General features: G+C 63.9%; 460 protein-coding genes, 1 tRNA gene and 11 pseudogenes (1 of these 472 running past the window's edge). 272 read left to right on the top strand and 200 right to left on the bottom strand.

Annotated features, from left to right (window positions below; translation table 11 throughout):
- The first annotated feature begins 65 nt into the window (after positions 1–65).
- A complete protein-coding gene (locus tag EJ072_RS35075; protein ID WP_126083329.1) occupies positions 66–695 on the top strand; it encodes a glutathione S-transferase family protein in 630 nt (209 codons plus the stop codon).
- Positions 696–765: 70 nt separating this feature from the next.
- On the opposite strand, the gene EJ072_RS35070 is transcribed toward EJ072_RS35075, so the two are convergent.
- From EJ072_RS35070 to EJ072_RS37215, 3 genes and pseudogenes are all read right to left on the bottom strand, one after another.
- Positions 766–1,767 carry an aldo/keto reductase gene (locus tag EJ072_RS35070; RefSeq protein ID WP_126083328.1) on the bottom strand — a complete coding sequence of 334 codons (1,002 nt, stop codon included), beginning with the start codon at positions 1,765–1,767 and terminating at the stop codon, positions 766–768.
- Positions 1,768–2,084: 317 nt separating this feature from the next.
- Positions 2,085–2,506 (bottom strand): annotated as a pseudogene (locus EJ072_RS35065) (BA14K family protein).
- A gap of 42 nt (positions 2,507–2,548) precedes the next feature.
- Positions 2,549–2,818: an EF-hand domain-containing protein gene (locus EJ072_RS37215; protein WP_245467114.1), complete on the bottom strand. Its 270-nt coding sequence runs from the start codon at positions 2,816–2,818 to the stop codon at positions 2,549–2,551.
- A gap of 354 nt (positions 2,819–3,172) precedes the next feature.
- On the opposite strand from EJ072_RS37215, the gene EJ072_RS35055 reads away from it, so the two are divergent.
- From EJ072_RS35055 to EJ072_RS35025, 7 genes are all read left to right on the top strand, one after another.
- Positions 3,173–3,607, top strand: coding sequence for an EF-hand domain-containing protein (locus tag EJ072_RS35055; RefSeq protein WP_126083326.1), 435 nt, complete (start codon positions 3,173–3,175; stop codon positions 3,605–3,607).
- 28 nt (positions 3,608–3,635) lie between these two features.
- Positions 3,636–4,019, top strand: a complete 384-nt coding sequence (locus EJ072_RS35050; protein ID WP_126083325.1) for a hypothetical protein — start codon at positions 3,636–3,638, stop codon at positions 4,017–4,019.
- Between the two features lie 91 nt (positions 4,020–4,110).
- Positions 4,111–4,707 carry a sigma-70 family RNA polymerase sigma factor gene (locus tag EJ072_RS35045; RefSeq protein WP_126083324.1) on the top strand — a complete coding sequence of 199 codons (597 nt, stop codon included), beginning with the start codon at positions 4,111–4,113 and terminating at the stop codon, positions 4,705–4,707.
- On the top strand, positions 4,704–5,144 hold the full coding sequence (locus tag EJ072_RS35040) for a hypothetical protein (protein WP_126083323.1): 441 nt from the start codon (positions 4,704–4,706) through the stop codon (positions 5,142–5,144). The genes EJ072_RS35045 and EJ072_RS35040 overlap by 4 nt, the downstream gene beginning before the upstream one ends.
- The gene (locus tag EJ072_RS35035; RefSeq protein WP_126083322.1) at positions 5,141–5,539 is read left to right on the top strand and encodes a periplasmic heavy metal sensor; all 399 of its coding nucleotides are present in this window, start codon (positions 5,141–5,143) and stop codon (positions 5,537–5,539) included. The genes EJ072_RS35040 and EJ072_RS35035 overlap by 4 nt, the downstream gene beginning before the upstream one ends.
- Positions 5,540–5,606: 67 nt before the next feature.
- Positions 5,607–6,758 (top strand): hypothetical protein, encoded by a 1,152-nt coding sequence (locus EJ072_RS35030; RefSeq protein WP_126083321.1) that lies wholly within the window; start codon positions 5,607–5,609, stop codon positions 6,756–6,758.
- The gene (locus EJ072_RS35025) at positions 6,751–7,503 is read left to right on the top strand and encodes an ABC transporter ATP-binding protein (RefSeq protein WP_126083320.1); all 753 of its coding nucleotides are present in this window, start codon (positions 6,751–6,753) and stop codon (positions 7,501–7,503) included. Before EJ072_RS35030 ends, EJ072_RS35025 begins: the two co-directional genes overlap by 8 nt.
- Positions 7,504–7,562: 59 nt before the next feature.
- Here EJ072_RS35025 and EJ072_RS35020 read toward each other — a convergent pair whose 3' ends face one another.
- From EJ072_RS35020 to EJ072_RS35005, 4 genes are all read right to left on the bottom strand, one after another.
- Entirely contained in the window at positions 7,563–7,925 is a 363-nt protein-coding gene (locus EJ072_RS35020; RefSeq protein ID WP_126083319.1) for an Imm8 family immunity protein, read from the bottom strand.
- A gap of 130 nt (positions 7,926–8,055) precedes the next feature.
- Complete coding sequence (locus EJ072_RS35015; protein WP_126083318.1) at positions 8,056–8,553, bottom strand: N-acetyltransferase; 498 nt, start codon at positions 8,551–8,553, stop codon at positions 8,056–8,058.
- A gap of 324 nt (positions 8,554–8,877) precedes the next feature.
- Positions 8,878–10,086 carry an NAD(P)/FAD-dependent oxidoreductase gene (locus EJ072_RS35010; RefSeq protein ID WP_126083317.1) on the bottom strand — a complete coding sequence of 403 codons (1,209 nt, stop codon included), beginning with the start codon at positions 10,084–10,086 and terminating at the stop codon, positions 8,878–8,880.
- Positions 10,083–11,609, bottom strand: a complete 1,527-nt coding sequence (locus EJ072_RS35005) for a formyl transferase (protein WP_126083316.1) — start codon at positions 11,607–11,609, stop codon at positions 10,083–10,085. The genes EJ072_RS35010 and EJ072_RS35005 overlap by 4 nt, the downstream gene beginning before the upstream one ends.
- Before the next feature lie 246 nt (positions 11,610–11,855).
- On the opposite strand from EJ072_RS35005, the gene EJ072_RS35000 reads away from it, so the two are divergent.
- Entirely contained in the window at positions 11,856–13,955 is a 2,100-nt protein-coding gene (locus tag EJ072_RS35000) for a Wzz/FepE/Etk N-terminal domain-containing protein (protein ID WP_126083315.1), read from the top strand.
- Position 13,956: 1 nt separating this feature from the next.
- Entirely contained in the window at positions 13,957–15,294 is a 1,338-nt protein-coding gene (locus EJ072_RS34995; RefSeq protein ID WP_126083314.1) for a VpsF family polysaccharide biosynthesis protein, read from the top strand.
- On the opposite strand, the gene EJ072_RS34990 is transcribed toward EJ072_RS34995, so the two are convergent.
- From EJ072_RS34990 to EJ072_RS34975, 4 genes are all read right to left on the bottom strand, one after another.
- Positions 15,253–15,663: a type II toxin-antitoxin system HicB family antitoxin gene (locus EJ072_RS34990; RefSeq protein ID WP_126083313.1), complete on the bottom strand. Its 411-nt coding sequence runs from the start codon at positions 15,661–15,663 to the stop codon at positions 15,253–15,255. The two genes, EJ072_RS34995 and EJ072_RS34990, sit on opposite strands and share 42 nt — an antisense overlap.
- 106 nt (positions 15,664–15,769) lie before the next feature.
- A complete protein-coding gene (locus EJ072_RS37440; RefSeq protein ID WP_281059513.1) occupies positions 15,770–15,904 on the bottom strand; it encodes a hypothetical protein in 135 nt (44 codons plus the stop codon).
- A 346-nt stretch (positions 15,905–16,250) separates the two neighbouring features.
- Positions 16,251–17,516: a cellulase family glycosylhydrolase gene (locus EJ072_RS34980; RefSeq protein ID WP_126083312.1), complete on the bottom strand. Its 1,266-nt coding sequence runs from the start codon at positions 17,514–17,516 to the stop codon at positions 16,251–16,253.
- 39 nt (positions 17,517–17,555) lie between these two features.
- Positions 17,556–18,743, bottom strand: a complete 1,188-nt coding sequence (locus EJ072_RS34975) for a DUF1972 domain-containing protein (protein ID WP_245467113.1) — start codon at positions 18,741–18,743, stop codon at positions 17,556–17,558.
- A gap of 356 nt (positions 18,744–19,099) precedes the next feature.
- Between EJ072_RS34975 and EJ072_RS34970 the strand changes: the two genes are divergently transcribed.
- The 12 genes from EJ072_RS34970 (at position 19,100) to EJ072_RS34910 (ending at position 32,588) form a co-directional block, all read left to right on the top strand.
- Positions 19,100–20,278, top strand: coding sequence for a glycosyltransferase family 4 protein (locus tag EJ072_RS34970; RefSeq protein ID WP_126083310.1), 1,179 nt, complete (start codon positions 19,100–19,102; stop codon positions 20,276–20,278).
- A complete protein-coding gene (locus EJ072_RS34965; RefSeq protein ID WP_126083309.1) occupies positions 20,275–21,582 on the top strand; it encodes a hypothetical protein in 1,308 nt (435 codons plus the stop codon). Before EJ072_RS34970 ends, EJ072_RS34965 begins: the two co-directional genes overlap by 4 nt.
- Before the next feature lie 9 nt (positions 21,583–21,591).
- On the top strand, positions 21,592–22,818 hold the full coding sequence (locus EJ072_RS34960; RefSeq protein ID WP_126083308.1) for a GNAT family N-acetyltransferase: 1,227 nt from the start codon (positions 21,592–21,594) through the stop codon (positions 22,816–22,818).
- Positions 22,819–22,914: 96 nt separating this feature from the next.
- On the top strand, positions 22,915–23,139 hold the full coding sequence (locus EJ072_RS34955) for a hypothetical protein (protein ID WP_126083307.1): 225 nt from the start codon (positions 22,915–22,917) through the stop codon (positions 23,137–23,139).
- Positions 23,140–23,404: 265 nt separating this feature from the next.
- The gene (ligD, locus tag EJ072_RS34950; RefSeq protein ID WP_126083306.1) at positions 23,405–25,897 is read left to right on the top strand and encodes a DNA ligase D; all 2,493 of its coding nucleotides are present in this window, start codon (positions 23,405–23,407) and stop codon (positions 25,895–25,897) included.
- Between the two features lie 219 nt (positions 25,898–26,116).
- Complete coding sequence (locus EJ072_RS34945; RefSeq protein ID WP_126083305.1) at positions 26,117–26,404, top strand: GIY-YIG nuclease family protein; 288 nt, start codon at positions 26,117–26,119, stop codon at positions 26,402–26,404.
- Between the two features lie 339 nt (positions 26,405–26,743).
- Entirely contained in the window at positions 26,744–27,652 is a 909-nt protein-coding gene (locus EJ072_RS34940; protein WP_126083304.1) for a Ku protein, read from the top strand.
- Positions 27,653–27,663: 11 nt separating this feature from the next.
- Positions 27,664–28,758, top strand: coding sequence for a tetratricopeptide repeat protein (locus EJ072_RS34935; protein ID WP_126083303.1), 1,095 nt, complete (start codon positions 27,664–27,666; stop codon positions 28,756–28,758).
- Positions 28,759–29,003: 245 nt separating this feature from the next.
- Positions 29,004–29,657: an alpha/beta fold hydrolase gene (locus tag EJ072_RS34930; RefSeq protein WP_126083302.1), complete on the top strand. Its 654-nt coding sequence runs from the start codon at positions 29,004–29,006 to the stop codon at positions 29,655–29,657.
- Between the two features lie 170 nt (positions 29,658–29,827).
- Positions 29,828–30,601 carry an exodeoxyribonuclease III gene (xth, locus tag EJ072_RS34925; RefSeq protein WP_126083301.1) on the top strand — a complete coding sequence of 258 codons (774 nt, stop codon included), beginning with the start codon at positions 29,828–29,830 and terminating at the stop codon, positions 30,599–30,601.
- A gap of 679 nt (positions 30,602–31,280) precedes the next feature.
- Positions 31,281–31,412, top strand: coding sequence for a hypothetical protein (locus tag EJ072_RS37435; RefSeq protein ID WP_281059930.1), 132 nt, complete (start codon positions 31,281–31,283; stop codon positions 31,410–31,412).
- A 27-nt stretch (positions 31,413–31,439) separates the two neighbouring features.
- Positions 31,440–32,588 carry a hypothetical protein gene (locus EJ072_RS34910; protein WP_126083300.1) on the top strand — a complete coding sequence of 383 codons (1,149 nt, stop codon included), beginning with the start codon at positions 31,440–31,442 and terminating at the stop codon, positions 32,586–32,588.
- A 140-nt stretch (positions 32,589–32,728) separates the two neighbouring features.
- On the opposite strand, the gene EJ072_RS34905 is transcribed toward EJ072_RS34910, so the two are convergent.
- A complete protein-coding gene (locus EJ072_RS34905; RefSeq protein WP_112130457.1) occupies positions 32,729–32,830 on the bottom strand; it encodes a putative RiPP precursor in 102 nt (33 codons plus the stop codon).
- Between the two features lie 381 nt (positions 32,831–33,211).
- On the opposite strand from EJ072_RS34905, the gene EJ072_RS34900 reads away from it, so the two are divergent.
- Positions 33,212–35,227, top strand: a complete 2,016-nt coding sequence (locus EJ072_RS34900) for an amidase (protein ID WP_126083299.1) — start codon at positions 33,212–33,214, stop codon at positions 35,225–35,227.
- A gap of 86 nt (positions 35,228–35,313) precedes the next feature.
- Positions 35,314–36,294 carry an IS5 family transposase gene (locus EJ072_RS34895; RefSeq protein ID WP_189343170.1) on the top strand — a complete coding sequence of 327 codons (981 nt, stop codon included), beginning with the start codon at positions 35,314–35,316 and terminating at the stop codon, positions 36,292–36,294.
- A gap of 290 nt (positions 36,295–36,584) precedes the next feature.
- Here the strand turns inward: EJ072_RS34895 and EJ072_RS34890 are convergent, their stop codons facing one another.
- Positions 36,585–37,823 carry an MFS transporter gene (locus tag EJ072_RS34890; protein ID WP_126083297.1) on the bottom strand — a complete coding sequence of 413 codons (1,239 nt, stop codon included), beginning with the start codon at positions 37,821–37,823 and terminating at the stop codon, positions 36,585–36,587.
- Between the two features lie 89 nt (positions 37,824–37,912).
- Between EJ072_RS34890 and EJ072_RS34885 the strand changes: the two genes are divergently transcribed.
- Positions 37,913–38,821: a LysR family transcriptional regulator gene (locus EJ072_RS34885; RefSeq protein WP_126083296.1), complete on the top strand. Its 909-nt coding sequence runs from the start codon at positions 37,913–37,915 to the stop codon at positions 38,819–38,821.
- A gap of 12 nt (positions 38,822–38,833) precedes the next feature.
- Here the strand turns inward: EJ072_RS34885 and EJ072_RS34880 are convergent, their stop codons facing one another.
- Positions 38,834–39,361 (bottom strand): hypothetical protein, encoded by a 528-nt coding sequence (locus EJ072_RS34880; protein WP_245467112.1) that lies wholly within the window; start codon positions 39,359–39,361, stop codon positions 38,834–38,836.
- 142 nt (positions 39,362–39,503) lie between these two features.
- Here EJ072_RS34880 and EJ072_RS34875 point away from each other — a divergent pair, with 142 nt between their 5' ends.
- The 6 genes from EJ072_RS34875 (at position 39,504) to EJ072_RS34850 (ending at position 43,732) form a co-directional block, all read left to right on the top strand.
- A complete protein-coding gene (locus EJ072_RS34875; RefSeq protein WP_126083295.1) occupies positions 39,504–40,055 on the top strand; it encodes an isochorismatase family protein in 552 nt (183 codons plus the stop codon).
- A 150-nt stretch (positions 40,056–40,205) separates the two neighbouring features.
- Positions 40,206–40,847 carry a transposase gene (locus tag EJ072_RS34870; RefSeq protein WP_126083294.1) on the top strand — a complete coding sequence of 214 codons (642 nt, stop codon included), beginning with the start codon at positions 40,206–40,208 and terminating at the stop codon, positions 40,845–40,847.
- Positions 40,799–41,242, top strand: a complete 444-nt coding sequence (locus tag EJ072_RS34865; protein WP_126083293.1) for a transposase — start codon at positions 40,799–40,801, stop codon at positions 41,240–41,242. Before EJ072_RS34870 ends, EJ072_RS34865 begins: the two co-directional genes overlap by 49 nt.
- Positions 41,243–41,425: 183 nt before the next feature.
- A complete protein-coding gene (locus EJ072_RS34860) occupies positions 41,426–41,881 on the top strand; it encodes a GFA family protein (RefSeq protein ID WP_126083292.1) in 456 nt (151 codons plus the stop codon).
- A gap of 291 nt (positions 41,882–42,172) precedes the next feature.
- Positions 42,173–43,381, top strand: coding sequence for an amidohydrolase family protein (locus EJ072_RS34855; protein ID WP_126083850.1), 1,209 nt, complete (start codon positions 42,173–42,175; stop codon positions 43,379–43,381).
- A 195-nt stretch (positions 43,382–43,576) separates the two neighbouring features.
- Complete coding sequence (locus EJ072_RS34850) at positions 43,577–43,732, top strand: DUF1127 domain-containing protein (RefSeq protein WP_126083291.1); 156 nt, start codon at positions 43,577–43,579, stop codon at positions 43,730–43,732.
- A 113-nt stretch (positions 43,733–43,845) separates the two neighbouring features.
- Here the strand turns inward: EJ072_RS34850 and EJ072_RS34845 are convergent, their stop codons facing one another.
- Both EJ072_RS34845 and EJ072_RS34840 read right to left on the bottom strand, forming a co-directional pair.
- Positions 43,846–44,139, bottom strand: coding sequence for an antibiotic biosynthesis monooxygenase (locus EJ072_RS34845; protein WP_126083290.1), 294 nt, complete (start codon positions 44,137–44,139; stop codon positions 43,846–43,848).
- Positions 44,140–44,162: 23 nt separating this feature from the next.
- Complete coding sequence (locus EJ072_RS34840) at positions 44,163–44,477, bottom strand: GYD domain-containing protein (protein ID WP_126083289.1); 315 nt, start codon at positions 44,475–44,477, stop codon at positions 44,163–44,165.
- A 370-nt stretch (positions 44,478–44,847) separates the two neighbouring features.
- Here EJ072_RS34840 and EJ072_RS34835 point away from each other — a divergent pair, with 370 nt between their 5' ends.
- Together EJ072_RS34835 and EJ072_RS34830 are read left to right on the top strand one after the other, a co-directional pair.
- On the top strand, positions 44,848–46,047 hold the full coding sequence (locus EJ072_RS34835; RefSeq protein ID WP_189343385.1) for a PLP-dependent aminotransferase family protein: 1,200 nt from the start codon (positions 44,848–44,850) through the stop codon (positions 46,045–46,047).
- 367 nt (positions 46,048–46,414) lie between these two features.
- Positions 46,415–46,960 (top strand): YbhB/YbcL family Raf kinase inhibitor-like protein, encoded by a 546-nt coding sequence (locus EJ072_RS34830; RefSeq protein WP_126083287.1) that lies wholly within the window; start codon positions 46,415–46,417, stop codon positions 46,958–46,960.
- A 200-nt stretch (positions 46,961–47,160) separates the two neighbouring features.
- On the opposite strand, the gene yghU is transcribed toward EJ072_RS34830, so the two are convergent.
- Positions 47,161–48,030: a glutathione-dependent disulfide-bond oxidoreductase gene (gene yghU, locus EJ072_RS34825; protein WP_126083286.1), complete on the bottom strand. Its 870-nt coding sequence runs from the start codon at positions 48,028–48,030 to the stop codon at positions 47,161–47,163.
- A gap of 222 nt (positions 48,031–48,252) precedes the next feature.
- On the opposite strand from yghU, the gene EJ072_RS34820 reads away from it, so the two are divergent.
- Together EJ072_RS34820 and EJ072_RS34815 are read left to right on the top strand one after the other, a co-directional pair.
- Positions 48,253–49,155, top strand: a complete 903-nt coding sequence (locus tag EJ072_RS34820) for a S1C family serine protease (RefSeq protein WP_126083285.1) — start codon at positions 48,253–48,255, stop codon at positions 49,153–49,155.
- A 6-nt stretch (positions 49,156–49,161) separates the two neighbouring features.
- A complete protein-coding gene (locus EJ072_RS34815; RefSeq protein ID WP_126083284.1) occupies positions 49,162–50,094 on the top strand; it encodes a LysR family transcriptional regulator in 933 nt (310 codons plus the stop codon).
- Positions 50,095–50,121: 27 nt separating this feature from the next.
- On the opposite strand, the gene EJ072_RS34810 is transcribed toward EJ072_RS34815, so the two are convergent.
- Complete coding sequence (locus EJ072_RS34810; protein WP_126083283.1) at positions 50,122–50,859, bottom strand: SDR family oxidoreductase; 738 nt, start codon at positions 50,857–50,859, stop codon at positions 50,122–50,124.
- Between the two features lie 104 nt (positions 50,860–50,963).
- Positions 50,964–51,398: a type II toxin-antitoxin system HicB family antitoxin gene (locus tag EJ072_RS34805; RefSeq protein WP_126083282.1), complete on the bottom strand. Its 435-nt coding sequence runs from the start codon at positions 51,396–51,398 to the stop codon at positions 50,964–50,966.
- A 420-nt stretch (positions 51,399–51,818) separates the two neighbouring features.
- Here EJ072_RS34805 and EJ072_RS34795 point away from each other — a divergent pair, with 420 nt between their 5' ends.
- A complete protein-coding gene (locus tag EJ072_RS34795; protein ID WP_126083281.1) occupies positions 51,819–52,400 on the top strand; it encodes a YdeI/OmpD-associated family protein in 582 nt (193 codons plus the stop codon).
- Between the two features lie 170 nt (positions 52,401–52,570).
- Here the strand turns inward: EJ072_RS34795 and EJ072_RS34790 are convergent, their stop codons facing one another.
- Positions 52,571–52,903, bottom strand: coding sequence for a hypothetical protein (locus tag EJ072_RS34790; RefSeq protein WP_126083280.1), 333 nt, complete (start codon positions 52,901–52,903; stop codon positions 52,571–52,573).
- Between the two features lie 352 nt (positions 52,904–53,255).
- Here EJ072_RS34790 and EJ072_RS34785 point away from each other — a divergent pair, with 352 nt between their 5' ends.
- The 6 genes from EJ072_RS34785 to EJ072_RS34755 all read left to right on the top strand — a co-directional run bounded on the left by EJ072_RS34785 (position 53,256) and on the right by EJ072_RS34755 (position 60,403).
- The gene (locus EJ072_RS34785; RefSeq protein WP_126083279.1) at positions 53,256–54,629 is read left to right on the top strand and encodes an adenylate/guanylate cyclase domain-containing protein; all 1,374 of its coding nucleotides are present in this window, start codon (positions 53,256–53,258) and stop codon (positions 54,627–54,629) included.
- Between the two features lie 264 nt (positions 54,630–54,893).
- Positions 54,894–55,598, top strand: coding sequence for an SDR family NAD(P)-dependent oxidoreductase (locus EJ072_RS34780; RefSeq protein ID WP_126083278.1), 705 nt, complete (start codon positions 54,894–54,896; stop codon positions 55,596–55,598).
- Positions 55,599–55,821: 223 nt separating this feature from the next.
- Positions 55,822–57,018: a diaminopropionate ammonia-lyase gene (locus EJ072_RS34775; RefSeq protein WP_126083277.1), complete on the top strand. Its 1,197-nt coding sequence runs from the start codon at positions 55,822–55,824 to the stop codon at positions 57,016–57,018.
- Between the two features lie 157 nt (positions 57,019–57,175).
- A complete protein-coding gene (locus EJ072_RS34770) occupies positions 57,176–59,287 on the top strand; it encodes an EAL domain-containing protein (protein WP_126083276.1) in 2,112 nt (703 codons plus the stop codon).
- A 93-nt stretch (positions 59,288–59,380) separates the two neighbouring features.
- Positions 59,381–59,740, top strand: coding sequence for a hypothetical protein (locus EJ072_RS36295; protein WP_189343169.1), 360 nt, complete (start codon positions 59,381–59,383; stop codon positions 59,738–59,740).
- Between the two features lie 183 nt (positions 59,741–59,923).
- Positions 59,924–60,403, top strand: a complete 480-nt coding sequence (locus EJ072_RS34755; RefSeq protein WP_126083274.1) for a hypothetical protein — start codon at positions 59,924–59,926, stop codon at positions 60,401–60,403.
- Positions 60,404–60,409: 6 nt separating this feature from the next.
- On the opposite strand, the gene EJ072_RS34750 is transcribed toward EJ072_RS34755, so the two are convergent.
- A complete protein-coding gene (locus EJ072_RS34750; RefSeq protein WP_126083273.1) occupies positions 60,410–60,709 on the bottom strand; it encodes an AzlD family protein in 300 nt (99 codons plus the stop codon).
- Positions 60,706–61,449, bottom strand: a complete 744-nt coding sequence (locus EJ072_RS34745) for an AzlC family ABC transporter permease (RefSeq protein ID WP_126083272.1) — start codon at positions 61,447–61,449, stop codon at positions 60,706–60,708. The genes EJ072_RS34750 and EJ072_RS34745 overlap by 4 nt, the downstream gene beginning before the upstream one ends.
- A gap of 173 nt (positions 61,450–61,622) precedes the next feature.
- Between EJ072_RS34745 and EJ072_RS34740 the strand changes: the two genes are divergently transcribed.
- Positions 61,623–62,081: an Lrp/AsnC family transcriptional regulator gene (locus EJ072_RS34740; protein ID WP_126083271.1), complete on the top strand. Its 459-nt coding sequence runs from the start codon at positions 61,623–61,625 to the stop codon at positions 62,079–62,081.
- A 164-nt stretch (positions 62,082–62,245) separates the two neighbouring features.
- On the opposite strand, the pseudogene EJ072_RS34735 reads toward EJ072_RS34740, so the two are convergent.
- The 6 genes and pseudogenes from EJ072_RS34735 to EJ072_RS36290 all read right to left on the bottom strand — a co-directional run.
- Positions 62,246–63,408 (bottom strand): annotated as a pseudogene (locus tag EJ072_RS34735) (IS4 family transposase).
- Between the two features lie 141 nt (positions 63,409–63,549).
- Positions 63,550–63,870, bottom strand: coding sequence for a plasmid stabilization protein (locus tag EJ072_RS34730; protein WP_126083270.1), 321 nt, complete (start codon positions 63,868–63,870; stop codon positions 63,550–63,552).
- Positions 63,871–63,927: 57 nt separating this feature from the next.
- Positions 63,928–64,125, bottom strand: a complete 198-nt coding sequence (locus EJ072_RS34725; protein ID WP_126083269.1) for a hypothetical protein — start codon at positions 64,123–64,125, stop codon at positions 63,928–63,930.
- A 25-nt stretch (positions 64,126–64,150) separates the two neighbouring features.
- The gene (locus tag EJ072_RS34720) at positions 64,151–64,369 is read right to left on the bottom strand and encodes a hypothetical protein (protein ID WP_126083268.1); all 219 of its coding nucleotides are present in this window, start codon (positions 64,367–64,369) and stop codon (positions 64,151–64,153) included.
- 28 nt (positions 64,370–64,397) lie between these two features.
- A complete protein-coding gene (locus EJ072_RS34715; protein WP_126083267.1) occupies positions 64,398–64,892 on the bottom strand; it encodes a hypothetical protein in 495 nt (164 codons plus the stop codon).
- Positions 64,893–65,048: 156 nt separating this feature from the next.
- Positions 65,049–65,144, bottom strand: a pseudogene (locus EJ072_RS36290) (KGG domain-containing protein); the annotation flags it as partial.
- Between the two features lie 439 nt (positions 65,145–65,583).
- On the opposite strand from EJ072_RS36290, the gene EJ072_RS34705 reads away from it, so the two are divergent.
- Complete coding sequence (locus tag EJ072_RS34705) at positions 65,584–65,808, top strand: hypothetical protein (protein ID WP_126083266.1); 225 nt, start codon at positions 65,584–65,586, stop codon at positions 65,806–65,808.
- A 45-nt stretch (positions 65,809–65,853) separates the two neighbouring features.
- On the opposite strand, the gene EJ072_RS34700 is transcribed toward EJ072_RS34705, so the two are convergent.
- Together EJ072_RS34700 and EJ072_RS34695 are read right to left on the bottom strand one after the other, a co-directional pair.
- Positions 65,854–66,747 carry an alpha/beta hydrolase gene (locus tag EJ072_RS34700; protein WP_126083265.1) on the bottom strand — a complete coding sequence of 298 codons (894 nt, stop codon included), beginning with the start codon at positions 66,745–66,747 and terminating at the stop codon, positions 65,854–65,856.
- A gap of 30 nt (positions 66,748–66,777) precedes the next feature.
- Positions 66,778–67,011, bottom strand: a complete 234-nt coding sequence (locus EJ072_RS34695) for a hypothetical protein (protein WP_126083264.1) — start codon at positions 67,009–67,011, stop codon at positions 66,778–66,780.
- Between the two features lie 160 nt (positions 67,012–67,171).
- Here EJ072_RS34695 and EJ072_RS34690 point away from each other — a divergent pair, with 160 nt between their 5' ends.
- Positions 67,172–67,891, top strand: coding sequence for a Crp/Fnr family transcriptional regulator (locus EJ072_RS34690; protein WP_126083263.1), 720 nt, complete (start codon positions 67,172–67,174; stop codon positions 67,889–67,891).
- Positions 67,892–68,019: 128 nt separating this feature from the next.
- Here the strand turns inward: EJ072_RS34690 and EJ072_RS34685 are convergent, their stop codons facing one another.
- Together EJ072_RS34685 and EJ072_RS36285 are read right to left on the bottom strand one after the other, a co-directional pair.
- The gene (locus EJ072_RS34685) at positions 68,020–68,319 is read right to left on the bottom strand and encodes a DUF982 domain-containing protein (RefSeq protein WP_042642795.1); all 300 of its coding nucleotides are present in this window, start codon (positions 68,317–68,319) and stop codon (positions 68,020–68,022) included.
- Between the two features lie 206 nt (positions 68,320–68,525).
- A complete protein-coding gene (locus tag EJ072_RS36285; protein WP_189343168.1) occupies positions 68,526–68,702 on the bottom strand; it encodes a hypothetical protein in 177 nt (58 codons plus the stop codon).
- A gap of 158 nt (positions 68,703–68,860) precedes the next feature.
- On the opposite strand from EJ072_RS36285, the gene EJ072_RS34680 reads away from it, so the two are divergent.
- Positions 68,861–69,916, top strand: a complete 1,056-nt coding sequence (locus EJ072_RS34680; protein WP_126083262.1) for an SDR family oxidoreductase — start codon at positions 68,861–68,863, stop codon at positions 69,914–69,916.
- 16 nt (positions 69,917–69,932) lie between these two features.
- On the top strand, positions 69,933–70,238 hold the full coding sequence (locus EJ072_RS34675) for a hypothetical protein (protein WP_126083261.1): 306 nt from the start codon (positions 69,933–69,935) through the stop codon (positions 70,236–70,238).
- Between the two features lie 27 nt (positions 70,239–70,265).
- Here EJ072_RS34675 and EJ072_RS34670 read toward each other — a convergent pair whose 3' ends face one another.
- Positions 70,266–70,451, bottom strand: a complete 186-nt coding sequence (locus EJ072_RS34670; RefSeq protein WP_042640038.1) for a hypothetical protein — start codon at positions 70,449–70,451, stop codon at positions 70,266–70,268.
- A 571-nt stretch (positions 70,452–71,022) separates the two neighbouring features.
- Between EJ072_RS34670 and EJ072_RS34665 the strand changes: the two genes are divergently transcribed.
- Entirely contained in the window at positions 71,023–71,271 is a 249-nt protein-coding gene (locus EJ072_RS34665; protein ID WP_126083260.1) for a hypothetical protein, read from the top strand.
- Positions 71,272–71,286: 15 nt separating this feature from the next.
- Here EJ072_RS34665 and EJ072_RS36280 read toward each other — a convergent pair whose 3' ends face one another.
- From EJ072_RS36280 to EJ072_RS34650, 4 genes are all read right to left on the bottom strand, one after another.
- Positions 71,287–71,454 carry a hypothetical protein gene (locus EJ072_RS36280; protein WP_189342077.1) on the bottom strand — a complete coding sequence of 56 codons (168 nt, stop codon included), beginning with the start codon at positions 71,452–71,454 and terminating at the stop codon, positions 71,287–71,289.
- Positions 71,455–71,839: 385 nt separating this feature from the next.
- On the bottom strand, positions 71,840–72,430 hold the full coding sequence (locus EJ072_RS34660) for an NAD(P)H-dependent oxidoreductase (protein WP_126083259.1): 591 nt from the start codon (positions 72,428–72,430) through the stop codon (positions 71,840–71,842).
- A 93-nt stretch (positions 72,431–72,523) separates the two neighbouring features.
- Positions 72,524–72,835 (bottom strand): response regulator, encoded by a 312-nt coding sequence (locus EJ072_RS34655; protein WP_189343167.1) that lies wholly within the window; start codon positions 72,833–72,835, stop codon positions 72,524–72,526.
- A gap of 11 nt (positions 72,836–72,846) precedes the next feature.
- Positions 72,847–73,890, bottom strand: coding sequence for an HWE histidine kinase domain-containing protein (locus tag EJ072_RS34650; RefSeq protein ID WP_348526170.1), 1,044 nt, complete (start codon positions 73,888–73,890; stop codon positions 72,847–72,849).
- Positions 73,891–74,273: 383 nt separating this feature from the next.
- Here EJ072_RS34650 and EJ072_RS34645 point away from each other — a divergent pair, with 383 nt between their 5' ends.
- A complete protein-coding gene (locus EJ072_RS34645; RefSeq protein WP_126083258.1) occupies positions 74,274–75,284 on the top strand; it encodes a YihY/virulence factor BrkB family protein in 1,011 nt (336 codons plus the stop codon).
- A 49-nt stretch (positions 75,285–75,333) separates the two neighbouring features.
- Here EJ072_RS34645 and EJ072_RS34640 read toward each other — a convergent pair whose 3' ends face one another.
- Positions 75,334–75,543, bottom strand: coding sequence for a hypothetical protein (locus EJ072_RS34640; RefSeq protein WP_126083257.1), 210 nt, complete (start codon positions 75,541–75,543; stop codon positions 75,334–75,336).
- A gap of 114 nt (positions 75,544–75,657) precedes the next feature.
- Positions 75,658–76,170: a ferritin-like domain-containing protein gene (locus EJ072_RS34635; protein ID WP_126083256.1), complete on the bottom strand. Its 513-nt coding sequence runs from the start codon at positions 76,168–76,170 to the stop codon at positions 75,658–75,660.
- Positions 76,171–76,416: 246 nt separating this feature from the next.
- Between EJ072_RS34635 and EJ072_RS34630 the strand changes: the two genes are divergently transcribed.
- On the top strand, positions 76,417–76,731 hold the full coding sequence (locus EJ072_RS34630) for a hypothetical protein (RefSeq protein ID WP_245467396.1): 315 nt from the start codon (positions 76,417–76,419) through the stop codon (positions 76,729–76,731).
- 88 nt (positions 76,732–76,819) lie between these two features.
- On the opposite strand, the gene EJ072_RS34625 is transcribed toward EJ072_RS34630, so the two are convergent.
- The gene (locus tag EJ072_RS34625) at positions 76,820–77,029 is read right to left on the bottom strand and encodes a hypothetical protein (RefSeq protein WP_126083255.1); all 210 of its coding nucleotides are present in this window, start codon (positions 77,027–77,029) and stop codon (positions 76,820–76,822) included.
- Positions 77,030–77,117: 88 nt separating this feature from the next.
- Between EJ072_RS34625 and EJ072_RS34620 the strand changes: the two genes are divergently transcribed.
- Positions 77,118–77,519, top strand: a complete 402-nt coding sequence (locus EJ072_RS34620) for a hypothetical protein (RefSeq protein WP_126083254.1) — start codon at positions 77,118–77,120, stop codon at positions 77,517–77,519.
- A gap of 745 nt (positions 77,520–78,264) precedes the next feature.
- Positions 78,265–78,507, top strand: a complete 243-nt coding sequence (locus tag EJ072_RS34615; protein ID WP_126083253.1) for a hypothetical protein — start codon at positions 78,265–78,267, stop codon at positions 78,505–78,507.
- 59 nt (positions 78,508–78,566) lie between these two features.
- Here EJ072_RS34615 and EJ072_RS34610 read toward each other — a convergent pair whose 3' ends face one another.
- Together EJ072_RS34610 and EJ072_RS34605 are read right to left on the bottom strand one after the other, a co-directional pair.
- A complete protein-coding gene (locus tag EJ072_RS34610) occupies positions 78,567–78,746 on the bottom strand; it encodes a hypothetical protein (RefSeq protein WP_126083252.1) in 180 nt (59 codons plus the stop codon).
- 540 nt (positions 78,747–79,286) lie between these two features.
- Entirely contained in the window at positions 79,287–79,490 is a 204-nt protein-coding gene (locus EJ072_RS34605; protein WP_042640013.1) for a CsbD family protein, read from the bottom strand.
- Positions 79,491–79,729: 239 nt separating this feature from the next.
- Here EJ072_RS34605 and EJ072_RS34600 point away from each other — a divergent pair, with 239 nt between their 5' ends.
- The 3 genes from EJ072_RS34600 (at position 79,730) to EJ072_RS34590 (ending at position 81,146) form a co-directional block, all read left to right on the top strand.
- The gene (locus tag EJ072_RS34600) at positions 79,730–80,143 is read left to right on the top strand and encodes an HD domain-containing protein (protein WP_126083251.1); all 414 of its coding nucleotides are present in this window, start codon (positions 79,730–79,732) and stop codon (positions 80,141–80,143) included.
- A 465-nt stretch (positions 80,144–80,608) separates the two neighbouring features.
- Positions 80,609–80,818, top strand: coding sequence for a cold-shock protein (locus EJ072_RS34595; RefSeq protein ID WP_126083849.1), 210 nt, complete (start codon positions 80,609–80,611; stop codon positions 80,816–80,818).
- A gap of 106 nt (positions 80,819–80,924) precedes the next feature.
- Positions 80,925–81,146: a hypothetical protein gene (locus tag EJ072_RS34590; protein ID WP_245463268.1), complete on the top strand. Its 222-nt coding sequence runs from the start codon at positions 80,925–80,927 to the stop codon at positions 81,144–81,146.
- Positions 81,147–81,524: 378 nt separating this feature from the next.
- On the opposite strand, the gene EJ072_RS34585 is transcribed toward EJ072_RS34590, so the two are convergent.
- Entirely contained in the window at positions 81,525–81,863 is a 339-nt protein-coding gene (locus EJ072_RS34585) for a hypothetical protein (RefSeq protein WP_126083249.1), read from the bottom strand.
- A gap of 268 nt (positions 81,864–82,131) precedes the next feature.
- Between EJ072_RS34585 and EJ072_RS34580 the strand changes: the two genes are divergently transcribed.
- The 10 genes from EJ072_RS34580 to EJ072_RS36275 all read left to right on the top strand — a co-directional run bounded on the left by EJ072_RS34580 (position 82,132) and on the right by EJ072_RS36275 (position 88,524).
- Positions 82,132–82,377 carry a hypothetical protein gene (locus EJ072_RS34580; protein WP_126083248.1) on the top strand — a complete coding sequence of 82 codons (246 nt, stop codon included), beginning with the start codon at positions 82,132–82,134 and terminating at the stop codon, positions 82,375–82,377.
- Between the two features lie 51 nt (positions 82,378–82,428).
- Positions 82,429–83,508, top strand: a complete 1,080-nt coding sequence (locus EJ072_RS34575) for a PAS domain S-box protein (protein ID WP_245467110.1) — start codon at positions 82,429–82,431, stop codon at positions 83,506–83,508.
- A gap of 191 nt (positions 83,509–83,699) precedes the next feature.
- On the top strand, positions 83,700–84,053 hold the full coding sequence (locus EJ072_RS34570; protein ID WP_126083247.1) for an SPW repeat protein: 354 nt from the start codon (positions 83,700–83,702) through the stop codon (positions 84,051–84,053).
- A gap of 145 nt (positions 84,054–84,198) precedes the next feature.
- Positions 84,199–84,378 carry a hypothetical protein gene (locus EJ072_RS34565; RefSeq protein ID WP_126083246.1) on the top strand — a complete coding sequence of 60 codons (180 nt, stop codon included), beginning with the start codon at positions 84,199–84,201 and terminating at the stop codon, positions 84,376–84,378.
- Between the two features lie 295 nt (positions 84,379–84,673).
- The gene (locus tag EJ072_RS34560) at positions 84,674–84,928 is read left to right on the top strand and encodes a hypothetical protein (RefSeq protein WP_126083245.1); all 255 of its coding nucleotides are present in this window, start codon (positions 84,674–84,676) and stop codon (positions 84,926–84,928) included.
- Between the two features lie 320 nt (positions 84,929–85,248).
- The gene (locus tag EJ072_RS34555; protein ID WP_126083244.1) at positions 85,249–85,533 is read left to right on the top strand and encodes a hypothetical protein; all 285 of its coding nucleotides are present in this window, start codon (positions 85,249–85,251) and stop codon (positions 85,531–85,533) included.
- On the top strand, positions 85,503–85,688 hold the full coding sequence (locus tag EJ072_RS34550; RefSeq protein WP_126083243.1) for a hypothetical protein: 186 nt from the start codon (positions 85,503–85,505) through the stop codon (positions 85,686–85,688). Before EJ072_RS34555 ends, EJ072_RS34550 begins: the two co-directional genes overlap by 31 nt.
- A complete protein-coding gene (locus EJ072_RS34545) occupies positions 85,672–86,568 on the top strand; it encodes an HTTM domain-containing protein (protein WP_189343166.1) in 897 nt (298 codons plus the stop codon). Before EJ072_RS34550 ends, EJ072_RS34545 begins: the two co-directional genes overlap by 17 nt.
- Positions 86,565–87,731, top strand: a complete 1,167-nt coding sequence (locus EJ072_RS34540) for a hypothetical protein (protein ID WP_126083241.1) — start codon at positions 86,565–86,567, stop codon at positions 87,729–87,731. The genes EJ072_RS34545 and EJ072_RS34540 overlap by 4 nt, the downstream gene beginning before the upstream one ends.
- Positions 87,732–87,906: 175 nt before the next feature.
- On the top strand, positions 87,907–88,524 hold the full coding sequence (locus EJ072_RS36275) for a hypothetical protein (protein ID WP_189343165.1): 618 nt from the start codon (positions 87,907–87,909) through the stop codon (positions 88,522–88,524).
- A gap of 181 nt (positions 88,525–88,705) precedes the next feature.
- Here the strand turns inward: EJ072_RS36275 and EJ072_RS34530 are convergent, their stop codons facing one another.
- Positions 88,706–89,176 (bottom strand): Lrp/AsnC family transcriptional regulator, encoded by a 471-nt coding sequence (locus EJ072_RS34530; RefSeq protein ID WP_126083240.1) that lies wholly within the window; start codon positions 89,174–89,176, stop codon positions 88,706–88,708.
- A 133-nt stretch (positions 89,177–89,309) separates the two neighbouring features.
- Here EJ072_RS34530 and EJ072_RS34525 point away from each other — a divergent pair, with 133 nt between their 5' ends.
- Positions 89,310–90,065: a tryptophan 2,3-dioxygenase family protein gene (locus EJ072_RS34525; RefSeq protein ID WP_126083239.1), complete on the top strand. Its 756-nt coding sequence runs from the start codon at positions 89,310–89,312 to the stop codon at positions 90,063–90,065.
- Between the two features lie 328 nt (positions 90,066–90,393).
- Complete coding sequence (locus EJ072_RS34520; protein WP_126083238.1) at positions 90,394–90,813, top strand: DoxX family protein; 420 nt, start codon at positions 90,394–90,396, stop codon at positions 90,811–90,813.
- A gap of 9 nt (positions 90,814–90,822) precedes the next feature.
- Here the strand turns inward: EJ072_RS34520 and EJ072_RS34515 are convergent, their stop codons facing one another.
- The 4 genes from EJ072_RS34515 to EJ072_RS34500 form a co-directional block, all read right to left on the bottom strand.
- Positions 90,823–91,128, bottom strand: coding sequence for a hypothetical protein (locus tag EJ072_RS34515; protein WP_041001284.1), 306 nt, complete (start codon positions 91,126–91,128; stop codon positions 90,823–90,825).
- 75 nt (positions 91,129–91,203) lie between these two features.
- Positions 91,204–91,473: a hypothetical protein gene (locus tag EJ072_RS34510; RefSeq protein WP_126083237.1), complete on the bottom strand. Its 270-nt coding sequence runs from the start codon at positions 91,471–91,473 to the stop codon at positions 91,204–91,206.
- Between the two features lie 235 nt (positions 91,474–91,708).
- Positions 91,709–92,242, bottom strand: coding sequence for a hypothetical protein (locus EJ072_RS34505; protein ID WP_245463270.1), 534 nt, complete (start codon positions 92,240–92,242; stop codon positions 91,709–91,711).
- 135 nt (positions 92,243–92,377) lie between these two features.
- Complete coding sequence (locus tag EJ072_RS34500; RefSeq protein ID WP_126083236.1) at positions 92,378–92,695, bottom strand: hypothetical protein; 318 nt, start codon at positions 92,693–92,695, stop codon at positions 92,378–92,380.
- Positions 92,696–93,063: 368 nt separating this feature from the next.
- Between EJ072_RS34500 and EJ072_RS34495 the strand changes: the two genes are divergently transcribed.
- The 5 genes from EJ072_RS34495 (at position 93,064) to msrA (ending at position 94,633) form a co-directional block, all read left to right on the top strand.
- Positions 93,064–93,276 carry a hypothetical protein gene (locus EJ072_RS34495; protein ID WP_126083235.1) on the top strand — a complete coding sequence of 71 codons (213 nt, stop codon included), beginning with the start codon at positions 93,064–93,066 and terminating at the stop codon, positions 93,274–93,276.
- Positions 93,273–93,512 (top strand): ABC transporter permease, encoded by a 240-nt coding sequence (locus EJ072_RS34490; protein WP_126083234.1) that lies wholly within the window; start codon positions 93,273–93,275, stop codon positions 93,510–93,512. Before EJ072_RS34495 ends, EJ072_RS34490 begins: the two co-directional genes overlap by 4 nt.
- On the top strand, positions 93,497–93,691 hold the full coding sequence (locus tag EJ072_RS34485; RefSeq protein WP_126061380.1) for a hypothetical protein: 195 nt from the start codon (positions 93,497–93,499) through the stop codon (positions 93,689–93,691). Before EJ072_RS34490 ends, EJ072_RS34485 begins: the two co-directional genes overlap by 16 nt.
- Positions 93,691–94,014, top strand: coding sequence for a hypothetical protein (locus EJ072_RS34480; RefSeq protein ID WP_126083233.1), 324 nt, complete (start codon positions 93,691–93,693; stop codon positions 94,012–94,014). Before EJ072_RS34485 ends, EJ072_RS34480 begins: the two co-directional genes overlap by 1 nt.
- A gap of 97 nt (positions 94,015–94,111) precedes the next feature.
- Positions 94,112–94,633: a peptide-methionine (S)-S-oxide reductase MsrA gene (gene msrA, locus EJ072_RS34475; protein ID WP_126083232.1), complete on the top strand. Its 522-nt coding sequence runs from the start codon at positions 94,112–94,114 to the stop codon at positions 94,631–94,633.
- A gap of 207 nt (positions 94,634–94,840) precedes the next feature.
- On the opposite strand, the gene EJ072_RS34470 is transcribed toward msrA, so the two are convergent.
- Positions 94,841–95,035, bottom strand: a complete 195-nt coding sequence (locus tag EJ072_RS34470; protein WP_126083231.1) for a hypothetical protein — start codon at positions 95,033–95,035, stop codon at positions 94,841–94,843.
- A gap of 169 nt (positions 95,036–95,204) precedes the next feature.
- Between EJ072_RS34470 and EJ072_RS34465 the strand changes: the two genes are divergently transcribed.
- Entirely contained in the window at positions 95,205–95,465 is a 261-nt protein-coding gene (locus EJ072_RS34465) for a hypothetical protein (protein WP_126083230.1), read from the top strand.
- A 26-nt stretch (positions 95,466–95,491) separates the two neighbouring features.
- On the opposite strand, the gene EJ072_RS34460 is transcribed toward EJ072_RS34465, so the two are convergent.
- The 4 genes from EJ072_RS34460 to EJ072_RS34445 all read right to left on the bottom strand — a co-directional run bounded on the left by EJ072_RS34460 (position 95,492) and on the right by EJ072_RS34445 (position 97,648).
- Positions 95,492–96,007 (bottom strand): PAS domain-containing protein, encoded by a 516-nt coding sequence (locus EJ072_RS34460; RefSeq protein ID WP_126083229.1) that lies wholly within the window; start codon positions 96,005–96,007, stop codon positions 95,492–95,494.
- 564 nt (positions 96,008–96,571) lie between these two features.
- Positions 96,572–97,012: a GFA family protein gene (locus EJ072_RS34455; protein WP_126083228.1), complete on the bottom strand. Its 441-nt coding sequence runs from the start codon at positions 97,010–97,012 to the stop codon at positions 96,572–96,574.
- A 115-nt stretch (positions 97,013–97,127) separates the two neighbouring features.
- Positions 97,128–97,436 (bottom strand): hypothetical protein, encoded by a 309-nt coding sequence (locus EJ072_RS34450; RefSeq protein WP_245467108.1) that lies wholly within the window; start codon positions 97,434–97,436, stop codon positions 97,128–97,130.
- 44 nt (positions 97,437–97,480) lie between these two features.
- A complete protein-coding gene (locus EJ072_RS34445; protein WP_126083227.1) occupies positions 97,481–97,648 on the bottom strand; it encodes a Thivi_2564 family membrane protein in 168 nt (55 codons plus the stop codon).
- Positions 97,649–97,792: 144 nt separating this feature from the next.
- Here EJ072_RS34445 and EJ072_RS36270 point away from each other — a divergent pair, with 144 nt between their 5' ends.
- The gene (locus tag EJ072_RS36270; protein WP_189342065.1) at positions 97,793–97,930 is read left to right on the top strand and encodes a hypothetical protein; all 138 of its coding nucleotides are present in this window, start codon (positions 97,793–97,795) and stop codon (positions 97,928–97,930) included.
- 92 nt (positions 97,931–98,022) lie between these two features.
- Complete coding sequence (locus EJ072_RS34440) at positions 98,023–98,187, top strand: DUF3309 family protein (protein ID WP_082048942.1); 165 nt, start codon at positions 98,023–98,025, stop codon at positions 98,185–98,187.
- Positions 98,188–98,202: 15 nt separating this feature from the next.
- On the opposite strand, the gene EJ072_RS34435 is transcribed toward EJ072_RS34440, so the two are convergent.
- Positions 98,203–100,062, bottom strand: coding sequence for a CHASE3 domain-containing protein (locus EJ072_RS34435; protein ID WP_245463272.1), 1,860 nt, complete (start codon positions 100,060–100,062; stop codon positions 98,203–98,205).
- A gap of 737 nt (positions 100,063–100,799) precedes the next feature.
- Between EJ072_RS34435 and EJ072_RS34430 the strand changes: the two are divergent.
- Positions 100,800–102,022: pseudogene (locus EJ072_RS34430) on the top strand (anion transporter).
- A 50-nt stretch (positions 102,023–102,072) separates the two neighbouring features.
- Here EJ072_RS34430 and EJ072_RS34425 read toward each other — a convergent pair.
- Complete coding sequence (locus EJ072_RS34425) at positions 102,073–102,663, bottom strand: TetR/AcrR family transcriptional regulator (protein WP_126083226.1); 591 nt, start codon at positions 102,661–102,663, stop codon at positions 102,073–102,075.
- An 84-nt stretch (positions 102,664–102,747) separates the two neighbouring features.
- Between EJ072_RS34425 and EJ072_RS34420 the strand changes: the two genes are divergently transcribed.
- Entirely contained in the window at positions 102,748–103,614 is an 867-nt protein-coding gene (locus EJ072_RS34420) for a crotonase/enoyl-CoA hydratase family protein (protein ID WP_126083225.1), read from the top strand.
- Between the two features lie 102 nt (positions 103,615–103,716).
- Here the strand turns inward: EJ072_RS34420 and EJ072_RS34415 are convergent, their stop codons facing one another.
- From EJ072_RS34415 to EJ072_RS34395, 5 genes are all read right to left on the bottom strand, one after another.
- Complete coding sequence (locus EJ072_RS34415; protein WP_126083224.1) at positions 103,717–104,802, bottom strand: HPP family protein; 1,086 nt, start codon at positions 104,800–104,802, stop codon at positions 103,717–103,719.
- Between the two features lie 364 nt (positions 104,803–105,166).
- Positions 105,167–105,475, bottom strand: a complete 309-nt coding sequence (locus tag EJ072_RS34410) for a cupredoxin family copper-binding protein (protein WP_126083223.1) — start codon at positions 105,473–105,475, stop codon at positions 105,167–105,169.
- Entirely contained in the window at positions 105,472–105,996 is a 525-nt protein-coding gene (locus tag EJ072_RS34405) for a DUF4142 domain-containing protein (protein ID WP_126083222.1), read from the bottom strand. Before EJ072_RS34405 ends, EJ072_RS34410 begins: the two co-directional genes overlap by 4 nt.
- Before the next feature lie 93 nt (positions 105,997–106,089).
- The gene (locus EJ072_RS34400) at positions 106,090–106,773 is read right to left on the bottom strand and encodes an RNA polymerase sigma factor (RefSeq protein ID WP_126083221.1); all 684 of its coding nucleotides are present in this window, start codon (positions 106,771–106,773) and stop codon (positions 106,090–106,092) included.
- Positions 106,774–106,923: 150 nt separating this feature from the next.
- Positions 106,924–108,102, bottom strand: a complete 1,179-nt coding sequence (locus EJ072_RS34395; RefSeq protein WP_126083220.1) for a cystathionine beta-lyase — start codon at positions 108,100–108,102, stop codon at positions 106,924–106,926.
- Between the two features lie 481 nt (positions 108,103–108,583).
- Between EJ072_RS34395 and EJ072_RS34390 the strand changes: the two genes are divergently transcribed.
- The 5 genes from EJ072_RS34390 (at position 108,584) to EJ072_RS34370 (ending at position 113,847) form a co-directional block, all read left to right on the top strand.
- The gene (locus EJ072_RS34390; protein WP_095820064.1) at positions 108,584–109,612 is read left to right on the top strand and encodes an amino acid ABC transporter substrate-binding protein; all 1,029 of its coding nucleotides are present in this window, start codon (positions 108,584–108,586) and stop codon (positions 109,610–109,612) included.
- A gap of 62 nt (positions 109,613–109,674) precedes the next feature.
- Positions 109,675–110,862 carry an amino acid ABC transporter permease gene (locus EJ072_RS34385; RefSeq protein WP_126083219.1) on the top strand — a complete coding sequence of 396 codons (1,188 nt, stop codon included), beginning with the start codon at positions 109,675–109,677 and terminating at the stop codon, positions 110,860–110,862.
- Between the two features lie 4 nt (positions 110,863–110,866).
- A complete protein-coding gene (locus EJ072_RS34380; RefSeq protein WP_126083218.1) occupies positions 110,867–112,024 on the top strand; it encodes an amino acid ABC transporter permease in 1,158 nt (385 codons plus the stop codon).
- Between the two features lie 67 nt (positions 112,025–112,091).
- Positions 112,092–112,895: an amino acid ABC transporter ATP-binding protein gene (locus EJ072_RS34375; protein ID WP_126083217.1), complete on the top strand. Its 804-nt coding sequence runs from the start codon at positions 112,092–112,094 to the stop codon at positions 112,893–112,895.
- 283 nt (positions 112,896–113,178) lie between these two features.
- Positions 113,179–113,847: a TIGR02117 family protein gene (locus EJ072_RS34370; RefSeq protein ID WP_126083216.1), complete on the top strand. Its 669-nt coding sequence runs from the start codon at positions 113,179–113,181 to the stop codon at positions 113,845–113,847.
- A gap of 13 nt (positions 113,848–113,860) precedes the next feature.
- Here the strand turns inward: EJ072_RS34370 and EJ072_RS34365 are convergent, their stop codons facing one another.
- From EJ072_RS34365 to EJ072_RS34355, 3 genes are read right to left on the bottom strand one after another with little or no spacing between them, the layout of a single operon-like run.
- The gene (locus EJ072_RS34365; RefSeq protein WP_126083215.1) at positions 113,861–114,184 is read right to left on the bottom strand and encodes a BrnA antitoxin family protein; all 324 of its coding nucleotides are present in this window, start codon (positions 114,182–114,184) and stop codon (positions 113,861–113,863) included.
- 15 nt (positions 114,185–114,199) lie between these two features.
- Positions 114,200–115,435 carry an FAD-dependent monooxygenase gene (locus EJ072_RS34360; RefSeq protein WP_126083214.1) on the bottom strand — a complete coding sequence of 412 codons (1,236 nt, stop codon included), beginning with the start codon at positions 115,433–115,435 and terminating at the stop codon, positions 114,200–114,202.
- Positions 115,436–115,442: 7 nt separating this feature from the next.
- Positions 115,443–115,688 (bottom strand): zinc-finger domain-containing protein, encoded by a 246-nt coding sequence (locus EJ072_RS34355; RefSeq protein WP_027169907.1) that lies wholly within the window; start codon positions 115,686–115,688, stop codon positions 115,443–115,445.
- Between the two features lie 249 nt (positions 115,689–115,937).
- Here EJ072_RS34355 and EJ072_RS34350 point away from each other — a divergent pair, with 249 nt between their 5' ends.
- A complete protein-coding gene (locus tag EJ072_RS34350) occupies positions 115,938–118,133 on the top strand; it encodes an RNA degradosome polyphosphate kinase (RefSeq protein ID WP_126083213.1) in 2,196 nt (731 codons plus the stop codon).
- Positions 118,130–119,664, top strand: a pseudogene (gene ppx / locus EJ072_RS34345) (exopolyphosphatase). The gene EJ072_RS34350 and the pseudogene ppx overlap by 4 nt, the downstream one beginning before the upstream one ends.
- A 30-nt stretch (positions 119,665–119,694) precedes the next feature.
- Here ppx and EJ072_RS34340 read toward each other — a convergent pair.
- The 4 genes from EJ072_RS34340 to EJ072_RS34325 all read right to left on the bottom strand — a co-directional run bounded on the left by EJ072_RS34340 (position 119,695) and on the right by EJ072_RS34325 (position 123,034).
- Complete coding sequence (locus EJ072_RS34340; protein ID WP_126083212.1) at positions 119,695–120,111, bottom strand: DoxX family protein; 417 nt, start codon at positions 120,109–120,111, stop codon at positions 119,695–119,697.
- Positions 120,112–120,228: 117 nt separating this feature from the next.
- Positions 120,229–120,651: a DoxX family protein gene (locus EJ072_RS34335; RefSeq protein ID WP_126083211.1), complete on the bottom strand. Its 423-nt coding sequence runs from the start codon at positions 120,649–120,651 to the stop codon at positions 120,229–120,231.
- Positions 120,652–121,050: 399 nt separating this feature from the next.
- Positions 121,051–122,448 (bottom strand): class II fumarate hydratase, encoded by a 1,398-nt coding sequence (fumC, locus tag EJ072_RS34330; RefSeq protein ID WP_126083210.1) that lies wholly within the window; start codon positions 122,446–122,448, stop codon positions 121,051–121,053.
- Between the two features lie 106 nt (positions 122,449–122,554).
- Positions 122,555–123,034 carry a cupin domain-containing protein gene (locus EJ072_RS34325; protein ID WP_126083209.1) on the bottom strand — a complete coding sequence of 160 codons (480 nt, stop codon included), beginning with the start codon at positions 123,032–123,034 and terminating at the stop codon, positions 122,555–122,557.
- A gap of 106 nt (positions 123,035–123,140) precedes the next feature.
- Here EJ072_RS34325 and EJ072_RS34320 point away from each other — a divergent pair, with 106 nt between their 5' ends.
- Entirely contained in the window at positions 123,141–124,118 is a 978-nt protein-coding gene (locus EJ072_RS34320; protein WP_126083208.1) for a LysR family transcriptional regulator, read from the top strand.
- A gap of 38 nt (positions 124,119–124,156) precedes the next feature.
- Here the strand turns inward: EJ072_RS34320 and betI are convergent.
- Positions 124,157–124,726: pseudogene (gene betI / locus EJ072_RS34315) on the bottom strand (transcriptional regulator BetI); the annotation flags it as partial.
- Between the two features lie 38 nt (positions 124,727–124,764).
- Here betI and EJ072_RS34310 point away from each other — a divergent pair.
- The gene (locus EJ072_RS34310) at positions 124,765–125,220 is read left to right on the top strand and encodes an alpha/beta hydrolase (protein ID WP_245467106.1); all 456 of its coding nucleotides are present in this window, start codon (positions 124,765–124,767) and stop codon (positions 125,218–125,220) included.
- Positions 125,202–125,390: an alpha/beta fold hydrolase gene (locus EJ072_RS37205; protein WP_245467105.1), complete on the top strand. Its 189-nt coding sequence runs from the start codon at positions 125,202–125,204 to the stop codon at positions 125,388–125,390. Before EJ072_RS34310 ends, EJ072_RS37205 begins: the two co-directional genes overlap by 19 nt.
- Positions 125,391–125,473: 83 nt before the next feature.
- Here EJ072_RS37205 and EJ072_RS34305 read toward each other — a convergent pair whose 3' ends face one another.
- Positions 125,474–126,067: a hypothetical protein gene (locus EJ072_RS34305; protein WP_126083206.1), complete on the bottom strand. Its 594-nt coding sequence runs from the start codon at positions 126,065–126,067 to the stop codon at positions 125,474–125,476.
- A gap of 130 nt (positions 126,068–126,197) precedes the next feature.
- Between EJ072_RS34305 and EJ072_RS34300 the strand changes: the two genes are divergently transcribed.
- The 6 genes from EJ072_RS34300 (at position 126,198) to EJ072_RS34275 (ending at position 131,243) form a co-directional block, all read left to right on the top strand.
- Entirely contained in the window at positions 126,198–127,346 is a 1,149-nt protein-coding gene (locus EJ072_RS34300) for a metallophosphoesterase (RefSeq protein WP_126083205.1), read from the top strand.
- 163 nt (positions 127,347–127,509) lie between these two features.
- Positions 127,510–128,913, top strand: a complete 1,404-nt coding sequence (locus tag EJ072_RS34295; protein WP_126083843.1) for a patatin-like phospholipase family protein — start codon at positions 127,510–127,512, stop codon at positions 128,911–128,913.
- A 19-nt stretch (positions 128,914–128,932) separates the two neighbouring features.
- Positions 128,933–129,586 carry a glutathione S-transferase family protein gene (locus EJ072_RS34290; RefSeq protein WP_126083204.1) on the top strand — a complete coding sequence of 218 codons (654 nt, stop codon included), beginning with the start codon at positions 128,933–128,935 and terminating at the stop codon, positions 129,584–129,586.
- A 94-nt stretch (positions 129,587–129,680) separates the two neighbouring features.
- On the top strand, positions 129,681–130,010 hold the full coding sequence (locus EJ072_RS34285; protein ID WP_126083203.1) for a YciI family protein: 330 nt from the start codon (positions 129,681–129,683) through the stop codon (positions 130,008–130,010).
- A gap of 207 nt (positions 130,011–130,217) precedes the next feature.
- Positions 130,218–130,562, top strand: coding sequence for a YkgJ family cysteine cluster protein (locus tag EJ072_RS34280; protein WP_126083842.1), 345 nt, complete (start codon positions 130,218–130,220; stop codon positions 130,560–130,562).
- Between the two features lie 69 nt (positions 130,563–130,631).
- A complete protein-coding gene (locus EJ072_RS34275; RefSeq protein ID WP_126083202.1) occupies positions 130,632–131,243 on the top strand; it encodes a LysE family translocator in 612 nt (203 codons plus the stop codon).
- Here EJ072_RS34275 and EJ072_RS34270 read toward each other — a convergent pair.
- On the bottom strand, positions 131,240–132,265 hold the full coding sequence (locus EJ072_RS34270; protein ID WP_189343164.1) for an AraC family transcriptional regulator: 1,026 nt from the start codon (positions 132,263–132,265) through the stop codon (positions 131,240–131,242). The two genes, EJ072_RS34275 and EJ072_RS34270, sit on opposite strands and share 4 nt — an antisense overlap.
- Positions 132,266–132,450: 185 nt before the next feature.
- On the opposite strand from EJ072_RS34270, the gene EJ072_RS34265 reads away from it, so the two are divergent.
- The 3 genes from EJ072_RS34265 to EJ072_RS34255 all read left to right on the top strand — a co-directional run bounded on the left by EJ072_RS34265 (position 132,451) and on the right by EJ072_RS34255 (position 133,742).
- Positions 132,451–132,888, top strand: coding sequence for a GFA family protein (locus EJ072_RS34265; RefSeq protein WP_126083200.1), 438 nt, complete (start codon positions 132,451–132,453; stop codon positions 132,886–132,888).
- 56 nt (positions 132,889–132,944) lie between these two features.
- Entirely contained in the window at positions 132,945–133,460 is a 516-nt protein-coding gene (locus EJ072_RS34260) for an OsmC family protein (protein WP_126083199.1), read from the top strand.
- A gap of 84 nt (positions 133,461–133,544) precedes the next feature.
- On the top strand, positions 133,545–133,742 hold the full coding sequence (locus tag EJ072_RS34255; RefSeq protein WP_245467104.1) for a hypothetical protein: 198 nt from the start codon (positions 133,545–133,547) through the stop codon (positions 133,740–133,742).
- A gap of 86 nt (positions 133,743–133,828) precedes the next feature.
- Here the strand turns inward: EJ072_RS34255 and EJ072_RS34250 are convergent, their stop codons facing one another.
- Positions 133,829–134,284: an Lrp/AsnC family transcriptional regulator gene (locus EJ072_RS34250; protein ID WP_126083198.1), complete on the bottom strand. Its 456-nt coding sequence runs from the start codon at positions 134,282–134,284 to the stop codon at positions 133,829–133,831.
- A 133-nt stretch (positions 134,285–134,417) separates the two neighbouring features.
- On the opposite strand from EJ072_RS34250, the gene EJ072_RS34245 reads away from it, so the two are divergent.
- A complete protein-coding gene (locus EJ072_RS34245) occupies positions 134,418–134,954 on the top strand; it encodes an alpha/beta hydrolase (protein WP_126083197.1) in 537 nt (178 codons plus the stop codon).
- A 312-nt stretch (positions 134,955–135,266) separates the two neighbouring features.
- Here the strand turns inward: EJ072_RS34245 and groL are convergent, their stop codons facing one another.
- The 3 genes from groL to EJ072_RS34230 form a co-directional block, all read right to left on the bottom strand.
- Positions 135,267–136,919, bottom strand: a complete 1,653-nt coding sequence (groL, locus tag EJ072_RS34240; protein WP_126061351.1) for a chaperonin GroEL — start codon at positions 136,917–136,919, stop codon at positions 135,267–135,269.
- 62 nt (positions 136,920–136,981) lie between these two features.
- Positions 136,982–137,278, bottom strand: a complete 297-nt coding sequence (gene groES / locus EJ072_RS34235) for a co-chaperone GroES (protein ID WP_010915433.1) — start codon at positions 137,276–137,278, stop codon at positions 136,982–136,984.
- 229 nt (positions 137,279–137,507) lie between these two features.
- Positions 137,508–138,308, bottom strand: coding sequence for a class I SAM-dependent methyltransferase (locus EJ072_RS34230; RefSeq protein ID WP_126083196.1), 801 nt, complete (start codon positions 138,306–138,308; stop codon positions 137,508–137,510).
- 107 nt (positions 138,309–138,415) lie between these two features.
- Here EJ072_RS34230 and EJ072_RS34225 point away from each other — a divergent pair, with 107 nt between their 5' ends.
- Complete coding sequence (locus tag EJ072_RS34225) at positions 138,416–139,231, top strand: hypothetical protein (RefSeq protein WP_245467102.1); 816 nt, start codon at positions 138,416–138,418, stop codon at positions 139,229–139,231.
- A 7-nt stretch (positions 139,232–139,238) separates the two neighbouring features.
- On the opposite strand, the gene EJ072_RS34220 is transcribed toward EJ072_RS34225, so the two are convergent.
- Complete coding sequence (locus tag EJ072_RS34220; RefSeq protein ID WP_126083194.1) at positions 139,239–140,000, bottom strand: SDR family oxidoreductase; 762 nt, start codon at positions 139,998–140,000, stop codon at positions 139,239–139,241.
- Positions 140,001–140,106: 106 nt separating this feature from the next.
- Between EJ072_RS34220 and EJ072_RS34215 the strand changes: the two genes are divergently transcribed.
- Entirely contained in the window at positions 140,107–141,006 is a 900-nt protein-coding gene (locus EJ072_RS34215) for a LysR family transcriptional regulator (RefSeq protein ID WP_126083193.1), read from the top strand.
- A 47-nt stretch (positions 141,007–141,053) separates the two neighbouring features.
- Here the strand turns inward: EJ072_RS34215 and EJ072_RS34210 are convergent, their stop codons facing one another.
- The gene (locus EJ072_RS34210) at positions 141,054–141,680 is read right to left on the bottom strand and encodes a TetR/AcrR family transcriptional regulator (protein ID WP_126083192.1); all 627 of its coding nucleotides are present in this window, start codon (positions 141,678–141,680) and stop codon (positions 141,054–141,056) included.
- Between the two features lie 121 nt (positions 141,681–141,801).
- Here EJ072_RS34210 and EJ072_RS34205 point away from each other — a divergent pair, with 121 nt between their 5' ends.
- The 5 genes from EJ072_RS34205 (at position 141,802) to EJ072_RS34185 (ending at position 148,341) form a co-directional block, all read left to right on the top strand.
- Positions 141,802–142,986, top strand: a complete 1,185-nt coding sequence (locus EJ072_RS34205; RefSeq protein ID WP_126083191.1) for an MFS transporter — start codon at positions 141,802–141,804, stop codon at positions 142,984–142,986.
- Between the two features lie 16 nt (positions 142,987–143,002).
- Positions 143,003–144,280 (top strand): D-arabinono-1,4-lactone oxidase, encoded by a 1,278-nt coding sequence (locus EJ072_RS34200; protein ID WP_126083190.1) that lies wholly within the window; start codon positions 143,003–143,005, stop codon positions 144,278–144,280.
- On the top strand, positions 144,280–145,416 hold the full coding sequence (locus EJ072_RS34195) for an alanine racemase (RefSeq protein WP_189343163.1): 1,137 nt from the start codon (positions 144,280–144,282) through the stop codon (positions 145,414–145,416). Before EJ072_RS34200 ends, EJ072_RS34195 begins: the two co-directional genes overlap by 1 nt.
- A gap of 179 nt (positions 145,417–145,595) precedes the next feature.
- Positions 145,596–146,531 (top strand): bifunctional helix-turn-helix transcriptional regulator/GNAT family N-acetyltransferase, encoded by a 936-nt coding sequence (locus EJ072_RS34190; RefSeq protein ID WP_126083188.1) that lies wholly within the window; start codon positions 145,596–145,598, stop codon positions 146,529–146,531.
- 274 nt (positions 146,532–146,805) lie between these two features.
- A complete protein-coding gene (locus EJ072_RS34185) occupies positions 146,806–148,341 on the top strand; it encodes a winged helix-turn-helix domain-containing protein (RefSeq protein WP_126083187.1) in 1,536 nt (511 codons plus the stop codon).
- On the opposite strand, the gene EJ072_RS34180 is transcribed toward EJ072_RS34185, so the two are convergent.
- The 11 genes from EJ072_RS34180 to EJ072_RS34130 all read right to left on the bottom strand — a co-directional run bounded on the left by EJ072_RS34180 (position 148,317) and on the right by EJ072_RS34130 (position 161,114).
- The gene (locus EJ072_RS34180; RefSeq protein ID WP_245467101.1) at positions 148,317–148,649 is read right to left on the bottom strand and encodes a hypothetical protein; all 333 of its coding nucleotides are present in this window, start codon (positions 148,647–148,649) and stop codon (positions 148,317–148,319) included. The genes EJ072_RS34185 and EJ072_RS34180 overlap by 25 nt on opposite strands.
- Positions 148,650–148,678: 29 nt before the next feature.
- Entirely contained in the window at positions 148,679–149,092 is a 414-nt protein-coding gene (locus tag EJ072_RS34175) for a hypothetical protein (protein WP_189342029.1), read from the bottom strand.
- 70 nt (positions 149,093–149,162) lie between these two features.
- Positions 149,163–152,258, bottom strand: a complete 3,096-nt coding sequence (locus EJ072_RS34170) for an efflux RND transporter permease subunit (RefSeq protein WP_126083186.1) — start codon at positions 152,256–152,258, stop codon at positions 149,163–149,165.
- 113 nt (positions 152,259–152,371) lie between these two features.
- Positions 152,372–153,940, bottom strand: coding sequence for an FAD-dependent monooxygenase (locus EJ072_RS34165; RefSeq protein ID WP_189343162.1), 1,569 nt, complete (start codon positions 153,938–153,940; stop codon positions 152,372–152,374).
- 2 nt (positions 153,941–153,942) lie between these two features.
- Entirely contained in the window at positions 153,943–155,082 is a 1,140-nt protein-coding gene (locus EJ072_RS34160) for an efflux RND transporter periplasmic adaptor subunit (RefSeq protein WP_126083184.1), read from the bottom strand.
- Positions 155,083–155,300: 218 nt separating this feature from the next.
- A complete protein-coding gene (locus tag EJ072_RS34155) occupies positions 155,301–156,236 on the bottom strand; it encodes a phosphatidate cytidylyltransferase (protein ID WP_126083183.1) in 936 nt (311 codons plus the stop codon).
- Positions 156,236–156,895, bottom strand: coding sequence for a lysophospholipid acyltransferase family protein (locus tag EJ072_RS34150; RefSeq protein WP_126083182.1), 660 nt, complete (start codon positions 156,893–156,895; stop codon positions 156,236–156,238). The genes EJ072_RS34155 and EJ072_RS34150 overlap by 1 nt, the downstream gene beginning before the upstream one ends.
- Positions 156,892–157,335: a hypothetical protein gene (locus EJ072_RS34145; RefSeq protein WP_126083181.1), complete on the bottom strand. Its 444-nt coding sequence runs from the start codon at positions 157,333–157,335 to the stop codon at positions 156,892–156,894. Before EJ072_RS34145 ends, EJ072_RS34150 begins: the two co-directional genes overlap by 4 nt.
- Positions 157,332–158,669 (bottom strand): phosphatase PAP2/dual specificity phosphatase family protein, encoded by a 1,338-nt coding sequence (locus tag EJ072_RS34140; RefSeq protein WP_126083180.1) that lies wholly within the window; start codon positions 158,667–158,669, stop codon positions 157,332–157,334. The genes EJ072_RS34145 and EJ072_RS34140 overlap by 4 nt, the downstream gene beginning before the upstream one ends.
- Positions 158,670–158,681: 12 nt before the next feature.
- Positions 158,682–160,469, bottom strand: coding sequence for a bifunctional alpha/beta hydrolase/class I SAM-dependent methyltransferase (locus tag EJ072_RS34135; RefSeq protein WP_189343161.1), 1,788 nt, complete (start codon positions 160,467–160,469; stop codon positions 158,682–158,684).
- Positions 160,470–160,505: 36 nt separating this feature from the next.
- A complete protein-coding gene (locus EJ072_RS34130) occupies positions 160,506–161,114 on the bottom strand; it encodes a CDP-alcohol phosphatidyltransferase family protein (protein WP_126083178.1) in 609 nt (202 codons plus the stop codon).
- A 275-nt stretch (positions 161,115–161,389) separates the two neighbouring features.
- Between EJ072_RS34130 and EJ072_RS34125 the strand changes: the two genes are divergently transcribed.
- From EJ072_RS34125 to EJ072_RS34110, 4 genes are all read left to right on the top strand, one after another.
- Positions 161,390–161,869: a MarR family transcriptional regulator gene (locus EJ072_RS34125; protein ID WP_112130300.1), complete on the top strand. Its 480-nt coding sequence runs from the start codon at positions 161,390–161,392 to the stop codon at positions 161,867–161,869.
- A complete protein-coding gene (locus EJ072_RS34120) occupies positions 161,866–163,056 on the top strand; it encodes an HlyD family secretion protein (protein ID WP_126083177.1) in 1,191 nt (396 codons plus the stop codon). The genes EJ072_RS34125 and EJ072_RS34120 overlap by 4 nt, the downstream gene beginning before the upstream one ends.
- Positions 163,057–163,352: 296 nt before the next feature.
- Positions 163,353–164,885, top strand: a complete 1,533-nt coding sequence (locus EJ072_RS34115) for a DHA2 family efflux MFS transporter permease subunit (RefSeq protein WP_126083176.1) — start codon at positions 163,353–163,355, stop codon at positions 164,883–164,885.
- A 76-nt stretch (positions 164,886–164,961) separates the two neighbouring features.
- Complete coding sequence (locus EJ072_RS34110; protein ID WP_126083175.1) at positions 164,962–165,939, top strand: 2OG-Fe(II) oxygenase family protein; 978 nt, start codon at positions 164,962–164,964, stop codon at positions 165,937–165,939.
- A gap of 15 nt (positions 165,940–165,954) precedes the next feature.
- Here EJ072_RS34110 and EJ072_RS34105 read toward each other — a convergent pair whose 3' ends face one another.
- The gene (locus EJ072_RS34105; protein ID WP_126083174.1) at positions 165,955–166,461 is read right to left on the bottom strand and encodes a CAP domain-containing protein; all 507 of its coding nucleotides are present in this window, start codon (positions 166,459–166,461) and stop codon (positions 165,955–165,957) included.
- A gap of 167 nt (positions 166,462–166,628) precedes the next feature.
- Between EJ072_RS34105 and EJ072_RS34100 the strand changes: the two genes are divergently transcribed.
- Positions 166,629–167,453 (top strand): DUF2189 domain-containing protein, encoded by an 825-nt coding sequence (locus EJ072_RS34100; protein ID WP_126083173.1) that lies wholly within the window; start codon positions 166,629–166,631, stop codon positions 167,451–167,453.
- A gap of 77 nt (positions 167,454–167,530) precedes the next feature.
- Here the strand turns inward: EJ072_RS34100 and EJ072_RS34095 are convergent, their stop codons facing one another.
- On the bottom strand, positions 167,531–168,163 hold the full coding sequence (locus EJ072_RS34095; RefSeq protein WP_126083172.1) for a LysE family translocator: 633 nt from the start codon (positions 168,161–168,163) through the stop codon (positions 167,531–167,533).
- A gap of 87 nt (positions 168,164–168,250) precedes the next feature.
- The gene (locus tag EJ072_RS34090; protein WP_126083171.1) at positions 168,251–170,224 is read right to left on the bottom strand and encodes a pilus assembly protein; all 1,974 of its coding nucleotides are present in this window, start codon (positions 170,222–170,224) and stop codon (positions 168,251–168,253) included.
- 2,209 nt (positions 170,225–172,433) lie between these two features.
- Here EJ072_RS34090 and EJ072_RS34080 point away from each other — a divergent pair.
- The gene (locus tag EJ072_RS34080) at positions 172,434–173,282 is read left to right on the top strand and encodes a TIGR01459 family HAD-type hydrolase (RefSeq protein WP_126083170.1); all 849 of its coding nucleotides are present in this window, start codon (positions 172,434–172,436) and stop codon (positions 173,280–173,282) included.
- A gap of 32 nt (positions 173,283–173,314) precedes the next feature.
- Positions 173,315–174,298 (top strand): bifunctional riboflavin kinase/FAD synthetase, encoded by a 984-nt coding sequence (locus tag EJ072_RS34075; protein ID WP_126083169.1) that lies wholly within the window; start codon positions 173,315–173,317, stop codon positions 174,296–174,298.
- 11 nt (positions 174,299–174,309) lie between these two features.
- Here EJ072_RS34075 and EJ072_RS34070 read toward each other — a convergent pair whose 3' ends face one another.
- The 4 genes from EJ072_RS34070 to EJ072_RS34055 all read right to left on the bottom strand — a co-directional run bounded on the left by EJ072_RS34070 (position 174,310) and on the right by EJ072_RS34055 (position 178,363).
- Entirely contained in the window at positions 174,310–174,864 is a 555-nt protein-coding gene (locus EJ072_RS34070; protein WP_126083168.1) for an HdeD family acid-resistance protein, read from the bottom strand.
- Positions 174,865–174,977: 113 nt separating this feature from the next.
- The gene (locus EJ072_RS34065) at positions 174,978–176,414 is read right to left on the bottom strand and encodes a glycosyltransferase family 1 protein (protein ID WP_126083167.1); all 1,437 of its coding nucleotides are present in this window, start codon (positions 176,412–176,414) and stop codon (positions 174,978–174,980) included.
- A gap of 13 nt (positions 176,415–176,427) precedes the next feature.
- The gene (locus tag EJ072_RS34060) at positions 176,428–177,393 is read right to left on the bottom strand and encodes a glycosyltransferase (protein ID WP_189343160.1); all 966 of its coding nucleotides are present in this window, start codon (positions 177,391–177,393) and stop codon (positions 176,428–176,430) included.
- Between the two features lie 127 nt (positions 177,394–177,520).
- Positions 177,521–178,363, bottom strand: a complete 843-nt coding sequence (locus EJ072_RS34055) for a hypothetical protein (RefSeq protein WP_126083165.1) — start codon at positions 178,361–178,363, stop codon at positions 177,521–177,523.
- A gap of 314 nt (positions 178,364–178,677) precedes the next feature.
- Between EJ072_RS34055 and EJ072_RS34050 the strand changes: the two genes are divergently transcribed.
- From EJ072_RS34050 to EJ072_RS34035, 4 genes are all read left to right on the top strand, one after another.
- Entirely contained in the window at positions 178,678–179,793 is a 1,116-nt protein-coding gene (locus EJ072_RS34050; protein WP_126083164.1) for a glycosyltransferase family 4 protein, read from the top strand.
- A 110-nt stretch (positions 179,794–179,903) separates the two neighbouring features.
- The gene (locus tag EJ072_RS34045) at positions 179,904–180,701 is read left to right on the top strand and encodes a MipA/OmpV family protein (RefSeq protein WP_126083163.1); all 798 of its coding nucleotides are present in this window, start codon (positions 179,904–179,906) and stop codon (positions 180,699–180,701) included.
- Between the two features lie 321 nt (positions 180,702–181,022).
- Entirely contained in the window at positions 181,023–183,986 is a 2,964-nt protein-coding gene (ileS, locus tag EJ072_RS34040; protein WP_126083162.1) for an isoleucine--tRNA ligase, read from the top strand.
- A 307-nt stretch (positions 183,987–184,293) separates the two neighbouring features.
- Entirely contained in the window at positions 184,294–184,968 is a 675-nt protein-coding gene (locus EJ072_RS34035) for a hypothetical protein (protein ID WP_126083161.1), read from the top strand.
- A gap of 58 nt (positions 184,969–185,026) precedes the next feature.
- On the opposite strand, the gene EJ072_RS34030 is transcribed toward EJ072_RS34035, so the two are convergent.
- Positions 185,027–185,488, bottom strand: a complete 462-nt coding sequence (locus EJ072_RS34030; protein ID WP_126083160.1) for a nucleoside deaminase — start codon at positions 185,486–185,488, stop codon at positions 185,027–185,029.
- Positions 185,489–185,668: 180 nt separating this feature from the next.
- Between EJ072_RS34030 and EJ072_RS34025 the strand changes: the two genes are divergently transcribed.
- The 5 genes from EJ072_RS34025 to EJ072_RS34005 all read left to right on the top strand — a co-directional run bounded on the left by EJ072_RS34025 (position 185,669) and on the right by EJ072_RS34005 (position 192,022).
- Positions 185,669–187,624 carry a pseudouridine synthase gene (locus EJ072_RS34025; protein WP_126083159.1) on the top strand — a complete coding sequence of 652 codons (1,956 nt, stop codon included), beginning with the start codon at positions 185,669–185,671 and terminating at the stop codon, positions 187,622–187,624.
- Positions 187,605–188,159, top strand: coding sequence for a 16S rRNA (guanine(966)-N(2))-methyltransferase RsmD (gene rsmD / locus EJ072_RS34020; RefSeq protein ID WP_126083158.1), 555 nt, complete (start codon positions 187,605–187,607; stop codon positions 188,157–188,159). Before EJ072_RS34025 ends, rsmD begins: the two co-directional genes overlap by 20 nt.
- A gap of 94 nt (positions 188,160–188,253) precedes the next feature.
- Positions 188,254–189,615, top strand: coding sequence for a pitrilysin family protein (locus EJ072_RS34015; RefSeq protein WP_126083157.1), 1,362 nt, complete (start codon positions 188,254–188,256; stop codon positions 189,613–189,615).
- A 221-nt stretch (positions 189,616–189,836) separates the two neighbouring features.
- Positions 189,837–191,171, top strand: coding sequence for a pitrilysin family protein (locus EJ072_RS34010; protein ID WP_245467099.1), 1,335 nt, complete (start codon positions 189,837–189,839; stop codon positions 191,169–191,171).
- A complete protein-coding gene (locus EJ072_RS34005; protein WP_126083155.1) occupies positions 191,168–192,022 on the top strand; it encodes a patatin-like phospholipase family protein in 855 nt (284 codons plus the stop codon). The genes EJ072_RS34010 and EJ072_RS34005 overlap by 4 nt, the downstream gene beginning before the upstream one ends.
- A 185-nt stretch (positions 192,023–192,207) precedes the next feature.
- On the opposite strand, the gene EJ072_RS34000 is transcribed toward EJ072_RS34005, so the two are convergent.
- A complete protein-coding gene (locus EJ072_RS34000; protein WP_126083154.1) occupies positions 192,208–192,861 on the bottom strand; it encodes an outer membrane protein in 654 nt (217 codons plus the stop codon).
- Between the two features lie 663 nt (positions 192,862–193,524).
- Between EJ072_RS34000 and EJ072_RS37200 the strand changes: the two are divergent.
- The 6 genes and pseudogenes from EJ072_RS37200 to EJ072_RS33960 all read left to right on the top strand — a co-directional run.
- Positions 193,525–193,902: pseudogene (locus EJ072_RS37200) on the top strand (restriction endonuclease); the annotation flags it as partial.
- Positions 193,903–194,209: 307 nt separating this feature from the next.
- Positions 194,210–195,253 (top strand): LacI family DNA-binding transcriptional regulator, encoded by a 1,044-nt coding sequence (locus EJ072_RS33985; protein ID WP_126083153.1) that lies wholly within the window; start codon positions 194,210–194,212, stop codon positions 195,251–195,253.
- Between the two features lie 75 nt (positions 195,254–195,328).
- A complete protein-coding gene (locus EJ072_RS33980; RefSeq protein ID WP_126083152.1) occupies positions 195,329–196,576 on the top strand; it encodes a sugar ABC transporter substrate-binding protein in 1,248 nt (415 codons plus the stop codon).
- A 342-nt stretch (positions 196,577–196,918) separates the two neighbouring features.
- A complete protein-coding gene (locus EJ072_RS33970; RefSeq protein ID WP_126083151.1) occupies positions 196,919–197,839 on the top strand; it encodes a sugar ABC transporter permease in 921 nt (306 codons plus the stop codon).
- Complete coding sequence (locus EJ072_RS33965; RefSeq protein ID WP_126083150.1) at positions 197,839–198,696, top strand: carbohydrate ABC transporter permease; 858 nt, start codon at positions 197,839–197,841, stop codon at positions 198,694–198,696. Before EJ072_RS33970 ends, EJ072_RS33965 begins: the two co-directional genes overlap by 1 nt.
- A gap of 18 nt (positions 198,697–198,714) precedes the next feature.
- A complete protein-coding gene (locus EJ072_RS33960) occupies positions 198,715–200,703 on the top strand; it encodes a glycoside hydrolase family 127 protein (protein WP_126083149.1) in 1,989 nt (662 codons plus the stop codon).
- Positions 200,704–200,761: 58 nt separating this feature from the next.
- Here EJ072_RS33960 and EJ072_RS33955 read toward each other — a convergent pair whose 3' ends face one another.
- Both EJ072_RS33955 and EJ072_RS33950 read right to left on the bottom strand, forming a co-directional pair.
- Entirely contained in the window at positions 200,762–201,598 is an 837-nt protein-coding gene (locus EJ072_RS33955; protein WP_189343158.1) for a DUF1194 domain-containing protein, read from the bottom strand.
- Between the two features lies 1 nt (position 201,599).
- A complete protein-coding gene (locus EJ072_RS33950; protein ID WP_281061011.1) occupies positions 201,600–202,652 on the bottom strand; it encodes a DMT family transporter in 1,053 nt (350 codons plus the stop codon).
- A gap of 163 nt (positions 202,653–202,815) precedes the next feature.
- Here EJ072_RS33950 and EJ072_RS33945 point away from each other — a divergent pair, with 163 nt between their 5' ends.
- The gene (locus EJ072_RS33945) at positions 202,816–204,786 is read left to right on the top strand and encodes a BTAD domain-containing putative transcriptional regulator (protein WP_126083147.1); all 1,971 of its coding nucleotides are present in this window, start codon (positions 202,816–202,818) and stop codon (positions 204,784–204,786) included.
- Between the two features lie 147 nt (positions 204,787–204,933).
- Here the strand turns inward: EJ072_RS33945 and EJ072_RS33940 are convergent, their stop codons facing one another.
- From EJ072_RS33940 to EJ072_RS33925, 4 genes are all read right to left on the bottom strand, one after another.
- Positions 204,934–205,959 carry a DMT family transporter gene (locus EJ072_RS33940; RefSeq protein WP_126083146.1) on the bottom strand — a complete coding sequence of 342 codons (1,026 nt, stop codon included), beginning with the start codon at positions 205,957–205,959 and terminating at the stop codon, positions 204,934–204,936.
- Between the two features lie 631 nt (positions 205,960–206,590).
- The gene (locus EJ072_RS33935) at positions 206,591–207,400 is read right to left on the bottom strand and encodes an endonuclease/exonuclease/phosphatase family protein (protein ID WP_189342586.1); all 810 of its coding nucleotides are present in this window, start codon (positions 207,398–207,400) and stop codon (positions 206,591–206,593) included.
- A 24-nt stretch (positions 207,401–207,424) separates the two neighbouring features.
- Positions 207,425–208,885, bottom strand: coding sequence for a phospholipase D-like domain-containing protein (locus EJ072_RS33930; protein ID WP_126083145.1), 1,461 nt, complete (start codon positions 208,883–208,885; stop codon positions 207,425–207,427).
- Between the two features lie 62 nt (positions 208,886–208,947).
- Positions 208,948–209,775 (bottom strand): oxidoreductase, encoded by an 828-nt coding sequence (locus EJ072_RS33925; RefSeq protein ID WP_126083144.1) that lies wholly within the window; start codon positions 209,773–209,775, stop codon positions 208,948–208,950.
- 74 nt (positions 209,776–209,849) lie between these two features.
- Here EJ072_RS33925 and EJ072_RS33920 point away from each other — a divergent pair, with 74 nt between their 5' ends.
- A complete protein-coding gene (locus EJ072_RS33920) occupies positions 209,850–210,782 on the top strand; it encodes an AraC family transcriptional regulator (protein ID WP_126083143.1) in 933 nt (310 codons plus the stop codon).
- A gap of 31 nt (positions 210,783–210,813) precedes the next feature.
- On the opposite strand, the gene EJ072_RS33915 is transcribed toward EJ072_RS33920, so the two are convergent.
- The 3 genes from EJ072_RS33915 to EJ072_RS33905 all read right to left on the bottom strand — a co-directional run bounded on the left by EJ072_RS33915 (position 210,814) and on the right by EJ072_RS33905 (position 212,634).
- On the bottom strand, positions 210,814–211,461 hold the full coding sequence (locus tag EJ072_RS33915) for a class I SAM-dependent methyltransferase (RefSeq protein WP_126083142.1): 648 nt from the start codon (positions 211,459–211,461) through the stop codon (positions 210,814–210,816).
- 77 nt (positions 211,462–211,538) lie between these two features.
- On the bottom strand, positions 211,539–211,781 hold the full coding sequence (locus EJ072_RS33910; protein ID WP_126083141.1) for a hypothetical protein: 243 nt from the start codon (positions 211,779–211,781) through the stop codon (positions 211,539–211,541).
- Positions 211,782–211,884: 103 nt separating this feature from the next.
- Entirely contained in the window at positions 211,885–212,634 is a 750-nt protein-coding gene (locus tag EJ072_RS33905) for a DUF899 family protein (protein ID WP_126083140.1), read from the bottom strand.
- Between the two features lie 120 nt (positions 212,635–212,754).
- Between EJ072_RS33905 and EJ072_RS33900 the strand changes: the two genes are divergently transcribed.
- Positions 212,755–213,975, top strand: coding sequence for a helix-turn-helix domain-containing protein (locus EJ072_RS33900; RefSeq protein ID WP_126083139.1), 1,221 nt, complete (start codon positions 212,755–212,757; stop codon positions 213,973–213,975).
- Between the two features lie 31 nt (positions 213,976–214,006).
- Complete coding sequence (locus tag EJ072_RS33895) at positions 214,007–214,645, top strand: DUF5074 domain-containing protein (protein WP_126083138.1); 639 nt, start codon at positions 214,007–214,009, stop codon at positions 214,643–214,645.
- Between the two features lie 24 nt (positions 214,646–214,669).
- On the opposite strand, the gene EJ072_RS33890 is transcribed toward EJ072_RS33895, so the two are convergent.
- The 3 genes from EJ072_RS33890 to EJ072_RS33880 form a co-directional block, all read right to left on the bottom strand.
- Complete coding sequence (locus EJ072_RS33890; RefSeq protein ID WP_126083137.1) at positions 214,670–215,758, bottom strand: acyltransferase family protein; 1,089 nt, start codon at positions 215,756–215,758, stop codon at positions 214,670–214,672.
- A gap of 119 nt (positions 215,759–215,877) precedes the next feature.
- Positions 215,878–217,119: an MFS transporter gene (locus EJ072_RS33885; protein ID WP_126083136.1), complete on the bottom strand. Its 1,242-nt coding sequence runs from the start codon at positions 217,117–217,119 to the stop codon at positions 215,878–215,880.
- Entirely contained in the window at positions 217,116–218,852 is a 1,737-nt protein-coding gene (locus tag EJ072_RS33880; RefSeq protein WP_245467095.1) for a winged helix-turn-helix domain-containing protein, read from the bottom strand. The genes EJ072_RS33885 and EJ072_RS33880 overlap by 4 nt, the downstream gene beginning before the upstream one ends.
- Between EJ072_RS33880 and EJ072_RS33875 the strand changes: the two genes are divergently transcribed.
- The gene (locus EJ072_RS33875; protein WP_348639272.1) at positions 218,840–219,592 is read left to right on the top strand and encodes a phytochelatin synthase family protein; all 753 of its coding nucleotides are present in this window, start codon (positions 218,840–218,842) and stop codon (positions 219,590–219,592) included. The two genes, EJ072_RS33880 and EJ072_RS33875, sit on opposite strands and share 13 nt — an antisense overlap.
- A 132-nt stretch (positions 219,593–219,724) precedes the next feature.
- Here the strand turns inward: EJ072_RS33875 and efp are convergent, their stop codons facing one another.
- Positions 219,725–220,294 (bottom strand): elongation factor P, encoded by a 570-nt coding sequence (efp, locus tag EJ072_RS33870; protein ID WP_042646394.1) that lies wholly within the window; start codon positions 220,292–220,294, stop codon positions 219,725–219,727.
- A gap of 129 nt (positions 220,295–220,423) precedes the next feature.
- On the opposite strand from efp, the gene epmA reads away from it, so the two are divergent.
- From epmA to lpxK, 7 genes are all read left to right on the top strand, one after another.
- On the top strand, positions 220,424–221,467 hold the full coding sequence (gene epmA / locus EJ072_RS33865; RefSeq protein ID WP_126083134.1) for an EF-P lysine aminoacylase EpmA: 1,044 nt from the start codon (positions 220,424–220,426) through the stop codon (positions 221,465–221,467).
- Between the two features lie 205 nt (positions 221,468–221,672).
- Positions 221,673–223,016 carry a TldD/PmbA family protein gene (locus tag EJ072_RS33860; protein ID WP_126083133.1) on the top strand — a complete coding sequence of 448 codons (1,344 nt, stop codon included), beginning with the start codon at positions 221,673–221,675 and terminating at the stop codon, positions 223,014–223,016.
- Positions 223,003–223,812 (top strand): 3'(2'),5'-bisphosphate nucleotidase CysQ, encoded by an 810-nt coding sequence (locus tag EJ072_RS33855; protein ID WP_126083132.1) that lies wholly within the window; start codon positions 223,003–223,005, stop codon positions 223,810–223,812. The genes EJ072_RS33860 and EJ072_RS33855 overlap by 14 nt, the downstream gene beginning before the upstream one ends.
- Positions 223,813–223,887: 75 nt before the next feature.
- Positions 223,888–224,133, top strand: a complete 246-nt coding sequence (locus tag EJ072_RS33850; protein WP_126083131.1) for a DUF4170 domain-containing protein — start codon at positions 223,888–223,890, stop codon at positions 224,131–224,133.
- 5 nt (positions 224,134–224,138) lie between these two features.
- On the top strand, positions 224,139–224,918 hold the full coding sequence (locus tag EJ072_RS33845) for a lysophospholipid acyltransferase family protein (protein WP_126083130.1): 780 nt from the start codon (positions 224,139–224,141) through the stop codon (positions 224,916–224,918).
- A complete protein-coding gene (gene waaA / locus EJ072_RS33840; protein ID WP_126083129.1) occupies positions 224,915–226,231 on the top strand; it encodes a lipid IV(A) 3-deoxy-D-manno-octulosonic acid transferase in 1,317 nt (438 codons plus the stop codon). The genes EJ072_RS33845 and waaA overlap by 4 nt, the downstream gene beginning before the upstream one ends.
- 1 nt (position 226,232) lies before the next feature.
- Complete coding sequence (gene lpxK / locus EJ072_RS33835; RefSeq protein ID WP_126083128.1) at positions 226,233–227,261, top strand: tetraacyldisaccharide 4'-kinase; 1,029 nt, start codon at positions 226,233–226,235, stop codon at positions 227,259–227,261.
- Between the two features lie 37 nt (positions 227,262–227,298).
- On the opposite strand, the gene EJ072_RS33830 is transcribed toward lpxK, so the two are convergent.
- The 3 genes from EJ072_RS33830 to EJ072_RS33820 all read right to left on the bottom strand — a co-directional run bounded on the left by EJ072_RS33830 (position 227,299) and on the right by EJ072_RS33820 (position 229,550).
- Positions 227,299–228,231, bottom strand: coding sequence for a UDP-glucuronic acid decarboxylase family protein (locus EJ072_RS33830; protein ID WP_126083127.1), 933 nt, complete (start codon positions 228,229–228,231; stop codon positions 227,299–227,301).
- 186 nt (positions 228,232–228,417) lie between these two features.
- The gene (locus EJ072_RS33825) at positions 228,418–229,197 is read right to left on the bottom strand and encodes a glycosyltransferase family 92 protein (RefSeq protein ID WP_245467094.1); all 780 of its coding nucleotides are present in this window, start codon (positions 229,195–229,197) and stop codon (positions 228,418–228,420) included.
- Positions 229,198–229,319: 122 nt separating this feature from the next.
- Positions 229,320–229,550 (bottom strand): DUF2093 domain-containing protein, encoded by a 231-nt coding sequence (locus tag EJ072_RS33820; protein ID WP_126061281.1) that lies wholly within the window; start codon positions 229,548–229,550, stop codon positions 229,320–229,322.
- Positions 229,551–229,665: 115 nt separating this feature from the next.
- Between EJ072_RS33820 and EJ072_RS33815 the strand changes: the two genes are divergently transcribed.
- Positions 229,666–230,268 (top strand): hypothetical protein, encoded by a 603-nt coding sequence (locus EJ072_RS33815; protein ID WP_126083125.1) that lies wholly within the window; start codon positions 229,666–229,668, stop codon positions 230,266–230,268.
- 80 nt (positions 230,269–230,348) lie between these two features.
- Here EJ072_RS33815 and EJ072_RS33810 read toward each other — a convergent pair whose 3' ends face one another.
- A complete protein-coding gene (locus EJ072_RS33810; protein WP_126083124.1) occupies positions 230,349–231,275 on the bottom strand; it encodes a LysR substrate-binding domain-containing protein in 927 nt (308 codons plus the stop codon).
- A gap of 90 nt (positions 231,276–231,365) precedes the next feature.
- Between EJ072_RS33810 and EJ072_RS33805 the strand changes: the two genes are divergently transcribed.
- Positions 231,366–232,259 carry a DMT family transporter gene (locus EJ072_RS33805; RefSeq protein WP_126083123.1) on the top strand — a complete coding sequence of 298 codons (894 nt, stop codon included), beginning with the start codon at positions 231,366–231,368 and terminating at the stop codon, positions 232,257–232,259.
- Between the two features lie 199 nt (positions 232,260–232,458).
- Here the strand turns inward: EJ072_RS33805 and mutL are convergent, their stop codons facing one another.
- The 3 genes from mutL to EJ072_RS33790 all read right to left on the bottom strand — a co-directional run bounded on the left by mutL (position 232,459) and on the right by EJ072_RS33790 (position 236,243).
- Positions 232,459–234,333 carry a DNA mismatch repair endonuclease MutL gene (gene mutL / locus EJ072_RS33800; RefSeq protein WP_126083122.1) on the bottom strand — a complete coding sequence of 625 codons (1,875 nt, stop codon included), beginning with the start codon at positions 234,331–234,333 and terminating at the stop codon, positions 232,459–232,461.
- A 130-nt stretch (positions 234,334–234,463) separates the two neighbouring features.
- Positions 234,464–235,258 carry a hypothetical protein gene (locus tag EJ072_RS33795; RefSeq protein WP_245467092.1) on the bottom strand — a complete coding sequence of 265 codons (795 nt, stop codon included), beginning with the start codon at positions 235,256–235,258 and terminating at the stop codon, positions 234,464–234,466.
- Between the two features lie 82 nt (positions 235,259–235,340).
- Positions 235,341–236,243 carry a LysR substrate-binding domain-containing protein gene (locus EJ072_RS33790; protein ID WP_126083121.1) on the bottom strand — a complete coding sequence of 301 codons (903 nt, stop codon included), beginning with the start codon at positions 236,241–236,243 and terminating at the stop codon, positions 235,341–235,343.
- A gap of 90 nt (positions 236,244–236,333) precedes the next feature.
- Between EJ072_RS33790 and EJ072_RS33785 the strand changes: the two genes are divergently transcribed.
- From EJ072_RS33785 to EJ072_RS33770, 4 genes are all read left to right on the top strand, one after another.
- A complete protein-coding gene (locus EJ072_RS33785) occupies positions 236,334–237,884 on the top strand; it encodes a trimethylamine methyltransferase family protein (protein ID WP_126083120.1) in 1,551 nt (516 codons plus the stop codon).
- Positions 237,885–237,948: 64 nt separating this feature from the next.
- Complete coding sequence (locus EJ072_RS33780) at positions 237,949–239,598, top strand: ABC transporter substrate-binding protein (RefSeq protein ID WP_126083119.1); 1,650 nt, start codon at positions 237,949–237,951, stop codon at positions 239,596–239,598.
- 111 nt (positions 239,599–239,709) lie between these two features.
- A complete protein-coding gene (locus EJ072_RS33775; RefSeq protein WP_126083118.1) occupies positions 239,710–240,183 on the top strand; it encodes a DUF3828 domain-containing protein in 474 nt (157 codons plus the stop codon).
- A 4-nt stretch (positions 240,184–240,187) separates the two neighbouring features.
- The gene (locus tag EJ072_RS33770) at positions 240,188–240,784 is read left to right on the top strand and encodes a hypothetical protein (RefSeq protein ID WP_126083117.1); all 597 of its coding nucleotides are present in this window, start codon (positions 240,188–240,190) and stop codon (positions 240,782–240,784) included.
- Between the two features lie 217 nt (positions 240,785–241,001).
- On the opposite strand, the gene queF is transcribed toward EJ072_RS33770, so the two are convergent.
- Positions 241,002–241,463 (bottom strand): preQ(1) synthase, encoded by a 462-nt coding sequence (gene queF / locus EJ072_RS33760; protein WP_126083116.1) that lies wholly within the window; start codon positions 241,461–241,463, stop codon positions 241,002–241,004.
- A 204-nt stretch (positions 241,464–241,667) separates the two neighbouring features.
- Here queF and EJ072_RS33755 point away from each other — a divergent pair, with 204 nt between their 5' ends.
- From EJ072_RS33755 to EJ072_RS33720, 8 genes are all read left to right on the top strand, one after another.
- Positions 241,668–243,713, top strand: a complete 2,046-nt coding sequence (locus EJ072_RS33755; protein WP_126083115.1) for an NADH:flavin oxidoreductase — start codon at positions 241,668–241,670, stop codon at positions 243,711–243,713.
- A 195-nt stretch (positions 243,714–243,908) separates the two neighbouring features.
- Positions 243,909–244,682, top strand: coding sequence for a glucose 1-dehydrogenase (locus tag EJ072_RS33750; RefSeq protein ID WP_126083114.1), 774 nt, complete (start codon positions 243,909–243,911; stop codon positions 244,680–244,682).
- Between the two features lie 100 nt (positions 244,683–244,782).
- Entirely contained in the window at positions 244,783–246,105 is a 1,323-nt protein-coding gene (gene hisD, locus EJ072_RS33745; protein WP_126083113.1) for a histidinol dehydrogenase, read from the top strand.
- A 12-nt stretch (positions 246,106–246,117) separates the two neighbouring features.
- On the top strand, positions 246,118–247,140 hold the full coding sequence (locus EJ072_RS33740) for an alcohol dehydrogenase catalytic domain-containing protein (protein ID WP_126083112.1): 1,023 nt from the start codon (positions 246,118–246,120) through the stop codon (positions 247,138–247,140).
- 30 nt (positions 247,141–247,170) lie between these two features.
- Positions 247,171–247,902, top strand: a complete 732-nt coding sequence (hutC, locus tag EJ072_RS33735) for a histidine utilization repressor (RefSeq protein WP_126083111.1) — start codon at positions 247,171–247,173, stop codon at positions 247,900–247,902.
- Positions 247,903–248,187: 285 nt separating this feature from the next.
- Positions 248,188–249,189, top strand: a complete 1,002-nt coding sequence (locus EJ072_RS33730; RefSeq protein ID WP_126083836.1) for an ABC transporter substrate-binding protein — start codon at positions 248,188–248,190, stop codon at positions 249,187–249,189.
- Between the two features lie 88 nt (positions 249,190–249,277).
- A complete protein-coding gene (locus EJ072_RS33725) occupies positions 249,278–250,072 on the top strand; it encodes an ABC transporter permease (RefSeq protein ID WP_189341540.1) in 795 nt (264 codons plus the stop codon).
- A gap of 13 nt (positions 250,073–250,085) precedes the next feature.
- Positions 250,086–250,868 carry an ABC transporter ATP-binding protein gene (locus EJ072_RS33720; RefSeq protein WP_126083109.1) on the top strand — a complete coding sequence of 261 codons (783 nt, stop codon included), beginning with the start codon at positions 250,086–250,088 and terminating at the stop codon, positions 250,866–250,868.
- 122 nt (positions 250,869–250,990) lie between these two features.
- On the opposite strand, the gene EJ072_RS33715 is transcribed toward EJ072_RS33720, so the two are convergent.
- A complete protein-coding gene (locus EJ072_RS33715; protein WP_126083108.1) occupies positions 250,991–251,398 on the bottom strand; it encodes a hypothetical protein in 408 nt (135 codons plus the stop codon).
- 142 nt (positions 251,399–251,540) lie between these two features.
- Between EJ072_RS33715 and EJ072_RS33710 the strand changes: the two genes are divergently transcribed.
- Positions 251,541–251,978 carry a MarR family winged helix-turn-helix transcriptional regulator gene (locus tag EJ072_RS33710; RefSeq protein WP_126083107.1) on the top strand — a complete coding sequence of 146 codons (438 nt, stop codon included), beginning with the start codon at positions 251,541–251,543 and terminating at the stop codon, positions 251,976–251,978.
- Here EJ072_RS33710 and EJ072_RS37190 read toward each other — a convergent pair.
- The 3 genes from EJ072_RS37190 to EJ072_RS33700 all read right to left on the bottom strand — a co-directional run bounded on the left by EJ072_RS37190 (position 251,969) and on the right by EJ072_RS33700 (position 254,843).
- On the bottom strand, positions 251,969–252,388 hold the full coding sequence (locus EJ072_RS37190; RefSeq protein WP_245467091.1) for a hypothetical protein: 420 nt from the start codon (positions 252,386–252,388) through the stop codon (positions 251,969–251,971). The two genes, EJ072_RS33710 and EJ072_RS37190, sit on opposite strands and share 10 nt — an antisense overlap.
- Positions 252,358–252,702 carry a polysaccharide deacetylase family protein gene (locus tag EJ072_RS37185; protein ID WP_245467090.1) on the bottom strand — a complete coding sequence of 115 codons (345 nt, stop codon included), beginning with the start codon at positions 252,700–252,702 and terminating at the stop codon, positions 252,358–252,360. Before EJ072_RS37185 ends, EJ072_RS37190 begins: the two co-directional genes overlap by 31 nt.
- A 71-nt stretch (positions 252,703–252,773) precedes the next feature.
- The gene (locus EJ072_RS33700; protein WP_126083106.1) at positions 252,774–254,843 is read right to left on the bottom strand and encodes an EAL domain-containing protein; all 2,070 of its coding nucleotides are present in this window, start codon (positions 254,841–254,843) and stop codon (positions 252,774–252,776) included.
- Between the two features lie 139 nt (positions 254,844–254,982).
- Here EJ072_RS33700 and EJ072_RS36265 point away from each other — a divergent pair, with 139 nt between their 5' ends.
- Genes EJ072_RS36265 through tdh form a run of 3 tightly spaced genes read left to right on the top strand, consistent with a single transcriptional unit; the run spans position 254,983 to position 257,418 of the window.
- Positions 254,983–255,147, top strand: a complete 165-nt coding sequence (locus tag EJ072_RS36265; protein ID WP_189343157.1) for a hypothetical protein — start codon at positions 254,983–254,985, stop codon at positions 255,145–255,147.
- Positions 255,144–256,331: a glycine C-acetyltransferase gene (locus EJ072_RS33695; RefSeq protein ID WP_126083105.1), complete on the top strand. Its 1,188-nt coding sequence runs from the start codon at positions 255,144–255,146 to the stop codon at positions 256,329–256,331. The genes EJ072_RS36265 and EJ072_RS33695 overlap by 4 nt, the downstream gene beginning before the upstream one ends.
- Before the next feature lie 52 nt (positions 256,332–256,383).
- A complete protein-coding gene (tdh, locus tag EJ072_RS33690) occupies positions 256,384–257,418 on the top strand; it encodes an L-threonine 3-dehydrogenase (protein ID WP_126083104.1) in 1,035 nt (344 codons plus the stop codon).
- A 203-nt stretch (positions 257,419–257,621) separates the two neighbouring features.
- Here tdh and EJ072_RS33685 read toward each other — a convergent pair whose 3' ends face one another.
- The gene (locus EJ072_RS33685; RefSeq protein WP_126083103.1) at positions 257,622–258,068 is read right to left on the bottom strand and encodes a MarR family transcriptional regulator; all 447 of its coding nucleotides are present in this window, start codon (positions 258,066–258,068) and stop codon (positions 257,622–257,624) included.
- Between the two features lie 130 nt (positions 258,069–258,198).
- Here EJ072_RS33685 and hmgA point away from each other — a divergent pair, with 130 nt between their 5' ends.
- The 4 genes from hmgA to EJ072_RS33665 are packed head-to-tail and all read left to right on the top strand — an operon-like array spanning position 258,199 to position 261,965.
- Positions 258,199–259,512 carry a homogentisate 1,2-dioxygenase gene (gene hmgA, locus EJ072_RS33680; protein ID WP_126083102.1) on the top strand — a complete coding sequence of 438 codons (1,314 nt, stop codon included), beginning with the start codon at positions 258,199–258,201 and terminating at the stop codon, positions 259,510–259,512.
- Positions 259,513–259,522: 10 nt separating this feature from the next.
- Positions 259,523–260,410: an MBL fold metallo-hydrolase gene (locus tag EJ072_RS33675; RefSeq protein ID WP_126083101.1), complete on the top strand. Its 888-nt coding sequence runs from the start codon at positions 259,523–259,525 to the stop codon at positions 260,408–260,410.
- Entirely contained in the window at positions 260,407–261,420 is a 1,014-nt protein-coding gene (locus EJ072_RS33670) for a fumarylacetoacetate hydrolase family protein (protein WP_126083100.1), read from the top strand. Before EJ072_RS33675 ends, EJ072_RS33670 begins: the two co-directional genes overlap by 4 nt.
- A gap of 2 nt (positions 261,421–261,422) precedes the next feature.
- Complete coding sequence (locus EJ072_RS33665) at positions 261,423–261,965, top strand: DinB family protein (RefSeq protein ID WP_126083099.1); 543 nt, start codon at positions 261,423–261,425, stop codon at positions 261,963–261,965.
- On the opposite strand, the gene EJ072_RS33660 is transcribed toward EJ072_RS33665, so the two are convergent.
- The 3 genes from EJ072_RS33660 to hppD form a co-directional block, all read right to left on the bottom strand.
- Positions 261,962–262,339 carry a type II toxin-antitoxin system VapC family toxin gene (locus EJ072_RS33660; RefSeq protein WP_126083098.1) on the bottom strand — a complete coding sequence of 126 codons (378 nt, stop codon included), beginning with the start codon at positions 262,337–262,339 and terminating at the stop codon, positions 261,962–261,964. The two genes, EJ072_RS33665 and EJ072_RS33660, sit on opposite strands and share 4 nt — an antisense overlap.
- Positions 262,336–262,560 carry a type II toxin-antitoxin system prevent-host-death family antitoxin gene (locus tag EJ072_RS33655; protein WP_126061250.1) on the bottom strand — a complete coding sequence of 75 codons (225 nt, stop codon included), beginning with the start codon at positions 262,558–262,560 and terminating at the stop codon, positions 262,336–262,338. The genes EJ072_RS33660 and EJ072_RS33655 overlap by 4 nt, the downstream gene beginning before the upstream one ends.
- 70 nt (positions 262,561–262,630) lie before the next feature.
- On the bottom strand, positions 262,631–263,746 hold the full coding sequence (gene hppD / locus EJ072_RS33650; protein WP_126083097.1) for a 4-hydroxyphenylpyruvate dioxygenase: 1,116 nt from the start codon (positions 263,744–263,746) through the stop codon (positions 262,631–262,633).
- Between the two features lie 138 nt (positions 263,747–263,884).
- On the opposite strand from hppD, the gene EJ072_RS33645 reads away from it, so the two are divergent.
- Positions 263,885–264,352: an Lrp/AsnC family transcriptional regulator gene (locus tag EJ072_RS33645; RefSeq protein ID WP_126083096.1), complete on the top strand. Its 468-nt coding sequence runs from the start codon at positions 263,885–263,887 to the stop codon at positions 264,350–264,352.
- Here EJ072_RS33645 and EJ072_RS33640 read toward each other — a convergent pair.
- The 6 genes from EJ072_RS33640 to aztA all read right to left on the bottom strand — a co-directional run bounded on the left by EJ072_RS33640 (position 264,349) and on the right by aztA (position 268,451).
- Positions 264,349–264,687, bottom strand: coding sequence for a TIGR01244 family sulfur transferase (locus EJ072_RS33640; RefSeq protein WP_126083095.1), 339 nt, complete (start codon positions 264,685–264,687; stop codon positions 264,349–264,351). The genes EJ072_RS33645 and EJ072_RS33640 overlap by 4 nt on opposite strands.
- A 91-nt stretch (positions 264,688–264,778) precedes the next feature.
- Entirely contained in the window at positions 264,779–265,216 is a 438-nt protein-coding gene (locus EJ072_RS33635; RefSeq protein WP_126083094.1) for a DUF6691 family protein, read from the bottom strand.
- 3 nt (positions 265,217–265,219) lie between these two features.
- Positions 265,220–265,642, bottom strand: a complete 423-nt coding sequence (locus EJ072_RS33630; protein ID WP_126083093.1) for a YeeE/YedE thiosulfate transporter family protein — start codon at positions 265,640–265,642, stop codon at positions 265,220–265,222.
- A gap of 123 nt (positions 265,643–265,765) precedes the next feature.
- Positions 265,766–266,707, bottom strand: coding sequence for a zinc ABC transporter substrate-binding protein AztC (aztC, locus tag EJ072_RS33625; protein ID WP_126083092.1), 942 nt, complete (start codon positions 266,705–266,707; stop codon positions 265,766–265,768).
- A 29-nt stretch (positions 266,708–266,736) separates the two neighbouring features.
- Entirely contained in the window at positions 266,737–267,612 is an 876-nt protein-coding gene (aztB, locus tag EJ072_RS33620; RefSeq protein ID WP_126083091.1) for a zinc ABC transporter permease AztB, read from the bottom strand.
- On the bottom strand, positions 267,612–268,451 hold the full coding sequence (gene aztA, locus EJ072_RS33615) for a zinc ABC transporter ATP-binding protein AztA (RefSeq protein WP_126083090.1): 840 nt from the start codon (positions 268,449–268,451) through the stop codon (positions 267,612–267,614). The genes aztB and aztA overlap by 1 nt, the downstream gene beginning before the upstream one ends.
- 221 nt (positions 268,452–268,672) lie before the next feature.
- Here aztA and EJ072_RS33610 point away from each other — a divergent pair, with 221 nt between their 5' ends.
- Entirely contained in the window at positions 268,673–269,017 is a 345-nt protein-coding gene (locus EJ072_RS33610) for a RidA family protein (RefSeq protein ID WP_126061243.1), read from the top strand.
- Between the two features lie 166 nt (positions 269,018–269,183).
- Here the strand turns inward: EJ072_RS33610 and hutC (EJ072_RS33605) are convergent, their stop codons facing one another.
- Complete coding sequence (hutC, locus tag EJ072_RS33605) at positions 269,184–269,930, bottom strand: histidine utilization repressor (protein WP_126083089.1); 747 nt, start codon at positions 269,928–269,930, stop codon at positions 269,184–269,186.
- A 13-nt stretch (positions 269,931–269,943) separates the two neighbouring features.
- Entirely contained in the window at positions 269,944–271,299 is a 1,356-nt protein-coding gene (locus EJ072_RS33600) for a formimidoylglutamate deiminase (RefSeq protein WP_126083088.1), read from the bottom strand.
- A 96-nt stretch (positions 271,300–271,395) separates the two neighbouring features.
- On the opposite strand from EJ072_RS33600, the gene hutI reads away from it, so the two are divergent.
- From hutI to EJ072_RS33560, 8 genes are all read left to right on the top strand, one after another.
- A complete protein-coding gene (hutI, locus tag EJ072_RS33595; RefSeq protein WP_189343156.1) occupies positions 271,396–272,625 on the top strand; it encodes an imidazolonepropionase in 1,230 nt (409 codons plus the stop codon).
- Positions 272,622–274,157, top strand: coding sequence for a histidine ammonia-lyase (gene hutH, locus EJ072_RS33590; RefSeq protein WP_126083086.1), 1,536 nt, complete (start codon positions 272,622–272,624; stop codon positions 274,155–274,157). Before hutI ends, hutH begins: the two co-directional genes overlap by 4 nt.
- Before the next feature lie 52 nt (positions 274,158–274,209).
- A complete protein-coding gene (gene hutG / locus EJ072_RS33585) occupies positions 274,210–275,025 on the top strand; it encodes an N-formylglutamate deformylase (protein WP_126083085.1) in 816 nt (271 codons plus the stop codon).
- 28 nt (positions 275,026–275,053) lie between these two features.
- Entirely contained in the window at positions 275,054–276,724 is a 1,671-nt protein-coding gene (gene hutU / locus EJ072_RS33580) for a urocanate hydratase (RefSeq protein WP_126083835.1), read from the top strand.
- Between the two features lie 4 nt (positions 276,725–276,728).
- Positions 276,729–277,316, top strand: a complete 588-nt coding sequence (locus EJ072_RS33575) for a HutD family protein (RefSeq protein ID WP_126083084.1) — start codon at positions 276,729–276,731, stop codon at positions 277,314–277,316.
- Positions 277,317–277,586: 270 nt separating this feature from the next.
- Complete coding sequence (locus EJ072_RS33570; RefSeq protein WP_126083083.1) at positions 277,587–286,166, top strand: glucoamylase family protein; 8,580 nt, start codon at positions 277,587–277,589, stop codon at positions 286,164–286,166.
- A 374-nt stretch (positions 286,167–286,540) separates the two neighbouring features.
- Positions 286,541–288,310 (top strand): glucan ABC transporter ATP-binding protein/ permease, encoded by a 1,770-nt coding sequence (locus tag EJ072_RS33565; RefSeq protein ID WP_126083082.1) that lies wholly within the window; start codon positions 286,541–286,543, stop codon positions 288,308–288,310.
- 214 nt (positions 288,311–288,524) lie between these two features.
- Complete coding sequence (locus EJ072_RS33560) at positions 288,525–289,283, top strand: heme ABC transporter permease (protein ID WP_126083081.1); 759 nt, start codon at positions 288,525–288,527, stop codon at positions 289,281–289,283.
- A 3-nt stretch (positions 289,284–289,286) separates the two neighbouring features.
- On the opposite strand, the gene EJ072_RS33555 is transcribed toward EJ072_RS33560, so the two are convergent.
- Positions 289,287–290,345: a D-TA family PLP-dependent enzyme gene (locus EJ072_RS33555; protein ID WP_126083080.1), complete on the bottom strand. Its 1,059-nt coding sequence runs from the start codon at positions 290,343–290,345 to the stop codon at positions 289,287–289,289.
- 210 nt (positions 290,346–290,555) lie between these two features.
- Between EJ072_RS33555 and EJ072_RS33550 the strand changes: the two genes are divergently transcribed.
- Positions 290,556–291,254 carry a D-lyxose/D-mannose family sugar isomerase gene (locus tag EJ072_RS33550; RefSeq protein ID WP_126083079.1) on the top strand — a complete coding sequence of 233 codons (699 nt, stop codon included), beginning with the start codon at positions 290,556–290,558 and terminating at the stop codon, positions 291,252–291,254.
- On the opposite strand, the gene EJ072_RS33545 is transcribed toward EJ072_RS33550, so the two are convergent.
- The 8 genes from EJ072_RS33545 to EJ072_RS33510 are packed head-to-tail and all read right to left on the bottom strand — an operon-like array spanning position 291,251 to position 298,053.
- Positions 291,251–291,622 carry a hypothetical protein gene (locus EJ072_RS33545; protein ID WP_126083078.1) on the bottom strand — a complete coding sequence of 124 codons (372 nt, stop codon included), beginning with the start codon at positions 291,620–291,622 and terminating at the stop codon, positions 291,251–291,253. The two genes, EJ072_RS33550 and EJ072_RS33545, sit on opposite strands and share 4 nt — an antisense overlap.
- A 16-nt stretch (positions 291,623–291,638) precedes the next feature.
- A complete protein-coding gene (locus EJ072_RS33540) occupies positions 291,639–292,073 on the bottom strand; it encodes a hypothetical protein (protein ID WP_126083077.1) in 435 nt (144 codons plus the stop codon).
- Between the two features lie 26 nt (positions 292,074–292,099).
- Positions 292,100–292,978, bottom strand: a complete 879-nt coding sequence (locus EJ072_RS33535; protein ID WP_126083076.1) for an RDD family protein — start codon at positions 292,976–292,978, stop codon at positions 292,100–292,102.
- Positions 292,965–293,981: a stage II sporulation protein M gene (locus tag EJ072_RS33530; protein WP_126083075.1), complete on the bottom strand. Its 1,017-nt coding sequence runs from the start codon at positions 293,979–293,981 to the stop codon at positions 292,965–292,967. The genes EJ072_RS33535 and EJ072_RS33530 overlap by 14 nt, the downstream gene beginning before the upstream one ends.
- Positions 293,978–295,282 carry a DUF58 domain-containing protein gene (locus EJ072_RS33525; protein WP_126083074.1) on the bottom strand — a complete coding sequence of 435 codons (1,305 nt, stop codon included), beginning with the start codon at positions 295,280–295,282 and terminating at the stop codon, positions 293,978–293,980. Before EJ072_RS33525 ends, EJ072_RS33530 begins: the two co-directional genes overlap by 4 nt.
- Positions 295,279–296,235 (bottom strand): MoxR family ATPase, encoded by a 957-nt coding sequence (locus tag EJ072_RS33520; RefSeq protein ID WP_126083073.1) that lies wholly within the window; start codon positions 296,233–296,235, stop codon positions 295,279–295,281. The genes EJ072_RS33525 and EJ072_RS33520 overlap by 4 nt, the downstream gene beginning before the upstream one ends.
- Complete coding sequence (locus EJ072_RS33515) at positions 296,222–297,430, bottom strand: DUF4350 domain-containing protein (RefSeq protein ID WP_126083072.1); 1,209 nt, start codon at positions 297,428–297,430, stop codon at positions 296,222–296,224. The genes EJ072_RS33520 and EJ072_RS33515 overlap by 14 nt, the downstream gene beginning before the upstream one ends.
- Complete coding sequence (locus tag EJ072_RS33510) at positions 297,427–298,053, bottom strand: DUF4129 domain-containing protein (RefSeq protein WP_126083071.1); 627 nt, start codon at positions 298,051–298,053, stop codon at positions 297,427–297,429. The genes EJ072_RS33515 and EJ072_RS33510 overlap by 4 nt, the downstream gene beginning before the upstream one ends.
- Before the next feature lie 149 nt (positions 298,054–298,202).
- Between EJ072_RS33510 and EJ072_RS33505 the strand changes: the two genes are divergently transcribed.
- Complete coding sequence (locus tag EJ072_RS33505) at positions 298,203–298,985, top strand: hypothetical protein (RefSeq protein ID WP_126083070.1); 783 nt, start codon at positions 298,203–298,205, stop codon at positions 298,983–298,985.
- A gap of 70 nt (positions 298,986–299,055) precedes the next feature.
- On the opposite strand, the pseudogene EJ072_RS37180 reads toward EJ072_RS33505, so the two are convergent.
- The 7 genes and pseudogenes from EJ072_RS37180 to EJ072_RS33470 form a co-directional block, all read right to left on the bottom strand.
- Positions 299,056–299,277: pseudogene (locus EJ072_RS37180) on the bottom strand (hypothetical protein); the annotation flags it as partial.
- A 137-nt stretch (positions 299,278–299,414) separates the two neighbouring features.
- Positions 299,415–301,055, bottom strand: coding sequence for an ABC transporter substrate-binding protein (locus EJ072_RS33495; RefSeq protein ID WP_126083069.1), 1,641 nt, complete (start codon positions 301,053–301,055; stop codon positions 299,415–299,417).
- Positions 301,056–301,417: 362 nt separating this feature from the next.
- Entirely contained in the window at positions 301,418–302,389 is a 972-nt protein-coding gene (locus tag EJ072_RS33490; RefSeq protein WP_126083068.1) for an alpha/beta hydrolase, read from the bottom strand.
- Positions 302,390–302,394: 5 nt separating this feature from the next.
- Positions 302,395–303,072: an isochorismatase family protein gene (locus EJ072_RS33485; RefSeq protein WP_126083067.1), complete on the bottom strand. Its 678-nt coding sequence runs from the start codon at positions 303,070–303,072 to the stop codon at positions 302,395–302,397.
- A gap of 25 nt (positions 303,073–303,097) precedes the next feature.
- Positions 303,098–304,396, bottom strand: a complete 1,299-nt coding sequence (locus EJ072_RS33480) for a Xaa-Pro peptidase family protein (RefSeq protein WP_126083066.1) — start codon at positions 304,394–304,396, stop codon at positions 303,098–303,100.
- A gap of 309 nt (positions 304,397–304,705) precedes the next feature.
- Entirely contained in the window at positions 304,706–305,683 is a 978-nt protein-coding gene (locus tag EJ072_RS33475) for a GlxA family transcriptional regulator (protein ID WP_126083065.1), read from the bottom strand.
- A complete protein-coding gene (locus EJ072_RS33470) occupies positions 305,680–306,084 on the bottom strand; it encodes an NUDIX domain-containing protein (RefSeq protein WP_210211618.1) in 405 nt (134 codons plus the stop codon). Before EJ072_RS33470 ends, EJ072_RS33475 begins: the two co-directional genes overlap by 4 nt.
- A 203-nt stretch (positions 306,085–306,287) precedes the next feature.
- Here EJ072_RS33470 and EJ072_RS33465 point away from each other — a divergent pair, with 203 nt between their 5' ends.
- Genes EJ072_RS33465 through EJ072_RS33455 form a run of 3 tightly spaced genes read left to right on the top strand, consistent with a single transcriptional unit; the run spans position 306,288 to position 307,681 of the window.
- The gene (locus EJ072_RS33465; protein ID WP_126083063.1) at positions 306,288–306,596 is read left to right on the top strand and encodes a DUF1778 domain-containing protein; all 309 of its coding nucleotides are present in this window, start codon (positions 306,288–306,290) and stop codon (positions 306,594–306,596) included.
- Positions 306,593–307,132 carry a GNAT family N-acetyltransferase gene (locus EJ072_RS33460; protein WP_126083062.1) on the top strand — a complete coding sequence of 180 codons (540 nt, stop codon included), beginning with the start codon at positions 306,593–306,595 and terminating at the stop codon, positions 307,130–307,132. The genes EJ072_RS33465 and EJ072_RS33460 overlap by 4 nt, the downstream gene beginning before the upstream one ends.
- Positions 307,133–307,183: 51 nt before the next feature.
- Entirely contained in the window at positions 307,184–307,681 is a 498-nt protein-coding gene (locus EJ072_RS33455) for a GAF domain-containing protein (protein WP_126083061.1), read from the top strand.
- A gap of 45 nt (positions 307,682–307,726) precedes the next feature.
- Here EJ072_RS33455 and EJ072_RS33450 read toward each other — a convergent pair whose 3' ends face one another.
- Positions 307,727–308,857, bottom strand: coding sequence for an NAD(P)/FAD-dependent oxidoreductase (locus tag EJ072_RS33450; RefSeq protein WP_126083060.1), 1,131 nt, complete (start codon positions 308,855–308,857; stop codon positions 307,727–307,729).
- Between EJ072_RS33450 and EJ072_RS33445 the strand changes: the two genes are divergently transcribed.
- Positions 308,795–309,631 carry a TetR family transcriptional regulator gene (locus EJ072_RS33445; protein WP_348633075.1) on the top strand — a complete coding sequence of 279 codons (837 nt, stop codon included), beginning with the start codon at positions 308,795–308,797 and terminating at the stop codon, positions 309,629–309,631. The two genes, EJ072_RS33450 and EJ072_RS33445, sit on opposite strands and share 63 nt — an antisense overlap.
- A gap of 1 nt (position 309,632) precedes the next feature.
- Here the strand turns inward: EJ072_RS33445 and EJ072_RS33440 are convergent, their stop codons facing one another.
- Positions 309,633–310,646, bottom strand: coding sequence for a YeiH family protein (locus EJ072_RS33440; RefSeq protein ID WP_245467394.1), 1,014 nt, complete (start codon positions 310,644–310,646; stop codon positions 309,633–309,635).
- A 112-nt stretch (positions 310,647–310,758) separates the two neighbouring features.
- Positions 310,759–311,253 (bottom strand): hypothetical protein, encoded by a 495-nt coding sequence (locus EJ072_RS37175; protein WP_245467399.1) that lies wholly within the window; start codon positions 311,251–311,253, stop codon positions 310,759–310,761.
- Here EJ072_RS37175 and EJ072_RS33435 point away from each other — a divergent pair.
- From EJ072_RS33435 to EJ072_RS33425, 3 genes and pseudogenes are all read left to right on the top strand, one after another.
- On the top strand, positions 311,149–311,640 hold the full coding sequence (locus tag EJ072_RS33435; RefSeq protein WP_348525986.1) for a GNAT family N-acetyltransferase: 492 nt from the start codon (positions 311,149–311,151) through the stop codon (positions 311,638–311,640). The two genes, EJ072_RS37175 and EJ072_RS33435, sit on opposite strands and share 105 nt — an antisense overlap.
- Positions 311,525–311,896 carry an ACT domain-containing protein gene (locus EJ072_RS33430; RefSeq protein WP_245467392.1) on the top strand — a complete coding sequence of 124 codons (372 nt, stop codon included), beginning with the start codon at positions 311,525–311,527 and terminating at the stop codon, positions 311,894–311,896. The genes EJ072_RS33435 and EJ072_RS33430 overlap by 116 nt, the downstream gene beginning before the upstream one ends.
- 158 nt (positions 311,897–312,054) lie before the next feature.
- Positions 312,055–313,487, top strand: a pseudogene (locus EJ072_RS33425) (aldehyde dehydrogenase family protein).
- 121 nt (positions 313,488–313,608) lie between these two features.
- Here EJ072_RS33425 and EJ072_RS33420 read toward each other — a convergent pair.
- From EJ072_RS33420 to EJ072_RS33410, 3 genes are all read right to left on the bottom strand, one after another.
- Positions 313,609–313,788 (bottom strand): hypothetical protein, encoded by a 180-nt coding sequence (locus EJ072_RS33420; protein ID WP_126083057.1) that lies wholly within the window; start codon positions 313,786–313,788, stop codon positions 313,609–313,611.
- A 181-nt stretch (positions 313,789–313,969) separates the two neighbouring features.
- Positions 313,970–314,365, bottom strand: a complete 396-nt coding sequence (locus EJ072_RS33415) for a hypothetical protein (protein WP_126083056.1) — start codon at positions 314,363–314,365, stop codon at positions 313,970–313,972.
- Positions 314,366–314,395: 30 nt separating this feature from the next.
- Entirely contained in the window at positions 314,396–314,629 is a 234-nt protein-coding gene (locus EJ072_RS33410; protein ID WP_126061207.1) for a hypothetical protein, read from the bottom strand.
- Between the two features lie 342 nt (positions 314,630–314,971).
- Here EJ072_RS33410 and EJ072_RS33405 point away from each other — a divergent pair, with 342 nt between their 5' ends.
- The 17 genes from EJ072_RS33405 to EJ072_RS33320 all read left to right on the top strand — a co-directional run bounded on the left by EJ072_RS33405 (position 314,972) and on the right by EJ072_RS33320 (position 329,771).
- Positions 314,972–316,687, top strand: a complete 1,716-nt coding sequence (locus EJ072_RS33405) for a site-specific integrase (RefSeq protein WP_126083055.1) — start codon at positions 314,972–314,974, stop codon at positions 316,685–316,687.
- Positions 316,688–316,715: 28 nt separating this feature from the next.
- Positions 316,716–317,339, top strand: coding sequence for a hypothetical protein (locus EJ072_RS33400; RefSeq protein ID WP_126083054.1), 624 nt, complete (start codon positions 316,716–316,718; stop codon positions 317,337–317,339).
- A gap of 105 nt (positions 317,340–317,444) precedes the next feature.
- A complete protein-coding gene (locus EJ072_RS33395; protein WP_245467089.1) occupies positions 317,445–318,686 on the top strand; it encodes a phage portal protein in 1,242 nt (413 codons plus the stop codon).
- Entirely contained in the window at positions 318,683–319,024 is a 342-nt protein-coding gene (locus tag EJ072_RS33390) for a gene transfer agent family protein (protein ID WP_126083053.1), read from the top strand. The genes EJ072_RS33395 and EJ072_RS33390 overlap by 4 nt, the downstream gene beginning before the upstream one ends.
- Entirely contained in the window at positions 319,017–319,523 is a 507-nt protein-coding gene (locus tag EJ072_RS33385; protein WP_126083052.1) for an HK97 family phage prohead protease, read from the top strand. Before EJ072_RS33390 ends, EJ072_RS33385 begins: the two co-directional genes overlap by 8 nt.
- Positions 319,523–320,710, top strand: coding sequence for a phage major capsid protein (locus EJ072_RS33380; RefSeq protein ID WP_126083051.1), 1,188 nt, complete (start codon positions 319,523–319,525; stop codon positions 320,708–320,710). Before EJ072_RS33385 ends, EJ072_RS33380 begins: the two co-directional genes overlap by 1 nt.
- A 5-nt stretch (positions 320,711–320,715) precedes the next feature.
- The gene (locus EJ072_RS33375; RefSeq protein WP_126083050.1) at positions 320,716–321,297 is read left to right on the top strand and encodes a hypothetical protein; all 582 of its coding nucleotides are present in this window, start codon (positions 320,716–320,718) and stop codon (positions 321,295–321,297) included.
- A 352-nt stretch (positions 321,298–321,649) separates the two neighbouring features.
- Complete coding sequence (locus tag EJ072_RS33365) at positions 321,650–322,510, top strand: hypothetical protein (RefSeq protein WP_126083048.1); 861 nt, start codon at positions 321,650–321,652, stop codon at positions 322,508–322,510.
- Positions 322,507–322,827 carry a head-tail connector protein gene (locus EJ072_RS33360; RefSeq protein ID WP_126083047.1) on the top strand — a complete coding sequence of 107 codons (321 nt, stop codon included), beginning with the start codon at positions 322,507–322,509 and terminating at the stop codon, positions 322,825–322,827. Before EJ072_RS33365 ends, EJ072_RS33360 begins: the two co-directional genes overlap by 4 nt.
- On the top strand, positions 322,817–323,233 hold the full coding sequence (locus tag EJ072_RS33355) for an HK97-gp10 family putative phage morphogenesis protein (protein WP_126083046.1): 417 nt from the start codon (positions 322,817–322,819) through the stop codon (positions 323,231–323,233). The genes EJ072_RS33360 and EJ072_RS33355 overlap by 11 nt, the downstream gene beginning before the upstream one ends.
- Complete coding sequence (locus EJ072_RS33350) at positions 323,230–323,649, top strand: DUF3168 domain-containing protein (RefSeq protein ID WP_126083045.1); 420 nt, start codon at positions 323,230–323,232, stop codon at positions 323,647–323,649. The genes EJ072_RS33355 and EJ072_RS33350 overlap by 4 nt, the downstream gene beginning before the upstream one ends.
- Positions 323,649–323,963 (top strand): phage head closure protein, encoded by a 315-nt coding sequence (locus EJ072_RS33345; protein WP_126083044.1) that lies wholly within the window; start codon positions 323,649–323,651, stop codon positions 323,961–323,963. The genes EJ072_RS33350 and EJ072_RS33345 overlap by 1 nt, the downstream gene beginning before the upstream one ends.
- A complete protein-coding gene (locus tag EJ072_RS33340) occupies positions 323,960–324,346 on the top strand; it encodes a phage terminase small subunit P27 family (RefSeq protein WP_126083043.1) in 387 nt (128 codons plus the stop codon). Before EJ072_RS33345 ends, EJ072_RS33340 begins: the two co-directional genes overlap by 4 nt.
- Positions 324,346–325,968, top strand: coding sequence for a terminase TerL endonuclease subunit (locus EJ072_RS33335; protein WP_189343153.1), 1,623 nt, complete (start codon positions 324,346–324,348; stop codon positions 325,966–325,968). Before EJ072_RS33340 ends, EJ072_RS33335 begins: the two co-directional genes overlap by 1 nt.
- Before the next feature lie 10 nt (positions 325,969–325,978).
- Entirely contained in the window at positions 325,979–328,273 is a 2,295-nt protein-coding gene (locus EJ072_RS33330; RefSeq protein WP_126083041.1) for a tape measure protein, read from the top strand.
- A gap of 96 nt (positions 328,274–328,369) precedes the next feature.
- Positions 328,370–329,320: a hypothetical protein gene (locus EJ072_RS33325; protein WP_126083040.1), complete on the top strand. Its 951-nt coding sequence runs from the start codon at positions 328,370–328,372 to the stop codon at positions 329,318–329,320.
- Between the two features lie 103 nt (positions 329,321–329,423).
- A complete protein-coding gene (locus tag EJ072_RS33320; protein ID WP_126083039.1) occupies positions 329,424–329,771 on the top strand; it encodes a hypothetical protein in 348 nt (115 codons plus the stop codon).
- Between the two features lie 71 nt (positions 329,772–329,842).
- On the opposite strand, the gene EJ072_RS33315 is transcribed toward EJ072_RS33320, so the two are convergent.
- The 9 genes from EJ072_RS33315 to EJ072_RS33280 all read right to left on the bottom strand — a co-directional run bounded on the left by EJ072_RS33315 (position 329,843) and on the right by EJ072_RS33280 (position 335,407).
- On the bottom strand, positions 329,843–330,169 hold the full coding sequence (locus tag EJ072_RS33315) for a hypothetical protein (RefSeq protein ID WP_126083038.1): 327 nt from the start codon (positions 330,167–330,169) through the stop codon (positions 329,843–329,845).
- A 50-nt stretch (positions 330,170–330,219) separates the two neighbouring features.
- Positions 330,220–330,666 (bottom strand): DpnI domain-containing protein, encoded by a 447-nt coding sequence (locus EJ072_RS33310; RefSeq protein ID WP_245467087.1) that lies wholly within the window; start codon positions 330,664–330,666, stop codon positions 330,220–330,222.
- A 121-nt stretch (positions 330,667–330,787) separates the two neighbouring features.
- Complete coding sequence (locus tag EJ072_RS33305; RefSeq protein WP_126083037.1) at positions 330,788–331,516, bottom strand: HNH endonuclease; 729 nt, start codon at positions 331,514–331,516, stop codon at positions 330,788–330,790.
- 293 nt (positions 331,517–331,809) lie between these two features.
- Complete coding sequence (locus tag EJ072_RS33300; protein ID WP_126083036.1) at positions 331,810–332,613, bottom strand: hypothetical protein; 804 nt, start codon at positions 332,611–332,613, stop codon at positions 331,810–331,812.
- Positions 332,614–332,776: 163 nt separating this feature from the next.
- Positions 332,777–332,850: transfer RNA gene (locus tag EJ072_RS33295), tRNA-Gln, on the bottom strand.
- Positions 332,851–332,895: 45 nt separating this feature from the next.
- Complete coding sequence (locus EJ072_RS33290) at positions 332,896–333,978, bottom strand: tyrosine-type recombinase/integrase (protein ID WP_189343152.1); 1,083 nt, start codon at positions 333,976–333,978, stop codon at positions 332,896–332,898.
- Positions 333,968–334,168, bottom strand: coding sequence for a hypothetical protein (locus EJ072_RS36255; RefSeq protein ID WP_127257236.1), 201 nt, complete (start codon positions 334,166–334,168; stop codon positions 333,968–333,970). The genes EJ072_RS33290 and EJ072_RS36255 overlap by 11 nt, the downstream gene beginning before the upstream one ends.
- A gap of 37 nt (positions 334,169–334,205) precedes the next feature.
- Complete coding sequence (locus tag EJ072_RS33285) at positions 334,206–334,895, bottom strand: hypothetical protein (protein WP_126083034.1); 690 nt, start codon at positions 334,893–334,895, stop codon at positions 334,206–334,208.
- Entirely contained in the window at positions 334,892–335,407 is a 516-nt protein-coding gene (locus EJ072_RS33280; RefSeq protein ID WP_126083033.1) for a hypothetical protein, read from the bottom strand. Before EJ072_RS33280 ends, EJ072_RS33285 begins: the two co-directional genes overlap by 4 nt.
- A gap of 153 nt (positions 335,408–335,560) precedes the next feature.
- Here EJ072_RS33280 and EJ072_RS33275 point away from each other — a divergent pair, with 153 nt between their 5' ends.
- The 4 genes from EJ072_RS33275 to EJ072_RS33260 all read left to right on the top strand — a co-directional run bounded on the left by EJ072_RS33275 (position 335,561) and on the right by EJ072_RS33260 (position 339,655).
- Positions 335,561–335,908, top strand: coding sequence for a hypothetical protein (locus EJ072_RS33275; protein ID WP_126083032.1), 348 nt, complete (start codon positions 335,561–335,563; stop codon positions 335,906–335,908).
- 172 nt (positions 335,909–336,080) lie between these two features.
- On the top strand, positions 336,081–336,332 hold the full coding sequence (locus EJ072_RS33270; RefSeq protein ID WP_245467086.1) for a hypothetical protein: 252 nt from the start codon (positions 336,081–336,083) through the stop codon (positions 336,330–336,332).
- A gap of 164 nt (positions 336,333–336,496) precedes the next feature.
- Complete coding sequence (locus EJ072_RS33265; protein ID WP_126083030.1) at positions 336,497–338,263, top strand: adenylate/guanylate cyclase domain-containing protein; 1,767 nt, start codon at positions 336,497–336,499, stop codon at positions 338,261–338,263.
- Positions 338,264–338,482: 219 nt separating this feature from the next.
- Positions 338,483–339,655: an acyltransferase gene (locus EJ072_RS33260; RefSeq protein WP_126083029.1), complete on the top strand. Its 1,173-nt coding sequence runs from the start codon at positions 338,483–338,485 to the stop codon at positions 339,653–339,655.
- Between the two features lie 75 nt (positions 339,656–339,730).
- On the opposite strand, the gene EJ072_RS33255 is transcribed toward EJ072_RS33260, so the two are convergent.
- From EJ072_RS33255 to EJ072_RS33245, 3 genes and pseudogenes are all read right to left on the bottom strand, one after another.
- Positions 339,731–340,828: an acyltransferase gene (locus EJ072_RS33255; RefSeq protein ID WP_126083028.1), complete on the bottom strand. Its 1,098-nt coding sequence runs from the start codon at positions 340,826–340,828 to the stop codon at positions 339,731–339,733.
- Between the two features lie 194 nt (positions 340,829–341,022).
- Positions 341,023–341,340: a YMGG-like glycine zipper-containing protein gene (locus EJ072_RS33250; RefSeq protein WP_126083027.1), complete on the bottom strand. Its 318-nt coding sequence runs from the start codon at positions 341,338–341,340 to the stop codon at positions 341,023–341,025.
- 177 nt (positions 341,341–341,517) lie between these two features.
- A pseudogene (locus EJ072_RS33245) lies at positions 341,518–341,772 on the bottom strand (type II toxin-antitoxin system HicB family antitoxin); the annotation flags it as partial.
- A 64-nt stretch (positions 341,773–341,836) separates the two neighbouring features.
- On the opposite strand from EJ072_RS33245, the gene EJ072_RS33240 reads away from it, so the two are divergent.
- Positions 341,837–344,185 (top strand): plasmid partitioning protein RepB C-terminal domain-containing protein, encoded by a 2,349-nt coding sequence (locus EJ072_RS33240; RefSeq protein ID WP_126083025.1) that lies wholly within the window; start codon positions 341,837–341,839, stop codon positions 344,183–344,185.
- Between the two features lie 135 nt (positions 344,186–344,320).
- On the opposite strand, the gene EJ072_RS33235 is transcribed toward EJ072_RS33240, so the two are convergent.
- Both EJ072_RS33235 and EJ072_RS33230 read right to left on the bottom strand, forming a co-directional pair.
- The gene (locus tag EJ072_RS33235) at positions 344,321–345,838 is read right to left on the bottom strand and encodes a PAS domain S-box protein (protein WP_126083024.1); all 1,518 of its coding nucleotides are present in this window, start codon (positions 345,836–345,838) and stop codon (positions 344,321–344,323) included.
- Positions 345,839–346,045: 207 nt separating this feature from the next.
- The gene (locus tag EJ072_RS33230) at positions 346,046–346,318 is read right to left on the bottom strand and encodes a hypothetical protein (protein WP_126083023.1); all 273 of its coding nucleotides are present in this window, start codon (positions 346,316–346,318) and stop codon (positions 346,046–346,048) included.
- Between the two features lie 161 nt (positions 346,319–346,479).
- Between EJ072_RS33230 and EJ072_RS37170 the strand changes: the two genes are divergently transcribed.
- From EJ072_RS37170 to EJ072_RS33215, 3 genes are read left to right on the top strand one after another with little or no spacing between them, the layout of a single operon-like run.
- Complete coding sequence (locus tag EJ072_RS37170) at positions 346,480–346,785, top strand: hypothetical protein (protein WP_245467084.1); 306 nt, start codon at positions 346,480–346,482, stop codon at positions 346,783–346,785.
- Positions 346,782–347,639, top strand: coding sequence for a thermonuclease family protein (locus tag EJ072_RS33220; RefSeq protein WP_245467083.1), 858 nt, complete (start codon positions 346,782–346,784; stop codon positions 347,637–347,639). Before EJ072_RS37170 ends, EJ072_RS33220 begins: the two co-directional genes overlap by 4 nt.
- A gap of 35 nt (positions 347,640–347,674) precedes the next feature.
- Positions 347,675–350,620, top strand: a complete 2,946-nt coding sequence (locus tag EJ072_RS33215; RefSeq protein ID WP_126083022.1) for a TrlF family AAA-like ATPase — start codon at positions 347,675–347,677, stop codon at positions 350,618–350,620.
- Between the two features lie 100 nt (positions 350,621–350,720).
- Here the strand turns inward: EJ072_RS33215 and EJ072_RS33210 are convergent, their stop codons facing one another.
- On the bottom strand, positions 350,721–351,425 hold the full coding sequence (locus EJ072_RS33210; RefSeq protein WP_126083021.1) for a helix-turn-helix domain-containing protein: 705 nt from the start codon (positions 351,423–351,425) through the stop codon (positions 350,721–350,723).
- An 83-nt stretch (positions 351,426–351,508) separates the two neighbouring features.
- Between EJ072_RS33210 and EJ072_RS33205 the strand changes: the two genes are divergently transcribed.
- From EJ072_RS33205 to EJ072_RS33190, 4 genes are read left to right on the top strand one after another with little or no spacing between them, the layout of a single operon-like run.
- On the top strand, positions 351,509–351,757 hold the full coding sequence (locus EJ072_RS33205) for a Cro/CI family transcriptional regulator (protein WP_126083020.1): 249 nt from the start codon (positions 351,509–351,511) through the stop codon (positions 351,755–351,757).
- Positions 351,754–352,044 (top strand): hypothetical protein, encoded by a 291-nt coding sequence (locus EJ072_RS33200; RefSeq protein WP_041005524.1) that lies wholly within the window; start codon positions 351,754–351,756, stop codon positions 352,042–352,044. Before EJ072_RS33205 ends, EJ072_RS33200 begins: the two co-directional genes overlap by 4 nt.
- Positions 352,022–352,318: a hypothetical protein gene (locus EJ072_RS33195; protein ID WP_126083019.1), complete on the top strand. Its 297-nt coding sequence runs from the start codon at positions 352,022–352,024 to the stop codon at positions 352,316–352,318. Before EJ072_RS33200 ends, EJ072_RS33195 begins: the two co-directional genes overlap by 23 nt.
- Positions 352,311–352,544, top strand: a complete 234-nt coding sequence (locus EJ072_RS33190) for a hypothetical protein (protein WP_126083018.1) — start codon at positions 352,311–352,313, stop codon at positions 352,542–352,544. The genes EJ072_RS33195 and EJ072_RS33190 overlap by 8 nt, the downstream gene beginning before the upstream one ends.
- Positions 352,545–352,569: 25 nt before the next feature.
- Here EJ072_RS33190 and EJ072_RS33185 read toward each other — a convergent pair whose 3' ends face one another.
- A complete protein-coding gene (locus EJ072_RS33185; protein ID WP_126083017.1) occupies positions 352,570–352,851 on the bottom strand; it encodes a DUF982 domain-containing protein in 282 nt (93 codons plus the stop codon).
- Between the two features lie 137 nt (positions 352,852–352,988).
- Here EJ072_RS33185 and EJ072_RS33180 point away from each other — a divergent pair, with 137 nt between their 5' ends.
- The 23 genes from EJ072_RS33180 to EJ072_RS33075 all read left to right on the top strand — a co-directional run bounded on the left by EJ072_RS33180 (position 352,989) and on the right by EJ072_RS33075 (position 376,381).
- Positions 352,989–354,323 carry a P4 alpha zinc-binding domain-containing protein gene (locus EJ072_RS33180; RefSeq protein ID WP_126083016.1) on the top strand — a complete coding sequence of 445 codons (1,335 nt, stop codon included), beginning with the start codon at positions 352,989–352,991 and terminating at the stop codon, positions 354,321–354,323.
- Positions 354,324–354,347: 24 nt separating this feature from the next.
- Positions 354,348–356,111: a phage/plasmid primase, P4 family gene (locus EJ072_RS33175; RefSeq protein WP_126083015.1), complete on the top strand. Its 1,764-nt coding sequence runs from the start codon at positions 354,348–354,350 to the stop codon at positions 356,109–356,111.
- Positions 356,112–356,425: 314 nt separating this feature from the next.
- The gene (locus EJ072_RS33170; protein WP_126083014.1) at positions 356,426–357,262 is read left to right on the top strand and encodes a hypothetical protein; all 837 of its coding nucleotides are present in this window, start codon (positions 356,426–356,428) and stop codon (positions 357,260–357,262) included.
- Between the two features lie 93 nt (positions 357,263–357,355).
- Positions 357,356–357,952 carry a phage tail protein gene (locus EJ072_RS33165; RefSeq protein ID WP_210211616.1) on the top strand — a complete coding sequence of 199 codons (597 nt, stop codon included), beginning with the start codon at positions 357,356–357,358 and terminating at the stop codon, positions 357,950–357,952.
- 154 nt (positions 357,953–358,106) lie between these two features.
- On the top strand, positions 358,107–358,694 hold the full coding sequence (locus tag EJ072_RS33160; RefSeq protein ID WP_126083013.1) for a hypothetical protein: 588 nt from the start codon (positions 358,107–358,109) through the stop codon (positions 358,692–358,694).
- Complete coding sequence (locus EJ072_RS33155) at positions 358,691–360,688, top strand: terminase gpA endonuclease subunit (RefSeq protein WP_245467081.1); 1,998 nt, start codon at positions 358,691–358,693, stop codon at positions 360,686–360,688. Before EJ072_RS33160 ends, EJ072_RS33155 begins: the two co-directional genes overlap by 4 nt.
- Positions 360,685–361,710 (top strand): phage portal protein, encoded by a 1,026-nt coding sequence (locus EJ072_RS37430; protein WP_189343151.1) that lies wholly within the window; start codon positions 360,685–360,687, stop codon positions 361,708–361,710. Before EJ072_RS33155 ends, EJ072_RS37430 begins: the two co-directional genes overlap by 4 nt.
- Positions 361,710–362,279, top strand: coding sequence for a phage portal protein (locus EJ072_RS37425; RefSeq protein ID WP_126083011.1), 570 nt, complete (start codon positions 361,710–361,712; stop codon positions 362,277–362,279). Before EJ072_RS37430 ends, EJ072_RS37425 begins: the two co-directional genes overlap by 1 nt.
- On the top strand, positions 362,279–362,551 hold the full coding sequence (locus tag EJ072_RS33140; protein ID WP_126083010.1) for a hypothetical protein: 273 nt from the start codon (positions 362,279–362,281) through the stop codon (positions 362,549–362,551). Before EJ072_RS37425 ends, EJ072_RS33140 begins: the two co-directional genes overlap by 1 nt.
- 7 nt (positions 362,552–362,558) lie before the next feature.
- A complete protein-coding gene (locus tag EJ072_RS33135; RefSeq protein ID WP_126083009.1) occupies positions 362,559–363,893 on the top strand; it encodes a S49 family peptidase in 1,335 nt (444 codons plus the stop codon).
- A gap of 42 nt (positions 363,894–363,935) precedes the next feature.
- On the top strand, positions 363,936–364,715 hold the full coding sequence (locus tag EJ072_RS33130) for a hypothetical protein (protein WP_126083008.1): 780 nt from the start codon (positions 363,936–363,938) through the stop codon (positions 364,713–364,715).
- A 63-nt stretch (positions 364,716–364,778) separates the two neighbouring features.
- Positions 364,779–365,834, top strand: a complete 1,056-nt coding sequence (locus EJ072_RS33125) for a major capsid protein (protein ID WP_126083007.1) — start codon at positions 364,779–364,781, stop codon at positions 365,832–365,834.
- 51 nt (positions 365,835–365,885) lie between these two features.
- Entirely contained in the window at positions 365,886–366,116 is a 231-nt protein-coding gene (locus tag EJ072_RS33120; RefSeq protein ID WP_126083006.1) for a hypothetical protein, read from the top strand.
- A gap of 680 nt (positions 366,117–366,796) precedes the next feature.
- The gene (locus EJ072_RS33110) at positions 366,797–367,189 is read left to right on the top strand and encodes a hypothetical protein (RefSeq protein ID WP_126083004.1); all 393 of its coding nucleotides are present in this window, start codon (positions 366,797–366,799) and stop codon (positions 367,187–367,189) included.
- Positions 367,190–367,286: 97 nt separating this feature from the next.
- A complete protein-coding gene (locus tag EJ072_RS35750) occupies positions 367,287–368,108 on the top strand; it encodes a hypothetical protein (protein WP_149998629.1) in 822 nt (273 codons plus the stop codon).
- Complete coding sequence (locus EJ072_RS36250; protein WP_189343149.1) at positions 368,108–368,653, top strand: phage baseplate assembly protein V; 546 nt, start codon at positions 368,108–368,110, stop codon at positions 368,651–368,653. Before EJ072_RS35750 ends, EJ072_RS36250 begins: the two co-directional genes overlap by 1 nt.
- 162 nt (positions 368,654–368,815) lie before the next feature.
- Positions 368,816–368,965, top strand: coding sequence for a hypothetical protein (locus tag EJ072_RS36245; protein WP_189343148.1), 150 nt, complete (start codon positions 368,816–368,818; stop codon positions 368,963–368,965).
- 120 nt (positions 368,966–369,085) lie between these two features.
- Entirely contained in the window at positions 369,086–369,304 is a 219-nt protein-coding gene (locus EJ072_RS33100; RefSeq protein ID WP_126083003.1) for a hypothetical protein, read from the top strand.
- On the top strand, positions 369,301–369,696 hold the full coding sequence (locus EJ072_RS33095; RefSeq protein ID WP_126083002.1) for a GPW/gp25 family protein: 396 nt from the start codon (positions 369,301–369,303) through the stop codon (positions 369,694–369,696). Before EJ072_RS33100 ends, EJ072_RS33095 begins: the two co-directional genes overlap by 4 nt.
- A 124-nt stretch (positions 369,697–369,820) precedes the next feature.
- Positions 369,821–370,684 carry a baseplate J/gp47 family protein gene (locus EJ072_RS33090; RefSeq protein WP_126083001.1) on the top strand — a complete coding sequence of 288 codons (864 nt, stop codon included), beginning with the start codon at positions 369,821–369,823 and terminating at the stop codon, positions 370,682–370,684.
- Positions 370,681–371,808 (top strand): phage tail protein, encoded by a 1,128-nt coding sequence (locus EJ072_RS33085; protein ID WP_126083000.1) that lies wholly within the window; start codon positions 370,681–370,683, stop codon positions 371,806–371,808. Before EJ072_RS33090 ends, EJ072_RS33085 begins: the two co-directional genes overlap by 4 nt.
- A gap of 42 nt (positions 371,809–371,850) precedes the next feature.
- Entirely contained in the window at positions 371,851–375,096 is a 3,246-nt protein-coding gene (locus EJ072_RS33080) for a DUF4815 domain-containing protein (protein WP_126082999.1), read from the top strand.
- Positions 375,097–375,112: 16 nt separating this feature from the next.
- Positions 375,113–376,381 carry a hypothetical protein gene (locus EJ072_RS33075; RefSeq protein WP_126082998.1) on the top strand — a complete coding sequence of 423 codons (1,269 nt, stop codon included), beginning with the start codon at positions 375,113–375,115 and terminating at the stop codon, positions 376,379–376,381.
- A 28-nt stretch (positions 376,382–376,409) separates the two neighbouring features.
- On the opposite strand, the gene EJ072_RS33070 is transcribed toward EJ072_RS33075, so the two are convergent.
- Together EJ072_RS33070 and EJ072_RS37420 are read right to left on the bottom strand one after the other, a co-directional pair.
- The gene (locus EJ072_RS33070; protein ID WP_126082997.1) at positions 376,410–377,303 is read right to left on the bottom strand and encodes a hypothetical protein; all 894 of its coding nucleotides are present in this window, start codon (positions 377,301–377,303) and stop codon (positions 376,410–376,412) included.
- Between the two features lie 9 nt (positions 377,304–377,312).
- On the bottom strand, positions 377,313–377,813 hold the full coding sequence (locus EJ072_RS37420; protein WP_281059482.1) for a CatB-related O-acetyltransferase: 501 nt from the start codon (positions 377,811–377,813) through the stop codon (positions 377,313–377,315).
- 260 nt (positions 377,814–378,073) lie between these two features.
- On the opposite strand from EJ072_RS37420, the gene EJ072_RS33060 reads away from it, so the two are divergent.
- From EJ072_RS33060 to EJ072_RS33025, 8 genes are all read left to right on the top strand, one after another.
- Positions 378,074–379,606: a phage tail protein gene (locus EJ072_RS33060; RefSeq protein WP_126082995.1), complete on the top strand. Its 1,533-nt coding sequence runs from the start codon at positions 378,074–378,076 to the stop codon at positions 379,604–379,606.
- 129 nt (positions 379,607–379,735) lie between these two features.
- Positions 379,736–380,269, top strand: coding sequence for a phage major tail tube protein (locus tag EJ072_RS33055; RefSeq protein WP_126082994.1), 534 nt, complete (start codon positions 379,736–379,738; stop codon positions 380,267–380,269).
- A 17-nt stretch (positions 380,270–380,286) separates the two neighbouring features.
- Complete coding sequence (locus EJ072_RS33050; RefSeq protein ID WP_126082993.1) at positions 380,287–380,673, top strand: hypothetical protein; 387 nt, start codon at positions 380,287–380,289, stop codon at positions 380,671–380,673.
- Positions 380,673–382,625 (top strand): phage tail tape measure protein, encoded by a 1,953-nt coding sequence (locus EJ072_RS33045; RefSeq protein ID WP_126082992.1) that lies wholly within the window; start codon positions 380,673–380,675, stop codon positions 382,623–382,625. The genes EJ072_RS33050 and EJ072_RS33045 overlap by 1 nt, the downstream gene beginning before the upstream one ends.
- Positions 382,625–383,044 (top strand): phage tail protein, encoded by a 420-nt coding sequence (locus EJ072_RS33040; RefSeq protein ID WP_126082991.1) that lies wholly within the window; start codon positions 382,625–382,627, stop codon positions 383,042–383,044. Before EJ072_RS33045 ends, EJ072_RS33040 begins: the two co-directional genes overlap by 1 nt.
- Positions 383,045–383,154: 110 nt before the next feature.
- Positions 383,155–384,321, top strand: coding sequence for a RelA/SpoT domain-containing protein (locus tag EJ072_RS33035; RefSeq protein ID WP_126082990.1), 1,167 nt, complete (start codon positions 383,155–383,157; stop codon positions 384,319–384,321).
- 86 nt (positions 384,322–384,407) lie between these two features.
- Positions 384,408–384,638 (top strand): tail protein X, encoded by a 231-nt coding sequence (locus EJ072_RS33030; protein WP_126082989.1) that lies wholly within the window; start codon positions 384,408–384,410, stop codon positions 384,636–384,638.
- Positions 384,635–385,651, top strand: a complete 1,017-nt coding sequence (locus EJ072_RS33025; RefSeq protein ID WP_126082988.1) for a contractile injection system protein, VgrG/Pvc8 family — start codon at positions 384,635–384,637, stop codon at positions 385,649–385,651. The genes EJ072_RS33030 and EJ072_RS33025 overlap by 4 nt, the downstream gene beginning before the upstream one ends.
- On the opposite strand, the gene EJ072_RS33020 is transcribed toward EJ072_RS33025, so the two are convergent.
- The gene (locus EJ072_RS33020) at positions 385,648–385,869 is read right to left on the bottom strand and encodes a hypothetical protein (protein WP_245467079.1); all 222 of its coding nucleotides are present in this window, start codon (positions 385,867–385,869) and stop codon (positions 385,648–385,650) included. The genes EJ072_RS33025 and EJ072_RS33020 overlap by 4 nt on opposite strands.
- Positions 385,870–385,963: 94 nt before the next feature.
- Between EJ072_RS33020 and EJ072_RS33015 the strand changes: the two genes are divergently transcribed.
- The 3 genes from EJ072_RS33015 to EJ072_RS33000 all read left to right on the top strand — a co-directional run bounded on the left by EJ072_RS33015 (position 385,964) and on the right by EJ072_RS33000 (position 387,751).
- On the top strand, positions 385,964–386,812 hold the full coding sequence (locus EJ072_RS33015; RefSeq protein WP_126082986.1) for a glycoside hydrolase family 108 protein: 849 nt from the start codon (positions 385,964–385,966) through the stop codon (positions 386,810–386,812).
- Positions 386,813–386,928: 116 nt separating this feature from the next.
- Positions 386,929–387,222 carry a hypothetical protein gene (locus tag EJ072_RS33010; protein ID WP_126082985.1) on the top strand — a complete coding sequence of 98 codons (294 nt, stop codon included), beginning with the start codon at positions 386,929–386,931 and terminating at the stop codon, positions 387,220–387,222.
- Between the two features lie 175 nt (positions 387,223–387,397).
- Positions 387,398–387,751 (top strand): hypothetical protein, encoded by a 354-nt coding sequence (locus EJ072_RS33000; RefSeq protein ID WP_126082983.1) that lies wholly within the window; start codon positions 387,398–387,400, stop codon positions 387,749–387,751.
- 469 nt (positions 387,752–388,220) lie between these two features.
- Here EJ072_RS33000 and EJ072_RS32995 read toward each other — a convergent pair whose 3' ends face one another.
- The 5 genes and pseudogenes from EJ072_RS32995 to EJ072_RS32975 form a co-directional block, all read right to left on the bottom strand.
- Complete coding sequence (locus EJ072_RS32995) at positions 388,221–388,511, bottom strand: hypothetical protein (protein WP_126082982.1); 291 nt, start codon at positions 388,509–388,511, stop codon at positions 388,221–388,223.
- Positions 388,512–389,241: 730 nt separating this feature from the next.
- The gene (locus EJ072_RS37155; protein ID WP_245467077.1) at positions 389,242–389,382 is read right to left on the bottom strand and encodes a hypothetical protein; all 141 of its coding nucleotides are present in this window, start codon (positions 389,380–389,382) and stop codon (positions 389,242–389,244) included.
- Between the two features lie 312 nt (positions 389,383–389,694).
- Complete coding sequence (locus EJ072_RS32985) at positions 389,695–389,883, bottom strand: DUF3606 domain-containing protein (protein ID WP_126082980.1); 189 nt, start codon at positions 389,881–389,883, stop codon at positions 389,695–389,697.
- 435 nt (positions 389,884–390,318) lie between these two features.
- Positions 390,319–390,681 carry a response regulator gene (locus tag EJ072_RS32980; RefSeq protein ID WP_126082979.1) on the bottom strand — a complete coding sequence of 121 codons (363 nt, stop codon included), beginning with the start codon at positions 390,679–390,681 and terminating at the stop codon, positions 390,319–390,321.
- Positions 390,674–392,862, bottom strand: a pseudogene (locus EJ072_RS32975) (PAS domain S-box protein). The gene EJ072_RS32980 and the pseudogene EJ072_RS32975 overlap by 8 nt, the downstream one beginning before the upstream one ends.
- Positions 392,863–393,641: 779 nt before the next feature.
- Between EJ072_RS32975 and EJ072_RS32965 the strand changes: the two are divergent.
- Positions 393,642–393,935 (top strand): hypothetical protein, encoded by a 294-nt coding sequence (locus tag EJ072_RS32965; protein WP_126082978.1) that lies wholly within the window; start codon positions 393,642–393,644, stop codon positions 393,933–393,935.
- Positions 393,932–394,348 carry a hypothetical protein gene (locus tag EJ072_RS32960; protein ID WP_126082977.1) on the top strand — a complete coding sequence of 139 codons (417 nt, stop codon included), beginning with the start codon at positions 393,932–393,934 and terminating at the stop codon, positions 394,346–394,348. The genes EJ072_RS32965 and EJ072_RS32960 overlap by 4 nt, the downstream gene beginning before the upstream one ends.
- 514 nt (positions 394,349–394,862) lie before the next feature.
- Here EJ072_RS32960 and EJ072_RS32955 read toward each other — a convergent pair.
- On the bottom strand, positions 394,863–395,795 hold the full coding sequence (locus EJ072_RS32955) for a YbhN family protein (protein ID WP_126082976.1): 933 nt from the start codon (positions 395,793–395,795) through the stop codon (positions 394,863–394,865).
- Positions 395,796–396,045: 250 nt separating this feature from the next.
- Between EJ072_RS32955 and EJ072_RS32950 the strand changes: the two genes are divergently transcribed.
- Together EJ072_RS32950 and EJ072_RS32945 are read left to right on the top strand one after the other, a co-directional pair.
- Complete coding sequence (locus EJ072_RS32950; RefSeq protein WP_126082975.1) at positions 396,046–397,428, top strand: Ppx/GppA phosphatase family protein; 1,383 nt, start codon at positions 396,046–396,048, stop codon at positions 397,426–397,428.
- On the top strand, positions 397,425–398,138 hold the full coding sequence (locus tag EJ072_RS32945; protein ID WP_126082974.1) for an RlmE family RNA methyltransferase: 714 nt from the start codon (positions 397,425–397,427) through the stop codon (positions 398,136–398,138). The genes EJ072_RS32950 and EJ072_RS32945 overlap by 4 nt, the downstream gene beginning before the upstream one ends.
- A gap of 218 nt (positions 398,139–398,356) precedes the next feature.
- On the opposite strand, the gene EJ072_RS32940 is transcribed toward EJ072_RS32945, so the two are convergent.
- On the bottom strand, positions 398,357–399,778 hold the full coding sequence (locus tag EJ072_RS32940; RefSeq protein WP_126082973.1) for an MFS transporter: 1,422 nt from the start codon (positions 399,776–399,778) through the stop codon (positions 398,357–398,359).
- Between the two features lie 280 nt (positions 399,779–400,058).
- Between EJ072_RS32940 and EJ072_RS32935 the strand changes: the two genes are divergently transcribed.
- The 4 genes from EJ072_RS32935 (at position 400,059) to EJ072_RS32915 (ending at position 403,355) form a co-directional block, all read left to right on the top strand.
- Positions 400,059–400,331 carry a hypothetical protein gene (locus EJ072_RS32935; RefSeq protein ID WP_126082972.1) on the top strand — a complete coding sequence of 91 codons (273 nt, stop codon included), beginning with the start codon at positions 400,059–400,061 and terminating at the stop codon, positions 400,329–400,331.
- 440 nt (positions 400,332–400,771) lie between these two features.
- Positions 400,772–402,274 carry an IMP dehydrogenase gene (gene guaB / locus EJ072_RS32925; protein ID WP_126082971.1) on the top strand — a complete coding sequence of 501 codons (1,503 nt, stop codon included), beginning with the start codon at positions 400,772–400,774 and terminating at the stop codon, positions 402,272–402,274.
- 46 nt (positions 402,275–402,320) lie between these two features.
- Positions 402,321–402,869, top strand: a complete 549-nt coding sequence (locus EJ072_RS32920; protein ID WP_245467075.1) for a hypothetical protein — start codon at positions 402,321–402,323, stop codon at positions 402,867–402,869.
- 66 nt (positions 402,870–402,935) lie between these two features.
- Positions 402,936–403,355 (top strand): MAPEG family protein, encoded by a 420-nt coding sequence (locus EJ072_RS32915; protein ID WP_126082970.1) that lies wholly within the window; start codon positions 402,936–402,938, stop codon positions 403,353–403,355.
- Between the two features lies 1 nt (position 403,356).
- Here the strand turns inward: EJ072_RS32915 and rnd are convergent, their stop codons facing one another.
- Together rnd and EJ072_RS32905 are read right to left on the bottom strand one after the other, a co-directional pair.
- Complete coding sequence (gene rnd / locus EJ072_RS32910) at positions 403,357–404,508, bottom strand: ribonuclease D (RefSeq protein WP_126082969.1); 1,152 nt, start codon at positions 404,506–404,508, stop codon at positions 403,357–403,359.
- Between the two features lie 181 nt (positions 404,509–404,689).
- Positions 404,690–405,916, bottom strand: coding sequence for an MFS transporter (locus EJ072_RS32905; RefSeq protein WP_126082968.1), 1,227 nt, complete (start codon positions 405,914–405,916; stop codon positions 404,690–404,692).
- Between the two features lie 118 nt (positions 405,917–406,034).
- Between EJ072_RS32905 and EJ072_RS32900 the strand changes: the two genes are divergently transcribed.
- The gene (locus tag EJ072_RS32900; protein ID WP_126061166.1) at positions 406,035–406,793 is read left to right on the top strand and encodes a DeoR/GlpR family DNA-binding transcription regulator; all 759 of its coding nucleotides are present in this window, start codon (positions 406,035–406,037) and stop codon (positions 406,791–406,793) included.
- A gap of 108 nt (positions 406,794–406,901) precedes the next feature.
- The gene (gene aspS, locus EJ072_RS32895) at positions 406,902–408,698 is read left to right on the top strand and encodes an aspartate--tRNA ligase (protein ID WP_126082967.1); all 1,797 of its coding nucleotides are present in this window, start codon (positions 406,902–406,904) and stop codon (positions 408,696–408,698) included.
- A gap of 95 nt (positions 408,699–408,793) precedes the next feature.
- Here the strand turns inward: aspS and EJ072_RS32890 are convergent, their stop codons facing one another.
- Positions 408,794–409,984, bottom strand: coding sequence for a hypothetical protein (locus EJ072_RS32890; protein ID WP_126082966.1), 1,191 nt, complete (start codon positions 409,982–409,984; stop codon positions 408,794–408,796).
- A 417-nt stretch (positions 409,985–410,401) separates the two neighbouring features.
- On the opposite strand from EJ072_RS32890, the gene parC reads away from it, so the two are divergent.
- Positions 410,402–412,657, top strand: coding sequence for a DNA topoisomerase IV subunit A (parC, locus tag EJ072_RS32885; RefSeq protein ID WP_126082965.1), 2,256 nt, complete (start codon positions 410,402–410,404; stop codon positions 412,655–412,657).
- A gap of 250 nt (positions 412,658–412,907) precedes the next feature.
- Entirely contained in the window at positions 412,908–414,107 is a 1,200-nt protein-coding gene (locus EJ072_RS32880) for an AI-2E family transporter (protein WP_126082964.1), read from the top strand.
- Here EJ072_RS32880 and EJ072_RS32875 read toward each other — a convergent pair.
- The 4 genes from EJ072_RS32875 to EJ072_RS32860 all read right to left on the bottom strand — a co-directional run bounded on the left by EJ072_RS32875 (position 414,095) and on the right by EJ072_RS32860 (position 417,164).
- Positions 414,095–414,991, bottom strand: a complete 897-nt coding sequence (locus EJ072_RS32875; protein ID WP_126082963.1) for a DMT family transporter — start codon at positions 414,989–414,991, stop codon at positions 414,095–414,097. The two genes, EJ072_RS32880 and EJ072_RS32875, sit on opposite strands and share 13 nt — an antisense overlap.
- Positions 414,992–415,115: 124 nt before the next feature.
- Entirely contained in the window at positions 415,116–415,880 is a 765-nt protein-coding gene (locus tag EJ072_RS32870) for an arginyltransferase (RefSeq protein WP_042640082.1), read from the bottom strand.
- A 148-nt stretch (positions 415,881–416,028) separates the two neighbouring features.
- The gene (locus tag EJ072_RS32865) at positions 416,029–416,499 is read right to left on the bottom strand and encodes an RDD family protein (protein WP_126082962.1); all 471 of its coding nucleotides are present in this window, start codon (positions 416,497–416,499) and stop codon (positions 416,029–416,031) included.
- Positions 416,500–416,546: 47 nt separating this feature from the next.
- Positions 416,547–417,164 carry a hypothetical protein gene (locus tag EJ072_RS32860; RefSeq protein ID WP_245467073.1) on the bottom strand — a complete coding sequence of 206 codons (618 nt, stop codon included), beginning with the start codon at positions 417,162–417,164 and terminating at the stop codon, positions 416,547–416,549.
- A gap of 170 nt (positions 417,165–417,334) precedes the next feature.
- Between EJ072_RS32860 and sthA the strand changes: the two genes are divergently transcribed.
- The gene (gene sthA, locus EJ072_RS32855) at positions 417,335–418,723 is read left to right on the top strand and encodes a Si-specific NAD(P)(+) transhydrogenase (protein WP_126082961.1); all 1,389 of its coding nucleotides are present in this window, start codon (positions 417,335–417,337) and stop codon (positions 418,721–418,723) included.
- 66 nt (positions 418,724–418,789) lie between these two features.
- Here sthA and EJ072_RS32850 read toward each other — a convergent pair whose 3' ends face one another.
- Entirely contained in the window at positions 418,790–419,449 is a 660-nt protein-coding gene (locus tag EJ072_RS32850) for an alpha/beta hydrolase (RefSeq protein ID WP_245467072.1), read from the bottom strand.
- Positions 419,450–419,653: 204 nt separating this feature from the next.
- Between EJ072_RS32850 and opgC the strand changes: the two genes are divergently transcribed.
- Positions 419,654–420,850: an OpgC domain-containing protein gene (gene opgC, locus EJ072_RS32845; RefSeq protein WP_126082959.1), complete on the top strand. Its 1,197-nt coding sequence runs from the start codon at positions 419,654–419,656 to the stop codon at positions 420,848–420,850.
- Positions 420,851–420,913: 63 nt separating this feature from the next.
- Here the strand turns inward: opgC and EJ072_RS32840 are convergent, their stop codons facing one another.
- On the bottom strand, positions 420,914–421,993 hold the full coding sequence (locus EJ072_RS32840; RefSeq protein WP_126082958.1) for a LacI family DNA-binding transcriptional regulator: 1,080 nt from the start codon (positions 421,991–421,993) through the stop codon (positions 420,914–420,916).
- Positions 421,994–422,168: 175 nt separating this feature from the next.
- On the opposite strand from EJ072_RS32840, the gene EJ072_RS36240 reads away from it, so the two are divergent.
- Both EJ072_RS36240 and EJ072_RS36235 read left to right on the top strand, forming a co-directional pair.
- Positions 422,169–422,312, top strand: coding sequence for a hypothetical protein (locus tag EJ072_RS36240; RefSeq protein WP_189342147.1), 144 nt, complete (start codon positions 422,169–422,171; stop codon positions 422,310–422,312).
- Between the two features lie 58 nt (positions 422,313–422,370).
- A complete protein-coding gene (locus tag EJ072_RS36235; protein WP_189342146.1) occupies positions 422,371–422,508 on the top strand; it encodes a hypothetical protein in 138 nt (45 codons plus the stop codon).
- A gap of 15 nt (positions 422,509–422,523) precedes the next feature.
- Here the strand turns inward: EJ072_RS36235 and EJ072_RS32835 are convergent, their stop codons facing one another.
- Positions 422,524–422,898, bottom strand: a complete 375-nt coding sequence (locus EJ072_RS32835) for a DUF423 domain-containing protein (RefSeq protein ID WP_126082957.1) — start codon at positions 422,896–422,898, stop codon at positions 422,524–422,526.
- Positions 422,899–422,933: 35 nt separating this feature from the next.
- Positions 422,934–424,181, bottom strand: a complete 1,248-nt coding sequence (locus EJ072_RS32830) for an MFS transporter (protein WP_126082956.1) — start codon at positions 424,179–424,181, stop codon at positions 422,934–422,936.
- A 115-nt stretch (positions 424,182–424,296) separates the two neighbouring features.
- Here EJ072_RS32830 and EJ072_RS32825 point away from each other — a divergent pair, with 115 nt between their 5' ends.
- On the top strand, positions 424,297–424,962 hold the full coding sequence (locus EJ072_RS32825; RefSeq protein ID WP_126083826.1) for a GntR family transcriptional regulator: 666 nt from the start codon (positions 424,297–424,299) through the stop codon (positions 424,960–424,962).
- A 115-nt stretch (positions 424,963–425,077) separates the two neighbouring features.
- Positions 425,078–426,049, top strand: a complete 972-nt coding sequence (locus tag EJ072_RS32820) for a glycosyl transferase family 90 (protein ID WP_126082955.1) — start codon at positions 425,078–425,080, stop codon at positions 426,047–426,049.
- 5 nt (positions 426,050–426,054) lie between these two features.
- On the opposite strand, the gene EJ072_RS32815 is transcribed toward EJ072_RS32820, so the two are convergent.
- Entirely contained in the window at positions 426,055–427,098 is a 1,044-nt protein-coding gene (locus EJ072_RS32815) for an aldo/keto reductase (RefSeq protein ID WP_126082954.1), read from the bottom strand.
- A gap of 267 nt (positions 427,099–427,365) precedes the next feature.
- On the opposite strand from EJ072_RS32815, the gene ppk2 reads away from it, so the two are divergent.
- Complete coding sequence (gene ppk2 / locus EJ072_RS32810; RefSeq protein ID WP_126082953.1) at positions 427,366–428,286, top strand: polyphosphate kinase 2; 921 nt, start codon at positions 427,366–427,368, stop codon at positions 428,284–428,286.
- A gap of 231 nt (positions 428,287–428,517) precedes the next feature.
- Here the strand turns inward: ppk2 and EJ072_RS32805 are convergent, their stop codons facing one another.
- From EJ072_RS32805 to phaZ, 3 genes are all read right to left on the bottom strand, one after another.
- The gene (locus EJ072_RS32805) at positions 428,518–429,708 is read right to left on the bottom strand and encodes an integrase core domain-containing protein (RefSeq protein WP_126078595.1); all 1,191 of its coding nucleotides are present in this window, start codon (positions 429,706–429,708) and stop codon (positions 428,518–428,520) included.
- 123 nt (positions 429,709–429,831) lie between these two features.
- Positions 429,832–430,476, bottom strand: a complete 645-nt coding sequence (locus EJ072_RS32800) for a dihydrofolate reductase family protein (protein WP_126083825.1) — start codon at positions 430,474–430,476, stop codon at positions 429,832–429,834.
- Between the two features lie 167 nt (positions 430,477–430,643).
- On the bottom strand, positions 430,644–431,852 hold the full coding sequence (gene phaZ / locus EJ072_RS32795) for a polyhydroxyalkanoate depolymerase (protein WP_126082952.1): 1,209 nt from the start codon (positions 431,850–431,852) through the stop codon (positions 430,644–430,646).
- Positions 431,853–431,960: 108 nt separating this feature from the next.
- On the opposite strand from phaZ, the gene EJ072_RS32790 reads away from it, so the two are divergent.
- Entirely contained in the window at positions 431,961–432,659 is a 699-nt protein-coding gene (locus EJ072_RS32790) for a glutathione S-transferase (RefSeq protein ID WP_126082951.1), read from the top strand.
- Positions 432,660–432,698: 39 nt separating this feature from the next.
- On the opposite strand, the gene hemB is transcribed toward EJ072_RS32790, so the two are convergent.
- Together hemB and EJ072_RS32780 are read right to left on the bottom strand one after the other, a co-directional pair.
- Positions 432,699–433,730 carry a porphobilinogen synthase gene (hemB, locus tag EJ072_RS32785; protein ID WP_126082950.1) on the bottom strand — a complete coding sequence of 344 codons (1,032 nt, stop codon included), beginning with the start codon at positions 433,728–433,730 and terminating at the stop codon, positions 432,699–432,701.
- 219 nt (positions 433,731–433,949) lie between these two features.
- Positions 433,950–434,771, bottom strand: a complete 822-nt coding sequence (locus EJ072_RS32780; protein ID WP_126082949.1) for a DUF2066 domain-containing protein — start codon at positions 434,769–434,771, stop codon at positions 433,950–433,952.
- 90 nt (positions 434,772–434,861) lie between these two features.
- Here EJ072_RS32780 and EJ072_RS32775 point away from each other — a divergent pair, with 90 nt between their 5' ends.
- From EJ072_RS32775 to EJ072_RS32750, 6 genes are all read left to right on the top strand, one after another.
- Positions 434,862–435,410, top strand: coding sequence for an isoprenylcysteine carboxylmethyltransferase family protein (locus tag EJ072_RS32775; protein WP_126082948.1), 549 nt, complete (start codon positions 434,862–434,864; stop codon positions 435,408–435,410).
- A gap of 110 nt (positions 435,411–435,520) precedes the next feature.
- A complete protein-coding gene (locus EJ072_RS32770) occupies positions 435,521–436,564 on the top strand; it encodes an enoyl-CoA hydratase/isomerase family protein (RefSeq protein ID WP_126082947.1) in 1,044 nt (347 codons plus the stop codon).
- Complete coding sequence (locus EJ072_RS32765) at positions 436,561–436,983, top strand: DUF6163 family protein (RefSeq protein WP_126082946.1); 423 nt, start codon at positions 436,561–436,563, stop codon at positions 436,981–436,983. Before EJ072_RS32770 ends, EJ072_RS32765 begins: the two co-directional genes overlap by 4 nt.
- Before the next feature lie 239 nt (positions 436,984–437,222).
- Positions 437,223–437,738 (top strand): MarR family winged helix-turn-helix transcriptional regulator, encoded by a 516-nt coding sequence (locus EJ072_RS32760; RefSeq protein ID WP_040983294.1) that lies wholly within the window; start codon positions 437,223–437,225, stop codon positions 437,736–437,738.
- 475 nt (positions 437,739–438,213) lie between these two features.
- On the top strand, positions 438,214–439,467 hold the full coding sequence (locus EJ072_RS32755; RefSeq protein ID WP_126082945.1) for a L,D-transpeptidase family protein: 1,254 nt from the start codon (positions 438,214–438,216) through the stop codon (positions 439,465–439,467).
- A gap of 138 nt (positions 439,468–439,605) precedes the next feature.
- On the top strand, positions 439,606–439,902 hold the full coding sequence (locus EJ072_RS32750; RefSeq protein ID WP_126082944.1) for a hypothetical protein: 297 nt from the start codon (positions 439,606–439,608) through the stop codon (positions 439,900–439,902).
- Between the two features lie 36 nt (positions 439,903–439,938).
- On the opposite strand, the gene EJ072_RS37150 is transcribed toward EJ072_RS32750, so the two are convergent.
- Positions 439,939–440,163 (bottom strand): helix-turn-helix transcriptional regulator, encoded by a 225-nt coding sequence (locus EJ072_RS37150; protein ID WP_281059503.1) that lies wholly within the window; start codon positions 440,161–440,163, stop codon positions 439,939–439,941.
- An 11-nt stretch (positions 440,164–440,174) separates the two neighbouring features.
- The gene (locus tag EJ072_RS37145) at positions 440,175–440,663 is read right to left on the bottom strand and encodes a hypothetical protein (protein ID WP_245467070.1); all 489 of its coding nucleotides are present in this window, start codon (positions 440,661–440,663) and stop codon (positions 440,175–440,177) included.
- 755 nt (positions 440,664–441,418) lie between these two features.
- On the opposite strand from EJ072_RS37145, the gene glyA reads away from it, so the two are divergent.
- From glyA to ribD, 4 genes are all read left to right on the top strand, one after another.
- Positions 441,419–442,732: a serine hydroxymethyltransferase gene (glyA, locus tag EJ072_RS32740; protein ID WP_126082942.1), complete on the top strand. Its 1,314-nt coding sequence runs from the start codon at positions 441,419–441,421 to the stop codon at positions 442,730–442,732.
- Positions 442,733–442,839: 107 nt separating this feature from the next.
- A complete protein-coding gene (locus EJ072_RS32735) occupies positions 442,840–443,433 on the top strand; it encodes a hypothetical protein (protein WP_245463292.1) in 594 nt (197 codons plus the stop codon).
- Positions 443,434–443,545: 112 nt separating this feature from the next.
- Complete coding sequence (gene nrdR, locus EJ072_RS32730; protein WP_126082941.1) at positions 443,546–444,025, top strand: transcriptional regulator NrdR; 480 nt, start codon at positions 443,546–443,548, stop codon at positions 444,023–444,025.
- Between the two features lie 2 nt (positions 444,026–444,027).
- Positions 444,028–444,194: the start of a bifunctional diaminohydroxyphosphoribosylaminopyrimidine deaminase/5-amino-6-(5-phosphoribosylamino)uracil reductase RibD gene (ribD, locus tag EJ072_RS32725; protein WP_189343147.1), read on the top strand. It continues 961 nt past the right edge of the window; 167 of the gene's 1,128 nt are visible here — the first part of the coding sequence; the start codon lies at positions 444,028–444,030; its stop codon lies beyond the right edge, outside the window.

The raw sequence follows: 444,194 nt of genomic DNA, 5'->3' as shown, positions 1-444,194 counted from the left end.
ACCTGAATCGGGTGGCGCATCGGACCACCTCATGCGAAGCCATTGCTGCCAATGAGGGATCGGCCATGCTCATGCTCTACGATTATCTCCCGTCGCAAAACGCCTGGAAGATCCGCGTCCTGCTCGGCCTGCTCGGCATCGCTTACGAAACCCGCATGGTCTCGATCTTCGAGGGCGAGAGCCGCACGGAGGCTTTCCTGAAGCTCAACCCGGCCGGCGCCGTTCCGGTGCTCGCCGTGGACAATGGCCAGGCGATCGCCGAGTCCAACGCAATCCTCACCCTCGTCGCCGAGGGCACGCCCTATCTGCCGACGGACCGGCTTGCCCGCGCCAAGGTCATGCAGTGGCTGTTCTTCGAGCAGTATTATGTCGAGCCGGTCATCGGCTCGCTGCGCTTCTGGAGCCTGACCGGCCGGCTGGAGCGCAACCAGGCGCTGGTTGCCGGCAAGCGCGAGGCGGGTGTGCGAGCGCTTGGCGCGCTGGAGCGCAGCCTGGCCGACACGCCTTTCCTGGTCGGCGATACGCTCACCATCGCCGACATCGCCGTCTATGCCTACAGCCACCGCGCTGAGGATTGCGGTTTCTCCCTCGCCGATTATCCGGCGGTAGAAGGCTGGGTGGAAAGAGTGGGCGAGGCGATCGGCCCTGGCTATCCGGTGCATCCCTACAGCATCGATCCGCATTCGGGCGGGTGAGGGCTGATTGCCAGCTGTCGGCGCCGAGTTCCTTCGCGCCGACGTTCAATAGTCCTCAGGACTTCGAGCCCTACCGGTCCACCAGCGACATCGTGCGCTCGTTATACCTTGGCCCGGATACCTTGTCGGGCGTCAGCGCCATGTCGAGCCCCAGTATCTCGGTCGCGTCGAGCGTGATGTCCGCCGCCGCGACATTTTCCTCCAGATAGGTCCGCCGCTTGGTGCCAGGGATCGGCACGATGTCGATGCCGAAGTCCGGCCCCTTGGCGAGCAGCCAGGCGATCGCGATCTGGCCGGGCTTCACGCTTTTTGCCGCTGCAATGTCGCGCACCGCGGCGGCGGCCGCGACATTCAAGTCGAAATTCTCGCCCTGGTAGCGCGGGTCGCCGCGGCGGAAATCGCCCTGCGGATAGTCCTCCGCGCGCTTGACGTCGCCGGCCAGGAAGCCGCGGCCGAGCGGCGCGAAGGGCACCAGGCCGATGCCCAGCTCCTTCAGCGCCGGGATGATCTCGGGCTCGAGGTTGCGCTCCCACAGCGAGTATTCGCTCTGCAGCGCCGAGACCGGATGCACGGCATGCGCGCGGCGGATGTTGGCAATGCCCGCTTCCGACAGGCCGAAGAAGCGCACCTTGCCCTCGGCCACCAACTCGCCGACCGCGCCCGCGACATCCTCCATCGGCACCGCGGGGTCGACGCGGTGCTGGTAAAGCAGATCGATGCGATCGGTGGCGAGCCGCTTGAGCGAAGCCTCCACTACCTCCCGTATATGGTCGGGCCGGCTGTCGGTGCCGGCCTGCTTGCCATCGACGATGCGGAAGCCGAACTTGGTCGCGATCGTCACCTGGTCGCGCCGGCCTTGCAGCGCGCGCCCAAGCAGTTCCTCGTTGAGGAACGGCCCGTAGACCTCGGCCGTGTCGAGAAAGGTGCAGCCGAGCTCGATCGCCCGGTGGATCGTCGCGATCGACTCCGCTTCGTCGGCCGGCCCGTAGGACTGGCTCATGCCCATGCAGCCGAGGCCGATGGCCGAGACTTCGAGCCCCTGGCTTCCGAGTTTGTGTTTGCCGAGGCTCATATGTTCTTGTCTCCCGCGAAAAATCGCCGCTCGCGAAAGTATAGGGCGGGGACAGAACACGTCCAGCGGCGAGCCGGCAGCGCTTGATCCAGGTCAAGGAAACCGCAGGACGGCGCCGTATAGTCGGTCCGTCTTGGGAAGGACACAAGGCGGGCGGGTGGTTCCAGCCGACTCCACTCCCTCGGGGACCCGACGGAACCACCCACACCGACGTTTGGTAATATCGGACAAAGGCTGTAGCGCGTCGCCCGAACTCGTTTTCGGCGCGACGCGCTTTTTTATGCACCCAGAGTCCACGCCGCGCCGGTACGCCCGGCTCAACTATAAGGCGACAGGCACTGCTGGCGAGGGCCGCCATAGGGCTGGTAGCTGTTGTCCCAGGCGCGGTAGGAGCGGTAGCGGTCATAGCACCAGCGCACATGGGCGGCCGCCAGGCGCGCCGCTGGGGGCGGGGGTGGCGCGACCGTGGCGGCCGCCACGCCGGCCGCGAAGGCGGCGGCCGGGAACCAGTAGCCATTGTAGTAGCGGTAGCCGGGGCGCACGCGCCAATAGCCACGGTAGCCGTTGTAGTAATAGACGCCGCCAACGACGTAGAAGCCGCGCCGGTACCAGACCGGCGTCGCCTGGCTGGTCACGGATGCCTGGCCGGGGCGGGCACGATTGGAACGGCCTCGGCCGGCGAGGCCAGCATCGATGCGCCGAGCACCAGGCCGCAAAAGGCCGTCGCTATCCATTTCATCGTCTCTCTCCTTTGTTGTGTGTCACTGGGGATCACGGGGGATCACGGGCGCTTCAGCGCCCGCAGTTCGGAAATCGAAAGCGCGCCGTCGCCATCGGTGTCCGCCTGCAGCAGCCGGTCGGGAATGGCGGCCGTGAATTCGTCGCGCGAGATCTTGCCGTCGCCGTTGCGGTCCATGCGGCTCGCCTCGGCCTGCAGCCCCGCGAAACGCGCGGCCTGGATGTCGCGCTTCGCCTTGACCTGCGCTACGGCCGCGCGCACCTCGTCGGGGTCGAGCACGCCATTGTGGTTGGCGTCCAGCCGGTCGAACATCCGCGCCCGCGCTGCCTGGATCTCGCTGAATTCGAGCTTTCTGTCGCCATTGGTGTCGATGCGCCGGAACGCTTCCCGGGCCCCTGGAGCAGCCCGGCGAGGGCTGTCACAATCTTGGTCATCTGGGTCTCCGCTGTAATCGACGGCCCGCCGCGGACCGTCCTTGCAGCGCCTCCTACGCGCGAGTTCGAAGGCTCCTACGCGCTGCCCGCGAATTTTTCGGAAGGTTCGATGCACGGGGCGCCGCGCCATGGCGGCCGGCGAAAAAATCCGCCTGCCGAGCGTAGGAGCACGAACCGGGCTGCGTATTGGCCGACAGTCGCCCCCGCGACGTGACAGTCGAAAGGACCAACCATGAAACACTCAGCAATCCTTGCGGGTCTGCTTCTCGGGCTCGCTCCGGTCTGCGCCACCGCGGCGCAGGACATGCCCGGCCAGCGCATCCTGCAGCGCCTCGACACCAATAGCGACGGCGCGATCTCGAAGGACGAGATGCTCGCCGCCCGCGAACGCCTCTTCAAAAGGCTCGACCGCAATGGCGACGGCGTCATCGACGGGAACGAGATCGAGACCGCCCGCCAGGCCATCGATGACCGCGCCCTGGCAGCCGAGGCCCGCCTCGGCAATCGCTGGCGGCGCATGGACAGGAATGGCGACGGCAAGGTCACCGAGGACGAGTTCCAGGCCAGCACGCCGCTCTTCGATCTCGCCGACCGCAATGGCGACGGCAGGCTCTCCGCCGACGAGATCGCGGCGATCCGCAAGATCGTGGCTGCTCATGCCAATTGACCAACCTGCCTTCCAGAAAGGAAATGACATGCTTTCAAGACTCAAACTTCCGCTGCTTTGCCTTGGCGCGATGGTCGTCTGGTCGGCCGCTTACCCGGCCTCGGCCGAGGAATGGACGCGCAAGACCGCGCATGGCGGCGAACTGAGCCGCAGCGTCGACCGGGACGGCAATATCTACACCGGCTCGACCACGCGCACCGGACCGAATGGCGGCACCTACACGTCGAACTCGACCTGCAAGGCCGGCGTTGTTGACCGCTGCTCCAGGAGCTATTCTGCCACCGGGCCGAACGGCAAGACCGTTTCAGGTCAGCGCTACAGCGCGGCCGGACCGTTTCGCGGCCGTTCTGTCGGCAGCTTCACGGGCCCGAACGGCAACACGGTTCACGGCTTCCGCCGTTGGCGCCGCTGACATCTGGTGGTGGACTTGACGTCGGAATTCGTTTTTCTCCCGAGCCGGATCGTCGCGGATTTCTGCCTCGCCCCCGGAGGCTCCTCGACCGGTGCCCGCCGCCGTGCGGGATGAAGCTGCCGGTGGCGACGAGGAGCTTCTGGCCCGCATCGCCGCGGGCAGCCAGGCGGCTTTGTCCGCGCTCATGGCCCGTCACGGCCGTGGGCTGCGGACATTCGCCACGCGCTATCTCGGTCATGCGGCCGATGCCGAGGACGTGGTGCAGGAGGTGTTCGTGACCGTCTGGAAACAGGCCGCACGCTTCGATCCCGGCAGGGCGCGCGCCTCGACATGGCTCTACCGGATCACGGCCAACCGCTGCATCGACCAGCGCCGGCGCCGAGCGCTGCGCAACTTCTTCGGCCTGGACGACATCGCAGAGGAGCCGGCCGCGCCTGAAGCGAATGCCGAGACCGCGACGGCGGCAAGGCAGGAGCTGGCGATCGTGCGCGATGGCCTGTCGCGCCTGCCGGAGCGCCAGCGCATGGCGCTGCTTCTTAGGGCGGTGGGCGAGCTTGACATCGGTGCGATCGCCGAGGTGATGGGCGCCAGCGCCGGCTCGGTCGAACAGTTGCTCGTGCGCGGGCGCCGCGCGCTTAGGGATCATTTGGCAGATGCGGCCGCGGGCCGCGAAAGGAAGTCCTCATGACACGCGAGGAATTCGAGAACAACCGTCGCCGCTTCGGCGACGACGTCAATGCCTGGCCGGCGGCCTTGAGAGGGCCGGCCCTGGCGTTCCTGGCGCTTGACGGCGATGCCGGCGCCGACGCGGCGCTCGACAGCCTCGTGCGGCAGGCCGCGCTGGTCGAGGGCGATGACCGCGCCTTGGCGCGCAAGGTGCTGGCGCGCATCGATCGCGGCGCGGCACGTCCTTCGCTGCTGCCGCGCTTCCTCGTCGCGCCGGCCGGCATCGCCGCTTGCGCCGCGGCCTTGCTTGTCACCGCGACAATCGCCGGTTACCAGGTGGCGCGTCTTCAGGACCAGTCGCAGGATTCCGAGCTCTTGGCGCTCGCCGCGGGCGCAAGACTGCCCGACGACGGTGGACCGCCTATCGCCGGCGATGCGGGCGAGGGAGACGCGCTATGACCGGTCGTTCATGGATCTGGGCGGTGGTACTGGTTGTGCTTGCCCTTTCGCTCGCGCTCAACTTCTTCTTCATCGGCTATGCCGCGCATGGCCTGCGCCAGGCGGCCGTCGCGCGCGGGCTGCTGGCGGAGGTCGCGGGCGCCTACTCGCCGGAGGTGCGCAAGGAGTTCCGCGCGGTCATGCGCGACAACCGCGGCCGCACGTTCGAGGCGCTGCGGCAGCTGCGCGCTGCGCGGGCCGACCTTGCGGCGGCCGAGCAGGCCCGACCCTTCGACGAAGCGGCGGTCAGGCAGGCGATGGCGGCGGTGCGCGCCGCTACTACAAACCTTCAGGCAACGGTGCAGGACTACCTGCTCGCCGCCATGAAGAACGTCAACGCCAAGCCGGCCGGGTGAGCCATCGCCCCACTCGCGGCACAATTGCCGTGACCTATTTCCGTGTCGGAACCATGATGGCGAACCAATGCGGCACGACCGGCTTGTCCTGATATTGCTCTGGCGCGAGCTGGTCCTCGGCCTGCGGGCGATGCGGTGCCGCGATCTCGCCTGGATCGGGCTCGGCGGCGGCGCGCTGCTGGCCTATGCGATCGCCGATATCGTGCTTGCCCTGCATGCCGCGGCGCCGAAATTGCGGGACGACCAGCTCCTGTGGACTCTTAGCCTGCCGCTCACCCTGGCCGTGCTCGGGGCGCTCACAGGCAACGCGGTCGCCAGGCTCTGCCTTGAACGCGCTTTCGCGCCCTTCCTCAAGGCGCTGCCGCTTGGCTCCAGACAGCGCCGCCACATGGCCGGCAGGGCGACGCTGGCGATCTTCGCGCCGCTGGGCGTCCTGGTTGCCGTTTTGGTCGGCTTCGCCTGCGCCGTCATCGGAAAGCCGTTGCCGGCGGCCTGGGGCCTGGGCGCGGCGGTCCTGTTTGCGCTGGGCTTCGGCACGGCCGCCCTTTGGCGTCTGCGGCGGCCACGTCTTCTCCTCGATGAGGCGGCGAGCGAGACGGCGCCGGTTGGAAGGCAGTGGCTGCGCCGCCTCGACCGAGCGCGCCCGCGCTGGCTTTCCAGCTGGGCCTGGAAACTGCCGGGCGGCCATTTGCGGCCGTCATGGAAGCTGGCCGCGGCCGGTCTGCCGCTCGCGGCCGCGGCCATCCTTGGCGCATGGGCAAGCCTTGCCGGCCGCACGGCCGGGCCGGCGGCGGTTGCGGGCCTGGCGGGCGGCATTCTCGTCTTCATGCTCAGCCTGCGCTGCCAGCCGCTCGGCTCGCCGGTCCTGCGCACGGCGCCCATCGGCTTCACGCGCGTGTGGCTGCGGCTGGTGCAGCTGCCGCTGCAATTGTCGCTCGCCTTCTTCCTGCTGCCGGCCGGCGCGGCGCTCGCCGCCGAGCCGTCGGCATGGGCCGTGCCGGTAGCGGGCGGGCTCTGGCTGCTGGTGCTGAACGGCGCCTATGCGGTGTTCGGCGCCTATTTCCTCAACGCGCCATTCGTTGCCATGTTGAGCTTCGCCAGCGCGCTCGCCTATGCCAGCTATGAAACGCTCGAATACGGACGCACCGTGCTGATCGGCCTGGCGGCGCTGGTGGTTTTCCTGTGGCACCGAACCCGACAGAGGTATCGCAATGGATGAAGTCGTCGCCGTCAGCGGCCTCAGCGCCGGCTATCGCGGGCGCGCCGTGGTGCGTGGCATCGATCTTTCGCTCCGCCGGGGCGATATAGTCGGCCTGCTCGGCGCCAATGGTTCGGGCAAGTCGACGCTCATCAGGGCGATCACCGGCCAGATCCCGTTGCTCGGCGGCAGCGTGACGATCGACGGCATCGCGCTTGCCACCGCGCCGGAGCGCGCCAAGGCCGGCTTCGGCCTCGCCATCGAGCCGCATGAATTGCCGGCGCCGCTGTCGGGACGCCAATATATCGAGCTCGTCGCCTCGATCCGCGGCTCCGCGCCCGGCGATCTGCCGAGTGCCGATCTGCCGGGCGCCGACCTTCTGGAGCGGCTCGAACTCGGCCGCTGGATGGATCGCCCGATCGCCGAATATTCGCTTGGCACGCGAGCCAAGGTCGCGATCCTCGCAGCGCTTCTCGGCCGGCCGCCGCTGCTGATTTTCGACGAGACGCTGAACGGCCTCGATCCGGTCGCCGCTTGGGAGGTGAAACGCGTGATCACCGCGCTTTGCGCGAGCGGCCGCCACGCCGTGATCGTGTCGACCCATGTGGTGGAAGCCGTGCCGGCGCTTTGTAATCGCGCGGTGCTGATGGCCGATGGCAGCCTGAACCGAAGCTGGGATGCAGCGCAACTGGCCGAAGCGGGCAGAGCGCCAGGCGCGTTCGAGGACAGCGTCATGCAGGCGCTGCGCATGCGAGCTGCTGCTTGATGTCGATCTAATTGATTGGTTCGAAATTCGCGCTAGCGTGTAGTTTCCCAGTTTGAAATTCAGAGCTTGTATTCGAATTCCCATAGCCCGACCCGCGAAAGCTCACAGGCTATCTCCTTCCAGCTATTGCCTTTGGCCGAAGCGCATCGAGCGATGAGAAATTCTTCCAGTTGAGTGTGATCGAAGGTCCGCATGAAGATCACGCTTTCACCTGAAAAGACTGCTTCTGTGTGGGACCGAAGAAACCATGTCGGCGAACACACCGTGGCCGTGAAGGCATCTGAGCCCTCTTTGCCCTCTTCTCCCGCATAAAAATCGATGGTGAGCGAAAAATCAGTTGGATCAGACGGGCGCCATGTGGAGAGATCGAACGCGAGCTTATCGGCGTCCACAATCCTATGACCCTTATACTCCGCTTTCATGAAACTCGCTTTTCCTGCTTCCTATGGGGACCGCGCTTTCCCGGCTTCGGCGCAACGGCGTCCATCTTCTCGCAAAGGTCGTCGATAGACCAGAGCGTTTGCGTCAACGCAGCGGCCATTGCCGCCGTCTCTAAGCCCTCGGCAGCATGCGGCGCATGATCAGCGAGGCGTGCCCGCGGACGCCGTGGGCGGCTTCCCGGCGCTCGACCACTTCGAAGCCGTGCTTGCGGTAGAAGGCGATCGCGCGGTCGTTGCCTTCGATCACCTCCAGCGCGATCGAGGGGATGCCGGCATGGGCGGCAAGCACGGCATGCAGAAGGTCGACCGCAAGCCCGCTGCCGAATGCCTGCGGCTCGATATGCAGCCGCTCCAGCGTGACGTCGCCTTTGGCGTCCATCGCCGCCATCGCATAGCCGGCGATCGAGCCGTCGGCGCGTTCGGCGACGAAAGACATCTTGTCCTCGTCTTCCAGTTCTTGCGCAAGCTGGTCCGGCGCGTGCCTTTCGTCGGAGAGCCGGGCCACGGTCTCGTCGCCCATGATCGGCGCGTAGGTCCGCCGCCAGGATTGGCCGAGCAGCCGCGACACATCGGCAAGATCGTTCCTCGTCATCGCCCGGATGCGGGTCATGGTCTTGGTCCTCGTTTCCATCCGAAGATAGGGCGAAGCGCGGTGCGCGGCCAACCCCCGGGCGCGCCGAAAGCGCGGATCCGGGCGGCGCCTTTCGGGCGTTCAAGCGGCTATCACGGGCGGCGCAAACGATCCTGCTGCTCGATAGCCCGCTGCCGGACCGATAGAGGCGGCAGCGGGCCATTGATGAGACGCTGTCCCGCCGAGCACGAGACACTGCTCACCTTTGGTTTAAGCGGGCATCGCCAGGGATGCGACTTACGGATTCGTAAGCTCAGTCACGATGACGTGCCCAAGGCCCGCCCGGCGGCGCAGCGCCCCCTCTCACGCCGCGCGCGGCTCGGCCGGTTTTCCCGCTTCGCGGATCCGTCGGCTAAAGACCATCAACTGCCGCGCGGTGTTGTTGCGCAGGCGGCGCAGGCGCCATTCCAGCCCTGTCTCGGTGGTGATGCGCTTGGCATAGATGCTGGCGCGCAGGGCCCTGGTGTCGGCCGCGACCTTGATCGGATCGTCATAGAAGGCGCAGATCTTGTCGGCCGCCATGCCGGGCGTCTCGAGCCAGGCGGGGATATGCGTGGAGCTGAGGCAATCGACATCGGTTAGCACGCGGTTTATCCCGTCGCCTTGCGCCGGGCAGGTCGTGGCGAACGCATCGCCGATGAAGACCACGCCGTCGCGGCGATGGCCCCGTGTCGTCGTCAGGCTGACCTGTCGCACCTCGACCTCGCTGGCGACGGCGAAGTTGCCGCATCGCTGGGCGATCTCCGGCATCAGGTCCAGCAGCATCTTTTGCGGGTTCTCGCGGAACGCCCGCACCCATGGATCGGCGACGGTCCGATAGACGAACATATTCGCCCGCAGCCGCTCGCCGATCCGGAAGATGGTAAGAAAGGCAATGCGATCGGCGACCCGCCTTGCGTAGAAGGTGAGGGACTGGAGGCCGAATTCCTGCGGCGTGATCGCCAGGTCGAACCCCATCGACAGCGAATGCGCCTTCGATTCCTCGATGCGCTCGACGCCGATGGCGCGCCGCACCGCCTCGCTGTAGCCGGTGGCCACCACCAGAAGCCGCGCATCGATGACCGAGCCGTCGGTGAGCACCAGGCGCTGCCGGTCCGGTCCGGTCGACACCTCGGCGACCTTGCCCACCGTCAGCGGCACTTCCGGAGGCAGCGCCGCGCGCATGCCGTTGACCAGCGGCGCGTAGGAGAAGGCGTATTCGAAGGTCTGCTTGCGCTCGAACAACTGGCCGAAGCGGAAGACATGGAGATCGGTCATCGGCGTGGAGAGCGACCTGAAGACCGAGCCGAGGCCAAGCTTCTCGAACAGCCCCATCTGTTCGTCGCGGGTTTTCTCGGCCCTGAATTCGTCATGGTGGACACGGTGCGGATCGATCAGCGCCACCTTGCGGCCAGCTTTGGCGAGCGTTATCGCCAGAACGGTTCCGGCCAGCCCGGCGCCGACGATCGCCACTTCCGCCTCGGTCCTGCCGGGCGGGGCTGCGGGCGTTTCGCGGTTCTCGGTGGTGCTCATTGCTTGTCTCCAAGGCCCGAGGGCATGCTCTCCCGCCGCTGCTTCCAGCGCGGCGCCATTGCCGAACCATCTATGAATTCCAGCCCGCCCGCTTCGTTGAGTGTGTGTAGCTTGCGGCCGGCCCAGCCGGCGCCGGGATTGAGGATCGTCTCGACGACCTGTTCGAAGCCGGTGTCGTCGAGGCGCGTGACCCGCGCGATGCCGAGCGCGGCGCCATAGCTCCTGCGGCAATCCTGCACCGGACGCAGCAGCTGCCCGCCGCGGCTCACCATGCGGCCCGCGGGGCGCGCGGAGGCGATGTCGATCAGCAGCGGGTTCTTCGGATGCGGCGTCCACGGCCCGCGGAAAACCGGCGCCGACCACAGATGCAGCTGGTCCGAGAAAGCGCCGCCGCCGTCGCGCACGGTGGCGAACATCCACCAGCGCCCGCCATGCTCGGTGAGCGTGGCGTCGCTGGCGACGATGTCCGACAACAGCGTCGCTTCCTTGACCCAGCCGCCCGGGAAGGCGCTGGCGCGGTAGAGATCGACGCTGCGGTTGGCGCCGCTTTCAGGCACCATCCACATCTCGCCGTCGCGCTCGAACACGAAGGGGTAGGAGAGGTGGTAGGGCAGTTCCAGCACCGGCTTCGGGGTGCCTGCCGGTCCGTTCGGCCCGAAAGCCACCGCCGACAGGATCGCCTTGCCGGTGCGGTGGATGTAGTCCTCGACGAACAGCGTCACCTGGCCGCGGTAAAGCACCGGGAACGGGTCGGCGTAGAAGCGGCTGCCGTCGTCAGCCAGGTCGCGCCAGCCCGATTGCGGATGGGCGCGCAGTTCGTAGAGGTCGCTGCCTCCGGTCTGGCGCCAGCCGACCCGCCAGTGCGGGGCGTTGTAGCACAGATGATAGATCTGCTGGACGATGCGCCGCGCCATGGCCTTGGCGGCCCGCACGCCGAGCTTCGTGGCCGGTGGCATGGGCGGGGACGACGCCCCGGATGGCGGTTCGGGCAGCACAGGCAGGTGCGAGCGCGCGGCGCCATTGACCGCCGCCACGATCAGGCTGGCCGAGCGCGCCAGCATGTCCTGGAAGGATGCCAGCGCGATGCCGTGATATTCGGTACCGAGCCGCCCTTCGGCGACGACAGCGCCGTCCTGCTCCAGCCGGGCGAGGGGCGTGCGGCCGGCAAGGATGAGCGCCAGCAGGGCTTCCTCGCCACAGACGCCGTCATAGGCGAGCTGCCAGACCTGTCCGCCTTGCGGCTCGACATCGCCGACGAGGTCGATGGTGAGCTCGGTTGGCTGGGACGCTCTCGCATGGCCGGCCAGCATCGAAATTGGCACACGCCTAGCCGTCCCATCGGCGGGCAGGCGGTGGATAAGCGTCTCAAGCTGGAACAGCGCCTCGGCCGCCTGCGGCACACCGCCCGCCGCCGGACGCGCGTCGACGCAAAGCTCGATCCCGGGCAGCTGCGACAGCCTTTCGGCCAGCGCGACATGGAAAGCGCGCACGCGGTCGCCGTCGAGGCGCAGGCTCAGGCGCATGGCCGGTCCCCGGGCGACTCGCCTCCGGAGCCGGCAGGCAGGCCCGCCGGTTCTAGTTCCCGCCGCATGCGCACGATGTCTCCAATTTCAGCTGCACCTAATTTCCACCGTGTCGGTGCAAACTTCGTGCCAGGGCAGCCCCAATTTATGAACATAATTAACAGTGTTTTAATCGTTGCCGGGAATAGCTAGGCCAACGCCGCATTTCTCGTCTTGCCGGCCGATGGAGCGTTGTCGGAGCGACCTTTGCAACCACCCCTGCTCATGGTGCCCCAGCAGAACGCTCCGGAGGCGGTCGCGCCGGCGCCAGCCTATTACGCGCCCGCACCGGCGCCAGCGGCTGCCACGGTCGAGCTTGGCGATCTCGGCCGCATCCTGCTGCGGCGCCGCTTCCTGATCCTCGCCGTCACCGCGCTGCTCACCGGATTGACGCTTGTCTACACCATGCTGACGCCGGCGCTCTACTCCTCGACGGCGCAGATCATCGTCGATCCCGAGGACCTCCAGGTCGTCACCAACGACGTAAATCCGAGCCGCATCTCGCCCGACGGCGGCATCACCCAGGTCGAGAGCCAGGTCAGCGTCGCGCAGTCGAACGGCGTGCTGCTGCGCGCGATCAAGGCGGAGAATCTCACCGAGGATCCGGAGTTCAACGGGCAGGGCGGTCTCGGGCGCTGGATGGGCATGCTCTTCGGCGACAGCGACACCGACAGGACGGCGACCACGCTGGATTCGCTGCGCCGTGTCCTCGCTGTGAAGCGCGACGACAAGGTTCTGGTGCTCAACATCATCATCACCGCCAAGAGCCCGCAGAAGGCGTCGGACATCGCCAACGCCATCGCCACCGCCTACCTTGCCGACCAGGCCGACGCGCGCAAGGAAAAGGCCGCCAAGGCCTCCGAGGCGATCACCGCGCGGCTCGACGAACAGCGCAAGCGCGTCGAGCAGGCCGAGAACGCGGTCGAGGCCTATCGCTCGCAGCACAACATGGTGATGGCGCAGGGCAATCTGGTGAGCGACCAGGAACTGACCGGGCTCAATGCCGAGCTGACCGCCGCGCAGGCGCGCACCCAGCAGCTCAAGGCGCAGGTCGATCAGCTGCGCAGGCAGGGCGGCGCGCCGGACGCGACCTCGGAAGCCACACGCTCGTCGACGATTTCAAGCCTCAGGGCGCAGGAAGCGGCGCTGGTCGACCAGATCGCGCAGCTCGGCACCGGGCTCGGGCCGCGCCACCCCTCGATGATCGCCGCCCAGCAGCAGCTGCGCGACCTGCGCGTGCTGATCCAGCGCGAGCTCGGCCGCATCGTCACCGCCGCGGAGACCGATTATGAACGATCCCTGGCCAACCAGCAGGCGCTGCAGGCCAAGGTGGCGGCGCTCAAGTCGAAATCGCTCGATACCGACCAGGCATCGGTGCGTCTGCGCGAATTGCAGCGCGACCTCGACGCCGTGCGCACCGTCTATGCCAACTACCTGCAACGCGCCCAGGAAACACGCGAGCAGACCAATGTCGACAGCACCAATGCCCGCATCATCTCCAATGCCATGCCGGCGCTGAAGAAGAGCTGGCCGCCGAAGGGGCTGCTTGTGTTCGGCGCCGTGTTCGGCGGGCTGGCGCTGGGCATCGGCATGGCGCTGATCGCCGAATATCTTTCGCCGACCGTGCTTTCCGCCAACCAGATGCAGTCAGCCATCGAGGCGCCGGTGCTGGGCGTGCTGCCGGGCAGGGGACGCCGCCGCTCCGGCGCTGCCGCCCAGAAGACCGATGCCGTGGCGGGGCTCGCGCTGCAGCGTATCGCCGCCGCCACCAGGCGTCCGTCGGACTGGCCGCTGGTGCCCTCCATCCTGGTGGCGTCGTCGCCCGAGGACAAGGCGCAGCGCTCGAGGGTGGCATGGCAGCTCGCCAACGCGGCCGCCGCCAGGGGCCGCCGCGTGCTGTTCATCGACATCAATGCCGGCAAGGGCCAGAAGGACCCGCAGCCCGGCGTGCTCGACGTGCTGCGCGGCGAATATCCGCTCGACGCGGTCAGCCGCTATGCGCCCGGCAGTTCGGTGGCGCTCATCGGCCGGGGCCGGCCGGCAGCGGTGTTCCAGGAAGCGCAGGCGCTCTATTTCGCCCACCGCATGCTGGCCGAGGCCAATCGCAGTTTCGAGCTCGTCGTCATCGACGGCGGCGCGCTGGCCGACGACCTCAACGTCCTGCCGCTGGTCGCCATGGCCGACGAGATCCTGCTCGTCGCCAGGCTGAACGCGACCCCGATGCGCGACGTCGCCTCGACCTCCGAAGCGGTCTCCGTCATGGGACGGTTGCCGACCGGCGCCATGCTGGTCGACGAGGCGGCCTGACATGGCCTCGATCCTGGCTGGTCCCGCCCGGCCTGTCCCGGCCCCGGGCTACGGCATGGCGGGCCAGCGCACTGTTCCGGTTGACACGCTGACCCGTCTTGGCATCACCGTTGCGGTGCTGCTTCTGTTTTCCATCTCGGGCGGCATGCTGTGGCTGGCAGGCTACAATTACGACGGTCTGCAGGGCAGCCCGCTGAGCAAGATCCACCCGTCCACCTATCTCTTCGTGCTCGTCTTCGTCTGGCGCGCCTGCACCTTCGGCAATCCGGTCGGCTATGTGGTCCATGTCACCAACAAGCGGCCGGCAACGATGCTGATGGCGGTGATCTCGACGGTGCTTCTGTTCGTCGTCATCCTCAGGCAGCGCCCCGGCATGGCCGGCATGATCGACACGTTCGTCGCCCCGGCGCTGGTCGTGCTGCTGCTTAGCGAGGACGATGAGAAGACCTTTGCCCAGCTGCGGATCGTCATCCATGCCGTCATGACGGTGAACGCGCTGATGGCGCTGTTCGAGTTCGGCACCAAGCATCTGGTGTTCCCCTACAGGTTCGACGGCGCCGTGTTCGTCAATGATCTGCGCTCCACCGCGCTGCAGGGGCATCCGCTCTCCAATGCCACGGTCACCTCGATCTATGTGCTGTCGCTGCTGTCGGGTTCGCGCTCGCTGTCGACGCCGCTCAGGCTGGCGCTTGTCGGCTTGCAGTTCTGCGCGCTGGTCGCCTTCGGCGGCCGCTCGGGCATGGTGCTGACGATCCTGCTCGGCGGCGTCTATCTACTGATACAGGGCCTGGCACAGCTCAGGACCGGGCGAGTCAACCTCTTGGGCGCCGCGCTGGTGATCATGCTCGCCGCTCTGCTGCCGCTGGCGATCGCGCTCGCCGGCTATTACGGCTTCTTCGACGCTCTGCTCCAACGTTTCGTCTCCGACAGCGGCAGCGCCAATGCCCGCGTCGAGATGTTCGACCTCTTCCGGCATCTGGAGCTGCGCGATCTGATCGTCGGGCCCGATGTCGACCTGCTCGACAGCATGCGCCGCATCAGCGGCCTGGAGCAGGGCATCGAGAACCCGATCCTGCGCCTGACGCTCTACCAGGGCGCCTTCTTCACGCTTCTGATCTTCTTCGGCTTCGCGCTGTTCATGCACGAGGTTGCGCGCCGTTGCCACCCGGGCATCTGGCTGCCGATGCTGGGCTGGCTCATCCTGCTCAACACCTCCGAAAGCATCGCCTCCAAGACGACGCTGATGACCAAATTCGTGGTGATCGCGCTGGCGCTGTACAGGCCGGCGAAGGAACGATCAGACAGTTTCCTTAAGCCTCTCCCTGGCCGCCGCAGCTAGAAACGCAGACCTGGTGACACCCAGTCGATGAGCTGCTTCGTCGATGTCGGCCAGCAGGCCTGCATCCAATGAGATATTGGCCCGGGCCGGCCGGCCATAGTCGCGTATGAGGGGGACCGAGATCAAAACGGCGCCATCGGTCAAGGCCGATCGTACCGCCTCATCGGCCATAAGCTCGTCCATGCTGCGAGGGCGGGGAGCGTCATGACCCTCCGCCAGTTCTTCAGCCACCCATTCAGCCAGAGCCGCGGTTGCGTCCTTGAATGCCTCATCCCGGTTTTCCGATTGGGCCACGCAGCCTGGTGCATCGGGGAACGACACACCGACGATGCCGTCCGCGGCATCCACGAGTGCGATATAGCGAGACATGTCCTGGTCCTATGTTCTTCGTTGCCTTGCTCTTGATGGAGCGTGGTGAGGAGTCGGTATTATTCCCAGCCCGCCGCTTTTGCGATTGACCGGGCTACCAAGGGCGTCACCGCCTTGTGCCGGGGACCATGATCGTCGGCATCCCGGCCTTCTTGTATTTGTCGTGTTTCGAGCCGCCGACAAGCTGCCAGCCCTCCCGTTCCAGCCGAGCCTTGATCTTGGTGGTGTTGGTCTCCGGCACAAGGATTCCTTGGGAAGCTAACGTGCAATTATTTGCACAATTTGCACGACCTATCAACGAAAATGCGCAAATAGATGTACATTCTTGCTGCCCGGCGGCGAGCGATTGGCGGCGGGCGCCGTTCATCACCCGGAGCAGAACAGGGCGACCGAGCACAGCCTTTACGCATTGGCCGCCACCCCGCTCGCCTCATGCCTCCGCGTCCCAAGCAACACCAGCGGCACCGCGACCAGGTTGATCGCTATCACCGACAGCCAGATGGTGATCTCGCAAGAATGCACCGGTCTCCCACCCACCGGCTCCCGCATCAAACCAAACGCTTGGAACGGTTTGGTGATTCAAAAAATCAAGTTGGCGGCATCGTCAAGCCCAGCGCCTCGACCATGGCGGGATCGAGCGCGCGGGTTATGTCGTCCATCATGCCCATGCCGTCGAACAGGTCCCAGAACGCCCAGGGAAAGCCGGCGGCTTCTGCGCTCTGCCGGACGTCGGCGATGTAGCGGGCGCGGTCGGGATTGGGCGCGGCGGTAAAGCGGGCGTCGGTGCGCAGCGCGCCGAACTCGCCCATGATGATGCGCCCGGGCGCGATGCCATGGCCGTCCGCCCAGCCGCTCACCTGCGCGAGGTAGCCGTCGATGAAACGACGGTCGGGCTGGGCGTCGAAATAGACTTTCAGCACCTTCTCGGTCTCTTCATAGGCGGCCTTCTTGGCTTCGTCGGACCTCTCCGTATCCTCAGCCATCCTGGCCCGGACCGAGGCCAGCGTCTGTTCCAATGTGCCGGCCGAGGCTGGCCACGGCACGTTGTTCAGCGCGCGGTAGACCGGCTCGCGCATCCATGGCGCGCCCTGATGGCTGAACAGGTAGGGTTCGTAGAAGTGGAAGGTGAACAGGATCGGCTCGAATTCCGCCAGCGGCGCCGGATCGAGCGCGGTGAGGCCCCGCACCATCGAGCCGCAGCCGCCGGTGACGACGATCGGTAGGTCTTTCGCCGCGCCACGCGCGGCGGTCAGCAGCGCTGCCTGCACCTTGGGCCACACCTCGGAGGAACAGTCCTGCGGCGGCTCGTTGACCGGCTCCAGCGCGACCCTGCCGGGCGCTATGTCCTTGAGCATGCCCGCCACGTCGGCGACGAAGGCCCGGTAGCGGGCGAATTCCGGCGCGCCGGTGCTGGAAATCATGCGCTCGGGGTTCCAGTAATGGGTGGCGCCATTGGCCTGCACGTTGACGATGACGCCGAGATCGGCGGCCAAAGCCGCTTCGACCGCCGCACTGAGCATCGCCATGAGGTCGGCGCGTCGGTCCGCATCGGCGACCAGAAACGGGCCCGGATCGACAGGCAGGCGGATGAAGTCAAGCCCGCTGGCGCGCAGCCGGGCAAGGTCAGCCGGCGTCGGCACCGGCCGCTGCGACTGGAAAGGCGGCCAGTCATAGTCGGTGCGTGGCGCCGGGTATTCGCGCGTCAGCGCGAACCACGGCCAGGCGTTGACGCCGCGCCTGAAAGGCCATTCGCCGGCGGCGCGCGCTCTAGATACGAGCGGCGGGACCGCCAGCGGCGCCGTCGCCACGGCCAGCGCCGCGCCGAGCAGACGGCGGCGAGACCAGCCGGTCATGCGTGCCCAGTCATGCGTGCCCCAGTCATGCGTGCCCAGTCATGCGTGCTTGGCCCGGTCGGCTTGCGCCGGCGCGGCGGTGGCGCCGCCGAGCTGCCGCAGCGCTTCCTTCTCATAGGCGGTGAGCACGTCTTCCCAGCGGAAGGCCTCGCGGGCGCGTGCCCGCGCCGCCTTGCTGCAACGCGCCACCAGCGCGTCGTCGGCCAGCGCCGTGTCGATCCGTGCGCTCAGGCTGTCGGTGTCGTTGAAATAGATCGCCGCCTCGCCGGCGACCCAGCGGTTGTAGCGGTTGTCATGGGCGATCACCATGTTGCCGGCAGCCAGCGCCTCAACCAGCGAGGGGTTGGTGCCGCCCACAGTGTGGCCGTGCATATAGGCGCGCGCATGGTAGCGCAGCGCCTTCACGCTCGCCTGGTCGTAGATCGCGCCTGGCATGATCACCGTGGTGCCTGCCGCCTCGCGCACGGCGCGATGGTAGGGGATCTCGTCGTTGAGCGTGCCCAGCACCACCAGCTTCATGTCGCCGCGATCGCGGCGGCGGAAAGCTTCGATGATCGGCAGGATGTTGTTGTCGGGTTCGATGCGCGCGATCGAGACCAGGTATTTGCCGGGCTCGAGCCCGAGCGCGCGAACGGGTTCCTCCGGCGCCGAGGTCACCGGGTCGGCCCCATAGGCGATGGTGGTGATGGCGCTGCGCGGCCGCCGCGTCGCCAGATGGTCGGCGATCGCCGGGTGGTCTGCGATAAGCCGTTGCGACAGCCAGGCGCCGATCCATTCGTTGAGCCAGAACCAGGCGCGCGCCGCCGGCCCCCATTTCGGCCGCCGCCACTCGATGCCGTCCATATTGGTGATGATCCTGCGCCGCATGAGCCTGAGCCAGGTCAGGAACACCGCGCCGTTATAGCCGAGCACCAGGCACACGCCGGGGCGCCTGGCGGCATCGAGCACGCATTGCCAGTCGAACTCCAGCGTCGCGCGCGGCCCGCTGGAGGCGACCTCGATGGTGATGAGCTCGATGCCGCGCCAGGTGTCGCTCGTCACCCTTTGGCCGACGCGCTCGACTTCCTTCTGGCAATAGACGCCGACCTTCCAGCCGCGTCCGGCCAGGAAAAGCGCCAGCCGCTCGGCGAAAGTCTCGAAGCCGCCGTGGGAAGCCGGAATGCCGCGTGTCCCCAGGATCAGGATCGAAGGCTTTTCGATCGGGTTGGAAGATAGTTCCGGTTTCAAAATAAAAGGATTCCCCCGGGGTCCGGTCATGGTTGTCGCTATGTCAATGACCGCCCAGCAACTTCCGTGCCAGGGGTACCCCCAGGGTGGATACTCGCATGAAGGTGTAAAATTTCTCTTCAGAGCGCGGGGCTTGCTTCATTATCGGTCAACCTTCGCGACGTATCTGTGTCGATACGGGGCACGGTCGGGTACCAGGGCCGCAGCAGGGCAATCAGGAAGCCGGCACGATCCTTGCTCCCGGGCCTGCAGTGGCCACCGCTGGGTGGAGCGGCGTGCGGATTTGGCATGAAGTTTCTTCCGCGCTTGAAGGGCCCGGTGCCGAGCGGACTCGAGGTGCAGGTGGAAAGAAAGTGATGCGCATTGCCTGCGTTCATCAGGGCTACGAGCTCTATGGTTCGGACCGCAGCTTCGCCGAGAGCGTGGCTGCGCTGCGCGCCGCGTTTCCGGCCGCCGAGATCGAGGTCGTGCTGCCGCGCCAGGGGCCGATCGTCGAGATCCTCAAGCCGCATGCCAGCCGCATCGTGTTCGAGCCGCTCTGGGTGCTCAGGCGCCAGGCGATGCTCAGGCTCGCCACCGTCGAGATGGCGCGACTGCCCGCGGCGCTCTGGCGCGCCTGGCGCCGCATGCGGGGCAGCGACCTGACCTATATCAACACCTCGATCATCGCCGACTATGCGCTGGCCGCGCGGCTTTTGCCGCGCAAGGCGCTGCTGCACATCCACGAAATCCCCGAGCGCATATTGCGCAAGGTGCTTGTCGCCCTGATGCGCTGGAGCCGTGCGGACCTGATCTTCAACTCGCGCGCCACGCGCGCAACGTTCGGCGATCCGCCGGCCATCGATGCCAGGGGGCGGCGCACGCATGTCGTCTATAACGGCGTCGCCGGGCCGCTGGCCCTGCCGGTGACCTATGACGGCAGCCGCCCGCTCAGGGTCCTGCTGCTTGGCCGCGTCAACCGCATCAAGGGGCAGGAGGTGCTGCTCGAAGCAGTCGCCTCGCTTCCCGCTGGGTTGCGCAATCGCGTCGAGGTCCGTCTCGTCGGCGGCGCCTTCGAAAGCGTCGAGCGCGAGCAGGCGCTCGCCGAGCTGGTCGGGCGCATGGGGCTTACAGGGCATGTCGAGGTGCTGCCCTTCGTCTCCGACCCGACCGACCACTATCGCTGGGCGGATATCGTGGCGGTGCCGTCGCGCCGCCCGGAATCGCTCGGTCGCGTCGCCATCGAGGCGATGGGCTGGGGCAGGCCGCCGCTGGTGTCGGCGATCGGCGGACTGGTGGAAGTGGTGGCCGACGGCGAGACCGGCTGGCATGTGCCGCCGGGGGATGCCAAGGCCCTTGCCGGCAAGCTCAGCGAGATCATCCAGCGGCCGGAGCTCTGGCGCGGCTTCGCCGCCGCCGGCCGCACGCGCTACGAGACGCTCTTCAGCGAGCATATCGCCGCCGCCGCGATCGTGGCGATCGTGGCCGACAAGCTGAAGGCCACGCCGCGGCGGGGACGGGCGGGCGTCGCCCGCGAGGCGGAGACGAGCCCGTGAAGTTCACCTTCCCGGCCCATCTGGTGCGGCGCCTCATGCTGATGATCGGCGGCGAGGCGATGCAGAGCGGCTTCCATTTCGCCCTCAACATCGCGTTGCTGCATCTTCTGTCGGCCGAAGGTTACGGCCTCTTCGCGCTGGCCATGGTGATGGGCGGCGTCGGCCTGTCCTATATCCGCTCGCTCACCGCCGTTCCGGCCGCAATATGGATGGGCAAGAGCACCAACAGCGCCGGCGTCGACGCGTATGACATGACCTTCGGATCGGCGGCGCTGGTGGTGGCGCTGCTGATGGGGCTGGGCACGGGGCTGCTGATGCGCCTCTTGGGCGACCCGAGCGGCATCGGCGCCGCCTGCTTCGTCTGCGCCTGGTCGCTGCGCAGCCATATGCGTACGGCATTCTTCGCGCGCCGCATGCAACTCGTCGTCTCCATCAGCGACGCCGCATTCACGATCGCGGGCATAGTGCTGGCGGCAGCGGCGATCTGGTTCTTCGCCAACGCGCTTCAGACCACTTTCTACGCACTTGCCGCGGCCAATATCGTCGGCATCGCGGTGCTGGTGAAACTGGCGCGCCGCAGGCTGCGCGTCTCGTTTCGCGCGCCGACCTGGCGGCGCTATGCAAAGCTCTGGCCGCAGCTCTGCTGGTCGGGCTTCAGCGCCACCACCACCAACATCCAGGGGCAATCCCTGGCGCTGCTGGTCGCGGGCATCGCCGGGCCTGCCGCCTACGCCCCGCTGGCGGCGGTGCTGGTGCTGTTCGCGCCGCTGCGCATCTCCAGTCTAGCCTTCTCGAACATGCTGCAGCCGGAACTTGCAAAGCTGGTGCGCAACAAGGAGTTCGACCGCGTCTGGACGCAGGCCAAGATCTGGGCGCTTGTCATGGGTTGCGGCAGCCTGGCCTATGGCTGCGGCGTCCTGTTCATCCTGCCGATGATCAAATCGCAGGCTCTGCAGCATGCCTCGGTCGGCCTGATCGGGCTCTTCGCCATCGCCAACTTCGTGCCGATCATGGCCTATGTGATGCCGCGCGTGGTCCTCGAGATTCTGGGCGATTTCCGCATCGTCGCCTTCATCACCATGGCCGGCGCGATCGTCGGGCTGGCGACGATCGGCATCCTGCTGGCCGTCGCGCCGTCGACATGGGCGCTGGCCGGCGCCGCGGTGTCGGAGACCTTCGTGCTGGTGGCCTCATGGTATTTCACGGCCAACCGCATGTGGAACCTCAAGCACCCCAACGAGCAGCGCCCCACGATGGTCGGCGCCTGGCGCCGCGCGGCGACGCTCGCCGTGCAGAGACGATAGGAGAATGATGTGGCAAGCCAGGCAATGCCGATGGCCGCGATGACGACCGGCCTGGCCGAGGGCGAGGCCGCGCCGCACGCCGGCGCCGCTGGCATCGCTTACGTGGCGCAGTTGCACACCAGCCTCGAAACGGCCAAGCCGCTCTGGCTGCGTCTCGAGACGACCGGCGTGTGCACCGGCCACCAGCATTTCGCCTGGGCCGAGGGGATCGTCGAGCGGCTCATGCCCCCGAAAGCCGAACTGGCCATCGTCGAATTGCGGGACGCCGCGACGGCCGAACCGGTCATGCTCGTGCCGCTAATGCGGCGCCGCGCGTTCGGCCATTGGGTGGTCGAGTGGTTGAGCTGCGGGGTCTGCGACTACGCGGCACCCTTGCTCGCCGACGCCACGCCCTGGACAAGGCAGTCCGCCGAGGCCGCCTGGGCGGCGGTGCTTTCCGTGCTGCCGCCGGCGGACCGCATCCACATCACCGGTATCCCGAAGGAGATCGGCGGCGTCGCCAATCCCCTGGCGCTGCTTTCGCCGGCGCGCGATTCCATCCATTCCCGTTACGGCATCGCCATGGATGGCGACGCCGACACCGTCGTCAAGCGCATCTGCCGTCCGTCCTTCGTCAAGGCCCTCAACAAGGACCTGCGCCGTCTGGACCGCAATGGTGGCCTGGCGTTGGTGGAAGCCGACACGCCGGCGTTGGTGGACTCGATTTTCGGCAAGCTGGTCGAAATGCGGCTCAGCCGTTTTCGCGAGCTCGGCCGGTTCGATCTCCTGGCGCGGCCGCCGGTCGCCGAGTTCTACCGAAGCGCGGCGCAGCGCGGTCTGAAGGACGGTTCGGTACGCGTCTTCGGCCTGCGCGCCGGCGACGTCATGGTCGCGGTCCAGTACCTTGCGGTCCATCTCGGCACACTGCATGCGCTGCTGGTCGCGATCGACCAGGCCGCGGTGCCCAACGTTTCGCCCGGGCTGTGCATCATGGGCGAGCTGATCCGCTGGGGCCGCGGGCAGGGCTTCGACTATTTCGACCTGTCGGTCGGCAACCAGAGCTACAAGGAGCATATGGGCGCGGTGAAGTCGGTTCTGTCCGAGCTTTGCTACGGCATCACGCTGAAGGGCCTGGCCGCGAGCGGCGCCATCAAGTATCGCGGTCGGGGCGTCGCCTTCGTGCGCGACAACCCGCGCCTCTTCAAGCTCGCGCAGGACTTCATGCAGCGCTGGCGGCGGCTGCGGGCGGGGCGGTGAGCGGGCGGCCTGCGCTGGCCAAATTGACTCACATTCCGCTCTCCGCCATGCTTGTGACAGCCGCATCCTTCGGCGGCAGCGTGTTCGAGTGAGGCCATGGCCAGTCCCGTCTCCAGAGAAAAGTCCCGCCGCGCCGCGGTGAAGTCCGCGCTCGAGCGCCACAAGGTCTATGTCACCGCGCAGCGCTTTTCCGGCGGCACTTACAGCGCTCGCGTGCTGGTCGACGGCGAAGCCTATTGGGTCGACGAGTTCCGGCTGAGCCAGCTGAGGCAGGGGCTGACCCCGGCCGAGCTGGAACTGACGCCGGCGATCGACGATTGATCTCTTTCCTTTGCTCCGCCGCGCTATAGGAAAATCTCAGATGCTGGCGGGACAGCCCCCCTCTCTGTCCTGCCGGACATCTCCCCCTCAAGGGGGGAGATCAGATGTCGCCGCCGGTTTCGCCAATCGCCACCGTTGCAAGAGAGGTGCCGGCGCTCAAACTGCCAATCTCCCCCCTAGAGGGGGAGATGTCCGGCAGGACAGAGAGGGGGGCGAAGGAACTCGGCGTTCGTCGTATTCCATTGCGTTCTTCGGCGCCTGATCCATGCCCGCCAACCTCAAACCCTACCGCGCCAAGCGCGAATTCTCCCGCACCCCCGAGCCCGCGGGCGGCCTCGCCTCTGAGGGCTCCAACCGCTTCGTCGTCCACAAGCACCACGCCACCGCCGATCACTACGACATGCGCCTCGAAATCGGCGGCGTGTTGAAGAGCTGGGCTGTCCCGCGCGGCCCCTCGCTCAACCCGGCCGACAAGCGGCTTGCCGTCGAGACCGAGGACCACCCGATCGAATATATCGACTTCGAGGGCGTCATCCCCGAAGGCGGATATGGCGGCGGGCCGATGATCGTCTGGGACACCGGCACCTGGGCGCCGATGGAGGATGTCGACAAAAGCCTGCGCAGCGGCGCCTTCAAGTTCCGGCTGGCCGGCCAGAAGCTCAATGGCGGCTGGATGCTGACGCGCCTGAAGCCCAAGCCCGGCGAGGACGAGAGCAAGAAGAACTGGCTGCTGTTCAAGGAGCGCGACCTCGCTGCCGATGCGAAACGCGACATCCTGAGCGAGCGGCCCGAAAGCGTGAAGTCCGGCCGCCGGATCGAGGAACTGGGGGCGCCGCCGAGGAAGCGGGAACGTCTGCCCCCGAAGCCGGGTTCGCTGAAACCAGGCTCGCTGCCCGGCGCGGTCAAGGCCGCGCCGCCGAGCCGCATCGAGCCGCAGCTTGCCACCCAGGTGCCGAATCCGCCGGGCGGCGAGGGGCCGGCGGAGAACACGGGCGAGCTCTGGCTGCACGAGATCAAATTCGACGGTTACCGCACCATGGCGCATGTGACGGATGGCGAGGTGCGGCTGATCACCCGTGGCGGCATCGACTGGACGAAGCGCTATGGCGATCTCCCGCAGGCCTTTTCGCGCCTGCCGGTCGCCCAGGCGATCATCGACGGCGAGATCATGGTGCTCGACGACAGGGGAATCTCGCGCTTCGCGCTGCTGCAGGACGCGCTGGCCGAAGGCGCAGGTTCAAAGCTGCATTTCTACGCCTTCGATCTTTTGCATCTCGACGGCTGGGACCTGCGCAAGGCGCCGCTCATAAAGCGTAAGGCGCTGCTTGCCGAGCTCCTCGCCGGCCAAGCCGCCAATGCCGCCATCCAGTACAGCGACCATGTCGAGGGCGACGGGCAGGGTCTCTACGATCAAGCCTCGGAGCTGGGGCTCGAAGGCGTCGTCTCCAAGCGCGCCGACGCCATCTACATGAGCGGCCGCGCCAAGAGCTGGACCAAGGTGAAGGCGCAAAAGACGGATGATTTCGTCATCGCCGGTTACACCGTCTCCGACCGTGCCGAAGGGTTGGCCGCGCTCGGCATGGCCGAGTTCGAGAACGGTGAGCTGCACTATCGCGGCAAGGTCGGCACCGGCTTCGACCGCGACATGGCGACCGAGCTGCTTGCCAGGCTGGAGCGGCTGACGGCCGGCGCCAGCCCGCCGGAAGGCGTGCCGCGCGAGATCATGCGCGAGATGCACTGGGTGAAGCCGCTGCTGTCGGCGCGCGTGCGCTATTCGAACCGCACCGCCGACAATGCGATCCGCCACGGCGTCTTTCGCGGCCTGCGCGACGTCGGCGGGCTGACCACGCCGGCGCCGGTGAAACGCAAGCGGCTGATCGCCGAATCCGACCTCGCCACCATCTGGGTGACCAATCCGGAGCGCCGGCTGTTCGGCAAGACCGGGCCGACAAAACTCGACATCGCCGTCTATTACGCATTGGTCGGCGATTTCATGCTGCCGCATATCATCGGCCGGCCGGTGTCGCTGGTGCGGTGCCCGACCGGCAAGCCGCAGGACTGCTTCTTCCAGCGCCACGCCTTCACCGGCATGCCGCCTTCGGTGGCGGTGTTCGAGAGCGTCAATTCGGAAGGCGAGACGAAAACCTATCTTTCGGTCGAGGACGCCAAGGGCTATCTGGCGCTGGCGCAATTCGGCGTCGTCGAGTTCCATACCTGGGGCACGCACCGCACAAAACTCGACAGGCCGGACCAGATCGTCTTCGACCTCGACCCGGGCGAGGGGATTTCGTGGCGCGAGGTGGTCGAGGCGGCGGTCCACATCAAGGGCGGGCTGGAAAGCCTCGGCCTGGTGCCCTTCGTGAAGACCTCCGGCGGCAAGGGCATCCACATCACCGTGCCGGTGACCCGAAAGCAGAACTGGAAGAAACTGCACCAGGCGAGCAGCGCCATTTCCACCTTGCTCGCGGCAAGCGCGCCCGACACCTTCACCACCACCATGGGCAAGGAGAACCGCAAGAAGCGCATCTTCATCGACTTCCACCGCAACGCCCGCGGCCACACCTCCGCCGCTCCCTATTCGCTGCGCGCCCGCACCAACCTGCCGGCCTCGACGCCGGTGAGCTGGACAGACCTCGAGACCATCGACGCGCCGGAGGACCTGAACTACGCCTCGCTGCCGGGCCTGCTGGAGACCTCGGGCGATCCCTGGGCTGAGATCGATGAGGCGGCGCGGGATTTGCCGGTGGTGGAACGCTAGTTCCTCGCCCCCACGGAGTGGGGGAGAGGTGGCCGCGTAGCGGCCGGAGAGGGGGCCGCGCCGGCTTGAGAGGGCAGCGCAAGCGCTAGGATTTCGTCATCCTAGGGCGGAGCAAGGAGCGAAGCGACGCGCGCAGACCCTAGGATCCATGCCGTGACATTGGCCTTAGGCGCGTCCAGAAGAATAGCCACCAGAACCAGCGGCAATTAGAATCGCTCGATGACAGGTTACGTGTATATGACCGCGAGCCAGAAAGGCGGCACGATCTACATCGGTGTCACCAACGACCTCGCGCGTCGGATGCCCGAGCACAAGAACGGCCAAGGCTCGCGTTTCACCAGCCGCTACGGCGTGCAACGTCTAGTCTGGTACGAGGAATACTTCAATATCGCCGATGCCATACAGCGCGAGAAATCGCTCAAGCGCTGGCCACGAAAATGGAAGATCGAACTGATCGAGAAGACCAATCCAGAATGGTCCGAGCTCTTTCGCGGGGCGGGCTGGTAAGCGATCTGCACCGTCGCGGCGCTCGCATGTCACGGCATGGATCCTAGGGTCTGCGCGCGTCGCTTCGCTCCTTGCTTCGCCCTAGGATGACGAAGCTTCGGGGCTTCGGCTAATCTCCAGCGTCTCAATCCACTCCATCGACGCTTCCTACAATTTGAACTATCCTCCGCGCCAACCGGCCTCAGAAAACACTTCGCTAGGAATTCGGCAGTACCATCACGGGTCGGTGTAGGATTTCCGCAGCCTCAATCGTCCTACGGACGAAGCGCTGCAAGAGCATGATCGCGACAGGACCATGCTCCAACATAGTGTCAGTGCATGGCCGCGTAGGAGTTCATCATGGCGCCCAGGGCAAGTTGGAAAGGTTACCTCAAGCTCAGCCTCGTCAGCTGTCCGGTCCGGCTTTACCCGGCCACCAGCGCGAGCGAGCGCATCTCGTTCAATCAGCTGCATAAGAAGACGCACAACCGCATCAACATGAAGCCGGTAGATCCCGAGCTTGGCCTGGTCGAGCGGTCGGATCTGGTGCGGGGCTACGAATATGAGGACAAGCAGTACATCATCATCGACGACGCCGATCTCGACGCGGTCCGGATCGAATCCAATCACACGATGAACATCGAGGCCTTCGTCGATGAGGGCGAGGTCGATGTCATTTACCAGGACTCGCCCTATTATCTCGCGCCCGACGGCGCCATGGCGGAAGAAACCTTCGCGGTGCTGCGCGAAGCCATGCGCAAATCCGGCAAGCTGGCGATTGCGCGGCTGGTCCTCTCCAGCCGCGAGCGCGTGGTGACCATCGGCGCGCGCAAGAACGGCATGTTCGTCTGTACCTTGAGGAACCCCAACGAAGTGCGCGGCACGGCTGAATATTTCGGCAACATCCCGGCCGGCAAGCCGGATCCGGAAATGCTGGAGCTTGCCATGGCGCTGATCAAGCAGAAGCAAACCCACTTCGATCCGAAGAACTATGAGGATCGCTACGAGGTGGCGCTGATGGCGATGATCCGCGAGAAGCTGAAGGGCCACAAGCCGATCATTGCGGCGGCGCCCGAGCGCGGCAATGTCATCAACCTCATGGATGCGCTGAAGGCCAGCCTGTCGCAGCAGGCCAAGCCCCCGGCCAAGTCGAAGAGCAAGGCCGAGGAAGCGCCCGCAAAGCCCGCCAGTAAGACGGCTGCCGGCGGTGCACCTGAGAACCCGCTGAAGGCGAACCTGTTGAAGGCCGTCGGCAAGAGCAAGAAGTGACGGGAGGGCCGGTGATCGTTCCAGGCGCCGTCTTCGGCGTCGTCGGCGCGCTGGCCGCCTTTCCGCTGCGGCTCGCCGCGCGCGAGGTCGAGCGCCGCCATGCGGAGCTGAGGCGCGGCGTCACCCGCCGCACCACTCATGTCGTGTTCGGTCGCGCGCTTCTGGCCAAGGCGAAATCCGGCGACGCCGAGATCGAGCGCCGCGCCAAGGCCGAACGCGAAGCTGGCCGGCAACTCATCAGCGAGAACGGTTTCCTGCGCCTGCTCGGCCTGATGAAGGCGCCCGACGCCTCGTCGCTGTCCCGGCAATCGCTGATCGACCAGTCGCGGCTTGCGGGCGGCGATCTCGACATGCTCTCGCTGTTCGACGCTTTCGAGCATGACGGCGAGCCTTATTCCTTCCGCGACCTGATCCTGGCTCGCAAATATGCCGGGCTGATCGCCAGCGGCGCCACCTGGGGCGCGATCGCGCGATCGGTGCACCGTTCCGGCCCGGTCGCATCGCTCACGGCAAAATCGCTCAATCTCGGCTCGCAGCACGGCCGACGGGACGCGATTTATCTCGAGGATGGGACGAGCGAGCTCGACGGCCAGTTGCTGTTCGACCTCGGCTCGCCGGAAGACGACACGCTGGAAGAGCTCTTCACCGAGGCCGAGATGGCGGAAGAAGAAGAGCGCCATGACGATGCGGCCGCGCTCTACCAGCGCTGCCTGGCGATCGACCCGAAGGACGCCATCGCCGCCTTCAACCGCGCCAACTGCCTGCGCGGCGCCGGCCGGATCGCCGAAGCGGCGCATGACTATGCCCGGGCGATCAAGCTCGACCCCGGTTTCGTCGAAGCCTGGTTCAACCTCGCCGGGCTGATGAGCGACGGGGGCAAGGTGGCGTCGGCAAGGCGGCACCTGCAGAAGGCGATCGCCCTCGACAAGACCTATGCCGACCCGGTGTTCAACCTGGCGCGGCTGGAGTTCGACGCGGGCGATCTGACGGAGGCGCGGCGGCTGTGGGTGCGCTATCTGGAGCTGGACTCGGAGTCCGAATGGGCGCGGACTGCGCAGAAGGGAATCCAGTTCGTGGATTTGCACATGGCGCGCACGGCGGGGTAGCGCTTCTTCCTTCTCCCCCTGTGGGGTCCGAAGGACGGGGCGAGACCCGTGGCTCGCCCCCGGGCGGTGGATCGGCGCGCAGCGCCGAGACGGATGAGGGGTGTTGGAAGGAATGAGGCGCTGGTGACCTTGTCGCAAGTAAGGATATTGGCGGACGTATCCGCCAAGCTGGAGCACCCCTCATCCGTCCGAGCTTCGCTCGGCCACCTTCTCCCACAAGGGGAGAAGGCGAGGTTGGCGCATCCATGACCCACTTCCTCTTCGACGGCTTCGACACTGCTCCCGTCACCATCCTGCTCGCCCATGGCGCCGGCGCGTCGATGGACTCGCCTTCGATGACCGCCACCGCCAAGGCGCTCGCGGCGGCCGGCTTCCAGGTCGCGCGCTTCGAGTTCCACTATATGGCCGCGCGCCGCTATGGCCACCGCAAGCCGCCGCCGCGCGCCGAGACGGTCAACCCGGAATATGTGAAGGCGATCGCCGATCTGCGCGCCAAAGGCGTGACCGGCAAGCTGATCATCGGCGGCAAGTCGATGGGCGGCCGCGTCGCCTCGATGGTCGCCGACGAGATGTTTGAAAAAGGCGAAATCGTTGGTCTCGCCTGCCTCGGCTACCCGTTCCATCCGCCAGGCAAGCCGGAGCAGTTGCGGACAAAGCATCTCCTTGACCTGAAGACGCCGGCACTGATCTTCCAAGGCACGCGCGATGAGTTCGGCGCCAAGGAGGAGGTCGCGACCTACGGCCTTTCCTCGGCGATAGAGATGATTTGGCTGGAGGACGGCGACCACGATCTGAAGCCGCGCAAGGCGATCTCGGGTTTTTCGACTGCGGATCATTTGAAGACGGTGGCGGAGACAATGGTGGCTAAGTTCGCGCAGCCCTCGGCTTCGTCATCCTAGGGCGAAGCAAGGAGCGAAGCGACGCGCGCAGACCCTAGGATCCATGCCGTTACATACGAGCGCTGCGACGGGGCAAAATTCTTCTCCGCCGCGTTCCACGGCGAAGGTCACGGCATGGATCCTCGGGTCAAGCCCGAGGATGACGAGGCGCGAAGCGGCGGCATCCAAACATGAAACTCGCCACCTTCAACATCAACAACATCAACAGCCGGTTGGAAAACCTGCTCGCCTGGCTCGCGCGGGCAAAACCCGATGTCGTCTGCCTGCAGGAGCTGAAATCCCGCGACACGCAGTTCCCGCTGACCCGGCTTGCCAATGCCGGCTATGGCGCGGTGTGGAAGGGCGAGCCGACCTGGAACGGCGTCGCTATCCTAGCGCGCGGCGCCGAGCCCGTGCTGACGCGCGACGCGCTGCCCGGCGACGATGCCGACCGCCAGGCCCGCTACATCGAGGCCGCGGTCGACGGCGTCGTCATCGCCTGCCTCTACGCGCCGAACGGCAACCCGCGGCCGGGCCCGAAATTCGACTACAAGCTCGCCTGGCACCAGCGCTTCGCCGCGCATGCGACCGATCTCCTCGATACCGGCCTGCCGGTGGCGCTTGCCGGCGATTTCAACATCGTGCCCGAACCGCGCGACATCTATGAGACACGCTCTTATGACGACAACGCGCTGGTGCAGCCTGAAAGCCGCGCCGCCTTCGCGGCACTGATCGAGCAGGGCTGGACGGACGCGCTGCGCAAGGTTTTTCCCAGGGAAGAAAAACTCTACACCTTCTGGGATTACCGCCGGAACCGCTGGCCGCGCGATGCCGGATTACGGCTCGACCACATCCTGCTGTCGAAGAAGCTGGCGCGGAAACTGAAAGCGGCCGGTATCGATCGCGAGCAGCGGGGAAGGGAAAACCCCAGCGACCATGCGCCGGTCTGGGTGGAGTTGGGCTGAGAAACAGAAATCCCCGCCGTGGCGGGGATTCTTGAAAGATCAGGCTTTGGGGCTCTCGATCACTGTGGAGCCGGCGAACCGGCCACAATCGCCGAAAGCTTGCCCCTGCGGACGAACTCAGGCTTCACATATGTCTTCTTCATATCAGGATGTCCCCTATCGATAGATGCTCAAAATGGCGGTGATTTCAGCGTCAACCCGGCGTGGGCAAAGAACCCGCCACAATCGCCGAAAGCTTGCCCTTGCGGACGAAAACAGGCTTCTCGTAAGTCTTCTTCATGCGATTGCTCTCCTCGAAAATCACAGCGGATAATCTCATACGACGAGTTCCTGTCAAGTAAGCGGCCAGGACGGGCCGTTCTGTTTCTGGGGACAGCGTTCTACTGAAGCAACCGCCGCCCAATAGTGTGATGGTCGCGGCGGCTGGAGCCGGGTTCGGAATATATCGCCGGGAGGATCTATCGAGGCACATTTATCGCCTCTCTGTGATGTCCGGCACTTAAAGCGCGTCGCGATCTTTCAGATTCGCTCCATGCGCTTTAGGTTTTTGATTTTACGCATGTCTTTATCCCGAAACCGGTTCCCACTTTCGAGAGACATGCTTTAGCCACGGCGGAAGGCTCGGCTAGGATGTTGGCCGCCTGCCGCCATCGGACGGCGAGAGGCGCGGGGGAGACCGATGAAGAGACCGACTGACAGGCTGCCGGCGCTGGCGATACTGATCGGCGGCGTTACCTGTTTCGCCAAGTTCCGGGACAGCGGCGCCGGCAATCGGTTGCGCGGCCAGGAGCGCGGCGCCTGTGGCTGCTAACGCTCTTGTCCTTTCGTCTCGGCTCTCGTGGTTGCGGGGGCCATCGCGCTCATTGCGCTCGCCCTACGCCGGCGCCGCAAGCGGCGCAAGCTGCGCCGCAGCGCCGATCCCGCGCACGATTATCAGGCCCGCGCCAATTGGTCGGCAAGCGACCACGCCTTGAATTACTCGTCCTTCGTCTTCATGGACGTCGACGGCGACGGCAGGTTCGGCGAGGCCGACCGGCCGATGGGCGGCATTGTCGTACGGGTGTTCGACGACAAGGGCGCGTTTATTACCTCGGCCACCAGCAACAGCTCCGGCTTCGCCAACTTCCTCATGTCGACCGGAAAGCGGTGGGCAAGCCTCCGCGCGCCTGGACTCTACCGGTTTTCGGTGTCCGTCCCCAAGGGATGGCGCGTCAGCACGGGCAATGAGAGCCAGATGTTGCGGCTGGTCGAACTGCCGGGGTCGCCCGCCGGCCTGGTGGGAGAGGATCTGCCTGGACTTGTCGGGCTGGTCCCGGGGCGCAGCCTGCGCGGCAAGACCCCGGCATCGGCGCAGGTGACATTGAAGGTGATGGGCAAGGGCGAACTGCTGCAGACCATGCCGCTTGCGGCAGGCAGCTTCCACTTCGACCTCCCGGACGTGGCCGACACACTGGAGATTTCGGGCCCGGATATCGGGCGGCGTCTGGCGCTTTGTCCCTATCCGACCGACCTCGGCGAACTGAGGCCGGACGCAATCGCCGACGAGGCCGTGCTGTCGCGGATCGGGTTTGACGACGTCACATCACTCGACTTCAAGAAAGTGCCTTCCGGCCATGCCGGCCTGGAGTGGCGCAACATCAACGCCATCGCTAGAAACTACGTCAAGGAGAGCGAAGGCTATCTCAACGGCAGCATCCGGGGCAACCACGCAGCCTATACCAGCAGCGGCCACCCAGCCGAGTTCGGCGGCAGCACACCCTTCGGCTTTCATTCGGTCATGTTGACCGCCGCCTGGCTGAGATCGGAAGGGGAGGTGGCGCTGATTGAAAGCTGGCTGGGCGACGAACTCGTCGCCAGCGATGAGGTGGTGCTATCGGCATTGGCGCCGGTTCACTACGCGCCCATGCTGAAGGCTGTGACGCGTGTGCGCGTTTCCACCAGGCACCACTGGCAGCTCGTGCTGGACGATCTAGTGCTGGCGCGCTGAGCGGCGTAGACACCCTTTGGCATTTCGGCGGACTGCCATCGGCATCTTGTCCCGGCAATGGGGCCGGAAGAGGCCGCACGCCGTTCTGGAATTCCATCACGCCAAGGAATGTTTGCTCCTTCTTCGGCGGATGCCTTGCATTATTGCGGCGGGTTGGACAACACCACAGGCGCATTCGCGGCGGTGATCGCCCCAAGCCTGCCTCTAAGAACCAAAGTGGGCTTCTCGTAGACTTTCTTCATGCCAAGCTCTCCTGCAAAATCCCTGCCGGATGATCCCATAACATCGTGTGCTGTCAACCAATGCGCCTTCCATTCAGTCCAGCTATTCCTGGGCAATGTGGCTTTCCGCGCACAGTCGTGGGCCGGCAGGGTCCGTAAGGTTCTCTATCGAGCCACATTCTTCGCCTCGATGATGTCCCGCACTTAGTCTTGGCAAAGCTCGGCCGTCTCCCCCGCAGGGGGTCAGCAGCATGCGCCGGCTTACACTTCAGCCCGGAAATTGGCGAAAGCGATCGTGACATCAATCTCCCCCCTTGCGGCGGAGATGCCCGGCAGGGCAGAGGGGGTGTGACGGAACGCGGCCCTCGATCGGTTCCGGCCGCCAAGTCCAAGGTACGTGCCATGCCCACCCTCCACCTCGTCGAAGCCTCGATCGCCGACCTGCGCCGCGCGCTGGAGGACGGCACCGTCACCAATGTCGAGCTGGTCGCGGCCTATCTCAGGCGTATCGCCCATTACGACCGTCACGGCATCGCGCTGAACGCCGTGCCTGTCCTCAACCCGGACATGTTCGCGGAGGCGGAAGCATCCGATCGGCGCCGCCGCGCGGGCGAGGCGCTCGGACCGCTCGACGGCATCCCCTACACCGCCAAGGACAGTTACAAGGCGAAGGGCCTGACGGTGGCCGCCGGCTCGCCGGCCTTCGAGCATCTCGTCGCCACGGAGGACGCCTTCACCATCGCCCAACTGCGCGCCGCGGGCGCGGTGCTGATCGGCCTCACCAACATGCCGCCGATGGCCAATGGCGGCATGCAGCGCGGCGTCTATGGCCGCGCCGAGAGCCCGTATAACAAGGATTTCCTCACCGCCGCCTTCGCCTCCGGCTCGTCCAACGGCTCGGGCACCGCGACCGCCGCCAGCCTCGCCGCTTTCGGGCTCGGCGAGGAAACCTGGTCGTCCGGCCGCGCGCCCGCCTCCAACAATGCGCTCACCGCCTACACGCCCTCGCGCGGCGTGATCTCGGTGCGCGGCAACTGGCCCCTGGTGCCGACCATGGATGTGGTGGTGCCGCATACGCGCAGCATCGCCGACATGCTGGTGCTGCTCGACGTGATCGTCGCCGACGATGCCGAGGCGCGCGGCGATTTCTGGCGCGTCCAGCCCTGGGTGGATATCCCGAAAGTCTCGACGCTGCGGCCGGCGAGCTACACCGCCCTTCCGTTGCAAGGCGCGCTAAAGGGCAAGCGGCTGGGCGTGCCCAAAATGTATATCGGCAAGGATGACGGCGCCGACAGGCCGATCGAGACGCGCGCCTCGGTGCTGGAGCTTTGGCGGCAGGCGGCGCGCGACCTGGAAGCGCTCGGCGCCGAAGTGGTCGAGGTCGATTTCCCCGTCGTCTCCAACTACGAGCGCGATCGTCCCGGCGCCCGCTCCATGGTCGACCGTGGGCTGGTGCCGCCGGAATTCGCCGAGCGCGAGATCTGGGACCTGTCGATCTGGTCGTGGGACGATTTCCTGCGCGCCAATGCCGACCCGGCCATCCCCGATCTTGCTTCGGTCGACGGCGCAAAGATCTTCCCGCAGCCGCCGGGCGCGTTGCGCGACCGTTACGGCGAGGCCGATTTCGATCTGGCGCAGTATGTCGAGCGGGCGAAGCGGGGCGTGGCGCGACTGGAAGATATCCCAGCCATCGGGGAAGGCCTGAAAGGCCTCGAGGCAACGCGCCGCGTCGACTTCGAGGAGTGGCTCGATGCCAACCGCCTCGATGCCGTGGTGCTGCCGGCGGTGGCCGATGTCGGGCCGGCCGATGCCGACGTGAACGAGGCCTCCGCCCGGCTCGCCTGGCGCAACGGCACCTGGGTCGCCAATGGCAATCTTGTCTGGCGGCATCTGGGCATCCCAACGGTGACGGTGCCGATGGGCGCCATGGCCGATATCGGCATGCCGGTGGGCCTGACCTTCGCCGGCAAGGCCTATGACGACACGGCGCTGCTGATGATTGCCGGCGACTATGAGCGCGCCACCAAGCGCCGCACCGCCCCGCCGCGCACGCCCGCGCTTGCCGATGATGTGTTTGCGGCGGGCAGCGGTGTGAGGAGGGGCGCTAGCGACGCGCCGTTTGCCCTGAAGCTGACTGCCGAAACGGTCCCCGCCGGTGACACCGACGAGATCACGATCGCGCTGGAGATCGAGCGGGCGGAGCCGGAAACGGTCGTGAAAGTCTACGTCAACGGCGAGCCGGTGATCATGCGGGCCGGCGGGAACCGCTACACCGGCCGGATCGTGGTGCCCGCCGCGACGCATCAAGGTTTCCACAGCGTCTGGCGGGGTTCATATGGCTCGATCGTCACGGCCATTGCGAAGTCGCCGGATGGCCGCGCTGCCGGCGCGTATGTTGTGACGGGCGGGATTGGGTAGCACCTCTCCCTTCTCCCTCAGGGAGGGCTTTGCACGGAACTGAGTTGGTGATTCCGTATGTCCGGCATGAAGGGGAGATGATTCGGATGGTCGATCGCGTGCTTGGACAACTGAGCCTTGCGGATGGGCTGGTGTGGTCGGATGTGACGGAGCTTGACCAGATCTCGCGAGTGATCGACTGGGTGCCGATCAAGGCGCTTCTTGGTCAGCGCAGCGGACCAGGACGGGGCAATATTAGCTATCCGGCCGAGGCCTTGCTGCGCTGTCTGCTGCTTGGCGTGTGGAACAATCTCAGCGATCCTTCGCTGGAGGCACAACTGCGCGACCGGCTGTCGTTCCGCCGCTTTGCCGGTTTCAGCCTGTCGGACCCCACGCCGGACCATTCGACGTTGTGGCGTTTCCGCGAGGAGCTGAAGTGCGATGGGCTGATCGACCGGGTGTTTTATGAGATCACGCGGCAGCTTGAGCAGAAGGGGCTGATCGTCAAGCGCGGCACGTTGATTGATGCCTCCTTCATGCAGGCCGCCGCGCGCCCGCCGGCGAAGCCGAAGAAGGGTGAGGAGGCGACGGCGCGGCCATCGGCTGATGGCGAGGCACGTTGGGGACGCAAGGGCAACAAGACCGTGTTCGGCTATAAGGTGCACAACGGCGTCGACGATGCTCATACGCTGATCCGGCGCATGGACTTCACGGATGCATCGGTCACCGATACCGAGCCGGCCGACGGCCTGATCATCGGGGACGAGAAGGCGGCCTATGGCGACCAAGCCTACTACACCCATGCCCGCCATGCCCGGCTGAAGCAGGCCAGCATCAAGGACCGGCTGATGCACAGAGCCAACAAGCACCATCCGCTGACGCCGCGTCAGAAGCAGCGCAACCGGCTGATCTCGAAGGTGCGGGCGGCAGTGGAGCGGCCGTTTGCAGTGTTCAAGCAGCGCTACGGCATGCGGCGACTGCGCTTCTTCAACCTTGCGACCAACCGGACGCAGTGCATGCTTGCCGGCTGCGGCTACAATCTGCAAAGAGCGGCCGCAGTCCTCTTCCCAAAGAGGAAGCCGGCATGAGGCGCAGTCCGCCCAAAATCCACTGCCAAGGCGGCCTGAGGCCCCAAGAGCGAGGCAAAATAACCCGCCAAAGCGGCCAGAGCGCCTTTCAAAAAACGCCCATCCGCCTCGTGCGCTAAATATCGACTCCCATGCAAAACCCTCTCAGGGGGAGAAGGTGTCGCCGAAGGCGACGGATGAGGGGTGCTCCAGGGAATGCCGCCGTCCCACTCCGCTGGAACACCCCTCATCCGTCTCGGCGCTACGCGCCGATCCACCTTCTCCCACAAGGGGAGAAGGGAAAGATTGCGCTACTCCACCCAATCCACCACCAGCGCCACCACCCCGAATACCGCGCCTGTCGCGCACACCGCGGTCCAGCCGCCCCAGGCCCAGGCGAGGCCGGCCAGCAGCGAGCCGATCGCGCCACCGATGAAGAAGATGCCGACGAACAGCCCGTTGATGCGGCCGCGCGCCTTGGGCTGCAGGAGATTCACCGCGCGGCGGCCCAGCGTCTGGTCGCCGGTGACGCCGATATCGAGCAGCACGGCGCTGACGCCCATGAGGATGAGCGGCAGCCACGCCCCGCCGGCCTTGGCCGCGCCCGCCCATGCGGCAAGGCAGAGCGCCGCGATCAGCACGAGATGGCAGAGGACCGTTGCGGAGCGCGTGAAGCCGCGGTCGCCGGCGCGGCCGAAGACAGGCGTCACCGCCGCACCCCCGGCGCCGACCAGCGCGAAAAGCGCAATGCCTTTCTGGCCTAGGTCGAAGGGCGGAGCGGCGAGGCGCAGCGCCACCGCCGTCCAGAACACGCTGAAGGCGGCCATCACCAGGCTCGCCGTGAAGGCGCGGCGGCGCAGCACCGGTTCCTGGCGCAGAAGCAGAACCAACGAGGCGATGAGCCCCGCATAGCGCGCCTGCGCCAGCGGCCGCCGTCTCGGCAAGGTGAGGCCGAGCAGGATGGCAAGCAGCGCCAGCGCCGCGGCGCTGATGCCGTAGAAGGCACGCCAGCCGAAAGCGTCGGCGACGAGGCTGGCGATCGGACGCGACAGCAGGATGCCGATCATCAGCCCGCTCATCACGTCGCCGATGACGCGACCTTCCTGGCCCGGCGGCGCCATCGAGGCCGCCACCGGCACCAGCACCTGGATGCAGGAACAGGCGGCGCCGAGGATGAACAGCACAACCAGCAGCGAGGTGGCGGACGGCGCGAACGAAGCGACCGCTGCCGCGAGCACGGCCGCGCACAGCATGCGCAGCACCAGCACGCGGTTCTCGACCAGATCCGACAGCGGCACCAGGAAGAACAGCCCGGCCGCATAGCCGAGCAGGGTGGCCATCGAGACCAAGCCGCTCTCCGATGCCGCGGCGCCGAGCGACGGCCCGATCAGCCCGACCAGTGTCTGCGGCGCGAACAGATTGGTGACGATGATGCCGACCGAAGCGGCAAACAGCAGGGTCTGGGACGGGGTGATGGTGCTGCCGCAGGCATGTCGCGGCCGTTCGACGAGCTCGGCCGTGGCGATCCGCGCATTGTCTGTTCCGTTCATGGTGGCCTCGCATCTTTCGCGAGGACTTTATGGGCAACGATCATAATGCTACAATTGAAATGACCTGATAATGTTTATGCGAGTTGCGCATGAACATCCATGATCTCGAAGCCTTCGTCGCCGTCGTCGAAACCGGCTCGATCGTCGGTGCTTCGGCGAGGCTCAACCTCACCCAGCCCGGCGTGACGCGTCGGGTGCAGAATCTCGAGGAGCGGCTGGCGACGCCCTTGCTCGACCGCCAGTCGAAGCCGCTCAAACCCACCGCATCCGGCCGCGAGGCCTATGAGCATGGCCGCCGCGTGCTGCGCTCGCTGGAGGACCTGAAGGCGGGCGTCTCGCCGGCGGGCGAGGTGCGTGGTGAGTTCCGCCTCGGCGTCATGCCCTATCTCTCGACCAGCGCGCTGTCCGAGCCGCTCGACAGTCTTCGCGCGGCATTCCCGCAGCTGACGCTGAAGATCACCTCGAGCCTCTCGCCGCGCCTTGTGGAGCAGGTGCTGCACAGCGAGATCGACGCGGTGGCCGTCTGCCTCGCCGAGGGCGTCGCGCCGCCGCCCGAACTCGTCGGCGACGATCTCGGCGTGCAGGCGGTGCTGCTGGTGGCCTCGCCAAGCCTCGGCGTGCCGAAGCCCGCCGAGCTCGACGATCTTGCGCGCTACCCTTGGGTGCTCAACGAAACCGGCTGCGGCTTCCGCGCCTTCATCCGCCACCGTTTCGAGGCGGCGCGGCTGCCTTTCCATGTCGGCGTCGAGGCGCAGGTCGCGGACCTGAGAATGTCGCTGGTCGCGCGTGGCCACGGCATCGGCGTCGTCACGCCCGGCGCGCTGTCGGGCAGCCAATGGCGCGACGCGGTCGAGGTGGTCGACTGCCCCGGCTTCAAGCCGCAGGTGCGCTGCTGGCTGCTCCACCGCCCCCCGGCCGGCAGGCTGGCACGCCCGATCGCGGTCTTCCGCGAGGCGCTGGCCGAGGCGCTGAAGGGCCCGATGCCGCTGATATCGTAAAAGCCAGGCGCCTTATCTCCCCCCTGACCGTGGAAAAAGCGATTTCAGTACTTTGGCAAACCCAAGCGTTAGAGACTGCCAGAGGGAGCGGGCCGCAACGTCCGTCGAGTTCGCTATTTCCGGGTCTTGCGATCGGGGCAGGGAGGCGAGCCACGAATCCCAAAACTGCTGCTGCATGGAGACGAACACGGGCATCACATCGTAACCTTCGTCAAATATATTGACTAAGTCGCTCTCCTTGGGACGCTCCCCCGTTTTCACTTTGCAGACCACCAATCCACGACTCATCCCTGTCACGGTGCCTTCAGGGAAAACATTCGCGCTCGCGCCATAACAAAAGGGCAGTATTCCATCCACTTCGAGCTGCTTGCGGATTTGGCATAGGGCTTCGAAATAATCGTCTTCCTCGGCAACGATGACTTTGTCGCGATAGCTGCAGGTGAGCCTGCACCGAGTCCCCACATTCCGCGGCGTGAACACCGCCTGCTCGTCACCTGCCGTGCCCCCTCCGATCAGGAACACGGTGTATTGTTCATCCATTGTCATCCCCCAATCCTTTGGTCACATTAGTTGCAATGATTTATCAATGCAACTGAAAATTGCGTATGTGTTGACTAGAGTTGCTGCTTGCTGGCTCCTGCCTCGGCCTTGACCTAGCCCACACCCACGTTATCTTCGCGCAATGCCGAACGCCGCTCCCTCCGCCGCCGCGCCGCTCATCGTCATCGACCTGCAGACCGGCATGTTCGACGGTCGTTTCGACCCGCCGATCCATGACGCCGACTCCATCGCCGAGCGCTCGCGCACGCTGATCGACTGGGCGCGGCGCTCCGGCCGCAAGGTGGCGTTCATCCGCCATGACGGGCCGGAGGGCGATCCGCTCGCGCCGGGCGCCTCCGGCTGGCCGGTCTGGCCGCTGCTCGGCCAGGCGGCCGACGAGCCGACCTTCGGCAAGAAAATCGGCAACGCCTTCTCCAACCCCGAACTCGCCGAATGGGTGGCGGGGCAGGGCGCGAAGGACGTCTTGCTCATCGGCGCACAGACCGATTTCTGCGTCGCCGCAACCGTCAAGGGCGCCTTGGCCGAGGGCTTGGGCGTCACGGTGGTCTCCGACGCGCATTCGACTCTGGATTCGCTCGAGGAGAAAGCGCCCGACATCATCGCCCGCCACAATGAGGCCTTTGCCGGCCAGGGCGCGCGCTTGACGACGACGGCGGAGTTGACGGAAGGCTGAGCGCATTCTTCCTTCCCCCTTGTGGGAGAAGGTGTCGCCGAAGGCGACGGATGAGGGGTGCTCCAGGGAAAGCCAGCGTCTCACTCCGCTGGAACACCCCTCATCCGTCTCGGCGCTACGCGCCGATCCACCTTCTCCCCTCGGAGGGCTTTGCACGGAACTGAGTTGGTGATTCCGTATGTCCGGCATGAAGGGGAGATGATTCGGATGGTCGATCGCGTGCTTGGACAACTGAGCCTTGCGGATGGGCTGGTGTGGTCGGATGTGACGGAGCTTGACCAGATCTCGCGAGTGATCGACTGGGTGCCGATCAAGGCGCTTCTTGGTCAGCGCAGCGGACCAGGACGGGGCAATATTAGCTATCCGGCCGAGGCCTTGCTGCGCTGTCTGCTGCTTGGCGTGTGGAACAATCTCAGCGATCCTTCGCTGGAGGCACAACTGCGCGACCGGCTGTCGTTCCGCCGCTTTGCCGGTTTCAGCCTGTCGGACCCCACGCCGGACCATTCGACGTTGTGGCGTTTCCGCGAGGAGCTGAAGTGCGATGGGCTGATCGACCGGGTGTTTTATGAGATCACGCGGCAGCTTGAGCAGAAGGGGCTGATCGTCAAGCGCGGCACGTTGATTGATGCCTCCTTCATGCAGGCCGCCGCGCGCCCGCCGGCGAAGCCGAAGAAGGGTGAGGAGGCGACGGCGCGGCCATCGGCTGATGGCGAGCACGTTGGGGACGCAAGGGCAACAAGACCGTGTTCGGCTATAAGGTGCACAACGGCGTCGACGATGCTCATACGCTGATCCGGCGCATGGACTTCACGGATGCATCGGTCACCGATACCGAGCCGGCCGACGGCCTGATCATCGGGGACGAGAAGGCGGCCTATGGCGACCAAGCCTACTACACCCATGCCCGCCATGCCCGGCTGAAGCAGGCCAGCATCAAGGACCGGCTGATGCACAGAGCCAACAAGCACCATCCGCTGACGCCGCGTCAGAAGCAGCGCAACCGGCTGATCTCGAAGGTGCGGGCGGCAGTGGAGCGGCCGTTTGCAGTGTTCAAGCAGCGCTACGGCATGCGGCGACTGCGCTTCTTCAACCTTGCGACCAACCGGACGCAGTGCATGCTTGCCGGCTGCGGCTACAATCTGCAAAGAGCGGCCGCAGTCCTCTTCCCAAAGAGGAAGCCGGCATGAGGCGCAGTCCGCCCAAAATCCACTGCCATGGCGGCCTGAGGCCCCAAGAGCGAGGCAAAATAACCCGCCAAAGCGGCCAGAGCGCCTTTCAAAAAACGCCCATCCGCCTCGTGCGCTAAATATCGACTCCCATGCAAAACCCTCTCAGGGGGAGAACGGGAAACCCCAACCAAGGAGCCCATCTTGCCCACCCTCGCTCTGCCCGCCGAAGGAGGCTGCCGCTGCGGCCGCGTGCGCCTGAAAATCTCGGCAAAACCGCTGCTCACCATGGCCTGCCACTGCACCGGCTGCCAGCGCATGTCGTCCAGCGCCTATTCCCTGAGCGCGGCGATCCCCTCGGATGGTTTCGAGGTGACGAAGGGCGAGCCGGTGATCGGCGGCCTGCACGGCGCCTCGAAACACTATTTCTGCGGCTACTGCATGACCTGGATGTTCACGCGACCGGAAGGGATCGACTGGTTCGTCAATCTGCGCCCGACCATGCTCGACGACCATGCCTGGTTCGCGCCCTTCATCGAGACCTGGACGGCCGAGAAACTGCCCTGGGCGGCGACACCGGCCGTGCACAGCTACGAAGCGCTGCCTGCCTTCGAGGAATATGAGCGGCTGGTCACCGAATACGCCGGAGCGCAGAAGTAAAACGGCGACCCAGGGCAAGGTCGCCGTCGCATTCTGTTCATGGTCGACGCGTCCGTTGGGGGCGCATTGTTGGGGATGTGCTTGGGCGTCCGCGTCGACCACGGCGGCCTCATACCGCAGACTTCACCATGGCACATTTGCCGCTCGCTGAAACTTACGCGAAAGCGGTATATAACAGGCGTTGTACTTGGCTTCTTCCACAACGGGAGAAGGCAAGGGCGAAACACTTTCTATCCAATCCCGCATTGACCTTGGCCAGCCAAGCGACGACCACTGATGCGTTCACTTTCAATGGGATGCATCTTGAACCAGACTCATTTCCTCAACGCCAGGCTCGCCGACGGCACGGTCGTTGATCTCACTGTCGAGGGCGGCCGCTTCAGCGCTGTGGCGCCTGCGGCGAACACGACGCCGCCGACGGACGGCGCCGTCGACCTCGCCGGACAGCTCGTGCTGCCAGCCTTCGTCGATGGCCACATCCATCTCGACACCTCCTTCTACGGCGACGCCTGGCGCCCGCACATTCCCTGCACCAACGGCTTCGACGTGCGCGAGCGCGTCGCTTTCCAGATGCGCAACCTCGAGCAGGCAACACCCATGGCGGAGCGCGCGAAGAACCAGCTCGAGCTTTGCGTCGGCCATGGCAGCCTCGCCATGCGCAGCCATGTCATGGTCGATGCCGCGGTCGGGCTGAAGCATGTCGAGACGATCCTCGCCGTGCGGGAGAAATATCGCGACCTGATCGACATCCAGCTTGTCGCCTTCCCGCAGAGCGGCATCCTGTCCTCGCCTGGCACGGCGGAACTGCTCGACGAGGCGCTCAAGCTCGGCTGCGACCTGATCGGCGGGCTTGATCCGGCGAGCTTCGACCGCGACGTGAAAGGGCACCTCGATGTGATGTTCGGCCTTGCCGAAAAACGCGGCGCCGGCATCGACATCCACCTGCATGACCGCGGCACGCTCGGCCTCTTCGAGATCGAGGAGATCGTCGCCCGTGCCACGGCGTCGGGCATGCAAGGCAAAGTCGCCGTCAGCCACGCCTATGCGCTGGGCGACATCTCCGCCGATGCGTTGGCCAGGGCTGGCGAGAGGATCGCCGCCGCCGGCGTCTCCATCATGACCAACGCGCCCGGCGACCATGCCTTTCCGCCGGTGGCCGCGCTTCGCAAGGCCGGCGTCACCGTGTTCGCCGGTTCCGACAACATCCGCGATTCCTGGTGGCCCTATGGTGATGGCGACATGCTGAACCGCGCCAATATGATCGGCTATCGCTCCGGCTTCTACGAGGATCGGGAGTTGGAAACAGCTTACGACGTTGTGAGCCATGCCGGCGCCAAGGCGCTGGGGCTGGAGGGCTACGGCATCGCCGTCGTCGCCAAAGCCGATTTTGTCGCGCTGAGGGCCGAGCATGTCCCGGAAGCGGTGGTGGCGGTGCCGAAGGATCGCACCGTCTATCGCGCGGGCAAGGAAGTGGCGCGGAATGGCAAGGTGACCGCGTAGCACAACCGGGCGTGCGCCCTGGGGCCGCATGCTCGATCCCCCGAATTAATTTGCACACATATGTTTCAGGCTGCTCCGGCTTCGTGAGGCATTTCACCGTTCGCGCGCAATCCACCGGTTACAGACGCATTGCAAAAGCGGCGCCGGGTGAAGAGGAGGCGCCGGTTTTGCGCCGCCTATTTATGGGAGCTTTCCATGTTCAAAAGTCTCAACCGGATTCGCGCCGCCTTCGCGCAGGCCAGCAAGCGCCGCCGCACGACGCGCGAGCTGAACGAGCTGCCGCCCGAGATCCGCAAGGACATCGGCTGGCCGCAGGCCGCGCAGGACGACGAGATTCGGTTGCCGTTCTGAGACGAGCGCCAAGGCGCCACGCAGCGCGCCGGCTTCTTGCGGCGCTTGTTGTCGACGGCGCCGGCTGGCCGCGCAAGGCGGTCCCTCCGGCGCCAGACGGGGGCGCCTTCAGCCTATATCTCCGCAACGACCGAGCCGGACACCGGATCCGTCACGCCGAGATCGCCGCCCAGGTCTTCGAGCATATCGCGGAACGTGTCGAGAATGCCGATCATCATCGGGCGCGCCGCGGCGAGGCTGTCCATGTCGTTCCATTCGCCGACCATGCAGAAGGTGCGCTCGCCGGTCTTGATCAGGGCGCCCTTGCGAAAGCCCTTGGCGTTCAGCGAGACCTTTTCGTGTGCTTCGACGAAGGCCTTCTCCTTGCCCGGCTTGGTGCGAAAACGGACTACGTTATAGGCGGTCATGGCGTCCTCCCTTCGATGCGACATCAGCCCGCCGGCTTGTAGGCGCCGGCGGCCTTGTTGGCTGCCGCAATCACCGCCTTCATGTCGAGCTCTTCCAGAACGACGAGATCGCTCACCGAGCCGCTCGCGCGCACGGCAAGCGTCATCCCCATCCCGGCAATCTGGTCCGGCACCTCGCCATTGACGATGACGTCGTAAAGGCCGCGCGTGAACATCAGGCTGTTCATCTTCCCGCCCACGCTTTCAAACAGCGCCGCGATTGCAACTTCCCGGTTCGATCCTTGCATGAGCCCCTTGGCGGCATGGGGTTCGTAACTCGCCAGTATGGTAACCTTCATGGGATCCTCCTCCAAATATCACTGCCTCGGCCACCCAATGATGAGGGCAGCACGGACGTGCCTGTTTCTCCTTACATTTGACTGGTCTGTGGACCGCCTGGGCAACACGGCCGACGGCGGCTCAACCGCAGCGAGGCTCCGGCTTGGAGTAATATGCGCCTTTTCTAATATAACGGCAATCTGCCATCCGCCATCTGCCGGGAGCCGATGACCGAATTTTCCATTAGCATTTGCGGAAATCCGTGGGCCAAATGTCGCCTCGCCTATGCGCCATGACCGTTTTGTGTATTCACGCGGGCGATATGGCCTGATAATAGGTCAACCAAGCTGACCTAAATAGAAGCACTTCGGGAGGTGCGCCTTGACCCTGATGAACCTTCTGGCCTCGCGCTCGTCGCGCATGAAAGCCTCGGAAATCCGCGAGCTGCTGAAGCTGCTCGACCAGCCCGACATAATCTCCTTCGCCGGCGGCATTCCGGACCCGTCGCTGTTTCCCGCGCAGGCCATCGGCGACGCCTATCAGGCGGTGCTGGGCGGCAGGGAGGCGGGGACCGCGCTGCAATACCAGGTCAGCGAGGGCTATCTGCCGCTGCGCAAATGGCTGGCCGCCTATATGGGCAAGCTCGGCGTTCAATGCGACGAGGGCAACATCTTCATCACCTCCGGCTCGCAGCAGGCGCTCGACTATCTCGGCAAGCTGTTCCTGTCGCCGGGCGACACAGCCCTGGTCACCTGGCCGACCTATCTCGGCGCGCTGCAGGCCTTCAACGCCTACGAGCCGCGCTATGACCGGCTGAACACCGCCGGCGGCAACATGACGCCCGAGGCCTATCGGGCCGCCGCGGCGGCAAATGGCGGTAAGGTGAAGTTCGCCTATCTGGTACCGGATTTCGCCAACCCGACCGGCAACACGCTGGACGTCAAGCAGCGCGAGGCGGTGCTCGACCTCGCGGGCGAGCTCGACATCGCCGTCATCGAGGACGCCGCCTATCGCGCGCTGCGCTATGACGGGGAGGGCGTGCCGCCGATCCTGGCGCTCGACTGCGCCCGCTCCGGCGGCATCGATCATGCCCGCACGCTTTATTGCGGGTCCTTCTCGAAGATCCTGTCGCCCGGCATGCGCGTCGGCTGGGTCTGCGCGCCGCGCCATGTCGTGGAGAAGCTGGTGCTGATGAAGCAGGCGTCCGACCTGCACAGCCCCTCGATCAACCAGATGGTCATGCACCGCGTCGCCGACACCATCTTCGACACCCAGGTGGAAAAGCTGATCGGCGCCTACCGCAAGCGGCGCGACGCGCTGCTCGGCGCGCTCCAGGCCAACATGCCCGACGGCATTTCCTGGAGCCGCCCGGAAGGCGGGATGTTCGTCTGGCTGACCCTGCCGGAAGGCGTCGACGCCACCGAGCTTCTGGCGCGTTCGGTCAAGGAGGCGCGCGTCGCCTTCGTGCCCGGCAACGCCTTCTATGCCGACGGCACCGGCCGCAACACGCTGCGCATGTCATTCACCCTTGCCGACGACCGCGCGGTGAACGAAGGCGTGCCGCGGCTGGCGAAGCTGCTGCGCGGTTAGGCCTTCAATCACCGCCGCCTCGCGCAGGCGTGATTGGTAGTGCGCAGGCGTGATTGTCCGCGCGGCCCATTCCTCGGCTAGGGTCGCGGCCGATCCAACACCCCCTGGATCGACCCGACCGTGGGGTCCCACCTCCATGGTCCGTACGAAAGAGCCCCGACGGCCTCCACCGGCGGGGCTTTTTTCGCTGTCCCGGCGGTCAGCGCGCCGCCTTGCCCTTTTTCGGGCCGCTTTTCCGCTACGCTAGAGCAATTCCAGGAAAAGTGTGAGCGGTTTTCCGTCCGGAATTGCGTCAAAACAAAGGGATAGAGCGGTTCGCCGTTTCCGTGAAACGGTGAAACGCTCTATAGTATTCAGGGAGGATCACATGACCTTGCGTTTCGGCTTGACCACGCTTGCCCTTGTCGCCTTAGCCGGCCATGCGGCGGCCTTCGAGATCTCCAGCCCGTCAGTCTCCGACGGCAAATGGAATGCGAAATATCTCGGCGACAAGGCTGGCTGTGGCGGCAAGAGCGTCTCGATCGCGCTCGCCTGGAAGGACCCGCCGGCCGGCACCAAAAGCTATGCGCTGACCATGTTCGACACCGACGCCAATGGCGGCAAGGGTTTCTGGCACTGGCTGGCCTGGAACATCCCGGCCAGCGCCAAGGGCCTGGGCGAGGGCGCCGGCGCCGAGGGCGGCAAGAGCATGCCCAAGGGCTCGGTGCTGGGCAAGGGTGGCGTCGGCCGCGCCGGCTATTTCGGCCCATGCCCGCCGCCCGGCAGCGGCCAGCATCACTATGTCTTCACGCTGTATGCGTTGGGCGAGAAGACGCTGCGCATACCGGAGAACCCATTGCCGGATATGGTCTCCGTCGCCGCCAAGAGTTCGGCGCTGGGCGAGGCGACGGTGACGTATACGTATGGGAGGTAGCTACAGTTGATCTCCCGGCGACCTTCGCCTTCGTCATCCTAGGGCGAAGCAAGGAGCGAAGCGACGCGCGCAGACCCTAGGATCCATGCCGTTACGCTAAGGCATTGAAACGGTTAAGAATTCTGCTCCGTTGCGCCCTTCGGCGCGCGTCACGGCATGGATCCTCGGGTCTAGCCCGAGGATGACGAATGTCGGCGGGGTTACTCCGCCGCTTCCAACTTGTCCTGCGTCTTCGTCTCGAAGTCGCTGGCGTCGTGGCGCTCGCGCAGCTGGAAGGCCGGATCGCCGGACATGCGGTTGACCATGCGGCCGCGTGTCACGGCCGGCCGCGCGTCGATCGCGTCGGCCCAGCGCTGCACGTTCTTGTATTCATGCACCGACAGGAACTGCGCGGCGTCATTGTAGCTGCGGCCCTTGGCGAGCCCGCCATACCATGGCCACACCGCCATGTCGGCGATCGTGTAGTCCGGGCCTGCGAGATATTCGCTCTCCGCCAGCCGGCGGTCGAGCACGTCCATCTGCCGCTTGGTCTCCATGGCGAAGCGGTCGATGGCGTATTCGATCTTTTGCGGCGCATAGGCGTAGAAATGGCCGAAGCCGCCGCCGAGATAGGGCGCCGAACCCATCTGCCAGAACAGCCAGGAGAAGGTTTCCGCGCGCGCCGCGCGCTCGGTGGGCAGGAATTCGCCGAATTTTTCCGCGAGATAGGTGAGGATCGAGCCGGACTCGAACACACGCACCGGCTTCGGCTCGCTGTGGTCCATGAGCGCCGGGATCTTCGAGTTTGGATTGACATGGACGAAGCCGCTGCCGAACTGGTCGCCGTCGCCGATCTTGATCAGCCAGGCATCGTATTCCGCGCCGGTGTGGCCAAGCGCCAGAAGCTCCTCGAGCATGATCGTCACCTTCTGGCCGTTGGGCGTGGCCAGCGAGTAGAGCTGCAACGGGTGCTTGCCGACCGGCAGTTCCTTCTCATGCGTGGGGCCGGCGATCGGCCGGTTGATCGAAGCGAACTGGCCGCCATTGGGCTTGTTCCAGGTCCAGACTTTCGGCGGGATATATTGGTCCATGTCGGAGGCCTTGTGTTTCGCGCAGGGCGGAGCGTTTCGTGAAGGGCGGGAAATCTGCCACGATGCCGATAGACTTAGGTGCGGTTGCGCGCGCGTCAAAGAAAAAAGTTCAACCTTCGTTGAACTACCGCTTGTGCCAGCCCCGCAACGGGAAAATCCACCCTTGCGCCGCGCTCCTTCGGCCATACTTATAGAACAAAACCCGCAACGCAGGATGGATCGATGACCGTCGAGAAAATTTCGCGCTCCGTCGTTGCCGTGCGCGCCACGGTTCCGGACGATGCTTTCACCGCCAATGCGCTGGGCACGCGCCGCGAGGGCAGCGGCGTGGTGATCCGCGACAATGGCCTTGTGCTCACGATAGGCTACCTCATCACCGAGGCCGAGGAAGTGTGGCTGACCGATCAGGATGGCCGCGTGGTCGCCGCGCATGCGCTGGCCTACGACCAGGAGACCGGCTTTGGCCTCGTGCAGGCGCTGTCGCCGCTCAACCTTCCGGCTGTCCAGTTAGGCGATGCCAGGAAGGCCAACGTCGGTGACGCGGTGACGCTTGCCGACGGCATCGGCCAGCAGGTCGACGCCCACATCGTCACCAAGCAGGAATTCGCCGGCTATTGGGAATATCTGATCGACGAGGCGATCTTCATCGCGCCCGCGCATCCGTCCTGGGGCGGGGCGGCGCTGTTCGACCGCGACGGCAAGCTGCTCGGCATCGGCTCGCTGCGGCTGCAGATGAGCCGCGCCGGCGAGGTGGCCGACATCAACATGGTGGTGCCCATCGATCTTCTGACGCCGATCCTCGATGATCTCATCAAGCGCGGCCAGGCGGCGAAAGCGCCGCGTCCGTGGCTCGGCGCCTTCTCGGCAGAGTCGAACGGCATGGTGGTGGTGATGAGCGTCGCCGAAGGCGGCCCGGCAGCCAAGGCGGGCCTGCGCCAGGGCGACATCATCTCCGACGTGCGCGACGGTGAGGTGGACGGCCTGGCCGATTTCTACAGGAAACTCTGGCAGAATCCGGCCGGCTCGGAAATCCCGCTGCGCGTCGTGCGCGACGGCCGCGAGACCTGGCTGCGCGTCAAATCCGCCGACCGCAATTCCTTCCTTAAGAAGCCGCAACTGCAGTAGCGCCGGATGCATCCAAGGCTGCTGAAAACCTTTCTGGCGGTCGCGCGGACGGGCAACGTCACGCGCGCCGCGCAGGAGGTCAATCTCGCCCAGTCGAGCGTCAGCGATCAGATCCAGGCGCTGGAAACCGAGCTTGGAGCCGGCCTGTTCACCCGCTCGCGGCAGGGGCTCACCCTGACGCCGGCGGGCGAGGCCCTGAAACCCTATGCCGAGGACCTGCTGGCGCTTGCCGACGCCGCCCGCGCCGCCGTCGATGCCACCAAAGCCGACATGGCAGGCAGCCTGTCGATCGGCGCGCTGGAGACGATCGCCTCGGCAAGGCTGGCTCCATGGCTCGCCCGTTTCCGTGCCGCCCATGCCGGCATCGACATCAAGCTCCGGATCGCCGGCAGCGGCGACTTGCTGCGCAGGCTCAGCGATGGCGAGATCGATGTCGCCTTCTGCTTCGAGCGGCCGCCTGAGCTCGATACCAGCGCATCCGACCAGCGCCTTGCCAGGCGCGTGGTGGCGGTCGAGCCGCTGGCGCTGATCGCGCCGCCTGGCGACAACCATGTGGATGTCGACCTGGCGACGCTGGCCGAGAAGCATTTCGTTGCCACCGAGACCGGCTGCGTCTACCGCGCCATGGTCGACAAGGCGTTCGGCGAAGCGGGGCTTGGCAAGCCAAGGCTGGCCGCCGAAGCCGGCAGCATCGACGCCATCGCCGGACTGGTGGCGGCCGGCGCCGGCTTTGGCCTCGTGCCGCGGCTGGCGGTCGCCGCCGCGATCGATCGCGGCGAGGTGGCCGAGCTTGCCTGGCCCGGCCCGGTCCGTTCCGCCGACATCGTGATGGTCTGGCGTCGCCGCCGCGTCCTGCCGCCGTCGCTGAAGGCGCTGTTCGAGCAATTCCAGGAAAAGTGTGCAACGGTTTTCCGTCCGGAATTGCGCAAAAACAAATAGCCGCTGCAGGAGAGGGCTTCGCGCCGGTCACACCAGCCGGTGGCCGCCCTCGACATGCAGCGTCTCTCCCGTCGTGAAGCCGTTGCCGATCAGGAAGCGGATTGCATCGGCGATGTCTTCCGGCTTTCCGACGCGTCCGGCGGGTAACCGCTCAGCCATCGCGGCCAGAGTCTCGCCCTTCCGGTCGCCGGCGACGAACTCCCAAATCGGCGTGTCGACCCAGCCCGGCGAGACGGCGTTGACGCGGATCGGCGCCAGCTCGACCGCCAAGGCTCGCACCAGCCCCTCCAGCGCCGCATTGACGGCGGCGACCACCGAGCCGCGCGCTGCCGGCCGGTAGGCCGCGATACCGGTGACGAAGGTGAGCGAGCCTGTCGGCGGCAGCTTCGGCGCCCCACGCTTTGCGAGCAGCAGCGGCCCGTAAAACTTGCTCTCCACCACTCGCTGCGCGGCCGAAAGCTCGATGTCGGGCAACAGCCGGTAGGCGCCTTCGATCGCGGCCGCGGTGCTGACGATATGATCGAGCCGGCCGATGCGCTCGAACAGCGCCGCGACCTCATCCTCGCGGCTGACGTCGACCACCGCCGTTTCGAGCGCTCCCGGCCGGCCGAGCCCATCCCGCGCAGCATCCAGCTTCGCTTCGCCACGCCCGGCGATGATGACGTGCGCGCCTTCCTGGAGGCAGCGCCTGGCGAGCGCCAGCCCCATGCCCGAACTGCCGCCGACGATCAGGATCTTTTCCATGTCCATGCCTTTCCTTTGCATGGACGGTCATGTGGCAGGCCAACCCGCGAAGCGGAAACGGAAGAAGCCGATAGTGGTATCGGAAGGCCCGATGATGGATCGGCCGCCCAGGCTCGCCGGCAAAGTCAGGCGGCCTTGTGGAACTCCATGTCAAAGCGCAGCGGATGGCCGAGCGCCTTGAACGCCTCCTCGAGCGAGTCGAGCCGTGAATTGTGGTCGAGCCGGAACAGCCGATCGACATGCTCCCGTTGGCATTTCAGCTCGCGCATCAGATCGGCCCGACTCCAGCCCTTTTCCCTCAAGGCCATGTAGAGAGCCGATTTCAGGAAGACGAGCGCCGGGACTTCCACAAACCATCCCTTGCCCTTGGTTTCCTTGAGCGGGAAGGGGATATCATCCCCATGCGCAATTCGGGCGGCGATGGCTTCCTCGATGGCATTGCGTCCATTGCGGCAGGCTTCCTCTTTTGTGCCGCCATACGAGACCACCTCGTCGAATTGAGGCGCCGTAACCAGCCAGGTATCGTTGTCGTCGGGCGTGAGAGCGACTTCATACCACATACACGGTCTCCTCTATTTCAGGCCCAGATCCTTCTTGATCTTCTCGACCAGACGCGTTCCAAGCTCCTTGCCGCCGCCATGCATCGGCAGCTGCGAGACCTTGTCTTTAAAACGAACAGTCAGGTGACCGCTCCCACCGCGGTGGGTTTCAAAAGGTGCATCCCTGCTTGGCGAGCCAGCGCCGGAATTCGCTTGCGTTCATAAAAGATAGCGTATTCCACACATCTGTGGAAGTCAACAGAAGTGTGGGGTTGTTCAAGTCGTTGGAGAATTAGGAGAAATTGTCTTGGGTTAGCGCATCAATTCGAAAAGAGGAATCCGCCAGACCAGCCTAACGCCTGTTGACGGAAACTGGCACCAGCTCTCGCTACAATCGCCGAGGAATCGTCGACACTGCTGGCGGCGAAAAACGAGGTGACAATGGCCCCGATCAAGGTCGATCCGGACAAGGTCCGGGAATTCCCCGATGCGCAAAGCTTCCATGCCTGGCTGGCCGACAACCACGCCTCTGAAAGCGAGGTCTGGATCAAGATCCACAAGGTCGGCTCGGGCCTCGCCTCGATCACGCCGAAGGAGGCGGTCGACGTCGTGCTCTGCTTCGGCTGGATCGACGCGGTGCGCAAGTCGCTCGACGACAAGAGCTTCCTGCAGCGCTACACGCCGCGCGGTAAAAAGAGCATCTGGAGCAAGATCAACATCGACAATGTCGCGCGCCTGGTCGAGGCGGGCCGCATGACCGAGCACGGCCTGCGCGAGGTCGAGGCTGCCAAGGCCGACGGCCGCTGGGACCGTGCCTATGCCGGCTCGAAGGAGATGATGCAGGCCGCGATCGATGCCGAGCCGAAGGCGAAAGCGATGCTGGAAAAGCTCTCGGCGCAAAACCGCTTCGCGCTCGCCTTCCGCACCAACAACATGAAGACCGAGGCGGGGCGCAAGAAGAAGATCGCCGATCTGGTGGCCATGCTGAAGCGCGGCGACACCATCCATCCGCAGAAGAAGTAAGGCATGATCCCGAAAAGTGGTTGCCGGTTTTCGGAGAAGATCATGCCTCACTAAGGCAACCAAAAAACGCCGCCCGGAAGGGAGGGCGGCGTTTTCGGGAAGCGACGATCCTGAACCCTTTGGAAGCGGTCCGGGATCATCCGGTCATGAAGTTCGAAACGCCTCTGGCCTTACGCGGCCTTCTTCGCAGCATGCTTCTTCGCATGGTGCTTGCGCACATGGTGCTTCTTCACGGGATGCTTCTTGGCATGATGCTTCGCGTGCTTCTTCACGTGATGATGCTTACGGGCGTGGTGACGGTGATGCTTGCGGTGATGCTTCTTGTGCGGGCCATTGCTGGCCGGCTTGGCGGCGGTCGCTGCCGGCTTCGCAGCTTCGGTGGTCGCGGCCGGAGCAGTGGTCGTGGTCGTCGCGGCGGCGTTGGCTTCGGTGGTGCCCAGCGATGGCACCGCGAAAGCGAGCGCGACGGCAAGGCCGAGTGCGGAAAGAAGGGTCTTTTTCATAATCGGCAATCCTTGGTTAAGATCGATGTCTGTTGTCGCGCGCCGCAATCGCTCGGCTGCTCCGGTGCCGTTTATGACAGCGGGTTTTTTCGCTAGTTTTTCCGGATTGTTGAATCTTGTTTCCGGATTGTGTCCGGCATTTCCCCGCCCGTGGAACGGGGGCTGCCTGCTGGTGAAAACCCGACGCGAAACGCGCCTTCCGACCGACCCAGGCGGACTATCGGACTCGACGATGGCGTCCGAGCCGCTGCTGGGCTAATGTCGCCGGAACGAGGCCAAAACGGTGTCCGGCTGACAGACCTGTTATTAACACCAGCGTCTGGCGCCACTTAGTACTGGAAGATCAGTTCCGATGCCTACGTTGCTGTCACTGCCCGACGACATATCGATCAAATCGGCGCTCGGGGAATCTGTCCTTGAAGCCGCTCGCCGGGCAGATGTCCCGATCGCCTGCGCTTGCGGCGGCAAGGCCAAGTGCTCGACCTGCCGGATTTGGATCCTCGACGGCGCGGACCGCTGCCCGGAGCGCACCGCGCCGGAGCGCGCCCTCGTGGAGCGGTTGGGGCTTGGCAACAACGTACGCCTGGCATGCCAGCTCAGACCTGACTCCGACATCACCTTCCGCAGGCTCGTACTCGACGAGACCGACCTGCGAATGACCAGTCAGTTGCTCCCGCACAGGTCCACCAGTGCGGGCGAGCTGAAGTCGGTCGTCATTTTCTTCAGCGACGTCGCCGGGTTCACCCATTTCTCCGAAACTTTGACGCCCTACGACGTCATGTACCTGCTCAATCGGTATTTCACTCAGGTCGCTGAAGTCATCGAGCTCAACGACGGCTACATCGACAAGTTCGTCGGCGACGGGCTTATGGCGATATTCGGCGTGCAGGGCCAGGACGATGCACCGGTGCGCGCCGTCAATGCGGCCCTGCAGACCCTTGCCACGGTCGATCGGCTGAAGCCCTTTTTTGCCTCGATGTATGGCATCGAGTTCGATATTCGCGTGGGCTTGCATCTGGGCGAAGCGGTGATTGGCTCGGTCGGATCGCCCGGCAACGAGCGCCTGACGGCTATCGGCGATGCGGTCAATGTGGCGAGCCGGGTGGAAGCGGCCAACAAGGAGGCCGGAACCCGCCTCCTGATTACCGAGACGCTCTATGAACAGGTCAAGGGTGAGGTTGAAATATCCGATTTCATTCGAGTGCGTTTGCGCGGTACCTCCGACCGAATTACGCTGTACGAGATAAAGAAGCTGAAGGTTGAAGCCGAGCGCCGGCTGAACGAAAAAGGCGCGCGGGAGACTATGCAGCTGGGCGGCAAGACCTGGCATCGGACGGTTGCCACGAGCGAACTGAAGGATGGCGACCACAAAGTCATCGAGTTCCAGGCGCTCTATGCCGTGATTTTGCGCAGGGGCGGGCGCGTCTATGCCTTTAACAATGCCTGCCCGCATTTGAAGTTGCCATTCTTCGAGACTGGCTTGCGGGCCAACGGCCACGCAGGACGGGCGAGCATTTTCGGCGAGGACGGCACTCTGGTGTGTCGCTGGCATCACAGCGGATTCGATCTGGATACAGGCGAAATCGTAAGGTGGTGCGAGGCGCTCAATGAGGACGGAACTTCGGCCGGCATGGAGATTCTCGGCGATATTTCAAAGAACCGGGCTCCGCTGCACCTCTTTCCGTGCCGCGAGGAGGATGGCTACATCTGGATCGGTTTCGATTGAGCGTACCGCCAGGTCATCCCAAACGCCCGCCAATCTGCTGTCGGTCCGGCCAGTAAAGTCCTCCAGCCGAGTTGGGACCATTCGGCCCTAGAGCAATTCCAGGAAAAGTCCGTAGCGGTTTTCCGTCCGGAATTGCGCAGAAACAAAGACCGCGCCCGTTCATGAACTGCATTGCGCAATGAGCGCCAATTCGGCGCTTTAATCGGTCGGCGTGATCGATGCCATCTTGGCTGTCGGTAAGAGGAAATTGAAGGAACAGCAGCAATGACCAACACCAAGAATTCCGGCAAGGTGGCCCTGGTCACCGGCGGCAACCGTGGCATCGGCCTGGAAACGGCCCGCCAGCTCGCGGAACTCGGCTTCACAGTGCTCATCGGCGTGCGTGATCTCGCCAAGGGCGAGGCGGCGGCCAGGAAGCTCGGCGGCAAGGTCGAGGCCATCGAGTTGGATGTCGCCGCGCCTGAAGCGGCCGTGAGCGCCGCGGCAGAGGTCGAGCGCCGCTTCGGCCAGCTCGACGTTTTGGTGAACAACGCCGCGATCCATTACGACCCGTCGGCGCAGGCGCTCCAGCCCGACTGGACAGTGATCCGCGAGGCTTTCGAGACCAATGTCTTCGGCGCCTGGCGTGTCGCAGCCGCCTTTGCGCCGCTGCTCAGCGCCTCCGGCCATGGCCGGCTGGTCAATGTTTCGTCGGAAGGAGGCTCGCTTGCTTCGATGGGCGCCGGCGCGCCGGCCTATTCTACCAGCAAGGCGACGCTCAACGCGCTGACCCGCATCGTGGCGGCCGAATTGCGCGGCTCGGGCGTGCTCGTCAATGCGATCTGTCCAGGCTGGGTCGCGACCGACATGGGCGGACCGGGCGGACGCCCGGTGGCGCAAGGCGCTGCCGGCATCGTCTGGGCCGCGACCTTGCCCGACGACGGCCCGACCGGCGGCTTCTTTCGCGATGGCAAGCGCTTGCCGTGGTGAATTGTCGGCTTTCGGCTCCACACCGGCACCTCCACGCCCGCACCCTGCAACCGAAGCGAAATACCCCCAAAAATAGTCAAGTTGGCGGTGTCGAGCCCTCCGAAACGAACATCCGGCGACATCCAATCGAAACAAACTTCAATCACTTAGCCAATGAAAGCGTCCAGAATCGCGCCCGAATCAGGCCCGCGGACAGAGTTCAGTGCCTCGCAGGAAGACTAGCATGCTGCTTCTCAACCAACGCCCAGAACACAACCAGCCGTTGGTTGCCGCCGATGCCGAGTCGCTCGGCAGGGCGGGAGGAGAGCGGGCCGAGCGTTACCTCAAGGCGCGCCAAAGCGATGCCGAAACACCGCTGCATGCCTTGCCGGCATTGGCCGGCGAGCTCGGCATCGCCGCGCTTCATGTCAAGGATGAGGGCCAGCGTCTTGGCCTTGGCTCCTTCAAGGCGCTGGGCGGGGCCTATGCCGTCATGCGGCTGGTGCTGGAGGAGGCCGGCAAGTGGCTCGGGCGAGACGTCGACATCGGCGAGATAAACGACGCCCGGGTGCGCCAGATCGCCTCCGGCATGATCTTCGTCTGCGCCACCGACGGCAACCATGGCCGCTCGGTCGCGCAGGGCGCCAGCCTCGTCGGCGCGCGGTCGGTGATCTTCGTCCATGCCGGCGTAAGCCGCGAGCGGGTCGCGGCCATCGCCCGCTTCGGCGCCGAGATCGTTGAGGTCGAGGGCGGCTATGACCATGCGGTGCGCGAGGTCGCGCGCGTCGGCGCCGAGCGCGGCTGGAAGATCGTCTCCAACACTTCCTGGCTCGGCTATGAGCGCGTCCCCGGCCTGGTCATGCAGGGCTATACGGTGATCGTGCGCGAGACGCTGCGGCGTCTGCCCGAGCCGCCAACGCATGTCTTCCTGCAGGCCGGCGTCGGCGGCTTCGCGGCCGCGATCGCCGGCCATATGGCGGTCCTGCTCGGCTCCAGGCGGCCGAAGGCCGTGGTGGTGGAGCCGGAGCGCTCGGCTTGCGTCTACGCTTCGGCTGAGGCCGGACGTCCGGCAACGATCGCAAATCAGGAGCCGACCGTGATGACGATGCTCGAATGCGCCGAGCCGTCCCTGGTCGCCTGGCGCGTGCTGGCGCGCGTCGGCGATGCCTTCATGACGGTGGACGAAGACGATGCGGTCGCGGTGATGAAGCGGCTGGCGCGGCCGCTCGGCAACGACCCGGCCATTATCTCCGGCGAGAGCGGCGGGGCAGGCCTCGCCGGGCTGGTCCGCGCCGCGGGCGACAGGCGCATGCGCGCCGCGCTTGGCCTCGACAGGCGTTCGCGCGTGCTCGTCATCAACTCGGAGGGCGCGACCGACCATGGCCGCTTTGCCGAGCTGGTCGGGATGGCGCCCGAAGAGGTGTTCCTGCAGACTGCCTGAGAGCAGTCTGCCGGCTTTCGTGGCTCGGAAAGCCAATACGCTGCGCGGACCGCTCCTCAACCCCTACAAGGGGGAGATCAAGCAGTTCCACCCCCGGTAACTCTTTCTTCTCTGCTTTCATGCAAGACTGCAGAGACCGGGTGGCACGAACCAAAGTATGGCGGACGACAATAAACGCAACGGCAAGTTCTGGGCGCAGGCGCTTGACCGCGCTCATCTGGGCCTTTGGGACTGGAATCTGTCGGCCGGCGATTGCTACTATTCACCGACTTGGTCGAAGATGCTGGGCTATGAGCCGGGCGAGCTCGCCAACACGCCCGATCTCTGGCTGAAGCTTACCCATCCCGACGACCGCCAGCGCGCGCAGGAAAGCGGCGACCGGCACATTGCGGGTCTCGTCGATTCCATTGAGACCGAGCTGCGCCTGCGCCACAAGAACGGCCACTGGGTCTGGGTTCTCGACCGTGGCGGCATTGTCGAGCGCGACGCCGACGGCAAGCCGCTTCGGCTGATGGGCGTGCAGACCGACATCACCCGCCAGAAGGAAGCCGAGGCGGCGCTCGAGCAGGTCAACGTCCGCTTCCGCCTCGCGCTTGCAGCCAGCGGTACCGGCATCTGGCATCACGATATCGGCACAAGGAAAACCTTCTGGGACGCGCGCACCCGTGAGATATTCGGCCTCGCTGCCGACAAGGACGAGGTGTCGGCCGAGCTCTGGCACACCTATCTTCATCCGGACGATAAGGAAGCCACCGAGCGCGCCCGTCAGATCGTGCCGGGCTCCAACGATGTCGTGGCCTCGCAATACCGCATCATCCGGCGTGACGGCGAGGTCCGTCATCTCGAAACGCTGGTGCGCTTCGTCGCCGATGTCGGCTCGGCCGGGCAGATCTTGGGCACCGTGCGCGACATCACCGAGGAGAAGATGCGCGCCGAGGGACTTGCCTTCGCCGCGCGCCACGACGCCCTGACCGGTCTGCTCAACCGTTCCGCCTTCGACCGGCTGCTCGCCGAGAACATCGCCATGGTCGAGCGCCTGCCGCTGGCGGTGTTTTACGTCGACCTCGACTACTTCAAGGCGCTCAACGACTATGCCGGTCATGCCGCCGGCGACCTGGCGCTGAAGAGCGTCGCGGCGGGCATCCTCGCCAGCCTGCCCGCGTCGGCGCGTGCGGCGCGCCTCGGCGGCGATGAATTCGCGCTGATGGTGCCGAACTGCAATGACGCTTGCGCCGAGCGCATCGCCCGCGGCGTGCTCGCCGCGGTGCGCGATGCCGATCTCGGCTCGGCGGTCACCTCGCGCAGGCTTGCCGCCAGCATCGGCATCGCCTTCGTGCGCGACCGCAACATGAGCGTGGCCGATGCACTCGCCTGCGCCGACGATGCCTGCTACGCCGCCAAGGCCGGTGGCCGCGACCGTTTCGCCGTGTTCTCGCCCGACACGACGTCCGGCGCCGGCGGGCTCAACGCCGCGCGGCTGGCGGCCGACCTTGTCGACGCGATGGAGGATGGCCGGTTGAAGCTGTTCGGCCAGGAGATCCATCGGCTCGGCCTGCCGTGGGAGGACAGCCGCCATGTCGAGGTCCTGGCCAGGCTCGAGGCCCGCACCGGCACGATGATCCCGCCCGGCGATTTCATGCCGGTCGCCGAACGTTTCGGCCTTGCCGCGCGGCTCGACCGCTGGATCATCCGCACCGCGCTGACGCGCCACGGCGAGGCGATGCGCGCGGGCGCCATCGCGCTCGACTTCAACCTGTCGGCGCAGACGCTTTCCGATCCGCATCTATGGGATTTCGTCGACGAGGCCATCGCCGAGAGCGGCGCGCCGCCGTCGGCCATTGGCTTCGAGATCACGGAGACCGCTGCCGTCACCAATTTCGACGCGGCGGCCGAGTTCGTGCGCAAGGCGAGGCTCCGCCATTGTCGCGTCAGCCTTGACGATTTCGGCGCCGGCATGAGCTCGTTCGAATATCTCAGGCGCTTCCCCATCGACGCCATCAAGATCGATGGTTCCTTCGTCGAGCACATCGCCGACAGCCGTTTCGATCGCGAGATCGTCTCGGCGATCACCGGCATCGCGCGCTCGATGGGCGCCGCCGTGGTGGCCGAAAAGGTCGAGGAGAAAAACGCGCTGGAGATCCTCATGGGCATGGGCGTCGCCTATGGCCAGGGCTATTTCCTGCACCGGCCCGAACCGCTGGCGGCGATCGTGGCAAGAGCCGCCGGCGGCTCGATGTCACCGGAACGGCCGCATGCCAGGTTGGGCTGAAAATAAGCAGTTGCTAAAATTACAATTACTCACTTAAGGGCGCTGTAATCCGGCGCGGCAAAGATGCTCCGATAACCGGATCGGAGCGCCTGCATGAAAACCCTTCCCTTGCTTGCGGCAACCGCAATCGGCCTGCTCGGCATCTTCGCCGCCCAGTCATCCCATGCTGGCTCGGATAATGGCGGCGGGTTGACGGCGGCGTCGACAGCCGACGATGACGAGGTCAACACATCCAGCGTTGGCGACGACCACGAGGCCGCAGAGAATGACGACGCCGGGCATGGCGGCGACAGGGCCGCCTCCGGCTCGCATGAAGGCGACCAGGACGGCGATCACCAGGGCGAGGATCACGATGGCGACAACGAAGGCGGCGACGGTGGCAGCCATGACGGGGGCGGCGACACCGGCGGCGGCGGTGGCGGCGGCGATGGTGGTGGTGGCGGCGACGACTGAGCTTCGGCATTGAGCCAAACCAAGGCGATAGCGCGGCTCATCGTTAAAAGGTGAACCATCGTTCTATCGAACTCTTAGGACAACCGGGTTATTCCCTGTGAAACGCTTCGCTCGGGACATGAGGTCTTGGCTTGACTGTCCGGCGTCCGGTCCATGACGGACGGGCGCGTGCGAGACCCGGCAATGTCTTCGACGCTCAGCACCGCGCTTGTGATCCTGCAGCCGCAGCGCCTGCCGCCACCAGCGAGACCCGCCGCGAGCATCGACAGCGTCGCCGGCCCGGCGGCTTCGCCGGTCATGCAGCCCGCGGTCTCGGCATCCAAGTTCAGCCTCGACGGCCTCAACATCACGGCAACCAAGGTCCGGCTGATGCAGCAGGCGGGCAAGGAGTTCGGCGTCGACCAGACCGACTACGAGTCCGTGTCTTCCTACGGTTCGGCGATCAAGAGCGCCGTCGAGGCGTTGAAACGGCAATCTCCGTCGGCGGTTGCCAAGATCGAAAGGCAGCTTGGCCTGGACCAGCTTGGCGTTTCGCTGGATGCGCTGGTCAACGCGATCGTCCGCCCGCAAGGCGGCGACAACGACAGGCTGGATGCCGCGTTGAAGCGGCACGCAAGCGGGGAGGGCGACCAGCCGGACGAGCTCGGGCTCTACAGCCTCTGAGGCCGGTTATCCGATCAGCCACCGCAACACGCCCGCCGAAGCCACCCCGATCACAACTGTCGGCAGCATCGACAGCCTCGTCGCGGCAAGCAAGGTGATGGCTAAAGCCGCGAGGTCGGCCGGATTCCTCGAGACGAAATCCGGCGCGATCACCGAGATCAGCACGCAGCCGGGCGCGGCTTCCATCACCGCCGTGGCGCGCGGGCTGAGCGCGCGGTTCTTGAGCACAACATAGCCGCCGACACGGGTGAGATACGTCACGCCGGCCATCGCCAGGATGGCAAGCACGGTCATCGGGTCGATCATGTCTCACCTGCCAGGAACCACGCGGCCACCAGGCCGGACAGCGCGCCGGCCGCCACATACCAGGCGCCGGGCACAACGAGATAGGTGAGCGCCGCCACCACGAGGCTGACCAGCCAGGGCCGCGCCGCGGCAAAGCCTTTCCACATGCCCCGCAGCAGCACCAGGAAGACGGCCGGGAAGGCCATCGCAAAACCATATGTCTCGACGTCGCCAAGCACAGGCCCGAGCGCCGCGCCGCAAGTCGTGAACGCCACCCAGGCGAGGTAGACGGACAAGCCGGCGCCGAGATAGAAAGGCAGGCTGAAGGCCGGCCGCGTGCCGGCCGTGGCACGGCGCTGCGCATCTGCAAGGCCCACCGCCCAGCTCTCGTCGCACATCAGGAACAGCGCCGGAAAAACCTGGCGCTTCGGCAGGTGCCTGATGAAAGGCGCAAGCGCTGCACCCATCAGGAAATGCCGGCTGTTGACCAAAAGCGTGATGGCGGCGATCAGCAGGACATGCGGTGGCGAGGTCCAGAGCTGGATCGCGGCGAATTCGGAGCCGCCGGCGAAGTTGAGCCCGGTCATCAGCGGCACCTCGAGCACGCTGAGGCCCCTCTGCGCGGCCTGCGCGCCGAGCACCAGCGCATAGGGAACGACGCCGAGCAGCACCGGCGTCGCGGCAGCGAGCCCGCGCCGGAACTCGGCGCCGCGCCTGTTGGCGGCCTTGCCCTCGGCGAGGGCGATCTCGGAAACGCTCATGGCTTTGCTTTCGGCTGGCCTTGCGGCCACCCGTTCTCCCGTTCGGTTGTGGGGTTGTTGTAGGTCCCGGACCATAGCCGAAACGCGCGGCAATCGGGTTGCGAAAATGCGCCATTTCTGCCAAAATTCGGCATTGGATAGCGCATTCACCTATAGAATTGGAATCTAGAACCATGAAGCTCGATGAGATCGACAGGCGCATCCTGCGCGCCCTGCAGCGCGACGGGCGCATGGCAAACAACGACCTTGCCAGGCAAGTCGGTCTCTCGCCGTCGCCCTGCCTGCGGCGCGTGAAACTGCTCGAGGAGGCGGGCGTCATCGACCGCTATGTCGCGGTGCTCAACCCGGCCAAGATCGGCCGCGGCCAGACCTTCTTCACCCGCATCTGGCTGAAGCAGCAGGACGAGGACACGATCGAGCATTTCGCCGCCGAGGTGGCGAAATTCCCCGAAGTGATGGAGTGCTATCTGATGATGGGCGACTGCGACGCCCTGGTGCGCATCGTGGCGGCCGGCATCGACGACTACCGCCGCTTCCAGTCGGAGCATCTGAGCCGCATCAAGGGCGTCCAGAACGTCAAGACGGACGTGCCCAGCCAGATCATCAAGCAGACCTCGGAGATGCCGCTGTAGCGCCTCTTCCTTCTCCCCTTGTGGGAGAAGGTGGATCGGCGCGCAGCGCCGAGACGGATGAGGGGTGTTCCAGCGGAGTGAGACGTTGGTTTTCCCTGGAGCACCCCTCATCCGTCGCCTTCGGCGACACCTTCTCCCACATGGGCAGGGCTGTCCGGAGAAAGTTAGACAGAGTCGAGGCTCATCTGATCGGGAGAGCAACGGGGGTACCTTCGACTTGGATTGACGGGCGGCGGTTTGTCGATGGCGGCGATGTGGCGCCGCTCGAACAGGCATCGTGTCACCAGGTCGGTGAAGCGCAGGATCGGCAGTGCAACGCGATATGCGCGCGCTGCAATGCGCAACAGCGCATAGGCGATCATGGCGGCGAAGAGCTGCAGGCGGATGGCGTTGTCATTGTTGCCGAGGAACTTACGGATCTTGAGGTGCTGCTTGATCCAGCGGAACAGGAGCTCAATCTGCCAGCGCCCCTTGTAGAGGCTGCTATGTCGGCGGCCGAGCGCTCGAGATCGTTGGTCAGCAGCGTGATGGTGTCGCCTTCGTCTCGCTTCACGATGATGCGACGCAAGCGGATCGGTAGTTTGGAATCGCCCTTGCTGGCAAAGCTCACCTCGGCATCCTCAAGCACGGTGAAGCCATCGCCGTGCATGGCTGCGAGGGGACGATCGCACACCAGCTTGAGCCCCATGTTGGTTTTGGGCCGGGTGACGAAGAAGGCTTGCGCCGCCGCGATCGCCGTCCACCAGCCGTAGTGGCAGTAACCCTTGTCGAACACGTAGGTCGCACCGTCTTCGATAGAGATGGTGCGGCCGATCTGGGCGTCGTTGACGTTGGCATCGGTGATGTCGAGGACGCGCGGACAGTCGCTGTCTGGATCATAGACGATATGCAGCTTCATGCCGCGGATGCGGCCGTTCGACTTGGCCCAGTCGCAAAGCTTGCCGAGCGGGATGGGCGTGGAATCGATCAGCCGCAGCATGGCACTGCCTTCGCGACGCATCTGCCGGTCGAGTTGGCCTGCAAGCAGGGCGAACGTCTCGGCGAAGACGGCTACAGGGCGGCGCCGGTTGGCGTCCGACAAGGTCGAGCGCCGCAACAGGTCGCTGCCGAGGTGGTAATGGTGCTGGCAGTTGGCGTTCCAGCCGGCTTGCAGGCTGCGAAGGCTCGTCGCGCCGCTGAGCTGAGCATAGATCAACACCACGAGATGGTCCCAGCTCTTGAACGACTTGTCATACGCATCCCCGTCATGGCTATCCACAATCGTCTGGAAGCGGCGACGATTGATCGGTTCAACCAGCTTGCCAAGAATGCTAGGCGTAAAGCGCATGCCCCGTTCCCTTTCTGAGTCTCGACAACCAGAAGGTAGACGGAAAATCCCCGTCTTACGGGGCATGCACATGCGGCATTTCGATTCACCCGAACCTTTCCCCGGACAGCCCTGCCCACAAGGGGAGAAGGAGGAGGCCGCTCAATGATGCGCGTGGTGCTCCGCAGTGCGCTTGCGCGTCGCGGCAGCCTTCTTCGCCGAAGCCGATCTGTCCGCCGCGGAACGCTCGCCAGAGGCCTTGCCGCCCATCTTGCCGCCCTTATGCGCGGCCGGATGGCCGGTGTGCTTGCCGCGTCCCGATCCGCCTTCCTTCTTGCCGCCGCCATCGTCCTTGTTGACGGTCGCCCAGGCGCGCCGCTCCGCTTCCTTCTCCGAGACGCCGCGCTTCTCGTAGCCTTCGGCGATATGGTCGGCCTTGCGTTCCTGCTTGTCGGTGTATTTCGATTTGTCGCCACGTGGCATTTTTCTTCTCCTTGTTGCGCTGAGTGAAAGCGTTGCGCTGAGTGAAAGCCAGGCCCTTCAATCGCCCTTCTTCTTGGCGACGTCGCCAAGGTCGGAGCGTTCCGGGTCCTTGTTGTTCTCGCCGGCGGCGTCGCGGTTCTCGTCGGGATCGTCCTTCGGCGGCAGGTAGCCGCGCGGCCTGTTGGCCTTCGGGCCTTCCCAGCGCGGCCATTGATCGGTCGTGCCGGCTGGTCCCTTCTTCGGTGAATTGCTCATCCTTGCCTCGCTTTCCGGAGGGCGTTCAGCCTTCCGCCTTCATGGTTCGTGCGATCTCCAGCAGTTTGGCGCGGTCGTGTCCGTGCTCGCGGATCAACTCGCGCGCCTGCTTCGGCGAAAGGTCGGTGTTCTCGGCCAGGAACCGCACGTCGGGATCGTCGCCGCCCTTGGTCGGCAGCGTGCCGCCGCGTGGCGCGTTCGCGCCGCCCGGCCGGTGCGGCATGTTGTCGTTTGCCTGCGTCATTGCGCGTCTCCTTCGCTTCGGCGCCGTGTCAGTCCGCCGCCTCCGACTGCTTGCGGCGTGCTTCCTTCTTGCGGCGCAGCACTTCGTCGGTCCCGACGATGTCCTTGGAGCCGCCGGTGATCGCGGTGGAAACCACGGCCGGCGGATCGCTGGCCGGAAAGCTGTCCTCGAGGCCAGACTGCAACTGCTCTTCCAGTGTGTCCGGATCCTCCGAGCGGCCTTCCGTGCGGCGCTCGTCGATTGGTTCCAGTTCCTGCTTGGCGTCGGGATGCTCACGCGCGTTGCGCAGCGTCGACACGACGAGCTCGACCGCGAACTCCTTCATGGCCTCGGCATCCGGAGCGGCGACGTCTGTCTCCTCGACCAGGCGCACCAGCGACTGTTCGATCTTGTCCAATTCACGCACGCCCTGGCAGCGCGCAAGTTTTTGCGCCAAGGCATGGATCAGCAGGGGACCGAAGGTCGAATAGGCCTGCATGCGGGTCTCATCGACGCGTTCGGGGTGAAGGGAATGCAAGGACATTGGTGCCTCCGTTGAACATCCTGCGGCGACGGCAGCCTGCTACGGCGGCCGCTCCTAAGGTCAACTGGAGGACGGGGAAGATGTTCCATCCCGGGTCGATCGCGCCGGGCAAATGAGATGGCGCCCGCGTCCGCGGACGCCATCTTGAATTCAGCGCTGGCCGCCCTTGCGGCCTGCTTCCGAGGCGCGCTGACGGTCTTCAGCGAAGTTGCCGCTGCCGCCCCTGTGCTGGCCCGCGCTCCGCTGACCCATATTGCGGTCCTCGGCCTGCTGCTGTCCGCCGCCGCGACGCTGATCGTCGCGGTTCTTGTGGCTCTGCTGGCCGGCCTTGACGTGCTGTTCGTGGGTTCCGCCTTGATTGGGCATATCCAATTCTCCGTTGGTTCGGATTGTTCTTCAGGGTTGAATCAAGGACGCGTTCGACATCCTTGAGTAGGGGGAACAAGCGCGGGCAACCGATGTTCCGCCCGAAATATTTCGTGACTCCGCCCGACTGAAGTCCGACCCGGCAAGCGCATTGGACTGGCTTGTGCAACCAATGGGCTTTCTGCGAATTGGTGAGCGGCCGACGAGAAAACCCCTTCATCGCCGGCCGTACTGGTTCCCGCCGATCGCCCCCCGCGCAAGTCGGCGGGCACCAATATCCACGAACAAGAAGGCCGCGTAGCCGGGCCCGGAGCGAGACGCCGTTTTGACCTATATCTCTACAAAGCCCGCCCGGCAGGATGCCGAAACCCTGCCTGCCAACGACAATCAACCTGCCGCGCCTTTCGATCTTTCATTCCTCGACGACATCAATGATGAGGCTGAGATAGCCGACATCGCCAGGCGCGCGGAGCGTCTGGGCCATGCCGCGCTTATCGCAATGGCGATCGGCCTTGCGGCGGCGCCGTTGCTTTACCTGATGCTTGCGTGAACCGTCCCGTCGGGCGCCTGGCGGGCCCGCGCAACGCCCGCAGGGCTATCTTCCGGAGAAGAATGCGTCGAGCGTGGCTGCCGTTTCGATCGGCGACTCCTCCGGAAAGAAATGACCGCCGGGCAAGGCGCCGCCGCTGACGTCGTCGGCCCAGTTTCGCCACAGCGCTTCAGGGCCGCCTTGCTCGACGTACCATTCGGCCAGCGCGCCATGCTCGCTCCATAGGGCCATCAGCGGGCAGGCGATCCGCCGGCCGGTCTTCCGGTCGGCATGGTCGTGCTCGCGGTCGAGGGATGCCGCCGCGCGATATTCTTCGCAAATGGCATGGATGTGCGCCGGGTCGCGCAGCGCGTCGACATAGAGTTGCCGCACCCCGGGCGGGAACGCGTCGGACGACGATCCCCAGCCGGAAAGCGCATTGTCGACGATGGCATCGGCGGCGGCCGCGAGCATCGTCTCCGGCAGCGGCTCGGGTTGCGCCAGCAACGACCACGGCCAGTAGCCGAGGGCCAGTCTTGCGTCGGCGCGGTCCCAGGCATCGGCGGTGGGAATGATGTCGAGCACAGCGAGCTTTTCGACGCGATCCGGATGATCGAGCGCCAGCCGGTAGGCGACACGCCCGCCGCGATCGTGACCGGCAACCATGAAGCGCCGGAAACCCAATTTCTCCATCAGCGCGACCATGTCGGCGGCCATGGCGCGCTTGGCATAGGGCGCATGATCGGCGGCCGATGGCGGGCAGGAGCTTTGCCCATAGCCGCGCAAATCGGCGCAGACGACCGTGAAATCCCGCGCCAGGATTGGGGCGACCTCGCGCCACATCGCATGCGTCTGCGGAAAGCCGTGCAGCAGAAGCAGGCCGGGGCCGGTGCCGGCGCGGCGAGCGAAGATCCTGGCTTCACCCGTGTCGATCTCACGGCTGTCGAAATCGTCGAACATGCTTGCCTCCGGTATCTGGACCGGCCGATCTCACGTCCAGGCCGAATCCAGCGTCAGCGACGCTTCGAAGATCTGGTCACGCTTTTCGTCGAGCACCTTAACCGTGATGGTCAAATGCCTGCCGCCCGGCATCTCGTCGCGGGCGACGTCATGCAGGATGCGCAGCGCCTCCATGCCGGCGCGCTCGCGGCTGGCGAAGAGCTGTCCCTCCGTATCTTCCTGGCTGTGCTCGGTGTTGTAAAGGTCGAAATAGAAGCGTTGCATCGGTACGTCGGTCCCAATCCGACGGTCAATTCGCGGGCGCGATCATGGTTCCAAACGTCTGATCCAGAGGGAGAATTGGCTATGCGCCGGCTTTCGGCGCGGCACCGCTCGCAACCAGCGTCGGCCTGCGGCGTTAGGGGTGGCGAACGGAGGCAGCCGGATGCTGGAATCACTCTATCTCAATCTCGGCCAGCATGACGCTCTCTCGGACGAAGAGAAAGCGTTGCTCACATCGACCTTGTCGATCGAGAAATATTTCGGCGCGGGAGAGGATATCGTTGTCGAAGGAAGCAGGCCGACCTACAGCACCCTGATCATCGACGGGCTGGCTGCCCGCTACAAGGTTCTGGAGGACGGCGGCCGCCAGTTCACCTCGCTGCAGGTCGCGGGCGATTTCGTCGACCTGCATGCCTTCCTGCTCAAGACGATGGATCACGGCATCGTCGCGCTGTCGCCCTGTCATGTGGCGGCGGCCGAGCACAGCAAGCTCAAGACGATCACCGAGCAGGCGCCGCATCTCACCCGATTGCTCTGGCTGGACACGCTTGTCGATGGCGCCATCCATCGCGAATGGATCGTGGCCATGGGGCGCCGCTCCAAGCTGTCCCATCTCGCGCATCTCATATGCGAGCTGTTCGTCAGGCTGCAGGTGGTGAAGAAGACGCGTGACATGAGCTTCCACCTGCCGCTGTCGCAGGCCCAGCTCGCCGACGTGCTGGGCTTGTCCGTCGTCCATATGAACAGGGTGATCGGAACCCTGCGACGCATGAACGTCATCAGCTGGACCAACCATATGATCACGATCCTCGACTGGGAGCGGCTGGTCACGATCGCCGAATTCGATCCGACCTATCTCAGCATGTCGCGCGAGCCGAGATAGGGGCGGCCGGGATGGAGCGGCCTTCTAAAGCGCGTCGCGATCTTTCAGATTCGCTCCATGCGCTTTAGGTTTTTGATTTTACGCATGTCTTTATCCCGAAACCGGTTCCCACTTTCGAGAGACATGCTTTAGCTTGGCGGGACCTTGGAGCGCGACCACAACTCGTCCAGCATGGTGAGCGCGGCGCTCGGCGCGGCCTCCTTCAGCAGCCCCTGCTGCGCGGCGGCCTTCTTGAAGGCGGCAAAGGCGACGGCCGGCCGGCAGGTGCCCGCGATCGCATCGTCCACCAGCCGCGCCGCCTTGAGATAGTCCGGCGCTTCCTTGTTCTTCCAGGTCCCGGCGAGCGCCTTCTTGGCCTCGGCCACCGTGGTGACCACCATCGTGCCGCCGCTGACGAAGCGGATGGTGAGGGGGAGGAAACGGCTCATCGGGTCCTCACCATCCGAGCCATTCGCGCGTGCGCAAGGCAAGGCCGGCAATGGGCGCCAGAGCGACCACTGCGGCAGCGAGGATGAGAAGAGGGCTGTTTATAGGCAAGGATTTCATGGTGCACCACAAGATTGGGGATGGGCCTAAACGAGGATGTCGCCGGTCGGTTGCATCCGGCCGGCAAGTCGGCGCGACAAGCTCGAGGTTACATGTTGCTGGCGGGCCGGATCGGCGGCGCCGGCCGGTGCGGCGGCCGCGGGCGCGGCCTCAGCGGCACATCGGCGAGCGAAGCGCGGATCACCCTCGCGGGTGGTAGCGGCATGGCGCCGCGCCGGCGCCGCAAAGCGGCCGACAGGCTGCCGATGAAGGTTCGAACGTCCATGGGACTCCTCCTCGAGAGTCCCCCCATTGACGAAGGGTTATCACCCCGGACCGGCCAGCCGCATTTAACTTTGATGTATCCGCGGCATCCCGGCGGGGGAGACGAACCGCGGCCAACCTTTTGCGACGACATGCGTTGTCCCCTGAAAGGAGACCATCATGCCGACCAGCAGCCGAACGAAATCAGACGCAGCCCAAAAACCAATCACCGGGGAGAAATCAGTCGCCAGGGAGAAATCAGTCACCGGGGAGAAACCTGACACCGCCAAGGCCGCGCGCAGGCAGCGCAGCATCCAGCGTCAGGTCGATGCCACCGATCGCAGCAAGCCGAAGCCGAAAGCCTCGGGCGCCATGCAGGCCGGCGCGCGCCGCTACCCCGTGCCGCCTTTCCCGAAGCAGCATCATCCCAAGCCCGGCGAGGAATGGGCGATCGAGCCGGCGCCGCTCTATGAGGCGCCGTTCTGGCAAGGATCCGGCAAGCTCAAGGACAAGGTCGCGCTCATCACTGGCGGCGACTCCGGCATCGGCCGCGCGGTGGCCGTGCTGTTCGCGCGCGAAGGCGCCGATGTCGCCATCGTCTATCTCAGCGAGGACCGCGATGCCAAGGCGACGAAGCAGGCGGTCGAGGCCGAGGGCAGGCGTTGCATCACCCTGCGCGGCGACGTCGCCAAACGCGCCTTCTGCCGCAAGGCGGTGGCCGAGACGGTCAAGGCCTTCGGCAAGCTCGACGTGCTCGTCAACAACGCGGCCTTCCAGGTTCATTCGGCCGACTTCGCCGATCTCACCGAAAAGCATTTCGACACCACGCTGAAGACCAATCTCTACGGTTATTTCCACATGGCGCAGGAGGCCGTGCCGCAGATGAAACCGGGCTCGGCGATCATCAACACCGGTTCCGTCACCGGTATCGAAGGCTCGAAGGAATTGGTCGATTACTCGATGACCAAGGGCGGTATCCACGCCTTCACGCGCGCGCTCTCCGGCAACCTGATCGCCAAGGGCATACGGGTCAACGCGGTCGCGCCCGGTCCGGTCTGGACGCCGCTCAACCCGTCGGAAAAGCAGGCGGAGGATGTTTCGCAGTTCGGCGCCAAGACGCCGATGAAGCGGCCCGCTCAGCCGGAGGAGATCGCGCCGGCCTATGTGTTCCTGGCCTCGCCGCAATGCTCCAGCTACATCACCGGCGAGATCCTGCCGATCATCGGGGGCTACTGACCACCAGGAGGATCCCATGAAGAAAGCGCTTCTCATCGCGGCCTTCGCGCTGATGCCGGCGCTGCCGGCGGCGGCCCAGACCGCCGCTCAACCGAAGGATCAGCAGACGCAGAACTGCCAGGCCAAGCCGGACGCCAACGGCCAGCAGCAGAAACAGACGCAAGAGGCCGATACGGATGAGCTGTCGAAACAGCTCGGCAATTGCGGCGGCGTGCTGAAGCCGCCGCCGACCGGCGACAAGAACGCGACGACCCCGCCGCCGACCGGCAGCGAAATGCCGGTGATCAAGCCGGGCGAGGTGCCGCCGCAGACGGGGCAGTGACGAGGCGCGCGCCTCCTTCGATAGGGATCAGTGCTTGCGCTTCTCGCTTTCGGCCGGCTTGAGGACCGGCGATGCGTGCGCCTCGCGGATCATCTGCAGGGCCTCGTCGCGGGTGAGGCCGCATTTGCGGGCAAAATAGGTGGCTTCGTGTATCTCGGCGCGCGAGGCCTCCGCAACGCCGGAAGAGGTCGGTCTGTTTTTCTTCTTGGCCATCGGCTCACCGCGCCATGAATCACTTAGTCAGCTAAATATAGATGCAATGCCTGCTGTTGCAAATCGCCGATTGCGCCCGACCGGCGGGCGGTGAGGGGTGCATTGGTTTCTGCTGAAAAAGCCCCTTGGAATATTCCGGCTATGTCGCTGTTCACTCTGACCAGGAGGAACGGCCATGACGGACGACAGGACCAAACGCGACTTTCGATACCGCGACCGCGTGTCGGCGGGCGAGGAGCATGAGGTACGCTACTGCGCGAAGCAGCATCGGATCCACTCCTGAGCAGGTTCACAGAGCTGATCAGCGAGCACGGGCAACGACCGCAAGACGCTCGGGCGTCAGCGAGGAAGCTGCGGGATTGACAGACATTCCCGGTCGGAACCGGCCTGGGCAGGACAGGTCCGGCAAACATTGCCGGCGACCAACCGTGATCGCTCGGCCAATCATATGTTAGGGCGTCACCCCGCCGAAGGTTTAAGTTCGAGCAGTCGCCGCACAGAGCAAAGGCAAGCGCGCGCCGGAAGAGCCCATCACGCTTTCGCCCAACCTATCAAGGGAAGTGGAGCTTCGATGAGCGACGGAGGAGGCGGCCATTATGCCGCGAAGGGTGAGTATCTCGATCACCGTCTGGAATGCCCGCACTGCGGAACGATCCGGTTGAACATCCCCAGGAACGCCCAATCCTCAACGCCGATCCATTGCGCCGAGTGCGGGGCCTATCTTGGCACGTGGGACGAAATCCAGACCGACTTCGAGCGGCAGGGAGGCACCGACGGAGTGTTTCGCCTGGCAAGCGGCCGCATCAGGCGGCTCGCATAAGCGGTCGGCTCCCGGTCAATGCCTGTCTTTCAAAAAGCGGGCTTCGCGAACGAGGGACGTCCAGTCAAAGCCGATCATATGGATTAGCTCCCTCGCTTGCGCCTCGGTTATACCCACTTCCTTGGCCAGCTTCCCGGCCAGCAGTCGGCTATCGACCTTTTCGTCGTGCCCGTCCTTCTGCATGCGCACTCTCCATCGCTCTACAAGTAAAGCGCAAAGCCAGGAGAGGTTTCGTTAGGCCGAGCTCGAAACGGTTTGGTATGGGCAAAAAGCCCGGAGAAGCGCGACGCAAAAAAGCCCGCTGGCATGAGCCAGCGGGAGAAGGTGGCTTGAGCTCGGCCCCGCCAGGGGCGAACGCCGACATGGTGCTCATGTGGCACCGGCCGCGCATCCACTTTTGTTAACCGTCGAGATCGTTTTCGCGCAATGGACCGCAACATGGCCGATCCCATCGGTTGCCTCGAAGACACGGCCGCAATGATCGACGCGCACCATCCATAGTTCGCCAACAAAGCAGCGGAGTGTTCACAGACTCAGAACGAAGGTGGTCCGCAGTCTGCGGGGCCGATCAAAAACGCTCGAAGCGCTGCTCCACCTTGCGGGCGAACTTTTCCCGTTCCTCGTTGGAGATGCTTTCCACCGAGTATTTCGCCAGATAGAGGTGCTTCTCCGTGCGTCCGCACATGGATTTCAAGCCGCGCAAAAGCACCTTCCTGCCCGGGTCCTGCATGTAGAGCCTGGTGTACCACCAGGGCGAGCCGAAGGTGGTGACGACGCCCATACGGCGAATATTCAAAAGCGCCGGCTTGATCGTGCCGCCATCCGTCGGCAGGTCGAACGCGACCCCCGGCCGCCACACGCGGTCGAAATATCCCTTGAGCACAGCAGGCATGCCCGACCACCAGGTCGGGAAGCAGAACACGCACGCCTCGGCCCACTGCAACGTGTCGATATAGACCCGCAGCTCCGCAGGTGCTGGCGATGGACCGGCGTGCCCCTTCAATTCCTCGACCTGCATCACGGGATCGAATTTCATGGCATAAAGATCGAAGTCGACGACCTCGTCGCCCCTGGCCTTGAGGACCCCCAAGACACGCCTGTGAAGCGAGGCCACGTAGCTGTCCTGCGCCGGATGCGCGTAGACGACATTGACCTTCATCGCATGCCCCACGCGGCTCTGATCCCGCTTCGAGGCTAGTCGAACGCCGTTGCTTTGCCTAGGCTTCGACGCGAGAAGTAGAGGGGCGCGGGATCAGGGCGGCGAGAGCTTCGGCAGAACCTCCAGGAGGCTCCACTCCGATGTCGGTTTGCCTACATTGGGTACCCCCACCAGGACGGCCCCGCCGAAGAGTTCCGGCTTGTCATAAGCGCTCGCCACCGCGAATGGCACACCGCGGCCGCGCAAGGCCTCGGCTACCGGCGTGACGAGATGGTCGCCTAAATTCACGTCGAGCAAGGCCACCGTCGGCAGTTCGTCTTCCAGCAGGCGGAGCGCGTGCGCGACTCTGGCGACCGGTCCCAGGACCCGCCATCCCAGGCGCTCGAGCATGACTTTAAGATCCATCGCGAATGAATTCATCTTCGACGATCAGGATGGTCTTTTGCACCGGCCATCAATCTGGGCGAGCGGCCCTTTCGAGTGGGACGACTATCTCTGCTTCGAAACCTTCGGTTCGATAATTCTGTTCCACCTTGCCACCGAGATTGTAGGCGATTGCGAATTGAATGAGCTGGGTTCCGTACCCTGTCGAGGTGGGCTTGCGTACAGGCGGGCCCCCGCTCTCGCGCCAGGACAGGCGCAGCAATGGATGATCGCCCTGCTCGACCTCCCATCGAATTCGAACCGTCCCAGCCCGAGCTGACAACGCCGTACTTGACGGCGTTGGTTGCCAGTTCGTGCAGCAGAAGGCTTAGCGACGTTATCTCCTTCGAAGCCAACGTCACTGACGGGCCGGGCTCGATGATGATCGTCTCCGGAGCGGTCTTGAAGGGTTTCGTCGCGCGCGCCACCAAGGCTTCGAGACCATCTTCACCATGATCGCTGAATGCCAGGTCATTTGCATCCACAACGGCCTGCAGCCGGCCGAGGAACGCGCTACGATATTCCTCTGCCGAAACGCCTTCCGTCTTCGTTTGGTTGGCCAGCGCCCGCACGAGCCCGAGCAGGTTCTTGAGCCGGTGGCGCAATTCTCCAAAGACCGCTTCGAACTCCGCTTCTTTCCGGCTTCTGTCCGTAATGTCGACGATCGACAGCAACATGAGGTGGCTGACATTGTCCGGATTGAACACGGTGCGCGCTGTAAGAAGCATGACTTTTCTCCCGATATGCGGGAACTCATGCGTCACCTTGTAATCGATCACCGCCGAGCTTTTCGGGATCACCTCTGCAAGGAGATGACGCAGCTCGGGGATATCCCATTGACCGTTGCCGAGGTCGTACAGGTGCTGTCCGATCGTGTCGTAACGCTCGACCCCGAATGTTCTGAAGAAGGCGCGGTTGGCGCTCTGGACTGTCAGGGCGGAGTCCAGCACCAGCATGGGATCGGGAACAGTGTCGACAATGCCTTGGGCCTGCACGTGACCTGTCCGCAGAATCCGGTAGAGGTCTTCCAAATCCATTGCCGAAATACCCGTTAACCCGACAGCCTATAAGCCTGCCGCAGATCATACAACCGCGCTTCTCCAAAGCGAAGATCGCGCGAAGCGGCTTTATGGCATCGGCGCCGGGGTCCGTACTCCTCGGCCTCCGGCCTTCGGGTGTTCCCGGAACCATCACGCCGGCGCCGGGTTGTGATTGGCGGGCCGCGTCAGCCGGACCTGGTGGCAAAGAGAACAGGGCTGGTTTCTCCGGCTTCTCGCTCTGGCCAACGAAAAGGCAGTCGAGCTCTTGTCCCACCCGGCCCGCTCAAGGGAGGTCTTGTCAGCAATGGCAGGAAATATGCAGTCCGACAAAGCCGGCACCGAACCGCGCCCGGTCCGTGTCCGAGACAGGTGAGGGGGCGATGCCGCGCTGGGTCGACGAAGGCTGGATCATACTGAAGGAAAGCGTCAGCGGCTACATTAATGACAATGCGCTGAGCCATGGCGCGGCGATGGCTTTCTACGCCACCACGTCGCTAGCGCCGATCCTGTTGATCGTCGTCGCGATCGCCGGTTTCGTCATCGGCAACGATGCCGCCCAGCTGGCGCTGACGGCCGAGATATCGGGCGTGATGGGGCCACAGAGCGCCGACCTCCTGAAGGCCACGCTGGAGACCGCTTCGCATGGCTGGTCGAGCGCGCTTGCCACGCTGATCGGAGTGGTGACGCTTTTGGTCACGGCGTCGGGCGTCTTCGGCGAGATGCAGCAGTCGCTCAACGAAATCTGGAAGGTGAGGCCCAACGGGGCGTCGCTGTCGCGCCTTGTAAGGGCCAGGGCGGCGAGCCTCGGCCTCGTGGCTGCGCTCGGCTTCCTGCTCCTGGTCTCGCTCGCGGCCAGCACGGCGATCGCGGCGCTGGGCGAGATCATCAACCGGAGCCTGCCTTTCGGAGAACTGATCGTCAGCGCCATCAACACGATCGTTTCCTTCGCGCTGATCGCGTTCCTCTTCGCCGCGATCTACAAGGTCCTGCCCGACAGGGAGCTCACCTGGCGCGATGTCGGCGTCGGCGCGCTGGTCACTGCGCTGCTCTTCACCATCGGCAAGTCGCTCATCGGCTGGTACATCGGCACCAGCGCCATCGCCACCTCCTATGGCGCGGCCGGAGCCCTGATGGTGGTGCTGGTCTGGGTCTACTATTCGGCGCAGATCTTCCTCTTCGGCGCCGAAATCACCCGCGCCTATTCGCTGCGCCGCGGCAGCCGGCCGGACCTCGCGCCAGCGGTGGCCGCCGATCCGCCGGCAGCCGCCACCGCCCCGCCGCCGGCGCGCGGCGCCTCGGGCATCGAAGTCGCCGTATGGATTGTCATCGCCTGCCTGATCACCGCGCTGATGTCGCAAACCGGCGCCAACAGGCCGAACCGCCCGCGATAAAACCGAGTGTCCAGCAAATGCGGCCCCGCCCTGGAAAAAGGCGTATCCCTTACCGGTCGTTCAAGCGCTTCTCGATCTGGTAGGACAGCCAGCGGCAGCACATGCCGGCGATCGATGTCGCGGCGCCGCCGAGCAGGCAGGCAACCAGCAGCGGGCTTTGCGATGCGCTCGACCAGCTCACGATGGCGAGCAATATCACGCTGACCGTCGAGATCAGATAACCTATGCCCTTCAGCAGGTGGAGCGACGCTTTTGTCATCGCCAGAGTTTCCGCCTATGGCAACTCCCGGCCGGCGCTGAAGTTCCATGGTGAGTTCGGGAAGGCAGGCCTGCACGCTTGCCTTCCCGTAGGGCTGCGCAGCTTGCTCTAAACTCAGGCTGCCTCTGCCGCGACGTTGACCGCGGACTCGGCGAGCTTGGTGAGCGCGACGTCCGTTTCCTTCTCTTCGTTCAGCGTCTGGTCGAGCAAGGTGACGGCCTCGGTTAGGCCGAGTTCCTGCGCCCAGGTCCTGAGCGTGCCGTAGCGCGAAATCTCATAATGCTCGACGGCCTGGGCCGCGGCCAGCAGGCCTGCGTCGAGCGAGGGCGAGCCCTTGTACTCTTCCATGATCTCGGCGCCTTCCTCGGTGATGCCCATGATCGCCTGGCAGGTCTTGCCCACCGGCTTCTTGTCGATCACCTCGAACACTTCCTCAAGACGCGCGACATGTTCTTGGGTCTGGTCGCGGTGCTTTTCGAAAGCGGCCTTTAGCGCCTCGTCCTGCGCTGCCTTGGCCATCTTGGGCAGCGTTGCCAGGATCTTCTTCTCGGCGAAATAGATGTCCTTCAGCGTATCGTGGAAAAGTTCGTTGAGGCCCTTGTTCGAGGCCGCTTTCGTTGTCGGCATGTCTGCATCTCCTGAGTGGGTGGATAACCAACCCCAACACAGTTTTTTCGAACTTGTTCCCAACAGAATTTTCCAGTGAAAGCGCCCGGGAAACTCTCATTTGTTGTTGACCGCCGCCCGAACAAACGAGCCGACCGAAGCGGGCAGGCCGACCGTCCTCGGGGCGGCAATTCGCGCGGCTGCATTCTTTGATTCCGCCTGGAACTTTTTGCCAGCACAAGCGCTGTTGAAAAGCAGTTGTTTCCAATGAACGCAGGGAGAAGAAAAATGAATACCAAGATTCTTTGCATGAGCGCACTCGCGCTTTCGCTCGCAACCAGCGCGGCGATGGCCAGCAGCGCCAAAGGCACATCGGCCTTGGATGACCCGCAAAAGATGGCGCCTTTCTTCACCGATGCGGGGATGAAGACGATGAGATCCGGCGATGAGTTCAAGAAGGCATGGCTGGCCATGACCGAGGAAGACCGCACCTCGATCAAGAAAGATTGCGGCGACGAAACCATCGCCAAGCAGCATGACAATTTCTGCAAGATGACCAAGGAACTCGGCGGCGCAAACTGAGGCCTGTCGACAGACAAGGAACGGCGGCTCTTTCGGCCGCCGTTTTTGTTGTTCGTGGCGCCGGCCAACACGGCTCACCGGCTGCCGACTACAGGCTGGACCTTTCCATCATGGTAACCACGAGCTGCCGGCTCTCGACAAAGAGCTCGTATAATTGCTCGAGGTTTTCGAGGTGTCGGTGAGCCAATGCCGCGCCGTCGCCATCAGGGCGCATGTCGTTGACCTTTGCGCGCTGCAGCGTTGCAAGATCGGCGATCCTGAGGATGTTCTGGTCCACCATATCCAGCCGTTCGGACACTCGCGAATTTGTCATCTTCAGCAATCAGCAGCCTTTGGACCGTCGCTCTGGTGCCGTCGTCCGTCTCCGTTTGAAGGCGGTCCACGAAGTGCTTGATGTTCTCCCTGGCGATAAAGCGGTCCATCAGGCTCGCCCTCCGAGCTTTGAAATCATATCCCCGTGGCAGATAGGAGTCGAGGCGCGCCATGACGACCAGGCCCCTCCGGAAATTGATGAAGATCAAAGCCGGCGCACGATCGCGGGCGCACAATACTGTGTTGCGATACGATCCTCACCCTCGCGTTGGGACCAGATGGTTAGCCCCGAAACCGAGCTTCAGATGCTCAATCGTCATATCCGCACGGGAGCGCGTCATATCTCCCGCCAGCGAGAGATTATCGATCGCCTCATCGAGCTGGGCGCGCCAGCCGAGCAGGCATTGGAACTGCTCGATTTATTCCGAGTCACGCAGGCGCTGCACATTGCCCACCGGGAGCGGCTTCTCGATTAAGTGACGCCCGCCAGCGTCACCGGATGCCGAGGAATCCAAGGATGGCAAGGACGATGACGATTGCTCCTACGAGCCAGATGATGTTGTTCATGTCTTCTCTCTCAATCCTTGATGAGGCGCTGCCTGTGCAGCTTTCGCCTTCGACCAACGGGAGCAAGTGGCTTCCGTTCCCGGTGTGGGCCCACGGTCCCGCGCGGTCCGGACCGAAGTCTTAACGGCGTCTCTCCTGGTTGCCCGAACTTGGCCTCTCAGCGGTTGTCATCTCCTTTGTGATTTCGACCGTTCCTTCGCCCGAGCCTTTCAAGCAGGGCTCGAAGGCGCTCGGGAAGCTGACGGTCACCCGAAAAAGTGGCCACGCGCGCAGGTGCCGTCGCAAAACCTCGCTGGAAAACTGCCGTCTCAGCAACCTGGCGAGAGCTTCGTTGTGACGTCGATCCTGGGCCATTTCACGCAGTCCTGATCACTGCGAAACCGGAAGCGACTGGACTTGTTCCGCTGCGCAATCGTGATTTGTCATCGCAGCGGCGGTCGCCCGTGAGCGGGTTGTGGCGCGATGAGCTCAATTGAACTCAGAGAGCATCGCTTCCTGAAGGAACATAAGCGCCGCTCGCCGGTTTGGTCCGCGGCGGCATCCCCCCAGCCCGCCGCCATCGGGGTTCCAATCCTCCCGATAGAAGCCCGCCCGCTCCCCTCCGGGCGGGCTTCTCCATTTTGAGAGATTGGCTTCAGCACAGGAGAGACAGTCATGGCAGGCAAGACAACGCACGACCAGCAGCAACGCATCATCGAGGAGCGCGTCAACACCAAGAACGCCGGAAAGGATTTCAACGCCAGGGAAGAGCTGAAGCGGCCGAGCCAGGAGCGGGCCACCCGCGAGAAAGGAAGCGGGTTGAAAGCTGGCGAGCGCGATCTGATCGATCCTGACGACAGGCAGATGCTGCGCGGCGAGAATCAGGAGTCTCCGCACCGGAAACGACGCGGCGATTGATGGGCGTCGGCCGGAAAAGCGCGGCGGGTAAAAACCGCCCACATTTTCCTGGAATTGCCCTAAAGATTAGGGGGTTCGTCGGAAGGCGGTTCCGAGACAATCGGCAGTTTCGAGCGCACCAGACGCTCGGTGCGGCGCAGCAATTCCCGGGAGCGCTTGATCGCGTCTTTGCTGCCCTGGACGAGTTGATCCTGGAAGGGTTCGCGTGCCCGGGGCAACGCAGTTCTGGCTTGGCGCATAGCGCTCTCCCGTTTTCAGACGGGAGCGCGTTCGTCGTCTCTCAGCCGCTAATGGTGTCCATTGGGGGTTACCAGCGATCTGGACAATCTAGGGCTCGTTCGATCTCAGTCAAGTTGCCCGTCATCGGCAATGCCCGGTTTGATTGGTTCCGAATCGCTGCCAACTGCTGGGCGAGGGCCCTGGATTGCTCCACATGCGCCCAAGCCAGTTCCCGCATGCGGCTGTTTTCGGAGCGCAGGGCCTTTGCCCGTGCGATGACCAGAGAATTTGCGTCGAAAATATCCATGGCGACAACAAATGCGGATCGCGAATGAAGGTTCCAGCCCGGACAACGGCAAAGTCGAATTTCAGCCCCGGCCGCCGCATGGCGGGATGCGCCTGGCGCCTCGGCCAAGGTGGACAACGCAATCGGCGCCCAAGTGGGCAGGGCGGTTTCAGCGGCGCCGGCGAGATAGAGCGGCCGCCTCGCCCAATCCTGAACGGCTCAGCAAAAAGGGCGCTGCCGCGCGGCAGCGCCCTTTGCTTCGGGCAGTCGGCTGTCACCAGCCTTGGCGGCCGTACCAGTCATCGATGTCGCGGCGCACGCGATCCTTCTCGATGCCGTAGCGTTCCTGGATCTTGCCTTCGAGCTGGTCGCGCTTTCCGGCGATGCGATCGAGATCGTCGTCGGTGAGCTTGCCCCACTGTTCCTTGACCTTGCCCTTCACCTGCTTCCAATTGCCTTCGACGCGGTTCCAATCCATTTGCCGTACCTCCTGTTGGACATGCAGGGCTAACGGCAGCGCGGTCGCGAAGTTCCTGCATACCAGTCTTTTTCTCCGGGCGGGAACATTCGCCAGGCGCCGCTGTTCTGGAAGGCAGGATGGCGCGCAGCCCCGCTCCCCCCGCGAGAGGCGCGCCACCGACCGGGTTCAGCCCGAGCAAGCCCGCCTCGGCCGTCCCTCGCCGGGGCGGGCTCTGTTGTGACGAGATTGGAAGGATCATGCTTCACGAGGCAGCAAAGATCGCCGAGCAGGCTCATCGAGGCCAGAAGGACAAGACCGGTCGGCCCTATATCGAACATCTGAGGCGCGTTGCCGATGCCGTCGAGACGTTGGACGAAAAGACCGTCGCCTACCTGCACGACATTGTCGAGAAAGGCGACGGCTGGACCTTTGAGAGGCTGCAGGGCGCTGGTTTCGGCCTGCCGGTGGTGGCCGCGGTCGATGCGCTGACGCGGCGCATGGACGAGAGCGAGGAAGGTTTTCTCTACCGCGCCGCCTCGAACGGGCTGGCATTGCCGGTGAAGATAGCCGATCTGCGCGACAATCTCTGGCAGGCCCACCAGGCGGGCGTCGCGCCCGAGAAGTACGAAACCGGCCTTGCCATCCTCGACCATCTGGATTCCAGGGGCTGAACCCGGCTTAATCCCGGGGTGAGGAAGCGATCAGCTTGGCCTCGCGGACAAGAGAACTCCAGTGCAGGCCGATAAGGCGGACGAGATCGCGTGCCTATGCCTCGCTGATGCCCGTCTCCCGCACCAGTCGCTTCACCACGTCGCGAGAGGGTGGATTGTTGTCCCTTTTGGCCATTGCTGCCCCATTCAGGAACCGCGCTCGTCGAATCAGGACCAACGCTCTGTCGGATCGACCGCTCCGGCGGGAACTGCTTTGGTTTGGACGGACCGCGGCTTGAAGTATTATGCCCGGGGCCCTTGCCGCTGAGGAAATTAATAGCTATATAGGATAAATCGATCTTGCTGAAAGAACGTTGTTTTCGCGCAAAATGCGCCCCTGCGATCTTCCCTCTCAATTTCGAAGAATTCGTCGCTTGGCGGTTGCCGGGCGGGTACAATTTTGCGTCGATTTGTAAGGAGATCGCAATGACTACTGGAACGGTGAAGTTTTTCAATTCTACCAAGGGTTTCGGCTTTATCGAGCAGGGCGGCGGTCAGCCGGACGTGTTCGTTCACATCTCGGCCGTCGAGCGCGCAGGGCTGCGTTCCCTCGTCGAAGGCCAGAAGGTCAGCTTCGACGTCGTGAAGGATGCCCGCAGCGGCAAAAGCGCGGCCGAGAATCTGCAAGCCTCCTGATCACAGCGCCTCGCGGTCGTTGACCACGGATGTACTGGCATAGGCCGCGGAGGCGCGTTGGAGAAGGTCGGGCTTTGCCCGGCCTTTTTTGATTAAGGAGATGACAATGAAGTCGCTACCGGATACCGGCCTGTTCAAGCCGGTCCCATCCCGCACGGAAGCCAAGACCGACACGACCTCTCGTGTCGCTCGGCAGATTCAGGACCTGGAAGCCAAGGAAAGGGCGGCCAAGACCGAGCGCTTGCGCGCGGCCAGGCTGGCGCAGGAAGCCGAAGCGCCAGTGGCGCTGCCAAGGAAAGCCGCTCCGAAGCGCCCGAAGAAGGGCTAGTTCCTCAACACAGTGATGTTGAACATTGCAGGCTTCGAGGGCAAGGCTATCAAGGTCCGCTGGGTAGTCAGCGCAAACGCTGGCGATGAGCTGGACGCTTCTGAACCTCGTCATTCTATGGCGGAGCAAGGAGCGAAGCGACGCGCGCAGACCCTGGAATCCATTCCGTTACCTGGACCGAAGTGTGCAACGGTGCAGAATTTGTGGACCGCCGCGGCGCTTCCAAGTCACGGCATGGATCCTCGGGTCTGCGCGCGTCGCTTCGCTCCTTGCTCCGCCCGTGGATGACGATCGCGACAGGCGTCTCGGCCAATCGCCAAGGCGGTGGCATCCGTTCCGAGGGGCGCGGTCGATTGGGGTCGTCCAGACGCGACGCGCCTAGCACCGTTTCATATGCAGCACGTCGATGCTGATCTCACCGCCGGACATGCGCCCATCCAGCACCTTTTCGAGGTCGTTGCGATTGTCGGGCTTAAGGACCTCCGGCAGGTCGAGCGCCGTCAGGGCCTCGTCGTCGAACTCGATCGGCGCCCCGTAGAGCTGTGATACCTCCATCACCAGGCTTTCGATGTCCTCGCGGGCGATGTTCTCGGCCAGATGATCCAGCCTGATTTCTTCGGAAATTCGGATGATGTTGACGATACCCTTGGTCCACAAGGCCTGTTGCACCTTGTGGTGGGCGTCGTCGCGCAAGCGGATTGAAAATCGTCGGAACATGGACTGCCTCCTTCCCTGGAGGTTATCCCTCGATTTCCACCATGCGCCAGACGGTCACGGAATGCAAGCAAAAAATTCAAAAAGCTATAAGAAAATCAATAAGTTAGCATAGAACAACAAATGTGGTTTCGGCCCATCGTTGGTATCGTTAGCCTGTGCCGTCTTTCACAGCTTGGTCATTCTTGACGTCCTATGCCACAAACCCTACTTCTACTCACAATGAGGCATTTACTCATTCGCAGCGTTTTTGTCTGTGATGGAGGCAGGCATGGCTGAGCTGGAACGGCCGCAAAGGTTGCAGATCATGCTGACCGAAGAGGAACTGGCGGCGCTGGAGAACTGGCGTTTCGAAAAGCGCATGCCGAGCCGTTCGGCCGCGGTCCGCGAACTTTTGCGTCGAGGGCTGGCGTCGGATGGGTTCCTCACGGCGAATGCGGGCGTGAAATCGCAGGATTTCGGCGTGATATCTGCGGACAGGCCGGCCGGCGATAGCCCCGGCGACAGCAAGCCGTAAGCGGATGCGATCCAGCGGATATGTTGCCTTGATTGCGGGCGGCCCTATTTGATGCGCATGACCGGTACAGGGGGGATCTTTCGTCCGAACGCCAATGCCGATGCTCGCCTCGCGGCGATCGTCGACTCTTCCTATGACGCCATCATCGGCAAGGACCTCAACAGCGTCATCACCGATTGGAACTACGCGGCCGAGCGCATGTTCGGCTACAGCGCGGAGGAGGTGATCGGCAAGTCGATTCTGATCTTGATCCCCGATCACATGCACAGCGAGGAAACCGAGATCATCGGCCGTATCCGCCGGGGCGAGGGCGTAGGCAGCCTTGAGACGACGCGCAAGCGCAAGGACGGCTCGTTGATCGCCGTGTCGATCACCGTCTCTCCCATCAGGAACAACGCAGGCGAGATCGTCGGCGCCTCGCAGATCGCCCGCGACATCACGTCCGCCAAGGAAAGCGAGCGCCGCATCCGGCTGCTGATGCGCGAGGTCAATCACCGCGTGAAGAACCAGTTCGCGGTGATCCTGTCGATGGTCAGGGAAACCAGCAAGCGCTCGACCGATCCGGCTGAGTTCGAGCAGATGATCCGCGCGCGCATCATGGCGCTGTCGCGCTCGCACGACCTTCTGGTGACCTCGGAATGGGCCGGCGCCAGCCTGTTCGACCTAGTTCAGGAGCATCTGAAGCCCTTCGGCCATGAGGAACGCATCTCGCTGTCCGGGCCGCTGCTGACGCTGCAGTCGAATGCGGTGCAGAATCTCGGCATGGCCTTCCATGAGCTCGGCACCAACTCCTCCAAATATGGCGCCCTTGCCGTCGACGGGGGCCATGTGGAAATCACCTGGAAGGTCGAGATGGGTCCGGACGCGCGGCGGCGGTTTCATCTTCTGTGGCAGGAGACGTCCGGCGCGGCAGGAATTGGGGTCGCTGAGAGGAATGGCAAGGAGAAGGGGGTCGCCGAACGAAAAGGGTTCGGCACGGTGGTGCTGCAGCGGGTGGCTCCGCAGTCGCTGAGCGGTTCTTCCAGCCTCGAACGCTCGGACGGCAGTTTGAAATGGGCGCTCGACGCGCCGCTCGAGGCAATCATCGTTCCGCAGCTCGGCGCCGATACCGACGGCGACATCGCCGTTTGAGCGTCGGATCGATCGCGGCGGCCGGCGCCAGCGTGATTTGCACCTTGCCGTCTGGCGGATGAGATCGGTCTGGGCGGGCCGCGGCCGCTCAGGCCCTCCTTGCAGCGCTGCAAAAGCGTAATTATATCAATCGTGAGCGTGCAATGTCCACGCGGATACAGTTGCTTTGGTCAAGCTCCATGGAGGTTGTCATGGCAATGATGGAAACAAGAAAGAGCCTGGACTGGATTACTCTGGTCCTCGCGATCTGCCTCTTCATCTCACCCTGGGTTATCGGATTCACCGCGGCGATGGTGCCCGCGTGGAACGCCTGGATCGTCGGCGTTCTGCTCGGCGCGCTGGCGCTGGCGTCGCTTTCGGTGTTCGCCGAGTGGGAAGAATGGGTCAGCGCGGTCCTCGGGCTCTGGCTGATCGTGTCGCCCTGGCTCCTGGGCTTTGCGGCTGACACGAATGTCATGACCACGCATGTCGTCCTCGGCGTGCTGGTGGTCGTGGCATCGGCCTGGGCCGTCTGGGACTTCCGTCATCCTCACGCGCATGCGTGAGCGGTGATCGGTCGGGAGCCCGCCGCGCGAGCGGCGAGCTCCTCGAATTTTGATCTTCTCGGGCATGGGGTAAGGCGGCGGTGTTGCGGCTTCACGCAATTGCTGCAACCGGAAACCTTTTCGTGCATTCTTGGGAATGGTCTCGATGCTCCACCCCGATATCCCCGCCAAATGCTGCTCCTATTGCGGCGGCCGCGACCATGATTTCGAAGAATGCCCGAAGCGCAAGGCCGACGCCGAGAAGGAAGAGGCGGCGCGGGTGGCCAGCTCCAAGCCTCCGCTCGCCAGCGGGCGCTATGGCAGCCCCCCGCCCCAACGTAAGTGACCGGCGCCCGTTGCCTGTTGGGGTGGATTTCCCGGCGCCGGCCCGGCGAATCGAAGTTCGCCGCACCATCAAAGTGAGCTGTCTGGGCGGGCTCCGCGACCGCAAATTCTGCCAGTGCACAGGCTTATTTTAGCGTTGCTGCATCTTTTTTAAGTGACGTTCAGGGCCGCTGGCCAGATCGGCGGGCGGTCTTTAGTGAAGGGTTATCGGTCGCCATCGACGATCGCCGAACCTTGTTAGCAAGCCGGCTCTCAAATTTTAATGCGGCTGCTATCCCTTCGTCTCACAATGGCACATGTCGAATTACAGGTTCGAGGTCATCCGAAACGGGCAGTGCCTGGGTGATGCCTGGGTCGATCTCGGCAGTTTGAGCGAGATGCGACGAGAAGCGCTCAAGGCTCTGCACGACATCGCCGTCGACGAAATGGCTTCAAGCGACTTGGATGAAACGGTGACCGTGGCCGTCCATGATGAAGTCGGCAGGCCTGTCTATTCTGCTACGCTTAGCGTCTCCCAGACGCTGCCAGCGATCCACCACGTCGGTCGCTAGCCAGCGCCGGGTTGCTTATTTTAGTTGGGACTAACAAAAGTTATCGCCAAGCCTCGCACAGCCCGGTCATTGTTCGAGCTCTCCGCTGCCCTGAAGCGGAGGATGGGAGGAGCCAGCCTTTAGCTGGCGGGCAAAAGGCAGGCCACTTGGCCCGTTGCGCGGACCGCAGGCTGCTGCGACGGGCCAAGGTGGTCTGACCCAAAAGGCGGCCCATGTCGCCTGCTTGTTGGCCTTTCCGACCTACGCATAGCCCTGACTTTTTCTGGGACGATCGAGGACCGGGCGTTGAACCGGTCTATGATCGCGACGGAGGTGCGCGGGTGGCGGATATCATCTCAATCAGGATAGGTGCGCGGCCTGCCGGTCGGCTTTCGGCGGCACGCTTGCGGCTTTGCGCTTTCATGGCGATCGCGGGCTTCATGATCGCCGGCCCGGCCGCGGAGCAGGTCTTCGGGGTACAATCGCCGTGGCTGCGTTCCTGGACCATGTTCAGCGCGATCGGGCTGGACGTCATCGACGCTTCCTTCGAAATCCGCGGCCCGACGGCGCGCTTGTCCCGCTCGACCGTTTCGGGATGCTCGGCGCGCCCCGCAACGGCGGGCTGAAGTGGATCCAGAACCGAGAGGACCTGGCTTCCGTCATCAAGCGGCTCTGCACGGTCGCAGGGCAGGGCGCCGACATCCGTGTCCGCGCCCGGCTGGGCACGCGCGGCGGCTGGCAGACGATCCATACCGATGCCGAAAATGCCTGCGCCGACTGACGCCATCGCCGACTGGCGTCCGACGCCGGCCATGGCGGCGCGCTTCGCCGCCTGGGCGGCCGGCACGAAAGGCTCGTCGCGTTCGTCCGCGCTGATCCGCATCGGCCTGGCGATGCTGTTCTGGTCGCGCTGGGCGGGCGAGCTGCTGCTCTATAGGGACCAGTCGCCGGCCGGCCTGTTTCTCGCCGCCAACTTCTTCCTCGCCACGATCCTGCTCTTCGTCGGCTATCACAGCCGTCTCGCCGCCGTCTGGACCGGCTCGGTCGGGCTGGCGATGTATTACTACTTCGGCTTTGATCTCGGCCGCGAGCCCTGGACCCACCACCATGCCTATCTGCTTGCCGTCGCGGCGCTCCTGATCGCGCTCACCCCTTGCGACCGCTCCTATTCGCTGGACCGCTATTTGGCGGTGACGCGGGCCGAGCGCTTGGGCGTTCCGCCGCCGGCGGAGCGCGGCAATCTGTGGGGGCTGCGGCTGATCGTGGTGCAGCTCTCGGTGCTCTATTTCTTCGCCGCCTTCGACAAGTCGAACCACGCTTTTCTGAGCGGCGCGCGGCTCGAGCAGATATTCCTCTGGTTTTACGCCGGTTCGGACTATCCGTCCGGCCTTGCCTGGCTTGCCACCATCGTGTCCGTCGCCGTGGTCGTGCTCGAATATGGCCTTGCCTTCGGCCTGCCGTTTCGCGCCACGAGGCGCTATCTGGTCCTGCCGGGCCTGGCCTTCCACGCCATCATCTATGTGACGCTGCCGGTCTACACGTTCAGCGCCACCATGGCGTTGCTCTATCTCGCTTATTTCGATGCCGATGCCGTGGACAGGGTGATCGCGCGTCTCCAGGGGATCGGATCGGCGGCGACCGCCGGAGGGGAAATTTCGTGAAGCGTGGTTCGTTGTTCCCGGGCGCGGTCGTCGCCGCCGCCGGCTTGGCCATGGTCTGCGGCGTGGCCCGTGCCGGCGATGCGAATGACTATTATCCCAGGCGGACATGGGATTCCTTCGCAGGCGGCCAGATGAACACATCGCTGCTGGTGTTCCGCGACCTCAACAGGAACGGCGTCTACGATCTGGGCGACCGGCCGATGTCGCGCGTGGCTGTCGAGCTCGACAGGCCGAACGCCGGCACCATCATGCGACTGACCAATGCCGGCGGCTTCGCCAACTTCCGCATGTCGGCCATGCACCGCGATTTCGAAGTCGTCGATCCCGGGCACTATGCGTTCCGCGTGGTGCCGCCGCCAGTCTATTCGGTCACCACCGGCAACGCCTCGCAGGAAAGCGACTATGTCGTTTCGCCCGGATCGCCGGGCGACTTGATTGCAAAGACCACGACCCACCCCGTCGGGCTTGCGGCGGATCTGACGATCAGCGGCGCGGTCGCCGCCGGGGCGCGCGTTTCGCTGACAGGGCCGGATGGCGTCGGCATCGCCGCCAAGGTCGGTCCGGACGGGCGCTTCAGCGCAGCCGTGGCGCCCGGCGAATGGCTGGTCGATTTCTCGGCCGCCGGGGCGACCGAGCGGCGGCATGTCGTGGTCGGCGCGGCGCCGGTGGTGCTCTCGACGTTCTCCGGCAAGGGCGGACCGGCCGAGGCGCCGCTGCCCCAGGAGCATGTCGTCGGCTTCGACGACCTGATGACGTCGCCCGGCGTGTTCGAGGTCCCGTCAGGCTATGGCGGGCTCAACTGGTACAATCTCGTTGCCATGCACCAGCGCTTCACCGACGGCCCGGGCTACGTCAACACCACCATGTCGGGCGAATTCATCGCCTACAACAGCTCAGGCCATCCCGCGCAGGTGTTCAGCGACAAACCGTTCGATTTCACCGGCGCCTATTTCGGCGCCGGCTGGGACGACGCTGAGGGCGAGACGCTCATCCTCAAGGCCTGGCGGGGCGATGAGCCAGCCTATGAGGATCGACTGACGCTGTCCGCCAACGGTCTGGTCTATTTCGCGGCCGACTACAGGCGCATCACGCGGCTCGAGATCCGCACGCAGCACTACTGGCAGGCCGCTATCGACGATTTCGCCTACCGCACCGGCCCATAGGGCGGTTCATCGCGCCGCCGGAGCGGCGAGCCGGAACAGGAAACTGGAAGGACGTTGCTTTCTGCCGCTCCGGCGCGCGGCGCTTCGAGGTCAAGCGGCGGCGTCAGCAAGACACTCGCGGGGATGATCCGCAGGAGCGGGGCCCGCCATCCGAATGGCCGACATTGGAGTCGTGATGGCCGCCGCCATGGCCGCCATTGCTGCCGCCGTTTCCAGCGTTACCACCATTGCCGCCACTGTTTCCGGTGCCGCCGCCATTGCTCCCGCCGTTTCCGGCGCTACCGCCGTTGCCGCCACCGTTTCCGGCGCCCCCGCCATTGCCGCCGCCGTTTCCGGTGCCGCCGCCATTGCCGCCACCGTTTCCGCCGCCATTCCCTCCGTTGCCGCCATTCCCTCCGTTGCCGCCATTCCCTCCGTTGCCGCCGTTCCCTCCATTGCCACCGTTTCCGCCGTTGCCACCGTTACCGCCATTCCCTCCATTGCCGCCGTTCCCTCCGTTCCCTCCGTTGCCGCCGTTCCCGCCATTGCCGCCGTTCCCGCCACCGTTGCCACCGCCATTTCCGCCACCGTTGCCGCCATTGGCCGCCAGAAGCGCGCGCTTGGCGTCCTGCAGCATGGCTTTCGCATCCGGCTGGTGGAGCTCGTCTCGCGGCTCTGGGAGGACCGACGCGGCATGGCTCGAAGTGGCCGCCGGCAGCAGCATGGCCGATGCCAGAAGCGCCGTGGCCAGCGTATTTCTCGGAAGGGAAAGGCGCGCGAAATCGGCCGTCGAGGCGAATTCGAGAATCCGTAAGCCTCGCGCCGGCCATCGCCGGGCAGCCTGCGCCCTGATCTTCATTGAGATGAACCCGCCACCGCCGTACCCCCGTCGCGACTATAGACAGGTTCGATGCCCGTTCTCGATCATCCCAGAAAAAGTCAGGGCTTCGCGCGCCTCCACGGCCGGCGCGCTCAGGCCATTCGGTGTGCTCGCCTTATCCCCTCAGCGCACGCGCCGCCGCCTCGGCAAAGGAGATGTCGCCCTTGATCTCGCGCATCGCCATCGAGGTCACCGTGCGGCGCACGCCGGGCAGGCGGCTGAGCTCCTCGCGCAGCATGCGGTCGAGCGCCATCATATCGACGGTAACGATCTGCAGGAGATAGTCGGCTTCGCCCGTGGTGGCGTAGCAGCGGCGGATCAGCGGGTGCGTCTTCACCGCCGCCTCGAAGGCGTCGGACACCTCGAAGTCGATCGACACCTGGATGAAGGCCTCGATGCCGAAGCCGATCCTGGCCGGGTCGATGCGGGTCGAATATCCACGGATGACGCCTGCCTCTTCCAGCGCCTTCACGCGCTTCCAGCACGGCGTCTTGCTCAAGCCGACCTCCTCTGCCAGCTCGCCGAAGGAGATCCGCGCATCGCGCTCGAGCGCGGCGACTATTTTGCGGTCCAGGGCATCCAGCACAGTTCGTTCTCCATTGATGCGGGAAGGAGCGATAATCGTCCTTCATTTCATGCCATTTGGATAACAGAAAGGAACAATGTTCAAGCCGGAAGCGCTATCCTTGTGGCGCGGTCATGCCCGAGGAGGATGAGCCATGGACAAGACGGACTATCACGCCCGGATCGAGGCGCCCGAGATGCGCGACTACGGCGTATATCTGAAATGCGACCAGCTGCTCGCCTGCCAGAAGCCGCTGGCCGAGATGGTCAACGCCGACGAATTGCAGTTCCAGATCGTGCACCAGGTCGAGGAGCTGTGGATGAAGCTCATCGCCTACACGCTGGTCGATGTGCTCGACTACCTGGAGAAACAGGACACCCATCGCATCGTCACGCTGATGGGCCGCGTGCACCGGCTGATGCGTATGATGACGGCGCAGCTCGATCTGCTGGAGACCATGTCGCCCAAGGAGTATCAGCAGATCCGCCTGCAGCTCGGCAATGGCAGCGGCCAGGAATCGCCCGGCTTCAAGTTCCTGCTGCGCCTGCCGCCGGACCTTTGGCGGGCCTTCAGGCATGCCTATCTCGATGGCCGCGGGCTGACCGTGGCGGATATCTATGACGAGCATTACGACCACGGCGACGCCTATGTCGTGGCCGAGGCGCTGATCGAGTTCGACGAGCTGTTCCAGAAATTTCGCGCCAACCACCTCTATCTGATCCACCGCTCGATCGGGCTGGGCTCGAAGTCGCTGAAGGGCCGCCCGGTGGAGATGCTGGAAGGCGGCGCCCGCCACCGCTTCTTCCCCGAGCTGTGGGATATCCGTTGCGACATGACCGACCGCTGGGGCGCCGAATACGGCACCGTGCGGGACTCGATCAGCCATCCGGCGCAGGTGAAGGCCGGCTGAGCCTTCTTCCTCGCCCCGCGCGAAGCGGGGGGAGAGGTGGCGCGGCGAAGCCGCGACGGAGAGGGGCCTTCGTAGAGCTAAAGCATGTCTCGCTAAAGCGCATGGAGCGAACCCGAGAGATCGTGTCGCGATTTAGAACCTCGGGCGCGCCACACCGTGCTTCTTCCTCTGTCGCCGGCGCTGCCCCCTCTCCGACCGCTTCGCGGCCACCTCTCCCCCGCGTTGCGGGGGCGAGGAAGAGGGCGCTCCAACAATTTTCCTACCCCCTGTCGGAACCAGCGCCCTTCGTCCGTCCTTGGGGCATCAACAGACAACCCGGAGGACACTCGTGGAAACCCAATCGACCTGGCAGACCGCCGCCATTCTCATCGCTCGCCTGATCTTCGCTGCTATGTTCGCGATGGGCGTCGCCTTCAAGCTGATGGATATGGGCGCCACCGCCGGCTACATCGCCGCCGCCGGCTTCCCGTTCCCGCTGTTCCTGGCCTGGTGCGCGGCGATCCTCGAGACGCTGCTGGTGATCGCTTTCCTTACCGGCGCTTATCTGTCGCCGTTGGCGCTGATCGGCGCGGTCTATGTCGTCTTCCTCGGCTTTGCCTTCCACGGCCCGTCGCACTGGCCCGGAAACCAGGCCGAGTTCGGCGCCTTCATGTCGCACTTCCCCTTCGCCGCCGGCCTGCTCTACGCCGCGGCGCACGGCCCGGGCACTGTGCTGGCCCTGCGCCACGGCTGGCCGGGGAGGGCATGACCTTTCCCCTCACATCTGGTCGTTATATGGCTCCTTCATCTGGCCGACCATGCGGGCCAGCTTCGAGAAGGACGGCATGTCCGCCTCGGGCTGGCACTGGTTGGCGAGCTCGAGCAGGCGGATCGGGAAATTGATGGCGTCGCGGTTCGAGGCCGAGATCGCCTCCGAGCGCTCCTCGCCGGTCTCACCGGCCTCGGCCTTGCGCAGCGCGATGTCGATTTCCTCGACGGTGAGCACACCTTTCTTGACCAGCACGTGGTTGATCGCTGCGACGGCCATCAGCAGGCCCTCGAGTTGGAGATTGGCGACGTTCATGGCGTTCCTCCCATTGACCTCGCCACAAGAACGCATGAGCGGCGTTTCCGATCCGGCGGGAAGGCTTGCGCGGCTCTACGCCTCCATCAGCCGCTCGCCATACTCGCTCCAGAGCTGCCTGATCTCGCGGTTGCCGAGCGGCGGCGTCTGGCGGTCGCCGTAGAAGATGGCGACGGCGCTGAGGTCGTACTGGCCGTCGGCCTGGGCGATGAAGCGGATCGCCTCGCCGAGTGGTCTCGAATGAAAGAACGGATCGGCCTGGCCTCTGCCAAGGCTGCGAACGCCCGAAATGCTTGCAGGCACATGCCGCATCCGAAAGACGGATGCCATGGCAGGTCTGTCCATGCCGCTCTCCGCGATTCCCCGGGGGATGATCCCATAAGCTCCTGCTAATGACCAGCCCGGGACAACCGGCCACAGCAAAAGGATGGGGACGACACAACCTTGAAATGAAAAAGCCCGGCATCCAAAAGAGAAGGCCGGGCGCGCCGGCCCGGCCTTCTCTCCGCGCGGCCGCCGCAAGGCAGCCTTCGCTTACTACCGTTGATCGGCCCGGCAGCGCGAGCCGGACCGGAAATGCCTATCTGCGCCAGCGATGCAGCCAGTCCGGCTCTGGGTCCGGGTTCCGGCTGATCGCCATGCCGGCCAGCAGCCCGACGAGGCCGCCGATCAGCATGGCCGTCGAGAAGGTGCCCGGGTTCTGCTGCACGGTTTCCGAAACGCTCTGCGCCTGGCTGCGTAATTGGCTTGCCGCGCGCGACGCGCGGCCGGAGGCACCGCTGTAGAGGTTCGATGCGCGATCCGCCGCGCCGCTATATAGGTTCGACGCGCTGTCGGCTGCGCTCTGGTACCAGCCCTGCGCGGTCTCGGACGCTTCCTCGGCCTGCTCGGAAAGGGCGCGGTTCAGGCGGTTTACCTCGCGCTTCAACTCCGCGATCTGCTTCTTCATCGCCGCTTCGGATGCCCTGGCGTTGCCGCGCGATGCGGCGCCACTGCGCGACGCGCCGCTGCTGCGCGAAGCGGCGTTACGGGGACGCGCTTCGCTGGCTGGGCTAGTGCTCGAGGTGCCGGCGCCGTTTGCTGCGCCACCGCTGCTGCTTTCATTGTCTGCCATGGGTTTCTCCTTTGTGCCCCTTGCAACGGTCGGAAGGCCGCATGGTTCCGACCGCCCTTGCCGAGCCGGTGAAGCTGGCTCCAACACAAAGGACGTGGAGCTGCTCCACGGCCTTTGCGAGCGCGAGTGGCAGGCCTACTTGCCGCAATTGTTATCGTTGACGTTCGGCTGCACCGTCGTGGCAGCGGTGTTGTTGGCATCGCCCTGCGCCCCCTGTGGGCTGTTCGGGCAGTTCTTGTCGGCGTTGGAATTCATATCGCCGCCGGTGACGCTGCCGGTCGTGCCGGTGTCGGGCGCCATCTGGTCAGGCGGCGGGGTGGCCGGCGTCCTCGGCTCGACTGTGATGCTTTGGCCGCTGCCGGCCGAGTTATCGGGCGAGTTCGCGGTCTGGGCCATCGCCGCCGTGGCGAGGCCGATTGTCAGGGCCGAAGCCGCGAGAATCTTCGTAAGCATGATTCTTCTCCTCTGTTTCGAGACGATTCGTCTGTTGCAGGGTCTGTCGCGTCTGCGACTGAGGGTGGAACCCGTCGGACCACGGTTGGTTCCGACAAAAACTCGCGCGGCTTTTGCCTGCGGTTCAATCCCTGGCTGTGGCGCATCGGGTTTTTTGCCAGCAGGTCTGGGACAAAGGCTGGTTTCAGGAGGATAGGAAAATATGCCTGCAACCTCTTGCCCGGTGTGGGCAGCTATGCTACTATTTTGTCCATGGTGCTGATTTGCGCCAACGACCCGCCGCGAGGCGGGTTTTGTTTTTCGGTCATCCATTTCCTTCGAGCGCTGGCGCGATTGAGCGCGGCCCCACTATTCCGCCCCGAGGCTCCATGCCACGCTACGCCACCATCATCACCGCCGATGACGGCGCCGAGATCGTCAGCGCCATCGGCGCGTTCGAGGGCGCGGACCCGCCGCGCCGCACCGGGCGCGTCGAGCAGGTCGCGCCGGGCGTGCGCATCGGCATTGAAGCCGCCAGGCCGTATGCAATCGTAGGCGCCGCCTGTTTCATCGCCGGTCTTCTCATCGGAGTGCTGCTATGAGCGCTCTGCTGGCATGGCTTCTCACCAATCCGACGATCCTGGCCATCGGCGCCGGCGTTGTCGGCGCGCTCGGCTGGGGCTTTCACCAGCGCCTTGCGGGCGCAAGGGCCGAACGCGGCAAGCAGGCAGAAGCCGAGGCCGCGGCCCGCAATATCGCCGACCAGGTCGACAACGACGTCGGCGCCTTGCCGCCTGAAGCGGTCAGGAAGGAGCTGAAGTCATGGGCAAGGGATTGATCCTCGCAGCCACCGTCGCCGCGCTTGCCGGCTGCACGACGGCTAGGGGCGGTTTCTGCGCCGCCGCCGCGCCGATGCGCCTCTCCGCCAGGGCCGTCGAAACGCTGTCGGATCAGGAGGCGAGGGCGCTGCTTGCGCACAATCGCAAGGGCGAGAAGCTCTGTGGCTGGAGGCCGTGATGCATGACATTTTCGATCTGCTGGGCATCAAGGGCCAGGTCGTGGCGGCGGGGCTCGCCGGCGGCGTGTTGCGGTCGCTGTCGCGCCATCGCTACAAGCTGCGGGAGATGATCGCCTCGCCCATCTGCGGCGCCCTGGCCGCCGCCTATCTGACATTGCCTGCCGTCGCCTGGGTTCAGGCAAGCGGCCTGCCGATGCCCGACGGCGCCGACGACACTACCACGCTCGCCGCCGCCTTCCTGATTGGGGTCTCGGCCATGTGGATTTCGGACATCGTCTTCGAGCTGGCAATCCGACGGTTCAGGCCGACTTCGGACCCCTGATCGCGCAGGTTCGAAATCGTGGCCGGCATGTTCCCCGGGGCGCTGGAAGAACCCGGCCACAACGCCTATCTATGGAGCAATCCAAAGGAGGTTTGACATGGCTTCTTCCACCGAGCGCGCAGTCCTTGCCGGCGGCTGCTTCTGGGGCATGCAGGATCTGATCCGGCGCTTGCCCGGCGTGGTTTCAACCCGGGTCGGCTACAGCGGCGGCGATGTCGCCAACGCGACCTATCGCAATCACGGCACTCACGCCGAGGCAATCGAAATCATCTTCGATCCGGCCAGGACCAGTTTCCGCACGCTGCTCGAATTCTTCTTCCAGATCCACGATCCGACGACGAAGAACCGCCAGGGCAACGACATCGGCATGAGCTATCGCTCGGCAATCTACTACACGAGCGACGAGCAGAAGCGGATCGCCGAGGATACGATCGCCGACGTCGATGCGTCCGGCCTGTGGCCCGGCAAGGTCGTCACCGAGCTTGCTCCGGTAGGCGCCTTCTGGGAAGCCGAGCCCGAGCATCAGGACTATCTGGAACGCTATCCCAACGGCTACACCTGCCACTTCGCGCGGCCGGGGTGGAAGCTTCCGGTCCGCCAGAAGGCTGCCGCATCGTAGATCGGCGGCGAGGCTATCGCATTTAGCCTTGCTCATCCAAGTAAGCCCGCCATGCCGAAGAGGCATGGCGGGCTTTCTTGCGTTCAGGATGTGCTGCGCTGGGCTTGCGCTACTCAGCCTCTGGCGCAAACGCTGAACCGCTCCAGCTATCGATCCCGGCAATTCCGCACGGAAAACCGCGGCGAGCATCAAATTGCCTTGGGCGGCTCAGCCCTTAGCGCGGCGGCTTTCATGTTCGTGGTTGCCGATCCAGTGGGCGCGGATGCGGTCGCTGGCCTCGAGATAAGCCATGTCGATGAGATAGGTCAGGAGTTTTTCGCCGTCGGCTTCGGCCTTCTGGCGAAGTTCCCGCAATATCCCCTGCGCAAACTGCAGGTTTTCCATTTTGCTAGGCTGGTCCATGGGTGCCCCCCAAATGTCTGCGCGGTAAGTCTGGATCACTATGCTTGCATGAAAGTTGTGACACCGTGCGCGGTGCGGCTGCACGGGGTTGCACCGACGCCCGCCCAACGAACCTGTTGGACATCGTGCGGAAATGTCGATATTTTACGCGCCCAATCGGATAGCGAGCATGAACGAAGACGAGGGCAGCACTTCTGACAAGTTGCAAGCCATGCTTGACGCGATTGCCAGGAGCGAGCCTTCGTTCGAGAACGGGCAAGTCGATTTCGGCCGCTTGAAAGCCGATGCCGCCCGGGCAGCCGGGGTGCTGATCGAATTTTACGGCGACGCGGCGCTTGAGCGCGCCAAGCTTATCGAGCACCGATCGCCCCAATCGCATTTCGCGCGCATGGTCACGGCTGAGGTCGGCAGACGCGGCAAGCGAAGCTGACCCGCAAACGATCGGCGAAAGCTGCCTCAGGACGATCTTCGCCTCCTCAGCCTTCCGTCAAGCCGTTGCTCGACCTCTTCCTCGACGTTGTCCAGAAGATAGGACAACAGGTCGTGTCCGATCGATCGCGCGATGTCCCTGGCCTGTTCGACGTGATTGTGCATCTCGCGCAGCGACTGTTCCTCGCAGGTGGCATCCTTCGTCAGATCGACGAACCAGCCAGGGTAGAGCGCTGCCTCGCCCACACCGTCTACGCAGCATTGGCCCACAGCCAGGATCTTGCGCAGCCCCATCTTTTCCGACCGGACCCTGTAGACTTCCCTGAAGCCAGATTTGCGTTCTATCGCCTTGCGGATCGCCAATCGGACCCTGGGCCGGTCATCCACATCGATGCTTTGCATGCATCGTTCCAGCGACGCGCCATGCGAGAATTCGTCGAGGGTCAGCCCGAAATAATCTGAAAGGTTGGCGTCGCCATAGACGCGGTCACGCTTGACGTCCCAGGTCCAAAACCCGTCAATCGGTGGATACCGCAAATGCATGTTTTGGTCGTGTTCAGGCGCCGACGTCATGAAAACCGCCCCGTCCGGTTTCAAGATTCGGCAGCACTATGTAGCAAAAAATGAAAGAAACAAAGGTGGCCTTTTGTACAAGGTTCGAAATCATAAGGCCTACTGCCTGTGGCAAGTCCGAGCGTCATATTTTGATACTACCAGAAAGCAATGGTCTAAAAAATTTCTTAAGCTTAAAGAATTTTGACTTCGATATTGCAACTGCAGCTTGGTATTTCACGCGCTGAACACAAGCGGTCGGCAGGAGAGCAAACCAAAAGGTTGTATTGCGAAAGAGGGATGGCTAAAAATTCTTGCGTTCCGCAAAGCGGATAAAACGCCATGAATGTCGCTGCCTGAAACGTGCAGGTGACGACTCACCCTGAATGCTACCGGCGGCTGATTGACCGGCAAACCTACCGGTGGTTGAAACAGAGTGAGCTTGGAGAAAAGCCTGGCATCTAAATCTGCACCCGGGCCTTTCCGGGTGGCGCCGAAGGGTTCCCTGGACCGGAGGTCATTGCCGTTCAGGCTTAAGTCCGACAGTGATCCAACCTAGGCCGACTCCTGCCGCGGCTCCGGGTCCGTTTCATTGCCGGCGGCCGAATCAGCGGCGACCCGGTCATGCTCGAACTGATGCGCCGCGGGGAGGGCCTGCAGCCAGGATTCGCGCCGCCCGATCCAGAGCTCATAGTCCGGCACCAGCCCCTCGGTCGGCGCGACGTCAAGGCTGCCGATCGTGACCTCGACTTCCTCTTCTCCAACGAATGGAACGCGGCTTCCGCAGGTGGGGCAAAAACTTCGAGCGCCATAGGTGCTGGTGATCCCGCTGGCTTCGAACGCTTGAAGCGGCCATACGGCATAGGCATGGAAAGCCGATCCGCTTGTCTTGCGGCAATCCTTGCAGTGGCAGAGGCCTACCCGGCGTGGCTCGCCGGCCACGCGGAACTGCACGCCGCCGCACAAGCAACTGCCGGTGCGCGCGATTTCAGGCATTTGCCGTTCCTCCCGCTGTTACACGCAGAACAAAGTCGCGGCCGGCCAGTTCTGCCGCTGGCCCGTACAACCCGTATGGGGTTGCTATGGTTCCGCGCGGGACCGCAAGAGGCGGCTATCGGTCGGGAAGGTCGACCGGCTCCTCGCACCGATAGACGCGGCACTCGCCGTCCTTGGCGGGAACGGTTGTTGATATTGGCACTTCCGGCCAGTCGCACTCATTGCCGAATTGCCGCACGAAGCGGTGATAAGTATCCGGACCGGTGGTCAAAACCACCGCATGGTCGCTTTTGATCAGCGCCTGCGTCTGCGCGCAGGTCATGGCGCGAGTATCCGGCCGGGCTTGGGCGGCGCTCGCGGCGCACAGCAGCGTGGCGGCGCTCAACAAGTTGCCGGCGAGGCGTGCGATCGACAGGGTTCTCATGGACACCGGGCTTCGGGGTTTTCCGTGCCGAATATGGACCGCGGCTAAAAGACCGCAAGATATTTGAGCAACGATATGATTCCGATGATGATGACGATGATCTGCGCGATCTGTCGCGTGCGGGCATCGAGTGGCAAGCGCTGCACGAGATAGAGCACCAGGATCACCACCAGGAAGGTGATCAGGATGCCGATGAGTACCGACGCGCCCATAAGGGAGCCTCCGTTATCGCCAGGATTGCCCAAACTGGGCCGCCCCCAAACGTTGCGCGTCTGAAAAAGGTTCCGCTAGGGCGAAGTGGAACGGGAAGTATCGCGCAGCGTTGTTCAGCACCTTTGAATATTCAGGATGCGAACATGAAGGACATCTTCAGCACCGCGGCCATCATTGTGTCGATCGCGATTGCGATTGCGCTCATGTTTTTGGTGCCGATCAGACTTGAAGCCAATCCCGGGCCGCCGATCGTGTCATCCCACTCGGCCAAGGCCGAATAGCATTGCCCGGAGCCGGGTGGAACATGCGCGCCCCTTGCGAGTTGATTTCGTGATGAAAAGCGCCGGCTTGCGCTCAGAGAGAGGAAAAGAACATGGGTCTCGGCACAATTCTTATCATTATTCTCATTCTGGCCTTGCTTGGCGGTTTCAGCGGCCTGGGCGGCGGGCCGTTCTACGGCACGGGCTATTATGGCGGCGGCGGTCTCGGGTTGGTTCTTGTCATCGTCATTATTCTGGTCGTGCTCGGACGGATCTAAGAACGGTCAGACAAATCAAGCGAGCGCGTCCCGGAGCTTCGCCGCCAGTTGTTCCAGCGTGAACGGCTTGGCGATGAAGTGCACATCGTGGTCAAGCACGCCATTGTGCACGACGGCGTTGCGCGTGAAGCCGGTCATGAACACCACTTTCAGGGAGGGGGACTGCTTGCGAGCCTGTTCGGCGAGTTGCCGGCCATTCATACCCGGCATTACAATATCCGTCAGCATCAGCGCGATGGCGGCGTTCTGACCGAGTTTCTCCAAGGCTTCGTCACCACCCGCGGCTTCGATGACGGTATAGCCGAGCTCCAGCAAGGCGGCGGCCGTCGAAGCACGCACGCGGGCATCGTCCTCGACGAGCAGCACGGTTTCGGTTGCCGGAACATCGCTCCTGCCGCCGGTCTTTACCGGCGGAGCCGCTTCCTCCGGACCGGTGAAGCGCGAAAGATAGATCCTGATTGTCGTGCCCTCGCCGGGCTCCGAATAGATCTTGACGTGTCCGCCGGATTGCTTGACGAAGCCGAACACCTGGCTGAGACCGAGCCCGGTTCCCTTGGTCGCGGGCTTCGTGGTGAAGAATGGCTCGAAAGCCTTGGCCATGATGTCCGCCGCCATACCCGCGCCGGTGTCCGTTACCGCGATCATGACATACTGACCGGCCTTCACTTCGGGATGCGCCGCCGCATAGGCCTCGTCGAGATGGCAGTTGGCGGTCTCGATGGTGAGCTTGCCTTCTTCATCCATGGCGTCGCGTGCGTTGACCGCCAGGTTGATGATGGCGTTCTCGACCTGGCTCGGGTCGGCATGCGTTTTCCAAAGTCCGCCCGCCAGCACCGTTTCGATCTCGATCGCATGGCCGAGCGTGCGCCGTAAAAGGTTCGACATGCCGGTGACGAGGCGATTGGCATCGATGATCTGCGGCGCCAGCGGCTGCTGCCTGGAAAAGGCAAGCAGCCTGGCGGTGAGGTTGGCGGCGCGTGCCGCGGCATCGGCCGCCGCCTCAACGAAGCTCTGCACGTCATGCTCGCCGCGAGCGAGCTTGCGCTGCGCGAGGTTCATGGCGCTGGTGATGACAGCCAGCATATTGTTGAAATCATGCGCGATGCCGCCCGTGAGCTGGCCCACCGCCTCCATCTTCTGCACCTGGCGAAGCTGCGACTCCGCCTTCTCACGCGTGTAGATCTCGTTGAGCAGCGCCGCGTTCTTGGCGCTCAATGCGTCCTGCGCGTCAGCCACCTCTCGGAAGCGGCGGCTGGACTGGCGGATCGTATAGATGCCGAGCAGAAAGATGCCCAGCAGCGCCGCGAACGAGCCGATGCGCAGCCAGCCTTCGATCTGTTCCATCCGCTCCGCACGGGCAGCGAGGTTCGCACCGTCGATGCGCCGGATCGCATCGATGTTGGCGCGGATCTGGTCCATGTCCAGCTTGCCCCTGCCGCCGCGCACGATGTCCAGCGCTTTCGCCGTGTTGCCCGTGTCGTAGAGCCTGATCGTCTCAGCGAGTTCCGCTTGCTTGCGGGCAAGCGCGTCCTTGATGCCGGCCACCTGCTGCGCCCGATCGCTGCCGACCGGAAACATCTCATCGACGCGCTTGAGCAGCGCCGGCAGCGCCTCGACCGCATGCTGGTATGGCAGCAGATAGTTTTTCTCGCCGGTCAGCAGATAGCCGCGCTGGCCGGTCTCGGCGTCCTGGGCGAGCGAAAGCAGGCTCGAGAGCGTTTGCTGGGCTTCAATTGCTTCACGGCTGGCGTCGCGGTCGGCGATCTGCGCTTCGGCGAGAATGGCGCGCGCGGTTATGATCAGCGCGACAACGGCAAAGCCGGCAAGAAGCGGAAGCGCTTGCCATCGCAGGGCGCGTCGCAGTCGGACGATCATTGCTTTGCGGGGGCCTGAGGAAATCGTGAAATTCGCCAAGTGGTAGGCGGCGCTGAAGCGCAAAGCAATAGCCAAGTCCAGCGGGCGTTGATCGCAACAGCCCCGGCGGAACCTGCCTATGTCAAACTTTAATGACGGCGGCCTTCGGCCAATGCAGAGTACAGGATTGAGCCACGGCGACGCTGTGGTCGATCGGAGGCTGTCGGGTACCGCTAGAGCAATTCCAGGAAAAGTGTGAGCGGTTTTCCGTCCGGAATTGCGTAATAACAAGGAGATAGAGTGGTTCGCCGTTTCCGTGAAACGGTGAAACGCTCTAGCTGCCGCGCCCGCTGCATTCGAGACAGGCGACGCTGTGTCCTGGGCAGTTAATCCGGTGGGTGCCCTCCGGACAGCAATGGCCGTTCGAGCTCAGCCAGCGCGCGCAAACGAAGACTTTTTTGGCTCCCTGACAGCGGGGACATTCCTGCGGACGCATCAATTCCTCCCGCGATAGGACGCGATGTTCCGCTTCAACGACCGTGTTCATCCGTTTCGTCCCCCAACGCCTGGATTTTCGGTCAGATATGTTAATTCACCGTTCTTTACATTAGGGTTTATGAATGTGAAAGCCATGAAAGCGTCATCACGCTTTGCTGCGCTTGCACGCTTTCCCTTTCCGCCGCCCTTGTTAAATGTGAGGCCGACCCGTCCTCCGGCCGATTCTGGCGGACAGGGCAGGCAACGGGAACCTTCTTGCAATGACATGGACCGGCGCGGGCGCGCTCTTCATCCTCGTGCTCACCTATGCCGGCGTCGCCGTCGGCCGCATTCCCGGGCTGCGCCTCGACCGCGCCGGAATCGCGCTGCTTGGCGGTGCCTTTATGATCGCCATCGGCGCGATCAGCATCGAGGATGCCTACAAGGCCATCAATTTCGATACCATCACGCTGCTGCTCGGCATGATGATCGTGGTCGCGCATCTGAAGGTTTCGGGCGCGTTTCGGGCGCTTGGCGGCTTTGCCATCGAACACGCCCATGCGCCCTTCATGCTCCTGGTCATGGTGACGCTGTTGACCGGCGTGCTCTCGGCCTTCCTGGTCAATGACGCGATCTGCCTGGTGATGGCGCCGATCGTCGTTCATGTCACCCGCGTCATCAACCGCAACCCGGTGCCTTACCTCATCGCCACCTGCACCGCCTCGAACTGCGGCAGCGTCGCCACCATCACCGGCAATCCGCAGAACATGGTGATCGGCGCGCTGTCCGGCATTTCCTATCCGGCCTTCACGGTGGCGCTCGCGCCGGTGGCGCTATTCGGCCTGCTCTGCGTCATCGTCATCATACGCATCGTCTACCGCGCGGAATTCTCCCGCCCCGCCGAGCTCAGCCCGGAAGTGTATCGGGGCCGCATGCTGCCCGGACAGGTGCTGAAGGCCACCATCGTCTGCGTGCTGCTGGCGCTCGCCTTCTTCGCCGGCGTTCCCGTCGCCAAGGCGGCGCTGATTGCCGGCGCTTTCCTGTTGGTCACCCGGGCAATCAAGCCTCGGCGCATCTATCGCGAGATCGACGGGCCGCTGCTCTTCATGTTCGCCGGCCTGTTCGTGGTGGTGGCAGGCGCCGAGCGCACGCTGCTCACGCCCGACATGATCGCCTGGGCGAAGAACATCGGCCTCGACGATGTCTGGCGCCTTTCGGGCTTCACGCGGTGCTCTCCAACATCATGAGCAATGTGCCGGCGGTGCTGGCGCTGCGGCCGTTCATTCCCGGGCTGGAGAACCCGGAGCGCGCCTGGCTGGTCGTGGCGATGAGCTCGACGCTTGCCGGCAATTTCACGCTGCTCGGCTCGGTCGCCAACCTGATCGTCGCCGAGCAGGCCAAGGCTGCCGGCAAGCAGCTTTCCTTTTCCGCTTTTTTCAAGGTCGGCCTGCCGCTGACGCTGGTGACGCTTCTCGCCGGCACCGCCTGGCTGGCCTTGTCCTGAAGAGGCCGCCCCTCGAACGCCTCAATCGACGCGCCGCGAGCGTCCACGATCTAAGCTGCGTGTTTGCCTGCCATCCGCGCCCGTATCAGCGTCGCGGCGGCATGGCCGGCGGCGTTGACGTAGTCGGGATTGTGATGGATCAGCATGCTGGAAAAGGCGCCGTCCATCAAAAGCACGATCTCGCGCGCCAGCATCTTCGCCTGGGCGACATCGTGGCTTGAAAGCGCGCCGGCCAGCCATTTCTCGAAATTGGTCTTGTGGCGTGCTCCCGCCTTCACCGCCGGATGCCCCGGCATCGCCGCCAGCTCGGCCGCCGTGCGCAGGAAGCCGCAGCCCTTCCATTTGGGATGGCGGGCAACCCGCGCTAAGTTGGTGAAGATCGCCTCGACCTTTTTGTCCGCGCCGCCCTCCGCCGCATCGAACCAGCCCGCCATCTGCTCGAGATTAGGCTGGTCGCGTCCATCGAGATAGGCCGCGATCAGATCGTCCTTGCTCTTGAAATGATAGTAGAGCGTGCGCTTGGTAAGTCCTGCCTTCTCGGCCACGGCGTCGACGCTGACGCGGCCGATGCCTTCGGCATAGAAGAGCTTGGTCGCCGCATCGACCAGGCGTTTTCGCGTAGGATTGGTCTTTTCGCTCATCGTGTAAGTATACCGACTAGTGAATATACAAGCAATCGAAAGCCTGCTCCTTATCCCGCCGAACCACCGGAAAAGGAAAAAGCCATGACCGACCTTGTGCTGAGCGAGACGCGCGACCGCGTCGCGATCCTCACCCTCAACCGCCCCGACAAGCTGAATGCGCTGAATTACGCGCTGATCGACCGGCTGCTGTCGCGTCTCGACTTGATCGAGACGGATAATGACGTGCGCGCCGTCATCCTCACAGGGGCAGGGGAGCGCGCCTTTTCCGCCGGCGGCGATATCCACGAATTCTCGTTGAGCGTGGCCGAGGGCACCGATGCGGCGCTGCGCGATTTCGTCATGCGCGGCCAGCGTCTGACGGCGCGGCTGGAGGCGTTCCGCAAGCCGGTGATCGCCGCCGTCAACGGCCTAGCCTTTGGCGGCGGCTGCGAGATCACCGAAGCGGTGCCGCTGGCCGTCGCCAGCGACCGTGCCTTGTTCGCCAAGCCGGAGATCAAGCTTGCCATGCCGCCGACTTTCGGGGGCACGCAGCGGCTGCCGCGGCTTGCCGGCCGCAAGCGCGCGCTGGAGCTGCTGTTAACCGGTGAGACATTCTCCGCCGCTCGTGCCGCCGAGCTTGGCCTGGTCAACCAGGTCGTGCCGCACGAAGAGCTGATGCGGGCGGCCCTTGACCTTGCCCGCCGCATCGTCAGTCATTCGCAGACGGCGGTCGCCAGCATCCTCACAGCGGTGGCGCGTGGCATCAACTCGAGCATAGCGGAAGGCTTGCTGGTGGAGGCCGAGCAATTCGCCCGCGTGGCCCCGACAGCAGACCTGCGCGAGGGCGTGAACGCCTGGATCGAGCGGCGGCAGGCGGTCTATGACGGCTCATGGGCGCATGTCGCCCGGCCGGACAAGGCCACTGGCGCCACGCGGCGTCTCGACCGGGCGGTCCACTTGCCTGGCTGACGCCCTGTCTGAAGCGGCTCGGCTTTTCACTGAAGCGCTGAACCGCTTCAGGTTCCATGCACTTTCAGGCGGAAGACCGTGACCATGGTCCTCGAATTGCTCCTAGGCCACCGCTTTCAACGGCGCCTTGCCTGCCTGCTGCACGCGCGCAGCCGCAGCCAGCAGATCGGTCTGCGTGATCAGCCCAAGTATATGCCGGCCGCCATCGACGATCACCACCGCATGACTGCGCCCGTCGGTCAGTGTCGGCAGCAGGCTCATCGCCGGCATGTCGGGCAAAGCGGTGCTTGCTTTCGACATCACCCCTCCCACCGTGTCGGTCGCTCTCGTCAGCTCGCGCAGGCCGATTGCGCCGGTGAGCCGTCCTTCCGCGTCGACGACCGGCAAGGTGCGGATGTTGTGGTCGATCAAAAGGTTGCGCGCCTCGTCGGCTGAAGCCGTCTCCGGCACCGAGATCACATCGCGGGACATGATGTCCCGGCAAAGCAGCGTGCGCTGCGAGCGCACCATCGCCTGCAGCTCGACCTGGCGCAGCAGCCGCTCCAGGTCATCGCGGTCGATGTCGAAGGTTTCGTCGAGCGCCGAGAGCGCCGCATCGACATCCTCGGGCCGAAACCCGACGCGCTCGGCCGGCGGCCGGTCGGCTGTGCCGTGACTGCTGTTGGCCGGCACATGAACATGGGGATAGTTGCGGCGCGACAGCTTGTGGAAGAGGAAGCCGAGCGCGACCAGGACGGTTGAGTTCAGCGCCACCGGCACAAACGGAAACAGGAAGCCGGCCGCCGCAACCGCCGGCCCGCCGAGCACGCCGGTAAGCGCCGCCGCGCCGCCCGGCGGATGCAATGATCGCGTGAACGACATGGCGGCGATCGCCAGCGCCACCGCAAGGCCGGAGGCGATCACCGTGTCATGCACAAAATGCGCCACCGTCACCCCGACCAGCGCCGAAATCGTGTTGCCTCCGATGATGGACCAGGGCTGCGCCAGCGGGCTCGAGGGAACGGCAAAGAGCAGCACGGCGGAAGCGCCCATCGGCGCCACCAGCATCGCCACAAGCGGGCCGCTGCCCATGGCAAGCCCGCTGATCATGCCGGTGAGCGCGATGCCGATGGTCGCGCCGATGCAGGCGAGCAGCCGCTCGCGAAGCGTCGCTCCGGCGAGGATTGGAACAAAGAGGCGAAACGCCATGGCAGGCCCTGGATCGAATGGGTGGAATTGCGCTGCACGCAATGCCGCTGAAGTCACGGATTTGGAAGCCAAACCAATCCGTATATTCGCGGCCGGAGGGAATATTATTGCGCGGCACGCTGCGGAGGACATGCCGCCAGCGGCCCAGGCTTTGTCAATCGCGTCAAGGCGTTGATGGTTAGCAGTATCCGCTGGGCAACTCGCCGGAAGTCCCCGCTTCGGCTAAGGGTGCGTTGGCGCAGTATAGCGGCGGGCCGCGGCCGGGCAGGGTGGGTTGCGCGCCGGCATTCGGAAGATTGCCGCCAAGCAAGCGAGGCGCCGTGCGCGCCTCGCTCTCCCAGCGCCGGGCCAGGGGGCGGCGGGTTTAGGGGGCCACCCCGATATGGCCCTTCATGTTGGGATGGAAGCGGCAGAAATAGTCGACCTCTCCCGCCGCCTTCAGCGTGACCTTGCCCTTCGACTTTGCCGGGATCATCACATCCCAGCCGCCTTTGACCGTGGCGGTGTGGGCGAGAATATCCTTGTTTGTCCACTCAATCGTGTCGCCAACTTTGGCCTTAACGCTCGCCGGCGAGAACACCAGCTTGTCGATCGTCACCTCGATGGTCGCCGCGAAGGCTGGCGGTGCCATGAGCACCGTCACCAGCATCGACGCAAGAAGCAGCGGCCTCATTTCAGCATGCCGGCGACATGTTCGGCATGCTGCTCATGTCCCTGGAAGATCTTGAGCCCGGTCTCCAGCAGGCTCTTCAACTCGGCATTGCTGGCCGAGGGGATGAGCAGCGTTTCGAGCGCACCGTTGACCTGCTTGTGATAGGCCACTTCGTTCTCGATATAGGCTTTGTCGAACTCGGAGCCCTTGAGCTTCGCCAGCTTGGCGCGCTCCTCCTTGGCAGCCTTGGCCAGCGCCTTGCTGGTGTCATTGTCCTCGGGCGTGACCTTCAGCTTCTTCACCAGGTCGAGCGCTTGGCTGTTCACCGCCTCATGGTCGCGCTCCATGTCCTTGGCGAAGGCGACGATCTCCTTGTTCTTGGACGTCTTGATCGCCAGCTTGGCCGCCTCGATGTCGATCGAGCCGGCTGTATAGGCGATGTGGGCGATCTGCGGGTCGGTGGGCTTGTCGGCGGCCAGCGCCAGCGGCGCGTTGCTCATCAGGAAAAGGGCGGCGAGGGCGGCGGTCGGTCGCATGAACATGGCATCTCCTTCGCCCGGCGCATCGGCTTCGGGCTTCATCTGAGGGTTGACGGCCATTGGATGCCGGGAAGCGAGAAACGTTCCCCGGGAAAGTCAGCCTTCGAAACCCAAGCGCTTCATCACCGCCTGCGTCAGCCGCTCGCAGCGCCGGCCGGCGAAGGGGAAGGCGTCGAGCAGCACCGGACCGATCTCGTCGTCCAGCGCCTTGCGCACCAGGGCGCGCGCCCGGTGCAGCCGTGTCTTAACTGTCTCAGGCCGCACGCCCAGAAGGTCGGCCGTTTCCACGATGCTGAGGCCCTCGATGACACGGGCGACGAAAACGCTGCGATAGACATCGGGAAGGCTGTCGGTCGCCCGTTCGACAAGCCCGAGGATTTGTCGCTGCGCCATTGTCCGCTCCGGATCGTCGCTTGGATTGAGGGGAAACGGGATGACCCGCGCCTCCGGGATTTCGGGCATCGCCACCATGCGCTTGCGCTTGCGCAGCCGGCCGAGCGCCTCGTTGATGACGATGCGCGACAGCCAGGTCGACAAAGAGGCCTCGCCGCGAAAGGCGCCGAGACTGGCGAAGGCGCGCATATAGGCCTCCTGCACGATGTCCTCGGCCTCAGCATCGTTGCGCACCACGCCGCGCGCGATGCGGTAGAGCCGCTGATTGTGCGTCTTGATGATGGCACGGCACGCATCCGGATCGCGCGCCAGCGCCCGGCGCACCAGCGCCATGTCGCCGGCCGCTGCCGCGCCGATCCCGGCGGCTTCAATAGCGGGCCTTCTCATCTCGCTCGATCCCCCGGCAGTTTTGCATCCGCAATTGGATGCGCCTGCCGGCAAAAGGTTCCCGAGTTGATTGCGCGGGCTATGCTATCGCTTCGGCCCAGGCATGTCTGCGGCTGCAAATGTGGCGGCCGGCGCCTACTGATCAGCTCGTCACTCGACGGCAGCCGCCGCCGCCAGCCCACGCGCGATGTCGGCCTTGAGGTCTTCGACATCCTCAAGCCCGATCTGCAAGCGGATCAGCGAACCGGCATACGAGCCCTTGGCAAGCGTGCGGTCGCCGAGGAAGACCGGAACGGCGAGGCTCTCATAGCCGCCCCAGGAATAGCCGAGACCGAAGATCTTGAGCGCGTCGAGGAAGGCGTGCTGGGCCTTCTGGCCGCCGCCGTCGAGCACGATCGAGAAGACGCCGCTCGAGCCGCAGAAATCGCGCTTCCAGAGCGCATGGTCGGGATGGCTTTCGAGTGCCGGATGCAGCACCTGCGCGACCGCGGCCTGCTCCTCCAGCCAGCGCGCGATATCGAGCGCGGACTTGCGGTGATGTTCGAGCCGCACCCCCATCGTGCGCAGGCCGCGCAGCACCTGGTAGATGTCGTCGGGTCCCGAACAGCATCCGAGGGTGCAGAAGCCATCATAGAGCTGCTTCCAATATGTCTCGTTGGCCGAAACCAGGCCGAGCAGCACGTCGGAATGTCCGGCCGGATATTTCGTCGCCGCCTGGATCGAGATGTCGACGCCATGGTCGAGTGGCTTGAAATAGAGCGGCGTCGCCCAGGTGTTGTCCATCATCACGATGGCGCCCGCTTCATGCGCAGCCTTGGCGATGGCCGGGATGTCCTGCACCTCATAGGTGTTCGATCCCGGCGATTCGGTGAACACCACCTTGGTGTTGGGCCTGATCAGCGAAGAAATGCCGGCCCCGATGCGCGGCTCGTAATATTCGACCTCGACGCCGAGTCGCTTCAGCATCGTATCGGCGAAGTGGCGCGTCGGGTGATAGACGCTGTCGACGATCAAGAGATGGTCGCCGGCGGCGAGGAAGGCGAGCAGCGGTACCGTCACCGCCGCCAGTCCCGAAGGCACCGCGATGGTGCCGGCCGAGCCTTCAAGCGCGTCGACGGCGAGCGTCAGCGCATCCATCGTTGGCGTGCCGCGCGTGCCGTATGTGTATTTCTGGCTGCGTCCGGCCATCGAAGCGGCATCGGCGTAAAGCACCGTGGAGGCGTGCACGACCGGCGGGTTGACGAAGCCGAAATAGTCGCGCGGGTTGTTGCCGGAATGGGCAAGCAGCGTGTTGGTGCGCATTTCGATGCCGTCTTTACCTTTACCCATGGTTCGTCGCCAGCCATTTCATGTAAGGGGTCGAATGATGTCAGGGGACAGCCATAAAGCGGCGGCCAAGCCCGCGCAACCGCGCCAGGCCCGCCAAAAGCCCGTCTTCGGCTAGGCCAATCCAAGCCCGCCCGCGCCCAACAAAGCACCGCTATTGCCGAAGCGGATTCGGCCGCCGGCTCATGGATTCGCACCGTTGCAACTTGACTGATTTGTTCGCATGGACTGCCGATTTCATGGGCTCTTGTCCGCAATTCAGGCATTTGCGGCAATTGCTTTTCAAACCTTTGGGGTTTCGGTCATTTCCCTTGACCTCACAGGAATAATCGCCTTCGATGCGTTTCGTGAATGGGAGGCAGCGCATCGGCAACTGATGCGGGTCCGGGAGTGGGCCTGAAGTGGGAGCTGCATTCACAAACGAAAAAAGATCAAGCGTCGCCTGACAGCAGGGGCGCCTGTAACAGAAAAGGGTATGTGGGTCATGAAACACATTGCAATCGGCATTCTTGGCGCCGCCGCGCTCGGGTTCATGGCGTCCGCCGCTTCGGCAGGCACGCTCGATACCGTGAAGCAGAAGGGCTTTCTTCAGTGCGGCGTCTCGACCGGCCTCGCCGGCTTTTCGGCGCCGGACGACAAGGGTGACTGGAAAGGCATCGACGCGGACTTCTGCCGCGCCGTTGCGGCCGCCGTTTTCGGTGACGCCTCCAAGGTCAAGTTCACGCCGCTCAGCGCCAAGGAGCGTTTCACCGCGCTGCAGTCGGGCGAGATCGACCTCCTGTCGCGCAACACCACCTGGACCAGCAACCGCGACAGCGCGCTCGGTCTCGATTTCGTCGGCGTCACCTACTATGACGGCCAGGGCTTCATGATCAACGCCAAGAAGCTGCCGGGCGTGAATTCCGCGCTGCAGCTTTCGGGCGCCGCCGTCTGCGTGCAGAGCGGCACCACGACCGAGCTCAACCTCGCCGACTACTTCAAGAAGAACAAGATGGAATACAATCCCGTCGTGTTCGAGAAGCTCGAAGAGGTCAACGCCGCCTATGACGCCGGCCGCTGCGACGCTTACACCACCGACCAGTCCGGCCTCTATGGCATCCGCCTGACGCTGTCATCGCCGGCCGACCATGTCGTGCTGCCCGAGATCATCTCCAAGGAGCCGCTTGGCCCGGCCGTGCGCCAGGGCGACGACCAGTGGGCGCATATCGCGCGCTGGACCTATTTCGCGCTTTTGAACGCCGAGGAAGCCGGCGTCACGCAGGCGAATGTCGAGGAGATGAAGACGTCGACCGACCCGAACATCCAGCGCCTGCTCGGCACAGAGCCAGATGGCAAGTATGGCGCCGATCTCGGCCTCTCCAACGACTTTGTCGTCAACATCGTCAAGGCTGTCGGCAACTACGGCGAAATGTTCGAGCGAAATGTCGGCTCGGGCAGCCCGCTCAAGATCGCGCGAGGGATCAACGCGCTGTGGACCAAGGGCGGCCTGCAATACGGCCCGCCGATCCGCTGATCGAAACGTGATCCGGGAGGCAGGTCGTCTGCCTCCCGGTTTCTCTTTCCAGGGGACGGTCCATGGCTTCGCAGGAAATCCTTCGCGAGGAGCCGACCCGCGGCTCCTTCATCAATGACCCGAGAATACGCAGCCTGTTCTTTCAGACGCTGGTCGTGATCCTGCTGTTCATCTCGATCTGGTGGATCGTCCACAACGTCATCGAAAACCTCCAGCGCCTGCACATTGCATCAGGCTTCGGCTTCCTGAAGAGCAGGGCCGGCTTCGACATCTCCGACACGCCGATCGCCTACACGTCTGACTCGACCTATTTCCGTGCGCTGGTCGTCGGTCTGCTCAACACGATCATCATTGCCGTCGCCGGCATCGTGCTTGCCACCATCGTCGGCTTCCTCATCGGCATAGGACGCCTGTCGCAGAACTGGCTGATCCGCAAGATCTGCACGGTTTATGTCGAGATCTTCCGCAACATCCCGCCGCTGCTGGTCATCTTCTTCTGGTATTCCGGCGTGCTCGCCGTGCTGCCGCCGCCGCGCGAGAGCATCCATCTGCCCCTCGGCTCCTTTCTCAACCAGCGTGGTTTCTATCTACCGCGGGCCGTCTGGGGGGATGGCTCCTGGCTGATCGGCGTCGCATTGCTGCTCGCCATCGCGATGGCATGGTTCGTCGCCCACAGGGCGCGGCAGCGGCAGCGGGCAACCGGCCAGCAATTCCCGGTGTTCTGGACGTCGGTCGCTCTCATCATCGGCCTGCCGGTGCTTGCTTTCCTGCTCAGCGGCATGCCGCTCACCTTCGATTTCCCGAAGCAGTCGACCTTCAACCTGACCGGCGGCTTCTGGATCAAGCCGGAGTTCCTGTCGCTGCTGTTGGCGCTATCCTTCTACACGGCGGCCTTCATCGCCGAAATCGTGCGCGCCGGCATCAGGGGCGTCAGCAGGGGCCAGACCGAGGCGGCAGCGGCACTCGGCCTTCGCTCCGGTCCGATCCTGCGGTTGGTAGTGATCCCGCAGGCAATGCGCATCGTCATCCCGCCGCTCACCAGCCAGTATCTCAACCTGACCAAGAACTCATCCCTGGCCATTGCCATCGGCTACCCCGATCTGACAGCCACCGCCGGCACCGTGCTGAACCAGACCGGGCAGGCGGTGGAGGGCGTGTTCATCATGATGGTCGCCTATCTGGTGCTGAGTCTCGTGACGTCCTTCGTCATGAACATCGTCAACGCCAGAATGGCGCTGGTGGAGAGGTAAGGCCATGCAGGAACACGACATGTCCTGGGTGCGCACCGAGATGGCGCTGGCGCAGCCGGCGCCGCCTACCGAACGCGGCGCCTATGCCTGGGTGCGCAAAAACCTGATCGGTTCGGTCGGCGACACCATCCTCACGGTGCTGGCCATTGCCATCGTGGTGTGGGTGTTGCCGCAAATCATCAACTGGGCCTTCATAAACGCCGTCTGGACTGGCCCTGACCGCACGGTATGCACGACCGCCTCGCAAGGCGGCATCCAGCCCGATGGCTGGACCGGCGCCTGCTGGGCCTTCGTCAACGCCAAGTTCGGCCAGTTCATGTTCGGCACCTATCCAATCGAGGAGCGCTGGCGGCCGATTCTGGTCGCCATCCTGTTCGTGGCGCTGCTGGTGCCGATGCTGATCCCGCGCGTGCCGCGCAAGGGGTTGAACGCGCTTCTGCTCTTCGTGGCGCTGCCGGTCGTCGCCTTCGTCCTGCTGGTAGGCGGCGTGTTCGGTCTGCCGCATGTCGAGACCCCGCGCTGGGGCGGGCTGCTGGTCACGCTCAGCCTGTCCTTCGTCGGCATTGCCGTGTCGCTGCCGATGGGCATCGTGCTGGCGCTCGGTCGGCGTTCGAAGATGCCGATCATCAAATGGCTCTGCGTCGTCTTCATTGAGACGGTGCGCGGCATTCCGCTGATCACGGTGCTGTTCTTCGCCAGCGTCATGCTGCCGCTGTTCCTGCCGGAAGGCGTCAGCTTCGACAAATACCTGCGGGCCCTGATCGGTGTCTCGCTGTTTGCCGCCGCCTATATGGCGGAAGTGATCCGCGGCGGCCTGCAGGCGATCCCGAAGGGCCAGTATGAAGGCGCCGATTCGCTCGGCCTCGGCTACTGGCAGAAGATGGGTCTGATCGTGCTGCCGCAGGCGCTGAAGCTGGTCATCCCAGGTATCGTCAACACCTTCATCGGCATGCTCAAGGACACCAGCCTGGTCCTGATCATCTCGATGTTCGACCTGCTCGGCGTGGTGAAGCAGAACTTCGCCGACCCCAACTGGGCGACGCCGCAGACCCCGAAATCCGGCCTGATCTTTGCCGCCTTTGTTTTCTGGCTGTTGTGCTTCGGCATGTCGCGCTATTCAATGTACACCGAACGCCGGCTCGACACCGGCTACAAACGCTGAGGCATGTCCCAAAACTGTGGAGCGATTTTGGGACATGCATCAAACACAACGATAAGGGGAATTGGCCATGTCCACCGAAAACGCCGTCAGCGCGGAAGACCTCAAGGTCAATGCCGGAAAGATGCATGTCTCGACCACCGACGTCGCCATCGACATTGTCGGTATGCACAAATGGTATGGCGAGTTCCATGTGCTCAAGGACATCAATCTCAAGGTGATGCGCGGCGAGCGCATCGTCATTTGCGGTCCGTCCGGCTCCGGCAAGTCGACCATGATCCGCTGCATCAACCGGCTGGAAGAGCATCAGAAGGGCAAGATCATCGTCGACGGCAAGGAACTCACCAACGATCTGAAGAAGATCGACGAGGTGCGCCGCGAGGTCGGCATGGTGTTCCAGCACTTCAACCTGTTCCCGCATCTGACCATCCTGGAGAACTGCACGCTGGCGCCCATCTGGGTGCGCAAGATGCCGAAGAAGCAGGCCGAGGAAATCGCCATGCATTTCCTCAAGCGCGTCAAGATCCCCGAACAGGCCAACAAATATCCCGGACAGCTCTCCGGCGGCCAGCAGCAGCGTGTGGCGATCGCGCGCTCGCTGTGCATGAACCCGCGCATCATGCTGTTCGACGAGCCGACCTCGGCGCTCGATCCCGAGATGATCAAGGAAGTGCTGGAGACGATGGTGGGCCTGGCGGAAGAGGGCATGACGATGCTGTGCGTCACCCACGAGATGGGCTTTGCCCGCAAGGTCGCCAACCGGGTGATCTTCATGGATCAGGGCCAGATCGTCGAGCAGAACACGCCGGCCGAGTTCTTCGACCATCCGCGCCATGAGCGGACGAAACTGTTCCTGTCGCAGATCCTGCACTGAGCGGGAACAGTTTCCTGGGAGGTGGCTCGTGCCCGTGCCTTCGTCATCCTAGGGCGGAGCAAGGAGCGAAGCGACGCGCGCAGACCCTAGGATCCATGCCGTGACGCTAAGGCGTTGCGACGGTTGCAGAATTCTGCTCCGCCGCGCTCTACATCAAAGGTCACGGCATGGATCCTCGGGTCAAGCCCGAGGATGACGAAGTCATGAAAGACTTCGGCTTATCTCGGAAAACACCGATGAAAGCTTCGGATTTCTTTTTTCTCGTCCGGACCTACCGCGCCCGATGAGAACAATCCTGCGATATCTGGCAATGCTCGTCGCGGCGGTGCTTCTTGCCGCCGCGCTCGGCGCGCTGGTGCCGCGCCCGCTCTGGCCCGCGGCGAAGGCCGAAGGCGAGGGGACACGGCGCATATTGGTGCTGAAGAACCCGATCCACACCGACATCGCTATCCCTCTGGATGACGGCGTTCGCCGGCGGTTTGCTTTCCTCGCCGATGCCGGTCTGCCGATGGATGCCCCGGATGCACGCTACATCGTCTTCGGCTGGGGCGGCCGCGCCTTCTATCTGGAGACGCCGACATGGTCGCAATTGAATGCCGCGCCGGTGTTGAAGGCGCTGACGCTCGATGTCTCGGTGATGCATGTCGATGTCGCCGGCACGATCAAGGAGCTGCATCCGAATGTCGCCGGCTTCGACATCGACGAGGCGCATTTCGCGGCGTTGCTGGACTACATCACCGCGAGTTTCCGGCAGGGCAAGGGCGGGCCTGTGGCCGTCGAGGATGCCGGCTACTCGGCCTACGACCGTTTCTACGAAGCCAATGGCCATTTCAACGCGCTGGTCGGCTGCAACACCTGGACGGCGGCCGGATTACGCATCGCCGGCGTGCGCACGGGCTGGTGGAACCCGCTACCAGTGTCGCTGTGGTGGTCGATGGGGTTGTATAACTAGGTGGTTTTGCCCGTCAGCCGGCCTTGCGATCTTGCTTCGTCACATATTCACGCAACACCTTGTTGATTGCGCTCTGGTAACCGCGACCGTCACGTGTATGCCTCTTGAACCAAGCGACGACATCTGAATCGAGACGAAGAGTCAGCTGCTGCTTGATCGGTTTGAAATACGGATTTCGGACAGCCGTCCGCCAGAACTCTTCCGTCAATTCCGGAATATCGCTGGTATCGATATCATCTTCCCGTCGCGCTTTCAGGGCAGCGATTTCAGCCTTCTGAGCTTCCGTCAGAGGCGGTGGATTTGTTGGATCGAATTTATATCGAACGGTTTTGTTCATAACGTCTTCAACGTCCTACCCCTGCACCACCTTCCGTTCCTCCCAGCCATAAAGCCAGTCCAAGTCCGCGGCGAGCTTCTCCGGCGGCCGCGTCGCCAGCACCAGATTGCGGGCGACTGCCACCGGTCCCCAGGCGTGCCAGGTCAGCCGATTGAACGCGCCGCGTTTGAGCACCCTTTCGACGCGCGGCCGCCTGAGATTTTCCCAGACGGCGAGGCTGTGGGCCGGATCGCCGGGAAAATCGGCAACGAGATTGGCGAGCACTGAGGCGTCCTCGATTCCCATGGCCGCGCCCTGGGCCGCGAACGGCGTCATCGCATGCGCGGCGTCGCCGATCAGCGCGATGCCTTGCGGGACGGCCCAGCGCTGTTGCCGGACAGTGTGCATTGGAAACGCCGTCCACGACCCCGCCAGCGCGATGAGCTTTGCGAGCATCGGTGCGGTGCCACGCATGGCATTGGACAGGATGGCCGGGTCGGCATGGCCCGACCAGCCTTCCGCGATGCGTTCGCCTCTGGTGAAAGCGGCGAGGTTGACGGTGCGGCCCTTGCTCACGGGATAGGCGACCAAATGGAAGCCGGGATGCAGGAAGGTTGTGACGCAGCCCGCCACCCCGATCTCGGCAAATGCCTGCCCGGCGGGGCTGTCGACCGCCACGGTGGTGCGCCAGGCCAGTCGGCCCGAGAAGCGGCTTCTCGCGAAGGCGGAGTCCCGGGCCGCAAGCTGCGCGCGAACCGTCGACCAGACGCCATCGGCTCCAACCAGCAGGCCGGCTGCAATCGACGTGGTTTTGCCGTCGGCCTCTACCGTCGCGGTCACGCTTCGCTGGTCGGCGGCGATGCCTGTCACCCGCGCACCGGTAACGAGCTCGATATCCGACCGCCCTGCCATTTCCTCCGCCATGGCCGCCTGCAGGTCGGCGCGGTGCGCCACCAGATAGGGCGCGCCCCAGCGCTTCTCGGCCGCCTGTCCAAGCGGCACGCGGGCCAGCTCACGCAGGCTTTTCGCATCCTTCAGCACCACCGCTTCGGGCCGGACCGCGTTGGGCAACAGACGGTCGAGCACGCCAAGCCGGCGCAGGATGCGGGTTGCGTTGGGAGCCAGCTGGAGGCCGGACCCGGCCGCTTGGAGCTGCTTGGCCTGCTCGAACAATTTGACCGGCAAGCCGCGCTCAGCGAAGGCAAGTGCTGCCGTCAATCCGGCGATGCCGGCCCCGGCTATGACGACTTGCCGGGACCGTGCTTCAATCATGGTCGGCTCAGGCGGCCTGGTCGACATAGAGGCAGCCGGCTGGCTGCGTTTCTGTCGCCTTCAGCGACGGCGAATAGCGATAAAGCGTCGAGCAGTAGGGGCAGACCTTTTCATTGTCGTCACCCATGTCGAGGAACACGTGCGGGTGATCGAAAGGCGGGTTGGCGCCGGTGCACATGAATTCCTTGACGCCGATCTCGATGACCGGATGGCCCGCGTCGTTCTGGAAATGGGGAATGCTACCGCCTGCCATCGTCGTCTCCAATCGGGTTCGGCCAGTGGGTGTGACCCGCCTGCATCTGGAGCATAACATGCCAGTTTGCAAGATCGATGAAATCAAACTGTCGCAAAAGGCTGGCAGAGGATAAGTTGAGCCGGTTAAGCGCGTGAGGCTGGCACGGAGCGATTCCGTGACGATCATGCGTCACAAAGAGATGTTAGAGCGTCGCCGGACGGCAAGATGCGGCGCTCCCTGGGGCGGTTGCGGGCAAGAGCGGGAAACATGAACGAACTGAAGCCGGTGCAGAGCGAGTTCATCACCGTCGAGGCGGCGAGCCCCGACGGCGGCAATCCCGACCGTTTCGTCAACCGCGAATTCTCCTGGCTGCAGTTCAATCGCCGCGTGCTGGAAGAATCGCTCAACGAGCATCATCCGCTGCTCGAGCGCGTACGCTTTCTGTCAATCTCGGCCGCCAATCTCGACGAGTTCTTCATGGTCCGCGTTGCCGGCCTTGCCGGTCAGGTGCGCGAAGGGATCGCGCTGAAGAGCCCGGACGGCCGCACGCCCGAGCAGCAGCTCGAGCAGCTGCTGCGCGAGGTCGAGCGCCTGCAGGAGGACCAGCAGAAGAGCCTCTCGGCGCTGATGGCCCTGCTCAACAAGGAAGGCATCGAAAGCATCACCCGCGACGCGCTGACCAAGGATGAGAAGACCTGGCTGGAGGAGCATTTCCAGGAACAGGTCTTCCCGGTGCTGACGCCGCTGTCGATCGACCCGGCGCATCCGTTTCCCTTCATCCCCAATCTCGGCTTTTCCATCGCCTTGCAATTGCGCCATCGCAAGAACGGCGAGGAGATGAGCGCGCTCTTGCGCCTGCCGGTGGCGCTCAGGCGTTTCATCCGCCTGCCGGACCGCAAGCGCCATGTGCGCTTCATCCCGCTGGAGGAGGCGGTCGGCCTCTATATCGGCAAGCTGTTCCCCGGCTATGAGGTCAAGGGCTCGGGCACGTTCCGCATCATCCGCGACAGCGATATCGAGGTGGAGGAAGAGTCGGAAGACCTCGTGCGCCTGTTCGAGACGGCGCTGAAGCGGCGGCGCCGCGGTTCGGTGATCCGTATCGAATTCGACACGCTGATGCCGGCCGAATTGCGCGACTTCGTCGCCGGCGAGCTCGGCGTCTCGGCGAGCCGCATCAGCGTGCTCACCGGTCCGCTGGCGCTCAATCAGATTTCCGAGATCGTCGCCATTCCGCGCGACGACCTGAAGTTCACCCCCTACAATCCGCGCTTCCCCGAGCGCATCCGCGAGCATGGCGGCGACTGCCTTGCCGCCATCCGCGAGAAGGACATCATCGTCCACCACCCTTACGAATCCTTCGACGTGGTGGTGCAGTTCCTGCGCCAGGCCGCCGCCGACCCGGAGGTGGTGGCGATCAAGCAGACGCTCTACCGCACTTCGAACGACAGCCCGATCGTGCGCGCGCTGATCGACGCCGCCGAGGCCGGCAAGTCGGTGACCGCGCTGGTCGAGCTCAAGGCGCGCTTCGACGAGGAGGCCAATATCCGCTGGGCGCGCGACCTTGAGCGCGCCGGTGTCCAGGTCGTGTTCGGCTTCCTGGAGTTGAAGACCCACGCGAAGATGTCGCTCATCGTACGCCGCGAGGACGGCCGGCTACGCAATTATGTCCATCTCGGCACCGGCAACTACCACCCGGTCACCGCCCGCATCTACACCGACCTGTCCTTCTTCACGACCGACCCGACGATCGCGCGCGATGTCGCGCAGATTTTCAACTTCATCACCGGCTATGCCGAACCGGCCGAGGAGATGCGCCTTGCTGTGTCGCCCTTCACGCTGCGCAACCGCATCCTGAAGCACATCGCCGAGGAGGTCGTCCACGCACGCGAAGGACGGCCGGCGCGCATATGGATGAAGATGAACGCGCTGGTCGACCCGATCGTCATCGACGCGCTCTACGACGCCAGCCGGGCCGGGGTCGAGATCGACCTCGTCGTGCGCGGCATCTGCTGCCTGAGGCCGCAGGTACCGGGCCTTTCGGAAAACATCAGGGTGAAATCGATTGTCGGCCGCTTCCTCGAGCACAGCCGCATCTTCTGCTTCGGCAATGGCTACGGCCTGCCGTCGGACGAGGCGATCGTCTACATCTCGTCCGCCGACATGATGCCGCGCAATCTCGACCGCCGCGTCGAGACCCTGGTGCCGATCACCAATCCAACTGTGCATGAACAGGTGCTTGGCCAGATCATGCTGGGCAACATCATGGACAACCAGCAAAGTTTCGAAGTATTGGCTGACGGCACCTCCCGGCGCGTTGCGCTGGAGGAGGGCGAGGAGCCGTTCAACGCGCAGGAATATTTCATGACCAATCCGAGCCTCTCCGGACGGGGTGACGCGCTGAAATCGCATGCGCCCAAGCGCATCGCCCAGTTCAAACGCCGCAAGAAGAACAGCGCCGCGTGATTGCAGTTTCCCAGGGCCGGCTTCAGGACCGGCGGCCACTGTCGATCATCGACATAGGGTCGAACTCGATCCGCCTTGTCGTCTATGAAGGGCTGGCGCGCTCGCCCTCGCTGCTGTTCAACGAAAAGATGCTGGCCGGCCTCGGCCGCGGCATCGTTTCGACGGGCAAGCTCGATCCCGAGGCCGTGACGCGCTCGATGGAGGAGTTCCGCCGCTTCCGCGCGCTGTCGGATCAGGCGGGCGCCGAGCACATGTATGTGCTGGCCACCGCCGCCGCGCGCGAGGCCATCAACGGTCCCGATTTCATCCACCGCGCCGAGGATGTGCTGAAGACCGAGATCCGCGTGCTCACCGGCCGCCAGGAAGCCTATTATTCGGCGCTTGGCGTCATTTCCGGTTTCCATCCGGCCAACGGCATCGCCGGTGACCTCGGCGGCGGCAGCCTCGAGCTGATCGACATCAACCGAGACGCGATCGGCGACGGCATCACGCTACCGCTCGGCGGCCTGCGCCTGCAGGATATGGCCAAGAACTCGCTGGTGCAGGCGCAGAAGATCGCGCGTCAGGAACTGGCGCGGGCAAAGCTGCTCAAGGGCGGGCAAGGCAGGGTCTTTTATGCCGTCGGCGGCACCTGGCGAAACCTTGCCAGGCTGCATATGGAGATGACCAACTACCCGCTCGGCATCATGCATCACTACGAGATTTCGGCCGACAGCGCGCAGACCTTCCTCAGGCAGGTGGCCAAGGGCGAGGTCGAGAAGGTGAGGGCATCGAAGGCGTCTCCAAGAACCGCCGCTCGCTGCTGCCCTACGGCGCCGTCGTGCTGCAGGAGATCATGGCGGCGATGCAGCCCTCGAAGATCATCGTCTCGGCGCAAGGCGTGCGCGAGGGTTTTCTCTATTCGCTGCTCGACCCCGAGGAGCAGAAGGCTGACCCGCTGATCTCGGCGGCCGAGGAACTGGCGCTGTTGCGCTCGCGCTCGGTGCACCACGCGCATGACCTTGTCGAATGGACCGGCAAGGCATTCAAGGCCTTCGGCATCGACGAGACGGAAGACGAAACGCGCTACCGCCATGCCGCCTGCCTGCTCGCCGATATCGGCTGGCGCGCGCATCCAGAATATCGCGGCAGGCAGTCGCTCAACATCATCGCGCATGCCTCCTTCATCGGCGTCGACCATCCCGGCCGCGCCTATCTGGCCCTGGCCAACGCCTACCGCCATGACGGCATCTTCAACGACGGCATCGCGCCCGAGATCAAGGCGCTGGCGCCACCGCGCCTTCTGGAACGCGCCCGCGTGCTGGCGGCGATGATGCGCGTGGTCTATCTGCTCACCGCCGCGATGCCGGGCGTCATGCCGAGGCTGAAATGGGAAAGCCGCGGCAACGGCGCGCTGGCGCTGGTGCTGCCGGCCTCGCTCTCCGATCTCTACGGCGAGCGCCCCGCTGGACGGCTGGCGCAGCTGGCGCGCATCACCAACCGCCGCCTGGTGCTGGCGGTCGAGGGCGGGCCAAGTGTATCGGTAAAATAGGACGTTTCGGTGAAATAGGGCTGGCTCAGGTCACCTCGGCGCTGATCCAAAGTCGCGTCCGTCAGCAGACCATGCGCCGGCGCCGGCCATGGCGAGCGCCAGGAAGCCGCCGGCAATGGCGATGTCCTTCATCAGCATCTGCTGGTGCAGGAAGGCGAGCGTGGCATCGTCGCCGCCCTGGCCGTAATGGCCGGTGAAGCCCGCGACGATGCAGAAGGCGGCAAGCAGAAGCGCTACGATCCGGGTCTGGAAACCGACGAGGATCAAGAGCCCTGCAATCAGTTCGAACAAGCCGGTGCCCCAGGCCGCTAAAGTCGGCAACGGCAGGCCGAGCCCGGCGAAATAATTGATTGTGCCGGAGATGTTGGTGAGCGCCTGGAACCCCGACGGCACGAAGAGCGCGGCGAGCAGCAGCCGCGAGACCAGAAGCAACGCATTGCGAGACATTGGCCACCTCCCTTGCCGGTGCATGACGCCGGCTGCGGCGCAGTCTACGCCTGCAACGAAAAAGCGGCGCGGAAAATTCCGCGCCGCTTTCGAGTTTGGCTTGGGAGGAAAGAAGGATCAGCCGCGCTTGGCGTCGATCGAATAGGCGCCGGCGCCGGACGAGGCGAGCAGGAGGAAGCCGCCGGTGATGGCGAGGTTCTTGAGAAACTGGATCATCTGCATCTGGTCGGCCCAGCCGGTGTGAGCGACCAGCCCGGTGGCGATCGTGAAGATGGCGAGCACCCAGGCGACGATGCGGGTCTGGAAGCCGATGAGGACGGCAAGGCCGCCGAGCAGTTCGATCAGGCCGACCAGGACGGCGGTTACGGTCGGCACCGGCAGGCCGAGAGCGCCGAAATAGCCGGCGGTGCCAGAAATGGCGGTGAGCTTGCCGAAGCCGGAAAGCAGGAAGATGACGGAAAGCAGTATGCGACCGAGCAGGATCGTGGTGGAGCTGTTGGATGCGGTGCCGTTGCCGGCGACGGAAGAGTTGATGGACATGGCGGTTCTCCGAACGGGTTGAATGACCCGTCAGATAAACGATGTAGACTGTTCACAAAAAGCCACCTATGCGGCGACACATTGTTCACAGGATATATGTTTTTTGGAATTGGCGCCCGCGTGCGAAAATCATGTCGCGAGATTAGGCTATCCCGGTAAATTCTGCTGCCGCAAAACGGAACCTTCGGTCCGAAGTTGGCGAGCGCTGGCTTCGGAGATTGCCGGGACGCTCGTCACGTCCTCATCCACGAGCGGAGCAAGGAGCGAAGCGACGCGCGCAGACCCATAGGATCCATGCCGTGACCTCAAAGCAGCCGCAAGCGGTCGGGGATACTTCGCCCTGGAATGACATCGCGAGGCCGCAGCAGCCTGTAACAGCCTCGCTCCGCGTCGCGAAAACTACCCCGGATGCGTCATGTCCTCGGGGCGCACCAGCCGATCATAGTCAGCCTCGCTGACCAGCCCCGTCGCCAGGGCCTCCTCACGCAAGGTCGTGCCGTTCTTGTGCGCGGTCTTGGCGATCTTGGCGGCGTTGTCGTAGCCGATGGTGGGGGCAAGCGCCGTCACCAGCATCAGCGAGCGCTCCAGCGCGGCCTTGATATTGTCCTCGCGAGCCTCGATGCCGACAACGCAATTGTCGGTAAAGGAGACGGAGGCGTCGGCGAGCAGCTGCACCGACTGCAGGAAGTTGTAGGCCATCAGTGGGTTGTAGACATTGAGCTCGAAATGGCCCTGGCTGCCGGCGAAGGTGAGCGCCGCATTGTTGCCGAACACCTGCACGCAGACCTGCGTCAACGCCTCGCACTGGGTCGGGTTGACCTTGCCTGGCATGATCGACGAGCCCGGCTCGTTTTCCGGCAGCGACAGCTCGCCGAGGCCCGAGCGCGGGCCGGAGCCGAGCAGGCGGATGTCGTTGGCGATCTTGAAGAGAGCCGCGGCCGCCGCGTTGATCGCGCCATGCGAGAACACCATGGAATCATGCGCCGCGAGCGCCTCGAACTTGTTCGGCGCGGTCACGAAGGCGATGCCGGTGATGGCGGCGATGCGGTCTGCCACCTTTTCCGCGAAGCCGACCGGCGCGTTGAGGCCGGTGCCGACGGCGGTGCCGCCTTGCGCCAGTTCCTGCAGGCCGGGCAGTGTCTGCTCGATGCGCTTGATCGAGGAGGCGACCTGCGCTGCATAGCCGGAAAATTCCTGGCCAAGGGTCAGCGGCGTGGCGTCCTGCGTGTGCGTGCGGCCGATCTTGATGATGTGGTTGAAGGCGCGCGCCTTGGCGTCGAGCGCCTTGTGCAGATGGTGCAGGGCAGGGATCAGGTGGTGCACGACCCGCTCGGCGCAGGCGATGTGCATGGCAGTCGGATAGGTGTCGTTGGACGACTGGCTCATGTTGACGTGATCGTTGGGGTGCACCGGCTTCTTCGAGCCCATGACGCCGCCGAGCATCTCGATCGCCCGGTTCGAGATCACCTCGTTGGCGTTCATGTTGGACTGCGTGCCCGAGCCGGTCTGCCACACCACCAGCGGGAAATGCTCGTCGAGCTTGCCGTCGATCACTTCCTGTGCGGCCTCCAGGATCGCCTTGCCGATCGCCGGATCGAGCCGCTTCATCTCCATGTTTACCTCGGCCGCGGCGCGCTTGACGATGCCGAGCGCGCGCACGATCGAGGCCGGCTGCTTCTCCCAGCCGATCTTGAAATTGCCCAGAGAGCGCTGCGCCTGCGCGCCCCAATAGCGGCCGGCCGCCACCTCGATGGGGCCGAACGTATCGGTTTCGGTTCTGGTCTTTTCAGCGCTCACGGGAACTCTCCGGCCTGTCGATTTGGGCAAGGGCGTATCGCGTTGCACAAACGGCATCAAGCGGAGATTGCGGGCGAGCAAGATGCAAATCGGTTGAAGGGAAGGCTCACCCCAGCGGCGGCCCGACAATGTCGATGCCGTTCTCGGCGCACAGCCTGGTCAGCATATCGATCTTCTGCGGCGTCGGCGTCGCCGCCGGCGGCAGGTCGGGCCGTTCAGCGGGGCGGCTTGCCTTGCGCACCATCGTCTCGAAATCCGGACCGCGCGTCACTGTGAGCGTATGCGCCCCTTCCGGAGACTCGACCCTGTAGGTGTGCGGCAGGCCTTTCGGCGCGAGCACCGTCTCGCCGGCGCCGGCGATCCGCTCACGGCCGTTGATGACGAAGCGTATCCGCCCTTCAAGGATATGAAACACCTCGTCCTCGTTGCGGTGCACGTGCAGCGGCGCGGAATCGCCATAGGGCTGGCGGTGTTCGATAACGCAGATCCCATCCTCGCCGTCGGCCGAACAGACCTGGATGGCGACAAGCGTGTTGTTGAACCAAAGGAGTTCCTTGCCTGCGATGCTGGTGTTGATCATTGTCATGATTGCTCTTTCTCTGTTGCGCGCCGGCGAAACGGCTTCGACAGCGACCTAACCTGGGATGGGCGGCCGACGGAAATCGAATGATCGTATGGGGCGGATCGATGCGATGAATTTGAATGCGCTCGACCTTAATCTGGTGAGGGTGCTCGACGCGCTTCTGCGCGAGAAGAGCGTGACGCGCGCCGGCGAGCAGATCGGCCTTAGCCAGCCGGCTGTCAGCGCGGCGCTCAACCGCCTGCGCCACGCGCTCAACGACCAGCTCTTCGTGCGCCGCGGCAACGACATGGTGCCGACGCCGCGCGCCGAGAGCCTGGCTGAGCCGGTGCGCGCGGCATTGCGCGAGATCGAGCGCGCCTTTCAGCCGGCAACCGATTTCGATCCGGCGAGGCTGGAACGGACCTTCACGCTTATGGGTGCCGATTTCTTCTCCATGCTCCTGATGCCGCCCTTTGCCGCCCGCATCGCGGCGGTGGCCCCCGGCGTATCGTTCCGCTTCCTCGACAGCGCCATTGGCGACGTGTCGAAGCTGCTGCAGGAGGATCGGATTGACCTTGCACTGGAGCGCCCGCTGGAGGTGGCGGAATGGGTCTCGAGCGTGGCGCTGTTCGGCTCGCCCTTCGCCATCATCGCCGCGAAGGACAATGCCGCGCTCTGCCAGGCGGGCATCGCGGAGGGCGAGGAGGTGCCGCTCGACTTTTTTTGCGCGCTGCCGCACGCGCTGCGCTCCATTGATGGCTCGATGTCGGGCTTCACCGACGATGCGCTGGGCAGGATCGGCCGAGCGCGCCGCGTCACGCTCGCTTTGCCGCACTTCCAGGCGGTGGCGCTGGCCGTGGCCGGCGGACCTTATCTGGCCGCCGTCCCGACGCAGTTCGCGGTGGCGGCGGCAAAATCCCTGCCGATCGGCATCTATCGGACGCCGATCCCGATACCGTCGGCGGCAGTCAGAATGTACTGGCACGCCCGTCGCGATGATGAGCCGCCGCATCGCTGGATTCGCGAGCAGATCCTCGACGAGGTGGGAAGGCTTGGGTTCAAGGACTGGGACCACCCATTGAGCCGTCAACCTCGCCCCGCCATATAGCCGACATCCACCCGGCGGCCTGTCGCTCGGTCTGAACTTTATCCAGCCGAGGCCAGGCCAACGGGCGCTGGCTGTCGTAGCGCCAGTCGCCCCGCGACGAAGTCCTTGACCTGGCGCACCGCCTGTTCGCGCGTGACGCTGCCCGGCTGCAGGCCGAGCCTGAGCCACAGCCCGTCGATCAAGGCGGTGACGCCGAGCACGATCTCCTCGGCCAGTTGCGGCGAAGCGAGACCGCGCGGACCGGACAACAGGTTCGAGCGCATCCGCGCGTGGATCACCTTCTGGATGCGTGCCAGCTTCTCGTCGCGCGGCACCTCGGCGCAGAGCGACAGCCAGGCATGGCAGAGTGGCGGCAGGAACAGGTGCTCCTCGAAATTGCCCTCGATCACGGCGTCCAGCCGTTCCATCGGAGACCGCGCCCGCTGCAGTCTGGCGACGACGGCGTGACAGAGCACGGCGTTGGCCTCGCGCATGGCGTGCTCGAACAGCTCCTGCTTGTTGCGGAAATAGTGCAGCACGATGCCCTTCGAGGCGCCGGCCTGGGCCGCGACCTTTTCCAGCGTCGCGCCAGCGATGCCTTCGCGCTCCAGAACGGCGAACGCCGCCTGCGCTGCTGGCCCCGCATCTTTCCGGGCGCCGGCTGATCATGCCGGCTCTGCGTGGCCACGGTGCCTCAAATGCGGGCGAGGGGTGCAGCGTCGCCGATTTCGCTGACGACATTGCCGGGCTGATCCGGCGCTTGCGGCTGGACCGATCGGTTGTCGTCGGACACTCGCTTGGCGGCATGGTGTCGATCGCGCTGGCCGCACAATATCTGAACGTGATCGGAGGGCTGGTCATCCTGGCCAGCACGCTGAAGCCCGATTTCGGATCGCATCACCAACTGATCGACGGCGTGGCGGCCCTGCGCGACCCGATCTCGCCGTCCGATCCGTTCTATGACTGGTGGCATGCCTGCCAGCCGGGCGTGCCGCAGGCATTTCTCGCCGGTCTCGCGCAGGACGCCTCCGCGATTCCGGCGGCGCGCTGGCGCGCCATTCTCGAAGAGATCCGCCGCACCGATCTGACCACCGCGGCGCGGCCGTGCGGGTCCCGACGCTGATCATCGCCGGCGGGCGCGATCCGCTTTTCGGCGAAGCGCACCAGCGGGCGCTGGTCCAGGCAATTGCCGGATCGCGTCTGGTCTGGGCGCGGGACTGCGGCCACAACCCGCATTGGGAAGACCCGGCCTTTGTCGCCAAGCCAATAGCCGGCGTCCTGTCAGCCGAGTGACTGCCGCAGAATCCTGTTGCGATAGACGCCGGCAGGACAAAAGGGGGGATCGCCTTCGCTCGAAAATTCAAGAACGACTGCCACTATTCCTTCAGCGGCTCGATCCTCTCGAACCCCACCTCGCTCTGCGCGCTCGTCCCCTCATCATACCGCCGCGCCAGCACCGCCTGCAGGTCCGGTGAATAGAGCGCGGTGAAGGTATCGATGACGTTGCCCGTGCTGCCGGTGATCGTTTCGCCGACCACGAGCACATTATACTTGCAGTCGCCGAGCCTGTAGGTGTCCTTGCCTTTGACGTTGAGCGCCAGCGTCTCGGTGCCCTGCGGCGCCTTTTTCGAAGACAGCCGCACGAATTCGGTCTTGCTCTTGGCGCCCGCCTTCAGCGGGAACAGCTTCTTCAGGTCGCCGAGCGGGATCATCGACAGCCGCCCGGTATCGCTGTCGCGGAACACCTCGATCAGCCCGGCATAGAGATACTGCGTCTGCGGCAAATCCGATTGATATTTGTTGGCGACCGCGACCATGCCGCCGGGCGCCGGCCGGAACTCGCTGCTAATGCCGGGTTTTTCGAGCACGAAGCCGGCTTTTGCGGATTTGGCGTCGACGCAGTCTGCGGCCTGCGCGCCGCCGGCGAAGGCGAGCATGGCGAGCACCATGCCGGTTGTAAGGCTCTTCATGCCTTCCTCCCCTGGGTGCATGTAGCAGAGCAATGACAGACCGCCGTTGTTCTGTCGACCCAGGAGCTTTCATGCCTTGGCATGGATAGTCTCCCCGGCTGGGCATTGAACTGGACGAGGCGGGTCGAGAATGTTTAATCGGGTAACGATGAAACGTCCCTCGCCAGCAACCATCTCGCGCCGTCTGCTCATCACCCGGACGGGACTCTTCGCTGCCGCCTGCGCCCTTCCTCGCGTGGCCTTCGGCCAGACCGGAAAGCGCATCCAGCCGATCGACGCCACCTTCCTCTTCGTCGCCGATATCCATGCCTGCCGCATGGCAAGCGGCCTCAGCCCCAATTGCCTGCAGGAAGGCAAGACCGATGCAGCACTTCTTCGCAATGTCGCGGCCCTGAACGCCGTTGCCGACAAGAAGTGGCCGGCCGAGATCGACGGCGTCTCCACCGGCCTGCATTCGGCCGGCACCCGCATCGGCACGCCGCTCGGCCTCGTCACCGGCGGCGACATCACTGATGATGGCGGCGGCCAGGTCACCGAGCCCAGCGAAGGCACGCAGCTTCTGCAGTTCTCCCAGCGCTACCAGGAAGGCATCGGGCCGGATCGCGTCCACATCCCGGTCTATGTCGGGCTCGGCAATCACGATCTCGACCAGAACGGCTCGCCGCCGCATGTAGATTGGTATCGCCGCGAATTGCGAGATTATGTCGAGGTCAACCATCGCCCCGGCGTGTTCTTCAAGCCGCCTGTGCCGGCAACCGAATACGACGTCGACACTGACTGCTATTCCTGGGACTGGGGCGGCCTGCATCTCATCCAGACGCACCGCTTCGCCGGCGACACCGGACATGGCGCGCCGAGCAGCCTGCCCTGGCTGAAGCAGGACCTCGCCACTTATGCCGGCGATGGCCGTCCAGTGGTCATCTTCCAGCATTATGGTTGGGACACCTTCTCGACCGAGCGCTGGGATCCGGTGAAACGCACCTATGACGACGATGGTTCAGGCCGCCCGCACTGGTGGGGCGAGGCCGACCGCCAGGCTCTGCTGGCGGCGATCAGCGGCTACAATGTCATCGCGATCTTCCACGGCCATCAGCACGAAGTGCCGATGATCTACCAGCGCGACGGCCTCGATCTCGTCAAGCCGAAGGCGGCCTATATGGGCGGCTTCGCACTCGCGCGCATCACGGCCGACAACATGGATGTGGTGCTGGGCGAGGCGGCTGGCGACCATGGCGAGATCGTCTTCACCAACGCTTTCGCCAAGCAATTCCAGGCATGAAAAGGCCGCCCCGCGGCGGCCTCCATGGTGCCTGTCATCCTGATGCTTGAGGGGTGCGGTTGCATCGGGCAACGCAATCCGGTTAGGCTCGCCGCGGCTGCCGGCGAGGGCAGCCCTGGGGGAACCGGGTTTGCGTCTTCGTGTGGCTTTTGTCGCTGTCCTGATGGCCCTGGCTGGCTGCATCGCCGACGACGTCGGACCGATCAACACGCTCACCCGGAAAGCAGGTCGCCCATCACCCACTTATATCCCCGACCCGGCCGATGATGGCTCGACCGTCGTGGGACTTGCGTTTTCCGGCGACGGCACGCGGGCCGCCGCTTTCTCCTACGGCGTGTTGCGGGCGCTGGACGACGTCGTCATCGATCAACGCCCGAAACAGCGCACGCTGGTCGACGACATCAGGATGGTTTCGGGCGCCTCGGGCGGCGCGGTCACCGCCGCGTATTTCGGCTACAAGGGCAGGGACGGCTACCAGGACTTTCGTGAGCGCTTCCTGACCCAGAACGCCGAAGCCGATCTCAGGACATCGTTGTCGCCGGTCAACTTCATCCGCGCCTATTATGGCGGCGTCAACGACCGCAGCGGTTTCGCCAGATGGCTGAACGACCATCTGTTCGACGGCGCGGCCTTCAAGGCCTTGCACCGGCCGAAAGGTCCGATCGTCTGGATCAACGCCTCCGACATATACAACCGCACGCCGTTCCTCTTCACCCACGACACCTTCGCGGCGCTGTGCAGTGACCTCGACCAAGTGCGGATTGCCGACGCTGTCGCGGCATCTGCCGCCGTGCCGATTGTCTTCGCACCGATCGTGGTCTCGGCGACCAGCCCCCATTGCGGTTACCACAGGCCGCAATGGCTGAGCGAGGCGCTTGCCGACCGCAACGCCTCGCTGCGGCTCAAGGCCTATGCCAGCGCGCTCGATTCCTATCAGAACGACGATCCGCTCGACTATGTGAAGCTGCTCGACGGTGGGCTGACGGACAATATCGGTGTCACCGGCTTCACGCTTGAGCGCTCCGCCGCCGGCACACCTTACGGGCCGCTGTCGCCGTCGGCCGCGGTCCGCCTGACGACGCTGATCTTCATCGTCGCCGACGCCGGGAGCGACAGCGATGTGAACTGGGCGAAGTCGCTGCACGGGCCAAAGGCCGCCGAGCTCCTCGACGCCGTGACCAGCACCACGCTCGCCGCCTCGGTGCGCGACGAGTTCGATGCGCTGAAACTTGCGGTCTCGCAATGGAAGGGCGAGCTGGTGCGCTATCGCTGCGGGCTCCCGGCCTCGACCGTTTCGGCCTATCGCGGTTCGTCGGCCGGGTGGAACTGCCGTGGTGTCCGCCTTGTGGTCCAGCACCTTTCCTTTGCCGATCTCGATCCGGCGACGCAGGCGAAGCTGAACGAGATTCCGACCAGGCTCAGGCTGCCTGTCGACCAGGTCGATCTCACGATCGATGCCGGCCGCAGGGCGCTCGAGGTTAATCCCGACATACAGACGGCAGTCGCTGCGATCCAGGCCCGCGCCGGCGTGAGGCCGCCGGCGATCACGACGGCCGAAGCGAATTGACATCATCAGGAGACAGTTCTTGGCAGAGTTCACCCTCTATATCGGCAACAAATGCTTTTCGTCCTGGTCGCTCAGGCCCTGGGTGGCCATGCGGCACCTGGAAATACCTTTCGAGGAGGGCTTCGTGCGGCTACGCACGCCGCAGACAGCCGCCAACCTCGCCAAGGTGTCGCCGACCGGCCTTGTGCCGGTGTTGAATCACAATGGCAGCATCGTCTGGGAAACGCTTGCCATCCTTGAATATCTTGCTGACCTCTACCCTGAGAAAAGGCTCTGGCCGGAGGACCTCGGCGCTCGTGCGCTGGCGCGCTCGGTTGCCACCGAGATGCACTCCGGCTTCCGCGAGGTTCGTTACGGCTGGCCGATGAACCTGCGTCGGCCGACATCGCACAAGCCGCTCGATGCCGAGGGCGAGGCACAGCGGGCGAGGATCGAGGCGATCTGGCGCCAGTGCCGCGAGCAATATGGCCAGGGCGGCCCGTTCCTGTTCGGTCATTTCACTGCGGCCGATGCCATGTATGCGCCGGTGGTCACGCGCTTCGACACTTATGGCGGCGAGCTGGCGCCCGTCACCCGCGCCTATGTCGACGCGGTGCTGGCGATGCCCGCGATGCGGCACTGGTACGCGGAAGCTGCCAAGGAGCCCTGGCCGGAGCCCGGCCCGGACGAATAGAGCTATTCCGGAAGAAGGTGTAACGTTCGTGGAGGTTGCGCAGCGGATACGCCTCGTGGGCGGCCGGCGGCAATAGACTTTCGGGGAGGCGGCGATGGCCAGCAGTGAAGCATCGCGTGAAGCCACGGCGTCAACGATCTTCCATTGCCGGTTGATCCCGCCGCGGCCGGATTTCGCCCTCACTATGACGGAGGAGGAAAGGGCGCTGATGGGCCGGCATGCCGACTATCTGCGCGAGAAGCTCCGCGAAGGCATCATGATCATGGCAGGCCCGGTCGCCGATCCGGCCGGCCCATGGGGGCTGCTGATCCTGCGTGCCGGCAGCGAGGCGGAGGCGAGGGCCGTGACCGACGCCGACCCGGTGGCGCGTTCGGGCCGCGGCTTCCGCTATGAGATCCTGCCGCTGTTGAGCGTGATCATGTAGGCCTGATGAAAAACGCCTCTCGCGCTTTTTACACGCGGGAGGCGTCTTTGCCGTCAACCTTTCTCGATCGCTCTCGAATTGCTGACAGCAGGGATAAACCGGCAGCCGGCGAAAGGGTTCCCGGCAAAACGAAAAAATCATGCTGTCGGGAAAAATTGCGTGGAAGTATGGACGAACGCCGCAATCCTGCGCCAAGACAAGGCACGCATGAGGATCGCCTTGCCGCTCGACCCCGCCATCACCGTATCGCTTTCGCAAGGCGTCGCCTTCGACTGCCAGAGCTGCGGAGCCTGCTGCTCCTATTCGGCCGACTGGCCGCGCTTCTCGACCGAGGAGGATGAGCAACTGGACCGCATCCCGCTCGAACTGGTAGCCGCCGACCAGTCCGGAATGCGCTGCGAGGGTGCGCGGTGCTCTGCGCTCACCGGGGAGGTGGGTAAGCACACGGCTTGCGGCATCTATGATCTCCGCCCGGATGTCTGCCGCGCCTGCATGCCCGGCGGCGACGACTGCCTGATGGCAAGGACGGCGCATGGGTTGTCGGTGAGCTAGTCTCCACCCGCTTGCCGAAGTCCACACCTCCCGGTACCTTCCGGCCGGGCAGGGCCGCGGAGGAAATCCATGAGCATCGAATTCCTGTTGACGTCGCTGATCATCGTGGCCTCGCCCGGCACAGGCGTCCTCTACACGCTGAGCGCCGGCCTCTCGCGCGGCGCGCGGGCCTCGGTCGTAGCCGCATTCGCCTGCACGTTGGGCATCATCCCGCATATGGCGGCCGCCATCACTGGCCTCGCCGCTGTGCTGCACACCAGCGCCGTCGCCTTCGAGACGCTGAAATATCTCGGCGTCGCCTACCTGCTCTACATGGCCTGGAACACGTTGAAGGAAAAAGGCGGCCTCAGCATCGATGAGGACGCCGCGCCGCGCTCGACCGCCAGGACGATCACCGCTGGCATCCTGGTCAACGTGCTGAACCCGAAACTGTCGATCTTCTTCTTCGCCTTCCTGCCGCAATTCGTCAGCACCACCGAGCCGCATGCGCTGCCCAGAATGCTGGAGCTCTCCGGCGTCTTCATGCTGATGACCTTCGTCGTCTTCGCCGTCTATGGCGTCTTCGCGGCCTCGGTGCGCAGCCACATCGTGTCGCGGCCGAAGGTGTTGACCTGGATGCGCCGCAGCTTCGCCGCTGCCTTCGTCATGCTTGGCGCCAAGCTGGCTGTGGCGGATCGCTAGCTCCCTGATTCATTCGCCGTTTCGGAAGCCTCGTCGCTTCCGGAGCCCGCCGCAACTCTAACGCCCAGGCGCCAGGCCGAGGGCGGTACGCCGATCATCTTCTTGAAGGCCCGGCTGAACGCCGCTTCGGATTCGTAGCCTATCTCCGCCGCGATGCTGGCGACGTTGCTGTTGCCGGTGCTGAGCAGCTCCGAGGCGATCTGCATGCGCCATTTGGCGAGATAATGCATCGGTGGCATGCCGACGATTTTGGTGAAGCGCTCCGCAAGCACCGTGCGCGAGAAAGCGGACTCCTTGGCCAGCGCCTCCACCGTCCAATTGTGGGCCGGCCGGTCGTGGATCAGCGCCAGCGCCTTCGACAGCTGCGGATCGCGCAGGCCCGCCAGCCAGCCGGTCTGCTGCGGCGGCAGCGATTCCACATAGCGGCGCAACACGTCAACGAACATCAGTTCGCTGAGCTTGGTAAGCACCGTTTCGCTGCCGGCCCGCTTCTCGGCCACTTCCGAGACCGCCAATCTGATGAACTGGCCGAGCCAGCCGCCATCGCCTTTGACGTCGCCGGCCTTGATGACGGGCGGCAGCGCCTCCAGCAGTGGATTGAAGGGCAGGGCATGGCAGGCGAGATAGCCGCAGACCAGCCTCGCCGACAGCGATCCGTCCTTGACGTAGTTGATCGGGAAAGGCGTTTGGCTTGCGGCCGCGATCTGCAGCACGTCCGCCGTCGGCGGGTCGGCCCTCAAATCGGGCGTGCTCGACATGATATGCGGGTCGCTGTGGGTGAAGACCACGACCTCGCCGGCCTCCACCGGGATCGCCTCCTGGCCGATAATGCGGGCAAAGCAGCGGCCCGCCGTGAGCACGTGATAGGAAATCAGGTGGTCCGCGCCCGGCAGTATCCTCGGCAATATCGAGGCGGGTGCCGGCGAGCAGACCGCCCACGGATCCTGGGCCTCGATGTCGAAAAACGTCGCACCGGTGAGGCGCACCGTTTTCAAAAGGTCAGACAGAGCGTCTCCGGCCATTTCACCCATGTCCCGCTAAGCCAGCTGCGCGACTTCCATTCGAGTTCCGGACGCGCTGTCAACTAACGCGGACGCCCCATCATTCCGTCCCAGGTGGGAAGCTTTAAACCCCAACCGGCGTCAGGAGCTGTCTTCTGTTGCACGCTCTGCGCAATCGAACGCAACGAAAGAAAAGGACTAAAGTCATGACGGTACATAAGACGGTACATAAGGGCGGGTGTTTTTGCGGCGCCGTGGAAATTGAAGTCCACGGAAACGCGGAGGCAATGGGCTATTGCCATTGCAGTTCCTGCCGTTCCTGGTCGGCGTCTCCCGTGAACGCCTTCACGCTGTGGAAGCCTCAGAACGTCAAGGTCACCAAGGGGGCGGAGTTTCTCTCAGGTTTCAAGAAGTCCGAGATGAGCGACCGCCAGTTCTGCACGAAATGCGGCGGCCATTTGATGACGGACCATCCGCCGCTCGGACTGGTCGACGTCTATGCGGCCACCATACCGACGGTGGAATTCGCGCCGGGGGTCCATGTCAATTACGCCGAGACGGTCCTGCCGATGAAGGACGGGCTGCCGAAGCTGAAGGACTTTCCCGCCGAGCTCGGCGGCTCCGGGATCGCGGTCCCGGAATAGGTCCGGACGATGGTCGACGACTTCAAGCAACCGCAATTCACGACAGGAGAACAGCAATGGATATCGCGACGTTTCGCGCCACGCAGGAGCCGATCAAGGATCTTTATCGCAAGGATGCGCGGGCCGCGCTTCTTACCTTGAAGGCGAAGGGCAGCGCCGACGACTCAAAGGTGACCTGCAAGGTCGAAACCGGGCGCGGGCTTGCGCTGGCCGGCATTCATCCGAAGGCCGGCGGCAGCGGCCAGGAGCTTTGCTCCGGCGACATGCTGCTGGAGGCGCTGATCGCCTGCGCCGGCGTCTCGATGCGCGCGGCCGCGGCCGTGCTCAAGATTCCGATCAAGTCGGCGGAAATCTCCGCCGAGGGCGATGTCGATCTTCGCGGCACGCTCGGCGTCACCGAGGGGGTGCCGGTCGGCTTCAAGGAAATCCGCCTGCGCTTCGACATCGAGTCGGATGTCGAGCAAAGCCGGCTGACCCAACTCATGGAGCTCACCGATCGCTACTGCGTGATCTTCCAGACCATCCAGCGCAGTCCGAAGACCCTCGTGAAGCTCAACAGGGTGGTCTCGTGACACTTTGCCCGGAACCGAGATCCTAGCGGGCAGGTTCCGGGCTGGGCCTGAGCGCGGCTATCCGCGCCAGGCCTATCCTTTCACATGCCCCGTCGCCTCGACGATTTTGCCGGAGCGGCGTGCGCAGCGCTGGCGTTGCTGGTCGAATCTTCGCTGGAAGGCCTTATGGTGATCGCCCGCGCCACCAACGACCGCACGCCGGTCCAGGCCGTTGCCGACGAGGTCGCCGCGCTGGTCGAGCAGGCGGTGCTTGCTGGTCAGGCCACTGCGGAGCCGCATTGACCATTTGAGCGGTCAACTCGGTCGCGCGCGGCCGATGAAGGCCCGCCGGCAGAGCGTTTCGCCTTTCCTTTGAACGGTGAAACGCGCTAGCGGGCCGATTGCCGGATCAGATCGCGGCCGATCGGCTTCGGTGTCTCGCTGCGCAGCACCAGCGCCGTCGTGACGGAGCCGTGGCGCGCCACGGCGTCGACGATGCTTTCAAGTTGCGCCGGCGAGGGGACGACCACTTTGAGGATGAAGCAGTCCTCGCCGGTAAGCCGGTGCACTTCGGTGATCTGTGGCATCTCGGCGAACTGCTTGAGGCAGGGGCGGATATGCTCATGCGTGGTGCGCACCCGGATGATGGCCATCATGCCCAGGCCGAGCGCGGCCGGGTCAATCACGGCGGTGTAGCCTGCAATGACGCCGCGCTCCTCCAGGCGTTTCACCCGCTCCGAAGTCGCCGGCTGCGAGAGGCCGACGCGGCGGCCAAGCTCGGACATGCCGATGCGGCCGTTCTCCTGCAAGGCTTCGACAATGGCAATGTCGGTGGGGTCGAACATAACTGGCTCATCGGGTTATTCATCTTCACTTTGAATCCATCGGATTCGAAGTCATTTTTTCCGATGATTTCCTATTCCTGCTCCTGCGGCAAGACGCCACCATGCTCCTGTTGATCTTTAGGAGCAAGGCGACATGACGCATTTCATCATCCTGCCGGGTAGCGGCGGCTCGGGGCCCACGCATTGGCAATCGCGCTGGCAAGACACCGATCCGGCGATGCGGCGTTTCCAGCCATCAAGCTGGGACCTGCCTGATTTCACCGACTGGCTGGCGGCTCTGGAGGCAGCCGTGATCGAAGCGCCCGAGCCGCCCGTTCTGGTGGCGCACAGCCTGTCGTGCCTGCTGGTCGCGCATTGGCAGACAATTTCGCGGCGTCCGGTCCGCGCGGCCATGCTAGTCGCGGTTCCGGACCCGATGGCGGCTCTGTTCCCGGTCTACGGCATGGCCTTCGCCAGGATACCCCAGGACAGATTGCGCTTTGCTTCGCTGGTGGTCGCTAGCACCGACGATCCCTACGGATCGCGCGACTATGCCGAGGCGAGGGCGGCGCGGTGGGGCAGCGGCATCGCCATCATCGGGCCGGCCGGCCATATCAACGCGCAAAGCGGATTGGGCGACTGGCCGCAGGGCCGCGCTTTGCTCGATGGCCTTGTCGCTGAAGCAGCCTGAGGCGCAGCGTTGACGTTTGAGCAACGAAAAAGGGCGGCATCTCTGCCGCCCTTTCCGTATGAATTAGCCAAGCAGCCTGGATTAGAAGTCCATGCCGCCACTCAAGCCCGCTTGCGGGCTTGAGCAATGTTGGCTGATGGGCGTGCTTTATGGACTTCTTAGAAGTCCATGCCGCCACTCAAGCCCGCTTGCGGGCTTGAGCAATGTTGGTTGATGGGCGTGCTTTATGGACTTCTTAGAAGTCCATGCCGCCACTCAAGCCCGCTTGCGGGCTTGAGCAATGTTGGTTGATGGGCGTGCTTTATGGACTTCTTAGAAGTCCATGCCGCCCATGCCACCCATGCCGCCGCCGGGCATGCCGCCCGGCATACCGCCGGCAGCTTCCTTCTTCGGTGCTTCGGCGATCATGGCTTCGGTGGTGACGAGCAGGCCGGCGACCGAGGCCGCGTCCTGGAGAGCCGTGCGCACGACCTTGACCGGGTCGACGATGCCCATGGCGATCATGTCGCCATAGTCGCCGGTCTGGGCGTTGAAGCCGAAGGTCGCGCCCTTGTTCTCGAGGATCTTGCCAGCAACGATCGAAGCTTCCGCACCGGCGTTCGACGCGATCTGACGGGCCGGAGCCTGCAGCGCGCGGCGCACTATGTTGATGCCGGCGGCCTGGTCGGAGTTAACGCCGGTGGCCTTGACGTTGGCCGAGGCGCGCAGCAGGGCCACGCCGCCGCCGGCGACGATGCCTTCTTCCACGGCCGCGCGGGTCGCGTTGAGCGCGTCGTCAACGCGGTCCTTCTTTTCCTTCACTTCCACTTCGGTCGCACCGCCGACGCGGATCACGGCAACGCCGCCGGCGAGCTTCGCCAGACGTTCCTGCAGCTTCTCCTTGTCGTAGTCCGAGGTGGTCTCCTCGATCTGCTGCTTGATCTGGGCGACGCGGCCCTGGATCTCTGCCTTCTTGCCGGCGCCGTCGACGATGGTGGTGTTCTCCTTGGAGATCGACACCTTCTTGGCGCGGCCGAGCATGTTGAGGCCGACATTCTCGAGCTTGATGCCGAGGTCTTCCGAGATGACCTGGCCACCGGTCAGGATGGCGATGTCTTCCAGCATGGCCTTGCGGCGGTCACCGAAGCCCGGAGCCTTGACGGCGGCGATCTTCAGGCCACCGCGCAGCTTGTTGACGACCAGCGTGGCCAGGGCCTCGCCTTCGACGTCTTCCGAGATGATGAGCAGGGGCTTCGAGGTCTGAACGACAGCTTCCAGGACCGGCAGCATTGCCTGCAGGTTGGAGAGCTTCTTCTCGTGCAGCAGGATGTAGGCGTCTTCCAGATCGGCGACCATCTTGTCGGCGTTGGTGACGAAGTAGGGCGAGAGATAGCCGCGGTCGAACTGCATGCCTTCGACGACTTCCAGCTCGGTCTCGGCGGTCTTGGCTTCCTCGACGGTGATGACGCCTTCGTTGCCGACCTTCTGCATCGCTTCCGCGATCATCTTGCCGACCGACTCGTCGCCATTGGCCGAGATCGTGCCGACCTGGGCGACTTCCTCGGAGGTCTTGATCTTCTTGGCGGCCTTGCCAAGAGCGGCGACGACTTCACCGACGGCGAGGTCGATGCCGCGCTTGAGGTCCATCGGGTTCATGCCAGCGGCAACGGCCTTGTTGCCCTCCTGCACGATCGCCTGGGCGAGAACGGTAGCGGTGGTCGTGCCGTCGCCGGCGATGTCGTTGGTCTTCGAAGCGACTTCGCGGACCATCTGGGCGCCCATGTTCTCGAACTTGTCCTCAAGCTCGATCTCCTTGGCGACGGTGACGCCGTCCTTGGTGATGCGCGGGGCGCCGAACGACTTGTCGATGACGACGTTGCGGCCCTTCGGTCCGAGGGTCACCTTCACCGCGTCGGCGAGGATGTTGACACCGCGCAGCATGCGCTCACGGGCGTCGCGGGAGAATTTTACGTCTTTTGCAGCCATGGTTAGCTCCTGACAGGGGCTCGGGAAGAGCCCGAAAACTCAGTTGATGGAGAGGCCGAAATTCAGCCGATGATGCCCATGATGTCGGATTCCTTCATGATCAGAAGGTCTTCGCCATTGAGCTTGACTTCAGTGCCCGACCACTTGCCGAACAGGATGCGGTCGCCGGCCTTGACGTCCAGGGGCACCAGCTTGCCGCTCTCGTCGCGGGCGCCGGAGCCGACGGCGATGATCTCGCCTTCCTGCGGCTTCTCCTTAGCCGTGTCCGGGATGATGATCCCGCCGGCGGTCTTGGATTCGGATTCGACCCGGCGAACGACCACGCGGTCATGAAGCGGGCGGAACTTGGACTTTGCCATGTTGTCTTCCTCGAGTGAGAACGGTGAGAACTGTTCCTCCATCCGGCGAGGCCGCCGGATATGAGTTAGCACTCACCAAAGGCGAGTGCTAACGTGGCGCTGAGATAGGCCGGCGCCTTGCCAGAGTCAAGGCGCGCGAAAGGGGCAAGCGGCGCGAAATTTTTCTCAGGCGAAACGTCACCATGAAAAGCGCCTGCTGTCGCGGGACACCGACGAGCAATCCCACCCGTCAGTCCCGGCGCTTCGGCGCTCGCAGCACCAGCAGCGGGCAGCGTTCGGCGAGCCCGTATGTGCCGGTCGAGGCAACGTCGACGTCGTCGAAAAATACCTTGGCTTCCTCGACAAGCGCGCTTACCGGCGCAAAATTGTAGATGACGGATGAGTTACGGTAGACGTCGACGGTGCCGATCACCGGCAACTCCCATCCCGTGCGTGTCGAAAGTTCGTCGCGGTCGGGAAACATCGCTTCGAATTGCTCGAGAATTCCCGTCACCGGTATGACGTAGTCCGGCGCGCCGGCGACCGCGGTCATGGCCACCCGCCATTTGAGGTCGTGAAAGGTCGAGACGCCGCCGGCCAACGCGAGGGCGCGGACATCCCGCGGATCGTCGCGTGTCTCGGGGGAAGCGTACAGCCTGATGCCGGCGCGCCCGTCTGCTTTCAGAACGCGCGCGATGGCTGAAAACAGCGCTTGCCTCGCATCCGCCCCGCCGATGACAGTGAGGCATCCGTCGCCGATCAGCGCATCGACGCTTGCGTCAGACATCGGCGGATCGAACCAGTCGCCGCGTACCGCCTTGCGCCTTTCGGTATCGCCCGGCCAGATGCCGGCGATCATGTCGGCCGACTCGTCGACCGCCGTCATCCTGGCGCCAAGCCCGGCGAGCTCCGGCGTCACGCCGAACATCACGACGTGCGATCGAGCGAGGTCGAGTTCGCGGTTATAGGCCTCGACGACTTCCGGCGGCGGCCTGAGCGGCGACCCCAGCAACTGCCAATGCCTGCGAATTGCATTCCAATGCTCTGTCATCACAAACCCGCCCGTACGATTGTGTTAGAACGCATAATCGAGGACGCTTAAGAAACCAAGCCGGGGGGCGGATGGCACGTATTGCGGTTATCACGCATGAGTTTGACGTGTTTGAACGCCGTCGCGGGCCGTTGCTGCGCCGCGACAGCCCCTACATGCTCTTCGATCTCCTGGAGGAGTTGAAGCGCCGGGGACATTCCGTTCGCATTGTTGCGGGCACGTCGGCCAGGCCAGAGGCGGATATCGCGATACTCCATGTCGACGCGACCGTGACGCCACCCGAATATGTCGAATACGCGCGCACTTATCCCTTCTGCCTCAACATCGGCGCCGCCGATATCTCGAAGCGTCGCGTCAGCGGCGCGGTGATCGACAGGGATCACAGCTGGCGAGGCCCAGTCATCGTCAAGAGCAGCCTCAACAATCTGGGAACGCGGGAGCAGACGCTCAATCGGCGATCGCGGCGCGCCGGCAGGCCGGAGCCGTTTCCCGATGCCAGGCTGCTCGATCGCTACCGCATCCACGGCTCGCTTGCGGAAGTTCCCCCGGCGGTGTTCGACCGCAAGGATCTCGTGGTGGAAAAGTTTGTTCCCGAGCCCGAGCCTGACGGCTTTGGCGCCCGCTTCTGGCTGTTTTGCGGAGAACGCGAGCGTTGTACCCGGCATGTCTCGCCGCAGAACCTGGTCAAAGGCGAAGATACGATCCGACGAGAGCCGGTTCCGGTTCCCGACGAGCTTCGCGCGCTACGGCGCGATCTCGGCTTCGACTACGGCAAATTCGATTTCGTCATGCATGAAGGCAAGGCCCTTCTGCTTGACGCCAACAAGACGCCCGGCCGCGTCCGCAACCTGTCCGCCTTCCTCGCCGCCGGCAATTCAAATCTCGCCGACGGCTTCGAAGGACTGATCCGCCAGGTAACTTAGGCGAACCTCAGATATTCATGCCGCCCGATACTTCGATCCGCTGGGCGTTGACCCAGCGATTGTCGTCGGAGAGCAGCGAGGCGATCATCGGCCCGACATCGTCGGCGACGCCGGCGCGGCCCAGCGCGGTCATCCCGGCCACGACGCGGTTGATCTCGGCGTCGTCGCGCACATGGCCGCCGTTGAAGTCGGTCGCGATCGCGCCAGGCGCCACGGTGTTGGCGGTGATGCGGCGTCCGGCAAGCTCCTTGGCGAGGTAGCGGGTGAACACCTCGACGCCGCCTTTCATCATCGCATAGGCGGACGAGCCCGGCACCGAGAAGCGCGCCAGCCCGCTCGACACGTTGATGATGCGGCCGCTGTCGTTGATCAGCGGCAGCAGCGCCTGGGTGAGGAAGAACACGCCCTTGAGATGGATGTTCATCAGCATGTCGAATTCCTCTTGCGTCGTGTCGGCGATCGGCTTGCGCAGCCCGGTACCGGCATTGTTGACGAGATAATTGAAGCGATCGCGCTGCCAGGTCTCGCGCAGCGTCTTCTTTAATGTCTCGACGAAAGCCGGGAAGCTGGCGACGGCGCCGGTGTCGAGCTCCAGGGCCGCGGCCCGGCCGCCGGCCGCTTCGATCTCGGCGACGGCCGCCTTCGCCTCATCGGCGCGCGAGCGATAGGTGAGGACGATGTCGACGCCTTTGCGGGCGAGGTTCAGCGCTGTGTTGCGGCCGAGACCGCGGCTGGCGCCGGTGATGAGGGCAATGGGACGGGTGGTCATGGCGAAATCTCCTTCTCTTCGGATGGAGATGCATATACTCGCCCATGCAGGCGATATAATCGGGCATGGATTGCCAACACTATTCAGCCTGTGCGAACAATCTGCCATGGATCGTTTTGACACCATGCGACTCTTCACCCGCGTCGTGGAGCGGCGCAGTTTCACCGCGGCAGCCGCCGATCTCGGCCTCCCGCGCTCCAGCGCAACCGCCGCAATCAAGCAGCTGGAGAAGCGGCTTGGTGTGCAATTGTTCCGCCGCACCACGCGCCATGTCACCCCGACGCCCGATGGCGAGGCCTATTACCAGCGCTGTATTGGCATCCTCGCCGACATCGAAGACGCCGAAGGCGGCTTCGGCGCCCATGACGTGCGCGGGCGCCTCAGCGTCGACGTCAATGGCCACATGGCGCGCACGTTCCTCTTGCCGGAACTGCCGGCACTGCTTGCCAGATATCCGGGCCTGTCGGTGCATATCGGCGAGGGGGACCGCCTCGTCGATCTGGTGCGTGAAGGCGTCGACTGCGTGATCCGGGCGGGCGTACTTCCCGACAGCGACATGATCGTGCGGCGTCTCGGCATCGCGCGCGAGATTACCGTCGCGAGTCCCGCCTATCTCGAACGCCACGGTGTGCCGCGCACGTTGGACGATCTTGCCGGCCATATGATGATCGGTTTCGTGTCGTCGCGCACGAGGCAAGTGATGCCGCTGGAATTCATCGCCGACGGCAAGGTTCGTGAAGTGGTCCTGCCGTCGCGAGTCACAGTCGCCAATTCAGACACAAGTGCCGCGCTGGTCCGGCTAGGCTTCGGGCTGTTCCAGGCGCCAAAACTCCGCTACGCCGACGACATCGAGGCCGGCCGGCTGGTCGAGGTGCTTCCCGACAATCCCCCGACGCCGACGCCGATCTCGGTGCTCTATCCGCCCAGCCGCCAGCTTTCGCCTCGGGTGAGGGTGTTTGTCGATTGGCTGGTGGAGATTCTGGGGCCGAAGCTGGAGGAGGCCTGAGGCAGGCAAGTGCGGCGAGGGGACGGCGCCCCCGAGTATGGCGACGGCTACAAAAACAGCCGCAACTGCGTGTGGATGATCGAGCGATAGTCGTCGATCGTGCGTCGGCCTTCTGCCTCGTCCTGCGTCAGCGCCAGCCGCACGACGCCGCCGGCAAGCTGGAAGATCAGGAACACGACCCGCCCGAACGCCTCGCGCTGATCCGCTTGAAGCATGGGCGCGACATGGTCGCAGAATATCTTCGCCTGGTGTCTCGTCTCGGCAATGTCGAGATGCTGCAGCGCCTTGTCGGCCTGGATGGCGTTCTGCAGATCCTGGATCGCCGGGTCAGCCGCGACACGGGTATAATAGTCGTCGAGCATGCGATCGGCCGCCGCCGTTACATCGCTCAACCCGTTTATCCCGGCGATGATCGCGCCGAAGCGCGCCCGGCTTTCCTCGGCAAACCGATCGTAGAGCATCGCCAGGATCGCCGACTTCGACGGAAAGTAGTGATAGACGGTCGCTATCGGCCCGCCGGCCAGCGCGCCCACCTCCTTCATCGTCACCGCGTCGATGCCCTTTTCGCCGATCAGCCGCATGGTCGTGGCGAGGATCGCGTCGATGCGCTCGCGGCTGCGCTCCTGCTTCGGCCTGCGCCTGGGTTCCGTCGCCGTTCGCTTTGCATCCGTCATGGCCCGCATCTTTCCCGGAAAAGTGCGAATTCGCGGTTGACAAGAAACATGATCAAGTATCAGTTTCATTAAATGCTGACAACTTGTCAGTTTTTCGACCGGGCTGCAAGGGAGGCATCTCGTGACTGCATCGCAAGCCGCGCAAGCGGAAGAGGGCGATTGGCTTGTCGGCAATCCGACGGGATCGCAGCTTGCCTCGGCGCTGTGGATCGGCTCGGTCGGCCTGCTCATCCTTGGGCTGCAGCCGGTTCTGCTCGGCGCCCTCTATACCGAAGGCCACGTCACCGGCGACGAGCTGGCGCTGGTCGCCACCGCCGAGATGATCGCGATAGGCATCGGGTCGGCGATCGTGGCCATGTTGCTGCCTGCCAGGAACATGCGCTGGAAGAGCGCGGCGCTGCTCGTCCTGCTCGCGCTCGCCAATTTCTGGACCGCTTATGCCGGCAGCCCCAATGGGCTGATCGGCGCGCGCATACTGGCTGGCGTTGCGGAGGGCGGGCTGGTCGCTGTCGCCACCGAATTGATCGCCCGCTCGCGCCGGGCAGAGCGCATCGGCGGCTATTTCGTCACGCTGCAGACTTTGGCGCAATGCGCGCTGGCGCTGATCCTGGCGCTCTATGCCGTGCCTGCCGCCGGCTCGGCCGGCGGCTTCATCGTGCTCGGCATCGTCTGCCTCTTGTCACTGGTCGTCGCCTGGATCGTGCCGGACGATTATGCCGATCTGCCCAAGGAAGAGCAGTTCGGCAATGTGGCGACAGTGCCGGCGATCACCGCGCTGCTCTCGATCTTCTGCTATTTCATGTTCTTCGGCGCCGTCTGGGCTTTTCTGGAGCCCATCGGCGCGCAGTTCGGCATCGACGGCCGCACCGTCGGCCTGATGGTGTCGGCAAGCCTCGCCGCGCAGGTGATCGGCGCCATGACCGCGACGGTCTTCGAAGCGCGCATCGACTATCGTTTTGCCATCACGATCATCGGGATCGTCGCGGCGATCAGCTCTGTCCTGCTTGCGTCCGGCCCGGGTCTTTCGGTCTTCTGGGCGGTTGCGCTGGTGATGGGCTTCATCCTGCTCTTTATCGTGCCCTATCAGATCCGCATGGCAATCACCGCCGACGAGACGCGAACGGCAGTGCTTCTGGTTCCGGCCGCGCAGCTCTTCGGTCTCGCCATCGGCCCGATCGCCGCCTCGCTTTTGATCGATGCCGGGAATTTCCGCCCGGTGCCCGAATTCGCCGCGGCGACTGCTTTGGCCAGCGTGCTGCTGCTCGGCGTCTTCGTGCTGGTCGCCCGGCGGCACGGTCGGGCCTGAGCGGGGAGAGTCAAAAATGGCAAACGCCTGGAGCAACTGGTCTGGTTTCGTCACGGCTTCCCCGAAATCGATCGCGACGCCGGCCGACGCCGGCGAGCTGGCCGAGCTGGTGCGCTCGGCGCCCGGTCCGCTGCGCGTCGCCGGCGCCGGCCACTCCTTCACGCCGCTGGTGCAATCCGACGGCACCATCGTCTCGCTTGAGAAGATCGAAGGGCTGGTCTCGCACGAACCGGCGGCCGACAGGGCGCGGGTGGGGGCGGGCACGCGGCTCGGCGCCCTGATGCACATCCTGCAAGGCATCGGCCAGGGCCTGCCCAACATGGGCGACATCGACAAGCAGGCGATCGGCGGCGCGCTGGGCACGGCAACGCATGGCTCCGGCCCGACACTGGGCGCCTATCACACGCAGGTCGAGGCGGTGCAGCTCGTCGATGGGCGGGGCAAGCTGCGCGAATACAGCCGGGCCGACGACCCGGACATGATCCACGCCACCGGTGTCGCGCTTGGCGCCTTCGGCATCCTCACCGAAGTGACGATGAACAACATCGCGGCCTACCGCCTGCGACGCCGCAAATGGGTGCTGCCGATTGGCGACATGCTGCGCGATTTCGAAAAGATGATGGCCGCGCATCGTTCGGCCGAATTCTACTACATCCCGTTTTCCGGCTATGCGCAGTTCATTGCCAGCGACCTGAGCGATGCCCAGCCGACGCAGCGGCCGACCGAGGACGACGAGCGGGGCCTGGCGACATTGCGCAAGCTGCGCACCGTGCTGCGCCGGCTGCCATCGCTGCGCCGCGCGCTGATCAAGGGCGCGGTGAAGAAGGTGCCCTCCGAGGATTATGTGCAAGACTGGCTCAACGTCTATGTCAGCGACCGTCGAACCAAATTCAACGAGATGGAATACCACCTGCCATTCGAGGAAGGCCCCAAGGCGTTGGCCGAGATCATCGCGCTGACGGAGAAGCACTTTTCGGAAGTCTATTTCCCGATGGAGGTGCGTTCGGTGGCGCCGGACGAATTCTGGCTTTCGCCCTTCCACAAGCGACTGACCTGCTCGATCGCCATCCACCATGACGCGGCGAATGACCCGCTGCCCTTCATGCGCGCCGCCGAGCCCATCTTCCGCAAATATGGCGGCAGGCCGCATTGGGGCAAGATGCACAGCCTGAAGGCTGCGGATTTCAAGAAGCTTTATCCGCGTTGGGACGACGCGCTTGCCGTGCGCCGCGACATCGATGCCGACAACCGTTTCGTGTCGCCCTATATGGCCGGCCTGTTCGGCATCGAATGATGAGCGCCTATTTCGCTGCCCTGTCCGAGGCGTTGAAGGCAGCCGAGATCTTCCGGCCCTGCCTGGTGCTCGACCGCGACCGGCTGGACGGCAACATCGCGCTGGTGAAGGAGCGGCTGGCGCCCGGCCTTGCCGTTCGGCTGGTCGACAAGTCGCTGCCTTGCATGCCGCTGCTGTCGCATATCGCGCGAGCCCTCGAAACCAACCGCTTCATGACCTTCCATCCGCCGGTGACGCAGGCCGTCCTCGACGGCTTTCCCGAGGGCGATCTGCTCTACGGCAAGCCGATGCCGGTCGGCGCTGCCAGGGCCGCGCTGACAGGAGGTGGCGCCGGCTGGTGGTCACGCGTCTGCTGGCTGATTGACACGCCGGAGCGGCTGGCTGACTACGGCGCCTTGGCCGCCGCGCTCGACACCGAATTGCGCTTCGCCTTCGAGGTCGATGTCGGCCTGCATCGCGGCGGTTTTTCAAGTCCCGCCGAGATCAAGGCGCTGACGGTGCCGGAGCGCCTGCATTGCGAAGGCATCATGGCCTATGAAGCGCATGCGCCGGAGATACCGGGCCTCTTCGGCGGCGCGGCCAGGGCTCTGAAGCAGGCTTCGGCAAAGGCGGCGGAGTTCGCCGCCACCCTCGATCCGGACCGGCGCCGCATCATGAATATCGGCGGCTCGAAGACCGCGCTGCTGCACGGCGGCGGCGTCGCCAACGAAGTGTCGATCGGCTCGGCCTTCGTGCTGCCGAGCGACTTCGACACCCCTGGCCTTGACGGCCTCCAGCCGGCGGCCTTCGTCGCGACGCCGATCCTCAAGGCCCTCGACCCGATGCTGCCCGGTCCGCCGTCGGTTTCCAGGGCGCTGCAGGCGCTCGGCCTCTTCCCGAAGAAGGGCTGCTATCTCTATGGCGGCAAGTGGATGGCCGAACCGGTGTTCCCTGAAGGCATGAAGCCGAACGGCCTGATCGGGTTATCGTCCAATCAGCAGTTCATGGGCCTGCCGGCAGGCGCCGATGTGAAGCCCGGCGACTACTCCTTCCTGCGGCCGACGCAGAGCGAGGCGGTGCTGCAGCATTTCGGGGCGATCGCGGTTTTTGCCGGCGGGCGGATCGGCGAGTTCTGGCCGGTGCTGCCGACGGGGTGAGGCGTTTCAGCGCCTCGCGGCGAGGCCGCCCCCCGCGCTCTCGTCATTTATGGTTTGCACGCGTCGCTTCGCACCTTTCTCCACCCTGGAATGACAAAGTTGTGAGGCATCCCGCTGCAGCCAAGTTATTGACTCAGTCAACTAAATGGTTGATCCTGTCGAGAGCAGGAGGACTTCCCATGACCATCCACGACCACCCCGGCAAGGAGCGCATCGATACGGTGCGCGCCTTCAATCGCTTCTACACCCGCCAGATCGGCCTGCTCGACGAGGGCCTCCTGAAGAGCCCGTTCTCGCTGACCGAGGCGCGGGTGCTCTATGAACTTGCTCATCGCGACGGGCTGGTCGCCAGCGATCTGGTGCGCGACCTCGGCCTCGACCCGGGCTATGTCAGCCGCCTCTTGAAGAAATTCGAGGAGCGTGGCCTGGTCGAGCGCGAAGCCAGCGAGGCGGACGCGCGCCGATCATCGATCGCGCTGACGCCGGCGGGCAGGCAGGCTTTCGCGCCGCTCAACCAGGATTCGCATGACCAGGTGCGCGCGCTGCTCGACCGCTTGCCGCCGGTCGACCAGGAGCGGCTGGTCAACGCCATGCGCACCGTCCAGGACCTGCTCGGGGAAAGGCCCGAACCCAAGGTGCCTTACATCCTGCGGCCGCTCCAGGTCGGCGACATCGGCTGGATCACGCGCCGTCAGGGCATGCTCTACACCGAGGAGTATGGCTGGGACGGAACCTATGAGGCGCTGGTCGCCGAGATCCTCGCTGAGTTCGTCAAGAAATTCGATCCAAAGTGGGAGCGCGCCTGGATCGCCGAGCGCGAAGGCGAGGTGGTCGGCTCGGTCTTCGTCGTGCGCAAGTCGTCCGAGGTGGCGAAGCTGAGGCTGCTCTATGTCGAGCCGTCGGCGCGCGGACTGGGCATCGGCCGGCGGCTGGTCGACGAATGCATCGCCTTTGCCCGCGCCAAGGGCTACAAGACGCTGACGCTTTGGACCAACGACATTCTGGGCTCGGCTCGCCGCATCTACCAGGCTGCGGGTTTCCAGCTGGTCGACGAGGAGCGCCATCATTCCTTCGGCAAGGATCTCGTCGGCCAGACCTGGGATTTGGAGCTGTAGTTCTCCCTTCTCCCGCAGCATCGGGAGAAGGGAGAGTCGTCTCAATTGTTGATCGGCACCCGGATCTCCAACCCGCCATTGCCAGTATGTCCATCGATTCGAGCCGTAGCGTTCGAATTCCGGCGCGTCGGCTCCTCGCATTTGGCGCGCTACTGTAGCGGCGGCGCCGACAGCCAGTTTGATCGAAATTGCGCACTGGGCAATAATGAGCGCCGGGCATGCCGCTGCGAGGTGGGATCGAAGCGGCAATGCGGATAGGCGGGAAGGTGTCCCGATGACGACGGCGACGGCCGATCAGGTGTTCCGGTTTGGCGGTTTCACGCTCGATCTCGCCATGGGCACGCTGCGCGGCGTGAACGAGCCGCTGTTCCTGCGCCCGAAAGCATATGCGCTGCTTTCGCATCTCGCCCGCAACATGGGTCGCGTCGTGCCGAAGTCGGAATTGATGGATGTCGTCTGGCCCGACGTTTATGTCACCGAGGATTCGCTCACCCAGTCTGTGCGCGAAATCCGCAAGGTGCTGGGCGACGACATGGTTCGCACCGTCTCTAAGCGCGGCTATATGCTGGCCGCGGAGGCTGAGGCAGCGCCCGAGATCACCACCCAGCCGATCGTTGCCGTGGTGCGCTTCCGCAACGAGAGTGGCGATCCGGCCGATGAGGCGATGGTCGACGGATTCGCTGAGGACTTGATAAACGGCATCGCGCGCTTCGGCACGGTCACGGTGCTGGCGCGGAACTCCAGCTTCTCCTTTGCTTCCTTCGGCCGCGCCGAGTGGCCGCAGATCCGCGCCCGCATCGGCGCCGACTACCTGGTCGAAGGGTCGCTGCGCCGCCAGGGCGAGCATGTCGTGGTTGCCGTCAGCCTCGTCGGCATAGCCACCGCCAGCCAACTCTGGGGCGACCGCTTCCAATCACAGGGCGACGGCCTCTTCGCAATCGAGCGCGAGATCGTCGAGCAAATCGTCAGCCGGCTGGTCACGCGTGTCGCCAATGCCGGACTGGAGCAGGCGTCGCGCAAGCCGGTCACCAGCCTAGCCGCCTATGAGCTTCTGCTGCGCGGCTTTGCGATGCTGCGCGATCCCGCCCAGACCGACCAGCGCAGCGCCGAAGCCCTATTTGAGGCCGCGATCGCTAAGGACCCGAACTACGGCCTCGCCTACACGTATCTTGGTCTTGTGCGGGCACTGGATGGCGAGTTCGGTCGCGCCAGCGACTCGGTTCTGGAAAATGCGCGCGACCTTGCCGACAAGGGCCTGGCGCTGTCGCCGGACCAGCCGACAGGACACCGCGTGCAGTCGCTGATCCGTCTCTATATGCGTGATCACGAGGCGGCCGAGCATCACATGCGCATCGCGCTGCAACTCAATCCCTACGATGCCGACAGCATCGAGCAGATGGGCATGTTGCTGACCATGCGCGGCCGGCCACTGGAAGCGCTGACCTGGCTGGCACGCGGCATTCGCATCGATCCTTTGCATCCGCACTGGTATCAGTTCGACCGCGCCTTGGCGCTCTACATGATGGGGGAATACCGGCAGGCGGCCGACGCGCTGGAGCTGGCGACGCGCCCGGCGCCCTGGATTCGCACGCGGCTCGCCGCCTGCTATGCCCAGATGGGCGAGATGGAGAAGGCGCGGCGGCAAATCGCCCTCATCGAGGAGGGCGCTCTGTTTTCGCCGCTCGACTATGCGCTGCGAGGGGTGCCCTTCGAGAGCCGCGCCGATGCCGAGCATCTCGCCGAAGGCGTCAGACTTGCCCTCGGCGTGACTATTCCCGAGCCGCCTCAATCGACGACCACCACGATATAGCGGCCCTGATAGAGCCGGTAGTAGGTGCCGCCGCAGCGCCAGACGTCGAAGCCGTTGACCTTGGTGCGCACGCAGCCGGCAGGCAGGGTCGCGACCCAGGCCGTGGTGTGCCGCAGCACGCGCCACGTGGCGGTGCGGCGGGCAACACCGGCTGCGCTGCGTGGCGTCCAGGGCACTCCGATGCGGGCCTCGGCAGCGCTGACGAGCGACAGTGTCGGCGCCGAGGTGCCGACGATCTCGACGGCGGTGATAGCGAGGGCGAGCAGGGCCGCGGCCGAGCGGTATTTCTTGAGCGATTGCATGGGCATGTTGGTTTCTCCAGATGTTGAGGTGAAGTCTAGTGGGAGGACTGAGCGGCAAGCCGGGCCGAGCCCGCCAGCGCCGCCAGGTGAGCAACCGCGAACAGAAAGTGCGCCGCGGTTGTGACGTAGCCGACGACGAGCACATCGGCGGCGATGAAGAACTGCCAGAACAGGAGATTTGCCGTTCCGAGCAGCACATGCACGGCAGCCAGGAAGGCGTGCCAATTGCGGGAGTAGGCGATGCGCCAGAGCGTCACGCCGATGATCAGTGCAAGCCCGTGCGCCTCGATGAAGCCGATGCCGGTACCTGGCGCATCGCCTAGCAGGATCGCTTCCGGGCCCCGCCCGAAGAAGGAGCCGGCGATATCGGTGAAAAGCCCGCCGGCCGAGGCCAGCATCAGGAAGCCGGCGTTGAAGCGCACAAGCAGATTTCCGTGGAAGAGGGACATGATCGTTCCTTTCGGGGTTGGGAGTGATCACGGCGGTGCGCCGTGATCTGTGTCGGGTTGCGTTGCCAGCTCAGGCCGCTACGGCCTGCGGTTGGTTGGCGGGCTCGGCTGCTGCCGCCGTCGCCGTCGGCGCCTTGATGCCGAACCAGGTGACGTAGAGCGTCGGCACGAAGACCAGCGTCATCACGGTCGCCACCATCAGTCCGCCCATCACGGCGTAAGCCATCGGTCCCCAGAACACCGTCGGCGCGATCGGGATCATGCCGAGGATGGCGGCCGCCGCCGTAAGCAGGATCGGCCGCAGCCGATGCGTGGTGGCGCTGATCACCGCGGCCCAGGGCTCTTCGCCGGCGGCAATGTGCTGGTCGATCTGTGCGATCAGGATGACCGAGTTGCGGATCACCATGCCGATCAGTGACATCACGCCGAGGATGGCGACGAAGCCCATCGGAGCACCTGACAGGAGCAGGGCGCCGGCAACGCCGATGATGGCGAGCGGTGCGGTGAGCAGCACCAGCACGAGGCGCTGAAAACTCATCAGCTGGATCATCAACACCGTCGCCATGATGAACAGCATCAGCGGAAAGACCACGAAAATGCTGGCCTGCGCCTTGGCGCTGTCCTCGATCACGCCGCCCTGTTCGACGCTGTAGCGCACCGGCAGCTCCGCCTTGAATCCAGCGATCGCCTTCTGCAGCCGCTTCGAGACGACGGTGGCGTTCTCGCCGGGCGCGACGTCGGCCTGCACCATCACGGTCGGCAGGCGGCCACGGCGCCAGATCAGCGGCGGCTCGGTCTGGTAGCTGAGCTTCGCCACCTGCTCGAGCGGCACGCGCCGTCCGCCCGACGCGCTGATCGTCAGGCCGCGCAGCGTGTCGATGCTGGCGCGTTCCGAATCCACGGCGCGGGCGACGATGTCGACGAGATAGGTATGGTCGCGCATCTGGGTGATCTTCGAGCCGGACAGGATCGCGTTGATCGTCTCCGACAGCTGCTGCGAGGAGATGCCCAGAGCGCGCGCCCGGTCCTGATCGACCTCGACCTTGATGACCTTGGCCGGCTCGTTCCAGTCGTAGTTGATATTGCGCACCGCGGCGTCGCTGCCCAGCACCTGCGCAAACTGCTGCGCAAGGCTGCGTGTCTTGTCCGGGTCCGGACCGGAGACGCGGAACTTCAGCGGCCAGCCGACGGGCGGCCCCAGCTCCAGCGGCGTGACGCGGGCCATGACGTCGTCGAAACCGGTCGACAGCTCGCGCTCCAGCCGGTCGATCACCGCCTGGCGCACGGCGTGGCCCTTGGTGACGACCACGGCCTGGGCGAAGAAGTCATTGGCAAGCTGCGCGTCGAGCGGCAGGTAGAAGCGCACCGCGCCCTGGCCGACATAGAAGCTCCAATGGTCGATGCCGGGATCGGAAGCGAGCAGCTTTTCGACGCGCTCAACGACTGCGTCCGTCGCCTTAATCGAAGCGGTGCGGGGCAAGGTGAGGTCGAGCATCACCTCGGGCCGGTCCGACTTCGGGAAGAACTCCTGGCCGACAAAGCCCATGGCCACGACCGCGAGCGCGAACAGGCCCGCGGTCGCCGACAACACCAGCCACTTCGCCCGCATCGCGGCTTCAAGCAACGCCTGGAAGCCGCGGGCGATGCGCGATGGCTGATGGCTGCCGCCATGGCCCTTGATGCGATCGGGCAGCAGGAAGACGCCGGTCAGCGGCGTGAACAGCACCGCCACGACCCAGGACACGACGAGCGCGATGGCGACGACCGCGAACAGCGAGAAGCAGTATTCGCCCGCGCCGCTCTTGGCGAAGCCCACCGGCACGAAGCCGGCGATCGTCACCACCGTACCGGTCAGCATCGGAAAGGCGGTCGAGGTATAAGCGTAGGTCGCGGCCGAGATCTTGTCGTAGCCTTCCTCCATACGGGCGATCATCATCTCGACCGCAATCATGGCGTCGTCGACCAGGAGGCCGAGCGCGATGATCAGCGCACCGAGCGAGATGCGCTGCAAGGAGATGCCGAAATACTCCATCGTGACGAAGGTGATTGCCAGCACCAGCGGGATGGCGACGGCCACAACGACACCCGGACGCCAGCCGAGCGCTAAGAGCGACACGGCAAGCACGATGGCGATCGCTTCGCCGAGGCTCTTGGTGAACTCGCCGACGGATTCTTCGACCACGTGCGACTGGTCGGCGACCATGCCAAGCTCGGCGCCAAGCGGCAGCTCGGCCTCCATCTCGTGCATCTTCTCCTTGACGTTTTCGCCCAGCGCCAGCGCGTCGCCGCCGGCCGTCATCGACACAGCGATACCGACGGCGGGCTTGCCGTTGAAGCGGAACATCGGCTGCGGCGGGTCGGAATAGGCGCGCTTGACCTCGGCGACGTCACCCAGCCGGAAGTAATGGCCGTTGGCGTAGAAGTTGATCGCCTTTAGGCTCTCTTCCGAGGTGAAGGCGCCGGATACGCGGATGGCAATGCGCTCTGGGCCGGCATCGACCGTGCCGCTCGGCGTCAGCGCGTTCTGCGCTTGCAGCGCCTGCGTCAGCGTGCCGACGTCGAGACCGAGCGCCGCCACCTTCTGCGTCGAGAATTCGAGATAGATCTTCTCATCCTGCTGGCCGATCAGGTCGACCTTGGCGACGTCCTTCACGGTGAGCAGCCCGGCACGCAGGCTGGTCGCCATGTCCTTCAGCTCGCGATGGCTGAGACTGTCGGAGGTGAGCGCGTAGATCAGCGAATAGGTGTCCCCGAACTCGTCGTTGAAGAACGGGCCCTGCACGCCGGATGGCAGCGTCGGCTTGATGTCGTTGAGCTTCTTGCGCACCTGGTACCAGAGCGGCTGCACCTGGTCGCCGGCGACGGTATCCTTCAGGTTGACGAAGACGACGGATTCGCCGGGCTTGGTGTAGCTCTTGACGTAGTCGAGATCGGGCAGCTCCTCGAGCTTCTTCTCGACGCGGTCGGTGATCTGCTCGACTGTGTCGCTGGTGCTGGCGCCCGGCCACATCGTCTTCACCACCATGGTCTTGATGGTGAAGGGCGGGTCCTCCTCGCGGCCGAGACCGCGATAGGCGTAGAGGCCGGCAAGGGCTGCCGCGATCATCAGGTAGACGATGAAGCTGCGGTGGCGCAGCGCCCATTCGGAAAGATTGAAGCTGCTCATGACAAAATCCCTCTCTCAGCGCGCGCGAAGGCGCGTTCCGCCGGCTTCTGCCGGCTGGCGAAAACAAGTGAAGACTGGGTTTCGGTCAGCGCCCGCTATTTGGCGGGCACTGTTCAGGCCAGGCTGTGCATGGTGCCCGGCACACGGTAGGGCGCACGCTCCGCTGTCCTCGGCTTGATGGCGAGACCGGTGAGATAGCGCTGGAAGCCGGCGGCCTCCTGCACCGGCGATGCAAGTGCAACATGCCCGTCCGGCCTCACCAGATAGGCGGCGTCGCGCTGCAGGCCGGCTTTCGCCGCTGCTTCAGACCAGGCGAAGGCGTGCACCGGAACGCCGGTCGATGCCAGCATGGCCCGGAACTCGGCATTGGCCTCGCCATAGACATGCACCTGCCAGTCGAGCGAGCGCAGCGGCTCGAAATTGTCGCTACCTGGCATCGGCACATAGGGCAGGCGGTCGCCGCCGCTGATCTTGCCAGCTGTGCCCGAACTGATCGGGCCGGCGCGGTACTGGATCGCCGCCTGCGAGATGACGCCGAAGAAGGCGCGCGAACCATATGACGTCTGCAGCGCGATGTTCAGGATCTTCGGCATCAGATAGCGCCGGAACAGGCCGACGAGCCGCGAGCGGCTGGTGGCGATGCGGAAGGCCTGGTCCGTGCTCTCGATCAGCCTGTGGGCGAAGGCGATACGCTCCGGCTCGTAGCTGTCGAGCAGGCGCCGATCGGCTCGGCCCTGCACCACGGCGGCGAGCTTCCAGGCAAGGTTCACCGCGTCACCCATGCCGGTGTTCATGCCCTGGCCGCCGGCCGGACTATGGATGTGGCCGGCATCGCCGCAGAGGAACACCCGGCCAACGCGAAAATTCTCGGCGACGCGGTGATGGACCCGGTAGGTCGAGAACCAGTTGACCTCGTCGACGGTCACGCCAGTGTCGCGCTCGACGTCGGCGCGGATCGCCTCGAAGCTGATCGTCTCGTCCGCCTCATGCGCCTTCGGCACGATACCGATCAGCCGGATCGAGCCCGACTGCCTCACCGGCATGACGATGGCGAAACCGTAAGTGCTGATGGTCGTGTCCATGCCATTGCGCGTGATGTCGCCCCGGCCTTTCACGTCGGCGACATAGAAGGACTGTTCATAGGCGCCGCCGGGGAAGCGAATATTGAGCCCATGCCGCACGGCGCTGTGGGCGCCGTCGCAACCGGCGAGGTAGTCGGCGACGACGGTCTCCGTCTGGCCTTCTTTGCTCAGCGTCGCGATGACCGCATGGCCCTTGTCCTGGAACGCGACCAGCTCGGTGCCGCGTTCGACCTCGACGCCGGCGCGCTCCAGATGCGTGATCAGCACGCGTTCGTGGATGTCCTGCGGCAGCGCGAAGGCGAAGGAATAAGGGCTGATGCCGCGGCCGAAATCGGCCAGCGGCAGCCTTGCAGCGACGCCGGCCGGCGTGTGCACAGTGAGCTGCTCGATCTTCAGGCCGGCTTCGAGCACGTCATCGACGATGCCGATCTGGCGGTGGAACTCCAGCGTGCGCGCCTGGACGGCGAGCGCCCGCGAGGTCTCCCCCGGAGTGGTGGCCTTGTCGAAGACGCGCACGGGAACGCCAAGCCTGGTGAGCCAGAGCGCCAGCGTGAGGCCGGTCGGGCCGGCGCCGGCGATAAGGACCTTCGTCTTGGACATGGTCATTTTCCTTCTCCCTCAACGATACGGACTTTTTCGTGTTCCCGCAGCCGGTTTACGCCGGCTGTGACGACCAGATCGCCCTTGGCGAGCCCCTCGCTGACCACCACCCGATCGGTCTCGTAGCGGGCGACCGTGACGGGTTTGAGCTCGACAGCCGACGAGGCTGACACCACCCAGACGGCGGGCTGGCCACCCTTGTCGAAGAGCGCGCTGCCGGGCAGCTGCACGACTGGCGCACCCGCAATCTCGACGCGGCCGGCGACACTTGCGCCGAAGCGCATCTCATCCGGCGCGTTCTCGAGCGACACCTTCACCTGGAAGGTGCGGGTGGCAGCGTCGGCCATCGGCGCGATTTCGCGAACCGTGCCGGTCGTCGAGATTGCAGGATTGCTGAGCAGCGAGACGGTGACTGCGGGAATCTCTCGGCCGCCCCTTTCGCTGGCAAAGGCGGCTTCCGCGATCGAGAACACCGCGTCGCGGTTGCTCGGATCAGCAAGGCGTACCACCATCTGCCCGACATTGACCGACTGCCCGGCTTCTGCGCCGGTGGCGGTGACGATGCCATCGAACTCCGCACGCAGCTCGGTATAGCTGAGCTGGTCCTTGGCCATCGCGAAGGCGATGTTCGCTGATTTCAGCTTGGCCTCGGCCGAGCGCAGATTCTTCAGCGTCGCGTCGTGATTGGCGCGTGTCGTGAAACCCTTGGCGAGCAGGGCGCTGATGCGCGCTTCGGCAGCGCTGGCTTCGACCAGCACGGCCTGGGCCGCTGCGACATCGGCCTCGGCACTGGCCAGCCGATTGCGATAATCCTGGTCGTCGATGCGGGCGAGAATCTCGCCCTTCTTCACCGTCGCGCCAACCTCGGCGCTACGCTGGATGAGCTTGCCGGAAATGCGAAAACCGAGATCACTCTCCAGCCGCGGCTTGATCTCGCCGACGGCGACCCGGTTATCCACGGCGGGTGCCGGCGAGACCGAAACTGCCTTGACCAGCTTGGTCTCGGGCGTGGCAGGTGCGACGTTCGAAGCTTCGCTTGTGGCACCGTGCCAGACTGTTGCGGCCCCGCAGGCGAGGGCGACTATCGAGCCAGCGACGAGGCGGCGCCTGAGCGACTTGTTGTGATGCAATGCGGCAATCATGTTGTCTCCATGCCCAGATTTGTGGCCGCGCTTGGGAGGACGCGGCAGGCTGAAAATCTTGCTGGCTGCGAGGCAAACCGGTGTTTCGGCTGACTTGTGCCGGCCAGAACGTATTGCAATTTCGGCGGCGCGAAATCCCGAACGGTTTCTGAAAATTTTCCGATGTTTGGGTGAGATGGCCTTTTTTGCGTCGCCGCCGTCACATGCTGAACGGGCGCTCACACCGTCCAGAAATAGCGCACGATGTGGAAGAAGATCGGCGCGGCGAAGACCAGGCTGTCGGTGCGGTCGAGCATGCCGCCATGGCCCTCGATCAGATGGCCCCAATCCTTGACGCCCTGGTCGCGCTTGATGGCCGAGGCGACGAGGCCGCCGAGAAATCCCATCGTGCAGGCGACGAAGGCAACGGCCGAGGCCTGCAGCGGCGAGAAGGGCGTGATGAAGGCGAGCAGCGCGCCAAGCAGGCTCGACGCGACCAGCCCGCCGATCAGCCCCTCCCAGGTTTTCGACGGCGACACGTTCGGCGAGAAGCGGTGTTTTCCGAACAGCTTGCCGAAGATGTACTGCAGCACATCGCTGCCTTGCACGACGATAATCAGGAAGGCGATGAGCAGAAGGTTGCGGTCTTCGAAACCAGGCACGTTGAGCGTCAGCAAAGCTGGCACGTGGCTGACGCAATAGACCGAGATCATGATCGCCCATTGCTGCGCCGAGACACGCTCCAGAAAACGTTCGGTGTCGCCATGCAGCGCCGTGATCGCCGGCATCAGCAGGAAGCAGTAGACCGGGATGAAGATGACGAAGAGGCCGTACCAGGCAGTCCACACCAGCCAATACTGGAAGGGGATGACGATGCCGAACATGCCGAGCAATACCCAGTGGTCGCTGCGGCGGCTGTGCGTCAGCGTTACGAATTCGCGCAACGCCGCGAACGAGATCAGCGCGAACAGGATGGTCATGCCGTAACGGCCGAAGAAAAAGGCGACCGTCATCAGCGCCACCATCACCCACCAGGCATTGATGCGCTGGGTGAGATTGACGAGCGTCGCGCTCAGCGGCTTCGGCGCGCGCATCGAAAGGATACCGGCGGTGACGCTGGCGGTGCTCAGCACCACGAAAAGGCCGATGATGAGAATGCTGATTTCGTGGCGCATCAATCGTCTCGGTCGGGGCGCGGATTGAGCGCCAGAAGCTCGGCGCGGGCGCGCTGGAGGAAGGCGCGCCGCTCTTCGCCCGGCCCCACAACGACGGGCGCGCCGAAGACGACGCGGCAAAGCAGCGGCACAGGCAGGAACTGGCCCTTGGGCAGCACGCGCGACATGTTCTCGATCCAGCAGGGGATCAGCTCGACGTCGGGCCGCGCCATCGACAGATTGTAGAGGCCGGAACGAAAAGGCAGCAGCTCGTCGCTGGTGTTGCGGGTACCTTCGGGGAAGATGATCAGCGAATGACCCTGGTCGAGCACGGAGAGCATGATCGAGATCGGGTGCTCCGCTTCGCTCGTCCAGGTCCGACTGATCAGCACGGAAGACAACATGTCCTGCGCGATAAAGCGGCGAAGCCGCGACTTGCCCCAATATTCGGCCGCGGCGATGGCGTGCGTCTTGGCACGCTCCGTCTCGCTGAGGCAGGCCGAGAGCAGGATGAAATCGCCGTGGCTGGTGTGGTTGGCGAAATAGATGCGCTGCCGGTCGGATGGCTCGCTGCCGCTCCAGATCGGCCGCACGCCGGTGACCGCCCATGCCATCGCCGACAGGCCGACCGAGGTTACGGTCTGCAACAGCGTGTAGGTGCGCAGCGAAAGCTTGCTCATCTCGGCATCCAGAATCCGGCGGTGAGGAACGCGACGACGAAGACCGCGAAGGCTATCCGCTGCCGGGCCAGCAGGCGGCGTGTTCCGGCGATGCGATCGTCGAGCGGGCGTGGCGTGGCCGGGGCGGGCTTCAACCGCATGCGCGCCAGCATGTCGTCGACCGCGGCGCCTCCTGATATCTCGTCGCCATGCGTCGCCATCAGCCGGAACAGCAGAGCATCGAAGACGAGAAGCGCCGAGAACCCGAGCACCACCACCGCGCTCGCCGCCGCAACGAGCAACGCCAGCACCGCAAGCGGCGCTTGGAACGCGCCGCGCGTCGAGGCGACCAGCGGCGCGATGCTGTCGCCGGCGATCACGATCGCGGCCGGCCATGCCGCCTGCTTGACCAGCATGGCGGCGAAGGCGGCCGTCTTGCGCTGATAGGCGTCGTCGCTCATGCCGGCTCGTCCAGTCCGAGCTGAAGATGCACCGGCCGGCCGGAAGCGGCGAGCTGCTTGCGCGCCTGCGCCGGAGTGTGCGAGCGGCCGCTGGCAACCAGCCAGCGGGCGACGACTGTGGCGCTGCGCTGAAAACCGAGCGCGCAGCAGACCAGCACAGTGCCCTGCCGGCGCGCCGGCTCGATTGCCGCCACCGCCTCGTCGAGCGTCTCCGCGGGCGGCGGCAGAAGATCGAGCATGGGAAAGCCGATCCAGCGGCCCGGCGCGTCACGCGGCCGCTCCAGCTCGGCGGCAAGATCGATGACCGTGCCGAAGGCGTGTGCTTCGGCAGCGTCGGGAAATCGCCCGAGAAAGACACCGTCGATGACGGCAACCACCGGCGGTAGCCTGCGCGTCCAGGCCCAGACATTGACCCTGGCGCCCAGCCGGTATGGCCAGAGCAGGATGCGGCTTGCCAGCGACACGCGGCCGTCCGCTGTCTTCTGGAATACTTTTGGCCCGGCTCCGGCATAGCCGAAAGCGACGATGGCCAGCGCAAGTGCCGGCCACAAAAGGATAAGCGCGAGCGCCGAGAAGAAGGCGCCGATGGCTGCACCGGCGAGCGCCAGGGCGGCGCCCAGCGCGTAGCAGAGCGAAAGCCGCCGCGCCTTGCCGTCTGCAGTCAGACGGAAGCCGGCGAAGGGCAGCTCGCCCCGGGCCGGAAACAGCCACAGCGCGAAGAAGCCGAGTAGCGCGCCGGTCGGGATATCGATGAAATGGTGCTGCCAGGTTGTCAGCACCGAGGCGCCGATCAGGAAGCACCAAACGTGCCAGAGCGTGAGCAGGAGGCCCGAAAGGCGCTGGCGCCAATGATCCCAGATGATCGCCAGCAATGCGATATGCAGGGACGGCGCCTGGTTGAACGGCTTGTCGAAGCCGCCGAGCACGGCAAACATGAAGCCGGGCAGGCCGGTCGTCGCCGGCCGCACAAAGGTGGCGGTCAGCGGAAACAGGATGAAGCAGGAGACGGCGACGACCTGCGCGGTGAGGTAGCGGCCAGCCAGCCGGTTCACGCCCTGCCGGCTGTCGTTGAGCAGCAGCGACAGGGCGTAGAAGAGGTTGATCGACCAATAGGGCACGATCGTCCAGGCAAGGAATGGAACGTGATGTTCCCACGAGAACACGATGCTGCCGACTTGATTGCGTTTCGAGGCCAGCCAGTTGGCGAAGCCATAGGTCGAATAGAAGAACGGCGCGAGGAAGGCGAGCCACAGCGCCGCCCGAAGGACGACACGTCCGTAGGGTTCGGCGGCTGCGCTGGCTGAAAGTGGCGGGGGCTCGGCGCTGGCGGGCATGCGTGGACGGTCCTAAACCCGCCTTGCCAGCGAGACGGTGAAGATACCCCATTGGTCGATGCGCTGGTCGAGCTTCTCGAAGCCGGCGGCTTCGACCAGCTGGTCCATCTCGGCTTGCGTGCGCCGCCGCATGACCCAGGCCTGGCCGCCGCGATGCGAAGTCAGGCTGCGGGCGATCATCTCGAGCTGCGGGTGCCAGGGCTGGTTGGTGTAGATCAGCAAGCTGCCCGGCTGCATCGCCTGGGCTAAGCCGCCGAGCGAGCGGGCGATCAACGCATTATCCGAGAAGAGCTCGTAAAGGCCGGAGACGATGGCAAGATCCGGCGCCGGGTTCAGCGCGGCCAACCCGGCGTCGTCAAAGGCGTCGGCGCGCCGGAACGAGACGCCGGCCGGCAATTGCCGATCGGCGATCAGCTTGCGGCCGAGTTCGACATTGATGTCGGAATAGTCCTGCAGCCGCACGCTGGCCGGCTGCTCGGCGCTCTTGCCGACGGCGTCGAGCACGTAGCGGCCGTGCCCGGCGGCTATGTCGATTATGTGGCCTGGACGTCCGGCCGCCTTCAGCGTTGCCAGCGCCGAACCGATCAGCTCCTCGAGGTTGAGCTTGCGCTGGCGGATGCCGCGCCAGCCGATGGCGTCGAGAAAAGTCCTGTCGACCATGCGGCCGATTGGCCCGAGGCCACGCGCCTCGTTCTCGTAGACATGGTCCAGCGTCGAGCCGGAATCGAAACCGGTGCCGACGCCGATCTTCATGCCGCGCGAGAACCAGCTGCCGATGCGGATGAAGGCGCGGCTCATGGCCCAATAGAGGCCCCTGGGCGACAGAAGATCCAGCGGCGAGGCGAGCCTGTCGGCCTCGTCGCGCGTGTAGCCGGCGATGTCCGCCTGCTTCAGGTCGATGGCTTCGGCCGGCGAAGCAAATTGCCCTTCGATGAACGGCCGGATCAGGTCGAGCGCCTTGGCGCGGTCGCGCTCGCCGAGCGTATCGTGGAAGAAGCCCGGCAGCACATGCCGCTCCTTCACGCGGCTGCCGAGATTGACGAAGAAATCGTGCTGCGGGCCGTGCCGCACCACCCAATCGCTGCCGGACAAAAGAAGCTGCGTCGGCACGGTGATGGCGCGGGCGTCGGAGACGATGCGCGCCGCATGCTGGTAGAGCTCGACCAGGATATTGGAAGCGATCGGACGCGTGATCAGCGGATCGTTCTCGAACGAGGCGATGCGCACCGGGTCATGGGTCAGCAGGCTCGCCTTGACATAGGAATTGACGAAGAAGCGCCCGTTGATCCTCTGCCATAGCGCGATGCCTTCCTTGGCGAAGGGCACGTAGAGCTTGACCGAGAATGCCGGCGAGGCAAGCACCATGGCGCGCAGTTTCGGCGCATAGTCATGCATCCAGGCGGCGGCGAGCACCGCGCCGAAGGATTGCGCGATGAGCGCCATGTCCTGTGCGCCAAAGCCGTCCTTGGCCGCGATCTCGCGCATGAAACAGTCGATATCGCGCACCAGCGCCGCAAAGGACGGCGCATAGCCGCGCTCGCCGGCGGAGCGGCCGTTGCCACGCGCATCCCAGGCATAGAAGGAGTAATCCGGCATTCGCAATTCATCGACCAGATGCGCCATGCGGCCGCCATGCTCGTGGCCGCGATGGAAAAGCACGACCGCGCCTTTGGCCTCGGCAGATGCGGCCGGCCAGAAACGGTAGAAAATCTCCGTGCCGTCATGGCTGTGGAAGCTGCGTTCCTGCGCCTGTCGCGTAAGGCTTTCCGCCGGCGCGGCGGCGATCTCTTCGTGAAGCATGCTGTTCCCCTCGTCCGGCATGGCGAGCCTCGATGCTTAGCCGGTGTTGCCAGTAAGACCGGCACGTATCCGGTTTATGGCGGTCAGCAGCGACAGCGTAGCCATGGCCGGAAACACAAACGGCGCGATGGCCGCGGGCCACAGCCCGAAGGCGCACAAGGCCGCGACCACGCCGAGCCCAAGCGCCCGGTCGCTCTTGCCGAACGGGCCGGCATAGTTGCGTCCGATGCCTGCGGGGATGCCGAGCACGCCAGCGAATTCTGCGAGCATGGCCGCCATGGCGAAGGCGACGACACCCCAGACGCCGAACTGCGCAAAGGCTGCGAAGGGCAGGATGAGCGCCAGGTCGGAAACGACGTCGCATATTTCGTTCAGATACATGCCCAGGGTGGAGGCCTGGCCATGCTCCCGCGCCAGCATGCCGTCCATCGCGTTGAGGGCCATGCGCACGAACAGCAGCAGCGGGATGAGCAGCACAAGCACGCGCGAACCCTGCGCCGCCGCGATCGCCACGCCGGCCGCGACCGAGAGCGCGGCCGCCAGCAAGGTGATGAAATTGGCTGTCACGCCCATTGCTGCCAGCCGGCAGACAAGCGGTCGCAGCCTGTCCTGGAAGGCCGGCTTCAGCGCATAGAGCGTCGGCATTGCGTGATCCCCCGATCCACGGTGCAAGCTTTACCACGGGCGAGCCGAGCGGCGCTAGCGTGTGGCAGAAAACACAGTGAATTTTCAGACGGTTGTCGCCTTGCTGTGAACGCATCGCCTGAAACCGCAGCTTCGGCCCCGGATAGCCGTTCACCCATTGCCGGATTCACCGGGCGCTAACCATGAATGCACCAAATGCCTGCCATGACGACTTGCCGGCTTCTGGCGCAATGCTTCCCCTTGAATAATAAGCACGCTTATTATATGTATCGCTCATGGTTTCGGATGGCATCGACAGATTGGGATTTTTGATCCACGACGTGCAGCGCCTGATGCGCAAGCGCTTCGAGGCGCGCGCCAGCGGGTTGGGGCTTTCCTCCGCGCAATGGCGGCTGATGGTGCGCGTCGCCAAGGAAGAAGGCATCACGCAGGCGCGGCTGGCCGAACTTCTCGAAATCGAACCGATCAGCGTCTCGCGCCTCGTCGACCGCATGGAGGAGGGCGGCTGGATCGAGCGCCGCCAGGACGCCACCGACCGGCGCGTGCGCATGATCTTCCCGACCGAGAAGGCGAGCGCTGCCTACGCGGATGTCAAAAGCCTTGCCGGCGAGGTCTATGAGGAGTCGCTGACCGGCGTTTCGCCTGAAGATCGACGCATCCTGATCCGGGTGTTGGACACGATCGTGCAGAACCTGACGGACGGCGAGGCATCGTCCCTCGAAAAGATCAAGAGCAGGGAAGGGGCAGCGGCATGAGCGCAGCAGCCAAGCGGGAAGAGGACAACGTCACCAAGCTGAACGCGCCGGCACAGCCGGTCGCTGAAGCGCCGGCGCAGCCGGCTTCCGCCCCGGTCGCCGTGGCTCCGGCGCCGGTCGCGCCGAAGAAGAAGCGCCGCCTCGGCCGCTTCCTGCTGATGGTCGCGCTGCCGCTGGCGCTGCTTGCCGGCGGCTCCTATGTCTGGGTGACGGGCGGCCGCTATCAGGAAACCGAGAACGCCAATCTGCAGCAGGCCAGGATTTCTGTCGCCTCCGACACGGCCGGCCGTATCGTTCAGGTCGGCATCGCCGACAACCAGCTGGTCAAGCAGGGCGACCTTCTCTTCGTCATCGATCCCGAGCCTTACAGGATCGCGCTCGCCCAGGCCGATGCGGCGGTCGCCGCGGCGCGCCTCAATGTCGAGCAGCTGCGCGCCGCCTACAGCCAGGCGATGGCGCAGGAGAAGTCCGCTTCGAGCGAGGTCGACTATGCGCAGTCGCAATATGACCGCGCCGCCGATCTCGCGCAGAAGGGCATCAACGCCAAGTCCTCGCTCGATCAGGCCCGCAACGATCTTGACAAGGCCAAGCAGCAGCTGGCCGTCGCGCAGCAGGGCATCGTCAGCGCCAAGGCGGCGCTCGGCGGCAACCCCGAGATCGAGACCGACCAGCATCCGACCGTGATGGCCGCTTTGGCCGCGCGCGACAAGGCGGCCTATGACCTGGCGCAGACGACGGTGAAGGCGCCGGCCGACGGCGTCATCTACCAGGCGGCTTCCTTCAAGGTTGGCCAGTATGTTTCCGTCGGCACGCCGCTCTTCGCGCTGGTCGAGACCGGCGACACCTGGATCGACGCCAATTTCAAGGAGACCCAGCTCACCAACATGAAGCCGGGCCAGAAGGCCGAGATCGTCGTCGACACCTATCCGGGCCGCACCTTCGAGGCGACCGTCACGGCGATCGGCGCCGGCACGGGCGCGGAGTTCTCGCTGCTGCCCGCGCAAAACGCCACCGGCAACTGGGTCAAGGTCACGCAGCGCATTCCCGTGCGCCTGGAACTGACTGATCCTGATGCCAAGATGGCGCTGCGCACCGGTATGAGCGCGACCGTCACCGTCGACACCGGCGTGGCGCGCGGCCTGCCGTCGATCTTCGGCCATGCCACGGCAGGAGAGCACGCGCAGTGACAATACGCCCCCGTAAATCGGGGGCGGAGCAGGGGATTGGTCTGATGGGAGGAGTGAGAAGGATAAGCGTTTAAGATCAGCCGCTTGGCGGCGCGATCAAAACCGAAACCTTCGTCACGGACCCGTCGGGCCTCAGGTTTCCGGGCGGCAGGCATCCGCTCCAACAGAGACTTTCAGTCGATGTAACCCCCACATCGATGGTCGCGTCCCACCGCGATGAAGGTCTCTCTGCGGAAGGCATTGCCGCCCGGAAACCCAGTGTACACGTTTTTGTTACCCGCTGGAAGTTCAGCATCATGAGCACGCCCGAACCCTTCAAGGAAGTGCCGCATCGCGGGCTGATCACCGTCGCGCTGATGCTGGCGACGATCATGCAGGCGCTCGACACCACGATCGCCAATGTCGCGCTGCCGACCATGACCGGCGACCTCGGCGCGTCGCCAGACAACATCAACTGGGTGCTGACCTCCTATATCGTGGCGGCGGCGATCATGACGCCGGTTACCGGCTGGCTCGCCGACCGGCTCGGCCGCAAGGAGCTGTTCCTCGCCTCCGTCGTCGGCTTCACCATCTTCTCCATGCTCTGCGGCCTTGCCTGGAGCCTCGAGACGATCGTGCTCTTCCGCCTGCTGCAGGGCGTGTTCGGCGCCGCCATCGTGCCGCTGTCACAGACCTTCCTGCTCGACATCAACCCGAAGGAGCGCCACGGCCAGGCGATGGCGATCTGGGGCGCCGGCATCATGCTTGGGCCGATCCTGGGGCCGACGCTCGGCGGCTGGCTGACGGAAAACTTCAACTGGCGCTGGGTGTTCTTCATCAACCTGCCCGTCGGCATTTTGGCCTTCCTCGGCATGGCCGCCTATCTGCCCGTCATCGCCAAGCGCGTGCGCGGCTTCGATTTCTTCGGCTTCGCCATGCTCTCGCTCGGCGTCGGCGCGCTGCAGCTCCTGCTCGATCGCGGCGGCGAGGTCGACTGGTTCAACTCGGCCGAGATCTGGATCGAGCTTGCTCTGTCGCTCACAGGCTTCTGGGTGTTCATCATCCATACGGTGACGGCAGAGCATCCCTTCATCGACCCAAAGATCTTCCTCGACCGCAATTTCGTGACCGGGCTGGGCTTCATCTTCGTCATGGGCGTGCTGATCCTGGCCTCGATGTCGCTGTTGCCGCCGATGCTGGCCAACATCTTCGGCTATCCGACCGTGACCATCGGCGTCGTGCTGGGTCCGCGCGGTATCGGCACGATGATCTCGATGCTGGTCGTCGGCCGCATCATGCACAGGTTCGATGCGAGGATCCTCGTCGCCATCGGTTTCCTGCTGACCGCGCAGTCGCTCTACACCATGGCAAGCTTCACGCCGCAGATGGACAATTGGCTGATCCTCACCTCGGGTGTCATCCAGGGTCTCGGCATGGGCATGGTGTTCGTGCCGCTGTCGACGGTCGCCTTCGCCACGCTCGACGCCCGCTACCGCACGGACGCCACCTCATTGTTCAGCCTGGTGCGCAATCTGGGCTCGTCGATCGGCGTGTCGGTGGTCGCGGCCTTGATGGTGCGCAACACCCAGATCAACCACACCGAGCTGTCGGCCTTCATCAACCCCTACAATCCCAACCTATGGGCTGCCTCGCCGGCGGCCGCGAGCGGCAACGCCGCGGCTCTTTCGCAGGTCGACCGCGCGGTGAATGCGCAGGCGATGATGATCTCCTACATCAACGACTTCAAAATCCTGATGGTGATGACGCTGGCCGCGATCCCGTTCGTCATCCTGCTGCGCAAGCCCAAGGCGGCGCCGGCGGGCGGTGCGCCGGCGGCGCATATGGACTAGGACCGCCACACCAGTTGGTCCTAGATAATGGCCCGGACAGGCTGCATCGTCCCCCCATTGAGCGGTTGTGAACGCGATGCAGACATTTTCCGTATTCGATCTCGGACGCTTCGAGACCGCAAGTGCCGCGGAGAAAAAGGCGCTCGGCCGCGAGGTTGACCGCATCTGCCGCAGCACCGGTTTCCTGGCGGTCAAGAACCACGGTGTTCCGCAAGCTGTGATCGACGCCGCCTGGTCGAAAGCGAAGGCTTTCTTCGACCTGCCGCCCGAGGAAAAGCAGCGCTCGAAGGCGCCCTACAAGGGTTATCCCTACGGATATCTCGGCCCCGAGCTGGAGGCGCTGGCAAAATCCCGCAACGTCGACACGCCGCCGGACTTGAAGGAGAGCTTCAACGGTGGGCCGCTCCGCGTGCCGCCGGGCATCAAGGACCCGGAGGCCCTGGCCTTCTGCTATGCCGAGACGATCTGGCCGGCCGAGCCCGAGGGCTTCATCGAAGCCTGGAAGGCCTATTATGCGGCTCTCGAGGACCTTGCGTTGCGCATCATGCGGGTCTTCGCCACCGCGCTTGATTTGCCGGAAACCTATTTCGATCCTTTCCTCGATGCGCCGATCAGCGCGCTGAGAGCGCTGAACTATCCCGAGCAGCATCTCGCGCCGAAGCCCGGCCAGATCCGCGCCAGCGCTCATACCGACTATGGCAGCCTGACCATCCTGCTGCCGCAGCCAGGGTCGCGCGGGCTGCAGATCGTCACGCCGGGCGGCGAATGGGCTGAGGTGCCGCCAGTGCCCGGCGCCTTCGTCATCAACATCGGCGACCTGATGGCGCGCTGGACCAACGATCGTTGGGTGTCCACCGTGCATCGTGTCGTCAACCCGCCGGCGCAGCAGGGCGGCAAGGATCGCCGGCAATCGATGGCTTTCTTCCACCAGCCGAACTGGGACGCCGAGATTGCGGTTCTGGACGCATGCCTGTCCGAGGGAGAGGCGCCGAAATATGAGCCGGTCCGCTCCGGCCCCTATCTGATGGGCAAGTTCAAGGCGACGACGAAATAGGGCGGGGGCCGACGCCTATCGGCCGAGCACCAGCGCCCAGTAGCGCAAGCCAGGATCGCGGCCGTTGCGCACATAGGCGAGCCCGAAGCGGCTGAAGTCCGGATCGAGCATGTTGCGGCGGTGGCCGTCCGAATGCATCCAGATGTCGAACAGTTTTTGCAGGTCGAAGCGGCCTTCGGCGATGTTTTCGGCCGCCGCGCCCCGCACGCCATTGTCCTTCATGCGCGAAGCGAAATCCTTGCCCCAACCGGTGGTGTGGCTCATGCGTTCGCGCGATGCCATGTAGCCGGCCTGCTGCAGCGCCGCCTGTTCGAGCTGCGTGTCGTGAACCAGCGCTGGCAGCCCCGCCGTGGTGCGAATGCCGGCCAGCGTCGCCGTGGCGGACGAAGAGACGCCGGCGCCTTCGCCGGTCGGCACCGTGACCGTGCTGCAGGCGGCGATGCCCGCAAGTGCCGCAAGGCCAGCGGCCTTGATCAGCATGCGACGGTTCATATCGGGGAGGGCGGTGGTCGAGATGCTCATCCGGTCTCTGATACCGGCGATCGTGGCTTTTGCCGGGCAACCGATGAAAATCGCATGAAGCGGCGACTTTTCGCGGAAGATCGGTTATCATGCCGGCGTTCTTGAAAGTGGCAGCCATGGGCGGCCACCCAGGCGGTGACCGCCCCCGATATAAACGGAGGACGGTTATGGCCGGTTTTCATGTCATGACGGACGCGTACGGCGCACATGTTCAGCCCACGGTGCGCCACATCTCGACCGCGGATCTTTGGGACGCGCTCAAGCTCGGCGCCGAGGATTTTTGGGCCAAGCCTTCGCATTACGTGTTCCTGTGCCTGATCTATCCGATCGTCGGCCTGATCCTGACGCAATGGAGCTCGGGCTCGAACGCCATCCAGCTCGTCTATCCACTGATGTCCGGTTTCGCCCTGGTCGGTCCGTTCGCGGCCATCGGCCTCTACGAGATCAGCCGCCGGCGCGAGCTTGGCATGAGCAGCCGCTGGCACCATGCGCTGGACGTGCGCCATTCGCCGGCGCTGCCGTCGATCGCGGTCATCGGCATCCTGCTCTTCGCGCTGTTCCTGTTGTGGCTGTTCACCGCCCAGTCGCTCTACACCAGCCTGTTCGGCGCCGAGCCGCCTGCTTCGGTCGGTGCCTTCGTGCGCGACGTGCTGACGACCGGCAAGGGCTGGACGCTGATCCTCGTCGGCAATGCCGTCGGCTTCGTTTTCGCCGCTGTCGTTCTAGGCACCACCGTCGTCGCCTTCCCGCTGCTGCTCGACCGCGACGTCGGCGCCGTCGCGGCGATCGAGACCTCGGCCCGCGTGGTGATGGCCAATCCGCTGACGATGGCCCTCTGGGGCCTGACGGTCGCCGTGCTCCTGGTGATCGGCTCGATCCCGCTGTTTGCCGGACTCGCCGTCGTCATGCCGATCCTCGGCCACGCGACCTGGCACCTCTACCGCAAGGTGGTCGAGCCGGAGCAGATCCGGCCGGTGCGCCGCCCGATGTAGAGGTAGGCCCGTAGGGTGCGTTGGGATTCAGGTCAGGGCGCCATTCGCGGCCGGCCTCACCTGAATATCAATGCGCCCTATCTCTGCGCCTCGGTCGCCATCTTGAGCGCCAGCGCCGTCAGCACCGTGCCCATCATCCAGCGCTGGACGACCAGCCAGAACGGTCGTCCGGCAAGGAAATTCGCGATCGAGCCGGCGGTCACCGCGATGATGGCGTTGACGGTGAGGCTGATCGAGATCTGCGTCACGCCAAGCACCAAAAGCTGCGACAGAACATGGCCCTTGGCCGGATTGATGAACTGCGGCAGCAGCGACAGATAGAGCACCGCGACCTTCGGGTTGAGCAGGTTGGTCATCAGCCCCATGACGAAAAGCTTGCGCGGCCTGTCCCTGGGCAATTCGCGGACCTGGAAGGGCGAGCGTCCGCCGGGCTTGAGCGCTTGCCAGGCGAGCCACAACAGATAGAGCGCGCCGGCGAAGCGCAGCGCGTCGTAGGCAAAAGGCACGGCGAAGATCAGCGCCGTGATGCCTAAGGCCGCCGAGATCACGTAGAACAGGAAGCCCAGCGCCACGCCGCCGAGCGAGATCAGCCCCGCCTTCGGCCCTTGCGACAGCGAGCGCGAGATGAGGTAGATCATGTTCGGGCCGGGTGTGAGCACCATGCCCAGGCAGATCAGCGCGAAGGTGAGGTGGTTGGCGGCGTCAGGCATCGGGATCTCCGGAAAGTTCCCGAGATGTGCGCCGCTTCGTCAAACGTCGCAAGGGCTTGATGGGATTGCCCTTTACGCCAGCTCGCCTTACCCGACCACGCGCAGGTTCGACAACTCGTTGGCGATTTCCTTGAAGTTGTCGGACAGCGTCGCCCCCGTTGCGTTCCAGAACAGTTTTGCCGGTTTGCTGGGATCGGTCGGATCCTTGCGGAAGCGGGACTCGGAAGAGCATGCTTTCAGCGCCGCCATGGCCTTCTGGTCGCTCGAGCTGGTCGAGGACATGTCGAGCGCCACCGTCATCACCATGATATTGCCGGCCTTGGCATTGTCGCACAGCTTCGCCATTTGCTCGTTCATCGCCGCGGTGTAGTTGCTCGACGAATAGTTGAACTGGCCGATCGCGCTCGACGTGCCGCCGAACAGGCGGGTGACCGAGGTGCCGTTATAGCCGACGCCGGTATAGCCATAGGCGGCATAGGTCGACTTGTTGCCGGCCGGGTCCGAGCTGACCGTCGAATAGGTGTTCTCGCCGTCGGTGAGCACGATGACCACCTTGTCGTTGCCGCGCTCGGTTTCCGGCCTCCCCTCGGTGAAGGGCGGGGCGCTGGAGACGGTGCGCCAGCCCCAGGCCATGCCTTCGGGCACATTGGTGTTGCCGTTGGGCTGCATCAGGTCGATCGCCGCCTTGATGGCTGCGAGCCCATCGGTCTGGGTGACATCGGTGAGCGGTGTGATTGGCGTGGTGGTGCAGCTGTAGTTCGGGCCCGCGCCCTTCGACAGCACCGGCGCATCGATCGGCCGCGGCATGAAATACTTGGCCATGTTCGACTGCCTGGTCTTGCCGGTGGTGCTCGACGGGTCGTCGTTCCACCAGCTGTTGGCGGCGCCGTAGGTGACCGGGTTCGGCTCGTCGGGATCCTGCGTCACTTTCCAATGGTTGCCGGGTTCGTCCGGCGCGAACATCGGCACGAACATGGTCGCCGGATCTCCGACGCCGATGCCGGTGTTGTTGGGGCCGCCGGAGGCTGGCGTGTCGTCTACATTGTAGGGATATGGCCGCACTTCCACGCAACCCTGCCAGCTGGCGAACGGGCCATAGGTGTCGTTGTAGTCGTATTCGTCGTGGCTATCGGAACAGGTATGATTGGATCGGTACTTGTCGCAGACGACCCGCTTGCTGCCGGCGATGCGTTCGTGGCTGGTGACGACCTTCATATCCCGATAGAGCTCGAATCGGGTCAATATCTGGCCTTCCGCCGGACCCCAGCCGGTGCCTTTTTTATACCAGATGCCGTTGATTTTCTGAGCGTATTTGTCGGGGGCGTTTAGCGTCGACCAGTCGAAATTCTCGTTGGCGATCGGCGACAGCCCGTAGGTGTCCATCCAGGGGGCGTTGTCGTTGCTCGGCCCGACATTGACCGAGGCCGCGAATGGCACGAGGCTGAACTGCACCGGCTTGTCGATCTGCTTGATCTGCGCTGCCTGCAGCGCCAGCGTGTCGACGAGTTGCTTGGCGGCCTGCTTGAGCAGGTCGATGCGCTTCTGTCCCGAGCCGGTGCCGGGCGTTGTCATGGAGCCCGAATTGTCGAGCACCATCGCCACTTCCAGGGTGTTCTTCAGCCGCACCTGGGAACACATCTCGACCTGGATCGGCTTATGCGCGTCGCCGTCTGATGCGCCGCTGAGCAGCGCCGCCGCCGGATGGAAATAGGGATGATAGGTGAGCGTCGCGCAAAGCTTCATCAAGCCGCCGCCGGTTTGGCTGCTCGGCAGCGCGACATCGAGCGCAATGTTGGCGGGATCGATGGCGTTGAGATTGGAATTCAGGAAGGCAGCCGCATAGGCCTTGATCTCGTCGTCCGACGCACCCTGCGAAAGGCGCACCGCGGAGGCGAAATTGGCCGAGTCGAGCGCGTTGAGCACCATCTGCTTCTCGCGGTTGAGCTCGGTGAAGTCGACCCCCACCGCCAAGGCTCCCATCAGCGGAACCATGGCGACTGCCGTCACGAGGGCATAGTTGCCGCGGCGGTCACGGCAGAATTGGTGCCATAATTTGCGCATTTTGCTCGAGCAGCCCCGCTTATTGTGCTCAACTGACGATGCGCAGGTTCGACAATTCGCTGCCGATCGCCTTGAAGTCGTCCGACAGCGTGGCGCCGGTCGAGTTCCAGAACAACTTCGCGGGCTTGCTCGGGTCGGTTGGACCCTGCGGAACCGCGAATCCGATGCGCAGGCGGTAAGCGCCGAGATCGCCTTCTTCTCGGCTGTTTTTTGAATGCTGAGATCAAGGGAAACCGTCATGACGATGATGTTGTTGGCCTTGGCGTTGGCGCACAGCGTTTGCATCTGCTCGTCGAGAGCGGCGGTATAGTTCGCGTCGGTATAGGTACTTTTGCCGACGGCTGAGCTGGTGTTCATGAACAGGCGGGTCACCGAGCCCGAACCGGGATATACCAGTCCTGTATATCCATAGGCGGCATAGGTCGATCTGTTATTGGCATAGCTGCTGTCGTTGACTGAGCTGTAGGTATTGGCACCGTCCGTGAGCACGATGACAACCTTGTCGTTGCCTCTTTCGTTGTTATCTCGGCCCTCGGTGAAAGGCTCATTGCTGGAGAGAGTCCTCCAGCCCCATGCGAGTCCCTCCGGCACGTTGGTGTTGCCGGTAGGTGTCATCGCATCTATGGCGCTGAGGATCGTCTGCTTACCAGCGGTCGTCGCTACATCCTGTAACGGTGTGATTGGGCTCGTCGTGCAACCTGCGTTGGGGCCGTCGTCTGCCGACACGGTCGAAGCGTCGTACGGTTTGGTTAGAAAATATTTCCGCATATCCGCTTGGCGTTGAGGCACCGACAGACCGTCGCTCGAATCTATCCACCAGTTGTTGCTGTAGCCCCAGGAATTTGTGCTGGTGCGTGTGCTGTCGGTCCACAGATTACCTGCTTCGTCCGGCGCGAACATCGGTACGAACAGGCTGGCGGGCTTGCTCGCTGTCGGCGTCGTGTCGTCGACATTGTAGGGATAAGGCCTCGCCTCCACACAGCCTTTCCAGGCTTCATACTGTCCGGTTGTGGGGGTAGAATAGGTTTGGCAACTGCCATTGGACCGCTTCTTGGTGCAGGTCCGGGTCGTGGCCGTCATCTCCTCGTAGAGCTTGAAGCGGGTCATTGGGGTGTTCTGTCCCGCGCCCCAACCACTGCCGCGCTTCCAGCGAGCGTCACCAACTTTCTCAATATACTTGTTTGGATCGCCAGAAGCGGTCTTGGACATCTTCGTCCAATCGAAATTTTCGTGATGGATCGGTGAAATGCCGTCCAGATCCATCCAGGCTTTATCCTTGTTGGCTGGACCAACATTGACCGAAGCCGAAAACGGCACCAGTGAGAACTGCACTGGCCTGTCGATCTGTCTCATCAGATCCGCTTGGCCGGCAAGCATGTTCACCAGTTCGGTGGCGGCGGTCTTGAGCAGCGCTATGCGTTGCTGGCCTCCAGTGGGGGAGATGTCGCTCATCGAGCCCGAATTATCGAGCACCAGCGACACTTCCAGCGTGTTCTTGAGGCGGATCTCGGACCTGGCCGAGAAGTTGACGGTCGTCTGGCCGGGCGTTCCGCCAAGTAGCGCGACCGCAGCCGGCAGGAAATAAGGCTTGTATTGCAGCGCGGCCTCGAGGACCAGCGTGCCGCCGCCGGCGTTGTTGTTCGGCAGGGTTACCGCCAGCGTCGCGTTCGCCGGAAGGACATGCCTCAGGTTGGCCTCGAAGAAGCTTTTAGCGTAGGTCTTCGCGTCGGCGTCGCTGGCACCGGCGACGATCTGCTGTGCCGTTGCGAGCCCCGCCGCGTCTAGCGCGTTCAGCGTTTCCTGCTTCTGCCTGATCAACTCGGTGTAGTCGACGGCAATCGCCACGGCGCCCATCAGCGGTATCATTGTGATGACCGTCATCAAGGCGTAATTACCCCGCCTGTCGCGAAAAAAATCGCGGATCATTGCATTTACCCCCGCCAAGGATCCGTGCCGAGATACGACCATGGTCGCAGTTGCTGTCGTACCATAGTCATAAATCGTTAAATTTCAGCTTGCGCGAAACCATCAAGAACGCACCGCCTTTTTGACTGCGCGTTAACCCTGTGAGTCCGGGCGAGCGAGATCGAGGCTCGGGCCTGTGGTGATCGGGAAAGCTCGTGACAGGATCAAACGCTTCGGTTATGCGGGACCGTCCGTGGCCGACAGTCTGTCGCGGCCTGCCAGGAATCGAAATCAGGGACACGGCATGGCGGATTCGCCCGACATCATCGCTTCGCTCGACGATCTGGCGGGGCGCTACGCGGCCATACTGTGCGACGTCTGGGGCGTCGTTCACAATGGCGAATGGCATTTTCCGGCGGCCGCCGCCGCGCTTGCCCGGGCACGCGCGGCCAACGTGCCTGTCGTGCTGATCACCAATTCGCCGCGCCGCAGCGCCGACGTCATTGCCCAGATGAAGGCGATCGGTGTTCCCGCCGACGCCTGTGACCGGGTCGTTACTTCCGGCGACGTGACGCGCGACCTGATCGCCGACGGCCCAAGGCGGATCTTCCATATCGGGCCGGAGCGCGATTTCACGCTCTATGACGGGCTCGATGTCGATCTTGTCGAGGAATTCGAGGCCTCGGGTGTCGTCTGCACCGGTCTCTATGACGACGAGGTCGAGAAGCCCGCCGACTATGCCGAACTGCTGCATCGGCTGCGCGCCCGCAACCTGCCTTTCATTTGCGCCAATCCGGATATCCTGGTGGAGCGCGGCGAGCGGACCATCTGGTGCGCCGGCGCGCTCGCGCGGGAATACGCGCAACTGGGCGGCCGTACGCTGATTGCCGGCAAGCCCTTCGCGCCGATCTACCATGTCGCGATGAAGGAGGTCGCCGGATTGCTTGGCCGCGCCGTCGAACGAAGCGAGGTTCTCGCCATCGGCGACGGCATGATGACCGATGTCAAGGGCGCGGCCGACAACGGCTTTGACGTGCTCTATGTCTCGGGCGGCATCCACGCGCGTGAGCATGGCGACGATCCCGCAAGGCTGGCGGCCTTTCTCGAAAAGCACGGCTACCGGCCGGTCGCCGTCATTCCGCGCCTGCAATAGGTTGATAGTCTGGCCATGACGGGCGCTTTGACATGACGCAAGCCTTCGAACGTCTTTCCACAGCCGCGCCGCTGCCTGCGCATTTGCGCGGCGGCGTCGTGGCGATCGGCAATTTTGACGGCGTCCATCGCGGCCATCAGGCCGTCCTGGAGCGCGCGCTGGCTGAGGCCGGCCGCAATGGCGTGCCCGCCTTGGTGCTGACCTTCGAGCCGCATCCGCGCAAGGTGTTCCGGCCACAGGTGCCGCTCTTCGTGCTGACGCCGCCGCCGATGAAGGCGCGGCTGCTCGCCGGATTTGGCTTCGCCGCCTTGGTCGAGCAGCCGTTCACGCGCGATTTCGCCTCCCTCTCCGCCGAGGCTTTCGTGACCGATGTGCTGGAGAAGAATCTCGGCATCCACCATGCCGTTACCGGCTTCGACTTTCATTTCGGCAAGGACCGCCAGGGCGGCCCGGCCTTCTTGATGGCGGCGGGAGAACGGCATGGCTTCGGCGTGACCCTCGTCGACGCCTTCCGCGATGAAGGCGCCGAAGTTGTCTCGTCGAGCCGCATCCGTGGACTGCTCGCCGAAGGCAAGGTGGAGGAGGCCGCCGGCCTGCTCGGCTACCGTTTCACCGTCGAGGCCGAGGTGGTCGGCGGCCAGCAGCTTGGCCGCACGCTCGGTTACCCGACCGCCAACATGCGGCTTTCGCCGGAAGCCGCCCTGAGGGAGGGGATCTACGCCGTCCGCTTCCGCCGTGCCGACGGCACGCTTCATGACGGCGTCGCCAGCTTCGGCCGCCGCCCGACCGTCGACGACAATGGCGCGCCGCTGCTCGAGACCTACGTCTTCGATTTTTCCGGCGATCTCTATGGCGAGACCTGTGAGGTGTCGTTCTTCGGCTTCCTGCGGCCGGAACTCAAATTCGACGGCCTCGACGCGCTGGTGGCGCAGATGAAAACGGACGAGGCAGAGGCGAGGGCGCTGCTGGCGGGCGTGCGCCCGCTCTCGCAACTGGACGCCGAAATCGCGTTCTGATCGCCTGTCGCTTACCGTTTCAAGGCCAGCCCGATGGCGATGAAACTCCAGCCCTGGAAGACCAGGTCGATCGCCAGGAAGATGCCAAGCACCCAAAGGCTGTTGACCGGCCAGCCCATGGCGATCATCAGGCCGAGCAGAATGGTGATGATGCCGGCCGCGAGCAGCCATCCCCAGCCTTGCTCCGGCCGGTGGCTGAAGGCTACCCAGGATCGCAAAAGTCCCGAGGCGATGAGCGCGATGGCCAGCAGCAGCGTCAGCACCGCCGAGGCGAGCAGCGGGTTGTCGAAGGCGAAAAAGCCGGCGACGGCGTAGAGCAGGCCGCTCAGCAGCCAATAGAAGAAACGTCCCCAGGTCTTGACCCCGAAAGCGTGGATGATCTCGATGATGCCAGCCATCAGCATCAGCCAGCCGACGACATACACCGAGGCGACGGTGGCGATGAACAGATTGCCGAAGGCGATGCCGCCGAAGATCAGCAGCAGCACGCCGAGCGCCACGAACCATCCCCATTTGTCCCGCGTCTGGCCGATTGCGTCTCTGAGAGCGTCGCTTGGCAAAGTCATGGTTCATCTCCCTCGAAAATTCACCACCGGTCGTGCGGTGAAAGGAAGCTAGACCGAAAGGGGTTGTGCGTCCAGCAAAGGCGGAACCCTGCGGCGGCCGGGCGTGGCCGAGCCTAAGGCGTTCCTTCTCGCGCCGGCGCGACCTCGTCCGGGAACGGCGCAAGGGTGGCCTCCAGCGTCTCTCGGCCAGCCAGCTCCCAGCTTCGCGCCACGAATTGGCCGGCCTTCCCCTCGTAGCAAGTCCGGACCTCAGGCGAGGTGATCCATTCCCGCATGGCCTTTTCCCATCCTTCGACATCGAGTGGGTCAAGGCAGAGTCCGAATGGACCGACCACTTCGGGGATGGCTCCGCCTGTCGAGGCGATCAGCGCCTTTCCGTAGGCCAGCGCCTCGACGGGCGGCAGTCCATATCCCTCATAGAGCGACGGGTACACGCAGAACGCGCTGCCTTGGTAGAGCAGGGACAATGTCCCGTCATCGACGTTGTCGAGATGGATAAGGCTCTGGCCGTAGTCGGGATGGCTGTGAAGCTTCTCAAGGACCCCATCGACCATCCAGCCGCTGCGGCCGACGAAAACCAGCTTCATGCCGCTATGCGCGACCGTTCCGTCCTGAACGAGGCGCCGCCACACGTCCATGAGCAACGAATGGTTCTTGCGCGGTTCGATGGTGGAAACGAACAGGATGTAGCGACCTGCCTCAAGTCCGTCCGGCAGGGAGCCGTCCGCCTTCGATTTGCGCGCGCTGTCGCAGCCGAGCGGGACCAGTCTCAGGTCCGGCAGGTGAAGGCCGAGCCCGGCGGCATGCTCCTCCATATCGGCGGTGACGCGCTTCGACGTCAGGATGAACCGGTCCGCCAGCCTGATCGCCAGAGCCGCATAGTCCGTGAATCGGGTGACGTCATGCCGCTTGTACCAGTCGGGAAACTGGATCGGGATGATATCGTTCAACAGCACGATCAGCCTCGCGCCTGCCGAGCGGCACGCGCGCGAAATGACCCCGATATCGGTGTGCGACCAATCATTGTTCATCAAAAGCAGATGGTCGCCGGGCGCCGGCTCGTATTTGTTGCCGGCCACCGTCCGCAGCGGCACGATCCGGACGCGTGAACCGTTGTCGCGAGCGACCAGCCGTCGCTCGTTGGGTTTCATCAGCCGGTTTTCGACCCGCTCAAGCAACGGAACAAGACTGCTGTCCGGATTGTGCCGGGTGAACGCGCCGATTTCCGTTATCAGGATCCGGCGCGGTCTTATGATCGCCATCAGCGCCTGCCGCGCCCAGTTCGGCCATCGATCGTAAAACTGCACCTTGACGCGGGCAGGATCCGGATAAAAATGCATATCGCATGAGATGTCTCCGGCGATGATTTCCGCCGCCAGTTGCGGCGAGACCTGCCTGAGGACCCGGTCGACCGGGTCGAACACCGTGAACGCCACATCGGAGGCCGTGAACGCGGCCGCGGCCGCGCTGTAATGCCGCTGCACGCGGACCAGGCCGACCGGAGGGCCGAGCCAGCGCGCCATGCTGGTGAGATCGACGACAAGCCGCATCAGCCGGGCCGCATCAATTCGGCCGCATCCTGGCAGGGCGCGCGATCATCCTGCGCCAAGCCAGTCGAGGCCCGAGCGCGAGCGTCCTGAACGAGGGGGCGCCGACAGCCGCGAGGAGCAGCAGCTTGCAGGTCGTGGCAAACGGTATGCCCGCCGTTCGCAGCAGCAATTCGATGTCGCGTCTCTCCAGGCTCGAGATGGCGGCCCCCGTGGCGGCGCGCCATGCCAGAAAGGTTCCAATGGCCTCTGCGGGTTCGCCGTTTGCGTTGAACGGCTCGGCGCGGGAGCGGCGCAACAGCGCCGACTGCCTGGCCAGCGCCGCGGCCGCCTTTTGCTGATCCTCCTTGACGCGCGACACCTGTCCTGGATGCGAGCGCAATTTGACCAGCCGCGCATCCGTATTGGCCAGCTTTCCCGCCTCGGAAAGCCGCAGCCACAGATCGTAGTCCTCCGCATAGGTGAATGCGCGACGGTAGCCTCCCAGGCGCCGGACGGCCTCGGTCCGGAACATCACTGTCGGATGAAGCATGGGATTGTATCCGGCAAGGGCAGACCGCAACGGCTCGTTGCCGATGGGAACCTCTATTGGCCTCAACGTTTTTCCGTTCCGGTCGATCTGCAATCCCGCCGTGCCGAGCAGCTGCAGATTGGCATCCGCGTCGAAGCGCGCCGCCTGCAGGCGCAACCTGTCGGGCAGCGAGATGTCGTCGCCATCCATGCGCGCCACAAGAGGGGCCCGCGCGAGCGCGATTCCCATATTGAGCGCGTCGACGATGCCTTTGCCGCGATTGGCGACGACCTTGACGCGGCCGTCGCCCTCGCCGAGCGACGTCGCGATCGCGGCGCTGTCGTCCGAGGAGCCATCGTCGACGACGATGACTTCGATATCAGCCAGATCCTGGTCCAGAATGCTTTGCAAGGCTTCGCCGATGTAGGGCGCGCCGTCTCTCACCGGAATGATCACACTTACAGTCGGCAACAGAACGTCCTTGCGATAATCGGGCGTGACCGAATGACCGTTGAATCGGCCAGTTTGAGTACGAGGTGTTTGCGGTCTGGATTCAAGGTTCCATCGCAAAGTTCGTTCACAGTGTCGACTGCCAATCTCATTGTCGCGCCGATCTGGCCAGGGCCTGAAGGGCGGGTTCCAGCAAGCGTAAAACGGCCTCGCGCTTTTTCGCCTTCAACAAGAGATCGCCGTCGAGGCCGACTTCGTGCAGCCAGCTTCCCCGCCATTCGCAATAGGCCTGCCTGAGTTCAACTCCGGGCAAGGCCGCGAATGCCGTTATCGGCCGTTGCGGCAGCGCGTTCGGGTCCACATTCCGATAGAGCACCTCCCAGTTGGCCCCGCCGGTATCGAGGCCGGCGAACCAGTCGAGCCCGAAATCGAGAGGCTTGCGGGCGACGGCTTCGAAGCGGAAGAAACAATAGCCTGCCCACAAATACCAGCGAGCGCCCGCTCGGCGCAGGTCGCCGTAGAACGACACATCTTGAAGAGGCACGAAGGGGTCGCATGGCTGCGTCGGGAAGAGATCCTGGTCCAGAAATCCGAACGCGGCCGGGGCGGCCGGCTTCAGGATATTGCGCCACATCCAGTTGAGCGCCGCGCCGTGGGACCGGCTCGGGTTTTTTACGGTCCATGGATTGGCCGGCAGCCAGACATAGGGAATGCCTCGGGCCGCGCATACCTGCCTGTTCTCGTCCGCGGCAGCTTCGCTGATGCTGTTATCGGCCACGATGTGGAGGTCGTGACGGACAAGTCCCCTGGCCAGCCGCACCTGCAGATCGAGACATTGGGCATCGCCGAAGGCGATGGTGAGCAGCACATCGCGACCCCGGGCGACATCGCGGATGCCCGTAATGTCCCCCGCCTTGGCCGGCAGGCTCAGGAATCTCCGGTCGATCTTCCGGTAACGGGCGGTCTTGATGGCATGTGTCAGCGGCTGCATTCTCAGCCATTGCCGCCAGTTGTATTCACGCAGGGCCTTTGGCACGGGTATGGCAGCGTTCAGGCGAAGCCGGCGTGGCAGCCACAATTAATCCACGGCATCTTCATAATCGCGATCCGGTTGTTTTCTTTTTTGGACAGCCCCAATGCTACAGCATCCAAGTCTCTTGATAAGCCGCTATATACAGCATATGCGTCTTTTCAACACGACCAACATTTGAGCGCCCGGCGTGTTTGTTTGAGTGGAGAAGTCTGGGGCGCACCCGGAGTCTCTCTCCGTCGATCTTGGGGGTGGGCGGCGCTCCGGAACATGTGATGAGAATCTGCTGTGCAATCTCTGCCCTCTTTATGAACGGGGGTTTGCAGAGGGATTGTCTGAATATCAGCGACCGACTGGTCGCGCGCGGCCATAGCGTGACGATCCTGACGACGCGCCAGGTTGGTCATGTCGAGAGTTCGGCGACGATAACAGTCCATCCGGCACGGGTTCTCTCCAACCCGGGCACCGAATTTGCACTGGGAAAGACGCTGTTGACGGCCAGGCGGGATTTCGACTGCGTGGTCGGTTTCAACAAGATGGCGGGCCTGGACATCTACTATGCCGGCGACCCGCCCTATTTTGCCTCGAAGCTCGGCTGGTGGCGGCCGTTTTCGCCTCGCTTCATTCGCCAGCAAAAGCTCGAATCGATGATTTTTGCGCCCGGCAGCGCCGTGCAGATCATTGCGCTCAGCGCGCACCAGGCAGCGCTTTACCGCGACTTCTGGCGAACCGAGGAATCGCGCATCCATGTTGTCGGACCGACGCTCGATCCGAAACGCCGCCGGCCGGAGTTGCTGGCCGGCGACCGCAATGAAATCCGCGATCGGTTCGGGCTTCCCCGCCAGGCCGTCATTGCCTTGAGCATCGCCAACAGAATGAAAGTGAAGGGTCTCGACCGGGCGGTGAAGGCGCTGCAGCCGTTCCCGGACATCCACTGGCTGGTAGCCGGTCTTCGCGAAAACAGCGAGGAGGAAATCCGGCTTCGCGGCCTGATTGCCAAGTCCGGCATGTCGAACCGGGTCATCCTGCTGGGCATCCAGGAGGACATCCCGGCGGTTGTGGTCGCGAGCGATTTCATGCTGCACCCGGCGCGCCTGGAAAATACCGGCACGGTGATTCTCGAGGCGCTCGCAAATGGCCTGCCGGTCATCGCGTCGGCCGCCTGCGGATATGCAAAATATGTCGAAGCTAGCGGGGCGGGGCTGGTCGTGGCCAATCACGACGATCCCGAAATCTGGCGACAGGCGGTCCGGAAAGCCGACGACACTGCAGTACGCGTGCAATGGCATCAGGCGGCCCTTGCTTACGGCTCGTCAAACCCGCTTACCGGCGGACTGGAAGCGGCCTGCGATCTGATAGAGAGCTTGCGCCGCAACCGGCGTGTCGGCTAGTTGCCCTTTCAGTCCGATGTTGCGATTTTAAGTCAAATTTTACCGAACGCACGGCATGGCTTGAGCGTCGGCGGATGGTCTTGCCGGCACGTTTCGCGTAAGGGGTGACGATGCGTATTGTCGGGACGATTCCGCTGGCCGTCGCCATAGGTCTGTTCACCGCGTCTGTCGCACAGGCGGGCGAGGGCAGCTGGATATCCGGCGACTGGTACCTGACGCTCGGCGCCACCGGCCTCGTCGCGCCGAATTTCGAGGGCGGCAAGAAATATATGTTCAGCGCCCAGCCGATCATCTCGCTCGGCAAGGTCGGTCCGCAGGCGCGCTTCACCTCGCGCAACGACAACATCTCGCTGGCCCTGGTCGACGACGGCTCCGTGCGCGCCGGCCTGACCGGCAAGTTCCTGTTCCATCGCACCAGCAAGGACGAACTCCATGGTCTCGACCCGGTGCGCTTCGGCGGTGAAGTTGGCGGCTTCTTCGAGTTCTATCCGTTGGATTGGCTGCGCGCCCGCGCCGAGTTGCGGCATGGCATCCGCTCCCACAACGGCTTCGTCGCCGACATCGCCGCGGACGCCTTCTATGACATCACGCCGACGGTCCGCATTTCCGGCGGTCCGCGCGTCTCCTTCGCGTCGTCCAACTATTTCGACGCCTATTACGGGGTCAACGCCAAGGAAGCGGCGGCTTCGGGCCTGAGCGAATACCATCCGGGCGGCGGTGTGAAATCGGCGGGCCTCGGCGGCGCGATCACCTGGCAGGTGACCGAGCCGATGACGGCCAGCGTCTTCACCGAATATTCGCGCCTGATGGAGCCGGCTTCGGATTCCAGCCTGGTTAAGGAACGCGGCGACCGCAACCAATGGACCTTCGGTGTCTCGACCACTTATCGCTTTAATTTCACCATGTAGGCCGCGAAACCGGCTTCATGCCTTGAATTCCGCGCTTTATTCCTGCCGCGCCATCCGCTAAAAGCCACGCCATGATGAGCTTTTCGCGCCTTTTCGCGATCGCGATACGAATTACAGGCCCGGTGTTCCGGGCGGCCTGAGCGCCGCTGGAGCCGCCGGGAGTTTTCGCGCGCGCCCCTCGCGCTTTTTCAAGAAAATCAACGCATATCGCCCAAAAGTGGGCTCCGGTTTTGGGAAATTGATATGCGTCAGCTAAGACCTCAACGCCCGGGCTTTCCGCCGCCGGGCAACGCAGATGGCAGATCAATGACCGACACCCCGATGACCGACGCTGTTGAAACGATCGACTATTCCAAGACGCTTTATTTGCCGCAGACGGATTTCCCGATGCGCGCCGGCCTGCCCGAGAAGGAGCCCGGCGTGGTCAAGCGCTGGCAGGACATGGACCTTTACAGAAAGCTGCGCGAGGAGGCCGCCGGCCGTGAGAAATTCGTGCTGCACGACGGTCCGCCCTACGCCAATGGCAACATCCATATCGGCCATGCGCTGAATAAGATCCTCAAGGACGTCATCAACCGCTCGTTCCAGATGCGCGGCTACGACGCCAACTACGTGCCGGGCTGGGACTGCCACGGCCTGCCGATCGAGTGGAAGATCGAGGAGCAGTATCGCGCCAAGGGCAAGAACAAGGACGAGGTGCCGGTCAACGAGTTCCGCAGGGAATGCCGCGACTTCGCGGCCGATTGGATCAAGGTGCAGGGCTCAGAGTTCCAGCGCCTGGGCGTCATCGGCGATTTCGACAACCCCTACACGACGATGGCCTACCATGCCGAGGCGCGCATCGCCGGCGAGCTGCTGAAATTCGCCATGTCGGGGCAGCTCTACCGCGGCTCGAAGCCTGTGATGTGGAGCGTGGTCGAGCGCACCGCGCTCGCCGAAGCCGAGGTCGAGTATCAGGATTATGAGAGCGACACGATCTGGGTGAAGTTCCCGGTCGCGAGCCTCGCCCAGCCGGTCGCCGGCGCGGCGCCGGCGCTGGACGACACCGCGCTCGATCTGGTCGAGGCGCATGTCGTCATCTGGACGACCACGCCCTGGACCATACCCGGCAACCGTGCCGTCAGCTATTCGCCGCGCATCGGCTATGGCCTCTATGAGGTGACGGCGGCCGAGAACGCCTTCGGCCCGCAGCCCGGCGAGAAGCTGATCTTCGCCGACGCGCTGGCCGAGGACTGCGCCGCCAAGGCCAAGGTCACGTTGAACAGGCTTCACAGCGTCCCGGCCGAACAGCTTGGGAAGCTTACGCTTTCGCATCCTTTCAAGGGCCTCGGCGGCGGCTATGAGTTCCCGGTGCCGATGGTTGCCGGCGAGCATGTCACCGATGACGCCGGCACCGGCTTCGTCCACACCGCGCCCGGTCATGGCCGCGAGGACTTCGACGCGTGGATGGAGGCCGCCGCCGACCTTCGGGCGCGCGGCGTCGACACCACGATCCCGTTCACGGTCGACGATGCCGGCTTCTTCACCAAGGACGCGCCGGGCTTTGGCCCGGGACGCGAAGGCGGTGCCGCGCGCGTCATCGACGACAACGGCAAAAAGGGCAACGCCAACCAGGCGGTCATCGACGAGCTGATCAAGCGCAATGCGCTCTTCGCGCGCGGCCGGCTGAAGCACAGCTATCCGCATTCCTGGCGCTCGAAGAAGCCGGTCATCTTCCGCAACACGCCGCAATGGTTCGTCTATATGGACAAGGACCTCGGCGACGGCACGACGCTGCGCAGCCGCGCGCTGAAGGCGATCGACGACACGCGCTTCGTGCCGGCGGCCGGCCAGAACCGCATCCGCGCCATGATCGAGGAGCGCCCGGACTGGGTGCTTTCGCGCCAGCGCGCCTGGGGCGTGCCGATCGCCGTCTTCGCCGACGAGGACGGCAATGTGCTGAAGGACGAGGCCGTCAACCAGCGCATCACGGAGGCTTTCGAGAAGGAGGGCGCCGACGCCTGGTTCGCCGACGGCGCCAAGGAACGTTTCCTCGGCAATCACGATGCCTCGAAATGGCACCAGGTGATGGACATCCTGGACGTCTGGTTCGATTCCGGCTCGACCCATGTCTTCACGCTGGAAGACCGTCCGGACCTCAAATGGCCGGCCGACGTCTATCTCGAGGGCTCCGACCAGCATCGCGGCTGGTTCCATTCCTCGCTGCTCGAAAGCTGCGGCACAAGGGGCAGGGCGCCTTACGAAGCGGTGATCACCCATGGCTTCACCATGGATGAGGAAGGCCGCAAGATGTCGAAATCGCTCGGCAACACGGTGGTGCCGCAGGACGTGATAAAGCAGTCTGGCGCCGATATCCTGCGGCTCTGGGTCGTGACGACCGATTATTGGGAAGACCAGCGACTCGGCAAGAACGTGCTGCAGACCAATATCGACGCCTATCGCAAGCTCAGGAACACCATCCGCTGGATGCTGGGCACGCTCGCCCATGACGACGGCAAGGACGTGCCGGTCGAGGCCATGCCGGAGCTGGAGCGGCTGATGCTGCACCGGCTGTCCGAGCTCGACGAAGTGGTGCGCCAGGGCTACGACGCGTTCGAGTTCAAGCGCATCACCCGAGCGCTGCTCGACTTCATGGTGGTGGAGCTTTCGGCATTCTATTTCGATATCCGCAAGGACGCGCTTTACTGTGACGGGCCGTCGAGCCTGCGCCGCCGCTCGGCCGTCCAGGTGGTGCGCCATCTCTTCGAATGCCTGGTGAAATGGCTGGCGCCGATGCTGCCCTTCACCACCGAGGAAGCCTGGCTCGACCGCCATCCGGAAGCCGTCTCGGTGCATCTCGACCAGTTCCCGGAGATCCCGCAGAACTGGCGCAACGAGGCGCTGGCCGAGAAATGGCGCAAGGTGAGGCAGGTGCGCCGCGTCGTCACCGGCGCGCTGGAGATCGCGCGCGCCGAGAAGCTGATCGGCTCGTCGCTGGAAGCCGTGCCGGTGGTGACGCTGGACGACGCCGCGCTGGAGGCGGCCATCGCCGATGTCGACATGGCCGAGATGGCGATCACCAGCGACCTCGTCATCAAGCATGGCAAGCCGCCGGAGGGCGCCTTCACGCTCGACGACGTCAAGGGCGTGGCGGTGGTGGTGGAGAAAGCCGAGGATCGCGGCCTCACCAAATGCGCGCGCTCCTGGCGCTACACCGCCGATGTCGGGCAGGACCAGGAATTCCCGGATGTCTCGGCCCGCGACGCGGCCGTGCTGCACGAGCTCAAGGCGCTCGGGCGTCTCTAGGTGCATGTCGCCCAAAAGTGTGCGGCGGTTTTGGGCTAACGACATGCACTCTTCAAACAAGTGCATGTCGCCCAAAAGTGTGCGGCGGTTTTGGGATCAACGACATGCGCCGGTCAAATAAGTGCAAAAGTACCACGCCGGGCGGCCCATATCCGCCCGTGCGTTGCCCTTAACAAGTGGTTGAGGTAAACACGCGACACTCCGGCAGACAAATTGTCGCCGGATTTCCGTCGCAAGTGCGGGGAAGAAGGGGACCGTGCCCTTGGCCGGTGGCGACCGAAAGGCAGTTAGAGTGGGACTTTTTGGCATGACCGACAGAACGTTCGCGCGCGCCGCGCTGGTGGCGCCGCTTGTGGTATCGGCCATCGCCTTGTCGGGCTGCATGAGCTCGCCGACCTACGGAACCGACAAGACGGCAGCCGCGCAGCTCTTCGACGACGTTTCGGGCGCGGCCTCGATCACGCCGAAGCGCCGCACTCCGATCGACTACAAGCCGCGCCCTGACCTGGTGAAACCCGCGCCGGGGCAGAAGCAAAACCTGCCGCCGCCGCAGGAAAGCATCGAGACGGCGAGCACCGAGTGGCCCGAATCGCCCGAGGCGCGCCGCGCCCGCATCCGCGCCGACGCCACCGCCCACCAGAACGATCCGAATTACCAGCCGGAAGCCGTCGAGGATGTCCAGACCGATCCCGCGTCGGTGAAGAAGGCGATGGCTGACTCGGCCTCCAGCCACCCGCCACGCTGGTCGCCCGATGATTCCAGCGCTACGCGCACCGCCGAGATCCAGCGCCGGCTTGCCGAGCAGAAGCAGGGCGACCCGACCACTCGCAAATATCTGAGCGAGCCGCCGCTTGCCTATCGCCAGCCCTCCGATGCCGCGCCGCAGAACGAACTCGGCGAGGACGAATACAAGAAGGAGCGCCGCCTCAAGGCACAGGCGGAAGGCAAGAAGGGCGGCTGGTTCGACTGGCTGGGGCTGTAAGTGTGAATAGTGAATAGTGAATAGATCACTACTCAGTACTCGCTAGTTTCTTCACCATTCACCATTCACCGCCATTTCGCTTCCCGCGGAAAAAGTCCTTGAGGATGAGGGCGGCTTCACTCTCGCCGATCCCCGGATAGATGTCCGGCGCGTGGTGGCAGATGGGCGACGCGAAGAAGCGCGTGCCGTTGACCACCGCGCCGCCTTTCTCGTCGGCGGCGCCGAAATAGAGCCGCCGCAGCCTGGCGAAGGAGATGGCGCCGGCGCACATGGCGCAGGGCTCCAGCGTCACATAAAGGTCGTGGCCGGTGAGGCGCTCGCTGGCGAGCTTCCGGCAGGCCTCGCGAATCACCAGCATCTCAGCATGCGCCGTCGGATCGGCAAGCTCGCGGGTACGGTTGCCGGCTTTCGCGATCACCGTGTTGCCGCTGACGATCACCGCGCCGACCGGCACTTCGCCGCGGCCGGCGGCCGCCTCGGCCTCTTCAAGCGCCAAGGCCATGAAATCCGGTCGTTTCAAGCGGTTTCCATCCCGATTACTCCTCGCCACCCGAGAGTGATCCTGTTATCTAGCGCGAGACCCTGAAAACCGGAATCGGTTTTTGCCGCGCCGCTGGATGCGCAAAATCAAGATGACACTGCCTGCGTTGGGCGTCCGAAAGGGCGTGCGGCGCTGTAGCAGGCAAAGACGAGCAAAGTAATGGACGACGATAAGAAATCTCCACGCGGGTCGCGCAAGGGCGGCTCGAAACCGGCAGGTCCGCGCGGCGGCAAGCCGGCCCACGGCGCCAAGAAGCCGTTCCCAAAACGGGAGCGGCCGATGGCTGCCGAAGGCGAGCGCAACTTCAAGCGCTATGAGCCGCGTGAAACGGGGCCGCGCGAAGCAGGCGCGGAGCGTGGCGACCGGTCGTTCCGCAAAGGTCCGCCGCGTGACGGTAAGCCCTTCGAGAAGCGCGAAGGCCGCAAGTCCTTTGCGCCACGCGGTGACCGGCCGATGAGCGCCGAAGGCGAGCGCCCGGCCCGCGATTTCAAGCGCAGCTACAAGCCGCGTGAAATGGGCGAGGGCGCGGAGCGCGGCGACCGGCCGTTCCGCAAAGGCCCGCCGCGCGACGGCAAGCCCTTCGAGAAGCGCGAAGGCCGCAAGCCCTTTGTGCCACGCGGTGACCGGCCGGTGGCCGCTGAAGGCGAGCGTGGCGAACGCCGTTTCGACAGTCCCAAGCGCGACTTCGGCGAGCGCCCTGCACGCGACTTTGCCGACCGGCCGAAGCGTGACTTCAGCGATCGCCCGCGCGGCGCGGGAAAGCCCGAGGGCGGCTTCAAGCCGCGCCCGCGTCCCTCGGAAGCCGCGCCGGAGGCCGGCGAGCGCATCGCCAAGCGGCTGGCGCGTGCCGGCATCGCCTCACGCCGCGACGCCGAGGAATTGATCGCGGCCGGCCGCGTCAAGGTCAACGGCAAGGTGTTGGACTCGCCGGCCTTTAACGTCAGCGCCACCGACGTCATTCATCTCGACGGCACCGAGATACCACCGATCGAGCGCACGCGCCTGTTCCTGTTCCACAAGCCGGCGGGCGTCGTTACCACCAACCGCGATCCGGAAGGCCGCAAGACCGTCTTCGACGTGCTGCCGTCCGACCTGCCGCGGCTGATGACGATCGGCCGCCTCGACATCAACACCGAAGGCCTGCTGCTGCTCACCAATGACGGCGGCCTGTCGCGCGTGCTCGAACTGCCGGCCACCGGCTGGCTGCGGCGCTACCGCGCGCGCGTCCACGGCAAGGTCGAGGAAAGCGCGCTCGCCGGCTTGCGTGAGGGCATCGCCGTCGACGGCGTCTTCTACGGTTCGATCGAGGCCTCGCTTGACCGCGAGCAGGGCACCAACGCATGGCTGACGCTCGGCCTGCGCGAAGGCAAGAACCGCGAGGTGAAGAACATCCTCGGCGCGCTTGGCCTCGATGTGACGCGGCTGATCCGCATCTCCTATGGCCCCTTCCAGCTGGAAGATCTGCCCGAGGGCCATGTGCTGGAGATCAAGGGCCGGGTGCTGCGCGAGCAACTCGGCGAGCGGCTGATCGAGGAAGCCGGCGCCAATTTCGACGCCGAGATCCAAAAACCGTTTTCCAACAAGCCGGTGCGCGGCGGCGGTCCGCGCCGCGAAGAAGCCGACCGGCCGAAATTCACGCGCGACGGCGACCGTCGGCCGATCGGCGAGGGCGGACTGATCAAGGCGCGCAAGCGCCGCGAGGACAGCCGCGATGAGGCGCTGAGCAAGCTCTCGACCAAACCGGACAGGGCATTTGGGGAGCGCGGTGCGAAGTCCGATCGCGGCGGCTTCGGCGACAAGCCGCGTGGCGGCTTTGGCGACAAGCCCCGTGGCAAGAAATCCCAGCGCGAGCAGCGGCCGATCGAGCCGCCGGGCCAGCGCAAGGCCAATGTCTGGATGGCGCCGGGCGCCCGGCCGATCGGCAAGGGCAGGGCGGAAGCCGACGCCGCCAGGGCCGCCGAGGCGAAGGCACGCAAGGCGCCGTTCAAACCGGGCGGCAAGGGCAAGCCGGGCGCGAAACCGTTCGGCAAGCCCCGTGGCGAGCGCCCCGAAGGCGATGGCGGCAACAGGCCGCGTGGTCCGAAGAGGGGCGGCGATGCGGATCGTCGGCGGTGAGTTCCGCGGGCGTCCGCTGGCGACGCCGAAAAGCAATGCCATTCGCCCCACCACCGACCGCACCCGCGAGGCGGTGTTCAACGTCCTGGCGCATCGCTACGCCGACAAGCTCGAGGGCGGCCGCGTGCTCGACCTCTTCGCCGGCACGGGCGCGCTCGGGCTGGAGGCTTTGTCGCGCGGCGCCGGTTACTGCGTCTTCATCGAGGAATCTACCGAGGGGCGCGGCCTGATCCGCGAGAATGTCGAAGCCTACGGGCTCACCGGCCGCACAAAAATCTTCCGCCGCGACGCCACGCATCTAGGCGAAGCCGGCACGATCTCGCCCTTTGGCCTGATCTTCGCCGATCCGCCCTATGGCAAAGGTCTCGGCGAACGCGCGCTGCGCTCGGCCAAGGACGGCGGCTGGCTTCTGCCCGGCGCGCTCTGCGTCGTCGAGGAGGCGGCATCGGCGGCCTTCGATCCTGGCGCCGGTTTTTCGGTGATGGACGAGCGCAATTACGGCGAAACGGTTATCCGCTTCATCGAGGCCGGCTAGCTTGTGCTAGCCGCGCCTCGAAAATGCCGAACAAATCACTTTGCCTCGCCAGCGAACCTTGCCTATCGTCGCGCAACCGGGACCGGAGAACTTGATGACACCTACGCGGATTGCGCTGCGCACGGCGCTCCTTGTCGGCACGCTGGCAATAGTGGCGTCGGCTCCGGCCCGTGCGGCCGACGATGGTGACGTGAAGGATTTCCTCCTCGACAACGGCATGGAGGTGGTCGTCATCCCGGACCATCGCGCGCCGATCGTCACCCACATGGTCTGGTACAAGATCGGCAGCGCCGACGAGCCCGCTGGCAAATCCGGCATCGCGCATTTCTTCGAGCATCTGATGTTCAAGGCCACGACCAACCACGCCGCCGGCGAATTCGACCGCGCCGTGTCCGAGATCGGCGGCTCCAACAACGCCTTCACCTCCTACGACTACACCGCGTTCCACGAGACGGTGCCGCCCTCGGCGCTGGAACAGATGATGGGCTTCGAGGCCGATCGCATGCGCAACCTGATCCTGACCGACGACGTCATCAAGACCGAGCGCGACGTGATCCTGGAGGAGCGCCGCTCGCGCATCGACAGCAATCCGCAGGCGGTTCTGGACGAGGAGGTCGATGCGACGCTCTGGCAGAACCAGCCCTACCGCATTCCCGTGATCGGCTGGATGCAGGAAATGGAGCAACTGAACCGTCCGGACGCGAAAGCCTTCTACGACAACTACTACCGGCCCAACAACGCGGTGTTGATCGTAGCGGGCGACGTCGAGCCGGATGCCGTCAAGGCGATGGCCGAGCGCACCTATGGCAAGGTCGCGCGCGGTCCGGATCTGCGGCCGCGCATCCGCCCGGTCGAGCCGGAGCAGAACACCAGACGCACGGTGACGCTGACCGACGCGCGCGTCTCGGTGCCGAGCTTTTCGACGCAATGGGTGGTGCCATCCTATCATACGGCCAAGCCCGGCGAGGCGGAGGCGCTGGACCTGCTGGCCGAGATCCTCGGCGGCGGCAACCGCAGCCGGCTGTACCAGGAGCTCGTCGTCAAGCAGGGGATCGCCTCCGACGCGGCGGCCTATTTCCAAGGCACGATGCTCGACGACACCAACTTCACCGTCTATGGCGCGCCGCGCGGCGACGCCAAGCTTGCCGATGTCGAGGCGGCGGTCGATGCCGAGATCGTCCGCATCGTCAAGGACGGCGTGAGCGACGATGAGCTGGAACGGGCCAAGACCCGTTATGTGCGCTCCATGATCTTTGCCCGCGACAAGCAGGACGACATGGCCAACATGTATGGCTCCACGCTTGCCACCGGCGGCAACGTCAAGGACGTTCAGGAATGGCCGGACCGCATCCGCAAGGTCACCGCCGATGAGGTCAAGGCGGTCGCCGCCCGCTACCTGGTGCTCGAGCATTCGACCACCGGCTATCTCTTGCCGCAGCAACAGGCGGGGAATTGATGATGAGCATGGTTTCGGTGCGCCGGCGGTTCTTCCCTTCTCCCCTTGTGGGGTCCGAAGGACGGGGCAAGACCCGTGGCTCGCCCCCGGGTGGTGGCCGAGCGAAGCTCGGTCGGATGAGGGGTGTTCCAGCTTGGCAAGGATGGCGATCTGTCGCCCACCCCTCAACCGTCTCGGCGCTGCGCGCCGATCCACCTTCTCCCACAAGGGGAGAAGGAAAAATGTATCGAGCCGTCGCCACGCTTTGCTTTGCCCTGTTCTTCCTGCTCCTGCCGGCGCTCGCCGCCCGCGCGGAGATGAACATCCAGGAGGTGAAGTCGAAGAAGGGCATCACCGCCTGGCTGGTGGAGGACCATTCGATCCCGCTGATCGCCATCCGCTTCGTGTTCGATGGCGGCAGCGCGCAGGATCCGGCCGGCAAGGAGGGCCTGGTCAACCTGATGACCGGCCTGTTCGACGAAGGCGCAGGCGACCTCGACAGCGACGCCTTCCAGCAGAAGCTCGACGATGCCGGCGCCGAGATGAGTTTCCAGGCCGCGCGCGATGGCACCTACGGCTCAATGCGTATGCTGTCCGACCAGAAGGACGAGGCTTTTGGCCTGCTGAAACTGGCGGTGAACAGCCCGCGTTTCGACCAGGCGCCGATCGACCGTATCCGCGCCCAGGTGCTTTCCGGCATCCTCGCTAATGAGCGCGATCCGAACACGGTGGCGCAGCAGCGCTGGCTGCGCGCCATTTACGGCGAGCATCCCTATTCGCGTTCCGACCAGGGGACGAAGGGCAGCCTGACTAGCATCACCGCGGATGACATCAGGGCCTTCCACAAAGCCAATTTCGCCCGCGGCGGCCTGCATGTGGCGGTGGTCGGCGATATCGACGCCGCGACACTGGGCAAGAAACTGGACGACGTCTTCGGCGATCTGCCTGAAAGGCAGACGCTGGCTCCGGTGTCGGATGTCACGCCAAAGCTGGGGCAGCAACTGGCGGTGAACTACGACTTGCCGCAGACCTCGCTGCAGCTCGCCTGGCCGGGCGTGAAACGCAGCGATCCCAATTTCTTTGCCACCGTCCTGATGAACGAGATCCTGGGCGGCTCGACCTTCACCTCCCGGCTCTTTTCGGAGGTGCGCGAGAAGCGCGGCCTTGCCTATGGCGTCAGTTCCGATCTGGTCGACAACGAGCACTCCCACGCGCTGCTGGTGACGACAGCGACGCGCTCCGACCGCGCCGCCGAAACGCTTTCGATCGTGCGCCAGGTGGTGAAGGATATGGCCGAGAACGGTCCCACCGAGGAAGAGCTCGCGGCGATCAAGAAATACATGATCGGCGCTTACGCCATCAACAATCTGGATTCCTCCGCCTCCATCGCCGCGACGCTGGTCGAGCTGCAGGTCGACAATCTCGGCATCGACTATATGAAGCGCCGCGCCGCGCTCATCAACGCGGTGACGCTGGCCGAAGTCAAGGCGGCGGCGAAGAAGCTTCTGTCGGCCGATCCCGCCGTGATGGTCATCGGCCCGCCGCTGGTGCAGGTGGCGGGAGGCGGCAAGGGATGAGCCCGACCTTCGGGGTGGCTTTCGGCGGCGGCGGCGCGCGCGGTCTCGCGCATATCCACATCATCGAGGCCCTCGACGAGCTTGGCATCAAGCCGGTGGCGATCGCCGGCTCGTCGATCGGCTCCATCATGGGAGCCGGCATGGCGTCGGGCATGACGGGCGCCGATATCCACGGCTATGCCCGATCGATCCTCGGCAGCCGCGCCGAAGTGGCGGCGCGCATGTGGCGCTCGCGGCCGGGCACGATCGCGGAGGCCATGCAGGGCGGCATCCGCGTCGGCCAGTTCAACATCGAGCGCATCTTGAAGGCCTTCCTGCCTGAGCCGATCCCGCGGACCTTCGACGCGCTGAAGATCCCGCTCAAGGTGACGGCGACCGATTATTTCGGTCACAAGCTGGCGGTGCTCGCCGAGGGTGAATTGCATTCCGCGCTCGCCGCTTCGGCTGCCATCCCGGCGGTGTTCCGTCCGGTGGTTCGCAATGGCTGCCTGCTGATCGACGGCGGCATCTACAATCCCGTCCCCTTCGATCTCCTCGAAAAGGATGCCGACATCATCATCGCGATCGACGTGGTCGGCGCGCCGAGCGATGCCGAGCGCAAGCACCCGACCACGGTGGACCTGATGTACGGCGCCTCGCAATTGATGATGCAGTCGATCATCGCCAACAAGCTGCAGCAGTCGAGGCCCGACATCCTGATCCGCCCGAAAGTCTCGAAGTACCGCGTGCTCGATTTCCTGAAGATCGAGGCGCTGATGGCCGAGACGGCGGAGATCAAGGACGAATTGAAGCGCGCCGTCGAGAAGGCCTTGGAGGCGCATGGCGGCAGACAGGGCGAGAAGGCTATCTGAGCGAATCAGCTCCGCCCGATTCACGCTGCCCGTAGCCAACCTCCGTTGTTGGTAGCTCATCGTGCTCGATCGCCGCGCTCACCCCCGAGCCATTGCTGAACAAAGAAAAGCCGCGACTGGTGAACTAACCGCATTCGAGGGGTCAGTTCACCATGTCGCGGCTTTTTGTCCTGTCCGCTAATAGATCAGAATTTGTAATTCAGACCAACGCGAACGGTGTGGAAGGGGACTTTGACGTCGGCACCCACTGGCCCGCCCGTATCGAACGTCTCTTTACCCAGGTCCGTGTAAAGATACTCGGACTTGAGCGACCATTTGTCGGTGAAGGCGTATTCGGCGCCTGCACCAACGGTCCAGCCGACCCTAGTCTTGGAAAAGCTAGGCCCGCCGAGCCCGGATATGTCGAGCTTTTCATGACCGTAGGCCAAGCCGCCAGTGCCATAGACGAGGAAGCGATCGACGGGCGTATAGCCAATGCGAGCACGCACCGTGCCGAACCAATCAACCTTTGTTTCCAGAGAGGGGCCGCCGAGCGATAGCTCGCCTTTGACGTCGGAACCCTGGAAGTCGGCTTCCACGCCGTAGACGAATTGGCCAACCTGCCAGTTGTAACCGGCCTGAATGCCGCCCAGGAAGCCACTCGCGCTGAGGTCGAAGCCACCAGGTCCGCCGTCGGAAGGATCAAGACTAAACGTGCCGAAACCGCCGCCGGCGTTCACGCCGATATATGCGCCGGTCCAGTTATAGGAAGCAGCAACCGGTGCCTCCTGCAAAGCGTCGGCCGCGTAGGCGGTGCCGCTGGCGAGGACGAGAACGGTTGCAAGAAGAAGCTGTTTCACAGGATGGACCCTTTCGTTGCCAAAAACTGCAGAGCTGGAGGGGCTTGACCGCAGGATTTTATGCGATGCGCCCACTACAAACCTCTCGGTCTGCTTCCATGCTCAGTCGGATAATGCCCCCAGAAGGGCCTATCTGCCACCTAAGCGCCAGTAGCCTTGCCGTCGAACCCGGCAGGTTGTCAATCTTGTCAATTCGAAGGCGCGGGTAATTTTTTCAGGAGATGCGAGAAAGCCACACACGTTCGAGCAGGCTGTCGCCGGTGGCGGCGTTGAAGCGGTCGTTGGCGGCAGCCTAAAAAACGTGCCGTAAGATGCTGCGAGGATCTTGCTCGGTGCTGGAAATCGGAGACGGCACCGGCACCGTCATCGATGCCGCGAAGATAACCGGCGTCGCCGATTATGCTGGCTGCAACGTCGCCGGTTTCCTTTGCCCAAGGTGTCCGCTTCGTCGGGTGGGACGAGGCGCTCGGCGACGAATGCGTGACCGGAACGGATTCGAGAACGGCATCAGGCTGCGGCCCGGAAGATGAGCGAACATTTTGTCGGGAATCTTAGAACGCTGTATGGCAGCCGCCTGGGAAGCTTCTCGTAGCTAGACTACGCACCGAACATCGGGCTGTATCGACTCGGACGTATTTGCAAGCAACGTATTTGCAGAAAACCATGGCATTTGGGGTTTTCATTCACCGCACAGATTCGATCTACGACGACAGCCCCGCTGAGCAGTATCAATTCCCTGGTCAGTATCTGAGCCGTATCGAGGCCTGCGTCGGCGATTGGATCACCTACTACGAGCCCAGCAAGGTAACCGAGACACGCGGGTACTTCGCGATGGCAATGGTCCAGCAGGTCATTCCCGATCCCGCGGCGCCTGACATGTACCTCGCTCTGATTGAACCCGGAACCTACCTCGAATTCGTCAATCCTGTTCCATTCAGTGCGGCCGATGGCCTGGTTGAACGTGGCCTGCTCAATGACGAGGGCAGAATATCCGGCCGTGCCCAATCCGCCGTCCGCCCGCTTAGCCCTGCCGACTTTAACGTTTTGCTTTGTTCATCTCAAAGAAGCTCCCCCAATATTTATAGCCATCTATCTTATAAGTGGCAGCGGAGCCAGCGTCTTTCTGGGGGTCCTTTGCCGATTGGTCGGCTTGGCATCAGTGTTCGCTGGCTCTCCAAAGACCGCAGAGGCCAGTTTCACCCCCTTGCCAACCTCCCCGCCTTCCCCTACTCTTCCCCCCTGAGAAAACCTTTTCCCAACCCGCCTCGCGCCCGCCTGACCTCACCCGTCATCACCGCGCAGGGCGGTAAGAGAAAACCTTTTCCCAGTCAAGGGATCCGCCGCGCCCATGCCTTCCGACGCCGAACCAGCGCCTGTTTCCGCCAAGCCGCCGGTCACGCTGCGCGAGGTGGCGGCCGCGGCAGGCGTGAGCGTCGCGACGGCGTCCAAGGCGTTGAACGGGCAGGGGCGGATGACGGCGGAGACGCGCGAGCGCATCCGCGAGACGGCGCGGCTGCTCGGCTTCCGGCCGAACAGCCTGGCGCAGAGCCTGCTCAGGAAACGCTCCTTCACCGTCGGGCTGCTCACCAACGATACCTATGGCCGCTTTTCGCTGCCGCTGATGGCCGGTGTCTCGGATGCGCTGGTCGACAAGGGCGTGTCGGTGTTCCTGTGCAATGTCGAGGACGACCAGCGGCTCGGCCAGCTGCATGTCGAGGCCATGCTCGACAAGCGCGTCGACGGCATCGTCGCCACGGGAAAGCGCATCGACCGCCATCTGCCGGTCGATCTCTCCAATCTGCGCATTCCTGTCGTCTATGCTTTCACCCAGCCCGATCCCGGCGCGGTCGGCCTCGTCTCAGACGATGCCGACGGCGCGCGGCTGGCGGTCGAGCATTTTCTGCGGCTGGGCCGCCGGCGCATCGCCCATGTCAGCGGACCGGCGAGTTTTGCCGTGGTGCACGCGCGCGCCGAGGCTTATCGCGATGTCCTGAAGGAGAACGGCCTCGCCGTGCGCGAGCCGCTCCTCGGCGCCTGGTCGGAAGCCTGGGGTCATGATGCAGTGGCAAAACTGTTCGGTAAGGCGGGCAGGGAAGGGTGGCCGGACGGCGTCTTCTGCGGCAACGACCAGATCGCCCGCGGCGTCATCGACGCGCTGCGCGAGCGCGGCATTCGCGTGCCCGAGGATGTCGGCGTCATCGGCTTCGACAATTGGCAGATCGTGGCCGAGGCGACGCGCCCGCCGCTCACCTCCGTCGACATGAATCTTTCGACGCTCGGCCGCGAGGCCGGGCTCGCCCTGCTTTCGCTCGTCGACGGCCAGCCGGCCGCGCCGGGCATCAGGAAACTGCCGTGCCGGCTGGTGGTGCGTCAGTCATGCGGGGCGGAATGAAGCAACGCGGCCACGCGCCCGCATCCGCCGGGCGGCGTGGCCAAAACTGGGAGGAGAACCATGAGGAGGAGTAACGTGAAGACCATGCTTGCCAAGCTGATGCTTGCCGCTGCCGTCATCGGCGGCGGCCTGCAGGCGGCGTCCGCCGAGACCGCCAACATCTGGGTGCGCGCCGACGGCTCGAACTTCATGCCGCGCATCGTCGACGCCTTCAACAAGGCGCACAAGGACCAGATCAAGCTCGACATCATTCCCAATGCCGAGATCATCCCGAAATATGGCGCGGCGGCCGCCGGGGGCACGGCGCCCGACGCGCTGTCGCTCGACCTGATCTACACGCCGTCCTTCGCCGCCGCCGGCCAGCTGGAGGACATCACCGACTGGGCGAAATCCTTGCCCTATTTTTCGAGCCTCTCGCCGGCGCATGTGAAGACCGGCACCTATAAGGACCGCATCTACGGCCTGCCGTTCTCGGCCGACGCCTCGGTGCTGATCTGGAACAAGAAGCTGTTCAAGCAGGCGGGGCTGGACCCGGAGAAGGGGCCGACGAACTGGGCCGAGATCGCGGCCGACGCCGAAAAGGTCAACGCGCTCGGCGGCGACATCAAGGGGTTCTACTTCTCCGGCAATTGCGGCGGCTGCAACATCTTCACCTTCACGCCGCTGATCTGGGCCTCGGGCGGCGACATCCTCTCCGAGGACGGCTCGAAGGCGACGCTCGACAGCCCGCAACTGCGCGGCGCCATCGACCTCTACCGCTCGATGATCAAGAAGGGGCTGGTGCCGGAGGGCGCGCAGACCGACACCGGCGCCAATTTCTTCGCCGCCTTCGCCGGCGGCAAGATCGGCATCTCGCCATCCGGCGCCTTCGCCATCGGCGCGCTCAACACGCAATATCCCGATATCGACTACGGCATCACCTTCCTGCCGGGCAAGGATGGCGGCTGGTCCTCCTTCGCCGGCGGCGACAATTTCGTCGTCACCAAGGGCACCAAGAAGATCGCCGTGGTGAAGGAGTTCCTGGACTTCGCCTATTCGCTGGAGGGCCAGACCATCCTCGCCAAATATGGCAGCCTGCCGGTGCGCAACGACATCGCCAAGGACGCGCTGAAGGACCTCGACCCGCGCTACCAGGTGGCGGCCGAGGCGATGGCCAAGGGCAGGACGCCCTATTCGGTGGTGTTCAACGATTTGATCAACTCCGCCAACGGTCCTTGGACTCAGATGGTCAACGAGGTGTTCTTCGGCGACGATGTCGACGGCGCCATCGCCAACGCGCAGGACACCATGCAGTCGATCATCGACCAGGCGCCGAACAAGTAGACACCAGGGCCTACAGGCGACGGGGATCGCGCAACGCTTCGCCGCCACGGCCCTGACCGGCCGCCCGCCCCGTCTCCCTGGCCGGGCGGCCGGGATGTTGCATCGCTGAACGGCAGGAACTGACGCGTTGAGAAAAATCACTCTCACTAGCATCGCCAGGTTGAGGGGCCGCGAGGTTCGCGCCCCCCTTCTCCCCTTGTGGGAGAAGGTGTCGCCGAAGGCGACGGATGAGGGGTGTTCCAGCGGAGTGAGACGCTGGCTTTTCCTGGAACACCCCTCATCCGTCTCGGCGCTTCGCGCCGATCCACCTTCTCCCACAGGGGGAGAAGGGAAGGTGCTGCCATGACTGCCATCACCGCCACATCCGCTCCCGCCCGCTCGCGCACCAGCGCCAGCCTGCGGCAATGGGTTGGCCTTCTCTACGTCCTTCCGGCCGTCGCTTTCGTCACCGTCTTCTTCGTCATCCCGCTCGGCATGACGGCGTGGATGTCGCTGAACAACTGGCCGCTGATGGGCGAGCATTCCTTCGTCGGCCTCGACAATTATGTCGCGATCGTGCGCGACACGCGGTTCTGGAACGCGCTGAAATTCACCTTCTATTACACGGCGATCGTCACCATCGCGATCTTCGCCGTCGCCTTCCCGCTGGCGATCTTCATCGAAAAGCCCCGCCCGCTCACCAATCTCTACCGCACCGCCTTCTTCATGCCGGCGGTGGTCGGCTTCGCTTCGGCGAGCCTGCTCTGGTCCTGGCTGCTCAACGTCGATTCCGGCCTGTTCAGCCCGGCCGCTTACGACCTCGGCCTGACCGAAAAGAAGGTCAATCTTCTCGCCACCTTCCAGCCGGCCTTCTGGTCGATCATCGCCATGGTGGTGTGGAAGGTCGCCGGCTTCACCATGATCATCCTGATGACCGGCCTACAGTCGATCCCGCAGGACCTGCAGGAGGCTGCCGTCATCGACGGGGCAGGGCCGTTCGCCAGGTTCCGGGCGATCACGCTGCCCTTGATGCGCCGCACGCTGGCGCTGGCGCTGATCCTGTCGGTCGCGGGCTCGATCCTCGCCTTCGACCAGTTCTACATCATTCTGCGCGGCGGCCCGCGCAACCAGACGCTGACGGCGGTCTACTGGATCTTCAACCAGTCCTTCGTCTCGTTCAAGCTCGGCTATGGCGCGGCACTCTCCATGGTGCTCCTGGCCATCCTGGTGGCGCTCAGCCTCATCCAGCTCTGGCTGCTGCGCAAGCCCGAGGGGCTCGACTGATGGCCGAGGCGATGTCGCAGAACCGCAAGGCCGCCTTCAGCCTCGCCAGGCATTCCACCGGCATCATCGCCTCGGTGCTGTTCCTGGCGCCGATCGTCTGGACGGTGCTCTCCACCTTCAAGCCGGCGCAGGAGGCGCGCCAGCCGCCGCTGCCGCCCTGGCCGACCACCGGCTTCTCGGTCGAGAATTACGAGACGCTGAACGCCTTCGGCGACGGGTTGTGGGTCTCGGCGCAGAACAGCATCTATGTCTCGGTGATGACGGTGCTGCTGTCGGTGCTGGTCAGCGTACTCGCCGGCTACGGCTTCTCGCGCTTCCGCTTTCCGTTCCGGGATTTCTTCTTCGTGCTCATCCTGTCGACGATCATGATCCCGTTCCAGTCGATCCTGACGCCGATCTTCCTGGTGCTGACCAGGCTCGGCCTGCACAATACTCTGACCGGGCTGGTCTGCGTCTATGTCACGCTGCAGCTGCCCTTCTCGATCTTCATGATGCGCAACGCTTTCGACGCCGTGCCGCGCGAGATCGAGGAGGCGGCGCGCATGGATGGCGCCAACAACGTCACCATGCTCGTCAAGGTGATGCTGCCTTTGGTCTGGCCGGGCGTTGTCACCATCGCGCTGTTCGCCTTCCTCGGCGCCTGGAACGAGTTTCTGGCCGCGCTCGTGCTGATGACCGACCAGTCCAAATTCACCTTGCCGGTGATGATGACGGCGCTCCAGTCCGGCCGCTTCGGCGCCATCGACTGGGGCGCGGTGCAGGCGGGCGTCACGGTGATGATGGTGCCCTGCCTGATCCTCTTCCTGGCGCTGCAGCGCTTCTACATCCGCGGCCTCATGGCCGGGGCCGTCAAGTAATTCGAATGGAGTGAAATCATGACCGCATCGAGTCCCGCCGCCACAACCGACACTGCCAGGCCGAAGCTCGCCTTCCGGCCGTTGCCCGTGCCGCAGGTCGATGTGCGCGGTTTTTGGGGCGACCGTGTCGACGCGGTGGCTAGCAAGACCGCCGGCATCCTCTATGACCGCTGCGTCGAGGCGCGCATGCTGGAGCAGATCGATCCGGACCGGCCGTCGCCAGGCGTCGTCATCCCGTTCCATTCGCCGTCGCCGGACGAGGCCGACGGGCAGGGCGCCGAGTTCACCGGCTCGACGGTGACGACGCAGATGTTCTGGGATTCCGACTGGGGCAAGACGATCGAGACCGCCGCTTATTCGCTCTACCGCCGCCGCAACCCGGAGCTGGAGCAGAAGATCGACGCCGTCATCGATATGTACGGCAAGCTGCAGCAGGAGGACGGCTACCTCTCCAGCTGGTACCAGCGCATCCAGCCAGGTCTGCGCTGGACCAATTTGCGCGATTGCCACGAGCTCTACTGCGCCGGCCATCTGATCGAGGGCGCCGTCGCCTACTTCCAGGCGACGGGAAAACGCAAGCTGCTCGACATCATGTGCCGCTATGCCGACCACATCGCTTCGATGTTCGGCCCCGAGCCCGGCAAGAAAAAGGGGTATTGCGGCCATGAGGAGATCGAGCTGGCGCTGGTGAAACTGGCGCGGGCGACCGGCGAGAAGAAATACATGGAGCTCGCCAAATATTTCATCGACCAGCGCGGGCAGCAGCCGCATTATTTCGACGAGGAGGCGCGCGCCCGCGGCGCCGATCCGAAGGCCTATCACTTCAAGACGTACGAGTATAACCAGTCGCACAAGCCGGTGCGCGAGCAGGACAAGGTCGTCGGCCACGCGGTGCGCGCGATGTATCTCTATTCCGGCATGGCCGATATCGCGACGGAATATGGCGACGACACGCTGCGCGTAGCGCTCGACCGGCTCTGGGACGATCTCATGACCAAGAGCCTCTATGTCACCGGCGGCCTTGGGCCGTCGGCGCACAATGAGGGCTTCACCAGCGACTATGACCTGCCCAACGAGACAGCCTATGCCGAGACCTGCGCCTCGGTCGGCCTGGTGTTCTGGGCAAGCCGCATGCTCGGCATGGGGCCGAACGCGCGTTACGCCGACATGATGGAACGGGCCTTGTACAACGGCTCGATCTCCGGCCTGTCGCTCGACGGCTCGCTGTTCTTCTACGAGAATCCGCTGGAGAGCAGGGGTGGCCATCACCGCTGGAAATGGCACCGCTGCCCCTGCTGCCCGCCCAATATCGGCCGCATGGTGGCCTCGATCGGCAGCTATTTCTACGGCCTCGCCGACGACGCGCTGGCCGTCCATCTCTATGGCGACTCGAGCGCTCGTTTCGAGATCGCCGGCCGCCAGGTTACCCTGGTCCAGACCAGCAACTATCCCTGGGACGGCGCCGTCGCGATCGAGGTCGGACCTGAGGCGCCGGTTGCGTTCACGCTTCACCTGCGCGTGCCGGTGTGGTGCCGCAAGGCCGCGCTTCGGGTAAACGGCAAGCTGGTCGATCTCGAAGCGGCGACGGTCGACGGTTACGCCGCGATCCGCCGCGAATGGCGCCAGGGCGACAAGGTCGAGCTCGACCTTGAAATGTCGATGGCGCGCCTCTTCGCCAACCCGCAGGTGCGGCAGGACATCGGTCGTGTCGCGCTGGCGCGGGGCCCGCTGATCTATTGCGTCGAGGAGACCGACAATGGCGGTGGGCTGCACCGCATCGCCCTGCCGCGCGAGGCAAGGCTCGAGGCTCACAAGGAGCCAAACCTGCTCGGCGGCGTCGTCACGCTTTCGGCGATCGGCAGCAGGGCCGAGACGGAGAGCTGGGGCGCCGATCTCTATCGCCGCGAGCCGCCGGCGACTGAGGCGACGAAGCTCAAGGCGGTTCCCTATTTCGCCTGGGACAATCGTGAGCCCGGCGAGATGCTGGTCTGGCTGAGGGAAGGGTAGGGCGCGCTGGCCGCGCTTCCGCGTATGACGAGTGAGCCCTCCTCATCGAGGCGCAGTCCTACCGAGGATCGGCTATTGGCGCGGACAGAGCCTGTGCCTCCATCGGCGGAACATACGTGTCGATGTTCATGCTCACTTCCGTCACCAGCTTGCGGCGAAGAGCCGTGACATAATCGTGCGGTTGCTTCGGTGACATCACGAAGGCTTGTGAACCGCCGATGACAGATTGGGCAAAGTAGGAGGCCAGCGGCTGGCGGGGGTCCTCGTCATCCGCCGGTATGGCGATCGCGTTGATCGTGTAGCCCTTGGCGATCGCGTTCTCCCGGCTCGGCTGGACGGGCAGCCCGTCATTGTTCTCGCCATTGGAAGAGATGTCGATCACCTTCTTCATGGCGGTCCCGGGGAACTCGTCGAGCAGAAGGCCTCCGACATCGATTGCCGTTGAAACCGAAGTTCCACCCCTGCCTCGCCGCATATGGCCGGTGTCGCCTGTATTGCTGATCACCGACGCGGCGGCCTTAGCATCGTCCAGTCCGCAGATGCGCGTCCATGGCAGCACGGTGCGCGAGCGACCGGGGCTCGACCATTCGAAATAGGCCACGCCGATGCAACCGATATAGTTCTGCGAGATGGCGCGGATGATTTCCGGCGAGGTGAGCGCTTCGGCATGGCCCTCACGCTGCAGGTCGGCAATCTTCGGATCAATCGAAGAGGAGAAGTCCACCGCGAAGACGACGGCGACGTCAACCTGCATCGACGGCGGATCTATGTTGGTTGCGTCTGCGGCAGGTCCCCAAAGGACCGCGGCTGGCAGTGTCGCCAGCATCGCCAATGAAAGCGCACGCCTTGCCCCTTTGCCGTCGGAGCCCGGTGTCCTGTGAAGACCGTCCACCATCTTACCCTCCATCTCGATACAGGTCGTTTTCCATGCAACGCGGTCTCGGTCGTTGGGACCGGCGTGGGCCGTCGCCGGAAAGGTCAGCGGATTGTCTCCTTCCGACCTGCATTGACGACGATGAGCGTCGCCTGACCGGCCAGGCGCCTGCTGCCAATGCCGCGTCGGCTCTGCCCGGACTGGCTCGCAGGGACGCCGTCGACGTTCGGTTCGACATCGCGACCGACAGGATCGATCCGAGGATGATCGCCGCGCCGAGCGCGCCTGCCGCAGAAGAGCGCTCGCCAAGGAAGATCGCCGCGCCCAGGGCGCCGAACACGCTTTCCGCGCTGACGATCACCGCGGCGTGGCTGGCCGAAGTGAAACGCAGGGCGGCAGTCTGGATGCCGAAGGCGGCCGCGGTCGAGAAAACCCCGAGCACCACCAGTTCGGGACCGGCCTCGGAAGCCGCCGACAATGACAGATTGCCTTGCACCGCCCCGAGCGGCAGGGCTATCGCGGCGGCGGCAAGGAACTGCGCCGCGGCGGCCGTGAAGGGGCGCGCATAGGTATGCATGTGGCGCCCGAGCTCGACCGTCCACAGCGCATAGCAGCCCGCCGAGAGGAGGGCGGTGAGGTCGCCGGCGCCGAAACCGGTAATCCCGCCCGACAACAGCAGGCAGCCCATCACCGTGGATCCGGCGGCGGCGACGAGACCTGCCTTCGGACGTTCACCCATGAGCAGCCAGGCGGCCAGCGGCGTGATCACCGTTGCCGTGCTTACGAAGAAGCTTGCATTGGTGACGCTGGCGCCGAGATAGCAGAGCTGTTGCAGCATGATGGAGATGGCAAACAGCACGACCACCCGGGCCACGCTGGAGGAATGTGCGGAATCGGCCGGCGCTCGCCTTTCCGTCAGGACAAAGGGCAGCACCAGCAGCCCGCCGATCAAGCAGCGCAGCCCGACTGCGCTCAGTGCGTCGAGATGATCGAGCACCGTCTTTTGCGCCACGTTTCCGAAGCCCCAAAGCGCGGCCGCAAACAGAAGCAGCAGATTGGCCGTGACCTTCGACATTCGCCGCACCCCTGGGCCGGAACCACGCTGCTGGTTGAGTTACCGTTAATTCAGCAGCGTCTAAATGAAGTGCGTCACGGTAACGCTTGGGTGGCGTCGCGCTGGAGCTTGCGAGGCGTTAGTTTTGAGTTAGAATTTCAATAGGCTGGGGAGCCGTTGAGCAATGCAAAATGCGGAAAGCCGTGCTGCAAGTCGGATTTTGCTTTTCGGCGGTTTCCAGCTTGAAAAGGAGGCTGGCGGCACAATTTGGCTCACCGGTAAGCGCGGCCCCGCAATTCTTGCATATCTGGCTCGCTGTCCGGGCATGGCGGCGCCGCGCGAGCGGCTGGCCGATTATCTATGGACCGACAGCGACAGTGGACACTCGCGCAACAGCCTGCGGCAAACGCTCAGCGTCCTGCGCCGGGATCTGGCGCGACACGGCTTGGATATCATCTATTCCCACAAGGACCTGATCGGTCTGAGGCCGGAAGCGGTGCGGGTCGATGTCGACGAGTTTGAAACCGGCCTGTCGGCCCGTTCGGCCTCGGAACTCCAGGCTGCGTTGACTCTCTACAGTGGACCGTTTCTCGACGGCTTTCATGTCGGCACCAACGTTTTCGACGATTGGGCGGCGTCCGAACGCGAAAGGCTGCAGAGCCGCGCGCTTCAGTCGCTGGAAAAGCTCGCCCGTCTCGTGGACGCCGAAAGCGGCTTGGCTGTTGCTGATCGAATGGTGTCCATGGAGCCGACGCGGGAGGAATCCTATCGGCTGAAGATGGAACTGCTGCTTGCATGCGGTCAGCGCGACAAGGCGTTGCGGACCTTCGAGACTTGCAGAAGCGTCTTGAGGAAGGAGTTCGGTGTCGACGTCAGCGCGGAGACGCGAGCGCTCTGGCAATCGCTGCTTTCCTCCACCGAGCCATCATCAAACCTTCAGACGGCCAATGGAGCTATCGCCGGTCAGCGCTCGGGACGCCCATCCATCGTCGTGGCCGACATCGTCAATCTGACAGGACAGCGTGGTGACGACTTCTTCGCCAAGGGTCTCGTTCACGATATCACCACGGCGCTTTCAGAGGTGGCCGACTATATCGTGCTTTCGGCCCTCGAGAAAAACGGCGAGGAACCGAGGGCGCCGGCTGGCGTGCGGGCGCGCTATACGCTCAAGGGCAGCATCCAGAGGTCCGGACACGAGCTCAGGGTGAACATCCAGCTTGTCGACGCCGCTGATGGACGCAATGTCTGGGCGCAGAAATTCGACGACCACTCGGAGAACGCGCTCGCTTTCCAGGACAGGATCGCGCAGTCGGTCGTGCTGGCAGTCAGCCTTGAGCTTCAATTGACCAACTGGAAGGTTCGCGACAAGAGCCCGCCTGGTCCTCCAGAAGTGCGCCGGCTGGTGAACGAAGCCCTGATGAAATACTTCGAGATGACGCGGGACTCGCTCCTGGTCTCGAAGGATCTCGCCGAAAAGGCTCTTTTGCTGGCGCCCGACAACGTTCGCGCGAAACGGACGCTGTCCATCGCGACGACCATGGGTGTTGCGTTCGGTGCTCTGCCTCGCGAGCAGGAGCATATCGACCGTGCGATCGAGCTTGCCGAAGACTCGGTAAGAGCCGTACCCGATGACGAAATTGCCCGCTGCATCCTGTCATTCGCCTACGAATGCGATGGCCGGATCGACGAGGCGATCGTGCAATGCCAGCACGCAATCAGTCTCAACCCGAGCTATCCCAGCAGCCACGGCGATATTGCGATGCTCTTCGCCTTGCGCGGACAGGTCGGCGAGGCGGTCCGCGCGGCAAACGAGGCGATCCGCCTTGGAGCGCATGACGTCATCGACTTCTGGCGCCACCACGGCATGGTCATGGCGTTGTTCGCGGGCGGAGACGACCGGCGGGCGCTCGAGGTCGCCCGCAAGGTAGTCAGGACAAAGCCGGGATTCCTGCGCGGCGCGCTTTTTTGGGCGGCAACTGCCGCGGCGACGGGAAATGATGAAGAAGCGTCACGGGCCATCCACCACTGCCTGTCACAACTCCCGCATCTCAACCTCGGCAATGTCGCTCCCGGGTTCATGCCGCGCTATTTGAGGGACGGCCACCACTCGCGGTTTCTTGAAATGCTTTCGAAAGCCGGCCTCCCCGCTTCCTAATGCCTGTCGCCCAAACGTGCGCAGCGGTTTTGGGCGTACGACATGCATCAAACAAAGACTTAAAACGCCTCGCCTGGATCCGGTTCAGCGCGACGCGATTTAGAGCAATTCCGGGCGGAAGACCCGTCACATTTTTTCAGGAATTGCTCAGGTTCTTTGCTTGTCCAGCCAAAGTGCCACCATTGCCGTCAGCAACATGAAACACCCGAGTGCCTGCCAAGCCGTGAGAGTTTCGTCCAGGAACAGGAATGCCAGTCCGGCGGCAACCGCAGGCTCGATCATCGATGCGACGAGTCCAGTCACCGCGGAGCGGCACCGCGCCATGCCCGCGCAGTAGCAGACATAGGCGAGAGCTGTCGGCCCTAAACCGAGATAGATCAGAACCGAGATGCTTCGCCAGTCCCCCATGGCCGCGCCGAAATGCGTGAGACCGCCTGGAGCGACTATCATGGCCACGGGTGCGAGAACCAGCGATGCGATGATCAGGCCAAGGCCCGAAACAAGGTTCGGCGAATAGGCAACGGAAAGCGAGCGAGCGGCATTGGTCATCACGACGAAGGCCGCAGATGCCAGCAGCGACAGAGCAAGGCCCAATAGAAGGTCGAGCGGTTGTTCCGATGCCGTATCGACACTTACGAAAGTGACGAGGCCTGCGATCGAGATCGCAAGGGGAAGCACGACCTGCCGCGATATGGGTTCGCCAAGCTTCCTCAGTGACCAGAAGACGGCGATGACCGGTGGCAAGCAAACCGTCAGAAAGACCGTTATCGTCACTCCCAGCAGCGTGAAGCTGCGGAACAGGCAGACCTGGAAGGTGGCGCAGGAAATGCCGAACAGGAGAAATCCCGAAAAGCTGCCCGCGCTGGCCTTAACCCTGCGGGTGCCGCCTGTTACCCGCGCCACCAGGAGTATGGCGGGCCCGGCAATAGCCGTGCGGACGAATCCGTAGACCTCGTCCGGCATTGCGATTTCATGCGGGACAAACCTGCTTGCGACACCCACGGTCGCCCAGAGTGTGGCGGCGCACATCACCAGCGCCAGCCCCCAGAGGTGATCAGGCGAGAAACCGATCATGTAGGGCTGGCCGATCTTCCGGCATTTTTCGATCGTCTCCAGGTATCGCCTGCCGTCTTCGCCCAGGACTTCGGTGGCAACTCTTTCATTGCTTTGCATCGGCCGTTGATCCCCTTGTCTTGTCCTGGCGAATCGGAGTCGATTTTTTGGTGGGTTGGCTCCGAGCGGCACGACAAGCCTCGCCGAAGATCCCGCGATGTCCTTAGTGAAAGAGGCGTCAGCCGAGCGCTTGGGAAAGGCCGGCGAGCGTCTCGTCGATCGTTAGGATCGCGTCAGGGTTCCGTCAGGAGAGGTGGTGCGCAAGGATGGTCTCCGCCCACAGCGGCGCAAACGGCAGGTCGCAGGCAGTGATCCGGCTGCACGACACCGGCACCCCGACGGTCCAGAACGGCGGCGCGGTCAGCAGTATTGATGGCTATGTTGGTATCAGTCCCGACACAAATGGCACTGTGACGGTGGACAGCACGGGGTCCGGCGCGCTGAACATCGGCGCCGCCTCGCCCTTGCCGGCGGCTCCCCCTTCACGATCGCCGGCGCGCCCATCGCACGCGATGCGGCGGTGGTGGAAGCCGGCCTCGACTTGAACTTGACGCCGGCCGCGACCCTCGGTGTCTCCTATGGCGTCCAGTTCGGCTCGGGTCTCTCCGACCAGTCCGTGCGGGGCGGACTTCAACTGGAAGTTCTGAGACGAAGCTTCGCCGTATACCGGCTGACCGTCGTCGGCGGCAATCTACAGATGCACGAAAGCCGTCAGCGGCAGATGGTCGGAGGCGACGCGCGACAGCGGCGTGTCATGCGCCTCGACGCCTGAAACCAAACCGTGCCGATTGCCCATGATGCGGTCGAGCGCCAGCACCGGCAGGCCCGACGGGAAGGTCGGCACCGCCGGCGGCGTCGGCCCGAAGGTCGTGTGCAGTGTGTTCAGCGCCGAGCGGTTGCCGAGCCGCCATTCGTTGAGGTCGCCGAGCAGCAGCGTCGGCCTTTCATCGGCGCTGCTCATGATGTCGAGCACGACCCGGGCCTGTTCGGAGCGCGAGCGGCGCAAAAGGCCGAGATGGGCGGCGATCACGCGCAGCGACCGTTTCTCGTCAAGATCGATCTCGGCGACCAGCGCGCCGCGCGGCTCCAGTCCCGGCAGCTTGAGTTGGTGGACGTCGCGTACGGTGCCGCGTTTGAACAGGAGCACATTGCCGCGCCAGCCATGCCCCTTGCCGTTGCCCGAGACCGGCACCGGCACGAGTCCCGTCTCCAGTTCCAGGCGAGCGAGATCGAGCAGCCCGGCCCTGTCGCCGAAGCGATTGTCGGCTTCTTGCAGGGCGATCACATCGGGGCTGATCTCGCGGATGACGCGGGCCGTCCTGTCAGGGTCGAACCTGCGGTCCGTGCCGATGCATTTGTGGACGTTGTAGGAGGCGACGACAATTTCAGTGTCGTTGACTCGCTTGCGCGGCGTCGCCTTCGCCTTGCGCGCGTTCCTGGCGCGGATCGACAGGAGCACGGTCCCCGGCAGGCTGCGTCCCTTGATGTCGTCTATCTCCATGATCCTGCTGCTCGATTTCCTGCTCTAAAGATAGGGCGATCCCAGCCACAGCAAACGGTCGAAGACGCGGACTACGAATGGTCTTGCATTCAGCGTCTGCAGCGTCACCGGCTGGGCGGTCGAGATGGCGGCCGCGATGCGGGCGTCGATCTCGGCGGCGAAGTTTTTGTCCAGGACTTCCATGTCGATCTCGAAATTCAGCCTCAGCGAGCGCGCGTCCAGATTGGAGGAGCCGACATAGGCCCACACGCCGTCGATCGCCATCAGCTTGGAATGATCGAACGAGCCCTCGTGGCGCCAGACCCGGCAATAATGCTTCAGCACCTGGTCGAACTGCGCCGTCATCGCATGATCGACGAGGAAAAGATTGTTCACCGCCGGCACGACGATGTCGATTTCGACGCCGCGGCGGCCAGCCGTGGTCAGCGCGCTGATGAACTCCCGGTCCGGCAGGAAATAGGGCGACATGATGCGGATCGACTTGCGGGCGACCGAAAAAGCGCCCATCAAAAGCTTGAGGTTGGTTTCGTTGGAGGCGTCCGGCCCGGTCGCCACCGCGCGCACCAGCACCGGCTGCCCGGGCGGCGGCGCGGCGCGCTCGACCTGCCAGGGCCCGTCCTTCAGGGCCTCGTTGCCGGCAAAGCGCCAGTCCTCGGCCGCAACCGAGAACAGGTCGGCCACAACCGGCCCGGTGACCTCGAAATGCGTATCCCGCGAACTTTCGGAACCGGCGAATTCGGCGGAGAATCCCTTGCGGATGTTCATGCCTCCCGTGAACGCCACCGCGCCGTCGACGATCAGGATCTTCCTGTGCGTCCTCAGATTGGCATAGGGAAGCCTCAGGCCCATCACGATGTTGCCGTTGAAGAGGTCGACGATGACGTCGACCTCCCTGAGTTGTTTCAGGATGCTCGGCACCGAATAGCGCACGCCGACGGCGTCGATCAGCACGCGGACAGTGACGCCGCGCTTGACGGCGTTGCCGAGCGACTGGACGAAAAGCGCCCCGACCGCATCATTGTCGAAAATATAGGTTTCGAGCAGGACGCTTCTTTGCGCGGCATCAATTGCCCGGCACATCGCCGTATAGGCCTCGTCGCCGGTCTTGAGCACGGCGATGGTGTTTCCGGATGTCAGCGGACGCCGCGCCACCCTGTCGCCAAGCGTCTTCAACCCGGTGAAGCGCTGGCCGAATTCGGCGTTGATCAGGGCTTCGAGCGCGACGTCGCGGTCGTGCCTGGCGGCGGCCGCCTCGGGTGAAACCGGCCGCATCGCGCTGATCGTCGCGCGGCGGATGCGGTTGATGCCGGCAATGGCGTAGATGATCGCGCCGAGGAAAGGCGACAAAAGCATCACGCCCACCCAGCCGGTGGCGGCGCGCACGTCCTCCTTGGTCATGATGGCGTGCACGATGCCGACCGCCGCCATCGCCAGCGAGAGGATCAGGATTAGCGTCGACCAGTGACTCGCAATCGCGTCAAGCATTGACCCGACTATGGAGCGAGCCGGGGCGGAAAGGCAATGCGGCGGGTTATTCCCGCGCTCATTCAGCCATCGGTCGAGATGGTTACGGCCCTCCAGGCTTCGATCTCCTGCTGCAAGCGTTCGATACGCTCGGACACGAGCTTGAGGGCGTCGCTGCCAAGCAGAAGCTGCGGCGGCGGAGCTTCGGATTCCACCAAAGCCAATACGGCCGTTGCGAGCTTGTCCGGATCGCCAAGCTGCTTGCCGCTTTTCGTCAGCCGGGCTTCCCGGATCGGGTCGAACAGCGCGTCATAATCCGCGATAGACCTTTCGGTCCGGACCATGGAGCGCCCGGCCCAGTCCGTCCGGAATGAACCGGGGCAGACGGCCGTGACGCGAACGCCAAACGGGGCCATTTCCGAACGCATCACCTCCGATATGCCCTGGAGCGCGAACTTGCTGCCGCAATAGTAAGCAATGCCCGGCATCGTGATCATGCCGCCCATCGAGGTGACATTGACGATGAAGCCACGGCGTCGCTCGCGGAACTTCGGAAGAAAAGCCTTGGCGACCGCCACGGCTCCGAAGACGTTCACGTCGAACTGACGCCGCATCTCTTCGAGCGGCGACTCTTCAAGCACCCCTTCGTGGCCATAGCCGGCATTGTTGATCAGGACATCGACGGGCCCGTGCTCCTTCTCCGCCTGCGCGACGACGTCCGGCACGCGGTCGAACTCCGTGACATCGCACATGACCGTCCGCATCGCGGGCAGGGATCTGCCGAGTGCCGCGCGTGACGTCTCGAACCGTACGGTGCCAATGACCGTATGGCCTGTTTGGATTGCGGCGGAAGCGATGGCGAGGCCAAAGCCGGAATTGGCGCCGGTGATGAAGAAGGTCTTTTTCGCCATGGTCTGGGGTCCTTGTTGATGGAGTGCGCCTTGGCAAATAGTATGGTGCGGCGGTCACCTGGATTGCGGTTTCTATGAATTCCTTGCCAAATCCTATCGAAGCAGACCCTGGACGAAAACGGGAACTGGTCGAGCTTGCCGGAACTCTGGCCGAACGCATTGGATACAATGCCACCGCGATCGAGAGCGTACGGGTGCTTCGGACGGAGGCCGCGCTCCATGACGTCCCGGTGCTTTATGAACCGGGCGCGGTGTTCGTCCTGCAGGGAAGCAAGCGAGGCATCCTCGAACAGGAGGTCTACCTCTACGACGAAGAACACTATCTGGCGGTGTCGGTGCCGGTTCCGTTTCGGATGGAGTCAACGGCCAGTCCCGATCGCCCGCTGCTTGCCGTTTATGTCGCGTTCGACATGCGGCTGGCGGCCGAGATTGCCGCGCTGCTGGAGACGCATTCCGCAATGGGAAGCGACAGGCCGCAAAGCCTCACATCGAGCAGGATGGAGGCCGATATTGAGGATGTGCTGCTGCGCCTCTTGAAGGCGCTTCGCAGTCCTGCTGAGACCGCCGTTCTTGGATCAAGCCTCCTGCGCGAGCTGCATTACCGGGTGCTGATCGGCCCGCAAGGCGGCGCAATGATCGCAGCCTTGCAGCAAAGGGGCAGGTCGGGAAGGATCGTGCGGAGCCTTGCATGGCTGCGGGAAAACTACAGCTGCGAAATCTCGGTCGCCGATCTGGCGAGAGAAGCAGGCATGAGCGTGCCTTCCTACCACGTCCATTTCAGGGAGATGACCGGAAGCAGCCCGATGCAGTACGTGAAAGCCATGCGGCTGCACGAGGCAAGACTGATGATCGCGCGCAAGGGCACGATCGCTCAGGCCGCGGCTTCGGTCGGCTATGCGAGCGCGGCTCAGTTCAGCCGCGACTTCAAGCGGCATTTTGGGCGCACGGCTTCTGAAGAGATGAACTGGGTCCGTCGTCATCTGGGCGAGCTTGCCTGGGCCGAGTAGTTCGCCATTGGCGCTCAGCCGGCTCCTGGACCTATGGCTTCCTGAAGAAGCCCGACAGAATATTCGGTCCCGCTTCTCCGGGCCGCAGCCTGATCCCGTCCTCGAAACAGTTCAGGGTCATGCAGTCGAAGCCGTTATGGGCGAGCAGCGCCACCAGCGAGTCGCGGTCGAAGTGGTGCAGGTGCTCGTTGGGGAGGCGCATGCGCCAGGTTCGGAACCACGCGTCGCCGTCGGCGCCGAGCTCACGCCAGCGGCAATAAGGGACAGCGACGGCCAGATGCCGGGTCTTAAGGCGGGCTAGGAAACTGAGATCAGGGATGTGCTCGAGCACGTCGAACATGGCGACGAGATCCCACGAGCCGGCGAGCGCCTCCTCCCAATCGACAAAGCGGACACCTTGGGGCAGCGGAAACTCGGCGATGTCGCAGCCGGCGCAATCGGCGACGCCTGTTATCTTCGCGGCTTCGATGAATGTGCCGGTGCCGTATCCGATTTCGAGCACCGAGCGCGGAATTTCGCCGGTGATCCCCAGCACCCAGCCAAGCCGCTGATAGCCGAGCTTGATGGTCCGGTCGCTCAAGTCCTCGTAGTACGAGATGTATTTCTTGTCGTACTTGATCGGCGTGAAGTCGATCTGGTGGATCACGCCGAATTCGTCCGCCTCATAGTTATCCAGCATTCAGACGCCGCCTCCGCATCCGAATTATCTACATGGCAGAGCTAAACGCAACGTAACGGGAACGCTGAGCGCTTGCGTCAAATCCCATTGGTGCGCCTCGCCATCAGCCGCAGCCAAGGCGTCAGATGGAAGCCCGCCATCAACAGATACATCGGCGCCATACCGCTCAGCACCGAGGCGGCCGACATGCACATCGTGTCGTGGTCGCCATAGGCAGCCGTCAGCAGCGCCATCATGGCGAAGGTTGGCGCCGCGGCGAGGCAGAGCCAGTCGGCGAGGCCGAAGCCGCTCAGGCGAGGGGCGGGGTTGTCGATGCTCATAATATCCACCTTCTGAAGCGGTCAGGTTTGCAGGGGTCAGAGAGACAAGGCTTGGCGAGATCGGCTCCGGCGACGTGTGGCCGCCGCCGGAGTCGCTTCGCGCTCAGGCGCTCTTGTTGCGGAACGCCGCTTCACCGGCATCCGAGACCTCGACCCATCTCTGGTCTGGGGCGGCGCCTGCTTCGTAATTGTCGTGCCAGTTCCACCATTTATAGGTCTGGGTCTGCGGATAGCCCTCGGGCGAATCCTCCCACACCTCCTGACGGCCGAGCGGCGTGACGTCGAGATAGCTCCACACGGTGCCGAAGGCTTCGTCGCCGCGGTTGTTGACGAAATAGGTGCGGAAGATGCGCTTGCCGTCATGGATGAAGACGTTGTGGCCGTGCCATTGGTCGACGCCGAAATCCTTATCCCAGCTGTCGGTGATGGTGTACCAGGGCATTTTCCAGTCCATCTGTTGCTTCAACCGCTGGATGTCGGCCTGCGGCGCGCGCGAGGCATAGGCAAGCGTGGTGTCGCGGGCGTTGAGATGGGCGAGGTTGCCGACCATGTCGGCGCCGAGCGAGCAGCCGCGACAGGCGTGTTCGGGCCAGCCAAAGACACCCGGCTCGAAGAAGGCGCGGTAGATCACGAGCTGGCGGCGGCCTTCGAAGAGGTCGAGCAGGCTCGCCTTGCCGTTCGGGCCGTCGAACACATAATCCTTGGTCACTTCCATCCACGGCATGCGGCGGCGTTCGGCGGCCAATGCGTCGCGGGCGCGGGTCATCGCCTTTTCCTTGACCAGCATTTCTTCATAGGCGCCTTCCCACGCTTCCTGCGAAACGACCGGCGGTGTCTTCATGTGTTGGGTCATTGCTCTTGTCCCGTTCTTGGGTTTGGTTGGGGGTGACAGGGACAGACATAGGCCGCATGGTTCGATGGTGAGAGTTACAAGTGTGACGCGATTTGATCCGGCGGGCCCTGAGGCGGCGGCATGGACTCGCTGATCAACGCCGCCGGGCGCGCGCTCGCCGCGGGCGATCCGCTCGGCGCCTTGAAGCGCGTCGCGCTGCGCGACGACGCGCCGGCGCTGGCGCTGCGCGGCATCGCGATGGCGCAGCTCGGCGATTTCGCCAAGGCAAAGGCGCTGCTGAAGGACGCGGCGAGGGCCTTCAGTTCGAGGGAGACCGTCGCCCGGGCGCGCTGCGTCGTCGCCGAGGCCGAGATTGCCCTGGTCTCACGCGACCTCGGCTGGCCGGAGAAGGCCCTGCGATCCGCGCGCGCCACGCTTGCCGCGCATGGCGACCGGCTGAACGCTGCCTATGCCGGCAGCCTCGAGGCGCGCCGCCTCATCCTGATCGGCCGGCTCGACGAGGCCGAGCGGCTGCTTTCGGATTTCGATCCGGCGCCGCTGCCGCCGGTTGCGCGCGTCGCGCATGAACTGGCCGCGGCCGGCGTCGCGGTCCGGCGCCTGAGGACGAAGGCCGCGCGCTCGGCGTTCGGCCGGGCATCGCTGGCCGCCTACGAAGCCAACATCCCGGCCTTGAAGGCCGAAGTCGAAGCGGCATCCCTGGTCTTGAACACGCCGGTCGGCAGGCTGATCGCGCGCGGCACAGAGAAAGATCTGCTGCTCGACGAGGTCGAGACGCTGCTGACCTCGGGCGCGCTGGTCATCGATGCCTGCCGCAACGTGGTGCGCGAGGCCGATGCGGTCGTCTCGCTGGCGACACGGCCGGTGTTGTTCGCGCTGGCGCGCACGCTTGCCGAGGCATGGCCGGCGGATGCCTCGCGTGAGTTGCTGTTGAGACGCGCCTTTCGGGCAAGGCACGCGGATGAATCTCATCGCGCGCGGCTGAGAGTCGAGATGGGGCGGCTGCGCGCGGAGCTCGCCGGCTTGGCCGAGATCAATGCGACCGCCGCCGGGTTTGCGCTGACGCCCCTCAATGCCGCCGACGTCGTCGTGCTGGCGCCGCCTGTCGAGGAGGAACACGGCGCGGTGCTTGCCTTCCTGACCGATGGCGAGGCCTGGTCGAGCTCCGCGCTGGCGATCGCGCTTGGCGCCAGCGCGCGCACCGTGCAGCGAGCGCTGGAAGAACTGTCGACGCAGAATAAGGTGCAGCCGGTCGGCCGCGGCCGGGCGCGCCGCTGGATGATGCCGCCGGTGACCGGATTCCCGACTGTGTTGTTACTCCCGGGGCCGCTGCCGACCGACTAGTCTGCGGCCATTGTTCGAATGGAGGCTGAAAATGAAACGAGCCGCTGCCGAGATCCTGCGCGAATACGGACCGTTCCCCGGCGTCGAGCGCGTCAATGGCGTCACCTATGACGGCCAAAATATCTGGTTCGCCAGTGGCGACAAGCTGAACGCGCTCGATCCCGACAGCGGCAAGATCGTGCGTACGATCGATGTCGCCTCGCATGCCGGGACTGCCTTCGATGGTGAGTATCTCTACCAGATTGCCGAGGATCGCATCCACAAGGTCGACCCGAAGATCGGCAAGGTCGTCGCCACCATTCCTGCCCCCGGCAATGGCGGCGATTCAGGCATGGCCTGGGCCGAGGGTTCGCTCTGGGTCGGCGAATACCGGGCGCATAAGATCCATCAGATCGATCCTGAAACAGGCAGAGTGATCCGCACGATCGAATCCAAGCGCGTCGTCACCGGCGTCACCTGGGTAGACGGCGAGCTCTGGCACGCCACCTGGGAGGGCGAGGAGGGCGACCTGGTGCGCGTCGATCCCGACACGGGCGACGTGCTGCAGGAGCTGGCGATGCCCTCCGGCGTGTCGGGGCTGGAATCGGACGGCGGCGGCTGCTTCTTCTGTGGCGGCGGCAGCAGCGGCAAGATCAAGGCCGCGAAGCGTCCGGGACACGGCGCCAAGTAACGGGCTGGCGAAAGGGCGGCGCGGTCAGGCCGCTTCGCGCGCCGGCCGCGTCATGGGCTTGCTGGAGGCTTTCGCGGCGTTCGGCCCGTCGACATGCGCCCAGGCCGGCCGCTCGAACAGGAAGGCGCCGAAGCCGATGCGCTTGACGATGAAATAGAGCACCACCGGGCTGATGACCGAGACAAGCAGCACAGCTAGGCTCAGCATGCCGGTGTCGGTCAGAAGGCCGCTCGCCAGCATGACACCGCGGAAGATCGACATCGGAATGGTGAAGGCGACATAGACGACCAGCGAATGCTCGCCGAGCCAGCGCAGCCACTCCATGGAAGCGAATTTCGACAGGAAGCCGCCGGCCACGCACAGCGCCACCGCGCCGGCCACGGCAAGCGCCAGATGCAGCGGCGGCCAGGCCGCCAGGCCCACCTGCATGCCGACCGGCTGCATGGCGTAGCCCGGCGAATAGACGAGCAGCCCGTTGACGAGCGCCCAGGCAAGCAGGCCCGCGACGGCGACCGCCGGCCGCGTCTGCGTCCATTCGACCAGCCGGAAGATCAGCGGCGCGAGCACGAAGCCGAGATAGAAGAACACGAAGTAGGCCGCGAACTGCTCGAGCGCGTAGCTGTCGGGCTTCGGCGCCCACATCTGCAGCGCGGCGGCAGCCAAGATGACGATCCAATGCGGCACTTTGAATTCGCGCAGAACGCGGATGACGATGCCGAAAACCGCCAGCATGTAGATGAACCACAAGACGCCATAGGGCTGGACGACGGCCATTGCGAGGTCGTGCAGCATGCCGGCGGGGTCGCGGCTGAAGATGCCGATCTTCAGTCCGATCGAGATGAGCGCCCACAGCACGTAGAAATAGAGATAGTGGACGACGCGGCGGTCGACATAACGCCGCCACGGCCGGTCGATCACCTGCGACAGGAACAGGCCCGAGATCAGGAAGAATTCCGGCATGCGGAAGGGCGTCGCGAAGCCGATGACATAATGCAGGAAGCCGACGCCGCCGGTGTATTCGCCGGTGTTGTAGGCCGAATACATCATCACCACCAGGATGATGGAAAGGCCTTTTGCCGTGTCCACCCACGGCATGCGGTTGGGGCTGCTCATGCGCGATCTCGAGGAAAATTCAACTGCCGCGATTGTAGCGGACCGACGAATGCCCCGCAGCAACAAGCTTACGATATCGTAAACGGAAACCTTGTTCGGGGCCCGCGTTAACCATCGCCTTACGGGGACCGCGCGGCGGCATGCGTCTCGCGCATCAAGACCGCCACGATCGCGCCCGACAGGAACGTCAATGCAGCAATGGCCGCAATCGCCGCGGCGAAGCCGAAGAAATCGGCGATCAGGCCGGCGGACAGCGCGCCGATCGCATAGCCGAGGTCGCGCCAGAAGCGGTAGACGCTGAGCGAGCGCGCCCGCCACGATGGATGCGAGGCGTCCGAAACGGCCGCGATCAGGCTTGGGTAGACCATCGCCGTGCCGAGACCGAGCAGCAGGCTCGCCAGCAGCCACCAGCCGAAATCGCGCGTCATGGCGGTCAAGAGAAGTCCCGCCGCCTGCACCCACATGCCGGCGACGATCAGGCCCTTGCGGCCCCACCGGTCGCTGAGCGGCCCGGTTGCGACCTGCAGGATGCCCCACACCGCCGGATAGACCGCTTTGAGGATGCCGATGCGCTCGACCCCCAGCCCGTTGGCGACGAAGAAGAGCGGGAACAGCCCCCAGCTCATGCCGTCATTCAGATTGTTCACCAGGCCGGCCTGGGAGGCGGCGAACAGGTTACGGTCCCCGAACGAGGTCAGCATGAAGATCTCACGGAAGCTGAGCGGCGAAGACTGTCTTGGGTGATTAGCCAGTTCCAGCTCCACATGCCCGCGTGTGTCGCGCACCAGCAGGATCGACAGCGCCGCACCCAGGATCGCGTAGACGACGCCGAGATAGATCGGCACTGGCCGCAGCCCGTAGCGGCTGGCGAGATAGCCGGTGAGGAAGGCGGTGATGCCGACGGCGAGATAGCCGGCGAACTCGTTGAGGCCGACGGCCAGTCCCCGCGATTTCGGCCCGACCAGATCGACCTTCATGATCACCGTCATCGACCAGGCGAGCCCTTGGTTGATGCCGAGCAGCGCGTTGGCGGCCACGATCCAGCCCCAGTTCGGAGCCCAGATGATGATGAAGGGCACCGGCAGGCCGAACAGCCAGCCGAGGACCAGCACGCGCTTGCGGCCCCATGTGTCGGCAAGCTGGCCGGAGACGAGGTTGGCGCAGGCCTTGACCACGCCGAAGCTGACGATGAAGGAGACGATAAGCGTGCTGGAAGCGACGCCGAATTCCTCCGCGCCGATCAGCGGCACGACGGTCCGCTCGATGCCCACCATCCCGCCAACGAAGGCGTTGATCAGCACCAGCAGCGAAAACTGCTTCCAGTTGGCCTTGAGGCCGAGCGCGACGGCGGTGGCGTTCACACTGGAAAACCGGCCTTTCTGAAGCCTGATGTGAAAAGCTCGAGAGCGACCGGGTCGGCGAACGGGAGACCTGAAATCAGCCGAACAGTCACGTCGTGTTTCCTCACCAGTGTTTCCTCGACTTCAGCGCGCGCCTTCTCCATCTCGCCCAAATGCGCGTAAGTCGCCGCGAGGAAGGCATGAGTGAAGAAATGGTCTCCGGCCTTCTGATACGAACCGACGGCTTCCGAGTACTTGCCAAGCAGGAAAAGGGAGCTGCCCTTCACCTCCCAAAACCATGTCGGAGGCAACGGGTCGCGCAGCAGCGCACTTTCGAGCACGTTGAGTGCCGTCTCGGCCCGACCGCCGTAATTGAGCCAGCTCGCGTAATCCCCTGCTATGTTCACGTCGAGCGGGTTCAACGAGCGTGCTCGCTCGAAATGCATTCCCGCATCGCTGTGCTGGCGCATATGCGTAAGCACCAGCCCCATGCTCTGGTGACACACGCCGTCACTCCTGTCGAGAGCGAGCGCCGCTCGTGCCGAGTCCCAGGCGTTCTGCAGCGTGCGGGGATCGTTGTCGTACCAAAATCTGCCAACGAGGGCCTGGGCGAGGAAGGCGTGGCCTTGAGCGAATGTCGCATCGAGCTCGACACACCGAACGAACAGCGGCTCGGACTTGTCCAGTTCATATCTATGGAAGAGCGCGCGCCCTTGCAGATAGTAGTCGTATGCATCCCAATCGGCTGGAGGCTTGCGCCTGGAGCGTCCTGCCGAGTCGGCCTCCGTTTGGCCTTCGACCATTGAGGCGATGAGCGCGGCAACCTCGTCTTGCAATGTGAAGATGTCGTTGAGGGCCCGGTCGTACCGTTGGGCCCACAGGTGGGTGCCGGTGGCGGCGTCAATCAATTGTGTGGTGATGCGAATGCGATCGCCGAGCTTTCGTATGCTGCCTTCGACGAGGTAGCGAACCCCGAGTTTGCGACGGACTTCAGCGATGTCCGGTGCCGGATGGCGAAACTGAAAAGACGAGTTGCGTGCGATGACGAGGAGGGAGCGAAATCTGGCCAGCTCCGTGATTATGTCCTCGGTTATGCCGTCACTGAGATATTGCTGGTCCTGATCGCCGCCCAAATTGGCAAAGGGCAGCACCGCAATCGACGGTTTGCCGGATGCCGGCATCGGTTTGGAGGGTGTGCTCGCCACCGGCTCAATCGTCCCGGTGAAGCGGTAGCCGACGCGAGGCACAGTGGCGATCCACTCGCCGCCGTTGTCAGCCGGACCAAGAACCTTTCTTAGTGTCGCGATCTGGACGGTAAGGTTGCCTTCCTCAACGGCGGTGCCCGGCCAGGCAGCGTCCATCAGCTCAGCCTTGGTCACGATTTCGCCGGGCCGTGCCGCAAGCGCGGCAAGCAACGTCAGCCCACGATGCCCAACGGCGATCGTGATGCGCTCTTTAAGGAGCGTCCCGGTGTCGGGATCGAGTACGAACGGACCAAAAGCGATGCGAGTCCCGTGCATGTGCACATAGTAGACGCTTGGAAAGTTTTCGGAAAAGGGTTTGAGAATGGCAAAACCGGTAACTGGGGCGTTCCGCGCGCCGCCTCGAGGACAGGATGCCGGAATGGAAAGCGGCCAGCCTGCCGGTGGCGGCGGCCGCCTGATGGTGCGGCTGGCTGATTGACCCGGGCGCGCCGGCAGATCAACGTGCGATGGCTTACAAAAGCTGATAGCATCCCTCGATGCTTTCTCCACGAGGCTTGAGGGTCACCATGTCTGCGCGTTTCTATTCGCTCCTGCTAACGTTTCTTCTGATTGCACCCAGCGCCTTCTCGGAGACGCTGAAGCTTCCGGACAATCTGACGGGGTTCAGTTCCCCTGCCGGAGAAGGCTTTCTTGCCGAGAGCATGGCGAAGGAAGCCTATTTCCCCCTCGCGAGCAACTTTCTCACGCAAAAGACGCAGGCCTATTGCGGCGTGGCCAGCATCGTCATGGTGTTGAACGCGCTCAACGTTCCGGCGCCTTCGGTGCCCGAATACGAACCTTACAAGACGTTCACGCAGGATAATGTCCTGAACGAGCGCACGGAAACCATTCTTCCTCGTCAGGTCCTCGACAAGCAGGGAATGACGCTCGACCAAATCGGGGCCATTCTTTCCACCCAGCCGATCAAGGCCGAGGTCCGCCATGCTTCGGATGCCAGCCTCGAGCAGTTCCGCATCCAGGCCAGTTCGTTCCTTGCCAAGCCCGGGCACTTCGTCATCGTCAACTATCTGCGCAAGGCGATGGGCCAGGAGAAAGGCGGGCATATATCGCCACTGGCCGCTTACGACGAGAAAGCGGACCGCTTCCTGATCCTCGATGTCGCCCGCTACAAATATCCGCCGGTATGGGTGACGACGGCCGACCTGTTCGGAGCGATGAGCACGGTCGACAGCGACAATGAGAACAAAACCCGCGGATATGTGCTGATATCGTCGCCTTCGGGACAGTAGTTCAGCCGAACTTCCAGCGGAGAACGCCCACAAAGGCCCGCGCCGGAGCCTGTGGGTCCTAATTTGCCTCGAAACCAAGAAGGCGGAGCGGTTCGCCGTTTCCGTGAAATGCTCCGCGTTGCCCGTGAGCCCTCAGTCCTTGGCGCGCTCGACGTATGACCCGTCTGCGGTCATCACCACGATGCGCGTGCCGGCGGAGATGTGCGGCGGCACGGCGGTGCGCACGCCGTTGGAGAGCACGGCCGGCTTATAGGAGGAAGACGCCGTCTGGCCCTTGGTGACCGGCTCGGTCTCGACCACCTCGAAGGTGGCGCGCTGGGGCAGCGTCAGCGAGATCGGCACGCCGTTGAACTGGGCGAGCTGAACGGCCATGCCTTCCTGCAGATAGGGCGCAAAGTCGCCGACCACGGCTTCCGAAGCCACGACCTGGTCGTAGCTTTCCGGGTTCATGAAGTGAAAGCCTTCGCCGTCGGAATAGAGGAAGGTGTGCTCGCGCTCCTCGACATAGGCGCGCTCGACCATTTCGGTCGTGCGGTAACGTTCCGAGACCTTCACCCCGTCGCCGATACGGCGCATGTCGAGCTGCGTCACCGGCGTGCCCTTGCCAGGGTGGATGTTTTCGGCAAAGAGGATGACATAGAGCTTGCCGTCCTTATCGACGACGTTGCCTTTGCGTAAGGAGCTGGCGATGACCTTGACCACGATATTCGATCCTGTTCGAGTTTTTCGGCCTGCAAGCGTCGATTTCCGCGAAGCGGCGACGGCGGCCATCGCGTGCGCCCTAGCGCATCTTGCGCCGAACCGCCAGTCTTCCGTGCGATTTTCCTGCCCATGACCGCCGCTTCGCCCTGGTGGATGCCTGATATCCATGCCGACCGCCGGCCCCGGCTGATGGCGCGCAACGCAATTGCCGCCGCGCTTCGCGGCTGGTTCTCGACACGCGATTTCATCGAGGTGACGACCTCGGCGCTGCAGGTTTCGCCGGGCAACGAGGCACACCTTTCCGCCTTCGCCACCGAGGCGTTCGGCCCCGACGCATCGCGCCACCCGCTCTATCTCCACACCTCGCCCGAATTCGCCTGCAAGAAGCTGCTCGCCGCCGGCGAGGAGCGCATCTTCAGCCTCGGCCCAGTCTGGCGCAACCGCGAGCGCGGGCCGCTGCATCATCCCGAATTCACCATGCTCGAATGGTACCGCATCGGCGAAACTTACGAGCGCCTGATGGACGACTGCGCCGAATTCCTGGCGCTCGCCGCGGAGAAGGCCGGCTCCAGGCGTTTCCGTTTTCGCGGACGTGAGGCCGACCCCTTCGCCGAGCCGGAGCTGCTGAGTGTGGCAGAGGCTTTCACTCGATATGCCGGCATCGATCTTCTGGCGACCGTCGGGGCTGACGGAAGCACGGATCGCGACGGACTTCATGCCGCGCTGGTCAAGGCTGGCCTGCGCACCGCGCCCGACGACAATTGGGCCGATCTGTTCAGCCGGGTGATGGTGGAGAAGATCGAACCGGCGCTGGGGCGGGGGCGGGCCACCATCCTTTACGGCTATCCGATTTCGGAAGCGGCACTTGCCCGCCCGAGCGCCGAGGATCCGCGCGTTGCCGAGCGCTTCGAGCTTTATTGCTGCGGCGTCGAGCTCGCCAACGCCTTCGGCGAGCTTACCGACCCGGCAGAGCAGCGCCGCCGCTTCCTCGCCGAGATGGACGAGAAGGAGCGCGTCTATGGCGAGCGCTATCCGCTGGACGAGGATTTCCTGGCGGCCTTGGCCATCATGCCGCAGGCAAGCGGCTCGGCGCTGGGCTTCGACCGGCTGGTGATGCTGGCGACGGGGGCAACGAGGATCGAGGACGTGATCTGGGCGCCGGTGGCCGGATAGCACGCCCTTTTCGACCCTGCGCATCCCACACTAACCACCGCGATTGCCTTGAGATTGCCGCATCCGCCATTGCACTAGCGTGGGTGGAACAATAGATGGTGCGACAGCTGGCGCTTTGGCATGCACAAGACGATGCGACAGGTGCCGCAGGGGGTGACAAAGTGCATGGCCCTGACAGATTGCATGAACAAACAGGAACAACCTTATGACCGATAAGCTCGACGCAGCGAAATTGACCGATCGCGTGACGGCGCTCGTCGAGGCCGCCAGGCGTGCCGGCGCCGACGCGGCCGACGCGGTGGCGGTGCGCGGCCGCTCTGCCGGCGTGTCGGTGCGGCTGGGCAAGGTCGAGGGCACCGAATCGTCGGAGAGCGAGGATGTGTCGCTGCGCGTCTTCGTCGGCCAGCGCGTGGCGAGCGTCTCGGCGACCGCCGCTTCCGATCCGAAATCGCTTGCCGAGCGCGCCGTCGCCATGGCCAAAGTCTCGCCCGAGGATCCGTTCCAGGGCCTCGCCGATCCCGCCCTGCTTGCCCGCAATTTGCGCGATCTCGACCTTTTCGATCCGACCGAGGTGCCGGCCGACCAGTTGAAGGAGGCAGCTCTTGCCGCCGAAGCGGCCGCATTGGCCGTCAAGGGCGTCACCAATTCCTCGGGCAGCAGCGCCAGCGCCGGCCTGGGTGGCCTGGTTCTCGCCACCTCGCATGGCTTTGTCGGCCAGTATGTCGCCTCGCGTTTCTCGCGCTCGACCAGCGTCATTGCCGGGGAGGGCACGGCGATGGAGCGCGACTATGAATTCTCCTCGCGCCAGCATTTCGCCGACCTCGACGCGCCGGAAGAGATCGGCCGCAAGGCCGGCGAACGCGCCGTGCGCCGCCTCGGCGCCCGCAAGGCGGCGACCGGCCCGGTCGATGTGGTGTTCGATCCGCGCGTCGCGCGCGGCATCGCCGGCCATCTCGCCGGCGCCATCAACGGCGCGTCGGTCGCCCGCAAGACCAGCTTCCTGCGCGACATGATGGGCAATCAAGTGGCCTCGGCCGCGATCACCGTCACCGACGAACCTTTGCGCCGGCGGGGACAGGCCTCGCGCCCGTTCGACGGCGAAGGCGTCGAGGGCGGGAAGCTGCTGATGGTCGAGAAGGGCATCTTGAACCACTGGTTCCTGTCGACCTCGGCCGCGCGCGAGCTCGGTCTCGTCACAAATGGACGCGGCTCCCGCAGCGGCTCGTCGGTCTCGCCGTCCTCGACCAATCTCGCCATCGAGCCCGGCGAGCATTCGCCGGACGACTTGATCGCGTCGCTGAAGCGCGGCTTTTACGTCACCGAGGTGTTCGGTCAGGGCGTCGACATGGTGACCGGAGAATACAGCCGCGGCGCCTCCGGCTACTGGATCGAGAACGGCGCGCTGGCCTATCCGGTGGCCGAGGTGACGATCGCCTCCAACCTGAAGACCATGTTCCTCAACATGGTGCCGGCGAGCGACCTCGACCGCAATTTCGGCACGGCTGCCCCGACGCTCCTGATCGAAGGGATGACCCTTGCCGGCGCTTGACCAACTGACATCGAGCGAGGCTGGCGACGACCTTGCATTGCTGCGCGAAGCCGCCCGCGAAGCCGGCGCCATCGCCATGGGCTATTTCGGCAACAACCCGCAGGTGTGGATGAAGGGCGGCACCTCGCCGGTGAGCGAGGCCGACCATGCGGCGGACGCCTATCTTCGCGAGACCTTGCTCAATGCGCGTCCCGATTATGGCTGGCTGTCGGAAGAGACCGCCGATGACCACGCCAGGCTGTCGGCCCGCCGCACCTTCGTCGTCGACCCGATCGACGGCACGCGCGGCTTTCTCGACGGTCTGCATTCCTGGTGCGTCAGCGTCGCCGTGGTCGAGGACGGCCGCTCGCTCGCCGGCGTGCTCGAATGCCCGGCCAAGCATGAGACCTACTGGGCGCTGCCGGGCGAGGGCGCCTATCTCAACGACAAGCGCATCCATGTGCGTCCGCTGGGTCAGAGCGTCGATATCGGCGGACCCAAGACGCTGGTCGACCTGATGCCGGAAGTCTGGCACGACAGGCTGCGGCGGGCCGCCTACATCCCCTCGCTTGCCTATAGGCTGGCGATGATCGCCGCCGGCAAGCTCGATGCGGCCTTCGTCAAGCCGAATGCGCATGACTGGGACATCGCCGCCGCCGATCTCATCCTCGCCGAGGCTGGCGGCGCACTGCTTGATCGCGCCGGCAAGCCGCCGCGCTATGCCGGCGAGGTGATCAATCACGGCGCGCTTGCCGCCGGCAGCGGTGAACTGCTCGGCGTGCTCGCCGGTGTAATTGCCCGCATTGACCAAGGGTGAGTCGGCCCACAGTTCCAAAATCGTCTGCTTTGGGCTAAACGTTTCACAAAATTCATGAATCTGCGAAGGATCGGCATGGCCGTGGAAGACGGAAAGAAACAGCTTTTGCACCTGGTTTTCGGTGGAGAGCTGAAAAAGCTGGGTGGAACCGAGTTTCGTGACCTGGACGCGCTCGACATCGTCGGAATCTACCCCGACTATCATTCGGCGCACACTGCGTGGAAGGCGAAGGCGCAGGCCAGTGTCGACAATGCCCATATGCGTTATTTCGTTGTTCATCTGCACCGTCTGCTCGATCCAGAAACAAAGGTCGGCGGTTGACGTCGATGGAGCATGAAGCGGTGAAAGGCGCGACCAGGCGGCGCGCTGCCAGACGCGGCGGAACGCGTACGCTGTGGCGGCGCATCCGCGAGCCGTTGGCGCAGTCGAGTTTCGTCAAGAATTTCATCGCCAGCCTGTTCGCCTGGTTCCTGCGGCTGATTCGCCTCACCAGCCCGCTTGTCGAAGGCTCGACGAAGGTTGCCGGCGGCGCTTATGCGCATCTCGAGCCCGGCATCATCGCGCTCTGGCACGGCCAGCAACTCCTGACCCCTGCCTATTACCCCAAGGGCCGGCCGCTGGTCGCCATGGTCTCGCGCAGCGCCGACGCCGAGCTCCAGGCACTGATGCTCGAGAAATTCGGCATCGAGGCGGTGCGCGGTTCCGGCGGCCGCAACAGCTCGAACCATCTCGACAAGGGCGGCGCCAAGGCCTTGATCGCGCTCAAGAGGTCGCTCGTGATCGGCAAGAACGTCGCCATGATCGCCGACATTCCGAACGGCAAGCCGCGCGAGGCCGGGCTTGGCATCGTTCTTCTGGCCAGGCTTTCCGGCCGGCCGATCCTGCCCTCGGCCATCGCCACCAGTCGCCGCAAGGTGCTTGAGAGGAGTTGGGACAAGACCACCATAAACCTGCCTTTCGGGCGCTCCGCGGTTATCGTAGGCCCCCCGGTCTTCGTGCCGGCCGATGCCGACGATGCCGAGATGGAGCGCAAGCGCCAGGAGGTCACCGCCTCCCTCAACGCCGCGACGGCCGAGGCCTATCGCCTCGTGGATGGCGGCAAATGAGCGAGCGCTGGGCGCGTGCGGCCCTGACCGCCTACCGCTATGCGGGGGCGGCCGCCTATCCGCTGATCGGTCCTTATGTCGCCTGGCGCGCCTCGCGCGGCAAGGAAGATCGCGCCCGGCGCCGCGAGCGCTACGGCGTCGCCGGCCGGCCCCGGCCGGAAGGGCCGGTGATCTGGATCCATGCGGCAAGCGTCGGCGAGACGATCGCGGTGGTGCCACTGGTCGAGAGCATCCTCGACTACGGCGTCAACGTCGTCCTGACCACCGGCACCGTGACTTCGGCCAAGGTCGCCGACGAGCGCCTCGGCAGCCGCATCATCCACCAATATGTGCCGCTCGATCTCAAGCCCGCGGTAAGCCGTTTCCTCGATCACTGGCGGCCGGAACTGGCGATCATCGCCGAATCGGAAATCTGGCCGATGACCATCCTGGAACTCGGCGCCCGCAATGTGCCGCAGGTTCTGGTCAACGGCCGGCTGTCGGACCGCTCCTTCACGTCGTGGAAGAAGCGCGCAAGCGTTGCCGAGGCGCTGTTCGAGAATCTCGCCCATGTCATCGCCCAATCGGATGTCGACGGCGAGCGGTTCCGCGCGCTCGGCGCCCGGCCGGTCACGGTTTCCGGCAATCTCAAGGTCGACACCAACCCGCCGCCGGTTGATGAGCGGGCCCTGGCCACCCTGCAGCGCCAGATCGGCGATCGCCCCACCTGGGCGGCGATCTCGACCCATGACGGCGAAGAGGTCGTGGCCGCCGAGGTCCATGCCAGCCTGCACAGGCGCCATCATGGGCTTTTGACCATCATCGTGCCGCGTCATCCCGACCGCGCCGACGCGCTTGCCGCGCAGATTTCCGGCATGGGCCTGACGGTGGCACGGCGCAGCAAGGGTGACCGCATCTCGCACGATACCGATATCCTTCTGGGCGATACGATCGGTGAGATGGGGCTTTACCTGAGGCTGACCGAGATCGCTTTCGTCGGCCGTTCGCTGACCTCGGAAGGCGGCCAGAACCCGCTCGAGCCGGCAATGCTCGAAACCGCGGTGCTTGCCGGCCGCAACGTCCAGAATTTCCGCGAGGCCTATCAGCGCCTGCTCGACAGCGGCGGCGCCAAGCTTGTGCGCGACCGCGACATGCTGACCGGCGCGGTCAATTTCCTTTTGACCAACGAGGTGGCGCGCCACGAAATGATCGCGGCGGGTGCCGCCACCGTCGACGAGATGCGCGGCGCGCTCGCCCGGACGCTGAAATCTCTGGAGCCCTATATCCAGCCGCTGGTCGTCAAGGCGCGCCTGAAAGGCGCCAACGGTCGATGAGATGACCAGCGAGGCGCCGCCCTTCTGGTGGGAAAAGCCGGACTGGCGCGTGCTCGCTCTGTCGCCGGTGTCGGCTGCCTACGGCATGGTTGCCGGCCGCCGCATGCGGCATGCCCCGCGCGAGAAGGTCGACGCGCCGGTATTGTGCGTCGGCAACCTGACGGTCGGCGGCAGCGGCAAGACGCCGGTCGCTATCGCCCTGGCGAGGCAAGCCAAGCGTATGCAGCTCACGCCGGGCTTCCTGTCGCGCGGCCATGGCGGTTCGTTTGCCAAGCCGCATGTCGTCGATGCGCATCACGACGCCGCCAAGCATGTCGGCGACGAGCCGCTGCTTCTGGCCGAACACGCGCCGGTGGCGGTGACGGCGAACCGCGCCGCGGGCGCAAAACTGCTCATCGAGGGACATGGCTGCGATTTCCTGATCATGGATGACGGCTTCCAGTCGGCGCGCATCCATATCGACTATGCGCTGGTCGTGGTAGACGCCCGCTTCGGCGTCGGAAACGGCCACGTCATTCCGGGTGGACCGCTCCGCGCCAAGATCGTCGACCAGCTGGTCTTCACCAGCGGCTTGCTGAAGATGGGCGAGGGCGCCGCCGCCGACGGCGTCGTGCGCCAGGCGGCGCGTGCCGGCCGGCCGATCTTCCTGGCGCATGTCGAGCCGGCGGATCCGTCACGCTTCGCCGGCGGCCGGTTCCTGGCCTTCGCCGGCATCGGCCATCCGGAGAAATTCTTCGACACGGTGCGCGGAGCGGGCGGTGAAGTCGCGCTTTCGCGCGCCTTTCCGGACCATCATTTCTACGCCCAGGACGAGCTTGCCGACCTTCTGGCGCTCGCCCGGCAGGAGGGGCTGCGCCTGGTCACCACGGCGAAGGACGCCGCGCGGCTGCGCCACGGCGAGGTGCCCGCCGGTTTCCTCGATCAACTGGACGTGCTCGACATCGAGGCCGTGTTCGAGCTCGATCACGTGCCTGAACGCATCATCGGCGAGACGCTCGACGCCTGGCGTCAGCGCAAGATGCGTGGCTGAGTTTTGCGGCGCGCCTGGTTGATCCGGTGCCCTGCCGTCAGTTGATAAGCCCACGGAAATAGCGGACTGTCTCGCCAAGCCCGTCTTCGAGGGCAACACGAGGGGACCAGTCCAGCGCCGAACGCGCCAGGCCTATATCGGGCTGGCGCTGTTGGGGATCGTCTTCGGGGAGGGGCTTGAACTCGATCTTCGACTTGCCGCCGACGATGCCCAGCACCAGCTCGGCCAGCTCGAGGATCGTGACTTCCGTCGGGTTTCCGATGTTGACGGGCCCGACGAAATCGTCGGGCGTCGCCATCATCCGGGCCATCGCATCCACCAGGTCGTCGACATAGCAGAAACTGCGGGTGTGGCTTCCGTCGCCGTAGATGGTTATGGGGTCTTTGCGCAATGCCTGAACGATGAAATTGCTGACCACGCGCCCATCCGAAGGGTGCATGCGAGGTCCATATGTATTGAAGATGCGCACCACCTTGATCGGCAGTTGCGACCGGCGCCGATAGTCGAAGAACAGTGCTTCGGCGCATCTTTTGCCTTCATCGTAGCAACTGCGCGGGCCAATCGGGTTGACATGGCCCCAATAGGCCTCGGTCTGGGGATGGACTTGCGGATCGCCATAGACCTCGGACGTCGACGCCTGGAGGATTCTGGCGCCCGAAGCGCATGCAAGGTCGAGCATGTTGATGGCGCCATAGACGCAAGCCTTTGTCGTCTCGATTGGAATGCGCTGGTAGTGAACAGGCGAGGCGGGGCAAGCGAGATTGAAGATCTCATCGGCCTCGGCCTGAAGCGGCACGGTGACGTCGTGCCTCAGCAGGCTGAACCGCGCATTGTTTGACAGGTGACGGATGTTCTCATCCGAACCAGTCAAGAAATTGTCGAGGCATATTACTTCATGGCCGCTTGCCAGCAACAGGTCGCATAAATGCGAACCAATAAAGCCGGCACCGCCGGTCACCAGAGCCTTCACGGCAAATCCCCCATACCCACGGCATTGTCTATAACCGCAGAGTCACGGACCTGTCACGTGCGTTGGAAGAAGGGTTTTTCGTCGCGACGATCGATTGTTGCCGGCACTCGGCCAGGAACCTGTATGGGCTGGCCCGGGTGAATGGCGCCGGCCGTGAAGCCGCGACAGGCCAAGTTGCAGGTTGCCTCAGCGCTGACGCTGCATCGCCTCGAGGATGGTCTCGTCGCGCTCGACATTGAGCTTGCTTTCGAAGTCGAAATGCCAATCCCTGTCGCGCGGCGTGGAAGTCGAGGCGTCGCCGCGCCGGATCTTCTGGTCGAGGTCGGCGAGCGATCGCGACCAATAGTGATTGATCCTCAATATATCGAGCTTGGGAGGCATACCGGGCACGATGGTCCGTCGATCAGTGTCCACCCCTTCACCGAACAGGAATTTCGACTGATGGACGCCAGGCCTGTAGACCATGCGAGGGTTGAGGATAGTCTTGACCGTCGTGATGTTCGGCCCGGCTCGCATCGTAAAGGCCTCGACCAGTGGTCTTTCCGGTCGCTCGACATGGCCGGAAGAGCCATAGAACGCCTGCCAGACGCAAACGCCTGGAAGGTCGCGATAGTCCCTGAGAACCGAGGGCACGTCACGTCCGTCGGGCGCGAAAAGAAACTCATCGATGTCGAAGAATCCGATCCACAATGCTTCACGCCAGCGCCTGCGGATGCAGTCCCTATAAGCCGACAGCTGTCCCACCGGCCGCGGCCAGTCGACCAACGTAACCAGCCCTTGCTGGATGAACGGGTCCAATACGGCTTTGAAGTCGTCGGTCGAGAAGTTGTTGTAGAGATAGAAATGCTCAAATCCCACACCCTGGTGGAACCTGATCCATTCGGCCAGAAACGGCGCTTCTTCACGGAAGATGGCGCAGGCCGCCAGCTTAAACCGTGGGGCTTTCGATACCGCCCGATCGCGCATTCTCGCACGCATGATAAGCGGCATGCGAAGAAAGGTCTTGAGAGACTTTTTGAAGTTTTTCAATTCGGTAGCCTAGGCGCAATCGAGGTGACTGTCACGGCGTCGTGAACTCGCCCGGCCTATCACCGTTTGCGCAGCTCCGGGTGCATCTCGATCTCGCGGGCAAGCGAGACCGCCGCGTTCACATAGGGCTCTTGCCGGGCGACGCTCCAATATTTGAGCTCGTCGAGCGGAATGTTCTCGCCCGTCACCGCGCAGCGCACGAACGAGCCCGGACTGGTGACCTGGAAGTCGCCGTCGAGATAGCGGATCCGGGCTTCCCTGCCGCCCGGGCCTTCGAAACGGTTCATCATGAAAGGACGCTTGCGTTCATCTGGGTTTCAATCGCCACAAATCGCAAGCAACGTCAAGCTTGACGCAATGCTCATCCGGTATGGCTGAGCGTCAAAATAGTTTCCGGAAGCCGGCATGGACATCACCTCGACCCGCTTGAACGCACTGATCGGTGAAGCGCTTACCCCGCAGCCGGCGCCTTCGCCCAAGGCCGATCCTGCGGTGGCGGCTTTGATCAAGACGCTGGTCCAGCCGCCGGCGCCCTCGACGGGGCAGGCGGCGCAAATCGCGGCCCAGTCGCTGCAAAGCGCGCAGCCGCGCCCTGCCGCCCAGGCATCGCAGCGCCTGTCGTCCGCAGAGGTCGAGGATGCTTACCGCGCCGTGATGGAGCCCGATGCCGTCACCGACGCCTCGCCGGCAAGACCCTCGATGGGCAGGGCGGCGACGGATGCCGATCAGGCTCCGCGCGGCTTCGCCTCACCGCAGGCAGCGGTTGCAGACAATGTGTCCAGGCCCGCGGTTGCGCCGGCATTGTCCACATTTTCGCCGGCCGTCGCCTCCGCCGCGGTGCTGGTAGCAGCCAACGCCAACGCGCCGCAGCCTCGGGGCGCCGCGATCCGCCCGGCTGGTCACGCGCCGCGATCGGAATCCGCGCCGATATCCCTTTGGACGATCTCGGTTGTCACGGCCATCGTCTCGGCGGTGACGGCAACGATCATGGTCCTGCTGCTTCGCTAGAGCAATTCCAGGAAAAGTGTGAACGGTTTTCCGCCCGAAGGAGATGGGCATTTCACCGTTTTCGTGAAACGGTGAATGCCCTAGACGTCATCCTGAAGGAAAGCTTCGAGCTTTTCCCGAGCAAGCCCCGCCTGTTCGGCGATGCGCCCGGCCAGATCTGCCGCCGCCGCGCGCGGCCGGCCGACCGGACGGTCCATCCAATAGGACACTGGATTGAGCGCAACGCGCTCATCGACGGCAACGATACGGCCGGACCGGAGCTGGTCCGCGGTCAGCGGCGGCCGCGCCAGCGCAATGCCCAGCCCATGCGCCGCCGCGTCCAGAACCAGATTGTAATCCTCGAAACGCCGGTCCTGCGGACGGGGGCGGTAATCGATGTCTTGCGCGGCGAGCCATGCACGCCATCCGGATGCATCGGAATCGTTGATCAGCGGGTACTTCAGCAGCCGCGCAGGGTCGCCCCGTCCGATCTCCTTGGCGAGCTCCGGCGAGGCGATGGGGAAAATCTGCTCCTCGAAAAGCTGCACCGAGACGCGGCCCGGGATGCGGCCGCGCCCGCAGCGCACCGAAAGGTCGATGCCTTCGTCGGCAAGGTCGGCCTGGCGATTGTCGACATCGAGCACGATGCGCAACTTGGTCGGATGGTTTTCCAATGCGGCCATGCGCGGCATCAGCCATAATCCGCTCACCGAGGGGATCGAGGCCAGCCGCACCACGGCCGTGCCGCGCGGCTCGACCCAGCGGTCGGAATTGACCGAAATCAGCGCGAAGGCCTCTGTGGTGCGAAGATGCAGGCGATTGCCCTCGATGGTCAGCGACACGCCGCGCGCATTGCGCTCGAACACTTTCAAGCCGAGCCAGTCCTCGAGCTTGGCAATCTGGCGACTCACCGCGCCATGGGTGAGGTTGAGTTTTTCGGCCGCCGCGGAAAAACTCCCCGTGCGCGCCGCGGCATCGAAGGCGCGCAAGGTTTCCAACGGCAGTATCTGATCCGAGCTGTGATCCATGCTCACAGCTGACCCTCGATTTGCTCGTTTGTCAATCGGCCGGCAATGGCGTTTTCTGCGTCCATGGCACCAAAACACGAGGGTACGGCAATGAGTGCTTACACCGGCACGTTGAATGAGACACAGCGCATGGACGGCACCGCGGCCGTCGCGGTGGCGCTTACGGTGCTTGGCTGGGCTTCGGCGTTCCCGGCGATCCGCGCCGGCCTTACCTCCTTCCAGCCGCTGGAGCTCGGCGCGCTGCGCTTTGCCATCGCTGCGGTCCCGGCCGCCATATTTCTCGCGGTGAAGCGCCCGGCGCTGCCCAGGATCGGCGAGCTGTGGCGCTTCGCCTTTGGCGGCGCCATCTTCGTCGCGCTCTACACCGCCATGCTCAATTTCGGCGAGCTCACGGTCTCGGCGGGTGCGGCCGGCTTCATCATCAATGTCAGCCCGATCTTCACCGCAATCATGGCCATGGCCCTGCTCGGCGAGCGGTTCTCAGGCATCGCCTGGCTGGGCACGGTCATTTCCTTCGCTGGCATCGGCATCATCGCGGTGGCCGACGGACATGGCCTGCATTTCAATACCGGCGCGCTGCTGGTGCTGGGCTCGGCGCTTTGCTCGGCCGTCAACACGATCGTCCAGAAGCCGCTCTTTGCCCGCCATCATCCGCTGACGATATCCGCCTCCAACATGGTGCTCGGCGCGCTCTGCCTGTCGCCATTCCTGACGGAAGCGTTTTCGCAGGCGGCGGTCGCCGACACTGCCGGTCTCGGCGCCGTCATCTATCTCGGCATTGTGCCCTCGTTGATCGCCTATGCGGCCTGGGCGACCGCGCTGTCGCGCCTGCCTGCCGCCCGCGCCTCGAACTTCCTCTATCTGGTCTCGCCGACCTCCGCTTTGATCGGCTTCTTCTGGCTGGGCGAAGTGCCGTCGCTGCTCGGCATCCTCGGCGGCGCGCTGGCTCTGGGCGGCGTGATCGTGGTGAATTTGAAGCGGTAAATCAAAAGGTTGAAGTCATTTCCTGACTCAAGAAAAGAGCCGCTTCGAGCGGCTCTTTTCTTGCCCCCTCATCCGGCCGCTTCGCGGCCACCTTCTCCCCATGGGAGAAGAGATTGGCGCCGGCGCCGACAATCTCCTCTCCCCACCGGGGAGAGGTCAGCCGAGCGCAGCGGAGGCTGGGTGAGGGGCCGTGGCGCACTCACCGCCTTCCAAACAGCCGTTCGATATCGGCCAGCTTGAGCTCGATATAGGTCGGTCGGCCGTGGTTGCAGGTGCCGGAGCCGGGCGTCGCCTCCATCTGGCGCAGCAGCGCGTTCATTTCCTCGGCCTTGAGCAGCCGGCCCGAGCGGACGGAACCATGGCAGGCCATGGTCGCGGCGATCTTGTCCAGCCGTTCCTTCAGCGTCTCGACGGTGTCGTTGTCGGCGATCTCGTCGGCAAGGTCGCGCACCAGCTGCTGCACATTGGTCTCGCCCAGCATCGAAGGCGTCTCGCGCACCGCCACCGCGCCGGGGCCGAAGCGCTCCAGGCCGAGGCCGAATTTGGCCAGCGTCTCGGAGTGCATCGCCAGCCGCTCGGCGTCTTCCTCCGGCAGATCGACGATCTCGGGCAAAAGCAGCATCTGCGACGGGACAGCGCGCGAATGCAGGGCGTTCTTCAGCGCCTCATAGACCAGCCGCTCATGCGCGGCATGCTGGTCGACGATGACGAGCGAATCCCTGGTCTGCGCGACGATATAATTCTCATGCACCTGCGCGCGCGCCGCGCCCAGCACCATGCCGAGCAGCGCCTCGGCCGGCTCGGCGACGCCGGCGCGGGCATCGGCGCTGGCGAGCGGGCCGGTGTCGAACGCCGCCTGGTCGTTCTCCGCAAAGCCATTGCGCTGATGCCCCGCCTCGCCATAGCCCATATCGAGCGGCCGCTGCGCCGAACGCAACGGGTCGAAGCCTCCGGAGTTGGAGGCGTGATAGGCGGCCTCGTAGCTGCGATGGCCGCCCGCCGGGCCGGGGTGGGAATAGGCTGCGGCCCCAGGCCGAAATGCCGCCATCATGCCGGCGGCGCCTGTCGTCGCCGCGCGGATGCCGGCGCCGGCCAGCGCGTCGCGGATGGCGCCGACGATCAGCCCGCGCACCAGTCCCGGATCGCGGAAGCGTACATCGGCCTTGGCCGGATGGACATTGACGTCGACCGTCGAGGGATCGAGCGACAGGAAGAGCACCGTCACCGCGTGCCGGTCGCGCGGCAGCACATCGGCGAAGGCGCCGCGGATCGCGCCGGCGATCAGCTTGTCGCGCACCGGACGTCCGTTGACATAGGCATATTGCTGCAGCGCGTTGGCGCGCGTGTAGGACGGGATCGAGACATGGCCGGCCAGATGCACGCCGTCACGCATGGCATCGATGGCAATGGCATTGTCCGGGAAATCCTTGCCCATCACCTGCGCCACGCGGGCGAGCTGGCCTTCCGGCGTGTCGCTCGTCGCCGGCAGTTCTAAGGTCGAGCGGTCTGAACCGGCCAGCGTGAAGCGCACGGCCGGGAAAGCGATCGCGATGCGCTTCACCACGTCGCTGGTGGCCGAGCTTTCAGCGCGTTCGCCCTTCATGAATTTCAGCCTGGCCGGCGTCGCGAAGAAGAGGTCGCGCACCTCGACCGTGGTGCCGCGGTTGGCCGCCGCCGGCTTCACCGGTAAGACGCGCCCGCCGTCGATCCCGATCTCGGCCGCGCTCTCGCCTGACGCCGTGCGCGAACGGATCGACAGTCGCGCCACCGAGCCGATCGAGGGCAGCGCCTCGCCGCGAAAGCCCAGCGAGCGGATGTCGTGGATGTCATTGGAAAGCTTCGAGGTGCAGTGGCGGGCAATGGCCAGCGCGAGTTCCTGTTCGGGGATACCCGAGCCGTCATCGGTGACGCGGATCAGGTTCAGCCCGCCGCCGGCGGTGACGATCTCCACGCGCGACGCGCCAGCGTCGAGCGCATTCTCGACCAGCTCCTTCACCACGCTCGCCGGACGCTCGATGACCTCGCCGGCGGCGATCTGGTTGATCATCGTTTCGGAAAGCTGACGGATGGGCATCCGGTGATTATAGGCGGATTCGAGTGCGCTGCGGATAGGCCAATTGCATCAAACCGCCGCCGTCACCCAAATCAGCCAGGAGTAACCACCTGCCGCAGATCCACGCCATCCGGCAGCCGAACGTTCCGGGTCAGCTTTGCGATATCCTTCCACCCTTCTTTCCCAGGATCTGAACCTTTTGAGCTAGAAGCTGTGTCTTGCAGTGCTCACAGCCGAGAAGATCAGATCCTACCAAGACCGTGCCCAAAGCGGGTTTGCGGACTTTCGGGTTGCCTTTCATCAAATCCGCGAAGGGCCTGCTGTCGACAGGGTGCTGAAAAAGTGTGTCGTAATATTTCGCGAACTGCCCATGGTCTGGAAACATCTGGCCGGTTTTGGTTATTTTCCTGAGGTATCGACTGCATTTCCAGCACGTCGGATAGGTTTGCAGCATGAAAAAGACGAAAAATCCTCCCAGGATGAAGCCTATGAAATCGATCACTGCTAACCAGTAGCCAAAGTCGCCAACCTCGCCACTGTCGATATGGCCGCCATGTCCAGCCTTGAGATGCATCGACCTTAGATAGGTATCGAGATAATCCCAAAAACCAATGGCGTCAGAAGCCATAGTGCCGTCGTCCAGGACCAATGAGCGATATTCGCCATAGTAGATGACCAATTGCGCCGCAGCTGTCACAATGAGAATTTGGACGAGAAGAAACCATGTGGGTCGGGTGTGAAAAAACAGGCTGCCAAAATAATAGCCCGAGGCTGCAGCCACCCCGGTCAACACTGCTCCAGCCGGAATGACCACCCAGAAACTGAACGAGAAAACGTTGAAGCCTGTTAGGTTGTTGACGACTATTACTGCCAGAACAACCATCACAAACGTGATTAGACCAGACACAGCCACGCCGAAATTGCCGCTAAGTTTCGCGATCATCATTATCCCCCCAAAATCCGGTACGCAGTTAGTACACCTGGAACGCCTACCAGTGATAGAGGGAACTTTCGGATACAATCAGTTTTCACGCCTGCGCCACCAGCCAGTCCCTGACCTTGCGCGCATTGTCGCTGAGATCGCGGTTCTTCGGCCAGATGACGTGGAAGCCGATGCCGGTCCGCATCACGTGATCGGTCACCGGCACCAGCAGCCCGGATGCCACAAGACGTTCGACCAGGTGCCGCCAGCCGAGCGAGATGCCTTGCCCTTCCATCACCGCCTGGATCACCAGCGCATAGTCGTTGATGCGCAGGCCGCGCTCGGCATTGCGCAGGCTGGTTCCGGCCGAAGCGAACCATTCGTCCCAGGTCGGGGCCTCGCGATAGGGTTCTTCTAGATGAATCAGCCGGTGCGTGGCCAGTTCCTCGACCGTCCTCGGCTTGCCGAACCTGGCGAGATAGCTGGGGCCGGCGACTGGGAAGATTTCTTCATCGGAGAGCGACAGCGAGTGATAATCCGGCCAGTCGCGCGGCACGCCGCCGCGCACGCCCAGCGGAATCCCCTCGGCGATGATGTCGAGGTCGCGGTCGGCGGTCTGGATGCGCAGGTCGACGCCCGGCAATTCGTCGCGGAACTGCTGCAGGCGCGGCATCATCCAGAAGGAGCCGAAGGCGGTCGAGGCGGCCAAGGTCACATGCCCGCCGGTCGCCTGCAGGCGAAGGTCTTCCGCCGACTTGCGGATATGCGAGAGGCCCAGCGACACATCGGCATGGAAACGTTCGCCGGCTTCCGTCAGAAGCACCCGGCGGTGGCGCCGCTGGAAGAGTTTGGCGCCAAGCTGCTCCTCCAGCCCGCGCACCGCGTAGGAGACGGCCGCCTGCGTCATGCCAAGCTCGCGCCCAGCGGCGGTGAAGCTCGACAGCCGGCCCGCGGCCTCGAAGACGATGAGGCTGCCGGCGGAGGGCAGGAGCTGGCGGAGGTTTCGCATAAGTGCAGCTTATACAAGAGATCAGGATTTTCCAGCATCACATCCATATTTCCTCTCGCTAACTTGGTCGGGCGGGAAGAAGGAGCCTCCATGAACGCACCGGCCGTTGAACTGACCGAACAGACCCACCGCCGCGGCGGCGGCCGGCTCGGCCGCAAGGCGCTGAGAAGCGCGCCGGTCGCGTCCTTCCCCACCCTTGTGCGCAAGATCCCCGCCTACGAGATCGTGCCCGACGAGGCGGTGGAGCTGATCCACGAGGAATCGCTGAAGATCCTCGAGGAGGTGGGCTGCGAATTCCGCGACGACGGCGCGATCGAGCTCTGGAAGGCGGCCGGCGCCGATGTCAGGCAAACGCGTGTCCGCATCGACCGCGCGCTGTTGATGGAGCTGGTCTCGAAGGTTCCGCCCGAGTTCACACTGCACGCGCGCAACCCGGAGCGTACGGTGCGCGTCGGCGGCAAGAACTCGATCTTCGTGCCGATGTATGGCGCGCCCTATGTCCGCGACCTCGACAACAAGCGCCGCTACGGCACGCTGGCCGACCTCAACAATTTCCACAAGATGGCCTACATGGCGCCGGCGCTGCATTCCTCGAGCTCGGTCATCTGCGAGCCGATGGAGATCGCGGTGCCGAAGCGGCACCTTCACATCGTTCATTCGGCGCTGAAACATTCCGACAAACCGTTCATGGGCATCGTCACGTCGAAGGAGCGCGCCGAGGACACGATGGCGATGGCTGGCATCGTCTTCGGCGAGGAGTTCGTGCGCGACAATCCGGTGCTGGTTGCGATCACCAACTGCAATTCGCCGCTGGTGTGGGATGCCACCATGATCGACGCCATGCGGGTCTATGCCAGCCACAACCAGCCGCTGATCCTGGCGCCCTTCGCGCTGTGCGGCGCCTCGACCTCGGCCTCCGCGGTCGGCGCGGTGGCGCAGGTCAACGCCGAGGCGCTTGCCGGCGTGGCGTTGACCCAGCTCATCCGGCCCGGCTCGCCGCAGCTCTACGGCCAGTTCATGGTGACGGTCGACATGAAGACCGGCGCGCCGATGGGCGGCACGCCGGAGGCCGCCCAGATGATGTACCTGATGGGCGCGCTGGCCAGGAAGTATAAGCTGCCCTGGCGCACCTCCGGCTTCCATGTCGGCTCGAAGCTCAACGACGCGCAGGCGGGTTACGAGGCGAACATGCTGATGCATGCCGCGATCCTGTCCGGCGCCAACTACATCTGGCATTCCGCCGGCTGGCTGGAAGCGGGCCTGACCTGCGGCTATTCGAAATTCGCCACCGACTGCGAGCAGCTGGTCGGCTGGTACAAATATGCCGGCGGCGTGTCCTTCGACGATTTCAAGGACGCGATGGCGGCGATCCGCGAGGTCGGCCCGCAAGGGCATTTCCTCGGCACGCAGCATACGCTCGAGCATTTCGAGAGCGCCTTCTTCATGCCCAATATCATGGACTTCAATTCCTTCGAGCAGTGGAGCGCCGAAGGCGCCAAGGACCATGACACGCGCGGCCGCGAAAAGGCGCGCGCCATGCTGGCCGACTACCAGGAGCCGAAGCTCGACGAGGGCATTGCCGAAGGTCTCAGGGATTTGATCGCGCGGCGCGAGGAAAAGCTGCCTGACAGCGTCAGTTGATGGAAGGCAGCATTAGTTGAAGCCAACCGGGCGAAGACCCGACCAGATCAATGGGAGCACGAGAATGACACTTTTCAGAAGCAATGGTGACCGGGTCCCGGCCGCTATCCAAGCGATGGCCGAGGAGGCGCGCGCGGGCCGTGTCGACCGGCGCGAATTCCTGGCGCTGGCCAGCGCCTTCGGCGCATCGACGGCTTTCGCCTATGGCATGCTCGGCCTTGCCGCGCCGACCAAGGCGCTGGCCGACGAGCCGAAGAAGGGCGGCACGCTGCATGTCGCGATGTCGGTCAAGGCGCAGAAGGATCCGCGCACTTACGACTGGACCGAGATGGCGAACGTCACCCGCTGCTGGCTGGAGCCGCTGGTGCGCTACACCCACCAGTTCACCTTCGAGCCGGTTCTGCTCGAAAGCTGGGACGTCAATGACGACGCCACCGAATACACGTTGCATCTGCGCAAGGGCGTCACCTGGAACAATGGCGATGCCTTCAACGCCGACGACGTGGTCGCCAATCTGAACCGCTGGTGCGACAAGGCGGCTTCCGGCAATTCCATGGCCGCCCGCGTCGGCGCGCTGATCGACACCAAGACCGGCAAGGCCAAGGATGGCGCCATCACCAAGGTCGACGACCACACGGTCAAGCTGAAGCTCGTCGAAGCCGATATCGCCATCATCCCGGGCTTGACCGACTATCCGGCGCTGGTCGTGCATCGCGACTTCGACAAGGATGGCGCCGACCCGATCAAGAAGCCGATCGGCACCGGAGCCTTCGAGCTGGTCTCCTACGATGTCGGCCAGAAGGCGGTCGTCAAGCGCCGCGAAAACGGCAAATGGTGGGGCGGCGAGGCGCCGCTCGACGGGGTGGAGTTCATCGACTACGGCACCGACTTCAACGCCACGCTCAATGCCTTCGATTCGGGCGAGGTCGACCTCGATTTCGAAACGCCGGCCGACTATATCGACCCGCTGGACAAGATGGGCCTGGTGAAGTCGGAGGTCGCGACCGCGACCACGCTGGTTGCCCGCACCAACGTCACGCATAAGCCCTATGACGACAAGCGGGTGCGCAACGCGCTGCAGATGGCGGTCGACAACAGCCAGGTCATGCAGCTCGGCTACAACGGCCGCGGCACGGTCGGCGAGAACCATCACGTCGCCCCGATCCATCCCGAATATTATCCGCTGCCCAAGAAGGAGCGCGACGCGGCCGGCGCCAAGAAGCTGATGGCGGAAGCCGGCCAGGCCGACTTCGAGCATGAGCTGATCACGGTCGAGGACGAATGGCAGAAGAACACCGGCGACGCCATCGCCGGCCAGCTGCGCGATGCCGGCATCAAGGTGAAGCGCACCGTGCTGCCTGGCTCGACCTTCTGGAACGACTGGACGAAATATCCCTATTCCATGACCATCTGGTACATGCGCCCGCTCGGTGTCCAGGTTCTGGCGCTCGGCTACCGCTCGGGCGAGGCCTGGAACGAGACGGCCTACTCCAATCCGGAGTTCGACGCCAAGCTCAAGGAGGCGCTGTCACAGATCGACGTCGCCAAGCGCAAGGAGGTGATGAAGGATGTCGAGGCGATCCTGCAGGACTCCGGCGTCATCATCCAGCCCTTCTGGCAGAAGCTCTACTGCCACATGAACAAGAAGGTGAAGAACTACTCGATGCACCAGACCTACGAGATGGACTTCCAGAACGTCTGGCTGGATGCCTGAGCGCGCCCGGGCTTCATGAGCCGCAAAGACTTCATGAGCCGCAAAAAAGGCGATATGCAGGAGGCGTGGTGGCAAGCGTGCCGCCAAGCCGCCGAACCTCGGAGATCCTGCATGAAGCCGATAGTGCTTGCCGCTGTCTTCTCGATTGCCTTGCCCGGCGCCGTGCTCGCCGGGCCGGCCTCCAACGCCGTGAAGTTCTTCTATGTGCCTTCGGTGAAGTTCGAGGGAGACGCCAAATACCGCGACCGTTTCACCGAGCCGGTCACCAAGCTGTTCGAAGCCAACGACAAGGCGCAAAAGGAGAAGCCCGACGAGGTGTCCTGCCTCGACTTCGACCCAGGCCTCGACGCGCAGGATTTCGATCAGAAGACCCTGTCGAAGACGCTGAAGCTCACCGAGACCGTCAATGGCGACACCGCCGAAGTGACGGCCAACTTCAATCTTTTCCCGGAAGGCGATGACTCCAAACGCGAAATGGTGTGGTCGCTGAAGAAAGTGGACGGCAAGTGGAAGATCGCCGACATCAGTTCCAAGACCAGCGACTGGAAGCTCAGCGCGCTGGGATGCGGTGCCTCGACGGAGTGATGCCGTGCCTCGCCGCTTTGTCCTCGCGCTGGCGAGCTTGTCGATGCTGGCCGCGGGGCTGAGCGGCGGCGCCTCTGCGCAGGGGCTGTTCGGCGCGCCGCCGCCGAAAGCCTCATCCGGCGACAACACCTCGCCGCCTGCGGTCGACACGTCGCCGCCTGCAGCCGCTGCGCCGGACAGCAAGCCGGCCGAACCGGCGCCTGTCGCGCCGGTCCTGCCCGGATCGCCGACCGCGGTGGTGAAGCCCTTCTACGAGCATCTCGGGCTGGAGCTCGATCCTGCGCAGCGTAAGAACTTCACCGACCCGGCGAAAACCGTACTCGACAAGGCGGACGCGCTGCGCGCCTCGGGCCAGGGCGAATGCCTCGACCCCAACATGGCGCTCGACAATGCCGACTATGACAAGCTGGCCATAGACCGGAGCCTGCGCACCATCGAAGCCGTCAATGGCGACGAGGCCAAGGTGGTCGTTGCCTTCGTCGTCGAGGGCCACCAGCACCGCCTGGAATGGAAGCTGAAGAAGGTCGGTGGCGCCTGGAAGGTCTCCGATCTCCTGTCGGTCACCGGCGAATGGGCGCTGAGCCAGTACCAGTGCGAATGAAAATGACCAAAGATCAGTGTCGGCGATCCTTCGCGCCCCCCTCTGGCCTGCCGGCCATCTCTCCCACTTGGGGGGAGATCAGAGGTCACGCCGGCTTTCGCCAATCTCCGACGTTTCAGGATAAGCGGGCCGCCGAAGCTGCCAATCTCCCCCTTGTGGGGGAGATGTCCGGCAGGACAGAGAGGGGCGCTGTCCCGCCAGCCTTTCGCAACAAATTTCAACCTCTCCCGCGATAGGGCGCCACGCCCGTATCGGGCAGCCACGCGTCCTTGGGCGGTGCGCCGGTCTGCCAGAAGACATCGATCGGGATGCCGCCGCGCGGAAACCAGTAGCCACCGACGCGCAGCCAGAGCGGCTTGGTCGCCTCCACGATCCGGCGGCCGATCATCACGGTACATTCCTCATGGAAGGCGCCGTGGTTGCGGAACGAGGTCATGAACAGCTTCAGCGACTTCGATTCCACCAGCGTCCGGTCGGGTGCGTAGTCGATGACGATGTGGGCGAAATCCGGCTGGCCGGTGACCGGGCAGAGCGAGGTGAATTCGGGGCAGGTGAAGCGCACGATCGCCGGCGGACCATCGCCGCGCTGGAACGGCACGGTCTCCAGGACCGCCTGTTCGGGGCTCTGTGGCGTCTCGACGTGCTTGCCGAGCTGGGTGAGGTTCTTGGCGTCTGTCATGGGCGGCTCCTCGCAGCCGTCCAAGGTCTGGGCGGCAGGCAAAACAAGCGGAAATTGCGCCGCAACCTTTCGGACGCGGCGGGTTTGGGCCGCTCAATAGCATCGGACCGAAAAGTGCGCAGCGGTTTTCGGACGAATCCGATGCGAGAAATGGAAGCGGGAGCGGCGCGACGCTCCCGTGCAAATTGAAACGGCAGGAAGACGATGACCAGCAACGACCCGCTTCTCCGACCCTACCAGCTCAAGCACCTGACGCTGAAGAACCGGGTGATGTCGACCAGCCATGAGCCGGCCTATTCCGAGGACGGCATGCCGAAGGAGCGCTACCGGCTCTACCATGCCGAAAAAGCCAAGGGCGGCATGGCGCTCACCATGACGGCGGGCTCGGCGATCGTCTCGCGCGACAGCCCGGCCGCTTTCGGCAATCTGCATGTCTATGACGACCGCATCGTGCCCTGGCTCGCCGAACTGGCGGATGCCTGCCATGAGCATGACTGCAAGGTGATGATCCAGATCACCCATCTCGGCCGCCGCACGGGCTGGAACAAGGCCGACTGGCTGCCGGTGCTGTCCGCTTCGCCGGTGCGCGAGCCGGCGCACCGCGCCTTTCCGAAAACCATCGAGGAGTGGGATATCGAGCGCATCGTCGCCGACTATGCCGCGGCTGCGCAGCGTTGTCAGGCGGCCGGCCTCGACGGCATCGAGTTCGAATCCTATGGACATCTGATGGATGGCTTCTGGTCGCCGCTCACCAACCATCGCGACGACGAGTTCGGCGGCTCGCTCGACAACCGGCTGCGCTTCACCGACATGGTGCTCGACGCGGTCCGCGCCGCCGTCGGGGAAAAATTCATCGTCGGCATTCGCATGGTTGCCGACGAGGATCTCGAAAAGGGTATCTCGAAGGAAGTCGGTGTCGAGATCGCCAGGCGGCTTGCCAATTCCGGCAAGGTCGACTTCCTCAACATTATCCGCGGCACGATCGAGACCGACGCGTCGCTGACCAAGGTCATCCCTGTGACCGGCATGCGCTCCTCGCCGCATCTCGATTTCGCCGGCGAGGTGAGGGCGGCGACCAAGTTCCCGACCTTCCACGCGGCGCGCATTTCCGATGTCGCCACGGCGCGCCACGCCATCGCCACCGGCAAGCTCGACATGGTCGGCATGACGCGCGCCCATATCGCCGATCCGCACATCGTCAGGAAAGTGATGGAAGGCCGCGAGCACGAGATCCGGCCATGCGTGGGCGCCACCTATTGCCTCGACCGCATCTATGAGGGCGGCGAGGCGCTGTGCGTCCACAACGCCGCAACCGGTCGCGAGGCGACCATTCCGCACATCATCGCGAAGAGCGAAGGACCGGAGAAGAGGGTCGTGGTGGTGGGGGCGGGCGCTGGTGGTCTTGAAGCCGCGCGCGTCGCGGCCGAACGCGGCCACCAGGTGACGGTGCTCGAAGCCTCCAGCCAAGCGGGCGGCCAGGTGCGGCTCGCCACCCAGAACCCGCGCCGCAAGGAGCTGATCGGCATCATCGACTGGCGGCTGGCCGAGCTCGACCGCCTCGGCGTCGAGATCCGCTATGACACCTGGGCGGAGAAGGACGATGTGCTGGCGCTGGCGCCGGATGTCGTGATCGTGGCGACGGGCGGCATGCCGCAGAACCCGCCGCTGACGGAAGGCGACAATCTCGTCACCTCGAGCTGGGATATCATGGCAGGCTCCGTCAAACCGGCCGAGAATGTGCTGCTCTACGACGACAATGGCGGCCATCAGGGCATGGGCGCGGCCGAACTCATCGCCAACAGCGGTTCGAAGCTGGAGCTGGTCTCGCCGGAGCGCTTCTTCGCGCCGGAAATGGGCGGCATGAACCACGTGCCCTATATGCGCGCCTTCCACGAAAAGGGTGTCACCGTCACCATCAACACAAGGCTGCGTTCGGTGCGGCGCGAGGGCAACCAGCTCGTCGCCGAGCTCGCCTCGGACTTTGCCGACGGCTGGCGCGGCGAAAGGCGCGTCGACCAGGTGGTGGTCGAGCATGGCACGGCGCCGCTCGACGACCTCTATCTTGCGCTCAAACCGCTGTCGAAGAATGGCGGCGCGGTCGACTATGAGCGGCTGGTGAACGGCGGCGACATCTTCCCATCCCGCAATGCCGAAGGCGGTTTCGTGCTGTTTCGCATCGGCGACGCGGTCGCCTCGCGCAACATCCACGCCGCCATCTATGACGGCATCCGGTTCGGGATCAGGATCTGAGGGGCAGGTCGCCGCGCGAAATCGCGGCGGCGGGAAAAGTGCCGTAAAGGGCTGCGTTATCGGTTGCGGTTAGCCCGCTCTCCGCGGTCGGCTGTTCACTCGGCTCCCAAAGTCATTGTATATGCTTGTATGTATAACCAAGGATCGGTTAGTCTCGCGGGCGAGGGCAGGCCGGCAAGGCCAAGGAGGATCGACATGCGCAATGCTTCCCTCTTCGACCTGTCGGGCAGGAAGGCGCTCGTCACCGGCGCCAGCCGCGGCATCGGGCGCGGCATCGCCGAGGCGCTGAGTGCGGCCGGCGCCGCTGTCGCCGTCATGGCGCGCAGCCTTGCTTCGCTGCAGGAGACGACGGAGGCGATCCGGGCCGCCGGCGGGGTTGCGCATGCCATTGCCCTGGATGTCACCGACGTCGCCCGCTGCCGCGCCGCGACCGCCGAGGCAGCCAACCTGCTTGGCGGTCTCGATATCCTAGTCAACAATGCCGGCATGGAAGAGGTCAGGCCTTCGCTCGATGTCGATGAAGCGCTCTGGGACAGGATTGTCGACACCAACCTCAAGGGCGCCTTCTTCTGCGCTCAGGCCGCCGCCCGCCACATGCGCGATGCCGGACGGCCCGGCGCCATCATCAATTTGTGCTCGCTGACCTCCGAGGTCGGCATCCCCACGGCCGTGCCCTACGGTTCGTCGAAGTCGGGCCTGCTCGGCATGACGCGGGCGCTTGCGGCGGAGTGGGCGGGTCTCGGGATCAGGGTCAACGCGATTGCTCCTGGCTATTTCAGGACGGCGATGACCGAGGTGTTCTACGCCGACGAGGCGTGGCAGCAATCGATGCTCGCCAAGATCCCGCAGCATCGCTTCGGCGACCTTTCGGACCTGCACGGCATTGCTGTCTTCCTGGCCTCGGACGCCTCATCCTACATCACGGGTCAGTGCTTTCCGGTGGATGGGGGCTTTCTTGCCTCGATCTGATGCGGTTTGCCGTGGCCGACCAACCCTGCGGACGCAGAAAAATACTGGCGAGCATTATACGTACATGTATATACTTTTCCCGCGTTTCTGAGGAGCAGCCATGTCCGAGATCAGCTTCCACGACCTCTCATCCGCCAGCGCCGAACAGCGGGCGAGCCTGCTGAAGCGCGCCGAGGCCGACCTCTCGGTCTTCGTCGAGAAGGTCCGCCCGATTCTTGATGCGGTCAGGACGGAAGGCGACTCGGCGCTGCTCCGCTTCGTCCGGGATCTGGACAAGGCCGATGTGGCCGCGGGTAATCTGAAGGTCTCGGAGGCTGAGTTCGACGCTGCCTTCGGCAAGGTCGACAAGGATGTCATCGACAGCATCCGCTTCGGCATCACAAACATCAGGCATTTCCACGAGGAGCAGCGTCCCGAGACGATGTGGCTCAAGGAAGTCCGCCCCGGCGCCTATGCCGGCGACCGTTACACGCCGATCGGCTCGGTCGCGCTTTACGTTCCGCGCGGCAAGGGCGCCTTTCCGTCGGTGACGATGATGACCTCGGTTCCGGCCGTCATCGCCGGCGTGCCGCAGATCGCCATCGTGACGCCGCCGACCGCGGACGGTTCCGTCGATGCCGCGACCCTGGTCGCCGCTCGGCTCGCCGGAGTCGAGACCGTCTACAAATGCGGCGGCGCGCATGCTGTCGCGGCCGTCGCCTATGGCACCGAGACGGTGAAGCCCGCGCTCAAGATCGTCGGCCCGGGCAGCCCTTGGGTGGTGGCGGCCAAGAGCCTGCTGTCCTCGATCATCGACACCGGCCTTCCGGCCGGCCCGTCGGAAGCGATCATCTTCGCCGACGACAGCGTCGACGGCGGCCTCGCCGCACTCGACCTTCTGATCGAGGCCGAGCACGGACCGGACTCTTCCGCCTATCTCGTGACGCACAGCCGCAAGGTCGCCGACGCGGCCCTGGCAGCACTTCCCGACCACTGGTCCCGTATGACCGAGCAGCGGGTCGAGTTCTCGCGCGCGGTGCTGACCGGCAAGCGCGGCGGCATCGTGCTGACCGCGTCACTGGAGGACAGCTACCGCTTCATCAACGACTATGCGCCCGAGCACCTCGAAATCCTGTCCAGAGAGCCGTTCGCGCATCTCGGCCACATCACCGAGGCGGCCGAGATCCTCATGGGTCCGCACACGCCGGTGACGCTCGCCAATTTCGTCCTCGGGCCGAATGCGGTGCTGCCGACCAGCCGCTGGGCGCGCACTTACGGGCCGCTTTCGGTGACGGATTTCCTGAAACGTTCGTCGGTCGGCTATGTGACCTCGGCCGCCTATCCGGAGCTTGCCGGCCATGCCCGCAGGCTTGCCCGCTATGAGGGCTTCAGCTCGCATGAGAACGCGGTCTCGGAAATCCGCGACCGCTATCTCGGCGCCTGACGGGCCGGCGCGATGAAGGCCGCCAGACTGCATGGCCCCGGCGACCTGCGTGTCGAGGATATCGCCGCGCCGGGGGCTCCCGAGCCGGGCTGGGTGAAGCTCAATGTCGACGCCGCCGGCATCTGCGGTTCCGACCTCCACAATTTCCGCACCGGACAATGGATAAGCCGCGCGCCGTCGACGGCCGGCCATGAACTGACCGGCACGGTGGTCGCGGTCGGCGAGGGCGTCGGCACCGTCGCCGTGGGTGACCGGGTGGTCGCCGATTCCCGCTTCTGGTGCGGGGAATGCGCGCAATGCCGCGCGGGCAGGCGGCATCTGTGCGCCTCGCTGGGCTTCGTCGGCGAAGTATGCGACGGCGGCTTTGCCGAGCAGACGGTGCTGCCGGCGCGCCTGCTGCATCTCATCGACGCCGCGCTGGATGAAAGAGTGGCGGCCATGGCCGAGCCGCTCGCCGTCGCGCTGCATGCTGTGCGGCGCCTGCCGAAGACCGCGGGTTCGGTGCTTGTCGTGGGCTGCGGCACCATCGGCGGCTTGGCGGCGCTGCTCCTGTCGCGGACGCTCCCGGGCAGGGTGCTGATCGCCGACCGCAACAAGGCGCGCTGCGAGCGTGTCGCCCGGGTGACCGGCGCCACCATCGTCGATCTCGACCGCGAGGCCATTGCCGAAGCCACCGCCGACGCACCTCTGCTTGCCGCCGTCGAGGCGACCGGCAGCATCGCCGCGCTCAACCAACTGCTGGGTGTTCTGGGTTCCGGCGCCACCGTGGCGCTGGTCGGCATTTTCCACGGCCGCCTCGACATAGACCCCAACATGCTGGTCGAACGCGAGATCGGTCTGCTGGGCTGCCATGCCTTTGCCGATGAGCTGCCCGACGCCATCGGGATGCTGGCGGAGCTGTCCGGACCACTGATCAGCCTGATCGATCGCGAGATCGGCCTGGACGATATTCCTGCCGCTTATGAGCGTCTTTTGGCGGGGCAGGGCGACGGCTTGAAAACCATTATCCGGCTGCGGCAGCCTGCCGGCACCTGATTTCCGATGTTCGCCGGAAAGGACTTTTGAATGAGTGCTTTGCCCGATACGGCCAGCCCCCTCTACGAGAAGGTCAAGGACTACATCCTGACCAACATCGGAACCGGCAAGTGGACCAAGGACAGCAAGCTGCCGTCCGAGAATGAATTCGTGGCCGCGCTCGGCGTGTCGCGCATGACCGTCCACCGCGCCTTGAGGGAATTGACCTCGGCCGGCTTCCTGATCCGGTTGCAGGGCGTGGGGACATTCATCGCGCCGCCAAAGCCACAATCGACGCTGATCGAGATCAACAACATCGCGGCCGAGATCGTCGCGCGCGGCAACAGGCATCGCTCCGAGGTTCTCGTCCTCGAAAGGATCACGCCGACCAAGGAGCTCTCGCTGTCCTTCGAATTCGCCAAGCGCGCCGCGATCTATCATTCGGTGGTCGTCAATTTCGAGAACGACCTGCCCGTGCAACTGGAAGAGCGCTTCGTCAATCCGAGTCTGATCCCGGACTACGACAAGCAGGATTTCTCGAAGACGGCGACCTATGATTACCTGATGCAGAAGACGCCGGTGACCGAGGTCGAACACATCATTTCCGCTGTCCCGGCCGATGCCGAGACGGCGCGGCACCTCGCCATCGACGTCGGCGCCTGCTGCCTGCTGCTGCATCGCCGGACATGGACTGGCGCGGTCGTCGCCACCATCAGCAAGCTGACCTATGTCGGCAGCCGCTACTCGCTCGGCAGCCGCTATTCTCCGTCGCGCAAGACGTGAGACGGGTCGAATCGTTCACGCCTCCGGCGCCGGTCATGACGGGGCAGGGATCGGCTTGCCCAAATGCTGCCAAGAGCACGGCAATCAGCCTCTCCAGCTTGTATATGCATGTATGTATTTTAGCCTTGACATCCGTCATCGCCGACGTTGAATATCGTTTCACTCCCGTCGACGTGGCAGGTAAGACGCCGAGGCACAGTGCCGCAAGAAACAGAAGCCGCATTCTCACCGGACGGGAAGTTTGGTTCAAAAAAGCGCTCTGGATCATCAAGGGGAACAAAGATGATGCTTAACCTCACAGGACAATTCCGTGCGCTCGTGGTGGCGGCGACCATCGGCTTCGCCCCGCTCGCCCACGCCGCCGATACGGTCATTCCCGCGACGCCCGAGGCCGGATCGTTCAAGATCGGCATTGAGCCGTGGCTGGGCTACGGCCAGTGGCATGTCGCCGAAGCCAAGGGCCTGTTCAAGGCGAGCGGTCTGTCGGACGTCCAGATCGTCAATTTCACCGAGGACAAGGACATCAACGCCGCCCTGGCGAGCGGCCAGCTCGATGCGGCGAACATCGCCACCCACACCGCCATGGGCATGGTCGCGGCCGGCCTGCCGGTCAAGATCGTGCTGCTGCTCGACGTCTCGATGACCGCCGACGCCATGATCGCCGGCAAGGACGTCGACTCGGTCGCCGATCTCAAGGGCAAGCAGGTCGCCTTCGAGGAAGGCACGACCAGCGACATCCTGCTGAAATACGCGCTGTCCAAGAACGGCATGTCGATCGCCGACGTCCAGCCGGTGCCGATGCCGGCCGCCGATGCCGGCAGCGCGCTGATTGCCGGCCGCGTCCCGGTCGCGGTCACCTATGAGCCTTATCTCACCACGGCCAGGGCGCAGAACAAGGACGTCAAGCTTCTCTTCACGGCCGGCGAGGACCCAGGCCTGATCAGCGACGTGCTGGTCGTGCGCGACGAGGTGATCAAGTCGCGGCCCGGCCAGGTGCTGGCCATGATCAAGGCCTGGGATGCGGCGCTCAAGGATTACAATGCCGACACGCCCGGCGGGCGCGCCATCATCTCCAAGGCGGTCGGCTCGAGTGTCGAGGATCTGAATACGGCGTTCGAAGGCGTGCGTTACTATTCGCTTGCCGAGAACAAGGGCGCGCTGACGGGAGACTTTTCCACCAAGACATTCGCCGACGTCGAGGCCGCCGCCAAGAATGCCGGGCTGCTTCAGGCCGACGTGACGCCGGAGCAGATGATCGATCCGGCCTTCGTCAAGGCCGCACAGTAGGTTCGTGGCGGCCGCCGAGATGTCCGACGAGCCTGCCGGCAAAGCGAGCCCGCCCGGCCCGGCGACGGGACCTGCCGCCAGGCAGGCGATGCGTCGACGCCGATCCTCCGGGATCGGCGCGCCCATCGCGCGCTCCCGCTTCCTGATCATTGCCGTGGCCGTCTTTGCCGGTCTCGGCCTCGCCTGGTGGGCGGCGACGGGGCTCGACCTGGTCAAGCCGATCTTCCTGCCGTCGCCCGCCAGCGTGGCGACGCAACTCGGCAAGCTCTGGGCCGACGGCACGCTGCTCACCGATCTCGAGGCCTCGATCTACCGTATTTCGGTCGGCTTCCTCATCGCCTCGGTGCTCGCCATTCCGATCGGCGTGCTGATCGGCAGCTTCCGAACCTGGGAAGCGGCCATCGAGCCGCTGGTCGATTTCATCCGCTATATGCCGGTGGTCGCCTTCGTGCCGCTCTCCATCCTGTGGGCGGGCACGAGCGACGTCCAGAAATTCCTGATCATCTTCATCGGCACCTTCTTCCAGCAGGTGCTGATGATCATGGACAACGTCAAGCGCGTGCCGGCCGACTTCGTCGGTCTCGGCAGGACGCTCGGCCTTCCGGACCGCAAGATCCTGACGCGCATCGTGGTGCCCAGCGCCTTGCCGGGCATCTGGGATACGCTGCGCATCAGCCTGGGCTGGGCCTGGACCTGGTTGGTGCTGGCCGAGCTCGTCGCCGCGACATCCGGCCTCGGCTATCGCATCACCGTCTCGCAGCGCTATTTCCAGACCAACACCATCATCGGCTACATCCTTCTGTTGGGCATTCTCGGCCTGATCACCGATCAGGTCATGAAGGCGCTGGGCAAGGTGCTGTTTCGCCAGGACAGCCGCTCATGACGAGGTCCGGCCGATGAATTTCCCCAAACTGCGGATCAAGGGCCTCCACAAGAGTTTCGGCACCGGAGCGCGGCGCACCGAAGTGCTGCGCGACATCAACCTCAACCTCGCCGACAATGAGTTCGTGTCGCTGGTCGGCACGTCGGGCTGCGGCAAGAGCACGCTGCTGTCGATCGTCGCCGGACTGCAGGATTTCGACTCGGGCGAACTCGACATCGACGGGTCGCCGATCCTGAAGCCAGGTCTCGATCGCGGCGTCGTCTTCCAGTCCTATACGCTGCTGCCCTGGCTGACGGCGCAGCAGAACATCGAGTTCGCCCTCAAGGCTGCCGGCCATGACCGCGCCACCTGCCGCAGGATCGCGCTTGAGCATCTCGACCTGGTCAAGCTCCCGCGCTCGGCCAATCTCTATCCATCCGAACTTTCGGGCGGCATGAAGCAGCGTGTCGCCATTGCGCGCGCGCTTTCCTACCGCCCCAAGATGCTCTTGATGGATGAGCCCTTCGGCGCACTCGATGCCCTGACCCGGCATCAGATGCAGGAGCTGCTCACCCAGATCTGGGAGGAGCACAGGCTGACCGTGCTCTTCGTCACCCACGACGTCGAAGAAGCCGTCTATCTGTCGGACCGCATTGTCGTGATGGGCATCGGCCCCGGGCGCATCATGCGGACTTTTGACGTCGACATCGAGCGCCCGCGGCGCGAGGAGGTCATGGAGAGCGCCGCCTTCATGGACCTGCAGCGCAATGTCCATAAAGCCATTCGCGAGGCCTCCAGACGCCCCGAAATGGCTTAGCCGCCTGCTCTTGCTGTCACGCCAGCCGGCTGGTGACGCGCAACGGACCTTTGCAAGGAGAGCCACCTGCCGCTCTGGTCCGTTGCGCGCCGCGCCCGGTCGGTTTTGCCGGCCGTGCGGTTTCAGAAAAGCTTGGCGGTCGCCATGCAAAACACCGTGATGACCAGCAACCCGCCGGCGATGCGTTCGCCCCTGGTCATTTTGGCCCGCAGTTGCGTTTGCGTCGCTTGATCGGCGCCAGCCAGTTGCCGGCTGGCGGAGGCGACGAGCGCGCCCTGCACGCCGGCGGCGATCAGCGCCGTCACAATGCCGAGCGCCAGCGCCTTCTCCATCGGGCCGAATGCACCCTCATGGAAGAAATACCAGAGCAGTATGCCGGTCAGGAACACCACGCCGGAGGCGCCGAGCTGCGGCCGGATGAAGCGCTCCGCCTTGATCTCCGGATCGCGGGCGACCGCAATGGTCGTGCCGGCCCAGAACACGCCGGCCATGACGTGCAGGCCGATGACGACGATATAGACATATTGCATGACCGCATTCCTCTCTGTCGCCCGCCGCACGTCGCTGCCATGTCGCGACGCCATCAATAAGACAAAGTTAGAGATCTAACGATTAGATGTCAATTCGTAAAGCTGAGTTTCACGTTCTCATTGCATGCTCTACTGTCACGTCATGACACCATTTGACCGCCCGCCCGTCGGCATGAACCTCGCCCGCACCTCGAAAGTGGTGGCGCAGGCCTTCGATGCCGCGCTGGTCGAGGCCGGCGGCACGCTGCCGGTCTGGCTGACCTTGCTGTCGGTCAAGTCGAAGGAGCTGGCCAACCAGCGCGAGCTTGCCGGCATGATCGGCATCCAGGGCGCGACGCTGACGCATCACCTCAACGCCATGGAGACGCAGGGCTTGCTGACGCGCCGCCGCGATCCCGAAAACCGCAGGGTCCACCAGGTGGCGCTGACTGAGCTCGGCGAAGCGCTGTTCGAGAAATTGCGTCTTGCGGCCGTCGACTTCGACAAGCGGCTGCGGGCCGGCATTCCCGAAGACAGGCTGGCCGAATTCGCCGAGGTGCTCGCGATGCTCAGGCGGAACGCCGAGGCGCCTCAGTCGTAGCCCGCAATCGCCCCGAAAGCGTAGTGACGCAGTCTGAGCGCCGTGATCAGGGCCGTCAGCTTCGTCTTGCCGTCGAAAGCGTCCTGGAACATCTCGTCATGCATGAGCAGGATCAGCTTGTTCGGCCTGGCGAAATGGCCGTAACCGAACAAATGGTCGATCTCGCTGACCAGATGGTCGACGCTCTGAACCGGCTTGCCGCTGTCCTCATGCACCCACTCGTGATCCCAGCCGTAAAGCCAGAAGCCTGAGGCCGCGACGAATTCGTAGTCCGGATCCTCGCGGCCGGCCTCGGCCAGCCCGAGCGAATTGTCGTCCTTCGAGTAATTGGGCAGCCGGAACACGTCGCGTCCGGGCAGCCGCGCATGCACGGCCGGCTTCAGCCCGAGCACAACATTGGCCCGCAGCATGTCGGCGACCACGCCCTCGGTACGCCGTAGAAATGCCGGTAGTGATTATAGGCATGGCTGTAGCTGTGGTTGCCGATCGTCACCAGCGGCATCGATTTCGCCCGCTGCAACAGCGCCCGGCTGGTAGCATTGGCTTCGACATGCATGCCGACCATGAACAAAGTTGCGGGCACCTGCTCGGCCTGCAGCACGTCGAGGATGTTGGCTGTACCGTTCAGCGGACCGTCGTCGAAAGTGAGGTAGATGGTGCGATCGGCGGCCGAGGCGGGCGATGCGACATGCAGCAGGAACGGCAGGATATAACGAAGCGGCATTCGCAAAACTCGGTTGCGATCCCGATTGGCCGCCATAACGCCCGGTTGTGTCAAGCTTGTTGACGAAAGTGTCAGCCCAAGCTGCCCTGCAGCAGCTTCAGCTTCGCCTTTTTCGGGCTGCGCGCCGCCAGCCATTCGCGCGCCTTGTCCTGCGGCATCGGGAAGGCGATGGAATAGCCCTGCACCTGGTCGCAGCCGATCGCCATGAGCGAGTCGAGCTCGGCCTCGGTCTCGGCGCCCTCGGCGACGATCGAGATGCCCAGCCCCCTGGCAAGCTCGGTGATGGCGCGCACGATCTTGCTGTTGTCGCCGTTCTCGTTGATGTTCTGGACGAAGCGGCGGTCGATCTTCAGCCGGTCGATCTCGTTGGGGTTGACGTGGCTCAGCGAAGCATAGCCGGTGCCGAAATCGTCAAGTTCCAGATGCACGCCCGCGGCGCGGATGTGGCGGAGCTTGGCGGCGATTCCGGTCTTCTCGTCGTCGAGGATGACGGATTCGACGATCTCCAGCGAAAGCTTCTGCGGCGCCAGCCCGGCGCGCTCCAGCGTGCCGAACAGGAACTCGTCGAAATCGGGCTCGCGAAGTTCGGTACCGGAGACATTGACAGCGATGCGCCCGAAATCGATTCCGGCGCGGTCCCATTCGGCGGCCTCGTTGATCGCCTTGCTGATGACGATGCGGCCGACATCGGGCATGAAGCCGCATTTCTCGGCGACGGGAATGAACTCGCCGGGCGAGATCATGCCGCGCGTGGCGTGGTTCCAGCGTACCAATGCCTCGATGCCGCTGATCTTGCCGCTGGTCAGCGACACTTGCGGCTGGAAATAGACCTCGAAACTCTTGTCGGCGATCGCCGTGCGGATGTCCTGTTCGAGCTGCTTGCGGTAGTCGAGCTCGCGCCGCAGTTCCTCCGAGAAGAAGGAGAAATTGCCGCCGCCGAGCTTCTTGGCGGAATAGAGGGCGAGGTCGGCATGGACGAGCAGGTCCTGCGCATTGTCGGCGTCGACTGGATAGACCGCGATGCCGGCGCTGGCGCCAGGCATGATGGTCGTACCCTGGAAGGTGATCGGCTCGTTGATTTCGGCAAGGATGCGCTTGGCCAGCGCATGGATGTCCTCGGTGGTGCCGGCCCCGTTGAGGATCATGACGAATTCGTCGCCGCCGAGCCGCGCGCAGAGGTCCGACGCGCGGCAGGAATCGCGCATGCGCTGCGCCGTCACCACCAGCACATAGTCGCCGGCGGCGTGTCCGAGCGTGTCGTTGATCTGCTTGAAGCGGTCGAGATCGAACTGGACCACCGCCAGGCGCTCGCGGCGCCGGTGCGCGCCCTTGATCAGCGTATCGAAATGGTCGGTCAGGAAGGTACGGTTGTGGAGACCGGTCAAGCCGTCATGCACGGCGATGAAGGCCATGGAGTTGCGCGCGTCGACCAGCTCGCGGGTCTTGCGCAGGATGGCGTTGGACATCGGCCGGAAGATGAACAGCGCCACCAGCACGATGACGCCGAGGGTGGCGAAGAACAGCGTGCGGTGCAGGTCGAGGATGTTGCTGGATTGCGCGTCGGCGAATGCGCTGATGCGCTGGCCGAGCGCGGCATAGCCCGACAGTGTCGCATTGGCGACGGAAGCGTCGAGGCCGGCGCGTTCGCCGCCGGCCTTGTAGCCGTTCCTCTGCATGCCGAGCTGCGACTCGAAGGACGAGACCAGCCTTTCGCCATTGGCGACGAGCCCGACCGAGAAGTAATCGAGGTGGAACGGCTTGTTGAACAGCACATATTCGATCGACTTCGGATCGTTGCGTGCCGGCGACAGCGGATCGGCGCCGGTCTCCTTGAGCAGCCGGTCGTAGCTGGTTTCGAATTCGCCGGTCGCCTGCTTGAGCGCGGTGACCAGCGACGGCTGCTTGTCGCGCGAGGCAGCGCCCGTGGCGCTCGCCAGGAAGACGATGCGCTGCGACAGCGCCTTCTGCGTCGAGACGATGTCGAGCAGGGCATCATTGTGCTGCTGCTGCGCCATCAGCTGCTGCAGAAGAATGAAGGAGGCCACCACCATGGCGGCAATAATCGTGAGCGCCAGCCAGTAGCCGGTCTTGATGAGCAGGATCAGCTTGCGCGAAACGCTCTGCACTGGCTGCTGCGACATGATCTAAGTGACCCTCCGGTCGACGGATTCCCGCCTTGGATGCGTGACGGGAAGACGCTTGCCCTGAAAGGGTTAACAGCTCGGCAAAGGAGGCTGATGGCGATCGCGGCGGCGCGACAAAGCTCGCAAGATGGTTATCATGTCGTTTCCCGCGCACAGCTTTTTGATCGCATTGCTGTTGCACCGCCGGGAAGGATTGCTGTCCGGCTTTCGCGACGCCACCGAAGCGGTCGCTTTTGCGATGGATTTTTTGCAGCCGTGGCGCGACAGTCCGGCCTCGAACCGAACAGGGCCGGACCCATGAGCAAAGCATTCCTTTCCCACATCGACAGCGAGCTCCAGGGGCTGAAATCGGCCGGGCTCTACAAATCCGAGCGGGTGATTTCCTCCATGCAGTCCGCCGAGATCGAGGTCGGCGGCGAAAAGGTGCTGAACTTCTGTGCCAACAATTATCTCGGCCTCGCCGATAGCCTGGACCTGCGCGACGCGGCAAAGCAGGCGCTCGACCGCTACGGCTACGGCATGGCTTCGGTGCGTTTCATCTGCGGCACGCAGGAGGAGCACAAGGAACTCGAGACGACGATCTCGTCCTTCCTCGGCATGGAGGACACCATCCTCTACTCTTCCTGCTTCGACGCCAATGGCGGGCTGTTCGAGACGCTTCTTGGCGAGGAGGACGCCATCATCTCCGACGCCTTGAACCACGCCTCGATCATCGACGGCGTCAGGCTCTCCAAGGCCAAGCGCTTCCGCTACGCCAACAACGACATGGCCGATCTCGAGGCCAGGCTGAAAGAGGCAAAGGACTGCCGCTTCCGGCTGATCGCCACCGACGGCGTGTTCTCGATGGACGGCATCATCGCCAATCTGCGCGGCGTCTGCGATCTGGCCGCAAAATACGATGCGATGGTGATGGTCGACGACAGCCATGCGGTCGGCTTCGTCGGCAGGAACGGCCGCGGCTCGGCAGAGCATTGCGGTGTCGAGGGGAGGGTGGACATCATCACCGGCACGCTGGGCAAGGCGCTGGGCGGCGCCTCCGGCGGCTACACGTCCGGCAAGAGGCAGGTGGTCGACTGGCTGCGCCAGCGCTCGCGGCCCTATCTCTTTTCCAACACGCTGATGCCGGCCATCGCCGGCGCTTCGATCAAAGTGTTCGACCTGATTCGCCATGGCGACGCGCTGCGTGAGCGCCTATATGCCAATGCGGATCGCTTCCGCTCCAGCATGGGTAAGCTGGGCTTCACCCTGGCCGGCGCCGATCACCCGATCATCCCGGTGATGCTGGGCGATGCGGCTTTGGCGCAGGAGATGGCCGCGCGCATGCTGAAGCGCGGCATCTATGTCATCGGCTTCTCCTTCCCGGTCGTGCCGAAGGGCCAGGCGCGCATCCGCACCCAGATGTCGGCGGCGCATTCCAGCGCCGACATCGATCGGGCGGTCGAAGCGTTCGGCGAGGTCGGCAAGGAACTGGGCGTCATTTCCTGAACGCCCGGCGCTAGAAAACGATTCCGGATCAATAGATTCGAAGGACAACAGAATGTCGAACATGATGAAAGCGCTGGTGAAGGCCAAGGCTGAGCCGGGCATCTGGATGGAAGAGGTGCCGGTGCCGGAGATCGGCCCTAACGACGTGCTGATCAAGGTCAAGAAAACCGCGATCTGCGGCACCGACGTCCACATCTACAATTGGGACCAGTGGGCGCAGAAGACTGTGCCGGTGCCGATGGTGACGGGCCATGAATTCGTCGGCACTGTCGCCGATTTCGGCGCCGCGGTCACCGAATACAAGGTCGGCCAGCGCGTCTCGGGCGAAGGCCATATCGTCTGCGGCCATTGCCGCAACTGCCGCGCCGGGCGAGGGCATCTATGCCGCAACACGCTCGGCGTTGGCGTCAACCGCCCCGGCGCTTTTGGCGAATATATGGTCATCCCGCAGCACAATGTCGTGCCGATCCCGGACGATGTTCCGGACGAGATCGCGGCGATCTTCGATCCGCTGGGCAATGCGGTTCACACTGCACTGTCCTTCGATCTGGTCGGCGAGGACGTGCTGGTCACCGGCGCCGGCCCGATCGGCATCATGGGCGCGCTGGTCGCGCAATGCGTCGGCGCGCGAAAAGTCGTCATCACCGACATCAACCCGGTCCGGCTGGATCTGGCGCGCAAGCTTGGCGTCCAGCATGTGGTCGACGCCTCGAAGGAAAAGCTGCGCGATGTCATGCCTTCGATCGGCATGAGCGAAGGGTTCGATGTCGGCCTGGAGATGTCGGGTGCCGCGCCTGCCTTCCGCGACATGATCGACACGATGAACAATGGCGGCAAGATCGCCATTTTGGGCATCGCGCCCACCGGCTTCGAGATCGACTGGAACAAGGTCATCTTCAAGATGCTGCATCTCAAAGGTATCTACGGCCGCGAGATGTTCGAGACCTGGTACAAGATGATCGCGCTCGTGCAGGGGCCGCTGGATGTTTCGGGGCTGATCACGCACCGCATTGGGATCGACGATTTTCAGGTAGGGTTCGATGCGATGCGGAGCGGCAGCTCGGGCAAGGTGGTGATGGATTGGTGAGGGGCTTCTAAGGAAACGTCGAGTTCCTTCGCCCCCTCTCTGTCCTGCCGGACATCTCCCCTCAAGGGGGGGAGATTGGCAGTTTCGGCGCCGGCTCTCATCCTGCAATGTTGCCGATTGGCGAAAGCCGGGGTGACATCTAATCTCCCCCCAAGAGGGGGAGATGTCCGGCAGGACAGAGAGGGGGGCCTCGCGCCAACCTATCAGCCCTTTTCCTCCAAGGCCCCCTCCAGCGCCGCGATCCCCGTCACGATCGCCGCCCGTTCCTCCGCGCTGAACCTCCCCAGAAGCTCCCTTTCAAACGCCTTCGCCAGCGGCACCATTTCCCGATAGGCGGCAACTCCCGCCTTGGTCAGCGCAAGATGCTCGACCCGCCGATCCTTCTCGTCCGGCGTGCGCGTCAGCCAGCGCCGGCGTTCCAGCTCGGCCACGGCGCGCGACACCTTGGTCTTGTGCATGGCCGACTGCTCTCCGAGCTCCGTTGCCGTCATCATGCCGCGCTGGCCGAGGCCTGAGAGCGTGCGCCATTCCGGCCGCGTCAGGCCGTGGCGCTCCTTGTAGATGCGGGAGAACTCGCGGCTGACGGTGTCCGCCAGCTGGTAGAGACGGTACGGGAGAAAGCTTTCAAGATCCAGGATATCCGGTTCCATGAAGCGCTCCTCCGGGATGCAGCGCGGCGTTGATAGTTACATTTTCGATGGTTACAAATGAAACCAGTTTGGTCAACATCGCCGACAGGCTAGCACCGTGAGGCTGGACGTCGGGATCAGGGAGGATCGGATGGGCTTTTCATATATGCCGGGCTTCGGCAATGACTTCGAGACCGAGACTCTGCCCGGCTCGCTGCCGCAGGGGCGCAACTCGCCGCAGCGGCCTGCCTATGGGCTTTATGCCGAGCAGCTCTCCGGCTCGCCTTTCACCGCGCCGCGCGGCACCAATGAGCGTTCGTGGCTCTACCGCATCCGCCCGAGCGTGAAGCACACCGGCCGCTTCAAGGGCGTGAGCTATCCCTTGTGGAAGACTGGCCCCAACATCGGCGATCATGAGCTGGCGCTCGGCCAATACCGCTGGAATCCGACGCCCATGCCCACCGAGCCGACGGACTTCATCTCCGGCATGCGCACCTTCACCACGGCCGGCGATGCTGTCGGGCAAACCGGCATGGCCGCGCATGTCTATGTCGCCAACCGCTCGATGGTCGACGACCATTTCTTCAACGCCGACGGCGAGTTGCTGGTCGTGCCGCAGGTCGGCGCGCTGCGCTTCGTCACCGAGATGGGTGTCATCGAGCTTCGGCCCGGCGAGATCGCCGTGCTGCCGCGCGGCCTGGTCTTCAAGGTCGAGCTCGCCGACAAGGAGGCGCGCGGCTATGTCTGCGAGAATTATGGCGCCAAATTCACCATGCCGGACCGCGGCTCGATCGGCGCCAATTGCCTGGCCAATCCGCGCGACTTCAAGACGCCCTGCGCCTGGTTCGAGGAGAAGGAGACGCCGTGCCGGCTCATCGTCAAATGGTGCGGCTCTTTCCACGTCACCGAACTTGGCCATTCGCCGCTCGATGTCGTCGCGTGGCACGGCAACTACGCGCCCTACAAATATGATCTGGCTACGTTTTCGCCGGTCGGAGCCATCCTGTTCGACCATCCGGACCCGTCTATTTTCACCGTGCTGACGGCGCCGAGCGGCGAGGAGGGCACGGCCAATGTCGACTTCGTCATCTTCCCGCCGCGCTGGCTGGTTGCAGAGGACACGTTCCGTCCGCCATGGTACCACCGCAACATCATGAGCGAGTTCATGGGCCTGATCCATGGCCAGTACGACGCCAAGGAAGAGGGCTTTGTGCCGGGCGGCATCAGCCTGCACAATCAGATGCTGGCGCATGGGCCGGATGCTTCCGGCTTCGAGAAAGCCACCCGCGCCGAGTTGAAGCCGGTCAAGCTCGACAACACCATGGCCTTCATGTTCGAGACCCGATTTCCCCAGATGCTGACGCGCTATGCCGCGGAACTCGGAACCTTGCAGGAGAACTACATCGACTGCTGGGCCGACCTGAAGAAGCGTTTCAACGGCACCCCGGAGGGCGATTGGTCTTGAGGCTCGCCCGATGAGCGACAGGCTGGTGCTTCTGGGTTCCAAGGGCGGCCCGGCGTTGCGTCCGGGCGGGCCATGGCCGAGCTCATCGCTCCTTCAGATCGGCGAGCGTGACATCGTCGTCGATTGCGGGCTCGGCGTCACGCGCGGTCTGGTCGATGCCGGCGTCAGCCTCAGGGCGCTTGACCTGATCTTCATCACGCACCTTCATTCGGACCATATTTTGGAACTCGGGCCGCTGATCCACACCGCTTGGACAGCGGGGTTGACGACGCCGATGACCGTTTTCGGCCCACCCGGCACACAGGACTACTGGCGGCATTTCTGCCGGGCGATGGAATTCGACATCGGGATCCGCATCGTGGACGAGGGCCGGCCGGATATCCGCGAACTGGTCTCCATCAAGGAATTCGGCGAGGGCGCCATCCTGGAGGAGGAAGGACTGACAGTGACGGCGCTGCGCGTCGACCATCCGCCGGTGACCGACTGTTTTGCGTTGCGTTTCGAGCATGGCGGTAGAAGCGTAGTTTTTTCCGCCGACACGGCCTTCTTTCCGCCGCTGGCCGGCTTTGCCAAAGAGGCCGACATTCTCGTCCATGAGGCCATGCTGGAAGAAGGTGTGGAAAGGCTGGTCGCCCGGACCGGCAACGGCGCGCGGCTGCGCGAGCACCTCTTCGCCAGCCACAGCCTCGCCGAGGATGCCGGCCGCATCGCCAGCGATGCCGGTGTGCGGCGGTTGGTGCTCAACCATCTCATTCCGGCCGACGATCCAGCCATCGGCGAAGCCGATTGGGTCGCCGCTGTCAGGAAAACTTGGCCGGGTGACTTGACGATCGCCCGCGACGGCCTTGTTGTACAACTAAGCGGCGCCAAAGCCGCGCAAGGAGAGGAAACCGCATGAAGCTTGCCACACTGAAGAACGGGACGCGCGACGGGAAGCTTGTCGTGGTCTCGCGCGATCTGACGCGGTTCACCGATGCCTCCTTCCTGGTGCCGACGCTGCAGGCCGCGCTCGACGACTGGCGCCGCATTGCCCCGCATCTCGCGACGTTGGCGGAATCGCTCGAGACCAACGCCGTCCCGTCGGAGCGTTTCCACGAACACAACGCGCATTCGCCGTTGCCGCGGGCCTATCAATGGGCGGACGGCTCGGCCTATGTGAATCATGTCGAGCTGGTGCGGAAGGCGCGCGGCGCCGAGATGCCGGCAAGCTTCTGGACCGATCCGCTGATCTACCAGGGCGGCTCGGATAGTTTTGTTCCCCCGCGCGATCCGATCCGCATGGCCGATGAAGCCTTCGGCATCGACATGGAGGCCGAGGTTGCGGTCGTCGTCGACGACGTGCCGATGGGCGCGAGCCTGGAAGAGGCGAGGGAGGCGATCCGCCTCGTCATGCTGGTCAACGACGTGACGCTGCGCGCCATCACCGGGCCGGAACTGGCCAAAGGCTTCGGCTTCTTCCAGTCGAAACCGTCATCGGCCTTCTCACCGGTCGCTGTCACACCCGACGAACTGGGCGATGCCTGGGATGGCGGCAAGGTCAGCCTGCCGCTGCTCGCCGATCTCAACGGCAAGCCCTTCGGCCGCGCCAATGCCGGCGTCGACATGACCTTCGATTTTCCGGCATTGATCGCGCATGCCGCGAAAACCCGGCCGCTTGCCGCCGGCACCATCATCGGCTCCGGCACCGTTTCCAACAAGCTGAATGGCGGGCCGGGCAAACCTGTCTGGGCCGGCGGCGCCGGCTATTCCTGCATCGCCGAACTGCGCATGATCGAGACCATCGAGAGCGGCGAGCCAAAGACGCCGTTCCTGCTTTTCGGCGACACGGTGCGCATCGAGATGAAGGACAAGGCAGGCCACTCGATCTTCGGCGCCATCGAGCAGAAGGTCGAGAAATACGAGGGGTGAAGGTGACCCTGCTCGAGCATCTGCGCCGCATGGCTCGCAACAATCTGTGGTCGAATGACCGGCTCTACCGCGCCGTGCTGGCGATGCAGCCCGGCGAGTTTGAGGCCGAGCGCGTCAGCTTCTTTCCATCGATCAGGGAAACGCTCAACCATATCCTCGCGGTCGACCGTCTCTATCTCGATTTCCTGACCGATGGCGGCCTCGGCGCGGCGGCCTACGACAACTTCGTTCCGTTCGACGATGCGGCAAGCCTGGCGGCGGCACAGGCCAATTTCGACCGCAAGCTTGTCGCCTACTGCGATGGCTTGTCGGAAGCCGATCTCGACCGTCGAGTCATAACCGACCGGCGCGAGGACGGCCTGATCCCCGAGCGCATCGGCGACATCCTCGCCCATGTCTTCCTGCACGACATCCATCACCGCGGCCAAGTGCATGCCATGCTCTCCGGCACGTCGGTAGCGCCGCCGCAATTGGATGAGTTTCTGCTCGACTACGACATCAAGCTGAGGAGGGACGAAGTCGAGCGGTTGGGGCTGGAAAGTTAAGCTAGCGCAACGTTGTACCGAGCGAAATGCGAGTCGGATGTCAGGATCGTCAGGTTCTCTATCTGCGCCTGTGCAATTAGCAACCTATCGAACGGGTCGCCATGGTGAGAAGGTAGATCGCCGACTGCGTGCGCATGCAGCAAGGTAACGGCGAGGGGCTGAAACCGCATCCTCGGAAGCAATGCCGGCAGGTCATCTGGCGCCTGAAGTTTTCCAATTGATCGTTTGATGGCGATTTCCCAAACGCTTGCCGCGCTCGCGAACACCACCGCTTCGGAGTTCAGGATGGCACGGTGCTGTTCGCTGAGACGTCGATCGTCCGAAATCGACCAGAGGATAATATGCGTGTCGGCGAGAAACGGACCTGTCGTCATTTGACGTACTCGTCCCATTCGGGACCGAGTTCGTCAAAGTCGTCCGCAATCCAGATCTTGCCCTTCAGGGCGCCGATACGCGGAAGCGGTTCGACCACCTCCGGAGGTACAATACGCGCGGCAACCCTGCCATGGCGCGTAAGCACGATCTCCTCGCCGGCTTCCGCGCGGCTTACGAGTTCCGACAATTTGGCCTTGGCTTCGGCGATGGAGACATTCATGGATGCGACCCTTTATGACCATAATTTAGGTCATAATTGATCGCATCGCAAGACATCCGAATCGGATCGCCTACGCCGCCTTGCCGTCCAGCTTGATCACGCCGCGCTTGATCTGGTCCTGCTCGATCGATTCGAACAGGGCGCGGAAATTGCCTTCGCCAAAGCCTTCGTCGCCCTTCCTCTGGATGAACTCGAAGAAGATCGGGCCGATCACGGTTTTGGAGAAGATCTGCAGCAGGATCTTGGTCATGCCGCCGTCGACCACGCCTTCGCCGTCGATCAGGATGCCGTGCTTCTTCATGCGCTCGATCGGCTCGTCATGGCCGTGCACGCGCTCATGCGACATCTCGTAATAGGTGTCGGGCGGGCCTGGCATGAACTTCAGCCCATTGGCGGCCAGCTTGTCGGTTGCCTCGTAGATGGCGTCGGTGCCGACGGCGATATGCTGGATGCCTTCGCCATTGTACTTCTTGAGGTACTCGGCGATCTGGCTGGTCTCGTCCTTGGATTCGTTCAGCGGAATGCGGATCTTGCCGCAGGGCGAGGTAATGGCGCGGCTCACCAGGCCGGTGATCTTGCCGTCGATGTCGAAGAAATGGATCTGCTTGAAGCCGAACAGGTCGCGGTAGAAATCCCACCACTTGTCCATGTTGCCGCGATAGACATTGTGGGTGAGGTGGTCGAGATAATAGAAGCCGACGCCTTCCGGCTTCGGGTCGCGCTCGCCCAGCCACTCGAACTCCGCGTCATAGGCCGAGCCCTTCTCGCCATAGGCTTCGATGAAGTAGAGCAGCGAGCCGCCGATGCCGACAATGGCCGGCACGTCGAGCGCCTTGTTGGTACCTTCATAGGGCGTCGCGCCCTTCGAGACAGCGTGCTCGAAGGCGTGTTTGGCATCGACCACGCGCCAGGCCATCGAGGCGGCGCAAGGGCCATGCTTCTCGACGAACTTCATCGCATGCGAGCCCGGCTCGGCATTGACGACATAGTTGATGTCGCCCTGGCGCCAGACGGTGATGTCCTTGGTCCGGTGCTTGGCCACTGCGGTATAGCCCATGCGGGTGAACAGCTCGGCAAGCTTGGCGGGCTCGGGGTGCGCGAATTCGACAAACTCGAAGCCGTCGGTGCCGGCCGGGTTTTGCTTGCTGATTTTCGCGGGTGGCGCGTCGTGCGGGAAGGGGCCCATGGCAGTCCTCCGAAAGCTGTTGCGGCCGGGCTTGGCCATCTTTCATCAGGATAGCGCGAAGCCGCTGCACGGTGCTTGCATTCAGTCGCCCATAATGCGCATCATGTGCGCAAATTGTGCATGAGTGGAGGAATACGTATGGATGATGCGCGCCTTGATCAGTTTGACCGCAAGATAATGGCGCTTCTGCAGGACGACGCGCGATACACCAACAACGATCTTTCGGAGCGCGTGAACCTGTCGCCCTCGCAATGCTCGCGCCGCCGCCAGCGGCTGGAGGACGATGGCTACATCAAGGGCTACCGCGCCGTGCTCAACCGCGATCGTCTCGGCTTTTCGCTGGTCAACGTCATCTCGGTGACCCTGGCCACCCACAACCGCGACAATGCCCGCCGCTTCGGCGAACTGGTGGCGCGACTGCCCGAGGTGCAGGAGGCGCACGCGCTGACCGGCGAGATGGATTACATCCTGAAGGTGGTGACGCCCGATCTCAAATCACTGTCGGAGTTCGTCAACGGCGTTCTGCTGCCGCATGAATCCGTGCAGCACGTGAAGACGGCGATCGTGCTGGAGACGCTCAAGGAAACCGGCGCGCTGCCGATTTAACCCCGCTGCTGCTGGATCAGGCCGTAAAGATTGGTGCAGCGCGCGCCCGAGCGGCAATAGGCGAAGACCGGCCCTTCGAGCTCGTCGAGCGCGGCGGCCTGGTCCTCGACATTGTTCATGGTGATCTGGCCGCTGATGACCGGAATGTAGCGGAACGCCAGCCCCGCCGCCTCGGCCGCGGCCTTGACGCTGTCGGCAGTGGGCTGGCCAGGCTGCTCGTCATCCGGCCGGTTGCAGATCACGCTCTTGAAGCCGGCGTCCTTGATGGCGGCGATGTCCTGCGGCTGGATCTGGCCGGAGACCGAATAGTCGTCGCTGATCTGGCGGTATTCCATGATGTCGTCCTCGCAATCCTAGGCGCCTGTTGGCTTGGGCGCAGTTCTGTCACTCCCCGGACCGGCGGGCAACCACTGCGGTGGAGATTTCCTATGTGGTCGCCAGGCGGGCAAGCCGGGTCCTGGCCAAGCGCCCCACCGCGATGCCCGCCACCATCGCGCCGACGAAGATCAGCGTCTCCGCGCGGCCAAGGCCGAGCGCCGGGATGGCGCCGCCTGGGCAAAAGCCCGCAATGCCCCAGCCGATGCCGAACAGCGCGGCGCCCCCGACGAGTTGGCTGTCGATGTCCTTCCTGCCCGGCAAGGCGAAAGCCGTTTCGAATACCGGCCTCTTGCGTCGGGCGAAAATGAAGCGGTAACCGGCAAAGGCAATGGCCAGCCCGCCGCCCATCACGAAGATCAGGCTAGGGTCCCAGGTTCCGGCGATGTCGAAGAAATTCAGCACCTTCGCCGGATTGATCATGCCGGACACAGCGATGCCCAAACCGAAAAGTCCGCCGATCAGGAAGGCCGAGGCGAGCTTGCTCATGGTTCAGCCTCCAATCACATGACGGGTGACAAAAACGGTGACGAAGGCGGTGGCCATGAAGGTCGCAACGGCGACGAACGAGCGCGGTGACAGTCGCGCGATGCCGCAAATGCCGTGCCCGCTCGGACAACCGCCACCGAAATGCACGCCGACACCGACGAGAAAGCCGCCGACGACAAGGGCCAGCGTCGGTACCGGCACATTGAACTCGATGTCCTTGCCGGCGAGCTGGATCAGCAACGGCGCGCCGATCGCGCCGGCGAGAAAGGCAGCGCGCCACTTCCAGTCGGCGGACACTGGCGGGATAACGCCGGCCAGTATCCCGGTCATTCCCGCAATGCGGCCATGCAATTCCATCAGCAGCACGGCCGACAGCCCGATCAGGGCTCCGCCAAGCAGAGACTGGAAAGGCGTGAAGTCGGTCATGGAAAGGCCAATCCGCTTCGATCAGGAGATGTTCATTCAGCAGATAGACATTTTCGCATGGGAATCCAGCCGGAAATGTCCGGCTGGAAAGGCGGCGTTTGCCGTTTCGCCGACTAGCCCGGCTCAACTGCCGAGGATCGCGCCTTTGATCTGAGTGATGTTGTTGTGCATCATGTCGATATAGGTCGAGGCCGGGCCGTCCGCCCCCGACAGCGCGTCCGAATAGAGCGTGCCGCCGACCTTGATGCCGGTCTCGCCGGCGATCTGCTCGATCAGCCGCGGATTGGTGATGTTTTCCACGAAGATCGCCGCAGCCTTGTCCTGCTTCACCTGTTCGACGAGCTTGGCGACGTCGGCCGCGGAAGGCTCGGAATCGGTCGAGATGCCCTGCGGCGCCAGGAAGGTTAGGCCGTATTCATGCTCGAAATAGCCGAAGGCGTCATGCGAGGTGATGACCACGCGCTTCGCTTCCGGGATCGACTGGATTGCCGCCTTCACTTCGTCTTCCAGCGCATCGAGTTTTTGGGTGTAGGCGGCCGCGTTGCTTTGATAGGCGGTGCAGCCTGCGGCATCGGCGGCGCAAAAGGCATCGGCGATGTTCTTCACATAGATCTTGGCATTGACGATCGACTGGAACGCGTGCGGATCGGTGACGGTCTTGCCGCCGCCGGTATCGGCGCCTTCGGCGGCATCCGCGTCGGCGAATTCCGGCTTGAAGTCGATCGGCGTGACCCCCTTGGTCAGCGTCACGATCGCGGCCTTGGTGGCGCTCGCATCGACCAGGCGCTGCAGGAAACCTTCGAAATGCAGGCCGTTGACCAGCACGACGTCGGCGCCTGCCATCGCCACCGCGTCGGCCGGGCTCGGCTCATAGACATGCGCGTCGCCGTCCGGCCCGACAATCGTGGTGATGTTGACCCGGTCGCCGCCGACATTCTTCGCGAAATCGGCAATCACGGTAAAACTCGCCACCACTTTGAGCGGCGCCGCGAAGGCGGAAGAGGTCGCGAAGGCGCTTAATGTTATAACACTCAAAGCCAGCGCAGCACGGAAGGATTTCAGCATTGGGACAGTTCTCCTTGCTTGGGGATTGGTCAGGCGGTGCGGTGGCGGTGGTGCACGATGCGGGCGCGCAGGACGCCGCGCGTGCCGAACAGGATCGAGCAGAAATAGACGACGCCGGCCGAAAGGATGATCGCTGGGCCGGAAGGCAGCGAGGCGTGGTAGGACAGAAGCAGACCGGCGATGCAGGAGGCAAAGCCGATCAGCACGGCCAGCACGCACATCGGTTCCACGCGCACCGTCCAGAAGCGGGCGGCGGCGGCAGGCAGCATCATCAGCCCGACCGAGAGCAGCGTGCCCAGGGCCTGGAAGCCGCCGACGAGATTGAGCACGACAAGGCCTAGGAAGATGAAATGCACCGGGCTGCCCATGCGGCTCACCGAGCGCAGGAACAGCGGATCGAGGCATTCGGCGACCAGGGCGCGCCAGAAAATGGCGAGGCAGGCGAGCGTCACCGCCACGATGGCGCCGATCAGGATCAGCGCCTCATTGTTGAGCGCCAGCACCGTGCCGAACAGCACATGCATGAGGTCGACGCTGGAGCCGCGGATCGACACCATCAGCACGCCGACCGCAAGCGAGATCAGATAGAAGGCCGCCATCGACGCGTCCTCGCGCTGGATGGTGAAGCGCGACACGGCGCCCGCGCCGAGCGCCACGATGATGCCGGCGATCAGCCCACCGACCGTCATCGGCAGGATCTCGAGCCCATAGAGCAGGAAGCCGGCGGCGGCACCCGGCAGGATGGCATGCGCCATGGCGTCGCCCGAAAGGCTCATGCGCCGCAGCATCAGGAAGACGCCGACCGGGCAGGCGCCGAGCGACAGGATCAGCGAGCCGAACAGCGCCCGCTGCATGAAGGCGAAATCGGCGAAGGGCGCGATGAACAGGCCGTAGAAAGATTCCATCACGCCGCCCTCGGTCCGGAGCCGTGGTCGTGGCGGTGATCGGGTCCATGAGCGTGATCGTGGTGATGGTGGCGGTCTTGTGCGAGATCATCGCCATGGTCGTGAGCATCTGGCTCGCACCAGGGCGCATTCTCTTCCCAGGCCTCGTGGAAGCGCCGTGCCTTGAGCAGGTTTTCCGGCCGCAGCGTTTCCTTTGTGTCGCCCCAGGCGACCGGCTGGCGGGCAAGCAGCAGCGTTTCCGGGAAATTCTGCCGCACCAGATCGAGGTCATGCACCACGACCATGATCGTCCGCTCCTCGCCATGCCAGCGCTTTATTAATTGGATGAGGTCGCCGACGGTCTTGGCGTCGACCGCGTTGAAGGGCTCGTCGAGCAGGATGAGGTCGGCGTCCTGCAAAAGCACACGGGCAAACAGCGTGCGCTGCAACTGGCCGCCCGACAGCGTATCGATCGGCCGTTTCTCGAAGCCGCCGAGCCCGACCGCCATCAGCGCCTTGCTGACCGACTCGCGATCCTCTTTCGTATAGCGGCCGAGCATGCCGCGCTTCGGCCACAGGCCGAGCGAGACCAGATCGACGACGCGCGCCGGAAAGGAGCGGTCGAGCTCCGACTGCTGCGGCAGGTAGGCGGTGCGGACGCCCGGCATGCGGACCACGGCGCCTTCCATCGGCTTCAGCACGCCCACGATGCCCTTCATCAGCGTCGACTTGCCCGAGCCATTGGCGCCGACCACCGCGGTCAACGAGCCTTTGCGGACGACGCCGTTCAGGTGATGGATCGCCGGATGGCTGCCATAGCCGAGCGTCAGGTCGCGGAAGGTCAGGCAGGCGTTGGTCATCAGGTGTCGGTCCGCAAAATCGGGTAGTTTGTCGATATGTGATGTTATTACATTAGTCAACATCGCGGTCCGGCGGAATTGTGACACGGCCGGTCAACTCGCCGTGTAGGCGGATGGGGGAGAGCGGACAATTGGCTCAATTGGTTTCGCGGGCACCGGCCTTGCCCCAGGGCGGTCCGGACTCTAAACAAGCGCGACTCCAAGGAACGAAGGAACCTCCAATGAGCATTCGTCGCATCGATGTCGGCCCGCGCATGAGCCAGATCGTCATTCACGGCAATACCGTCTACCTGGCCGGTCAGGTTGGCCAGCCCGGCGGCAACGTCGCCTCGCAGACGCGCGATATCCTGAAGACCATCGACGAATTGCTGGCCAAGGCCGGCACCGACAAGACCAAGATCGTCCAGGCGATCATCTGGCTGGCCGACATGGGCACCTTCGCCGAGATGAATTCGGAATGGGACAAGTGGGTGCCGCAGGGTCACACCCCGGCCCGCGCCACCGGCGAAGCCAAGTTGGCTACTCCGGAATATCTGGTCGAGATCATTGTGACGGCGGCGCTGTAGCGCCGACTTCCCCTTCTCCCCTTGTGGCAGAAGGTGGCCGCGAAGCGGCCGGATGAGGGGTACTCCAGGGAAAGCCAACGTCTCGCTCCGCTGGAACACCCCTCATCCGTCTCGGCGCTGCGCGCCGATCCACCTTCTCCCGCAAGGGGAGAAGGGAGCGCAGGCGCTATCCCTGCGACGGCGTGAACCTCGCCACCAGCGTATGGCTCTCCGCCGGATAGATGAAGCGTACATGGGTCACCGGGTGCTCAGCGCTCCAGGTGCGGCGCTCGACCACCAGGCAGGGCGCGCTCGCGTCGATGTCGAGCGCGTCGGCGATATTCTCATCAGCGGCCATGGCGCGAATGCGGTGCTCGGCCTCGCTCCACGGCACGCGGCCGATCAGCCAGGGGCCCGGCGCGATGTCGAGGAATTCCTCCTCGCTGGCCTCGGGTACGGCCGAAAGATTGATCAGCCGCTGCTCCAGCGCGAACGGCCGTTCGCCGGCAAAATGCAGGCCTTCCAGCGCCAGCACCGGCCCTGGCGCGGCAAGCCCGAGCAGCGCGCGGTCATCGGCACTGCTGCGCCGCTTGACGCGTTCCAGTCGCTCGTAGCGATAGGGCAGGCCGAGCGCCTCGACCTCGATCCTGATGTCGTGCAGTTCCAGCACCGCCGCTTGCGACTGCGGCTGGCGCACGAAACTCCCGGACCGGCGCCGGCGCTCGATCAGCCCGGCCTTGGCAAGCTGCGACAGCGCCTTGTTCACCGTCATGCGCGAGCAATTATATTGAGCCGTCAGCTCGTGCTCGAAGGGGATGCGATGCCCGGGCGCCCAGGCGCCCGAGAGGATCTTTTCACGGATGTCGGAGAGGATGCGCTGATGCAGCGATAGGATCTCGCCGCCATCGACATCGTCTGTCTCGACCAGGCTCATCGGACGGTCCTGTTCAGCCTTGCGACAATGCGGTCATGACTTCGCGGAACCGCTTGGCAACGGCGTCGCGCTTGACATGCCTGCCGCCGCTGACCTGCTTTCTGCCATGCACCCAGACGCAATCGACCTTGCTGCCATTGGCGAAGATCCAGGCGTCGAGGATCGCATCGCCCGTTTTGCCGGCCAGCGAAGGGTGGCCGGCATCGAGCGAGACGAGATCGGCAGCGCCGCCGGCGGCAATCTGCGACGGGCCGGCGCCCAGCGCCTGGCTGCCGCCGTCAAGCGCCGCATCGAACAGGGCGCGCCCGTTGGAACCGCCGGGACGCGCCAGCACATTGCGGGCGCGATGGGCGAGGCGCTGCGAATATTCGAGCTGCATCAGCTCGTCCGGCAGCCCGATCAGCACGTTGGAATCGGAGCCGACACCGAAACGGCCGCCATGCTCAACGAAAAGCGGCGCCGCGAAAGTGCCGTCGCCCAGATTGGCCTCGGTGATCGGGCAGAGCCCGGCGATCGACCCAGTCCGGGCCATGGCGATGGTTTCGGCCTCGGTCATATGCGTGGCATGGATCAGGCACCAGCGCGCGTCCACTTTAGCGTTGGCGAGGAGGAACTCGACCGGACGCTTGCCCGACCAGGCGACGCAGTCCTCGACCTCCTTCACCTGCTCGGCGACATGGATGTGGATCGGACTGTTCGGTGACATGGCCGCGACTGAATTGAGCTCGTCCGGAGTTGCGGCCCGCAAACTGTGCGGCGCGACGCCGACAACGGCCTGCTCAAGCGGACGAACAGCCTCGCGGGCTTTCTCAAGCAGACGTCCGAAACGTTCGACATCATTGATGAATCGCCGCTGGCCTTCATTAGGAGCGGCGCCGCCGAAGGCGGAATGAGCATAGAAGACCGGTAGGAGTGTCAGACCGATGCCGCTCTTTCCGGCTGCCGCCGCGATCCGCTCCGCCATCTCGGCGACGTTGGCGTAGGGCTGTCCGTCGCGGTCGTGATGCAGGTAGTGGAACTCGCCGACGCGGGAAAAGCCGGCCTCCAGCATTTCGACATAGAGCTGCGCCGCCACCGCCTCGACCTGGTCCGGCGTCATCGACAGCGCGAAGCGATACATGACCTCGCGCCAGCTCCAGAAACTGTCGGCCGAAGGGCCGCGCAGCTCAGCCAGCCCCGCCATGCCGCGCTGGAAGGCGTGGCTGTGCAGGTTGGGCATGCCAGGCAGGACGATGGCATGGCGCTCCTCGCCCGCTCGCGCGACAGCGCCGATCTCGACCGTGGAGATGCGGCCGCCCTCGAAAGCGATCCTGACATTGCCCTGCCAACCGCCGGGCAGCAGCGCCCGTTCCGCAAAGATTGCCGTCACGTTCCTCTCCGAATCTGAATGCCCAGGCGACATTATCGCTTGCGTTGCGTTCAATATGTATATACATAATCGCCATCCAAGCAAACGGAAAAGATGATGGGTGGAGCAAGCGGGAAGAGCGGCCATCGGGTCTGGCGCAATGCGCGCCTGGTGACCATGGCCGATGGCGCGGCCGGTCTCGGTATCGTCGAGAAAGGCGCGGTCGTCGCGCGCGACGGCCTCATTGTTTATGCCGGTCCCGAGGCCGATATGCCGGCTGCGGCCGGGCAGGGCGCCGAGACCGTTGATTGCGTGGGGCGTTGGATCACGCCTGGCCTGATCGATTGCCACACGCACCTCGTCTATGCCGGCAACCGCGCCAATGAATTCGAGATGCGGCTGGCCGGCGCCACCTATGAAGAAGTGGCTCGCGCTGGCGGCGGCATCGTTTCCTCGGTCAAGTCGCTACGCGCCGCCAGCGAGAACGAACTCGTCGCCCAGACTCTGCCGCGCCTCGATGCGCTGATGGCCGAAGGCGTCACCACCGTCGAGATCAAGTCCGGCTACGGCCTCGATGCCGACAACGAGAAGAAGTCGCTGCGCGCCGCCCGCCGTCTGGCAGACGAGCGCCCGGTCACGATCCGCACCACTTGTCTCGCGGCCCATGCGCTGCCGCCGGAAGCCAAGGGCGACAAGGACGCGTTCATCGATCTCGTCGCCGACACCATACTGCCGCAGGTCGCCGCCGAAAAGCTCGCCGACGCCGTCGATGGTTTTTGCGAAGGCATCGCCTTCTCGCCGGAGCAGATGGCCCGTGTCTTCGACAAGGCCAAGGCCCTCGGCCTGCCGGTGAAGCTGCACGCCGACCAGCTTTCCAACCTGCATGGCGCGGCCCTTGCCGCGCGCTATGGCGCGCTGTCGGCCGACCATCTTGAATACACGGACGAACAGGGCGCCGCCGCGATGGCCAGGGCCGGCACCGTGGCCACGATCCTGCCCGGCGCCTACTACTTCATCCGCGAAACCAAGAAGCCGCCGGTCGATCTCTTCCGCGGCCACGGCGTGAAGATGGCTGTCGCCACCGATAGCAATCCCGGCACCTCGCCGCTCACCTCGCTGCTGCTCACCATGAACATGGCCGCGACGCTCTTCGGCATGACCGTCGACGAATGCCTCGCCGGCGTCACCCGTGAGGCCGCGCGTGCGCTGGGGCTCCTCGACAAGACCGGCACGCTGGAAGCCGGCAAATCGGCCGACCTCGCCATCTGGGACATCGAGCGCCCGGCCGAACTCGTCTATCGCATGGGCTTCAATCCGCTCCATGCCCGCATCTGGAGAGGACAATGACCGAACTGACCCTGACGCCCGGCAGCGCGACGCTTGCCGACTGGCGCGCCATCTATCGCGGCGCCGTGCCGAAGCTGGACGACGCCTGCCGGCCAAGGATCAAGGCCAGCGCCGAGGCGGTGGCTCGCATCCTCGCCAAAGGCGAGCCGGTCTATGGCATCAACACCGGCTTCGGCAAGCTTGCCAGCGTCCGCATTCCAGAAAGCGATCTCGAAACGCTCCAGCGCAACATCGTGCTCTCGCATGCCGCCGGCGTCGGCGAGCCGATGCCGGTCGCCGTGGTGCGGCTGATGATGGCGCTGAAGCTCGCCAGCCTTGCCCAGGGTGCCTCCGGCGTGCGCGCCGAGACCATCGACCTGCTTCAAGGGATGCTCGCCAACGACGTCATTCCGGTCGTGCCGGCGAAGGGCTCGGTCGGCGCTTCCGGCGACCTCGCGCCGCTCTCGCACATGACCGCCGTCATGATCGGCGTCGGCGAATGCTTTACCCCGCATGGGCGCTTCCCGGCCAAGGTCGCCTTCGTCTCGCATGGGCTGGAGCCGGTGACGCTCGGCGCCAAGGAAGGCCTGGCGCTGCTCAACGGCACGCAGTTCTCGACCGCTTTTGCGCTGGCCGGCCTGTTCGAGGCCGAGGTGCTCTACCAGTCGGCGCTGGTTGCCGGCGCGCTATCGACGGACGCAGCCAAGGGCTCCGACGCCCCCTTCGATCCGCGCATTCATCTGTTGAGAAAACATCGCGGTCAGATCGAAACGGCGGATGCCTTGCGCAATCTGATGGCCGGCAGTGCCATCCGTGAATCGCATCGCGTCGACGACGAGCGCGTGCAGGATCCGTACTGCCTGCGCTGTCAGCCGCAGGTGATGGGCGCCGCGCTCGATGTGCTGCGCAAGGCCGCCGACACGCTCGAGACCGAGGCCAATGGCGTCACCGACAACCCGCTGATCTTCGCCGAGGACGACACCGCGCTCTCCGGCGGCAATTTCCATGCCGAGCCGGTGGCCTTCGCCGCCGACATGATCGCGCTGGCGGTCTGCGAGATCGGCTCGCTGTCGGAGCGGCGCATCGCCATGCTGGTCGATCCGGCGCTGTCGGGCATGCCGGCCTTTCTCACGCCCAAGCCGGGGCTCAATTCCGGTTTCATGATTCCGCAGGTGACGGCGGCAGCGCTTGTTTCGGAAAACAAGCAGAAGGCCTATCCGGCGAGCGTCGATTCGATCCCAACCTCGGCCAACCAGGAAGACCATGTCTCGATGGCCGCGCACGGCGCGCGCCGGCTGCTCGGCATGATCGAGAATGCGACCGCCGTCATCGGCATCGAATTGCTGGCCGCGGCGCAAGGCTGCGATTTCCAAGCGCCGCTTGCTTCGAGCGAGGCACTGGAAGCGGTGCGCAGGCTGGTCCGCGCCGAGGTGCCGTATCTCGACAATGACCGGCATTTCCATCCCGACATGGAAAAGGCAATCGCCATGGTGCGCAGCGGCGCCGCGGTGAAGGCGGCCGGTGCTGTGAAGCTGCCGGGGATTGCGTCGTGAGAATGCTAACGACGACACGGCGCCGTAGAGCGCCAACGCACGGAGGTCTCGCATGACCCCTCCCTGGCTTACCGTCACCCAAGGCACTGCGCCTCTGCTGGTCTCGATCCCGCACACAGGCATCGATCTTGCAGGCCTGGACTCCCGCCTGGTCTCAACCTGGCTCGGCCGGCGCGACTGCGACTGGTGGATCGACAAGCTCTATGATTTTGCCGCCGACCTTGGCGCGACCGTCGTGCACACCGCCATCTCGCGCACGGTCATCGACGTCAACCGTGATCCTTCCGGCGTTTCGCTCTATCCCGGACAGCCGACGACGACGCTCTGCCCGACGGACACGTTCGACGGCGATCCGCTCTACAATATGGGCGACGAACCGACGCCGTCCGAGATCGACCAGCGCCGCGAGACCTATTTCGTGCCGTATCATGCCGCCCTGCAGGCCGAGATCGACCGGCTGCGCGGCATGCATGAGAACATCGTGCTCTATGACTGCCATTCGATCCGCTCGGTGCTGCCGCGCCTGTTCGAAGGCACGCTGCCGGTCTTCAACCTCGGCACCAATGACGGCAGGAGCACCGATCCGTCGCTGCAGCAAAAGGTCAGCGAGATCCTTGCCGCGACCGGCGAGAGCTGGGTGGTGAACGGCCGTTTCAAGGGCGGCTGGATCACCAGAAGCTTCGGCCGGCCCGAGAACGGCGTCCACGCGCTTCAGATGGAGCTCTCCAACCGCGGCTATATGCGCGAGCCGGCCGAAAAGGGTTCGCCGGAAAACTGGCCGGTGCCTTACGACCCAAGCTATGCCGCGCCGATCCGCGCCACGCTGAAAACCATTCTCGAAACCGCCATTGAATGGGCTGGGCGCTGACGCGCCGCCTTACTCGAAAGGGACAATGATGAACGATCCGCGCCACAACATTCGCGAAGTGCGTGCGCCCCGCGGCGACAAGCTCAACGCCCGCTATTGGACGACCGAGGCGCCGCTGCGCATGCTGATGAACAATCTCGACCCGGAGGTCGCCGAGAACCCCAACGAGCTGGTCGTCTATGGCGGCATCGGCCGGGCGGCGCGCACCTGGAACGATTTCGACCGCATTGTCGCTTCGCTGAAGATGCTGGGCGAGGACGAGACGCTGCTGGTTCAGTCCGGCAAGCCGGTCGGCGTCTTCAAGACCCATTCCAATGCCCCGCGCGTGCTCATTGCCAACTCCAACATCGTGCCGCACTGGGCGAACTGGGAGAAGTTCAACGAGCTAGATAGGAAGGGCCTAATGATGTACGGCCAGATGACGGCCGGCTCCTGGATCTATATCGGCACGCAGGGCATCGTGCAGGGCACCTACGAGACCTTCGTCGAGGCCGGCCGCCAGCATTACAACGGCGACCTCAAGGGCAAGTGGATCCTGACCGGCGGCCTCGGCGGCATGGGCGGCGCCCAGCCTCTGGCCGCCGTCATGGCCGGTGCCTCCTGCCTCGCCATCGAGTGCAACCCTGACTCGATCGATTTTCGCCTGCGCACCCGCTATCTCGACGAGAAGGCCGAGACGCTGGATGAAGCGATGGAAATGATCGATCGCTGGACCAAGGCCGGCGAGGCGAAGTCCGTCGGCCTGCTCGGCAACGCCGCCGAGATCGTGCCCGAAATGTTTAGGCGCGGCATCCGCCCCGACATCCTCACCGACCAGACCTCGGCGCATGACCCGATCAACGGCTATCTGCCCAAGGGCTGGACCATGGCCGAATGGCGCGAGAAGCGCACCTCTGATCCGAAAGCCGTCGAAAAGGCTGCTCGCGCATCGATGCGCGAGCATGTCGAGGCGATGGTGGCGTTCTGGAACGCCGGCGTGCCGACGCTCGACTACGGCAACAACATCCGCCAGGTCGCCAAGGATGAAGGTTTTGAGAACGCCTTCGCCTTCCCGGGCTTCGTGCCGGCCTATATCCGCCCGCTGTTCTGCCGCGGCATCGGTCCATTCCGCTGGGCAGCGCTCTCGGGCGATCCGGAGGACATCTACAAGACCGATGCCAAGGTGCGCGAGCTCACTCCCGGCAACACGCATCTGCATAACTGGCTCGACATGGCGCGCGAGCGCATCTCGTTTCAGGGCCTGCCGGCGCGCATCTGCTGGGTCGGCCTCGGCGACCGCCATCGGCTCGGCCTCGCCTTCAACGAGATGGTCGCCAAGGGCGAGCTGAAGGCTCCCGTCGTCATCGGCCGTGATCATCTCGATTCCGGTTCGGTCGCCTCGCCGAATCGCGAGACCGAAGCGATGAAGGACGGCTCCGACGCCATTTCCGACTGGCCGCTGCTCAATGCGCTGCTCAACACCGCCTCCGGCGCCACCTGGGTGTCGCTCCATCACGGCGGCGGCGTCGGCATGGGCTTCTCGCAGCATGCCGGCATGGTGATCGTGGCCGACGGTACGGCAGAAGCCGCCAAGCGCCTGGAGCGCGTTTTGTGGAACGACCCGGCGACCGGCGTCATGCGCCATGCCGATGCCGGCTACGACATCGCCATTGAGTGCGCCAAGGAGCACCAGCTCAACCTGCCGGGCATATTGGGCTGAGCCGATGCGTATCCTTCGTGCCGCCGATTACCGCGTCATGCCGTGGAAGAATGGCGGCGGCACGACCACCGAGATCGCGGTTTCGCCCGACGGCGCCGGGCTCGACGATTTCGACTGGCGCGTCTCCATGGCCCGCGTCGAAACCAGCGGGCCGTTCTCCAGCTTCGCCGGCATCGACCGCACGCTGTCGGTGCTGGAAGGCGAGGGGATTGTCCTCGACATTGCCGGCCGGGCGCCGGCGCGGCTTACCGCTGACTCGGCGCCGCTCGCCTTTGCGGGCGATGTGCCGACCAGCGCCGCGCTGATCAGTGGCCCGATCACCGATCTCAACGTCATGACCCGCCGTGGCCGCATGGCCCATGGCGTCGAGCGCATGCCGCTCTCCGGCGAGATTCGCATCTCGCCGCGCGCCGACAAGACGCTGGTTCTGGCAGCCAACGCAGGCTTCAGGCTTCTCACAGACGATGCGCCGAGCCTCGGACCGCTCGATACGCTGATCCTCGATCGCCACAGCCCGGAATTGCGGCTCCAGCCTCAGGGGCAGGGGCTGCTTTTCGTGATCGCGCTCGATCGCCTTGCCGCCAACCATTAACGGCTGTTGCCAAACATGATCGCGGCGCGGGCGAATTATCGCCCGGCCCCTTGCATGTATCACGAAAAAGCCTGATTCCTTGCCCTGATCCAACCGGGGGCGAAGAGCGAGGGGCGTTAGCCCACGAGCTGTCGAAAGGGCACGCCCCTGTTGTGGTGCGCAGAACAAACTTTCGGCCGATCAGTCATGCAACCAATTGCAATTGAACCGGTTTTAGGGCCATTGCCGTGGCGGTGACGCCGCATTGCGCCCCCGCTTACGGAATTTTCAATGAACATTCAGACCAATCCCAACAAGATCGAACAGACAAGCGCCGGCTTCCCGTTGGTGACGGAAGCGCCGATACGCTCCAATTTCCTCCCTGAGGACAGGCTGCGCGCCTTGGGCGTCGCTTTAGCCAAGGGCGAGGTCAAGGACCTGTTCGGCCTCGCCCCGTTCGAGTTCCAGGCCCGCATCCGCGACAGCGCCAAGAAGATCCTCGAAGTCTACCGTTCGACCAATGCCGCCCAGGCCAAGGGCGAGACCATCACGCCGGCCGCGCAATGGCTGCTCGACAACAACTATTTGGTCGAGGAGACCATCTTCCAGGTGAAGCGTGACCTGCCGCGCCGCTTCTATCGGCAGCTGCCGACGCTCACGCTCGGCGACAGGACGGTGCTGCCGCGCGCTTTCGTCGTTGCCTGGAGCTATGTCGAGCATTCCGACAGCTCGGTCTCGGCCAACATGTTCAAGGCCATTGTCGAGGGCTTCCAGTCGGTCGAGCCGATGAAAATCGGAGAGCTCTGGGCGCTGCCCTCGTTGCTGCGCTTTGTGCTGATCGAGAACCTGCGTCGCATCGCCGTGCGCGTCGACCGCACCAGGCAGATGCGACACATCGCCAACGAGGTTGCCGACCGGGTTCTCGCGACCGACGACAATGCCGACCGCACCAGGATCCTGTCCAACTACAGCGCGCATGCGCAGGACACCACTTTTGCCACCCAGTTGCTCTACCGCCTGCGCGACGGGTCGCAGAACGCCGGCCGGGCGCTGGAATGGCTGGAGGGAGAGCTGGAAAAGACCGGCTCCGACGCCGAGGAGATCATCATCTCCGAGCATCAGACGCTTTCCAGCGGCAATGTCACCACCGGCAACATCATCCGCGGCCTGCGCCTCATCAACGACGTCGACTGGACGGTCTGGTTCGAAGGCGTCAGCCGCATCGACACGCTGTTGCGTGAGAAGACCGATTTCGCCGACCTCGATTTCTTCTCGCGCGACCAGTACCGCACCGCGATCGAGCAACTGGCGCGGCGCTCCGAGCTGTCCGAATATCGGGTGGCCGAAAAGGCGATCGAGCTTGCCGGCCACACGCCCGGCGTCACCGATGCATCCGGCGTGCCGGAGACAGCGGATCCGGACGTGCACACCGATGTCGGCTTCTTCCTGGTCGGGCCGCGCCGTCAGGAGCTGGAAAAGGCGATCGGCTACCGACCGCCTTTCTATGTGACCTTCAAGCGTGCCTTTGCCAGCGCTGGCTGGATGGGCATCGTCGGCCCGGTTTTCCTTCTGACGGCGCTGCTGTTGGTGCTGTCGGGCAGGGCGCTCGCCAATCTCGGCCTGTCGGTGGAATCGATCACGCTGATGCTGGCGCTGTTCGCGGTGCCGGCAAGCGAAGGCGCGCTGGCCTTCTTCAACACCGTCGTGGCGCTGTTCCTCAAACCCACCCGGCTTGTCGGCTATGACTACAACAAGCACGGCATCCCGGCCGAGGCGCGCACGCTGGTCGTGGTGCCCTCGCTGATCGGCTCGCGCGACGACGTCGAGGAAAACATCCGCAACATCGAGGTGCACCACCTCGCCAACACGGCCGAAGAGATCCATTTCGCCCTGTTGTCCGACTGGCCGGATTCCAAGACCGAGATCGACGCCGCCGACATCGAGATCCTGCAATATGCCCGCGACGAGATCGCTAGGCTCAACGCCCGCTATCCGTCGGAAGGCTCGCCGCGCTTCTACCTCTTGCATCGCCGCCGGCTCTACAACCAGGCGCAGGGCTGCTGGATGGGCTGGGAGCGCAAGCGCGGCAAGCTGCATGAGCTGAACCTTCTCCTGCGTGGCGACAGCGACACTACCTTCCTGCCGCTCGACGTGCCGCTGCCGGAAAAGGTCGTCTATGTGATGACGCTCGACGCCGACACGCGCACCACGCGGGACGCGGTTTCGAGCCTGGTCGGCAAGCTCGCCCATCCGCTGAACCGCCCGCATTTCGATCCGGTCAAGCGCGTCGTCACCGCGGGCTACACGATCCTGCAGCCGCGCATCACGGCATCGCTGACCAGCGGCGACGATGCCTCCTTCTTCCAGCGCGTCTTCTCGGCCAATCGCGGCCTCGACCCCTATGTCTTCGCCGTCTCCGACGTCTACCAGGACGTCTTCGGCGACGGTTCCTTCACCGGCAAGGGCCTCTATCATGTCGACGCCTTCGAGGCGGCGCTGAAGAACCGCATCGACGAAAACACCATCCTCAGCCACGACCTGCTCGAAGGCGCGCTCTCGCGCGCCGCTTTGGTCACCGACGTCGAGCTGGTCGAGGACTATCCCACCCGCTACTCCGTCGACGCCTCGCGCCATCACCGCTGGGCGCGCGGCGACTGGCAGCTGCTCGGCTACATTTTCGACCCGCGCTCCGGCGTGCCGGCGCTGTCGCGCTGGAAGATGGTCGACAATCTGCGCCGCTCGGTCACCCCGATCTTCTGGGTCATGGCCTGCGTGGCCGGCTGGACGCTGCTGCCCTTCACCCAGGCGGCGCAGTGGCAGGCGCTTATGATCCTCAGCCTGTTCATGGCGCCTACCTTCGACATCGTGAACGGCATCCTGCCCAAGAGCGGCGACCAGACGCCGCGCGGCCATTTCTCGGCGCTTGCGCGCGACACCGTCTTCGGCACGGCGCTGGTGGCGCTGAAGGTGCTCTTGATGGCGCATCTCGCCTGGATGATGGGCGACGCCATCATTCGCACCATCTACCGCCTCTTCGTCAGCCGGCAGAACCTGCTCGAATGGCGCACCGCCTCGCAGGCCGCCAAGGGCGGCAACGATCTCGGCGCCTATTACGGCATGATGTATGGCGCGGTGATCATCGGAGTCGTCGGCCTGGCTATTCCGGTGCTGGCCGATTCCACAGGCGCCTTCGTCGCCTTCTTCTTCGCCATCTTCTGGATCGCTTCGCCCGCCGTCGCCTGCTGGATCAGCCGCTCGGCCGAGACCGAGGACAGGCTGCGCATCTCGAGCGCCGACATCCAGGTGCTGCGCACCTTCGCGCGCCGCACCTGGCACTATTTCGAGACCTTCGTGACGACCGAGCAGCATCATTTGCCGCCGGACAATTTCCAGGAAAGCCCGGCGCCGGTGGTGGCGCCGCGCACCTCGCCGACCAATATCGGCGTCTATCTGCTCTCGGTGGTGTCGGCGCGCGATTTCGGCTGGATCAGCCTGTCGGATGCCATCACCCGCATCGACGCCACGATGACGACCATCGAGAACATGCCGCGCGACCGCGGCCATCTCTACAACTGGTATGACACGACGACGCTGAAGCCGCTCTATCCGCTTTACATCTCGGCGGTCGACAGCGGCAATCTCGCCGGACATCTGGTCGCGGTTGCCGCCTCCTGCGCCGAATGGGCCGAAGCGCCGTCCGTGCATCTGCAGGGCGATTTCGAAGGCATCATCGACACCGTCACCATCCTCGACGAAAGCCTGGAAGAGCTGCCGGACGACCGCCGTCAACTGCGGCCGCTGCGCCAGCGCCTGGCCGACCGTCTCGATGGCATGCGCCGCGCGGTTGCGACCATCAAGGCGCAGCCGGAGATGGCCTCGATCCGCACCATCAACCTTGCCGTGCTCGCCGGCGAGATCCGCAAGCTCGCCACCGCGATCCACACCGAGGCGGCCTCGCCCAAGAGCGATGTCATCGCCGACTGGGCGGCCAGGCTGGAAGCGACCTGCGAGGCGCATGTGCACGATTCGCACAATGACGAGAGCGCCGTCGCCGCTCTGCGCGCCAAGTTGCTCGCTCTGCGCGAGCGCTGCCGCCGCTACGCCTTCGAGATGGATTTCTCCTTCCTGATGCGCCAGGAGCGCAAGCTGCTCTCGATCGGCTACCGCGTCGAGGACCGCCAGCTCGACGAAAGCTGCTACGACCTTCTCGCCTCCGAAGCGCGGTTGACGAGCCTGTTCGCCATCGCCAAGGGCGACCTGCCGACCGAGCATTGGTTCCGTCTCGGACGCCCGATCGTCGAGATCGGCTTTCAGGGCGCGCTGATGTCCTGGTCGGGCTCGATGTTCGAGTATCTGATGCCGCCTCTGGTGATGAAGGAGCCGCAGGGCTCGATCCTCAACCAGACCAGCAAGCTCATCATCAAGCGCCAGATCCAGTATGCGCGTTCCAAGAACGTGCCCTGGGGCATTTCGGAAGCGGCCTATAACGCCCGCGACCGCGAGCTCACCTATCAGTACACCAATTTCGGCGTGCCCGGCCTGGGCCTGAAGCGGGGCCTTGGCCAGAACACCGTGATCGCGCCCTATGCGACGATTCTCGCGGCGCAGTTCAGCCCGCGCGAGGCGGTGCAGAACCTGCAGCGGTTGCGCTCGATCGGCGCGCTTGGCCGCCACGGTTTCTACGACGCGGTCGATTTCACGCCGCAGCGCGTGCCTGAAGGCACCGACCACGCCGTGGTGCAGAACTACATGGCGCACCATTCCGGCATGTCGATCGCCGCTGTCGCCGACGCCATTTTCGAGGGCCGGCTGCGCGAGCGTTTCCACAGCGATCCGGTGATCGAGTCGGCCGAGCTTCTCCTGCAGGAGAAGGCGCCGCGCGACATTCCGACCGCGACCGTCAGGACGGAAGCCGACGAGAGATCCAAGGACGAGACCGAGACGGAGAGCCCGGACAGCCGCGTCATCCTCGATCCCATCAAGGCGCTGCGGGCGACCAACGTCATGTCCAACGGCCGCTATTCGGTCATGGTCACCGCGACCGGCTCCGGCTACAGCCGCTTCGGCGAGCTTGCCGTCACCCGCTGGCAGCCGGATCCGAGCGAGGATCGCCTTGGCTCCTATATCTTCCTGCGCGACACCGCGACGGGCGACTGGTGGTCCGCCACCGCCGAGCCGAAGCGCGCCGAGGGCGAACGCGTCCAGACGCTGTTCGGCGACGACAAGGCGAGCTTCACCAAGTCCGTCGGCTCGCTGCGTTCCGAGGTCGAGTGCATCGTCATTTCCGAGGGCAATGGCGAAGGCCGCCGCATCACCCTCTACAATGACGGTGCCACCGACCGGCATATCGAGGTGACATCCTTCGCCGAGCTGGTGCTGGGCAACGAGGCCTCGGACAACGCGCATCCGGCCTTCTCCAAGATGTTCGTCGAGACTGAGGTCGCGCCGAACAACGGCGCGATCTTCGCCACCAGGCGCAAGCGCGACAAGAACGACCCTGACCTCACCATGGTGCATTTCGTCACCGATCCCTCGGGCCCGTCGCGCGATGCTGAGGCCGAAACCGACCGGCGCGCCTTCATCGGCCGCGGCCGCACCATCGCCGATGCCGTGGCTTTCGATCCCGGCGTCAGGCTTTCCGGCAGCCAGGGCTTCACGCTCGACCCCGTGGCGGCGCTGCGCCGCCAGGTCCGCGTGCCGGCAAACAAGAAGATCTCGCTGACCTTCTGGACCGCCGTCGGCGCCAATCGCGCCGAGCTCGACGAGGCGATCGCCCGGCTCGACCATCAGGAGAGCTTCGCACGCCAGGCGATGCTTGCCTGGACGCGCAGCCAGGTGCAGACGCGCCATCTGGGCCTCAGCCTCACCGACGCCGCCAATGTGCAGAAGCTCGCCCGCTACCTGATCTATCCCGATCCGTTCCTGCGCCTGCCGGCGGAATCCATCGCCTCGGGCCTCGGCCGCCAGTCGAGCCTGTGGCCGACCAGCATCTCCGGCGATTTCCCGATCTTCCTGGTGCGCATCGGCGACGTCGCCGACCTCGAGATCGTCGCCCAGGCGCTGCGCTTCCAGGAATATATGCGGGCGCGCGGCATGATGATCGACTTCGTCGTCGTCAATGAGCAGGCCTCGTCCTATGTGCAGGACCTGCAGCGCGCGGTGGAGACGCTGTGCGAGAACAGCCGCCTGCGCGGCCGCGAGCTTGGGCCGCGCCAGCACATCTTCGCGGTGCGCCGCGACCTGATGGACGAGCCGACCTACAAGACCTTGCTGTCGGTCGCGCGGGTGGTTCTTCACACCCGCAACGGCACGATCTTCGATCAGCTCGAACGCGCCGAGACCGCGGCGCTGCAGGCCCGCGATGCCTTGCTGCAGGCCGAGGGCGGCTCGCCGCGCGAACCCAGCCCGCCGCTGCCTTTGCCGGTGCCGGCAAGCCAGGCTGGAGCCGACATCGCCGCCGACGGCCGAGGCCTCAGCCTCTGGAACGGCTATGGCGGCTTCGACGGCGACGGCCGCCACTATGTCACGCGGCTGACCGGACGGCGTGTGACGCCGCAGCCCTGGATCAACGTCATCTCCAACGCCTCCTTCGGCTTCCACGTCTCGGCCGAAGGCGCAGGCTTCACCTGGAGCCGCAACAGCCGCGACTACCAACTGACGCCATGGTCGAACGATCCGGTGTCGAACCGGCCGGGCGAGGGCTTCTATGTCTTCGACCATGCCAGCGGCAAGGCGTTCTCGCCGATGGCGGCGACGGTCCGCGATCCGTCGATGACCTATGAGACCTGGCACGGCCAGGGCTTTTCGACCTTCCGCTCCAAGCGCGGCCCGTTGTCGATGGACCTGACACAGGTGGTGGATCCCGTCGATCCGGTGAAGATCAGCCGGTTGCGAATCCAGAATTCCGGATCGGTGCCGGCGCGGCTGCGCGTCTATGCGTATGCCGAATGGGTGCTGGGCGGCCATCGCTCGCGCACGGCGGCGACCATCGTGCCCGCGCGGGACACGGCAACAGGGGCCATGCTGGCGCAGAACCCCTACGGCCTCGACTTCGGCGAGCGCGTCGCCTTCCTGGGAGCAAGTCATCCGATCCATTCGGTGACCGCCGACCGCTCCGAATTCATCGGCAGGCACGGCACGACGGAGTACCCTCAGGCCGTGCTGGGCGGGCTTGCGCTCTCCGGGCGCATCGAGGCGGGCGATGACCCTTGCGCGGTCGTCGCCAGCGATATCGACATCCCCGCCGGCGGCGACGTCACGCTGTCCTGGCTGCTCGGCGACGCGGCCACGCCCGCCGAGGCAAGCGCGCTGGTGCAGACCCATCGCGGCAAGGATTTCGACCAGCGCCTGGCCGACAATGAAAAGGCCTGGCGCGGCTTCCTCGACACCATCCAGGTCGAGACGCCGGACGAGGCGATGAACGCCATGGTCAACCACTGGCTGCCCTACCAGAGCCTGGCCTGCCGCATCCGCGCGCGCTCGGCCTTCTACCAGGCGAGCGGCGCCTTCGGCTTCCGCGACCAATTGCAGGATACGCTGGCGCTTCTGGCGCACGATCCGAAGCTGGCGCGCGACCAGATCCTCAATGCGGCGCGCCGGCAGTTCCCGGAAGGCGACGTGCAGCACTGGTGGCTGCCGCGCACCGATGCCGGCGTGCGCACCATGATCTCGGACGACGTCGTCTGGCTGGCGCATGCGACGGCGCGCTACATCGAGGTGACCGGCGACGCCGCGATCCTCAAGGAACAGTTGCCCTTCATCGACGGGCAGCAACTCGGCGAAGGCGAGCATGACGCCTTCTTCACGCCCGAGATCACCAAGAACACCGCTTCGCTATACGACCATTGCGCCCGGGCGCTCGATCTTGCGATCAAGCGCAGCAGCCCCGCCGGCCTGCCGCTCATCCTCGGCGGCGACTGGAATGACGGCATGAACCGTGTCGGCGAGGGCGGCAAGGGCGAGAGCGTGTGGCTGGGCTGGTTCCTGCTGAAGACGCTCACCGACTTTGCCCCTGTCGCCAAGGGGCAGGGCGACACCAAGCGGGCGCAGGCCTGGCTGAAGCACGCCGACGTGCTGAAGCGGGCCCTGGAAAGCACCGCCTGGGACGGCCAGTGGTACCGGCGCGGCAGTTTCGACAACGGCGCGCCGCTCGGCTCGCACAATTCGGACGAGTGCAAGATCGACTCCATCGCCCAGTCCTGGAGCGTGCTGTCGGGCGAGGGCGACCCGGCCCGCTCGACGACGGCCATGGAGCAGGCGACCAACATGCTGGTCGATGACGAGCTCAAGATCGTCAAGCTGTTCACGCCGGCCTTCTCGAAAAGCGAGAAGGACCCCGGCTACATCAAGAGCTACCCGCCGGGCGTGCGTGAGAATGGCGGCCAGTACACCCACGCCGCCACCTGGTTCGTGATCGCGCTGGCCGAAATGGGCCGCACCGACGAGGCCTATCGCTGCTTCTCGATGCTGAACCCGGTCAACCACGCCTCGGACGAGGCGGCGGCCGAGCATTACCGCGTCGAGCCCTATGTCGTGGCCGCCGACATCTATGCCGGCGAAGGCAAGGGCGGCCGCGGCGGCTGGACCTGGTACACGGGCTCGGCCGGCTGGCTTTACCGCGCGGCGGTGGAAGGCATCCTCGGCATCGAGCGGCGCGGCAAGGAGATCACGTTTAGGCCGAAGCTGCCCGGACACTGGGACGGCTACGCCGCGACGCTCAAGATGTTCGGCGGCGAGATCAAGGTTCGGGTCATCCGCGACAAAAAGACCAAGTCGATCTCGCTAGAAGTCGATGGTTCGAAGAAAAAATCTGCATCTTTCGAGCCGAAAGCCGGCGACAAGACCGAGGTCGTCGTCAGGATACCTGCATAAAATCAAAGACTTGGCTTGTCGGCCGCGCATCCCTCGGGGTGCGCGGCCGATCGCCGTTTTTTACTTGGCGTCCCTCCCGCGCGCGATCGCGGGCCTTCCTTTAGGGCAGGCTAAGCAAGCAGGCTGTGATTAAAAATGTGGCAGCGGAGAGCAAGTGCCACTATTTTGCCGCAAGGCTGACATTTCACCTTTTATCTCAAACCGTTAGTGATCACGTCAGATTTCGTACCGTCGTCATCTTTTGTTCGCTAAATCGGAACGGAAGGGATAGACGACGCATTGTTTCGCGACACGTTTACCGTTACGTGTCACAAAATGGTGCGGTGCACAATTCGAGCATTGAGCACAAACAAGAGTTTGGCGGAGTAGCTGAAGTGTCACTTCTGCAGATCTACTTTAGAGCGCTGGGTTATCTGGCGGCCGACAAGAAGCGCGTCGCGCTGATTTGCGGCGCCAACATCGCGCTCGCGGCGATCGCGATCCTCGAGCCAATCCTGCTGGGCAGGGTGATCGGAGCCATCTCCGAGAAAGGCCCTGTGTTTTCGACGCTCGCCGTATGGGCCGCGCTTGGTGCTTTCAACGTCATTGCCTTCGTGCTGGTGGCCCGCGGCGCCGACCGGTTCGCCCATGCCCGCCGCTCGGAAGTGCTGTGCCAGTCCTTCGAGCGCGTGATCACCATGCCGCTTGCCTGGCATCACCAGCGCGGCACGTCCAACTCGCTGCACACGCTGCTGCGCGCCGTCGAGACCCTGTTCAGCCTGTGGCTCGAATTCATGCGCGTGCATTTGTCGACGGCCATCGCGCTGGTGCTGTTGGTGCCGACCGCGCTTGCCATGGATATCCGCATGTCCGTCGTGCTACTCGGCCTCGGCATTCTCTATATCGGCATCGGCCGTATCGTCATGCGCCGCACCAAGGCGGGGCAGACCGCCGTCGAGCGCCACTACCACACCGTCTTTGCCCATGTCTCCGACAGCGTCAGCAATGTCGCCGTGCTGCAGAGCTACAACCGCATCGGCCACGAGACCGCGACGCTGAAGCGTTACGTCAAGGACCTGCTCGACGCGCAGAACCCTGTGCTCGACTGGTGGGCGATCGCCAATGCGCTGAACCGCCTGTCGTCGACCATCTCGATGATGATCGTGCTGTCGATCGGTGCCTATCTCGTCACCCGTGGCCAGCTCCGCGTCGGCGATGTCGTCGCCTTCGCCGGCTTTGCCGGGATGCTGATCGCCCGTCTTGACCAGATGTCGGCTTTCACCACCCAGATTTCCGAGGCCCGCGCCAAGCTCGAGGATTTCTACCGCCTTGAGGACTCGGCTGCCGAGACCACTGAGCCGGATGGCCTGCGCGAACTCACCAACGTCACCGGCCATGTGCGCTTCGAGGACGTCAGCTTCGAGTTCGCCAATTCGGGCCACGGCATCGAGGACGTCTCGTTCGAGGTCCAGGCTGGCCAGACGGTCGCCATTGTCGGCCCGACCGGCGCCGGCAAGACGACGCTGATCAATCTGCTGCAGCGGGTCTTCACGCCGTCCAGCGGTCGTATCCTGATCGACGGCATCGACACCAGGACCGTGACCCGGAAGTCGCTGCGCCACTCGATCGCCACCGTCTTCCAGGACGCCGGCCTGCTCAACCGCTCGATCGAGGACAATATCCGCGTCGGCCGCGCCGATGCGAGCAATGACGAAGTGCACGCCGCGGCCAATGCGGCCGCCGCGCAGGACTTCATCCTGGCCAAGAGCAGCGGCTACGACACCGTCGTCGGCGAGCGCGGCGGCCAGCTTTCGGGCGGCGAGCGCCAGCGTATCGCCATCGCCCGCGCCGTGCTGAAGGATGCGCCGATCCTGGTGCTCGACGAGGCGACCAGCGCGCTCGACGTCGAGACCGAGGATCGCGTCAAGGAAGCGATCGACGAGCTGCGCCGCAACCGCACGACCTTCATCATCGCCCACCGCCTGACCACGGTCCGCGACGCCGACCTCGTCGTCTTCATGGACAAGGGCAAGGTGGTCGAGATGGGCGGCTTCACCGAGCTGTCGCTGCGCAACGGCCGCTTCGCCGCCCTGCTGCGCGCCGGCGGCCTGCTCAACGACGAAGAGGTCCGCCGCCTGAGCCGGCCGGTGACGGAAGCGGCGTAATCCTAGAGCTCCCCCTTCCCCCTTGTGGGGGAAGGTGTCGCCGAAGGCGACGGATGAGAGTGCTCTAGGGAAAGCCAGCGTCTCACTCCGCTGGAACACCCCTCATCCGTCTCGGCGCTCCGCGCCGATCCACCTTCTCCCACAAGGGGAGAAGGGAAAGCCTGCGACACTCTCCCAATTGCCCCAAACCCACTGCGGGTCTATTTAGGTCGCCATGAGCGACGCCACTTCACGCTTTTCCGGCTGGATCGATCTCGCCAACCCGACGCGCTTTGTCGGGCTGGCCGACAAGATCATTCCGTGGCTGGCGGCGGTCGCGGTGATCCTGCTTGGCGTGGGCCTCTATATGAGCTTCACCGCGCCGGAGGATTTCCAGCAGGGCATCACGGTACGCATCATGTATATCCACGTGCCTTTCGCCTGGCTCGCAATGATGTGCTACACGATCATGGCGATCTCGGCGCTGGGCACGCTGGTCTGGCGCCATCCGCTGGCCGACGTCGCGCTGAAATCGGCGGCCCCGATCGGCGCCACCTTTACAGCACTCGCGCTGATCACCGGCTCCATCTGGGGCAAGCCGATGTGGGGCACCTGGTGGGTATGGGATGCGCGGCTGACCTCGGTCTTTGTGCTTTTCCTGATGTATCTCGGCATCATCGCGCTGACCCGCGCGCTGGATGACGCCGGCCGCGCCGCCTGGGCGGCGGCCATCATCACGCTGGTCGGCTTCATCAATATCCCGATCATCAAATTTTCGGTCGACTGGTGGAACACGCTGCACCAGCCGGCGTCGGTCTTCCGCCTCGGCGGCCCGACCGTCGACCCATCGATGCTATGGCCGCTCGCCGTGATGGCGCTGGGTTTCACCGTGCTGTTCTTCGCCCTGCATCTGATGGCTATGCGCACGGAGATCTTCAGGCGGCGCGTGACCGCGATGCGGAGAGTGGCGGCACGGCAGGCCGAGCGGCAGTAGGGCTCAGCCCATCTTCCCTCGCGCCGCCACCGGCAGCGTTTCCAGCACCTTGTCGCCGTCGATCAGATGCACCTGGTCGAACAAATTCGTCACCACGCAGCAATGATCGGGCACGACGCGCACCCGCTCACCGATGCCCAAGGCGGCGCCATGGGCAAGCGTGACGGTGCCGTGCTCTTCGCTCAAACCCGTTACGCGGGCGCCCGGCATGCCGAGCAGCTCGCCGAACTCCAGCAGGCCGAGCGTATCGGAAGACAGCGCCTTGCTGCCTGAGTCGAGGATAGCGCGGGTCGGCGTCGGGTGGCTGACGACGGTGGCAAGCACCGTCAGCGCGCAGTCGTCCAGCGTGCCGACGCCTTTGGCGACCTGGTAGCGGTCGAGGTAGATGTAGGTGCCGGGCCGGTATTCGGTGACGATGCTGTTCTCGCCGGAGCGCCACATATCCGGCGTGCCGCCGCTGGAGACGCGCACGCATTCGAGCCCCGCCGCGGCAAGCGCGTCGTGCGCGCTTTTCAGCCAGGCCTCGGCTTGCGCCGCGCGGCCGGCCGCCGGATAGGTCATCAGCCCACCGAAGGCGAGGCCCTTGACCTGGTCGATGACCTTGGCCAGCGCCACCGCATCGGCCGGGGTCTGCACGCCGCAGCGGCCCATGCCGGTGTCGCACTCGACCAGCACCTGCAGCGGATGGCCGGCATCGGTGAAGGTGGCGGCTAGCCCTTCCAGCGTCTCATGGCTGTCCGCCGTCACCGAGAGCGTGACGTGGCCATGCAGCGCCTTCAGCCGTTCCAGCTTGGCGCGGCCAAGGATGTTGTAGGGCAGGAAAATATCCTCGAGCCCCGCATCGGCCATCACTTCGGCCTCGCCGATCTTCTGGCAGGTGATGCCGACGGCGCCGGCCGCCACCTGCTTCTTCGCCCAGTAGGGTAGCTTGTGCGTCTTGATGTGCGGCCGCAGCTTCAATCCATGGGCGTCGGCATGCGCCTGCGCCTTTTTGATGTTGGCTTCGGCGCGGGCCGCATCGATCAGGATCGCCGGCGTGTCGAGGTCGTCTATGCTTGGCATGAAAGTCACCATTCAAAGCATGTCTCCCGAGAGCGGGATCCGGTTTCGGGATAAAGACATGCGCAAAATCGAAAAGTCCGGCTGGGTTTATGGTCCCGATCCGGCTGGATGTCACGGGGCCAGAACAGCGGGTTTGCGTCGACAGCCGACCGGCATTGGGCTATTCGGATGGGCAGATTTCAGCAAGGCATCGGCCGGAGGACAACCACCATGAAGCGCTCCAAGATCAACGACATCATCCGCGAAGCCGACGCCTTCATCCGCTCCTTCGGCTATATCATGCCGCCCTTCGCCTATTGGTCGCCGGAAGAGATGAAGGCGCACAAGGCCGATTCTTCCGCCATCTTCACCTCACGCCTCGGCTGGGACATCACCGACTACGGCCAGGAGAAGTTCGACGAGCTTGGCCTGTTCCTGTTCACCGTGCGCAACGGCCGCTACGAGGACATGAAGCTCGGCATGGGGATGCTCTATGCCGAAAAGATCATGATCTCGCGCAAGGACCAGCTCTCGCCGATGCACCGCCACAACATCAAGGCCGAGGACATCATCAACCGCGGCGGCGGCAAGCTGGTGCTGGAGCTATTCATGCACGACCGCGACGGCGGCATCGACCCGAAGGCCGAAGTGTCAGTGCCGGTCGACGGCACCATCACCAGATTGCCGGCCGGCGGGCTCCTGAAGCTCGATCCCGGCCAGAGCGTCACGCTGCTGCCCGGTGTCTGGCACGCCTTCTGGGCCGAGGGCAAGGACGTGCTGATCGGCGAGGTCTCGACCGTCAATGACGACCTCACCGACAACGTTTTCCGCGACCCGATCGGCCGCTTCTCCAACATCGACGAGGACGTCGCGCCGCTGCACCTTCTGGTGTCGGACTATGAGAAGTGGGTGGGTAGAGCGAAGGCCTAATCGTCCCAATTCAACTGCTGAAAAAACGTCCAGATGCTGATGGCGCTGTCATCCTTCTCGCTCGTGCTGTGCAGCGTCAGGACGATATCCACGGTGGGCAGTGCTTTGATCATGACCGTGATCACGCGCGTCCCATCCTCAGGCACGATACCAATGCCGGAGGTCATTTCCCAAGTTCCTCCGGCCCGCTGAAGTCGGGGAGCTGAATCTTCGAATTGCTCCCTCATCGATGCGTCGTTTGGAAACGGTTCATCTGTGAGTTCTGCAAATTCTTCCCACGATCCGGAGACTGCCGCCTGAATGACGCGGTCAATTCTGGCTTCTTCTGCTTTGCTGACCCTAACCTTCACGTCGTTGCCCTCGCGCATGCGACATAGGGGATCATTAGCGACACAGTTCAATGCAATCTCGAACAGCGCGTCCCAGATCGCCGGGCGTACCTGTTGAATAAAAGATCGTGTCCAGCGGCACGGCACTTTCTCTGTTTACCTTGGCATAGGGGATAAGTTTGAATTTATCCTCTCCCTGTTGGTCGACCGACATCTGCCGGGATTTCCAAAGGAAGGAATTGTATGACCTGAACCCAAAACGCGAGGCCGATCTGTTGAGGAGAACTTTATCTACAATCTCGTCGGGCACACCACTGACATGAGCGCGGATCGCGCTCAGTGTCGATGCCCCTATGTCTTTGTCCGAGATCGAAGGTAGCTCGCCAACGAGGATGACGGGACCGGCAAACATCTCCCAGCCATCGCGCGTGGTGACCATAGGAATTACGAAAACTCTTTCGCCCACTATGTTCAGGAAGCAATGCTTCATGTGCTGGCTCTGTCCAAGTCTGCGGCCTACCGCGCATACTTATCCGCCTTGCGGTTCCCAAGCAGCAGCTTGCGTTCCAGATACGCGCGGAGCTCGCCGTAATAGGCGGTGAGGAAGGCCTTTGAATCGATCGGCTCGACCCTGGCGCCGATCTTGCGGGCTATGGTCTCCGCCACCGCCTTGAGCGCCGAATGATCGTCGCGGCGCAGCACTTCTTCCAGCTTCTGCAGCTCGGCGATGCCATAGGCGTCGAGTTGCGCGGGGCTGAACTGGAAGCGGGCGGCAACCGGGTCCTTGCGCAGCGACAGGTCCTCGACCAGCGCCACTTTCGGCGCCTCGACCACCCAGGTGCCGGCGAGCAGGTCGCCGATCCTCAGCCGGTCGCGGTTGAACAGCGGGAACAGCGAGAACAGCAACGCCCACACCAGGCCGAAGATGGTCGATAGCGTGTCGGCGACATCGGCGCTGGCGCGCGCGGCGAGGATCGAAAGCGGCAGGAACACCTCGATCTCGCGCATCAGGTTGCGTGCGATGAGCTGGTCCAGCGTGAGGCCCGCGCCGCTGCGCGAGGCGACCCTGACGCCCACCATGCGCTTGCCCGGTGTGGCTGCCCGCCGACCTGCCTCGAAAGCGATGAAATAGACGTTGCGCAGGAAGAAGATGAAGATGATCCAGACGATGAACAGCGGCTCGGCATCCTGCACGCCAAGCCCGCCAAGGCCAAACAGCGCGACGAGGCTGACCACGACCGCCGCCACGACGATGATCACCACGTCGAGCAGGAAACCGGAAGCCCGGGTGCCGGCATCCGCCAGTTTCACGCGCAGGTCGACGCCCTCCGGCGTGACAAGCGGGCGGATCAATGCCGCCGGGTTCTTGACCTTCGCTGTCCTAGCGGTCGCCATGCCGCACCATCCGGAACAGGTAGAAATAACAGATCCATAAGGCGAGCATGCCGCCGCCGATCGAATAGCGGACGATGTCGCTGGTGATCGTCTGCCTTCCGATGCCTTCCAGCAATCCGGCGAAAAGCAGCATCACCGTGACGCCGATCATGGCGGTCGCCGCCACGCGTCCGGCTCGCGCCGCGGCGGCCATACGGGTGAGCTCGCCGGGAAAGGCGATGCTGGTGCCGATGCGCATCCCGGCCGCGCCCGCGATGGCGATGGCGAACAGTTCCGTCGTGCCATGGATCGAAAGCCAGCCGCCGAGCTCGAAGCCCAGGCCCTTGGCGGCATAGATCTGGAAAATGGCGCCGAGCATGCAGCCATTCATCAGGATGATCAGCACGCTCGGCACCGCGAAGGCGAAACCCAGCGCGAAGGCCAGGATCGAGACCTGTGTGTTGTGGGTGAAGAGATAGGCGGCAAAGCCTGAGAGGAAGTGATCGCCGCCGCCGTAAAGCACGCTGCGCAGCACCTCGGCGGAAGAATCCGGGTTGCGCCCGCCCGCCAAGCTCGGCGTGATGATGGCGTCGTACCAGCGCTTGTCGGAGGCGACCAGCCAATAGCCCGCGATCGCGCCGATCACGGTGAGGGCGCCCGATGTCCACACCTCGCGCCACAGATCGCGGATCGCCGCCGGCCAGTCGTGCAGGAAGAAGTCGCCGATGCGCGTCCTCAAGGAGCGCCGCGCACCGTAGAGATAGAAGTAGCCGCGCAGGCAGAGCGCCTCGAGATAGGCGATCAGCGCGCTGTCGAGCGAGGTCGCGCGCGCCACCGAAAGCGACGACAGCGCCGAGCGGTAGAGGAGCGGCAGCGAGAGCAGCTCGTCTTCCGACAGCGCGCGTGGCGCGCGCTTCTCGACGCGCGCCAGCAGCGCCTCGAAGGCTTTCCAGTCGGCCTCGCGCTCCTGGCGGAAGCTTGCCAGCGACTGGCGCACTGCATCGGTGCCGGCCGACAGCGTCATAGAAGGTTCTCCTCCTTGAGCTGGATATAGCGCTCGACCAGCGCCGGGCCGAGCCGCTGATGGTCGGCCTCGATGACATGCGCGCCAAGCAGCCTGAGCCTGCCGATCACCACCTGCCGCTGCCGCAGGAGGTCTCCGGCGGTGACGGAGCGGGCGACATCCTCGGGCGCCGCCGGCGCCATGTCGGCCAGCGTTTCGAGTTCCAGATCCCTCATCAGCATGAACAGCACCAGATGCCGCTCGGTCAGCCGGCCGACGGTGCGCAGCATCAATTCGGCGCTGATCGGGTCGACGAAATCGGTGAAGACGATGACCAGATAGCGCCGGTCAAGTTTGGCTGACAGCGTGGTCAGCGCCAGGGTGAAATTGGTCTCTTCGGTTGAATAGTCGATCTCGGCGGCGCGCTTCTGGATCATGGTGAAGCTCGGCGAGCCGCGCACCGCGCCGCTGGAGACGCGCGGCCTAGCGTCGAAGGAGAACAGGCTGACGAGATCGCCGCCCTTGAGCGCGATGAAGGCCGACAGGAGGGCCGCCGTCACCGCCCGGTCGACCTTCGGCACGCCGTCGACCGGCTCGCACATCAGCCGGCCGCTGTCGATGGCCAGAACGATGTTGTTGTTCTCCTCGATCCGGAACTCGCGCGCAAGAAGCTTGCCGTGGCGGGCGCTGCGCTTCCAGTCGATCATGCGCCGGCCCATGCCGGGCTGGTAGTCTTTCAGCGCCTCGAATTCGCGGCCCTGTCCAGCGCGCTTCTGGGCGTGGCCGTCGGCAAGGGCCGAACGCTGCAAGAGCGTGATTGCCTCGTCGCGCGCGCTGTTGACATTGGGCAGCACCGCGACCTTGCGCTCGACCGGCAACATGACCTGGTTCCAAACCAACCCAAACGGGCCCTGCCAGCGCAGCCACAGCCGGTCGAAACTGGCGATGCCGCGGCGGATAGCCTCGAATTCGAGATCGAGCGTGCCGCCATTGGCCGGCAGCGCGCCGCCTGTGCCGGCGACCGGCTGAACCCGCTGATCATGCCCGATGCGCGCCTGCAGGCGCCGCAACTTTGCCCCGACACCGGCCGCGATGTGCAACGTGAAGCGACCGCCGACGCCCACCTGGGGCGGCGCCGTCAGCACCGCATCGAGCGAGGCGCGGCCTCTGCCCGCGGCCGCATCCACCGCCAGGAAGGCAAGCAGAACGCAGATCCACAACAGGCCAAGATACCAGACAGAAGGCAGCGCGAGCGCGATCAGGAAGGCGGGGATCGCCCCCGCCGCCGCTGCCCAGACCGATCGACCGCTCGGATAGATCAACGCGGCGCTTCCGTATGGTCGACGAGGTCGGAGACGATCTGCTCGACCAGCCGCCCGTCGATCTGAGCGGCCGGCGACAGCACGACGCGGTGGCGCAGCGCCGGCACGGCCAGAGCCTTGACGTCGTCCGGGATAACGTAGTTGCGGCCGTCGAGCGCCGCCCTGGCGCGCGCGGCTCTCGCCAGCATGGCGCCCGCGCGAGGGCTGGCGCCCACCTCCAGGTCAGGGCTTTCGCGCGTGCCGCGCACAAGTGCCGCGATATAGCCGACGACATCGCCGACCAGCGTGACGTCGCCGACGGTGGCAAGTGCGGCTTCGAGCGTCTTGCGGTCGGTCTGCGCCCTGATGCCGTATTGCCCTATGTCGTGCGAGGCCGATCCACCGCCGTGGTTGACGATGATGGCGCGCTCTTCCGCAAGGTCCGGATAGCTCACCCGATGCTTGAACAGGAAGCGGTCGAGCTGAGCCTCGGGCAGCGGATAGACACCCTGATGCTCGATCGGGTTCTGCGTTGCCACCACCATGAAATTCTGCCCGAGCGAATGCGTCGTGCCGTCGAAGGTGACGGCGTGTTCCTGCATGGCTTCGAGCAGGGCGGCCTGCGTCTTCGGCGGCGTGCGGTTGATTTCGTCGGCGAGCAAAAGGTCACAGAAGATCGGGCCGCGCGTCAGCGTGAACTGCCCGGTCTGGAAATTGTAGATGTTGGCGCCGACGATGTCGCCGGGCATCAGGTCGGGCGTGAACTGGATGCGGCCATAGGCGACGCCCAGCGCCTGCGCGAAGCAGCGCGCCGTCATCGTCTTGGCGGTGCCCGGCGGGCCTTCGAGCAGGATATGGCCGCCGGCAAACAGCGCCGTCAGCATCAGGTCGACCGTGTCATGCTGGCCGGTGATCGCTTTCGCCACTTCTTCCCTGATCGCGTTCGCCAGGGCCTCCACTTCATCGACGTTCACCGAGCCTCCTTGCCGTCCAGTCATGCAGCTGTTCGGCTGCTTCATGCATTGCTGCCAGATTGTTGGATTCGTTCGCGGCCTGGAAGCGCCGGGTGAAGCCGTGCGCCTCGCTTTTGTCGCGGGAATCGAGCCAGCGGTCGAGCGCCTCGCCCTGCAGCCCATGCGGCGCGCCGAGCAGGGCGCCGGCGCGCTGCCGCACCAGCGCCGCGTATCGGTCGCCCAAGCCCTGCAACCGACCGGCGCGCCTGAGCAGCGTCGCCGTGGTGTCGACCAGCGCCCGCTTGCCGAAGGCGATGGCGCGGCTTTCCGCCCTTGGCGGCCCGAAGCGGCCGAGCCCGTGCAGGAAGGCAAGGGCCGCCGCCACCAGCACCGAAAGCGTCAAAGCCAGGAAGGGCGGTTCGACCAGGAGCTTGGCGAGATCGTATTTCTGGCCGATGCCGTGCAGCGTCAGGTCGAACATGACCGCGCCCTTGGCGGGCTCCAGCATGGCGATCATGTCGAGCGCTGCGGCCGCCGTCTGCTCGTCCTTCAGCCCGGCATTGTTGATGAAATCGGGATCGGTGAGGATGTAGAAGGGTTCGTTGTCGAGCTCGGTGAGGATGGCTTTGCCGTCACCGGCCGCGATCAGCGGGTGATCGTCCGCCACCCATTGCAGTTCGTCCGGCACGGCGATCTTGCGGCCTTGGACATCGATCGTGTCGACCTTCGGCTTGCCTTCGCCGAGCTTCGCCTTGGCGATGCGGCCGAGCCAGTCGTTGACGACCGAGTTCGGCAGCCGTTCGATTTTCGTTTCCCAACCGTCACGGCCCAGCAATGGCATGGTCTGCCATTTCGGCAACACGAACAGCGTGTCCTTGCCTGAGCGCAGCTTGATGAGGTGATCGAACGCGGCCGGGTCGCTGCCCGGCGCGATGGTGACGACGAGCAGGAAGGTGGAAGCCAGCGGCGACTCCTTCTCGCCGCGCTCCATCGGCGGCGCCTGTCTAGTGGTGAGCTTCAGCCATTCGACAAGCCCGGCATAACCGGTGCCGCCTTTCGAAAACGGCGTGGCGCCGCCTTCAGGCTGGCGGAAATCGGGCGCATAGGTGGACAGGAGGAAGAAGCCTGCAGCGGCCAGAAGACTGGCGAAAATGCCCCAGAACAACGTCTTGCGGCTGAACGGCTCCTGCGCTGCTTCCGTCGTTGCCACGCTCATGCCCAGGCGTCCCGGAAGGCGAAGCGCTCATAGGCGCCGCGCGCCTGCTGCCACCCTTCGGCGCCGACGGGCCGCCGGGCAAACAGCGCGGCTTCGACGATGCGGGCGATCTCGCTGAAGGCGGCGCGGGGCCGGCTGGGGATCGAGCTGGCGGCCGCGATGTCGCGCGCGGTGAGCGACGGTCGCAGGAAGTCCGGTATGTGGGTCGCGATGTCGGCGACGCTGCGGCGCAGCAGAAGATGCACCGCCTCGTCAAACTCGCCGCGGGCGGCGAGCGCATCGGCCTCGGAGAGCAGGACCTGGGCGACTTCAGCGTCCGGACGCCATTCCTCCTTCTCCTCGGTCTCCTGGCGCTTGCGCCGCCAGGACAGGCGCCAGGCGACGCCTTTGGCTTCAAGGACGAGCAGAAAAGCGATGATCGCGACGCCGAGGATCACCGCGCCCCAGAACAGATAGATCATGTAGGGGCCGAGCTTGGCCAGGCCATCCAGCAGCGGCTTCAGCCACTGCGGCGGCTCGGGCCGCACATAGGTCGGCAGCCCGAACTGGATCGAATCGTCCGCCAGCAGCTGCATGTGCAACTGTGCCAGCCGTTCCGCATCTTCCGTCCCTGCGGCTGTCACCCGCCCGTTTCCCCTGCAACCCGCGGTTCAGGGCCGACACTGGCAATACGCCATGACAATTGCAAGTGCACTGGACGCAGCCCCGCAATCTTGGCAAATTTACTTTGAAGTCACCGATTGGATGCGGCGATGACTCGGGGGAAATTATCATGACCACTGCAACTTTGGGACAACCCGGCAGGTTCGAGATCGGCAGGGTCTTCAGCAACACATTCGGCGTCATTGGCCGAAACATCGGGCTTTGCGTGGGGCTGGCGGCGCTGTTCGCCGGCCTGCCGACATTGGTGATCCGGATGGTGACCCAGCCTCAGATCGACGCGATTCTGCAAAGGGATCCTGGTGCCATGCCTGATCCGAGCGCGGCATTTCGCAATTCCTACATCACCATCATCGCCGGTCTGATTTCATTTGTGTGCACGCTTCTGCTGCAATCGGCGCTGGTGCGGGCGACCATCGAGGACCTCAACGGCAAGCGGCCGTCCTTCGGCGACTGCATCCAGATTGCGATCCGCTTTCTGCTGCCGACGCTGGCGATCGGCATTCTTGTCGCTCTCGGCGCGGGCATTGGCCTGATGCTGCTGATCGTGCCCGGCATCATTCTGTGGCTTGGCTGGTCGATGTCGGTGCCCGTCCTGATCCAGGAACGGCGGGGCGTGTTCGGCTCGATGTCGCGCAGCCGCGCCCTGACCAAGGGCAGCCGCTGGTCGCTGTTCGGCCTGTTCCTCATTCTCATCATCATCGCGATGATCATCCAGTGGGGAATTTTGCTCGTTCTCGTGCTGTTCGGCGGCCTCATCGCCGAGATCGGCGCCGCGCTGGTGCAGACCGTGGTGTCGATGGTGCTCTCGATCGCCACCGCGGTGAGCTACGTCGAGCTGCGTCAGGCGAAGGAAGGCGCAAGCATCGACGAACTGGCGGAGATTTTCTCGTAGCGGCCGGCACCGTCGAGGAGCGACAGCCGCCTAGTGACAACAGCAACAGTCCGCCTGCACGCTCGTCCGGCTCCTTCCAGGTCAGATTGTAGAAAGGCCCGGCGGCATAGGCGATGCCCCAATGCACGAAGGCGCAGCCGGGATCGCGCTCCAGCGCCTTCTCGAAGCATTTGATGCCTTCCTCGTGGTTGAAGCCGTAGCACCAGTTCAGCCCGATATCGAACCAGCGCTGCGTCTCGTCCGAGGAGGTGGAAATGGGGCGGCGATAGGTGCCGAGGTCGAAGTGATCCATGCCTTGCTGCTTCTCGTATTTCGCGCCGGTGAAAGCCGACCGAGCGCGCAATCTGTGCCGAAAGGCGGCTGATTGGCAAATGACAAACGACCGGCGCGACCCAACCGAGCCACGCCGGCTGTTTCGGCCCCGGAGGTTCAGCTCTCCAGCCACACCTTTTCGAAATGCTGCTCGAGCGCCTGGTGCTGTTCGCAGCCTTGCACGTGCTTGCGATAGGTGCGGTAGACCGAGCGCCAGTAGGGCTGGATGATGATGCCGCTGTCGCGCAAATTGGTCTCGATCTTGGCCATGATCTCTTTGCGTGCCGTGGCGTCCGGCGTCGCAAGCGCCTTGTCGAGAAGCTCGTCGAACTCCTTGTTCGAATAAGCGCTTTCGTTCCAGGCCGCGCCCGATTTATAGGCCAAGGCTAGCACCTGGACGCCGAGCGGGCGGCCGAGCCATTCGGTGCAGGAATAGGGGAACTTGCTCCAGTCGTTCCAGAAGGTCGCGGCCGGCAGCACTGTGCGCTTGATCTTGAAGCCCGCCTCGCGGATTTGCGCCGCGATCGCATCCGCGGTGCTCTTTTGCCATTCGATGTCGACCGAGATCAGCTCATATTCGTGGTCGGCCTTGCCCCATTCCGACATCAGCTTCTTCGCCTGGTCGACGTCGCGTTTGGCCGGGCCGATATCGGCGAATTCCGGATGCATGGGGCCGACATGGTGGTTGTCGGCGGGCTTGCCGCGCCCGTCGAGGCCGAGCTTCAGCACGGCCGCATTGTCCACGGCAAGCTGGGCGGCGCGGCGCAGCTTGACGTCGTCATAGGGCGCGTTGGAGACATTGAAGCGCGCGACGATGGTCGAGCCGGTGGCGATCTCGGAATTCTGCAGGCCCATCTTGTCGGTTTGCGAGACGGCGTCCGATGCGGTTTCGTGGTCGGTGTCGATCTCGCCGGATTCGAAGGCCGACAGCATGGCGTTGGGGTCGGAGCCGTAATCGACCCATTTGATGCCGTCGAGATGGAACTCGCCCTTCCACCAGGGTTTGTCCTTGCGCTTTACTTCCGCGCCGGTCTCGGCATCCCAGCTCACCAGCTCGCAGGGGCCGGTGGTGATCGCCAGCGCCTTCTTCGGGTCGGCCTCGCCCTCATAGGAGCGGTGCATGATCAGCGCCGGATAGTCGGCCATGCCGGCGATCAGCGAAATGTCGGGCTTGGGCAGGTTGAGCTTGACGGTGTAGTCGTCGATCTTCTGGATGCCGCCATCGACCGGCTTCTTGGTGTCGGCATTGACCAGCGCGCCCATGCGCGCGGCGACCGAATTGCCGGCGACCGACGCATCGCACCAGCGGTTGAGATTGTGGATCACATCGTCGGCGTTGAACGCGTCGCCATTCGACCAGGTGATGCCCTTTCGCACGTGAAGAGTGATCGTCTTGGCATCATCGCTGGTCTCCCAGCTTTCCAAGAGCCAGGGCTCGAAGGAAAAGTCGGTGTTCCAGCGCACCAGATATTCGTTGCACTGGCGCGCGACATTCGACATCTCGACGCCGTCGAAGGTGCGCGGATCCTTGAACCCCTTGACGTTCATCGCGACGCGCAGCACGCCGCCCTTTTTCGGCTCGGCGGCGCGGGCAGGCGAGGGGGCGATCCCGCCCAGCGCCATCGCGCCGGCGGCGCTGACGCCGAAGCCAGCCATCAGCGCCAGATATTCGCGCCGGCTGATCGCGCCCTTCTTGAAATCGTCGGCGGTGGGCTCCGCGCGCGGGTGCAGTTTCCTGTCGGTCAGCATGAATTTCATCGTCGTTCCCTCTGTTGTTGGCGCACGTTGCCCGCGTGGCGGTCTGTCGGGGCAACGACTTGCACGAGCCAACGGTCGCCCCGGGATCGCCAGGCGCGGGGGCGGATGCGACCGCCGGGGCGCCGTTGCCTGCGAGGGAATGATAGGTCCGCTTTCCGCGGCGAAATGTTTGGTTTTCCGCAGTTCTTGTGCGCTGTTCCGCAGGCTGAAGTTGACTCAGGCGGCGCCGCCCCCTCATCCGGCCGCTTCGCGGCCACCTTCTCCCCGAGGGGAGAAGAGGTTCGCGCCGGCGCTGACAGGCTCCTCTCCCCTTGGGGAGAGGTCAGCCGAGCGAAGCGGAGGCTGGTGAGGGGGAGCGCCGTTCAATACGGCCACTCGCCCCGTCCGAGCGCGCCGATATCCGCAACAATCCGCCCAAACGCCTCCGCCGCGCTGGGCACGGTCGAACGCGCGCGCAGAAAACTGTGCACCAGCCGCTTCTCCTCGCGCCACCACGCTTGTCCGCCAGCGGCAACACTCCGGTCGCGATAGGCCTCTCCGTCCGACGACAGCGGATCGCACTCGGCAGTGACGATCACTGTCGGCGGCAGTCTGGAAAAGTCACGATCCCTGAGCGGCGAGAACGTTGGGTCGTCGGGTGACTGCGCGGGCGCGGACCGGACGCGGCGGTAGAACTCAATGTCGGCGAGCGTCAGCAGGGGCGCCTCGGCGTGCTCGACATAGGAGCGCCCGGTCTCATCGCCGCCAAGGCCAGGATAGATCAGCACTTGGCCGACGGCGCGCCGCACATGCCGCCGCGCCGCCTGCGCCACCGCGGCGGCGAGATTGCCGCCGGCGCTTTCGCCGCAAAGCACGATCGGCAGCGCGCTGGTAGCGGCGACCCATTCGAACACCGCCAGCGCGTCGTTGAAGGAAGCCGGATGCAGATGTTCCGGCGCCAGCCGGTAGTCGGCCGAGACCACCTCGAATCCTGTGCCGGCGCAGATTTCGGCACAGATGTCGTCATGGCTGTCGAGATCGCCGAGGACAAAACCGCCGCCGTGATAATAGACGACGATCGCCGCTTCCAGCTTGCCCGCCATGCGATAGCGGCGGACCGGGATCGGATGCGAGCCCGTCGCCACGAGGCCGTCGCTGGCCGTCACGCCCTCCGGACGACCTTGGTGAAACGCCACGCACATCCGACCATAGACGGCGCGCTGCTCGGGTATGAATGCCGCAACGATCTCCGGCGGGTACCAACTGTTGACCTTGTCGATGTATTCCCAAAGCTCCGGGTCGAGCCGATCGGCATATTTGCCGCGGCTCGCCGAATCGGTTGGGTCGCCGCCCACTGCCGTCAAAGCTCGGCGTAGAGCTGCGCCGCGTTCTCGAAGGTGAAGCGCAGCGGCACCGAACCCTCGACCTGCCACACATTCACCGTGTCGCCGGCCATCAGCCGGCAGGCGTCGAGCGTGTTGGTGACGGCGCCGCCATAGAGCCGGTTGGCGAGGTTGAGGATGCCGGTCTGGTGCATGGCGGCACTGGCGCTGCCGCAGGCATCCTTGGCCAAAAGCACGCGAAAGCCGCGCGCTACCGCATCCTTCACCGTGGCGTCGATGCAGGCCTCGGTCCAGACGCCGGCAATCACCAGCCATTCGATGCCCGCCGCCTTGAGCTTGTCGCCGAAATCGTTCCTGCCGAAGGCGCTTGCCTCCTGCTTGACCAGCATGGCCTCGCCGTTCCGCGGGGCCACTTCATGGCAGATCGCGGTCAGCGGATCGTCCTTGTCGGAAAAGGCCGACTTGCCGCTTTGGTCCACAGGGTGGAACGGCCGCGCCGCCGCGAGGTCGACGATATAGGCCCAGTGGTAAAGCGGCACGAAATTGCGCCGCGCCGCCTCCTGCAGGCGCTGCACATTGGCGAGGATGTCGGCAAACCCCTCGACCAGATAGCGCTCGTCCTTGCGATGCTCCTCCTGGAGATCGATGAACACCGCGGCCACCGTGCCGCGCCGGATGGAAATGGGCGTTTTCATGCAATGTGCTGTCGGTATGTGGGCGCTACTTGTCAAGAAATTCGTCTTCATAAGGAAACCGCGAGAGCAGCTCGGTCCCGGTCTCGGTGATGAGAATCTCGTCCTCGAGCTTGACGCCCTCGCGGCCGCCTTTCTCGCCGATATAACTTTCCACGCTCACCACCATGCCCGGCACGATGATGCCGTCGCGGCCATAGGTCTCGTAGTCCATCGAGTGGGCGATGAAAGGCGTCTCGCCATGCATGCCGACGCCGTGCATGACCGATGTGTAGCGCTGGTCGACGAAACGGTCGGGGATTTTCCACGCCTTCTCGGCAATCTCGCGAAAAGCCATGCCGGGCTTCACGATGCCGATATTGTGCTGCACCTGGTCGTGCGCCATGCGGTAGAGCGACTTCTGGTAGGGCGTCGGCTTGCCCGGGCCGCAGCGAAAGGTACGCGAGAAGTCGGAGTAGTAGCCGTAGCAGCCGATCGTGTCGGTATCGAGCGCGACCAGTTCGCCCGGCCTGATCTTGCGGCCGCTCGCTTCGTTGAACCACGGATTGGTGCGCTGCCCGGAGGTCAGCAGCCGGGTCTCGATGAACTCGCCGCCCTGACGGATCACCTCGTGATACATGATGGCGAAGAGCTCGTTTTCGGAAACGCCGGGCTTGATCGCCTCGCGCACCGCAGCAACCGCGGCTTCGGCGCCGGCCATCGATGCTTGCAGGCACTTCACTTCCTCTGGCGTCTTCACCGCGCGCACCGCGAGGATCTCGCCCTGGCAGTCCTTCACCTCGCAGCCGCGCTTTTCCAGCGCCAGCGCCTGCAGGTGGCTGCAGCGGTCGAGCCCCAGCTTTATCGAGCCGCCGCCATGCTTTTTCAGAAGCTCGGTTATCTCGTCGGCGAAGGGGCCGGCGGTTTCGTCGTCGCGGCCGGAGACCGATGACCAGACCAGCTTGGACGGCCGCGCCTCGCCGATCGTGTCGAGCACCATCGAGACATGGTAGCTCTGCGGATATTCGAAGAGGACAATCGGCCCTTCGGTCGGAATGAAGAAGTAGCGGGTCGAATTGCGCAGGAAATAGCCGAACATGTTGCGCGAACCGGTGGCGTAGCGCTGGTTGTAAGGATCGAACAAAACGACGCCGCCATAACCCGCCTCGCGCATCCATGCGCGCAGCTTGGTAAGCCGTCCCTTACGCAGTGCGTCGGCGTCGATGAAGGACGGTTCGGTGTCCGACAACCACATGCCGCCCGCTGGATCGGCCGCTGCGGGGTGGCGCATGCGCTCCTTGAAGTCCACATCCTCGGTGCTGTCGGGATCGAATACGACGATGCTCATCAGAAGGTCTCCTGTTGCGGAGACCATAGCCGGCCAGGGTTTTGAGCTTGTGCGGCATTCCGCGATTGTTGTGCCGGATGCCGCAGGGCAATGGGCAGTGTAGCGATCCTTCGCGCCCCCCTCTGTCCTGCCGGACATCTCCCCCACGAGCGGAGAGATCAGATGTCGCGCAGGGCTTCGCCAATTGCCGAAGTTGCAACAAGGGCGCGGCGCCGAGGCTGCCAATCTCCTCCCAAGTGGGGAGATGGCCGGCAGGCCAGAGGTGGCGCTGTCCCGCCAGCGTCTCATCGCGCCAGCGCGCACTGCACCCTAATGCCTCCGCATCGCCTTCGGCGCGTGCCCATGCTCCTCGCGAAAAGCCCTCGCAAAACTCGACATCGAAGCAAAGCCGCAGGCCAGCGCCACATCGCGCACCATCAGTGTCGAATGCGCCAAAAGGTCGGCCGCCCGCTTCAGCCTGAGCCGCCGGTAATAGCCGTTAGGCGAGATATCCAGCTCGGCGCGGAAATTGCGCTCGAGCTTGTCGGGCGACACACCGAGCCGCTCCGCAAGTTCCGCCATGCCGAGCCGCTCCTCCACCGCGTCCTCCATGATGGCGATGGCCGATAGAACCAGCTCGTTCTGCACCCCGGTGCGCAGCCTGAGCGGCATCAGCTTGCGGTCGACGCTGGAGCGCAGTGGACTGTGCACGAACCATTCAGCGACACCCGCCGCGAGCTCGGCGCCACAGTCGCGCGTGATGATCTCCAGCATCATGTCGAGGCTGCCGACGCCGCCGGCCGAGGTGAAACGCTTGCGGTCGATGACGAAGAGATCGCGCCGAAGCTCGATATCCGGAAACGCTTCGGTGAAGGCGGGCTGGCTGGTCCAGTGCAAGGTGCAGGCATGGCCGTCGAGCAGCCCGGCGCGAGCGAGGAAGAAGGCGGCGTCCGCGACAGCGCCGATATAAGCGCCGCTGCGCAGGCTCTTGCGGATCCAGCTCATCGCTTCATCGGCCACGACATGGTCGGCATCGCCGCCGGAGCAGACGACGATGCGGTCGACCTTCGGCGCGTCCGCCGCGGAAAAGCCGGGCTGGATGACGACGCCGTTGGAGGCTTCGACCGTGCCCGGATCGGCGCCGACGATCACCCAGTGGTAGCACTCGCGCTTGGCAAGAATGTTGACGGCGCGCAGCGGCTCGATAACGGACGAAAACGCCATCATCGGAAAGCCGGGAAAGACCAGCACCGCGAAGGTAAGAGGCGCTCCGCCCACCGCCTGTTTTTCCACGTTGCGTGAATTCATGGTTGGCGGCCGTAGCGCGGCAGGACGATATCGGCGGTCAGCGGCGCCAGTTCCATGCCGCTCGCCAGCGCCGGGTTAAGCCAGATCATCTCGTCGATCTCCGCCGCGGGGATCGGCTCGTCTGTGATGGAAAGCTCGAACAGCTCGGCCTCGACACGGGCATCTGGCTCGTTCGCGGCAGGCGCCGAAAACAAACCGAGATGCGAGGCAGCGCCCGGATCGACGACGATGCCCAGTTCCTCGCGCAATTCGCGCGCCAGGGCTGCGGCCGGCAACTCACCCGGCTCGATCTTGCCGCCGGCCTGCATGAAGGCTTTTGTGCCGCGCTTGCGCACCAGCAGCAGCCTGCCGCCTTCGTCGCGGATCACCGCGGCGGCGATGCGGATTGTCCTGGTCGTCACTGTTCCGGAATGGCTGGAGGTCACGACAGGCTGTTTCCCGGCGGCGGTTTTGGTGGCAGAGAGGCCGGACTGTATCGGGCACGTGCGCGCCCTTGCAACGGAGAAACGACCAGGAAGTTTGCGGCAACCGCCGCAGCTTGCTCTTATGCAATTTTCTTGACCTGTACGCCGATGCGACGTACATAAGGCGAAGGAGCAAGGACATGGAAACTTTCCATGATGAAATTCGAGAGATCGAGGAGCGCAGCAGCGAGCGGATGAACTTCCGCACAAAGCCGCGCATCAAGAAAGCCATTCAGCAAGCCGCAGCTCTTGCCGGTGTCGACGACTCGGTTTTCACAATGAATGCCGCATACAAGGCCGCCATGGAAACGATTGAGGCTCATGAGCGCACCGCTCTGCGGCCTGTCGACCATGCTGCCTTCTTTGCGGCCCTCGAAAATCCGCCGCAGCCGACGGATCGGCTGCGGGCGTCGTTTGCGCGCTATGTCAAAACCGTCATTTCCAAGTGACGCGGCAGCCCGAAGTCGCCAACGTCATAGAGCCGTTCGATCCTGAAAAGCACGATCGAACGGCTTTTTCCTGTGGCGTAGATCAGGTCGACAATTTCTTCAAAAGGACCGCCAACAAGCTATCCAAAGCCGACAATCTTCGGGTCTTCGTGATGGTCAGTCCGGCCGGAGACCTGATCGGCTTTTACGCCATCAATTCGCACTCGGTGGATTATAGCGAGCTGCCGCACAAATACGCGAGAACCCGGCCGGGACATGGGAGCATCCCTGCGGCCTATCTGTCCATGATGGGTGTTGACCTGCGATTCGCAGGCAATGGATATGGCGGCGACCTTCTGCTCGACGCACTGGTGCGCATAGCGAGGGTTGCTGAGCAGATCGGAATTGCCGTTGTCATGCTGGACGTGCTGGATTGCGGCGACCCAGCCAAGGTGGCGCGCAGAAAGAAGCTCTATCTCGATCATGGTTTCACCGCATTGCCGTCCAACGAATTGCGGTTGTTCCTGCCGGTCAAAACCGTTCAGGACTTATCTTGATGCACAGCAATCTGTAGGCCGAGCCTCGGCTTGCAACGGAGAGACAATACGATGTTCGCGGCAACCGCCATCGACGCCAAGGACAAGCCGGCCTTCTATAAGGAGTTGGCCGCGCAATTGAAAGCGTTGCTGGAAGGCGAGGGCGATTCCGTCGCCAATGCCGCCAACACGGCGGCGCTGATCTACCAGATGGTGCCCGACCTCAACTGGGCCGGCTTCTATTTCCTCGCCTCCGATGACGAGCTGGTGCTCGGGCCTTTCCAGGGCAAGCCGGCCTGCGTGCGCATTGCCGTCGGCAAGGGCGTCTGCGGCAAGGCCATTGAGCTCGACATGTCGATGCTGGTCAAGGACGTCAACGAATTCCCCGGCCACATCGCGTGCGATGCCGATTCGCGCTCCGAGCTGGTGGTGCTGTTGCGCGACGCCGATGGCGCGTTCGGCGTGCTCGACCTCGACAGCCCGCTGCCGGGTCGCTTCGACAAGGAGGACCAGGCCGGTATCGAGAAACTGGCCGCTATCTATGTAGCGGCGTGCGAGTTCGAGGACTGAGGGCACAGGCTCGCTGCGATTGGAGCGTTCGAAGGGCCGTCAGGATCACGCGTGCTTTTCCTGCGCGACGTCGTTGAAGAAGTCCACCAGTGAGAACGGCGCGCGTTCGCCGAGGCAAAGCTCCAGCACCTGGCGCGCGTCCGGGGCTTCGGCGGCGGCGCGGGCAAACATCGGATTCTCATAGTCGGCAAGTGCCTTCTCGATGTCGTACGGGTTCGCGGCAATCGCCTTGCCGAGCTCGGCGCCGTCGAACATTGCCAGGTTGGCGCCCTCGCCGGACGGTGGCATGAGGTGCGCGGCATCGCCGAGCAGTGTCACGCCTGCGACGCGACCCCAGCGGTGTTCATCGGGCAGCGTGTAGATCATGCGCGGAACCGGCGCGGTTTCGCCGTCGGTGATCAGCGTGGTGAGCGCTGGCGCCCAGCCTTCAAACTCGGCGGCGATCCGGGTTCTGGCGGCGTCGGCATCGGTGAAGTCGATGCGTGCGAACCATCCCGCGGGCCGGCTCAATTGAACATAGGTGTGGAGGACGCCTCCCGCTTCTCGATGCGCGGCGATCGCATTTCCCGGGGCAGCCGCAAACATTGTGCCCAAGCCGACCACTTCGGCGGCGGCGGGGTGTCGATCGTCAACATCATATAGATACGTCTCGATGAACGTTGCGCCGACATAACGTGGCGTTGCGTCCGACAGTAGCGGCCGCACCTTCGACCATGCGCCGTCAGCCCCCACGAGAAGCCCGGTTTCGACAGCCGATCCGTCGGTGAAGGTCAGTTCGTGCCGGCCGCCACCCAGAGCGGCGACGCCGGCAAGCTTCTTTCCCCAGCGGATGCTGTCGGCGGGCAGCGAGTCTATCAGAATGCGCCGCAGATCGCCGCGCAGCACTTCGGGTCGGCCGCCATCGTCCGCTTCCTCAAGCAGCACCGTGCCGTGCCGGTCGAGCACGCGGCTAGCCGCGCCGCCTTGGTGGATGATGGCGTGGAAGGCTTCGGTGAGGCCAGCGGCTTCGAGCGCGATCTGTCCATTATACTCGTGGATGTCGATCTGCCCGCCTTGCGTGCACGCCGATGCCGAAGCCTCCGCTTCATAGACCGTTACAGCTATGCCGTGGATATGAAGCACGCGCGCCAGGGTGAGGCCGCCAAGACCCGCGCCCACGATTGTTACCTCAGTCATCGTCTGATCCTTTTCGACGAGAGATTGGAACGATGTTCCATAAATAGTATTTGGAACGTCGTTCCATTCATGTCAAGATGCGGCATGGCAAGGAGTGGACGGGTTGAGCGGCGCACCGATGCGCTTTCGAAGGAGCGGATCATCGGGGCCGCGATCGAGATCCTGGATTCAGGCGGCGAGAGCGGGCTGACTTTCCGTGCGCTCGCGGCACGCCTGGCGACGGGAAGCGGGGCGATCTACTGGCACGTCAAGGACAAGGACGAACTGCTCGCCGCGGCGACCGAGGAGGTCATCGACCGTGTCATGAGCGAGGCGGTTCAAGAAGCGGAACCACGGGAGGCGATTCGGGCAGTTGCGCTGGGGCTGTTCGATGCGATCGACGCGCATCCCTGGGCGGGCGCCCAGCTTTCGCGGGCGCCGTGGCAGCCGGCAGTGGGGCGGATATTCGAAAGCATCGGCAGTCATCTCGACGCGCTCGGTGTTCCGGACCGAGCGCTGTTCGACGCGGCGTCCGCGCTGGTCCACTACATCCTTGGCGCCGCTGGCCAAAACGCGCAGAACGCCGCCAACGCCCGTCCTTTGCCGCCTGGCACCGATCGGGAAGCATTCCTGTCGACCGTCGTCGAGCGATGGACGAGGTCGGACCCCGCCGGCTATCCGTTCCTGCTTCGCACTGCCGCGCGGTTTCACGAGCACGACGACCGCGAGCAATTCCTCGCCGGCGTGGACCTCATCCTGGCCGGTATCGGAACGCTCCGCCGGGATTCCCAGTAGGTCAGACGAACCTCACCAGCACCAGGCTGAAGCCCGCAATGACGAGGAAGGCCGAGAAGGCCAGCATCAGCGGCCGCAGGCCGCGCGAACGCAGCTCCGAAATATCGGCCTGCAGGCCCATGGCGGCGAGGCCCATGGTCAGCATGATCTGCGTGGCCAAGGCAGTCGCCGAATGGATCTGCGCCGGGATCGCGACCAGGCTGTTCAGCGCCACCACCGCGACGAAGGCCGCGACGAACCAGGGCATCGGCGGCTTGGCGCCGGAAGCGTCGGAGCTGCCGCGGCGCGCCATCAGGCCGAGCGCGATCACCATCGGCGCCAGCATGGCGACGCGAGTGAGCTTGGCGACGGTCGCGGTCTCGCCGGCGAGAGTGCCGTTCTGGAAGCCGGCGCCGATCACCTGCGCCACCTCGTGGATCGAGGCGCCCGCCCACAGGCCGAAAGCGTGCTGGTCGAGGCCGAAGACCGGCGCCAGCAGCGGGAAGCCGAGCATGGCGATGGTGCCGAACAGCGTGATGGCGGCGACCGCATAGGTGACGTCCTCATCGCGCGCGTCGGTGACGATGTTGGTGGCGACGATCGCCGAGGCGCCGCAGATCGAGGTGCCGGCGGCGATGAGTTGCGCGAGCTTCCGGTCGACGCCGATCAGCCGTCCAAGCGTGACGGTGAACAGGAAGGTGGCGCAGAGCGTGGCCGCGACGATGCCGACGCCGCCGAGGCCGATGCCCGCCACCTGGCCGAGCGTGAGCTGGAAGCCGAGCAGCACGATGGCGAAGCGCAACAGGCGCTTTTGTGAAAACGCAATGCCGGCCTTGGCGTGTGCGGGCACGCCGAGCATGTTGGAAAAGATCATGCCGACGACGACAGCGAGGATCATCGGGCTGAACAGGCCGGAGAAGCCGCGCGCCGAATAGGCGACGCTGGTGATCATCGCCACCAGCACCAGTCCCGGCATGTTGCCGACCGAGATCGCGGTCAGGGCAGAGTGCCTGCGCCCGACGGTGGCCGGGTTCAGGTGATCTGGAAGATTGTTCGCGGTGGCGGGCAGGAAAGACAATCGAATTCTCCAGGCGCGCTCGGTGCCGGAATGCCATTCCCGGACTAATCTTTCAAACGAATTATTCGAGTTATAACGATCGATTTTTGCGAACGATTGGCGAGCGGGTTGGCCCAATAACCGGCACCGGCCGAGCCTTGACGCTTGCCGGTTCCTCCTCCAGCTTGCCGCGATGTTCTCCCGCGCGCCCGCCAATACCAAGCGACGCCGCTTTCGCCGAGTGCGGAGCGGCAGGCCGATTGCGCGACGATAAGCCCGATACGATAGATAAGGTTCGTTCGTTTCCTGCCCCGCCCGCGACTTCAGCCGGCGGGGTTTTCATATCTGGAGCCTCGCAATGACCATCGATTTTCCCATCCGATTTCGGACGGCCGAAGCGGCGGACGCCGCCGCCATCCGCGACATCGTGCGCGCCGCCTATGCCAAATGGGTGCCGGTAATCGGCCGCGAGCCGCTGCCGATGCGCGCCGATTACGACAAGGCTGTCGCCGAGCATCCATTCGACCTCGCCGTTGCGCAGGATCGCATTGTCGGGATGCTTGGATCCGTCCTCGCCGACGATCATCTCTGGATCGAGAATCTCTGCGTCGCGCCGGAGGCGCAGGGCAAAGGGATCGGCCGGCTGCTACTGGAGCGGGCAGAGGGCAAGGCGCGCAAGGCCGGGCGCCATCAGCTTCGCCTGCTGACCAACGGCGCGTTCGAGGCGAATGTGTCGCTCTATAAGAGGCAGGGCTATTCGGTCGACCGGGAAGAGCCGTTCATGAACGGCTCGACCGTTTATATGAGCAAGAGGATCGGGGATGACCGGCAATCGGAGCGGGGCCATGGCTGCCAGGATCAGGCTGAAGCAACTGCCAGGCCTATACGCGATTTCGAGGCTGGAAGCTGGACATGGCATTCCCGATTGGGCGGACGGGCCGGGTTTCGTCAGCATCACCAGAACCGAGGATGAGCTTTCGATAACCTGCCTGCAGGAGCGCGTACCGGCTTCGGTCAGGCACGACAGCGACTGGGTCGCCTTCAAATTCGAAGGCCCCTTTGCCTTCGGTGAAACCGGCATCGTGCTGTCTGTCATTCGGCCGCTGTCGGAGAACGGGCTGGGCATCTTCGTGGTGTCCACCTTCGATGGCGACCACCTGCTGGTGAAGGCCGCCGATCAAGCCGCGGCGGCCCGGCTGCTGGGTGACGCTGGACATACGCTGCTGTAATCGGTCCCGGTGGGCGTCAGCCGGCACGTCAGGCTCGACGGACGGCTGGCTCAACCGCCCGCGCTTGCGTTTGACAGGGCGCTTGCGGCATCGTTATCTCTGGCGGTATACGACGACCCACTGCAATCGAGCACCCGCGGCTGGCCGAGGAGGAAAACATGTCCCACAATCTGCAATTCTATATCGACGGCGCCTGGGTCGATCCGGTCGTGCCGAACACGCTCGATGTCATCGATCCCTCGAACGAGGACGCTTTCGCGCAGATATCGCTGGGCTCCAAGGCCGATGTCGACAAGGCGGTGGCCGCCGCCAAGCGCGCCTTCGGCAGCTTCGGCTTCACCTCGGTCGAGGAGCGGCTCGACATCCTCAACCGCGTCATCGAAATCTACAAGAAGCGCAGCAAGGACCTCGCGCTCGCCGTTTCGCGCGAGATGGGCGCGCCGCGCCAGATGGCGCTGGACAGCCAGGTCGGCGTCGGCCAGGCGCATCTGGAAAAGATGGCCGAGGTGCTGAAGACCTTCCAGTTCCGCCACGTCAAAGGTTCGTCGCTCATCGTCAAGGAGCCGATCGGCGTCGTCGGCCTGATCACGCCGTGGAACTGGCCGCTGAACCAGATCACCTGCAAGGTGGGCCCCGCGCTTGCCGCCGGCTGCACCATGGTGCTGAAGCCGTCGGAGGTCGCGCCGCTCGACGCCATCATCTTCGCCGAGATCATCGACGAGGCCGGCGTGCCAAAGGGTGTGTTCAATCTCGTCAACGGCGATGGCCCGACCGTCGGCCAGGCGCTGGCCGGCCACCCGGATGTCGACATGATGTCCTTCACTGGTTCGACCCGCGCGGGCATCCTCGTCGCCAAGGCGGCGGCCGATACCGTCAAGCGCGTGCACCAGGAACTGGGCGGCAAGTCGGCCAACATCCTGTTCCCGGACGTCGATCTGGAGCGAGCCGTCACCAAGGGCGTCGCCGGCTGCTTTGGCAACAGCGGCCAGTCCTGCAACGCGCCGACCCGCATGTTCGTGCCGCGCGACCGTCACGATGAGGCGGCCGGTTACGCCAAGAAGGCGGCGGAGAAATTCACCGTGGCCCGGCCGACGCGCCCACCTCGAAGCTCGGCCCGGTGGTCAGCCAGATCCAGTTCGACAAGATCCAGGACCTGATCCAGAGCGGCATCGACGAGGGCGCCACGCTGGTCGCCGGCGGCCCCGGCCGCCCGGCCGAGCTCAACCGCGGCTACTACGTCCGCCCGACCGTCTTCGCCAACGTCACTCATGACATGCGCATCGCCAGGGAGGAGATCTTCGGCCCAGTGCTGTCGATCATGCCTTACGACACGGTCGAGCAGGCGGTCGAGCAGGCCAACGATACGGTCTATGGCCTGGCCTCCTACATCCAGGCCAAGGACATCGAGAAGGCGCGCGACGTGGCTGCCCGCATGCGCTCCGGCAACGTCTACATCAACTACCCGACCTGGGACGCCGGCCTGCCCTTTGGCGGCTACAAGCAGTCCGGCAACGGCCGCGAATATGCCGAATACGGCCTGGAGGATTTCCTCGAGATCAAGGGCATCGCGGGGTATGAGGCGGCGGAGTAGGGAGCCCGGGTTCACAACCGGAAGAGTGTCCAGGGCGACCGGCAGCCGCCACCCACCTCGAAACGCAAAAGGCCTCGCCGGCGAGATGCCCGCGAGGCCTTTTTCGAGCGCGACTTGCCGATTAGCGGCGGTCGCCGCGGCTGTCGTGGTGGCCGCCGTTGTTGGCGGCGCCAAGGCACATGCCATAGTAATCGTCATGATTGCTGCACGAATTGATGGTCGTCTGCTGGGCATAGGCCGAAGTTGCCAGGCCGGTAACAGCAACAACTGCGAAAACTGCATTGCGAAGGATCTTGGTCATCTCGATTTTCCTTTGTTTAAACTCCGGACGAGCCGGTCGATGACGGTTTTCCTGCGATTGCGTTTCGGTTTAATGGCGCTTGAGCGCGTATTTCGTATCGAAATGGAAACTGTCCATCCCTGCAGCGGCCCAAGCCGGCCGGCACTCTGCAGGCAACGATAAACTCGTTTGCATGCAAATGTTACGCGCCGGGCGTTTCCGTGCAATGCGACGGAAACATTGATCGATCATTTAGACCGCCATCATGAAGGCGACGAGGATTGTCTCCGCCATAGCCTTGGCGAAACAGGGATAGGTCTATGTCGATATTGAAGACGTTGAATCGCATGGGTATGGCCTTGAAATACGCCCAGGACGGCCACAGGACGGCGGGGATGCTGAACGGGCTGCTGCCCGGCGCGCGTATGGATGTTGGTTTCCCTGTGATGCCGATAACCAGGCATCTGTCGCCGAACATCTGGGACGATCCGAGATAACCGTCGCCAGGAAGCTTTGATCGTCGAAGTGCCCGGGTGGCAATCATCACCTTGCGAGCTTCGGGCAATACGCCGTAACCACGCTTCTCGGCGCCTTCCAAGCTCGTCACGAGCGTGTCGACGTCTGCGGTTTACCCGCGGCCCGCCTCGATGATACCGACCATCGCCCGGGTAAATTCAACCATACTGTTTGCCGTGATGGCTGCATTGTCGGGAGATTGCCCGATATGCTCGGCGGCTCCGCAACATGATCGTCGGATGCTGTCGTAGTAGGGATCTCTCTCATCGTCCGGCATCGTCGCCAAATTCAGGGCACGGCGGTGGATCATGCGCAACAGTTGCGCCAATGCTGTTTCGACACTCATGCGTTTGCTCCGCATCGGTCGAGCGTCTCGGCACACTGAGTGCCGGATCGTCGATCGGGGACATTCCCGATTCGAGCAGGCTGCGCCGTAGCTATTAATATATAGTTGATTGCTAATATAACCGGAAAATCAACCGGAGCTCAGCCGACATCGATACCCGTTGCGATGAATTTACGGTTCAAATGTGGGAATGCGCGGAGAAAACTTTGGCTGGGGAACCTGGACGGTAATCCAACTTTTTCTAACCACCTGAAATCAAAGAAGCTATTGCGATTCAAGCGCTTTCTCGTCTAGAACTGTTCCGGTTTGATGTTCCGGAATCGTGCTACGGAAGGCATGGAAATGGCAAGGCTGACATACCTCGAACGACGTGGCGCGACCTATTACGCTCGCATCGATATTCCCGTCGATTTAGTGCCGGTCTACCGGACGACGACGCGGAAAAAGTCACTTCGGACGAAGGATGAGGCGACCGCAAAGGCTCGCCTGTGGCCGGTGATTGAAGGCTGGCGGACGGAGTTCGAAGACGTGCGCGCCCGGCGCGAACTCACCGCCGACGACAAGGCCGACGCCGTGTGGCAGCATTACACCGACTCGTTGCAACGCGATGAGCAAGCGCGCCAACATGAAGCGCGCGTGCGGCATCCGGACGACCAAGACCGGCCTTCAGCGACCAACCTTCGCCAATTCGAAGCAAAGGCCCGCCGGGTCAAGCTCGACGAATTGCGGGAGCATCTGGTGGTTGGCGAGACGGCGCTCATTGACGATGAGGTTGACGACTATATCGAGCGCCACAAGCTGCTTATTGATCCTGCCTCGTCCGATCGTGCCGACCTTGCAAGGCGGATGATGCGCAGCGAAATTGAGGTGCTACAGCGCACCATCGAGCGCGATGGCGGCGACTACGCCGGCACCCCGAAAGACCCAATCGTCAAGCCCGCCACTGGCGCGTCACGTGAGCAGGCAGCGCCGGGCGAGGGGATCATGGAGCTATTCGAGCAATATGCGGTCGAGAATCCGAAGGGCATTGCTGTCGATACGATCGCCCAGGCCCGGCGCGACCTTGGCACCTTTGTCGATTACGTCGGCAGCACCTTTCCGGCTCGACGCATCGACAAGAAAGCCGTCCGCGAGTGGAAGGCCTTGTTGCTGAAGTTCCCGGTGAAGGCGACCGAAAGCAAAGAGTTTGCCGGCATGAAGATTGCCGACATCGTTCGGCGTAATGAGAAGGTCGGAAAGCCTGTAATCAGCACAAGCACCGTTAACCGCTATCTCGCCGGCTTGAGCGCCTTCTGCACCTGGCTGGACAATCACGGTTACATCGACAGCAACCCGACCGACGGCATGTTCTTGAAGAAATCGAAGGACAAGACGACTGTCCCCTTCGGCGTCGAGCAGATGAACGCGCTGTTCAAGTCGCCCCTATTTACCGGGTGCCAGAGCGCCGATGAGTGGCGCAACGTCGCCAAGCCCGGCAACGTCATGATCCGCGACCATCGCTATTGGTTGCCGCTGGTGATGCTGTTTTCTGGCGCCCGCCCGGCAGAGATTGCCCAACTTGCGGTCACCGATGTTCGGAAGGAACACGGCCACTGGATCATGCATATCACTACGGAAGGCGATGGCGAGAAGAGCGTGAAGACCGAAGGCAGCATGCGCGTGGTGCCGGTTCATGACGAGCTTATCCGGCTCGGCTTCATCAAGTATCGCGACGGTATGGAGGTGGCAGGGCAGGCGCGGCTGTTCCCTGAAGCTAGGCGGAATTCACGTGGGCAGATGATCGCCGAATTCTCACGTGAGTTCGGCCGCTACCTCACCCGGCTCGGCATGAAGGCCGGGCGCGGCCTGTCGCTCTATAGCTTCAGGCATGGCGTTGCCGACGCCTTGCGCCGGGCCGGATATCTAGATGAGCAGTTCGGTTTCATCCTGGGCCACGTCGCCGGCACCATGACTGGCCGTTACGGCGTCATGCCTCAAGGCATGCTGCAACAGCGCGTCGATCTGGTGAATTCGATCGGCTATCCCAACTTGCGGCTAGAACACCTTTTTAGTCTATAATGCTCGCGCAATAATAGAGATTCGCGACATGATACTGGATAGCTTTCCGTGGAAAGACGGGCTGTTGCGCGACGCAACAGCTCTAAGAGATTGGGCCGGTAAGCGGCGCAGTGCAAAGCGGTCATTTGCAATCGAAGAGACCGTTTTCGTCGGTGCGTTCAAGATTCGTCGGCTGATTGAATCGGAAAAGATTTCATCGAGCTTGGCGTCGTCCAGCGTGCCTGCGGATTTTTACCCCTGCAAGAAAAAGGGAATAAACCAGCACACCAAATACGACATCGAAGATCACTACGATTTCAGCGCTGCTGTCGATGTAAGAATTTCGATCAAGGACATGGCGAACACAATCATTCACAGCTTCGTTTTTGGCGAGACGGTCGAATATGCCCGGAAACGATCGCGGCGTGAACATCCGAGCCGTGTGACGGGGTTCATCTTCAATTCCGATAGGTCCCGGGACAAGGGCCTTTGGTATGTGAGCTTGGAAGAATATATCGCTGTTCTCAACGCGATCGGAAATGACAACCCGAACAGCAAGGTCAGTATTTTCAATCCGACTACGGGCCAATGGGATTCATGGCTCGGTAATGGGAACCCGCCGCCCGATTTCGCGGCAAAGGTGTCCGCCCGAGTGCAACCCCTTAGACCATAAGAGGCCAAAAAATCAATGAAAATATTCCTATCGAAGTTAAATAAAGGACTTTGTTCCTATCGATGAGCGTGGGACAATAATTCCGAATAAGGTTTCGGAGTTGTTGTGCGTTCTCGTCCAGTCGAGTTTCTGAAGACTATTTTTGGAAGCGGGATCGAAAAGAAGTCGGTCCCGCTTTCTGATTCCTACGGCATGGAATCTGTCTTCGGCATCGTGCCGTCAGCGTCTGGCGTGACCGTCACCGCGAGCACCGCATTGCATGTGCCGGCCGTCCTTCACGCCCTCCGACTGATTTCCGAAACAATCGGCTCGCTGCCTTGCAAACTCTACCGTGAGGAAGGGGATAGCAAGGAAGCCGCCAAGGATCACGCCGGCAATCGACTTGTGCATAGCCGTGCGAACCCTTGGACTAGCGCCGGGCATCTTCGCAGCGTCCTTACAATGGACGCGCTCATGCACGGTGCGGGCTATGCTCAGGTTGTGCGCGTCGGCAGTGACCGCCCGGCCGAACTTCACCGCCTCACACCCGGCACCGTCCAGCAGCATTTCGCGGATGACGGCGAACCCTATTACCTGGTCCAGCCGACCAAGGGCAGACAGGTGCGCCTGTCCTACCGTGATGTTCTCTACGTCCCTGCCTTCGGCGGCGTCTCGCCGATCACGCTTGGCAAGGATGCTATCGGCGTTGCCATGGTGCTTGAACGCCATGCGTCGAAGTTCTTCGCGGGTGGTGCTCGACCGTCCGGCGTCGTGTCCAACGAAAAGCCGGCCGGCGGTGAGTCCGGTGCGAAGACCATTTCTAACATCCTGAAGTCGTGGCGCACGTGGCAGTCCAATTCCAGCGGCGACCCGCTCATTCTCGACGCCGGATGGACCTATGCAGCGCAGACGATGCCTAGCACCGATGCGCAGTTTATCGAGAACCGGCTTGAGCAAATCAACGAGATTGCCCGCATCTTCGGCGTGCCACCTCACATGCTCTACCAGCTTGAGCGCGCGACATGGAGTAACGCCGAACAGATGGCGGCGAGCTTCCTTCAGCTTTGCCTTCGGCCCTGGCTCGACCGTTGGCAGGACGCCTATGCGACCGTCCTTCTCACCGAAGACGAGCAAGACGACCTCTATTTCGAATTCGTCATTGACGACCTTCAGCGCGCCGACGCGGCGGGTAGGGCGGAAATCTTCGGCAAGCTGGTCGCTATGCGCGCCATGACGCCGAACGAAGTCCGCGCCGCCATGAACCTGCCGGCCATCAAAGGCGGTGACGAGCTCGCCAATCCCTACACCACGTCCGGCAAGCCGGCCGCTCAAAACGACAACCGCCCCGCCGGCCAGGTGGCGGCATGACGCATACCGCTTTCTTCGGCGACGGCAACCATGCTTTCGCACTCACGCCCGAGTTGATCCTTGAGCTTGAGCGCAAGACCGGTGCCGGCATCGGCGCGCTCTGCATGCGCGTCCCTGATGGTCACTTCCGCCATGCTGAGCTTGTCGAGATCATCCGGCTATCGCTCATCGGCGGCGGCTCGACGCCCAAGGAAGCCGCTGCGCTCGCCGACACTTACGCGGCCAAGCGCCCACTCATTGAATCCTTCCCGATCGCCACGGCTGTTTTGCAAGCCGTCTGGTCCGGCGCGCCCGCCCAGGCCAGCGACAAAGCCCAGGACAACACCGCCAATGGATAAGCTCTTCCTCGAAACCAAATTCGTCGCCGGCAATGCCGGCGAGATTGAAGGGCTTGCGTGGCCGTTCGGCTCACCCGATCGCGTCGGCGACGTGATTGAGAAAGGCGCTTTCGCCAACGTCAATCTGCCCCTCACGATGCTTTTCGGCCACGACCAGAACGACCCTATTGGCGTCTGGACCGAAGCCGTTGAGGCACCGGACGGCCTTCGCCTGAAGGGCAAGCTGCTTGTCGAGCACGTCGAGCGCGCCCGCGAGGTTCGCGCGCTTGTGCAGTCCGGCGCGGTGCGCGGGATTTCGATCGGCTTTATTACCCGCAAGGCCATGGCTCGCAAGGGCGGTGGCCGCACGATCTCTCAACTCCAATTGCTTGAGGCGAGCCTTGTGACTCTCCCCATGCATCCCGGCGCGCGCGTCACCAGTGCGAAGTCGGCAGTCCAGGCGCTCGCGATTGCCGACGCCATCAACCGCGCCACGGCGCATTTCTTCCAAGAGGTATAATGATGAACCGCACTAGCATGCGAGCGCTCGACGCGCTCGAAATCAAAGGCGACGATGACGACGGCCAGGCCGTTGTCACGAAGGCGCTCAACGACTTCCGTGAGGCAGTCGAAACCCGCCTGAAGGCCGTCGAGACCAAGACGGGCGACAGTGTCAAGCTCACCGAACGTTTCGACAAGCTTGAAGCGAAGATGAACCGTCCGGTCGCTGCCAACTCCAATGTCCCCGCCGCCGACAACGACAACGATGCTGCAGCCGCTGAGCGCAAAGCGTTCATTGAGTTCGCCCGCAAGGGCATCGAGCGCATGGACCAGAAGGCAGCGGCAACGCTCACCGTCGCCACCGACGCAAGCGCGGGCTACCTGGCGCCGGAAGCCTTCGGCGCGGAAATCCTGAAGGGCATCGTCGAATTCTCGCCGGTTCGCGCCTACGCGAAGGTGACGACCATTGCAGCGCCGGAGATCAAGCTTCCCCGGAAGCTCACCGGCACCGCCGCGACCTGGGTCGGCGAAACGGACGACCGCTCGCAGTCGGACATGACGTTCGAACAGGCGACGTTCACGCCCTATGAACTCGCCACCTATGTGGACGTGTCGAACCAGCTTCTGGAAGACAACGCCTACAATCTGGAAGGCGAGCTTGCCGCCGACCTGGGCGAGGCGTTCGGCAAGACCGAGGCCACCGCTTTCGTGTCCGGCAATGGCACCGGCAAGCCGAAGGGCCTGCTCGTCGCCGCTGGCATCGCCGAAGTGAAGACCGGCAACGCTGCGACGCTCGGCACCGACCCGGCCGCAACCATCATCGGCATGTTCCACAAGGTGCCGTCTGTCGTCGCCCAGAATGGCGTCTGGCTGATGAACCGCACGACCCTGGGCGCGCTGCGCACCCTGAAGGACGGCACCGGCCGCTTCATCATGCTCGACCCGATCACGGCCGGCGCACCCGTCACGCTGCTTGGCCGTCCGATTGTCGAGATGGTCGATATGCCCGACGTGGCGGCGAACGCCTATCCGATCATGTTCGGCGATCTGTCCGGCTATCGGATCATCGACCGTATCGGCCTGTCCGTTCTGCGCGACCCGTATTCGCAGGCAACGAAGGGCACCGTGCGCTTCCACGCCCGCAAGCGTGTCGGCGGCGACGTCACGAATGCCGACCGCTTTCTGAAGCTGAAGGTGGCGGCGTAACCCCTATGCGGCTCGCAAACGACATCATCGCAATTCCGCACGGCTCCGCTCATGCCGTGCGCTTGCGGCCGTCTTTGCGGGCCGCTGTCCGCCTGCATGCGAAGCACGACCTTCGCAAGCTGGCTGAAGCTGTCGGCGAGGGCCACCTTGGCATCATCGCCGACATCATCCTTGAAGGCACCGACCCTGAAACCGGTGCGAAGGTGGTCAACGGCCTTAGCGTTCGCGATCTGGTGGCGCTGGTCGAGCCTCTCTCTGACTTCGCTTTCGCCCTGCTAGGCGTCGATCGCAAGGCCGCGTTGGAAGTCAGCGAACGTGTCGACAGCACGCCCGATACTTCCGACTGGATTGGCCCTCACCTTGAACGGCTGTTTGAGATCGGCACCGGCTGGCTTGGCTGGTCGCCGGCCGACACATGGGCCGCAATCCCTACCGAAATCTCGATTGCCCAGCGCGGTCTCGTCGCCCGCCTGAAGGCCGTCAACGGCGTCAAGGATGATGAGAAAGCCGAAAGCGACCCGCTCGAAGAGATCGCGCCTGAGAAGGTGAAAGAAGGTCTGGCGAAGCTGCGTGGCTTGGCTGGGTAGGACACATGCCAATTCGTCCACCTCGCATTTGCTCTTGTGGCCTTATCGTCGCCCATGGCGAGCGTTGTGCTTGCCAGGTTGTGCGCGACCGTGAGCGCAACGCTCGCCATGATGCACGCCGCGAGAATGCAAGCCGGCGCGGCTATGATCGCGCATGGGAGCAAGCGGCCCGCGCCTTCCTCGCTCTGCCTGGCAATGACCATTGCGAGTGCGGCTCACCGGCTACCCTTGTCCGGCACGTGGTCAGCATCCGCCGACACCCCGACCTTCGCATGGTGCGCGCGAACTGGCGGCCCGGTTGCCGGCGCTGCAATGCACGCGACTACATCAGAGAACGGCGGAGGCAGCACCCATGAAGCACGCTTCCGAACGCGAGCTTTGGGTTGCCGTCATCCTTCAGGCCACAGAAGATGGCCTAAAGGACAAACGGGCACGCGCCTGGTTTCAGCCCGCCAATGCTGATTTTGTCGATGTTTGCAGCCTTGCCGGGCTTGATCCTGACAACGTGGCCGAACGTGCGGCCAACGCCTTTCGCCGATCGGACAACGCGGAAGCGATCGGCCACAAATTCGAGATCGCCAAGCCGGAGGCAGCGGCACCACGGCAGGCCACGCGCTACGAACACGACGGGAAGTCCCTCACGGTTCGAGAGTGGTCAAAGCTTAGCGGCGTCAAAGAATCTAACATCCGGGACCGTCTCCGCTTTGGTTACTCCATCGCCGAAGCAACTAATCCGAACTTCAGGCGGAAGAAGCGTAGCGTCTTCAACGACCGGCCCGGCCGCAAGCCGAAGCTGCATACCATAAACGGAATCAGCAAGACGCTGTCTGAATGGTGCAATGCGTATGACATCAGCTACCACTCGCTCGCCCAGCGAATGAAGCGAGGCATGACGCTTGAGCATGCGCTTGCACATAGCAAGAGCGGCAAGCGCGCAAGCCTGCTCCACACCGTCGATGGCGTGAGCAAGACGTATGGCGAATGGGCTGACCATCTCGGCATTAGCTATGACGCATTCCTGAAGCGCCTGAAGGACGGCAACGGCCGCACGGTTGCCCAGGCTGTCGCAATGGGCGGCCCGAGGCGGCGCAAGACGCCCGGCCATGACCGGGGGGTGGTTGCCGACTTCGCCATAGCGTCGGGGACCGGCGGGGGGAGCTTCCCGCAAGAGATTCCCGAAATAACTTTTTCTGAGAAGGCCGAAAACGAATGAGCATCGTCACCCTGGCGCTCGCCAAGGCACACATGAATGTTGATGGCACGGCCGACGATGAGCTTATCACGCTCTACATCGGCGCGGCCGAACAGTGGCTTAGCAACTACATCGGCAGGCCGCTCGCCGACCTCGATCCACTGCCCGACGACCTGAAGCTCGCGGTGCTGAAGCTGGTGGCGTTCCACTATGAGCAGCGCGAGGCCGTCGCCTTCAGCGTCACCATGACCATGCAGCTTGCGCCCTACGGCGTGACCAGCATCGCCGACGCCTACCGCGAAAGCTGGTTCGGGGAGGCCGCTACTGATGGCGTCTAACGGCCTAAAGGAAACGCTTGCGGCTATGGAGCGCGTGAAGCTGGCGGCAAAGGAAGCCGCCATGAAGCGGCTTATTAAGGGCGCAAACGACGTTGCCGATATTCAGCGGAGGCTTGCGCCAAAGGATACCGGCGCGCTCGCCGAGAGCATCACCGTGACGCTGCCCGGCCAGAGCACGCCGCCCTTTTCCCAGCCGGGCGGCTCCCGTGTCGCCGGTGAGGGTCAGGTGATCGTCACGGCGGGCAATGAGGACGTGCGGTATCCGCACCTTGTTGAGCATGGCACGTCCAAGACGGAAGCCCAGCCATTCTTTTTCACCGGCTATCGGCTGCTTCGCGACCAAATCAAGCGTGGCACCGCAAGCGCCTTCACCCGCGCGGCCAAGAAGGAATGGAACAGGCGATGATCGAGCCGACCCTTGCCCTTCAGACCGCTATCCGTTCGCGATTGCTTGATCGCCCGGCCGTCACCGCGCTTGTGCCCGCCGACAACATCCGTTCCGGCTCGACGCGACCGGACAAGACGCCGTGCATCATCATGGCGAACGGCACCACGGCGTTGCACGGCCACGACTACTCCGCCCAGCGCGCCGCCTGGGTCAATCTAGACATCCATATTTGGACTCTCGACTCGGGCGAGGATGCCGCCAAGGCAATTGCCTTTGCCGTCTGTGAGGCGCTGGACAGCAAGTGGAAGCTTCAGATTGACGGCGGCTACGTCGACCACTTCGAGGTGACGCGCGCTGTCTACCCGCGTGATCCCGACCCGGCCTATGGGCACGCCGTCATGTCGGTTGAAGCGCTCATCCGGTGGATTGTGTGATGCGCGCCGGCAAGCTTGACCGAACCGTTTCCATTGAGCGGAAGACCGAAACCGTGTCGCCGACTGGCGCGGTTGTCGCCGCCTGGCTGAACGTTGCCACGGTGCGCGCGGAGATCGTGACGCAATCCGCTTCCGAATTCCTCACCGGCTTCGGCGAGGCCGAAAGCGGCACCATCGTCTTCCGCGTCCGCTACCTCGCCGGCATCACCACGGCCGACCGCGTGAGCTACGCCGGGCAGGTCTATGACCTGAAGGAAGTCACCGAAATCGGCCGCCGTCGCGGCCTTGAGCTCCGGGCGGTGGATACGGCATGACGCATCTTCGCGGCGTGAAGCCTGTCCTTTCCCCTGATCGTGAACCGCTCACCAAGGCACCGACCGCGCCGAAGTGGATGACGGCCGACGCTCGCGCGGAATGGAAGCGTATCATGCCGCGCTTGATCGCGGATCGGATCATCACCAAGGCCGACCTGACCGGCGTCGAGAACTATTGCGTGGCGACCGGGCGGGTTCGCGAGATCGAGCGACTGTTTGCCGCTGGCGGCTTGGACAAGACCCTTTTCGGAATGCAGAACCGCGCCATGCAGACGGCCCGGCAGCTTGCCGCCGAATATGGCCTGTCGCCCGTCTCGCGCTCTCGCGTCGGCGCGGCTGGCGCCGACGACGATGACGACGACAACCCGCTCGCGGTGACGTGATGGCGAGCACCTATCCCGCATGGATTTTCGACGGTTCCACGATTGAAGACCCGTTCGGCTATGGCGAGCGTGCGGTTGAATTCATTCGCCGCTTGAAGCATCCAAATAGCACCGCGGCGAACTCTGGTTTCCAGCTTTATGACTGGCAGGAACGTATCATCCGTCGCATTTACGGCCCGCGCCACGCGAACGGCCGGCGCGTGGTCGAAACCGTCTTCTGGATGATTCCGAGAGGCGGGAGGAAGACCTCCCTCGCTGCTGCGCTCGCCCTCTTGCACACCATTGGCCCAGAGAAGGTTCCGGCCGGCCAGGTGATCTTTGCAGCGTCCGACCGTGAGCAGGCCGGCCTTGGGTTCAAGGAAGCCGCGAACATTGTGCGGATGGACAAGCGCCTGGTCGCCGCGACCCGCATCTATGACGCGCACAACAGCGCAAAGAAAATCGTCTATCCGAAGTTCGGCGTTGAGCTTCAGGCCATTTCCAGCGACGGCGCTGCGCAGCACGGCAAGACGCCGGCCTTTGTGCTGGTGGACGAAATCCATGTGTGGAAGGGCCGCGACCTTTGGGAAGCGCTCAAATCGGGCATGGTGAAGACCAGCGGCACCCTCATGGTGATCGCCACCACGGCCGGGCGGGGTTCCGAGAACATCGGTTTCGAGCAGTATGACTATGCCCGGCGCGTGGCGCGTGGCGAGATCGTGAACCCCGCATATCTGCCGATCATCTTCGAAGCGGCCAACGACAATGAGTGGCAGGACGAAGACCTATGGCACCGCGTCAACCCTGGCCTGAAGTATAGCTTTCCGAACCTCGACGCGCTGCGCACGGCGGCGAGGGAAGCGGAGCACCGGCCCGCAGACCGCTACGCGTTCAAGCAGTTCAATCTCAATATCTGGCAGGCGCATTCGCGCGACCCCCTTTTCGACATGGCAACCTACGACGCCGGCAAGATCCCGCTCGACCTCGCCGACCTCGCGGCGCTGCCGTGCTTCATCGGCGTGGACATGTCCGTCAACGGCGACCTCACCGCCGTTGTAGCGGCGTGGCGTGGCGATGATGGCGCGATCTATGTCCACCCGTGGTTCTTCGTGCCTGGGGATGACCTGAAAGGCAGGGCCGAACGTGACGGCGTGCCCTATGAGCAATGGCGCGACGACGGCCTGATTACCGTGATCGATGGTCCGGTGATCGAACCGGAGGAAGTCGAGAAGCACATTCGCGAGATTTGTGCCGCCAATGACAACGTGCAGGAAATCGCATTCGACCCGCACCTGGCGCGCATGACCATGCAGCGGCTTTACGATGACGGCTTGCCGGCCGTCGAAATGCGCCAGGGGCCGCTGACCATGGGACCGGCTATTGGCGTGCTCGAGCGCGTGGTGAATGGCCGGGCGCTTCGCCACAACGGGCACCCGGTTCTTCGCCATCACTTTGATAGCGTCGTCGCTTCCCGCAACGACACCGGCCTTGTCCGTATGCACAAGGGCAAGAAGACCGATCGCATTGACGGCGCTGTTGCTGCCGTCATGGCCGTGGCGCGTGCCGTCGCGAACAACAACCGCAAGTCCTTCCTCGACATGGACCCCGACGAACTAGACCAGCTCATGGCCGAGGCAGCATAGGAATTTTCAGATGGATGACGGCCAGCAGCTTTTAATCACGTTCGAGGCGAAGTTCGAGCGCTACATGCGCAACTTCGAACGTGCGCAGCAGCAGACCGACCAGCGATTTCGGTCGATGGAACAGCGCGCCAAGAAGGCCGGCGAACGCATGGAAACGTCATTCGCTGCCGTATCGACCCGGATCAATGCCGGCCTGAAGGGTATCGGCACGGGTTTCCTGGCGGGCGTCAGCCTTCAGGGCGCGCAAAGGCTCATCGACACCGCCACGAAGATTCAGAACGCGCTGAAGGTCGCCGGGCTGTCCGGCGAAGACCTGACCAAGGTCTACGATGCGCTGTTCGCGTCCGCCCAGAAGAACGCCGTGCCGCTTGAGGCGCTGGTGCAGCTCTATGGCAGGGCCGCCCAGCAACAGCGTGAGCTTGGAGTTTCATCCGGCCAACTGCTCCAGTTCACCGACAACGTGGCGCTCGCCCTCCGCGTCGCCGGCACAGATGCCGGCCAGGCATCCGGCGCGCTGCTTCAGCTAGGTCAAGCGCTTGGCAGCGGCACGGTTCACGCGGAGGAATTCAACTCCGTGCTTGAAGGTGCGCCGACGATCGCCCAAGCGGCAGCGGCGGGCATCAAAGAGGCCGGCGGTTCCGTTGCTGCCCTGAAACAGCTTGTCGTCGACGGAAAGCTCTCCAGCAAGGCGTTCTTCGACGGCTTCGCCGCTGGTGCCGCCACACTTCAGCAAAAGGTTGCTGGTGCGGAAACGACTATCTCGGGCCGTTTCGTGCGGCTGCAAAACGTGCTGGTCGATGTAGCCGGCAAGTTCGATACGAATGCTCATGCTACCGAGATGTTCGGCAAGTTCCTTGATGAGCTTGGGGTTGCAATCCGTCAGTTCGGCGACGACGTGGCGGCGGCTGCACCCGCTCTCGGGGAAATCGAGCGTTTCCTGAATAGCGTCAACGAAGCGGCCCAGAATCTCGGGAGGAACATTGGCGCGCTCACCGGCCTCGACCAAGTGGCGCCGGCCATCAACAACGCCTTGAACGGCGTCGAGACGGACCCAGTTAAGGCGAAGCTCGCCGACCTCGAAAGGACCGTCACAGCCCTTCAGGATGCCATCAAGTTCAACACGGAAATGGGCATCGACACTACCACGGTGCAGGCCCAGCTTGACCAGGTGCTCGCGAAGATTGCGGCCATTAAGTCCGGTGCTGCCGTTGTCGTCGCACCGCTCGCCGACCAGAGCGATAAGGGCGTGTCCGACGCCATCAACGGCATGGTGCCGTTCAACCCTCTGGAACCTGTGTCGACGCCCGATAGCGTCAAGCCGATTTCGCTTGCCGACTATCCGGTGACTGGTGGAAGCGGCAACAGCAAGGGCAGCGCCAAGGCAAAAGGCCCGAACGACTTCGAACGCGAGATCACCCAGACGCAACGGCGTATCGCTGCCCTACAGGCTGAGACAGCCGCCCAGGCCGGCGTCAATCCGCTGGTGGATGACTATGGCAGGGCCGTCGAGGAAGCTCGCATCAAGCAAGAGCTTTTGAATGCCGCCCAGCAAGCCGGCGTGACGATCACGCCTGAAGTGGCGGCTAAGATCGACGCGCTTGCCGGCTCTTACGCTGACGCCAGCGTCGAGGCGCGCAAGCTCGCCGACGAGCAGGACAAGGCTCGCGAGAACGCCGCCGATTGGGCATCTTTGGAGCGGGACACCGTTGGCGGCTTCATCAACGATCTGCGCCACGGCAAGACGGCGGCCGAAGCATTGGCGAACGCCCTCGACAAGGTAGTGGACAAGCTCATCGACATGGCGCTCAACAGCCTGTTCCCGGCAACCGGGGGAGGCGGCATCCTGGGCGGCCTTTTCTCGTTCCTGGGCTTTAAGGATGGTGGCTATGTGCAAGCGTTCGCCGGTGGCGGCCACGTGCGTGGCCCAGGCACGTCCACCAGTGACAGCATCCCGGCCCGGCTGTCCGATGGGGAATTTGTCGTCAACGCCCGCGCCACGGCCAAGCACCGGGCTCTCGTTGAGGCAATCAACAGCGATACCTTACCCGCGTTGGCGTCCGGCGGCTCACTCGACGGCGGCAACGTTGGCAGAGTTCAGCGGCCGGCGAACGACAACGTGAGCAACACGTGGAACTTGCCGATCACCGTCACCGTGAACGCCCAGGGCGGGGATGCGGCTCAAAACGCCGATTTGGCGCGCCAAACGGCCCGCCAGACGCAAGATGCGGTGCGCGCCGTTGTAATGGATGAGCTTGTTCGACAGACGCGACCCGGTGGAATTATGGCCGGCGCCCGAAGAATTTAACGCGCTGGACCGATAACCCGCGCTCTTTTCGCTATAACGAAAAAAAAGACCGGCCGACATTTTCCCGACGGCGACCGGTCTCTTAGTAGGTGATGAATGGATTATAGCAATATCGCGCCCGCTTGTCAGGCGAGCGAGCAGAAAAAGTCGAATGGCGAAGTCGAGATCGACCGCTTTCTGGCCGACTTCGTGGCAGGTCTTCCAATCGACTTCGGTAGCAGCGAAGCGCCGATCGTCGAGTCAATCGAACCCGACACTTTTGCGACAACGCCGACTGTCGTTTCCACACCAGAGCCCATGGAAAAAGGGCCTTCTGGGGCTATGGTGGTCCGGCCGCCAGTTACCGGCACCATTCGCCACACCTCCAGCACTCTTGAGGGCCCTATCAGCCCCAGGAAGGCCAGCACCTCTAGCACCCTTAAAGCCCCTGTCGGCCGTAGGAAGGCCACCACACGCGCCAAGACCACCAAGCCCAGATGGCGTCACCTGGGCGAACTCGACAAGCTACAGGCCAGCGTCGAAGCGGCCGAACGAGTGGGCGGCTTTGCTTGGTCGCTGAATTTCGGGATCGGGCGCGAGGGTGCTCTCCTGCACGCTGATGACCCCGCCCGCCTATTGTCGACTTATATCAGCCGAGAGCTTCGCCGGGCGATCGGGCACGACCTACCTTATTCGTTCGCAATGGAGCTTTGCCCCGATGGCCGCCTGCATACTCACGGTGCAATCGCGGCGGGCGCTGTCGATCTTGACGCTGTGCGAAAGGCGCTCATCCGGGCCGGCGGCAAGATCGAGGGGGCGGCCCGGTGGGTCGATGACCAGCTCGACCTGAAGCCCATTAAGGGCGCTATCGGCTGGACTTCCTACATCACGAAGATGCGCCGCTGGGGGAAGGCGGTGCCAAAGGGGCAGCACGTCTTCATTTCCCGGCAGCTTAAGCAGATGGGCATGAAGCACTATGACCAGCACGGCCTGCCTAAGCGGCTGTCATTCTCGAAGCCTCGCCGAAAAAGTCCGGCTCCTGCACCAGCCGTCGCGCCTTCCGAGTAAGTCACCAATGACTTACTCTAAATATATGATTTTATTTGATTTTATGGCTTTACAAGCCAGGCGAAGCGATTCAGATTCAGTTCGTCACCAACAGGAAATCGACATGACCGAACCGACCGAAATCTTTCTGAGCAATGGCCGCTACTATTTGCTTGTGAGGTGCCTGCGCTCGGCGTTGAGACGCAAATACAAGCACCCCGACGAGCGTTCCTACGCTGCGCTCTCGAATCTGAGCCTAGCCGGCATCAATATGGGCGAACTCAGCCTGGAAAACAGCAAGGTCGTGTCGGCGCACTACCGCGACCTTGTCGAGGCGCTGGCGACCGTTCAGCCGTGCGCCTTCTCCGGTCAGATCGAAGACAACGAGATCATCACGATCCTGGGCGAGGTAGGGAACATCTGGCCGGCGGCTATCCGCGCCGATATCGAGGCGAATAGACCCGCCGCTTAGGGTTTGGCCTGACATTGAATAGGGGGTGCGATGTGACCTCGCCCCCCGCTCGGTCCGCTAGACTGCTCTACTCAATCGTTGCCAGAATGATCCGGCAGGATCTCGGCCGAAAGGGTGGCTGTGTTAATATCTTCGATGACAGATAGCGCTTGCCTGGCCACATGTTCATCGATGCCGTCATCGTGAATCATCGAACTGAAATACTGTTGCAACAAATTATAACGACCGGCGTTGTCGGCTTCGTTCCAGTCGTGGTCAGAACGTCCGGCCGACATGGGGTGGGCAGCCGAAGCAGGGGCCTCTGGCATTGTCGTGACAACTACCTTCCCCCTGTTTGCCTGTCCCTCGTAAAGGTCGCTGTTTGGCGTCCAGACTATCAATGCGTCCTTCGCTAACATTTTCTCTCCTTGCTATTTTGTTTAGGCTCTTCCGATTGTCTCACTATCCGCTAGCGAATGCGAACGATCCGCTCCTTCACGGCGTCAAGATCATAGACGAAACCTTGCCAGCCAGACCGACGAGCAGTCTGGGATAAGGGACTACGTGGCTTGAACATCGCAGGCGTTTGAAGATCAGCCGCCAGATAGTAGATCGAATACTGCCACGCGCCGTCGACGAGCACCAGGAACAATGGGAAATAGATAGCGGCTTGCATGCGGTCGTTCTGCGGCCTCCATGCGGCTCCCAGGATGGCTTTCGGAACGACATCCAGGCGCTTAACTCGGCTCGCTTTGACCTGCCCGAGATAGCCGCAAAAATCGCATATGATATCGGCGCATTTGAAGTTCGATGGCAACCTGACCAGCGTTTTCGCTCCCTTGCATTTCGGGCATGTGCAGTCGGCGACCACTCGTTGTTCGCCAAACAGTCCAAGATCCTGCTTGAGAGTAGCCAACTATCACTCCATCGAGCCTGGCAACACCGACCCGCCGCGCGTCGCATTTTTCCGACCCATATCAGCGCCTGTTAAAGCCCTGTCAGCTCAATCGCCGGACAACAACGGCCAAGGGCGCGGATCACACCGCGCTGTTTTCGGCAAAGATTATCCGTCGAGCCTCATCGACAGTCACCCACCGTCGTTCGGTCGCAATTATGCGGTGGATCAAGCGATGACAGCACGCACATAAGAGCGCCATATCGGCCAGTCTGGTTACCCTGACACCTGCCTCAGCGAGCGGCACCACATGGTGCGCTTCGAAAGCAGCATCATGAATGTTGGCCAGCACAGATGGGTAGCTGATCGCGCATATCTCACAATTCAGACCCGCAGACGACCGAGCCTGCAAAAGCTTCGCGCGAATTCTCGGATTTCGTTCACGAGTGTAATGGAGACGGGTCAAGACCCGGCCCTCATAGAACTCGTCCTCTGCCGGCACCACCACGTCTTTGGCTGGCACCTTGATACCCGCACGGATTAGTGCGGCCAGCCGCACGACCTCCTCGCGCCGATCACCAAACTCTGCCCAGATAGCGCGGTCCATCGCGGAGACATTTTGAAGTCCCTTGCCCGTGACAACGCTACGCAGATTTTGCACCTTGAAGGCGACACCGGCGGCATTGCGGAAACGCTCGTTCCTCGCTGCATCCTCATGATATGGCAGCGCCCTGAGAACATCGGATAGCAACTGGACCCTGGGGTCGGCAGATCGAAGCCTTCCCATGTCGGATTCGAAGAATAGCTCCAACGCCAGGATTGTCTCGTCGCGTGTCCAGTCCGGATTTCCGTGTCCTTGTGTCACCGCCATGTTGCGCCCTCTAGTTTTGAGTGACCGCGGCCTGGTTTGCGCCGCGCTCGCTGGTCTCACCAATCGTCGAACATGCGAACGGCGCGGACAATGAAGGCCACAATCACCGATTTACGCGGGCGGAGTCGGAAGAATTCCTACTACGATTAACCGAACCGGCTCACCGACTTTATCGCGCACGATGTAGGTTTGTAGGTATACCTTGTCCCGGCCCATTGCTGCCAAGAGCTGGCTCTGTAAGCGACCTTTGATGTCCGATGGCACGTTGAAGCTCAATGGCTGAGCGCTGATGGTCAGTCGCGCTTTGCCCCATCCCGTTTCCTTGTTGTATTGAATGATGTCGCCAAGGATCGGAGTAATCTGTTGGTCCACTGCGGACACCTCGATCTCCTCGGCCATTCGCCGATTAAGAAACAAGATGCCCTTGGGGGAGAAAGGCCAGAATCAGATACAATTTCTAGAGTATTTGCACTTCGCCGGAGCACGGTAGCCATCTCGCTGACCAGCGGGGCAGACATCGAGATCAATTTTTGTTCGCGGGCGCCATCAATGCGGGCGAGCTGCGCGGAGGACGATAGCATTTCCTTTTCACGCGTAAGCTCGGCTATCCTTCTCTCAAGCAGTTCCTTTTGCTGCCCATGAAGGTTCTCCTTAATCTCCTGGTCATTCTGGATGATGTCTAGCGCCCTATTGATAAGTTCGGTGTTGTTGTCGTCTATGTGCCCGATCTGAGCAACAACTTCGGTATGAGCGTTTAAGGCGGTAGCAACGTCACTATTTGAAGTTTTCCCAACGATCCGTTCAAAAATATAGGACATTAGATTAGTTACAGAAACGGAGACAAATGTCTCCTGAGCTGTCATTAACGCTGGCATAAGAATGCTTATGTCAAAAGAACCATCCTCTTGGCTTTGCAAGAGTATGTCTCTGTTGCTCGTATTAGTTATCTTTTTAACGAAACTGCCCGTCGATCGGAACTGCAACAATTTTACAATTAGGCGGGCCGCAGCGTATTGGAAGCGCGCAGCTTCATAAAAATTCAGCGTATGCTCGTCGGCCAACGCACCTTCAAAGTGAAACACCAATCTCTCAGGCATATTTCTCTCCCCCTTGACCCAAAGACAACTTAGCAGTCTCAAGGCGAGTCGCAAACCATGGCTACGGCTTTGCGTGTGTTCCGGAGATGTCATCCGGAAAAGTGTTCCGGTTGCGATTTTCTCGCTTTGCCTAAGTGATTGTTCTTATTGCAAAAAAAGTATCTGGCTGGGGAACCTGGATTCGAACCAGGACTAACGGAGTCAGAGTCCGTGGGTCTACCGTTAACCTATTCCCCAAAAAGCCTTTGATTTCAAGACTTTGGCCGAACGAGAGAAAAGCGGTTAGACACTTTTCTTGCGGGAGTTAGACAAAACCCGTTCTCGTTTCGAGCCGGCTTGTATCACATTCGCCATGTCGATCAAGACCCCTGATACGTCCGCGCTCGAAGAATAATGCTCGGCCATCTCGATCGTCTCCTGGCCGAGGAAATTCTTGATGTCCTCGAGCCGGTAGCCTTGTTCGCGCAGGTCGGTCGCCACCGAGTGCCGAAGGCCATGCATCGTCAGGCCCTTGCCGGCGAGGCCGCGCGCCACGCAATCGTCGAAGAATTTTCCGATCGAAGCGGAGAAGCCCATCTCGGTCCAAGGCTTCCTGTGCGAATTGAGGCATAGCATCGTGACGTCGATCTCTGAAACCGGCCATGCCTCCAGCGCCTCGTCCAGGATCTTGCGCAACTCGCCTAACGCCGGCAGCTTCATGATCTTGCCGTTCTTCGAGGCCCGGAAAGAGATATAGCCGTCGCGATAGGCCATTCGCGGCAGCCGCAGGATATCGCCGCGTCGCATCGCCAGGAAGCGCGCAAGCGCGATTGGGACCTTGTAATGGAGCGGGGCGGCAGCCAGCACGTTCACCCGTTCCGTCTTCGTCCACGGGCGGTTCTCTTTGCGCCGATCCTTTGCGATCCTTGCCTTTTCGAGCTCGAGGCAAGGATTGGACGTGACCAGCCCATACTCCTTGCCGTGTTTGAAGGCCGAAGAGAGCATGGCCATCATGTGGTTGGTGAACGCGCCGCGGCGCTTCTTGACGGTCTTGTCGCGCAGCTTCGCCATGAATGCGGTGTCGATCAAAGCCAGGGGTGTCCCCGCGATTGGCTTCAGATGGTCCATGTACTTTTGATAGTCGGACTGCGTGCGCGGAGCGAGATCGGTAAATTTGGGGGATTTCTTGTAGCTTTCGAGCAGCGCCCCGAGCGTTCCGGACTGCGCCATCTTTGGGGCATGCAGCTTGTCCAGACGATCGACCTCGGCGGCTAAGGCCTGGCCGGTCAGTTTCGGGTCGATCGGCGTCCCGCTCTTGCGGTGATAGACGCGCTCGATGCCGAGCCGGTCCTTGTAGCGTTTGAGCCCTGTGATCTTAATCCTCATCGAGCAACCCCAGCCATTCGTCTCCCGTGGCCGGCTCCGATTGGTTCCGGCTGTCCAGCCACCTGTCAAGCGCGCGCACGTCATACCGCACCAGGGCGCCGATCCTGGTCGGCGCCACTTGGACATGCATCTTCAACCATTCGACCGATTTGCCGCCGCAATATTCGGCAGCCTCGGCGGGTGAGAGCATTCTTTTGGACGGCAATGGCACTGCGCGCTGTCCCCGTTCAACCAGCTCGCACGGCAATGCCGAGATAGCGCTGGAGGCGCTCGACGAAAGCGAGCTCCGCCTTCATCGCGCCCCAGGGCACAATCGCGCCGACCAGCTTTGGCTGAGGCAGCGCCACGCGCGGCAGGCAGGCGCTGCGGGAGCTGGCGCCGAACAGGGCAGTGGCCTCCGCGACCAGCATGCGATCGTCCATTTCGCGGATTTGGCGAGCGTATTGAGACACGGCGTTGATGTCGGGCAGCCCGGCCGCCTGGTAGATCGCGACGTCGATGCTGCGCTTGACCGAGGCCAGCGCCCTGTGCGCCAGACGTTCGACGAAGTCTGCGGCTTCCAGTCCGGCCTCGGTGGCCAGCCGGGCAATATGATGCTGGATGAGGTCCACTGTCGGCCTGGTGATGTCGCCCAGCGCGTATTCGTGCCCGTCATGCAGGAGGAAATAGCCCGCGGCGACGCCATCGCCGGTCTCCCGGTAAAGTGCATCGGCACCCATCACCGAATGCTGGGCCACCGAATAGGCGGGACAACGGTAGAGCCCGTTGAACCGCGCGAGCTTGGACAGCGTGTTGGCCATGTCGGCGAAGCTGATGTCGGATGGTTTGGGATCGACCAGGTCGAAAGCGGATCCGTCCGGCTTGAAGGTCGGGATCACCGTCGCCGTGCGGACTCGGCTTGCTTGCTCCGGCATCATTGCGTCACCTGCGGCATGGCGGACTCCACCGCTTTCAGGACGCTGGTCCGGATAGCGGGGAAGATCGGCAAGGACTCCAGATAGCTCGACAGCACCGCCATGCAGCGTTCCCGCTGACCGGACCAAGGGTCGAGCAGGAGGGCGCCCCTGGCGGCACAATATTCGCCCCACGCCTGGACAAGTCCGCGCGTCGGTTCGGCGTCTGCCGGAAGCGGCAGACGGTTAGGCGCGGCATGCCTGGCCTTATCGATCATGTCCTCGAGCAGATCGGGGCGGACGGTCAGCTGCTTTGTGCTCGCCAGCGCCGCGAGCGTCGCGGCATCGTCGCGGAATTCCACGATCTCGGCGCTCGTGAAGCCGGCGCGGACTAGGTCTTCTATCTTCACCCCGCCGCAGACGGCGAATAGGTCGCGCATGGCCTCGGCCATTTCGAGGCAGCGCGGATGGGTTTCAAAAAAAGCTTCCGGGAAGCTCGGCCGGCTGTGCGACGGGTGTCTGCTGATTTGCTGCAATGTCGATTCTCCTTGGGTGCGTTAGAAGGCGCCGAGCGTGACAGCGGCGCAGAACAGGAGAGCGGCCAAGAAGGCAACGTGTGGAAGCCTGTTCGCGAGCGCTCCAGCCCTGTGATAGCTTGCCGAACGCGAGGCAGATGGCAGGGGGACTAGATGAGGAATCTCGTTTGGGTTGCGGCGCTGTTTTGGTGCGCCGTCTCGGGACAAGCACTCGCGTACAGCGACAAGCAGATGGCAGTGATGTCTCATCTCGGGCAGGCGATTGCCGGGACAAAGATCTGTTCGAAGCTGGAGATCAGCGAAGGCGAAGTCGCCGTGATGATCACCGCCTACAAAGTCGACCTCGGCGATCCCACCGTCGCGGCCGTTATTCGAAACAAGGTCGACGAGACCGTCAGCGCGTGGGCCGGAAAGGGGGAAGACATGGCGTGTGCAGGGGCGCTCATCCTCTACGGCCCTAGCGGTTCCAACGTTCCAGGATTGCTGCGCATCAAGGACTGATTTCATCTACCTACTCCGATGCGCTTATGGTAGGTAACACCTACCTACTTTGTCAAGCGGAGTAGGTTAGCGTTGCTGCTACGCCCCTGTGGAATGACGGGCGGCCAAGAGCAGGTTTGTACTTGTTTTGTTCTCAACCCTGAGTCACACTGCCGCGGCAAAGGAGGCAGTGTTGCTGACGTATTTTGTTGTCCAGAGTTTCAACTTCACGCCGAGGGGAGCCGTCACCGCCGGAAAGGCGGTGGAGGTGCAAGATGCCGAGCATGCGTTGCGACTCGCTGAGAAACTGGCGGGCTGCTCGGCCGGGGTGGTGGCGTTCAGCCGGAAGGGTGACCCTTCAAGTGGGGAGTTCGACGACGCCGTTATTCTTTATGCTAACGGGATTGTTCCGCTGCTTGAGACGGAAGTGTCGATGGCATCCTAAGGGTTCGAAACAAACTGCGCCTCCATCTCGTCGTCGCCCAGCCCTCCTATCATCATCGCCAGCAATGTCGCACTGCGGTCCCCCGAAGCGGCTGCAGGTCGAGCCGATCTAAATGAAGCAGCCCTCCTGAGTCCGTGCTATGTCAGAGAGTGAAGGAGGGGCAGATGAGCGAGACCCGCAAGCTTGCGGCGATCCTGGCCGCCGATGTCGTCGGATACAGCCGACTGGCTGGTTTGGACGAAGATCGGACTCTCGCGCGCCTCCGGGCACTCCGCAGCGACCTGGTTGATCCTACCATCGCGGTACACATCGGACGCGTGGTGAAACGTACCGGTGACGGAGCCCTTGTCGAGTTCCGCAGCGTGGTCGATGCTGTCCGATGCGCCATCGAGGTGCAGAACGCCATGCTCGAACGCAACGCCGGGGTGCCGCCTGATCGACGTATCGCGTTTCGCATAGGAATACATGTTGGCGATGTAGTCGAGGAGAGCGACGGCGACCTGATGGGCGACGGTGTCAACATTGCTGCCCGTCTGCAAGGTATTGCCCAACCTAATGGTATTTGCCTATCGGGTGCGGCATATGAACAGGTACGCGACAAGCTCAAAGTTAATTTCGAGGATATCGGCGACCAGGAACTCAAAAACATTGCACGGCCGGTGCGAGCCTATCGCGTGACCTTAAACAGTGGCGCCGAAAAAGAGCCGACAGTGCCCGACCTCTCCGGTGGAAAACTGGCGCTGCCCGACAAGCCGTCGATTGCTGTCCTGCCGTTCCAGAACATGAGCGGTGACCCCGAACAGGAATACTTTGGCGACGGCGTCGCTGAGGACATCATTACCGCCTTGTCCAAGCTGCGGGGCTTCTTCGTTATCGCTCGCAATTCGACCTTCGCGTACAAAGGCAAGGCGCCGGATATCCGTCAGGTCGCGCGAGAGCTTGGTGTTCGCTACATACTGGAAGGCAGCGTTCGCAAGGCTGGCGAGCGGGTACGGGTAACTGGGCAGCTCGTCGATGCCGCCAGCGGCAACCACATCTGGGCAGAGCGCTACGACCGCCCCGCCTCTGATATTTTCGCCGTGCAGGACGAGATCACTCACAGCGTTGTCGCGGCGATCGAGCCGCAGATTTACGCGGCTGAACGTCTTCGCCTTCAAAGTAGGACGCCGGAGAGTCTCGATGCATGGGGCTGCGTTGTCCGAGCAATGCCTTATATCTGGTTATGGGCTATTCAAGATGAGGACACTGGCATCAACCTCCTGACGCGAGCGATTGAGCTTGATCCCCACTACGCTCGCGCCCACAGCCTGCTCGCGTGGACCTTCGCCACCCGTGTAGTCTCAGGCAATTTGGAATTTGAGCCAGGCATTTCCCATGCCCTCACGCTCGCTCAGCGTGCGATAGACCTCGATCCCGACGACGCATGGGCCCATTTTGCGGCGGGCTACGTATTCGCGATGTCGAGACGATTTGGGCCGGCGGTGGAGGAACTGAACGAGGCACTGCAACGCAACCCCAACTTTGTATTCGTCCACATAATCTCGGGAGCAGCGTACGGCTATGCGGGGCTTGCTGAAGATGGCCTCCGCCAGCTCGAAATTGCGCGACGATTGAGTCCCCTGGACCAAACCCAAGCAGCCAATCTTTCGGTCGAAGGTCTTTGCCATCTGGTCGCCGGCCGCCACGCCGAAGCGGTAAGAGCTGAACGTCGGGCCGTGCTGATGAGACCAAACTTTGGAACCGCCTGGCGCACGCTCACAGCAGCCGCAGGACTGGCCGGTGATCTGGAAATCGCACGCCAAGGACTCGTCGAATGCAAACGTCTACAGCGGAATCTCAGCATCGACTGGGTCGAAAAATACCACCCACTGATACGGGCTGAGGACCGTGCCAGGTATATCGAGGGCCTGCGCCGAGCGGGCCTTGAATAGTTCAAGCTTGATCCTTGTCGATTGCGCCGGGGCGGCTCGAAACTGGCGATTTCTCGATTCACGCCTCGCAAATGCCCACACCCCCCAATGGGTCCTATTCCTAGATGCTCAGATCCCCGCCAGCCGGACCGGCCGATTGGCAAGTGACCGCGTCAAACTACAGCTGATAGGCTATCGCGGGTTGACATTCGGGGCTCGCTCGCCATGGTGCAATGCAGCATGAACAATAGCCCTACAGAGTCATCGCGCATCGAATGCCTGGATGGCCTTCGCGCCGCCGCAGCATTGTGGGTGCTGGTCGGCCACTGCCTGCTGCTGACGGGCTGGCATCTCCCGGTGCTTGGCGACCCGGCGCTGGGCGTCGATCTCTTCATCATGCTTTCGGGCTTCCTGATGGTGTTCCACTATCAGTTGCGCCAGGACAAGGAGCCCTGGCAAAGGCCTGAAACCTGGCTGAAATTCTGGACGCGGCGTTATTTCCGCATTGCGCCGCTGTTCTACGTCATGCTGTTCTTCGCACTGGCGTTCGGCCCGTATGTTTATGAGTCGCGGACAGTCATCGACGCATTCGTGGGCCGTGTGCCGCAGGCGCCAGAGCGCTACCTTGACAGCAGCCTGAAGAACATTTTCGCCCACCTGACATTCCTGTTCGGCCTTTCCCCGAACTTCGCCTACCGGACGCCGCTGCCCGACTGGAGCCTCGGGCTGGAAATGCAGTTCTACGCGGTCTTCCCGGCGCTCATGCTTTTGGCGCGGCGTTTCGGATGGGTCTGGAGCGCGCTAGTCGTTGCGGCGCTCGGCGCCCTGGCGGTGGTGGCCCTCAAGTTGATGTCGGTTCATTTCCCGATGCCGTCCTTCCTGCCGCTGAAGATACAGGTTTTCCTGTGCGGCATGCTTCTGGCGGGCGTTCTGGGGCAGAGCCAACCGCGACCGCTGCTGCATCTGGCCCTGGCGATGGCGCTCGCGGCGATCCCCTTCGGCGACGGCCACGGCCTTTCGAAGTTCCTGATACGCGAAGCGCTGGTGCTTGGGTTCTTTGCCCTCGTCCTCTATCGGATGCTGCCCGGCGCGGCGGGCGCCGCGGCGCGAAAAGTCGCCGTCGCATTGGGCGGAGGCATCTTTCATGTGCTCGGCGAACTGTCCTACAGCATCTATCTGATCCACCTTCTCATTCTGCAGCCCGTGGCGGCCTTCGTGATTACCCGTTATGGCGACGGCCTCGGCGCGCCGCTGCGCTTCGCCATCGTGCTGGCGGTCGTGCTGCCGGTAGTTTGTCTTCTGTCCTTCTTGACCTACAGGCTCATCGAGATGCCCGGGCAGCAACTCGGACGCGTGGTGTTGCGCCGGTTCGCACGTAAGGAGCCAGCGCTTGAGCCAAGTCCCGCCGAGTAGCATCAGCAAACGGCTGCACATCGCTGATCTGGCGCGTTGTCCGATCGCCGCCGATGCGGCAGGACCTCGGCTAATTTAGAATTGCGTCACTTCCTCGCGTGCGCGCCGCAGTGAAAGCAGATGCCGCAGCAGCGTCCGCGCATTCTTGTCGTAAACGTAGTGCGCGAATGCAGCGACCGCGATGACGAGAATGGATGTTCCCACGACGAATGGCAGGCCGTGCTGGTTCCGCAAGGTTCCAGTGACGGATTCGTCTAGGATGTTCACGATCCTGATCAGCGGCGTGTGAAGCGCATAGATGGCGTAGGAGATGTTGCCGGAGAACAGGGCGATCGCGCGCCAGAAGCCCGAGAGCCGCAAGCGGGAAGCCATGAGAACAAGCCAGGGCCAGACCAGCACTATCATCGCCAGGTCGTATAATTGCGCGTTTCCGGCGGGCCGGAAGATCATCAGTCCTGCGCAAAGCGCCAGCAGGATGGGCATGTAGAGATTGCCATCCCGGCTGACCCCGGTCGCATATCGCCGCAGATAAACGCCGAGGAAGAAGGAAAAGGCGATCCGGGCGGGAGCCGCGATCGTGCCGTCCCAATGAGCGCCGCCGCCCAGGCTGAAGCCCTGCCAGGCCATTAGCGCCAGCACCAGGAAAGCAAGGCTGAAGATAGCGGCCAGCGAGCGGCGAGCGAGCCTCAGGGCCAGCGCGGCGAAAACCGCGTTGGCGACAAGTTCATAGAAAAGCGACCAAGCCGGACCGTTCAACGGAAAAAGCAAATCTGGACCGACTGAAAGCGACGGCGGCGTCGGCAGGAAAAGCAGGGAAAACGCAAGGCTCGCAAGCAAATCCAGCCGCGAATACGAGCTTAGCCCGTGCATCGCGATGGTCGCTCCCACGCCGGCCATGGCAATGCCGATGCCGGCGAAATATAACGGGTAGAGCCTGACGATGCGGGCCTCCGCGAATTCCCGGAAAGACATGCCTTTCCGGAACTTGTCGTCATAGGCGTGGGCGATCACGAAGCCGCTCAGCAGAAAGAACAGGTCGACGGCGAGAAAGCCTGACGGGGCCAGATCAAGATGCTGCGCCGTCAGCTCGCGGAAATGACCAAGCATCACCAGAACAGCGGCGATGCCTCTTAAGCCGTGCAAGGCGTCGAAGTGGGTTGTCTCAGGTCTCAAACCGCTCTCCGGTTATCCCGAACCCGCCAACGTCGCCCAATTCATCTACGCATTGATTGTGCGTCGCACAAGAAACTTTTTGCGGCGCACGCTAGTGGAATGTGTCCACCAGTCTTCCCTGGCCTGCGGGAACGAGAGGGCACCTTCTCCCCGTAACGAGGTCCGCTAACGGGGAGAAGGAAGAACCGGCACGATCAATAATCGCCGTTGTAATACCGGTCGTCGCACGGGGCGGTGTAGATGCGGCCGTAGCGGTCCTGGTAGCGGCAGAGCTGCTCGCCGCGGCGCTGCGGGGTGGTGGCTGAGCCGACAACGGCGCCAAGCAGCGCGCCGCTCGCGGCGCCAATCACCGTCGACTTGGTGTTGCCGCCGATCGCCTGGCCGACAAGCGCGCCGCCTGCGCCGCCAACCAATGCGCCGGTGGTAGCCCGCTGCTGGCCTTCGGTCTGCGTCTCGCAGCCGGCAAGTGCCACCGTCATCAGCACCGCCAGAATGGCCTTCTTGATAAACATCACTCGAACTCCTCTGAAGCCCCGGGTGTCTGCTGGGGCGAACAAAGCCCGAGTGCGGTCGCATTGCGGCGGAACGGCGGCAGAGCCCGCTCACGAACTGAATCAGGGTTTCTCGGCGGTTGAAGGCAATGGTTGCCAAACGGGAAAGGGCGGCACTGCCGCCGTAACCCTTCAGGGGGTCCTCAATGGGACCAAGATGGTTGTGAGCTCCCGATTGTCGACGCCCTCCATAATCTGCTCAAGAGAGCTAGGTTCTGGGACGGCCTCGCCATCGTCTATCAGGCCTTCAATGTGAAAGGCGAGAGCCTGTTCGGCTAACTCGCGCGCCTCGTCGAAACTTGCGCCGGCCGTAACGACACCGGGAAGGTCGGGGAAAGACACCCCGTAGTCACTGGCTTCCTCTTTATGGATCAGTCCGATGTATTGGCGCATTCTGATCCCTTGCCGCTAGGTGATCGACCGCTAGTTTAAAGCACCAGCACGACGGTGCAAGGCGATGGACAAGTCTGCAGCGGCCCACGATCCTCCAACAGCGAGGCGACGAGGCCGTGCGGCTCAATATCTTCGCATGTCCACCGATCAGCAAATCTACTCACTTGAGAACCAAAAGGATGCGATCCGCAGTTACGCGGGCATCATGGGGTACGACATTGTTGCGACATATGAGGATCCGGGCCGCAGCGGGCTCAGTCTTCAAGGGCGCCCGGGCTTACAGAAGCTGCTGTTCGACGTGGAAAACGGGTTCGCAGATTTTGAGACGGTAGTGGTCTATGACGTCAGTCGCTGGGGTCGATTTCAAAACGTCGATGAAAGCGCATCCTACGAATATAGATGCCAGTCGGCCGGAGTGCGGATCGAATTTTGCGCCGAGCAGTTCGCAAATGACGGAACCATGGGCTCTGACGTGCTCAAAGCTATCAAGAGGACGATGGCGGCCGAGTACAGTCGCATGCTTTCGCAGAGGTGCTTCATCGGCCAGAGCCGGATCGTTCAAATGGGATTCCGCGTAGGCGGGCCGCCGGGCTATGGTTTCCGGCGTCTGTTGGTGGACCAGTCAGGTGAACCCAAAGGCATCCTGAAGCGAAAAGAGTGGAAAAGCCTTGTCTCGGACCGAGTGGTCAGAGTGCTCGGTCCACCCGAGGAGCTTGAGACGGTCCGATGGATATTCGACCAATTTGTAAACGAGGGAAAGACGAAGAGGGAGATCGCCAACGCGCTCAACGCCCGCGGGATGGTGACGGATCACGGCCGGCCCTGGTCGATCCGTTCGGTGAAGACGGTACTGACGCATGAGAAATACATCGGCAACGTCATCTGGAACCGCTCTAGCAGCAGGCTGACAAGTCAGCGGATCCGCAATCCCGCCAGCGCCTGGATCCGCGTCGAGAATGCATCCGCGCCAATTGTCAGCTCCGAGCTGTTCGATCGTGCCCAGGTTGAGGCAAAGGCGCGTCTGTTCCGTATGACCGACAATCAGATGCTGGTTCCCTTGGCCAAACTTCTCAAAAGGAAAGGAGCGCTGTCGGAGAGGATAATCAACGCCGCCCGCGGTTGTCCCTCGAGCTCCCGATTGAAACGGCGCTTCCGGACACTCGCCGAGGTATATCGCCGGATCGGATATAAGCCTCCGCGCAACTACGAATATATAAGCGTAAATGTTGATCTTCGTGACCGCAGGCACGAAGTCGTCGAAGAGCTAGTAGCAGCTATAGAGGACGCGGGCGGTTCGGCTCGATATGACCCGGACAGCAAGCTGGTCACAGTAAACGGCGAATTCACGGTTGCGATCTGGATCGCGCGCTGTCGCCTCTCACGGCATGGATACCCGCGCTGGGCGTTCAGAAGAAGGAGATTCGCGGGTGCTGACTTGTCGGTATTGATCAGGATGCAGCCTGGCGATGCTGCGATACGCGACTTCCTCGTTTTGCCGGGGCATGAGGCGAACCATGTCTTCCACGTCCTCAAGGCAGAAAATGGCTGCCCGATAGATTCCTTCGTGTTTGCGACACTGGATATCCTGGTGGCCATGGCCAGACGTGCGCCTGATCAAATCCTCCCCCCAACGATGCGTCAGCTCCATCGCGGTATCGCCGGCACTGGTCGCCATTTCGCCGGTCTCAAGCATGCACCTGAGCCGTCGAACCCTCTGCGCGGGTACGTTTTGCTGAGAAACTTTATCCATGAACGCATGCGAATGCGTCACTTCGTGACGACGACGAACGAACTGCGAAAGCACTGGGACAGAACAGCCCAGGCTATGCGCCAATTGATGACCGTTAAAGCATTTCGAGAGTTGCTGAAGAGCGAGGGGATCGAGACAATGCCGAGCATGCTGATGGAAACGATCCCACCGTCCCACCTCGCGCTGATAAGGGCGGAGCGCCCGCTTGCAGCATGCCAAATTGAAGGAATTTGCGCCGACGCTCTCGGCTTGCTCGAAAACTGCCCTGTTCCTTCGATCATCTTTTCTTACCTGCGCGAGGTTAGCTTCGAAAGGCAGGTTGAGATGGCAAAGATCATGCTCGCCTTGGGTAGTGTGAGGGCCGACTTTGCCAAGACCCTTGTCGCACTAACGCCGCGATCACAGCTTGCCGATCCCTCATCGCGGCGGAAGCGGTTCCACGGCATCAAGGCTGCTCAAGTCACATCGATGGAGGCTGAATTTGGTGAAGTGAGCCATGAGTTTCTAAACGCCGTAGCCACCCATGGTGTTCGGGCTCTCGGCCTCGTCGCGGCTCACGGTTATCTGGGCCGGATCCTGGAAAATCCGAAGGTGGTTCGGTATCTTGCCCGCGACTTCCCGATACAGTTTGCGCAATTCCAGTGGCTGCTGCAAATACGCTAAGGCAATGCCGGCCCATGTCCTCCAACGCACTGAATTGTGCCTGAGGGCAAACAGAGGCTGTCGCGTTTGTTCCAACGCCAACTCGATTTCGCTGAGCGCCCGCTGGAGCTGCTGCCCCGACAAGCGGCTAGGACATCAGGCCGAGAATCTTTCACTATCGATCGTGATCTCGAGCACAATTCCGGCGGCGTCCCAATCTCGCACGACTCCGCCAAGCTCCCTCGCCGCGGCGCGGATCAAGCGGCTGCCGAATCCTTCGTCTTCGGTTGCGATCGGAGGTGGTCCTCCGACCTCTCGCCATTGGACAGTCACCTTGCCGTCAGTGTTCGAGCAGGCGATCTCTATCGAGCCGGCGGCTGCCGAGAGGCTGCCATGTTTGGCAGCGTTGGTGGCGAATTCGTGTAGCAGGAGAGAAAGCGGCGTGATCATCGCTGAAGGCACCGGCATATCGATGCCACTGATCGCGAAGCGGGGATGCTCGTCGGTTCCATGGCGGTATGGCTCGAGGATTGCCGCGACCAATGCATGTAGGCTCGTCGCGGCCTGAACAGACGGGCCAGTCGAGGGGAGCATCGTCAGCGCATGCGCCCGGGCGAGGGCGCCGAGGCGGTCGGACACGGTGGAGGCGAGCGCGGCCGGCGTTTCTGCGGCTGGCGCGCTCAAATTGACGATGGTCCTTGCGATCGCAAAAAGGTTCTTCACGCGGTGGTCCATCTCGCGAAGCAGCAGCTCCCGCTGCTCCTGCGCGCGCAGGCGCTCGGAGATGTCACGGCCGATCTTGGAAACACCGACAATTGCGCCGGACGCGTCCGCGATCGGCGAAGCGGTCAAGGAGATCGGAATGCTGCTGCCATCCTTGCGCAGGCGAACGGTCTCGAAATGCTCGACATGCTCTCCATGGCCAATGCGGGCCAGAATCTCCCGCTCCTCGTTCTGGCGATCGGGCGGTATCAGCAACATGAGCGGACGTCCGACCATTTCCTCGCGGCCGTAGCCGTAGAGGCGCTCGGCGCCGCTATTCCAGTCCGTGACGATGCCGTCCATATCCGTCGCGATGATGGCATCATCCGAGGATTCGACCAGTGCACTCAGTCGCGCTGCTGTCGTTTCCGCCCGCTCCCGTTCGATCGCAAACCCGAGCTGACGGGCAATGGTCAATGCAAGTTCGCGTTCACGATCGCCGAAGCGGTGGGGTGCTGGATAGTAGACCATGAACTTGCCGATGAGCTCGCGGGAGCTGGCAAGCGGGATGAAGGCCAGCGCTTGGATACCCTCGCCAAGGACGGTGTCGATGAGCCGCCGGGATTCACCGCTGAGACGAATATCCTCGACAAAGATTGGCTCGGCGTCGTGCTGATTGCAGGTCCACGGTGTGTGGCCGTTGACAGCCCTGCGATAGTCTTCGGAGAGAGAGCGCCAGGCGACGAAGCTCATGACGCCGTGGCTGTCAAATCTCAGGATCGAGGCGCGCGACGAACCGAGGGCGTCGCATATAGCGTCCAGCGCTGCATCGTAGATCTCGCCAAGGCCGTTGGCCCGGTAAAGTCGGTCGGTGAGACGAAAGAGGACGGCTTGCTCCCGGACAATATCGCCGTCGGCCGGCCCACGCTGGCCTCGCCCCATGCCCGCATTACTCACGGCCCCGTGCTGCATGGCTCTGTCCCACGGACGGCTCTATTGAAGTTCGGCCATCCTCGACCAAATAACAGCGTCCAGGGTTCAGGCCCTTGGACCGCAGACCCCGATCAACCAAACAATATGCGCCTTGCGCAGTTTCGCAATAGGGACTTGGGGCCGTGACGCTAGTTAGGACCGTCAGTCGTTATCGGTGCGGCTGTTGCGCTGATGCGAGCCGCAATATCAGGTCTTCGGCGGGCCGCAGCGTCCTTTCAGCACGGCGATTTCGGTCTCGTGGTCGCCGCCGGACATCGACGCGACCGGCACGCCGATGAGGAAGACGCCAAGCGCGTCGCCGTTCGCAGCCTTGTTCTGCTGGTTTGTCAGAGTCGCCAGGCGCTCCTTGTCGGCCTGGGTGCAGGGGCCAGCATTGGGCACGCCCGCTATTTTGTCCGGTGGCGTTGCGCAGCCTGCAATGCAAACGATTGCAGCGACGGTTAAAACAAACCGCTTCATAGTCCCCCCAAAATCCAAACCCGCTGTCAACGTTGCTTAGCTTCGCACGGATGGCAAGCGGCCAAACTCGGATTCGACAACAAAATTCGAATGAAGCATTATGCCAGCCGGGGTCGGGGGTTACCTCTGTGGATTTAGGATCGTATTTTGCCGCAGCGAGTGTGGTGCTGTTGTCGGGCTGTGCTGCCGACTATTTGAACAATTACGATACGATGACGCTTGCGTCCGGCGACGCAAACAATGCCAATGCGCTTCTGCAAACGGTCGATCCGTTCAATCCGAACAGCAACAACACGCATATTGAAGGGGATGGGCAGCGCAGCGTCGCTGTGATCCAACGCTATAGATCGCCCGCTTCGGGCGGGGGCGGCTACACCGGCAACTGTCCGACCGATGAAAGCAGGGCGGCGGACGGATCGCGTTGCGGCGGCCGCTCGGCCGAGAGCCGCCCGGGCGGCCCGCCGTGATCGGCATCGACAAGTCCCGTTACGACAATCGCTCTGACCAGTGGCGGCGGCGCACTGGCTCGCGACGTTCACGCGCCAGGCGATGGGCAAGCGTCCCGCTTCGTCTTGTGCTTGTGACGGTCGCCGCGGTCTCGGCCCTGGTCACGCAATTCGTCATGCACAACAGCGGGTCGCTGCCGGAAATCAACCTGCAGAACATCATCAAGCCGAGGCCGGTATCTATCGCCGGCGTCGCCTCGGTGATCGACGGCGACACGATCGAGATCCACGGCCAGCGCGTGCGCTTCAACGGCATCGACGCGCCGGAGAGCCGGCAATATTGCGACGACGCAAAGGGCTTCGAATATCCCTGCGGCCGCCGCTCCGCCGAAGCGCTGGGCAAGTTCCTCTCCGCCTCCAGGCCGGTGCAATGCGCCTTCGTGACCTGGGACAGCTACGGGCGCTTTGTCGGCAACTGCACACGCGCCGACGGAACCGACGTCGCTGCCTGGATGGTCGGGCAGGGGCAGGCGCTGGACTGGCCGAAATACAGCGACGGCGCTTATGCAGCGCAACAGGCTAAGGCGCAGGCGGCAAAGCTCGGTCTATGGGTTGGCAACTTCCAGGCGCCCTGGGATTGGCGAGCGCAGCGCAGTGATGATGCGCAGGCGCCGTCGACGCCAACCTTCGCGCTCGGCAGCGGCAATGCCGGCTGCAACATCAAGGGCAACATTTCGGCGGACGGCGAGCGGATATACCACGTCTCCGGACAGAGATATTACAGCGTCACCATCATCAACGAGGCCAAGGGCGAAAGATGGTTCTGCTCGGAAGCCGAAGCCGTTGCAGCGGGTTGGCGTCGCTCTAGGCGCTAGCTTCCAGCGTTTCGATTTTCAACAAAGGAGAATGTATGAGTTTCGATCGCGGCGCCGAATGGCACAGATGGGATCCTCATATCCACGCCCCTGGCACTCTGAGAGAGGATCGATACGGGGGCGATTGGGACGGTTACATTGCGGCGATAGAGAACGCTACTCCCGCGATACAGGCCCTCGGCATTACTGACTACGGAGTAACAACTACCTATCAACGTGTAATGGCTGAAAAAGCCGCGGGGCGCTTGAAAGGTGTGGACCTGATTTTCCCAAACGTCGAACTGCGGCTGGACGTGGCGACGGTCAGAGGTAACTTCGTAAATCTACACCTGCTCGTCAGTCCAGAGGACCCCAATCACATCGGCGAGCTAAATCGCTTTTTGCAACGCATTGAATTTCGGCGGGCCGGCAAAGACACCTACGCTTGCACACCGGAAGATCTCATTCGCCTCGGCCGGGCCGTTGACCAAAACATTAAAGACGACAGCATCGCGCTCTCGCACGGAATTGGTCAGTTCAAGGCGAACCTCAATCAACTAATGGACGTCTACCGCGACATGGACTGGGTCCAGCGAAATGTGATCGTCGCAGTGGCTGGGGGAGCCGATGGCTCATCCGGCATAAGAGAAGCGGCCGACGCGACCGTTCGAGAGGGTATTCAGCGCGCGGCCCATGTTATTTTTTCCGCCAACCCGATCGACCGAGAATTCTGGCTGGGCCGCGGAAAGGAATCATCGGAAAGTATAATCGAATTTTACGGGGCGCTGAAGCCATGCCTGTGGGGATGCGATGCACACGAAATTGCTCGAGTGGGGAAGCCTGACCTCAACCGCCTTTGCTGGCTCAAGGGCAAGCCATCATTCGACACTCTGCACCAGGCTCTGATCGATCCTGAGCGGGCATACGTGGGGCAAGTGCCGCCGTCCGGAGCTAGCCCATCGATGGTCATAGATACCGTGACGATCAGCAACGCTCCCTGGGCTCAGACTTCCGTCGTCAGGTTGAATCCGGGGCTGGTAGCGATCATTGGAGCCAGAGGCTCCGGGAAAACTGCTCTTGCAGATGTGATAGCAACCGGCTGCGACTGCTACACCGCCTACGATGATAACTCCTTCTTAGGTCGGGCACAGGAACTCCTTTCCGGCGCCAAAGTGACGGTCGCATGGCAGGATGCACACGAGACCACGACGCGGGACCTTGCTGACCCGTTCAAGCGCGATGCTGATTCCTATGAACGGGCAAGATACCTCTCGCAGCAGTTCGTTGAAGATCTATGCTCAATTCGCGGGATGCCGCGCCTAATTTCGGAGATCGAACGAGTGATCTTTGAGGCACATCCGGCGATCGATCGCGATGGCGCTGCGGACTTTCGGGAGCTGCTTGATCTCCGCGCCGGCGTGTATCGGCAAGCGCGGCGACAAGAAGAAATAAACTTGGCCAGCGTGTCGGATCAAATTGGGATTGAGCTAGAGAAATCCCGGCAGGTAGCGGGGCTGGATGAACAAATCTCAGGCAAGGAAAAGCTGATCGCCGGATTGGTCAGGGACCGCGATGCGCTAATCCCAAAGGTGGCTAGCAAGACCGGCGAACGTTTACACGAACTCACAGCTGCCGCCGAGACGGTGCGCGGCTACATCAGACACTTCTCTAGTCGCCTAGCGGCCATTGCCGCACTTGGTGTGGAGGTTGCGGACATTCGCAAGAACCAGGCGCCCGACGGGCTACGTGACTTAAAGGAGCGGAACCGCCCGGCAGGATTCAAGGAGGACGAATGGCAGCTTTTTCTGCTTACCTTCTCGGGCGACGTTGACAAGTCAATCCGCGACCAAACTGCAACGGCCGAGACGAACCTCGCGGCATGGAAGGGCAAGAAGCCGCAGAGTCCGGTACACGACGGGAGTTTCATCGGCGCCGACGCAAAGTTAGAAAAGTTGCCGTTGGCAGTGCTGGAAGCTGAAATTGAGCGTCTGGGAGGTATTCTCCTGCAGGATGAGGCAGTAGCCAAACGCCTACAGGCCCTGAACAAGCGCATCGGCGAAGAGAAAACCACCTTGGCTCAGTCAAAGGAACGACTTGCTGACTGCAGGGAAGCTGGTGGCCGTGCGGCTAAGCTCGTCAAGGATCGCGAGGGCGGCTACGAGCAGGTGTTCAAAGCAATTCTCAACGAGGAGAAAGTGCTGCGGGACTTGTATGCTCCGATTACCAAACGTCTTCAGAGCGAAGGCGGCAGCCTTGGCAAAATAACGTTTGTGGTCGAGCGCAAGGCGGACGCCGCGGGCTGGGCAGCGAAGGGTGAGAAGGACCTCTTTGACGTTCGAGGGGGGCCATTTAGAGGTCGCGGCACTCTTGAGCAGGAAGCCACCAGGCAGCTCAAGCCCGTCTGGGAGACTGGCGACGCAAAAGACATAGCCCAGGCCATGGCGAAGTTCCGAGCGCAATTCGAAACGGAGTTGCTGGACCGGGGGCCGTCGCGTGCGGATCCGGCCGCCTATCGCCCATGGTCCCGCCGCTTCGCACAATGGCTTTACAGCACGCAGCACATAGGAATTGAGTACGCCATTCGGTACGATGGCATCGACATTCAAAAGCTATCGCCGGGCACCCGAGGTATCGTTCTGGTGCTGCTGTATCTCGCCCTCGACGACGGGGACTCTCGCCCGCTGATAATCGATCAGCCCGAGGAGAATCTAGACCCCCAATCGGTTTACCAGGAGTTGGTACCTTTATTTCAAAAAGCCAAGCTTAGGAGGCAAGTGATTATGGTGACGCACAACGCCAACCTCGTTGTGAACACCGATGCAGATCAAGTCATTCTGGCAGAGGTTGGGACATCAAATGGACGAGGTCTTCCCCCTATTACCTATCGTTCTGGAAGCCTCGACCAAGAAGAGGCTCGCCGCTTTGTCACTGACGTCCTCGAAGGAGGGGAGCGAGCCTTTAGAGATCGAGCGAAACGCCTTCGAATTACATTAGCTCGTTAGCCGAGGAGGATCCAAGTCAACAGCGACGGAGCAGCCCACGGACTTGATCCTCGGCCGGATTAGGAGCTCAGTTTGGATGCTCAGGCGGCCTGATCCGCCGCTATCGCGCGTTATACTTCCCCACCACCCGGTGGCAAATCGGCCAATCAACCCGGCTCTCCGTAAACGTCTTCGCCGGCCGATATTGCTCCAGCGTCCATTCGCGGTCGTTCATGCCGACCAGGCGCTTGATGATCGCTTCCTCGTCCCCTCGCTCCTTCGGCGGGGTGTGGAAAAACACGGCGTCGGAATCCCGCGCAGGCTGCAGATGCGGGTTCACCAGCGCGGTGTCGCCGGGCCAATAGGCAGGGATCATGGATTCGCCGCGCACCAGGATGCCGTAGCCGCCGCGAACATTCTGCAGCACCGCCGGGCGCTTCACCCAGTCGATCGCCTCGAAGGTGACGATCATATGGCCTTCGCCGCCCATCGCGGCAGCGTAGATCGGCAGGTCGCGGCCGCCGACCAGCTCGTCGCCGGGGATGATCGGCGTGCGCGAGGCTCTTGGCTTCGGCTCGCGAACGATCGGCACGGGTGCCGCGCCCGAGGCGTCGAGAAGCCAGGCGACATCGGTCTTGAGCAGCCCGGCAAGCTCGGGCAGGCGCTCCATATCGGGGCGGGTGGTGTCCGCCTCCCATTGCGTGACCGAGACACGCTTGATGCCAAAGTGACCGGCGATGTCGTTCTGCGTCAGGCCGGCAGCCTCCCGCGCCTGGCGCAGGCGCTGGCCGAGGGACGTCGAGTCGGTGCGTGTCGTCGCGATCATGCCGCAGCATAGTAATTATTGCTTACTTTTTTGCAAGCGAATGCCTGTTGACATAGTAGGTAGGTAATACCTACCATGATGCCATGATCGAAATCGTCAGAATCGCAGCCGCCAAGGTTGGCGGATTGGGCGCGCTCGCCTCGCATCTGGGTATCCGCCACCAGGCCTTCTACTCGTGGAAGCGGGTGCCGGCCGAACGCGTGCTCGACATCGAGCGCGCCACCGGCATCTCGCGCCATGCACAGCGGCCCGACCTGTTCGGTCCCGATATCCTTGCCGGTCCCGCATCCTCCCAAGCCGGGACCGGCAGCGGCGAGGAGGCGCCGCGATGAGCCGCGCCTCCTCGATCAAAGTGCCGGCAAATGGCCGGGAAAGCCGGAATGCGCCAGTCGATTTCACGCTCTTCGCGCTTTTCCTGGAAGCGCGGCGCATCCATCGCGGCAAGTCGCCGACGCGGGTGGCGCGGGAAGCCGATGTCGAGGTCGACGCAGTGTTTCGCGCGGCGCGCGGCCGCGATCCGGGCGCCGACGAGTTTCTCGCGCTCTGCGCCTGGATCGGCGAGGAGCCGGCGCTGTTTCTCAAAAAGGAGGTCAGGCATGGTCAGGCTCGCTGCCTATGACTATCGCGAATTGGGCAAGCTGTTGCGGGCGAAACTCAATGAAGACGGCCGCGGCTGGCGTGCCTGCGCGGCCGACATCGGGGTAAGCGCCCCCGACCTTTCCCGGATCTGCAATGGCCAGACTGCCTCGGCGCCCAAGGTCATCGCCGTGTGCGACTGGCTGAGGCTTTCCTTCCGCGCCTTCTACCTGCCGCCACCGGCCGTGCCGAGGCCGGAGATTGCCGAAATGTTTCACGGGAAGAGCACTGAAACGGAAAGGTCGGTCGATGTCTGAGATGCCAGCAATCTTTGGCAGGCCGGAGGGCATCTGCCCGCGCAAGCTGTTCCGCCTGGCGCTGCCCATGCAGGCCGAGGGCGTTCGGCTGCTGTTCGAGATGGGTCAGAGCATGGGCCAGGTAACGGCTCGGCTGGGCCTGTCCGCGCAACAGGTGCGAGGGTTGTTGAGCGATCAACGGGTGTTCGTGCGCGGCGGCGAGGGGATCGGTCAGGATCCGAGATGATCGAGGAGACGCTGCTTTGATCCGCTCAGCAGATCTCGAAGATCCCACCTTTCCGGACGGCCTCGAGTTGTCGCGTTACCGCGATATGCGCCATCCTCGCCCAGCTTTCGAAGGCAGCTCTGGCATCACCAACAGATGTGCGTCCGTCATAGGCAGCGCAACACGCTTCGGTAGCGCAACGGTGCAGCTTGCAACGGCGTTGAATCGGCCATTCCTCAAGAAATTCGATCGCGTCCATCGCGCAGCAGATTTCTCTAGGCCCGAATTCATCGTCCACCAGAAGCGGTGGGTCAAAGCGGTCAGCCATAGCTTCCTCCGCCCGGCCGCTTCAAGGCGGCCAGAGAGCAAAAATTCCCGAGTTGTCGAAGGGCGCCCGCGGCGCTGTGAGGAAGATATCGGGATGGCGGCCGATAGCGTCAAGACGTTCCCAGAACGGGGGCGGAAATGATGCACGATCCAGTCGCTCTCTTCGTCGAAGACGCCCGTGCTGTATCGATCGACGATGCAGCCAAGAGGCTCGGTCTGAAGTTCAGCGGGAGGCGACACGAACACCCGCAGCCATGCCCGCATTGTGGCGGCACCGACACCTTCGCCTTCAACACCGCCAAGAACAAATGGAACTGCCGCGCCGGCGGCGTCGGCGGCAATGACGGCATCGGCATGGCGGCGCATTGCGAGGGGCTGGATCCGCATCGTCGCGCGCATTTCCTCGAAGCCTGCTCGATCGTGCTTGGCCAGCCGGTACCCGACGAGGCGGAACAGGAAAGCGCGGAAGAACGAAACCAAAGGCTGGCGCGGATCGAGCTGCGCCGGCGGCAGAACCAAGCCGATGCCGCGACCCGGGCGGACAGCCAGGCTGATTTCCGCGAGAAGGAACGCAACAAGGCGCGCGGCATCTATCGGCCGCTGGCGCCGCTGCGCACGTCATCGTTGTCGTTCGGCCGCTTCTATCTCGGCCGGCGCTGCGCCGGCTATCCGGATGCCACCTGGCTGCGCGTCGGGTCCGACGTCACCTACTGGCACGGCCAGGACGAGCGCGGCGCTCCGATCGCGCTCTATTCCGGTCCGGCGATGGTAGCGCCCTTCATCGGCCCCGGCTTCGAGCTGATCGGCTGCCACATCACCTGGATCGACCTCGACCGTGCGCCGAAGTATCGACCGATCCTGTATGGGCTGACCAAGGAAGGGGAGAAAGCCGGGCTCGTGCCGTGGGCATTCGGCGATCCGGCACCATCGGCCGACGATCTCTCCGCCGGCCTCTACGAGCAGCTCGCAACCAAGAAGATGCGCGGCTCGAAGAAGGGCGCGCTGATCCCGATCGCCGGACATCCGGAAGCGCATCGCTGGGTCGGCGGCGAGGGGATCGAGAACGGCGTCGCCTTCGGCGAATGGGAGGGCTGGCGCGACGACAGCTTCTATTTCGCCGCCGGCGATCTCGGCAACCTGTCAGGCCCGGCCGAGGCCTCGTCGCGTTTCATGCACCCGACGCTGAAGAAACCCGACGTCAGAGGCGTGATGCGCCCGGTGATGATCGCGGGCTCGAAACCAAAGATCGACCAAGCGCCGGACGATGCGATGTGGGTCGGCGACCATGTCGACGAGCTCGTGCTGCTCGCCGACGGCGATTCCGAGCGGGTGATGACGGCGGCCGCGATGGCCCGGGCACGCAAGCGGCATCAGCGGCCCGAAGGTGAGCTGCAGAGGCTGATCCCGATCATCTGGCCGCGTTCTGGCTACGATTTTTCAAAAATGGCGGCGGAAGCCGAAGCGGGGACCTGAGTGGCAAAAAAGAAGAAGACTGGCATGCCCGACGAGGTCGCGGCCGTGCTCAAGGAAGCCCAGCGCCAGGCGGCCGCCTATGGCGACCCCGCACCCCTTTCCGGTGATGGCGTGACTGGTGCAGGTGATGACGAGGATGGCGAGCCCGGCACCGCGCCGAAGGATTTGAGCCAGGTCGACTGCAATATCGTGCGCCATTGCGCCGGCCTCGACCATTCCGACACGGACAACGCCGAAAGGCTACTCGCCCATTTCGGCGAGGACCTTTTAGTGCGCGCGCAATCCAAGGCCAGGCGGGCAGCCTTTGCAGTCTGGACCGGTACGCATTGGGATATCGAGACTGGCGAGCCCCGTGCCTTGGCGATCGCCCAGAATGTCGGCGGCCGCATCGCACTCGAGGTCGATTTCATCGAGCCGACCGAGGCGGAACGGCATGCGATCGAGAGCGGGCTGAAGGCCTGCAAGATCGCCGAGGAAGAGCGGACGCCCGCGCAGAAGCGGCTGGCGAAGCTGGCGGAAGCCGCGCAGGCGAATGTCGCCCGGCGGGTCAGCCGGCGAATGACCCATGCCGTGTCGTCGAAGAACAAGGCCAAGCTCGAAGCCATGCTTGCCTGCGCTGCGCCGCACATCCAGCGCGGCCCCGACGAGTTCAATGCCGACCCGCTGAAGGTTGCGCTGGCAAGCCACACGCTCTGCTTTCGCCGTACCCGCAAGCGTGTGCGCAATCCTGCCTATGACGATCCCGACGACAATCGCGAGGACGTGCCCGAATTCATCGAAGTGCCCGATGCCGAGCTGAAAGTCGTGGAAGGGCATCGACGCCAGGACATGATTACGCAGCGCGTGCCGGTGGAATACGACGCGCAAGCGACATGCCCGAAATGGGACGAGTTCGTACGCGACAAGCTGCCGATCGACGCCGTGCGCCGCATGGTGCAGGTGGCATCAGGCCTGGGGCTGGTCGGGCTGACGGTTCAAAAGCTGTTCTTCCACTACGGCAAGGGCGCCAACGGCAAATCCGTCTACATGGAAACGCTTTGCCGGCTGCTGGGCGAGGTGTCGGTCACGCTGCCTTCGGAGTCCTTCATCGGCGAAGGCAAGGCCGGCGGTGCGGCCAATCCCGATATGGCGCGGCTCTATGGCCGGCGTTTCCTACGCGTGAAGGAACTGCCTGAGGGCGAGGATCTGCGCGAGAACCTGGTCAAGGATCTGACCGGCGGCGAGCATTTCACCGTGCGCGACCTGTTCGAGGGCTATTTCGATTTCCGGCCGGTCTTCACCGGCCATATGTCGGGCAACGGCTATCCGCGCATCTCGGGCACGGACAACGGCATCTGGCGGCGCATGGCCGTCATCCACTGGTCGAAGATAATCGCCGAGGCGGACCAGCGCGAGTTCGAGGAGGTGGTCTCGGAATTCGTGCCGGAATATCCGGGCATCCTGAACTGGCTGATCGAAGGCGTGCTGATCTTCCTTCGCGAGGGGCTTGTCATCCCCGACGCCGTGCGGCTGAAGACGCAGGAGTATCGCGACGAGATGGACCGCACATCAGCTTTTTGCGCGCGCTGCGTGGTGCCCGATCCGGCGGCCGAGCTGACCGCCAAGCAGTTCTACCAGGCCTATGTCGACTTCACCGTCGACGAGGGCGGCAAGCCGATCTCGCTGACCGCGTTCGGGCTGATCATGAAGAAGAAATACGAGCGGGTGGATGGGCGCATCGTCGTCTACCGCGGCGTGCGCCTGGTCGACGTGCCGGCGTCGCGCGTACCCGACCAGGAGGTGCGATGAGCCCCGTACCCCTCCGGGACGACAGAGAGCCCGCGCGGTGGCGGCAGTCGCGGGAGTTCGCGACACGGCGCGATACCCCGGTTAACGGCGATAAGGGAAACAAAAACAAAAGCTTGCGGCAGTCTGCACCAGTTTCAACGCACGTAATGGGCGAAGAGCGGGGCGAGGGGCAACGGAGCATTATGCAATGGCTCCAAAAAACTGTCGCTGGTGTCGCGTCCACGCCCAACCCTCTGGAATCGCTCGCTTCGAGCTTTGCTCTGACTACTGCCTGACTCTCTCAAAACCATCGCGAACTGCTGCAGGAAGAAGACATGAAGACGGTAACGATTGATGAGCTGCTGACCTGGGCCTTCGTGCATGAATTGCCGAAGGGCGGCGGTGTGGAAGGGCTGGACAATCCGCATTCGGCCTGGCGTTCCTTGCAGGCCTCTTCCTGGGGCAAGATCACCGGCTTTGGCGAGCTTGGCGCGCTGATCGACGGCGGCCGCAAGGACTACGAGAATTTCTGGCTCGAGCAGGGCGAGCCGCATGAGGATGCGGTAACCGTGGGCCGTGAAGTCGCAGCGCTGGCCGGGTGCGAGGTCGTGATCCCGGCCGGGTGGAATGCTTTGGCCGATTGGCCCGATACGCAGGGCCTGGCCGAACTCCATGTGGCGAGGGCAGTCGACCGCTACGGCAGACGGTCACGCGAGCAGCGCGGCGAGGGGATTGTTTCGCTGGTCGTCGGCACCGCGATCCTCGGCCGCGAGCCGGACTGGACGGCAGAGCCGTCGAAGATCCGATTGGCTGAACGTGCCGGTCGGCCGGCCTGGTTCGTCATGAAGCGGGTGACCGACGAGAACGGCCAGACTTTCGACATCGAGGTGCATGGCTATGACGAACGCGCCAAGCGGCCGGTCAGCGGCGCCTACCGGAAATACGAATTCTCCACCGACCCGGGCGGCGACATCATGGGCAGGCTCGATTATCAGATCTGGGTCGCGACGCTGCGCCGGCTGGAGGGCGAGCTTGACACGCAGCTGACCGCGCATCGGCTGGTGTTTTCCGATCGCTCGATGACGCCTTGGCTGGATGCGGACAGGCCGGGCGTCTGGCTGGCTGACAGGGCCGCCGCAGGCCACGTGAAAAAAACTGCCTCTGTCCGTTGACGCGCGTCAGAAACTTGACCTACCCTGAACACGGTAAAAAGAACTGGCCCCGGCGCTCCTCGCGACCGGGGCTTTTCATTTCGGAGCGCGAGCGTGGCCGGCCTGCTGGAGATCAGGTGGGCCGATTTGTCTGGGCTGAAGCGGCTGGATAACGCGCTTGGCCGCCTGAGCGACCTGCAGCGCAGCGAAGTCCTGCGCCGCGCCGTCAACCACGTCGGCGACAGGCTGCGCACCAGGCTGACACGCGCGCTGTCCAAGCAAACCGGGCTGCCCTATCGCACCATCCGCAGGGCCATCAAGGTCGAGCGCCCCACCTACGGCAAGCTCGCCTATGTCATGCGCACGCAGGGCGGCGACGTCTCGCTCAAATACTTCAAGCCGCGCGAGACGCGGGCAGGGGTGAGCGCCTCGCCCTTCAGCAAGCGCCGGCTGTTCACCGGTGATTTCACGAAGGGTGGCCGCTTTCCAAATCGCGTTACTGCCAAAGGCCTGGGCGGTCACGTCTATGCGCCTGACCGATCATCAACCAGGTGGGGCCGGCCGGTCTCGTTCGTCGACTCAGGCGTGATCATCCCCGCCGAAATGCTCAAAGGCGACACCGCCCAGGAATTCACCGAATTCGCCAATCGCGAGCTGCCGCCGAGGGTGATGCACGAGATCACCTTCATGCTCCCCGGCTTCTTCGACTGACCGGACCGGCGACCGGAACCGACCCGCAGACATTAGGGACCGTACGCCACCCCTCGACCAGAGACGGGCAGACCGGCCCCTGGGTTTTTGCCAGTCGCACCAGTGGAAAAGTTGGGTTGTCAGGGTTGTCAGCGGCTTGAAGGAAGTTGTCTGAATGCCGCCTGAAGAGACTGTGATGGCGACGCCGGCGGACGTGGCGGCGCGGGATGGCGTGACGAAACAGGCCGTCACCAAGCTCGTGCGGCGCCTGGTTGAGGAGCACGACCTTCCTGTCGAGCGCGATGCGCGCGACCGCATCATGCGCTTCTCCTTGGCGCACTATGACCATTACCGCGGCGAGTTCGCGAGTTCCGAGAAGATCGCAGCTGCGCGCAAGGATGCGCCATCGGCTCCGCCGGTCAATTCCAGCACGTCGCGCGATGAGGCGCTTCGGCAGGAAGCCTGGCTGAAGGTCGGGCGCGAGAAACTGCGCCGGCAGGAGCATATCGGCCAACTCGTGCGCGCCGACCGCATGCGTGAGGCCCTGACGGTCTGCGGCCGAGAGATCCAGTCGAGCATCGCCCGCCTGCAGAACAAGGCCGATGATATGGCGCTGGCCGTTTCACGCGAGGGTTCGCACGGCCTGCGCGTTCTGCTTCGCCAGATCGCTTTCGACCTCAACACCGAGATCGCGGATCGCCTCGCGGGCATCGTTACGCAAGCGGCCGAGCACGACGAGGCGCTCGAGGACGAAGAGCTTTGAGCATCCACATTGGCCTCGGCCATCCGGGAGCCCTGCGCCTGGCCGGCTCGGCGCTAGCGGATGCGATCAGGCCGCGGCCGCCGGCACGTTTTCGCGAGTGGCTGCCGAAGAACATCATCCTGGTCGACGGGCCAAAGAAAGGAGAATTCTGGGCGCTCGACGACGCGCCATATCTCGGCGAGATCGCCGACTGCCTCAGCATCGAGCATCCCTGCAATCTAGTTACAGTGCGCAAGTCGCAGCAGACCGGCGTGTCGATCCTCGCTCTGGCCTGGGCGCTCTACATCGCCGACACCGCGCCGGACAACACAATCTACGGCCTGCCGTCGATCGACTTCCTGCAGGACATGAACAGCCAGAAGCTGCAGCCGCTTATCGAGGTCTGGCAGAAGGAAACCGGCAAGCAAGTCATCTTTCCCGCGGTCAGCCGATCCGGCGCGGGGTCCACGATCTACGAGAAGCGCTTCGCCGGGGGTTCGCTGATGCTGGCCAACGCCAACGTGGCGACGGACCTTTCGGGCAAGACGACGCGCTACGGCGTCAAGGACGAGGTCTCGAAGTGGCAGACCCATGTCACGGGCGACGATCCGGAGACCCTGTTCTTCGGCCGCTTCACGGCCTTCCGGCGCACGAAGTCCTACAAGATCTTCGAATTGTCGACGCCAGAGATCGACACAGGCGACGAGCTCGGCGACGCGCAGGGGCACTGCCGCATCGACCGCTCTTTCAAGCGCTCCGACCAGCGTTTCTGGAACATCGCCTGCGTCGAATGCAAAGGCGAGTTCGTCCAGTCGCATGACGGTTTCCACCTCGACAGGCAGCATCCGCACAAGAGCTTCTATGTCTGCCCGCATTGCGGACATATCGTCAGCGAGACGGAGCGTGTCATCGGCGTCCGCAACGGACGCTACGTCGCGACGCTCACCGGTCCCGACCGGCATCCCGGCTTCCACGTCGACGCCTTCATCTCGCTGATGATGAGCTACGAGGCGATCGCGGAAGACATTCTCAATCAGGCCAAGCCCGGCGGGCTCGGCGAAAAGGGCATCTTCAATCTGGTTTACGGCCTTCCCGCCAAGGTGAAGGGCAACGCGCCGGAATATGAGCGGCTGATGGAGCGTCGCGAGCCCTTCGCCGAAATGAGGGTTCCGGCGGATGGCCTCATCCTGGTCGCCGGCGCCGACGTACAGCACAATGGCATCTGGGCCGTCGTCGTCGCCTTCGGCGAGGACCGGCAGAGCTGGATGCTGGGCGTGCGCTTCTTCGAAGGCACGACCGACAATCCTGGCGAGGGTGCCTGGACAAAGCTCGACGAGTTCTTCGCCAAGCCGCTCGACGACGCCTTTGGCGGCCGGCGTCGGATCGAGGCTCTCGCGGTGGACGGCGGCGACGGCGGCCGCACCAACCAGGTGCTGGAGTGGTGCCGCCGCCGCGCCAATGCCTACGCTGTTAAAGGCGTCGGCGGCCGCGGCGTGCCGGCGATCAGCGTTCCGGCGAAGAAGTCGGTCACCAAGCGCGGCAAGCGCAAACGCTTCGGCAGCGCCATGCTGTGGCCTGTCGGCACCTGGGGCCTGAAGGCGGAGCTGTTCGCAAACCTGCACAAGCTGGGCATGCGCTCGGGCGAACCGGCTGACCCGCCCGGCTATGTGCATTTCGGCGATTTCCTGCCGAAGGAATATTTCCTGCAGCTCACGGCCGAGGCGTTTGTCGCCGAGGTCGTGCGCGGCAAGTTCCATGAGGAATGGAAGCGGCTGCGGCCGGACAATCACTGCCTCGACGCCCATGTCTACGCGATGGCCATGGCTGAAATGCTCGGGCTCTCCACCAAGCGGGCGGACGACTGGTCGGCCTTGCGGCAGCGGCTGCAGCCGACGCCCGAGCCCGACCTGCTCAATGGCTTGCGCGTGGCTGGACCCGTATCGACGGCGCCGGTCGAGACGAGGAATGACGAGGCCTCGCAAGCCCGTCGCCAGAAATGGAAGAACCGCGGATGAAGTTGCTGGACAGGATATTCGGCAGGGGAGGCGCGTCCGCTTCGCGCCCGTCCCCGCAGGCCGGATATCTGCGCGACACCCGATCGAGGATTCTGTCGACGCGCGGCACGGCGCTGCGCGACCATCGCGACGAGGTGCGTATCGCCTGGCGGCGGGCCGCCGGGCTGGCGATGGACATCATCCAGAATTCCGGCCGGCTGCGCGGCGCCGTCGATCAGGTCATCGCCGACACGGTCGGTGTCGAGCTGATCCTCAGCCCCGCGCCCGACCTGTCGGCGCTCGGCTACGACAAGCAGGAGACGGACGCGTTCATCAAGCTGCTGAAAGCCGCGTGGAAGCAATGGGCCTGGAACGCGCGCGAGTGCGACCTCAAGGGCAAGTTCATCGTGCCGCAGAAGGTCGATGTCGCGTTGCGCCACGACGTCGTCTACGGCGAAGCCTTGGCGCTGATGGACTACATGTCCGTCCCCGAACGCCGCCGCTACGGCATCGCGTCCGGAACCAAGATGTGCCTGACCACGCCAACGGCGCTGGTCCAGGACACCAGCGAGATCGAGGGTCTCTACCAAGGCGTCATCCATGACCCGAACGGGCGCCCGATCGCCTATCGCCTCGCCGAAAAGGAAACCGGCATCGTCGTCAAGCGCGACCATGCGGCCCATGACGGCGAAGGGCGCCAGATGGTCGCCCATGTCTTCGATCCGGTGGACAGCAACGACGTTCGCGGCATCTCGCGCCTGGTGACGGCGTTTCGCGAATATCTGCAATGGGAAACCCTGGTCGATGTCACGATCCAGACCGGCATCCTGCAGACCGTCTTCGCCCAGGTCCTGACCAGCGAGAGGCCGTCGGCCGAAGCCTTCGAGGGGCTGGAAGCGCTCGGCGAGAGCCAGGACGGCAAGGCGCTCCGCGACGAGTTCCGCGACTATTTCCTCGCCGTCATGGACAAGGCGGCCGAAAGCGAAATTTCCGTCGGCACCGATCCGAAATTGTTCTGGCGCCGGGCGAGAAGCTGGAATTGATGTCGACCGGCATTCCGGGGCCGCAGTTCCTGCCGGTGTCGACCGAGCTGCAGCGCGGCATGGCTCGCGCGATCGGTATCAGCGTCGCCAGCTACACCATGAACTATGAGGGCGCGACCTATTCGTCGACCCGAATGGAGGGCGCTTCGCTGCATCCGGTGGTCACCCGCCGCCGCGAGCGTATCGCAGCACCCATCTGCCAGCTTGCTTACGAGCATCTCGTCGACGAGCTGATCGGCACCGGCCGCCTGCCGTTCAAAGGCGGCTACGAGGGCTTCAGGGCCAATCGCGACAAGGTGCTGTGGGCCAACTGGCAGGGGCCGGCCAAGGCCACCGCCGACGACCAGAAGAGCGCCAAGGCCGCGACCGAGCGGCTGCTCAACGGCACCTCGACGCCGGACATGGAATGCGCCGAGATCGGCGTCGACGCCGAGGAGGTCTTCGAGCGCCGGCTCTACTGGCACAAGCGCTATCTCGCCGAAGGCATGCCGTCGCCCTTCGTTCGCAACGCCGGCGACCCGAAGGATGACGTCATCCCGGCCGCGCCAAAGAAAAAGGAAGATGCGTGATGCCGGCCTTGGTCACCATCAATGGTGTCGAGGTCGACCAGGATGATCCTTGCGCGCTCTATCAGGCGCTCTATGCGGTCAAACTGCGCGCGCTCGCCGGAGAGCATGTCGAGGAACTGTCGATTCAGTCCCCGGTAACGCGTGAGCAGTTTCGCTTCACCGGCGCGAACATCAAGGCACTCGATGCTGAATTGATGCGCCTCGCGGCCGCCTGCTCGGCCAGGAGCGGTCAGCGCAGCCGCTATGCGAAGCGCATCCGCTTCACCTGCTGAGGTCGTCATGACATCGCTGATCCACATTGCCGACCGGGTGCTGAACCGGCCGCTCCTGATCACGCGCGACAAGGCCGAGGTCATCCTGTCGGTTCTGGCGGGCCGCATCGGCATCAATGCACCCGGGGCCTCGCGCTTCGAGGGCTCATCCGTCGTCGAGGACGAGGACGGCGCGCGCCGTGCCGTGCCGTATCGTGTGACGTCCGAAGGTGTCGGCATCATCACCATCACCGGCTCCCTGGTGAACCGCGGCGCATGGGTGGGCTCAAGCTCGGGCCTGACGTCCTATGAAGGCATCGCCTACCAGCTCAAATCGGCGGCAGCGGATCCGGCCGTCAGATCGGTCGTTCTCGACATGCATTCGCCGGGCGGCGAGGCCGTCGGTGCTTTCGAAACGGCCGCGCTGGTTCGCGATCTGGCCGCAAGTAAGCGCACCGTCGCCGTCGTCAACGGGATGGCGGCATCGGCCATGTACGCCATCGGCGCGGGCGCGACCGAGATCGTCACCACGGAAACCGGCATATCCGGCTCGATCGGCGTCGTGCTGCTGCATGCCGATTTCAGCCGGCAACTGGACCGGGAAGGCATCACGCCGACGCTTATCCACGCCGGCGCCCACAAGGTCGACGGCAATCCGTTCGAGCCGCTGTCCGACGCGGTGCGCGAGGACCTGCAGGCCGAGGTCGATGCCTTCTACGAAAGCTTCCTGGCGACCGTCGCCAGGGGACGCGGCAACCGGCTCACCGCTGCCGCCGCCCGCAAGACGGAAGCCCGCACCTTCATCGGCCAGGCGGCCGTGGATGCCGGCATTGCCGACCGCGTCGGCTCGTTCGAATCGGTCCTCGCGGACCTGACCCGCGCCCCTGGGCGCTCCACCTCGCAAGCAAGGAGAACGTCCATGAGCGAGAAAAGCGGCGCGCCCGCCGCCGAAGACGATGCGGGCATTGCGAAGGCCGACCACGACGCTGCGGTGAAAGCCGCGCGCGCCGAGGGTCGCGCCGAAGGCGAGGCAGCCGGCGCCAAGACGGTCACCGACCGCCTGGTTTCGGCGCTCTCGGCCGAGGGCGTCAAGGGCGACGCCGCCCGTATGAGCGCCGCGCTCGACCTGGCGCGGAAATCGCCCGGCATGTCCGGCGAGGACGTCGCGGCCTTCGTCTCGGCGAACGTTGCGGTTTCCAAGCCTGCCGGGGAGGCCGACGCATCCGCCTATGAGAAGTCGCGCCTTGCCGCTGCTGGCCTGGCGCAGCCCGCCGCAAAGGGCGCCGAGGCGTCCCAGCAGGCGGCAAGCCGGATTCTGGCCAACTACCGCGCTTCGACGGGCTCGTCCGCCAAGCAGGCCTGACGCCCGAAACATCCAACCGCAACGTCACTCAAAGGGTTGATAATGACCAGCATTCCTTTTGCACAGCCGGGCATGGCGGCCCGGGACGTGTCCGAGACCTTCACTTCCGCCGAGATCTTCAATTCGGCCATTCCGCATCCGGTCACCGAGGATTTTCCAGTCGCGGCTGATGTGGCGCTTCCTGCCTTTTCCGTCGTTGGCCTCGCGGCCACCGGGCTCAGCCTCGCCTTGGCCACGCTTGCCTATGCGCCGGGCAGCAGGGCGAGCGGCCGGCTGGTGTTTTCGGGCGTCGGCACCGCCGACGACACCATCACCATCGGCGCGACCCTCTACACCCTCAAGGCGGCGCCGACGACCGTCGCCGGGCAGATCAAGATCGGCGCGACGGCGGCGGAGACCGCCAGCAACCTGATCGCCGCCATCAACGGCGGGGCCGGGGCAGGGACCACCTACGGATCGCAGACGGTGCCGCATCCCGATGTCACCGCGCAGTCGGACGCCGCTGGCATCGTCGGCATCGTCGCCAAACAGACCGGCGCCGCCGGCAATGCAATCGCCACCACGGAGACGGGCTCGGTGACCGCTTTTGCCAACGCCACGCTCGTCGGCGGTGTCGATCAGGTCGGCGTGCAGGCGATCGGCGTCACGACAGCGCCGGTGGTCGACACGAACGCCGCGCAACGCGTCGCGATCTTCCGCGCCGGCAACTTCAATCCGGACGCCCTCAACTGGGATGCCTCGTTCGATACGGACGCAAAGCGCGAGGCCGCGTTCCGGGGCGCGCCTTCGCCCACCAACATCCTCATCCGTAAGCGGCTCTGACGCGAACCGCGAATATTCAACCAAATCGCGGCCCCGGCCGCTCTTTCAATAAGGGCCACGACCATGGCGGACTTCGACCACTACGAACTCTGGGACACGCACACTCTTCTTGGCGTGTTCCGCGAGCTGGATATCGTGCCGAGCTATTGGCTCGACCTGCTTTTCCCGAACGAGATGTCGTTCACAGACGAATATGTCGACCTGGAGAAGATCCCGCGCGCCGGCCGCAAGCTTGCGCCCTTCGTCGCGCCGATGGCGCAGGGGCGCGCCATCTATGAGGAAGGCGCGCGCGTCGAGCGCTTCAAGCCGGGCTATGTCAAGCCCAGCGATCCCGTCTCCCCGCTGCGGGCGCTCACCCGCCGGCCCGGCACCTTGCTCGGACCGAACGCGCAGACGCCGCAGGCGCGCTACGACGCGGTCAAGGCCGACATCCTGCAGTATCATCGCGTCGCGATTGAGAGGCTGTGGGAATGGATGGCCGCCAAGGCCATCATTGACGGCAAGGTCGTCATCGAAGGCAAGGACATGCCGCAGCGCCTCGTCGATTTCGGCCGCGCCGCCGGCCACACCGTCGTGCTCGGCGTCGGCGCGCGGTGGGGCGATGCCGGGGTGTCCATCCTCGACGACATCCAGGGCTGGGCGGACATGATGCACGCGGCCGAGTTTGGCGGCGCGCCGAACCGCATCACCGTCGGTATCGACGCCTGGGGCGTCATGCGCCGCGACGCCGAAATCCTCGCCGAAATGGACCTGACCCGCCGCGGCAATGCCGACCTGACGATCAAGACCGGGCTGATGACAACCGGCGAGGTGCGTTATGGCGGCACGCTCGGCGGCGGGATCGAGGTGTGGGTGTACAGGGACTACTACACCGTAAACGGCTCCGTCACGCCGTTCATGTCGCCCAAGGATATCGTCCTCACCGGACCGAACGTGCAGGGCTACCGCTGCTTCAGCGCCATCGTCGACGTGCACGCCCAGTTCCAGCCGCTGCCGATCTTCCCGCGCGACTACATCCCGGAAGGTGACGTGGCGATCGAGCAGATCGTCACGCAGTCGGCGCCGCTCATGGTGCCGGTCAACCCGAATGCCACCCTGAAGGCGACCGTCGTCGCTTGATCGCGGCGGCAGCGTCTCACCCGTCGCCACCCAAATGATTGGAGAAGCATCATGGTCAAGGCAGTTGCTTTGAACACCGTCCACCTGTGCAAGACGCCGGGCGAGAGAAGCCCGGAAGGCAAGACCATCAAGCGCGCCGAAATCGAGGCCAAGGCGCCCGGCACGATCTTCGATGTCGACAAGAAGCAGCTTGACGATTTGGTCGCTAGGGGCGTCGCCCGCCCGGCCACCAAGGTCGACTTGGTGCGCGCCGACGAGTCCAGCCAGATGGATCTCGGCTAGGCGCGGGTCTGCTGTATCGGAAGCCTCTCAAGGACATTCGTGCAGCAGCATCTGATCTACGACCATTTCGCCTCTTACAAGGCGGATAAAACCGCGAGAAGCGGCAAAGGACGCCGGGCAGGCCGGAAATCAGCTTACAAAGCAGATAGAATTATCCTCAGGATCGACTTTTATAAATAGCTTGTCCCCTGTATTCAATTTGTCACTAAGGGTATGAAAATTGTCACGCAGTATCGAATGGAATATTCTCCCGTTAAATTCGTACCGCACTTGCAGATTATAATCCGGAGGATCGGATCCACGCAAAAGTCGATCTATTACCGTGGCTTCGACAGATGGCCAGCGAGCAGATTTCCTTTTATAATACGAATTTTGAGCATAACCGGCAACGGCAATGACAAGAGCCGTCATCAAAATACCACTTATAAAGAAAGTTAATACCATAGTAGCTCGCGTTTTCGATGCAAAACTACCACCCTACAGGAACTGTTTATCATCGCAACGTTATCGTCTCAGCCTAAGGATTACCCAGGCTACGCCTCGCTCAGATCGTAAGTCAATATACGTGTACTCCTCCGCCTTGCCACCCAAATCTGCGCTATCAACGAGATGGGCGGTCCTCATCAATCCACTCTCGCCGATGATATTCGCCGGCGGAGAACCAGAGATCGGAGCCTTTCATGGACATTCGTGCAGCCCGCTCGCGCCTTGTCCATGAGACGCGCGCCCGCCTCGGTGACCTGATCACCATCCGCGCCAAGGTTCGGGGCGAGATGTCGGTTGCCAATGATCCGTCCCGGCCGGCCATGGTCGGTGTCAAGGGGCGGTTCGACATCAACCCGGACCTCGAATTCCTGGGCGGCCACGATCGCGGCATGGCGCCGATCCGCTTTGCCGGGCGGCTGTGCACGATCTCGATCCCGCGCGAGGACATGGCTTGGCTGCCGAAGGCCGGCGACCACTGCGAAGTCACCAGCCGCCCGACCGAGCCGATCTACGCTATCGAGCGCGTCGTCGACGACCTTCCCGAGTTGATCGTGTTCTATCTGTCGAATTTGAAGGCTGCGGCATGATCCGCCAAAGGCGGCAAGGGCGACCGCCCGTCGGGCACTTTTGCCCGGCCGTCCGCAGCGAGCGGCGAAGCCGCGGCAAGCGAAGGACAGAACTGAAATGAGCCTCGTGAACGCCATGCTGCGCATGCTGGCCGTCCAGGCGCTGCGCGGCAACACCATCGCCGCCGATGGCGTTACCGATTCCTCGATCGAGGCCTTGTCTTCGATCATGAGCGACCGGCAGACGCCGGTCGTCCTGGTGCGGATCGATGAGGCCAGGTACACGGGTCAGAACGAAGGCTTCTTCGTCACCTCCGGCACGGTGACCTTCGCGCTCGACCTGATCGTCGCCTCGAGCGTCACCTATCAGACGACCGATGGTCAGACCGTCAGCCAGATCGAGATCGCGCCGACCGACGCCGGGCTTGAATTCTCGCTCGACATGCTCGACCGCCAATGGCGGCGCGTACTGTCGGACCCGAACAATGCCTTCGCCGAATGCTTCCGCGCTCTCGTTGCGGCGATCGGCCCGGTGAAAGCCGCGCGCGGTGTCGATCCGGAGGGCGGCCGCAAGCATGCCATCCGCATGGTCGAGATCGAGATCGAGCCGGTCTGCGATCCCGCGCCCGGCGCGCCGCTGCCAGCCGTCATAGACGCGGCGCTGACCGGGCTCTCTACAGTCGCGGACTATCAAGCGGCGGTCACCATCATGCGCGCCGAGCTCGGCAAGGGTGCCGATCTGACGAGCTGGCAGAAGGTGCAGTCGACCCTGATGACCACGGCAGCGGTGCCCGGCATGCTGGGCGTGGCGCCTCCGGACGCGCTTCCGGCCTTCGTCGAGGCCGTCGATTTCGAGACTATCGGCACCGTGATCAACGGCGCCCAGACCGAACTGACGGAAGACATCCTGCCCGATCCGGATCTTGGCGGTACCGGCTGATGCATGACCCGGAACTGGTGAAGGTCATTCTCGGCCTTCAGGCCGATATCGCCGCGATCAAGCGCATGGTTGCCGGCAATCTGCGGTTCGGCACGGTGAAGAAGGTCGACCACGAGGCTAAGCGGGCGCAGCTCCTGCTGTCCGATGCCAACGGCCGCGAATTCCTGTCGCCGTTGCGGCCCTGGGCGGAGATCGCCGGCGACGAGAAATCATGGCGGCCGCCGACGGACGGCCAGCAGATGATGCTGGTCGCGTCGCATGGCGACATGCGCCAGGCGGTTCTGTTACCGATGACCTTTTCGGACCAGAGCGCCGCGCCTTCATCCGACCCGGGCACGAGGATCCTGTCGAAGTTCGGCGGGGCGGCCATGCTGTTCGACGGCGGCGGTGATCGCGCTGAGCTGTCGGCCTCGCGCGTCGACCTCGGCGCGGCCGAAGGGAAGAAGGTCGCCCGCGTCGGCGACAAGGTTCACGTCATGTCAGGGTCCTCGACCGGCTTTTGGCCAATCGTCGAGGGGTCCTCGAAGGTCTTTGCCGCCGACTAGTGGTGAAAACCTAGCGTGTGAATGCCCACAGGGAATGGCAGAAAACATCCAACGCAGAGAACTGGGGTGTGAGTCTCGTTAATGGTGCAGTAATGTCCGACGGGCAACTTCAGGGCAAGGATATGCGACAATAATCCCATATGCTGGGTGCTTGGAGGCGCAATGGAATCCCTGCTACAAATTGTGGCTGCAGTGGCGATTCTGGCCATCTACTACATGTACGAATATTGGTATGTTACCTTGCTTGTCGTCCTTTTAGGAGTGGTCGGCGTAGTCGCCGTTCGGGTTAGAGCGAAACCTGACGAACGCTGAGAACCATATCACGACCACCTCAGAGTCTAATTCCTAGCGTGTTGTGTCGGCGTTGTGGCCCAGAGTTGCCTCACGCTCGGGGGTACCAAGCGTTGGGCGTTCACCACTAGGAGGGCTTTCATGCAGCTCATCATAACGCACCGCGCGCCGCATCTCGGCGCGGCGGGAACGTCGATCGACTTGACACTGTCGCAGGCTATCTACGAGCGCCTTCGCGGGCATGTCGTCGAGCCGACCGCGCCGCCGCCTTCGCCGAAGGCTGAGGCCAGCAAACCCCGTGCGGCCAAGGTGTCAAAGGAAGGGCCCGCTCTTCGTTGTCCGAAGGACGAAGAAGGGTGACCCAGTTCGGCATGGATCGCTCGACCGGTCTCCGCCAGAGCGGCTGGGACAACGTCATCCAGGCGATCGAGATCTTGCTGACGACGCGCTATTTCGAGCGCGTCTTGCGGGAATATGTCGGCAGCCCGGTGCCCGCTTTGCTGGGCGAACTGGCGAATGTGCAGACCGTCATCCGTTTCCAGTGGTCGGTCGCGGCCGTGATCCTGCTCTTCGAGCCGCGCTTTACGCCGACGCGCATCTCGCCGCTGACGCTCGACCGCACCGGCTCCTCCGACTGGGTCATCGAAGGCATCTATCGACCGCGCGCCCATCTTGGCGACATGACTCCGGCCGGCACCGTCTCGCTGCGCCTAGGTCAGGCCGGCGGCCAACTGATCGTAACTTCTTCCTAGCCTCACGGGCCGAACCGCCGCCTGCCGGCGGCTGGCCCTCCGGCGGGCGCGGCATTGGCCGCGACGCCCGGTCGGGCTTGCGGGCTTCGCCCGAGAACGCGCTCATTTCTCAAACGGGATTGCGATGCTCGACCTTTCCACGCTCGAGGGCCTGCCGCCGCCGCAGGCGATCTCCGTGACGTCGGAGGCCGACGCTCTCGCCGCCATCAAGGCCGTCTTCGTCGACCTGGCTACGAGCTACGGGCTCGACGTCTCCGGCATCATCGATCTCGAGGGCGAGCCGGGCAACATCCAGTTGCAGGTCGGCGCATTCAGAGAGGTCCTCTACCGGGCGGCCATCAACGATGCCGTCAAGGCAAACCTGCTGGCCTTCGCGGCCCGCGCGGACCTCGACCATCTCGCCGCTTTCTACGACGTGGTGCGGCTTGACGGCGAGACCGATGCCCGGCTTCGCGCCCGCACCGTTGTCGCGATCTCCGGCCGGTCGACGGCCGGCTCCGAGGACTGGTACAAGAGCGCGGCGTTCCGGGCGAGCATTCGCGTCAAGGATGTCGCCGTCTATCGCATCGGGACCGGCCCCGACATTCGCATCGCCGTGCTCGCCACCGACAATTTCGGCGAGCCGGACGCCGCGCTGCTCGCCGCGGTCGACGCCGAGGTGCAGAAGAACAGCGTTCGGGTGATTTCCGACCGCATCACGGTCGTTTCGGCCACGAGCGCGACGGTGAACGTCGCGGCCGATATCTGGCTCCTGCCGACGACGCCTATGACGGTCTTCGATAGCCTGGAGGCGCTGTTGCGCCAGTCGCTGGCCGACGAGGGCGGGCTCGGCTTCAATCTGACCCGCTCCTGGCTGGTCTCGAAGCTTCAGGTGCCCGGCGTCCAGAAGGTGTCGCTGACCGCTCCGATGCCCGACACGATCGTGGATGACGGAGCCGCGGTGAAGCTTGGCACCGTCGCTCTGACCTACAAGGGCCGCGACCGGTGACGGATCGGCAGAACCTCCTGCCGCAGAACGCGACGGGTTTCGAGTGTGCGCTGTCGGAATCGCTCGACCGCCTGCCGGAGCTGCAGCCCGGCTTCGACGAGTTGCGCGGCTTCAAGACTGCGCCTGTGCAGGAATCGATCCTGCCCTGGCTGGTGGTCGAGTACGGTCTTGGCGGCATCACGCAATATCTGCCGGACCTCGCCTCGGTCATCGAATATGGCCTACGCTGGCAGCGAGTGAAGGGGACGCCGCAAGGCGTCGCGGAAAGCCTGACATGGGTCCACTATGCCTTCTCGACCTTCTACGAGGCCCCGTTGCGGCGCACGCGCTGGCACCTCTACGAACTCGAGCTTGATCGCTTCCGCGATGGCGAAGACGACCTTGCCACGATCGAGGCCGTCGTTCGCATGTCGGACCCAGCGAGGTCGGAGTTCTACCGCGCCTGGAACGGCTACAACGTGCGGGAGCACGAGTGGAGCTACACCCGCTGGGGCCACGGCATCTGGGGCGACAGTTCCGGAGTCTTTCTGCATGCCGGCGGCGTCAAATGGTCGTTCGGCCGCACCTTCGATGCCGGCTTCCATGAGCTGACCGAGGCCGAACTGACCGCGCTTGGTGCATGGATCGAGCCGGTAGAGGGCGGTTCGATCAGTTGGGGACCGTTTCCCTGGAACACGCCCGGACTGCAATGGGTATCGGATGCCGCCGCCTCGCGCGCGCAGATCATCGCCACCGCGCTTTTGGCGAAGACCTGCTGGGTCGGCGTCTATCGACAGGACGGCTCGCCGATCGGCTTCCGCAAAGCGCGCGTTTATCGGCCGGTGACCAGTCTCTTCGGCGGCTACTACCAGGCTGGCGGGCAAGGCTGGATCGCGGCCGCTGCTCCCGGCCCGAACATCTACGTCGAAGCCCTCATGGATTTCGCAGAGGGCGATGGCGAGACCGTCCATTCCTGGAGCGTCACGCTCGGCGGCGTGCCCGTCGACGCGCATCCGGCGGGCATCATGTGGTTGCCTGGCGCCGCCATCGCCGGCGGCACCATCGTCGGCAGCTTCGATATCGCGCCGGCTCTTCTCGGCAAGGCTTCGCGCGAGTGTTTCCGCGCCATTCTGAAAATCGCCTGACGCGCGGCTTGCGCGCGCACTTCTTCTGAAAACAGAGGCAAAATGGCTTACGAGCACAAGTCAGGGCTGTCCGGCGCTTTCGATCGTTCGGTCGCGTTCCCGCTGTGGGACAGCGTACTGACGCGTGAGGGCAAGATCGGCCAGGCGGCCGAGATGTTCGAGGCGCAGCAGATTCTGCAGCGGAAGATCGGCTCGATCGGCAACCTGGTCGCGCGCGATGGCGACCGAGTCGAAGGCGCGGATATCATCATGGACGCCGAGGCCGGGACCGTCACGCTCACGGCTGGCAAGCTCTATGTGGACGGCCGCGTACTTGATGCGCCTGGCGCGACGCTCACCGCCGTTCCGATGATAGGTTCCGTTCATATCGGCGTCCGAGTGATCGAGGACTATGTGACCGAGCTTGAAGAGCCGGCGCTGAAAGGTCTTGAGCCGGGTGCTCCATCGGAAGGAGAGGCCGGCGCCGCCCGCATCGTCAAGACGCTCTTCTGGGGCTTCTCCGGCGACGCCGGCGAGGGCAACCTCTATTCGGTCTATCTGCTGAAGGACGGCGTCGCGATCGACCAGACGCCACCGCCCAACCTGACCGGCATCAACGCGCAGCTCGCGCTCTACGACTTCGACGCCAACGGCAACTATGTCATTGGCGACAAGGACTGTCTTGTCACCTCGCTCGGCAAGGACGGGACCGACCAGGTCTTCTCGATCGCCGAGGGTGTGGCCAACATCAAGGGCCAGAAGCGCACGCGCTATGCCGCGCTGCGCCATCGCGAGCTTGAGACTTTCGATCTGTTCCGCATCCCGACTGAGGTGCACACCTTCGGGGCCAATCCGACCGTCGTGACCCTCAACCACGGGCCGATCGCGACCATCCGCGAAGTCCTGGTCGAGAAGGAAGTGACCGACACGATCGTCCGCGGCGCAACGCCAAACGGCTCCGATGCGCTGCCCAATACCGGCGTCACAGCAATTCTGGAGGTGAAGCAGGGCGCCACGACTTACAATTTCCCCGCCGACTATTCGAAATCAGGGGATCTGGTGTCGTGGGCGGCCGGCGGCGCCGAGCCGGCGACAGGGTCGAGCTACACCGTCAAGTATCGCTATCTTGGCATTGTGGTCCCGACCGAAATCACTGCCACCACGATCACGGTCGCCGGCGGTGTCAATGGCGGCCAAATCCAGATCGACTATGACTTCAAGCTGCCGCGCGTCGACGTGCTCGGCATGGATAGCGACGGCAATTCGGTCTACCTGAAGGGCGTTTCGAGCCGCACGAACCCGCTGCCGCCGACCGTCCCGGCCGACGTGCTGCCGCTGGCGCTGATCGAGAACGTTTGGACCAGCACGCCGAACGTCACGGATGTGCGGGTGCGCGCCTACACGATGGCCAAGATCGACCGGATGTATAACAGCCTGGTCGACGCGCTGGACCTGATCGCGCTGGAAAGGCTGCAGCGCGACATCGACAGCCGGGAGCCGATCTCGAAGAACGGCGTCTTCGTCGACCCGTTCACCTCCGACCGCTACCGCGACGAGGGCGAACCGCAGACGGGCGCGGTCTTCGGCGGGCTGCTGCGCCTGGCGATCGACCCGACGTTCCACCCGATCAACCTGCCCGGCGTGACGATGCTCAACTGGACGGAAGAGGTCGCGGTCGAGCAGGCACTGGCCACACGCTGCACGAAGATCAATCCCTACCAGAACTTCACGCCGCTGCCGGCGTCGATGACGATCAATCCGCCGGTCGATTACTGGACCGAGAGCGCAACGGAATGGGCCTCCGATAGCGCCGCGGCTCTGTCCTCGCCGGTCGTCATCACGACGTCGAGGTCGACCACGGGCCGCACCACGACCACGACGACCACGACGAAGAAGGAGACGATCGAGAGCTCGACCCGCGAGGAGACCCTGGCCTATCTGCGCCAGATTTCGCTGCAGTTCACCATCCATGGCTTCGGCGCCGGCGAGAACCTGACCAAGCTCGAATTCGACGGCATCGACGTCAACCCGGGTGGCCTGCATGGCGACGGCGCCGGGCAGATCGTCGGCAACTTCACCATCCCTGCCAACGTGCCTGCCGGCTCGAAAGGCCTGGTCGCCGAAGGGCAGGGCGGATCGAAGGCGGCCGCGATCTTCGTCGGGCAGGGCACGATCGAGATCGAGACGTTGCGCCGGGTGATAACGACCACGGTGCAGCAGACATCGGTCACCGCGCCACGCGAGACCGGCGGCGGTGGCGGCGGCGGAGGCAATGGCGGCAGCCGGTCCGATCCGCTGGCGCAGACATTCACGCTGACGGAAGGCCGCCACATCGCCGGCGTCAACCTGAAGGTCTGCCTGATCGGCGACCGGGCCAACCCGATCGTGTTCGAAATGGTCGAGGTGGCCAACGGCATTCCGACGGTCAACGTGATCGCTCAGGCCTTCTACGACATGCACGAGGCGATCATCGGCCAATGGAGCGAGATACGCTTCCCTTACCCGATCTGGCTGCCGGCCGGCGTCGAATATGCCTTCGTCGTCAAGACCAATGACGGCAATCATTCGATCAAGACCGCGAAGCTCGGCGACTTTGACGCGGACCTGCAGCAGCCGGTCGCAGCGCAGCCTTATTCGGTCGGCGTCATGCTGTCGTCGTCGAACGCGGTGACCTGGACGCCGCATCAGGACGAGGACGTCTGTTTCCAGCTCATCGCCGCCAGGTTCGCTCCGGCGGCCCAGACCGTGAATGTCGGCACCTTCGCGGTCGCCAACATGAGCGACCTCTTGATCCGCGCCGAGGTCGAGCTGCCGACCGCGGCCGCCGCCATGCATTTCGAAGTGCAACTCGACGACGGCTCCGTCACCCTGCTAAACCCGGGCCAAGCCTGGGAGCTACAGTCCTTCTACACGGGCAATGTGCAGGTCCGCGCCGTTCTGTCCGGCTCGGCGAAGGTTTCGCCTGTCGTGTTCCCGGTCATCCTTGCAATCGAGGGCGAGTTGCAGACGACGGGCACCTATGTGACGCGCGCCTTCACCATGGGCTCCGGGGTCGACATCCTGTCCTATCTGAAGACGAAGATACCGACCGGGGCGACCATCGCCATGCATGGCGACGCGGCCAACGACGCCTGGTCGGCGATGGCGCAGGTGACGCAGACGCCGCTTCAGGATGCCGGCTGGGTCGAGCGCAAATACAACGTCCTCAACTTCAACGCCAATCCGGTCGGCCGCATCCGGATCACGCTCACCGGCACGCCGGCGGCGCGCCCGATGGCCTATGACTTCCGGGCGATCTCCGCCCCGTAACCTCGCCAGGATCGCCATGCCCGTTGAAAACACGACGCCGAACCGGGGCTACCAAAAGCCCTTCGGGAGCAACAACCTCGAGGACGATGTCCTGCGGCTGATCGCGGCCCTAGACGCGATCGACGTCGATGTTGCCGGCCTGCTCGTGTCAGTCACCCAGCGCGCTTTGCTGGTCCACAGTCACGTCATCTCCGAAACGACCGGCTTACAGGCGGCGCTCGACGCCAAGCAGGACGAGAGCGAGAAAGGCAACGCCAACGGCTACGCGTCGCTTGGCCCCGACGGCAAGGTGCCGGCCGCGCAACTGCCGTCGGCTCTCTTCGGCTCGCTCAACTATCAAGGCGATTGGAACGCCAACACCAATACTCCGACCATCCCGGCGGCGGCAGCCGGGAACAAGGGCTGGTATTACATGGTGTCGGTTGCCGGCGCCACGAGCGTCGGCGGCATCACCGATTGGAAGGTCGGTGACTGGGCCGTCTCTGACGGCACCAAATGGGTCAAGATCGACAACACCGATGCCGTGGCGAGCGTTGCCGGCAAGAGCGGGGCGGTGACGCTTCAGGTCGCTGACATCACCGACATGAGTGCGAACGGCCGCTCGCTGGCGCAGGCGGCCAACTACGCAGCGATGAAGACGCTGCTTGCCATCACGGCGGCGGATATTACCAACGCGTCGGCAAATGGACGGTCCCTGATCACCGCCGCCGACTATGCGGCGATGCGAACCTTGCTCGGGTTGGTCGCTGCCGCAACGGCCGCGACGGCAAGCACGTTGGCGCAGCGTGACGCGTCCGGCGATATCACAACTCGCCTGTTCCGCTCGGAATATGCCGCGCCTGGAGCCACGGGCTACTTCTGCGGCCAGAACGCTCTCGGGGCTGGCGCCGACAACTACATTCGGCCGATGACGCCCGCTCGGGCGGCGGCTTTGCTCACCCCCTCAATGCAGCTTCAGCGGTTCTATGAAAGCGCGCCGCAAACTTGGACTAACGGTGGCACCCTGACCTTGGCACATGGACTGGGTGTCAGACCAAATATCTACCATGCATATGCCACATGTATCTCTGCGGATGGTGGCTATTCTGCTGGTGAGGAAATACTGCTTGCCGCATGGGCTTCTGATGCCGCTGACGGCCGTGGCGTGAGCTTGCGACCTGATGCCACTAATATCAAGGTCGTTATGGGTGCAAATGGTCTTGTGATGTTATCTGCAACCGGCGGATATAGTTATAAATCGAACCCTTCATCGACTTGGAAACTCATCATAAGAGCATGGGCATGACAAGATTTCTCGTTGATGGCAATGGTTTCTATGTTGGCGGAGCAGGCAGGGCCTTCAACGTATCCAGTACGCGATTACGCTTTAGGCCAAGTAGATACTGACGCCTTGTCGGCTCCATATTGATATCAGTTGTGAAGCGACTTTCGTGCAGCCATCCGTCTATTCTCTCAAAGAGGGCATCGGCTACAGGAACGTTGGGGGCCACCGGAACTCGTTCGAGGCGCGCTTGACCCAGGTCTCTTCTGTCGATGTGGCGATAGAGACGATGCCAGTTGAGGCCACCAGTGTCGAAGTCGTCGAGCCAATCCCTTCCGAAGTTGAGGCGGCTTGTGCCGAGCCTGCCCATGTTGAAGAGAGCAAAGCCAGGCCAAAGGTACCACCTACGATCCGGAGTTGTGCGAACCAACCCGGCAACGACCGCCCCTTCCAACAACCGAAATGGATCTGTTCGTTCAACAGGGAATAGGTCGTGGTCCAGGAAGCCCGCCATCAGCGGCCGGTTTTCACGGATGATGTTCTGCCAAGCCCAATTCAATGCGTAGCCGTGTGATTTGCCACCTTCCTTTTCGCTCCCCAACCACGGGTTACCCGGTACCGGGACGAACGCGACGTTAGCGGCAAGACATATTTCTTGGATCTCGTCGCGCGCTGACAGGTTCGATGAATTGTCAGCAATGACATGAATGGCGTCACGCACAAAGCGCCCAATGAGTTTGGTTTGCCAGTCGATCACTTGAGGATCATTAAAGCTGATCGTAATCAGCACCTTTCGGCCTTGCAGGCGGGGTAGCGGAACAGGTTGGGCGTTCCTGGTGAGGGCGGCCACTTCGCGGAGTTGGTAGCGCAGGTGATTCTTCCGATCGATGACCGGCCGCAATCTCAGCCATTCACGGGCAGAATACTTCACCAAAGAGCGTGGCATGCCTGATTCTCAAGTCACCCGCGTTAAAGTCTCGTTCTGGTGCTTAGCGATGAAATCGGCGACTGAATTGTGGAAGTCGGGCATGGCGGCTTCAATCTTGTCGTCGCTCCAGTCCCACCACCGAATGGCAAGCAGATCGGCTATTACTTCTGGCTCGAACCGATGCCTGATCAACCTCGCCGGGTTGCCCGCAACGACTCCGTAGGGTGGCACGTCCTTCGTGACCACCGAGCCAGCACCAACTATTGCTCCGTGACCGATGGTGACGCCGGAAAGCACGATGGCGCGCGAGCCTATCCACACATCGTTGCCGACAGTGATCGGCCCCTTGGTGAGATCCCTGTCGGCGCCTGCGAAAGGATAAGTAGACACCAGCGACATGGGATGTTCGCCGGCAGCGATAAACAATACGCCGGCAGCGATAGAGCAATAGCTACCAATCGTAACTGGCGCCTCGGCCGTCGCTTGAAAAACGTTGGCGACATCAACGCCGTAGGTCTTGCGCCCCACAGTCACGTATCTGCCTGGGTACGGCTTTCGCAAGCCTAGTTTAGTTCGCAATTCTCGGAACATCGCCATACTGCGTCGATACCTCACACAGTTAGGTCGGTACAGCCCCTGGCTCAAAGCTTAGGGGCACGTGATCAAGCAACAGATAACGAATTCTTTGTCACGGCCTTTTCGCTCTAGCGAAACAGCGTTCCAGCGTCGCTGCCCGCGCTCTGCGGTTCATTTTATGCCCGCATTTCTCAACCACAGGAGAGACTGTCATGACTGACCCCGTCTTCGGGATCACGATCCGCCGCGACGCCAACGAGGCGGCGGTGCCGTCGAATGCGCTGATGAGCGTCGTCGGCATCTGCATGCCCTTCGCCAAGGCCGCCACCGCCGCGCAGGAAGCTTTCGACGCGGCTTTCCCCGAAGGCGTCGCGGTGCGCATGAACTCCAACGACAGCACGAAGCTGGCGCTTTGCGATCTTGATTCGCTCTTCATCGACGCCGTCGAAGGCATCAATGCGCAGCTCGGCCCTTACCAGGTTGCCGCCCAGCTCGTCGTCAACCGTGTCGCCGAGGGCGATTATATCGCCGAGACGATCGCCAACATCGTCGGCTCGTCGGTCAACGGCACCGGCATCAACGCCTTCGTCAATGCGGGCGCCGATCTCGGCGTCTACCCGCGCCTCATCATGACGCCCGGTTACACGACCCAGCAGTTTGGCGCGCTGACCAGCCTTGCGCTCACCACGCAAGGGACCAACATGACCGCGGCGCCGGCCGTCGCCTTCACCGGCGGCGGCGCCGATCCGAACAAGGTCCTGCCGACCGCCCATGCCGTCATGGGCACCGGGCCCGACGCGCAGAAGGTGGCCTTGCTAGTCATCGACAATCCCGGCGCCTATCTCTCGGCGCCGCTCAACGTCACCTTCACCGGCGGCGGCGCCGATGCCGGCAAGGTGCTGCCGACCGCGACCGCAACGGTCGAGGAACTCGCCAATGCAGTCTGCGCGGCGCTTCCCGAAGTGCTGAACAAGATCCTGGCCGTGGCGATCGTCGACGGGCCGAACGGCCTTTCCGCCTTCACCCAATGGCGCGAGACCCTGTCGTCGGACCGCCTGATCCCGGTCACGCCCGGCGTCAAGCGCATCGACAAGGATGGCGATGTCGTCACCCGGCCGGCCGCGCCGCGCATCGCCGGCGTCGCCGTGCGCCGCGACTATGAGAATGACGGCCGGCCGTTCCGCTCCTGGGCGAACCAGGCGCTCTACGGCATCGTCGGGCCCGAGCAGAACTACCGCTTCTCGCTCACCGACGGCTCGACCGAAGGGCAGGAGATACTCGCGGCTCAAGGGGGCATCATCGTGCGCGGCGACAGCGGCGACGACTTCGCCATCGCTGAGGGCGGCTTCGTCTATATCGGCACCGACAATTTGTCGGCCCAGACGATCTGGCAGCAGTATCACAAGGTGCGCGGCCGCGACTTCATCGAGCTCACCTGCCTGCGCACGCTGCGCCAGTTCCTCGGCAAGTTCAACCTGACGACCCAAACCATCCAGTCGGTCGTCAACACCGTGCACGACATCCTCGCCAAGGCGGAAGCCAATGGCGACATCCTTGGCTTCAAATGCCGCTTCGATCTGGAGCTCAACAACGCGCAGGATCTGCGCTCCGGTCACATCTATATCGACGCGCAATTCGAGGAAGCGCCGGTGTTCCGCCGCCTGACCATGACCAGCCGGCCCTATGCGCCCGCCCTGCAGGCGACGATCGACGAACTGATCGCCAGGCAGAACCTGATCTCCTGATCTGCCTCACGCCGCGCACCGGCGGCTTTGCCGCCTGCGGCTCCGGCGGGGCGCGGCATAGGCCGCGACGCCCGGTCGGGCTTGCGGGCTTCGCCCGAACCACCAAACCCTCGCAAAAGGAAGCCTCCCATGGCCGAGAAACTTCTGCTGCTCGAACAGGTCAACCTCTTCGTCGGCGACCAGGACCCCGAAGATTCGAACCACATCAAGCTCCAGTCGCTCGGGCTGCCGACGCTGGAGCAGGTGACCGTCTCGCATCTCGGCGGCGGCGCGCCGGGCGAGGTGGAGTTCGGCATGAACGCGATCAAGGCGCTGCAGCCGACCTTCAAGTTCGCCGGCTTCGCCAAGTCGAGCTATCGCGCCATGGGCGTCGGCACCAATCAGCCGCTCAACTTCACCGGCTACGGCGTGCTGAAGAACAAGCAGACCGGCGACGCCTTCCAAGCGAAGACGGTCATCCGCGGCATCGTCAGCCGCATCGCGCCGGACGCCTTCGACCGATCCTCGGCCTTCGGCCACGATCACCAGATCGGCGAGGTCACCCACTACGAGCTCTCGGTCGACAACGAGGAATGGTTCTACTGGGACTACTTCACGAGCAGGCGCCGGCAGTTCGGCGTCGACGAACTGACCAAGGCACGCGTCCTGCTGGGCATTGAATGATGGCAAGCAGTTCCAAGATGGGGAAGAACGCGATCGAGGACTTTATGACGGGCGCCGACGAGGGGCCCGTCACAGCCGCCGAAACGTCGCCGGAAGCCGCCGCCGAGGAGGGGGAAGTCTCCCTCGACCTGACCGATGTCGATTACCGCTATCTGACGCTGCGGCGCGCGATCACGCGCGGCGACGGGAAGATCGCGCGGATTAGGATTCGGCCGGCCATGCTCCAGGATATCGACGACTGGTCGAATGCCGTGATCAGCAACCGCGAGCTGCTCGCACGGCTCTGCGATCTCCCCGCCGCCGTGCTGAAGAAACTCGCCTGGGATGACGCCGAGGCCTTGATGGAGATCTTCCACCAGGTCGTGCCGGAGTTCGTGTTTGCCACGCCGAAGGATGATGCCTGATGGCAAGGATGACGGCAGAGCTGGTCGTGAGCCTGCTCGATCGGGCATCGGGCAGGGCCCAGACGATCAAGCGAAATCTGACCGCTCTCCAGCGCGCGGAACGCGACGTCTACCTCGCGCGAAACAATATGCGGTTGACACGCGCGCAGGTCGCGGAAGAGCGGCTGCTGGACGCGCAGGAGGCCGAGCGGCAGAAGCGGCTCGCGCAATGGACGACGGCGGGCAGGGTCGCCGGCGTGGCGGTGGCGGCAGCGGGTTATGTCGCGATCCGCACGGCGCGCGACTATGCGCAGCTCGAGCGCACGATCGGCCGCATCATCATCAACGCCGACAAGCCGGCGACGGCCATCAGGCCGACCATCGCCGTGCTGCAGGAGCTGGCCGACAAGTCCAAGCTGCCGTTCGACAACGTGGTGCAAGGTCTCGAAACGCTGATCGCGTCAGGCCGGTCGCTGGAGGAGGCGCTGGCTTTCCTCCCGACTGTCGCCCGCACCGCCCAGGCCTCTGGCGCCGAGATGTCGGATATCGCGCTTACCGCCGACGCGCTCGCCAACTCGCTCGGCATCACCGCCGACAAGATGCAGGAGGCCTTCGACATCCTCGCCTTCGAAGGCAAGGCTGGCAAATTCGAGCTGAAGGACATGGCCGCCGAGCTGCCGGCCATCGCGCCGGCCTTCGCTGCGCTGGGTTACAAGGGCACCGAAGGCCTGAAGCGGCTCGCCGCCATGCTGGAGATCGTGCGCAACCAGACGGGATCCTCGGCCGAGGCCGCGACCAACTTCTCCAACATCCTGCAGAAGGCCTACGGCAACGAGGTCGCCAATAACTTCAAGAAGTACAATATCGACATCCGCAGGGAACTCGACCGCACCCGCAAGGAAGGCGGCGACGTCATCGAGACGCTGGTCGAGCAGACCAACAAGGCACTCAAGGGCGACCTGTCCAAGCTGCCGCTGATCTTCACCGACATCCAGATGCAGCAAGGCATGCGCGCGCTGCTGACGCAGATGCCGGAACTGAAGAAGCATCTCGACGCGCTCGGCTCCGCATCCGGCACCGTGGCGAGGGACTTTGCCCAGATCACCGGCGATTCCGAAGGCAACTGGCAGCAGCTGATTAACAACATCCAGAAGACGGCGACCGCGCTTGGCGACCTGTCGGGCAGGGCGCTCAATCCGACGCTGGAGAAGGTGAACGACCGATTGTCGGACATGATGGCCGTCGACAAAGGCTATGAGGCCTTGCGCGGCAGCGGCCGCGATCCGCTATCCTATGCCGCCGAATTCAAGGATCGCTTCAATAAGCAGCATCCTGAGCTCGGCATGTTCGACCGCTTTACCGGCGCCTCGGCCGAGAAGGCTTTCCGGGATGCGCTGGCGCAGCTCGGCCGCGGCGAGATCAAGAACATTTTCGATGCGTTGCAGACGAAGATTCTTGAGGACCGGAAGACGCGCGAGCCCAACACGGGTATGTCGGCGGCGACCGTCCCCATGCCGACGCCGCGGCCGAAAAGCTGGGCGGAGATGACGCCCGCCGAGCGGCAGTACCAGGTTTACGCCCAGGGGCGGCATGCGCCGGCCAAGGGCGGCCAGGCCTATGTTCCGCCGTCGCCGGGCAACGCAGGCATCGGCCCGAACGTCGCCGGCTTCGACGCCGACGAATTCGAGCGCCGGCTGCAGTCCGGCGGCGCCGACGCCGGCAGCAAGATCGCGGAAGGCGGCACGCAGGCCGGCCAGAACGCCGCGCAGACCTTCACCTCCGGCGTCGCCGGGGCAGGGTCGTCGTTCGGCAAGAGCGCCGCCGCCGCCTTCATCGCCGGCGTCAGTGGGTTCCTGTCTTCCGCCAAGGCGGACCTGATGCGCCCGGTCGGCTCGCTTGGCGGCAGGACGACCGGCCAGCAGGTGCAGTCCGACACGCGCGGGCAGGCAATCGACTTTGGAGGGCCGCGCTGATGCTGATGAAGATCGGCCTGGTCGAGTGCGATCTCGCTTTCAACATCGACAAGCATGGGCGCGAGACGACGCATGACTATGCAGAAAAGCCGGTCGTCGGCGCGATGCCTCCCCTGGAAGATGTCGGCGTCGGATCGGAAACGCTCACCGTCTCCGGCCGTCTGATTCCGTCGAAGCTTGGCGGGTTGGGCACATTGAACATCCTGCGCAACGCGCAACTTGCCGGCACGCCGCAACTGGTGACCCGTGGCGACGGCAGCGTGTTCGGCTTCTACGTCGTGCAGTCGGTCAATGACGAGCATACCTTCCTCGATCACGACGGCGTCGGCCAGGTCGTCGACATCACCGTCAAGATGCAGAAATCGGCGGCGCCAGCACCGGCCGATTTCTTCGCCTCGCTGTTCTCGCTGATTGCTTAACGGAGAAAAGACCAAGTGCCTGTGTGTACCGACGCCGCTCCCCGAGGGAGGCCCGGTATCCCGGATATTGTGCCTCTCCTACCTAACGGCTACTTTAAGAGGGGAGAAATATGATTCCAGCGCTCAATAACGTAGCGTGGGCCGTCCCTGAGCGGGATGAAGTCGGCCCGGCTGGAATGGCGGGGTTACCTAGGCCGATGTATTCGAAAAGTGAGATTGTGAACGCCGGAAAGGTGCTTCGCGAAAACCTCACTCGCGATGCGATCCCGACAATTCAAGAGGCGCGCGGTCTTCACATAGTGCAGGCTTTTGCAATCGCGCATAGCTGGCGAGACGCGCACATGTTGCCCCTGCTTCGCGTGCGGATGGAACTGTCCCGCAAGCTGAAGCACGTCGAAAAGGACGCCGTCGCCGCCGCCAGACTTAAACGCATGGCGTCGATACGCCGAAAGCTTCAGCGGCCGATCACGTTGTACCAAATGCAAGATATTGCCGGATGCAGGGCAATCTTGCGATCGATGAAAGAGGTAGATCGGCTCGTTGGAGTCTATCGCAATGGAGGCACCGCGCATTCGATCCAATCGGAAGACGACTACATTTCGCGCCCGAAGAAGGATGGCTATCGAAGCCATCACTTCATCCTGAAGTTTTGCGGGAATGGCGAAGAAGAAATTTTCAACCGACAGACCGTTGAGGTTCAACTTCGCACCCGATTGCAGCACGCTTGGGCGACTGCGGTGGAATCAGTTGGGCTGATCCGCCACGAGAACATAAAGGGCGGCGAGGGTGATACGGACTGGCGTCGGTTTTTCGAGCTTATGTCGTCCGAACTAGCATATGAGGAAGACCGGGAACTAGCGCCGACTGCAGACATCCCGCGTGCGGACATTCGAAAGGAAATCCGAGATCTTTCGAAGCGAATTAAGGCGGTCTCGACCTTGGAGACGTACAATCGGGCAATTAACTTTACCGACGGGTATGGTCATACCTACGCCCGCTATTTTCTGCTCCAATTCGACTACAGCACCCGAGAGGTCTTCGTTCAACCGTTCTACAGCTACGACAAGGGAGCTGCGCGATACGTTGATGAAGAAAGGAACAACCAGAAGCGGAATACAGTTCTGGTTGAGGTCAACAAGGTCAACGATCTAAAGAAAGCGTTTCCGAACTACTTCTTAGACGTGAGCGCATTTACTGAGAAGCTGAAGGCCGTTCTGTCTCCCGGATATAAATCTAGTCAAGCTTACGATCTTTCGTGGCTGGCAGCGTATAGATAGCGCTCTTATCCGACGTAAACTCACTCAGATTTGGATTCATCATCTGCTTGAGGCACGCCTCAAGCAGATGATGAAGGAGATTTCCCTTGACAGAAACTGTCACCGTCAAGTCGGAAGGCATGACGCTATCCGCACTGTTGGCGCGGCATTATCGCAAGGTCTTTTCCGGCATGGTGGCGAAGACCTTCGCGCTCAACCAGGACCTCGCCGGGTCGGGCCCGCATCTGCCCGTCGCTCGCGTCGTCACCGTGATGACGCCGGCCGAAATGGCGGCCGAAGGCGCGGCCGCAAAGCCCGTGATTGACCTCTTTTCATGAGGAAGGGCCATCTCCGGGTCGTTGTCGGTGGGCAGGACGTCACCTCTCGCTTCTTGCCGTTGCTGATCTCGCTGTCCATCACCAAGAGCGGCACCGAGGCGACGCAGTCGGCGACCTTCACGCTGGACGACAAGGACGCGACCGTTCGGTTTCCCAAGACCGGCACGCCTGTGTCGATCGAGCTTGGCTGGCAGGGTGGGGCGATGCGCACCTTCGAGGGCGAGGTCGACACCTGCGACTGGTCGACCGATCGAGGGGCCGGCAGCGTGCTCTCCATCACCGCGCGCTCGGCCAGCCTGAAGGGCAAGGTCAAGCAGCCGGCCGACCGGCACTGGGAGAAGAAGAAGCTCGGGCAGGTCCTCGAGGATGCTGCCGGCGACGCGGGCCTGTCGATTAAGGTGCATCCTTCCCTCGCCAGCCGCGAGCTTGACTATGAGGCGCAGGACAATGAGAGTTTCCTCGCCTTCGCAGACCGGCTCGCGCGCGAGCATGGCGCGACCTTCGCCATCAAAGGCACGCAGGCCGGCTTCGTGCCGCGCAACGTCGGCGTCTCGGCCACCGGCCAGCCGCTGCCGACCATCGTGATCACCCGCGGCACGGTGATATCCGCGAGCGGCCTGACGCCGGTGACCGACCGGCCGCGCTTCAAGAAGAAGAAGGGCCGGTGGTACGACGTCAAGAAGGCCAAGCAGGTCATCGAGGAGGTCGAGACCGGCGACGATGTCGAGCCGGATGACGTGCTCCGCTTCATGGAGCCTGACGAGGCTTCGGCCAAGACCCGCGCCGATTCCGATCGCGTAGACGGAGCGCGCAGCAAGGGCTCCGGGTCGGTCACGATCGAGGGCGAGCCGACCGCCGAGCCGGAAGGCACGGCCATCATAGACCTGCGCGCCGGCGTCGACGGCAGCTACACCATCGCCTCGATCACCGACACGCTCGACCGCGGCAGCGGCTACACCACGCAGATCTCGCTGGGCAACCCGCAAGGCTCGGCCGGGGCGGATAGGCGCTAGGCCGAGAGCAGCTTCACCATCGTCAGGCGCATGCGTGCGAGTCTCCGTGCCGCGCCATGGAATGCTTCCCGCTCGGCTTCGAGCAGGAATTCAAGTGTCATCATGTCGAGCAGGAATTCGTCCACGGCTACCGCAAGTTCGTGCGACTTGCCTTTTGTGTGAGCGAGTAGCTCGCGCGCCTCTTCGACGAGGTTGGCGCTGCTGGCGTCGATCAGCACCTCAAGCTTCGTGAAGCAATCCAATTCTGAAGTCCCCCTGCCGCGGCCCTCAATCGCCGGCGCGCCGGAAAGTTCCCAACCGAAAGGAAAATCAATGACCGGATCCCGCGAGCACGAATCGCTCGCCCGCGTGCTCGCGCATGAGGGCGGATACAGCAACCATCCGGCGGACCCTGGCGGCGTCACCATGAAGGGCGTCACCCAGCGGGTCTATGACGCCTACCGCCGTAGCAAGGGCCTAGCCACCCGCTCGGTTAAGGGTATCACCGGCCAGGAGCTCTTCGACATTTACGACCGGCAATACTGGGACGCCGTGAAGGGCGACCAGCTGCCAGCCGGCGTCGACTATGTCGTTTTCGATGGTGCGGTGAACTCAGGGCCGAAGCAGTCGATCATCTGGCTACAGCGCGCCCTTGGGCCGCTCTATCAGGGCCGTGTGGACGGCGTCATCGGTCTCGGCACCGTCGCCGCAGTGCAGGGCTGCAACAACCACGATGCACTGATCGACCGCATCTGCGACCAGAGGCTCACATTCCTGCAGCATTTGAAGACCTGGAAGGACTTCGGCCGCGGCTGGCGTTCGCGGGTGGCCGAGGTCCGCTCGATCGGCCAGGCATGGGCCACCGGCGCGATGCCCCAGATGGCGAACTTCGTCGACGGCGGTCAGGCCAAGGCATTCGTCGAGGACGCCAAGCCCGCGCCTTCGACGGCACCTGCCGATGCCGCAGCCGGCGGCGGCGTCGCCGGCGTCGGCCTGTCGGGCACGCTGGCCGAGCTGCAGAACCAGCTTTCCCCCTTCAGCTACACGAGCGAGTGGATCGGCAAGGTGGTCCTCATCCTTGCCCTGGTCAGTGCCATCTTGGCGATCGGCGGTCTGGCCTATGGCTGGTATGCCCGCCGCAAGGCCGAGCGCCTGGCGCTCGCCATCGGCAAGGCGGGCTGAGCCATGGAAAACCTGAAGGCAGTTCTCACCCAGGCGATCGAGAAAGCGCTGCCGGTCCTCGCCGGCTTCGCGGTCGGCGTGCCTGTCGGCATGGCGCTGGTTTGGTGGATGTTCCTGTGAGCTTCCTCGTCACCTTCATTGTCGACCGGCTTGGCGTCTCGCGCCTGGCCGCCGGCGCGATCGCATGGGGCGCGATCGTCCTCATCGCGTCGGGCGCCGCGCTCTGGGCCTACGAGCTCATCAAGCACAAGGGCGCCGACGAGCTGCGCGCCAGGATCGAAAAGGAGAACCATCATGCGATCGATAAGGGCATTGATGCTCGGCTGTCTTTTGACGACTGCATCGACGCTGGCGGCGTGTACGACTTCCGGCATCAGCGGTGTGCCAGCCCTGCGCTCGGCCCTCGGTAACAGCCTCGCCGGCGCGCAGGGCAAGACGCTCGCCGACCAGAACAGGATCGACCGGACGATGGCGCCCGGCTGTGCCGTTGGCCTCTATACGGGCGCTGAGTGCGACCGGCATACCAGGGCAAGCGCCGCGCGCCGCGCCGAACTGAAATCCTAGCCGGCAGAAGGCATCCAGCAGATGGCGGACTTCAATTCGAACATCGTTTTTCTGATGGCCGTCATCGGCGCAGTCGGCGGGCTGTGGTGGCGCATCGAAGCCGCGATCAAGGTGGCGCGGGACGAGGTCAAGAAGGATGCGCGTGACGCGCATCTGCGCGCCGACACGGCGATGGCCTCGGTCTCCTTGTTGACCGAGCAGCTTGCGGCGCACAAGCTCCACGTTGCAGAGACCTACATCACAAAGGCCGGCCTGCGAGAATTCCGTGACGAGGTGATGACCGGCGTGCGCGACCTGAAGGGCAGCGTATCCACCTTGCACGAGCGCATGGATCGCTTCATTGAAGGCGACAAGATCGAGCGAAAGCGCTCCTAGATACAACTTAGACCGTCTGGGTGGGCATTCAGTTGAGGTGCCGCTTCATGATGTCGTTCAGCCATCTGTTGAGGCTGACTTCCGGTGGCCGATTGGACTCTTCTGAAAGCGCAACCCGCAAGGTCAACTCCACCAACTCATCACCCGCCTCCGTGGACCCGCCGCGGTAACGAGCGGCCTTTCTACGCAGCGGACCTAGAAGCTGCACCACCGACTGTGGCGTTTGCCTTGTGGAGGTTGCCATGACAGCAAAATAGTCGGGACGAGCGGCATGCACGAATACATTTGATAGTGTCGCCCCACGATGACGGACTGGTGATCGCCGCCCTGGCGAGACTGCCGCGCGATCACACTCGCCTGGTTGCTAGGCTTAACATTTGTGAAAGCGCGGGTTCCAAATCACGTGCATTTTAAACGCTCGACCCTTGGTAGTGCCGTCGCCTGTGACATCGGCGACGGGCTTTCTCTATCAGGTGGATGTCTTCCGCTTCGGCGCCACATGACTGGTGACAAGTCGCACTGCGCTGCGCTTGACCGTAATGCCGAGATCTTTGCCGCCGACGGTCACGCTGTCCCCATCTACCCTGGTGACCTCCCCCGTAAGCTCAATCTTCTGCCCGCTGCTAACGTTTGGTGTGGTGTCCACAATCGAATGGGGCTGATGATATGAGGGGATCAGCACGCTCACTCGATCCTCAGTTACGCGCTTGCGGATCGTTGCGGTGATCGCAACGGTATCCCCGACCTTGATGCTGCCCATCGCCATAAGGCGAGTCTGGTGCGGCTACGCCGTTAGTCAAGCCTGTTCTACTGTACATAAAACTGTCTGCAACCCGTTGGACGCTTGTTGGTTGTAGGCGAAGCGGTCGATCCCTTCGGGGTATAGCCGCTGGACGTCTCAGGGTCAGCCCGTGGCCATTTTCCTCCCGAGCATGGCGACGGGCCCTTCCATGACAATATCAGACCCGGCCAGCCCGCTTCCTTTCAACTATGATATTGGCCTCGCGTAGGAGCGAGGGCACTCAAAGCCTAAGACCCCAATCAACTCTTTCGCTTCCTCTACCGAAATCCCGGTTTCTTCCATTAAGCGTTGGATGATATAGGCCCTGGCGTTTTCTGGTCTGCCGGGCGTGTCAGTCACGGGAAATCTCCTACTGGGATTCAACCCGCCGCCTAAACACTTGTTCCGCCTCACACGGCTCGCGAAACCGCCCGTTTGAGATATAATTCACCTCCGTGCGGGCAATGGTTTTCGCCCCCGCGGGGTGAGGGAACGATGGCGAAATCACACCTGACGGCGCCGGACGCCTAAATCATACGATCAGCCTTCCTAAACGAAGTCCAGGAAAGCCAGGCGCCGGAAAGCCAATGGCGGGAGATGGCTACGCAGCTGATCCAGTCGTACACCGGCCACAAGGATGTTGATCCCCAAATTCTGGATTGGATTATTCGGAAGCTGGCTTAACCTGCGGTGCTCGCGAGACTGAGATCTAGCCCTTGACGCTTGGCGCCGGCGGCTTCGTCGCGTCGAATGACAGCCACTCCACCGTGGCGACAATCGCGGCCGCCAGTGCCTCGGCCTCGTCGAGCAGCGTCGGGCCGTAATGCCCGTTCACTTGCTCCTCGCTCATCAGGACGCCAGGCGGGCAGTGCTCTTCGATGGTTGCCCTGATCAGCAATAGAGCTGCGCGGCAGTCCGGATCATTTATTCGGCTGCCCCTCATTTCGAGAAGTCTCGCGGTACGGCCTCAGCGAGACTGAACTCCGAGACGCTGTCTGCCTCCTCGTCGACCACCCGAAACCAATGCTCCTGCAAACCTCTGGTGGAGACCGGCGTTTGAGCGACATGCTCTACCGCCCTTAGCGGTTCTTCAGCGTCTACGGTTTGCCACGAGACGACCTCTTCGCCGTAGAGCTCTTCCACCTTGTACCGGGGCACTCAATCACCTCCGTCCCATGGCTTTCGCCTCGCGCTCGAGAGTAGTCCGATCATTGCCGTGCTTCTTGATCAGCTCGCGAACCTGCTGAGGTGTCAGTCCGACCTTCTGGGCGAAATACTCAACCTCGTATTCCTCGTCCGCCGAGACCCGGTCCCGATCGCGAAAGTCCCGCTTGCTCTTGTCATCTGCCATTAGGGCGTCCTCCTGAATGTTGAAGAACATTGACGAGGCCGTGAAAGTTCCCGCTCTCTTTAGCCACTGCTAACGGAACCGAAAGACCGCTGCGCTATTGAGTCGCCGTTCGGGGATGTGTGCATGCGTAAGGACGGCCTCAGGCTCAGCTTCATCAAGCCGATGGAGCCGGAGCGGTTCGACGATCCGCCGGCCGGCTCCGAATGGAGTCACGAAATCAAGTTCGACGGCTACCGGACATAGGTGATCAAGGATGCCGACGACATCCGCCTCTACACCAAGATCGGCATCGACTGGACGGACAAATACCGGTGGCGAACAAAGAGAGGCCCTTGGCGGCGCAGGAGTAGGTTCAAGCCCGTTAACGCCGGGCTGCGCCACGTGACCTTTCAGGGTTTCGGACGGAAGCTGATCTCATTGCGGGAGAACTCAAACCTATCGGCGCAACGCAATGCAAAGGGCTCGCTCCAGCTCCGCCGGCGCGAACGGTTTAGCCAAGACCTGGCAGTCGCTGAATGTCGCCGGCATCCCCATCCTGCCGTACCCTGTGCTAAATATAAACGGGATATTCCTGCTCTGCAGTTCCTGGGCAACCGGGAAGACAAGCTCTCCGCCGAGGTTAACGTCCAGTACCGCGAAATCGAAGGGTTCAACACTGGCAGCCGACAATGCCTTGCCAAGCGTAGCCACCGAAGCTGCCACCACGCAACCTAGTTGCTCCAGCATGTCCTCTATCAGTAAAGCAACGCTGCCTTCGTCCTCGACGACCAGCGCACGCAAGCCGGCCAGCTCACCCATTCCTAACAGTGCCCCGCAGTGGAATGGTCACTCGGCATGAAAGTCCCTGCGGTTCGAAGGTGATATCGAGCTCACCGCCAAGGTCGCGTTCGATGCAGCGCTCAATGAGCCTGGTGCCAAATCCACGCCTCGTCGGCGCCTGAACGGGCGGGCCCCCCAGTTCCTGCCAGAGTAACTCCAGCCGGTTGAGATCGGGTCCTTCGGAAAGCTGCCAGCTGAGTGACAGTGTTCCGCTGGCGGAGGACAATGCCCCGTACTTTGCCGCGTTTGTCGCAAGTTCGTTCAAAACCATAGTGAGATTGAGAGCGGTTTTGGGGTCGAGCATAGCCGCCGGCCCGTGGATCTCCACCCTGTCCCCAGAAGCTCCTGAGATCGGGTCCAACAACTCCCGAGCGAGAAAATCGAGCGGCGCGTCCTCCCAACGACGCTTCGTCAGCAGGTCGTGGGCGCGGGCAAGCCCCAGCAGCCTGCTTTGAAAACGCTGCCCAAATCCCTCAAGGCTTTCCGAATGGCGCGCAGTTTGGACTGCCAGGGACTGCACTGTCGCCAGCGTGTTCTTGACGCGATGATTTAGTTCGTCGATCAGCATCCTTTGCCTGTTCTCCGCCTGCTTGCGCTCGGTGATGTCGACCAGCATGTTAATGGCGCCAATCAGCTTGCCCTGGCTGTCATAGAGCGGGGTGGGATAAGGTATGAATGGGACGAATGTGCCGTCAGGCCGCTCTGCCAACGCCTCAACTCCGCGCACCGCGCGGTTCTCTTTGAGGGCCACAGCCATCGGACATTGATCGTGCGGCAGAGGAGTCCCGTCAGCCGTGTAAAGGCGCCAAGTCACACACCACTCATCGCCAAGCTGAGGGCGGCGTCCTGCCATATCAATGCAGGCTTTATTGAAAAATGTTATGCGGCCGCTCGGGTCGGTGGTGTAGACCGCGGCGGGCATGGCCTCAAGGAGGTCTCGCATGTGCTGCTCGCTCTCGCGGATTCGGTCTTCCATGCGTTTGGCTTCGGTCACGTCTTGGATAATGCGCACGCCGTAGACAAACTGTCCGGACTGGTCGCGGACTGCGGAAGCGTAGACGTCGAGGTAAACGATTGTGCCGTCCGGCCAGCAGCAGCGCTTGCGCAGCGTGTAGTTGTCGATCTCTCCGCCAACCTGACGGGCGTAGAGGGTTGCGTCCTCTGCGCGGTCTTCCTCATGCGTATAGTCGAGGAACGTCATCTTCAGGAGTTCCTCGCGTGCGCGGCCGAGCATTTTGCAGATTGCGTCGTTCACGCGAAGCAAGCGACCGGTCTCGTCTATCTCGGTAATACCGACAGTCGCCGCCTCATAGGTTGCGGCCAGGCGCTCCTCGCTCTCGCGACGTGCCCTTTCGGCTTCATTGAGGTGCGTCACATCTATAGTGAAGCACCGTGTGTTGACAAATTTGCCATCATCAACGCGGCTGTTGGAGGTGATCAGCACCTGCTTGATGGACCCGTCCTTTGCACGAAGTCGCGCAGGTTGCCGGTCTAGTCTTTCACCGCACGAAAGCTTGTGAAGGATGTCGCCGATGACAGGAGCGTCCACGTGAAATTCTGCGATGTGACGGCCTACATACTCCTCCTCCGAATAGCCGAGGAGTTTCAGTTCAGCCTTGTTCGCCCTCAGAACGATGCCTTCGCTGCTGACGATATGCAGCCCAACCGCTCCGTTCTCAAAAAAGTCCTCCAAGTCCTTGCTCTTCTGGCGGACGTCATCCTCGACCGCCTTGTGAGCCGAAATGTCCTGAAAGCAATTGATCGCGCCCTGTATGTTGCCGCCGTGATCTTTGAGGGCTCGAATGTTGACAAGGCCGTGATGCGGGAGCCGTCAGGCCTCTCCATAATGACCTCTGCGTTTCGGGTGGCAGCGCCTGAGCGAACTGCATCGGCCATCGGGCACGTCTCGTGCGGCAGCGGCGTGCCATCAGGCAGGAACAGGCGATGCGAGCCGCAGAACCGCTCCTTCGTTTCGTCTAGCCTTGGAGTCCGTCCCCAAAGTGCGGCAGCCTCTGAATTGTACTGGATGAGCCAGCCTTCGTGATCGCAAAGGTATACAGCCCCCGGAATGGCATCCAGAGCAGTTGGGGCAGCCGCGACGAGAGCCTCAAACTCCGTCAGCTTGCGCGATGCGCTGGGCAGTCTCTCGATATTCGACATGTCCGCCCTCCCTAGGCGCTCTCCGCGATTTAAATGTCAGCAAGGAAACAAGCCCAGTTGAGATCGGAACTACGCCCCCAGCAAAGCCACGTTGCGCGCGGCAAAGTTACTTCCAACGCCCGGAGCTGGTTTTTGTTCCGCGCCCTTGAAGAGCCCGACGGGTGTGGTTACGCCCTACTCGGACGTTGATGCAGTTTTTGTGTTGCGGGTATAGTATGACTTCACGATACACAGCTGATCGGGAGGCCCGACTCGGTTTCATCCGTAGCGCATTACTAAGGGCCGAACTACCTGTCCTCACTCCTAAGGTCGGGCCAGCCGGCCCGGATCATGGCCCGGGGGATCGCAGCTCTGCTTCTCCCTTGGCGTTTTCCTTCTGCGTCATGTTGTCGGCAGCGATCAGCCGGCGCAGCGCGCGCTTGGCCTCCTCGCGTCCAGCCGGCCTCGATCATGCAATCAATGATCGCCTGAAAACCCGGCTCCGTGGCCTCCTGGCAGTCGACCTCGCGGTCGGGATAAACGCCGGTGCGCGGCTTTCTGATCAAAGGTAGGCCTCCCCGTCGCTGCGGTGCTCGTAGCAGAACCAGTGCGACGGTCTCTTCGGCTTGGCAAATCCCCAGCCGGCATCCTTGCCGCAGCCTTCTGTTCGCAGACATGCCCGAGCGGGCCTCGAGTGCACTGCGTGATCATCTCTCCAAGGCGTGTCGGCTCGTCGCTCATGACGAAAAGATTCCACAGACCGGCTTGACGGGCAAGGAATTTGTTCTCATTTCGTTCTCATGGCGCACGAGAAGGTCGATACGCTGGGCAAGGCGACCCGGCACAATTTGCTGTTGAAGGTGGAGTGCGCGTGCGGGAATGTGCGCTACTGCCGTTCGGCCGACTTGATGATGGTCTATGGCGGCGGCGCGGATCCGTTCAAGTTGAAGTTCGACTGCAGCCGCTGCAAGCCCGACATCCAGCTGACGTTGCTCGAGCTGCACCCCGACCACCTGCCGAGGAAGCTCGTCATCCACAAGCCGATGAAGGTCGACGGCAAGATCGTATGGCACACCGAGCGGTTCCGACCATGAAGGAGCGCTACCAGGTCGAGGCCACCGAGAGCGGCTACCGGGTGCTCGAGCAGGCCGGAAAGGTGCTCGCGATCGTCGAGCGAAGGCCGCAGGCGTTCAAGTTCGTCCGCGATCGCGGCGGCCGCGTTCAACTCCAATGGGCGAGGACAGTGATCGTCAACCAAACTTTGCCGCGCGATTTTTCCGCAACGCATGGCGGTTCTAGGGCCGGCCGCATCATGACCGTGATCAGCGGGGATCAGCGGGGAAGCTGGGCCTGGTTCGTGAATGGGAAAGATCCCGATACCGGCCGTGGTGGAAGTTTTTCAGGACGCGAAGAAACCAAGGATCAAGCCGTTGCGCAACTCGAAGCCGTCTATACCGAATTCATCGCCGATGCCGACAAATACGGGCCAACAAAGCTACATGCTTGAAATCACCACTGAACTCGAAAAGCTGCTGGCCGTCATGCCCGGCCCCGTCTCGATAGTGGCCGGCATAGCTGTGTTGCGCGCCATTGGCCTAGATGACCCGGACGGAGATTTGCAGGCAACGATTGGGACGTTCGCGGCCGAAAGGGGCAGGGCGATCAGGTTCGATCGCGGGGCAGATCACGTGAGCTTAACAGCCCAAAGTCGAGGGCCAAAGACACTCCTCAAACGCTCTGAAAAGTTAGACAATTCACCCGCTAACTAATTGATGGCCGACGAGCTGTTAGACAGGAGAGGTGGGGTTAAGTGCTTGACATTTAAGCGATAGCACAGGAGTCAGAGTCCGTGGGTCTACCGTTAACCTATTCCCCAGCAGGCGCGTCTGGTATCGCGCTAGCCAAGCGGCTCATGTGCCGCGAGCGCTGCCTTGTAGCCGCCATCGGAAAATAGTCAAGCCCGCAACTGAGATCAACCGCAGCCTTTTTGCGGATGCTCCCCGCGGAAGCGGGCAAAGGGCTCAACTGCCGCCTTTGCTGTACTGCGAATGCTCGAAATAGAGCACCATGCAAAGGCCGATCAGCAGCGGAATGATGAGATAGAACAGGCGGAACACCAGAAGCGCTGCAAGCACGCCCACAGGATCCATGTCCGAAAGTCCGGTGAGGAAGACGACCTCGAACACGCCGAGCGCGCCCGGCGCATGCGACAGGAGCCCGATCGAGAACGAGACCATGAACACGCCGAGCACGACGAAATAGCCGGGGTTGCCGGTCTCCGGCAGGGCGAAATAGATGATCGCGGCGGCGGCCAGCAGCTCGACAGGCCCGACCAGCAACTGTCTCGCCACGATCGGCAGCGCCGGGTAGTGCAACTGGAAGGAGCCGATCTTCAGCGGTCTCAGCCCCAGCCAGCTGCCGAAGGCATAGGCGCCAACGAGGATGAGCATGGCAAGCCCGGCGGCGAAGGCGGCGCCATGGTGCGGCGTGCCGGTGAAGCGAGCGATGATCTGCGGCTCGAACAGCAGAACGAGGCCGCCGAGGAAGACGCTGGAGAGGATGAAGGTGAACCAGCAGATCGCCACCAGCACGCCGATCTCCTGGCCGGTCAGCCCCCTTGTGGCATAGGCGCGATAGCGGATCACCGCGCCGGAAAACACTGAGCCACCGATATTGTGCGACACCGCGTAGGTGGTGAAGGAGCACAGCGTGACGAACAGCCACGATACTTTCTTGCCGATATGCAAGAGCGCTATGTGGTCGTAGCCGGCGAGCGAGGCATAGGCGACGACGGAGCTTAGCGCCGCCAGCACCCAGCCGCGCGGCGGGATGGCGGCGATACCGGCCCAGACATCGTCGAGCGATACGCCGCGCAATTCGTGAATGAGCAGCCACAGCGAGAACGCAACGGCCGCGATGCCTATGACCGGCCAGAAATAGCGCCTCCAATTCATGGCGTCGTCATCATGCGTTGCAGCTCATTGTTGTGATGGTGCCCAACCTCTTTGAACCAGCATTTGAGACATGCCTGATTGAAGCCGGCTATTCAACCGGCAAGACATTGCCCCGACGTGACCCTGCCAAAATTCGAGCCCCGCGCTCTTGGTGATTGCGAACGGCACTGCTACTCTGTTGCCAACTTGAAACAAATCGAGGTGCCTGCTGCGTCCGTTCCCGGTTCGCGCGGCGCCGGAAGGAACTGAAGTGGAAGACCACGATACCGGCGCGGGCGCGTCGGCAGTGGGCATGTCCGGGGCATCGCCGGCGCAGTCGGGAGGCCCGCAACCGGCGCGATTCAGCCGCCACACGGGTGCGCACCAAAGACATGCCGACCCTAGACATGCCGGCCCCAAACATGCAGGCCAGAGACAGACTGGCGCCGGTCAGGCCGACCAGCATGGCGATCAGCCGAAAGGCAAGACGCGCAAGCGCCGCAAGCGCAAGCGCGGCCGCAAGGTGTTCGCGCGTGACGAGAACGGCGCCGTGCCCAATGCCGCGCCTGCCGGCACGACGGCAAGCCAGCCTCAGAGCCCGCCCTTGCAGGCCGAGCGAAGGCCGCCGCTCCAGCCTCCGCCACGTCCGCCCCAGCCGGAATTGCCCGTCTTCGCCGCGCTCGACCTCGGCACCAACAATTGCCGGTTGCTGGTCGCGGTGCCTGGACGTCATGGCCAATTCCGCGTCATCGACGCTTTCTCGCGCATCGTCAGGCTGGGCGAGGGGCTGACGGCCAGCGGCCGGCTCGGCGAGGCGGCGATGGACCGCGCTGTCGAGGCGCTGAAGGTCTGCGGCGAGAAGCTGCGCAACCGCAAGATCAGGAAAGCCAGGCTGATCGCCACCGAGGCCTGCCGCTCGGCCGCCAACGGCGTCGAGTTCCTGGATCGCGTCGAGCGCGAGGCCGGGCTGAAGCTGGAGATCATCGACCGTCAGACCGAGGCCCGCCTTGCCGTTTCCGGCTGCGGCTCGCTGGTCGAGCGCGACACGCAAGGCGTGGTGCTGTTCGACATCGGCGGCGGCTCGTCGGAAATCGCGCTGATCGACCTGACCGGACGGCGTTCGCCACGTCTGGCCAATCACATCGTCTCCTGGACGTCGCTGCCTGTCGGCGTCGTCTCGCTCGCCGAGCGCTTCGGCGGCCGCACTGTCACGCGCGATACCTTTGCCGCCATGGTCGACGATGTGGCTACGCGGCTGAAGGCCTTCGACGGCCGCGACCGGCTCGCCCATGTGCTGGCCAGCCCCAACTTCCATCTGCTTGGCACGTCCGGCACGGTGACGACGCTGGCCGGCGTGCATCTCGATCTCGAGCGCTACGACCGCCGCCGCGTCGACGGGCTGTGGATGGACCGCGACAGCGTTGACCGCATGATCGAGCGGCTGATCGGCTGGGATTTCCAGCAGCGTTGCGCCAACCCCTGCATCGGCGCCGACCGCGCCGATCTCGTTCTCGCCGGCTGCGCCATCCTGGAAGCGATCCGCGGCGTGTGGCCGTCCGAGCGGCTGCGTGTCGCCGACCGCGGCCTGCGCGAGGGGATCCTGAGCGAATTGATGGCCGATGACGGCGTCTGGCGGAATGATGGGCGCCGATGACAAAGAAACCGGAAAAGCCGGGCTCAGCCAGCCTGCGCGTGCTCAAGACCCGCATCAAGAAGAAGAGCGGCCTGAAGGAATCGTCGCGCCGCTGGCTCGAGCGCCACATGAACGATCCTTATGTGCAACGCTCCAAGGCCGACGGCTACCGCTCCCGCGCGGCCTACAAGCTGATCGAGATCGACGACAAGCACCATTTGCTGAAGCCCGGCATGAAGGTCATCGACCTGGGCGCGGCGCCCGGCGGCTGGTGCCAGGTGGCAGCCGCGCGGACGAAGTCGAGCGCCGAGAATCCCCATGTCGTCGGCATCGACTATCTCGAAATGGATGCGGTTCCGGGCGCCGTCATCCTGCAGATGGACTTCCTCGATCCGGACGCGCCGCAGAAGCTCGCCGAGGCGCTCGGCGGCCAGCCGGACGTGGTACTGTCCGATATGGCAGCACCCACCACCGGCCACCGCCGCACGGATCATCTGCGCACCATGCATCTGTGCGAAGTCGCGGCCGATTTCGCGCTGCACGTGCTGAAACCCGGCGGGCATTTCCTCGCCAAGACATTTCAGGGCGGCGCCGAGAACGAACTCTTGTCGCTGCTGAAGCAGAACTTCCGCTCCGTCCATCATGTGAAGCCGCCGGCTTCAAGGGATGAGTCGGTGGAGCTGTATTTGCTGGCGAAGGAGTTCAAAGGTCCCGGAACTTCGTCATTCTAGGGCGAAGCAAGGAGCGACGCGCGCAGACCCTAGAATCCATGCCGTTACCTCGGCCAAGAAACACAGCGGTCCAGAATTCGTGGCCGACATTCGCCAGAGCTGCTCCAAGTCCTGCACCGCAGCGGCGCTGAAACATCACGGCATGGATTCTAGGGTCTGCGCGCCGCTTCGCGTCGCTCCGCCCTAGAATGACGAAGTTAGGGCAGGGCGCGCCACCTCTACTTCCCCGCCGTGCTCACCGTTTCCAGGGTCTTCGGCGTGGCCAGCCGGCCATGGCCCGAGACGGCACTGCCGGCTTCCGGCGCCAGCCGCATGAAGGTGATCGATGCCGCGGCGGACACTGCCGCCACGATGAAGAAGGCGATGTGGAAATCGCCGAGCGTCAGCGCCCCGCCATGGATCGAGGTCGAGACTTCGAGGATGCCGCCTGCCAGCGCCACGCCGAGCGCGATCGACAATTGCTGGAAGACCGCGGTGATCGGCGTCGCCTTGCTGGTGTCGGCGGCCGTGATCTCGGCATAGGAGAGCGCGTTGACGCCGGTGAAGAACATCGAGCGGATGAAGCCGCCAACCAGAAGGATCGCCAGCATCAGCACATAGGGCGTCTGCGGCGTGAACAGGCCGTAGATGGCGATCGAGGCGGCCGCGACCAGCGAGCCCCAGATCAGCACCCGCCGGAAGCCGGCAATGCGGAAAAGCAGCGCGGTGACGAACTTCATGCCGATGGCGCCGATCGCCGAAACGAAGGTGATCATGCCCGACTGGAAGGGCGTCAACCCGAAACTGATCTGGAACATCAGCGGCAGAAGGAACGGCACCGCGCCGATGCCGATGCGAAACAGCGAGCCGCCGAGCACGGAGGACCGGAAGACCTGGTTGCGGAACAACTCCAATGCCAGCAGCGGGTTCTTCGCGCGGCGGGCGTGGATGAGATAGAGCACGCCGGAGATCAACCCGACCGCCACCGTGATGAAGCCGGCCATCGGCGGCAGCGCCGGCAGGCTGACGACGGAAAGGCCGAAAACGACCCCGGACGCTGCGAGACCGCTGAGCACAAATCCAGGGAAGTCGAGCGGCGGCGTCTCGGCCGGCGCGGTTTCCGGCAGATAGCGCGTGGCGAGCCAGATGCCCAGCAGCCCGATCGGCACGTTGATCAGAAAAATCCAGTGCCAGGTCAGATAGGTGGTGATGAAGCCGCCGATCGGCGGGCCGACCAGCGGTCCGACCAGCGCCGGCACGGTCAGCCAGGACATTGCCGCGACCAGCTCGCTTTTCGGCGTGGCGCGCACCAGCACGAGGCGGCCGACCGGCGTCATCATCGCGCCGCCTATGCCTTGCAGGAAGCGCGACACCACGAAAGCCGGCAGCGAATTGGAAAAGGCGCAAGCGACCGAGCCAGCGATGAACACGCCGATCGCGGCTCGGAACACGGTCTTTGCCCCGAACCGGTCCGCCATCCAGCCACTGATCGGAATGAAGATCGCCAGCGACACCAGATAGGCCGTCAGCGCCAGCTTCAGCGCGATCGGGCTGGTGTGGATGTCGACGGCGATCGCTGGCAGCGACGTCGCGATCACGGTCGAATCCATGTTCTCCATGAAAAGAGCGACCGCCAGGATGAGCGGGATGGTACGGTTCAAGGGGAAACGCCCTGATTTGTCTTTGCGATTCTAGGCCCGGCTTGGGGGCGAACCGGCTACGACGGGCGGGTATCACGCCTTCGCCCGCATGTCGCATTAAATTGCTGTCACTTTTGCGCGAACGCACGGCTGGTGGCCTCATGTCATAGTTTTGAGGTCAGTCGAGCCTATCAACGTTTCCAACGTCTTCGATGTGCAGGCTGCTCGACAAATCTCGGCTCGACAACCTTCAAAGGCAAGAGCCAAATACAATAAGCGGTTTGCAAAGCAGGGGGCGGAAATGGACACCGAAAACGCAAATTTGACGGCCGAACAAGCCAGGCTCAACAAGATGCTAACGCGGGGCGTTGTGTTTTCTATTGTCTGGCTCGCCGGTTTTGGGTCTTCTTATGCGCTTTACCAAGGGCTTCTGGCACGACGGATGTTAAAGCTGAATCCCATGCTTCGGGGGAATGGGCTCGCCTGGTGGTGCATCATCGCGGGAGGGCTTGGGGCCGCGGTCCTATGCGTGACAGTGGGCATCGGCATTTTCAACGCCGTGGCGGAACGCTAATCAGTGGCGACATCCAGACGCATTCAGCGAAGAAGGCGTCGAAATGGATGAGGTTGTTTCGTCAACGGACGTCAAACGCAGATCTCCAAGATCCTGCGCGGCGTCCTGAGCGGACGAAGCTGTGTTGTGATGAGCCGAGGCGTGCGGTAGCCCGGATCATTCCGTCGGCAACCCCCGAGCGCCACTGTCGTGCCGCGCTGCTGTCCCGGCTTCAGCAGCAGCCTATTGTCAACGCCGCAAGCCTTACCCGCGAGGATGTCTACCGGGACGAGTGGTGAAAGCCGGTGGGCCGTATAACAGCTACTTGAAGCGCCGCGCAACGACCGGCTTTCCTTCCGCCCCAGGACGTGTTACCAGCCAGCGCCAATCCTGAAAGGGAAGATGAGAGTCGGCGCTGGCCAATCGGCCCAGCGCCTTTTCCGCATTCAAAAGGACTGGCCATGGGAAAAATCATCGAAACGTCCACCGGCGCCCTGGCGCTGACCTTCGACGACGTGCTCTTGCAGCCCGGCCACTCCGAGGTCATGCCGGGCGAAACCGACATCCGCACCCGCATCGCCGGCGATATCGATCTCAACGTGCCGATCCTGTCGGCGGCCATGGACACCGTCACGGAGGCGCGGCTGGCGATCGCCATGGCGCAGGCCGGCGGCATCGGCGTCATCCACCGCAACCTGACCCCGGCCGAGCAGGCCGAGCAGGTCCGGCAGGTCAAGAAATTCGAATCCGGCATGGTGGTGAACCCGGTCACTATCGGTCCGGACGCCACGCTTGCCGACGCGCTGGCGCTGATGCGCTCCAACAGCATTTCCGGCATTCCCGTGGTGGAGAATGGCGGCACCGGCGGCCACACGGTCGGCCGCCTGGTCGGCATCCTCACCAACCGCGACGTGCGTTTCGCCTCCGATCCGGCGCAGAAGGTTTACGAGCTGATGACCCGTGAGAACCTGATCACGGTCAAGGAGAATGTCGACCAGGACGAGGCCAAGCGGCTGCTACACAAGCACCGCATCGAGAAGCTGGTGGTGGTCGACAGGAACGGCAATTGCGTCGGCCTGATCACCGTCAAGGACATCGAGAAGTCGCAGCTCAATCCGCATGCCACAAAGGACGCACAAGGGAGGCTGCGCGCCGCCGCCGCCACCAGCGTCGGCGATGACGGCTTCGAGCGCGCCGAGCGCCTGATCGACGCCGGCGTCGACCTGCTTGTCATCGACACAGCGCACGGTCATTCGCAGCGCGTGCTGGATGCGGTGGCGCGGGCCAAGAAGCTCTCCAACTCCGTGCGCATCCTGGCCGGCAACGTCGCAACCGCCGATGGCACGCAGGCGCTGATCGACGCCGGCGCCGATGCGGTCAAGGTTGGCATCGGCCCGGGCTCGATCTGCACCACGCGAATCGTTGCCGGTGTCGGCGTCCCGCAATTGTCGGCGATCATGTCGGCGGTCGAGACGGCCAGCAAGGCCGGCGTCAGCGTCATTGCCGATGGCGGCATCAAATATTCGGGCGATCTCGCCAAGGCGCTCGCGGCAGGCGCGAGCGCGGCCATGATCGGTTCGCTGCTCGCCGGCACGGACGAGAGCCCGGGCGAGGTCTATCTGCACCAGGGCCGCTCCTTCAAGGCTTACCGCGGCATGGGCTCGGTCGGCGCCATGGCGCGCGGCTCGGCCGATCGCTACTTCCAGGCGGAGGTCCGCGATACGCTGAAACTGGTTCCGGAAGGCATTGAAGGGCAGGTTCCCTACAAAGGACCTGTTGCTGGCGTGCTGCACCAGCTTGCGGGCGGCCTGAAAGCCGCTATGGGTTATGTGGGTGGACGTGACCTTGCAGATTTCCGCGAGCGCGCCACCTTTGTGCGCATATCCAATGCCGGACTTCGTGAAAGCCACGCCCATGACGTCACGATCACCCGCGAAAGCCCCAATTACCCGGGCGGAATTTGATCGGGAGGCCGATCAGTCCGATCGTCAGGGCGGACTGTGGTGTGATTTGAGCGTGGCGGTGCTGCGGCTGTCGCGGCACGCGGCGGCGCTCTCCATCGCTTCGATTGCGCTTTTCCTGGCCATGACGGCGCTGGAGTTCCTCTATTTCCAGCGCTTGAGCGGCGGCCTGGCCTCGCTTGACATCCGCGTTGCCGGCTTCACCCCCGACGAAGGCATGGCCTGGCTCACGGCGCTCGGCCGCCGCGGCGGCGAGATCATCATCGTCTGGCACTATTTGACCTTCGATGTCCTGTTCCCGGCGCTGCTGTCGCTGACGCTGGTCAGCCTCATCCTTGTTTACGGGCGGCGGCTCAGCACGTTCCGCGCCATGTCAGCGCAGTTGCAGGCACTGTTCTCGCTGGTGCTGGTGCTTCCCTACGCGGTCGCCGACTACGCCCAGAATTTTGCCGTGGCGCGATTGCTGTCCGATTTCCAATCGGCCAATCCCGATTCGCTCGCCTTCGCTTCCTTGCTGACCGTCACCAAATTCGCGCTGCTGGCGATCCCGGTCTTCGTTATCGCAGTCTTCGCGCTGGCCGGGCAACGGTGGCGCTAAAGCAGTTCCAGGAAGAGTGTAAAACGGTTTTCCGTCCGCAATTGCGTTAGGAAAAGGGAGGGGCCGATGCGCCAGACCGCCATCTTCTGGCCGATGCTGGCGCACGTGCTGCTGGTCTATATCGTCTATCTGGTGATGCTCAAACGGCGCTACGGGGCTGTGAAATCAGGCGAAGCCAGGGTCAGCCAGTACAAGCTCCGCTCGACCGAACCCGCTTCGAGCGTCACCGTCGCCAACAATCTGATCAACCAGTTCGAGCTGCCGGTTCTCTTCCACGTGCTCTGCCTGGCGCTGTTCGTCACCAACGGCGTGAACTATCTGACGCTGGCGCTGATGTGGCTGTTCATCCTCACGCGCTATGTGCACGCCTGGGTGCATCTCGACGGAAACCATGTGCCGCACCGCACCGGAGTCTTCTTCCTCGGCGCCGGCATACTTCTCCTGGCCTGGGTCTGGTTCGCGCTCCACCTGCTCGGGGTGGTTTGATTTAAAGATCGAACACCGCAATCCTGCGCTTGTCGAACTTGATGCCGATTTCGCCGCGCACCAGCCTCAGCGCCTGATCGCCGAAAACGGCGCGCCGCCAGCCCTGCAGCGCCGGCACGTCGGCTTCGTCGCCCTCGGCCGCGATGCGATCGATATCGTCGCTGGAGGCCAGCACCTTGGTGGCGACGCCTTCCTTTTCGGCGACGATCCTGAGCAGCACCTTGAGCAGCTCCGCCGCCGCGTTCGATCCTTCCGGCGGTTGCACGCTCTTTGGCAGTTTCGGCATCGCATCCTTGGGCAGCGCGAGGGCGGCGTTGACTGCGCCCAGCAGCGCGGTTGCCGTCGCGGAGCGTTCCCAGCCTTTCGGGGTGGTGCGCAGCTTGCCGAGCGCCGCCGCGTCGCGCGGCGCCTGTTGCGCGATCTCGTAGATCGCGTCGTCTTTGAGCACGCGGCCGCGGGGCACATCGCGCTCGCGCGCCTCGCGCTCGCGCCAGGCGGCCACCGCCTGCACGATCGCCAGCTCCTGCGGCTTGCGCAGCCGCATCTTCAGCCGTTTCCAGGCATCCTCGGGATGCGGATCGTAGGTCTCGCGCGAGGTGAGGATATCCATCTCTTCGTTCAACCAATGCGCGCGATCCTCGCGCTTCAGCTCGGCGCTGAGATGCTGGTAGACCTTGATCAGATGGGTGACGTCGGCAAGCGCGTATTCGAGCTGCTTGTCGGAGAGCGGCCGGTGCCGCCAGTCGGTGAAGCGCGAGGATTTGTCCAAGCGCGCCCCCGTGACCTTCTGCACGAGCTGGTCGTAAGAGACGCTGTCGCCGAAGCCGCAGACCATCGCCGCCACCTGGGTGTCGAACACCGGATGCGGCACGAGATTGCCGAGATGGACGATGATTTCGATGTCCTGGCGCGCCGCGTGAAAAACCTTCAGCACCGCTTCATTGGCCATCAGCCGGAAAAACGGCTTCAGGTCGATGTCGGGGGCCAACGGATCGATAAGCGCCTCGATCCCAGGTGCGGCGATCTGGATGAGGCAAAGGATCGGCCAGAAGGTCGTCTCGCGGATGAATTCGGTATCGACGGTAACGAATTCCGACTTTTCGAACGCCCCGACAACGCTCTCGAGTTCTTCTTGTGTGGTGATGACGCGCATCAAATCGCTTCTGGCACAATATTAGGCCCCTTTCAATTTCAGCCGCGCGCGCTTTCGTCAAGCCGCCGCAACGTAAGCGGTGGCTGGATCGCCAGGTTCTCCCATGCGAAATCGCACGGCGCGCCTGCGCGCCAAGCCGCCATACCCTCAGGCCGTCACGCTCCGCTCCGCCAAGAGCCCTTCATGCCTCATAGGCCCGCGCCGGCACCCGCTCTCTTGTCGGACCGGACATCGCGCCGTCCGGAACCGCGCTCGGCGATGGCCGCCGGCCGAGCGCGCCCGCTGCCGCCAGGCTGAGCAGGATGAACGGTATGCCGATGCCATATGCCGAGCGGATGCCCCAATGGTCCGACACGAAGCCGAGCAGCGGCGGCCCAAGCAGGAAGGCGACGAAGGAGATCTGCGACAGCGCCGCCACATTGATCGCCGCGGGGCGATCGGTGCGCTGAGCCGCCGCCGAGATCGCCAGCGGGAAGATGGCGCTGCTGCCGATGCCCAGAAGCGCAAAGCCCAACATCGAAATGAAGGGCAGGGGCGAGAAAAAGACGGTGAAGACGCCGGCCATCATCGTCGCCAACAGCACGCGCGCCACGCCGCTCGGCGAGTGGCGGTCCACGAAGCTGTCGGCGAAGAAGCGCGTCGTCGCCTGCGAGAAGGCGAACAGCGCCACGGTGAAGCCGGCGGTCAGCGGGCCGGATTCGAACACCGTGCGCATATAGATCGCCGACCAGTCCATGCTGGCGCCTTCCATCAGCATCGCCGACAGCGTCACCGCGACGAGGATGAGGATCGGCAGCGTGGGGCGCGCGAATATCGGCGCTTCGTCGCTGGTCGCGGCGAACCGCGCCGGCGCCGGCTCAAAGCCGCCGAGGAACAGCGCCATCGCAACCGCCACCATCGGCACTACCAGCGCCAGATGCAGTTGCGGCGAAAGGCCGAGATGCGCCAGCGCGCCGCCGAACAGGCCGGCGCCGAAGAAGCCGATGCTCCAGAAGGAATGCGCCCGGTTCATGATGCGGCGTTGGAGCAGGAACTCGGTCCTGTCGGCCTCGACATTCAAGATGATCTCGATGCTGCCGATCATCAGCCCGACCGGAACCAGCATCAGGAACAGAGACGCCGGGCCAGGCGCGTGCATCGCTATCGCATAGGCCAGGCCAAGCAACGGCACCAGCCAAAGCAGCGCGCGGCGAAAGCCTACACGCTCCAGGATAGGCGTCGCCAGCGTCAGCGCGACCAGTGTGCCGATCGGCGTGCCGATCAGGGCGAGCCCGAGCGTGCCATCCTCGATCCGCATGGCTCGCTTGATGTCGGGCAGGCGCGGGAAGATGTTGCCCATGGCAAAGGAATAGATCGCAAAGCCCACATAGACGCGGTGCTGCGGAGCGAGTTTCAGGCCAAGGGTCATCGCGGGCATCCAACGAACAAGGAGATACGGCGGGCGAACTCCTCGACCCGCTCACGACCGTGTTCTTGCATGAACAGGCAAAACATGCAATAACGTGCACAAATAAATAGGATCGTGCATGCTCACCGAAGAACGCCACCAACTCATTCGCGACCAGCTTGCGGCGGACGGAAAGGTGCTGGCCGGCGAACTCGCCAGCCGTTTTGGCGTCTCGGAAGACACCGTGCGCCGCGATCTCAGGGAGCTCGCCAAGGCCGGGCAGTTGCGCCGGGTCTATGGCGGCGCGGTCGCCTCGGCGCCCTTCGCCGCCGCCACGCTCAGCCAGCGCAGCGGACATGCGGTCGAGGAGAAGACGCGCCTGGCGAAAGCGGCAGTGGGGCTGCTCGTGGCGGGGCAGTCCCTGTTCATCGATGGCGGCACGACCAATGAAGCCATCGCCAGGGCAATCCCGCGCGATATGGAACTGACCATTGCCACCAATTCGCTGGGGGTCGCCTCGGCGCTGGTCGATCGTCCTCTGGTCGAACTGATCGTGCTCGGTGGCCGCTATGTTCCCGATCTCGGCACCTGCGTGGGCGCCGATACGCTGGCCGCCGTGGCCCAGCTTGGCGCCGATCTGTTCTTTCTGGGCTCCTGCGGTCTGGATGCCGCGCGCGGCGTCACCGCCTTCGATTCGGCCGAAGCTGAGGTGAAACGCGCCATGGCGAAAAACAGCGCCGGCATTGTCATTGCCGTCACCAACGACAAGCTTGCGACTGCTGCGCCGTATCGTGTCGCCGGCGCCGATGCGATCCGCCATCTCGTGGTGGAAAAGACCGCGCCTGCCGCCACGCTCGCCGATTTCCAAAGCCAGGGCGCGCAAATCCACTTTGCCTGAGCGGAAGCGCGCCTGTGTGAGCGCTTGCCTTGACAAAGCCGGCCTCTCATGCGCTTTTCGCGCCAATTTTCGAGCCGGGCTGGTGCCCGCAACTTCCGGACTTTGCCCATGACCACGCATCGTTACCGCAGCCACACCTGTGCCCAGTTGAGAAAGAGCGACGTCGGCAATTCCGTCCGCCTGTCGGGCTGGGTGCATCGCGTGCGCGACCATGGCGGGCTGCTCTTCATCGATTTGCGCGACCACTACGGCCTGACCCAGATCGTCGCCGATCCGGATTCGCCGGCTTTCAAAGTCGCCGAGACCGTGCGCGGCGAATGGGTGATCCGCGTCGACGGCGAGGTCAAGGCGCGGCTGCCGGAGACGGTGAACGCCAATCTGCCGACCGGCGAGATCGAGATTTTCGCGCGCGAGATCGAGGTGCTGTCGGCCGCCAAGGAACTGCCGCTGCCGGTGTTCGGCGAGCCCGAATATCCCGAGGATATCCGCCTGAAATACCGCTTCCTCGACCTGCGCCGCGAGACGCTGCACCGCAATATCGTGGCGCGGACAAAAATCATCGCCGAGATGCGCAAGCGCATGGGCGAGGTCGGCTTTACCGAATTCTCGACGCCGATCCTGACCGCGTCCTCGCCGGAAGGCGCGCGCGACTTCCTGGTGCCGTCGCGCATCCATCCCGGCACCTTCTATGCGCTGCCGCAGGCGCCGCAGCAGTACAAGCAGCTGATCATGGTGTCCGGCTTCGACCGCTATTTCCAGATCGCGCCCTGTTTCCGCGACGAGGACCCGCGAGCCGACCGGCTGCCCGGCGAATTCTACCAGCTCGACCTCGAGATGAGCTTCGTCGAGCAGGACGACGTGCTCTCCACCATGGAGCCGGTGCTTCGCGGCGTCTTCGAAACCTTCGCCAACGGCAAGCCGGTAACCCAGAAATTCCGCCGTATTCCATATGACGAGGCGATGCGCACCTATGGATCCGACAAGCCGGACCTGCGCAACCCGATCGAGATGCAGGCGGTCTCGGATCATTTCCGCGATTCCGGCTTCAAGGTCTTTGCCAACATCCTGGCCAACGATGCGAAGGCCGAGGTCTGGGCCATTCCGGCCAAGACCGGCGGCAGCCGTGCCTTCTGCGATCGCATGAATTCCTGGGCGCAGGGCGAGGGCCAGCCAGGTCTCGGCTATATCTTCTGGCGCAAGGAAGGCGAAAAACTCGAAGGCGCCGGTCCGATTGCCAAGAACATCGGCGAGGAGCGCACCGAGGCGATCCGCCAGCAACTCGGCCTTGCCGATGGCGATGCCGCCTTCTTCGTCGCGGGCGATCCGAAGAAGTTCGTCACCTTCGCGGGCGCTGCGCGCACCCGCGCCGGCGAGGAGCTGAACCTCGTCGACCGCGAGCGCTTCGAGCTGTGCTGGATCGTCGACTTCCCGTTCTTCGAATGGAACGAGGATGAGAAGAAGATCGATTTCGCCCACAACCCGTTCTCCATGCCGCAGGGCGGCATTGACGCGCTGAACGGCCAGGAGCCGCTCGGCATCAAGGCGTTCCAGTACGACATGGTCTGCAACGGCTTCGAGATCGCGTCGGGCGGCATCCGCAACCATCTGCCGGAAACCATGGTCAAGGCTTTCGAGATGGTCGGTCTGGATCGCGCGACTGTGGAAGAGCGCTTCGGCGGCCTCTATCGCGCCTTCCAGTATGGCGCGCCGCCGCATGGCGGCATGGCGGCCGGCGTCGACCGCATCGTCATGCTGCTCGTGGGGGCCAAGAACCTGCGCGAGATCACCATGTTCCCGATGAACCAGCAGGCCTATGACCTCTTGATGAACGCGCCGTCCGAAGCGACCCCGCAACAGCTGCGCGAGCTGTCGCTGCGCGTCTCGGTTACGAAGAAGGAAGGCTAGGACTCCCAGCCAAGCCTTTCTTTCCTCTTAAGAAATCGGCCGACAAAAAAGCCCGGCATCACTGCCGGGCTTTCGTTTGGAGCTGACGTGTTCGATCAGTCCTGGTTCGCCTTGACCTTGACGCCGAGCGTCTTGGGCAGGTCGAGCGGGTTGGACATGGCGCCGGCCATGATCAGCGCGAACGGTACCGACGACGGAGGCTCGGCCGAGATTTCCAGGCTCTTCGGATCGTCGAGGAAGGTGTTGACCGCCGACGAGACTTCCGCCGTCAGCTCGGGATTGTTGAGCTGCGCCATGCCGAACGGCACGATCGCCTTGGCCTGGTTGGCGACATCCTTGGCCGACATGCCCTGCTGCTTGCCGACATAGTCGAGCACCTTGCCGGTGAGCGAATCGTCCTCGAAACGCACCGAGGCGCCGTTGAAGGAAAGCTGCTGCATCAGTCCGAGCATGGCCATGCCTTGCGCGGAATTGTCCGCGCCTTCCGGCTGCGAGGCGAGCTGCTTCTGCATCGCCTGCATCGACTTGATGAAATCGACCGTGTAGCCGCCGAGGTTGAAGGTCATGCCGAGCGTGCCGGCATTCTCGACCGAGATGTCATATTTCGACAGCTCCATCTTGCCGTCGCTCGGCTGCCATGTGCCGGCCATGGCAATGTTGCCCGAGATGTTCTGGTAGCCGAGCGCCTCGATCGCTTCCTTCGACTTGGGGTCGTCGATCAGCGACAGGTCGGCGGTGAATTTTTCGGTGTTGGCGGTGAAGTCCATCGCCTTGCCGTCGGCCGGCGGGGTGATCTGGACCGCAAGCCCGTCCATCGCGAAGGCCGTCTTGTCGCCGACCTTGACCGTCATGTTGGAGAGCTCCGCCGATTTGTACATCATCAGCGAGCCGAGCGGATCGGTGCTGCCTTCGGCCGGGACCTTCATGTCGTGGATGATCACCGGGCTGAGGTCGAGCGTCACGCCGTCCTTGCTGTGTTCGAAGGGCGAGGTCGAGACAGTGGCGATCGCATAGCCGCCATTGGCCTCGGTGACCCCTTCCAGCTTTACGTCGCCGATCGGCAGCGCTTCCTTCTCGGCCGCCGGCTTGATGGAAACACCCTGCAGCACGGCGTTCGAATCGTCGCCCGAGACACCGGTCCAGGAAATCTCGACGCCCTGGGCGGCAAGGGCTGCCTTGATACGCTCGGCCACCGCCGGATCGGCGGCGAAGGCCGCATTGAGAGGCAGCGTCAGCAGAAAGGTCGAAAAAGCCAGTTTCTTGAGCGTCGAGCGTTGGATTGTCATGGCGAGTTCCCTGTCCTGATTTGGCTATGATGAAAATTGTTCTGACACCTGCTCCATCACCATTCCGTGACGAACGGGACGGGAAGAAGGCATTTTCCGGCAGATGTGTCGAAAATGGCGACGAAAAGCAAACGCCGGCCGGCAGTCATTGCGCGATGCGGTGAATTTGTCATGAAGATCGCGGCTTTCCTCCGCCAGCGCGTTGCATGCCAGATAGAGGCCGCGTGTAACGAGTTGATGTTGGCCGGCCTCATGGTGCCGTCGCGGCCTGTTGCAGATCGGTGGCAAATTGCAGCCGCCTCCCGGGCGCTTCCGTGAAGCCCTTCACATCGCCGGTTGTGTGTTCGTAGCCGCGACCAAAGCGCCGATGTTCACGCGACGCTTGCCGCGAATCACCCGCTCGGCTAGTCCAAAACCATGGGAAAGAGGCTTTTGCCGCCCGATGACAATGGCGGCGGCGACAAAATCGAACCGGTCGATCTGAAGGAAGCGCTTGAGCGGCGCTATCTCGCTTACGCGCTGTCGACCATCATGCACCGGGCACTGCCGGATGTGCGCGACGGACTGAAACCGGTCCATCGCCGCATCATGCATGCCATGCGGCTGCTCAGGCTCAACCCCGATCAGGGTTTCGCCAAATGCGCCCGCATCGTCGGCGACGTGATGGGCAAGTTCCATCCGCATGGCGACCAATCGATCTACGACGCGCTGGTGCGCCTGGCGCAGGATTTCTCGATGCGCTACCCGCTGGTCGACGGGCAGGGCAATTTCGGCAACATCGACGGCGATAACGCCGCCGCCATGCGCTACACCGAAGCGCGCATGACGGAGGTGGCGAGCGAGCTGCTTGCCGGCATCAATGAAGACGCCGTCGATTTCCGCCCGACCTACAATGAAGAGGACGAGGAGCCGTCCGTTCTGCCGGGCGCCTTCCCGAACCTGCTCGCCAACGGCTCCTCGGGCATTGCCGTCGGCATGGCGACCTCGATCCCGCCGCACAACGCCGCCGAACTCTGCGACGCCGCTCTCCATCTGATCGAACATCCGGAAGCGCCGGTGGCGAAGCTGATGGATTTCGTCCAGGGGCCGGATTTCCCAACCGGCGGCATCATCGTCGACAGCCGCGCCTCGATCCTCGAAGCCTATGAGACGGGCCGCGGCGGTTTTCGCGTGCGCTCGAAATGGGGGCAGGAGGATCAGGGCAGGGGCACCTGGAGCATCGTCGTCACCGAAATCCCTTACGGCGTGCAGAAGGCCAGGCTGATTGAGAAGATCGCCGAGCTCTTGATGGCGCGCAAGCTGCCGCTGCTCGAAGACATCCGCGACGAGAGCGCCGAGGACATCCGCATCGTGCTGGTGCCGAAGAGCCGCACCGTGGATCCCGGCCTGCTGATGGAATCGCTGTTCAAGCTCACCGAGCTCGAAAGCCGCTTCCCGCTCAACATGAACGTACTGTCGCGCGGCAAGGTGCCGAACGTGCTCTCGCTGAAAGGCGTGCTGAAGGAGTGGCTGGACCACCGTCGCGACGTTCTGGTCCGCCGCTCGAAATACCGGCTGGGCGAGATCGAGAAGCGGCTGGAAATCCTTGCCGGTTACCTGATCGCCTATCTGAACATCGACGAGGTGATCAGGATCATCCGCGAGGAGGATGAGCCCAAGCAGGTGATGATGGCCCGCTGGTCGCTCACCGACAACCAGGCCGAAGCCATCCTCAACATGCGCCTGCGCGCCTTGCGCAAGCTGGAAGAGATCGAGATCCGCAAGGAGTTCGACGGGCTCACCGCGGAGAAGAAGCAGATCGAGGCGCTGCTCGCGTCCGACGCCAAGCAATGGGCGACGATCAAGTGGGAAGTCACGCAGCTTCGCGACAAGTTCGGCCCCGAGACCGAGCTCGGCAAGCGCCGCACCCAGTTCGCCGACGCGCCGGAGCACGATCTCACCGACATCGCGCATGCCATGATTGAACGCGAGCCGGTCACGGTCGTCGTCTCGGAAAAGGGCTGGCTGCGCGCCATGAAGGGCCACCTGACAGATTACTCGCAGCTCGCCTTCAAGGAAGGCGATAGCCTGAAGCTGGCCTTCCATGCCCAGACCACGGACAAGATCCTGGTCTTCACCACTGGCGGCAAGTTCTACACCATCGGCGCCGACCGGCTGCCGGGCGGGCGCGGCCATGGCGAGCCGATCCGCATCATCGTGGACATGGAGAACGACCAGGACATCGTCACCGCTTTTGTCCATGATCCGAAGCGCAAGCTGCTGCTGGTATCCTATGACGCCAACGGCTTCATCGTTTCGGAGGAAGAGGTCGTCGCCAACACCCGCAAGGGCAAGCAGGTCATGAACGTCAAGGCGCCGGATGAGGCCAAGCGCTGCATTCCGGTGGCGGGCGACCACCTCGCCATTGTCGGCGAGAACCGCAAGATGCTGGTCTTCCCGCTCACCGAAATCCCGGAAATGGCCCGCGGCAAGGGCGTGCGCCTGCAGAAATACAAGGACGGCGGCGTGCTGGACTTGAAGACGTTCACACTGGAGACCGGGCTCTCCTGGCAGGATTCGGCCGACCGCACCTTCACCAAGTCGCGCGAGGAGCTCGCCGAGTGGATCGGTACCCGCGCCGCCGCCGGCCGCATGGTGCCGAAGGGCTTCCCGCGGACGGGGAAGTTCGGGTAGCGCAGCGCTAATCTCCCCCCTCGAGGGGGAGATGTCGCCGAAGGCGACAGAGGCGGTCGCCGCGCGTGAAGCGCCAACCTTCTCTGTTGGCGAACGGCGCCAGCGCTCCACGCGCGGCGACCCCCTCTGGCCTGCCGGCCATCTCCCCCTCAAGGGGGGAGATTCCTAGACATTTGGACTATCGTCACGATTGCTGCACTATGATGGTGCATAAGCATCCATCGAACATCGGATAGGGAGAAACGCCGGGTTGAAGCGGGCCGAGATCCAGAAGCCGGGGCAGCGCCTGTTCGGCCTGTCGACGCCGCTCAGGGCTGCCGTCATCCCGCCGCTGTCGGCGGCACGTTGGCTTCTGGTGCTGATCGCCGCCGCCGGCGTCTATTTCTTCCACGGCTTCCTGTTCCCGGTTCTGGCCGCGCTCGTCATCGCCTTCGCCAGCTGGCCGCTCTACCGCCGGCTGCTCGTCGCCGTCGGCGGCAACCGCACCATAGGCGCGACGCTTGCGATCCTCTTCATCCTAACCTTCCTGGTGGTGCCGATCGCGCTGGCCGGCACCTACGCCATCAACGAGCTGCGCGAGTGGGTCACCTGGGCGATCGAGACCAACCGGCATGGCGCGGTGACGCCGGGCTGGATTGCCACCATGCCGGTCATCGGCGAGTGGCTGAACGGGCAGTGGACATCCTATCTTGGCCATCCCGGTGGCATCGGTGAAGTGATCCAGGCGGTCAGCGGCTCCAATATCGGAAACATCTATCGCGGAGCTTTGGCTGCTGGCGGCAGTGCGTTCAGCCTGCTGCTGATGCTTCTGTTCATGATGATCGCGCTGTTCTTCGCCTATCGCGACGGCGAGTCTTTCGCGGCCCAGGTCGATCGCTTGGGCGAGCGCATCCTGCCGACGCGCTGGGAGCGCATCTCGCGCGTCGTGCCGGCGACCATCTCCTCGACCGTGACGGGTATGACCATCATCGCCATCGGCGAAGGCCTTGTGCTGGGCATCGCCTACTGGCTCGCCGGCGTGCCGTCGCCGGTGACACTTGGCGCGCTCACCGGCATCATGGCGCTGATCCCCGGCGGCGCGCCGCTCTCCTTCACCCTGGTTTCGATCTACCTCGCGGCCAGCGGCAAGCTGTTCGCCGGCCTTGCGCTGTTCACATGGGGCGCGGTCGAGCTCTTCATCGTCGACAAGACGCTGCGGCCCAAGCTGGTAGGCGGGCCGATCAAGCTGCCTTTCCTGCCGACCTTTTTCGGCCTGATCGGCGGCGTCAAGACGATGGGCTTCCTCGGCCTGTTCATCGGCCCGGTGCTGATGGCCCTGCTCGTCGCCATCTGGCGCGAATGGCTGCGCGAGGTGGAATTGATGGACGAGATTCCCCCGGTCGCCGATCACACCGGCGCGCCGTCCCAGATCGAGGCGGCGGCCGAGCCAAGGAAGATTCAGGCCGGGTGAACCACGGCAAGCGCCGCCCGCCTCTTGCGGCCCTCATGCAATTGCCACAGCGAATGCGCCACCAGCGTCACGATCAGGATCGTGCCGCCGATCAGGCTGTTGCGCGTGGGAGCCTCGGCGAAGATCAGCCAGACCCAGATCGGCGCCAGCACGGTCTCCAGAAGATAGAACATCGCCACCTCCGGCCCCGAAATGTATTTCGGCCCATTGGCCAGGCAGAAAAACGAGATCGGCATGATCACGGCGCCGTTGAAGATGATCCACCACGGCGCGTTCACGTGGAATCCTTCGCCCGAAACCATGAAGGCGGCGAGCGCCAGCGGCAGGATGACGCCGACCAGCCCGGTGAAGCCCATGTCCTTGCCGCTGGCGCGCGAGATGGTGATGGCGAGCGCAACGAAGAAGGCCGAGCAAAGCGCCATGAAATCGCCGAACAGATGCCCGGTTCCGACCGAGCCGCCGACAATGATCAGCACGCCGATTATCATCGCCAACATGGCGATTACGGTCGCAATCCGCGGTCGTTCCTTGAGGAAGAGCCACGACAGCAGCGCCGCGAAAACGGTGTTGAAGGCCAGGATGAAGACAAGGTCGGCGGTCGATGTATGATAGACGGCCGTGACGAAGCTTATGCCGGTCAAACCGTAGCAGACAGCAACGGCGAGCCCCGACCAGCCCGGGATGAGCTTCGGCGCGTTCCTGTCCAGCGACCTCCAGATCGCCCACATCACCAGCCCCGCCAGCAAGGTGGTGCCGGTTCGCAGCAGCATGATCGTCCAGGGTGCGCCGTCGGCAAGCCGGATCAGCGGTATGTCGACGGTCAGCGTGAGGCCACCGATGGCGGTGATCAGCAGACCTTTTTGGTGGTCGGTATGGGTGGGCATGCGGGCAATCTCGCAAGCAACTTGAGGGGACGCAAAGCGGCCGTGACGCGGTCGTTCCAGCCTGCCGGCCGAAAGACCAGCGTCCTCCTCCTTGAAACAGTTTAAGGGTGAAGCGTTGGGCGGCTCAGCGACTGACCGCTTCGTGGTCGTAGCGTTCCCAGCCCTTCGGGCCGAGATGCTCCTGCGGCATGAATCGCATCTTATAGTTCATCTTGCGCGAGCCGTTGACCCAGTAGCCGAGATAGACGTGGGGCAAGCCCATCGCCTTGGCACGGGCGATGTGGTCGAGGATCATGAAGGTGCCGAGCGAACGGTCCTCGAGGTCGGGATTGAAGTAGGAATAGACCATCGACAGGCCGTCGGCCATCTTGTCGGTGAGCGCCACGGCGATCAGTTCGCCCTGGCCTTTGCCGGTTATGAAGGTATCAGGACCACGACGCCGGTATTCGATGATCTTGGTGTCGACATGCGTGTCCTCCACCATCATCGCATAGTCGAGCACGGTCATGTCCGACATGCCGCCACGGCGATGGCGGGCGTCGAGATAGCTGCGGAAGAGAGAGTATTGCTCGGTCGAGGGCTGCGCGTCATGCATGGCGCCGACGAGATCGGCATTGTGCTGGATGACGCGGCGCATGTTGCGGCTGGGATCGAATTCCTGCGCCAGGATGCGCACCGACACGCAGGCGCGACAGGACTCGCAAGCCGGACGGTAGGCGATGTTCTGCGAGCGCCGGAAGCCGCCTTGCGTCAGCAGGTCGTTCATCTCCGGCGCCTTGTCGCCGACAAGGTGCGTGAACACCTTGCGCTCGAACTGTCCCTCCAGGTAGGGACACGGCGACGGCGCGGTCAGGAAGAACTGCGGCGACTGTGTCGGATGCTGCGTCATCTAATCTTGGAAACGCTCCTGCGAATCGCCCTACCTTTGGCCCGGCCGGCGAAAAATTCAACAGGATTGTGCGGGCGCGGCGGCCCAAGCCTGTTCATATTTGGGCACAGGCGGCGCGGCGGTTCGATGGACGCGACCCTGGACACCGTCAGATGTCGGTGCGGGTGACCACGGTGCCGAGCAAAAGGTCGTGCAGCGTGCGCTTGCGGTCGGAAAACAGCGTGACCAGCAGCACCAGCGGCGTCACGATGACGTTGGCAGCCCAGAACAGAACGGAATGCACCACCGCCGTCATGCCGTCGATACGGCTGCCGTCGAGCTTCTCCAGGCGGATGCCCATGATCTTCATGCCGGTTGTCGCTTGGTCGCGGCTGCCCAAGGTATTCCAGATGTAGAGGATGGCGACCATCGGCACCAGCACCGAAAACAGCGCCCAGCCGAGGCCGAAGGTCAAAAGCCCGAGAATGGCCACCAGTATGGCAAAGGGAATGGTCAGCAGCGCGACGAAGAAATAGTCGAGCAGGAAGGCAAAGATCCGCCTTGTCCGCACCCCGCGATAGGCGCGGGTGTCCTCGAACCTGGTCGTAATGATCTCACCATCCAAAACGCGTGCGTTCATGTCCGTTCCTCGATCGCCGCATCCGCATAAGGATGCCTGCCCCATTCTCAAATGGTGAGAGTGGCCCGGAATTCAAGGAACGTGCCAGCGGGCGGGCGGCGTGATCTCAGAAAATGCCGGGACAGAGCCTGTAGCGAACCCGCCCGAGATAGTGGCGATATTCTTCCGTCAGCTGCCGCACGTAGCGGTAGGCCCCCGCCGGTGACGACGCCGCGATTGGCGGGCAGGATGGCGAAGGACCGGCCGAGCGACATCTTGCCCCAGATCACCAGCCACAAGGCCAGCAACTGCAGTGGCGCCGCGATAGACAACGGAATGATGGCGGCGCCCTCCTGAAGCGAGACGAAGCCCGAGCCGAAACCCGCCGTCAGCGAAATGAATACCGTGAAAGGACTCCAGTCGCGGACAATCGGCCGCCGCGCCAGAAGCAGCCAGATGAAGGTAAGCGTCTCGGAGATCGTCAGCAGCAGGACGTTGAGGCGGCCCGGATCGACGATGACGTTGTTCACGCCGCGATAGACGAAGATCGCGGCGACGAGCAGCGCGATGAAACGAAACAGGCCTTCACGCAGATCCACGAAGACCGGGTGGGTCTGTAGGTCAGACAGGAATTCCAGTCGCTGTGCCAGGCAAGGTATCGCTTTTGGACATGAAAGCTCAGCCACCCCGTGGTTCCCTCGCTTATCACCATTGCACGCAAGCGTTGCCGTCGGGTTACGGTTCATATGGCCGCTTCTTCCAGAGTTTCCGCGGTAGGCAGACGCGATAGGCAGTTGAATATGACGCCGCCGCCGGATTAGCTTGTTGCGGCGCACAAGATGCGGGGAAGGGGTTCATGGATTACGACATGCTGGTCATCGGCAGCGGCCCTTCGGGACGCCGCGCCGCCGTGCAATCGGCCAAGCTGGGCAAGTCCGTCCTGGTGGTCGACCGGGGCAGGCGTCTGGGCGGCGTCTCGGTGCATACCGGCACCATTCCGTCGAAGACGTTGCGCGAGACCGTGCTCAATCTCTCGGGCTGGCGCGAGCGCGGCTTCTACGGCCGCGGCTACCGGGTGAAGCAGGACATTTCGATCGGCGATCTGGTCGAGCGGCTGCACAAGACCCTCGACCACGAGGTCGAGGTGTTGCAGCACCAGTTCATGCGCAACACCGTGAGGAGCGCGCGCGCCGCGGTTAAATTCCTCACGCCGAACAAGGCCAGCCTGACCGCCGACAATGGCGATTACAGCGAGGTTGGCTTTGCCAACGCGCTGATTGCCGTCGGCACCCGGCCGCACCGGCCGGCCGACGTGCCCTTCGACCGGAAGCGGATCTTCGACAGCGACGAGATGCTGGAACTCCACCACCTGCCGCGCACGCTGACGGTGATCGGCGCCGGCGTCATCGGCGTCGAATATGCCACCATCTTTTCGGCGCTCGACGTGCCGGTGACCTTGGTCGAGCCGCGCAACTCGATCCTGGATTTCATCGACCGCGAGATCGTCGACGATTTCATCCACCAGATGCGCGACCGCGGCATGACCATCCGGCTCGGCAGTTCGGTCAAGGAGATCGCCTCCAAACCCGACTATGCCGAGGTGACGCTCGCCGACGGCCGCACCATCCGCTCCGAGATGGTGCTCTACGCCGCCGGCCGCACCGGCAACATCGCCAGCCTCGGCCTCGACGCGGTCGGCATCGAGGCTGACGCCCGAGGCCGAGTCAAGGTCGATCCGCAGACCTTCCAGACCAGCGTGCCTAACATCTACGCGGCCGGCGACGTCATCGGCTTCCCGAGCCTTGCCTCGACCTCGATGGAGCAGGGCCGGGTGGCGGCATTGCACGCCTTCGGCGTCAACCTGCCGCCGCCGCCGGAGAGCTTTCCCTATGGCATCTACGCCGTGCCGGAGATCTCGACGGTCGGCCTGTCGGAAGAGCAGGTGCGCGAGAGCGGCGATGCTTATGAGGTTGGCCTGGCGCGTTTTCGCGAGACATCGCGCGGCCATATCATGGGCGTCTCAAGCGGTTTCCTGAAGCTGTTGTTCTCTGTCGAGACGCGCCGCCTGCTCGGCGCCCACATCGTCGGGGAGGGCGCCACCGAGCTCATTCATATCGGCCAGGCGGTGATCAATCTCGGTGGCACGGTCGACTTCTTCGTCAACAACACCTTCAACTATCCGACGCTGGCGGAAGCCTACAAGATCGCAGGCCTGGATGCCTGGAACCGGATGGGACGAGGGTAGAATTCCTCGAGCCGCCACGGGCCGCGCCTGCCGTCTAAAGGCAGCATCGCCCGGCTGGCGGCGCGGTCAGGCCGTCGGCATGGGACCTGCCAGCCACTGCCGCGCGATCGCGGCGTCGGCGGCGCCGAATTCATGGCCCGAAGCAACGATGCGCGCGTCGACCTCGGCGCGGCGTTCGCTGAACAGCGTCACCAGCGCCGGGGCGAATGGGCCGTAGGCCTGGTCGGCGGCGCCGGCGATGATCAAGACACGTGTTCCGCCGAGATCGGTCATCGGCGAAGTGTCGAGCACCGGCATCGCTCGCAGAAGCGCCGCCTGCCGGACCAGGCCAGGATGGAGCAGCATCAGGCTGGAGACGACGTTGGCGCCGTTCGAATAGCCAAGGAAGGCCGCGCGCGGCGGGTCGAGGCCATGGCGCTCGGATACCTCTAGGGCGAATTCGGCGTAGGCGGCGGTCTCCTTGCGGATGCTGGTCTGTTCGAAACTTGTCGGCGTGATTCGCTCGAACCAGCGGAAGCCGTCGTCCTGGGGGATGCGCCCACGCGCGGCAACCAGCGTCGCGTCGGGCGCAATCTTCTTTGCAAGCGGGATGAGTGTCGTTTCGTCCACACCCGATCCGTGCAGCACAAACAGGCATTTGCCGGTCGACTTTGCCGGCGTCACCACGCGGTAGCGGAAGCCAAGATCACTGTGCAGGATACTGTTTTCATCGCTATATTCGGACACGCTCACATCCATTTGATTCCATGAGAGATTCGTTGATTTGCCGGCTTCAAAACGGAATATTTTCGCGCTCCGCGAAAGTTGATTGAACCAGGCGCATTTCAGTCCGTTTCAGCGCCGATATACCTCCCGCGGGAGGAATCGAAGCGGTGCGCCCCGGGGGTCGCATTGCTGGCTATGAACAACCAGCTTTGAGGCCTTTTGTCGATGACCACCCCTGTTTCCAACGAACGCGACAAGCGTATCGGAGAGCGCGACACACGTATCGACGTGCTGCGCGCGCTCGCGCTGCTCACCATCTTCGTCGACCACGTTCCGGGCACGGTCTTCGAGAATTGGACCTACAAGAATTTCGGCTTTTCCGACGCGGCCGAAGCCTTCGTGCTGATCTCCGGCATCTCGGTGGCGCTGGCCTACGGCACGAAGTTCAAGCCGGGCGGCCGCCTGCTCGCGACCCTGAAGATGTGGCGGCGCGCCGGCGTGCTCTACATCGCTCACATCGTCATCACGATGGTGGTGATCGCGCTGTTTTGCGCCGCCGCGCTGTTCGCGCACCGGCCGGAAATGCTGACCATGATAAACATCGAGCCCTTGATGAAGAACACGCCGCAGGTGCTGCTCGGCATCGTCACGCTCGGCCACCAGCTCGGCTACAACAACATCCTGCCGGTCTATGCGGCGCTGCTTCTGGCGGCGCCGGCTTTCGTGCTGTTCGTCAGCCATAGGCCGGTGACGGCGCTGATCGTGTCAGGCCTGCTCTGGCTCGTCGCCGGCATCTGGCAGATCGCGCCGCCAAACTACCCGGAGCCTGGCCTCTGGTTCCTCAACCCGCTGTCCTGGCAGTTCGTCTTCAACATCGGCCTTGCCGCCATGCTGCATGTGAAGCGGGGCGGGCGAATCCCGATCAATCCGTGGCTGCTTGGCGCCGCGGGCATCTACGTGGTCGGCGCGGCGATCTGGGTGCACAGCCCGCTCTGGGGCCAGATCACCTGGTTCAATCTGCCGGTGGTGATCGGCGGTTTCGACAAGACCTTCCTGTCGCTGCCGCGGCTGTTGCACATTCTGTCCATCAGCTACCTGATCGTCGCGTTGCCGGCTGTCTCCAACCTCTTCCGCGTCAGGCCCGACAATCCGCTGGCCATTCTGGGCAAGCGCTCGCTGCCGGTGTTCATCGCCGGCACGCTGCTTGCGATGTCGGCGCAGGTGCTGAAGCTGATCAACCCGGGCGGCCCGGCTTACGATACGCTGCTGATCGCGGCCGGCATCGCCATGCAGTTCGCGCTTGCGCTCTACCTTGAATGGCTTGCCGGTCTTGGGCCGTCCCGCGCCAAGGAAGCGCGCGGGGAGGCTCCAAGCAGGCCGTTCGGCGCGCAGCCGGTGCCGGCAAGGGCGGGAGGATACTGAAGCAATTTCAGGAGAAGTGCGGAGCGGTTTTCCGCTCGCAATTGCGCGACGCCGCAAGAGCGCTCAGCCTGTGCGGGCCGGGCCGGTCGAGGCTCTGACGATCAGTTCGACACCCATCGTCTCGCGCCGCACCGTACCGTCATGATCGAGGATCATGCGCGCGGCGCGGCGGCCGATCTCGGTGATAGGCTGGGCGATCGTGGTCAGCGCGGGCGTGCACAGCGCGCCGTCCGGCACGCCGTCGAAACCGACGATGGAGACGCCGCCGGGGACGTCCAGGCCCCGCGCTTTCAGCCAGTCGATGGCGATCAGCGCCATGCGGTCCGACATCGCCAGTATGGCGGTTGGCGGTTCGTCCTTGGCGAAGATCGCCTCGAGGCCGGCCCTGGTGCTTTTTTCGTCGTTCTCGGTCTCGTAGACCGGGATTTTCCTGGTATCGACACCGAAGCGGGCAAGCTCCTCGAAATAGCCGGCAAGTCGGTCGCGTGTGCCGGTGTAGACCGCGCCGCGCACGATGTCCGGCGTGGCGAAGCCGGTGCGGTTGTCTGCGAAGGCCAGAGACAGCACCGCGAACCGGCGATGGCCGAGCTCGGCCAGATGGCGCGCCGCGAGCCTTGCGCCCGCGACATTGTCGACGCCGATGGCCGAGACGGTCTCGTCCTGGAAGCCGAGCTCCAGCGCCACGAAGGGCAGCCTTCGCTCGCGTGTCAGGTCGACAAGGCGCGAGCCGCCTTCGATGCAGAACAGGATGAAGCCGTCGACAAGTGCGCTCTGGATGTTCCAGGCAAGCTTCTCCTGGTTGGCGGCCGACACCAGCGCGATGCCCGCGCCGGTGGCGTCGCAGGCTTCTGAAATGCCAGCCATCATGACGCGGGCGAAAGGATCGTCGAAGAAGTAGGAGAGGGGCTCCGTGGTGGCGACGCCGATGGCGTTGACTTTGCCGGCGCGCAGCAGCCGGCCTTTCGGGTCGGGACCGGCATAGCCCATCTGCTCCGCCACCGCCTTGACCCGTTCGCGCACTTCGGCGCGCACGATCTCAGGCCGGCTGAAGACATTGGAGGCCGTGCCATGCGAGACGCCGGCGGCCTTGGCGATGTCGGCCAGCCTGATCGGTCTTGCCTGGCCTTCGAGGAGTGATGCCATGTCGTTCCTCCGAATCCGGTCACGTCACGAACATGACCGCTGAATTGCTGCCGGTCATCTAACATTTTTGTTGGATCGATTCAAATTTCGGTTGACGGCGAGCAAAAGAAGTTTATGATTTGAATCGATCCAAGTTCCTGCTCCATGGTGGAGCGGATTTCGACAGGAGGATGCCATGCATCCGGTGAGCTATTTGTTCGAGGACATCTACCGCAACGACTGGGGCATCGCTTCGGCCGCTGTCAGCGAGAAGCGGCGAGGCAGGTCGAGCCCATGGCGCCGCAAGCCGCGCTTCCTCGTGGACCCCAAGCGAGGCTGACCCGCAGTTTTTTCCGCACCCGTATATTGGATCGATTCAAACCCAAGGAGAAGCAATCATGCATCCGATTGGTCATCTGTTTCAGGACATCTACCGCAACTATTGGGGCATCACGCCCGGGACCGAGCAGCCTCAGCGGACCCGCCGTGACGAACTGCCTGCGCGCGAGCGCAAGCGGCGAGCCGGCCGAAAATAGGCGCTGAAAAATAGCCTAATGCCGAGGGCGCCACAGGGCCGAGGCGGCGATCGCCACCCAGCCGGCGATCAGCAGCGTGCCGCCGATCGGCGCCGACATCGGGAACAGCCGCGATCCGAGAAAGTCGCGGGCAAGCAGATCGCCGCAGAACAGCAGCAGGCCCAAGAGCAGGACGAGGCTGGCGATCCTGAGGCAACGGTTGCCGCCGGCAAGGCCGATGGCAAGAAAAGCCGGCGCATGCATCAGGAGGAAATTGGCGGCAGTGCCGGTAAAGGTGCCGCCGCGATGCGCGGCGGCGGCCGACAACGCTACGCCCGCCGCCCCAACGAGGCCGGCTGCCAGCACGAGGACGCGGCTTCCGCTGTCTGATGCTTGCCCGGTGAGGCTCATCCTGGATGCTCCATGGCGGTTGGGCGGAAGTCCCATCAAGACTCGCCGGCCTCGATCAGCATATGCCGCGCCCGCCTCGATTGGACAATCCAGTTGTAGGCAGCGCCCAGCGCCATCAGCACCGCTGTGCCCAGAAGCACCGAGCGCATGCCGAAATGCCCGCCGACGAAGCCGCCGGACAGCGGCCCCGCGACTTGGCCGACATATTGCGCCGAGATTGCCAGGCCAAGCACGTTGCCACCGATCCCGTCGGGGATATTGTGCCGGATGACGCTGGTGATGCAGGGCAACAATCCGCCCAGCGCCAGGCCCATCAGGAAGCGCAGGCCGATCAATTGCCAGCCATTGGTGACGAAGGCCTGCGGGATAAGCAGCAAGGCCGAGACGGCAAGGGCGCCGACCACGACGTTCCAGTAGCCGACGCGGTCGGCGAGCTTGCCCAGCCAGGACGAGGACAGGATGGTGCCGAGCGCGGCCGCCGACATGACGACGCCGGCGACCATGGTCACTTTGCTCTGGTCATCGACGAGCTGCTGTACATAGACGGTGATGATCGGCTCGATCGACATGGTGGCGAAGGCGAGCAGCATACCCGTTGCCAGCATGGCGACGATCGGCCGTTTGTCGGGGATCTGCGACCAGCCGCTTTTCGGCTTCGCCGCCGAGGCGGGCTTGGGCGGCGGCGGATTCTCCTTGATCAGGAAAGTCGTCGCCAGAAACGCCAGGAAGATGACGCCGCCGGAGAGCAGGAAGGTCGCGCGGATGCCGATCAGCGGCGGCAGCAGGCCACCCAGCAGCGGTCCGACCAGCGAGCCGGCGGTGATGCCCGCCGCCAGCACGCCCAGCGCCCAGCCCGAGCGCTCCTTCGGGGTCTGCATCGCCACCAGGATCGTCGAGCCCGAGGAATAGCCGCCGGCAAAGCCGATGAACAGCCGCAGCAGCACCAGCTGCCACACGCTCTCAACCATGCCGGTCAGCGACATGCAGATCGCCATGCCGAACGAGGCGCGCACCAGCATCAGCTTGCGGCCGTAGCGGTCGCCCAGCCGGCCCCACAAGGGCGCCACCAGCGCGGCCGCGAAGAAGGTCGCGCCATAAGCGATGCCCGACCACTGCACAATCGCCGCGAGGCCTTCGGCGCCAAGCTGCTCGACGTAGAGCGGCAGGAACGGAAGCAGCAGCGTCATGGCGATGAGCGTGCTGAACGAGCCAGCGAAGCAGACCGCGAGATTGCGTCGCCAATGGATGTTGAAGCCGCTCTGTCCGGTTTCGCTGGGCGTCATGTCACACTTGCCACTGCTGGGATTGTTATGGATACCAATTTGGGATACCAAACCGGTATTCGTCATGGACCTGGCGTTTGCCGCTGTCAATGCGGCTTTGAAGATCGGACCGACAATGTCGCAGATGCAGAATGTTGAAAGGCAGCTTCGGGAGATGATCCTCGGGCTGGGGATCGGCCCGGGCGAACGTTTAACCGAGCGCTGGATCGAGAGCCGGTTCGGCGCTTCGCGCACGCCGGTGCGGGCGGCGCTGCTGCGCCTGGAAACGGAAGGGCTGATCGGCCGCGACGGCCGCGGCTGGACGGTGGCGCCGATCAACCTCGCGGAACTCGGACAGATCGCCGTCTACCGCGAGGCGGTCGAGGTCGCGGCGGTTCGCCTGACGGCGGCGCTCGAAGACCGTGGCGGCATCGAGTTGATCGCCGCGATGCTCGATTCCTGCGATGCGGAAACGCCGCGCGAGGAGTGGCATCGCGTCGGCCTGGATTTCCACATCGAGCTGGCAAGGCTTTCCGGCAACGAGTTCCTGTTGAGGGCGGTGCGCGATGCGATGACGAGGCTGTCGCGAGCGCGCTGGCTGGAAGTGCGGGATGAAAAGGCGCTCGGCCGCGCCTGGGCCGAACACCACGCCATTCTCGCCGCCGTCAGGAGCGGCGACGCCGAGCAAGCGGCTCAGCTGCTTTCCGCTCACATCGCCGGCAGCCGCGATCGGCTGGTCACCTCGCTGCATGACGATCGGCGCGGTCTGCGCGCAAGAGGGTTCGCGCTCGTCGCAGCGTAAAGTCTCGTGTGGCCATTCGCATTAGCAGGCTTGCAACATGGCCGGGAGAATGCTGTAGGAGACGAGGGGGATGAAGGCTGACTACCATTGACCATCTTGCTGAACTCGCGGACGCATGGCCACACTCGCTCGAACCGCCGCAAAGCTGTTCTACTATGCGCGTAATTTCGCGCGTGACCGCGCACCGCAGTCCCTGTTCCGCGACCGCCTGGCCAGCCGGCTCGATCAGGCCAGGCTTTCAGGCAAGACCGTTCGAGCGCGTCTGAACTATTATAACAAGCTGGAACAGCCGTTCGCGCCCAGTCCAGACGCGGTGGCCGTCGGCAAGCTGCCGACCGCTTCCAGCATGTATTATTACGATCTCAAGGAATTCGCCCGCTATTTCGATCCCGGCCTGCTGATCGATTTCGAATATGGCGATGTCGTCGGCATTCCGGAGGTGCCGAGGATCGTCAAGGACCGGCCCATCGGCGACGACAACGCCAATGGCGTGCTGATGAAGCTGAACAAGTTCCGCCACTTCTACATGCCACCCGACAAGCTGTCCTTCGCCGACAAGCGCCCGATGGTGGTCTGGCGCGGTCATCTCAACAATCCGCTTCGCACCCGCTTCGTGGAAAAGGCCGCCGACCTACCGTTTTGCGATGCGGGTTCCCACAAGCCCGACGCGCCGGATGGATACCGCAAGCCGTTCCTGAACATCGAGCAGCAGCGGCAGTATCGCTACATTGTCTCGCTCGAAGGCAATGACGTCGCGACGAACCTGAAATGGATCATGAGCTCCAATTCGCTCTGCCTGATGCCGGAGCCGACCTACGAAACCTGGTTTGCGGAAGCCAAGGTGGAGGCCAATATCCATTACGTGCCGCTCGAGCCTGATTTCTCCGACCTTGTCGACAAGGTGGCCCATTTCGAAAAGCATCCTGCCGAGGCGGCGCGGATAACTGCCGCCGCCAACGCCTATTGCCGCCAATTCGGCAATGAACAGGACGAGCAGGCGATCTCGCTGCTCGTCCTCTATAAATATTTCGTGTTGAGTGGGCAGATAAAGCCCGATCCGGAAGTCTGGCGCTTTATTGCCGACTGACTGTTTTAGGCATGCGAGCGGTCGAGCACCTTGTCGGCCGGCCCGAACCGGTCCCTGGCGGTGAACTGCTGGTGCCAGTAGGGATAAAGCACCGGCGGCCGGCTGACCGAGTCAAGTCGCTGGCGTTCTTCCTCGGAGAGCGACAGGCTGGCCGCGGCGAGGTTGTCCTTGAGCTGCGTCTCGTTGCGTGCGCCGATCACCAGCGAGCTTACGGCCGGACGGCCGAGCAGCCAGGCCAGCGCGACCTGCGCCCCTGAGATGCCGCGCGCCTTGCCGATGTCGGAGAGCACGTCGACGATGCGCCACAACCGATCCTCGTCGCGGATCGGCGGTTCCTTCCAGCCGCCGAGCTGGCGCGCGGTCGGGCTGTCGCGATGATATTTGCCGGAGAGCAGGCCGCCCGCCAGTGGACTCCAGACCAGCACGCCGAGGCCCTGGTCGACCGAGATCGGCAGCAATTCATACTCGGCCTCGCGTGCTTCCAGCGTGTAATGGATCTGCTGGGTGACGAAACGGGCCTGATGTCGGCTGTCGCTGACGGCAAGAGCCTTCATCACCTGCCAGCCCGACCAGTTGGAGCAGCCGATGTAACGGATCTTGCCCTGGTTGACCAAAGTGTCGAGCGCCGCGATCGTCTCCTCGACCGGGGTGAGGCCGTCCCACTGGTGAACGAAATAGACGTCGATGACATCGGTCCTGAGCCGCTTCAGGCTCTTTTCGCATTCGCGGATCAGATGGTGGCGCGATAGGCCCTCGTCATTGGGACCGGTGCCGATGCGCATGCGCGCCTTGGACGCGATCAGCACGTCGTTCTTGCGCTTGCCGCCAAGCGCCTCGCCGATGATCTCCTCCGACAGCCCGTTCGAATAGACGTTTGCCGTGTCGATGAGGTTGATGCCGGCATCGATGCAGGTGTCGATGATGCGCTTGGCTTCCGAAAGATCGGAGTTGCCCACGGCGGCGAACGGGCCCGTGCCGCCGAAGGTCATGGTGCCGAGGGTCAATGTCGAAACCTTCAGGCCGGAACGGCCAAGGGTGCGGTATTCCATGTCGGGTCCTCGCGATTTTGTTTTGGAGAGGCGCCGTGGCGGGCGCGGGAAAGAGGCGAGGGGATTTGTAGGACAATTCCAGCCGCTTGTCGCCCCGCTATCGATACGGGCCGATCACATATCGTCTATCATGCCCGGCTGTGGTCGCCTTGCAATAAAACCGTCATTGCGCCTCTGTATCTCAGTCGGCTTACGGAGTGGCGTGTCCGGGGCGGAGCCGCGGCGCATTCCGAAGCGATGATGGCTGACAGGCGACGGAGCTGCGCGATGAATGAAGTGAACCCGAATTCTGGGGCGAAGGACTGGCTGGAAGCCGAGCTCGAGGACACGCTCGACGAGGACTACGAGCTGGAGCTTTCCGAACCGGCGCTCTCGCTCGAGATCGCCAAGATCTACAAGAAGTCGCATCCGCCTTCCATCGAGCGGATGACCTACTTTCGCGAGCTGCTGAGGCTCCAGTCCGAGCTGATCAAGCTGCAGTCCTGGGTCGCCTACCACAAGAAGAAGCTGGTGGTGGTCTTCGAGGGCCGCGACTCCGCCGGCAAGGGGGGTGTCATCAAGCGCATCACGCAGCGGCTCAATCCCCGCATCGCCCGCGTGGTGGCATTGCCGGCGCCGACCGAACGCGAAAAGTCGCAATGGTATTTCCAGCGCTACGTGCCGCATCTCCCCGCGGGCGGCGAGATCGTGCTGTTCGACCGCTCCTGGTACAACCGCTCCGGCGTCGAGCGGGTGATGGGGTTTGCCAATGCGGATCAGGTCGAGGAGTTTTTCCGCGACGTGCCGGAATTCGAACGTATGCTGGTCCGCTCCGGCATCACGCTGGTGAAATACTGGTTCTCGATCACCGACGAGGAACAGCAGATGCGCTTCCTGATGCGCATCCACGACCCGATGAAGCAGTGGAAGCTGTCGCCGATGGACCTGCAGTCGCGGGTGCGCTGGGAGCAGTACACCAAGGCCAAGGAAGAGACCTTCGCCCGCACCAACATCAAGGAGGCCCCCTGGTTCATCGTCGAGGGCAACGACAAGAAGCGCGCGCGGCTGAACTGCATCGACCATCTGCTGCAGCAGATGCCGTATGAGGAGGTTCCGCACGATGAGATCACGCTGCCGGAGCGCGTCTTCAACCCCTCCTACGAGCGCCAGGTGCTGCCGCGCGAGCTTTACGTGCCGGAGAAGTATTGAGGCGCCCCTTTTTCCTTCTCCCCGTTCCACGGGGAGAAGGTGCCCGAAGGGCGGATGAGGGGCAGCGCCGGCGTGGGTGATTGAGCTTCAATTCGCAGCGTAGGCTTGAAGATCATGGATAGGCTATCGCCAATCTCGGGCCGGCAGCGCTGCCCCTCATTGCCCTGCCGGTGTCCAGCGGATAGATGGGTAACACTTTGAACCGGATACATAGGTAACAGTTTTCTCTCCCTATGATGCGGTCGCCGCAGCGCCAAGCGGTCGGCTTGGCGCGGCGCTGCGGCGAACCAGTTTCATGTGCTTCTCATCGATGAAGCCGAGCGGATGGGTGTGGAAGCGCATCGTCCACTCGCCATCCTCGGTCTCTTCAATGGCAATCGGTTCGCCGGCCAACGTGGCCGAGACATAGATCTCGGTGCCCCGCCATTTGACCGCGCCGTTCTGGCGCACGCCGCGCACCGCTGCCTCGGTCGGATAATCGGGTTCAGGGGCTGTCTTCGGCATCGGTCGGGTCGAGGGGCGGTAATGCTGTGCCGGGGTGTCCATGCCCAGCGCCTCGTGCGGACGCTCCTCATTGTAGCTGCGCCGGAAGTTCTCGAAGGCCCTGGCTTGAGCCGCTTTGTCAGCCTTCGGTGCATCGGCCATCGGCAGCATGGTCAGATGGAAACGCTCATGGCGCCCGTTCTGCTGCGGCTTGCCTGGCTGGATGCGCTCCAGGGCGATGCCGAGCTTAATGAAGCGCACTGCCAGCGGCGTCAGCCCTGTGACGCCGGCCGACGCAAAGGGTGGGCCATTGTCGCTTCGAATGCGATCCGGCAGACCGTTTTCCTCAAACAATCGCTCAAACACCGGCCACGCCTCCTCGTCGGCCGTCGAGCCCGTCGCCTCGAGCCCCAGCAGGTAGCGGCTCAATGCATCCATCACCGTCAATGGCTCGCAGCGCCAGCCGTCACGGGTCCGGAACCAGCCCTTGTGGTCTACCGTCCACACCGCATTCGGCGCCGCAGGCTCCGGCCATGGCCCATTGCCCACAGCCCGCCAGCGCCGGCGCCGGCGTCCCACAAGACCATGCCGCTTCAGGATCTCGCCAGCTGTCGAGACTGCCGGCCAGCCACAACTGGGCTCCGCCCGCTTCAGCCGCGCCATGATCTTCTTCGGCCCCCACAGCGGATGCGCTTCCTTCTCCGCCACGATCCGCTCCACCAGCTCGGCTGCCGTTGCTCGGCCGTGATCGAGCGGCGCCCGCAGCCGGTCGTGCAGGCCTTCCGGCCCGGTCTCCCGGTAACGCCCAAGCCATTTGTAGCCGGTCTTGCGTGAGATCTCGAAGGCCGCGCAAAGCTGCGTCATCGTCTCCTCGCCAGCTAGGCATTCAACAACAAAACGAAGCCGCTCATCCATGATGCCAGTCTCTCGCCAAACCATCGCCGGTCCTCCCGGCTGGCAAGAAAACTGTCACCCATCTAATCGGTCCATTCTGTTACCTATCTATCCGGTTCGGACACCGGGCATTTCTCCCCGTATAGTGACGGGGAGAAAGGGCTGTTGTCACACCCGTCCGATCATCACATGCGTGGCATCGGCGGTCGCCACCTGCCCGGTGCAACGGTATCCCAGCTTCAGCATGTCGAGTCCGGCAAACAGATGCTCGCCCGAGCCGAGCAGGAGCGGCGAGACTGCCAGATGCATCTCGTCGATGAGCTTCTCCTGCAGATACTGCCGGACAGTCGAGACGCCGCCGCCGATGCGCACATCCTTGCCGACGGCGGCTGCCTTCGCCTGTTCGAGCGCTGAGTGGATGCCGTCGGTGACGAAATAGAACGTCGTCCCGCCTTCCATCTCGATCGGCGCGCGCTTCTGATGCGTCAAAATAAAGGTCGGCACGTGGTAGGGCGGGTTGGGACCCCACCAGCCTTTCCAGTTGTCGTCCGGCCATGGACCACGGCTCGGCGCGAACATGTTGCGGCCGAGGATCCACGCGCCGACATTCTCGAAGCTGCGCACGGCAAAATCGTCGTCGGTATCCGTTGTCCCGCCTTCCTTGCCGATCATCTGGTAAAACGAGCGGGTCTTGATCATCCACTTGTGTAGATCTTCGCCGCCTACGCCGAGCGGGTTGTCGAGGCTCTGATCGGGACCGGCGCCGTAACCGTCGAGCGACAAGGTGAAAGCGTTAACACGCAGCCTGGACATCATTGCCTCCTGATCCAGTTGTAATTTGCAATCGGTCAACTGATAGCTTGACTGATTGCGAATTGCAAGCAGATGGGTAGCAGTATCGCGCTCGGCGGCACGATCCAGGTTATGGATTTGACGAGGAACTGGGCCCACGGCGCCGATTCGTTCGTCCGCGCGTCCCGCTATTCCATCGCCAGGATGAGGTTGCGCACCACGGGATAGATTTCGCGTTCCCAGCGTTTGCCGTTGAAGACGCCGTAATGGCCGACATTGGCCTGCAGGTGATGCCGCTTCAAATGTGGGCGCAGCGAGCGGCACAGATCATGCGCCGCCGAGGTCTGGCCCAGCGCGCATATGTCGTCGCGTACGCCCTCTACGGTGAGCAGCGCCGTGTGGCGGATCGCGCCGGGGTCGACCTTGCTGCCGCGGAAGGTGAACGCGCCTGTGGCAAGCTCCGCCTTCTGGAACACCCGGTCGATGGTCTCGAGATAGAATTCCTCGGTGAGGTCGAGCACCGCGAAATACTCGTCGTAGAAAGTCTTGATCTTCTCGGCTTCGGCGGTCTCGCCGGCCGCCAGATGCTCATGGAGCTTGCGATGCGCCGTGACGTGGCGGTCGCTGTTCATGGCCATGAAGGCGGTGAGCTGCAGGAAGCCCGGATACACCCGCCGCCCGCCGCCCGGGTGGCGCCAAGGCACATGCGAGATGACGTAGCTTTGGAACCAAGCCAGCGACTTGCTGACGGCGAATTCGTTGACCTCCGTCGGGCTTTCGCGCGGGTCGATCGGCCCCGCCATCAGCGTCATCGAGCGCGGCGTCGCCGGATGCCTGTCCTCGGACATGACGGCGACGGCGGCGAGCGCCTGGACGCAGGGCTGGCAGACCGCCAGGATATGCGCCCCCGGGCCGATCGCCTCCAGGAAACGGATGAGGTAGTCGACATAGTCGTCCACGCCGAAGCTGCCGGCCGACAGCGGCACGTCGCGGGCATTGGCCCAGTCGGTGACATAGACCTCGTGGTCGGCCAGCAGCGTCTCCACCGTGCCGCGCAGCAGCGTCGAGAAATGTCCCGACAGCGGCGCGACCACCATGACCTTCGGCTGGCGGGCGTCGATGTTCTTGGCAAAGCGCAGCAGTTGGCCGAAGGGCAGGGCGAGCGCCGTTTCGACGGCGACCGGCACCTCGCGGTGGCCGACCCTGACAGTCTCGATGCCGAAATCCGGCCGCGTATGGGTGAGCCTGAAACGGGCGATCATCTCCAGCCCGGCCGCGATGGGTCGTTTGGCGGAGTCGCCGAGCGCCATCCCGGCCGTCGCGGAACCCATCAGTTCGGCAAGCATGCGCGCCGGAGCTATGAGGTCGTCCTGGAGCTGGTAGGCCTGGTAAAGCATTGCGCCTCGTTCCGATGACAGCCCATCGTGCAGCGCAAAAAAGCTAGTGCAATTTATTTTGCATTGCGAGAGGATTGTTGCCGGCGAAAGGCTTGGAGGTTCCACGACATGGCCAAGGCGGGGAAGGCGAAGGCGGCGAGGCCGGAAAGCGCGACGACGGCGACGTTGACGATCTCGTCGAAGAACTACTCGTCCTGGTCACTGCGCGGCTGGCTGCTGTGCCGCATGGCCGGTTTTGAGTTCGAGGAGAAGCGCGTCGACATCGATGATGCGGAGCAGCGGCAGGAATTGCTGCTCCTGTCGCCGTCGGTGTTGGTGCCGCGGCTGACGCATGACGGCGTCACCGTATGGGATACGCTGGCCATCTCCGAATACCTGGCCGAGACGATGCCGGGCGCCGGCCTGCTGCCAGCCGAGCGCGTGGCGCGCGCCCATTGCCGCGCGGTGTCGGGCGAAATGCATTCGGGCTTCCACAATCTGCGCTCGGCACTGCCGATGAACCTCAAGGCGAGGCACAAGAGCTTCAAGATCTTTTCCGGCGCGCGGCCCGACGTGGAGCGGATCAAGGCGATCTGGTCGGAGTGCCTGGCGACCTATGGCGGGCCGTGGCTGTTCGGGGCATGGCCCACCATGGCCGACGCCATGTATGCTCCGGTCTGCACCCGCTTCCGCACCTACGCGGTTGACCTCGAAGCGCCACTCGCCGCCTACTGCGAGACGGTCTTTGCCTGGCCGCTGATGCGGGAATGGACCGAAGGCGCGCTCGCCGAGCCAGAGGAGATCGTCGAGCTCGACGTGGAATTCTGAAGGCTGATCAGTGGCGCCGCTGCTTGCCGGTTTGGCGGCTTACCCCTTCAACATCTCCGCCACGGTCGGCGCGAAATAGGTCAGCACGCCGTCGCAGCCGGCGCGCTTCAGCGCAAGCAGCGATTCCAGCATCGCCTTCTCGCCGTCGATCCAGCCATTGGCGGCCGCTGCCTTGATCATCGAATATTCGCCCGAAACCTGGTAGGCGAAGGTCGGCATCTGGAACTCGTCCTTGAGCCGGCGGATGATGTCGAGATAGGGGAGACCCGGCTTCACCATCAGCATGTCGGCGCCTTCGGCGAGGTCCTGCTCGGCTTCGCGCATCGCCTCGTCGGAATTGGCGTGGTCGATGTAATAGGTCTTCTTGTCGCCCTTGAGCAGGCCGGCGGTGCCGACCGCCTCGCGATAGGGGCCGTAGAAGGCGGAGGCGAACTTCGTCGCATAGGACATGATCGCCACGTCCTGGAACCCGTTGGCATCGAGCGCGTCGCGGATGGCGCCGATGCGGCCGTCCATCATGTCGGAAGGCGCGATGATGTCGGCGCCGGCGGCGGCCTGGATGACGGCCGCGGCCGCGACCTGCTCCACCGTCTCGTCATTGACGATGATGCCGTCGCGCAGGATGCCGTCATGGCCATGGCTGGTGAACGGGTCGAGCGCGGCATCGGTGATGATGCCGATTTCCGGCACCGCGTCCTTGATGGCGCGCGTGGCGCGGTTGATGACATTGTCCGGGTTGAGGATGTGCGAGCCGGTCTGGTCGCGCAGCGCAAGCTCGACATTGGGGAAGGTGGCGATCGCCGGAATGCCGAGCTTGGCGGCGCGCTCGGCTTCCCTCACCGCGAGATCGATGGAGAGGCGATAGACGTCCGGCATGGCGGCGATCGGCTCGCGTAGGTGCTTGCCGTCAACGACGAAGATCGGCCAGATCAGATCGTTGACCGTAAGCTGGTTCTCCTGCACCAGGCGGCGCGACCAATCGGCCTTGCGCATGCGCCTGAGCCGGCGGCTGCCGGTGATCTCGTCGACGCTGCGCGCGCCGGCAGGCTTTGCGGGGGTGAATTTGTTCATGGCCGAAACTCTCTTTTGCGCCGGCTTTTACCACGCGTCTTGGCAGCTGACCAATGCGACACGATTGTGCAAGGCTGAGCCTAATTCCTCGCCCCCGCTAAAAGCGGGGGAGAGGTGTCCGCGAAGCGGACGGAGAGGGGGCCTTCGTAGGGCGCTCCCCTCTCCGTCTCGGCTTCGCCGAGCCACCTCTCCCCGCTCGCGCGGGGCGAGGAAATGCACTTACGGCTGCCCGTGCCCGGACAGGACCTGCGCCGCGCCCCTGATCGCGACCCGAAAGGCCTCGTCGAAGCTGACTCCGCGCGCCTGCCAGCGATAGATCTTGCCGCGATCGGCCAGCCGCCAGTCGGCGATCCAGCCGAGTTCCTCGTCGCTCCACACGATCGAGCCGGCGAGCGCCCGGGCCGCTCCCGCTTTCTTCGCGAGTTTGTCGAGCCTTGCCATATCGGCTTCGGAAAGCGCCTTCTCATCGAGCCCGCCAAGCTGCCCAGCCTTTGGAAAGGTGACGCGCATCAGCAGCGGACCGGCGGCATTGGCGAAGGATTCGCGCATCGCGTTGCCGCGCTGCTCGTCTTGCGTCAGCACGAAGTGCCCAGCGCCCTGCTCGGCGGTCATGAAGACGGCGATCGTCGGCCGCTCGCCGGTCCAGGGCCTGCTGCCGAGCTGCGCGAGTAGCTTGTCGACCACATCCGGCTTGTAGAGGCAGGTCAGATCGTGTGGCCGGTCATGCGTGCCTTGCTCGTCATGGATCGGAATGCCTTCGAGCCGGTCGTGGTAGCGGAAGGATTGGACGAAATCGGCCGCCTTCTCGCGCAGCGCCAGCATCTGCGTCTTCTGCGTCAGCCGCTGATCGCCCGAGACCTTGACCAGCACCTTGTCGAGGCAATCCTTGAAACCGATCTGCCGGTTCACGTCTCCGGTTCCGGTGACGATCGTTTGCGCCTGGTAAAGCTCGGCGGGCGTCGCGGCGATGACGGGGCGACAGACGAAACAGATGGCGATCATGCCGATCACCATGGCCGCGAGGCGAGAAAATCCGGGCATGGCTTGCCGTCCGGTTCACAATGCCCATTTTCTAGCACCGGGTGCTTGCGCTCGCCAAGGCAGATTGCCGGCTAACCCAAGGAGCAAGGGATGGCCTTCATCTGGTTCATCTATGCCGCCTGGCTCATGCTGATCATCTTCCTGACCGTTCAGGCGATTGGCGTGAAGCGGGACACCGAGCCGCACCTGCTGCAGAGCTTCGGCTTGATGTTCGCCATCATCGCCGCCTTCCTGCTGCCGCGGCTGCCGATTTTCGACTTCGTCAACTTCGCACCCGTCGGCACGGTCCTGGGCGGCATCGGCGCCGCGATCACCATCGCGGGCATGGCGCTGTTGGTCTGGGCGCGGCAGGCTCTCGGTCGCAACTGGAGCCAAACCGTTTCGGCCAAGCAGGAGCATGAGCTGGTAAGGTCCGGTCCATACAGTCGCCTGCGTCATCCCATGTACACGGGCGGCCTGCTCGCCTCTATCGGCTCGGTGATCGTGGTCGGCGGCCCCTTCGTCTTTCTGTTGATCCTGCTCGGGGCGATTTTCATCTGGAGGGTCGGAGCCGAGGATCGGCTTCTGGCGCGGCAATTTCCCGACGAGTTCCCCGAATATGCGCGCCGCACGAACGCGCTTATCCCGTTCGTCTGGTAGTCTGCCCGCCGCAAGAGGCGCGGCCTGTCCCTGGTACTCGACAATTGACGTTGGCCCGGTCGCCGCTTAGCACTTCACCTCCCGCAGGCGCGGGGGAGGATTCTCTGACGATGGATTTTGGCGGCGGCGACGAGATCCGCTTCGAGCGGCTGGGCAGGGCGGGCGTGGTTACATTGACCCGGCCGAAGGCGCTCAACGCCGTCACGCACAACATGGTCAAGGCGCTCGGCAAAGCGCTCGATGCCTGGGAAGAGGATCCGGGCATCGGCGTCGTCGTCGTCAAGGCCGAGGGCAGGGCGTTTTCCGCCGGCGGCGATATCCTGCACATCTACGAGGCCGGCCGCGCCGGCAGGCCGCCTGTCGACTTCTTCGCCGACGAGTATCGGTTGAACGCCCGCATTGCGCGCTTCAAGAAACCCTATGTCGCGCTGATCGACGGCATCGTCATGGGCGGCGGCGTCGGCATCTCCTTTCACGGCTCGCATCGCGTGCTGACCGAGAACGCGCAGTTCGCCATGCCGGAGGTCGGCATCGGCTTTTTCCCCGATGTTGGCGCCAGCCATTTGCTGCCGGATCTCGGCGGCTCGTTCGGCATGTATCTTGGGCTGACCGGAAACCGCATCCGCTATGGCGACGCGCTGTGGTCGGGGCTCGCCACCCACACCATCAAGGCCGAGGACCAGGCCGGCCTGCTCGACGAGCTGGCGACGAGCGGCGATGCCAATGCGGAGCTGCGCGATTTCTTCGTGCCCGCCAAACGCGAGACCGAGCGGCAGGATCTGGAAGCGATCTCGCGTCATTTCTCGCAGAGCTCGCTCGCCGGCATCATCGACAGTCTGGAGCGGGCAGGGGCCGACGATGCTTTTGCCGCAAAGACGCTGGCGACGCTGAAGACCCGCTCGCCGACCAGCCTCAACGTTGCCTGGCGCCAGATCAGCGCCGGGTCGACGCTGTCGATGGACGAATGCATGAAGATGGAGTTCCGCATCCTGAACCGCATGCTGGCCGGCCATGATTTCTACGCAGGCATCCGCGCCGCCATCATCGACAAGGGCTCGACGCCCGCCTGGCGGCCGGCGAGCCTGGATGAGGTCAGTGCCGCCGACATCGACACCTATTTCGCCCCGCTCGGAGACAAGGAGCTCACCCTGTGAGCGAGGTCACCTCCAGGCGCGTGGTGCTGCAGCCCTCGACCACCGAGGTCATCTTCGCCTGGTTCCAGCGTGTGATCGCCGGCTACTGCCTCTTGTTCGGCATCCTCTACTGGATCCGCCTGATCGGCATCTATCCGGGCGAATTGTGGCGCTTCGACCTGATGCCGGTGCACTGGCAGGTGGCGGCGGCGACGCTTGCCGTCTTTTTCCCCTTCGCCGCGGCGGGGCTTTGGATGCTGGCCTCCTGGGGGCCGGTGATCTGGTTCATCTGCGCGGTGACCGAGACGGTGATGTATGCCGGCTTCCCCGATCTCTTTGGCCACCGCCTGCTGATCGTGATCTCGCACGCCAGCGTGGCGCTGCTTTATATCGTCTTCCGCGTGGTCATCTGGCTGCAGAAGCGCCAGCTCCGGCAGTAGGCCGAGGGCTGGTTTTCCGGGCCGATTTCGCGGCCCGTTTTGTCCCTAAATCCGTTGGCTAAATCTTTAGGTTAATTGTTCTTGCTCGGGTGACCGATCGTTAAGCGTCTTCCGAAACCTCTTACCGGTAAGCTCTTGTTAGCCCTGGCGTTTAAGTCGAATTTTATGAGTATTCGATAGTGTCGCGATCAAGGTGAAAAACAAAAAATCACCAAGGCGACAAACGAGAGGCAAAGACAATGATCAATTCGCGTCCGGCGGCGAAGACCGCAAACGTATCCGACGATCGCCGCGAGGCTATCCGTTCGCTGTACATGGAATCGCTGCAGCTGGTGGAGCGTCTGCACCGCCGTCTGCTTGACGTGATCAAGGACGAGTTCGACCGCAACGGCCGTTCCGACATCAATGCCATCCAGGCGCTGCTGCTCTTCAACATCGGCAATTCGGAGCTGACCGCCGGCGAGCTGCGTTCGCGCGGTTACTATCTCGGCTCGAACGTCTCCTACAATCTGAAGAAGCTGGTCGACCTCGGCTTCATCAACCACCAGCGCTCACGCATCGACCGCCGCTCGGTCCGCGTCTCGCTGACGCCGAAGGGCAACGAGGTGGCCGACGTCGTCGCGGGCCTCTACGAGCGCCATGTCGGCTCGATCGAAGCGGTCGGCGGCATCAACACCGACGAGTTCAAGCAGATGAACCGCGCCCTGCAGCGGCTCGACCGCTTCTGGAACGATACGATCGCTTACCGGATGTAGGCGTTCGAAGAACATCGAAGCCGCGCCGAAGAAGCGCGGCCTAGGGGAAAGAACATGGGGCCGGTGCCGAACGCGCCGGTCCTTTCTTTTTGCAAAGGCGGCATCCACGGTAATTTGACCATCGCTGCGCGCGTTGAAGCTCTGTGCCTGACGGGGAGGGGCGCAGACTTTACAAGGGCGCGCTCGTGTCGCTGCGATGCAAAAAAGCATCGCCCCCATTTCTTTCACCTCGCCCCCTCATGCAAATCGCGGGCCAAGGTCACGTTGCCGCCATAATCGCGGTGGAATGCGGATGACGGGTCAAGCTGCGGGCCTATGCCCTGCGCTCCTTGGAACCTGCGTGGCGGCAGCGCGTTTCTGGCGGCCGGCGAAGCGGGGTCATGGTTGGCGAATTGTTAAGTTTGCCAACCCTAGAGTGCGGACAAAGCCGCCCGGCAAGCGATTGAGCGAGAGCGATCAAACAAGAATGTCTGCCATGAGAACCAGCCGCCGTTTCTTTCTTACCGGAGCCTCCGCGCTCGCCGCGGCCGTGGTCGCCGGCCAGGCCAGCGCCCAGGACGTGATCGGGGATATCCTGAAATCCTCGACGCGCGGCAATTGGGACGACCAGTTCGACGCCCGCGGCAACGACACCAACAAGGTCGCCTCGACGCTGCCGATCTTCAGCCAGCAGACGGTGGCCTTCACCGAGCAGGCGGTGGCGCAGTACCAGAACATCGTCGCCCAAGGCGGCTGGGAACAGGTTCCGGCGACCAAGAAGCTGCAGCTCGGCGTCGACGACCCGGATGTCGTGCCGCTGCGCAAGCGCCTGATGGTCTCGGGCGACCTGCCGCAGAGCGCCGGCATCTCGACGGCCTTCGATTCCTATGTCGATTCCGCGGTCAAGCGCTTCCAACTCCGCCATGGCCTGCCGGCCGACGGCGCCATGGGCAAATACACCTATACGGCAATGAACGTCCCGGCGCAGATCCGCCTCGGCCAGTTGCAGACCAACCTGCAGCGACTGAAGGAAAAGGCCGGCACGCTCGGCAGCCGCTATGTGCTGGTCGACATTCCGGCGGCCCAGGTCGAGGCGGTCGAGAACGACCGCGTCGTGCTTCGCCATACCGCGATCGTCGGCAAGATCGATCGCCAGACGCCGATCGTGAACTCCAAGATCAACGAGATCATCGTCAATCCGTACTGGAACGCGCCGGTCTCGATCGTGCGCAAGGACATCATTCCGCTGATGCGGAAGGATCCCAACTACCTCAAGGACAGCCACATCCGCCTGTTCGCGCCGGACGGCAGCGAGGTCGATCCGATGACCATCGACTGGTCGACCGACGATGCCGCGAAATACCGCTTCCGCCAGGATCCGGGCAACAACAATGCGATGGCCTCGGTCAAGATCAACTTCCCGAGCCCGGACGGCGTCTATATGCACGACACGCCGCAGCAGAGCCTGTTCGGCAAGCTAATGCGCTTCGACTCGTCGGGCTGCGTGCGCGTCCAGAATGTGCGCGACCTCGTCACTTGGATCCTGCGCGACACGCCCGGCTGGGACCGCCAGCATTTCGAAGCGGCGATCAAGACCGGCGAGAACACGCCGATCAACGTGGTCAACCCGGTACCTGTCCACTTCCTCTATCTGTCGGCCTGGTCGACCGCCCCCGGCGTCGTTCAGTTCCGCGACGACATCTACGCCCTCGATGGCGCCCAAGAGCTGCAGATCAGCTCGGCTCAGTAAGCATTTGATCTTGTTTGCAAAAGCCGCCCATTGGGGCGGCTTTTTTGTTGCGGCATGAGGGTTCTGCAGCCGGCGCCGTTAACCTTCAAGAAGGATGCAACCCGATATAGGCTAGAAATAACAAGAGGGCGATAACGTATGCGTTGGCATATCAAAGCAATTGCAGTCGCGTTGGCCGTCGTTTTGGTTGCTCGATTTGCACTGTTTGACGACGCTGCGGAGTTCCGAAATTTCGCTGCATTGCTTATGCGGTACGGGCCAATGACTGTGGCGATCTGGGCGTTGGGGACTGTGCTTGCGTTGATAGCGATTTCACTGACGGCGAAACCCAAACAAGCGAGAGCCGTGTCGTTGCTGACCAGGGTAAACTACGTGTTGGTCGTAGTGCTACTTGGTGGCTCCATCGCCGCATTTAAACTCGGCTTCTTAGCGTAAATATTCGCCCGACCTGCTGGCCTCTCTGCCGAACTGCTATATCAGTCGCTGGTTCACCAGCCGCGCCACCGCTTGCGCGCGGTTGACGGCGCCGAGCTTGCGCCTGGCATTGTCGACATGGAAGCGCACGGTCGCCTCCGCGATGCCGAGGATCACCGAGATCTCCCAGTCGGTCTTGCCCTCGGCGACCAAAGCCAGGCTGTCGCGCTCGCGCGTCGTTAGCCTGACCGCCGTGGTCGGGGGCGGCGAGGTCAGGCTCATCAGCCTTTCCGTCAAGGCAAGGCCTGCCATGTGGATGGCGAACGCTTGTCCGGCGCAAACTCCCGCCGGCGAAAGCCGAGATGCAGCGAGGCGATCACGCCACCCGCGCCGTAAGAAGTGGCGCAGAGCGCGTCGTCGATATTCGCCTCGCTCAGCGCCTCCCAATAGGCGCCGTATTGCGCATCGTCGTGCGGCGCGAAATCGCTGAAGCGGTAGCTTGTGCGGCTCTCGCGGATCGCCCCCAGCAGCGGGTTGCATTCGAAGCAGACATAGTCGAAGGCCGGACTGCCGGGCCAGCCGCTCGGTGCCAGCCTGGTGATGAAGCCGCCGGCTGCCCAATGGCTGGCCGATGTCAGGATTGCCGCCGGCCTGCGGTAAAGCCTCGTCTGCAGATAGGAGGCGCCGAAATCTTCCATTGCCGCGAAGAGGGCCACGCTGGCGTCTTCGGCCGTGCGCGCCGCATACGCCGCCTCCACATGCGTCATCAATCGTGACAGCATCGTTCGCCCCAGTTTCAACCCACCCGGAACGCAGGGTTGCACGGGCCGTGCCATGCCGCAAGGGCAGGGGCGCTTCGTCTGTCAACCCCGCGTTTTCGAAAGGTTGATGGAGTTGGCCTCTCGCGTATCAGGAAAGACGCGGCGCCAGCCACACGCGCGCTTCTGCGGACCCGGCGCCCCTCTTCTGTATTTGCCACGCCGATTCCAGGACCTTGGCGTGGCGGCCGGCCACCCGGCGCCCCTTAGCAGCCTTGCGCTGACGCCGGGTGCCGGCCGGTTTTTTCGAATTTGGCTGGCGCTCCGGATATCGCGAGCCGCCGGATGCGCCCCGACATTGGGGGACGCTCTCGACCAAGCGCCGCGGCTGCGGCGAAAGAGCGGGCGTGGGCCGTCGGGGCGCATCTTCGCCTTGCTAAAATCTTCTGTGGCCGCTTCGAACGCTGCGCGCCGAGGCCCGCGAATCCGGCCGGATCGAGCTCGGAGTCAGGCTGGCCGGCATCGAGGCCGAGCGCGCCGAACTGCAGGCCATGCTGCGCCGCGGTGACATCAACTACCACACGGCGCGCAAGCTGTTGACCGAGATCACCTTCTCCGAAGCGATCCTCAAGGGCCGGGAACCGCGGGATTAGAACCAGGCGGCTTTGTCTTGGCGCAAACCGGCTAGCAAATTTCGCGCCGCAAACGTGGCGGCCCGAAAACAACTGTGTTAATGCGCGGCGACCTCGCAGACCTCCGGCCCCAAGGGAAAGCAAGCCATGTCAAATGCAGCGGCAGCCTCCAGCAAATTCGAATCCTTCTTCGAGACCACGCTTGCCGACGCCGATCCGGAAATCTTCGGCGCCATCCGCAACGAGCTCGGTCGCCAGCGCCATGAGATCGAGCTGATCGCGTCGGAAAACATCGTGTCGCGCGCCGTGCTCGAAGCGCAGGGCTCGATCATGACCAACAAATATGCCGAGGGCTATCCGGGCAAGCGCTACTATGGCGGCTGCCAGTTTGTCGACGTGGCCGAGGAACTGGCCATCGAGCGCGCGAAAAAGCTGTTCGGCTGCAACTTCGCCAATGTCCAGCCGAATTCGGGCAGCCAGATGAACCAGGCGGTGTTCCTGGCGCTGCTCCAGCCCGGCGACACCTTCATGGGGCTCGACCTGAATTCGGGCGGCCATCTCACCCACGGCTCGCCGGTCAACATGAGCGGCAAGTGGTTCAAGGTCGTCTCCTACGGCGTGCGCAAGGATGATCACCTCCTAGACATGGACGCGATCGAGAGGGCCGCGCATGAGACCAAGCCGAAGCTGATCCTGGCCGGCGGCACCGCCTATTCGCGCATCTGGGACTGGAAGCGTTTCCGCGAGATCGCCGATTCGATCGGCGCTTATCTCATGGTCGACATGGCGCATATCGCCGGGCTCGTCGCCGGCGGCGTGCACCCGTCGCCGCTGCCTTATGCCCATGTCGTGACCACGACGACCCACAAATCCCTGCGCGGCCCGCGCGGCGGCATGATCCTGTGCAACGACGAGGAAATCGCCAAGAAGATGAACTCGGCGGTGTTCCCGGGCTTGCAGGGCGGTCCGCTGATGCATGTCATCGCCGCCAAGGCGGTGGCGCTCGGCGAAGCGCTGAAGCCGAGCTTCAAGGCTTATGCGGAGAGCGTCGTCGCCAACGCCAAGGCGCTTGCGTCCAGCCTACAGGAGACCGGCCTCGACATCGTATCGGGCGGTACCGACAACCATTTGATGCTGGTCGATCTTCGTCCGAAGAACGCCACCGGCAAGCGCGCGGAGGCGGCCCTCGGCCGCGCCAACATCACCTGCAACAAGAACGGGATCCCGTTCGATCCGGAAAAGCCGTTCGTCACCTCGGGCGTGCGCCTCGGCACGCCGGCCGGCACAACGCGCGGCTTCGGCCAGGCCGAATTCCGCGAGATCGGCAAGCTGATCGCCGAGGTGCTGGACGGGCTGAAGGTGGCGAATTCCGACGAAGGCAATGCAGCGGTCGAGGCCGCGGTGAAGGCCAAGGTCACGGCGCTGACCGACCGCTTCCCGCTCTACCCCTACCTCGGTTGATCCTTCCGCCGGCTGTTAGCCCTCGGTTGACCGGGCGCCGCGCGTCATCTTTTATCCTCGCGCTTCGCGCCGCTCCCTGATCGGGCGGCGCGCTTACCGGAGACTTGATGATGCGCACTTTCCACCTTGTCGCCTTGGCCTTGTCAGGCTCGCTGACCGCCTTCGCCCTGACCGGCGCAATTGCTCAGGAGCAGACGCAGTCCGCCTCCGACATGCCGGCCACCAAAACCTTCGGCAGGTGGACCACCATCATCGATACGCTCGATACCGGACAGGACGCACACAAAACCTGCGCCGCCTCGACGGCTTTCGTCGATGGCGACGGCAACGCCGGCTCCCTGACCCTGTCGATCTCGACCGGCGACGCGCTGCCGCCGGATGCCTATCCGGCCATCATGTTCATCATCGACAACAAGACCCTGCCGACGGGCGACAAGATCGCCGCGACTTTCGGCGACCCCGGCGTGAAGGTCGCCGCGACCGTAAGCTCCAACGCGGCCGCGGGCGGCCGTCCGAGCTGGATGGTCGACAACCAGGCCAAGACCAGCCTTGCTTTGCTGCGCGCCATGCGCAAGGTGACGTCGCTCGACGTGACCTTCGGCAAGCAGCAGGTCACCAGCATCCCGATGGACGGCTTCACCAAGGCCTATCGCAATCTCGGCACCTCCTGCGGGTTTTCGACCAAGGATGTCGCGCCCTGACACTGTCGGCCGGCGGGGTAAGCCGCTGGCAATCTTGCTTATGCATCGCTATCTCTGAGGCATAAAAGGCTCTAAGCCTGTCGCCCACAGAATCGCGAACCCAAGGCTCTCCATGCGCTGCCCCTATTGCCAGTCCGAAGATACGCAGGTGAAGGATTCGCGTCCCGCCGAGGATGGCGCGGCGATCCGCAGGCGGCGGGTGTGCCCGGATTGCGGCGGCCGCTTCACCACCTTCGAGCGCGTCCAGCTGCGCGACCTCGTCGTCGTCAAGAAGTCCGGCCGCAAGGTGCCTTTCGACCGCGACAAGCTGCTGCGCTCCGTCGAGATCGCCGTGCGCAAGCGCAATGTCGACCCCGAGCGCATCGACCGCGCGGTCACCGGCATCGTGCGCCAGCTCGAAAGCTCGGGCGAGACCGAGATCGCTTCAGGCGAGGTCGGCCGCCTGGTCATGGAGGCGCTGAAGTCGCTGGATGACGTCGCCTATGTGCGCTTCGCCTCGGTCTATCGCAATTTCCGCGAGGCCAGGGATTTTCACGAGCTGCTGGGCGAGTTGAAGGGCGACGAGGAAAAGACCGAAGAGGACGCCGGCTGATCATGGCAGGACCGCGACTGGACGAGGCCGCGCAGGCGGCCCTTGATCGCCGTTTCATGGCCGCGGCCATCAGGCTGTCGCGCCGCAATGCCGGCCGCACCTCGACCAATCCTTCCGTCGGCACCATCATCGTGCGCGACGACGGCGCCGGTCCGATGATCGTCGGCAC

Source organism: Mesorhizobium sp. M2A.F.Ca.ET.046.03.2.1, assembly GCF_003952425.1.
GTDB lineage: Bacteria > Pseudomonadota > Alphaproteobacteria > Rhizobiales > Rhizobiaceae > Mesorhizobium.
Note: the sequence above shows the minus strand (reverse complement) of the source record. Positions and strands in the feature narration are given on the sequence as shown.

Coding starts and splice junctions, on each gene's coding strand:
- EJ072_RS33445 (WP_348633075.1), top strand. CDS start 308,795: ATGAAGCACGCGCGCCAGGGTGAGGCCGCCAAGACCCGCGCCCACGAT.
- EJ072_RS34195 (WP_189343163.1), top strand. CDS start 144,280: ATGAGCGCCTATTTCGCTGCCCTGTCCGAGGCGTTGAAGGCAGCCGAG.
- EJ072_RS33560 (WP_126083081.1), top strand. CDS start 288,525: ATGAGCGACGCCACTTCACGCTTTTCCGGCTGGATCGATCTCGCCAAC.
- EJ072_RS37425 (WP_126083011.1), top strand. CDS start 361,710: ATGTCGACCGGCATTCCGGGGCCGCAGTTCCTGCCGGTGTCGACCGAG.
- EJ072_RS37190 (WP_245467091.1), bottom strand. CDS start 252,388: ATGCTGCGGGCCAATGTTGTGCTCGGGCTGAAGCCGGCCGTGCATGCG.
- EJ072_RS32870 (WP_042640082.1), bottom strand. CDS start 415,880: ATGACGCAGCATCCGACACAGTCGCCGCAGTTCTTCCTGACCGCGCCG.
- hutI (WP_189343156.1), top strand. CDS start 271,396: ATGGGTGGAGCAAGCGGGAAGAGCGGCCATCGGGTCTGGCGCAATGCG.
- EJ072_RS33825 (WP_245467094.1), bottom strand. CDS start 229,197: ATGCGCGATCGGGCGGTATCGAAAGCCCCACGGTTTAAGCTGGCGGCC.
- EJ072_RS34470 (WP_126083231.1), bottom strand. CDS start 95,035: ATGGACCAGCCTAGCAAAATGGAAAACCTGCAGTTTGCGCAGGGGATA.
- EJ072_RS33610 (WP_126061243.1), top strand. CDS start 268,673: ATGAGCATTCGTCGCATCGATGTCGGCCCGCGCATGAGCCAGATCGTC.
- EJ072_RS33725 (WP_189341540.1), top strand. CDS start 249,278: ATGCGTCGACGCCGATCCTCCGGGATCGGCGCGCCCATCGCGCGCTCC.
- EJ072_RS33475 (WP_126083065.1), bottom strand. CDS start 305,683: ATGAATTCACGCAACGTGGAAAAACAGGCGGTGGGCGGAGCGCCTCTT.
- EJ072_RS34955 (WP_126083307.1), top strand. CDS start 22,915: ATGGCCAGTCCCGTCTCCAGAGAAAAGTCCCGCCGCGCCGCGGTGAAG.
- EJ072_RS33330 (WP_126083041.1), top strand. CDS start 325,979: ATGGATGACGGCCAGCAGCTTTTAATCACGTTCGAGGCGAAGTTCGAG.
- EJ072_RS34895 (WP_189343170.1), top strand. CDS start 35,314: ATGGTCGATCGCGTGCTTGGACAACTGAGCCTTGCGGATGGGCTGGTG.
- EJ072_RS34505 (WP_245463270.1), bottom strand. CDS start 92,242: ATGGCAGACAATGAAAGCAGCAGCGGTGGCGCAGCAAACGGCGCCGGC.
- EJ072_RS34840 (WP_126083289.1), bottom strand. CDS start 44,477: ATGAAGGTTACCATACTGGCGAGTTACGAACCCCATGCCGCCAAGGGG.
- EJ072_RS32825 (WP_126083826.1), top strand. CDS start 424,297: ATGTCGCAGATGCAGAATGTTGAAAGGCAGCTTCGGGAGATGATCCTC.
- EJ072_RS34420 (WP_126083225.1), top strand. CDS start 102,748: ATGACCGACCTTGTGCTGAGCGAGACGCGCGACCGCGTCGCGATCCTC.
- EJ072_RS34120 (WP_126083177.1), top strand. CDS start 161,866: ATGAGCGCAGCAGCCAAGCGGGAAGAGGACAACGTCACCAAGCTGAAC.
- EJ072_RS32995 (WP_126082982.1), bottom strand. CDS start 388,511: ATGGGCAGCATCAAGGTCGGGGATACCGTTGCGATCACCGCAACGATC.
- EJ072_RS34355 (WP_027169907.1), bottom strand. CDS start 115,688: ATGGCAGGCGGTAGCATTCCCCATTTCCAGAACGACGCGGGCCATCCG.
- EJ072_RS32980 (WP_126082979.1), bottom strand. CDS start 390,681: ATGGGTGAGCTGGCCGGCTTGCGTGCGCTGGTCGTCGAGGACGAAGGC.
- EJ072_RS33850 (WP_126083131.1), top strand. CDS start 223,888: ATGGCCGTGGAAGACGGAAAGAAACAGCTTTTGCACCTGGTTTTCGGT.
- EJ072_RS34605 (WP_042640013.1), bottom strand. CDS start 79,490: ATGGATTGGAACCGCGTCGAAGGCAATTGGAAGCAGGTGAAGGGCAAG.
- EJ072_RS32915 (WP_126082970.1), top strand. CDS start 402,936: ATGCGCCAGACCGCCATCTTCTGGCCGATGCTGGCGCACGTGCTGCTG.
- EJ072_RS34615 (WP_126083253.1), top strand. CDS start 78,265: ATGGCAGGCAAGACAACGCACGACCAGCAGCAACGCATCATCGAGGAG.
- EJ072_RS34890 (WP_126083297.1), bottom strand. CDS start 37,823: ATGAACGGAACAGACAATGCGCGGATCGCCACGGCCGAGCTCGTCGAA.
- EJ072_RS33910 (WP_126083141.1), bottom strand. CDS start 211,781: ATGAGCATCGACAACCCCGCCCCTCGCCTGAGCGGCTTCGGCCTCGCC.
- EJ072_RS34660 (WP_126083259.1), bottom strand. CDS start 72,430: ATGAAGGTCAATGTCGTCTACGCGCATCCGGCGCAGGACAGCTACGTG.
- EJ072_RS34750 (WP_126083273.1), bottom strand. CDS start 60,709: ATGATCGACCCGATGACCGTGCTTGCCATCCTGGCGATGGCCGGCGTG.
- EJ072_RS34720 (WP_126083268.1), bottom strand. CDS start 64,369: ATGACGCAGGCAAACGACAACATGCCGCACCGGCCGGGCGGCGCGAAC.
- epmA (WP_126083134.1), top strand. CDS start 220,424: ATGACCGCCGCTTCGCCCTGGTGGATGCCTGATATCCATGCCGACCGC.
- EJ072_RS33175 (WP_126083015.1), top strand. CDS start 354,348: ATGCCCGACGAGGTCGCGGCCGTGCTCAAGGAAGCCCAGCGCCAGGCG.
- EJ072_RS37175 (WP_245467399.1), bottom strand. CDS start 311,253: ATGATCGTCGGCGAGGACGGATCCAAGCATCCCGACAATGCGATCCTG.
- EJ072_RS33195 (WP_126083019.1), top strand. CDS start 352,022: ATGGTCAGGCTCGCTGCCTATGACTATCGCGAATTGGGCAAGCTGTTG.
- EJ072_RS32935 (WP_126082972.1), top strand. CDS start 400,059: ATGGACACCGAAAACGCAAATTTGACGGCCGAACAAGCCAGGCTCAAC.
- EJ072_RS33260 (WP_126083029.1), top strand. CDS start 338,483: ATGAACAATAGCCCTACAGAGTCATCGCGCATCGAATGCCTGGATGGC.
- EJ072_RS34835 (WP_189343385.1), top strand. CDS start 44,848: ATGAACCTTCTGGCCTCGCGCTCGTCGCGCATGAAAGCCTCGGAAATC.
- mutL (WP_126083122.1), bottom strand. CDS start 234,333: ATGCCCATCCGTCAGCTTTCCGAAACGATGATCAACCAGATCGCCGCC.
- EJ072_RS34140 (WP_126083180.1), bottom strand. CDS start 158,669: ATGCCCGCCAGCGCCGAGCCCCCGCCACTTTCAGCCAGCGCAGCCGCC.
- EJ072_RS35025 (WP_126083320.1), top strand. CDS start 6,751: ATGGATGAAGTCGTCGCCGTCAGCGGCCTCAGCGCCGGCTATCGCGGG.
- EJ072_RS33110 (WP_126083004.1), top strand. CDS start 366,797: ATGGACATTCGTGCAGCCCGCTCGCGCCTTGTCCATGAGACGCGCGCC.
- EJ072_RS34700 (WP_126083265.1), bottom strand. CDS start 66,747: ATGTTCGACGATTTCGACAGCCGTGAGATCGACACGGGTGAAGCCAGG.
- EJ072_RS34340 (WP_126083212.1), bottom strand. CDS start 120,111: ATGTCTCGCAATGCGTTGCTTCTGGTCTCGCGGCTGCTGCTCGCCGCG.
- EJ072_RS34410 (WP_126083223.1), bottom strand. CDS start 105,475: ATGAGGCCGCTGCTTCTTGCGTCGATGCTGGTGACGGTGCTCATGGCA.
- EJ072_RS33090 (WP_126083001.1), top strand. CDS start 369,821: ATGCTCGACCTTTCCACGCTCGAGGGCCTGCCGCCGCCGCAGGCGATC.
- EJ072_RS34665 (WP_126083260.1), top strand. CDS start 71,023: ATGAGCGACGGAGGAGGCGGCCATTATGCCGCGAAGGGTGAGTATCTC.
- EJ072_RS34405 (WP_126083222.1), bottom strand. CDS start 105,996: ATGTTCATGCGACCGACCGCCGCCCTCGCCGCCCTTTTCCTGATGAGC.
- EJ072_RS33355 (WP_126083046.1), top strand. CDS start 322,817: ATGGCGTCTAACGGCCTAAAGGAAACGCTTGCGGCTATGGAGCGCGTG.
- EJ072_RS32835 (WP_126082957.1), bottom strand. CDS start 422,898: ATGAGCCTCACCGGGCAAGCATCAGACAGCGGAAGCCGCGTCCTCGTG.
- EJ072_RS34830 (WP_126083287.1), top strand. CDS start 46,415: ATGACCTTGCGTTTCGGCTTGACCACGCTTGCCCTTGTCGCCTTAGCC.
- EJ072_RS33785 (WP_126083120.1), top strand. CDS start 236,334: ATGAACGCACCGGCCGTTGAACTGACCGAACAGACCCACCGCCGCGGC.
- EJ072_RS32945 (WP_126082974.1), top strand. CDS start 397,425: ATGACAAAGAAACCGGAAAAGCCGGGCTCAGCCAGCCTGCGCGTGCTC.
- EJ072_RS33285 (WP_126083034.1), bottom strand. CDS start 334,895: ATGATGCCGGAGCAAGCAAGCCGAGTCCGCACGGCGACGGTGATCCCG.
- EJ072_RS34350 (WP_126083213.1), top strand. CDS start 115,938: ATGAACGAACTGAAGCCGGTGCAGAGCGAGTTCATCACCGTCGAGGCG.
- EJ072_RS34175 (WP_189342029.1), bottom strand. CDS start 149,092: ATGTCCCTCTTCCACGGAAATCTGCTTGTGCGCTTCAACGCCGGCTTC.
- xth (WP_126083301.1), top strand. CDS start 29,828: ATGAAACTCGCCACCTTCAACATCAACAACATCAACAGCCGGTTGGAA.
- EJ072_RS33920 (WP_126083143.1), top strand. CDS start 209,850: ATGAATTCCTTGCCAAATCCTATCGAAGCAGACCCTGGACGAAAACGG.
- EJ072_RS33190 (WP_126083018.1), top strand. CDS start 352,311: ATGTCTGAGATGCCAGCAATCTTTGGCAGGCCGGAGGGCATCTGCCCG.
- EJ072_RS33820 (WP_126061281.1), bottom strand. CDS start 229,550: ATGATGAACCGTTTCGAAGGCCCGGGCGGCAGGGAAGCCCGGATCCGC.
- EJ072_RS33050 (WP_126082993.1), top strand. CDS start 380,287: ATGGGGAAGAACGCGATCGAGGACTTTATGACGGGCGCCGACGAGGGG.
- EJ072_RS34035 (WP_126083161.1), top strand. CDS start 184,294: ATGACCGACAGAACGTTCGCGCGCGCCGCGCTGGTGGCGCCGCTTGTG.
- EJ072_RS34515 (WP_041001284.1), bottom strand. CDS start 91,128: ATGAACGTCGCCAATCTCCAACTCGAGGGCCTGCTGATGGCCGTCGCA.
- EJ072_RS36295 (WP_189343169.1), top strand. CDS start 59,381: ATGAAAACCCTTCCCTTGCTTGCGGCAACCGCAATCGGCCTGCTCGGC.
- EJ072_RS34850 (WP_126083291.1), top strand. CDS start 43,577: ATGTTCAAAAGTCTCAACCGGATTCGCGCCGCCTTCGCGCAGGCCAGC.
- EJ072_RS34455 (WP_126083228.1), bottom strand. CDS start 97,012: ATGCCTGAAATCGCGCGCACCGGCAGTTGCTTGTGCGGCGGCGTGCAG.
- EJ072_RS32865 (WP_126082962.1), bottom strand. CDS start 416,499: ATGAACGCACGCGTTTTGGATGGTGAGATCATTACGACCAGGTTCGAG.
- EJ072_RS33200 (WP_041005524.1), top strand. CDS start 351,754: ATGAGCCGCGCCTCCTCGATCAAAGTGCCGGCAAATGGCCGGGAAAGC.
- EJ072_RS33795 (WP_245467092.1), bottom strand. CDS start 235,258: ATGATGATCGCGAAACTTAGCGGCAATTTCGGCGTGGCTGTGTCTGGT.
- EJ072_RS33305 (WP_126083037.1), bottom strand. CDS start 331,516: ATGGCGGTGACACAAGGACACGGAAATCCGGACTGGACACGCGACGAG.
- ileS (WP_126083162.1), top strand. CDS start 181,023: ATGACCGACGCTGTTGAAACGATCGACTATTCCAAGACGCTTTATTTG.
- EJ072_RS34285 (WP_126083203.1), top strand. CDS start 129,681: ATGGCCAGCAGTGAAGCATCGCGTGAAGCCACGGCGTCAACGATCTTC.
- EJ072_RS33715 (WP_126083108.1), bottom strand. CDS start 251,398: ATGCAATATGTCTATATCGTCGTCATCGGCCTGCACGTCATGGCCGGC.
- EJ072_RS36235 (WP_189342146.1), top strand. CDS start 422,371: ATGCATCCGATTGGTCATCTGTTTCAGGACATCTACCGCAACTATTGG.
- EJ072_RS34145 (WP_126083181.1), bottom strand. CDS start 157,335: ATGAGCGACGACGCCTATCAGCGCAAGACGGCCGCCTTCGCCGCCATG.
- EJ072_RS34045 (WP_126083163.1), top strand. CDS start 179,904: ATGCGTATTGTCGGGACGATTCCGCTGGCCGTCGCCATAGGTCTGTTC.
- EJ072_RS34075 (WP_126083169.1), top strand. CDS start 173,315: ATGACGCAAGCCTTCGAACGTCTTTCCACAGCCGCGCCGCTGCCTGCG.
- EJ072_RS33275 (WP_126083032.1), top strand. CDS start 335,561: ATGAGGAATCTCGTTTGGGTTGCGGCGCTGTTTTGGTGCGCCGTCTCG.
- EJ072_RS34675 (WP_126083261.1), top strand. CDS start 69,933: ATGAAGAAAGCGCTTCTCATCGCGGCCTTCGCGCTGATGCCGGCGCTG.
- EJ072_RS34190 (WP_126083188.1), top strand. CDS start 145,596: ATGACCATCCACGACCACCCCGGCAAGGAGCGCATCGATACGGTGCGC.
- EJ072_RS34105 (WP_126083174.1), bottom strand. CDS start 166,461: ATGAGCATCTCGACCACCGCCCTCCCCGATATGAACCGTCGCATGCTG.
- EJ072_RS33810 (WP_126083124.1), bottom strand. CDS start 231,275: ATGGATCACAGCTCGGATCAGATACTGCCGTTGGAAACCTTGCGCGCC.
- EJ072_RS34015 (WP_126083157.1), top strand. CDS start 188,254: ATGACACCTACGCGGATTGCGCTGCGCACGGCGCTCCTTGTCGGCACG.
- EJ072_RS33730 (WP_126083836.1), top strand. CDS start 248,188: ATGCTTAACCTCACAGGACAATTCCGTGCGCTCGTGGTGGCGGCGACC.
- EJ072_RS33950 (WP_281061011.1), bottom strand. CDS start 202,652: ATGTCGAAGGTCACGGCCAATCTGCTGCTTCTGTTTGCGGCCGCGCTT.
- EJ072_RS34445 (WP_126083227.1), bottom strand. CDS start 97,648: ATGGGCGCGTCGGTACTCATCGGCATCCTGATCACCTTCCTGGTGGTG.
- EJ072_RS33380 (WP_126083051.1), top strand. CDS start 319,523: ATGATGAACCGCACTAGCATGCGAGCGCTCGACGCGCTCGAAATCAAA.
- EJ072_RS37215 (WP_245467114.1), bottom strand. CDS start 2,818: ATGTTCGACCGGCTGGACGCCAACCACAATGGCGTGCTCGACCCCGAC.
- EJ072_RS34425 (WP_126083226.1), bottom strand. CDS start 102,663: ATGAGCGAAAAGACCAATCCTACGCGAAAACGCCTGGTCGATGCGGCG.
- EJ072_RS32985 (WP_126082980.1), bottom strand. CDS start 389,883: ATGGCAGATGACAAGAGCAAGCGGGACTTTCGCGATCGGGACCGGGTC.
- EJ072_RS34465 (WP_126083230.1), top strand. CDS start 95,205: ATGAACGAAGACGAGGGCAGCACTTCTGACAAGTTGCAAGCCATGCTT.
- EJ072_RS33945 (WP_126083147.1), top strand. CDS start 202,816: ATGCAAAATGCGGAAAGCCGTGCTGCAAGTCGGATTTTGCTTTTCGGC.
- EJ072_RS33100 (WP_126083003.1), top strand. CDS start 369,086: ATGCAGCTCATCATAACGCACCGCGCGCCGCATCTCGGCGCGGCGGGA.
- EJ072_RS34055 (WP_126083165.1), bottom strand. CDS start 178,363: ATGCAGCCGCTGACACATGCCATCAAGACCGCCCGTTACCGGAAGATC.
- EJ072_RS34630 (WP_245467396.1), top strand. CDS start 76,417: ATGAACGCAGGGAGAAGAAAAATGAATACCAAGATTCTTTGCATGAGC.
- EJ072_RS34050 (WP_126083164.1), top strand. CDS start 178,678: ATGAGAATCTGCTGTGCAATCTCTGCCCTCTTTATGAACGGGGGTTTG.
- EJ072_RS34480 (WP_126083233.1), top strand. CDS start 93,691: ATGCATGACATTTTCGATCTGCTGGGCATCAAGGGCCAGGTCGTGGCG.
- EJ072_RS32900 (WP_126061166.1), top strand. CDS start 406,035: ATGCTCACCGAAGAACGCCACCAACTCATTCGCGACCAGCTTGCGGCG.
- EJ072_RS35035 (WP_126083322.1), top strand. CDS start 5,141: ATGACCGGTCGTTCATGGATCTGGGCGGTGGTACTGGTTGTGCTTGCC.
- EJ072_RS33000 (WP_126082983.1), top strand. CDS start 387,398: ATGGCGGACTTCAATTCGAACATCGTTTTTCTGATGGCCGTCATCGGC.
- EJ072_RS34790 (WP_126083280.1), bottom strand. CDS start 52,903: ATGAAAAAGACCCTTCTTTCCGCACTCGGCCTTGCCGTCGCGCTCGCT.
- EJ072_RS34010 (WP_245467099.1), top strand. CDS start 189,837: ATGTATCGAGCCGTCGCCACGCTTTGCTTTGCCCTGTTCTTCCTGCTC.
- rnd (WP_126082969.1), bottom strand. CDS start 404,508: ATGCGCGTCATCACCACACAAGAAGAACTCGAGAGCGTTGTCGGGGCG.
- EJ072_RS34275 (WP_126083202.1), top strand. CDS start 130,632: ATGAGCATCGAATTCCTGTTGACGTCGCTGATCATCGTGGCCTCGCCC.
- EJ072_RS36250 (WP_189343149.1), top strand. CDS start 368,108: ATGCATGACCCGGAACTGGTGAAGGTCATTCTCGGCCTTCAGGCCGAT.
- EJ072_RS33055 (WP_126082994.1), top strand. CDS start 379,736: ATGGCCGAGAAACTTCTGCTGCTCGAACAGGTCAACCTCTTCGTCGGC.
- EJ072_RS33035 (WP_126082990.1), top strand. CDS start 383,155: ATGATTCCAGCGCTCAATAACGTAGCGTGGGCCGTCCCTGAGCGGGAT.
- EJ072_RS33250 (WP_126083027.1), bottom strand. CDS start 341,340: ATGTTTATCAAGAAGGCCATTCTGGCGGTGCTGATGACGGTGGCACTT.
- EJ072_RS34070 (WP_126083168.1), bottom strand. CDS start 174,864: ATGACTTTGCCAAGCGACGCTCTCAGAGACGCAATCGGCCAGACGCGG.
- EJ072_RS35075 (WP_126083329.1), top strand. CDS start 66: ATGCTCATGCTCTACGATTATCTCCCGTCGCAAAACGCCTGGAAGATC.
- EJ072_RS34125 (WP_112130300.1), top strand. CDS start 161,390: ATGGTTTCGGATGGCATCGACAGATTGGGATTTTTGATCCACGACGTG.
- hutH (WP_126083086.1), top strand. CDS start 272,622: ATGACCGAACTGACCCTGACGCCCGGCAGCGCGACGCTTGCCGACTGG.
- EJ072_RS34435 (WP_245463272.1), bottom strand. CDS start 100,062: ATGATCGTCCGACTGCGACGCGCCCTGCGATGGCAAGCGCTTCCGCTT.
- EJ072_RS33235 (WP_126083024.1), bottom strand. CDS start 345,838: ATGCAGCACGGGGCCGTGAGTAATGCGGGCATGGGGCGAGGCCAGCGT.
- EJ072_RS34770 (WP_126083276.1), top strand. CDS start 57,176: ATGGCGGACGACAATAAACGCAACGGCAAGTTCTGGGCGCAGGCGCTT.
- EJ072_RS33230 (WP_126083023.1), bottom strand. CDS start 346,318: ATGAAGCGGTTTGTTTTAACCGTCGCTGCAATCGTTTGCATTGCAGGC.
- EJ072_RS33900 (WP_126083139.1), top strand. CDS start 212,755: ATGGACTCGCTGATCAACGCCGCCGGGCGCGCGCTCGCCGCGGGCGAT.
- EJ072_RS33700 (WP_126083106.1), bottom strand. CDS start 254,843: ATGTCGCAGCAGCCAGTGCAGAGCGTTTCGCGCAAGCTGATCCTGCTC.
- EJ072_RS34310 (WP_245467106.1), top strand. CDS start 124,765: ATGCCGGCTCTGCGTGGCCACGGTGCCTCAAATGCGGGCGAGGGGTGC.
- EJ072_RS33575 (WP_126083084.1), top strand. CDS start 276,729: ATGCGTATCCTTCGTGCCGCCGATTACCGCGTCATGCCGTGGAAGAAT.
- EJ072_RS32840 (WP_126082958.1), bottom strand. CDS start 421,993: ATGGCATCACTCCTCGAAGGCCAGGCAAGACCGATCAGGCTGGCCGAC.
- EJ072_RS33685 (WP_126083103.1), bottom strand. CDS start 258,068: ATGGAACCGGATATCCTGGATCTTGAAAGCTTTCTCCCGTACCGTCTC.
- EJ072_RS33080 (WP_126082999.1), top strand. CDS start 371,851: ATGGCTTACGAGCACAAGTCAGGGCTGTCCGGCGCTTTCGATCGTTCG.
- EJ072_RS33060 (WP_126082995.1), top strand. CDS start 378,074: ATGACTGACCCCGTCTTCGGGATCACGATCCGCCGCGACGCCAACGAG.
- EJ072_RS32800 (WP_126083825.1), bottom strand. CDS start 430,476: ATGTCCAGGCTGCGTGTTAACGCTTTCACCTTGTCGCTCGACGGTTAC.
- EJ072_RS33645 (WP_126083096.1), top strand. CDS start 263,885: ATGGATGATGCGCGCCTTGATCAGTTTGACCGCAAGATAATGGCGCTT.
- EJ072_RS33570 (WP_126083083.1), top strand. CDS start 277,587: ATGAACATTCAGACCAATCCCAACAAGATCGAACAGACAAGCGCCGGC.
- EJ072_RS33530 (WP_126083075.1), bottom strand. CDS start 293,981: ATGACGCTGTCGGCCGGCACCGATGCAGTGCGCCAGTCGCTGGCAAGC.
- EJ072_RS34260 (WP_126083199.1), top strand. CDS start 132,945: ATGGATATCGCGACGTTTCGCGCCACGCAGGAGCCGATCAAGGATCTT.
- EJ072_RS37185 (WP_245467090.1), bottom strand. CDS start 252,702: ATGCCGCTTCGTTATATCCTGCCGTTCCTGCTGCATGTCGCATCGCCC.
- EJ072_RS35015 (WP_126083318.1), bottom strand. CDS start 8,553: ATGACCCGCATCCGGGCGATGACGAGGAACGATCTTGCCGATGTGTCG.
- EJ072_RS33930 (WP_126083145.1), bottom strand. CDS start 208,885: ATGCTTGACGCGATTGCGAGTCACTGGTCGACGCTAATCCTGATCCTC.
- EJ072_RS32955 (WP_126082976.1), bottom strand. CDS start 395,795: ATGAATTGGAGGCGCTATTTCTGGCCGGTCATAGGCATCGCGGCCGTT.
- yghU (WP_126083286.1), bottom strand. CDS start 48,030: ATGGACCAATATATCCCGCCGAAAGTCTGGACCTGGAACAAGCCCAAT.
- EJ072_RS34160 (WP_126083184.1), bottom strand. CDS start 155,082: ATGATTGCCGCATTGCATCACAACAAGTCGCTCAGGCGCCGCCTCGTC.
- EJ072_RS35005 (WP_126083316.1), bottom strand. CDS start 11,609: ATGCGCCTGAGCCTGCGCCTCGACGGCGACCGCGTGCGCGCTTTCCAT.
- EJ072_RS33350 (WP_126083045.1), top strand. CDS start 323,230: ATGATCGAGCCGACCCTTGCCCTTCAGACCGCTATCCGTTCGCGATTG.
- EJ072_RS33320 (WP_126083039.1), top strand. CDS start 329,424: ATGACCGAACCGACCGAAATCTTTCTGAGCAATGGCCGCTACTATTTG.
- EJ072_RS34360 (WP_126083214.1), bottom strand. CDS start 115,435: ATGATTGAAGCACGGTCCCGGCAAGTCGTCATAGCCGGGGCCGGCATC.
- EJ072_RS34885 (WP_126083296.1), top strand. CDS start 37,913: ATGAACATCCATGATCTCGAAGCCTTCGTCGCCGTCGTCGAAACCGGC.
- EJ072_RS34460 (WP_126083229.1), bottom strand. CDS start 96,007: ATGCATTTGCGGTATCCACCGATTGACGGGTTTTGGACCTGGGACGTC.
- EJ072_RS33045 (WP_126082992.1), top strand. CDS start 380,673: ATGGCAAGGATGACGGCAGAGCTGGTCGTGAGCCTGCTCGATCGGGCA.
- EJ072_RS34495 (WP_126083235.1), top strand. CDS start 93,064: ATGCCACGCTACGCCACCATCATCACCGCCGATGACGGCGCCGAGATC.
- EJ072_RS34930 (WP_126083302.1), top strand. CDS start 29,004: ATGACCCACTTCCTCTTCGACGGCTTCGACACTGCTCCCGTCACCATC.
- EJ072_RS34590 (WP_245463268.1), top strand. CDS start 80,925: ATGAAGTCGCTACCGGATACCGGCCTGTTCAAGCCGGTCCCATCCCGC.
- EJ072_RS33710 (WP_126083107.1), top strand. CDS start 251,541: ATGACACCATTTGACCGCCCGCCCGTCGGCATGAACCTCGCCCGCACC.
- queF (WP_126083116.1), bottom strand. CDS start 241,463: ATGACAGACGCCAAGAACCTCACCCAGCTCGGCAAGCACGTCGAGACG.
- EJ072_RS34730 (WP_126083270.1), bottom strand. CDS start 63,870: ATGCCACGTGGCGACAAATCGAAATACACCGACAAGCAGGAACGCAAG.
- EJ072_RS32890 (WP_126082966.1), bottom strand. CDS start 409,984: ATGACAATCCAACGCTCGACGCTCAAGAAACTGGCTTTTTCGACCTTT.
- EJ072_RS33670 (WP_126083100.1), top strand. CDS start 260,407: ATGAAGCTTGCCACACTGAAGAACGGGACGCGCGACGGGAAGCTTGTC.
- EJ072_RS34940 (WP_126083304.1), top strand. CDS start 26,744: ATGGCGCCCAGGGCAAGTTGGAAAGGTTACCTCAAGCTCAGCCTCGTC.
- EJ072_RS34185 (WP_126083187.1), top strand. CDS start 146,806: ATGACGACGGCGACGGCCGATCAGGTGTTCCGGTTTGGCGGTTTCACG.
- EJ072_RS33215 (WP_126083022.1), top strand. CDS start 347,675: ATGAGTTTCGATCGCGGCGCCGAATGGCACAGATGGGATCCTCATATC.
- EJ072_RS32805 (WP_126078595.1), bottom strand. CDS start 429,708: ATGGTTTGGCGAGAGACTGGCATCATGGATGAGCGGCTTCGTTTTGTT.
- EJ072_RS34905 (WP_112130457.1), bottom strand. CDS start 32,830: ATGAAGAAAGTCTACGAGAAGCCCACTTTGGTTCTTAGAGGCAGGCTT.
- EJ072_RS34755 (WP_126083274.1), top strand. CDS start 59,924: ATGTCTTCGACGCTCAGCACCGCGCTTGTGATCCTGCAGCCGCAGCGC.
- aztA (WP_126083090.1), bottom strand. CDS start 268,451: ATGACCAACGCCTGCCTGACCTTCCGCGACCTGACGCTCGGCTATGGC.
- EJ072_RS34810 (WP_126083283.1), bottom strand. CDS start 50,859: ATGCAAAGGAAAGGCATGGACATGGAAAAGATCCTGATCGTCGGCGGC.
- nrdR (WP_126082941.1), top strand. CDS start 443,546: ATGCGCTGCCCCTATTGCCAGTCCGAAGATACGCAGGTGAAGGATTCG.
- ligD (WP_126083306.1), top strand. CDS start 23,405: ATGCCCGCCAACCTCAAACCCTACCGCGCCAAGCGCGAATTCTCCCGC.
- EJ072_RS34280 (WP_126083842.1), top strand. CDS start 130,218: ATGAGGATCGCCTTGCCGCTCGACCCCGCCATCACCGTATCGCTTTCG.
- EJ072_RS33135 (WP_126083009.1), top strand. CDS start 362,559: ATGACATCGCTGATCCACATTGCCGACCGGGTGCTGAACCGGCCGCTC.
- EJ072_RS34560 (WP_126083245.1), top strand. CDS start 84,674: ATGTCGAATTACAGGTTCGAGGTCATCCGAAACGGGCAGTGCCTGGGT.
- EJ072_RS34395 (WP_126083220.1), bottom strand. CDS start 108,102: ATGGGTAAAGGTAAAGACGGCATCGAAATGCGCACCAACACGCTGCTT.
- EJ072_RS34335 (WP_126083211.1), bottom strand. CDS start 120,651: ATGTCCATCAACTCTTCCGTCGCCGGCAACGGCACCGCATCCAACAGC.
- EJ072_RS33410 (WP_126061207.1), bottom strand. CDS start 314,629: ATGAGTGTCGAAACAGCATTGGCGCAACTGTTGCGCATGATCCACCGC.
- EJ072_RS34305 (WP_126083206.1), bottom strand. CDS start 126,067: ATGAAGAGCCTTACAACCGGCATGGTGCTCGCCATGCTCGCCTTCGCC.
- EJ072_RS34990 (WP_126083313.1), bottom strand. CDS start 15,663: ATGTCTCGCTATATCGCACTCGTGGATGCCGCGGACGGCATCGTCGGT.
- EJ072_RS33390 (WP_126083053.1), top strand. CDS start 318,683: ATGACGCATACCGCTTTCTTCGGCGACGGCAACCATGCTTTCGCACTC.
- phaZ (WP_126082952.1), bottom strand. CDS start 431,852: ATGCTTTACCAGGCCTACCAGCTCCAGGACGACCTCATAGCTCCGGCG.
- EJ072_RS34265 (WP_126083200.1), top strand. CDS start 132,451: ATGACGGTACATAAGACGGTACATAAGGGCGGGTGTTTTTGCGGCGCC.
- EJ072_RS34775 (WP_126083277.1), top strand. CDS start 55,822: ATGCTGCTTCTCAACCAACGCCCAGAACACAACCAGCCGTTGGTTGCC.
- EJ072_RS33290 (WP_189343152.1), bottom strand. CDS start 333,978: ATGAGGATTAAGATCACAGGGCTCAAACGCTACAAGGACCGGCTCGGC.
- EJ072_RS35030 (WP_126083321.1), top strand. CDS start 5,607: ATGCGGCACGACCGGCTTGTCCTGATATTGCTCTGGCGCGAGCTGGTC.
- EJ072_RS34645 (WP_126083258.1), top strand. CDS start 74,274: ATGCCGCGCTGGGTCGACGAAGGCTGGATCATACTGAAGGAAAGCGTC.
- EJ072_RS34500 (WP_126083236.1), bottom strand. CDS start 92,695: ATGCTTACGAAGATTCTCGCGGCTTCGGCCCTGACAATCGGCCTCGCC.
- EJ072_RS33630 (WP_126083093.1), bottom strand. CDS start 265,642: ATGACCGACTTCACGCCTTTCCAGTCTCTGCTTGGCGGAGCCCTGATC.
- EJ072_RS34155 (WP_126083183.1), bottom strand. CDS start 156,236: ATGCGCCACGAAATCAGCATTCTCATCATCGGCCTTTTCGTGGTGCTG.
- EJ072_RS33360 (WP_126083047.1), top strand. CDS start 322,507: ATGAGCATCGTCACCCTGGCGCTCGCCAAGGCACACATGAATGTTGAT.
- EJ072_RS34945 (WP_126083305.1), top strand. CDS start 26,117: ATGACAGGTTACGTGTATATGACCGCGAGCCAGAAAGGCGGCACGATC.
- EJ072_RS34655 (WP_189343167.1), bottom strand. CDS start 72,835: ATGGATCTTAAAGTCATGCTCGAGCGCCTGGGATGGCGGGTCCTGGGA.
- EJ072_RS33640 (WP_126083095.1), bottom strand. CDS start 264,687: ATGGAATACCGCCAGATCAGCGACGACTATTCGGTCTCCGGCCAGATC.
- EJ072_RS33550 (WP_126083079.1), top strand. CDS start 290,556: ATGAAGCGCTCCAAGATCAACGACATCATCCGCGAAGCCGACGCCTTC.
- EJ072_RS32780 (WP_126082949.1), bottom strand. CDS start 434,771: ATGCCCGGATTTTCTCGCCTCGCGGCCATGGTGATCGGCATGATCGCC.
- hemB (WP_126082950.1), bottom strand. CDS start 433,730: ATGAACAAATTCACCCCCGCAAAGCCTGCCGGCGCGCGCAGCGTCGAC.
- EJ072_RS34170 (WP_126083186.1), bottom strand. CDS start 152,258: ATGAGCAGCTTCAATCTTTCCGAATGGGCGCTGCGCCACCGCAGCTTC.
- EJ072_RS34215 (WP_126083193.1), top strand. CDS start 140,107: ATGGATCGTTTTGACACCATGCGACTCTTCACCCGCGTCGTGGAGCGG.
- EJ072_RS34600 (WP_126083251.1), top strand. CDS start 79,730: ATGCTTCACGAGGCAGCAAAGATCGCCGAGCAGGCTCATCGAGGCCAG.
- EJ072_RS37435 (WP_281059930.1), top strand. CDS start 31,281: ATGAAGAGACCGACTGACAGGCTGCCGGCGCTGGCGATACTGATCGGC.
- EJ072_RS34370 (WP_126083216.1), top strand. CDS start 113,179: ATGAGAACAATCCTGCGATATCTGGCAATGCTCGTCGCGGCGGTGCTT.
- EJ072_RS34130 (WP_126083178.1), bottom strand. CDS start 161,114: ATGCCGACGCTCTATGCGCTGAAGCCGGCCTTCCAGGACAGGCTGCGA.
- EJ072_RS34295 (WP_126083843.1), top strand. CDS start 127,510: ATGGCCCTGGCTGGCTGCATCGCCGACGACGTCGGACCGATCAACACG.
- EJ072_RS33755 (WP_126083115.1), top strand. CDS start 241,668: ATGACCAGCAACGACCCGCTTCTCCGACCCTACCAGCTCAAGCACCTG.
- EJ072_RS34230 (WP_126083196.1), bottom strand. CDS start 138,308: ATGACAGAGCATTGGAATGCAATTCGCAGGCATTGGCAGTTGCTGGGG.
- EJ072_RS33125 (WP_126083007.1), top strand. CDS start 364,779: ATGGCGGACTTCGACCACTACGAACTCTGGGACACGCACACTCTTCTT.
- rsmD (WP_126083158.1), top strand. CDS start 187,605: ATGCGGATCGTCGGCGGTGAGTTCCGCGGGCGTCCGCTGGCGACGCCG.
- EJ072_RS33515 (WP_126083072.1), bottom strand. CDS start 297,430: ATGAGCGTGGCAACGACGGAAGCAGCGCAGGAGCCGTTCAGCCGCAAG.
- EJ072_RS36245 (WP_189343148.1), top strand. CDS start 368,816: ATGGAATCCCTGCTACAAATTGTGGCTGCAGTGGCGATTCTGGCCATC.
- EJ072_RS34255 (WP_245467104.1), top strand. CDS start 133,545: ATGCCCCGTCGCCTCGACGATTTTGCCGGAGCGGCGTGCGCAGCGCTG.
- EJ072_RS34005 (WP_126083155.1), top strand. CDS start 191,168: ATGAGCCCGACCTTCGGGGTGGCTTTCGGCGGCGGCGGCGCGCGCGGT.
- EJ072_RS34320 (WP_126083208.1), top strand. CDS start 123,141: ATGAATTTGAATGCGCTCGACCTTAATCTGGTGAGGGTGCTCGACGCG.
- EJ072_RS34080 (WP_126083170.1), top strand. CDS start 172,434: ATGGCGGATTCGCCCGACATCATCGCTTCGCTCGACGATCTGGCGGGG.
- EJ072_RS33420 (WP_126083057.1), bottom strand. CDS start 313,788: ATGACCAAGATCCTTCGCAATGCAGTTTTCGCAGTTGTTGCTGTTACC.
- EJ072_RS34595 (WP_126083849.1), top strand. CDS start 80,609: ATGACTACTGGAACGGTGAAGTTTTTCAATTCTACCAAGGGTTTCGGC.
- EJ072_RS33545 (WP_126083078.1), bottom strand. CDS start 291,622: ATGCGCGAGGGCAACGACGTGAAGGTTAGGGTCAGCAAAGCAGAAGAA.
- EJ072_RS34570 (WP_126083247.1), top strand. CDS start 83,700: ATGGCAATGATGGAAACAAGAAAGAGCCTGGACTGGATTACTCTGGTC.
- hppD (WP_126083097.1), bottom strand. CDS start 263,746: ATGGGCCCCTTCCCGCACGACGCGCCACCCGCGAAAATCAGCAAGCAA.
- EJ072_RS33935 (WP_189342586.1), bottom strand. CDS start 207,400: ATGGAGATAGACGACATCAAGGGACGCAGCCTGCCGGGGACCGTGCTC.
- groL (WP_126061351.1), bottom strand. CDS start 136,919: ATGGCTGCAAAAGACGTAAAATTCTCCCGCGACGCCCGTGAGCGCATG.
- EJ072_RS33160 (WP_126083013.1), top strand. CDS start 358,107: ATGCCGCCTGAAGAGACTGTGATGGCGACGCCGGCGGACGTGGCGGCG.
- aztB (WP_126083091.1), bottom strand. CDS start 267,612: ATGGAATCTTTCTACGGCCTGTTCATCGCGCCCTTCGCCGATTTCGCC.
- EJ072_RS33790 (WP_126083121.1), bottom strand. CDS start 236,243: ATGCGAAACCTCCGCCAGCTCCTGCCCTCCGCCGGCAGCCTCATCGTC.
- EJ072_RS34880 (WP_245467112.1), bottom strand. CDS start 39,361: ATGGATGAACAATACACCGTGTTCCTGATCGGAGGGGGCACGGCAGGT.
- groES (WP_010915433.1), bottom strand. CDS start 137,278: ATGGCAAAGTCCAAGTTCCGCCCGCTTCATGACCGCGTGGTCGTTCGC.
- EJ072_RS34380 (WP_126083218.1), top strand. CDS start 110,867: ATGCAGGAACACGACATGTCCTGGGTGCGCACCGAGATGGCGCTGGCG.
- EJ072_RS33405 (WP_126083055.1), top strand. CDS start 314,972: ATGGCAAGGCTGACATACCTCGAACGACGTGGCGCGACCTATTACGCT.
- EJ072_RS34650 (WP_348526170.1), bottom strand. CDS start 73,890: ATGGATTTGGAAGACCTCTACCGGATTCTGCGGACAGGTCACGTGCAG.
- hmgA (WP_126083102.1), top strand. CDS start 258,199: ATGGGCTTTTCATATATGCCGGGCTTCGGCAATGACTTCGAGACCGAG.
- EJ072_RS32875 (WP_126082963.1), bottom strand. CDS start 414,991: ATGCCCACCCATACCGACCACCAAAAAGGTCTGCTGATCACCGCCATC.
- EJ072_RS33210 (WP_126083021.1), bottom strand. CDS start 351,425: ATGATCGCGACGACACGCACCGACTCGACGTCCCTCGGCCAGCGCCTG.
- EJ072_RS34995 (WP_126083314.1), top strand. CDS start 13,957: ATGGCCTCGATCCTGGCTGGTCCCGCCCGGCCTGTCCCGGCCCCGGGC.
- EJ072_RS34685 (WP_042642795.1), bottom strand. CDS start 68,319: ATGAGCCGTTTCCTCCCCCTCACCATCCGCTTCGTCAGCGGCGGCACG.
- EJ072_RS32960 (WP_126082977.1), top strand. CDS start 393,932: ATGAAGGAGCGCTACCAGGTCGAGGCCACCGAGAGCGGCTACCGGGTG.
- EJ072_RS34440 (WP_082048942.1), top strand. CDS start 98,023: ATGGGTCTCGGCACAATTCTTATCATTATTCTCATTCTGGCCTTGCTT.
- EJ072_RS34100 (WP_126083173.1), top strand. CDS start 166,629: ATGGCCGGTTTTCATGTCATGACGGACGCGTACGGCGCACATGTTCAG.
- EJ072_RS34670 (WP_042640038.1), bottom strand. CDS start 70,451: ATGGCCAAGAAGAAAAACAGACCGACCTCTTCCGGCGTTGCGGAGGCC.
- EJ072_RS33140 (WP_126083010.1), top strand. CDS start 362,279: ATGCCGGCCTTGGTCACCATCAATGGTGTCGAGGTCGACCAGGATGAT.
- EJ072_RS34300 (WP_126083205.1), top strand. CDS start 126,198: ATGTTTAATCGGGTAACGATGAAACGTCCCTCGCCAGCAACCATCTCG.
- EJ072_RS34325 (WP_126083209.1), bottom strand. CDS start 123,034: ATGACAATGATCAACACCAGCATCGCAGGCAAGGAACTCCTTTGGTTC.
- EJ072_RS32735 (WP_245463292.1), top strand. CDS start 442,840: ATGATGCGCACTTTCCACCTTGTCGCCTTGGCCTTGTCAGGCTCGCTG.
- EJ072_RS34745 (WP_126083272.1), bottom strand. CDS start 61,449: ATGAGCGTTTCCGAGATCGCCCTCGCCGAGGGCAAGGCCGCCAACAGG.
- EJ072_RS34220 (WP_126083194.1), bottom strand. CDS start 140,000: ATGACCACCCGTCCCATTGCCCTCATCACCGGCGCCAGCCGCGGTCTC.
- hutC (WP_126083111.1), top strand. CDS start 247,171: ATGAGTGCTTTGCCCGATACGGCCAGCCCCCTCTACGAGAAGGTCAAG.
- EJ072_RS33985 (WP_126083153.1), top strand. CDS start 194,210: ATGCCTTCCGACGCCGAACCAGCGCCTGTTTCCGCCAAGCCGCCGGTC.
- EJ072_RS34150 (WP_126083182.1), bottom strand. CDS start 156,895: ATGAGCAAGCTTTCGCTGCGCACCTACACGCTGTTGCAGACCGTAACC.
- EJ072_RS33075 (WP_126082998.1), top strand. CDS start 375,113: ATGCCCGTTGAAAACACGACGCCGAACCGGGGCTACCAAAAGCCCTTC.
- EJ072_RS37145 (WP_245467070.1), bottom strand. CDS start 440,663: ATGCTGTCACGATTGATGACGCATGTGGAGGCGGCGTATGCGGCGCGC.
- EJ072_RS34695 (WP_126083264.1), bottom strand. CDS start 67,011: ATGCAACGCTTCTATTTCGACCTTTACAACACCGAGCACAGCCAGGAA.
- EJ072_RS33635 (WP_126083094.1), bottom strand. CDS start 265,216: ATGAGCAAGCTCGCCTCGGCCTTCCTGATCGGCGGACTTTTCGGTTTG.
- EJ072_RS33535 (WP_126083076.1), bottom strand. CDS start 292,978: ATGGCGACCGCTAGGACAGCGAAGGTCAAGAACCCGGCGGCATTGATC.
- EJ072_RS34635 (WP_126083256.1), bottom strand. CDS start 76,170: ATGCCGACAACGAAAGCGGCCTCGAACAAGGGCCTCAACGAACTTTTC.
- sthA (WP_126082961.1), top strand. CDS start 417,335: ATGGATTACGACATGCTGGTCATCGGCAGCGGCCCTTCGGGACGCCGC.
- EJ072_RS33185 (WP_126083017.1), bottom strand. CDS start 352,851: ATGGCTGACCGCTTTGACCCACCGCTTCTGGTGGACGATGAATTCGGG.
- EJ072_RS33695 (WP_126083105.1), top strand. CDS start 255,144: ATGAGCAAAGCATTCCTTTCCCACATCGACAGCGAGCTCCAGGGGCTG.
- EJ072_RS34740 (WP_126083271.1), top strand. CDS start 61,623: ATGAAGCTCGATGAGATCGACAGGCGCATCCTGCGCGCCCTGCAGCGC.
- EJ072_RS34715 (WP_126083267.1), bottom strand. CDS start 64,892: ATGTCCTTGCATTCCCTTCACCCCGAACGCGTCGATGAGACCCGCATG.
- EJ072_RS34875 (WP_126083295.1), top strand. CDS start 39,504: ATGCCGAACGCCGCTCCCTCCGCCGCCGCGCCGCTCATCGTCATCGAC.
- EJ072_RS34375 (WP_126083217.1), top strand. CDS start 112,092: ATGTCCACCGAAAACGCCGTCAGCGCGGAAGACCTCAAGGTCAATGCC.
- EJ072_RS33485 (WP_126083067.1), bottom strand. CDS start 303,072: ATGAAAACGCCCATTTCCATCCGGCGCGGCACGGTGGCCGCGGTGTTC.
- EJ072_RS35010 (WP_126083317.1), bottom strand. CDS start 10,086: ATGAGCACCACCGAGAACCGCGAAACGCCCGCAGCCCCGCCCGGCAGG.
- EJ072_RS33040 (WP_126082991.1), top strand. CDS start 382,625: ATGCTGATGAAGATCGGCCTGGTCGAGTGCGATCTCGCTTTCAACATC.
- EJ072_RS34110 (WP_126083175.1), top strand. CDS start 164,962: ATGCAGACATTTTCCGTATTCGATCTCGGACGCTTCGAGACCGCAAGT.
- ppk2 (WP_126082953.1), top strand. CDS start 427,366: ATGAATGAAGTGAACCCGAATTCTGGGGCGAAGGACTGGCTGGAAGCC.
- EJ072_RS36275 (WP_189343165.1), top strand. CDS start 87,907: ATGGCCGCCGCCATGGCCGCCATTGCTGCCGCCGTTTCCAGCGTTACC.
- EJ072_RS33675 (WP_126083101.1), top strand. CDS start 259,523: ATGAGCGACAGGCTGGTGCTTCTGGGTTCCAAGGGCGGCCCGGCGTTG.
- EJ072_RS34490 (WP_126083234.1), top strand. CDS start 93,273: ATGAGCGCTCTGCTGGCATGGCTTCTCACCAATCCGACGATCCTGGCC.
- EJ072_RS33655 (WP_126061250.1), bottom strand. CDS start 262,560: ATGAATGTCTCCATCGCCGAAGCCAAGGCCAAATTGTCGGAACTCGTA.
- lpxK (WP_126083128.1), top strand. CDS start 226,233: ATGACCAGCGAGGCGCCGCCCTTCTGGTGGGAAAAGCCGGACTGGCGC.
- EJ072_RS33345 (WP_126083044.1), top strand. CDS start 323,649: ATGCGCGCCGGCAAGCTTGACCGAACCGTTTCCATTGAGCGGAAGACC.
- EJ072_RS34245 (WP_126083197.1), top strand. CDS start 134,418: ATGACGCATTTCATCATCCTGCCGGGTAGCGGCGGCTCGGGGCCCACG.
- parC (WP_126082965.1), top strand. CDS start 410,402: ATGGGAAAGAGGCTTTTGCCGCCCGATGACAATGGCGGCGGCGACAAA.
- EJ072_RS34545 (WP_189343166.1), top strand. CDS start 85,672: ATGCCTGCGCCGACTGACGCCATCGCCGACTGGCGTCCGACGCCGGCC.
- aztC (WP_126083092.1), bottom strand. CDS start 266,707: ATGCTGAAATCCTTCCGTGCTGCGCTGGCTTTGAGTGTTATAACATTA.
- EJ072_RS34400 (WP_126083221.1), bottom strand. CDS start 106,773: ATGAGAAGGCCCGCTATTGAAGCCGCCGGGATCGGCGCGGCAGCGGCC.
- EJ072_RS33780 (WP_126083119.1), top strand. CDS start 237,949: ATGACACTTTTCAGAAGCAATGGTGACCGGGTCCCGGCCGCTATCCAA.
- EJ072_RS34585 (WP_126083249.1), bottom strand. CDS start 81,863: ATGTTCCGACGATTTTCAATCCGCTTGCGCGACGACGCCCACCACAAG.
- EJ072_RS34210 (WP_126083192.1), bottom strand. CDS start 141,680: ATGACGGATGCAAAGCGAACGGCGACGGAACCCAGGCGCAGGCCGAAG.
- EJ072_RS32760 (WP_040983294.1), top strand. CDS start 437,223: ATGATCAATTCGCGTCCGGCGGCGAAGACCGCAAACGTATCCGACGAT.
- EJ072_RS35055 (WP_126083326.1), top strand. CDS start 3,173: ATGAAACACTCAGCAATCCTTGCGGGTCTGCTTCTCGGGCTCGCTCCG.
- EJ072_RS34095 (WP_126083172.1), bottom strand. CDS start 168,163: ATGCCTGACGCCGCCAACCACCTCACCTTCGCGCTGATCTGCCTGGGC.
- EJ072_RS33265 (WP_126083030.1), top strand. CDS start 336,497: ATGAGCGAGACCCGCAAGCTTGCGGCGATCCTGGCCGCCGATGTCGTC.
- EJ072_RS37155 (WP_245467077.1), bottom strand. CDS start 389,382: ATGAGCGAGGAGCAAGTGAACGGGCATTACGGCCCGACGCTGCTCGAC.
- EJ072_RS34580 (WP_126083248.1), top strand. CDS start 82,132: ATGGCTGAGCTGGAACGGCCGCAAAGGTTGCAGATCATGCTGACCGAA.
- EJ072_RS32790 (WP_126082951.1), top strand. CDS start 431,961: ATGGCCAAGGCGGGGAAGGCGAAGGCGGCGAGGCCGGAAAGCGCGACG.
- EJ072_RS34115 (WP_126083176.1), top strand. CDS start 163,353: ATGAGCACGCCCGAACCCTTCAAGGAAGTGCCGCATCGCGGGCTGATC.
- EJ072_RS33845 (WP_126083130.1), top strand. CDS start 224,139: ATGGAGCATGAAGCGGTGAAAGGCGCGACCAGGCGGCGCGCTGCCAGA.
- EJ072_RS33960 (WP_126083149.1), top strand. CDS start 198,715: ATGACCGCATCGAGTCCCGCCGCCACAACCGACACTGCCAGGCCGAAG.
- EJ072_RS33180 (WP_126083016.1), top strand. CDS start 352,989: ATGATGCACGATCCAGTCGCTCTCTTCGTCGAAGACGCCCGTGCTGTA.
- EJ072_RS33955 (WP_189343158.1), bottom strand. CDS start 201,598: ATGGTGGACGGTCTTCACAGGACACCGGGCTCCGACGGCAAAGGGGCA.
- EJ072_RS33325 (WP_126083040.1), top strand. CDS start 328,370: ATGGATTATAGCAATATCGCGCCCGCTTGTCAGGCGAGCGAGCAGAAA.
- EJ072_RS34855 (WP_126083850.1), top strand. CDS start 42,173: ATGGGATGCATCTTGAACCAGACTCATTTCCTCAACGCCAGGCTCGCC.
- EJ072_RS32905 (WP_126082968.1), bottom strand. CDS start 405,916: ATGACCCTTGGCCTGAAACTCGCTCCGCAGCACCGCGTCTATGTGGGC.
- EJ072_RS34510 (WP_126083237.1), bottom strand. CDS start 91,473: ATGGACAGACCTGCCATGGCATCCGTCTTTCGGATGCGGCATGTGCCT.
- EJ072_RS34200 (WP_126083190.1), top strand. CDS start 143,003: ATGGCAAACGCCTGGAGCAACTGGTCTGGTTTCGTCACGGCTTCCCCG.
- EJ072_RS33555 (WP_126083080.1), bottom strand. CDS start 290,345: ATGCCAAGCATAGACGACCTCGACACGCCGGCGATCCTGATCGATGCG.
- EJ072_RS35750 (WP_149998629.1), top strand. CDS start 367,287: ATGAGCCTCGTGAACGCCATGCTGCGCATGCTGGCCGTCCAGGCGCTG.
- EJ072_RS33925 (WP_126083144.1), bottom strand. CDS start 209,775: ATGGCGAAAAAGACCTTCTTCATCACCGGCGCCAATTCCGGCTTTGGC.
- EJ072_RS33660 (WP_126083098.1), bottom strand. CDS start 262,339: ATGACGACAGGTCCGTTTCTCGCCGACACGCATATTATCCTCTGGTCG.
- EJ072_RS33940 (WP_126083146.1), bottom strand. CDS start 205,959: ATGCAAAGCAATGAAAGAGTTGCCACCGAAGTCCTGGGCGAAGACGGC.
- EJ072_RS33890 (WP_126083137.1), bottom strand. CDS start 215,758: ATGAGCAGCCCCAACCGCATGCCGTGGGTGGACACGGCAAAAGGCCTT.
- EJ072_RS34725 (WP_126083269.1), bottom strand. CDS start 64,125: ATGAGCAATTCACCGAAGAAGGGACCAGCCGGCACGACCGATCAATGG.
- EJ072_RS32775 (WP_126082948.1), top strand. CDS start 434,862: ATGGCCTTCATCTGGTTCATCTATGCCGCCTGGCTCATGCTGATCATC.
- EJ072_RS33120 (WP_126083006.1), top strand. CDS start 365,886: ATGGTCAAGGCAGTTGCTTTGAACACCGTCCACCTGTGCAAGACGCCG.
- EJ072_RS37150 (WP_281059503.1), bottom strand. CDS start 440,163: ATGAGCCTGACCTCGCCGCCCCCGACCACGGCGGTCAGGCTAACGACG.
- EJ072_RS33505 (WP_126083070.1), top strand. CDS start 298,203: ATGACCACTGCAACTTTGGGACAACCCGGCAGGTTCGAGATCGGCAGG.
- EJ072_RS34795 (WP_126083281.1), top strand. CDS start 51,819: ATGGCCCCGATCAAGGTCGATCCGGACAAGGTCCGGGAATTCCCCGAT.
- EJ072_RS35020 (WP_126083319.1), bottom strand. CDS start 7,925: ATGAAAGCGGAGTATAAGGGTCATAGGATTGTGGACGCCGATAAGCTC.
- EJ072_RS34610 (WP_126083252.1), bottom strand. CDS start 78,746: ATGCGCCAAGCCAGAACTGCGTTGCCCCGGGCACGCGAACCCTTCCAG.
- EJ072_RS33375 (WP_126083050.1), top strand. CDS start 320,716: ATGCGGCTCGCAAACGACATCATCGCAATTCCGCACGGCTCCGCTCAT.
- EJ072_RS34065 (WP_126083167.1), bottom strand. CDS start 176,414: ATGCGGCTTGTCGTCGATCTCACCAGCATGGCGCGCTGGCTCGGCCCT.
- EJ072_RS32830 (WP_126082956.1), bottom strand. CDS start 424,181: ATGACGCCCAGCGAAACCGGACAGAGCGGCTTCAACATCCATTGGCGA.
- EJ072_RS33815 (WP_126083125.1), top strand. CDS start 229,666: ATGGACATCACCTCGACCCGCTTGAACGCACTGATCGGTGAAGCGCTT.
- EJ072_RS33970 (WP_126083151.1), top strand. CDS start 196,919: ATGACTGCCATCACCGCCACATCCGCTCCCGCCCGCTCGCGCACCAGC.
- EJ072_RS34135 (WP_189343161.1), bottom strand. CDS start 160,469: ATGCTTCACGAAGAGATCGCCGCCGCGCCGGCGGAAAGCCTTACGCGA.
- EJ072_RS34450 (WP_245467108.1), bottom strand. CDS start 97,436: ATGAGAACCCTGTCGATCGCACGCCTCGCCGGCAACTTGTTGAGCGCC.
- EJ072_RS33385 (WP_126083052.1), top strand. CDS start 319,017: ATGGATAAGCTCTTCCTCGAAACCAAATTCGTCGCCGGCAATGCCGGC.
- EJ072_RS33750 (WP_126083114.1), top strand. CDS start 243,909: ATGCGCAATGCTTCCCTCTTCGACCTGTCGGGCAGGAAGGCGCTCGTC.
- EJ072_RS33895 (WP_126083138.1), top strand. CDS start 214,007: ATGAAACGAGCCGCTGCCGAGATCCTGCGCGAATACGGACCGTTCCCC.
- EJ072_RS34385 (WP_126083219.1), top strand. CDS start 109,675: ATGGCTTCGCAGGAAATCCTTCGCGAGGAGCCGACCCGCGGCTCCTTC.
- EJ072_RS33450 (WP_126083060.1), bottom strand. CDS start 308,857: ATGACTGAGGTAACAATCGTGGGCGCGGGTCTTGGCGGCCTCACCCTG.
- EJ072_RS33915 (WP_126083142.1), bottom strand. CDS start 211,461: ATGCTGGATAACTATGAGGCGGACGAATTCGGCGTGATCCACCAGATC.
- EJ072_RS33315 (WP_126083038.1), bottom strand. CDS start 330,169: ATGTTAGCGAAGGACGCATTGATAGTCTGGACGCCAAACAGCGACCTT.
- EJ072_RS33860 (WP_126083133.1), top strand. CDS start 221,673: ATGACCGATAAGCTCGACGCAGCGAAATTGACCGATCGCGTGACGGCG.
- EJ072_RS34900 (WP_126083299.1), top strand. CDS start 33,212: ATGCCCACCCTCCACCTCGTCGAAGCCTCGATCGCCGACCTGCGCCGC.
- EJ072_RS33240 (WP_126083025.1), top strand. CDS start 341,837: ATGGACAAGTCTGCAGCGGCCCACGATCCTCCAACAGCGAGGCGACGA.
- EJ072_RS33740 (WP_126083112.1), top strand. CDS start 246,118: ATGAAGGCCGCCAGACTGCATGGCCCCGGCGACCTGCGTGTCGAGGAT.
- EJ072_RS33720 (WP_126083109.1), top strand. CDS start 250,086: ATGAATTTCCCCAAACTGCGGATCAAGGGCCTCCACAAGAGTTTCGGC.
- EJ072_RS34780 (WP_126083278.1), top strand. CDS start 54,894: ATGACCAACACCAAGAATTCCGGCAAGGTGGCCCTGGTCACCGGCGGC.
- EJ072_RS34640 (WP_126083257.1), bottom strand. CDS start 75,543: ATGACAAAAGCGTCGCTCCACCTGCTGAAGGGCATAGGTTATCTGATC.
- EJ072_RS34980 (WP_126083312.1), bottom strand. CDS start 17,516: ATGACCGGCTGGTCTCGCCGCCGTCTGCTCGGCGCGGCGCTGGCCGTG.
- EJ072_RS33130 (WP_126083008.1), top strand. CDS start 363,936: ATGACCAGCATTCCTTTTGCACAGCCGGGCATGGCGGCCCGGGACGTG.
- EJ072_RS33875 (WP_348639272.1), top strand. CDS start 218,840: ATGCTTTCTCCACGAGGCTTGAGGGTCACCATGTCTGCGCGTTTCTAT.
- EJ072_RS33170 (WP_126083014.1), top strand. CDS start 356,426: ATGAAGACGGTAACGATTGATGAGCTGCTGACCTGGGCCTTCGTGCAT.
- EJ072_RS34250 (WP_126083198.1), bottom strand. CDS start 134,284: ATGTTCGACCCCACCGACATTGCCATTGTCGAAGCCTTGCAGGAGAAC.
- EJ072_RS34165 (WP_189343162.1), bottom strand. CDS start 153,940: ATGTCCAAGACGAAGGTCCTTATCGCCGGCGCCGGCCCGACCGGCCTC.
- EJ072_RS33300 (WP_126083036.1), bottom strand. CDS start 332,613: ATGCCTGAGAGATTGGTGTTTCACTTTGAAGGTGCGTTGGCCGACGAG.
- EJ072_RS34970 (WP_126083310.1), top strand. CDS start 19,100: ATGCGCATTGCCTGCGTTCATCAGGGCTACGAGCTCTATGGTTCGGAC.
- EJ072_RS36265 (WP_189343157.1), top strand. CDS start 254,983: ATGTCGTTTCCCGCGCACAGCTTTTTGATCGCATTGCTGTTGCACCGC.
- EJ072_RS34690 (WP_126083263.1), top strand. CDS start 67,172: ATGCTGGAATCACTCTATCTCAATCTCGGCCAGCATGACGCTCTCTCG.
- tdh (WP_126083104.1), top strand. CDS start 256,384: ATGTCGAACATGATGAAAGCGCTGGTGAAGGCCAAGGCTGAGCCGGGC.
- EJ072_RS35040 (WP_126083323.1), top strand. CDS start 4,704: ATGACACGCGAGGAATTCGAGAACAACCGTCGCCGCTTCGGCGACGAC.
- EJ072_RS35070 (WP_126083328.1), bottom strand. CDS start 1,767: ATGAGCCTCGGCAAACACAAACTCGGAAGCCAGGGGCTCGAAGTCTCG.
- hisD (WP_126083113.1), top strand. CDS start 244,783: ATGTCCGAGATCAGCTTCCACGACCTCTCATCCGCCAGCGCCGAACAG.
- EJ072_RS33015 (WP_126082986.1), top strand. CDS start 385,964: ATGACCGGATCCCGCGAGCACGAATCGCTCGCCCGCGTGCTCGCGCAT.
- EJ072_RS32750 (WP_126082944.1), top strand. CDS start 439,606: ATGCGTTGGCATATCAAAGCAATTGCAGTCGCGTTGGCCGTCGTTTTG.
- EJ072_RS36255 (WP_127257236.1), bottom strand. CDS start 334,168: ATGCTCTCACCCGCCGAGGCTGCCGAATATTGCGGCGGCAAATCGGTC.
- EJ072_RS32755 (WP_126082945.1), top strand. CDS start 438,214: ATGAGAACCAGCCGCCGTTTCTTTCTTACCGGAGCCTCCGCGCTCGCC.
- EJ072_RS32815 (WP_126082954.1), bottom strand. CDS start 427,098: ATGGAATACCGCACCCTTGGCCGTTCCGGCCTGAAGGTTTCGACATTG.
- msrA (WP_126083232.1), top strand. CDS start 94,112: ATGGCTTCTTCCACCGAGCGCGCAGTCCTTGCCGGCGGCTGCTTCTGG.
- EJ072_RS34815 (WP_126083284.1), top strand. CDS start 49,162: ATGCATCCAAGGCTGCTGAAAACCTTTCTGGCGGTCGCGCGGACGGGC.
- opgC (WP_126082959.1), top strand. CDS start 419,654: ATGACCACCCCTGTTTCCAACGAACGCGACAAGCGTATCGGAGAGCGC.
- EJ072_RS33340 (WP_126083043.1), top strand. CDS start 323,960: ATGACGCATCTTCGCGGCGTGAAGCCTGTCCTTTCCCCTGATCGTGAA.
- waaA (WP_126083129.1), top strand. CDS start 224,915: ATGAGCGAGCGCTGGGCGCGTGCGGCCCTGACCGCCTACCGCTATGCG.
- guaB (WP_126082971.1), top strand. CDS start 400,772: ATGGGAAAAATCATCGAAACGTCCACCGGCGCCCTGGCGCTGACCTTC.
- EJ072_RS32965 (WP_126082978.1), top strand. CDS start 393,642: ATGGCGCACGAGAAGGTCGATACGCTGGGCAAGGCGACCCGGCACAAT.
- EJ072_RS34365 (WP_126083215.1), bottom strand. CDS start 114,184: ATGAACAAAACCGTTCGATATAAATTCGATCCAACAAATCCACCGCCT.
- EJ072_RS34390 (WP_095820064.1), top strand. CDS start 108,584: ATGAAACACATTGCAATCGGCATTCTTGGCGCCGCCGCGCTCGGGTTC.
- EJ072_RS35050 (WP_126083325.1), top strand. CDS start 3,636: ATGCTTTCAAGACTCAAACTTCCGCTGCTTTGCCTTGGCGCGATGGTC.
- EJ072_RS34785 (WP_126083279.1), top strand. CDS start 53,256: ATGCCTACGTTGCTGTCACTGCCCGACGACATATCGATCAAATCGGCG.
- EJ072_RS34525 (WP_126083239.1), top strand. CDS start 89,310: ATGGACAAGACGGACTATCACGCCCGGATCGAGGCGCCCGAGATGCGC.
- EJ072_RS33365 (WP_126083048.1), top strand. CDS start 321,650: ATGAAGCACGCTTCCGAACGCGAGCTTTGGGTTGCCGTCATCCTTCAG.
- glyA (WP_126082942.1), top strand. CDS start 441,419: ATGTCAAATGCAGCGGCAGCCTCCAGCAAATTCGAATCCTTCTTCGAG.
- EJ072_RS34805 (WP_126083282.1), bottom strand. CDS start 51,398: ATGTGGTATGAAGTCGCTCTCACGCCCGACGACAACGATACCTGGCTG.
- EJ072_RS37430 (WP_189343151.1), top strand. CDS start 360,685: ATGAAGTTGCTGGACAGGATATTCGGCAGGGGAGGCGCGTCCGCTTCG.
- EJ072_RS36285 (WP_189343168.1), bottom strand. CDS start 68,702: ATGGACGTTCGAACCTTCATCGGCAGCCTGTCGGCCGCTTTGCGGCGC.
- EJ072_RS33905 (WP_126083140.1), bottom strand. CDS start 212,634: ATGACCCAACACATGAAGACACCGCCGGTCGTTTCGCAGGAAGCGTGG.
- EJ072_RS33070 (WP_126082997.1), bottom strand. CDS start 377,303: ATGCCACGCTCTTTGGTGAAGTATTCTGCCCGTGAATGGCTGAGATTG.
- aspS (WP_126082967.1), top strand. CDS start 406,902: ATGACCACGCATCGTTACCGCAGCCACACCTGTGCCCAGTTGAGAAAG.
- EJ072_RS34485 (WP_126061380.1), top strand. CDS start 93,497: ATGGGCAAGGGATTGATCCTCGCAGCCACCGTCGCCGCGCTTGCCGGC.
- EJ072_RS33965 (WP_126083150.1), top strand. CDS start 197,839: ATGGCCGAGGCGATGTCGCAGAACCGCAAGGCCGCCTTCAGCCTCGCC.
- EJ072_RS34090 (WP_126083171.1), bottom strand. CDS start 170,224: ATGCGCAAATTATGGCACCAATTCTGCCGTGACCGCCGCGGCAACTAT.
- EJ072_RS33465 (WP_126083063.1), top strand. CDS start 306,288: ATGGAAACTTTCCATGATGAAATTCGAGAGATCGAGGAGCGCAGCAGC.
- hutC (WP_126083089.1), bottom strand. CDS start 269,930: ATGAGCCTGGTCGAGACAGACGATGTCGATGGCGGCGAGATCCTATCG.
- EJ072_RS33480 (WP_126083066.1), bottom strand. CDS start 304,396: ATGAGCATCGTCGTATTCGATCCCGACAGCACCGAGGATGTGGACTTC.
- EJ072_RS34575 (WP_245467110.1), top strand. CDS start 82,429: ATGCGCATGACCGGTACAGGGGGGATCTTTCGTCCGAACGCCAATGCC.
- EJ072_RS34845 (WP_126083290.1), bottom strand. CDS start 44,139: ATGACCGCCTATAACGTAGTCCGTTTTCGCACCAAGCCGGGCAAGGAG.
- EJ072_RS33435 (WP_348525986.1), top strand. CDS start 311,149: ATGCGCGCCGATTACGACAAGGCTGTCGCCGAGCATCCATTCGACCTC.
- EJ072_RS36240 (WP_189342147.1), top strand. CDS start 422,169: ATGCATCCGGTGAGCTATTTGTTCGAGGACATCTACCGCAACGACTGG.
- EJ072_RS33335 (WP_189343153.1), top strand. CDS start 324,346: ATGGCGAGCACCTATCCCGCATGGATTTTCGACGGTTCCACGATTGAA.
- EJ072_RS34025 (WP_126083159.1), top strand. CDS start 185,669: ATGGACGACGATAAGAAATCTCCACGCGGGTCGCGCAAGGGCGGCTCG.
- EJ072_RS34820 (WP_126083285.1), top strand. CDS start 48,253: ATGACCGTCGAGAAAATTTCGCGCTCCGTCGTTGCCGTGCGCGCCACG.
- hutU (WP_126083835.1), top strand. CDS start 275,054: ATGAACGATCCGCGCCACAACATTCGCGAAGTGCGTGCGCCCCGCGGC.
- EJ072_RS33025 (WP_126082988.1), top strand. CDS start 384,635: ATGAGGAAGGGCCATCTCCGGGTCGTTGTCGGTGGGCAGGACGTCACC.
- EJ072_RS33805 (WP_126083123.1), top strand. CDS start 231,366: ATGAGTGCTTACACCGGCACGTTGAATGAGACACAGCGCATGGACGGC.
- EJ072_RS33455 (WP_126083061.1), top strand. CDS start 307,184: ATGTTCGCGGCAACCGCCATCGACGCCAAGGACAAGCCGGCCTTCTAT.
- EJ072_RS33205 (WP_126083020.1), top strand. CDS start 351,509: ATGATCGAAATCGTCAGAATCGCAGCCGCCAAGGTTGGCGGATTGGGC.
- EJ072_RS33400 (WP_126083054.1), top strand. CDS start 316,716: ATGATACTGGATAGCTTTCCGTGGAAAGACGGGCTGTTGCGCGACGCA.
- EJ072_RS36270 (WP_189342065.1), top strand. CDS start 97,793: ATGAAGGACATCTTCAGCACCGCGGCCATCATTGTGTCGATCGCGATT.
- EJ072_RS34565 (WP_126083246.1), top strand. CDS start 84,199: ATGCTCCACCCCGATATCCCCGCCAAATGCTGCTCCTATTGCGGCGGC.
- EJ072_RS34680 (WP_126083262.1), top strand. CDS start 68,861: ATGCCGACCAGCAGCCGAACGAAATCAGACGCAGCCCAAAAACCAATC.
- EJ072_RS33775 (WP_126083118.1), top strand. CDS start 239,710: ATGAAGCCGATAGTGCTTGCCGCTGTCTTCTCGATTGCCTTGCCCGGC.
- hutG (WP_126083085.1), top strand. CDS start 274,210: ATGACCCCTCCCTGGCTTACCGTCACCCAAGGCACTGCGCCTCTGCTG.
- EJ072_RS32820 (WP_126082955.1), top strand. CDS start 425,078: ATGGCCACACTCGCTCGAACCGCCGCAAAGCTGTTCTACTATGCGCGT.
- EJ072_RS34180 (WP_245467101.1), bottom strand. CDS start 148,649: ATGCCCATGCAATCGCTCAAGAAATACCGCTCGGCCGCGGCCCTGCTC.
- EJ072_RS34270 (WP_189343164.1), bottom strand. CDS start 132,265: ATGGCCGGAGACGCTCTGTCTGACCTTTTGAAAACGGTGCGCCTCACC.
- EJ072_RS33540 (WP_126083077.1), bottom strand. CDS start 292,073: ATGAAGCATTGCTTCCTGAACATAGTGGGCGAAAGAGTTTTCGTAATT.
- EJ072_RS34550 (WP_126083243.1), top strand. CDS start 85,503: ATGCTCGGCGCGCCCCGCAACGGCGGGCTGAAGTGGATCCAGAACCGA.
- EJ072_RS32770 (WP_126082947.1), top strand. CDS start 435,521: ATGGATTTTGGCGGCGGCGACGAGATCCGCTTCGAGCGGCTGGGCAGG.
- EJ072_RS33495 (WP_126083069.1), bottom strand. CDS start 301,055: ATGAAATTCATGCTGACCGACAGGAAACTGCACCCGCGCGCGGAGCCC.
- EJ072_RS36280 (WP_189342077.1), bottom strand. CDS start 71,454: ATGCAGAAGGACGGGCACGACGAAAAGGTCGATAGCCGACTGCTGGCC.
- EJ072_RS34415 (WP_126083224.1), bottom strand. CDS start 104,802: ATGGCGTTTCGCCTCTTTGTTCCAATCCTCGCCGGAGCGACGCTTCGC.